The sequence below is a fragment of the Pseudomonas sp. E1MeOHC2 genome (assembly GCF_058745025.1).
Genome location: NZ_CP196675.1, coordinates 1,252,787 through 1,706,060, shown reverse-complemented (window position 1 = coordinate 1,706,060; position 453,274 = coordinate 1,252,787). Strand labels below are relative to the sequence as shown.

Annotated in this window: 404 protein-coding genes, 4 tRNA genes, 3 rRNA genes, 2 other RNA genes and 4 pseudogenes (2 of these 417 cut by a window edge); 231 read left to right on the top strand and 186 right to left on the bottom strand. The window is 62.0% G+C overall.

From position 1 onward, the window contains the following. On the bottom strand, window positions 1-544 hold the 5' end (the start) of the coding sequence (gene leuS, locus ACSSU5_RS07595; RefSeq protein WP_264311445.1) for a leucine--tRNA ligase. 2,063 nt of this gene lie to the left of the window's left edge; the window shows 544 of its 2,607 coding nt (coding positions 1-544); it begins with the start codon at window positions 542-544; its stop codon lies off the left edge, out of view. 227 nt (window positions 545-771) lie between these two features. Between leuS and ACSSU5_RS07590 the strand changes: the two genes are divergently transcribed. Then, window positions 772-1,086, top strand: coding sequence for a hypothetical protein (locus ACSSU5_RS07590; protein WP_264311446.1), 315 nt, complete (start codon window positions 772-774; stop codon window positions 1,084-1,086). Between the two features lie 132 nt (window positions 1,087-1,218). Beyond that, a complete protein-coding gene (locus ACSSU5_RS07585) occupies window positions 1,219-1,980 on the top strand; it encodes a YdcF family protein (protein WP_492560925.1) in 762 nt (253 codons plus the stop codon). 123 nt (window positions 1,981-2,103) lie between these two features. On the opposite strand, the gene lnt is transcribed toward ACSSU5_RS07585, so the two are convergent. The 4 genes from lnt to ACSSU5_RS07565 are packed head-to-tail and all read right to left on the bottom strand — an operon-like array spanning window position 2,104 to window position 5,959. Further along, entirely contained in the window at window positions 2,104-3,621 is a 1,518-nt protein-coding gene (gene lnt / locus ACSSU5_RS07580; RefSeq protein WP_492560924.1) for an apolipoprotein N-acyltransferase, read from the bottom strand. 8 nt (window positions 3,622-3,629) lie between these two features. After that, window positions 3,630-4,469, bottom strand: coding sequence for a CorC family transporter (locus ACSSU5_RS07575; protein ID WP_264311449.1), 840 nt, complete (start codon window positions 4,467-4,469; stop codon window positions 3,630-3,632). Window positions 4,470-4,494: 25 nt separating this feature from the next. Further along, on the bottom strand, window positions 4,495-4,968 hold the full coding sequence (gene ybeY, locus ACSSU5_RS07570; protein ID WP_264311450.1) for an rRNA maturation RNase YbeY: 474 nt from the start codon (window positions 4,966-4,968) through the stop codon (window positions 4,495-4,497). Then, window positions 4,961-5,959 carry a PhoH family protein gene (locus tag ACSSU5_RS07565; protein ID WP_264311451.1) on the bottom strand — a complete coding sequence of 333 codons (999 nt, stop codon included), beginning with the start codon at window positions 5,957-5,959 and terminating at the stop codon, window positions 4,961-4,963. Before ACSSU5_RS07565 ends, ybeY begins: the two co-directional genes overlap by 8 nt. A gap of 260 nt (window positions 5,960-6,219) precedes the next feature. Here ACSSU5_RS07565 and ACSSU5_RS07560 point away from each other — a divergent pair, with 260 nt between their 5' ends. Further along, a complete protein-coding gene (locus tag ACSSU5_RS07560; RefSeq protein WP_492560923.1) occupies window positions 6,220-6,546 on the top strand; it encodes a DUF1820 family protein in 327 nt (108 codons plus the stop codon). 6 nt (window positions 6,547-6,552) lie between these two features. Here ACSSU5_RS07560 and ACSSU5_RS07555 read toward each other — a convergent pair whose 3' ends face one another. The 4 genes from ACSSU5_RS07555 to ACSSU5_RS07540 form a co-directional block, all read right to left on the bottom strand. Continuing rightward, window positions 6,553-7,098, bottom strand: a complete 546-nt coding sequence (locus tag ACSSU5_RS07555) for a tetratricopeptide repeat protein (RefSeq protein ID WP_264311452.1) — start codon at window positions 7,096-7,098, stop codon at window positions 6,553-6,555. 258 nt (window positions 7,099-7,356) lie between these two features. Further along, on the bottom strand, window positions 7,357-8,640 hold the full coding sequence (hemL, locus tag ACSSU5_RS07550) for a glutamate-1-semialdehyde 2,1-aminomutase (protein WP_492560922.1): 1,284 nt from the start codon (window positions 8,638-8,640) through the stop codon (window positions 7,357-7,359). Between the two features lie 16 nt (window positions 8,641-8,656). Next, entirely contained in the window at window positions 8,657-9,280 is a 624-nt protein-coding gene (gene thiE / locus ACSSU5_RS07545) for a thiamine phosphate synthase (RefSeq protein WP_492560921.1), read from the bottom strand. A gap of 14 nt (window positions 9,281-9,294) precedes the next feature. After that, window positions 9,295-10,092, bottom strand: a complete 798-nt coding sequence (locus ACSSU5_RS07540) for a hydroxymethylpyrimidine/phosphomethylpyrimidine kinase (RefSeq protein ID WP_264311455.1) — start codon at window positions 10,090-10,092, stop codon at window positions 9,295-9,297. A gap of 265 nt (window positions 10,093-10,357) precedes the next feature. Here ACSSU5_RS07540 and ACSSU5_RS07535 point away from each other — a divergent pair, with 265 nt between their 5' ends. The 4 genes from ACSSU5_RS07535 (at window position 10,358) to ACSSU5_RS07520 (ending at window position 16,358) form a co-directional block, all read left to right on the top strand. Beyond that, on the top strand, window positions 10,358-12,346 hold the full coding sequence (locus ACSSU5_RS07535; RefSeq protein WP_492560920.1) for a sensor histidine kinase: 1,989 nt from the start codon (window positions 10,358-10,360) through the stop codon (window positions 12,344-12,346). A gap of 182 nt (window positions 12,347-12,528) precedes the next feature. Further along, window positions 12,529-14,181 carry an acyl-CoA dehydrogenase family protein gene (locus ACSSU5_RS07530; protein WP_492560919.1) on the top strand — a complete coding sequence of 551 codons (1,653 nt, stop codon included), beginning with the start codon at window positions 12,529-12,531 and terminating at the stop codon, window positions 14,179-14,181. Between the two features lie 71 nt (window positions 14,182-14,252). Further along, complete coding sequence (gene amn / locus ACSSU5_RS07525; RefSeq protein WP_264311458.1) at window positions 14,253-15,716, top strand: AMP nucleosidase; 1,464 nt, start codon at window positions 14,253-14,255, stop codon at window positions 15,714-15,716. Between the two features lie 6 nt (window positions 15,717-15,722). Next, window positions 15,723-16,358 carry a pseudouridine synthase gene (locus ACSSU5_RS07520; RefSeq protein ID WP_264311459.1) on the top strand — a complete coding sequence of 212 codons (636 nt, stop codon included), beginning with the start codon at window positions 15,723-15,725 and terminating at the stop codon, window positions 16,356-16,358. Between the two features lie 201 nt (window positions 16,359-16,559). Here ACSSU5_RS07520 and ACSSU5_RS07515 read toward each other — a convergent pair whose 3' ends face one another. Together ACSSU5_RS07515 and ACSSU5_RS07510 are read right to left on the bottom strand one after the other, a co-directional pair. Continuing rightward, window positions 16,560-16,763: a DUF2788 domain-containing protein gene (locus ACSSU5_RS07515; protein WP_033701689.1), complete on the bottom strand. Its 204-nt coding sequence runs from the start codon at window positions 16,761-16,763 to the stop codon at window positions 16,560-16,562. Window positions 16,764-16,816: 53 nt separating this feature from the next. Next, window positions 16,817-17,293, bottom strand: a complete 477-nt coding sequence (locus tag ACSSU5_RS07510; protein WP_003249795.1) for an Lrp/AsnC family transcriptional regulator — start codon at window positions 17,291-17,293, stop codon at window positions 16,817-16,819. A 398-nt stretch (window positions 17,294-17,691) separates the two neighbouring features. Between ACSSU5_RS07510 and ACSSU5_RS07505 the strand changes: the two genes are divergently transcribed. Continuing rightward, entirely contained in the window at window positions 17,692-18,495 is an 804-nt protein-coding gene (locus ACSSU5_RS07505; protein WP_492560918.1) for a DUF6515 family protein, read from the top strand. Window positions 18,496-18,508: 13 nt separating this feature from the next. On the opposite strand, the gene ACSSU5_RS07500 is transcribed toward ACSSU5_RS07505, so the two are convergent. Continuing rightward, window positions 18,509-19,378: a cation diffusion facilitator family transporter gene (locus tag ACSSU5_RS07500; protein WP_264314015.1), complete on the bottom strand. Its 870-nt coding sequence runs from the start codon at window positions 19,376-19,378 to the stop codon at window positions 18,509-18,511. Window positions 19,379-19,403: 25 nt separating this feature from the next. Next, window positions 19,404-19,823, bottom strand: coding sequence for a polyribonucleotide nucleotidyltransferase (locus tag ACSSU5_RS07495; RefSeq protein ID WP_264311461.1), 420 nt, complete (start codon window positions 19,821-19,823; stop codon window positions 19,404-19,406). Window positions 19,824-19,938: 115 nt separating this feature from the next. Here ACSSU5_RS07495 and hrpB point away from each other — a divergent pair, with 115 nt between their 5' ends. Then, window positions 19,939-22,464 (top strand): ATP-dependent helicase HrpB, encoded by a 2,526-nt coding sequence (hrpB, locus tag ACSSU5_RS07490; RefSeq protein ID WP_492560917.1) that lies wholly within the window; start codon window positions 19,939-19,941, stop codon window positions 22,462-22,464. A gap of 6 nt (window positions 22,465-22,470) precedes the next feature. Here the strand turns inward: hrpB and ACSSU5_RS07485 are convergent, their stop codons facing one another. Then, a complete protein-coding gene (locus ACSSU5_RS07485) occupies window positions 22,471-23,010 on the bottom strand; it encodes a hypothetical protein (RefSeq protein WP_492560916.1) in 540 nt (179 codons plus the stop codon). Between the two features lie 95 nt (window positions 23,011-23,105). Continuing rightward, window positions 23,106-23,762 carry a YciC family protein gene (locus ACSSU5_RS07480; protein WP_492560915.1) on the bottom strand — a complete coding sequence of 219 codons (657 nt, stop codon included), beginning with the start codon at window positions 23,760-23,762 and terminating at the stop codon, window positions 23,106-23,108. A gap of 167 nt (window positions 23,763-23,929) precedes the next feature. On the opposite strand from ACSSU5_RS07480, the gene ACSSU5_RS07475 reads away from it, so the two are divergent. After that, the gene (locus tag ACSSU5_RS07475) at window positions 23,930-24,700 is read left to right on the top strand and encodes a DUF2076 domain-containing protein (protein ID WP_492560914.1); all 771 of its coding nucleotides are present in this window, start codon (window positions 23,930-23,932) and stop codon (window positions 24,698-24,700) included. Between the two features lie 57 nt (window positions 24,701-24,757). After that, window positions 24,758-25,252, top strand: coding sequence for a LabA-like NYN domain-containing protein (locus ACSSU5_RS07470; RefSeq protein ID WP_264311465.1), 495 nt, complete (start codon window positions 24,758-24,760; stop codon window positions 25,250-25,252). Window positions 25,253-25,259: 7 nt separating this feature from the next. Here ACSSU5_RS07470 and ACSSU5_RS07465 read toward each other — a convergent pair whose 3' ends face one another. Next, on the bottom strand, window positions 25,260-25,721 hold the full coding sequence (locus ACSSU5_RS07465; protein ID WP_264311466.1) for an Lrp/AsnC family transcriptional regulator: 462 nt from the start codon (window positions 25,719-25,721) through the stop codon (window positions 25,260-25,262). A 155-nt stretch (window positions 25,722-25,876) separates the two neighbouring features. Between ACSSU5_RS07465 and yedA the strand changes: the two genes are divergently transcribed. Together yedA and rhlE1 are read left to right on the top strand one after the other, a co-directional pair. After that, entirely contained in the window at window positions 25,877-26,797 is a 921-nt protein-coding gene (yedA, locus tag ACSSU5_RS07460) for a drug/metabolite exporter YedA (RefSeq protein ID WP_186652640.1), read from the top strand. Between the two features lie 55 nt (window positions 26,798-26,852). Further along, complete coding sequence (rhlE1, locus tag ACSSU5_RS07455) at window positions 26,853-28,184, top strand: RNA helicase RhlE1 (RefSeq protein ID WP_492560913.1); 1,332 nt, start codon at window positions 26,853-26,855, stop codon at window positions 28,182-28,184. Window positions 28,185-28,355: 171 nt separating this feature from the next. On the opposite strand, the gene ACSSU5_RS07450 is transcribed toward rhlE1, so the two are convergent. From ACSSU5_RS07450 to pmrG, 3 genes are all read right to left on the bottom strand, one after another. Continuing rightward, window positions 28,356-29,603: a TIGR03862 family flavoprotein gene (locus ACSSU5_RS07450; protein ID WP_492561305.1), complete on the bottom strand. Its 1,248-nt coding sequence runs from the start codon at window positions 29,601-29,603 to the stop codon at window positions 28,356-28,358. A 149-nt stretch (window positions 29,604-29,752) separates the two neighbouring features. Next, complete coding sequence (locus ACSSU5_RS07445) at window positions 29,753-30,667, bottom strand: histone deacetylase family protein (RefSeq protein ID WP_264311468.1); 915 nt, start codon at window positions 30,665-30,667, stop codon at window positions 29,753-29,755. A 77-nt stretch (window positions 30,668-30,744) separates the two neighbouring features. Further along, on the bottom strand, window positions 30,745-31,419 hold the full coding sequence (gene pmrG / locus ACSSU5_RS07440; RefSeq protein WP_492560912.1) for a lipopolysaccharide core heptose(II)-phosphate phosphatase PmrG: 675 nt from the start codon (window positions 31,417-31,419) through the stop codon (window positions 30,745-30,747). Window positions 31,420-31,599: 180 nt separating this feature from the next. On the opposite strand from pmrG, the gene ACSSU5_RS07435 reads away from it, so the two are divergent. The 4 genes from ACSSU5_RS07435 to ACSSU5_RS07420 all read left to right on the top strand — a co-directional run bounded on the left by ACSSU5_RS07435 (window position 31,600) and on the right by ACSSU5_RS07420 (window position 34,845). After that, window positions 31,600-32,169 carry a GNAT family N-acetyltransferase gene (locus tag ACSSU5_RS07435; RefSeq protein ID WP_492560911.1) on the top strand — a complete coding sequence of 190 codons (570 nt, stop codon included), beginning with the start codon at window positions 31,600-31,602 and terminating at the stop codon, window positions 32,167-32,169. Between the two features lie 95 nt (window positions 32,170-32,264). Then, window positions 32,265-33,134, top strand: coding sequence for an acyl-CoA thioesterase II (tesB, locus tag ACSSU5_RS07430; protein WP_027595074.1), 870 nt, complete (start codon window positions 32,265-32,267; stop codon window positions 33,132-33,134). Then, the gene (locus ACSSU5_RS07425) at window positions 33,131-33,721 is read left to right on the top strand and encodes an HAD family hydrolase (protein ID WP_492560910.1); all 591 of its coding nucleotides are present in this window, start codon (window positions 33,131-33,133) and stop codon (window positions 33,719-33,721) included. The genes tesB and ACSSU5_RS07425 overlap by 4 nt, the downstream gene beginning before the upstream one ends. Before the next feature lie 113 nt (window positions 33,722-33,834). Further along, window positions 33,835-34,845, top strand: coding sequence for a zinc-dependent alcohol dehydrogenase family protein (locus tag ACSSU5_RS07420; protein WP_492560909.1), 1,011 nt, complete (start codon window positions 33,835-33,837; stop codon window positions 34,843-34,845). A gap of 14 nt (window positions 34,846-34,859) precedes the next feature. Here ACSSU5_RS07420 and ACSSU5_RS07415 read toward each other — a convergent pair whose 3' ends face one another. Beyond that, complete coding sequence (locus ACSSU5_RS07415; RefSeq protein WP_264311473.1) at window positions 34,860-35,561, bottom strand: FadR/GntR family transcriptional regulator; 702 nt, start codon at window positions 35,559-35,561, stop codon at window positions 34,860-34,862. 256 nt (window positions 35,562-35,817) lie between these two features. On the opposite strand from ACSSU5_RS07415, the gene ACSSU5_RS07410 reads away from it, so the two are divergent. The 3 genes from ACSSU5_RS07410 (at window position 35,818) to gabP (ending at window position 40,339) form a co-directional block, all read left to right on the top strand. Beyond that, entirely contained in the window at window positions 35,818-37,170 is a 1,353-nt protein-coding gene (locus tag ACSSU5_RS07410) for an MFS transporter (protein ID WP_492560908.1), read from the top strand. A gap of 18 nt (window positions 37,171-37,188) precedes the next feature. After that, on the top strand, window positions 37,189-38,544 hold the full coding sequence (gene gudD / locus ACSSU5_RS07405) for a glucarate dehydratase (protein WP_492560907.1): 1,356 nt from the start codon (window positions 37,189-37,191) through the stop codon (window positions 38,542-38,544). Between the two features lie 403 nt (window positions 38,545-38,947). Then, window positions 38,948-40,339, top strand: a complete 1,392-nt coding sequence (gene gabP, locus ACSSU5_RS07400; RefSeq protein WP_264311476.1) for a GABA permease — start codon at window positions 38,948-38,950, stop codon at window positions 40,337-40,339. Between the two features lie 57 nt (window positions 40,340-40,396). Here the strand turns inward: gabP and ACSSU5_RS07395 are convergent, their stop codons facing one another. Continuing rightward, complete coding sequence (locus ACSSU5_RS07395) at window positions 40,397-41,257, bottom strand: LysR family transcriptional regulator (RefSeq protein WP_492560906.1); 861 nt, start codon at window positions 41,255-41,257, stop codon at window positions 40,397-40,399. A gap of 328 nt (window positions 41,258-41,585) precedes the next feature. On the opposite strand from ACSSU5_RS07395, the gene ACSSU5_RS07390 reads away from it, so the two are divergent. The 4 genes from ACSSU5_RS07390 to ACSSU5_RS07375 all read left to right on the top strand — a co-directional run bounded on the left by ACSSU5_RS07390 (window position 41,586) and on the right by ACSSU5_RS07375 (window position 46,974). Next, the gene (locus ACSSU5_RS07390) at window positions 41,586-43,133 is read left to right on the top strand and encodes an MFS transporter (RefSeq protein WP_492560905.1); all 1,548 of its coding nucleotides are present in this window, start codon (window positions 41,586-41,588) and stop codon (window positions 43,131-43,133) included. Between the two features lie 101 nt (window positions 43,134-43,234). Beyond that, window positions 43,235-43,702 (top strand): hypothetical protein, encoded by a 468-nt coding sequence (locus ACSSU5_RS07385; protein ID WP_492560904.1) that lies wholly within the window; start codon window positions 43,235-43,237, stop codon window positions 43,700-43,702. A 164-nt stretch (window positions 43,703-43,866) separates the two neighbouring features. After that, complete coding sequence (locus tag ACSSU5_RS07380; protein ID WP_492560903.1) at window positions 43,867-46,254, top strand: TonB-dependent siderophore receptor; 2,388 nt, start codon at window positions 43,867-43,869, stop codon at window positions 46,252-46,254. Between the two features lie 129 nt (window positions 46,255-46,383). Next, window positions 46,384-46,974 (top strand): TetR/AcrR family transcriptional regulator, encoded by a 591-nt coding sequence (locus ACSSU5_RS07375; protein ID WP_264311481.1) that lies wholly within the window; start codon window positions 46,384-46,386, stop codon window positions 46,972-46,974. 16 nt (window positions 46,975-46,990) lie between these two features. On the opposite strand, the gene ACSSU5_RS07370 is transcribed toward ACSSU5_RS07375, so the two are convergent. Both ACSSU5_RS07370 and ACSSU5_RS07365 read right to left on the bottom strand, forming a co-directional pair. Then, entirely contained in the window at window positions 46,991-48,499 is a 1,509-nt protein-coding gene (locus tag ACSSU5_RS07370; RefSeq protein ID WP_492560902.1) for an MFS transporter, read from the bottom strand. Window positions 48,500-48,591: 92 nt separating this feature from the next. Further along, window positions 48,592-50,391, bottom strand: a complete 1,800-nt coding sequence (locus ACSSU5_RS07365; protein WP_492560901.1) for an ABC transporter ATP-binding protein — start codon at window positions 50,389-50,391, stop codon at window positions 48,592-48,594. A gap of 196 nt (window positions 50,392-50,587) precedes the next feature. Between ACSSU5_RS07365 and ACSSU5_RS07360 the strand changes: the two genes are divergently transcribed. Continuing rightward, window positions 50,588-51,622, top strand: a complete 1,035-nt coding sequence (locus tag ACSSU5_RS07360) for an alpha/beta hydrolase family protein (RefSeq protein WP_492560900.1) — start codon at window positions 50,588-50,590, stop codon at window positions 51,620-51,622. Here the strand turns inward: ACSSU5_RS07360 and ACSSU5_RS07355 are convergent. Beyond that, window positions 51,600-52,220, bottom strand: a complete 621-nt coding sequence (locus ACSSU5_RS07355; RefSeq protein WP_492560899.1) for an FMN-dependent NADH-azoreductase — start codon at window positions 52,218-52,220, stop codon at window positions 51,600-51,602. The genes ACSSU5_RS07360 and ACSSU5_RS07355 overlap by 23 nt on opposite strands. Continuing rightward, entirely contained in the window at window positions 52,217-52,666 is a 450-nt protein-coding gene (locus ACSSU5_RS07350) for a GNAT family N-acetyltransferase (protein ID WP_492560898.1), read from the bottom strand. Before ACSSU5_RS07350 ends, ACSSU5_RS07355 begins: the two co-directional genes overlap by 4 nt. Before the next feature lie 91 nt (window positions 52,667-52,757). Here ACSSU5_RS07350 and pdxR point away from each other — a divergent pair, with 91 nt between their 5' ends. Continuing rightward, a complete protein-coding gene (pdxR, locus tag ACSSU5_RS07345) occupies window positions 52,758-54,155 on the top strand; it encodes a MocR-like pyridoxine biosynthesis transcription factor PdxR (protein WP_492560897.1) in 1,398 nt (465 codons plus the stop codon). Window positions 54,156-54,201: 46 nt separating this feature from the next. Here pdxR and ACSSU5_RS07340 read toward each other — a convergent pair whose 3' ends face one another. Further along, window positions 54,202-55,089 (bottom strand): SDR family oxidoreductase, encoded by an 888-nt coding sequence (locus tag ACSSU5_RS07340; RefSeq protein ID WP_492560896.1) that lies wholly within the window; start codon window positions 55,087-55,089, stop codon window positions 54,202-54,204. 114 nt (window positions 55,090-55,203) lie between these two features. Between ACSSU5_RS07340 and ACSSU5_RS07335 the strand changes: the two genes are divergently transcribed. Beyond that, window positions 55,204-56,121, top strand: coding sequence for a LysR family transcriptional regulator (locus ACSSU5_RS07335; RefSeq protein WP_492560895.1), 918 nt, complete (start codon window positions 55,204-55,206; stop codon window positions 56,119-56,121). A gap of 48 nt (window positions 56,122-56,169) precedes the next feature. Here ACSSU5_RS07335 and ACSSU5_RS07330 read toward each other — a convergent pair whose 3' ends face one another. Further along, complete coding sequence (locus ACSSU5_RS07330; protein ID WP_492560894.1) at window positions 56,170-57,114, bottom strand: LysR family transcriptional regulator; 945 nt, start codon at window positions 57,112-57,114, stop codon at window positions 56,170-56,172. Between the two features lie 94 nt (window positions 57,115-57,208). On the opposite strand from ACSSU5_RS07330, the gene dsdA reads away from it, so the two are divergent. From dsdA to ACSSU5_RS07315, 3 genes are read left to right on the top strand one after another with little or no spacing between them, the layout of a single operon-like run. Continuing rightward, window positions 57,209-58,525 (top strand): D-serine ammonia-lyase, encoded by a 1,317-nt coding sequence (gene dsdA, locus ACSSU5_RS07325; protein WP_492560893.1) that lies wholly within the window; start codon window positions 57,209-57,211, stop codon window positions 58,523-58,525. A 57-nt stretch (window positions 58,526-58,582) separates the two neighbouring features. Further along, complete coding sequence (locus ACSSU5_RS07320) at window positions 58,583-59,890, top strand: MFS transporter (RefSeq protein ID WP_264311492.1); 1,308 nt, start codon at window positions 58,583-58,585, stop codon at window positions 59,888-59,890. Window positions 59,891-59,908: 18 nt separating this feature from the next. After that, window positions 59,909-61,417, top strand: coding sequence for a M81 family metallopeptidase (locus ACSSU5_RS07315; protein ID WP_492560892.1), 1,509 nt, complete (start codon window positions 59,909-59,911; stop codon window positions 61,415-61,417). 421 nt (window positions 61,418-61,838) lie between these two features. Here ACSSU5_RS07315 and ACSSU5_RS07310 read toward each other — a convergent pair whose 3' ends face one another. From ACSSU5_RS07310 to ACSSU5_RS07250, 13 genes are all read right to left on the bottom strand, one after another. Beyond that, on the bottom strand, window positions 61,839-62,834 hold the full coding sequence (locus ACSSU5_RS07310) for a restriction endonuclease (RefSeq protein ID WP_492560891.1): 996 nt from the start codon (window positions 62,832-62,834) through the stop codon (window positions 61,839-61,841). Between the two features lie 88 nt (window positions 62,835-62,922). Continuing rightward, on the bottom strand, window positions 62,923-63,816 hold the full coding sequence (locus ACSSU5_RS07305; RefSeq protein WP_492560890.1) for a hypothetical protein: 894 nt from the start codon (window positions 63,814-63,816) through the stop codon (window positions 62,923-62,925). Further along, on the bottom strand, window positions 63,813-65,414 hold the full coding sequence (locus tag ACSSU5_RS07300; protein WP_492560889.1) for an AAA family ATPase: 1,602 nt from the start codon (window positions 65,412-65,414) through the stop codon (window positions 63,813-63,815). The genes ACSSU5_RS07305 and ACSSU5_RS07300 overlap by 4 nt, the downstream gene beginning before the upstream one ends. A 3-nt stretch (window positions 65,415-65,417) precedes the next feature. After that, window positions 65,418-67,436 (bottom strand): restriction endonuclease subunit S, encoded by a 2,019-nt coding sequence (locus tag ACSSU5_RS07295; RefSeq protein WP_492560888.1) that lies wholly within the window; start codon window positions 67,434-67,436, stop codon window positions 65,418-65,420. Further along, on the bottom strand, window positions 67,436-68,926 hold the full coding sequence (locus ACSSU5_RS07290) for an N-6 DNA methylase (protein WP_492560887.1): 1,491 nt from the start codon (window positions 68,924-68,926) through the stop codon (window positions 67,436-67,438). The genes ACSSU5_RS07295 and ACSSU5_RS07290 overlap by 1 nt, the downstream gene beginning before the upstream one ends. An 83-nt stretch (window positions 68,927-69,009) precedes the next feature. Then, a complete protein-coding gene (hsdR, locus tag ACSSU5_RS07285) occupies window positions 69,010-71,448 on the bottom strand; it encodes an EcoAI/FtnUII family type I restriction enzme subunit R (protein ID WP_492560886.1) in 2,439 nt (812 codons plus the stop codon). A gap of 103 nt (window positions 71,449-71,551) precedes the next feature. Further along, complete coding sequence (locus tag ACSSU5_RS07280; protein WP_492560885.1) at window positions 71,552-71,845, bottom strand: hypothetical protein; 294 nt, start codon at window positions 71,843-71,845, stop codon at window positions 71,552-71,554. After that, window positions 71,842-72,816 carry an integrase domain-containing protein gene (locus ACSSU5_RS07275; protein ID WP_492560884.1) on the bottom strand — a complete coding sequence of 325 codons (975 nt, stop codon included), beginning with the start codon at window positions 72,814-72,816 and terminating at the stop codon, window positions 71,842-71,844. Before ACSSU5_RS07275 ends, ACSSU5_RS07280 begins: the two co-directional genes overlap by 4 nt. Window positions 72,817-72,854: 38 nt before the next feature. Next, complete coding sequence (locus tag ACSSU5_RS07270) at window positions 72,855-73,214, bottom strand: hypothetical protein (protein WP_492560883.1); 360 nt, start codon at window positions 73,212-73,214, stop codon at window positions 72,855-72,857. After that, the gene (locus ACSSU5_RS07265; RefSeq protein WP_492560882.1) at window positions 73,198-74,595 is read right to left on the bottom strand and encodes a YfjI family protein; all 1,398 of its coding nucleotides are present in this window, start codon (window positions 74,593-74,595) and stop codon (window positions 73,198-73,200) included. The genes ACSSU5_RS07270 and ACSSU5_RS07265 overlap by 17 nt, the downstream gene beginning before the upstream one ends. Window positions 74,596-75,549: 954 nt before the next feature. After that, window positions 75,550-76,806 carry an integrase domain-containing protein gene (locus ACSSU5_RS07260; RefSeq protein ID WP_492560881.1) on the bottom strand — a complete coding sequence of 419 codons (1,257 nt, stop codon included), beginning with the start codon at window positions 76,804-76,806 and terminating at the stop codon, window positions 75,550-75,552. Window positions 76,807-76,994: 188 nt separating this feature from the next. Then, window positions 76,995-77,386, bottom strand: a transfer-messenger RNA (tmRNA) gene (gene ssrA / locus ACSSU5_RS07255). A gap of 99 nt (window positions 77,387-77,485) precedes the next feature. Further along, window positions 77,486-77,779, bottom strand: coding sequence for a PA2433 domain-containing protein (locus ACSSU5_RS07250; protein WP_492560880.1), 294 nt, complete (start codon window positions 77,777-77,779; stop codon window positions 77,486-77,488). Window positions 77,780-78,185: 406 nt separating this feature from the next. On the opposite strand from ACSSU5_RS07250, the gene ACSSU5_RS07245 reads away from it, so the two are divergent. After that, entirely contained in the window at window positions 78,186-78,434 is a 249-nt protein-coding gene (locus tag ACSSU5_RS07245; protein WP_099455354.1) for a hypothetical protein, read from the top strand. A 131-nt stretch (window positions 78,435-78,565) separates the two neighbouring features. Here ACSSU5_RS07245 and ACSSU5_RS07240 read toward each other — a convergent pair whose 3' ends face one another. The 3 genes from ACSSU5_RS07240 to ACSSU5_RS07230 form a co-directional block, all read right to left on the bottom strand. Beyond that, entirely contained in the window at window positions 78,566-81,376 is a 2,811-nt protein-coding gene (locus ACSSU5_RS07240) for an FAD-binding and (Fe-S)-binding domain-containing protein (protein WP_492560879.1), read from the bottom strand. Window positions 81,377-81,453: 77 nt separating this feature from the next. Then, complete coding sequence (lldD, locus tag ACSSU5_RS07235; RefSeq protein ID WP_264311504.1) at window positions 81,454-82,599, bottom strand: FMN-dependent L-lactate dehydrogenase LldD; 1,146 nt, start codon at window positions 82,597-82,599, stop codon at window positions 81,454-81,456. Window positions 82,600-82,662: 63 nt separating this feature from the next. Then, window positions 82,663-84,333 carry a lactate permease LctP family transporter gene (locus ACSSU5_RS07230; protein ID WP_492560878.1) on the bottom strand — a complete coding sequence of 557 codons (1,671 nt, stop codon included), beginning with the start codon at window positions 84,331-84,333 and terminating at the stop codon, window positions 82,663-82,665. A gap of 255 nt (window positions 84,334-84,588) precedes the next feature. Here ACSSU5_RS07230 and ACSSU5_RS07225 point away from each other — a divergent pair, with 255 nt between their 5' ends. Next, window positions 84,589-85,356: an FCD domain-containing protein gene (locus ACSSU5_RS07225; RefSeq protein ID WP_264311506.1), complete on the top strand. Its 768-nt coding sequence runs from the start codon at window positions 84,589-84,591 to the stop codon at window positions 85,354-85,356. A gap of 134 nt (window positions 85,357-85,490) precedes the next feature. Here the strand turns inward: ACSSU5_RS07225 and smpB are convergent, their stop codons facing one another. Further along, complete coding sequence (gene smpB / locus ACSSU5_RS07220; RefSeq protein WP_012312633.1) at window positions 85,491-85,973, bottom strand: SsrA-binding protein SmpB; 483 nt, start codon at window positions 85,971-85,973, stop codon at window positions 85,491-85,493. Window positions 85,974-86,136: 163 nt separating this feature from the next. Here smpB and ACSSU5_RS07215 point away from each other — a divergent pair, with 163 nt between their 5' ends. Continuing rightward, the gene (locus ACSSU5_RS07215; RefSeq protein WP_264311507.1) at window positions 86,137-86,571 is read left to right on the top strand and encodes a type II toxin-antitoxin system RatA family toxin; all 435 of its coding nucleotides are present in this window, start codon (window positions 86,137-86,139) and stop codon (window positions 86,569-86,571) included. Window positions 86,572-86,631: 60 nt separating this feature from the next. Here the strand turns inward: ACSSU5_RS07215 and bamE are convergent, their stop codons facing one another. After that, the gene (gene bamE / locus ACSSU5_RS07210; protein ID WP_264311508.1) at window positions 86,632-87,165 is read right to left on the bottom strand and encodes an outer membrane protein assembly factor BamE domain-containing protein; all 534 of its coding nucleotides are present in this window, start codon (window positions 87,163-87,165) and stop codon (window positions 86,632-86,634) included. 97 nt (window positions 87,166-87,262) lie between these two features. Between bamE and fur the strand changes: the two genes are divergently transcribed. Next, window positions 87,263-87,667, top strand: coding sequence for a ferric iron uptake transcriptional regulator (gene fur, locus ACSSU5_RS07205; protein ID WP_015271870.1), 405 nt, complete (start codon window positions 87,263-87,265; stop codon window positions 87,665-87,667). A 76-nt stretch (window positions 87,668-87,743) separates the two neighbouring features. On the opposite strand, the gene recN is transcribed toward fur, so the two are convergent. Then, window positions 87,744-89,417: a DNA repair protein RecN gene (recN, locus tag ACSSU5_RS07200; protein ID WP_264311509.1), complete on the bottom strand. Its 1,674-nt coding sequence runs from the start codon at window positions 89,415-89,417 to the stop codon at window positions 87,744-87,746. Window positions 89,418-89,609: 192 nt separating this feature from the next. Here recN and grpE point away from each other — a divergent pair, with 192 nt between their 5' ends. From grpE to ACSSU5_RS07160, 8 genes are all read left to right on the top strand, one after another. Beyond that, window positions 89,610-90,164, top strand: a complete 555-nt coding sequence (gene grpE / locus ACSSU5_RS07195) for a nucleotide exchange factor GrpE (RefSeq protein ID WP_264311510.1) — start codon at window positions 89,610-89,612, stop codon at window positions 90,162-90,164. A 101-nt stretch (window positions 90,165-90,265) separates the two neighbouring features. Further along, the gene (gene dnaK / locus ACSSU5_RS07190; protein WP_264311511.1) at window positions 90,266-92,191 is read left to right on the top strand and encodes a molecular chaperone DnaK; all 1,926 of its coding nucleotides are present in this window, start codon (window positions 90,266-90,268) and stop codon (window positions 92,189-92,191) included. A gap of 197 nt (window positions 92,192-92,388) precedes the next feature. Beyond that, window positions 92,389-93,513 (top strand): molecular chaperone DnaJ, encoded by a 1,125-nt coding sequence (dnaJ, locus tag ACSSU5_RS07185; protein WP_492560877.1) that lies wholly within the window; start codon window positions 92,389-92,391, stop codon window positions 93,511-93,513. Window positions 93,514-93,526: 13 nt separating this feature from the next. Further along, window positions 93,527-94,333 (top strand): 4-hydroxy-tetrahydrodipicolinate reductase, encoded by an 807-nt coding sequence (gene dapB / locus ACSSU5_RS07180; protein WP_264311513.1) that lies wholly within the window; start codon window positions 93,527-93,529, stop codon window positions 94,331-94,333. Window positions 94,334-94,701: 368 nt separating this feature from the next. Then, window positions 94,702-95,838 carry a glutamine-hydrolyzing carbamoyl-phosphate synthase small subunit gene (gene carA, locus ACSSU5_RS07175; RefSeq protein ID WP_492560876.1) on the top strand — a complete coding sequence of 379 codons (1,137 nt, stop codon included), beginning with the start codon at window positions 94,702-94,704 and terminating at the stop codon, window positions 95,836-95,838. Window positions 95,839-95,944: 106 nt separating this feature from the next. Continuing rightward, complete coding sequence (carB, locus tag ACSSU5_RS07170; RefSeq protein WP_492560875.1) at window positions 95,945-99,166, top strand: carbamoyl-phosphate synthase large subunit; 3,222 nt, start codon at window positions 95,945-95,947, stop codon at window positions 99,164-99,166. Continuing rightward, window positions 99,163-99,645 (top strand): transcription elongation factor GreA, encoded by a 483-nt coding sequence (greA, locus tag ACSSU5_RS07165; RefSeq protein ID WP_264311516.1) that lies wholly within the window; start codon window positions 99,163-99,165, stop codon window positions 99,643-99,645. The genes carB and greA overlap by 4 nt, the downstream gene beginning before the upstream one ends. Then, complete coding sequence (locus ACSSU5_RS07160) at window positions 99,623-100,072, top strand: MFS transporter (RefSeq protein WP_264311517.1); 450 nt, start codon at window positions 99,623-99,625, stop codon at window positions 100,070-100,072. The genes greA and ACSSU5_RS07160 overlap by 23 nt, the downstream gene beginning before the upstream one ends. A 12-nt stretch (window positions 100,073-100,084) precedes the next feature. Here the strand turns inward: ACSSU5_RS07160 and ACSSU5_RS07155 are convergent, their stop codons facing one another. After that, window positions 100,085-100,393 (bottom strand): YhbY family RNA-binding protein, encoded by a 309-nt coding sequence (locus tag ACSSU5_RS07155; protein WP_027595032.1) that lies wholly within the window; start codon window positions 100,391-100,393, stop codon window positions 100,085-100,087. A gap of 102 nt (window positions 100,394-100,495) precedes the next feature. On the opposite strand from ACSSU5_RS07155, the gene rlmE reads away from it, so the two are divergent. The 16 genes from rlmE (at window position 100,496) to ACSSU5_RS07075 (ending at window position 116,465) form a co-directional block, all read left to right on the top strand. After that, window positions 100,496-101,122 carry a 23S rRNA (uridine(2552)-2'-O)-methyltransferase RlmE gene (rlmE, locus tag ACSSU5_RS07150; RefSeq protein ID WP_258703328.1) on the top strand — a complete coding sequence of 209 codons (627 nt, stop codon included), beginning with the start codon at window positions 100,496-100,498 and terminating at the stop codon, window positions 101,120-101,122. 203 nt (window positions 101,123-101,325) lie between these two features. Further along, window positions 101,326-103,230: an ATP-dependent zinc metalloprotease FtsH gene (gene ftsH, locus ACSSU5_RS07145; protein WP_264311518.1), complete on the top strand. Its 1,905-nt coding sequence runs from the start codon at window positions 101,326-101,328 to the stop codon at window positions 103,228-103,230. An 8-nt stretch (window positions 103,231-103,238) separates the two neighbouring features. Continuing rightward, window positions 103,239-104,090, top strand: a complete 852-nt coding sequence (folP, locus tag ACSSU5_RS07140; RefSeq protein WP_492560874.1) for a dihydropteroate synthase — start codon at window positions 103,239-103,241, stop codon at window positions 104,088-104,090. Window positions 104,091-104,106: 16 nt separating this feature from the next. Then, complete coding sequence (gene glmM, locus ACSSU5_RS07135) at window positions 104,107-105,447, top strand: phosphoglucosamine mutase (RefSeq protein ID WP_264311520.1); 1,341 nt, start codon at window positions 104,107-104,109, stop codon at window positions 105,445-105,447. Window positions 105,448-105,512: 65 nt separating this feature from the next. Next, complete coding sequence (gene tpiA / locus ACSSU5_RS07130; RefSeq protein WP_264311521.1) at window positions 105,513-106,268, top strand: triose-phosphate isomerase; 756 nt, start codon at window positions 105,513-105,515, stop codon at window positions 106,266-106,268. A 4-nt stretch (window positions 106,269-106,272) separates the two neighbouring features. Then, a complete protein-coding gene (gene secG, locus ACSSU5_RS07125; protein WP_264311522.1) occupies window positions 106,273-106,668 on the top strand; it encodes a preprotein translocase subunit SecG in 396 nt (131 codons plus the stop codon). A 21-nt stretch (window positions 106,669-106,689) separates the two neighbouring features. Beyond that, window positions 106,690-106,775: transfer RNA gene (locus ACSSU5_RS07120), tRNA-Leu, on the top strand. A 99-nt stretch (window positions 106,776-106,874) separates the two neighbouring features. Continuing rightward, a tRNA-Met gene (locus ACSSU5_RS07115) sits at window positions 106,875-106,951 on the top strand. Window positions 106,952-107,083: 132 nt separating this feature from the next. After that, window positions 107,084-107,542 (top strand): ribosome maturation factor RimP, encoded by a 459-nt coding sequence (rimP, locus tag ACSSU5_RS07110; RefSeq protein ID WP_264311523.1) that lies wholly within the window; start codon window positions 107,084-107,086, stop codon window positions 107,540-107,542. A gap of 59 nt (window positions 107,543-107,601) precedes the next feature. After that, window positions 107,602-109,083 (top strand): transcription termination factor NusA, encoded by a 1,482-nt coding sequence (nusA, locus tag ACSSU5_RS07105; protein WP_027595024.1) that lies wholly within the window; start codon window positions 107,602-107,604, stop codon window positions 109,081-109,083. 27 nt (window positions 109,084-109,110) lie between these two features. Continuing rightward, complete coding sequence (gene infB / locus ACSSU5_RS07100; protein ID WP_264311524.1) at window positions 109,111-111,645, top strand: translation initiation factor IF-2; 2,535 nt, start codon at window positions 109,111-109,113, stop codon at window positions 111,643-111,645. Window positions 111,646-111,761: 116 nt separating this feature from the next. Further along, a complete protein-coding gene (gene rbfA / locus ACSSU5_RS07095; protein WP_264311525.1) occupies window positions 111,762-112,160 on the top strand; it encodes a 30S ribosome-binding factor RbfA in 399 nt (132 codons plus the stop codon). 3 nt (window positions 112,161-112,163) lie between these two features. Then, complete coding sequence (gene truB / locus ACSSU5_RS07090) at window positions 112,164-113,081, top strand: tRNA pseudouridine(55) synthase TruB (RefSeq protein ID WP_264311526.1); 918 nt, start codon at window positions 112,164-112,166, stop codon at window positions 113,079-113,081. A gap of 147 nt (window positions 113,082-113,228) precedes the next feature. Continuing rightward, a complete protein-coding gene (gene rpsO, locus ACSSU5_RS07085; RefSeq protein ID WP_016489163.1) occupies window positions 113,229-113,498 on the top strand; it encodes a 30S ribosomal protein S15 in 270 nt (89 codons plus the stop codon). A 249-nt stretch (window positions 113,499-113,747) separates the two neighbouring features. Beyond that, window positions 113,748-115,853 (top strand): polyribonucleotide nucleotidyltransferase, encoded by a 2,106-nt coding sequence (gene pnp, locus ACSSU5_RS07080; protein ID WP_264311527.1) that lies wholly within the window; start codon window positions 113,748-113,750, stop codon window positions 115,851-115,853. A gap of 261 nt (window positions 115,854-116,114) precedes the next feature. Beyond that, window positions 116,115-116,465 carry a BON domain-containing protein gene (locus tag ACSSU5_RS07075; protein ID WP_264311528.1) on the top strand — a complete coding sequence of 117 codons (351 nt, stop codon included), beginning with the start codon at window positions 116,115-116,117 and terminating at the stop codon, window positions 116,463-116,465. An 80-nt stretch (window positions 116,466-116,545) separates the two neighbouring features. Here the strand turns inward: ACSSU5_RS07075 and ACSSU5_RS07070 are convergent, their stop codons facing one another. After that, complete coding sequence (locus tag ACSSU5_RS07070; protein WP_492560873.1) at window positions 116,546-116,848, bottom strand: heme-binding protein; 303 nt, start codon at window positions 116,846-116,848, stop codon at window positions 116,546-116,548. 60 nt (window positions 116,849-116,908) lie between these two features. On the opposite strand from ACSSU5_RS07070, the gene ACSSU5_RS07065 reads away from it, so the two are divergent. Next, on the top strand, window positions 116,909-117,322 hold the full coding sequence (locus tag ACSSU5_RS07065) for a VOC family protein (protein ID WP_492560872.1): 414 nt from the start codon (window positions 116,909-116,911) through the stop codon (window positions 117,320-117,322). A 93-nt stretch (window positions 117,323-117,415) separates the two neighbouring features. Here the strand turns inward: ACSSU5_RS07065 and ACSSU5_RS07060 are convergent, their stop codons facing one another. The 13 genes from ACSSU5_RS07060 to dksA all read right to left on the bottom strand — a co-directional run bounded on the left by ACSSU5_RS07060 (window position 117,416) and on the right by dksA (window position 136,060). Further along, a complete protein-coding gene (locus tag ACSSU5_RS07060) occupies window positions 117,416-120,346 on the bottom strand; it encodes a DUF748 domain-containing protein (RefSeq protein WP_492560871.1) in 2,931 nt (976 codons plus the stop codon). A 78-nt stretch (window positions 120,347-120,424) separates the two neighbouring features. Then, a complete protein-coding gene (locus ACSSU5_RS07055) occupies window positions 120,425-121,294 on the bottom strand; it encodes an oxygenase MpaB family protein (protein WP_264311532.1) in 870 nt (289 codons plus the stop codon). Between the two features lie 42 nt (window positions 121,295-121,336). Then, window positions 121,337-123,271, bottom strand: coding sequence for an acetate--CoA ligase (gene acs / locus ACSSU5_RS07050; RefSeq protein ID WP_492560870.1), 1,935 nt, complete (start codon window positions 123,269-123,271; stop codon window positions 121,337-121,339). Between the two features lie 198 nt (window positions 123,272-123,469). Beyond that, window positions 123,470-125,134, bottom strand: a complete 1,665-nt coding sequence (pgi, locus tag ACSSU5_RS07045) for a glucose-6-phosphate isomerase (protein ID WP_264311534.1) — start codon at window positions 125,132-125,134, stop codon at window positions 123,470-123,472. A gap of 148 nt (window positions 125,135-125,282) precedes the next feature. Beyond that, window positions 125,283-126,146 (bottom strand): pantoate--beta-alanine ligase, encoded by an 864-nt coding sequence (gene panC, locus ACSSU5_RS07040; RefSeq protein WP_264311535.1) that lies wholly within the window; start codon window positions 126,144-126,146, stop codon window positions 125,283-125,285. Next, complete coding sequence (panB, locus tag ACSSU5_RS07035) at window positions 126,143-126,943, bottom strand: 3-methyl-2-oxobutanoate hydroxymethyltransferase (RefSeq protein WP_264311536.1); 801 nt, start codon at window positions 126,941-126,943, stop codon at window positions 126,143-126,145. Before panB ends, panC begins: the two co-directional genes overlap by 4 nt. Window positions 126,944-127,193: 250 nt before the next feature. Next, window positions 127,194-127,673, bottom strand: coding sequence for a 2-amino-4-hydroxy-6-hydroxymethyldihydropteridine diphosphokinase (gene folK / locus ACSSU5_RS07030; RefSeq protein WP_264311537.1), 480 nt, complete (start codon window positions 127,671-127,673; stop codon window positions 127,194-127,196). Then, window positions 127,670-129,058: a polynucleotide adenylyltransferase PcnB gene (locus ACSSU5_RS07025; RefSeq protein ID WP_492560869.1), complete on the bottom strand. Its 1,389-nt coding sequence runs from the start codon at window positions 129,056-129,058 to the stop codon at window positions 127,670-127,672. Before ACSSU5_RS07025 ends, folK begins: the two co-directional genes overlap by 4 nt. A 779-nt stretch (window positions 129,059-129,837) precedes the next feature. Then, complete coding sequence (locus tag ACSSU5_RS07020) at window positions 129,838-131,277, bottom strand: sigma-54-dependent transcriptional regulator (protein ID WP_264311539.1); 1,440 nt, start codon at window positions 131,275-131,277, stop codon at window positions 129,838-129,840. A 4-nt stretch (window positions 131,278-131,281) separates the two neighbouring features. Then, window positions 131,282-134,257, bottom strand: a complete 2,976-nt coding sequence (locus tag ACSSU5_RS07015; RefSeq protein WP_264311540.1) for a sensor histidine kinase — start codon at window positions 134,255-134,257, stop codon at window positions 131,282-131,284. Further along, window positions 134,241-134,417, bottom strand: a complete 177-nt coding sequence (locus ACSSU5_RS07010; RefSeq protein ID WP_003250005.1) for a hypothetical protein — start codon at window positions 134,415-134,417, stop codon at window positions 134,241-134,243. The genes ACSSU5_RS07015 and ACSSU5_RS07010 overlap by 17 nt, the downstream gene beginning before the upstream one ends. A gap of 245 nt (window positions 134,418-134,662) precedes the next feature. Then, the gene (gene gluQRS, locus ACSSU5_RS07005; protein ID WP_264311541.1) at window positions 134,663-135,550 is read right to left on the bottom strand and encodes a tRNA glutamyl-Q(34) synthetase GluQRS; all 888 of its coding nucleotides are present in this window, start codon (window positions 135,548-135,550) and stop codon (window positions 134,663-134,665) included. A 63-nt stretch (window positions 135,551-135,613) separates the two neighbouring features. Further along, entirely contained in the window at window positions 135,614-136,060 is a 447-nt protein-coding gene (gene dksA / locus ACSSU5_RS07000; RefSeq protein WP_046854085.1) for an RNA polymerase-binding protein DksA, read from the bottom strand. A gap of 210 nt (window positions 136,061-136,270) precedes the next feature. On the opposite strand from dksA, the gene ACSSU5_RS06995 reads away from it, so the two are divergent. Continuing rightward, entirely contained in the window at window positions 136,271-137,443 is a 1,173-nt protein-coding gene (locus ACSSU5_RS06995) for a pyridoxal phosphate-dependent aminotransferase (protein ID WP_492560868.1), read from the top strand. 2 nt (window positions 137,444-137,445) lie between these two features. Beyond that, window positions 137,446-138,156 carry a DNA/RNA nuclease SfsA gene (sfsA, locus tag ACSSU5_RS06990; RefSeq protein WP_492560867.1) on the top strand — a complete coding sequence of 237 codons (711 nt, stop codon included), beginning with the start codon at window positions 137,446-137,448 and terminating at the stop codon, window positions 138,154-138,156. Here the strand turns inward: sfsA and ACSSU5_RS06985 are convergent. After that, window positions 138,146-138,463: a Rieske (2Fe-2S) protein gene (locus ACSSU5_RS06985; protein WP_264311544.1), complete on the bottom strand. Its 318-nt coding sequence runs from the start codon at window positions 138,461-138,463 to the stop codon at window positions 138,146-138,148. The genes sfsA and ACSSU5_RS06985 overlap by 11 nt on opposite strands. Before the next feature lie 149 nt (window positions 138,464-138,612). On the opposite strand from ACSSU5_RS06985, the gene ACSSU5_RS06980 reads away from it, so the two are divergent. The 4 genes from ACSSU5_RS06980 to ACSSU5_RS06965 are packed head-to-tail and all read left to right on the top strand — an operon-like array spanning window position 138,613 to window position 142,198. Then, window positions 138,613-139,497 carry a heme/hemin ABC transporter substrate-binding protein gene (locus ACSSU5_RS06980; protein ID WP_264311545.1) on the top strand — a complete coding sequence of 295 codons (885 nt, stop codon included), beginning with the start codon at window positions 138,613-138,615 and terminating at the stop codon, window positions 139,495-139,497. A gap of 50 nt (window positions 139,498-139,547) precedes the next feature. Then, a complete protein-coding gene (locus ACSSU5_RS06975; RefSeq protein WP_264314019.1) occupies window positions 139,548-140,531 on the top strand; it encodes a FecCD family ABC transporter permease in 984 nt (327 codons plus the stop codon). After that, a complete protein-coding gene (locus ACSSU5_RS06970; RefSeq protein ID WP_492560866.1) occupies window positions 140,531-141,298 on the top strand; it encodes a heme ABC transporter ATP-binding protein in 768 nt (255 codons plus the stop codon). Before ACSSU5_RS06975 ends, ACSSU5_RS06970 begins: the two co-directional genes overlap by 1 nt. Window positions 141,299-141,310: 12 nt before the next feature. Continuing rightward, window positions 141,311-142,198 carry a ChaN family lipoprotein gene (locus ACSSU5_RS06965; protein ID WP_264311547.1) on the top strand — a complete coding sequence of 296 codons (888 nt, stop codon included), beginning with the start codon at window positions 141,311-141,313 and terminating at the stop codon, window positions 142,196-142,198. Window positions 142,199-142,410: 212 nt separating this feature from the next. Here the strand turns inward: ACSSU5_RS06965 and ACSSU5_RS06960 are convergent, their stop codons facing one another. Then, entirely contained in the window at window positions 142,411-142,689 is a 279-nt protein-coding gene (locus ACSSU5_RS06960) for a TfoX/Sxy family protein (protein ID WP_264311548.1), read from the bottom strand. A 185-nt stretch (window positions 142,690-142,874) separates the two neighbouring features. Then, on the bottom strand, window positions 142,875-144,437 hold the full coding sequence (locus ACSSU5_RS06955; protein ID WP_492560865.1) for a bifunctional aminoglycoside phosphotransferase/ATP-binding protein: 1,563 nt from the start codon (window positions 144,435-144,437) through the stop codon (window positions 142,875-142,877). A gap of 116 nt (window positions 144,438-144,553) precedes the next feature. Here ACSSU5_RS06955 and mrcB point away from each other — a divergent pair, with 116 nt between their 5' ends. From mrcB to yfiB, 20 genes are all read left to right on the top strand, one after another. Beyond that, complete coding sequence (mrcB, locus tag ACSSU5_RS06950) at window positions 144,554-146,875, top strand: penicillin-binding protein 1B (protein ID WP_264311550.1); 2,322 nt, start codon at window positions 144,554-144,556, stop codon at window positions 146,873-146,875. A gap of 15 nt (window positions 146,876-146,890) precedes the next feature. Next, window positions 146,891-147,694 (top strand): tetratricopeptide repeat protein, encoded by an 804-nt coding sequence (locus tag ACSSU5_RS06945; RefSeq protein ID WP_319026026.1) that lies wholly within the window; start codon window positions 146,891-146,893, stop codon window positions 147,692-147,694. Further along, entirely contained in the window at window positions 147,694-148,026 is a 333-nt protein-coding gene (locus ACSSU5_RS06940; protein WP_264311552.1) for a YqcC family protein, read from the top strand. Before ACSSU5_RS06945 ends, ACSSU5_RS06940 begins: the two co-directional genes overlap by 1 nt. A 408-nt stretch (window positions 148,027-148,434) precedes the next feature. Further along, window positions 148,435-150,159, top strand: a complete 1,725-nt coding sequence (locus ACSSU5_RS06935; RefSeq protein ID WP_264311553.1) for an acetolactate synthase 3 large subunit — start codon at window positions 148,435-148,437, stop codon at window positions 150,157-150,159. Between the two features lies 1 nt (window position 150,160). Continuing rightward, the gene (ilvN, locus tag ACSSU5_RS06930; protein ID WP_003250040.1) at window positions 150,161-150,652 is read left to right on the top strand and encodes an acetolactate synthase small subunit; all 492 of its coding nucleotides are present in this window, start codon (window positions 150,161-150,163) and stop codon (window positions 150,650-150,652) included. Window positions 150,653-150,707: 55 nt separating this feature from the next. After that, window positions 150,708-151,724, top strand: a complete 1,017-nt coding sequence (gene ilvC / locus ACSSU5_RS06925; RefSeq protein ID WP_027594992.1) for a ketol-acid reductoisomerase — start codon at window positions 150,708-150,710, stop codon at window positions 151,722-151,724. A 149-nt stretch (window positions 151,725-151,873) separates the two neighbouring features. After that, window positions 151,874-152,725, top strand: coding sequence for a CDP-diacylglycerol--serine O-phosphatidyltransferase (gene pssA / locus ACSSU5_RS06920; protein ID WP_492560864.1), 852 nt, complete (start codon window positions 151,874-151,876; stop codon window positions 152,723-152,725). A gap of 79 nt (window positions 152,726-152,804) precedes the next feature. Next, on the top strand, window positions 152,805-153,818 hold the full coding sequence (gene msrP / locus ACSSU5_RS06915; protein ID WP_492560863.1) for a protein-methionine-sulfoxide reductase catalytic subunit MsrP: 1,014 nt from the start codon (window positions 152,805-152,807) through the stop codon (window positions 153,816-153,818). After that, window positions 153,818-154,429: a protein-methionine-sulfoxide reductase heme-binding subunit MsrQ gene (gene msrQ / locus ACSSU5_RS06910; protein ID WP_264311556.1), complete on the top strand. Its 612-nt coding sequence runs from the start codon at window positions 153,818-153,820 to the stop codon at window positions 154,427-154,429. The genes msrP and msrQ overlap by 1 nt, the downstream gene beginning before the upstream one ends. 500 nt (window positions 154,430-154,929) lie before the next feature. Then, window positions 154,930-156,466: ribosomal RNA gene (locus ACSSU5_RS06905) — 16S ribosomal RNA — on the top strand. Window positions 156,467-156,543: 77 nt separating this feature from the next. Continuing rightward, window positions 156,544-156,620, top strand: a tRNA-Ile gene (locus ACSSU5_RS06900). A 6-nt stretch (window positions 156,621-156,626) separates the two neighbouring features. Next, a tRNA-Ala gene (locus tag ACSSU5_RS06895) sits at window positions 156,627-156,702 on the top strand. Between the two features lie 229 nt (window positions 156,703-156,931). After that, window positions 156,932-159,823: ribosomal RNA gene (locus tag ACSSU5_RS06890) — 23S ribosomal RNA — on the top strand. Window positions 159,824-159,958: 135 nt separating this feature from the next. After that, window positions 159,959-160,074: ribosomal RNA gene (rrf, locus tag ACSSU5_RS06885) — 5S ribosomal RNA — on the top strand. The 16S, 23S and 5S rRNA genes sit together here with 2 tRNA genes alongside, the layout of an rRNA operon. A gap of 148 nt (window positions 160,075-160,222) precedes the next feature. Beyond that, the gene (gene recC, locus ACSSU5_RS06880; protein ID WP_492560862.1) at window positions 160,223-163,705 is read left to right on the top strand and encodes an exodeoxyribonuclease V subunit gamma; all 3,483 of its coding nucleotides are present in this window, start codon (window positions 160,223-160,225) and stop codon (window positions 163,703-163,705) included. After that, window positions 163,702-167,379: an exodeoxyribonuclease V subunit beta gene (gene recB, locus ACSSU5_RS06875; protein WP_492560861.1), complete on the top strand. Its 3,678-nt coding sequence runs from the start codon at window positions 163,702-163,704 to the stop codon at window positions 167,377-167,379. Before recC ends, recB begins: the two co-directional genes overlap by 4 nt. Then, the gene (gene recD / locus ACSSU5_RS06870; RefSeq protein WP_264311559.1) at window positions 167,376-169,451 is read left to right on the top strand and encodes an exodeoxyribonuclease V subunit alpha; all 2,076 of its coding nucleotides are present in this window, start codon (window positions 167,376-167,378) and stop codon (window positions 169,449-169,451) included. Before recB ends, recD begins: the two co-directional genes overlap by 4 nt. A 78-nt stretch (window positions 169,452-169,529) precedes the next feature. Then, window positions 169,530-170,096, top strand: a complete 567-nt coding sequence (gene yfiR / locus ACSSU5_RS06865; RefSeq protein ID WP_264311560.1) for a regulatory sequestration protein YfiR — start codon at window positions 169,530-169,532, stop codon at window positions 170,094-170,096. Continuing rightward, complete coding sequence (gene dgcN / locus ACSSU5_RS06860) at window positions 170,093-171,361, top strand: diguanylate cyclase DgcN/YfiN (protein ID WP_264311561.1); 1,269 nt, start codon at window positions 170,093-170,095, stop codon at window positions 171,359-171,361. The genes yfiR and dgcN overlap by 4 nt, the downstream gene beginning before the upstream one ends. 4 nt (window positions 171,362-171,365) lie before the next feature. Beyond that, entirely contained in the window at window positions 171,366-171,857 is a 492-nt protein-coding gene (yfiB, locus tag ACSSU5_RS06855; protein ID WP_264311562.1) for an outer membrane lipoprotein YfiB, read from the top strand. Window positions 171,858-171,990: 133 nt separating this feature from the next. Here the strand turns inward: yfiB and ACSSU5_RS06850 are convergent, their stop codons facing one another. Further along, complete coding sequence (locus ACSSU5_RS06850; protein WP_492560860.1) at window positions 171,991-172,941, bottom strand: LysR family transcriptional regulator; 951 nt, start codon at window positions 172,939-172,941, stop codon at window positions 171,991-171,993. 132 nt (window positions 172,942-173,073) lie between these two features. Here ACSSU5_RS06850 and ACSSU5_RS06845 point away from each other — a divergent pair, with 132 nt between their 5' ends. Both ACSSU5_RS06845 and mmsB read left to right on the top strand, forming a co-directional pair. Then, entirely contained in the window at window positions 173,074-174,600 is a 1,527-nt protein-coding gene (locus ACSSU5_RS06845) for a CoA-acylating methylmalonate-semialdehyde dehydrogenase (RefSeq protein ID WP_492560859.1), read from the top strand. 10 nt (window positions 174,601-174,610) lie between these two features. After that, complete coding sequence (gene mmsB / locus ACSSU5_RS06840) at window positions 174,611-175,498, top strand: 3-hydroxyisobutyrate dehydrogenase (protein WP_492560858.1); 888 nt, start codon at window positions 174,611-174,613, stop codon at window positions 175,496-175,498. 109 nt (window positions 175,499-175,607) lie between these two features. On the opposite strand, the gene ACSSU5_RS06835 is transcribed toward mmsB, so the two are convergent. Next, a complete protein-coding gene (locus ACSSU5_RS06835) occupies window positions 175,608-175,952 on the bottom strand; it encodes a cupin domain-containing protein (RefSeq protein WP_003251579.1) in 345 nt (114 codons plus the stop codon). A gap of 283 nt (window positions 175,953-176,235) precedes the next feature. Between ACSSU5_RS06835 and ACSSU5_RS06830 the strand changes: the two genes are divergently transcribed. Continuing rightward, window positions 176,236-176,460 (top strand): type II toxin-antitoxin system HicA family toxin, encoded by a 225-nt coding sequence (locus ACSSU5_RS06830; protein WP_264311566.1) that lies wholly within the window; start codon window positions 176,236-176,238, stop codon window positions 176,458-176,460. After that, window positions 176,460-176,867 (top strand): type II toxin-antitoxin system HicB family antitoxin, encoded by a 408-nt coding sequence (locus ACSSU5_RS06825; protein WP_264311567.1) that lies wholly within the window; start codon window positions 176,460-176,462, stop codon window positions 176,865-176,867. The genes ACSSU5_RS06830 and ACSSU5_RS06825 overlap by 1 nt, the downstream gene beginning before the upstream one ends. A gap of 34 nt (window positions 176,868-176,901) precedes the next feature. On the opposite strand, the gene ACSSU5_RS06820 is transcribed toward ACSSU5_RS06825, so the two are convergent. From ACSSU5_RS06820 to ACSSU5_RS06790, 7 genes are all read right to left on the bottom strand, one after another. After that, window positions 176,902-177,834, bottom strand: a complete 933-nt coding sequence (locus ACSSU5_RS06820) for a phosphatidate cytidylyltransferase (protein ID WP_027595453.1) — start codon at window positions 177,832-177,834, stop codon at window positions 176,902-176,904. Window position 177,835: 1 nt separating this feature from the next. Then, window positions 177,836-178,459: a lysophospholipid acyltransferase family protein gene (locus ACSSU5_RS06815; RefSeq protein ID WP_492560857.1), complete on the bottom strand. Its 624-nt coding sequence runs from the start codon at window positions 178,457-178,459 to the stop codon at window positions 177,836-177,838. 10 nt (window positions 178,460-178,469) lie between these two features. Continuing rightward, window positions 178,470-178,901, bottom strand: a complete 432-nt coding sequence (locus ACSSU5_RS06810) for a hypothetical protein (protein ID WP_492560856.1) — start codon at window positions 178,899-178,901, stop codon at window positions 178,470-178,472. Further along, entirely contained in the window at window positions 178,898-180,220 is a 1,323-nt protein-coding gene (locus ACSSU5_RS06805) for a phosphatase PAP2/dual specificity phosphatase family protein (RefSeq protein WP_492560855.1), read from the bottom strand. Before ACSSU5_RS06805 ends, ACSSU5_RS06810 begins: the two co-directional genes overlap by 4 nt. Continuing rightward, a complete protein-coding gene (locus ACSSU5_RS06800; RefSeq protein WP_492560854.1) occupies window positions 180,217-181,974 on the bottom strand; it encodes a bifunctional alpha/beta hydrolase/class I SAM-dependent methyltransferase in 1,758 nt (585 codons plus the stop codon). Before ACSSU5_RS06800 ends, ACSSU5_RS06805 begins: the two co-directional genes overlap by 4 nt. Window positions 181,975-182,004: 30 nt before the next feature. Continuing rightward, a complete protein-coding gene (locus ACSSU5_RS06795; RefSeq protein ID WP_492560853.1) occupies window positions 182,005-182,610 on the bottom strand; it encodes a CDP-alcohol phosphatidyltransferase family protein in 606 nt (201 codons plus the stop codon). Window positions 182,611-182,720: 110 nt separating this feature from the next. Beyond that, window positions 182,721-183,602: a LysR family transcriptional regulator gene (locus ACSSU5_RS06790; protein ID WP_492560852.1), complete on the bottom strand. Its 882-nt coding sequence runs from the start codon at window positions 183,600-183,602 to the stop codon at window positions 182,721-182,723. Between the two features lie 77 nt (window positions 183,603-183,679). Here ACSSU5_RS06790 and ACSSU5_RS06785 point away from each other — a divergent pair, with 77 nt between their 5' ends. Further along, a complete protein-coding gene (locus tag ACSSU5_RS06785) occupies window positions 183,680-184,444 on the top strand; it encodes a sulfite exporter TauE/SafE family protein (protein WP_492560851.1) in 765 nt (254 codons plus the stop codon). Here the strand turns inward: ACSSU5_RS06785 and ACSSU5_RS06780 are convergent. Beyond that, the gene (locus ACSSU5_RS06780; RefSeq protein ID WP_492560850.1) at window positions 184,434-184,748 is read right to left on the bottom strand and encodes a putative quinol monooxygenase; all 315 of its coding nucleotides are present in this window, start codon (window positions 184,746-184,748) and stop codon (window positions 184,434-184,436) included. The two genes, ACSSU5_RS06785 and ACSSU5_RS06780, sit on opposite strands and share 11 nt — an antisense overlap. 195 nt (window positions 184,749-184,943) lie before the next feature. Here ACSSU5_RS06780 and mdaB point away from each other — a divergent pair, with 195 nt between their 5' ends. From mdaB to ggt, 3 genes are all read left to right on the top strand, one after another. Further along, window positions 184,944-185,534, top strand: a complete 591-nt coding sequence (gene mdaB / locus ACSSU5_RS06775) for an NADPH:quinone oxidoreductase MdaB (RefSeq protein ID WP_492560849.1) — start codon at window positions 184,944-184,946, stop codon at window positions 185,532-185,534. A gap of 78 nt (window positions 185,535-185,612) precedes the next feature. Further along, entirely contained in the window at window positions 185,613-186,509 is an 897-nt protein-coding gene (locus ACSSU5_RS06770; protein ID WP_264311577.1) for a LysR family transcriptional regulator, read from the top strand. 117 nt (window positions 186,510-186,626) lie between these two features. Next, a complete protein-coding gene (ggt, locus tag ACSSU5_RS06765) occupies window positions 186,627-188,294 on the top strand; it encodes a gamma-glutamyltransferase (protein WP_492560848.1) in 1,668 nt (555 codons plus the stop codon). Window positions 188,295-188,412: 118 nt separating this feature from the next. On the opposite strand, the gene ACSSU5_RS06760 is transcribed toward ggt, so the two are convergent. Together ACSSU5_RS06760 and ypfJ are read right to left on the bottom strand one after the other, a co-directional pair. After that, window positions 188,413-190,332 (bottom strand): methyl-accepting chemotaxis protein, encoded by a 1,920-nt coding sequence (locus ACSSU5_RS06760; RefSeq protein ID WP_264311579.1) that lies wholly within the window; start codon window positions 190,330-190,332, stop codon window positions 188,413-188,415. 183 nt (window positions 190,333-190,515) lie between these two features. Next, the gene (gene ypfJ, locus ACSSU5_RS06755; RefSeq protein WP_264311580.1) at window positions 190,516-191,406 is read right to left on the bottom strand and encodes a KPN_02809 family neutral zinc metallopeptidase; all 891 of its coding nucleotides are present in this window, start codon (window positions 191,404-191,406) and stop codon (window positions 190,516-190,518) included. A 200-nt stretch (window positions 191,407-191,606) separates the two neighbouring features. Between ypfJ and pcaH the strand changes: the two genes are divergently transcribed. Together pcaH and pcaG are read left to right on the top strand one after the other, a co-directional pair. Then, window positions 191,607-192,326: a protocatechuate 3,4-dioxygenase subunit beta gene (gene pcaH / locus ACSSU5_RS06750; protein ID WP_033702953.1), complete on the top strand. Its 720-nt coding sequence runs from the start codon at window positions 191,607-191,609 to the stop codon at window positions 192,324-192,326. A gap of 10 nt (window positions 192,327-192,336) precedes the next feature. Further along, window positions 192,337-192,942 carry a protocatechuate 3,4-dioxygenase subunit alpha gene (gene pcaG, locus ACSSU5_RS06745; RefSeq protein ID WP_264311582.1) on the top strand — a complete coding sequence of 202 codons (606 nt, stop codon included), beginning with the start codon at window positions 192,337-192,339 and terminating at the stop codon, window positions 192,940-192,942. Window positions 192,943-193,071: 129 nt separating this feature from the next. Here pcaG and trmA read toward each other — a convergent pair whose 3' ends face one another. Continuing rightward, a complete protein-coding gene (gene trmA, locus ACSSU5_RS06740; protein WP_492560847.1) occupies window positions 193,072-194,157 on the bottom strand; it encodes a tRNA (uridine(54)-C5)-methyltransferase TrmA in 1,086 nt (361 codons plus the stop codon). Beyond that, window positions 194,154-195,449, bottom strand: a complete 1,296-nt coding sequence (locus tag ACSSU5_RS06735) for an NCS2 family permease (RefSeq protein ID WP_264311585.1) — start codon at window positions 195,447-195,449, stop codon at window positions 194,154-194,156. Before ACSSU5_RS06735 ends, trmA begins: the two co-directional genes overlap by 4 nt. 209 nt (window positions 195,450-195,658) lie before the next feature. On the opposite strand from ACSSU5_RS06735, the gene ACSSU5_RS06730 reads away from it, so the two are divergent. Then, window positions 195,659-196,129: a GNAT family N-acetyltransferase gene (locus ACSSU5_RS06730; RefSeq protein ID WP_492561304.1), complete on the top strand. Its 471-nt coding sequence runs from the start codon at window positions 195,659-195,661 to the stop codon at window positions 196,127-196,129. A gap of 25 nt (window positions 196,130-196,154) precedes the next feature. Here the strand turns inward: ACSSU5_RS06730 and ACSSU5_RS06725 are convergent, their stop codons facing one another. Further along, window positions 196,155-197,384 carry an MFS transporter gene (locus tag ACSSU5_RS06725; RefSeq protein ID WP_264311586.1) on the bottom strand — a complete coding sequence of 410 codons (1,230 nt, stop codon included), beginning with the start codon at window positions 197,382-197,384 and terminating at the stop codon, window positions 196,155-196,157. Window positions 197,385-197,738: 354 nt separating this feature from the next. Here ACSSU5_RS06725 and ACSSU5_RS06720 point away from each other — a divergent pair, with 354 nt between their 5' ends. Genes ACSSU5_RS06720 through ACSSU5_RS06710 form a run of 3 tightly spaced genes read left to right on the top strand, consistent with a single transcriptional unit; the run spans window position 197,739 to window position 200,351 of the window. After that, complete coding sequence (locus ACSSU5_RS06720) at window positions 197,739-199,175, top strand: cytochrome ubiquinol oxidase subunit I (RefSeq protein WP_492560846.1); 1,437 nt, start codon at window positions 197,739-197,741, stop codon at window positions 199,173-199,175. A gap of 3 nt (window positions 199,176-199,178) precedes the next feature. Continuing rightward, window positions 199,179-200,186 (top strand): cytochrome d ubiquinol oxidase subunit II, encoded by a 1,008-nt coding sequence (gene cydB / locus ACSSU5_RS06715; protein WP_264311588.1) that lies wholly within the window; start codon window positions 199,179-199,181, stop codon window positions 200,184-200,186. Window positions 200,187-200,195: 9 nt separating this feature from the next. Further along, window positions 200,196-200,351, top strand: coding sequence for a DUF2474 domain-containing protein (locus ACSSU5_RS06710; protein WP_081717522.1), 156 nt, complete (start codon window positions 200,196-200,198; stop codon window positions 200,349-200,351). A 32-nt stretch (window positions 200,352-200,383) separates the two neighbouring features. Here ACSSU5_RS06710 and ACSSU5_RS06705 read toward each other — a convergent pair whose 3' ends face one another. Together ACSSU5_RS06705 and ACSSU5_RS06700 are read right to left on the bottom strand one after the other, a co-directional pair. Beyond that, window positions 200,384-201,508 carry a methyltransferase gene (locus ACSSU5_RS06705; RefSeq protein ID WP_492560845.1) on the bottom strand — a complete coding sequence of 375 codons (1,125 nt, stop codon included), beginning with the start codon at window positions 201,506-201,508 and terminating at the stop codon, window positions 200,384-200,386. 96 nt (window positions 201,509-201,604) lie between these two features. Next, on the bottom strand, window positions 201,605-202,312 hold the full coding sequence (locus ACSSU5_RS06700) for an autoinducer binding domain-containing protein (protein ID WP_492560844.1): 708 nt from the start codon (window positions 202,310-202,312) through the stop codon (window positions 201,605-201,607). 214 nt (window positions 202,313-202,526) lie between these two features. Between ACSSU5_RS06700 and ACSSU5_RS06695 the strand changes: the two genes are divergently transcribed. After that, window positions 202,527-203,303: a ferredoxin--NADP reductase gene (locus ACSSU5_RS06695; protein WP_264311591.1), complete on the top strand. Its 777-nt coding sequence runs from the start codon at window positions 202,527-202,529 to the stop codon at window positions 203,301-203,303. A 31-nt stretch (window positions 203,304-203,334) separates the two neighbouring features. Here ACSSU5_RS06695 and mscL read toward each other — a convergent pair whose 3' ends face one another. Next, window positions 203,335-203,754 carry a large-conductance mechanosensitive channel protein MscL gene (gene mscL / locus ACSSU5_RS06690; protein WP_027595230.1) on the bottom strand — a complete coding sequence of 140 codons (420 nt, stop codon included), beginning with the start codon at window positions 203,752-203,754 and terminating at the stop codon, window positions 203,335-203,337. Between the two features lie 178 nt (window positions 203,755-203,932). Here mscL and radA point away from each other — a divergent pair, with 178 nt between their 5' ends. After that, on the top strand, window positions 203,933-205,303 hold the full coding sequence (radA, locus tag ACSSU5_RS06685; RefSeq protein WP_264311592.1) for a DNA repair protein RadA: 1,371 nt from the start codon (window positions 203,933-203,935) through the stop codon (window positions 205,301-205,303). Window positions 205,304-205,474: 171 nt separating this feature from the next. On the opposite strand, the gene ACSSU5_RS06680 is transcribed toward radA, so the two are convergent. Both ACSSU5_RS06680 and ACSSU5_RS06675 read right to left on the bottom strand, forming a co-directional pair. After that, window positions 205,475-206,992: a nucleobase:cation symporter-2 family protein gene (locus ACSSU5_RS06680; RefSeq protein ID WP_264311593.1), complete on the bottom strand. Its 1,518-nt coding sequence runs from the start codon at window positions 206,990-206,992 to the stop codon at window positions 205,475-205,477. A 265-nt stretch (window positions 206,993-207,257) separates the two neighbouring features. After that, window positions 207,258-207,620, bottom strand: coding sequence for a PilZ domain-containing protein (locus tag ACSSU5_RS06675; RefSeq protein WP_264311594.1), 363 nt, complete (start codon window positions 207,618-207,620; stop codon window positions 207,258-207,260). A 166-nt stretch (window positions 207,621-207,786) separates the two neighbouring features. On the opposite strand from ACSSU5_RS06675, the gene ACSSU5_RS06670 reads away from it, so the two are divergent. From ACSSU5_RS06670 to yjiA, 3 genes are all read left to right on the top strand, one after another. Continuing rightward, window positions 207,787-209,853, top strand: coding sequence for a carbon starvation CstA family protein (locus ACSSU5_RS06670; RefSeq protein WP_264311595.1), 2,067 nt, complete (start codon window positions 207,787-207,789; stop codon window positions 209,851-209,853). Between the two features lie 17 nt (window positions 209,854-209,870). Then, a complete protein-coding gene (locus ACSSU5_RS06665; protein WP_027595234.1) occupies window positions 209,871-210,068 on the top strand; it encodes a YbdD/YjiX family protein in 198 nt (65 codons plus the stop codon). 78 nt (window positions 210,069-210,146) lie between these two features. Further along, on the top strand, window positions 210,147-211,124 hold the full coding sequence (yjiA, locus tag ACSSU5_RS06660) for a GTPase (RefSeq protein ID WP_264311596.1): 978 nt from the start codon (window positions 210,147-210,149) through the stop codon (window positions 211,122-211,124). Here the strand turns inward: yjiA and ACSSU5_RS06655 are convergent. Continuing rightward, window positions 211,084-212,571 (bottom strand): methylenetetrahydrofolate reductase C-terminal domain-containing protein, encoded by a 1,488-nt coding sequence (locus ACSSU5_RS06655; RefSeq protein WP_492560843.1) that lies wholly within the window; start codon window positions 212,569-212,571, stop codon window positions 211,084-211,086. The genes yjiA and ACSSU5_RS06655 overlap by 41 nt on opposite strands. Before the next feature lie 225 nt (window positions 212,572-212,796). Here ACSSU5_RS06655 and ACSSU5_RS06650 point away from each other — a divergent pair. Next, window positions 212,797-213,936: pseudogene (locus ACSSU5_RS06650) on the top strand (5-methyltetrahydropteroyltriglutamate--homocysteine S-methyltransferase); the annotation flags it as partial. A gap of 116 nt (window positions 213,937-214,052) precedes the next feature. Continuing rightward, a complete protein-coding gene (locus tag ACSSU5_RS06645) occupies window positions 214,053-214,772 on the top strand; it encodes an SDR family NAD(P)-dependent oxidoreductase (protein WP_264311598.1) in 720 nt (239 codons plus the stop codon). A gap of 130 nt (window positions 214,773-214,902) precedes the next feature. On the opposite strand, the gene ACSSU5_RS06640 is transcribed toward ACSSU5_RS06645, so the two are convergent. Next, window positions 214,903-216,081: an acetyl-CoA C-acetyltransferase gene (locus tag ACSSU5_RS06640; RefSeq protein ID WP_492560842.1), complete on the bottom strand. Its 1,179-nt coding sequence runs from the start codon at window positions 216,079-216,081 to the stop codon at window positions 214,903-214,905. Between the two features lie 210 nt (window positions 216,082-216,291). On the opposite strand from ACSSU5_RS06640, the gene ACSSU5_RS06635 reads away from it, so the two are divergent. Beyond that, complete coding sequence (locus ACSSU5_RS06635; RefSeq protein WP_264311600.1) at window positions 216,292-216,558, top strand: PepSY domain-containing protein; 267 nt, start codon at window positions 216,292-216,294, stop codon at window positions 216,556-216,558. Continuing rightward, window positions 216,555-216,911 (top strand): annotated as a pseudogene (locus tag ACSSU5_RS06630) (cytochrome b/b6 domain-containing protein); the annotation flags it as partial. The gene ACSSU5_RS06635 and the pseudogene ACSSU5_RS06630, both read left to right, overlap by 4 nt. On the opposite strand, the gene ACSSU5_RS06625 reads toward ACSSU5_RS06630, so the two are convergent. Genes ACSSU5_RS06625 through ACSSU5_RS06610 form a run of 4 tightly spaced genes read right to left on the bottom strand, consistent with a single transcriptional unit; the run spans window position 216,818 to window position 220,895 of the window. Further along, on the bottom strand, window positions 216,818-217,855 hold the full coding sequence (locus ACSSU5_RS06625) for an agmatine deiminase family protein (RefSeq protein WP_492560841.1): 1,038 nt from the start codon (window positions 217,853-217,855) through the stop codon (window positions 216,818-216,820). The pseudogene ACSSU5_RS06630 and the gene ACSSU5_RS06625 sit on opposite strands and share 94 nt — an antisense overlap. An 18-nt stretch (window positions 217,856-217,873) precedes the next feature. Next, window positions 217,874-218,959, bottom strand: coding sequence for an extracellular solute-binding protein (locus ACSSU5_RS06620; protein WP_492560840.1), 1,086 nt, complete (start codon window positions 218,957-218,959; stop codon window positions 217,874-217,876). Window positions 218,960-218,961: 2 nt separating this feature from the next. Further along, complete coding sequence (aguB, locus tag ACSSU5_RS06615; RefSeq protein WP_264311603.1) at window positions 218,962-219,858, bottom strand: N-carbamoylputrescine amidase; 897 nt, start codon at window positions 219,856-219,858, stop codon at window positions 218,962-218,964. Then, window positions 219,855-220,895: an agmatine deiminase family protein gene (locus ACSSU5_RS06610; RefSeq protein ID WP_264311604.1), complete on the bottom strand. Its 1,041-nt coding sequence runs from the start codon at window positions 220,893-220,895 to the stop codon at window positions 219,855-219,857. The genes aguB and ACSSU5_RS06610 overlap by 4 nt, the downstream gene beginning before the upstream one ends. Window positions 220,896-221,030: 135 nt before the next feature. Between ACSSU5_RS06610 and ACSSU5_RS06605 the strand changes: the two genes are divergently transcribed. The 3 genes from ACSSU5_RS06605 to ACSSU5_RS06595 all read left to right on the top strand — a co-directional run bounded on the left by ACSSU5_RS06605 (window position 221,031) and on the right by ACSSU5_RS06595 (window position 224,312). Next, window positions 221,031-221,894 carry a LysR substrate-binding domain-containing protein gene (locus ACSSU5_RS06605; protein WP_492560839.1) on the top strand — a complete coding sequence of 288 codons (864 nt, stop codon included), beginning with the start codon at window positions 221,031-221,033 and terminating at the stop codon, window positions 221,892-221,894. 119 nt (window positions 221,895-222,013) lie between these two features. Next, window positions 222,014-223,225 carry an enoyl-ACP reductase FabV gene (gene fabV, locus ACSSU5_RS06600; RefSeq protein ID WP_264311606.1) on the top strand — a complete coding sequence of 404 codons (1,212 nt, stop codon included), beginning with the start codon at window positions 222,014-222,016 and terminating at the stop codon, window positions 223,223-223,225. Between the two features lie 178 nt (window positions 223,226-223,403). Next, window positions 223,404-224,312 carry an alpha/beta hydrolase family protein gene (locus tag ACSSU5_RS06595; RefSeq protein ID WP_264311607.1) on the top strand — a complete coding sequence of 303 codons (909 nt, stop codon included), beginning with the start codon at window positions 223,404-223,406 and terminating at the stop codon, window positions 224,310-224,312. 24 nt (window positions 224,313-224,336) lie between these two features. Here the strand turns inward: ACSSU5_RS06595 and ACSSU5_RS06590 are convergent, their stop codons facing one another. From ACSSU5_RS06590 to ACSSU5_RS06575, 4 genes are read right to left on the bottom strand one after another with little or no spacing between them, the layout of a single operon-like run. Next, window positions 224,337-224,678: a HopJ type III effector protein gene (locus tag ACSSU5_RS06590; protein WP_264311608.1), complete on the bottom strand. Its 342-nt coding sequence runs from the start codon at window positions 224,676-224,678 to the stop codon at window positions 224,337-224,339. Continuing rightward, window positions 224,671-224,967, bottom strand: coding sequence for a DUF1244 domain-containing protein (locus tag ACSSU5_RS06585; RefSeq protein ID WP_264311609.1), 297 nt, complete (start codon window positions 224,965-224,967; stop codon window positions 224,671-224,673). Before ACSSU5_RS06585 ends, ACSSU5_RS06590 begins: the two co-directional genes overlap by 8 nt. Window positions 224,968-224,976: 9 nt before the next feature. Next, window positions 224,977-225,723 carry a dihydromonapterin reductase gene (folM, locus tag ACSSU5_RS06580; RefSeq protein WP_492560838.1) on the bottom strand — a complete coding sequence of 249 codons (747 nt, stop codon included), beginning with the start codon at window positions 225,721-225,723 and terminating at the stop codon, window positions 224,977-224,979. Window positions 225,724-225,755: 32 nt separating this feature from the next. Next, entirely contained in the window at window positions 225,756-226,316 is a 561-nt protein-coding gene (locus tag ACSSU5_RS06575; protein ID WP_492560837.1) for an antibiotic biosynthesis monooxygenase, read from the bottom strand. Between the two features lie 220 nt (window positions 226,317-226,536). Here ACSSU5_RS06575 and ACSSU5_RS06570 point away from each other — a divergent pair, with 220 nt between their 5' ends. Beyond that, the gene (locus ACSSU5_RS06570; RefSeq protein ID WP_492560836.1) at window positions 226,537-227,487 is read left to right on the top strand and encodes a MerR family transcriptional regulator; all 951 of its coding nucleotides are present in this window, start codon (window positions 226,537-226,539) and stop codon (window positions 227,485-227,487) included. Here ACSSU5_RS06570 and ACSSU5_RS06565 read toward each other — a convergent pair. Together ACSSU5_RS06565 and ACSSU5_RS06560 are read right to left on the bottom strand one after the other, a co-directional pair. Continuing rightward, window positions 227,472-228,089: a hypothetical protein gene (locus ACSSU5_RS06565; protein ID WP_264311613.1), complete on the bottom strand. Its 618-nt coding sequence runs from the start codon at window positions 228,087-228,089 to the stop codon at window positions 227,472-227,474. The genes ACSSU5_RS06570 and ACSSU5_RS06565 overlap by 16 nt on opposite strands. Window positions 228,090-228,148: 59 nt before the next feature. Then, window positions 228,149-228,577, bottom strand: coding sequence for a PAS domain S-box protein (locus ACSSU5_RS06560; RefSeq protein WP_492560835.1), 429 nt, complete (start codon window positions 228,575-228,577; stop codon window positions 228,149-228,151). A 115-nt stretch (window positions 228,578-228,692) separates the two neighbouring features. Here ACSSU5_RS06560 and ACSSU5_RS06555 point away from each other — a divergent pair, with 115 nt between their 5' ends. Both ACSSU5_RS06555 and ACSSU5_RS06550 read left to right on the top strand, forming a co-directional pair. Further along, a complete protein-coding gene (locus tag ACSSU5_RS06555) occupies window positions 228,693-229,148 on the top strand; it encodes a flavodoxin (protein WP_264311615.1) in 456 nt (151 codons plus the stop codon). Between the two features lie 280 nt (window positions 229,149-229,428). Beyond that, window positions 229,429-230,325 carry an alpha/beta fold hydrolase gene (locus ACSSU5_RS06550; RefSeq protein ID WP_492560834.1) on the top strand — a complete coding sequence of 299 codons (897 nt, stop codon included), beginning with the start codon at window positions 229,429-229,431 and terminating at the stop codon, window positions 230,323-230,325. Window positions 230,326-230,650: 325 nt separating this feature from the next. On the opposite strand, the gene ACSSU5_RS06545 is transcribed toward ACSSU5_RS06550, so the two are convergent. Then, a complete protein-coding gene (locus ACSSU5_RS06545) occupies window positions 230,651-231,433 on the bottom strand; it encodes an IclR family transcriptional regulator (RefSeq protein WP_264311617.1) in 783 nt (260 codons plus the stop codon). Window positions 231,434-231,597: 164 nt separating this feature from the next. Here ACSSU5_RS06545 and hmgA point away from each other — a divergent pair, with 164 nt between their 5' ends. Genes hmgA through maiA form a run of 3 tightly spaced genes read left to right on the top strand, consistent with a single transcriptional unit; the run spans window position 231,598 to window position 234,840 of the window. Further along, window positions 231,598-232,899: a homogentisate 1,2-dioxygenase gene (hmgA, locus tag ACSSU5_RS06540; RefSeq protein ID WP_264311618.1), complete on the top strand. Its 1,302-nt coding sequence runs from the start codon at window positions 231,598-231,600 to the stop codon at window positions 232,897-232,899. Window positions 232,900-232,902: 3 nt separating this feature from the next. After that, the gene (fahA, locus tag ACSSU5_RS06535) at window positions 232,903-234,195 is read left to right on the top strand and encodes a fumarylacetoacetase (RefSeq protein WP_492560833.1); all 1,293 of its coding nucleotides are present in this window, start codon (window positions 232,903-232,905) and stop codon (window positions 234,193-234,195) included. 12 nt (window positions 234,196-234,207) lie between these two features. Next, entirely contained in the window at window positions 234,208-234,840 is a 633-nt protein-coding gene (gene maiA, locus ACSSU5_RS06530) for a maleylacetoacetate isomerase (RefSeq protein WP_264311620.1), read from the top strand. On the opposite strand, the gene ACSSU5_RS06525 is transcribed toward maiA, so the two are convergent. Then, window positions 234,834-235,640, bottom strand: a complete 807-nt coding sequence (locus tag ACSSU5_RS06525; RefSeq protein ID WP_264311621.1) for a SirB1 family protein — start codon at window positions 235,638-235,640, stop codon at window positions 234,834-234,836. The two genes, maiA and ACSSU5_RS06525, sit on opposite strands and share 7 nt — an antisense overlap. A 124-nt stretch (window positions 235,641-235,764) precedes the next feature. On the opposite strand from ACSSU5_RS06525, the gene ACSSU5_RS06520 reads away from it, so the two are divergent. Continuing rightward, window positions 235,765-236,784, top strand: a complete 1,020-nt coding sequence (locus tag ACSSU5_RS06520; protein WP_264311622.1) for a Leu/Phe/Val dehydrogenase — start codon at window positions 235,765-235,767, stop codon at window positions 236,782-236,784. Between the two features lie 223 nt (window positions 236,785-237,007). On the opposite strand, the gene ACSSU5_RS06515 is transcribed toward ACSSU5_RS06520, so the two are convergent. Further along, window positions 237,008-237,271: a YebG family protein gene (locus tag ACSSU5_RS06515; protein ID WP_264311623.1), complete on the bottom strand. Its 264-nt coding sequence runs from the start codon at window positions 237,269-237,271 to the stop codon at window positions 237,008-237,010. A 231-nt stretch (window positions 237,272-237,502) separates the two neighbouring features. Between ACSSU5_RS06515 and ACSSU5_RS06510 the strand changes: the two genes are divergently transcribed. Next, window positions 237,503-237,973, top strand: coding sequence for a phosphate-starvation-inducible protein PsiE (locus tag ACSSU5_RS06510; protein ID WP_264311624.1), 471 nt, complete (start codon window positions 237,503-237,505; stop codon window positions 237,971-237,973). 89 nt (window positions 237,974-238,062) lie between these two features. Here ACSSU5_RS06510 and ACSSU5_RS06505 read toward each other — a convergent pair whose 3' ends face one another. The 4 genes from ACSSU5_RS06505 to ACSSU5_RS06490 all read right to left on the bottom strand — a co-directional run bounded on the left by ACSSU5_RS06505 (window position 238,063) and on the right by ACSSU5_RS06490 (window position 242,582). Beyond that, complete coding sequence (locus ACSSU5_RS06505; RefSeq protein WP_264311625.1) at window positions 238,063-238,410, bottom strand: HPF/RaiA family ribosome-associated protein; 348 nt, start codon at window positions 238,408-238,410, stop codon at window positions 238,063-238,065. Window positions 238,411-238,590: 180 nt separating this feature from the next. Beyond that, a complete protein-coding gene (gene fecA / locus ACSSU5_RS06500) occupies window positions 238,591-240,915 on the bottom strand; it encodes a TonB-dependent Fe(3+) dicitrate receptor FecA (RefSeq protein ID WP_492560832.1) in 2,325 nt (774 codons plus the stop codon). A 249-nt stretch (window positions 240,916-241,164) separates the two neighbouring features. Beyond that, window positions 241,165-242,091: a FecR domain-containing protein gene (locus ACSSU5_RS06495; protein WP_264311627.1), complete on the bottom strand. Its 927-nt coding sequence runs from the start codon at window positions 242,089-242,091 to the stop codon at window positions 241,165-241,167. Beyond that, the gene (locus ACSSU5_RS06490) at window positions 242,088-242,582 is read right to left on the bottom strand and encodes a sigma-70 family RNA polymerase sigma factor (RefSeq protein ID WP_264313866.1); all 495 of its coding nucleotides are present in this window, start codon (window positions 242,580-242,582) and stop codon (window positions 242,088-242,090) included. Before ACSSU5_RS06490 ends, ACSSU5_RS06495 begins: the two co-directional genes overlap by 4 nt. 193 nt (window positions 242,583-242,775) lie before the next feature. Between ACSSU5_RS06490 and ACSSU5_RS06485 the strand changes: the two genes are divergently transcribed. The 6 genes from ACSSU5_RS06485 to ACSSU5_RS06460 all read left to right on the top strand — a co-directional run bounded on the left by ACSSU5_RS06485 (window position 242,776) and on the right by ACSSU5_RS06460 (window position 249,090). After that, window positions 242,776-243,081 carry a DUF3649 domain-containing protein gene (locus ACSSU5_RS06485; protein ID WP_264311628.1) on the top strand — a complete coding sequence of 102 codons (306 nt, stop codon included), beginning with the start codon at window positions 242,776-242,778 and terminating at the stop codon, window positions 243,079-243,081. Beyond that, window positions 243,078-244,655, top strand: coding sequence for a PepSY-associated TM helix domain-containing protein (locus tag ACSSU5_RS06480; protein WP_492560831.1), 1,578 nt, complete (start codon window positions 243,078-243,080; stop codon window positions 244,653-244,655). The genes ACSSU5_RS06485 and ACSSU5_RS06480 overlap by 4 nt, the downstream gene beginning before the upstream one ends. Continuing rightward, window positions 244,655-244,981 (top strand): DUF3325 domain-containing protein, encoded by a 327-nt coding sequence (locus tag ACSSU5_RS06475; protein ID WP_264311630.1) that lies wholly within the window; start codon window positions 244,655-244,657, stop codon window positions 244,979-244,981. The genes ACSSU5_RS06480 and ACSSU5_RS06475 overlap by 1 nt, the downstream gene beginning before the upstream one ends. Before the next feature lie 22 nt (window positions 244,982-245,003). Next, window positions 245,004-245,561 (top strand): RNA polymerase sigma factor, encoded by a 558-nt coding sequence (locus ACSSU5_RS06470; protein WP_492560830.1) that lies wholly within the window; start codon window positions 245,004-245,006, stop codon window positions 245,559-245,561. Beyond that, a complete protein-coding gene (locus ACSSU5_RS06465; RefSeq protein WP_264311632.1) occupies window positions 245,558-246,541 on the top strand; it encodes a FecR family protein in 984 nt (327 codons plus the stop codon). The genes ACSSU5_RS06470 and ACSSU5_RS06465 overlap by 4 nt, the downstream gene beginning before the upstream one ends. Before the next feature lie 158 nt (window positions 246,542-246,699). Beyond that, window positions 246,700-249,090, top strand: coding sequence for a TonB-dependent siderophore receptor (locus ACSSU5_RS06460; RefSeq protein WP_492560829.1), 2,391 nt, complete (start codon window positions 246,700-246,702; stop codon window positions 249,088-249,090). Window positions 249,091-249,216: 126 nt separating this feature from the next. Here the strand turns inward: ACSSU5_RS06460 and ACSSU5_RS06455 are convergent, their stop codons facing one another. Then, on the bottom strand, window positions 249,217-250,092 hold the full coding sequence (locus tag ACSSU5_RS06455; protein ID WP_492560828.1) for a helix-turn-helix domain-containing protein: 876 nt from the start codon (window positions 250,090-250,092) through the stop codon (window positions 249,217-249,219). A 253-nt stretch (window positions 250,093-250,345) separates the two neighbouring features. Here ACSSU5_RS06455 and ACSSU5_RS06450 point away from each other — a divergent pair, with 253 nt between their 5' ends. Then, window positions 250,346-251,242, top strand: a complete 897-nt coding sequence (locus ACSSU5_RS06450; protein ID WP_492560827.1) for a DMT family transporter — start codon at window positions 250,346-250,348, stop codon at window positions 251,240-251,242. Between the two features lie 9 nt (window positions 251,243-251,251). On the opposite strand, the gene ACSSU5_RS06445 is transcribed toward ACSSU5_RS06450, so the two are convergent. Next, window positions 251,252-252,226, bottom strand: coding sequence for a 2-hydroxyacid dehydrogenase (locus tag ACSSU5_RS06445; RefSeq protein ID WP_492560826.1), 975 nt, complete (start codon window positions 252,224-252,226; stop codon window positions 251,252-251,254). A gap of 166 nt (window positions 252,227-252,392) precedes the next feature. Next, on the bottom strand, window positions 252,393-253,340 hold the full coding sequence (locus ACSSU5_RS06440) for a LysR family transcriptional regulator (RefSeq protein ID WP_264311637.1): 948 nt from the start codon (window positions 253,338-253,340) through the stop codon (window positions 252,393-252,395). A gap of 191 nt (window positions 253,341-253,531) precedes the next feature. On the opposite strand from ACSSU5_RS06440, the gene ACSSU5_RS06435 reads away from it, so the two are divergent. The 4 genes from ACSSU5_RS06435 to ACSSU5_RS06420 are packed head-to-tail and all read left to right on the top strand — an operon-like array spanning window position 253,532 to window position 258,296. Beyond that, window positions 253,532-255,061 (top strand): efflux transporter outer membrane subunit, encoded by a 1,530-nt coding sequence (locus ACSSU5_RS06435; RefSeq protein ID WP_492560825.1) that lies wholly within the window; start codon window positions 253,532-253,534, stop codon window positions 255,059-255,061. Continuing rightward, entirely contained in the window at window positions 255,058-257,235 is a 2,178-nt protein-coding gene (locus ACSSU5_RS06430) for an FUSC family protein (RefSeq protein WP_264311639.1), read from the top strand. The genes ACSSU5_RS06435 and ACSSU5_RS06430 overlap by 4 nt, the downstream gene beginning before the upstream one ends. Next, window positions 257,225-257,425 carry a DUF1656 domain-containing protein gene (locus tag ACSSU5_RS06425; RefSeq protein WP_027595286.1) on the top strand — a complete coding sequence of 67 codons (201 nt, stop codon included), beginning with the start codon at window positions 257,225-257,227 and terminating at the stop codon, window positions 257,423-257,425. Before ACSSU5_RS06430 ends, ACSSU5_RS06425 begins: the two co-directional genes overlap by 11 nt. 10 nt (window positions 257,426-257,435) lie before the next feature. After that, window positions 257,436-258,296, top strand: coding sequence for an efflux RND transporter periplasmic adaptor subunit (locus ACSSU5_RS06420; protein WP_264311640.1), 861 nt, complete (start codon window positions 257,436-257,438; stop codon window positions 258,294-258,296). A 109-nt stretch (window positions 258,297-258,405) separates the two neighbouring features. Here ACSSU5_RS06420 and ACSSU5_RS06415 read toward each other — a convergent pair whose 3' ends face one another. Then, window positions 258,406-258,855: a universal stress protein gene (locus ACSSU5_RS06415; protein WP_492560824.1), complete on the bottom strand. Its 450-nt coding sequence runs from the start codon at window positions 258,853-258,855 to the stop codon at window positions 258,406-258,408. 271 nt (window positions 258,856-259,126) lie between these two features. Here ACSSU5_RS06415 and ACSSU5_RS06410 point away from each other — a divergent pair, with 271 nt between their 5' ends. The 4 genes from ACSSU5_RS06410 to ACSSU5_RS06395 all read left to right on the top strand — a co-directional run bounded on the left by ACSSU5_RS06410 (window position 259,127) and on the right by ACSSU5_RS06395 (window position 264,226). Then, window positions 259,127-260,032 (top strand): LysR family transcriptional regulator, encoded by a 906-nt coding sequence (locus ACSSU5_RS06410; RefSeq protein WP_264311642.1) that lies wholly within the window; start codon window positions 259,127-259,129, stop codon window positions 260,030-260,032. A 115-nt stretch (window positions 260,033-260,147) separates the two neighbouring features. Then, entirely contained in the window at window positions 260,148-261,689 is a 1,542-nt protein-coding gene (locus ACSSU5_RS06405; RefSeq protein WP_264311643.1) for an MFS transporter, read from the top strand. 27 nt (window positions 261,690-261,716) lie between these two features. Further along, complete coding sequence (locus ACSSU5_RS06400; protein ID WP_264311644.1) at window positions 261,717-262,778, top strand: HlyD family secretion protein; 1,062 nt, start codon at window positions 261,717-261,719, stop codon at window positions 262,776-262,778. Further along, complete coding sequence (locus tag ACSSU5_RS06395; protein WP_492560823.1) at window positions 262,775-264,226, top strand: efflux transporter outer membrane subunit; 1,452 nt, start codon at window positions 262,775-262,777, stop codon at window positions 264,224-264,226. The genes ACSSU5_RS06400 and ACSSU5_RS06395 overlap by 4 nt, the downstream gene beginning before the upstream one ends. A 133-nt stretch (window positions 264,227-264,359) precedes the next feature. Here ACSSU5_RS06395 and ACSSU5_RS06390 read toward each other — a convergent pair whose 3' ends face one another. The 15 genes from ACSSU5_RS06390 to yaaA all read right to left on the bottom strand — a co-directional run bounded on the left by ACSSU5_RS06390 (window position 264,360) and on the right by yaaA (window position 283,681). Then, entirely contained in the window at window positions 264,360-265,184 is an 825-nt protein-coding gene (locus tag ACSSU5_RS06390) for an SDR family oxidoreductase (RefSeq protein WP_492560822.1), read from the bottom strand. Between the two features lie 150 nt (window positions 265,185-265,334). Then, entirely contained in the window at window positions 265,335-265,799 is a 465-nt protein-coding gene (locus ACSSU5_RS06385; RefSeq protein WP_264311647.1) for a multidrug transporter, read from the bottom strand. Between the two features lie 152 nt (window positions 265,800-265,951). Continuing rightward, window positions 265,952-267,406: a mannose-1-phosphate guanylyltransferase/mannose-6-phosphate isomerase gene (locus ACSSU5_RS06380; RefSeq protein WP_492560821.1), complete on the bottom strand. Its 1,455-nt coding sequence runs from the start codon at window positions 267,404-267,406 to the stop codon at window positions 265,952-265,954. A gap of 37 nt (window positions 267,407-267,443) precedes the next feature. Then, window positions 267,444-268,091: an alginate O-acetyltransferase AlgF gene (locus ACSSU5_RS06375; RefSeq protein ID WP_264311649.1), complete on the bottom strand. Its 648-nt coding sequence runs from the start codon at window positions 268,089-268,091 to the stop codon at window positions 267,444-267,446. A 20-nt stretch (window positions 268,092-268,111) separates the two neighbouring features. Beyond that, window positions 268,112-269,269 (bottom strand): alginate O-acetyltransferase, encoded by a 1,158-nt coding sequence (locus tag ACSSU5_RS06370; protein ID WP_264311650.1) that lies wholly within the window; start codon window positions 269,267-269,269, stop codon window positions 268,112-268,114. Between the two features lie 11 nt (window positions 269,270-269,280). Beyond that, the gene (locus tag ACSSU5_RS06365) at window positions 269,281-270,738 is read right to left on the bottom strand and encodes an MBOAT family O-acyltransferase (RefSeq protein WP_492560820.1); all 1,458 of its coding nucleotides are present in this window, start codon (window positions 270,736-270,738) and stop codon (window positions 269,281-269,283) included. A 193-nt stretch (window positions 270,739-270,931) separates the two neighbouring features. Next, on the bottom strand, window positions 270,932-272,035 hold the full coding sequence (locus ACSSU5_RS06360; RefSeq protein WP_492560819.1) for a mannuronate-specific alginate lyase: 1,104 nt from the start codon (window positions 272,033-272,035) through the stop codon (window positions 270,932-270,934). Between the two features lie 7 nt (window positions 272,036-272,042). Further along, on the bottom strand, window positions 272,043-273,482 hold the full coding sequence (locus ACSSU5_RS06355) for an alginate O-acetyltransferase (protein WP_492560818.1): 1,440 nt from the start codon (window positions 273,480-273,482) through the stop codon (window positions 272,043-272,045). Between the two features lie 13 nt (window positions 273,483-273,495). After that, on the bottom strand, window positions 273,496-275,055 hold the full coding sequence (gene algG / locus ACSSU5_RS06350; RefSeq protein ID WP_492560817.1) for a mannuronan 5-epimerase AlgG: 1,560 nt from the start codon (window positions 275,053-275,055) through the stop codon (window positions 273,496-273,498). A 22-nt stretch (window positions 275,056-275,077) separates the two neighbouring features. Further along, a complete protein-coding gene (locus ACSSU5_RS06345; protein WP_492560816.1) occupies window positions 275,078-276,556 on the bottom strand; it encodes an alginate export family protein in 1,479 nt (492 codons plus the stop codon). Then, window positions 276,553-278,004 (bottom strand): alginate biosynthesis TPR repeat lipoprotein AlgK, encoded by a 1,452-nt coding sequence (gene algK, locus ACSSU5_RS06340; RefSeq protein ID WP_492560815.1) that lies wholly within the window; start codon window positions 278,002-278,004, stop codon window positions 276,553-276,555. Before algK ends, ACSSU5_RS06345 begins: the two co-directional genes overlap by 4 nt. Window positions 278,005-278,016: 12 nt before the next feature. Then, window positions 278,017-279,183 carry an alginate biosynthesis protein Alg44 gene (locus tag ACSSU5_RS06335; RefSeq protein ID WP_264311657.1) on the bottom strand — a complete coding sequence of 389 codons (1,167 nt, stop codon included), beginning with the start codon at window positions 279,181-279,183 and terminating at the stop codon, window positions 278,017-278,019. Between the two features lie 36 nt (window positions 279,184-279,219). Further along, window positions 279,220-280,701, bottom strand: coding sequence for a glycosyltransferase family 2 protein (locus tag ACSSU5_RS06330; RefSeq protein ID WP_492560814.1), 1,482 nt, complete (start codon window positions 280,699-280,701; stop codon window positions 279,220-279,222). 81 nt (window positions 280,702-280,782) lie between these two features. Further along, window positions 280,783-282,099: a nucleotide sugar dehydrogenase gene (locus ACSSU5_RS06325; protein WP_264311659.1), complete on the bottom strand. Its 1,317-nt coding sequence runs from the start codon at window positions 282,097-282,099 to the stop codon at window positions 280,783-280,785. Window positions 282,100-282,901: 802 nt separating this feature from the next. Beyond that, a complete protein-coding gene (yaaA, locus tag ACSSU5_RS06320) occupies window positions 282,902-283,681 on the bottom strand; it encodes a peroxide stress protein YaaA (protein WP_492560813.1) in 780 nt (259 codons plus the stop codon). Window positions 283,682-283,817: 136 nt separating this feature from the next. Between yaaA and ACSSU5_RS06315 the strand changes: the two genes are divergently transcribed. From ACSSU5_RS06315 to moaE, 5 genes are all read left to right on the top strand, one after another. After that, window positions 283,818-284,954, top strand: a complete 1,137-nt coding sequence (locus tag ACSSU5_RS06315; protein ID WP_492560812.1) for a polysaccharide deacetylase family protein — start codon at window positions 283,818-283,820, stop codon at window positions 284,952-284,954. A gap of 266 nt (window positions 284,955-285,220) precedes the next feature. Further along, the gene (locus ACSSU5_RS06310; protein WP_264311663.1) at window positions 285,221-286,615 is read left to right on the top strand and encodes a PhoH family protein; all 1,395 of its coding nucleotides are present in this window, start codon (window positions 285,221-285,223) and stop codon (window positions 286,613-286,615) included. Between the two features lie 115 nt (window positions 286,616-286,730). Beyond that, window positions 286,731-287,201 carry a cyclic pyranopterin monophosphate synthase MoaC gene (moaC, locus tag ACSSU5_RS06305; RefSeq protein ID WP_033702868.1) on the top strand — a complete coding sequence of 157 codons (471 nt, stop codon included), beginning with the start codon at window positions 286,731-286,733 and terminating at the stop codon, window positions 287,199-287,201. After that, on the top strand, window positions 287,201-287,446 hold the full coding sequence (moaD, locus tag ACSSU5_RS06300) for a molybdopterin converting factor subunit 1 (protein ID WP_264313867.1): 246 nt from the start codon (window positions 287,201-287,203) through the stop codon (window positions 287,444-287,446). The genes moaC and moaD overlap by 1 nt, the downstream gene beginning before the upstream one ends. 2 nt (window positions 287,447-287,448) lie before the next feature. After that, window positions 287,449-287,895 carry a molybdopterin synthase catalytic subunit MoaE gene (gene moaE, locus ACSSU5_RS06295; RefSeq protein WP_492560811.1) on the top strand — a complete coding sequence of 149 codons (447 nt, stop codon included), beginning with the start codon at window positions 287,449-287,451 and terminating at the stop codon, window positions 287,893-287,895. Window positions 287,896-288,025: 130 nt separating this feature from the next. Here the strand turns inward: moaE and rhlB are convergent, their stop codons facing one another. Both rhlB and ACSSU5_RS06285 read right to left on the bottom strand, forming a co-directional pair. Further along, window positions 288,026-289,489: an ATP-dependent RNA helicase RhlB gene (gene rhlB / locus ACSSU5_RS06290; protein WP_492560810.1), complete on the bottom strand. Its 1,464-nt coding sequence runs from the start codon at window positions 289,487-289,489 to the stop codon at window positions 288,026-288,028. A 101-nt stretch (window positions 289,490-289,590) separates the two neighbouring features. Beyond that, window positions 289,591-290,247, bottom strand: a complete 657-nt coding sequence (locus ACSSU5_RS06285; protein ID WP_264311666.1) for an alpha/beta hydrolase — start codon at window positions 290,245-290,247, stop codon at window positions 289,591-289,593. 332 nt (window positions 290,248-290,579) lie between these two features. Here ACSSU5_RS06285 and ACSSU5_RS06280 point away from each other — a divergent pair, with 332 nt between their 5' ends. The 4 genes from ACSSU5_RS06280 to ACSSU5_RS06265 all read left to right on the top strand — a co-directional run bounded on the left by ACSSU5_RS06280 (window position 290,580) and on the right by ACSSU5_RS06265 (window position 294,737). Then, a complete protein-coding gene (locus ACSSU5_RS06280) occupies window positions 290,580-291,608 on the top strand; it encodes an amino acid ABC transporter substrate-binding protein (RefSeq protein ID WP_264311667.1) in 1,029 nt (342 codons plus the stop codon). Window positions 291,609-291,675: 67 nt separating this feature from the next. After that, window positions 291,676-292,854 carry an amino acid ABC transporter permease gene (locus tag ACSSU5_RS06275; protein WP_264311668.1) on the top strand — a complete coding sequence of 393 codons (1,179 nt, stop codon included), beginning with the start codon at window positions 291,676-291,678 and terminating at the stop codon, window positions 292,852-292,854. Window positions 292,855-292,864: 10 nt separating this feature from the next. After that, window positions 292,865-293,962 carry an amino acid ABC transporter permease gene (locus tag ACSSU5_RS06270; RefSeq protein WP_492560809.1) on the top strand — a complete coding sequence of 366 codons (1,098 nt, stop codon included), beginning with the start codon at window positions 292,865-292,867 and terminating at the stop codon, window positions 293,960-293,962. A gap of 10 nt (window positions 293,963-293,972) precedes the next feature. Next, on the top strand, window positions 293,973-294,737 hold the full coding sequence (locus tag ACSSU5_RS06265) for an amino acid ABC transporter ATP-binding protein (protein WP_003251792.1): 765 nt from the start codon (window positions 293,973-293,975) through the stop codon (window positions 294,735-294,737). A gap of 38 nt (window positions 294,738-294,775) precedes the next feature. Here the strand turns inward: ACSSU5_RS06265 and algW are convergent, their stop codons facing one another. Further along, on the bottom strand, window positions 294,776-295,936 hold the full coding sequence (gene algW, locus ACSSU5_RS06260) for a Do family serine endopeptidase AlgW (RefSeq protein ID WP_264311670.1): 1,161 nt from the start codon (window positions 295,934-295,936) through the stop codon (window positions 294,776-294,778). Between the two features lie 158 nt (window positions 295,937-296,094). On the opposite strand from algW, the gene ACSSU5_RS06255 reads away from it, so the two are divergent. From ACSSU5_RS06255 to cysN, 3 genes are all read left to right on the top strand, one after another. Continuing rightward, window positions 296,095-296,853 carry a Nif3-like dinuclear metal center hexameric protein gene (locus tag ACSSU5_RS06255; RefSeq protein WP_264311671.1) on the top strand — a complete coding sequence of 253 codons (759 nt, stop codon included), beginning with the start codon at window positions 296,095-296,097 and terminating at the stop codon, window positions 296,851-296,853. Between the two features lie 234 nt (window positions 296,854-297,087). Then, window positions 297,088-298,005, top strand: a complete 918-nt coding sequence (gene cysD / locus ACSSU5_RS06250) for a sulfate adenylyltransferase subunit CysD (RefSeq protein WP_003251799.1) — start codon at window positions 297,088-297,090, stop codon at window positions 298,003-298,005. A gap of 15 nt (window positions 298,006-298,020) precedes the next feature. After that, the gene (gene cysN, locus ACSSU5_RS06245) at window positions 298,021-299,922 is read left to right on the top strand and encodes a sulfate adenylyltransferase subunit CysN (protein ID WP_264311672.1); all 1,902 of its coding nucleotides are present in this window, start codon (window positions 298,021-298,023) and stop codon (window positions 299,920-299,922) included. A gap of 90 nt (window positions 299,923-300,012) precedes the next feature. On the opposite strand, the gene ACSSU5_RS06240 is transcribed toward cysN, so the two are convergent. Then, window positions 300,013-300,492, bottom strand: coding sequence for an Lrp/AsnC family transcriptional regulator (locus tag ACSSU5_RS06240; RefSeq protein ID WP_492560808.1), 480 nt, complete (start codon window positions 300,490-300,492; stop codon window positions 300,013-300,015). A gap of 127 nt (window positions 300,493-300,619) precedes the next feature. Here ACSSU5_RS06240 and ACSSU5_RS06235 point away from each other — a divergent pair, with 127 nt between their 5' ends. Beyond that, window positions 300,620-301,816 (top strand): methionine gamma-lyase, encoded by a 1,197-nt coding sequence (locus tag ACSSU5_RS06235; RefSeq protein WP_492560807.1) that lies wholly within the window; start codon window positions 300,620-300,622, stop codon window positions 301,814-301,816. A gap of 294 nt (window positions 301,817-302,110) precedes the next feature. Here the strand turns inward: ACSSU5_RS06235 and ACSSU5_RS06230 are convergent. Together ACSSU5_RS06230 and ACSSU5_RS06225 are read right to left on the bottom strand one after the other, a co-directional pair. Further along, a protein-coding gene (locus tag ACSSU5_RS06230; protein ID WP_492559090.1) for an IS3 family transposase occupies window positions 302,111-303,330 on the bottom strand; the annotation gives its coding sequence in 2 pieces (ribosomal slippage) (window positions 302,111-302,982 and window positions 302,982-303,330; 1,221 coding nt in all). A 101-nt stretch (window positions 303,331-303,431) separates the two neighbouring features. Continuing rightward, the gene (locus ACSSU5_RS06225) at window positions 303,432-303,869 is read right to left on the bottom strand and encodes a Z-ring associated ZapG family protein (RefSeq protein ID WP_264311674.1); all 438 of its coding nucleotides are present in this window, start codon (window positions 303,867-303,869) and stop codon (window positions 303,432-303,434) included. A 135-nt stretch (window positions 303,870-304,004) separates the two neighbouring features. On the opposite strand from ACSSU5_RS06225, the gene ACSSU5_RS06220 reads away from it, so the two are divergent. The 3 genes from ACSSU5_RS06220 to zapE all read left to right on the top strand — a co-directional run bounded on the left by ACSSU5_RS06220 (window position 304,005) and on the right by zapE (window position 307,195). Continuing rightward, entirely contained in the window at window positions 304,005-304,640 is a 636-nt protein-coding gene (locus ACSSU5_RS06220) for an alpha/beta hydrolase (RefSeq protein WP_264311675.1), read from the top strand. A gap of 25 nt (window positions 304,641-304,665) precedes the next feature. Beyond that, the gene (locus ACSSU5_RS06215; protein ID WP_492560806.1) at window positions 304,666-306,015 is read left to right on the top strand and encodes a tryptophan--tRNA ligase; all 1,350 of its coding nucleotides are present in this window, start codon (window positions 304,666-304,668) and stop codon (window positions 306,013-306,015) included. Window positions 306,016-306,100: 85 nt separating this feature from the next. Continuing rightward, on the top strand, window positions 306,101-307,195 hold the full coding sequence (zapE, locus tag ACSSU5_RS06210; protein WP_264311677.1) for a cell division protein ZapE: 1,095 nt from the start codon (window positions 306,101-306,103) through the stop codon (window positions 307,193-307,195). Window positions 307,196-307,227: 32 nt separating this feature from the next. Here the strand turns inward: zapE and ACSSU5_RS06205 are convergent, their stop codons facing one another. Together ACSSU5_RS06205 and ACSSU5_RS06200 are read right to left on the bottom strand one after the other, a co-directional pair. Next, the gene (locus ACSSU5_RS06205) at window positions 307,228-308,148 is read right to left on the bottom strand and encodes a GlxA family transcriptional regulator (RefSeq protein WP_264313868.1); all 921 of its coding nucleotides are present in this window, start codon (window positions 308,146-308,148) and stop codon (window positions 307,228-307,230) included. A gap of 213 nt (window positions 308,149-308,361) precedes the next feature. Then, window positions 308,362-309,402 (bottom strand): NADP(H)-dependent aldo-keto reductase, encoded by a 1,041-nt coding sequence (locus tag ACSSU5_RS06200; protein WP_264311678.1) that lies wholly within the window; start codon window positions 309,400-309,402, stop codon window positions 308,362-308,364. Between the two features lie 257 nt (window positions 309,403-309,659). Here ACSSU5_RS06200 and rplM point away from each other — a divergent pair, with 257 nt between their 5' ends. From rplM to ACSSU5_RS06165, 7 genes are all read left to right on the top strand, one after another. Then, window positions 309,660-310,088: a 50S ribosomal protein L13 gene (rplM, locus tag ACSSU5_RS06195; protein ID WP_008097538.1), complete on the top strand. Its 429-nt coding sequence runs from the start codon at window positions 309,660-309,662 to the stop codon at window positions 310,086-310,088. Window positions 310,089-310,102: 14 nt separating this feature from the next. Beyond that, window positions 310,103-310,495, top strand: a complete 393-nt coding sequence (gene rpsI, locus ACSSU5_RS06190) for a 30S ribosomal protein S9 (protein WP_264311679.1) — start codon at window positions 310,103-310,105, stop codon at window positions 310,493-310,495. Between the two features lie 262 nt (window positions 310,496-310,757). After that, window positions 310,758-311,351: a ubiquinol-cytochrome c reductase iron-sulfur subunit gene (gene petA / locus ACSSU5_RS06185; protein WP_264311680.1), complete on the top strand. Its 594-nt coding sequence runs from the start codon at window positions 310,758-310,760 to the stop codon at window positions 311,349-311,351. Further along, on the top strand, window positions 311,351-312,562 hold the full coding sequence (locus tag ACSSU5_RS06180) for a cytochrome b (RefSeq protein WP_024717460.1): 1,212 nt from the start codon (window positions 311,351-311,353) through the stop codon (window positions 312,560-312,562). The genes petA and ACSSU5_RS06180 overlap by 1 nt, the downstream gene beginning before the upstream one ends. Further along, entirely contained in the window at window positions 312,562-313,341 is a 780-nt protein-coding gene (locus ACSSU5_RS06175) for a cytochrome c1 (RefSeq protein ID WP_264311681.1), read from the top strand. The genes ACSSU5_RS06180 and ACSSU5_RS06175 overlap by 1 nt, the downstream gene beginning before the upstream one ends. 117 nt (window positions 313,342-313,458) lie before the next feature. Then, window positions 313,459-314,082 (top strand): glutathione S-transferase N-terminal domain-containing protein, encoded by a 624-nt coding sequence (locus ACSSU5_RS06170; RefSeq protein WP_264311682.1) that lies wholly within the window; start codon window positions 313,459-313,461, stop codon window positions 314,080-314,082. Window positions 314,083-314,092: 10 nt separating this feature from the next. Continuing rightward, a complete protein-coding gene (locus tag ACSSU5_RS06165; RefSeq protein WP_264311683.1) occupies window positions 314,093-314,524 on the top strand; it encodes a ClpXP protease specificity-enhancing factor in 432 nt (143 codons plus the stop codon). 51 nt (window positions 314,525-314,575) lie between these two features. Here ACSSU5_RS06165 and ACSSU5_RS06160 read toward each other — a convergent pair whose 3' ends face one another. The 5 genes from ACSSU5_RS06160 to ACSSU5_RS06140 all read right to left on the bottom strand — a co-directional run bounded on the left by ACSSU5_RS06160 (window position 314,576) and on the right by ACSSU5_RS06140 (window position 318,340). After that, window positions 314,576-314,794, bottom strand: a complete 219-nt coding sequence (locus ACSSU5_RS06160) for a YgdI/YgdR family lipoprotein (protein WP_264311685.1) — start codon at window positions 314,792-314,794, stop codon at window positions 314,576-314,578. 102 nt (window positions 314,795-314,896) lie between these two features. Beyond that, the gene (locus ACSSU5_RS06155; protein ID WP_264311686.1) at window positions 314,897-315,475 is read right to left on the bottom strand and encodes a BON domain-containing protein; all 579 of its coding nucleotides are present in this window, start codon (window positions 315,473-315,475) and stop codon (window positions 314,897-314,899) included. Next, window positions 315,472-316,065 (bottom strand): phosphoheptose isomerase, encoded by a 594-nt coding sequence (locus ACSSU5_RS06150; RefSeq protein WP_012274070.1) that lies wholly within the window; start codon window positions 316,063-316,065, stop codon window positions 315,472-315,474. The genes ACSSU5_RS06155 and ACSSU5_RS06150 overlap by 4 nt, the downstream gene beginning before the upstream one ends. Before the next feature lie 86 nt (window positions 316,066-316,151). Beyond that, a complete protein-coding gene (locus ACSSU5_RS06145; protein WP_264311687.1) occupies window positions 316,152-316,523 on the bottom strand; it encodes a YraN family protein in 372 nt (123 codons plus the stop codon). Beyond that, window positions 316,523-318,340: a penicillin-binding protein activator gene (locus tag ACSSU5_RS06140; RefSeq protein ID WP_492560805.1), complete on the bottom strand. Its 1,818-nt coding sequence runs from the start codon at window positions 318,338-318,340 to the stop codon at window positions 316,523-316,525. The genes ACSSU5_RS06145 and ACSSU5_RS06140 overlap by 1 nt, the downstream gene beginning before the upstream one ends. A gap of 187 nt (window positions 318,341-318,527) precedes the next feature. On the opposite strand from ACSSU5_RS06140, the gene rsmI reads away from it, so the two are divergent. From rsmI to lpxC, 18 genes are all read left to right on the top strand, one after another. Further along, on the top strand, window positions 318,528-319,403 hold the full coding sequence (rsmI, locus tag ACSSU5_RS06135) for a 16S rRNA (cytidine(1402)-2'-O)-methyltransferase (RefSeq protein ID WP_492560804.1): 876 nt from the start codon (window positions 318,528-318,530) through the stop codon (window positions 319,401-319,403). A gap of 67 nt (window positions 319,404-319,470) precedes the next feature. After that, window positions 319,471-319,844, top strand: an RNA gene (rnpB, locus tag ACSSU5_RS06130) — RNase P RNA component class A. A gap of 308 nt (window positions 319,845-320,152) precedes the next feature. Next, entirely contained in the window at window positions 320,153-320,608 is a 456-nt protein-coding gene (gene mraZ / locus ACSSU5_RS06125) for a division/cell wall cluster transcriptional repressor MraZ (protein ID WP_004575120.1), read from the top strand. Beyond that, window positions 320,605-321,552 carry a 16S rRNA (cytosine(1402)-N(4))-methyltransferase RsmH gene (rsmH, locus tag ACSSU5_RS06120; RefSeq protein WP_413470108.1) on the top strand — a complete coding sequence of 316 codons (948 nt, stop codon included), beginning with the start codon at window positions 320,605-320,607 and terminating at the stop codon, window positions 321,550-321,552. Before mraZ ends, rsmH begins: the two co-directional genes overlap by 4 nt. Next, on the top strand, window positions 321,549-321,842 hold the full coding sequence (gene ftsL / locus ACSSU5_RS06115; RefSeq protein WP_264311690.1) for a cell division protein FtsL: 294 nt from the start codon (window positions 321,549-321,551) through the stop codon (window positions 321,840-321,842). The genes rsmH and ftsL overlap by 4 nt, the downstream gene beginning before the upstream one ends. Further along, window positions 321,842-323,578, top strand: coding sequence for a peptidoglycan D,D-transpeptidase FtsI family protein (locus ACSSU5_RS06110; protein WP_264313870.1), 1,737 nt, complete (start codon window positions 321,842-321,844; stop codon window positions 323,576-323,578). Before ftsL ends, ACSSU5_RS06110 begins: the two co-directional genes overlap by 1 nt. After that, window positions 323,578-325,065 (top strand): UDP-N-acetylmuramoyl-L-alanyl-D-glutamate--2,6-diaminopimelate ligase, encoded by a 1,488-nt coding sequence (locus ACSSU5_RS06105; protein ID WP_492560803.1) that lies wholly within the window; start codon window positions 323,578-323,580, stop codon window positions 325,063-325,065. Before ACSSU5_RS06110 ends, ACSSU5_RS06105 begins: the two co-directional genes overlap by 1 nt. Next, on the top strand, window positions 325,058-326,425 hold the full coding sequence (locus tag ACSSU5_RS06100; RefSeq protein WP_264311692.1) for a UDP-N-acetylmuramoyl-tripeptide--D-alanyl-D-alanine ligase: 1,368 nt from the start codon (window positions 325,058-325,060) through the stop codon (window positions 326,423-326,425). The genes ACSSU5_RS06105 and ACSSU5_RS06100 overlap by 8 nt, the downstream gene beginning before the upstream one ends. Further along, window positions 326,425-327,507 (top strand): phospho-N-acetylmuramoyl-pentapeptide-transferase, encoded by a 1,083-nt coding sequence (mraY, locus tag ACSSU5_RS06095; protein ID WP_264311693.1) that lies wholly within the window; start codon window positions 326,425-326,427, stop codon window positions 327,505-327,507. Before ACSSU5_RS06100 ends, mraY begins: the two co-directional genes overlap by 1 nt. Window positions 327,508-327,513: 6 nt before the next feature. Beyond that, window positions 327,514-328,860, top strand: coding sequence for a UDP-N-acetylmuramoyl-L-alanine--D-glutamate ligase (murD, locus tag ACSSU5_RS06090; protein ID WP_492560802.1), 1,347 nt, complete (start codon window positions 327,514-327,516; stop codon window positions 328,858-328,860). After that, entirely contained in the window at window positions 328,857-330,071 is a 1,215-nt protein-coding gene (ftsW, locus tag ACSSU5_RS06085; RefSeq protein WP_413470109.1) for a putative lipid II flippase FtsW, read from the top strand. Before murD ends, ftsW begins: the two co-directional genes overlap by 4 nt. Continuing rightward, the gene (gene murG / locus ACSSU5_RS06080) at window positions 330,061-331,140 is read left to right on the top strand and encodes an undecaprenyldiphospho-muramoylpentapeptide beta-N-acetylglucosaminyltransferase (protein WP_492560801.1); all 1,080 of its coding nucleotides are present in this window, start codon (window positions 330,061-330,063) and stop codon (window positions 331,138-331,140) included. The genes ftsW and murG overlap by 11 nt, the downstream gene beginning before the upstream one ends. After that, window positions 331,133-332,581, top strand: coding sequence for a UDP-N-acetylmuramate--L-alanine ligase (gene murC, locus ACSSU5_RS06075; protein WP_264311696.1), 1,449 nt, complete (start codon window positions 331,133-331,135; stop codon window positions 332,579-332,581). Before murG ends, murC begins: the two co-directional genes overlap by 8 nt. Further along, the gene (locus tag ACSSU5_RS06070) at window positions 332,578-333,534 is read left to right on the top strand and encodes a D-alanine--D-alanine ligase (RefSeq protein WP_264311697.1); all 957 of its coding nucleotides are present in this window, start codon (window positions 332,578-332,580) and stop codon (window positions 333,532-333,534) included. Before murC ends, ACSSU5_RS06070 begins: the two co-directional genes overlap by 4 nt. Window positions 333,535-333,539: 5 nt before the next feature. Further along, complete coding sequence (locus ACSSU5_RS06065; RefSeq protein WP_264311698.1) at window positions 333,540-334,409, top strand: cell division protein FtsQ/DivIB; 870 nt, start codon at window positions 333,540-333,542, stop codon at window positions 334,407-334,409. 14 nt (window positions 334,410-334,423) lie between these two features. After that, window positions 334,424-335,686, top strand: coding sequence for a cell division protein FtsA (gene ftsA / locus ACSSU5_RS06060; protein WP_264311699.1), 1,263 nt, complete (start codon window positions 334,424-334,426; stop codon window positions 335,684-335,686). A 55-nt stretch (window positions 335,687-335,741) separates the two neighbouring features. Then, window positions 335,742-336,938 (top strand): cell division protein FtsZ, encoded by a 1,197-nt coding sequence (ftsZ, locus tag ACSSU5_RS06055; protein ID WP_016488958.1) that lies wholly within the window; start codon window positions 335,742-335,744, stop codon window positions 336,936-336,938. A 112-nt stretch (window positions 336,939-337,050) separates the two neighbouring features. Next, window positions 337,051-337,962, top strand: coding sequence for a UDP-3-O-acyl-N-acetylglucosamine deacetylase (gene lpxC, locus ACSSU5_RS06050; RefSeq protein WP_264311700.1), 912 nt, complete (start codon window positions 337,051-337,053; stop codon window positions 337,960-337,962). Between the two features lie 52 nt (window positions 337,963-338,014). On the opposite strand, the gene ACSSU5_RS06045 is transcribed toward lpxC, so the two are convergent. Beyond that, window positions 338,015-338,470, bottom strand: coding sequence for a DUF721 domain-containing protein (locus ACSSU5_RS06045; RefSeq protein WP_264311701.1), 456 nt, complete (start codon window positions 338,468-338,470; stop codon window positions 338,015-338,017). A gap of 390 nt (window positions 338,471-338,860) precedes the next feature. Between ACSSU5_RS06045 and secA the strand changes: the two genes are divergently transcribed. The 4 genes from secA (at window position 338,861) to ACSSU5_RS06025 (ending at window position 344,720) form a co-directional block, all read left to right on the top strand. Then, entirely contained in the window at window positions 338,861-341,596 is a 2,736-nt protein-coding gene (gene secA / locus ACSSU5_RS06040) for a preprotein translocase subunit SecA (RefSeq protein WP_264311702.1), read from the top strand. A 196-nt stretch (window positions 341,597-341,792) separates the two neighbouring features. Next, the gene (gene argJ, locus ACSSU5_RS06035) at window positions 341,793-343,010 is read left to right on the top strand and encodes a bifunctional glutamate N-acetyltransferase/amino-acid acetyltransferase ArgJ (RefSeq protein ID WP_264311703.1); all 1,218 of its coding nucleotides are present in this window, start codon (window positions 341,793-341,795) and stop codon (window positions 343,008-343,010) included. Window positions 343,011-343,146: 136 nt separating this feature from the next. Next, window positions 343,147-343,779 carry a glutathione S-transferase family protein gene (locus ACSSU5_RS06030; protein WP_264311704.1) on the top strand — a complete coding sequence of 211 codons (633 nt, stop codon included), beginning with the start codon at window positions 343,147-343,149 and terminating at the stop codon, window positions 343,777-343,779. Further along, window positions 343,776-344,720: a Nudix family hydrolase gene (locus tag ACSSU5_RS06025; RefSeq protein WP_492560800.1), complete on the top strand. Its 945-nt coding sequence runs from the start codon at window positions 343,776-343,778 to the stop codon at window positions 344,718-344,720. Before ACSSU5_RS06030 ends, ACSSU5_RS06025 begins: the two co-directional genes overlap by 4 nt. A 135-nt stretch (window positions 344,721-344,855) precedes the next feature. On the opposite strand, the gene ACSSU5_RS06020 is transcribed toward ACSSU5_RS06025, so the two are convergent. The 3 genes from ACSSU5_RS06020 to ACSSU5_RS06010 are packed head-to-tail and all read right to left on the bottom strand — an operon-like array spanning window position 344,856 to window position 348,411. After that, window positions 344,856-345,422 carry a cob(I)yrinic acid a,c-diamide adenosyltransferase gene (locus ACSSU5_RS06020; protein ID WP_492560799.1) on the bottom strand — a complete coding sequence of 189 codons (567 nt, stop codon included), beginning with the start codon at window positions 345,420-345,422 and terminating at the stop codon, window positions 344,856-344,858. Window position 345,423: 1 nt separating this feature from the next. Beyond that, window positions 345,424-347,454 (bottom strand): ATP-binding protein, encoded by a 2,031-nt coding sequence (locus ACSSU5_RS06015; protein ID WP_492561303.1) that lies wholly within the window; start codon window positions 347,452-347,454, stop codon window positions 345,424-345,426. 39 nt (window positions 347,455-347,493) lie between these two features. Then, window positions 347,494-348,411, bottom strand: a complete 918-nt coding sequence (locus tag ACSSU5_RS06010; RefSeq protein WP_492560798.1) for a putative 2-dehydropantoate 2-reductase — start codon at window positions 348,409-348,411, stop codon at window positions 347,494-347,496. Between the two features lie 100 nt (window positions 348,412-348,511). Between ACSSU5_RS06010 and ACSSU5_RS06005 the strand changes: the two genes are divergently transcribed. The 3 genes from ACSSU5_RS06005 to ACSSU5_RS05995 all read left to right on the top strand — a co-directional run bounded on the left by ACSSU5_RS06005 (window position 348,512) and on the right by ACSSU5_RS05995 (window position 351,406). After that, entirely contained in the window at window positions 348,512-348,997 is a 486-nt protein-coding gene (locus tag ACSSU5_RS06005) for a YajQ family cyclic di-GMP-binding protein (RefSeq protein ID WP_264311709.1), read from the top strand. Between the two features lie 113 nt (window positions 348,998-349,110). Beyond that, window positions 349,111-349,953 carry a mechanosensitive ion channel family protein gene (locus ACSSU5_RS06000; RefSeq protein ID WP_264311710.1) on the top strand — a complete coding sequence of 281 codons (843 nt, stop codon included), beginning with the start codon at window positions 349,111-349,113 and terminating at the stop codon, window positions 349,951-349,953. A 208-nt stretch (window positions 349,954-350,161) separates the two neighbouring features. After that, complete coding sequence (locus tag ACSSU5_RS05995) at window positions 350,162-351,406, top strand: MFS transporter (protein WP_264311711.1); 1,245 nt, start codon at window positions 350,162-350,164, stop codon at window positions 351,404-351,406. Between the two features lie 61 nt (window positions 351,407-351,467). Here ACSSU5_RS05995 and ACSSU5_RS05990 read toward each other — a convergent pair whose 3' ends face one another. Both ACSSU5_RS05990 and ACSSU5_RS05985 read right to left on the bottom strand, forming a co-directional pair. Next, the gene (locus ACSSU5_RS05990; RefSeq protein ID WP_264311712.1) at window positions 351,468-353,015 is read right to left on the bottom strand and encodes an AmpG family muropeptide MFS transporter; all 1,548 of its coding nucleotides are present in this window, start codon (window positions 353,013-353,015) and stop codon (window positions 351,468-351,470) included. Between the two features lie 43 nt (window positions 353,016-353,058). Further along, complete coding sequence (locus ACSSU5_RS05985) at window positions 353,059-353,412, bottom strand: MGMT family protein (RefSeq protein ID WP_264311713.1); 354 nt, start codon at window positions 353,410-353,412, stop codon at window positions 353,059-353,061. Between the two features lie 153 nt (window positions 353,413-353,565). Between ACSSU5_RS05985 and ACSSU5_RS05980 the strand changes: the two genes are divergently transcribed. From ACSSU5_RS05980 to groL, 5 genes are all read left to right on the top strand, one after another. Continuing rightward, entirely contained in the window at window positions 353,566-354,576 is a 1,011-nt protein-coding gene (locus ACSSU5_RS05980) for a DUF481 domain-containing protein (RefSeq protein ID WP_264311714.1), read from the top strand. A 90-nt stretch (window positions 354,577-354,666) separates the two neighbouring features. Then, complete coding sequence (locus tag ACSSU5_RS05975; RefSeq protein ID WP_264311715.1) at window positions 354,667-355,398, top strand: HugZ family pyridoxamine 5'-phosphate oxidase; 732 nt, start codon at window positions 354,667-354,669, stop codon at window positions 355,396-355,398. A gap of 65 nt (window positions 355,399-355,463) precedes the next feature. Beyond that, window positions 355,464-355,928: an FxsA family protein gene (locus tag ACSSU5_RS05970; RefSeq protein WP_264311716.1), complete on the top strand. Its 465-nt coding sequence runs from the start codon at window positions 355,464-355,466 to the stop codon at window positions 355,926-355,928. Window positions 355,929-356,176: 248 nt separating this feature from the next. Continuing rightward, a complete protein-coding gene (locus ACSSU5_RS05965) occupies window positions 356,177-356,470 on the top strand; it encodes a co-chaperone GroES (RefSeq protein WP_012274036.1) in 294 nt (97 codons plus the stop codon). Between the two features lie 48 nt (window positions 356,471-356,518). Beyond that, on the top strand, window positions 356,519-358,162 hold the full coding sequence (gene groL, locus ACSSU5_RS05960) for a chaperonin GroEL (RefSeq protein ID WP_264311717.1): 1,644 nt from the start codon (window positions 356,519-356,521) through the stop codon (window positions 358,160-358,162). A 103-nt stretch (window positions 358,163-358,265) separates the two neighbouring features. On the opposite strand, the gene ACSSU5_RS05955 is transcribed toward groL, so the two are convergent. After that, entirely contained in the window at window positions 358,266-358,994 is a 729-nt protein-coding gene (locus tag ACSSU5_RS05955) for a phosphatase PAP2 family protein (RefSeq protein ID WP_492560797.1), read from the bottom strand. Between the two features lie 180 nt (window positions 358,995-359,174). On the opposite strand from ACSSU5_RS05955, the gene colR reads away from it, so the two are divergent. From colR to ACSSU5_RS05930, 5 genes are all read left to right on the top strand, one after another. After that, window positions 359,175-359,858 carry a two-component system response regulator ColR gene (gene colR, locus ACSSU5_RS05950; RefSeq protein WP_003255215.1) on the top strand — a complete coding sequence of 228 codons (684 nt, stop codon included), beginning with the start codon at window positions 359,175-359,177 and terminating at the stop codon, window positions 359,856-359,858. Beyond that, a complete protein-coding gene (locus tag ACSSU5_RS05945) occupies window positions 359,848-361,158 on the top strand; it encodes a sensor histidine kinase (RefSeq protein ID WP_264311719.1) in 1,311 nt (436 codons plus the stop codon). Before colR ends, ACSSU5_RS05945 begins: the two co-directional genes overlap by 11 nt. A gap of 107 nt (window positions 361,159-361,265) precedes the next feature. Further along, window positions 361,266-361,946 (top strand): class I SAM-dependent methyltransferase, encoded by a 681-nt coding sequence (locus ACSSU5_RS05940; protein ID WP_264311720.1) that lies wholly within the window; start codon window positions 361,266-361,268, stop codon window positions 361,944-361,946. Between the two features lie 6 nt (window positions 361,947-361,952). Then, a complete protein-coding gene (locus ACSSU5_RS05935; protein ID WP_264311721.1) occupies window positions 361,953-362,654 on the top strand; it encodes a lipopolysaccharide kinase InaA family protein in 702 nt (233 codons plus the stop codon). Continuing rightward, window positions 362,651-362,878, top strand: a complete 228-nt coding sequence (locus tag ACSSU5_RS05930; protein WP_264311722.1) for a hypothetical protein — start codon at window positions 362,651-362,653, stop codon at window positions 362,876-362,878. Before ACSSU5_RS05935 ends, ACSSU5_RS05930 begins: the two co-directional genes overlap by 4 nt. Window positions 362,879-362,945: 67 nt before the next feature. Here the strand turns inward: ACSSU5_RS05930 and ACSSU5_RS05925 are convergent, their stop codons facing one another. The 9 genes from ACSSU5_RS05925 to ACSSU5_RS05885 form a co-directional block, all read right to left on the bottom strand. After that, window positions 362,946-365,990: a multidrug efflux RND transporter permease subunit gene (locus tag ACSSU5_RS05925; protein ID WP_264311723.1), complete on the bottom strand. Its 3,045-nt coding sequence runs from the start codon at window positions 365,988-365,990 to the stop codon at window positions 362,946-362,948. Window positions 365,991-366,002: 12 nt separating this feature from the next. Continuing rightward, window positions 366,003-367,166, bottom strand: coding sequence for an efflux RND transporter periplasmic adaptor subunit (locus ACSSU5_RS05920; RefSeq protein WP_492560796.1), 1,164 nt, complete (start codon window positions 367,164-367,166; stop codon window positions 366,003-366,005). A gap of 192 nt (window positions 367,167-367,358) precedes the next feature. Beyond that, window positions 367,359-368,456 (bottom strand): DUF1513 domain-containing protein, encoded by a 1,098-nt coding sequence (locus tag ACSSU5_RS05915; protein WP_264311725.1) that lies wholly within the window; start codon window positions 368,454-368,456, stop codon window positions 367,359-367,361. Between the two features lie 2 nt (window positions 368,457-368,458). Next, window positions 368,459-369,523: an imelysin family protein gene (locus ACSSU5_RS05910; protein ID WP_264311726.1), complete on the bottom strand. Its 1,065-nt coding sequence runs from the start codon at window positions 369,521-369,523 to the stop codon at window positions 368,459-368,461. Between the two features lie 18 nt (window positions 369,524-369,541). After that, on the bottom strand, window positions 369,542-370,969 hold the full coding sequence (locus ACSSU5_RS05905) for a di-heme oxidoreductase family protein (protein ID WP_492560795.1): 1,428 nt from the start codon (window positions 370,967-370,969) through the stop codon (window positions 369,542-369,544). Window positions 370,970-371,239: 270 nt separating this feature from the next. Continuing rightward, a complete protein-coding gene (locus ACSSU5_RS05900) occupies window positions 371,240-372,574 on the bottom strand; it encodes an imelysin family protein (protein WP_264311728.1) in 1,335 nt (444 codons plus the stop codon). 147 nt (window positions 372,575-372,721) lie between these two features. Then, the gene (locus ACSSU5_RS05895; protein ID WP_264311729.1) at window positions 372,722-374,773 is read right to left on the bottom strand and encodes a putative bifunctional diguanylate cyclase/phosphodiesterase; all 2,052 of its coding nucleotides are present in this window, start codon (window positions 374,771-374,773) and stop codon (window positions 372,722-372,724) included. Window positions 374,774-375,038: 265 nt separating this feature from the next. After that, complete coding sequence (locus tag ACSSU5_RS05890) at window positions 375,039-375,635, bottom strand: superoxide dismutase (RefSeq protein ID WP_095064204.1); 597 nt, start codon at window positions 375,633-375,635, stop codon at window positions 375,039-375,041. 205 nt (window positions 375,636-375,840) lie between these two features. After that, complete coding sequence (locus ACSSU5_RS05885; RefSeq protein ID WP_264311730.1) at window positions 375,841-376,440, bottom strand: LysE/ArgO family amino acid transporter; 600 nt, start codon at window positions 376,438-376,440, stop codon at window positions 375,841-375,843. A gap of 103 nt (window positions 376,441-376,543) precedes the next feature. Here ACSSU5_RS05885 and ACSSU5_RS05880 point away from each other — a divergent pair, with 103 nt between their 5' ends. From ACSSU5_RS05880 to ACSSU5_RS05870, 3 genes are all read left to right on the top strand, one after another. Continuing rightward, complete coding sequence (locus ACSSU5_RS05880; protein ID WP_492560794.1) at window positions 376,544-377,434, top strand: LysR family transcriptional regulator ArgP; 891 nt, start codon at window positions 376,544-376,546, stop codon at window positions 377,432-377,434. A gap of 49 nt (window positions 377,435-377,483) precedes the next feature. Next, window positions 377,484-378,488 (top strand): NAD-dependent epimerase/dehydratase family protein, encoded by a 1,005-nt coding sequence (locus tag ACSSU5_RS05875; RefSeq protein ID WP_264311732.1) that lies wholly within the window; start codon window positions 377,484-377,486, stop codon window positions 378,486-378,488. 79 nt (window positions 378,489-378,567) lie between these two features. Continuing rightward, window positions 378,568-379,482 (top strand): ATPase, encoded by a 915-nt coding sequence (locus tag ACSSU5_RS05870; protein ID WP_264311733.1) that lies wholly within the window; start codon window positions 378,568-378,570, stop codon window positions 379,480-379,482. Window positions 379,483-379,529: 47 nt separating this feature from the next. Here ACSSU5_RS05870 and ACSSU5_RS05865 read toward each other — a convergent pair whose 3' ends face one another. Further along, the gene (locus tag ACSSU5_RS05865; RefSeq protein WP_492560793.1) at window positions 379,530-380,579 is read right to left on the bottom strand and encodes an alkene reductase; all 1,050 of its coding nucleotides are present in this window, start codon (window positions 380,577-380,579) and stop codon (window positions 379,530-379,532) included. Window positions 380,580-380,591: 12 nt separating this feature from the next. Beyond that, on the bottom strand, window positions 380,592-380,894 hold the full coding sequence (locus ACSSU5_RS05860) for an ArsR/SmtB family transcription factor (protein ID WP_492560792.1): 303 nt from the start codon (window positions 380,892-380,894) through the stop codon (window positions 380,592-380,594). Window positions 380,895-381,046: 152 nt separating this feature from the next. On the opposite strand from ACSSU5_RS05860, the gene ACSSU5_RS05855 reads away from it, so the two are divergent. After that, window positions 381,047-381,628 (top strand): acyl carrier protein phosphodiesterase, encoded by a 582-nt coding sequence (locus ACSSU5_RS05855; protein WP_492560791.1) that lies wholly within the window; start codon window positions 381,047-381,049, stop codon window positions 381,626-381,628. A gap of 133 nt (window positions 381,629-381,761) precedes the next feature. Here the strand turns inward: ACSSU5_RS05855 and ACSSU5_RS05850 are convergent, their stop codons facing one another. Both ACSSU5_RS05850 and olsB read right to left on the bottom strand, forming a co-directional pair. Then, the gene (locus ACSSU5_RS05850; RefSeq protein WP_492560790.1) at window positions 381,762-382,550 is read right to left on the bottom strand and encodes a lysophospholipid acyltransferase family protein; all 789 of its coding nucleotides are present in this window, start codon (window positions 382,548-382,550) and stop codon (window positions 381,762-381,764) included. Beyond that, window positions 382,550-383,305 (bottom strand): L-ornithine N(alpha)-acyltransferase, encoded by a 756-nt coding sequence (gene olsB / locus ACSSU5_RS05845; protein ID WP_492560789.1) that lies wholly within the window; start codon window positions 383,303-383,305, stop codon window positions 382,550-382,552. The genes ACSSU5_RS05850 and olsB overlap by 1 nt, the downstream gene beginning before the upstream one ends. 150 nt (window positions 383,306-383,455) lie before the next feature. Between olsB and ACSSU5_RS05840 the strand changes: the two genes are divergently transcribed. The 6 genes from ACSSU5_RS05840 (at window position 383,456) to ACSSU5_RS05815 (ending at window position 388,200) form a co-directional block, all read left to right on the top strand. Next, a complete protein-coding gene (locus ACSSU5_RS05840; protein ID WP_492560788.1) occupies window positions 383,456-384,343 on the top strand; it encodes an acyl-CoA dehydrogenase middle domain-containing protein in 888 nt (295 codons plus the stop codon). 76 nt (window positions 384,344-384,419) lie between these two features. Next, window positions 384,420-385,481: a serine hydrolase domain-containing protein gene (locus ACSSU5_RS05835; protein WP_492560787.1), complete on the top strand. Its 1,062-nt coding sequence runs from the start codon at window positions 384,420-384,422 to the stop codon at window positions 385,479-385,481. Next, complete coding sequence (locus tag ACSSU5_RS05830; protein WP_492560786.1) at window positions 385,478-385,786, top strand: amidase; 309 nt, start codon at window positions 385,478-385,480, stop codon at window positions 385,784-385,786. Before ACSSU5_RS05835 ends, ACSSU5_RS05830 begins: the two co-directional genes overlap by 4 nt. 43 nt (window positions 385,787-385,829) lie before the next feature. Next, window positions 385,830-386,411, top strand: coding sequence for a YceI family protein (locus ACSSU5_RS05825; protein ID WP_492560785.1), 582 nt, complete (start codon window positions 385,830-385,832; stop codon window positions 386,409-386,411). A gap of 1 nt (window position 386,412) precedes the next feature. Beyond that, window positions 386,413-387,570: a phospholipase D-like domain-containing protein gene (locus ACSSU5_RS05820; protein WP_264311743.1), complete on the top strand. Its 1,158-nt coding sequence runs from the start codon at window positions 386,413-386,415 to the stop codon at window positions 387,568-387,570. Window positions 387,571-387,618: 48 nt separating this feature from the next. Further along, window positions 387,619-388,200 carry a DJ-1/PfpI family protein gene (locus ACSSU5_RS05815; RefSeq protein ID WP_264311744.1) on the top strand — a complete coding sequence of 194 codons (582 nt, stop codon included), beginning with the start codon at window positions 387,619-387,621 and terminating at the stop codon, window positions 388,198-388,200. A gap of 105 nt (window positions 388,201-388,305) precedes the next feature. On the opposite strand, the gene ACSSU5_RS05810 is transcribed toward ACSSU5_RS05815, so the two are convergent. Beyond that, on the bottom strand, window positions 388,306-388,704 hold the full coding sequence (locus ACSSU5_RS05810; RefSeq protein WP_027594067.1) for a nuclear transport factor 2 family protein: 399 nt from the start codon (window positions 388,702-388,704) through the stop codon (window positions 388,306-388,308). A 115-nt stretch (window positions 388,705-388,819) separates the two neighbouring features. Here ACSSU5_RS05810 and ACSSU5_RS05805 point away from each other — a divergent pair, with 115 nt between their 5' ends. Continuing rightward, window positions 388,820-389,410, top strand: coding sequence for a GNAT family N-acetyltransferase (locus ACSSU5_RS05805; RefSeq protein ID WP_492560784.1), 591 nt, complete (start codon window positions 388,820-388,822; stop codon window positions 389,408-389,410). Beyond that, window positions 389,407-390,279, top strand: a complete 873-nt coding sequence (locus tag ACSSU5_RS05800; protein ID WP_264311746.1) for a carbon-nitrogen hydrolase family protein — start codon at window positions 389,407-389,409, stop codon at window positions 390,277-390,279. The genes ACSSU5_RS05805 and ACSSU5_RS05800 overlap by 4 nt, the downstream gene beginning before the upstream one ends. 50 nt (window positions 390,280-390,329) lie before the next feature. Here the strand turns inward: ACSSU5_RS05800 and ACSSU5_RS05795 are convergent, their stop codons facing one another. Next, the gene (locus ACSSU5_RS05795; RefSeq protein ID WP_027594070.1) at window positions 390,330-391,853 is read right to left on the bottom strand and encodes a fumarate hydratase; all 1,524 of its coding nucleotides are present in this window, start codon (window positions 391,851-391,853) and stop codon (window positions 390,330-390,332) included. 250 nt (window positions 391,854-392,103) lie between these two features. On the opposite strand from ACSSU5_RS05795, the gene ACSSU5_RS05790 reads away from it, so the two are divergent. Continuing rightward, window positions 392,104-393,024 (top strand): iron-sulfur-binding ferredoxin reductase, encoded by a 921-nt coding sequence (locus ACSSU5_RS05790; protein WP_492560783.1) that lies wholly within the window; start codon window positions 392,104-392,106, stop codon window positions 393,022-393,024. A gap of 139 nt (window positions 393,025-393,163) precedes the next feature. Here ACSSU5_RS05790 and pyk read toward each other — a convergent pair whose 3' ends face one another. Next, window positions 393,164-394,618 (bottom strand): pyruvate kinase, encoded by a 1,455-nt coding sequence (pyk, locus tag ACSSU5_RS05785; protein ID WP_264311748.1) that lies wholly within the window; start codon window positions 394,616-394,618, stop codon window positions 393,164-393,166. 206 nt (window positions 394,619-394,824) lie between these two features. Between pyk and ACSSU5_RS05780 the strand changes: the two genes are divergently transcribed. The 3 genes from ACSSU5_RS05780 (at window position 394,825) to sbcB (ending at window position 397,198) form a co-directional block, all read left to right on the top strand. Beyond that, on the top strand, window positions 394,825-395,211 hold the full coding sequence (locus ACSSU5_RS05780) for a tetratricopeptide repeat protein (RefSeq protein WP_264311749.1): 387 nt from the start codon (window positions 394,825-394,827) through the stop codon (window positions 395,209-395,211). Window positions 395,212-395,334: 123 nt separating this feature from the next. After that, complete coding sequence (locus ACSSU5_RS05775) at window positions 395,335-395,694, top strand: PilZ domain-containing protein (RefSeq protein ID WP_264313872.1); 360 nt, start codon at window positions 395,335-395,337, stop codon at window positions 395,692-395,694. A gap of 67 nt (window positions 395,695-395,761) precedes the next feature. Continuing rightward, a complete protein-coding gene (gene sbcB / locus ACSSU5_RS05770; protein WP_264311750.1) occupies window positions 395,762-397,198 on the top strand; it encodes an exodeoxyribonuclease I in 1,437 nt (478 codons plus the stop codon). Window positions 397,199-397,268: 70 nt separating this feature from the next. On the opposite strand, the gene mvaT is transcribed toward sbcB, so the two are convergent. Next, a complete protein-coding gene (mvaT, locus tag ACSSU5_RS05765) occupies window positions 397,269-397,646 on the bottom strand; it encodes a histone-like nucleoid-structuring protein MvaT (protein WP_264311751.1) in 378 nt (125 codons plus the stop codon). Between the two features lie 282 nt (window positions 397,647-397,928). Here mvaT and purU point away from each other — a divergent pair, with 282 nt between their 5' ends. Next, complete coding sequence (gene purU / locus ACSSU5_RS05760; protein ID WP_492560782.1) at window positions 397,929-398,780, top strand: formyltetrahydrofolate deformylase; 852 nt, start codon at window positions 397,929-397,931, stop codon at window positions 398,778-398,780. Between the two features lie 185 nt (window positions 398,781-398,965). On the opposite strand, the gene gpgF is transcribed toward purU, so the two are convergent. The 6 genes and pseudogenes from gpgF to ACSSU5_RS05730 form a co-directional block, all read right to left on the bottom strand. Further along, complete coding sequence (gene gpgF / locus ACSSU5_RS05755; RefSeq protein ID WP_492560781.1) at window positions 398,966-399,958, bottom strand: glucosaminyl phosphatidylglycerol flippase; 993 nt, start codon at window positions 399,956-399,958, stop codon at window positions 398,966-398,968. Continuing rightward, complete coding sequence (gene gpgD / locus ACSSU5_RS05750) at window positions 399,955-400,719, bottom strand: N-acetylglucosaminyl phosphatidylglycerol deacetylase (RefSeq protein ID WP_264311754.1); 765 nt, start codon at window positions 400,717-400,719, stop codon at window positions 399,955-399,957. Before gpgD ends, gpgF begins: the two co-directional genes overlap by 4 nt. Then, entirely contained in the window at window positions 400,712-401,833 is a 1,122-nt protein-coding gene (gpgS, locus tag ACSSU5_RS05745; RefSeq protein ID WP_264311755.1) for an N-acetylglucosaminyl phosphatidylglycerol synthase, read from the bottom strand. Before gpgS ends, gpgD begins: the two co-directional genes overlap by 8 nt. Window positions 401,834-402,091: 258 nt before the next feature. Next, the gene (locus ACSSU5_RS05740) at window positions 402,092-403,027 is read right to left on the bottom strand and encodes an IS110 family transposase (protein ID WP_492559492.1); all 936 of its coding nucleotides are present in this window, start codon (window positions 403,025-403,027) and stop codon (window positions 402,092-402,094) included. A gap of 250 nt (window positions 403,028-403,277) precedes the next feature. Continuing rightward, window positions 403,278-403,874: pseudogene (locus tag ACSSU5_RS05735) on the bottom strand (methyl-accepting chemotaxis protein); the annotation flags it as partial. Window positions 403,875-404,135: 261 nt separating this feature from the next. Next, window positions 404,136-405,008: pseudogene (locus tag ACSSU5_RS05730) on the bottom strand (cache domain-containing protein); the annotation flags it as partial. A 311-nt stretch (window positions 405,009-405,319) separates the two neighbouring features. On the opposite strand from ACSSU5_RS05730, the gene ACSSU5_RS05725 reads away from it, so the two are divergent. Beyond that, window positions 405,320-406,795, top strand: a complete 1,476-nt coding sequence (locus ACSSU5_RS05725) for a DUF853 domain-containing protein (RefSeq protein ID WP_264311757.1) — start codon at window positions 405,320-405,322, stop codon at window positions 406,793-406,795. Window positions 406,796-406,855: 60 nt separating this feature from the next. On the opposite strand, the gene ACSSU5_RS05720 is transcribed toward ACSSU5_RS05725, so the two are convergent. Both ACSSU5_RS05720 and ACSSU5_RS05715 read right to left on the bottom strand, forming a co-directional pair. Further along, a complete protein-coding gene (locus ACSSU5_RS05720) occupies window positions 406,856-408,328 on the bottom strand; it encodes an inorganic phosphate transporter (RefSeq protein ID WP_492560780.1) in 1,473 nt (490 codons plus the stop codon). Window positions 408,329-408,641: 313 nt separating this feature from the next. Next, on the bottom strand, window positions 408,642-408,842 hold the full coding sequence (locus ACSSU5_RS05715; protein ID WP_264311759.1) for a hypothetical protein: 201 nt from the start codon (window positions 408,840-408,842) through the stop codon (window positions 408,642-408,644). Between the two features lie 535 nt (window positions 408,843-409,377). Between ACSSU5_RS05715 and pcaR the strand changes: the two genes are divergently transcribed. The 9 genes from pcaR (at window position 409,378) to pcaC (ending at window position 418,956) form a co-directional block, all read left to right on the top strand. Continuing rightward, a complete protein-coding gene (pcaR, locus tag ACSSU5_RS05710; protein WP_264311760.1) occupies window positions 409,378-410,253 on the top strand; it encodes a pca regulon transcriptional regulator PcaR in 876 nt (291 codons plus the stop codon). A 328-nt stretch (window positions 410,254-410,581) separates the two neighbouring features. Beyond that, window positions 410,582-411,928 (top strand): 4-hydroxybenzoate transporter PcaK, encoded by a 1,347-nt coding sequence (pcaK, locus tag ACSSU5_RS05705; protein ID WP_492560779.1) that lies wholly within the window; start codon window positions 410,582-410,584, stop codon window positions 411,926-411,928. Between the two features lie 134 nt (window positions 411,929-412,062). Then, the gene (locus ACSSU5_RS05700) at window positions 412,063-412,923 is read left to right on the top strand and encodes a CoA transferase subunit A (protein WP_264311762.1); all 861 of its coding nucleotides are present in this window, start codon (window positions 412,063-412,065) and stop codon (window positions 412,921-412,923) included. After that, window positions 412,920-413,699, top strand: a complete 780-nt coding sequence (locus ACSSU5_RS05695) for a CoA-transferase subunit beta (protein ID WP_264311763.1) — start codon at window positions 412,920-412,922, stop codon at window positions 413,697-413,699. The genes ACSSU5_RS05700 and ACSSU5_RS05695 overlap by 4 nt, the downstream gene beginning before the upstream one ends. After that, window positions 413,696-414,901: a 3-oxoadipyl-CoA thiolase gene (pcaF, locus tag ACSSU5_RS05690; RefSeq protein WP_264313873.1), complete on the top strand. Its 1,206-nt coding sequence runs from the start codon at window positions 413,696-413,698 to the stop codon at window positions 414,899-414,901. Before ACSSU5_RS05695 ends, pcaF begins: the two co-directional genes overlap by 4 nt. A 185-nt stretch (window positions 414,902-415,086) precedes the next feature. Then, a complete protein-coding gene (locus ACSSU5_RS05685) occupies window positions 415,087-416,376 on the top strand; it encodes an MFS family transporter (protein ID WP_492560778.1) in 1,290 nt (429 codons plus the stop codon). A 9-nt stretch (window positions 416,377-416,385) separates the two neighbouring features. Then, the gene (locus tag ACSSU5_RS05680; RefSeq protein ID WP_264311765.1) at window positions 416,386-417,750 is read left to right on the top strand and encodes a 3-carboxy-cis,cis-muconate cycloisomerase; all 1,365 of its coding nucleotides are present in this window, start codon (window positions 416,386-416,388) and stop codon (window positions 417,748-417,750) included. A gap of 11 nt (window positions 417,751-417,761) precedes the next feature. Further along, a complete protein-coding gene (pcaD, locus tag ACSSU5_RS05675; protein ID WP_264311766.1) occupies window positions 417,762-418,553 on the top strand; it encodes a 3-oxoadipate enol-lactonase in 792 nt (263 codons plus the stop codon). Between the two features lie 10 nt (window positions 418,554-418,563). After that, a complete protein-coding gene (gene pcaC, locus ACSSU5_RS05670) occupies window positions 418,564-418,956 on the top strand; it encodes a 4-carboxymuconolactone decarboxylase (RefSeq protein WP_027594092.1) in 393 nt (130 codons plus the stop codon). Between the two features lie 46 nt (window positions 418,957-419,002). On the opposite strand, the gene ACSSU5_RS05665 is transcribed toward pcaC, so the two are convergent. The 6 genes from ACSSU5_RS05665 to ttgA form a co-directional block, all read right to left on the bottom strand. Next, window positions 419,003-419,515, bottom strand: a complete 513-nt coding sequence (locus tag ACSSU5_RS05665) for an Mpo1 family 2-hydroxy fatty acid dioxygenase (RefSeq protein ID WP_492560777.1) — start codon at window positions 419,513-419,515, stop codon at window positions 419,003-419,005. A 193-nt stretch (window positions 419,516-419,708) separates the two neighbouring features. Continuing rightward, window positions 419,709-420,632, bottom strand: coding sequence for a LysR family transcriptional regulator (locus ACSSU5_RS05660; RefSeq protein WP_047583969.1), 924 nt, complete (start codon window positions 420,630-420,632; stop codon window positions 419,709-419,711). Window positions 420,633-420,770: 138 nt separating this feature from the next. After that, window positions 420,771-422,024, bottom strand: a complete 1,254-nt coding sequence (locus tag ACSSU5_RS05655) for an OprD family porin (RefSeq protein WP_492560776.1) — start codon at window positions 422,022-422,024, stop codon at window positions 420,771-420,773. Window positions 422,025-422,379: 355 nt separating this feature from the next. Next, on the bottom strand, window positions 422,380-423,834 hold the full coding sequence (locus tag ACSSU5_RS05650; RefSeq protein ID WP_264311769.1) for an AdeC/AdeK/OprM family multidrug efflux complex outer membrane factor: 1,455 nt from the start codon (window positions 423,832-423,834) through the stop codon (window positions 422,380-422,382). Next, window positions 423,831-426,983 (bottom strand): multidrug efflux RND transporter permease subunit TtgB, encoded by a 3,153-nt coding sequence (gene ttgB, locus ACSSU5_RS05645; RefSeq protein WP_264311770.1) that lies wholly within the window; start codon window positions 426,981-426,983, stop codon window positions 423,831-423,833. The genes ACSSU5_RS05650 and ttgB overlap by 4 nt, the downstream gene beginning before the upstream one ends. A 3-nt stretch (window positions 426,984-426,986) precedes the next feature. Further along, window positions 426,987-428,141: a toluene efflux RND transporter periplasmic adaptor subunit TtgA gene (gene ttgA, locus ACSSU5_RS05640; protein ID WP_492560775.1), complete on the bottom strand. Its 1,155-nt coding sequence runs from the start codon at window positions 428,139-428,141 to the stop codon at window positions 426,987-426,989. Between the two features lie 255 nt (window positions 428,142-428,396). Here ttgA and ttgR point away from each other — a divergent pair, with 255 nt between their 5' ends. Next, window positions 428,397-429,029, top strand: a complete 633-nt coding sequence (gene ttgR, locus ACSSU5_RS05635) for an efflux transport transcriptional regulator TtgR (RefSeq protein WP_264311772.1) — start codon at window positions 428,397-428,399, stop codon at window positions 429,027-429,029. 70 nt (window positions 429,030-429,099) lie between these two features. Here the strand turns inward: ttgR and ACSSU5_RS05630 are convergent, their stop codons facing one another. Next, the gene (locus ACSSU5_RS05630; RefSeq protein WP_264311773.1) at window positions 429,100-430,551 is read right to left on the bottom strand and encodes an MDR family MFS transporter; all 1,452 of its coding nucleotides are present in this window, start codon (window positions 430,549-430,551) and stop codon (window positions 429,100-429,102) included. Between the two features lie 347 nt (window positions 430,552-430,898). Here ACSSU5_RS05630 and ACSSU5_RS05625 point away from each other — a divergent pair, with 347 nt between their 5' ends. Further along, window positions 430,899-431,768, top strand: coding sequence for an isocitrate lyase/PEP mutase family protein (locus ACSSU5_RS05625; RefSeq protein WP_264311774.1), 870 nt, complete (start codon window positions 430,899-430,901; stop codon window positions 431,766-431,768). A 19-nt stretch (window positions 431,769-431,787) separates the two neighbouring features. Here the strand turns inward: ACSSU5_RS05625 and ACSSU5_RS05620 are convergent, their stop codons facing one another. Beyond that, window positions 431,788-431,961, bottom strand: a complete 174-nt coding sequence (locus tag ACSSU5_RS05620) for a hypothetical protein (RefSeq protein WP_264311775.1) — start codon at window positions 431,959-431,961, stop codon at window positions 431,788-431,790. A gap of 66 nt (window positions 431,962-432,027) precedes the next feature. Then, window positions 432,028-432,936, bottom strand: coding sequence for a LysR family transcriptional regulator (locus tag ACSSU5_RS05615; protein ID WP_264311776.1), 909 nt, complete (start codon window positions 432,934-432,936; stop codon window positions 432,028-432,030). A gap of 104 nt (window positions 432,937-433,040) precedes the next feature. On the opposite strand from ACSSU5_RS05615, the gene ACSSU5_RS05610 reads away from it, so the two are divergent. After that, complete coding sequence (locus tag ACSSU5_RS05610; protein WP_264311777.1) at window positions 433,041-433,916, top strand: MBL fold metallo-hydrolase; 876 nt, start codon at window positions 433,041-433,043, stop codon at window positions 433,914-433,916. A gap of 27 nt (window positions 433,917-433,943) precedes the next feature. Beyond that, window positions 433,944-434,558: an NAD(P)-dependent oxidoreductase gene (locus ACSSU5_RS05605; RefSeq protein ID WP_492560774.1), complete on the top strand. Its 615-nt coding sequence runs from the start codon at window positions 433,944-433,946 to the stop codon at window positions 434,556-434,558. On the opposite strand, the gene ACSSU5_RS05600 is transcribed toward ACSSU5_RS05605, so the two are convergent. Beyond that, complete coding sequence (locus tag ACSSU5_RS05600) at window positions 434,552-435,424, bottom strand: LysR substrate-binding domain-containing protein (RefSeq protein ID WP_492560773.1); 873 nt, start codon at window positions 435,422-435,424, stop codon at window positions 434,552-434,554. The genes ACSSU5_RS05605 and ACSSU5_RS05600 overlap by 7 nt on opposite strands. A 114-nt stretch (window positions 435,425-435,538) precedes the next feature. Here ACSSU5_RS05600 and ACSSU5_RS05595 point away from each other — a divergent pair, with 114 nt between their 5' ends. Next, complete coding sequence (locus ACSSU5_RS05595; protein WP_492560772.1) at window positions 435,539-437,176, top strand: 5-guanidino-2-oxopentanoate decarboxylase; 1,638 nt, start codon at window positions 435,539-435,541, stop codon at window positions 437,174-437,176. Window positions 437,177-437,196: 20 nt separating this feature from the next. On the opposite strand, the gene ACSSU5_RS05590 is transcribed toward ACSSU5_RS05595, so the two are convergent. Then, entirely contained in the window at window positions 437,197-438,117 is a 921-nt protein-coding gene (locus ACSSU5_RS05590; RefSeq protein WP_492560771.1) for an AraC family transcriptional regulator, read from the bottom strand. Window positions 438,118-438,317: 200 nt separating this feature from the next. Between ACSSU5_RS05590 and ACSSU5_RS05585 the strand changes: the two genes are divergently transcribed. Together ACSSU5_RS05585 and ACSSU5_RS05580 are read left to right on the top strand one after the other, a co-directional pair. Continuing rightward, a complete protein-coding gene (locus ACSSU5_RS05585; protein ID WP_264311782.1) occupies window positions 438,318-438,611 on the top strand; it encodes a putative quinol monooxygenase in 294 nt (97 codons plus the stop codon). A 56-nt stretch (window positions 438,612-438,667) separates the two neighbouring features. After that, a complete protein-coding gene (locus ACSSU5_RS05580; protein WP_492560770.1) occupies window positions 438,668-438,901 on the top strand; it encodes a hypothetical protein in 234 nt (77 codons plus the stop codon). On the opposite strand, the gene ACSSU5_RS05575 is transcribed toward ACSSU5_RS05580, so the two are convergent. Both ACSSU5_RS05575 and ACSSU5_RS05570 read right to left on the bottom strand, forming a co-directional pair. Then, on the bottom strand, window positions 438,902-439,513 hold the full coding sequence (locus ACSSU5_RS05575) for a flavin reductase family protein (protein WP_264311784.1): 612 nt from the start codon (window positions 439,511-439,513) through the stop codon (window positions 438,902-438,904). 117 nt (window positions 439,514-439,630) lie between these two features. Continuing rightward, window positions 439,631-439,957 (bottom strand): hypothetical protein, encoded by a 327-nt coding sequence (locus tag ACSSU5_RS05570; RefSeq protein WP_264311785.1) that lies wholly within the window; start codon window positions 439,955-439,957, stop codon window positions 439,631-439,633. Between the two features lie 340 nt (window positions 439,958-440,297). On the opposite strand from ACSSU5_RS05570, the gene ACSSU5_RS05565 reads away from it, so the two are divergent. Beyond that, window positions 440,298-441,050 carry a COG4705 family protein gene (locus tag ACSSU5_RS05565; protein ID WP_264311786.1) on the top strand — a complete coding sequence of 251 codons (753 nt, stop codon included), beginning with the start codon at window positions 440,298-440,300 and terminating at the stop codon, window positions 441,048-441,050. On the opposite strand, the gene ACSSU5_RS05560 is transcribed toward ACSSU5_RS05565, so the two are convergent. The 5 genes from ACSSU5_RS05560 to bglX form a co-directional block, all read right to left on the bottom strand. Continuing rightward, window positions 441,029-442,168, bottom strand: coding sequence for a Fic family protein (locus ACSSU5_RS05560; protein WP_492560769.1), 1,140 nt, complete (start codon window positions 442,166-442,168; stop codon window positions 441,029-441,031). The two genes, ACSSU5_RS05565 and ACSSU5_RS05560, sit on opposite strands and share 22 nt — an antisense overlap. 189 nt (window positions 442,169-442,357) lie before the next feature. Further along, window positions 442,358-443,677, bottom strand: a complete 1,320-nt coding sequence (locus tag ACSSU5_RS05555) for an MFS transporter (RefSeq protein WP_264311788.1) — start codon at window positions 443,675-443,677, stop codon at window positions 442,358-442,360. 280 nt (window positions 443,678-443,957) lie between these two features. Beyond that, window positions 443,958-445,286, bottom strand: coding sequence for a sigma-54-dependent transcriptional regulator (locus tag ACSSU5_RS05550; RefSeq protein ID WP_264311789.1), 1,329 nt, complete (start codon window positions 445,284-445,286; stop codon window positions 443,958-443,960). Then, entirely contained in the window at window positions 445,280-447,037 is a 1,758-nt protein-coding gene (locus ACSSU5_RS05545; RefSeq protein WP_492560768.1) for a sensor histidine kinase, read from the bottom strand. The genes ACSSU5_RS05550 and ACSSU5_RS05545 overlap by 7 nt, the downstream gene beginning before the upstream one ends. A 63-nt stretch (window positions 447,038-447,100) precedes the next feature. Beyond that, complete coding sequence (gene bglX / locus ACSSU5_RS05540) at window positions 447,101-449,392, bottom strand: beta-glucosidase BglX (RefSeq protein ID WP_492560767.1); 2,292 nt, start codon at window positions 449,390-449,392, stop codon at window positions 447,101-447,103. Window positions 449,393-449,578: 186 nt separating this feature from the next. Between bglX and ACSSU5_RS05535 the strand changes: the two genes are divergently transcribed. The 4 genes from ACSSU5_RS05535 to ACSSU5_RS05520 all read left to right on the top strand — a co-directional run bounded on the left by ACSSU5_RS05535 (window position 449,579) and on the right by ACSSU5_RS05520 (window position 452,517). Then, entirely contained in the window at window positions 449,579-450,196 is a 618-nt protein-coding gene (locus ACSSU5_RS05535; RefSeq protein ID WP_492560766.1) for a TPM domain-containing protein, read from the top strand. Between the two features lie 95 nt (window positions 450,197-450,291). Continuing rightward, window positions 450,292-451,506 (top strand): class I SAM-dependent methyltransferase, encoded by a 1,215-nt coding sequence (locus ACSSU5_RS05530; protein WP_492560765.1) that lies wholly within the window; start codon window positions 450,292-450,294, stop codon window positions 451,504-451,506. Window positions 451,507-451,726: 220 nt separating this feature from the next. Beyond that, a complete protein-coding gene (locus tag ACSSU5_RS05525) occupies window positions 451,727-452,005 on the top strand; it encodes a hypothetical protein (RefSeq protein WP_492560764.1) in 279 nt (92 codons plus the stop codon). 2 nt (window positions 452,006-452,007) lie between these two features. Then, window positions 452,008-452,517 carry a helix-turn-helix transcriptional regulator gene (locus ACSSU5_RS05520; RefSeq protein ID WP_492560763.1) on the top strand — a complete coding sequence of 170 codons (510 nt, stop codon included), beginning with the start codon at window positions 452,008-452,010 and terminating at the stop codon, window positions 452,515-452,517. Window positions 452,518-452,536: 19 nt separating this feature from the next. Here the strand turns inward: ACSSU5_RS05520 and ACSSU5_RS05515 are convergent, their stop codons facing one another. Beyond that, a protein-coding gene (locus ACSSU5_RS05515) for a DUF4917 family protein (protein WP_492560762.1) crosses the window boundary here: on the bottom strand, window positions 452,537-453,274 show its 3' portion. Its footprint extends 273 nt past the window's final position; 738 of the gene's 1,011 nt are visible here — the last part of the coding sequence; its start codon lies beyond the right edge, outside the window; the stop codon is at window positions 452,537-452,539.

Below are 453,274 nucleotides of genomic sequence, written 5' to 3'. Positions count from 1 at the left end.
GCGCGCCCGAACGCCAGCCGCGGCCGTCGATGACCTGCTCGTTGGCGAGCACGGTCTGGTCGGCCGGGTCCCAGTTCACGGTACCGTTCTTGCGGTAGATGATGCCTTTTTCGAACAGGCGGGTGAACAGCCACTGTTCCCAGCGGTAGTAATCCGGCTTGCAGGTAGTGACTTCACGTGCCCAGTCGATGGCCAGGCCCAGGCTCTTGAGCTGGGTCTTCATGTAGTCGATGTTTTCGTAGGTCCACTTGGCCGGGGCGACGTTGTTTTTCATCGCCGCGTTTTCCGCGGGCATGCCGAAAGCGTCCCAGCCCATCGGCTGCAGGACGTTCTTGCCCAGCATGCGCTGGTAGCGGGCAATCACGTCACCGATGGTGTAGTTGCGCACGTGGCCCATGTGTAGCTTGCCGCTCGGGTACGGGAACATCGATAGGCAATAGTAAGTGTCTTTGCCTGGCTGTTCGGTAACAGCGAACGATTGTTGCTCGTCCCAGAAGTTCTGGGCGGCGGCTTCGATATCACGGGGCGTGTATTGTTCGTGCATGGCTACTTTTGGCTGAGAGAGAAGAGACCTTGTTCCAGGCAGCGGAACCTCGCTGCAACCGGTACTCCGGTGTCGTTTAGAGTGAACGCCGTAGCATACAGCAGCGCTGCGCATCGTGGGAAACCTTGATTGCGAATGCCCGCTGGTCGCGGCAAACGGCTGCTTTTAAGAGTGACGCTAAGCTCAGGTGTGGGGGGAGATATTCTTATCTTCAATGAGGTGAACGGATGGGAGAGACGCAGCTACCCGTAATCAAACCGGAGCTTTACGAACGCCTGATCGACCGCCTTGGCCTGGCATTGGAAGTTGCCAGGACGTCGGTACGATTGCGCGACGAGATGCCAGCCGAGCTGGAGTTGCGCGGCCTTAGCCACGCAGAGTTCGAAGTGATCAAGGCTTACCTGGAAACCCTTCCGGAGCGCCAAAATGCCTGTGCCGGCAGTTACCCACAAGCGGAGCCGACATCGGCCAAGATCATCTGGCTCAAGGACAAGAAACGCCCCGCCAGCACGGCGAGATCCAGGACGCTGCCACATCGTTAGCCGTTCAGGACGCCAGGCGCAGGCCATCGCGCGCCGGTTCTTCAATACACTTCTCACGATCGTCGCCGGCGGCACACTTGTTGCCCGGCGTCGATCCTCTTAGGCTGCACGCCTTCCATGGAGGTGTAGCCGATGCCAATCCGATACTTCATCAAGCAATGGCTGATGCCGCCTGGCGTCCTGTTCCTGCTGCTGTTGGCGGCGTGGTGGCTGCGCAACCGGCGCCCGCGGCTGGCTGGGCTGTGTTTTGCCGTGGGGCTTGGCGGTTTATGGCTGATGAGCCTGCCGCTGGTGGTGCAGGAAACCGCCCGTGTGCTGGAAAGCGAGCCGCCGCTGGCCGTGAGCGACTGGGCCGCCCTGGCGAGCCGGGCGGATGCGATTGTGGTGCTGGGGGCGGGGCGTGAGCGCGGCGACCCGGCCTGGGGGGGCGATGATCAGCCCACCGCAACGGCCCTTGAACGCATGCGCTTTGCCGCACGGCTGGCCAAGGCTTCGGGTTTGCCGGTGCTGACCAGCGGTGGCTTGCACTACGGTACGCCGCCCAGCGAGGCGCGGTTGATGGCTGATCGCTTGCGTGAGGACTTTGGTGTCCAGGTGAAATGGAAAGAGGAGGCCAGCCGCACTACCTGGGAGAACGCCCGGTTCACGGCGGACATTCTGCAGCCACTGGGTATTCGTCGGGTGGTTGTGGTGACTCAGGCCTGGCACATGCAACGTTCGCGCTTCAGCTTTGAACAGGCGGGGTTCGAGGTGGTGCCGGCGCCGATGGGTTTCCTGGGCCGCGATCATGCCCGGCCGTTTGCCGGTTTGCTGCCGGAGAGCCGGGCGATGTGGCAGAGCGGGCAGTTGCTGAATGAAATGGTGGGGTTGGTGGGGTATCGGGTGTTCTATTAAAGCTGGGTTGCCTGTGCCGGCCTCTTCGCGGGCAAGCCCGCTCCCACAATTACAACTCTGCCCTGAGAGCAATAGTGCCTGTGGGAGCGGGCTTGCCCCGCGAAGAGGCCAGTGCAGGCTGCATCAGACAGTCTTGGCGATGCGCCCCGCCAGCAACGCCCAGCCCAGCAGCAGCACGCAGACAATCGCCAGCGGCCAAGAGCGCCACTGAAGATAAGGCGTCAGTTGCTGCATCGGTACCACCTCGCCATACAGCACCGCCTGCTGGAACTGCGGAATTTGCGTGGTAATGCGCCCGAACGGGTCGATCAGCGCGGTCACGCCGTTGTTGGTGGCGCGGATCATCCAGCGGCCGGCTTCCAGTGCGCGCATCTGGGCCATCTGCAGGTGCTGCAGCGGGCCGATCGACCTGCCGAACCAAGTGTCGTTGCTGATGGTCAGCAGCAGGTCGCTGCGCGCCGCCAGGCTCGCCGCGAACTCCGGGTAGACCACTTCATAGCAGATGTACGGTGCGATCTGGTAACCCTTGGCCTGCAGCAACGGCTGGTCTTCGGGGCCTCGGGCGAAGTCCGACATGGGCAGGTTGAAGAACTCGATCACGCCACGCAGCATGTCCTGCAAGGGGACGTACTCGCCGAAGGGCACCAGTTTCTGCTTGAGGTAGGTGCCGTCACCTTCGCCGGTCACGGTGATGCCGTTGTAGTAGCGGCGCTGGTGATGCACCACCTCACGTACCGGCACACCGGTGATCAGCGCCGAATGGCGCTCGGCGGCAAAGCGGCCCATCACGTCGATGTAGCCCTGGGCCTGGTCCTTTAGCACCGGCACCGCGGTTTCGGGCCAGATCAGCAGGTCTACCGGCTTGGAGGTGAAGCTCATGTCACGGTACAGCGCCAGCTGTGCGTCGATGTGGGCCGGGTCCCATTTCAGGTCCTGCGCCACATTACCCTGAATGGCGGCCACCTTGAGCGGATCGCCTGCAGGCGTGGTCCAGGCGTGGTCCTTGAGTGCCATGCCCAGTACCCAGGGCGCCAGCAACAGCACGCCGGCGACGGTCAGGAACGAGGGCCGGGCACGCAGGCGGTGCAGGTTGCACAGCAAGGCGGCGCTGAGCGCCAGGGTGAAGGAGATCAACCACACGCCACCCAAGGGGGCCAAGCCGGCCAGGGGGCCGTCGAGCTGGCTGTAGCCCGCGTAGAGCCAAGGGAAGCCGGTGAGGAACCAGCCGCGGAAGGCCTCTTGCAGCAGCCACAGGGCCGCGAAGCACAAGGCATCGGCCAGCGGTGCCTCGTTGCGCCGCAGCCAGCGCGCCCAAAGCCACGCGGGCAAGGCGAAGAACCAGGCAAGGGCGGCGAAGAACGCCAAGAGCAGCAGGATCGCCAGCAGCGGCGAGGCGCCGCCGTAGGTGTTCATGCTGACGTAGATCCACCAGGTGCCGGCGCCGTACAGGCCAAAGCCGAAACACCAGCCGCGGCCCATGGCCTGGCGCGGGCTGAGCTCGCGCAGGCCAAGGTAGAGCAGGGCGATCGACAGCAGGGCCAGCGGCCAGATGTCGAACGGCGCCAGGGCCAGGAGGGTGGAAGCGCCGGCCGCCATGGCCAGCAGGTTACCGGGCCAGCCGGGGCGGGTGATCCAACGCATGATTGTCCTTAGCGGGTGATCGGTGTCAGGCGCAGCAGGTGTATCCGCCGGCTGTCGGCATTGAGAATGCGGAACTTGTAGGCCCCGATCTCGGTGGTTTCGTTGCGCTTGGGCAGGTGCCCGAACGCGCTCATCACCAGGCCGCCAACCGTGTCGAATTCGTCATCGGAGAAGGTGCTGTCGAAGAACTCGTTGAAGTTCTCGATCGGGGTCAGCGCCTTGACCAGGAAGTCGCCGCTGGGCAGCGGCTTGATGTAGCTGTCTTCCTCGACGTCATGTTCGTCCTCGATGTCGCCGACGATCTGTTCCAGCACGTCCTCGATGGTCACCAGGCCCGCCACGCCGCCGTATTCGTCGATGACGATGGCCATGTGGTTATGGTTGGCGCGGAACTCGCGCAACAGCACGTTCAGGCGCTTGGACTCCGGCACGAAGGTGGCCGGGCGCAGCAGGTCCTTGATGTTGAAGCTGTCGCCGTTTTCCTTGAGGATCAGCGGCAGCAGGTCCTTGGCGAGCAGGATGCCCAGCACATCGTCGTGGCTTTCGCCGATCACCGGATAGCGCGAGTGCGCGGCGTCGATCACCGCCGGCAGAAACTCGCGAGGCGACTGGCCTGCCTTGATGCTGTTCATCTGCGAGCGCGGCACCATGATGTCGCGCACCTGCAGGTCGGCGACCTGAATGGCGCCTTCGACAATGGTCAGCGCTTCGCTGTCGAGCAGTTTGTTCTGATGGGCTTCGCGCAGCAGCTCAAGGAGCTCCTGGCGGTTTTTCGGCTCATGGGCAAAAGCCTGGGTCAGTTTGCCCAGCCAGGACTTTTGCCCGTTGCTCGATCGATCTTCGCTCATGGCGGTTCTCGTGATCCTTGCAGTGTCAGTGTGTGATTGTTTCGTTTTCATCGTCGGCATACGGGTCAGGATGACCCAGTTCTGCCAGCAATTCCCGTTCCAGGGCTTCCATTTCCTCGGCTTCCTCATCATCGATGTGATCGTAGCCGAGCAGGTGCAGGCAGCCGTGGATGACCAGGTGCGCCCAGTGCGCCTCCAGGGTTTTGCCCTGTTCGGCAGCCTCGCGCTCGACCACCGCCACGCAGATCACCAGGTCGCCCAGTAACGGGATATCGAGCAGGTCATCAGGCACGTCGGCCGGGAACGACAGCACGTTGGTCGCGTAGTCCTTGTGCCGGTAGGTGTGGTTCAGCTCGCGGCCTTCGGCTTCATCGACCAGGCGAATGGTCATCTCCGAGTCGGCGCTGCGCTGGCGCAATGCCAGCTCGCACCAGCGGCGGAAGGCGGCATCGTCAGGGGCGGCGGCGTCCGTGGCCCGTTGCAGGTCGAGTTCAAGCATCTTTGCCGGGCGCCTCTGGCTTGGCCTGACGGCCTTCGAAGCGGTCGTAGGCCTCGACGATGCGTTGCACCAGTGGGTGACGAACCACATCTTTGGGTTGGAAATGGGTAAAACTGATACCCGGAACGTCTTTGAGCACCTCGATCACATGCGCCAAGCCCGACTTCGTACCACGCGGCAGGTCGACCTGGGTGATGTCACCGGTGATCACCGCCGTCGAGCCGAAGCCGATGCGGGTGAGGAACATCTTCATCTGTTCCAGCGTGGTGTTCTGGCTTTCGTCGAGGATGATGAAGCTGTTGTTCAGGGTGCGGCCACGCATGTAGGCCAGCGGGGCGATCTCGATCACCTGGCGCTCGATGAGCTTGGCCACGTGTTCAAAACCGAGCATTTCGTAGAGGGCGTCATACAGCGGGCGCAGGTAGGGGTCGATCTTCTGCGCCAGGTCGCCAGGCAGGAAGCCGAGCTTCTCGCCCGCTTCGACCGCCGGACGCACCAGCAGGATGCGGCGCACTTGCTCGCGTTCCAGGGCATCGACGGCGCAGGCCACAGCGAGATAGGTCTTGCCGGTACCGGCCGGGCCAACACCGAAGTTGATGTCGTTGGCCAGGATTTCCTTGACGTAACGCTGCTGGTTGACGCCGCGCGGGCGAATGTTGCCCTTGCGCGTGCGCAACGAGACGCTGACCTCGTTGACCGCCGGGTTGTCGATGTTCTCGACGGTCGACTCCTGCAGGTACAGGTGGACCGTTTCCGGCGACAGGTCAGTGGCCTTGGCCTCGCGGTAGAGGCGGCGCAGCAGTTGTTCGGCAGCGGAAGTGGTCTTGGGTTCGCCGATCAGTTCGAACTGATTGCCACGGTTGCGGATCTCGATGGCCAGGCGTTGTTCGATCAGGCGCAGGTGCTCGTCGAACTGCCCGCACAAGTTGGCGAAACGGTGGGCCTCGAAGGGTTCGAGGATGAAACGATGGGGTTCTATGGGTGCGTTCAAGGTCGTTTTTAGCCGCCCGACGGCAATGGATGTGAGCTCAAGAATAACCCTTGAATCGCAGTGGCGAAAGCACTGAAACGATCAAGGGTTGGCACAAGGTATGTAGTGCCTGTTCTGGCCCCTTCGCGGGCAAGCCCGCTCCCACAGGTACTGCACCGTTTTGCAGGTGGGTGCATACCTGTGGGAGCGGGCTTGCCCGCGAAGGGGCCGGTACGGGTATGATGCCCGCCTTTTCTTACGCATGTGTTATCCCGCCAACCATGAGCAAACACGAACCCGCCATCTATAAAGTGATCTTCCTCAATCAGGGGCAGGTCTTCGAGATGTATGCCAAGCAGATCTATCAGAGCGACCTGTGGGGCTTTCTGGAAATCGAGGAGTTCGTCTTCGGCGAGCGCACCCAGGTGGTGGTCGACCCCAGTGAAGAAAAGCTCAAGAGCCAGTTCGAGGGTGTGATCCGCAGTTTCGTGCCCATGCACTCGATCGTGCGTATCGACGAGGTCGAGCGCCTGGGTACGGCGAAGATCAGCGAGGCCAAGGGCGGCGGCAATGTGATGCCGTTCCCCATGCCGATGCCAGAGAAGTAGGGCGTTTCAGGGGAGTGGCGAGAACGGCGTACGGCCTTCGGCGTTTTGCAGTTCGAGCAGGTATTTGCGGAAGATCTGGCCAAGCACCTGGGTCGCGTGCTCCAGTTCGTCGCGGGGCATTTGCTCGGTGACTTCGTCAGCCATGTCCAGCGCATCCTCGGCGCCGTTGACTGCAGCCATTTTCAGCAGAATGTAGGCCTGCACATTGTTGGCCTTGACCCCTTCGCCGCGGAAGAACATGGCGCCAAGGCGGTATTGGGCCTCGGCATGGCCTTGCAGCGAGGCCTTCTGGAACCAGTTCAGGGCCTTGTTCAGGTCTTTCGGTGTCTGGGTGTAGTAGTACTCGCCCAGTTCGAATTGCGCCTGGGCATCCCCCGTCGTCGCCGTCTGCTCACAGGCCTTGAGGGCATTGGCGAGGTCTTCTGGCTGAACATTCAGGGTGCAGCGGCCCGTCGCTGGAATCAGCAACGAGTTACCACCCTCCGCCAGGGCCAGCAGGGGCTGAAGAAGCAACAGGCAGCCCAGGGTCAGGGCGCGGCCGGTGCGGTTCATGGGGATCGACTTACCTCTGCAAAGCTGCGGCCAATGTCTCTGGTGGCACATTATGGGATAAGCAGCGCCAACCTTACAAAGTTTTACTCGAATTTCTGTTTGGTTGGGGAAGTCAGCTGATTGTGAGGGGTTATTTATCTCCTGTAACGGCCCTTTCGCGGGGTAAACCCGCTCCCACAGGGACCGCACCATTTTCAAGGCCGGTGCGGCACCTGTGGGAGCGGGTTTACCCGCGAAGAGGCCGGTACAGACTCTGCATTACTTCAGGGCTGCAAAGGCCTTCTCAGCCGCATCCAAGGTGATCTGCAGCTCCTTGTCGCCGTGGGCAATGGAGGTGAAGCCCGCCTCGAATGCGCTTGGCGCCAGGTACACGCCGCCGTCCAGCATCAGGTGGAAGAAGCGCTTGAAGCGATCGGCATCGCTTGCCATCACGTCGTCGAAGGTGACGATGTCGTCGGCACCGCTGAAGTACAGGCCGAACATGGCACCTGCCTGCGTGGTGACGAACGGCACGCCAGCAGCATCGGCGCGTTGTTGCAGGCCGTCGAGCATGCGGCTGGTGAAGTCGGTCAGTTCGGCGTGGAACCCTGGGCGGCTGATCAGCTTCAGGGTGGTCAGGCCAGCGGCCATGGCCAGCGGGTTACCCGACAGGGTGCCGGCCTGGTAGACCGGGCCGAGCGGGGCGATGCAGCCCATGATCTCGCGCTTGCCGCCAAAACAGCCGACCGGCATGCCGCCGCCGACGATCTTGCCGAAGGTCGACAGGTCAGGGGTGATGCCGTAGTGGCCTTGGGCGCCGCCGAGCGAGACGCGGAAACCGGTCATTACTTCGTCGAAGATCAACACCACGCCATGCTTGTCGCACTGCTCGCGCAGGCCTTCGAGGAAGCCTGGCGCTGGCGGTACACAGTTCATGTTGCCGGCTACTGGCTCGACAATGATACAGGCCACGGTCTGGCCGACGTCGGCCAGGGTTTTTTCGACGGCGGCAATGTCGTTGAACGGCAGGGTCAGGGTGTGTTTGGCGAAGTCCACAGGCACGCCCGCCGAGCTTGGCACACCTTGGGTCAGCAGGCCCGAGCCGGCTTTCACCAGCAGGCTGTCGGAGTGACCGTGGTAGCAGCCTTCGAACTTGATGATGGCGTCGCGGCCGGTGTAGCCACGGGCCAGGCGGATGGCGCTCATGGTGGCTTCGGTGCCGGAGCTGACCATGCGCACCATCTCCATGGATGGCACGATCGAGCAGACCAGGTCAGCCATCTCGGTTTCCATGGCGGTCGGGGCGCCATAGGAAAGGCCGTGTTCGAGTTGCTTGCGTACCGAGTCCAGCACCTCTGGATGGCCGTGGCCGAGAATCATCGGGCCCCAGGAACCGACATAATCGACGTAACGCTTGTCGTCCTCGTCAACGACGTAGGCGCCTTCGGCATGCTTGAAGAACAGCGGCGTGCCGCCGACGCTCTTGAAAGCGCGGACCGGTGAGTTGACGCCACCCGGGATGTGCTTCTGGGCTGCGGCGAACAGGGCTTCGGAACGGGACATGGAAAGTTCTCTCGAATCAGGAAACGAACAGGGCGTTGAAGGCACGGGCGCGGCGGGTGACTTCCTGCGCGCTATCGGTACCAAACAGGCCGTGGATCACTGCCAGCAGGTCGGCGCCATGGGCAACCAACGGGGCAGCGTTGTCGAGGGTGACGCCGCCGATCACAGCGATCGGCAGTTTGACCTGGGCGCGGGCCTGCTCCAGCAGGTCGAGGCTGGCAGCCGGTGCGCCCGGTTTGGTCACGGAGTTGAAAAAGCGGCCGAAGGCCACGTAGCTGGCGCCTTCGCTGGCGGCCTGGCGGGCCAGGTCGAGCTGGGCGTGGCAGGTCGAGCCGATGATCGCGTTGCGGCCGAGCAGGGCGCGGGCCGGGGTGAGTGGGCCGTCGGTTTGGCCCAGGTGCACGCCGACGCCCAGGCGCGCGGCCAGTTCGGCGTCATCGTTGATGATCAGCTGAGTATCGTAACGCTCGCAGAGCCGCATCAGTGCCTCGGCTTCGCGCAGGCGCTGGGCCGTGTCGTCACTTTTGTCGCGGTACTGCAGCAGGCACACGCCGCCATCCAGGGCCGCCTCGACATGGGACAGGAAACGGCCGGCGAGCAGCTGGCTGTCGGTGATTGCATACAGACCGCGTAGCTTCATCTGAAGGCCTCGTATCAGGAACAGAAGTCCAGGGGCAGGCGGCGCGGGACGAACTGGCCCTTGCCCAGTTGCTCGGCGTCACGCAGGGTGCGCCAGGTGTATTCGAGCGCACTGCGCACGGCACTTTGCAGCGCTTCGCCCAAGGCCAGTCGGCCCGCCAGGGCGCTGGCCAGGGTGCAGCCCGAACCGTGATAGCTGCCTGGCAGGCGCTGGCAGGTCCAGGTATGGCGCTGGCCATCGCGGCTGTACAGGCGGTTGTGGATTTCGTCTTCGTCGCCGTGACCACCGGTAATCAACAGGTGTCTACAGAACGGCAACAGTTTCTCGGCACACTCGTCCGCCGTGCCGTCCGGCAGCTCGGCGAGAATGCGCGCTTCCGGCAGGTTCGGCGTGGCAATGGTCGCCAGCGGCAGCAGGCGTTCGCGCACGGCATAGCCGACCTCGTCCTTGCCCAGGCGGCCACCGCCACCGGCACGCAGCACCGGGTCGCAGACCAGCGGCAGGTGCGGGTGGGCGGCCAGCAGTTCGGCGACGGTGTCGACCATGTCGAGGGAGCCGAGCATGCCAAGCTTGACGGCGGCGACCGTGGAGTCGGCCAGCACGGCGTTGGCCTGGGCCAGCACCCACTCGCGGTCGAGCACGCGGAAGTCGGAAACGTTGACGGTATCCTGGACGGTCAGGGCAGTCACCGCAGGTGCGGCGTGACAGCCTTGGGCGATCAGGGCTTCGATATCTGCCTGCAAGCCGGCGCCGCCACTGGGGTCGTGGCCGGAGAGACAGAGGACAACGGGGCGGGAGCTGTAGGTATTCATGGGCGGCGAGCTTACCACCAAACCCAATTGTGGGGATCGTCCTACAAACGTGTTTTGTTGATCAACTGGTCAGATTGTTGCGTGTGAAACTTCTGAAAGTACTGATTTAGAGCCATTAGACCATGATTCAAGGTGGCCGATTGCCAGGTGGGGAAGCTATGCTAGAGTGCTCGGATAACTCGACAAACGGGTTCTGCCGGATTACGTCGTCTCAAACGGATGGGAGGCAACCGCGACGCGACCGGACAGGCCATGCTGGGGCTGTATGCGCTATTTGCTGATTGTGCTTCTGGGCTTGTTGCCCGTGCTGGCCGGAGCGGTCGATTTCGACGACGCTACCCGGCATCTTCCATTGGGCAAGGCCATGCAGGTTTACGAAGACCTCGATGGCAGTGCCAGCATCGCCCAGGTCAGTGCCCCCGGGTTCGTCAAATCCTTCCGCCCCCACCACGAAGACGTGCTGAACGCCGGTTATTCCACCTCGGTGTTCTGGCTGAAGATTGACCTGCGTTACCTGCCGTCGGCCACTGCCACCCCCCGCCAATGGCTGCTGGAACTGGCCTACCCACCCCTGGATCACCTCGAGTTGTACCTGCCCGACAGCGCCGGTACCTACCGCCTGGCCCAGCGCACGGGCGACGCCTTGCCTTACGCCACCCGGCAGATCCGGCAGAACAACTACCTGTTCGAGTTGCCGCTGCCCCCAGGCCAGGCGACCACCGTCTACCTGCGTTTCCACAGCCAGGGCTCGGTGCAGGCGCCGCTGGCGTTATGGTCGGCCGAGGCCTACATGGAGGACCAGCCCACGCGCCTGTACGTACTGGGCATGATCTACGGCGTGTTGCTGGTGATGCTGGTGTACAACCTGTTCATCTACCTCAGCGTGCGGGATGTCAGCTACCTCTACTACATCCTCTACATCGCCTCGTTCGGCCTGTATCAGGTTTCGGTGAACGGTGCGGGGGTCGCCTACTTCTGGCCGGACAGCCCCTGGTGGGCGAATGCCTCGACGCCGCTGTTCATTGGCGCTGCCGGTTTGTTCGGCTGCCAGTTTGCCCGGCATTTCCTGCAACTGGGCAAAATCAGCCGTGGCTTCGACCGGTTGTTGCAGCTGTTGATGCTGGGGGGCGGGCTGGTGATGGTACTGGCCGTGAGCATGCCTTATGGCATCGCCCTGCGCATGGCCACGGTGCTGGCGTTGCTGTTCACCGTCAGCATCTTTGCCGCTGGCGTGTATGCCTGGTCGCGCGGTTTGCGGGTGGCGCGCTGGTTCATTATCGCCTGGTCGGCGTTTTTGCTGGGCGGGTTGGTCAACACCTTGATGGTGCTGGGTTACCTGCCGAACGTGTTCATCACCATGTATGCCAGCCAGTTGGGCTCGGCGCTGGAGGTGGCGCTGCTGTCGCTGGCGCTGGCCGACCGTATCAACAGCCTGCGCGAGCAGCAGGCGCAGACCCTGCGTGAAACCGGGCGAACACTGGAGCAGTTGAACCTGCAGCTGGCCAGGAGCAACCGCTTGAAGGATGAGTTCCTGGCCACGGTCACCCATGAGCTGCGCACCCCGATGAATGGTGTGATCGGTTCGCTGGAGCTGATGCGCACGCTGCCCATGGATGCCGAAATGGCCCAGTACCATCGTACGGCGGTCGGTTCGTCCCAGGGCATGATGGACATGGTCGACGACATCCTCACCCTCTCCGAACTGCAGGGCGGTCGTCTGCGTGCGCAACCTGCGCCTTTCAGCCTGCGCAGCATGCTGCAGGGCTTGCGTGCCGCGCATGCCGGCCAGGCGCTGGGCAAAGGGTTGTACCTGAGCCTGGACATACCTGCCGATCTGCCCGACGCGCTGCTGGGTGATGCGCAAAAGCTCACCCGCTGCCTGGGGTGCCTGCTGGACAACGGCCTGAAGTTCACCGATCAAGGCGGGGTCATGCTGCAGGTGCGCGGTCGTCGTCAGGGGCCGGACAACCTGGCACTCACCTTTACGGTCAGTGACAGTGGCATCGGCTTCGATGACCTCGACCAGGCGACCCTGTATCAGCGCTTCTACCAGGTCGATGGCTCGATGACCCGGCGTTATGGTGGGCTGGGCATCGGCTTGTCGATCTGTCGGCAGATGGGGGAGTTGCTGGGGGCTCGGTTGTCGCATGAGTCGACGCGGGGGTTGGGTAGCCGGTTCGAGTTGAGTTTGAACGTGGAGATTTCGCAGGTGCAGATGAGCCCGAGTATCCTGCAGACGCGGCGTTCGCTTTGAAGGCATAGCCTTTGGTAAGGGCTGACAGGTGTTTGCCACAATACATTCAGCGCCTGTCAGCCCTGATACCCCCCTATACCATGCGCTCCCCGCCTCATATTTAGTCATTAATGTCACTTTGACTGACCCACAGGGAATGCTTCACTGGGACTTTCAGGCCTGCCCGGATCCAGGAGCTCCCAATGAACCTGCACCAGTACGCTGAAACCCACGAAGTCACCAACCAGCCTCCGTCCCTCGACGGCGCCAACCTGTACCGCCTTGATCTGCCATTGCAGGAGTGGTCGCGGCGCTTTGGCGCTGGCTGGGCCGAATCGCGGATCGATGCTTACGGTGCCTTGGCCGGCGGGCCGCTGATGGCTGCGGGCTTTCTGGCCAACGCGCACAAACCGGAATTCAGCAGCCACGACCGCTATGGCCATCGTATCGACCTGGTCGAGTTTCACCCGGCCTATCACGAACTGATGCGCACCGCAGTCGAACATGGCCTGCCCTCGTTGCCGTGGGCCGAACCCCGCCCCGGTGCGCATGTGGCGCGCGCGTCGATGACCTACCTGCACAGCCAGGCCGAAGCCGGCACGGGCTGCCCGCTGACCATGACCTTTGCGGCGGTGCCGGCGCTCAGGTTGCAGCCGGAGCTGGCTGAATACTGGCTGCCGAAGGTGCTGGCGCGTGAATACGACCCGCGCAATATCGGCGACCGGCACAAGGCTGGGGTCACCCTCGGCATGGCCATGACCGAGAAGCAGGGTGGCACCGACGTGCGTGCCAATACCACACGGGCCTACCCGGTGGGGGCGCCTGGGCCAGGCCAGGCCTATGAACTGGTCGGGCACAAGTGGTTTTGCTCGGCGCCCATGTGCGATGCCTTTCTGACACTGGCCCAGACCGAAAAAGGCCTGAGCTGCTTTCTGTTGCCCCGCCACCGCCCGGATGACAACCGCAACCAGTTCTATATCCAGCGGTTGAAGAACAAGCTTGGCAACAGCTCCAATGCGTCCAGCGAAGTGGAGTTCCGTGGCGCTCTGGCGTGGATGGTGGGCGAAGAAGGGCGTGGTGTACCGACCATTATCGAAATGGTGGCCATGACCCGTTTCGACTGCATGGTCGGCTCCAGTGCCCTGATGCGCCAGGCCCTGACCCAGGCCGCCCACCACTGCGCGTACCGCAAGGTCGGCGGCCGGGTGCTGAACGAGCAGCCGTTGATGCAGAACGTGCTCGCCGACCTGGCGCTGGAAAGCGAGGCCGCGTTGGCCCTGAGCCTGCGCATGGGGCAGGCCCTGGAGCAGCTCGATGATCCACAGCAGGCACACTTTGCCCGGCTGGTCACGGCGGTGGGCAAGTATTGGATCTGCAAACGCGCCCCGGCCATGATCAACGAGGCCGCCGAATGCCTGGGCGGGGCCGGGTATGTCGAAGACAGCATCCTGCCACGGTTGTACCGCGAGGCGCCGGTCAACTCGACCTGGGAAGGCTCAGGCAATGTGCAGTGCCTGGATGTGCTGCGGGCCTTGTCCAAGGAGCCTGGGGTGCTCGATGCCTTGTTTGCCGAACTGGGTGATGGCCATGGCGACCCTCGATTGGCCGCGCACATTGGCAACCTCAAGGGGGCGTTTGCCGATACGGCGGACATCCAGTATCGCGCCCGTCAGTTGACCGAGGATATTGCTCTGGCGCTGCAGGCCAAGCTGCTGCTGGAGGCGGGTAATACGGTAGTCAGCGATGCGTTCATCGGCAGCCGCCTGGCCGGTGGTGGTCGGGCCTATGGGGCGTTGCCGCGGGGTGTGGATGTGCAGGCACTGGTGGCAAGGGCCACGCCGGTCTGGCAACGCTGATCAATGGGGATGTAATTACCCTCGAAGGCAGGCAAGATGGTCCACATGCATGTCCAGACAGGAAGCACAGTGTGAGCCACGCTTTTGTAGTCGTTGATACCCCAGAACAGGCCGTCGACCGTCTGGCGGCCCTGCATGCTCAGGCCACCGGTGCCCTCAGCCAGGCCCTCAAGCAATACCTGAAAGACCGAACCGAACCGGACGCCGAAGCGCGGGGGCTGTTCCGTTATCCCGCGCTGCGCCTGACCTACTACAGCCAGGGTGAGGTCGCGGCCACCACGCGTGCCTACGCCAAGGTCCAGGTAGCCGGCACCTACAGCGTCACCGTCACCCAGCCCGCCGCCTTCCGTGGCTACCTGCTGGAGCAACTGCGCCCCCTGATGCACGACTACACCGTGACGGTGGAAGTGGGTGTCAGCGAGCAGAACATTCCGTACCCCTACGTGGTCGATCAGGGCGACGAACTGGCCGGCAGTGGCATCACCGCTGCGCAACTGGCGCGGGTGTTCCCCAGCACCGACCTGTCGGCAGCCACCGACAATATCGCCGATGGCCTGTACGACTGGGACAGCACCGAAACCCTGCCGCTGGCGTTGTTCGATGCGGCGCGTGTGGACTTCTCGCTGCGCCGCCTGGTGCACTACACCGGTAGCGACTGGCGGCATGTGCAGCCTTGGATCCTGCTGACCAACTACCACCGCTATGTTGACCAGTTCATCAGCCATGGCCTTGAGCAACTGCGTGACGACCCGCGCTTCGTACGCATGGTACTGCCGGGCAACGTGTTGATCGAAAAAGGCATGGACCATGGCGAAACCCAGGCCCTGGTGGCCAGTGTGGTATGGCACCGTTATCAGATGCCGGCCTACCACCTGATCGCCGCCGACGGTGACGGCGTAACCTTGGTCAACATCGGCGTCGGCCCTTCCAATGCCAAGAACATCACCGACCACCTGGCCGTGCTGCGCCCGCACTGCTGGCTGATGATCGGCCACTGTGGCGGCCTGCGTCAGTCGCAGACCATCGGTGACTACGTGCTGGCGCATGCCTACATGCGGCGTGACGGTATTCTCGATCGTGTGGTGCCGCCGAACATTCCCATCCCGGCCTTGGCCGAGGTGCAGATGGCCCTCCAGGAAGCTGCGGCACAAGTGACCGGCGAGCGTGGCGAAGAGCTGAAAAAGCGCCTGCGCACGGGCACCGTGCTGACCTACGACGACCGTAACTGGGAACTGCGCTGGGCCCAGGAGCGGCCATTGATCAACCTGTCACGTGCGGTGGCGGTGGACATGGAGAGTGGCACCATTGCCGCCCAGGGCTACCGGCTGCGGGTGCCGTATGGCACCTTGCTGTGTGTCTCCGACAAGCCGCTGCACAGCGAGATCAAGCTGCCGGGTTCGGCCAACGCGTTCTACAATCGGGCGGTCAGCCAGCACTTGAAGATCGGCATTGCCGCACTCGACCTGCTACGTACCGAGCTCAATTCGTTGCACTCGCGTAAACTGCGCAGCTTCGATGAGCCGCCGTTCCGCTGAGGATCCATGCCCCTGCCACCCCGTTCCAAGCCGCGCCGCCCCCAGGCGCGGCCTGCCGACCCGCGTCGCCAGCCCAAGGCGCCGCCGGCCGAGCCGCGCCTGATCCTGTTCAACAAGCCGTTCGACGTGCTGACCCAGTTCAGCGATGGCGAGGGGCGCGCGACCCTCAAGGACTTCATCGACATTCCGGGTGTTTATCCGGCGGGGCGGCTGGACCGTGACAGCGAAGGCCTGCTGTTGCTGACCAACGATGGCGGCCTGCAGGCGCGCATCGCCGACCCCAAGCACAAGCTGGCCAAAACTTACTGGGTACAAGTGGAAGGTGAGCCGAGCGACGAGCAGCTGCAACGCCTGCGCGAGGGCGTAGAGCTGAACGATGGGCCGACCTTGCCGGCTGAAGCTCGCCGCCTGGAAGACCCCGAGCTGTGGCCGCGCAACCCGCCGGTGCGCTTTCGCAAGAGCGTGCCGACCAGCTGGCTGGAGCTGGTGATCCGCGAAGGGCGTAACCGACAGGTGCGACGGATGACGGCGGCGGTAGGGTTGCCTACTTTGCGCCTGGTGCGGGTGCGGATTGGTGACTGGACGCTGGAGGGGCTGGAGCAGGGCTGTTGGCGCGAAGTCCCGGCCAAGCTGCGCAGATAGCTGGAAAACCTAGCAACTTGCCCAAATCCCTGCAGAGAACACTGGTCATTGTGGGAGCGGGCTTGCCCCGCGAATGAGGCCACGCGGCGCATGGCACCGGCTTCGCCGGTGGTGGCGGGCCAAGCCCGCTCCCACAGAGTCGCTGCTAAATCAATGAGTTAAGTTTTGTTCTAGGAGAGTGGGCTTGCCCGTGCCTGGCAGTTACACCCCTTCCAGAAACGCCACCACCACGCTCTTGATGATAAAGGCCAATACCCCAAGCCCCAGCACGAAGAACAGGATCATGGTGCCAAACCGCCCGGCCTTGGACTTCTTCGCCAGGTCCCAGACGATAAAGCCCATGAAACCGATCAACACGGTGACGAGGATGATCATCATCCATTCTTCGAATACGGCGGGATCCATCAGTGTTCTCCAGGCAGGCTGAGCGCTCGATCATACGCCGGGCGCCCAAGTATTCAACGCAGGTGGGTCAATGGCAGTTCAGTGCTGGCCAGTACCTGGTTCAGCACGAAGCTCGAACGCACGCTGGTGACACCTTCGATGCGGGTCAGGCTGCCGAGTAGCAGTTTCTGGTAGTGGTCCATGTCCGGCACCACTACCTTGAGCTGGTAGTCGGCGTCCATACCGGTGACCAGGCTGCATTCGAGCACCTGCGGTAGGTTGCGGATGGCGGCCTCGAAGGTCTCGAAGCGCTCCGGGGTGTGGCGGTCCATGCCGATCAGTACATAGGCGGTCAGGCTCAGCCCCAGCTTCTTGCGATCGAGCAGGGCAACCTGACGCGAGATGTAGCCGTCGTCCTCCAGTTGCTTGACCCGACGCGAGCACGGCGAAGGCGACAAGCCGATGCGTTCGGCCAGCTCCTGGTTGGAAATGCGCGCATCGCGCTGCAGTTCGGCAAGAATGCTCAGGTCGTAGCGGTCAAGTTTGCTCATGGAATATGCCTTTTCTGTTCCGATTGCGGTGAATTATCAATCCACGATGAAAAATTGCGCAAGTGCTATTTATCTCAGCAATCTTCGCAATCCTCTGTCGCCGCCGGTTCGGTATCTTTATCCACAGAATCACTGCCCGGACATCAGTCCACGGCGACGCGCCCTAGGCGGGCGGTCGCGGCCCAGCCATCCAACAGGATCCGCCAGGCCCCCGGGCTACACACCGTCCAGAAGACGGCGTGAGGTGAGCCGGCGCCACAAGTGCCGAGCACGGACGACAATTCCCAAAGGGAGGCCCAACGGCCTCCCTTTTTTCATGTCCGCGATTTTAAGTTGGGTGTGTGGCCGGCGCGGTAGACTGGCAGCGGCTGCAGTCATTTTTGATCGAGAGGGGCACCATGAAGTCGCGCATCTGGCAGTTGGCAGGTGTTGGTTTGGTTACGTTGAGCATCAGCCTGGGGGCTGTGGCTCAAGGCCCGGATGAGGGGCACGGAGGGCATGGCGGCGACCCGAATGGCGCCACCCCAGGCCGTTCCCCGCTCAACTCGCGCGATGAAGTGCGCCAGACGCAGCCGCCACGTGAAGGCTATTACCAGGATATCCCTCGGCGCAATGGCGATAACCGCCACTGGCAGGGGCGCCCGGACGGTCATGGCAATGGCTGGGGGCCGGGGCCGCAGTATCGTCCAGGGCAGACCATCGACGGCTTCCCTGATCGCTACTGGAAGGTGCCTTACCGTGGGCAGGACTACTTCTACTCGAGTGGCTACTGGTATCGACCGCATGGCGGCCGTTACATCGTCGTGGCACCACCCTATGGCGCAAGGGTGGAGTACCTGCCCTCGTATGCCCGTGAGGTGTGGTTGGGTGGGGCGTTGTTCTTCCTGGTTGCCGATACCTATTACCAGTACCTGGCGGACACCCGTGAGTACGTGGTGGTCAACCCACCGATGGCTGCACCCGTGCCTGTGCCAGTGGCACCGGCACCGGTCAGTGGCGGTTACGACGTGGTGGCCTATCCGATGTATGGCCAGGGGCAAGAACAGCAGGACCAGGACCGCTACCAGTGCCATCGCTGGGCGGTGAGCCAGTCTGGGTTCGACCCGGCGACGGCTGCCTACGCACCACCGATCAATGTTGCGGATAGCTATCGGCGGGCGCTGGCGGCCTGTTTCAGCGGGCGTGGATACAGCATCAACTGAAGCTGACGCGCACCTACACCGGGTCCGCGTGCACCATCACATCCGCCTGTGGATAACGCTGGCGGATCACCCTTGATGCCGCCTCGCACAACCCATGGGCATCATGCAGCGCCAGTTCCCCTGGCAGTTCCAGATGCAACTGCACGAACCACTGGTTGCCCGATACCCGTGTACGCAGGTCATGCACCCCCTTCACGCCGGGGATGGCCAGCACCAGGGCGGACATCGCCTCGCCAACCTCGCCGGGCAGCTCCTTGTCCATCAGGATGGCGGTACTTTCTTGCGCGATTTGGAAAGCGCTCCAGAGGATGTAGACAGCAATGCCCAGGCCGAACAAGGCATCCAGTTGCGACCAGCCAAACTGTGTCAGCAGCAGGGCGAGCAGAATGCTGCCATTGAGCAGCAGGTCTGAGCGGTAGTGCAGTGAGTCGGCCCGCACCGCCGTGGAGCCGGTCAGGCGAATGACCTTGTGTTGCAACGCCAGCAGGGCAATGGTCAGCACCAGCGAAAGCAGCATCACTGCGATGCCGACCGTGGTATCGCCCAACGGTTGTGGCGTATGCAGGCGTTCGACCGCCTGCACCCCGATCAACACCGCACTGACCCCGATGAACAGCGCCTGGGCCATGCCAGCCAGGGCCTCGGCCTTGCCGTGGCCGAAGCGGTGGTCGTCATCGGCCGGGCGCAGGGCGTAATGCACGGCGAGCAGATTGAGAAACGAGGCGACGGCGTCCAGTGCCGAATCGGTCAGCCCGGCCAGCAGGCTGACCGAGCCGCTCAGCCACCAGGCCAGCGCCTTGCTCACGACCAGGATGCTGGCCACCGCCAGTGACGCGCGGGTGGCCAGACGCAAGAGGCGCTGGTGTTCAGCCGGGGTGATCATGCTGTGGGTGATGTCCTTGTGCGGGTCAGGCAGCCGGTACCAGTTGGTAGGCCGCCAACTGCTCGACGCTGCCACGGTGCTGGATCAGGCGCGGGTCGTTCAGCGGCAGGCGCTGGCCCAGCTCGCTTTCGAGGATGGCCTGCAACTTGCGGTTGTCGATCTTGCCGTCGGGGCTTACCGCTTCGCGCAGTTTTTCTGGGGCCACCTGGGCTGTGCGGCCACCCGGGTAGTAGATGGCGCCGGTGGCGAAGTCGATGCCGAAGGCGATCAGCCCGGGGATCACGTAGAACAAGATGCCAATGGCATCCATGGCGGCGACCACGGGGTCGATCTTGCCGTCGATCTGGCCGCGGCGGTCTGGGTAGAACAGCGTGCCGCAGGCCGTCAGCTGGGTCAGCAAGGTGACGATAAGGGCGCCGCCAATGACGCGGGATGGGATACGCATGTAAATCTCCGAAAGGTATTCAGCAGGGCAAGCGAAGCGCCAGCACCTGAAGCTAAGACCATGATAGAGCAGGCTGGGTTCGCCGTTATACTCGCCCGACTGTTCGAGGACCACCATGATTTCATTACCGATCGATACCGTTCTGCCCGCTTTGCGCCAGGCCCTGGAAAACCGCGACGAAGCTGTGCTCGAAGCGCCCCCCGGCGCCGGCAAGACCACCCGCGTGCCCCTGGCGTTGCTGAACGCGCCGTGGCTGGCCGGGCAGACCATCGTGATGCTCGAACCACGGCGCCTGGCCGCCCGCGCGGCGGCCGAAAGGCTGGCCAGCGAGCTGGGTGAAAAGGTCGGCGAAACCGTGGGCTATCGTATTCGCCTGGACAGCAAGGTCGGGCCGAAGACCCGTATCGAGGTGGTCACCGAGGGTATCCTCACCCGCCGTCTGCAGGCGGACCCTGCGCTGGAGGGCGTGGGGCTGCTGATTTTCGACGAGTTCCACGAGCGCAGCCTGGATGCTGACCTCGCTTTGGCATTGAGCCTCAATGGGCGCGAGCTGCTGCGTGACGAGCCGCTGAAAATTCTGCTGATGTCCGCGACGCTGGAAGGCGAGCGCCTGTCGCGGCTGCTCGACGATGCACCGGTTGTCAGCAGCGAAGGCCGCATGTACCCGGTAGACATCCACTGGGGGCGGCCGTCCCAGCCGGGCGAGTTCATCGAGCCACGGGTCGTCGATTGCGTCCTCCAGGCGTTGGCGGAGCAGCCCGGTAGCGTGCTGGTATTCCTGCCCGGGCAGGCCGAAATCCGCCGGGTTCACCAGAGCCTTCAGGACATGCTGGGCGAGCGTTCCGACATCTTGCTATGCCCATTGCATGGCGAACTCGACCTCAATGCCCAGCGCGCGGCGATCGACCCGGCGCCAACAGGTCTGCGCAAAGTGGTGCTGGCCACCAACATCGCCGAAACCAGCCTGACCATCGACGGCGTGCGCGTGGTGGTTGACGCAGGCCTTGCGCGGGTGCCGCGTTTCGACCCCGGCAGTGGCATGACCCGGCTCGACACCCAGCGTATCTCCCGTGCCAGCGCTACCCAGCGTGCCGGCCGGGCGGGCCGCCTGGAACCAGGGGTGTGCTACCGGCTATGGTCCGAAGCACAGCATGACCAGTTGGCCGCGCACGGCAGCGCAGAAATACTCCAGGCCGACCTCGCGGGCCTGGCCTTGCAGTTGGCCCGCTGGGGCGTCACGCCCGATCAGCTGCGCTGGCTGGACCAGCCGCCAGCGGCGGCGTTCTCCCAGGCCCAGGACCTGCTGGCACGGCTCAGTGCGTTCAAGGCCGGCAGCCGCGACAACCTCAGCGAACACGGCCAGGCCATGGCCGAACTGCCGGCCCATCCGCGCATTGCCCACTTGCTGCTGCGTGGCCAGGATCTTGGGCTGGCCGCCATGGCCTGTGATGTCGCCGCCTTGCTGGGGGAGCGTGATATCCAGCGCGGGGGGGGTGCCGACCTGCACAGCCGGCTGGCGTTGATCAGCGGTGAAAGCAAGGCGTCCCGAGGCGGGCAGGGCGGCGTGCAGCGTGCGCGGCAGTTGGCCCGGCAATACCGCGGGTTGCTACGCGGCAGGGCGGGCGCAGGGGTCGCCGACCCCGAACACTCGCGCTGGTTGGGCGCATTGCTGGCGCTGGCCTACCCAGACCGGGTCGCCCAGCAGCGGCGCGAGGGCAGCGCTGAATATCGCCTGGCCAATGGCCGCGCGGCTTTGTTCGCTGAAGTTGATGCCTTGATGAAGTGCCCCTGGCTGGTGGTTGCCGACCTGGGGAGCCGCCAGGGCCAGCGGGAAGAGCGTATTTACCTGGCTGCCGAGTTCGACCCAGCGCTGCTGGACGATGTGCTGGCCGAGCAGGTCGAACGGGTCGATATCCTCGACTGGGACGACCGCGCACAGGTGTTGCGCGCCGAACGCCAGACCAAGGTCGGCGAGCTGGTGCTCAGCCGCGAGCCGTTGCCTGGCCTGGATGACGAAGCCCGCGCCAGGGCCTTGATCGGCCTGGTGCGGCGTAAAGGCCTCAATCTGCTGACCTGGACGCCGGAACTGCGTCAGTGGCAGGCGCGGGTAGCGTTGCTGCGTCAACTGGACCTGGACCAGAACGGGCACAGTGAGTGGCCCGACCTGGGCGACGAGGCCCTGCTGGCCAACCTGGAAGACTGGCTGCAGCCGTACCTGGGCAAGGTTTCGCGCTTGAGCCATTTTGCCGCCCTGGACCTGTCGTCGATCCTGCGCAACCTGCTGCCGTGGCCATTGCCGCAGCGCCTGGACGAGTGGGCGCCCGCGCATCTGGCCGTGCCGTCGGGCTCGAACATTCGCCTGGACTACAGTGAAAACCCACCCATTCTTGCGGTGCGTCTGCAGGAGCTGTTTGGCCTGGCAGACACGCCACGCATCGCCCAGGGGCGTCAGCAGGTCAAGTTGCATCTGCTATCACCCGCTCGCCGGCCCGTGCAGGTAACCCAGGACCTGGCCAACTTCTGGCGCACCACCTATGCCGAAGTGAAGAAGGACCTCAAGGGCCGCTACCCCAAGCACTACTGGCCGGATGACCCGCTGGTGGCTGAAGCCACGGCGCGGGCCAAGCCCCGTGGCACGTGAATCGGCTCAAGGGGTGGATGCGCCCACGCGGGTGATGCGGAAGATGGCCTGTTCACCTTCAAGAATCTTCAGATAAGAAAAGCTCGGTGTTGCCACTGCAGGATTGTGATGGGTCCGCACCTTGTGGCCCTGATGGTCGCGCCAGTGGCAGATCAGGGTATTTTCGGTCCACAGCAGCGGTTCGAACTTGAAGTAATCGGTCACGCTGGCATAGCGGTAGAGGCCAAGATAACCGTTGCGGCTGATCCCCAGTTTTTTCTCATGGTTTTTGCCACTGCCGGTGATCATGAAGTGCAGCCGATCCGGCGACCTCGAGTGATAGTGAAAGCGGAAAACGCTGGAAGGCTCCTGACGCCCGGCCACCAGCCAATCGCTCTGGCCGCTGATCACTTGGCGATCATTGTCTTTGAAGAGACTGAGATAGACAGACCTGGCGTCTTCACCTGCCAAGTCTGCGAGGGCAGTTGCGGGGTCGAGCACTTCGAGGGTGCCTAGGAAGACCTCGGCATCCTCTGCCCAGTTGGTATCGCTTGTGGAGGTGGTCATGGAAGCTTCCGTGTTGGCCGATGAAGTGCCAACACTTTCACTTGAGTACAGGGTTACAGGCAGGCTGCAGGTTTTCCGTTATCGGAAGCCTGGCCTCAGGCGCTGGAATCAGCCTCCAACAGCATGAACAGGCGGTACAGCACCACCGTACTGAACAGCTGCAAGAAGCCGCTCAGGCTGTCCATGGCCAGCTCCATGCCCGGAGCCGGCTGCGGGAAGGCCATCAGCAACAGCCCGTCGATCAGCCAGATCGGTGCCAGTACCCCAAGCACGCAGATCATGATGCGCATGAAATTGCCGGTGGTCATCCGCGCGCTCTCGCGCATCGACTGCACGACAGGCAGGCCGCGCAGCACCAGTAGGTATTCGGCGAACACCAGGTTGATCATGATCCACACCCCGGGGAAGACGAACAGTGCCAGGCCCGCCATGATCAGCAGCGAACTGATCAGGATCAGCAGGGCTAGCTGCGGCCATAACTGTAGGGCGCGGGCGAACAGATCACGCTTGGAAATGTCCTGGCCATTGCTGCGGGTGTCCAGGTAGAGGATCAGCGCCGCGCTGTAGAGCGGGTAGAACAGCAGGCTCACCAGCATGCCGTAGGCGGGTGAGGCCTGGTCGCCCATCTGCCGGTAGAGCAGTTGGGTCAGCAGGGCTTCGAGCACCACCAGCGGCAAGCACAGTGGGATGATGCTTGGCAGGTGGCGGCGGAAGAAGTACAGGGAGTCGCGCAGAACGCTCAGCGGATTCATCGGTCAACATCGCATGGCAGTAAAAGCAGGGGCCTAACTTTAGCCCAAAGCAGGCTCGCAGCTGTCACTTGCTGAAAAAAGTTTCACCGCCGCAGTGATTGAATCCAGCGCCTGCACCCCCCATCTTTGACGCTGTCCGTTGTCCCGCGTCCCCACGAGGTAGCTTCATGAACACTGAAGAACAAACCCTGATCGATAGCCTGTTCGGCCGCATCAAGCAAGCTGAAGACCCGAGCCAGCCCCGCGATGCCCTGGCCCAGGCGTGCATCGAAGAGCATGTGCGTCAGCAGCCGGCAGCGCCGTATTACATGGCCCAGGCGATTCTGGTTCAGGAAGCGGCTATCAAGCGCCTGGACGAGCAGAACAAGCAGCTGGAAGCGGAGCTCAAACAAGCCCGTGCGCAAGTCGAGGCCAGCCGTGCGGGTAGCAGCACCCCGAGCAACAGCGGCGGTGGTTTCCTGTCGAGCATCTTCGGTTCCGGTGGGCGTAGTGCGCCACCGGCCACGCAGCCGCAGCCGCAGCGGCCTTCGGCGCCCGCTTTTTCAGGCGGAGGCTGGCGCGAACCGTCCGCGCCGGGCTTCAACCCGCAGCAAGCGCAGCAACAACAGCAGCCCGGTTTCGGCGCAGCGCCAGCGCGCGGTGGTGCCAGCAGCTTCCTGGGTGGTGCGATGCAGACCGCAGCCGGTGTGGCAGGCGGGGTGTTGCTTGCTCAGGGTATAAGCAGCCTGTTCAACCACAACTCACAACCTGAGGAAGTGGCAGAGGTGAACAAGGACGAGCCAGCACCGGCCAGCGATACTGGCGGCTGGAACGATCAAGGCGGGCAACAGCAGGTGGCCGACAACGGCGGTTGGGGCAGCGACCAGGGCAGTTACGCCGATAACGATTATGGCAGCGATGACGGCGGGTTCTTCTCCGACGACGATTCCTACGTCTGACGGGTCTGGCATACTGCTGGCATTTTGGGGCTGCAGGGCAGCCCCGAATTCCATCAGATGAAGAGGTTCCAGGTGAAAAAGATCGCGTTGTTCGCCGACGTGCAGAACCTCTACTACACCGTGCGCCAGGCGCACGGTTGCCATTTCAACTATGCCGCGCTGTGGGCCGAGATCAGCCGCGAAGGGCAGATCGTCGAAGCCGTGGCCTATGCCATCGACCGCGGTGACAGCAAGCAACAGCAGTTTCAGCAGATTTTGCGCAACCTCGGTTTCGAGGTGCGGCTGAAACCGTACATCCAGCGCAGCGATGGCTCGGCCAAAGGTGACTGGGATGTGGGCATCACCCTTGATGTGATCGACGCGGCCAGCCGCGTGGACCAGGTGGTGCTGGCCTCCGGTGATGGCGACTTCGATCTGTTGCTCGAGCGGGTCATCCAGCGCCATGGCACCGAAGCGGTGGTGTATGGCGTGCCTGGGCTTACCGCGATGTCACTGATTCGCGCCGCCAGCCGTTATGTGCCGATCGAGGGGCGGTTGTTGTTGCGGCATTGACTGCCATTCATGGCTGTTTTTTGCCCGGGCCCTGCAAATGATCGAGCGGTACCCGTCGCTCGATTGCGCTGGAAAGAATGATCGAGGTCTTGCTGAAGCCCAGTTGTGAAACCCGGTTGATCAGCGCCTCCAGCTCCCCCATCGAGCCCACCGCCGCCTGCATGATCACGCAGGGGTCACCGGTGACGCGATGGCACTCGGTCAGTTCGGGGATGCGTGCCAGCGCATCATAGGCCTGCTGATTGCCATGGCTGGCCAGGCGCAGTTCGATTACGCACTGGATCGGCAGGCCGATCTTTTCCAGGTCTACCTTCGCCGCGTAGCCGGTGATGACGCCGCTGGCTTCGAGTTTTGCCACCCGTTCGGCCACTGCAGGCGCCGACAAATTCACCTGACGCGCCAACTGCGCAAACGTGGCCCGGCCGTTTTCGAGCAGGGCGGCGAGCAGCATGCGGTCGTACTTGTCCATGGGGTTTTCCTGTGCGGCTTCGATTCATTTGGAAAACACTACAATAACCGTTCATTGCAAAGTGTTCGGGTGATTTAAAGCTGTTTTGTAACTTAAGTTTACGCAGTGGCCTTTCTAAACTAAGTCACCCGTAAACGGATTTCGAGTACTTTCCCATGCCTGCCTCCCGTCGCTTCCCGCTCCTGCTCATTGGCGCCTTCATGGCCCTGTATCTGGTCTGGGGTTCCACTTACCTGTTTATTCGCATTGGCGTCGAATCGTGGCCACCCATGCTCATGGCAGGGGTACGCTTTCTGATCGCTGGGGGCTTGCTGTATGGCTTTCTGCGCTGGCGGGGTGTGCCGGCGCCGACCTGGCCGCAGTGGCGGGCGGCGGGGGCAATCGGTTTTTTGTTGCTCAGTTGTGGCAACGGCGGCGTGACCGTGGCTGAGCACGCCGGTGTGGCCTCAGGCGTGGCGGCACTGGCGGTGGCGACGGTGCCGCTGTTCACCCTGGTGTTCGGCCTGCTGTTTGGCCACCGTAACTCGCGGCTCGAGTGGGCAGGGATCGGGCTTGGGCTGGTCGGCATCGGGCTGCTCAACCTCGGCTCCAACTTGCAGGCAAGCCCGATTGGCGCGGCACTGATCCTGTTCGCGGCGGCTTCGTGGGCATTCGGTTCGGTATGGAGCAAGAGCTTGCCGCTGCCCCAGGGGCCGATGGCCAGTGCTGCCGAAATGCTGGTGGGCGGTGCAGTGCTACTGCTTGGCAGCGTGGTGTCGGGCGAGCGCATGACCCAGATGCCGACCGCTGCCGGTTGGGGCGCGCTGGCCTACCTGGTGTTCTTCGGCTCGATCCTGGCGTTCAGTGCCTATATGTACCTGCTCAAGCATGTGCGCCCCGCAGCCGCGACCAGCTATGCCTACGTCAACCCGGCGGTGGCGGTGCTGCTAGGTATCGTCTTCGCCGGCGAACAAATCGGTGCCGAAGAGTGCGTGGCGATGGCGGTGATCATTGGCGCAGTGGTGCTGATCGGCCTGCCTCAATGGCGCAAAGCGCCACAGCCTGCGCAACCGCTGAAGGGCGAAATCTGCAAGTAGGCCGGGGTGTTGCGGTAAACTTGCCGCCTTCGCTGAACCCCCTGACGGTATTGCCATGAATTTCGCCAAACTCGGCCTGATCGAACCTTTGCTGCGTACCTTGCAGCAGCTGGACTACACCACCCCGACCCCGGTCCAGGCCCAGGCCATCCCTGCCGTGCTGGCCGGCCGCGACCTGATGGCCGCAGCCCAGACCGGCACCGGCAAGACCGCAGGGTTTGCCCTGCCGGTGCTGCAGCGCCTGGCGCTTGAAGGTGAGAAAGCTGCCAGCAACTCGATCCGCGCGCTGATACTGGTCCCCACCCGCGAGCTGGCCGAGCAGGTGCACAACAATGTGCGCGAGTATGCCGAGAACCTGCCGCTGAGCACCTATGCGGTGTACGGCGGCGTCAGCATCAACCCGCAGATGATGCGCCTGCGCCGTGGCGTCGACCTGCTGGTGGCCACGCCGGGTCGCTTGCTCGATCTGTTCCGGCAGAACGCCGTGAAGTTCAACCAGGTCCAGACCCTGGTGCTCGACGAAGCCGACCGCATGCTCGACCTGGGTTTTGCCGAGGAGCTGCAGTCGGTGTACGCAGCGCTGCCGCGCAAGCGCCAGACGCTGCTGTTTTCCGCGACCTTCTCGGACCAGATCCGGGTCCTTGCCGGCCTGGCCCTGAACGACCCGCTGAGCATCGAAGTCAGCCCGCGCAATGCCGCCGCCACCACCGTCAAGCAGTGGCTGGTGCCTGTGGACAAGAAGCGCAAGGCCGACCTGTTCTGCCATTTGCTGCGCAAGCAGCGCTGGAGCCAGGTGCTGGTGTTTGCCAAGACCCGCAACGGTGTCGACCAGTTGGTGGAGCGTTTGCTGAGCGAAGGCATCAATGCCGATGGCATCCATGGCGACCGCCCACAGGCCACGCGCCAGCGGGCGCTGGATACCTTCAAGGCCCGTGAAATCCAGGTGTTGGTGGCGACCGATGTTGCAGCGCGCGGGCTGGATATCGACGACCTGCCGCTGGTGGTCAACCTCGACCTGCCGATTGTTGCCGAGGATTATGTGCACCGCATTGGTCGTACTGGCCGTGCCGGCAACAAAGGGGAGGCGATTTCGTTGGTGTGTGCCGATGAGGTGCAAATGTTGGCGTCGATCGAGACGCTGATCCGCCAGACCTTGCCGCGCCATGAAGAACCGGACTTTATCCCTGAGCACCGCGTGCCGATGACCGATGCCAGTGGCCAGGTGATCAAGAAGCCGAAGAAGCCCAAGAAGCCGAAAGAGAACAGCGCCAAACGTGGTTTGGGGCGCTGGATGGACAGTGCCGAAGCGGCGAGCCCGGCGCCGTCAGTGAAAGCGGTGCGTAAGGTGCCGAGTTTCAATGGTGGGCCGCGTAAGCGTAAGCCTTGATATCGCCGGGGGCGCCCCTGTAGAACCACCACGTTGGTTTGGCAGGGGGCCGTGTGGGAGCGGGCTTGCCCCGCGAACACCGGCGAAGCCGGTGCCATGCACTGGGTGGCCTCATTCGCGGGGCAAGCCCGCTCCCACAAAGTGGACTGCACCCAGAAAGTTGGGCTGCAGCTACCTGTCAGGCAGCCCCGCTACCCATTCCGCCGCCGCCCGCCCAGCGCGCAGCCCGCTGGCAAAACACGCCGTCAGCAGATACCCCCCGGTCGGCGCCTCCCAGTCCAGCATCTCGCCGGCACAGAACACCCCCGGCAATGCCTTGACCATCAACCCCTCATCCAGCCCTTCAAAGCGCACCCCGCCCGCACTGCTGATGGCTTCATCCAGCGGCCGGGTGCGCACCAAGGTGATCGGCAACCCCTTGATTGCCCGCGCCAGCGCTTGAGGGTCGGCGAACGTGGCCTGATCGGTCAGCTCCCGCAACAGCGCTGCCTTGACCCCGTCGATGCCCAGCTGGCTGTGCAGGTGCTTGGCCATCGAGCGCGAGCCACGCGACCTGGCCAACGCCTGGGCAATGTTATCCACAGCCTTGTCCGGCAGCAGGTCGAGCACAAGCACGCCACGGCCATCACGGTTGATGGCTTCGCGCACCGGCGCTGACAGGGCGTACACCAGGCTGCCCTCGACCCCTTGTGCGGTGAGGATGAACTCACCTTTACGCGGCTGGCTGCCCGGCACGCTCAGGGCAATGTTTTTCAGCGGTGCGCCGGCAAACTTGTCCTTGAGCAAGGCGCTCCAGCCTTCGACTTCAAAACCACAGTTGCTCGGCTGCAAGGGCGAGATATCCACAGCCCGCTCAGCCAGCAGCGGCTGCCACGCACCGTCGGAACCTAGGCGCGCCCAACTGCCCCCGCCCAACGCAAGCACCACAGCGGCCACATGTACCTCGCGTTCACCCTGTGGATAAGCGATCCGCAGGCTGCCATCGTCATTCCAACCCAACCAGCGATGGCGGGTGTGGATAACTACACCGCTGTCGCGCAGGCGCTTGAGCCAGGCGCGCAACAAGGGGGCGGCCTTCATGTCGCGAGGGAAGACCCGGCCCGAAGTGCCGACGAAGGTTTCGATACCCAGGCCGTGAATCCACTGGCGCAAGGCGTCGGCATCGAAGCCGCGCAGCAGGGCGCCCAATTCGCCCTGGCGTTCGGCATAGCGCGCGACGAAGGCCGGATAGGGCTCGGAATGGGTGATGTTCATGCCGCCGACACCTGCCAGCAGGAACTTGCGGCCCACCGAGGGCATGGCATCGAACACCTCGACCGCCAAGCCCGCCTGGGCCAGCGCTTCGGCAGCCATCAGGCCGGCGGGGCCGCCACCGATGACGGCGACAAGGGGAGGGGCGGAGTGGCGTAAATCGGGCATGGGCGGCGGCAGGTTGTGGAAAAGAGTGCGCATTCTAGCGCAGCCGGGCTTGCGCAAGCACTGATCAAAAAATGATCAATACCTTACAGGCAGCGTGGCTAAAGGGCTGCAGTCGCTTTCCAGCAGCTTATCCACAGGCGGTTCCACAGTCATTGTGAACAACCGATGACCTTCGCCGCGCTGTGATGCAGGATGCCATGGCGCCGCGCCAAGGCTGCGCGGTCCTTGCTGTAGCCGCCACCGATCACGCCCACCACGGGGATGTCGCGGCCCAGGCACTGGCGCATCACCCGCTCGTCGCGTGCCGCCAGGCCTTCATCGGTCAGTTGCAGGTAGCCCAGGGCGTCGTCCTTGTGCACATCCACGCCGGCGTCGTACAGCACCAGGTCTGGCTGGTAGAGCGGCAGCAGGTAGTTGAGGGCATCGTCCACGACCTTGAGGTAGGCCGCGTCGCCCATGCCGCGAGGCAGGGGGATATCCCAATCGCTTTGCGCCTTGCGGGCTGGGAAGTTCTGTTCACAGTGCAGTGACACGGTGATCGCGTCGGGTGTGTCGTGCAGTATCCGTGCGGTGCCATCGCCCTGGTGCACGTCGCAATCGAAGATCAGCACCCGGTGCACCCGCCCGGCTTCCAGCAGGTAGCGGCTGATCACGGCCAGGTCGTTGAAGATGCAGAAGCCGGCGGGGTGGTCGTAATGGGCGTGGTGCGTGCCACCGGCGAGGTGACAGGCGATGCCATGCTCCAGTGCCAGCTCGGCGCTCAGCAGCGAACCACCGACGGCACGCACGGTGCGCCGGGCCAGCGCCTCGCTCCAGGGCAGGCCGAGGCGACGCTGGTCCTCGCGGGACAGGTCGCCGCTCATGTAGCGCTCGATGTAGCTGCGGTCGTGGGCCAGCGCGAGGATGTCGTTGGGGCAGATCTGCGGGCGCAACAGGTCCTGGTCGCGGGTCAGGCCGCTGTCGACCAGGTGGTCGCGCAGCAGGCGAAACTTGTCCATCGGGAAGCGGTGTTCAGCGGGGAACGCCGGGCTGTAGTCATCGTGGTAGATCAGCGGCAACGGCATGGTGGGTTCGCAATGGGGGCCAGTGCTGATCTTGCCAGTTGTGCAGCGCCGCGCAACCGGCTTGTCACGCTAGGTTGTCACTTGCCGGTGCTGGCCAGCACCCGCTGCCAATCCGGCTCGTTCAACCGGCCCAGGATCCGTGCCTTGCCGTTGCCGTCTACCGAAACGAACAGCGCACTGGCATAGCCGCTTTCCCGCTCCCCGCCAACCACCCGCTGCTGGCGCTGGAAATGGTCGATGCAGCCGTTGTGGGTCACCAGCACCAAGTTGTGCCCAGGCCGTTTGCGCGCCAGGGCTTCATCGGCGAACTGGTTGTCGCAGCTCTCCAGCCAGGCAGCGCTGGGTACCGCTTGCCCCAGAATGAAGTGCGCGGTCTGGCGTGTACGCACTTTAGGGCTGCTCAGTACATCGGCATTGTTCAGGCCCAGCGTGTGCAAGCCCTGGCCGACCTGGGTGGCCGCGTGGGTGCCGGCCACGGTGATGCCGGTGGGGTCGTCCAGGCACGGGCCGGGTGCGCTGTCGCAGCGTTCGGCATGGCGAATCATCACGATCACGGCGCCGTCGGCCCAGTCCTGCAACAGGCCGCTGTCAGTCAATTGTTGCTCGTTGCCAAGGTCCACGATGTGCGTCCTCGTTGCCAACCAGGTGGTCAACGCCGCCACCACCATGCACAGGCCCAGGGCCTTGCGCGACAAGCGTCGCTTGCGCCGGGCGTGGATGGCAGGGTGTCCCAGGGTATTGCTCGATGGCATGCGTCGCTCCGATGGCATGGCCACGCCAGGTGTAGGCGTGGCTGGCGTCATTCTGGAAAGCGGCCTGTCGGGTGCCGGTGAAGGCGCTGTGAAAATTGCATTCAAGTGCTGCTGCTTGAGTGAAACGTTCGCCCGCGCCTACGCTGTAAACTGCAAGACAGCAAAACCGGAGCACGCCCGATGACCCCTATTCTGGAACTGGAAAGCGCACGCTTGGTGTTGCGCCAATGGCACGACGACGACCTGCGCGAGTTCGCCGCGCTGTGCGCCGATCCGCAGGTGATGCGCTACTTCCCAGCGCCCCTGACGCGCCTGGAAGCGGCTGCCCTGATCGGGCGCATCCGTGGCCATTTCAATGAGCACGGTTTCGGCCTGTGGGCCCTGGAGCGCAAGGACAGCGGCGCGTTCATTGGCATGACCGGGCTGTTGAACGTCAGTTTCGAGGCCGATTTCGCGCCCGCGGTGGAAATCGGCTGGCGCCTGGCGCGTCGGCACTGGGGCCTGGGGTTTGCCAGTGAAGCGGCCTGGACTTGCCTGCGTTGTGCCTTCGCCCAATTGCGCCTGGATGAGGTGGTGTCGTTCACTAGCCAGAGCAACTTGCCCTCGCAGAAGGTCATGCAGGCCATCGGTATGCTCCAGGACCCGAGTGGTAGTTTCGAACACCCGCGCCTGCCTGTCGGCCACCCGTTGCGCCCTCATGTGCTGTACCGCATCGACCGTGCACACTGGGAGCAGACCCTGCGCGGCTGAATGGAGGGCCATGCGCGGTGCGAATGACAAACCCTGTATCATTTGCCTTCATGAAAGTGTTGTAGAGCTGAGTTGCCTTGCTAGGAGAACCCCCGATGAGTCATGTGTTGGACGACCTGGTCGACCTGTTGAGCCTCGAGTCCATCGAGGAGAACCTGTTCCGTGGACGCAGCCAGGACCTGGGCTTCCGCCAGCTGTATGGCGGGCAGGTGCTGGGCCAGTCATTGTCGGCGGCCAGCCAGACGGTCGAGGATGCGCGCCATGTGCATTCGCTGCACGGTTACTTCCTGCGCCCTGGCGATGCCAGCTTGCCGGTGGTGTATTCGGTGGACCGTGTGCGTGACGGTGGCAGCTTCAGCACCCGCCGGGTGACGGCGATCCAGAAGGGCCACACCATCTTTACTTGCAGCGCGTCGTTCCAGTACGACGAAGAGGGCTTCGAGCACCAGGCGCAGATGCCCGATGTGGTGGGCCCGGAAAACCTGCCCAGCGAAGTCGAACTGGCCAGTGCCATGGCCGAGCACCTGCCTGAGCGGATCCGCGACAAGGTGCTGTGTGCCAAGCCGATCGAGATCCGCCCGGTGACCGAGCGTGACCCGTTCAACCCCAAGCCCGGCGACCCGGTGAAGTACGCCTGGTTCCGTGCCGACGGCAACCTGCCGGACGTGCCTGCGCTGCACAAGTACCTGCTGGCCTACGCCTCTGACTTCGGCCTGCTGACCACCGCCTTGCTGCCCCATGGCAAATCGGTGTGGCAGCGCGACATGCAGATCGCCAGCCTCGATCATTCGCTGTGGTTCCATGGCAACCTGCGCGCCGACGAGTGGTTGCTGTACGCCACCGACAGCCCTTGGGCCGGCAATGCCCGCGGCTTCTGCCGGGGCAGCATCTTCAACCAGGCCGGGCAACTGGTGGCGTCGTCGAGCCAGGAAGGCCTGATTCGCCATCGCAAGGACTGGGCATGAGCCTGGGCGAGGTACGCAACTGGGTGTTCGACATGGACGGCACCCTGACCGTGGCAGTGCACGATTTTGCGGCCATCCGCGAAGCGCTGGAGATCCCGCCCGAGCACGACATCCTGACCCACCTGGCGGCCTTGCCGGCGGCGCAAGCGGCGGCCAAGCATGCCTGGCTGCTGGAACATGAGCGCGACCTGGCGCTGGCCTCAAAGGCCGCGACGGGGGCGGTGGAGCTGGTGCGCGAGCTGGCTGGGCGGGGATGCCGGTTGGCGATCCTCACCCGCAACGCCCGGGAGCTTGCGCATGTCACCCTGGAAGCCATTGGCCTGGCTGACTGCTTCCCGGTGGAGCATGTGCTTGGCCGTGATGAGGCCGAACCCAAGCCTAGCCCGGATGGCCTGCTGAAGATCGCCGGGGCTTGGGGTGTGGCGCCCAGCGAACTGGTGATGGTCGGTGACTATCGCTTTGACCTGGATTGCGGGCGTGCGGCCGGGGCGCGGACCGTACTGGTCAACTTGCCGGACAACCCGTGGCCGCATCTGGTGGATTGGCATGCGGCGGATTGCCGGGCGTTGCGCGCGATGCTTGGCTGATTTTTTGTGTATTGGCAGTGCGGGCCTTTTCGCGGATAAACCTGCTCCCACAGGGGAGGCAGCCCGCACTGGCTATGCTGAACCGCAGTTTTTCCCTGAATGGAGACCCAGCCATGAGCAGCAAGGCCATCTACGTCCAACCTGGCGGCGGCTACGACAAAGTACAGGTCGGCACCTGCGAGGCGCCTGCGCCACAGGCCGGCGAGATCACCGTGCGTTTGCACGCCAGTTCCCTCAACTACCACGACTTCGCCGTGGTCAGCGGCATGTGGGGGCCGAGCGAGCGGCGTATCCCCATGGCCGACGGTGCCGGCGAAGTGACGGCGGTGGGCGCGGGTGTCAGCGAGTTCCAGGTCGGCGACAATGTTGTCAGCACCTTCTTCCCGGACTGGCTCGATGGCCGGGCCAATGTCGAAGGGTTCGCCAGGGTGCCTGGCGATGGCCTCGACGGCTACGCCCGTGAGCAGGTCACCGCTCGCGCCACGTCCTTCACCCTCGCGCCCAAGGGCTACAGCCACGCCGAGGCCGCCACGCTGACCACAGCAGGCCTGACCGCCTGGCGCGCCTTGATGAGCGATGACCACCTCAAGCCCGGCGATACGGTGCTGGTGCAGGGCACGGGCGGGGTGTCGATCTTCGCCTTGCAGTTCGCCAAGCTGGCGGGTGCAACCGTGATCGCGACGTCGTCCAGCGATGCCAAGCTCGAACGCCTCAAGGCGCTGGGCGCCGACCACCTGATCAACTACAAGAGCACCCCGGCCTGGGGTGAGAAGGTGCGTGAGCTCACCCACAATCGCGGTGTCGACCATGTGATCGAAGTGGGCGGCCCGGCCACCCTGGAGCAATCGATGATTGCCACGCGCATTGGTGGGCATGTGTCGTTGATTGGCATCCTCACCGGGGTGGCAGGGCAGTTGCCCCTGGTTCAGGCCCTGGTGCGGCAGATTCGCCTGCAGGGCGTGCTGGTCGGCAGCCGGGCGCAGCAGCAGGCGATGGTGCGGGCAATTGATGCCAATGGCCTGCGGCCGGTGGTGGACAAGCACTTCGAACTGGAGCAGATCGTCGATGCGTTCCGCTACCAGGAGAGCAATCGGCATTTCGGCAAGATCTGCCTGACCTGGTAATTGCCGCTACAGGCTCACTCAGGCAGCAATCTGTCGCGGCTATTGGACAGGTGCAGGCACATTGCGGCCCGCGCTGCATCCGGGTCCTGGCGGCGGATGGCATTGAGTATCGCCTCGTGCTCCAGATTGGCCAGGTACGCATGCCTGGCCAGCCTGGCCCCGGCACGTTCGGCCAGGGCCATGCGATTGCGCGGGATCAGCCCGCTGCCAAGCTGGGCCATCATCTCGCTGAAGTACAGGTTGCCGGTGGCCTCGGCGATCAGCAGATGAAAGCGCCGGTCGGCCTCGATGCAACTGTCGCCGGCGGCGGCCAGGTCCTGATAATCGTCCAATGCCTGACGCATGCGTGCCACGTGCCCGTCGTCGCGGCGCACCGCGGCGAGGGCGGCGGCCTGGCCTTCCAGGCCGATGCGCAGCTCCAGCAGGTCGCGCACGCTGGCGGCGTTTTCCGCGCCAACGCGCAGGCCTGCCTGGGGCTGGCGCTCTATCACGAAGGTACCGATACCGTGGCGGGGCTCGACCAGCCCTGAGGCCTGCAACTTCGACAAGGCTTCGCGCACCACGGTACGACTGACGCCGTGCTCGCGCACCAGGGTGTTTTCCGACGGCAGCTTGTCGCCTGGCTTGAAGGTACCCAGCAGGATCTGCTGGGTAAGGCTGGAGACCAGGTCGTGGGCGCGGCTGTGGCCGCGTAGACGCATGTTCGCTGTGCCCATGGCGAGCTCCGAGTCATCGTTTAACTTGTACGACAAGCTAATTCATAAAAATATTTTCTGCTGGTTTTTCTTATCTTGAAGGCAGCGTCGTTCGCTGTTGTTTTTGCAAGATCGCAGCATATTGTCATTCTGATAGCTTGTATTTTGCCTTTTTGGCGACTTTACCTATCTTGTCGTACAACCTTGCGGCGCATATGCTCCTCCCCACTGTCATGTCAGACAACCCGCATAAAAACAACTAGTGGGAGATCCGCAAGTGAACGACACCCTCGCTCCGTCTGCCCGGGCTGATGGCGACGTACTGGCCACTGCCGTGGCCAAGGTCAAGCGCCACGTCCTGCCGCTGTTCGTCATCATGTTCATCGTCAACTACCTCGACCGCGTCAACATCGGCTTCGTCCGCCCTCACCTGGAAAGCGACCTGGGCATCAGCGCCGCTGCCTTCGGTTTTGGCGCCGGGCTGTTCTTCATCGGCTATGCGTTGTTCGAAGTGCCCTCCAACATGCTCCTGCAGCGTGTCGGCGCACGGTTATGGCTGACCCGCATCATGTTCACCTGGGGCCTGGTGGCCACGGCAATGGCCTTTGTGCAGACCGAAACCCAGTTCTATGTGCTGCGTTTTCTGCTGGGTGTTGCCGAGGCCGGGTTTTTCCCCGGCGTGATCTACTACTTCACCCGCTGGCTACCCGCCGCCGAGCGCGGCAAGGCGATTGCCATCTTCCTCAGCGGTTCGGCGCTGGCGTCGCTGATCTCCGGCCCGCTGGCCGGGGCCTTGATGCAGATTCAGGGGCTGGGCCTGCACGGCTGGCAGTGGATGCTGTTCATCGAAGGCATGGCATCGGTGACGCTGTGTTTCTTCGTGTTCTTCTGGCTTGACTCCAAACCGCAGGATGCCAAGTGGTTGAGCCAGGCCGAGCAGGAGGCGCTGGTCCAGGCCATCGACGGCGAGCAGCGTGAGCGTGAGGCGCTGGGCGCCGTCAAGCCTTCGGCCTGGAGCCTGCTCAAGGACCGCCAGATCGTACTGTTCTGCCTGATCTACTTCTGCATTCAGCTGACCATCTATGCCGCGACCTTCTGGCTGCCGAGCATCATCAAGCGCATGGGCGACCTCAGCGACCTACAGGTTGGCTTCTTCAACTCGATCCCCTGGCGGATCTCGATTCTGGCGATGTACGCCTTCGCGTCCGGTTCCACCCGCTGGAAGTTCCAGCAGGCCTGGGTAGCTGCCGCGCTGGTGATTGCCGCAATCGGCATGTTCATGTCCACCACCGGTGGGCCGGTGTTCGCCTTTGTCGCCATCTGCTTTGCTGCCATCGGGTTCAAGTCGGCTTCGTCGCTGTTCTGGCCGATCCCCCAGGGCTATTTGGACGCCCGCATCGCGGCGGCAGTGATTGCGCTGATCAACTCGGTCGGCAACCTGGGTGGCTTCGTTGCCCCCACCACCTTCGGCCTGCTCGAACAACAAACCGGTTCGATCCAGGGCGGGTTGTATGGCCTGGCGGTGACGTCTGTGCTGGCGGCTATCGCCGTGTTCTTCGTCCGCACACGCCCCAAGGGCGCCCCTTCCGATGAGCTCAAGGCGCCTTCGGCCCTGGGCCAGACCCACTGATGACTGCGAGATAAAACCATGAACATGCAGACCACTCCCGCCGTTCACACTGCCACCCCCGTGGTCACCGACCTGCGCGTGATCCCGGTGGCTGGCCACGACAGCATGCTGCTCAACCTCAGTGGCGCCCATGGCCCGTACTTCACCCGCAACGTGGTGGTGCTGCGCGACAGCGCTGGCAACACCGGCCTGGGCGAGGTGCCAGGAGGCGAGAAGATCCGCCAGACGCTGGAGGACGCCCGCAGCCTGGTGGTCGGCCAGCCCATCGGCCATTACCAGCGTGTGCTCAACGCCATGCGCCAGGCCTTCGCCAACCGCGATGCCGGCGGCCGTGGCCTGCAAACCTTCGACCTGCGCATTACCGTGCACGCGGTTACGGCTATCGAATCCGCGATGCTCGACCTGCTCGGCCAGCACTTGAGCGTGCCCATGGCCGCACTGCTGGGCGAGGGGCAGCAGCGTGAGGCGGTGAAGATGCTGGGTTACCTGTTCTACATCGGCGACCGCCAGCAGACCGACCTGGCGTATCGCAACGAAGCGGACGCAGACGATGACTGGTTGCGCGTGCGCCACGAGAAGGCCCTGACGCCCGACGCGGTGGTGCGCCTGGCCGAAGCCGCCAGGCAGCGCTATGGCTTCAGCGATTTCAAGCTCAAGGGTGGCGTACTGCGTGGTGAGGAAGAGATGGAAGCGGTGACCGCCCTGGCCGAGCGCTTCCCCGACGCGCGCATCACCCTCGACCCGAACGGCGCCTGGTCGCTCAAGGAGGCCATCGCCCTGTGCCGTGACAAGCACGGTGTGCTGGCCTATGCCGAAGACCCCTGCGGTGCCGAGAACGGTTACTCGGGCCGTGAAGTGATGGCCGAGTTTCGCCGTGCCACCGGGCTGCCCACCGCCACCAACATGATCGCCACCGACTGGCGGCAGATGGGCCATGCGATCCAGCTGCAGTCGGTGGACATCCCCCTGGCCGACCCGCACTTCTGGACCTTGCAGGGCTCGGTGCGGGTGGCGCAGATGTGCAATGACTGGGGGCTGACCTGGGGCTCGCATTCGAACAACCACTTCGATATCTCCCTGGCCATGTTTACCCAGGTGGCGGCGGCGGCGCCGGGCGAGATCACCGCCATCGACACCCACTGGATCTGGCAGGACGGCCAGTGCCTGACGCGTGAGCCGTTGCGTATCGTCGACGGCCATGTGCGCGTGCCAGCGCGGCCGGGGCTGGGGGTGGAGCTCGATGAGGACCAGTTGGCCAAGGCGCACGAGTGCTACCGCAACATGGGGCTCGGGGCGCGGGATGACAGCGTGGCGATGCAGTTTCTGATACCGGGCTGGAGCTTCGACAACAAGCGGCCCTGCATGGTGCGTTAAGGCGTTTCTCTCGCTGTCGTCTGCTTCGCGGCGGTCCCTTGCCCCACTAAACCCGCTCCCCAAAGGTGCGGGTTTTTTTGTGCAAGGGCGATACACATCCAAATGAAAAACGATAGCTTCAGACGGCCTGATGGCGCGTTTGGACATGCCAATCGCGACATCTGGCGGGAATGGAAAAGCGTTGTCGTGATCGCACACTTGCGGGACGTTCTCGTGTAATTTCCCTACGCCTTACGGGGCTTAAATGGACCCCGAATTCTGCTGGTGCGTTGCTCTGAAAGCGTGCAAAAGGCCAACAACAGCGCGTGAGTGACGTGTCATTCCGATTGACTCTCTAGGAGATAGTGTTCGCCTACGCCTGCCCCCCGTCCTTCCTTGTGTTAGCAAAAAGAGAACAAGATCAATGAACACCGTGGGATCTGATGGCAACCTTGCACAAGGTTTCAAGCCGCGTCACGTTACGATGCTGTCCATCGCGGGCATTATCGGTGCGGGACTTTTCGTAGGCTCCGGGCACGCGATTGCCGCGGCCGGGCCAGCCACCATAATTTCTTACTTCGTGGCCGGCACCCTGGTGGTACTGGTCATGCGCATGCTCGGCGAGATGGCCGTGGCGCACCCTGACACCGGGTCCTTCTCCACCTACGCCGACCAGGCCATCGGCCGCTGGGCTGGCTACACCATTGGCTGGTTGTACTGGTGGTTCTGGGTGCTGGTAATCCCCATCGAGGCATTGGCGGCGGGGCATGTGCTCAACGCCTGGTTCCCACAGGTGGACAGCTGGATCTTCGCCCTGGCCTCGGTGCTGTTGCTGGCAGGCACCAACCTGTTCAGCGTGGCCAAGTACGGTGAGTTCGAATTCTGGTTCGCGATTCTCAAGGTCACCGCCATCCTCGGCTTCATCGGCCTGGGCTTCGCGGCCTTGATGGGCTGGCTGCCCAACCGTGAAGTCAGCGGTTTGAGCGGGTTGATCGCCGAGCACGGCGGTTTTGCACCCAAGGGCTGGTCTGCCGTCATCGGCGCGTTCATCACCGTGATGTTCAGCTTCATTGGTACCGAGGCTGTGACCATCGCCGCCTCCGAGTCCAGCGACCCTTCACGCAACATCGCCAAGGCCACGCGTTCGGTGATCTGGCGGATCAGCACCTTCTACATCCTGTCGATCTTCGTGATCATTTCGGTGGTGCCGTGGAACGATCCGCAGCTGGCGGTGGTGGGGTCCTACCAGCGTGCGCTGGAGATCATGAACATCCCCAATGCGGCCTTCATGGTCGACCTGGTGGTGCTGGTGGCGGTGACCAGTTGCATGAACTCGTCGATCTACATCGCCTCGCGGATGATGTACTCGCTGGCCAAACGCGGTGACGCACCGGCCTTCCTCAACAAGACCTCCAAGGTCGGCGTGCCGCGCTCGGCGGTATTCGGCAGCACCTTGATCGGTGCGGCCATCGCCGTCCTCAACTACTTCGCGCCCAAAGGGGTGTTCGAGTTCCTGCTGGCCAGCTCCGGCGCCATCGCCCTGCTGGTGTACATGGTCATCGCCATCTCCCAGCTGCGCATGCGCCGCCGCCTGGAGCGTGAGAACGCCGAACTGAAGTTCCGCATGTGGCTGTTCCCATGGCTGACCTGGGCTGTGATCATCTTCATCGCGGCAGCGCTGGCGGTGATGATGTATACCCCGGAGCATCGCGTGGAAGTGAGCTCGACACTGGGCCTGGCGATCGTGATTTCCTTCCTGGGGATTGTTACATCGCGGGGGCATGCGCAGGCGGTGGCGGCGCGGTCGATGGGGTGATTGGCTTGATCGTCCAAGCAAAAAGTCTCACCACTGGTGAGACTTTTACTGCGGGGATCAGCGCATCATCTCGATGTACCTGATCACCGCAGGTGCCTTTTCAAAACGCCGATGAATCAGGCTCAGCCATGAGCTGGCCTGGCAGTCGGCGATGCGCCGGTAATTCACCTGCGCCAAGCTGATGCGCTGCACAACCGACTCCGGCACCACGGCGATGCCCTGGCCCAATGAAACCAACGTGATGACCGCGACCAGGCTGCCGGGTTGCGGGCCGAGTCGTGGCACGAAACCACCTTGCGCCGACACTTCGAGCGTGCCGGAAATCTGCTCGGGGAGGATGAAGGTCTCATTGGCCAGGCGTGAGGCCGGGATCTGTTGCAACTCATTGATCCGCGAGCTGGCAGGCAGGGCGAGGACGAAGCCTTCCTGGTGCAGGGCGATGGCTTCCAGTTCTTCCGGCAGCTCCATCGGCGAGCGTACGTAGGCGAGGTCGAGCAGGCCATCGCGCACCCTGCCAGGCAACTCGGCCATGGGCAGTTCGCGAATGTTCAGGCGCACGCCGGGGTGGCTTTCGCTGAAGCCGGTCACTTGCCGCTGCAGCATGCCCGAGTAGGCGGCAGAGGCTACATAACCCAATTCGATACGCCCACTTTCGCCGCGCCCTGCACGCTGCGCGCCCAGTTGCGCGGCATCGAACTGGCGTACGGCGTGTTCGGCCTCGATCAGCAACGCCTGGCCGGCGGCGGTGAGGTTCACCTCGCGCTGGCTGCGTTCGAACAAGCGCACGCCCAGCTCGCGTTCCATGTCCTGGATCTGCCGGCTGAGGGTAGGCGGAGCGATACCCAGCTGTTCCGCGGCACGGGTGAAGTGGCCGTGCTGGGCGACGCAGAGGAAGTAGCGGAAATGGCGGATTTCCATGCGGTGTTACCTGCAAGCTAATGACGCGGGCCACGGCGGCTAACAAGCCGTGAGGCTGATGGCGTTAAGGTGAGGACAACACTACAAGGCTGGTGCCATGGCGGCAAAGGTATCGGTGCTGTCAGTGATATCGCAGGGGCCGCTGCGCGCCCCATCGCAGGCAAGCCAGCTCCCACAGATACAGTGCAGCACTCAAGGCCTGCGCTGTATCTGTAGGAGCTGGCTTGTTGGGGCGCCGAACCGCTGCGATGGGCTGCAAAGCAGCCCCAACGATCTCACAGGCCGCCCGCGATCTGCATGGCAACCAGCCCGCCTTCGGAGCCTTGCCATGCCTACTCCCGCTTCCCCGCGCTTTACCCTGCTCACCGCCTCGCTGGTCTGTGCGCTGATCATCCTCGACACCAACATCGTCGCCGTCAGCCTGCCCAGCATCGCCCGCGACCTGTCCGGCTCGTTCGCCGATATCGAATGGGTGGTTAGCGCTTACCTGCTGGCCTTCGCCGCCTGCCTGCTGCCAGCCGGCAGCCTGGCCGACCGCTTTGGCCGACGGCGGATGCTGCTGATCGGCCTGGTCGTGTTCGGCATCGCTTCGCTGGCCTGCGGTGCAGCCCCCAGCCTGGTGTTCCTCGACCTGGCCAGGGCGGCCAAGGGCATCGGTGCTGCCATGCTGCTGACCTCAGCACTCGCCGCCATTGGCCATCGCTTCCACGAACCCCAGGAGCGCTTGCGTGCCTGGGCATTCTGGGGCGCCTGCATGGGCGCCACCATCACCTTCGCGCCGCTGCTCGGCGGGGTGATCGCCAGCACGCTGGGCTGGCGCTGGATCTTCTACATCAACGTGCCGCTGGTGGCGGCGCTGGCCGTGATGGTGCTGCGCAGCGTCGAGCCATCCCGCGACAGCGCCGCAGCACGCCTTGACCCCTGGGGCAGCCTGACCTTCGCCGGCAGCCTGGGCTACTTGATCTGGGCCATGATCGACGCCAACCAGGTCGGTTGGGACAGCGCCCAGACTCTGGCGCGGTTGCTGATCAGCGCATTCCTGTTCGGGCTGTTCATCATGGTCGAGCGCAGCCAGACACGGCCGATGATCGACCTGCGACTGATGCGCAGCGGGCGCTTCGTCGGTGCCCTCTTGGGCATGTTTGGCTACGCGGCCTGTGCCCAGGTGATGATGACCTTGCTGCCGCTCTACCTGCAAAACGGCCTGCAGCTGTCGGCCCTGGCGGCAGGGGCGGGGATGCTGCCGTTCGCTGTGGCCATGCTGCTGACACCCCGTGTGGGCATGCGCCTGGCCACGCATTTGAGCCCGGCCCAGGTGTTTGCCCTCGGGCTTTTGCTGGTGGGCGTGGGTAACCTGCTGTGTGCCTGGGCCGCTGGCTACGGCGGCTATACCGCTTTTGCCCTGGCGAGCGTGGTGCTGGGCGCGGGGGCCGGGCTGCTGAATGGCGATACGCAAAAGAACATCATGGCCTGCGTGCCCCGTGAACGTACTGGCATGGCCTCGGGGCTGAGCACCACTACGCGCTTCGGCGCGATTGTGCTGGCCATCGGTGTGCTCGGCGGCGTGCTGGCTGCCCGCAGCGGCCAGCTGCTGCACGAGGCCATGGCAGCGGTGGCGCCCTCGCACCTTGGCCAGGTTGCCACGATGGCTACGCGGGTTGCCGCGGGCGACCTGCAGGCGGCGTTGGCCGTGCTGGACCCCGGCTTGCGTGAAGCGGTCGCGCCCTTGGCTCGCCAGGCGTTCATCGGTGGTTTTGAAGCCGTGTTGCAGGTCGCGGGCGTCGCGGCGCTGCTGTTCGCGGTGCTGGTCGGCGTGTTGCTGAGCAGACCACTGCCGGCCCTGCAGGATGCGCTTTTGGCCGAGGGCCAGTCATGAGGCAGCGTGCGCAATGCGATTGTTTCTTCTTGACGCGCAACTAATTCAATTGGCAAATGTCATTCACTGCGCGCCAACTCAGGCTGAAGAAGGAGCTTCACATGCACAATGACGACGTAACTGCCCCAACCATCGAACTGCCTCCCGGCGTGTTCCCTCCGATGCCCGGTTATACGAATGCAGACCTGCTGTTTGTCATGAACCAGCCCATCGAAGCGCTGCTTGAACAACACAATGTCGACCCTGGCTTGATTCGCGAAACCAGCATAGCCCTGGTCAGCCATGTGTATGCGGTGTTTGAACGAGAAGATGTCGACTACCAAATCGCCACTTGGTATCAGAAGCCATATGACGAGCCCTCCAAGCGTGCGCGCAGCGTCGAAATCATCTCGGAACAGTTCGGGGTATTTGCAATAAAGGCTGCCGCCGAATCCTTGAAAGGCTCGCCATTGCTGCATCTGGGTAAGGACTTTTATATGACGTTCGTCAGCCTGGCGGGTACTTCCATCAAAGAGCACATTCTGAAGTTGAATGACCGCGACGACGGGGCATATCCAACGCAGGAATAGGGCGCACGGTAAGCCTGGACGGCGGTGTGGGAGGCTCAATAGCGCGCGTGTGACGTGTGCTGCGCAGAAACCTGAAAATAAATGAGGTGTTTTCTCATTCTCGTTCGGCTTGTAGAGAAGGCCGGAATACAGGCCAGTCCGCCAGCACTCCACGGAGCGAGAAAATGAGTTCGACCCCACAGCGCCATCCATTGAATCGAGCCCTGCACGGCGCCTTCCTGGGGCTGGTTGTCAGCAGCTATGCATTGCCATCGCTTGCGCAACCGGTGCCCGCTGATCACAACAGCCCGCTGCAGCAGTGGAACATCCCGGGTGGCCCGCTGGCGCCGGCACTCGACCGCTTTGCGCGCCAGGCGGGCATCAGCCTGTCTTACGATGCGCAGAGCATCGGCAACCGCACCACCCAAGGCGTGCAGGGCACCCTCGAAACGCCGGCAGCACTGTCGTCATTGTTGCAGGGGACCGAGTTACAGTCGGAGCAGCATGGCCCGAATGCCTACCTGATCATTGCGCAAACCAAGCCTTCCGGCCCGCTCGAACTTGGCGCGACCGAGGACTATCGGCTGGCGCCTGTCATCATCAATGCCAAGGTCAAGGCCAATGCTGACGACGACGCCGACTCGGTGGTCGCCAAGGAGCTTTGGGTAGGTGGCAAAGTCGCGACCAGTATCCTCAACACGCCCGCGTCTGTGTCTGTCGTTACCCGCAAGGAAATGGAGCAGCGCAGCGTCAGCACCACCGAAGAAGCCCTGCTCTACACCCCAGGCGTTATCAGCGACTTCTATGGCTCGGACGATCGCAACGACTACTTCCAGATCCGCGGCTTCCAGGCCACCACCTACCGTGACGGCCTGACCCTGAGCTCGATGCGCGGTGTGCGCGAAGACCCTTACGCCTACGAGCGCATCGAAATTCTGCGCGGCGCCAACTCCACCCTGTTCGGCCCGGCCGACCCCGGTGGCTCGGTCAACTTCGTGACCAAGCAGCCGCGCTTCGAGCAGTTCGGCCAGGGCTATGTTACGTATGGCTCCTACGATCATGCCGAGACTGGCATTGATGTGGGCGATGCCCTGAACGACGAAAAAACCGTGGCCGGTCGCTTCACGGCCAAGATGCAGAACAGCGACCGCGAGTACGACCACTCGCAGGACGACAACCGCTTCGTGATGGGTGGCCTGACCTGGGCACCGACCGACTACACCTCGGCCACGGTGATTCTGGACTACCTGAAAACCGACAGTTCGCCGAACAGCGGTGGTTATCCACTGGACAAGGAATACGACCGCAGCGATTTCTACGGTGAGCCCAGCTACAACTTCCACAACGTCGAGCGCACCAGCCTCAGCGGCAACATCACCCACGATTTCGACAACGGTTTCGTGCTGCGCAGCAACCTGCGTTACAGCGAGTTGAGTGATGACTTTGGCTACGCCTACCTAAGCGATAGCCCGTCGCGTGTTGGCACCACGATTCCACGCTACGTGTTTGGTACCGACAGCGACGCCGATCAACTCAACGGCAACCTGATGCTGCAATACGATGCCCAGTTCGAGCACATCGACAGCAGCACCCTGGTGGGGGTGGAGTATCTCGACTCGACCACCACGCAAAGCTCCGTCTACGGCCTGGCGCCTTCCATCGATATCGCCAACCCGGTCTTCACCGGCGTGCCGGGCGGCATCACGCCCTATACCCGCAAGAAGAACGACGCCACGACCAAGGCTGTTTTCCTGCAACAAAACTTGTCGTTCTACGACCGCTTGATCGCGACCGCAGGTGTGCGCAATGACTCCATGGACCTGTCCAGCAAGGAGTACATCGGCGGCGCCGCGAGTGAAAACGACAGCTTCTCTGAAACCTCTTACCGCGGTGCGTTGACCTATATCGTCAACGATGAGGTGTCGACCTATGTGAGCATGGTCGAATCTGTTTCGCCGCCCCAAGTAGGCGTTACACCGCAGACGGGTCGGCAGTACGAAGTGGGCGTGAAGTATTCGCCCATGGGCATGGATGCATTGTTCTCCGCTGCCATTTATGACCTGACCCAGGAAAACGTCACCATCGCCGTGGTGCTGCCAAGCGGCATCATCGAGCAGCAGACCGTTGGCGAGTCACGCGTACGCGGCCTCGACCTGGAAGCAAAAGCGCAAGTGACGCAAGACATCAGCGTGATCGGCGCTTATTCGTATATGGAGTCCGAAGTGCTGCGCGGTGCGCTGTACGACGGCTCGTCGCTCAAGGGTAAAGAATTCACCACTGCACCGAAGCATTCTGCTTCGCTGTGGAGCTACTACAGCATCCCTGATACTGACGTGAGCGTTGGGCTGGGGGCGCGGTACGTGGGGGCTTACTACATGGATGCCGCCAACACCAAGAAAAGCGAGGGCACAACGCTGTTTGATGCGGCGTTGAATTACCAGATTGCCAAGGGGACTGACCTTGCGCTGAATGTCAGCAACCTGTTTGACGAGCAGCATGTGGTGGGGTCGGGGACGGCGAATTATTACAACCCAGGGCGGGAAGTCACTGCCAAGTTGAGTTACAGCTGGTAATACAAGGCATCCGCAGGTTACAGGTTCGCTTCGCCCACAGCCTTGTGTGTGAGGTTTTTCAAATGAGAGACTAAGTAGTCGATCTAATCCGTGCGATTGCAGGTCGGCACCTGCAACCACGGAGAAAACATGAGAAAGGTCGACCCTGAGAAACACCAGGCCAAGCTGCAGCAAATCCTCGGCGCCGCTGTGGCGTGCTTTGCCGAGAAAGGTTTTCGAGGCACTTCGACCAACGAGATCTGTGCAGCGGCGGGCATGAGCCCAGGCAACCTGTTCCACTACTTCCCCAACAAACAGGCCGTGATCGAGGCCATTGTGGAGGAAGACCGGCGTGAAATGAGCGAACGCTTCGCCCAACTTGCCGAAGAGCCCGATGCCATTCGGGCTATCGAGCAATTGGCAAAGGGCCTGCTCAAGCAGTGCGCCGACCCTGTCTACGCCAAGATAGGCGTCGAGGTCGTTGCCGAGAGCATGCGCAACCCCGAGATGGCAACCTTGGTCGCTGCCAGCGAGGCGTCGATCAAGGGCGATCTGGTCACGCTTTTGCGGCGGGGCATCGCCCAAGGTCAGATTGATGCATCCCTGGACCCGAAGATCGCTGCTACATGGCTCATCGCGCTCATTGACGGTGCAGTCTCCCGCTCCGTGCTGGACCGGGACTTCAAGCTCAAAGCCTATGCGCCAACGCTGATGCGCATGATCCGGCGCTTTCTCGAATAAGGCCTTGCACCCTGTTCTACCGCGTGCAGGCCGGTTGCTGCATGGCCCCCGATTGGGCGTGCTGGCGGACCACGCGCTGGGCCGCAAACAGGGCGAGCAGGGGCGCCAACGCGAACACGCCAAACAGCCAACCTGCAGCGCTTGCCGTGCCCACGATACCGCCTGGGTCAGTAAGCCCGGCAAGGTTTGCCACCATGCCGGCCAGCGCTGCGCCGAGCGCAGTGGCGAACAGTTGCACGGTGGTGATGGACGCCGCAGCCAAGTCCTGCTCGCCAGCCGACGCGACCTGAAACACGCGGGTCAGCAAATGCGGCCACGCCAGGCCCACTCCCAACCCGATGGCTACCAGTGCGAGGCAGATTGGCGTCATGCTTTGCCAGCCACCTGCACTTTCGGTTCGCATCAAAACGGCAAGTGTCACCATGCCGGCCAACCCAAGGATCGGGCCGGCGAGGATGGCGCGCCTGATGCCGTTGCCACTTGCCCCGGCACTGGCAAGGGACCCCAGCGTCCACCCGGCTGCCATGAGCGCGGCGAGATAGCCGGCGGCGAGGGGGGATTGATGGTGGAGCACCTGGAGGAACAGCGGCACGAAAATCTCGCCACTGGTCACGGCGACGGCCAGCAGCGACATCGTCGCATACAGTGCCCCCAGCGCAGAGGTAATGCTGAATGCACCTGCCGGCAGCAGTCGATGGCATGAGCGGCTTTCGGTCCCTATCAGCAAGGCTGTGAGGATAACGGCGGCGCCAAGGCCGGCGATGTTCCAGAGCACGCTGGGCGAGACGCTGCCGGCTGAAACGGCGAGCACTGCCGACGTCAGAAACACCAATTGGACCAGTGGCAGCGGAGCGCGGCCTGAGCGTTCAGCGCTGCGTTTGGGCAGCACGATGCCAGCCAGCAGCGCAAACAACACGGCGACCGGGATAAGCGACCAAAAAGCGGCGCGCCAGGCGCCAAGCTCAGCGAAGATACCGCCGACTGCTGGGCCCACCAACGTCGCCACCCCCCACATGCCCGAGACCAGCGCCATCGCCCGTGGCCACAGGGCTTCAGCGAAAACCAGCCGGATCATGGCGTAAGAAAGGGCGAACAGAAAACCGCCGCCGAGCCCCTGAACAAGGCGGCCGGCCAACATGATCGGCATCGATGGGGCAAACGCACACAGCAGGGCGCCGCTGGCAAACACCAGCGTGGCGACGATGTAGGCGCCACGCGGCCCCGCACCGCCCAGCAACCTCGCCGACAGTGCCGAGCCGAGGATGGAAGCGGCGACGAACAGCGTGGTATTCCATGCGTAATAGTCGATGCCGCCGATGTCCCTGACCACTGAAGGCAGAATCGTGGTCGCAATGTAGACGTTGATCGCATGGAGCACGACACCCCCGGCCAACGCCAGCGAGCGCACGCCATTGGCGCCTGACAGCAGGTCAGCCCAGCCCGCACTGGCCGGGCGATTATCCACAGGCGCTGCTGCTGACTCGGATTGCGAGCTGGTGTCAGGAGAGGCGTGATGCTTGTTCATGTCGGCTCCACTTCGTAAGTTCACCCGCCGTGGCGAGCAGGGTTTGCGAAGGCAAACCGACAACCCTTATAAAACCTCAGGTTAAGGTGAGGTCAAGCGGCATTTGCATTCATGTTCGCGATGAGCCCGGCATAAACCCCGTTGAGGTGCTCCAGCTCGGTGTGCGTGCCGCATTCAACAACGCGGCCATGCTGGAGAACGACGATCTGATCAGCATGCCGAATGGTGGAGAGGCGGTGTGCAATGGTGATGGTGGTTCGACCTTTTGACAGGGCCGCCAGGGCCACTTCCATGGCGCGTTCGGTTTTTGTGTCCAACGCACTGGTCGCTTCATCGAGCAGCAGGATCGGCGGGTTGCGCAAGATCGTGCGTGCGAGCGCAAGGCGCTGCTTTTCTCCCCCCGAGAAGCGGTATCCGCGATCGCCAACCAGCGTGTCATATCCTTGGGGCAAGGCCGACAGGCTGTCGTGGATTTGCGCGATCTTGGCCGCCGCGATCAACTCTTCATCGGTGGCGTCGGGTTTTGCGAAGCGAAGGTTTTCCGCCACGGAGGCGTAGAGCAGATAGGGTTCCTGGGTGACGACGCCCAGCATATCGGTCACTGTTTCAAAACTCAGCGTGCGCACATCCACGCCGTCATAGCGGATTTCACCGGCCGAAACGTCGTAAAGGCGCGCCAGAAGGTACCCCAGCGTGGTTTTGCCCGACCCTGTGGAGCCTACGATGGCGACGCTGGAGCCGGCTGGAATATCGATGGATACATCCGACAGCGTCGGTTGCAGGTTAGCTGGGTAAGAGAAGCTGACGTTTCTCAGTTGCACCGCGCCTTGCATGTGCTGCCGATCCAAGGTGATGGCATCGGGTTTTTCGGTGATTTCTACGGGCTGGTCGAGATACTCGAAAACGCGGGTGAACAAGGCGCGGGTGGTGCGCATTTCACGGCCGATCTCCAGTAACCCTTCCAGCGGCCAGAGCAACTGCTCCTGCAGCGCGATCATTGCCACCAGCGTGCCGATCGTCGCCGGAGCCCCCGCATTCATCAAAAAGCCACCCAGCAACAAGGTGAGTGCCGGGAACATCGACAACATCAGCAGGATCAACTGCCACTGCCACTCTCCTGCGGTGTGGGAGCGCACTTCCAGGCTTGCGACCTCTTTCGAGGTACGCGTGAAGCGTTGGGTCAAATGTGCAGCGCGCCCCAGGGTACGCGCCAGGATCACACCCGAAATCGACAGCGACTCTTGAACCGCTGCAGACATATCGCCAAGGCGCACCTGCTGTTCGTGGGTAATGGTTTCGCGCAGCTTGCCGACGCGGTCGCTGAGCAGCAGGGAGATCGGCACCGCAATCATCGAAAACAACGCAAGCCGCCAGTCGAGCAGAAACATGGCGATGGTGGTCATCACCACGATGCTGAAGTTACGCGCCAACTCGTTGGCGGTATGGGTGACGAGTGTTTGCAGGCCGCCGATATCGCTGGCGATACGTGATTGGATTTCGCCAGAGCGTGTTGCCGTGAAGAACGACAGCGAGAGCGATTGCAGGTGTGAGTAAAGCCTCACACGCAGGTCATGCATGATCGACTGGCCGATCTTCGTCGACATCACAATTTGCAGCGTGCTCAGCCCGGCAGTCAAAGCGGCAACACCAATCAGCCCGCCCGCCAGGTACACCAGCAGGCGCATGTTCGCGTCGGGTAACGCCTCGTCAATTATCGCCCGCAGCAGGAAAGGAGAAGCCATGCCGATCGCCGAGCACACCAGGATCAGGCAGATGACCCGCGCAATCTGCATTTTGTAGGGGATGAACAACGCGATGATCCGGCTTGCCGAGACATGCTTGGCTGCAAGGTCATGGTAGGTGTCGGCTTTTGCTTTGCCATGTTCAGTCATGTGTATTCCGGCCCTGTAGGCGCTGAATGGTTGCTCACCCTCGGTGAGCGTTGCTTGTATCGATTTCCCTGAGCCGAGGCCGCAACGGCGCTCTGGACGCTCCACTCGGTGCGAGTGTATTCTAGACTAAGTGCTTAGTCTATAAATCGCAAAGGGATGAGCCTAGCGGCTTGTTCCGGTGCAAGGAGAGGTTGGAGTGGCAAGAAAATTCTGGATTCTGGCTTTGGCAGGTGGCGTTTCGGTGCTGTTAGGGCTGGCTGTATTTGTGGTGCAGAACGTAGCCGACTTTGAGCTCGACGATGCGCGGGTCTCGACCTTGAGCTTTCGCTCAGGTGAAGCGGATTTGGTCGGAACCCTGCTACTGCCGACGCATGTGCAATCAGCGCCTGTGGTGCTGATCATTCACGGCGACGGCCCTATGGACCGCTTCGCCTCCCGTGGGTATTTGCCGCTTATCAATAGCCTGCTCGACGCTGGGGTAGGGGTGTTTACCTGGGACAAGCAAGGCATAGGGGAGAGCAGCGGCAATTGGCTCAACCAGTCGATGTCAGATCGCGCTACTGAAGCCCTGGCCGCACTTGCTCGCGTGCGCAAGGAACCTGGCGTTGCTGTGCATAAAGTAGGTTTTCTGGGGTTCTCTCAAGGTGGCTGGGTCATACCGCGAGCGGCCAGTGAAGGTGACCCAGACTTCTCGGTGATCATCGGCGGGGCGGTAAACTGGCGGCGCCAGGGCATCTACTACACCCGCTTGCGATTGGCAGACGAGGGGCTTACTCCAGCTGAAATTGACGTGAGGGTGCGGGCGCAATACCGACAGAACGACAAGGTGTTCGGCCATTTGAAAGCACAACACGTCCCCCATGCTTTTCCTGAGATGGACCGTGACCATTTCAACTTCGTCTTGAAAAACTACAACGAAGATGTGACGGCAGCCTTGAAAACCATGAAAGGGCCGGTGCTGGCGGTGTGGGGCGCGCAGGATGTGAATGTCAATACAGACGAAGACTCGAGCGTCTACCGGGCGCTCTTTACGGGTGTCAACGGAAGGCAAGTGGTTGTCGTCCCCAACGCCACGCATAGCCTGTTGCGAGCAGGGTTATTCAATTATCAGTTGGTCTCGCAATGGCCCCTATGGAAGGAGTATTTGTTCGTGGCGCTTGGGCGTCGCGCCTATGCGCCCGGCACTTTGGCCTTCATCAGTGACTGGATCAAGCGCCCAGCAGGTCTTTGAACAGAGGCTCCTGTGACAGCCGAGCACGGGTATCTTCAAGCGTTAATCGCACGGCCGCATCACCGAACACCAAGCCCTGAAGGTAGGTGAAATGTGGATTGAACAGGCCTAGCGTACTCAGTACCTGGCGCAGGTAAGGCGTCAGAAAGTCCGGTTGCCGCGCTGATTCGCCTTGGTGAAAGCCACCTGAGCCCACCAGCACGTACACCGGACGGTCTTTCAGGAGCCCGGTCTTGCCCTCCGGGCCTGAACGGAATGTCCGGTGAATACGCAGCACGTAATCGACCCAGAGCTTGAGTGCGGCGGGCAGCGTGAAGTTGTGCATCGGCGTGGCGATGAGCAGGATATCGCTGCGTTCCAACTCGCCGATCAGTGCTTCTGAGAGCTCGAACACCGGTGACTCGAACGGCGTGGGGGTAGCCAGGGCGTGGGCGTAGTCCCTATCGAGCGGTGGCAGCGGATACTTGCTCAGGTCGCGTTCGACCAGTTCGAGCTGCGGATACCGACGGCGCAAAGACGCCACTAACTCCAGCGCCACCTGATTGGCATGGGAGACGTGGCCATGCGGGCTGGCATTGATCAAAAGCACAGTGTTCATGATGGCTGATTCTCTGTTTGAAGGCGCTGGGTGAAGTGCATGCCGTGAGCCAGCAATCCCTGGCGAAAATAGAAACGTTGGGCCAACGGCATGTGCAGCCCGGTGTCCAACACGAAATGGGCGCAACCGCGCCGCACCGCCTCTTCGCGAACCGCATTCAGCAGCCTCGCCCCCAGGCTACAGCGCTGCACGTCGGGCCGCACCACCAAGTCGTCTACGTAAAGGAAGCGCCCGTAGAGCAGGTTTTCCAGCTCGCGGTAGCCGGCCAGGCCGACAGCCTGTTCACCGTCCAGCGCGGCCAGTAGGCGGTAGCCTTGCTGAGTTTGCCGAGCCAGTTGCTCCACATAGCTGTCGCGATCGGTGACATGCGGGCGCAGTACCTGCATGAGATCGAAGCTCGCCTGAAAGCCATCCCGGTCTTCGAGGTGTTGCAGTGTGTAAGGCATAGCCGTCGTCCACTGTAGGAGTGATGGCTGACCTTAATGCGCCAATGACTTAAGCTACAGGGCCGAAAAGTGCATAAACGACTGGGCCAAGATGCTTCCCTTCACGCTGGACCGCAGCCAGTCAGAGCCGATCTATCGTCAGCTCTATCACCGCTTCCGTGAGTCCATCGCCGACGGCCGCCTGCGCCCAGGCGACCGGGTACCTGCAGTGCGCGCGTTGGCGGCGGAGTTGAACCTGGCGCGAGGCACGGTGGAGGCGGCTTACCAGTTGCTGATAGTGGAGGGCTACTTGATCGCCCGGGGCGCCGCCGGAACGGTGGTCACACCGCACCTGCCCCCCGTATCCACCCTCACGCCCCGCGCTCCAGTGGCCTCGGCACAGTACCAGCCCACCCATTGCGGTGAGCTGCCGTTGGCCCTGCAAATGGGGTTGCCGGCGCTGGATGCCTTCCCCCGCAAGCTCTGGACAAGGTTGGCAGGCCGCCAACTGCGCCAGGCAGGCCTTGAGGGGCTTGTCTACCCCGACCCGCGAGGGCATGCCCCTTTGCGCGCGGCCATCGCGGCCTACCTGGGCATTTCACGGGGTATTACCTGCCACCCGGAGCAGGTGTTCGTGTGTGCAGGTTATCGCGCGTGCCTGGACCTGATCAGCCACACATTGATGCGCCAAGGCGACACCTGCTGGTTGGAAGAGCCCGGCTACTTCATGGCCAGGAATGCCCTGCTGGAAGCCGGTGCGCAGTTGGTGCCAGTCCCCGTGGATGAGGACGGGCTCGACGTCGCGCAAGGCATCGCCCGTGCCCCGGATGCACGCTTTGCCGTGGTTACGCCGACCCACCAGAGCCCACTTGGCGTGTCTTTGTCATTGCCGCGCCGGTTGGCGTTGCTGGACTGGGCCAACCGGCGCGGTAGCTGGGTTATCGAGGACGATTACGACAGTGAGTACCGCTATCAGGGTAAGCCCTTGCCCGCGCTCAAGAGCCTCGACCAGCAGGGGCGCGTGCTTTACACCGGGACCTTTAGCAAGGTGCTGTTTCCGGGGTTGCGTTTGGCTTATCTGGTGGTGCCGGCGGAGCAGAGCGAGGCGTTTGCTCGCCAGGCGGACCGGTTGCATAACCACTGCCCGCAGGTGCTGCAGGCGACTGTCAGTGCGTTTTTGCAGGAGGGGCACTTTGCGCGGCATCTGAAGAAAATGCGCAGCCTTTATGGGGTTCGGCGGCGGTGGTTGGTTGAGGCGCTGGGGGCGCAATTTGGGGGGCGTTTGCTGATCGACCCTCAAGCGGGGGGGATGCACCTGGTTGTAGGGCTTCGGGAAGGTGATGATGTTGAGATTGCGCAGCGTGCTCGCGCGCTGGGCATTGCTGTTGAACCGCTTTCACGGTGGTACCTGGAGGCTGAACCCAAGCAGGGGCTGGTGCTTGGGTTCACCAACATTGCCAGTGCTGAACAGGCATCGAAGGTGGCGGTTCGATTGGCGCAGATGCTCTAGGGCTGCTTAATGGCCAGGGTGAGAGTCGCTGCTACCGAGCCAGCGCTCAGTAGGCAAATGCGCTGCGATGCTTGTGTATGAACGCCCTCCAGCGAACAGGCTCGCGGCCGGTAATCTGCACAAAATTGTCAAACGTCTCTTCAACCCCTGGAATTGCCCGTGCGGCAATGCGTTTGAAGTTATCCGCCACACATTGCATGTACGCCATCTCGGCACCGGCCGCGCGCATGTTCTGCAGAAACACAGCCGGTGAAAGTGCTTCGTAGCGGAAGGGTTGCCCCAACAACTCGCTCAAGATTGCCGCGATCTCGTCGTAGGATTTTGCGTCGTAGCCCAGCCGATAGGTTTTCCCAGCGTGGGTGTCGGGGTGTAGCAACGCCTGGCCAGCAACTGCGGCGACGTCATCGCCATCGACCCAACTGAACGGTGCATGGCCGGTATATTGCTGAATGACGCCAGCGTTCACTGCTTGGGTGCCGTCGTAGCTGAGCAGGTTCTGCATGAAGGCTTCCGGGCGTAGATGGGTAAACGTGAACCCCGCCCATTCAATGTAGCGCTCCACAAACTGATGCCAGGCCCAATGCCCCACCGTGGTGTCGTCACGTCCGCACGCGCCCAGATGCACGATGTGTTTCACCCCGGCCTGTTTCGCGCTATCGAGAAACGCCTTGCTCTGGCGCAGCATGTCCACGGTATAGCCAGTGACCAGAAAGACCCGGTCGATGCCTTCCAAGGCAGGGGCCAGCGTCTCTTCTCGATCAAAATCCAGCATGACCGTGCGAATACCCCTGGCTGCAAAAGCCTCGGCTTTGGCGGCTGAACGCACGGCTGCCACCAGCGTGATGGAGTCGTCGGCCTGCAGCTCGCGCAGCGTGGCGCTGCCAATCTGGCCGCTGGCGCCAGTAATAAGGACCGTCGGTTTGTGCAAAGACATGAACATACCCTTGTGGTGATGAATTCAGTGATTGCCAGCTTACCGATGAAAACAGGTCGGATTTACGATACGTTTTACCCAATGAAATGAACCAAATTCATTAATAGGAGGTTTATGTTTTCTTCCGAGCGCTTGAAAGGCATCGATGTATTTGTCTGTGTTGCGGATGCCGGCAGCTTCAAGACTGCTGCCGAGCGCATGAATTTGACGGGGTCGGCCATCAGCAAAAGCATTGCCCGGCTGGAGAGCAGGCTTGGGGTTCGGTTGTTCAATCGCACAACCCGCAGTTTGGCACTGACCGACGCCGGCACAGCGTTCTATCGCACGTGCACGGGTGTGCTGGGCAGCCTTGAAGAAGCAGAGTTGTCGCTGCACGCCGAGCACAGCGAGCCTCGCGGCAGGCTGCGCATCGATCTACCTGCGGCCTTCGGCCGTTTGCAGGCACTGCCGGTCATTCTGCGGTTCGCCCAGGATCACGCCTTGCTGCTGCCGCACATTTCGTTTTCTGACCGCTTCATCGACCCGGTCGAAGACGGCGTCGATATCGTCGTACGCGTTGGCGGCTCTGATGTCTGGCCGCCCGCACTGGGGCATCGCTACTTAGGCTGCGAGCGGCATATCTTTTGTGCGTCGCCGGCCTATTTGAGCAAGCACGGCACGCCTTTGCATGACCGCGACCTGGAGCGTCACCACTGCATCGCCTACGGCCGAGCAGATGGAACGGTCAGCCCTTGGCGTTTTTCGGGAAGCCGGCCCGGCGAGACCGAGCGCAGGGTCATGCCCGCCCGCTATGTGTTGGGCGACGGAGAGGGCCAGGTAACGGCGGTACTGGCGGGATGTGGCATTGCACAGCTACCGACGTGGTTGATCAGCCGTCAGCTTGAGGACGGTACGTTGGTGGAGGTGCTTCCGCATTTGGCTACCGAAGGGTTGGCCATCAATCTGGTGTGGATCAAAAGCCGCCAGATGCTGCCCAAGGTCAGTGCTTTGCTCGACGCGCTCACCGCTGGCCTGGTGCTGCCGGGGCGGTGAAGGGGGCAGGTGTGGCACATTGGGGCTCGTGATCCAAGGTCCAATCGGTCAGGCGAGATTGAGAATGGCTCGCCTGTCATTCACAAACTGTTTGCAGGCGGCCTTCAACCATTCAGCAAAAATGTGTACGCGCTGGTCCTCATCGCCTCGGCGTAGCATGACATAGCGCGCAGGTGCGATGACCTGCTTTTTGAATGGGTCAATTAAACGCCCACTCATCAAATCATCATAAACCAGTGCAGCACGTCCCATGGCGATTCCCTGCCCATTCAACGCTGCGCTGATCGCCAAACTGGAAAGGTTAAACTGAGGCCCCTCTATCGAACCTTGATAGTCTGGCATATGGGCGCCCAGCCACGTTCGCCACTCGATATATTCGGGCGCATCCATCCAAGGCGAAGCATCGTGTAGTAAAACGGCGTTAGCCAGCGAGATGTGGCCATCTACTTGCAGGTGCTCCTTGACATAGTTGGGCGTCGCTACCGGGATGAGGTATTCATCCATAATGAAATCCGCGTGCAGATAACTATAACTGACCGGGTCAAACCGGATGGCGACGTCGATGTCTAACGCATCCATCATATGCTTGTCTAATGACTGAAACTCCGCTTTGAGCCTCACAGAGATATCGGGCTCCTGACGATTGAAATCCGTCAGCCGGGGCATAAGCCATTGCAACGTGAAGGAGGGAAGGCAATTTATTTGCAAGGGAGCGTTCAGCAGGCTGAGGCGGTTTATCGTTTGCTGCAACTCGTTAATGAGCCGAGAAGTCACTTCTATGAGCACAACGCCCTTCGACGTCAGCTCCAGCCCCCGGGGGTGACGCACGAATAACGGGTATCCGAGCCTGTTCTCCAGGTGTCTAATTTGTTGGCTAACTGCACTTTGCGTCAGGTTCAGCTCTGCGGCAGCGCGCGTGAAGCTCAGCAAACGCCCCGACGACTCAAAACACCTGAGACCGCCTAACAGTGAGGTGTCCAGATTCGTACCCATAAGCCCACCTAATACCACCCTTAGAAACCATCGCTACCGACAGGCTGCCGATAGCCCTAGTATCCGTTGAAAACTATCCTATCGGGAACCGACGATGCACTGTGCAAAATTGGATGAAATTCTAGTAGAAAAACTTGTGGCAAAGCAGCCCCTGCTGTGGTGCAACCCGCACCTGGCGGCGGGCGACCCCGGCTCCAATTCAATAGACCCTCGTGTTGACGAAGCGCGAGCGCGGCTTGATCGATGTGGCCCGCTGCTGGTGCAACTGTTCCCGGAGCTGGTGACCAGCAAGGGTGTCATCGAATCTGCGCTCATGCCTGCCCGCCCTTTCCAACAGGCAACGCTCCCAGGGTGCGAACAGCCCGGCCACTGGTTCATCAAGCGAGATGACCAGTTGCCAATCGCTGGGTCGATCAAAGCACGGGGCGGCTTCCATGAGGTGCTCGCTTTTGCAGAGAAGGTGGGAGCAGCGCACGGCCTTTTTGCGCAGGGAGAAGATCACACAGTTCTGGCAAGCGAGAGAGCCAAAGCCCTTTTTTCACAGTACTCAGTGACGGTAGGCAGTACTGGAAACCTAGGCCTCAGTATTGGCGTGATGGCAGCCGCACTCGGTTTTGATGCAGTGGTCCATATGTCGGCAGATGCAAAGGCGTGGAAGAAAGACCGCCTTCGTAACCGTGGGGTTCGGGTGGTTGAGCATGAGGGGGACTATGCCGAGGCCGTAGAGGCTGGACGCGCTTTAGCACTGCAATCGGATAAATGCCATTTTGTCGATGATGAACGCTCACCCCTTCTATTTTTTGGTTATGCCGCCGCCGCCGCTCGGCTTGCAGAACAACTCGCCGAGCAAGGACGTCCGGTAGATGCTGACAATCCACTGTTCGTCTATCTACCCTGTGGCGTAGGGGGCGCACCAGGCGGGATTACTTATGGATTAAAAGGCCTGTTCGGTGAGCACGTGCATTGCTTCTTCGCAGAGCCTGTTGCTTCACCTTGCGTATTAGTTCAGTTGGCGTCTGGCAGCGATGACCCCGTTTCTGTGTACGACATTGGCCTGGATAATAAAACGGAAGCCGATGGCTTGGCGGTCGGACAGGCTTCAGAATTTGTCTGCCCCTTGATGCGTAAACAGCTTTCTGGGGTATTCACCGTAGCGGATGATGATCTCTATCTCCAACTACTTGCACTGAGAGACTCAATGGGTGTCGAAGTCGAGCCGTCCGCTGCAGCAGGGTTTTCAGGGCCAGACTGGATAATTAACTCAGCAGAGGGAAAAGCTTACGTCAAACATCACGGGATTAATCTGAATAACGTGACACATGTGATGTGGGCTACCGGTGGCTCTCTCGTGCCGCCAATTGAACTTAATGGGTTTATCACTAAAGCCGAGCGCATCAAGAGCCAGATGTAAGGCGCTCGCCACACCTTTGTCAAACTGCCGATCTCAAAAACTACAAGGAGCAGTCAAGTGGGCTATTCTATAGAGGCTTCACTCAGCACCCCTGAAAAGTCCTTTGCTGATAAGACGTATCGTAAAGTTGCTCTGCGCTTCATCCCTTTTTTGATGCTTTGCTATGTGGTGGCTTATCTTGACCGGGTGAACATCGGTATTGCCAAGTTGAATATGCAGGCTGATTTGCAATTCAGCGAAGCGGCCTATGGTCTTGGGGCTGGGCTGTTCTTCATCGGCTATCTGCTTTTTGAGGTGCCCAGTAATTTGATTCTCCACCGGGTGGGGGCACGCGTCTGGATTGCGCGGATCATGATTACCTGGGGCATCCTCTCCGCGATGATGGCCTTCGTCACAGCCGACTGGCACTTTTACACGCTGCGTTTTCTGCTCGGTGTTGCAGAGGCCGGTTTTTATCCCGGTGTTATTCTTTATCTTACCTATTGGTTTCCCAATCGTCGCCGCGCAAAGATGACGGCCATTTTTCAAGCGGGCATTCCAATGGCTGGATTGATCGGAAACCCCCTGTCCGGTTGGATCATGGAGCATTTTCATATGGTCGGCGGACACCCCGGATGGCAATGGGTGTTTGTTCTAGAGGCACTGCCAACCCTGCCACTTGCGGTTGGCGTTCTGCTGATTTTGTCCAACAGGGTTCAGGATGCTCAGTGGCTGAGTACCGAACAAAGAGCCCTGATTGAGCGCGATATCGCACAAGACGACCACGCGCGGGAGCATCTGTCCTTCCTGCAAGTTTTGCGTGATCCGCGCATTGTTAAAATCATAGCCATGACGTTTGCTGCAATGATGGCGCTGTACACACTCGGCTTCTACTTGCCCACCTTGGTGAAGGATGCAGGCGCTAGTGGAGCGACTGAGATCGGCCTGCTCAGTGCTATTCCGTACCTGTTCGCCATGATCACAATGGTATTGGTGGGCCGCAGCTCCGATAAGCTGGGTGAGCGTCGTTGGCATTTGGCTGGGGTGATGGTGGCAGGCGCTGTTGGGCTTTTCGCCAGCACCTTCGCAGGGCAAAACCTGTACATGGCTATTTTCTGCCTATCGATTGCAGCGGGCGGCATTATTAGTTTTTCACCCATCATGTGGACATTACCGACGACATTCCTTGGCGGAGCCACCGCTGCGGCATGCATTGGCGTCATCAATAGCCTGGCCAACTTGGGCGGTTTTGTTTCACCTTATCTTATTGGATGGGTTCGAGACACTTACCACAGCACGACGCCCGCGATTTATTTAATAGCCAGTGCCCTTCTAGTGGGTGCAGTCATATCCCTTACGCTGGACAAGACCCAATTTAGCCGCTAACGGCATGGAGGTATTACTGTGTTCGCTAACCCGACTATCACCTTGGCCGTTGCTGGCATCATTCACGAGACCAATACCTACACGACTGAGGTTTCAGGCCCGACGCCGCTGAGTGCATTTGAACAATATTGGGGGGATGAGATCGTGCATGCCTTCCAAGGCGCCAACCATCAAGTTGGTGGTTTTATCGAGGGCGCAAGGCTTGCCGGTGTTCAACTAAAAAATACGTTTTTGGGCCAGGCAACGCCATCCGCCATCATTGAGGCGGGCGCCTATGAGGCTATGAAGCAGGAAATACTCTCTGGTATCCGTGGCGCTATGCCCGTACAGGGTGTTTTGCTAGCGTTACATGGGGCAGGGGTTGCGCAGGGCGTCGAAGATATTGAAGGTGACCTTGCTCAAGCGGTGCGCAATTTAGTGGGTCCCGAAATTCCAATAGCGGCTGTCTATGACCTGCATGGAAATGTTACTCCACAAATGCACGAAGCCTGCGATATCTCGCTTCCCTGCAGGCTATATCCCCACACAGATTTTCTGATGCGCGGGGTTGAGGCAGTAGATCTTACTATGCAGATGCTGAGAGAAGGCTTTAAACCTTTTACAGTTATCCGGCGTCTACCGATGCTGCCCTACATCGTAACGACTCAGGAAGGTTTTATACCCTTTCGGGTCAACGAAATCTGCCGAGAGCTTATGAGCCGGCCAGGTGTTATCGATTGCTCTTGGTTTCACGGGTTTCCTTACGCCGATATCGCTGCACCGTGTCCGACTGTCATCTGCACAACGGACAACGATGAAGGTCTCGCCAATAGCTGTATAGATACCGTCGCCGAGTGGATATGGGAAAATCGAGAATCCTTCAGGCCCACGCACCCTTCGCCTGACGAAGGCATTGCCCTGGCACTCAAGAGTGACAAGCGGCCTATCGTGATTAACGAGTATGCGGACAATCCCGGAGGCGGTACGCCTGGTGATGGAACCTATCTTTTACGTGCATTGTTGGAGGCCAACCTGCCTTCTGGTGAGTGCTGTTTTGCCTCAATTAATGATGCTGCGGTAGTTAAACAAGCGCAGCGTGCGGGGGTGGGGGCGACGATACAGATTTCACTGGGTGCCAAGCAGGGGCGTTTTCAGGGTACGCCGATTCAAGCGACGGCCTACGTGAAGTCCATCACGGATGGGCGATTTGTAAACCGTCCTGGGGCGATGTTCGAAGGGGTGAAATTTGATCTAGGGGCAATGTGTCGGTTAGTGATCAATGGGGTGGACGTAATTGTGGCTTCGCGTGCAGAGCAGGTTTATGACACGGAACCTTTTTTGCTGCATGGTTTGGATGTGGGTAACCATAAGATCATTGCGATTAAGGGGGCTAATCATTTTAGGGCTTTTTACAATAGGGTGGTGCAGCAAATTATTACAGTTGATAGTGTCGGGCTTAGTACAGCAGATATCACTTCGTTCCCACGTCGTAATTTAGTTGGCGAGTACTGGCCGCAGGATGATTTGAAAAAGGCCTACCGGTTTTAAGGGGGGCAATGTGTTCGGGTGGAGGATAGGTAAGGCGAAGGGGGCGAGGAAGCGGAGTGCAGGGGCGTACAGGAGCATTCCGTGAGTTGGGCGTAGGTTTGCTCAGTAGCACTAAAGCCGGCGATTTTGCGGAGTTCCAGGCACAAAAGAAGACGCCCTAGGGCCCTAGGCGTCTTCTTTTTAGGATTTGCTGGGGCCGGGGTAACTTGAATTAGATCATTAACGTACTGATTTATAGGGCTAATGGAGATTTCTAATTTTCGAAAGGAATACCAATTGGAATACCGCACCACTCCACTCGACCACCTTTTTGCACTCGATCTGACCAGCACGCTTAGTGGTGATCGGCAGAGATCTTCTGGTCAGCGGGCAGAGAAGGAGACGCTTGGCTGCGCCTACGAACTCAGGGGTGATTCACTATTTAGCTAACAGGCCAGTAGATCCGGACCAGCGGCACCAGTGCACGCCCTTCTAGATCGAAGCTCTCGTAGTGGCTCACGATTAGGTCGGCCAAATCGTCCAAGTCGACCAAGGTGAGCGGAATGCTGGATCGTTCGGCTTCATAGCGGGCCTCACGAGTGAAACCACCAGTACTAATAAACAAGCCTGAGTCACCGTCACGTAGCGCGCCGATAAAGCTACGAATCGCGGGAGCCCCCATCGAACCATCGCGGTGCTTTACCTCAGCCTTGATACGTGGCTGGGTGAGGCCTAATCCATCGGGTGAGGCGATAACGTCTACCCCTCTATCTGGCCCCTTGGGTGATACCTTGGCTTTGTAACCCATGGCGCGGAGTATACTTGCCACCAGTTCTTCCATCTCGTCAGGTAGCAGAGCGACGATTTTGTCTTTGATGAGCTCATGGCTTTGGGCTACAGTTTCGTCTTTTAGCTGCTCCACTTCGGTCTCAACTGCATCTGTGTCATTGAGTAGGGGGCTGGGGGCTTTACCCTCCAATACAGCTGTAAACACGTCGATGATTTCCTGACTTATAGAAAACAGTGTCAGGGTTGAACCTAGGGAGTTTTTCGCTTTCTGTGGAAGTTGATCACGGCTGACTTTACCCAACCACTCAACCTTGCGAAGGTTGGCATAGTCGCCAACCGTATCAGGCTGATACAGATACTCGCCTTGGTCGATACCTAGCAAGTACTCCCGCGTTTCTGGATTATAGCTAACGATGTGATCCCCAGCGGTGATTTGGTCACGAAATTTTAGGATCATAGCGACCGCATTGGCGGTGGCCGAAGGTTTATCGTTGCCGTAAATCTCTATGTACTCTTGGCGTAGGCTGTCGCTTGTAGAGTACTGGGTTAGATCTCCCAGTTGTGACCAACCAATAGCGGCGTAACCCTTCTCAAAATCCTCTATGTAAACGCCTCCGCGTCCAGCTCGAATCATCCAGTTATTCGACATATATTCACCCCCTTGATTTTAATCACTGTCTCTGACCATTGCTCACGCTGCCCTATCTAAACTCTTGGTCAACAAATCTATAATAATCTCAAGCCTTTTGCTCGTTGGACGGCCTCGGTTTTCCCGCGCTCATTGCGAACGCATCTGCAGTAGGCTCTCTTAACGTCTTAAGGGCAGCTCTAGCTGTCGATGAAAAAGCTGAGGTTTCATGTATGAGATAATGAATTTCATGAGCATATGTGTCCGCTATGCCTTGTGAGGCCGGACACCCATCATTCGCCAATTTTATATGATTAATATAATTTGCGTAGTTTTGCCTTACGGTTGACCATAGGAGGCGTCTTTCAATGACTAAAGAGTCTGTATTCAAGCCAAAGTATTTGATTGTTGTGATGGCTCTCTCTTCAGCCCTTGGCGTTAAGATGCCTTCATTAAAGATAGCCTCGCCCTTGTCGTTAAAGCTTAAACATTGGTGGTCAGATGGTGAAATTGGATCTAGGAACAAAGGTTTTTCTGCGATATGCGGTACGTGGCATCCACCGGCCCTAGTGCCTTCATCTATTAGTGGGAAAAAGTTTCCTTTAATTCTGTTAAGTTTTCCCTTTGAAATCCTATAATTTGTAAGATTAAATGCAAGCCAGTAATAGCCATCGTGTATTTTATTTTTACTAAAGTCGTGAGTGGCCTTTTTTGGTCTCCAATGCTCAAGCTCAGCAGAGTCACCGGCAAACTTAGCTTCGCTGTACCAGCACTTGTTATAGCTTATGCCGAGGAGCCATTTTGTAAGCCTTTTGCCGCGCCAAAACGCAGATTTTTCTTCGATGTACTTGTATTTGTCCGCTAATGTAATTTCGTTATCCAATAGCACTTTTTCGTGATCGCTTGCTTGGGCGATCCAGGTTTTAATGACTTGTGGTACACGGTCAATTTCACTTAATCTTTTATAGTCAGCCGTCTGGAAAGGCGCGTCGATATGAATCATTTCATGCCCTCTTCGGTCATGATCTTATTAAGATTTGAAAGGGCTAGCTCCTGAACTATCTCATATTCTTCGTGGGTGTAGTTTGGCTTTTTGAAAATCTCGGATTCGCTCATTGCTTTAGCGAACTTAGAAAAGTAAGGGTTGGGGTGCGATACCGACTGGCCCAGTTCATCTAGCTCAATATTTATCAGATGGATCTGCCATAGCAATTTTCTCTTTTTAGAATCATTTTCGACCCCATCAATAGCCTTCGAAATTTCAAATCTTCTATCGATTAATTCTTGTATGGAATTATCTAGGCTTGTTCGAATTCCATACAGATCGGATTGAATTATTGCTTCAATTCCCATATTGATTGGGTCTTGTGTAGGTATTTCAGATTGCTTTCCAGAATCATCGCTCTCAGTCAGTACACGAATCTGCTCGGCATAGAGTGACGTCAACATTATTGGATCGTGCGTAGTCAATACCACCTGGCTAGTTTGCCAAGCGTTGAGGTTGCTACCCTCGATTTTGTGATCTAGAATTTTTTCAATTTGATCAAAGTAGCTTAATTTCCATCGAGGGTTTAAGTGTGTGTCCGGCTCGTCTAGCAGAAATAAAGACTCGTCACCTCTAGTGAACTTCATTAAGCCCAATACGGTTAATAGTTGGCGCTCACCTTCAGAAAGCGCTGAGAATGTTAGTTTCTTTCCGTCGATCAGCGTAACAGTTACTTGAACATATTCAAGCAGGTCCGCGATGTAGGTGCTTTCAATGTTCTTGAATAGCGATGTAGCATCTGGGTACTCTGAGGCCAAACCTTTTAGCGCACTATCATCCGGTAAAAACAGATATAGGCGATCCTGGGTCTCTGAGCGACCTCGAAAGTCAACCGTTTTACGTTCTGTATTATCAATAGGGGCGATAGCATGGCGCCACAAATTATCAAGAAATTCTTTGACCACCCCGCGGGAATACCAGAATCGTGGATCCCCTTCTTCGCGCATAACTTCTGAAGGTTTACCTTTATACCAGTACGGTTTTTTTAGGCAGAAAAGCACCGAATCCAATGACGCTATATTAAGCTGCTCCAACAGCTCCTTGCAGGACGGGTCATCATCAACCAAAAAAGCTAAAAGAACGAAGAAGCTATGAACATCGCGACAATAAAAAAAACGTCGAATTAACTGATTGTCACCCTTGGTAAGGGCCTCATAAAAACGGGTTTGATGCTTTACGAATAGTTGCTCAACTCGTTCGTTGGTGCCGGAGTAGTAGGTGAAAATATTAAGCGGAAGATACTCGTTCGCATAACTCTTGAGGAATGCAAATGATTTTTTGCTGCCGTCAATCATAACGAGGTTGTTGAGCTTATTATCAACGTCAAATATGATTTTTATATCATGGCCTCGGCACTCATAGGCCAGGGTGTAACTAAAGTCTGTCGATTCACCCAGATCAATCGCCCTATAAATGCAGACAATTATCTCAATAAGATTTGACTTCCCAACGCCGTTCCGGCCAATCACTGTAGTGATTGGCGATTTGTTGTCGAACGTTATTGTGAAGTCAACAAATCCCTTGTGATTTGGTATAGTTAGTTCCTTTAACTTCACTTTTTATGCCTCTATGAATTCTGCGCTAGCCGGTTTTTTAATATACAGAGCGTCAATTTCTACCTTTAATTGGGCGTAAAAATCAGGAAGGCTTAGCCGTGTCTTGCCCCATACATCCTTCGCATCTGCCGATCCGCCCAACTCCAGAATAATTGGCGCTATAACCGCATCACTCTTAAAATTTTCGCAATTTAGTGAAAGCGTTGTCGTGATTTTCATATCATTCGTATTGCTCTCGGGGGCTTCTGTGCCTTTTTCAGGCTCGCCAATCACACCGTAGACTACAGCCTGTGCCAGGTGCAGCTGCGTGGTTTGAACTTCGCATAGACGATCTTTTAGTTGGTCGCATAGAGCCAGAAGTTGATTAACTTTGTGTACTATTCGGATCTGCTCTTCTAATGGAGGCAGTGCAATTGTAAGCATCTGAATTTGATGTCTTGATACGTTTTTCATTGAGCTGCTTGTTCCGCCAGCTATGCGAGCATAATACGCCCTGGAACATTTTGAGTTGTTTGCAAGGCTCAGATAACTCGGTGAGACATGTTCGCTAAAAGTGAATCTAATGATTTTGTCGCTCATCATTAGCTTTGGTTCAGTTCCGAGCGGAACAACCACAGATCTCGCTACGAGCTCAGGTGTGTTTGCGCGAGATATTAGGAAGTCATTTCCCCGGACCTCAAGCTCTGGCCTTGGTTCTAAATTATCTGGTAGTCGCTTGTTTTCTTGCGGTTTAAATTCACCCCAAGTAACTGCGCTAATTTTTAGAACGCCCCAAGCATTTTTCTCTCTGGCGAAATCATGGCACTTTGGACTCCAGCCAGCTTCAGAATATAGTGTCAACGTATCAATTCTGCACCACTCCCACCCCTTAGGAAGTGAGTACGGTTTTTCCTCAACGGTAATTTCCGGTAGGGGGGAGGTTGTTCTGATTTTCCCCTCGTTGATAAGTTTTTTCTTTTCAGCAACTATGCTCTTAATTAGTTCGCTGGCAGGCTCTTGGGCGGGATTCTGCGGGACTAGTTTTCCCATAACAGCTAGCTGCAGAATAGCCTGTTTAAGTTGTTCCACGGCAAAGTCGGTTGTGATCAGAGTGTCGAAGTGTTCACTCAGACGTCCCCAGTTTTCACTTAGCTCAATATCATCTTTGGCGTTGGTTAAGGATTCCAGCAGAGTTTCGACCAAAACCTGATGGGCTTCGATACCTGCTTCAGTGTGTTGCTCCAGCTGATCACAGAAGCCCATCAGCTCATCTACTTTGGCTACTATTCTCTCTTGTTCGAGTAAAGGAGGAAAGCCAAATACTGCATTGTTTAATGTTCCTATCGTTACATGTTTTAGCCCTACTGCGCCTTGAGCCATTTCAATGAAATGGTTCATACATCCATTTACCGCTAGTCTCATGAATTCAAGGTTGATTTCATTAGTGTGAAATACGCACTTGTTGATATGCTGGTTAAGTGCTGCTTCGCCGCGAGTCCAGATAAATGCACCAAAAGATGTGCCTGGCGTTCCTGACCAGCTAATTAGAAATGAGCCATTGTCTATTCGATTATGATCAGCTAGGTCACCATCAAAGTAGTTGAATTCAGCCTTTTCATTATTAAGGTTCTGAATTCTCACAATTGGTAGGCCGGTTGTAGCCCAGTCGGATGACTTAAAAGCCCTTCCGTTGTACATCTCTACAAGATCACCAAGCTTGACCCACTCCCATTTAGCTGGTAGGGGAAAAGTTGTATCTTTATTTTTGATTTCAGATAGCTTTTTAGGTTTTTTTATTATTTTATCTTTGATTAACTGAGTCTTGGCATCGGCGATACGTTCTAGGAATACACTTGCCGGTTCTTCATTTGAATCTTGCGGCACAAGCTTGCCGCGCACAGCCAGTTCCAGAATCAACTCTCGCAGTTTTTTGATACCAAAAAGCTCGCGTTTCTTGTTACTACCACGACCCTGAGTAGCCTTGGCTCTGATAGCTGATGTCCAAAGGTCAATATTGTCGGTTAACAGTCGTTCGGCACCCATTACTGCTGACCTTCTGTGTTGTTGGACAGCGCTTCGACAAGGATGCCTTTGAGTTGATCGCGTAGCGCTTGAATACCCGCTTGTTGTTGGTGGTAATCGGCCAGAAGTGTGTCTGGGTCGTGTCCGATCTTTTCTTCTTGATGGGGGTTTTTCATATCGAGGTTGTAGTTGCGCGCCACAATTTCCTCAATGCTCACCCGCCAAGCTCGCTCGTTGGCTTGGCGATTGTTACGGGCGAGTTTTTCTTGCTGAGTATCGCCTTCTCCCCACCAGGTAGCGCAATCATTAAAGTCTTCTAGCTTCATGGGCTTAGTTTTGTTAAAGGCTTTAATGCCTGCAGGCAATGGTACTTCGTAGTACCAAATATCTTTAGTCGGCTGACCCTTCTCAAAGAACAAGATGTTGGTCTTGATACTTGTGTAGGGTGCAAATACGGAGTTAGGCAGTCGAACGATCGTGTGCAGATTGCACTGGTCCATCAGCATTTTTTTGATTTTGGTTTTTACACCCTCACCAAATAGAGTTCCATCTGGAAGAACAACAGCAGCACGCCCTTTAACTTTTAGAACCTCGACAATCAGCTGTAGGAAAAGATCTGCAGTTTCGCGAGTTTGCATTTCAACGGGAAAATTTTTCTCAATGCCGTCTTCTTCTGTACCACCAAACGGAGGGTTGGAAACTATGACATCAATATTAGATTCCCAACTAGAGAGCGGCTTATTGAGGGTGTTGCCGTGCTTGATTTGTACCGGAACTTCAATGCCGTGCAACAGCATATTGGTGGTGCAAAGTAAGTGCGGTAGCTGCTTTTTCTCGACACCATGGATCTGCCTTTGCAGCGTTTGATGGTCTTCGGCAGTGGTGACGTAGTTTTGCTCGACGTGGTCAAACGCGCAGGCGAGGAAGCCGCCGGTGCCGCAAGCAGGATCGAAAATAGTCTCGCCTAGCATTGGATTGATCATCTGCACGATAAATCGGGTAACGGCTCGCGGTGTGTAGAACTCACCAGAGTTACCGGCGCTCTGCAGATCTTTCAGGATCTGCTCGTATATATCGCCGAACAAGTGCCGCTCTTTCGAGTCGGTAAAGTCGATTTCATTCAGCTTGTTGATCATCTGACGCAATAGTGTGCCGTTCTTCATATAGTTGAAGGCATCACTAAAGGCTTCTTTGGCGACAAAACCTCGAGGATTTTTATGGATGGATACAGTGAGGCTTTTAAGTGTTGGGAACAGATCTTCGTTTATAAAGCTCAGTAGTTCATCGCCAGTAATGCCTTGATTGTTAGAAGCCCAGTTCCGCCAAAAGTATTTCTTAGGGATAGGAGAGTAATAATTTTCCTGCTCAAACTCAAGTTGCTGCTCTTGAGCATCAAATATTTTGAGGAACAACAGCCAAGACATTTGGCCTAGGCGCTGGGCGTCGCCATCGACGCCGGCGTCTTTACGCATGATATCTTGGATGGATTTTATTACTGAGCTGACGGACATGATTTTCTCTTTAGCAATTAATGCTAGTAAATGGCGCGTGTTTGATGGCGATCGCGCTTATTACGACTGATCTAAATAGGTTTTTACGCGGTTTTATCGTTTGTATAGAGTTGTTCTTCTAACTCACTTAAAGCCTGTTTATATTCAGACTTACCGCCAAATTCATTTTGGACAATTTGCATGGGGTTCCCCAACGCTTTCAGTTTTGGCACCTTGAGTTCGGCAAGACCGGCTTGCTCTAGCTGGCTGATGCCTGCGTCGGCGTACTGTTCAACCAATACGTTTAGGACGTTTTGGGCAACCTCTGAATACTTAGTGAAGTAGTTACGCTTTTTGACATTTTCGGCACGCTCTTTGCGAGTGAGTGGCGGCTGGTCGTAAGCTATGTGGCAAATAAGGTCGAAAGGATCCATATCCTTACCCACTTCTTCCTCTAATGCCTGCCAGATCACACCCTCGGCGGCCAATTCGTCAATCACCGCCTGCTTTCGCTCACTCCCTCTCCACTTTCGAACAAACTCATCCAGTGAAGAAAATTGCCTTGTAATTGCATTGCGGGTGTAATCTCTGAACGATTCGGTCACCAGCTTGCCGTCGCTGTCGTAATACTGTACGCGCTCGGCGATTTTATTAACGGCCACGCCTTTAACGCGGTATTTGACATAGGGCTCGCCTTCACCACCACTTATATTACCAGCCGAACCGCAGTCACCTTGGTTGGTGTCGGCATCGGTACTGCCTTCGCCTGAAACACCGATGTTATCTGGGCTGTCTTCTTCGTCATCTTTGTTGAGCTCATCATCAAAGCTCGGGTCATCTTGGTCGATGATCTTGGAGGGATCAGTAACCATGACCTTCTCGGGTATGCCGTCGAAACGCTCATCGGCGAACAGCTCGGTGGCCTTCTTGAAGTCGAGGATGGTGAACCAGAGCTTATTGTACTTGTCGTTGATGCGGGTGCCGCGACCGATGATCTGCTTGAATTTGGTCATCGATTGGATGGCTTGATCCAATACTATCAGCTTGCAGGTTTGGGCGTCGACGCCGGTGGTCATCAGCTCTGAGGTGGTTGCGATAACTGGGTAGGTGCGTTTGGGGTTAATAAAGTTATCCAGCTGGGCCTTGCCGATTTCATCGTCACCGGTGATCTTAATCACATATTTGTCGTTCTTGGAAACCTGATCTTTGTTAAGGTTGACCAGAGCACGGCGCATGCGTTCCGCATGTTCAATGTCATTACAAAAGACAATGGTCTTGGCCATGGGATCGGTGCGCTTTAGGTAGGCGGTAATAGTTTCCGCTACCAATTGGGTGCGCTCGTCGATGACCATGACGCGGTCGAAGTCCTTCTGGTTGTAGATGCGATCTTTGATCTGCTCCCCATTTTGATCAAGCTGACCTTTGGTTGGCCTCCAGCCCTGCAGATCCACATCCAGATCCACCCGCACCACCTTGTAGGGGGCGAGGAAACCATCCTCAATACCTTCTTTCAGCGAATAGGTGTAAACCGGTTCGTTGAAGTAATCGATGTTGGAGACTTCATCGGTCTCTTTGGGAGTGGCAGTGAGGCCGACTTGAGTGGCCGAACTGAAGTACTCAAGGATTTCGCGCCAGGCGCTGTCATCAGCGGCGCTGCCACGGTGGCATTCGTCGATAACTATGAGGTCGAAGAAGTCGCGATCAACCTGCCTGTAAGCCTTTTGGTGTTCTTCTGGCCCGGTAAGCGCCTGATAGAGCGCCAGATGAATCTCGTAGGCTGGATCCAGCTTGCGGCCAGTGACTTTTGTCATGGCCTGGCCAAAGGGCTGAAAGTCATTGATGCGGGTTTGATCGACAAGGATGTTACGGTCAGCCAGGAAAAGAATGCGTTTTTTCCTTTTGGCTTTCCACAAACGCCAAATTATCTGGAAAGCGGTATAGGTCTTGCCGGTGCCGGTGGCCATCACCAAGAGAATGCGATCTTGCCCGGCCGATACGGCTTCAATAGTTTTGTTAATCGCCTGCAGCTGGTAGTAGCGCGGAGATTTTCCACTGCCATCGTCGTAATAGTCTTGGGTGATGAGCGACAGCTGATCTTCTGTGAAGCCTTTCCAGGCACAGTATTTTTGCCACAAAGTCTCGGGGCCAGGGAAGTCGGCGAGATTGATTTCACGCTCTAGCTCCCCGCCTTCATTGACAGCAGTTTTGTCATGGAAAGCAAAACCGTCACCGTTACTGGCAAACACAAAGGGCACGTCCAACAGGCGGGCATAATCCAGTCCCTGCTGCATGCCTTTGCCTATTTCGTGTTTATTAGCCTTAGCCTCAATCACCGCCAGCGGCATATTGGGCTTGTAATAGAGGACTATGTCGGCCGATTTAACCGTTTTACGGGCTCCCACCTGACCACGGACGATGACTTTACCGTCGCGCAGCTTCACCTCTTGACGGAGCTGAATCATTGGGTTCCATCCTGATTGCTCGACAGCAGGAAGGATGAATTTGGTGATGATGTCCGTTTCTGACAGTCGTTTCTTATCCATGGTGATTTGGTGTGCCGGCGCGGTGATTTGTGACGCAACTATACTGCAATTCGCCAAAAATCTGCGGCTAACCGGCATCGCTTTCTGAGTCTCGGGAGCCTGCCTAGCCACGAGGCGATCGTTGAATAAGCTTTGCTGGGTCACTCCCCAACCGTTTCCAGATTAATAGGGCGGTGAGGCGATAGTGATACTGGGTGGCGTCGGCATGGTCTTTCAGGTGCATTGTGAGAAACCAGCGCATATGCTTGAGCTGCCAGGTCCAGGGATTATCGCGTTGCCATCGCTGTTGAATGGCCGCTTGCATGACTCTTGCTTGGCGTAGGTGACGTTGCTGCGTGGCCTTCGAACCGGTCAGTACGCCGGTCAGGAACAGCGTCATATCGAAGGGTTTGCTCATGTTCTCCCGCCAATGTAGGCCGACACCACATCGATCCGGATATGCCCGAGCTCTAGGCTGATTTGTTGGCGCGCCTGTTGATCAAGGTCACGGTCAATGCGATAGCAGTGGCCGCCATTCACCGGTGCGGCGTGGTTCGTGAGTTGCTCGTAACGTTCGCAGGCATAGGCTGCGCGCAGTTCATGAAAACCCTTCAGCCCGTGTGCATGCAGCGTTTCGCGGGCGGGGAGCACGGTTTGGTGCAGAAATATGGCGTAGCTTTCGTCTCGGGCCAGCAAGTTGCGGCTGCCAGTCGGCGATGCCTGACGCACCAACTGCAGCGCCGCTTTCACCGCTTCATTGGCCACGACCCATCGCGGCGCTGATGAGCCTGAACGGCCGCCTTTGGTGCCGTCTTGGATGTTGATGCGGCCTAAGCGTTCGGCTTCGCGGTGTAAGCGTGGCAGGTCAGCCAGAATCGCTTCGCGCAGACGCATGCCGGTTGCTCGAGCTAAAAGGACTATGGCGGCCACCCGATCGTGTTGCTGTTCTCTAAGCACCTCAGCCAGTCCCCGCACCTGTTGGTGATCTTGGCCATCTGGCGCGCGAGTGCGTACGCTCGAGCGCTGCTGTCCCAACGCCTGACTCGGGCTGGCGATCCTCACATCCTGATCACCGCGCAGCGCGGAGAGGGTGCGGTTAACGCTGCTCAGGCGGTTTTGCGCGGTGGCGATGCACAGATCGCCTTGCTTAATCTGCTGACGCAGGTGTGCGACGTAGTCTTGGAGCGTATGTCGATCAATCTGGCGCGCATCGTTGTAACCGGGGCCTTCCTCTGATCGGCACCAGCGTACGAAGGCTTGCCAGCGATCGCCATGCGCTTTGACCGTGGCGAAGTGGCCGCCGGCAAACATGTCTTGTAGAGCCTGCCGACCGGCGTAGCTCAGTTGTCGGCCGTAGCCAAAGTTGCGACTGTCACGCCGACCGACCACCGTAGCTCAGTTGTCGGCCGTAGCCAAAGTTGCGACTGTCACGCCGACCGACCACCGCCATTGTCTTCACCTGGATCGTTGGTTTCTAGGTGCCGCAGCACGGCTTTCCAATGGGAGCTGACGCTGTCCAACTGTCCCCAATGTGCTGGGCGGATGAGAAGGGCGTTTTCCCGGTGTTGCAGCAAAGCTCCTTCTTCTTGCAACTGCTCGATGAGCCAAACGACGTCGATTGACTCAGGTGTTGGAGTGGCGACAGCGGCGACACTGGCGACAACTTCCGCCGCATCTGAATTGGCACGTGGCGACAAGGTGGTGGCGGCGGTGGCGACACATCGTAGCTCGGTTGGCGAGCGATGTTGCGCCCGATAACGGCGCACGGCGTCATTGAGGCGGAACATGGCGCACCTCAAATATGTCCCCTGCATTCTTCAACCAGTTATGGGCAACCAACTGCAGCAATAACTCGAAGGTGTGGCGCGTGCTTTTGCGGGCAAAGCGAGGGCCGTTGCGCGTGATGTCGCGGAGGCGAAACGGTGGCCAGTTCTTCTTAATTAACCAGCGCAGCAGACAATCCGCCTCTGCGCGAAGCTTATTCAGTGGTTCCTGTTCGGTCAGGCGCTGGTTCTCGGCCAGGTAGTAGTCCATCAGCGTAGAGGAGCGCTGAATGTGCATGTCTTCCAAGACAGCGCACTCCTCAACCACCGCCATCACGCCAGCCATGCGAAGAACGTTCGCGGCGGCTTTGCCCGCAGCAGCTTGCACGTTGACCAGCTCGCCGAATTCCCCGGACTCGCATTCAATTGTGTCGTGAATGGCAATCCATGCTTCACGGGCGCGGGGGCTTAACTCTAGGGTTACAGGGTCGAGGCCGCCGTCTTTATGGCGTGACCAAGGCTTCTGCATGAGCGCGGCAATGCGCTGCTGATACAGATGCACCTTAGGATCTCGGGTCAGGTCGATCGCTTTGTACAGCCGTTGGCCAACCAGACGCTCAGGCCAACTGATCAGGCAGCGTCCCAGGATGCCCTGGTCTTTGATATCAGCGTCTTGCAGTAAACGGTCTGCCAGGCGGGGTTGCAGCATCAAGTGCATGCTGAGGCGGCGGTCGTAGACACGCAGACTTTCCCCAGCCATCGCGCGCGACCGATCAATCGGGCTACCGTCCCACAGCGTCGACAGGTGAGTGATGGCCTTGATCATGTTGTCTTTGCACATGGTGCTGCCGCCCAAAAACTGCCCGCCTTCATCGCTGAACAGCCCCATGCTTGGCAAACCATGGCACAGGCTTTTCACCAGGCTTTCAATGGTTGGCTCAGCACTGAGGAGTCTCGGTTGGGCAGGTTCAGGTTGGGCGTCTAGCGCTAGCTGTACCGACTTTTTCGAGGTCGGAGATTTTGCAGTGGCGCTCATTGCGGCGCGGTGCGCCTTGAGCTGTTCGCCATAAGCGATCCACTGTTGTCTCTCCCAGTCGCGTACGGCTTGCAGTGCAACTTGGTCCACCGCGCTTTTGCGATCACCCGAGCATGCCACCGTCAGCAAGTACAGCGACAACGGATAGTTTCGGCCGTCGAGGTGAACATTGGCGTGCGCCTGGCTCGCTAGCGCTGCTGTGGCCAGAACGGATTGCGCGGCCATGGCGCAGGGAACGCCGATTACATCGGCCATGCGTTCGACGGCAGGCCCCAATAGATCGCCCAGCGCCGCGACCGGGTAGGGTAGGGGCGTAATCTGCTGTTCCAACAAGGGGCGTGGTGGCCCTTGTACTTCGCGCAGTTGCATAGCCTTCCTCCATAAATTACCGATCTCTCCCTCACGTCATCCCGCCAAGAATGCTGAGTGTTATCAGGGATCAAGGCCCCTGCGACCTGTGAGGGTGCCCACTGACGCGGGACTGGCGGCTCCTTACGACCAGGAGCAAGGGCATCTCATGATCTGTCCTCCTGAGCACCGTTACCGGTGGGCGGGTGGAGGCTGCACTGGCTGACGAGACCAGTGCCGCGAGATCCTGAGCCAGCTGCAAGCAGCACTGCGATGACCGGGGCATGCCTGACTGTCAGTCAGGTGCAGTCCATTCCCTGGTCTGCGGCACCATCATCTACAGCACTGTTGCTGGTGACATCGGCGCTTGCCACGCGGATTGTCACGAGGGGAATTGCCGCAAAGCCATGTGCGATGAGGGCTGCAGCAGTGGTAGGAGCGCCCGTCTCTTTTCTGGAAAAGAGACGGGCGAACGGTTGGCGCAAAACGTTGGCCGAGCAGGTTCGTTGCTGCAGGGCTAAAGGGTTAGCGGGCAGCCGCACTAGGCGGATTGTTTAGAGGGCGTCCATCATTCTGGCGAATGACCGTGCGAGCCTCCGGGCGCGAATCGCACTTTGGGGTGAACCACCGGGTTAGCGGCATGACCTTGAAGGCTCTGGTCATCTGGGGTGCTGCCTAAGGCAGCGCTTTGAACCTTCGTTTTATCGGTCACCGCGGCACGGGTCAATTGGTGAAGGGCACATGGAAATGCGCCAGATTCCTCCTCTGGCGTGCTTTGGAAGTCGGTAGGTGTCAATGGCAAAGTGGCCGTTTGTCGCTTTTCTAGTGTTAGCCCGTGAGCGTGGGGATGCGAAGCCTCCCCATGCTCACGGGCTTAGCCGGAGAAGCCAAAATTGAGGCGAGTTGGCGAATGTCGCCATCCGCTCAGACGGCGAGGATGTAGATGGCATGCGGTCTGTCGCCAGTGTCGCCGCCCTACCGGATGGGTACTACGTTCCGATCCCTAGCCACATTCATCGCGCTGGCCGAGAGATTGCCCGTCGACGCCTTCAGAATGTACTCGCTCCACCAAGCCATCATCGGCCGCCGTCGCTCGATGTAGTCGGCTCGGTTGTAGGCACTGCGCACCTCATCCTTGTCGACGTGCGCCAACGCCACTTCGATGAGCTCCGGGTCCCACCCATGTTCATTCAATATGGTGCTGGCCATCGAGCGCATGCCGTGGCTGACCAGGCGGTCCTGGAAGCCCATGCGTTTCAATGCCATGTTGGCGGTCTGGCTATTGGCATGAGTGCGAGGGTTTCGGTCTGCCGGGAAAACGTATTCCCGATGACCACTGTGAGACTTCAGTATCTCCAGCAATGATATGGCTTGATCGCTTAACGGGATGCTGTGCGGGCGGCGCTTCTTCATCCGCTCCGGTGGGATAGTCCAGACTCGCCTTTCAAAGTCGATGTCTACCCAGCGAGTAGTTGCCGCCTCGGCAGGGCGAGTCATCGTGTGCAACTGCCACTCGATCAGGCAGCGGGTCGTGCGCTTGATACTGGCATTCGCTATTTCCAGCATGAGCTCAGGAAGCTCCTCGGGTGGTAGCGCCGCCATATTTTCTTTCTTCGGTTTCTTGAATACCGCCCGAATCCCGCTGAGCGGGTTCGCGAAAATCATTCCCGAATTGACCCCGTAGGTCATGATCTCGTTGAGGCGCTGGCTAAGCCGCTTCACCGTTTCCAAGCTGCCTTTGGCTTCGATAGGGCGAAGGATCTTTATCACCATCGGTGCGCTGACTTCCGAGATCGGAGTCGATTTCATACTCGGAAAAACGTGCAGCGTGAGTGAGCGCCAGATGTCCTCAGCATAGGCCGGCGTGACCGAGTCCTTTTTCAGCTCGAACCAGGCGGTAGCTACTTTCTCGAACGTATGTTCCGTCTCGGCTAGTTTGGCCTGCGCGAGATCATTGCGCTGAGCTTTGGGATCGATCCCCTGCGCAAGTACTTCCCTAGCCTCAACCGCTTTCCGCCGAGCTTGCGCCAGCGAGACCTCGGGATAGGAGCCGAGCGCCATGTTGATGCGATTTTTGGTGACCGGATGCCTGTAGTTGAAATTCCACTGCATCGAGCGGTTGACCCGGACGCGAAGCTGCAGGCCGTCGCCATCCGTGAGGACGTAGTCCTTGTCTTTGGGCTTGACCGTCTTGAGCTGGCGGTCGGAGAGACGAGCTGTCTGAGCGCACATGGGAGATGCTCCATGACACCTTTTGGTATTCCCAAGATTAGCCCCAGGTAGGCTGGAATACCACGGGGAATACCGGGATGGCTGGAACTCAAAAAACCGTTGTGGCCCTCAAAAGATCAGTAAACCCTTGATTTCACTGACTTCCAGGCACAAAAAAAGACGTCCGTGGACGTCTTTGTTTGATAATTTGGTGGAGCCGGGGGGATTTGAACCCCCGTCCGCCAGTACTCCGCTGTCGGTACTACATGCTTAGCCGTGTCTACTGATTTAATCCGCAGCCGCCCGACGGGCAGGGTGCTTTGGATGAGTTGGGTAAGTTTTAGTCGCTTTGCCCCCAACGTGCTACACGACGATCCTGTTCTGTATGACAATCATTTCGGGTTTACAGGCATCCCCTGATGATTGCTGGAGCCGAAGCTACCAGGAGAGCGGGCTCAGCTGCTTACGCAGCGAGAGCGTAACCCTCGTAGTTTTCGTCATTGGCAACTATAGAAAGTTGCAACAGTGGATTTACGAGTTCTGTTACCAACTCGGCATGCACCTAGAGTTTCGCTACCGGCGTCGAATCCTAATCGGCCCCACACTCAGCTCTAGCTGACCGTACCTTTCGGCACGTGAGGCTGAGTATACGCGCTAAAGCGGGCGGCGTCGACAACAGGTTCCGCCGCCCGCCTCAGGCTCAGCTACCACTGCCACCGGCCGAGCCGCTGCCTTTCTCGGTTTTTTCCAGGCGTTCCAGCACTTTGCTGGTGATGGCGATGCATTCTTTGGTGTCGCCCGAGGCTTGGGCGGCCTTGGCTTTGTCGACGTGCTCGGTAAGGGCCTTGTCGAGGCCTTCGGAGGTGGCGCCGGCGGTGGCCATGCTGTCGTCGATCTTCTGCAGGTTGTTGGTGCAGAGGTCGTCGGCGGCAAACACCGGGGATGCCAGGAGGGTGGCGGCCGCGAAGAGGGCCGAAAGCGCGGTACCTTTCATGGGTGTCTCCTTATGAGGCCTCGGGAAGGTGGGCCTGTAAGGTGGACTGTGCGAATTTGGCGAGGGTTCAATCAGGATGCTGGCGGGGCTGTAGGTAAATTCTGAACTTGAAACTAAATGCTTCGGGTGGAATGGGTTTGGGAATTATCCTACTGGCGCCGCAGCCGTTTCTCTGTTGTCGATGATGGGCGTAGGGGCTAGTTTCCCTGGGTCGCCGTGGTTTGGCGATCGGGTGTGAGAGCCCGGCGATTACATCGTGCCTGTGTTATGGCAGCCGTTCGTGGGCAGGCTTCGGCCTGGCCGGAATCCCGATGTTCGCCGGTCTCTCACCCCGCGTACGGCTGCCGCCTTCCTTCTGTGAGAGGAAGCGGGTGACAGCTCCTTTTGTGAGCTCGGAGAATTCATCATGAAGAAACTCGTTCCTGATCCACCCAGCCAAACGTCACCACGTCCGTTCTATACCATCGACAACAAAGTCCCTTCACCGGAGGCGTTGCTGTACGCCATTCAGCTGATGCGCGGGATTGAAGACACCTTGGATGAATACATCTGCGGCAATGCCGGTGAGCCGGGTATCGGCATGCTGGTCAACTCGGTGCATAACGTGCAGATGAGCAGGGCGTTGGCCGAGCTGGTGCTGGCGCGCGAGCCCTGAAAACCTTAGGAAGTTGAGGTGGGATGGCACGGGCTTCGCCCGTGTTCGCGGGCAAGCCCGCTCCCACAGGGATCGGGCCGACTTTAGACGTTTGAGCAAGACAGTTGCTCTCACACCGCTTGCGGTAGTTGTTAGATGCTGCGGGGGCGGGTGACGCGGTCTACCAGGTAGACCAGGCCGTGGTAGTCGATGCCGCTGTGGCTCGACAACCCGATCTCACAGGTGCGGCTGGTGGAAATCCCTTCGCTGCAATACTGCACCGCATCCTTCAGGCTGCGCAGCGAGTGGGCATTGAGCTCTGGGGTGGTAAAGCCTTTATCACCGGCAAACCCGCAGCAGTGAATGCCTTCCGGGATCACCACTTGCTTGCTGCACCGCCGCGCCAGGTCGATCAGCGCCTGGCTTTCGCCCAGGTGCTGGGTGCTGCAGGTCACGTGCACGGCCACCGGCTCGTCCTGGGGGGTGAACTCCAGTTTGTCCAGCAGGTGGGTGCGGATGAAGCGCACCGGGTCGTACAGGTCCAGGCGGGTGTCGCCCAGGTCCTGCACCAGGCGCAGGGTGCAGGGGCTGGTGTCGCAGTAGATCGGGTCGAGGCCTCCGCGGCTGGCATGCAGCAGGGCGTTGATCAGTTCCTGGCGTTTGTGCTCGGCCTGCTCTGGGTAACCCTTGGAGGCGAATGGCTGGCCGCAGCAGAGGCTGTCGGCGTTGTCCGGGAACACGACTTGGTAACCGGCTTTTTCCAGCAGGGCGCGGGTCTTGTCCAGCAGCGAACTTTGTTCGCGGTCGGCATAGGCCGGGCCCATCACGCGTGAGACGCAGGCAGCCAGGTACACGACGCGGGGGCGGGCATCGTTGCTCGCGGGGCCGAAGTCGATGGCGCGCAGCGGCTGCGGCATGGCCGGCGTCCACTGCGGCAGTCGGCCGTTGCTGGCTTTGCTCAGCGATGCGGTCAGGCGGCTTAGGCGTGGGGCGCCGAGCAGCTTGCGGGCAGCATTGGCGGCGGTCAGGGTCAGGCGGGCGCCACTCAATGCCGTGTGGAAATGATCGGCCAGCCAGTCGGCGGTTTTTGCGTGCTCGGCGGCTTGGCTGCGCAGCTTCTTCACCAGCTCGCCGGTGTTGATGCCGACCGGGCAGCGCTGGGCGCACAGGCCGGTAGCGGCGCAGGTGTCGAGGCCTTGGTATTGGTAGGTCTTGAGCAGCTCCCGCGTGTCGACGCCGGCGCGTTTCTTGGCCTGGATATCACGCCACATGACGATGCGCTGGCGGGGGCTCAGGGTCAGCCCCTTGGACGGGCACACCGGTTCGCAGAAACCGCATTCGATGCACTTGTCGACGATTTCGTCGGCAGCCGGCAAGGGCTTGAGGTTTTTCAGGTGGATATCCCGGTCTTCACTCAGCACCACGTCGGGGTTGAGGATGCCGTTGGGGTCGAGCAGACGCTTGAGTGCCCACATCAACTGGTAGGCGTCATGGCCCCACTCCAGTTCCACGAACGGCGCCATGTTGCGCCCGGTGCCGTGCTCGGCCTTCAGCGAGCCACCGAACTCCACGGCCACCAGTTGTGCCACGTCGTCCATGAAGGCCTGGTAACGCGCGACTTCTTCGGCGCTGTTGAAGCCTTGGGTGAAGACGAAGTGCAGGTTGCCCTCCAGGGCATGGCCGAAAATGATCGCCTCGTCGTAATGGTGCTTGTCGAACAGCTGGATCAGGCGGTTGACGCCCTCTGCCAGTTGCTCGACGGGGAAGGTCACGTCTTCGATGATCACCGTGGTGCCGGTCTGGCGCACGGCACCAACGGCGGGGAAGGTGTCCTTGCGGATCTTCCACAGCTGGTTGTACACCGCCGGGTCTTCGCTGAACTCGACCTTCTGCTCCAGGGGGTAGTCGTCAATCGATGCCATCACCTGCTGCAGTTGCTCATGCAACAGCGTCTGGCTGGCGGCGCGGGATTCGATCAGTAGCGCGCAGGCATTGTCTGACAGGCCTTTTACCCACAGGGGCATGCCGGGCATGTTCTGCACCGAGCGCAGGCTGCGGCGGTCGAGCAGTTCGACGGCGGACACGGGCTGGCGCTTGAGCACGGTCACCGCGCGGCAGCAACTCTCGACGCTGGGGAACACCAGCAGGGCGCTGGCCTTGTGCGGGTGGTCGGGCACGGTGTCGTAGGTGACGGCGCTGATGAAGCCCAGCGTGCCTTCAGACCCGACCAGCAAGTGCTGCAGGATATCGAGCGGCTGGTCGTAGTCCACCAGGGCATTGAGTGACAGGCCGGTGGTGTTCTTCAGCCGGTACTTGTGGCGGATGCGGTCTGCCAGTTCGGTGTTGGCGCGGGTTTCGCGGCCCAGGCGGGCCAGGGCTTCCAGCAGGTCGGCATGGCTGTGCTTGAAGGCCGTGACGCTGGCCGGGTCTTCGCTGTCCAGGCGGGTGCCGTCGGCCAGTACCAGGCGCAGGCCCGCCAGGGTGTGATAGGTGTTTTGCGCAGTGCCGCAGCACATGCCGCTGGCGTTGTTGGCGACGATGCCGCCGATCTTGCAGGCGTTGATCGAGGCGGGGTCTGGGCCGATCTTGCGGCCGTAGGGGGCCAGCCAGGCGTTGGCCTGGGCGCCGATGACGCCGGGCTGCAGGCGGATCTGCTCACCCTGGCCGCGAATTTCACGGCCGTTCCAGTTGTCGCCGAGCACAATCAGCACCGAGTCGCTGATGGCCTGCCCAGACAAACTGGTGCCGGCGGCGCGGAAGGTCACCGGCACGCGCTCGCGCTGGGCCAACTGCAGCAGGCCGACCACTTCGTCCTCGGACTCGACGCGTACCACCAGCTTGGGGATCAGCCGATAGAAGCTGGCATCGGTGCCGAAGGCCAGGGTGGAGGTCGGGTCGTCGAAACGGCGTTCGGCGGGTATCAGGCGCTCGACATCACGCAGGAACGCGGCGGGCAGGCTCATGCAATCTCCTCGCGGGGCCACGGCGTCTGGTGCGCCGCATGCCCCGGTCAATCAGGCGGTGTTTCGTGGGGGCGCAATCAGGCGCCCAGTTCGCGCACCAGCGAATCGCGGGTGATCTCGCTGATCGTCTTGGCGCCGGTCAGCACCATGGCCACGCGCATTTCCTTCTCGAACAGTTCGAGCAGGTTCTTCACCCCGGCCTCGCCATGCACGGCGAGGGCCCAGAGGAAGGCGCGGCCGATCAGCACGGTGTCGGCGCCCATGGCGATCATGCGCACCACGTCGAGGCCGCTGCGGATGCCGGAGTCGGCGAGGATCTTCAGGTCGCCCTTGACCGCGTCGGCAATCGCCGGCAGGGCGCGGGCGCTGGACAGCACGCCGTCGAGCTGGCGGCCGCCGTGGTTGGACACGACGATGCCGTCGGCACCGAACTTGACCGCGTCGCGGGCATCGTCGGCATCCAGGATGCCCTTGATGATCATCGGGCCCTCCCAGTAGTCGCGGATCCACTCCAGGTCTTTCCAGGAGATCGACGGGTCGAAGTTGTTGCCCAGCCAGCCGATGTAGTCGGCAAGGCCTGTGGGGTTGCCACGGTATTTGGAGATGTTGCCGAGGTCGTGTGGGCGGCCCATCACACCGACGTCCCAGGCCCACTCAGGGTGGGTCATGGCTTGCAGCACGCGGCGCATCGGGCCGTTGCTGCCGCTCATGCCGGAGTGGGCGTCGCGGTAACGGGCACCGGGGACGGGCATGTCGACGGTGAACACCAGGGTCTTGACCCCGGCGGCCTTGGCCCGCTCCAGCGCGTTGCGCATGAAGCCGCGGTCCTTGAGCACATACAGCTGGAACCACATCGGCCGGTTGATGGCCGGTGCAACTTCTTCGATCGGGCACACCGACACGGTCGACATGGTGAACGGGATGCCATGGGCCGCAGCGGCGCGTGCCGCCTGCACTTCGCCACGGCGGGCGTACATGCCGGTCAGGCCGACCGGGGCCAGGGCCACGGGCATGCTCAGGGTTTCGTCGAACAGCTTGGTTTCCAGGCTGAGCTCGGACATGTTCTTCAACACGCGCTGGCGCAGGGCGATGCTGGCCAGGTCCGAGACGTTGTGGCGCAACGTGTGCTCGGCGTAGGCGCCGCCGTCGGCGTAGTGGAAGAGGAAGGGGGGCAGCTTGCGTTGGGCCGCGGCGCGATAGTCGGTGGAGGCGGAAATGATCATGGATTCTCGCAGCGTTGCTTGAGGGGAATGCCGGGCGCAGCGTGGCGCCCGGCCCCTTTCACTTTAGTGATGAACCAGCATGCCGGTCAGCCAGTAAGCCTGGATCAGGGTGATCAGGCCCACGATGGTGGCGAAGAACAGGCTGTGCTTGACGGTGAAGCGGAACAGGTCGGATTCCTTGCCCACCAGGCCGGTGGCAGCGCAGGCCACGGCGATGGACTGTGGCGAAATCATCTTGCCGGTCACGCCGCCGCTGGTGTTGGCGGCCACCAGCAGGGTGTCGTTGACCCCGATCTGGTGCGCGGTGGTGGCCTGCAGCGAGCTGAACAGGGCGTTGGACGAGGTGTCGGAGCCTGTCAGGAACACGCCCAGCCAGCCGAGGAACGGCGAGAAGAACGGGAACGCGGCGCCGGTGCCGGCCAGGACCAGGGCCATGGTCGAGGACATGCCCGAGTAGTTGGTGACGAAGGCGAAGGCCAGCACCATGCCGATCGAGAGGATCGGCCAGCGCAGTTCCCAGAACGTCTCTTTGAAAGTGGTCAGACCAGTTTTGAAGTTGATCTTGAGCACCGCCATGGAGATCAGCGCCGAGAGGAAGATCGCGGTGCCGGTGGCGGAGATCGGGTCGAGCTTGAACACCGCTGGCATGGCGGTTGGCGCGGCGACGATCGGGGCGGTCTTGATCACCAGTTGGTCAAGGTGCGGGATGGCGAAGTTGAACACGAAGTTGTACATCGCACCGCCCGGCGCGAACGCGGCCTTGAACGGTTTCAGGGTCCAGATGGTGACCAGCACGGTGAGGATCAGGAACGGCGACCAGGCCTTGAAGATCTCGCCGAAGCTGTAAGGGGTTGGCTGGCTGCCGCTGGATTGCACGACGGCGGCGCCGACGCTGCCCTTGGCTTCGGTGAACGAACGCTTGGGCTGCCAGACTTTCAGGAACAGGGTCAGGCAGATCAGGCTGGCCAGGGCCGAGGTGATGTCTGGCAGTTCTGGGCCGATGAAGTTCGAGGTGAAGTACTGGGTTACGGCAAAGCTCAGGCCGGCGACCAGCGCTGCAGGCCAGGTTTCTTTCACGCCGCGCAGGCCGTCCATCATGAACACCAGCCAGAACGGCACGAACAGCGACAGCAGCGGCAGTTGGCGGCCGGTCATGGCGCCAATGTGGAAGGCGTCGATGCCGGTGACCTGGCCGGCCACGATGATCGGGATGCCCAGCGCGCCGAAGGCGACCGGCGCGGTGTTGGCGATCAGGCACAGGCCGGCGGCGTACAGCGGGTTGAAGCCCAGGCCCACCAGCAGCGCGGCCGTGATGGCCACAGGTGCGCCAAAGCCGGCCGCGCCTTCCAGGAAGGCACCGAAGCAGAAGCCGATCAGCAGCACTTGCAGGCGCTGGTCGTCGGTGATCGACAGCACCGAGCTGCGGATCACTTCGAACTGGCCGCTCTTGACCGTGAGTTTGTACAGGAACACCGCGGCAACGATGATCCAGGCAATTGGCCAGAGGCCGTAGAGGAAGCCGTAACCCGCGGCGGCAAAGGCCATGTCGACAGGCATCTGGAAGGCGAAGATCGCCACCAGGATCGACAGCGCGAGGGTGATGCTGCCGGCGACGTGGCCTTTGAGGCGGAACACGGCGAGGGCGAGGAAGAAGAACACGATAGGGATGACTGCCGCCAGTGCGGACAGGCCAAGACTACCAAGCGGGCTATAGAGTTGTTGCCAGGTTTGCATATGGGGTGGCCCCTAATTGTTGTTGGTCAGCACTGGCATTGGATAATTGGTAAGACCAATTTACAATGTCTGGGCGCTAGGTTAAAAGCGCTGTTGTGGGTGTGTCAATTTGTCCGACACAAAACTTTGGTCGCGTGCCGATGAGCGGGCGTCTGATGGCCTTGGAAAAACACCCGTTGATGGGTGTGTGTACGGCGTGGATCGGCGAGAATAGGCGCCCCCTGATATCTGCCGGGGGTTTGTGGAGAGCATGTGATGGTTTTTGATCAGGTCCGCCAACGGCGCCTGTCCGACGACATCGTCGATCGGTTGGAAGGGATGATTCTCGAAGGCACGCTGACCTCGGGCCAGCGGCTGCCGGCCGAGCGCGCCCTTGCCGAACAGTTCGGTGTGTCGCGCCCGTCACTGCGTGAGGCGATTCAGAAGCTGGTGGCAAAGGGGCTGCTGATCAGTCGTCAGGGCGGTGGCAACTTTGTTGCAGAGTCGCTGGGCTCGACGTTCAGCGACCCGCTGTTGCAGTTGCTTGAGCACAGCCCCGAGGCGCAGCGCGACTTGCTTGAGTTCCGCCATACCCTGGAGGCTTCCTGCGCCTATTACGCGGCCCAGCGCGCCACCGAGCCTGACCGGGCACGGCTCAAAGCGGCCTTCGACGTGTTGCAGGACTGCTACACCCGGGTTGACGAGGTGACCCGGGCGGAGGAGGGCGCGGCCGATGCGCGCTTCCACTTGGCGATAGCTGAGGCCAGCCATAACGCGGTCTTGCTGCATACCATTCGCGGCCTGTTCGACCTGCTAAAGCGTAACGTGGTGACCAATATTGGCGGCATGTACCAGCAGCGGACCGAAACCCGGGACATGCTGATCAGTCAGCACCGGGAGCTGTACCTGGCGATTGTCGAGGGCAGGGCGGAGGATGCGCGGGAGGTTTCCAGCCGGCACATTTTGTATGTGCAGGAGGTGCTGCATGAAGCGCACGAAGAGGCGCAGCGTGTGGCGCGGGCGGAGCGGCGCAGCGGGCGCTGAGGTTTGCGTTTGCAGCGCAGGCCTCTTCGCGGGGCAAGCCCGCTCCCACAGATAACCCACTGCCTTCAAATTCGGTGGGTTACGTGTGGGAGCGGGCTTGCCCCGCGAAGAGGCCCGCACAGGCTAAAGAAGACCTAGTCTTCCTTGCCCTTGTTACGCACGGCACGCTGCAGCTCGCGGTTGGAATCGCGTTCGCGCACGGTGTCGCGCTTGTCGAATTCCTTCTTGCCCTTGCCAAGCGCGATCTCGCACTTGATCAGGTGCTTGCTCCAGTACAGCGCCAGGGCCACACAGGTGTAACCCTTTTGCGCCACGGCCGCTTCCACACGTTCGAGCTCGCGCTTGTTCAGCAGCAGCTTGCGAGAGCGGATAGGGTCGGCGATGACGTGGGTGCTGGCCGTGGTCAGCGGGGTGATGTGGCTGCCGAACAGCCAGGCTTCGCCATCCTTGAGCAGCACGTAGCTGTCGGTCAGGTGCGCCTTGCCGGCCCGCAGGCTCTTTACTTCCCAACCGGACAGGACCAGCCCGGCCTCGAACTTGTGTTCGATGAAGTAATCGTGTCGCGCTTTCTTGTTTTGCGCGATGGTCCCGGTCGGATGTTTCTTTTGTTTAGCCATAGGGGCGGCATTATAGGCAACTCGATGCGTCGTCGGCTATGGGATTTCGGTGTGCTTGAGCCACTGCAATGAATACCGGACAATACAGGCCCTGTCGTAGGTACAGAACCTGCTTTTGGCGCGCTGCGAAGCGCCGCCACCCAGCCTTGGAAGTGACGCCTGGATGACTACCCATATTCAACGCTCTGCCCTGCTGCCGTATCCCGCCCAGGCGCTTTACGATCTGGTCAATGACGTGGCCAGCTACCCGCAATTCTTGCCATGGTGCTCGGCGTCCACGGTCATCGAGGCCAGTGACACGCACATGCGCGCCAAGCTTGAGGTTGCCAAAGGTGGCATGAGCCAGCATTTCGTCACGCGCAATGTGCTGGTGCCGGGGCAGTCCATCGAAATGAATCTGGAAGAGGGGCCGTTCTCCCAGTTACATGGCGTGTGGGTGTTCAAACCACTGGGCGAGAAGGCCTGCAAGATCAGCCTGGATCTGTCCTTCGATTATGCAGGGCCCTTGGTACGGGCGACGTTGGGGCCGCTGTTCAATCAGGCGGCCAACACCCTGGTGGATGCCTTCTGCCAGCGCGCCAAGCAGCTTAATGCCTGAGTGCTTGTCGGGCACAAAAAAGCCCGGGTCTAGGCCCGGGCTTTTTATTGCCGCCCGCGTTTATTGCGGGGAGGTTTCCAGCGGTGCTGGTGTCGGGACCGGGGTGGTCTCGATGGTGTCGATCTCGCGCTGGATGGAATCTTCCACCGAACCCGGCTTGGCCGGTTTCTCTTCTGGCTGAGGTGTGGCCTGCTCTGGCTGAGTCGCCGGGCTGACAGTGGTGTCGCTGCTGCCACCCAGGATTTCCTGGTCGCGGCTCACGCCTGGCATGAAATCGCCAGACAGGTTGACCAGTTGGTCGCTTTCGTTGAAGAAAATGCTCATGCGCTCTTGCTGGCGTTTTCCGCCACCAGGCTGCAGGCTGTACAGGTAGTCCCAACGGTTGGTGTTGAACGTGTCCTGAATCAGCGGGTTGCCCATGATAAACCTTACTTGCCGTCGGGTCATTCCCGGGCGTAATTGGTCTATCATGTCCTGCGTGACGACATTGCCCTGCTGGATGTCGATTTTGTAAACCCCGGGAAACGAGCAACCGGCGAGTGCGAGCAGTCCCACTAGGGTGAGGCTGGTTAGCAAGAGCTTGGTGTTTTGCATCGGTGGGCGACTTCCACTATCTTGGCTGGACAACGTAAACCCCGATCATACCCGTATTAAGAGAAGCTGCGAAGCAGCATCGGCGAGAAAGCTGACCATGGTTGAAAATAGCGAATTACGCAAAGCCGGTCTCAAGGTTACCCTGCCTCGAGTAAAGATCCTTCAGATGCTCGATTCTACCGAGCAGCGTCACATGAGTGCCGAGGATGTCTACAAGGCCTTGATGGAGGCTGGCGAGGACGTCGGCCTGGCCACCGTCTACCGCGTGCTGACCCAGTTCGAAGCGGCGGGTCTGGTGGTTCGCCACAACTTCGACGGCGGTCACGCGGTCTTCGAACTGGCGGATGGCGGTCACCACGACCATATGGTCAACGTGGAGACCAGTGAAGTCATCGAGTTCATGGACGCTGAAATCGAGAAGCGTCAGCGCGAGATCGTGGCCGAGCATGGCTACGAGCTGGTGGACCACAATCTGGTCCTCTACGTGCGTAAGAAAAAGTAACGATTTCGATCGTTATAAACAGCAAAGGCGACCTTCGGGTCGCCTTTGTGCTTTTGGGGTGAGAGCAGATTGGCAATCAAGCCTTGCCGCTGACCACCATCTTGCGCGCATGCGCCAGGGATTCCTTGGTCAGGTCGATGCCGCCCAGCATGCGCGCCACTTCCTCGACCCGCTCGCGCTTGCCCAGGCTGGCCACAGCCGTGTGGGTGGTGTCGCTGTTGCGCACCTTGTGCACGAACAGGTGGTGATGCCCTTGCGCCGCGACCTGTGGCAGGTGGGTCACGGTCAGTACCTGGCCGCGGTCACCCAGCCGGCGCAGCAGTTGGCCGACGATCTCGGCCGTAGGGCCGCCGATGCCCACGTCGACTTCGTCGAACACCAGGGTAGGGATGCGCGAGGTCTGCGCGGTAATCACCTGGATCGCCAGGCTGATGCGTGACAGCTCGCCACCCGAAGCCACCTTGGCCAGGCCCTTGAGCGGTTGCCCAGGGTTGGCGCTTACCAGCAATTCGATCTGCTCCAGGCCGTGGGGCGACAGGTCGTTGCCTTCGTTAGGGGTGAGTTCGATACAGAAGCGCCCCCCCGGCATGCCCAGGCGTTGGACTTCTTGCTCGACGGCGACCGCCAGTTGTTGAGCGGCCTGCTGGCGCAAGGCGCTCAGCTCGCGCGCCCGTTCCTTGTAGTGCTGGGCGTAGGCGGCCAGCTCTTCGCCCAGGCGCTCGATCGACTCGTCGCTGGCATTGAGGCTTTCCAGCTCTTCCATCAGCCGCTGCTGCAGATGCGGCAGTTCGGTGGGGTGCACGCGGTGCTTGCGGGCCAGGGTATAGATGGTGTCGAGACGCTCTTCCAGGGCCTGCAGGCGCATTGGGTCGGCGTCGAAGTGGTCGAGAAAGCGATTGAGCTCGCCCACGGCTTCCTCGACCTGGATCTGTGCACTGGCGATCAGGGTGGCGGCCTCGCCCAGGGCCTTGGGCGAGTTGGTGGCGGCGCCCAACCGGTTGAGGCTGGAGGTGAGGGCGCTGAGCACATTGCCCGAGTCGCTCTCGCTGCACTGGTCGATGACCTGGCGGCAGATGCCGAACAGCGCTTCGGCATTGGTCAGGTTCTTGTGTTCCTGCTCTAGCTGCTCCAGCTCGTTTTCGCCCAGGCCCAGGTTGTCCAGCTCTTCTAGCTGATAGCTGAGCAGTTGGTGGCGGGCGCGTTGCTCGTCACCTGAATTGGACAGGCGTTCCCGCTCAAGGCGGGTCTGGTTCCAGCGTTTGGCGGCCAGTTGTACCTGGCGGGCCAGGTCGATGGCGCCGGCGTACTCGTCCAGCAGGCGCCGATGGGTATCGGTCTTGAGCAGTGACTGATGCTCATGCTGGCTGTGGATGTCGATCAGCAGTTCGCCGAGCGACTTGAGGTCGCCCAGTGGGCAGGGCGTGCCGTTGATGTAACCGCGGCTGCGACCTTCGGCGGTGATGACCCGGCGCAGGATGCACGGGCCATCGTTGTCCAGATCACGTTCGGCCAGCCAGGTGCGGGCTTCGGGGATGTCGGCCAGGTCGAAGGTGGCGAGGATGTCTGCCTTGTCTGCGCCGGGGCGCACCACGCCACTGTCTGCGCGGTCGCCGAGGGTCAGGCCGAGGGCGTCGAGCATGATCGATTTGCCTGCGCCGGTCTCGCCCGTGATGACGGACATGCCGCGGGCAAGTTCGAGGTCGAGGTGTTCGACGATGGCGTAGTTGTGAATGGACAGGTGCACCAGCATGTGGGCGGCTCCCGAAGGGTCAGGTCTGGTTATTTATACAGTACTTTTTTCTACCCTGACAATGCCCGTTCGGAGATTCTCATAGGCCCGGAAAACCATGCTGCCCCTTGAAGCTGGTTTTTCCGGCCCCATATAGCCGACAACAAAGGCGAGCCTGGCTCGTAATCCAGAAATTTGCGCAGGAGAGACCCAATGGCTGACGAACAGCTGAATGAGAAAGACCTTAACGTCGAAGAGACCGGTGCAGAGAATGTCGGCGCCCGTGTTCTGGAGCTCGAGGAACAGCTGGCCGCCGCCAAGGATCAGTCGCTGCGTGTCGCTGCAGAAGCGCAGAACAGCATTCGTCGCGCTGAGCAGGAGGTCGAGAAGGCCCGCAAGTTCGCCCTCGAGAAGTTTTCTGGCGACCTGCTGCCGGTGATCGACAGCCTGGAGATGGCCCTGGCGCATCTCAAGCCTGACGACGAACAAGTCAAGAGCACGCGTGAAGGCGTCGAGCTGACCCTGAAGATGTTCCAGGACACCCTCAAGCGCTACAACCTCGAAGCCGTCGATCCGCACGGCCAGCCGTTCAACCCTGAGCACCACCAGGCCATGGCCATGCAGGAAAACGGCGAAGTAGAGCCGAACAGCGTATTGAACGTGTTCCAGAAGGGCTACCTGCTCAACGGCCGCCTGCTGCGCCCCGCCATGGTGGTGGTCAGCAAGGCGCCGAGCGCAGCGCAACCTTCGATCAATGAAAAGGCTTGAAATCCACCGGGGCAACCCCATCTAGGTGTCAAGCCTTCAAGTATTACTGCAGTTGGCCAAAGTAGTCGCTGCTACCAAATTCAAGTTTCGGGAGAGTTAACATGGGCAAAATCATCGGTATCGACCTGGGGACCACCAACTCGTGTGTCTCCATCCTGGAAAACGGTAACGTCAAAGTCATCGAAAACGCCGAGGGTGCGCGTACTACCCCTTCGATCGTGGCTTACGCCAACGATGGCGAAATCCTGGTAGGTCAGTCGGCCAAGCGCCAGGCTGTCACCAACCCGCACAACACCCTGTTCGCAGTGAAGCGCCTGATTGGCCGCCGCTTCGATGAGCAAGTCGTGCAGAAAGACATTCAGCTGGTTCCGTACAAAATCGCCAAGGCTGACAACGGTGACGCCTGGGTCGAAGTCAACGGCCAGAAAATGGCGCCGCCACAAATCAGCGCCGAAGTGCTGAAGAAAATGAAGAAGACCGCCGAAGACTACCTCGGCGAGCCTGTTACCGAGGCGGTCATCACCGTTCCGGCCTACTTCAACGACAGCCAGCGTCAGGCCACCAAAGACGCCGGCCGCATCGCGGGTCTGGACGTAAAACGTATCATCAACGAGCCGACCGCTGCTGCACTGGCGTACGGCATGGACAAGGCCAAGGGCGACCACACTGTCATCGTTTATGACCTGGGTGGCGGTACCTTCGACGTTTCGGTCATCGAAATTGCCGAAGTTGACGGTGAGCACCAGTTCGAAGTACTGGCTACCAACGGCGACACCTTCCTGGGTGGCGAAGACTTCGACATGCTGCTGATCGACTACCTCGTCGAGGAGTTCAAGAAAGAGTCCGGCATGAACCTGAAGGGCGACCCGCTGGCCATGCAGCGCCTGAAAGAAGCTGCTGAAAAGGCCAAGATCGAGCTGTCGTCCGCTCAGTCGACCGATGTCAACCTGCCGTACATCACCGCAGACGCCACCGGTCCTAAGCACCTGAACGTGAAGATCTCCCGCGCCAAGCTGGAGTCGCTGGTAGAAGACTTGGTGCAACGCACCATCGAGCCTTGCCGCATCGCGCTGAAAGACGCCGGCATCGACGCCAGCAAGATCGACGACGTGATCCTGGTCGGCGGCCAGACCCGTATGCCGCTGGTACAGAAAACCGTTGCTGACTTCTTCGGCAAGGAAGCACGCAAGGACGTCAACCCGGACGAAGCCGTCGCCATGGGCGCCGCCATCCAGGGTGCCGTTCTGGCCGGTGACGTGAAAGACGTACTGCTGCTGGACGTCAGCCCGCTGACCCTGGGTATCGAAACCATGGGTGGCGTGATGACCGCGCTGATCGAGAAGAACACCACCATTCCGACCAAGAAGTCGCAGGTGTTCTCGACTGCCGACGACAACCAGGGCGCAGTGACCATTCACGTGCTGCAGGGTGAGCGCAAGCAAGCTTCGCAGAACAAGTCGTTGGGCAAGTTCGACCTGGCCGAGATTCCACCAGCGCCACGCGGTGTTCCGCAGATCGAAGTGACCTTCGACATCGACGCCAACGGCATTCTGCACGTCGGTGCGAAAGACAAGGCTACCGGTAAGGCTCAGTCGATCGTGATCAAGGCCAACTCCGGCCTGTCGGATGAAGAAGTCGAGCGCATGGTGCGTGATGCCGAGGCCAATGCCGAGGAAGACCGCAAGTTCGAAGAGCTGGCTGCTGCCCGTAACCAGGGTGATGCGCTGGTTCACTCGACCCGCAAGATGGTCGCTGATGCAGGTGACAAGGTCACCGCTGAAGAGAAAACCGCCATCGAAGCGGCTGTGGTTGCCCTGGAAGCCGCTGTCAAAGGCGACGACAAGGCCGCGATCGACGCCAAGGTCGAAGAGCTGTCCAAGGTCTCCGCACCGGTTGCCCAGAAGATGTACGCCGAGCAGTCGGCTGAACAACCTCAGGGTGGCGCGCAGCAGGCCGAGCCGGAAGCCAAGCACGATGACGTGGTTGACGCCGAGTTCGAAGAAGTGAAAGGCGACGACAAGAAGTAATCGTTGCATGTTGTCGGCCAGCTCACCGGCGGTTGTCGGTGAGCTGGTAGGATGTCGCCGCGCGGGGGCTTGCTCCCGCGTTGGCGTATCTGGAATTCGAGAATTTTTACAGCATTTGTCTAGGCCCTTCGTGGTATTCGGGCAGGTGCTGATGGCGCGGCGCGGATGCCGAACGCCCAACAAGGTGCAAATGACCTATGTCCAAGCGTGATTATTATGAGGTCCTGGGTGTCGAGCGCGGCGCCAGTGAAGCTGACCTGAAAAAGGCTTATCGCCGCCTGGCGATGAAGTTCCACCCAGACCGCAACCCGGGTGACAAAGAGTCGGAAGACAAGTTCAAGGAGGCCAACGAGGCCTACGAAGTACTGTCTGACGCGAGCAAGCGTGCGGCGTTCGACCAGTACGGCCATGCCGGCGTCGACCCAAGCATGGGTGGCGGCGGTGCAGGCTTTGGCGGTGCCAACTTCTCTGACATCTTTGGCGATGTGTTCAGTGACTTCTTCGGCGGTGGTCGCGGCGGTGGTCGTGGCGGCGCCCAGCGTGGCAGCGACCTGCGCTACACGCTGGAGCTGAACCTGGAAGAAGCGGTGCGTGGCACCACGGTCAATATCCGCGTGCCCACGCTGGTCAACTGCACGCCTTGCGATGGCTCCGGTGCGAAGAAGGGCTCGACCCCATCGACCTGCCCGACCTGCGGGGGTATCGGCCAGGTGCGCATGCAGCAAGGCTTCTTCTCGGTGCAGCAGACCTGCCCGCGTTGCCATGGCCAGGGCAAGATCATCACCGACCCTTGCGGCGCGTGCCACGGCGAAGGCCGTGTCGAGGAATACAAGACGCTGTCGGTCAAGGTGCCGGCGGGTGTCGATACCGGTGACCGCATTCGCCTGTCGGGCGAGGGCGAGGCCGGTACCCATGGTGGCCCGACTGGCGACCTGTACGTGGTCATCAGCGTGCGTGAGCACGAGATTTTCCAGCGCGATGGCAAGCACCTGTACTGCGAAGTGCCGATCAGCTATACCGATGCGGCCCTGGGTGGCGAGCTGGAAGTGCCGACCCTCGATGGCCGCGTGAAGCTGAAGATTCCGGAAGGTACCCAGACCGGCAAGCAGTTCCGCTTGCGGGGCAAGGGTGTTGCGCCGGTGCGTGGCGGTGGTGCGGGCGACCTGCTGTGCCGTGTGGCGGTGGAAACCCCGGTCAACCTCAGCCGTCGTCAGCGCGAGCTGCTCGAAGAGCTGCGTGACTCGCTGGAAGGCGACAGCTCCCATTCGCCCAAGGCCAGTGGCTGGTTCGATGGTGTGAAGCGCTTCTTCGGCGATCTCTGACAAGGAACAGGTTATGCGACGTATTGCGGTAATGGGCGCAGCAGGGCGGATGGGCAAGGTCCTGATCGAGGCTGTTCAGCATCAGGCCCCGAAGGCTGGCCTGACGGCTGCCATCCATCGTCCGGACAGCACCCTGGTGGGTGCCGATGCTGGCGAGCTGGCGGGGTTGGGGCGCATTGGCGTGCCAATCGTCGATGATCTGCACAAGGTCATTGACGAGTTCGACGTGCTGATCGACTTCACGCACCCTTCGGTGACCCTGAAGAACCTGGCCTTCTGCCGTAAGCACGGCAAGGCCATGATCATCGGTACCACCGGCTTCAGCGTCGAAGAGAAGCAATTGCTGGCTGACGCGGGCAAGGAAATTCCGATCGTGTTCGCCGCCAACTTCAGTGTGGGTGTCAACCTCAGCCTCAAGCTGCTGGACATGGCGGCGCGGGTGCTGGGTGATGATGTCGATATCGAGATCATCGAGGCGCACCACCGGCACAAGGTCGATGCGCCGTCGGGTACTGCGCTGCGCATGGGCGAAGTGGTTGCCAATGCGTTGGGCCGTGACCTGCAGGAGGTGGCAGTGTATGGCCGTGAAGGCCAGACCGGCGCGCGTGATCGCAAGACCATCGGCTTCGCCACTGTGCGTGCCGGTGACGTGGTGGGTGACCACACCGTGCTGTTCGCCGCCGAAGGCGAGCGCCTGGAAATCACCCACAAGGCGTCGAGCCGCATGACGTTTGCCAAGGGTGCGGTACGTGCTGCGCTGTGGCTGGACGGGCGCGAGCCGGGCCTGTACGACATGCAGGATGTGCTCGAACTGCGCTGAGCTGTTCGAGCTGCGGTGGTCTCTTCGCGGGCAAGCCCGCTCCCACAGGTACTGCGCAGGCCTTCAGGCATGCGGGGTCCCCGTTGGGGATTACACAGCCTTTGTGGCTTGTGAGGCACCTGTGGGAGCGGGCTTGCCCGCGAAGAAGCCACCGCAGTTCATCAGGTCTGTCGCAATCATGTGTTTTAGAGACACATATACGGTAGACCCAAAACGCACTTTTCTGTAAGCTACAGCTTTAGTGTGTCCACTAAAAGCGCGCAGCGAATTGAATTCAGCACATGAAAGCGGGGTGACGTGTCCATACGTCACTCCGCTTTTTTGCAACCTGCGATCGCCCTTTCATGCTTGATTTACGGGAGGTCTTCTTGACAAAGCCAGCCATACTCGCCCTTGCCGACGGCAGTATTTTTCGCGGTGAAGCCATCGGTGCCGACGGTCAGACCGTTGGTGAGGTGGTATTCAACACCGCTATGACCGGCTACCAGGAAATCCTTACAGACCCTTCCTACGCCCAGCAAATCGTTACCCTGACCTATCCGCACATTGGCAACACCGGCACCACGCCGGAAGACGCCGAGTCGAACCGCGTCTGGTCCGCCGGCCTGGTCATCCGTGACCTGCCGCTGCTGGCCAGCAACTGGCGTAACACCCAGTCGCTGCCTGACTACCTCAAGGCCAACAACGTCGTCGCCATCGCTGGCATCGACACCCGTCGCCTGACCCGTATCCTGCGTGAAAAGGGCGCTCAGAACGGCTGCATCCTCGCCGGTGACAACATCAGCGAAGAAGCCGCCATCGCCGCTGCCCGCGCCTTCCCGGGCCTCAAGGGCATGGACCTGGCCAAGGTCGTTTCCACCACGGAGCGCTACGAGTGGCGCGAAAGCGTCTGGGAACTGAAAACCGACAGCCACCCGACCCTGGAAGCCTCCGAGCTGCCCTACCACGTGGTCGCCTTCGACTACGGCGTCAAGCTGAACATCCTGCGCATGCTGGTTGCCCGTGGCTGCCGCGTGACCGTGGTGCCTGCCCAGACCCCAGCCAGCGAAGTGCTCGCCCTCAACCCCGATGGCGTGTTCCTGTCCAACGGCCCTGGCGACCCTGAGCCGTGCGACTACGCGATCCAGGCGATCAAAGAGATCCTCGAAACCGAGATCCCGGTATTCGGCATCTGCCTGGGCCACCAGCTGCTGGCGTTGGCCTCCGGCGCCAAGACCCTGAAAATGGGCCACGGCCACCATGGCGCCAACCACCCCGTCCAGGACCTGGACACCGGTGTGGTCATGATCACCAGCCAGAACCACGGTTTCGCCGTTGACGAAGCCACCCTGCCGGGCAATGTCCGCGCCATCCACAAGTCGCTGTTCGACGGCACCCTGCAGGGTATCGAGCGCACCGACAAGAGCGCGTTCAGCTTCCAGGGCCACCCTGAAGCGAGCCCAGGCCCGACTGACGTCGCGCCACTGTTCGATCGTTTCACTGATGCCATGGCCAAGCGCCGCTGAGCATCCTGCATCAAGGCCCCGGGCCGGCTCGCGCCGCGCCCGGAAGCGCCTGACCCAGATTGTTCAAGACGGCTTGCCGACTGACCCGCGGATTTGAGTGACAACCATGCCAAAACGTACAGACATTAAAAGCATCCTGATTCTCGGCGCTGGCCCGATCGTGATCGGCCAGGCCTGCGAATTCGACTACTCCGGCGCCCAGGCTTGTAAAGCCCTGCGCGAGGAAGGTTTCCGCGTCATCCTGGTGAACTCCAACCCAGCCACCATCATGACCGACCCGTCGATGGCCGACGCTACCTACATCGAGCCGATCAAGTGGCAGTCGGTAGCCAAGATCATCGAAAAAGAACGCCCAGACGCGGTCCTGCCGACCATGGGTGGCCAGACCGCACTGAACTGCGCCCTGGACCTGGAGCGCCATGGCGTTCTGGAGAAGTTCGGCGTAGAGATGATCGGTGCCAACGCTGACACCATCGACAAGGCAGAAGACCGTTCGCGCTTCGACAAGGCGATGAAGGACATCGGCCTGGAGTGCCCGCGCTCCGGTATCGCCCACAGCATGGAAGAGGCCTATGCGGTCCTCGAAAAGCTCGGCTTCCCGTGCATCATTCGCCCGTCGTTCACCATGGGCGGCACCGGTGGCGGTATTGCTTACAACCGTGAAGAGTTCGAAGAAATCTGCACCCGTGGTCTGGACCTGTCGCCGACCAAAGAGCTGCTGATCGACGAATCGCTGATCGGCTGGAAAGAGTACGAGATGGAAGTGGTCCGCGACAAAAAGGACAACTGCATCATCGTCTGCTCGATCGAAAACTTCGACCCGATGGGCGTGCACACCGGTGACTCGATCACCGTTGCCCCTGCGCAGACCCTGACCGACAAGGAATACCAGATCATGCGCAACGCCTCGCTGGCGGTGCTGCGTGAAATCGGTGTCGAAACTGGCGGTTCCAACGTGCAGTTCGGTATCTGCCCAGACACCGGCCGCATGGTCGTCATCGAGATGAACCCGCGCGTATCGCGTTCGTCCGCCCTGGCTTCGAAGGCCACCGGCTTCCCGATCGCCAAGATCGCCGCCAAGCTGGCCATTGGTTACACCCTCGACGAGTTGCAGAACGACATCACCGGCGGCCGCACCCCAGCGTCCTTCGAGCCGTCGATCGACTACGTCGTCACCAAGCTGCCACGTTTCGCCTTCGAGAAGTTCCCGAAAGCCGACGCCCGCCTGACCACCCAGATGAAGTCCGTGGGTGAAGTCATGGCCATCGGCCGTACCTTCCAGGAATCCCTGCAGAAAGCCCTGCGCGGCCTGGAAGTCGGTGCCTGCGGCCTGGACCCGAAAGTCGACCTGGCCAGCCCAGAAGCTGCCAGCATCCTCAAGCGCGAGCTGACCGTGCCGGGCGCCGAGCGCATCTGGTACGTCGCCGACGCCATGCGCTCGGGCATGACCTGCGAAGAGATCTTTGCCCTGACCGGCATCGACATGTGGTTCCTGGTTCAGATGGAAGATCTGATCAAGGAAGAAGAGAAGGTCAAGACCCTCGCCCTGTCGGCCATCGACAAGAACCTGATGCTGCGCCTCAAGCGCAAGGGCTTCTCGGACCAGCGTTTGGCTGTGCTGCTCGGCATCACTGACAAGAACCTGCGTCGCCACCGCCACAAGCTGGAAGTGTTCCCGGTCTACAAGCGCGTCGACACCTGCGCTGCCGAGTTCGCCACCGACACCGCCTACCTGTACTCGACCTACGAGGAAGAGTGCGAGGCCAACCCGTCGACCCGCGACAAAATCATGATTCTGGGTGGCGGCCCTAACCGTATCGGCCAAGGCATCGAGTTCGACTACTGCTGCGTACACGCGGCACTGGCCCTGCGTGAAGACGGTTACGAGACCATCATGGTCAACTGCAACCCAGAAACCGTCTCCACCGACTACGACACATCCGACCGTCTGTACTTCGAGCCGCTGACCTTGGAAGACGTGCTGGAAGTCTGCCGCGTCGAGAAGCCGAAGGGCGTGATCGTCCATTACGGCGGCCAGACCCCTTTGAAACTCGCGCGCGCCCTGGAAGAGGCCGGCGTACCGATCATCGGTACCAGCCCAGACGCCATCGACCGTGCCGAAGACCGTGAGCGTTTCCAGCAGATGGTTCAGCGCCTGAACCTGCTGCAGCCGCCAAACGCCACCGTGCGCAGCGAAGAAGAGGCAATCCGTGCCGCTGGCGGTATCGGTTACCCGCTGGTGGTGCGCCCGTCCTACGTGCTGGGTGGCCGCGCCATGGAGATCGTCTACGAACTGGACGAGCTCAAGCGCTACCTGCGTGAGGCGGTACAGGTTTCCAACGACAGCCCGGTACTGCTCGACCACTTCCTCAACTGCGCCATCGAGATGGACGTGGATGCGGTCTGCGACGGCACTGACGTGGTGATCGGCGCGATCATGCAGCACATCGAGCAGGCGGGTGTTCACTCCGGTGACTCGGCGTGCTCGCTGCCACCGTACTCGCTGCCGGCCCACGTGCAGGACGAAGTCCGCGAACAGGTCAAGAAAATGGCCTTGGAGCTGGGCGTAGTCGGCCTGATGAACGTTCAGCTGGCCCTGCAGGGCGACAAGATCTACGTGATCGAAGTCAACCCGCGCGCTTCGCGTACCGTACCGTTCGTCTCCAAGTGCATCGGCACCTCCCTGGCGATGATCGCGGCCCGTGTCATGGCTGGCAAAACCCTGAAAGAGATCGGTTTCACCCAGGAAATCATCCCGAACTTCTACAGCGTCAAGGAAGCCGTCTTCCCGTTCGCCAAGTTCCCAGGGGTTGACCCGATCCTCGGCCCTGAGATGAAATCGACCGGTGAAGTCATGGGCGTCGGCGATAGCTTCGGTGAAGCCTTTGCCAAGGCCCAGATGGGTGCCAGCGAAGTGCTGCCGACCGGCGGTACTGCGTTCATCAGCGTGCGTGACGACGACAAGCCACAAGTGGCTGGCGTTGCCCGCGACCTGATCGCCCTGGGCTTCGAAGTGGTTGCTACTGCCGGCACCGCCAAGGTTATCGAGGCGGCAGGCCTGAAAGTGCGCCGTGTGAACAAAGTGACCGAAGGTCGTCCGCACGTGGTAGACATGATCAAGAACGACGAAGTGTCGCTGATCATCAACACCACCGAAGGCCGTCAGTCGATCGCTGATTCCTACTCGATTCGTCGCAATGCGCTGCAGCACAAGATTTACTGCACCACCACCATTGCGGCCGGTGAAGCCATCTGCGAAGCGTTGAAGTTTGGTCCTGAGAAGACCGTTCGTCGCTTGCAGGATCTGCATGCAGGACTCAAAGCATGAGCATTACCAAATACCCGATGACCGTCCAGGGCGCTCGCGCCCTGGAAGAAGAGCACCTTTTCCTGAGCAAGACCGAGCGCCCGCGCTTGAGTCAGGCCATTGGTGAGGCGCGCGAGCTGGGCGATCTCAAGGAAAACGCCGAATACCATGCCGCCCGTGAGGAGCAGGGCATGGTCGAGGCGCGTATCCGCGATATCGAAGGCCGCCTGCAGAACTCGGTCGTGATCGACGTGACCACCATTGCCCATACCGGCAAGGTCATTTTCGGCACCACCGTTGAGCTGGCCAATACCGAGACCGACGAGCGGGTGAAGTACCAGATCGTTGGTGAGGACGAAGCCAACATCAAGCTCGGCAAGCTTTCGGCAGGTGCGCCGATTGCCCGTGCCATCATCGGCAAGGAAGAAGGCGACATCGTCGTCATCAAGACGCCAAGCGGCACGGTCGAGTACGAGATTGTCGAAGTCCAGCACATCTGACCGGCGCCTGCGGGCGCCATCCCTTGAAGGGATCCTCTGGCAGCTGGCCCAGGTTTTCTGGGTCGGCGGCTTGTGGGTGTTCCATGTGGGGCTGGTGCCCGCGCTCAAAGTCACTGGCTTGGCGCCGTTGCTGGTGCAGGACGTCGCTGGCCAGATCGATCGTTGGTTGGTCGGGGTGGCGCTGCTTGGGTTGTTGACCCAGTTGGCGGTATTGGCGAGGGTGGACGGCCTGTCAGCCTGGTGGCGGCAGTTCCGTGGGCAGATGCTGTTGCTCGGCTTTGGCGCTTGCGTCAGCTACTACACGTTGCGCTACGGGGTTTCCGTGGGCGAGCGTTGGCAGATGTTCTGTTTTCTGGTGCTGGGTTTTTCCGGCATCGTGCTGGTAGCCCAACCAGTACCGGTCAGGGCGCGCCAGGCGCGCCACTGATCGGAGCCGCTGTTACTTGAAGCGGTGGATGTTGGACAGCTGTTTGTTAGGCTGTGGGTTCTTGCGGTAGATCAGCGCTTTCTTGCCGATGGTCTGCACCAGCTCAGCGCGGCCGACCTTGCACAATTCGGCAATGGCGGCGGCACGTTCTTCACGATCTTCGGAGCGAATCTCGACCTTGATCAGTTCATGATCGGCGAGTGCGCGTTCCAGTTCGGCGGCAACGCCTTCGTTAACACCGTTGCCAGCAACGATCAGGACCGGCTTCAGGTCATGACCAATGGACTTGTATTGCTTCTTCTGCTCGTTATTGAGCGGCATAATCTGACCCTTTCCGTCTGATTCTGTAAAATTGACAGGCATTTTACCCGAGGGCCCCTGGCTCCGCCCAGTCAATCACGACGCATATCATCGAGGTGCCCCGTGGTACAACGTTCCAAAAGCAGCGCTAACTGGCTGCGAGAGCATTTTAACGACCCTTTTGTGAAGCAGGCGCAGAAGGATGGCTACCGCTCGCGTGCGAGCTACAAACTGCTGGAGATCCAGGAGAAAGACCGCCTGATCCGCCCTGGCATGAGTGTGATCGACCTGGGCGCTGCGCCTGGTGGCTGGTCGCAGGTGACCAGTCGTCTGATTGGTGGCCAAGGCCGTCTGATCGCCTCGGACATCCTGGAAATGGACTCGATCCCTGACGTTACCTTCATTCAAGGCGACTTCACTCAGGATGAAGTCCTGCAGCAGATCCTCGACGCCGTCGGTGATTCTCACGTAGACCTTGTGATTTCCGACATGGCCCCCAATATGAGTGGTACGCCTGAGGTGGATATGCCACGCGCCATGTTCCTGTGCGAATTGGCACTGGACCTGGCCACCCGCGTGCTCAAGCCTGGTGGTGACTTCCTCATCAAGATTTTCCAGGGCGAAGGCTTTGACATGTACCTGAAGGACGTGCGCACCAAGTTCGACAAGGTACAGATGCGCAAGCCATCGTCTTCGCGGGATCGCTCGCGTGAGCAGTACCTGCTGGGTAAAGGTTTCAAAGGCGTGTGAAAGGCGTGCTACGGGATGGTCGATAGTTAATTCCAATCGGCCGCCCCGTCTGTATCGTCCGAACTTCGTGTAGTCTAGGTTTCACAAAGGGTTACAGACGGTGCCTGCGGATGCGTAGGTAATGTAGTAAGTTAGGGCGATGAATATCATGCGAGGCACGGCTGCGTCGTGCGCCGGCCTCAGAGGGTAGCGAATTGAACGACATGGCAAAGAATCTGATCCTGTGGTTGATCATCGCGGCTGTCCTGGTGACAGTGATGAACAACTTCTCCAGCCCTAACGAGCCGCAGACCCTCAACTACTCCGACTTCATCCAGCAGGTTAAAGACGGGAAAGTCGAGCGTGTGACCGTCGACGGCTACATCATTACCGGCAAGCGTGCTGACGGCGACAACTTCAAGACCGTGCGCCCGGCCATTACCGACAATGGCCTGATCGGCGACCTGGTCGACAACCACGTCGTTGTCGAAGGCAAGCAGCCTGAGCAACAGAGCATCTGGACTCAGTTGCTGGTAGCCAGCTTCCCGATCCTGGTAATCATTGCGGTATTCATGTTCTTCATGCGCCAGATGCAAGGTGGCGCGGGCGGCAAAGGCGGGCCGATGAGTTTCGGCAAGAGCAAGGCGCGCCTGTTGTCCGAAGACCAGGTCAAGACCACCCTGGCTGACGTCGCAGGTTGCGACGAAGCCAAGGAAGAGGTCGGCGAACTGGTCGAGTTTCTGCGCGACCCGGGCAAGTTCCAGCGCCTCGGCGGCCGTATTCCGCGCGGTGTGCTGATGGTTGGCCCCCCGGGTACCGGTAAGACCCTGCTGGCCAAGGCCATCGCAGGTGAGGCGAAAGTGCCGTTCTTCACCATTTCCGGTTCGGACTTCGTTGAAATGTTCGTTGGTGTGGGTGCCAGCCGTGTGCGCGACATGTTCGAGCAGGCCAAGAAGCACGCGCCATGCATCATCTTCATCGACGAAATCGATGCCGTTGGTCGCCACCGTGGCGCCGGCATGGGCGGTGGTCACGACGAGCGTGAACAGACCCTCAACCAGTTGCTGGTAGAGATGGACGGCTTCGAGATGAACGATGGCATCATCGTCATCGCCGCCACCAACCGTCCAGACGTCCTCGACCCGGCGCTGCTGCGTCCTGGTCGTTTCGACCGCCAGGTGGTGGTCGGCCTGCCGGACATTCGCGGTCGTGAGCAGATTCTCAAGGTGCACATGCGCAAGGTGCCGGTTGGCGAGAACGTCAACCCGGCGGTCATTGCCCGTGGCACTCCAGGCTTCTCCGGTGCCGATCTGGCCAACCTGGTCAACGAAGCTTCGCTGTTTGCCGCCCGCTCCAACAAGCGCCTGGTCGAAATGAAAGAGTTCGAACTGGCCAAAGACAAGATCATGATGGGCGCAGAGCGCAAGTCTATGGTCATGTCCGAGAAGGAAAAACAGAACACCGCCTACCACGAAGCCGGTCACGCCATCGTGGGTCGCCTGGTGCCTGAGCATGACCCGGTCTACAAGGTCTCTATCATCCCGCGTGGTCGTGCCCTGGGTGTGACCATGTTCCTGCCTGAGGAAGACCGTTACAGCCTGTCCAAGCGTGCGCTGATCAGCCAGATCTGCTCGCTGTACGGCGGCCGTATCGCCGAAGAGATGACCTTGGGCTTCGATGGCGTCACCACCGGTGCCTCCAACGACATCATGCGTGCCAGCCAGATTGCCCGGAACATGGTCACCAAGTGGGGCCTTTCCGAGAAGCTTGGCCCGTTGATGTATGCCGAAGAAGAGGGTGAGGTGTTCCTCGGCCGTAGTGCCGGCAGCCAGCACGCCAGCGTGTCGGGCGAAACCGCCAAGCTGATCGACTCGGAAGTGCGCAGCATCATCGACCAGTGCTACGCCACTGCCAAGCAACTGCTGACTGACAACCGCGACAAGCTCGATGCCATGGCTGACGCGCTGATGAAGTACGAGACCATCGACGCCGAGCAGATCGACGATATCATGGCCGGCCGTACCCCTCGCGAACCGCGGGACTGGGATGGTGACTCGGCTTCAGGTACCCCTGCAGCCCAGGGTGATCGCCCAGAATCGCCGATTGGCGGCCCAGCGGCTCAACACTAAGGGCATCTATGAGTTCAGTGCAGTACCCAACCCGGTTGCCTTGCGGCAACCGGGTTCTTGATTTGTCGCGTACCCATGTCATGGGTATCCTCAATATCACCCCCGACTCCTTCTCCGATGGCGGGCGCTTCAGTCAGCGCGACGCAGCGCTGCGCCATGCCGAAGCGATGGTGGCCGCCGGCGCCACGCTGATCGACATCGGTGGCGAATCCACCCGCCCAGGTGCTCGTGCAGTGTCCGTGACCGAAGAAATCGAGCGCGTGGCGCCGATGGTCGAGGCGATAAGCAGCCGCCTGGATGTGGTCATTTCGGTCGATACGTCCACGCCTGCGGTGATCCGTGAGTCTGCGCGGCTGGGGGCTGGCCTGATCAACGACGTTCGCGCCCTGGAGCGCGATGGTGCCCTGGACGCCGCGGCTGATACCGGTCTGCCGGTCTGCCTGATGCACATGCGTGGCGAGCCGGGCAACATGCAGGACGACCCGCATTACGATGATGTGACGGCTGACGTAACGCGATATCTTGAGCAACGGATGGCCGCCTGCGCATCGGCGGGCATCGATGCAAGCAGAATCATTCTTGACCCAGGCTTCGGTTTTGCCAAAACGCTGGCGCACAACCTGAGCCTGTTCAAGCACATGGAAGCGCTCTATCGCCTTGGGCGCCCACTGTTGGTGGGCGTTTCACGAAAGAGCATGATCGGCCTGACGCTGGATCGTCCGGTCGGCGAGCGTTTGTACGGCAGCTTGGCGCTGGCAGCGTTGGCCATGACCAAGGGGGCGAGCATCCTTCGCGTCCATGATGTGGCCGAAACTGTCGATGTAGTACGCATGATCGCTGCGGTACAAAACGCCGAATAAGAACATTGGAGTCGCTATGAGCAGAAAATACTTTGGTACCGACGGCATTCGTGGCCGCGTCGGCGAATTCCCGATTACGCCGGACTTCATGCTGAAGCTCGGTTGGGCGGCCGGCATGGCCTTCCGCAAGCAAGGCCATTGCCGTGTGCTGGTGGGCAAGGACACGCGTATTTCCGGTTACATGTTCGAATCTGCACTCGAAGCCGGGCTTTCCGCGGCCGGTGCCGATGTGATGCTGCTCGGGCCGATGCCGACCCCGGCCATCGCCTACCTGACGCGCACGTTCCACGCCGAAGCCGGCATTGTCATCAGCGCTTCGCACAATCCGCACGATGACAACGGCATCAAGTTCTTCTCTGGCCAGGGCACCAAGCTGCCTGACGAAGTCGAGCTGATGATCGAAGAGCTGCTCGATCAGCCCATGACGGTGGTTGAGTCGGGCAAGCTGGGCAAGGTCTCGCGTATCAACGACGCGGCCGGCCGTTATATCGAGTTCTGCAAGAGCAGCGTGCCATCGAGCACACTCTTCGAAGGGCTCAAGCTGGTGGTCGATTGCGCCCACGGCGCCACGTACAAGGTCGCGCCGAGCGTGTTCCGCGAGCTGGGTGCCGACGTGACCATTCTGAATGCTCAGCCCGACGGGCTGAACATCAACGAAGGCTGCGGCTCGACCCACATCGAGTCACTGCAGGCTGCCGTCCTGGTCGGTCATGCGGACCTCGGTATTGCCTTTGATGGCGACGGTGACCGGGTGTTGATGGTCGATCACACCGGTGCCATCGTCGATGGTGACGAATTGCTGTTCATCATCGCGCGTGACCTGCATGACCGCGGCAAGCTGCAGGGCGGGGTAGTGGGTACGCTGATGAGCAACCTGGGCCTTGAGCTCGCGCTCAAGGAGCTGGACATTCCGTTCGTGCGGGCCAAGGTTGGCGACCGTTACGTCATGGCCGAGCTGCTCGAGCGCGAGTGGCTGGTCGGTGGCGAAAACTCCGGGCATGTCGTGTGCTGCAACCACACCACCACCGGTGATGCGATCATCGCCGCACTGCAGGTGCTGATGGCGCTCAAGCGTCGCGCAGAGACGCTGGCCCAGGCCCGTCAGGCCCTGCGCAAGTGCCCTCAGGTGCTGATCAACGTGCGCTATGGGGCAAGCAAGGTCGACCCTCTGGAGCACCCAGCGGTCAAGGAAGCCAGTGCCAAGGTTACCGAGGCAATGGCCGGTCGTGGTCGCGTGCTGCTGCGCAAATCCGGCACCGAGCCATTGGTGCGGGTCATGGTCGAAGGCGATGACGAAAGTCAGGTTCGCGCCCATGCCGAAGCGCTGGCGAAACTGGTCGGCGAAGTTTGTGTCTGAAGGCGCTTGCCAGCGCAGATCTGGTTGGGTAAGATCTGCGCCCACTTTGACCGACGAGGTAAAGCATGCGTCGCCCCATGGTAGCTGGTAACTGGAAGATGCACGGTACCCGCGCCAGCGTCGCTGAGCTGACCGAGGGCTTGAGCAATCTCGCCCTGCCGAGCGGAGTGGAAGTCGCGGTGTTTCCACCGGCCTTGTTCATCAATCAAGTGATTGATGGCCTGGCAGGTAAAGAAATAACTGTCGGCGCACAGAATTCTGCTGTACAACCCGAACAGGGTGCGCTGACCGGGGAAGTTTCCCCGGAGCAGCTGGCCGAAGTGGGCTGCAAGTTGGTGTTGGTCGGGCATTCGGAGCGTCGTCAGATCATTGGCGAAAGTGATGAAGTGCTTAACCGCAAGTTTGCAGCCGCACAGGCCAAAGGTTTGAAGCCAGTGCTTTGCATAGGGGAAACCCTTGAAGAGCGCGAGGCGGGCAAGACACTCGAAGTTGTCGGGCGTCAACTAAGCAGTATCATCGAAGCGTTCGGTGTTAAGGCTTTTGCCAATGCAGTAATTGCTTATGAGCCTGTATGGGCCATCGGCACTGGCCTAACGGCCACGCCACAACAGGCTCAGGATGTGCACGCAGCCATCCGCGGTCAGTTGGCGGCAGAAGATGCTGAAGTGGCTGCGAAGGTGCAGCTGCTCTACGGCGGCAGCGTGAAGGCGGCCAATGCGGCCGAACTGTTCGGCATGCCGGATATCGATGGGGGGCTCATTGGTGGAGCGTCCCTGAACGCAGACGAATTCGGTGCAATTTGTCGCGCCGCAGGAAACTGAACAAATGCTGGAAACAGTCATCGTTGTTTTTCATCTGTTGGCAGCTCTGTCGCTAGTAGTGCTGGTTCTGTTGCAACAGGGTAAGGGTGCGGAAGCAGGTGCATCTTTCGGCGCAGGTGCTTCAAATACTGTGTTCGGAAGCCAGGGTTCTGCAACCTTCCTAAGTAAATTCACTGCAATACTCGCTGCCACTTTCTTTTTGACAGCACTTGGGTTAGGATACTTCGCCAAGGAACAAGCTCACAAGCTGACCCAGGCGGGCCTTCCAGATCCAGCAGTGTTGGAAGTGAAAGAGCAGAAGCCGGCAGTAAATGATGATGTACCGGTGCTCCAACAGCAGAAGAGCGAAACCACTCCTACAACGGGTGATGTACCTCCTCCGGCTCAAGAGCAGAAGTAACGGGTTTCAAGATGTAGTATTGCCGAGGTGGTGGAATTGGTAGACACGCAACCTTGAGGTGGTTGTGCCCATAGGGTGTAGGGGTTCGAGTCCCCTTCTCGGTACCAATTGAAGCAAGAGAGCCCGCTTTGAGCGGGCTTTCTTGTAGGTGGAGGTTGGATTGACCCAGTACAGGGTTCGGTCTTATACTTTCGCCCCAGCTTTGTCGCGGGGTGGAGCAGCTTGGTAGCTCGTCGGGCTCATAACCCGAAGGTCGTTGGTTCAAATCCAGCCCCCGCAACCAGCTTCAGCGGAGCCCCTTTTCAGGGGCTTTTTGCTAGCCGAACAGTTTTTTCGGCGTCGTTGTCCAACGGCGCTTTCAGGGATGGGCGCTTCGCCCATTTTTTATTTGCACAGCATGCACGAGGGGGTTCAGGTGTCGAGCAAGCTAGAACAGTTGCAGGCCTTGTTGGCCCCGGTGGTTACGGGGCTGGGCTTTGAATGCTGGGGGATCGAGTTCGTCTCCCAGGGCAAGCATTCGGTACTACGCGTCTATATCGACAAAGAAGGCGGGATTCTGGTGGACGACTGCGCAATCGTCAGCCGCCAGATCAGCGGTGTTCTCGATGTAGAAGATCCGATCAGCTCTGAATACACCCTTGAGGTGTCCTCTCCAGGCATGGAACGCCCACTGTTCACGCTTGAACAGTTTGCCTCGCATGCCGGCGAACAAGTGAAGATCAAGCTGCGCTCACCCTTCGAGGGTCGTCGTAACTTCCAGGGCCTTCTCCGCGGTGTGGAGGAGCAGGATGTGGTGGTCCAGGTGGACGACCAGGAGTTCCTGTTGCCGATCGACTCGATCGACAAGGCCAATATTATTCCCAGTTTTGACTGAGACGTGCCGGGCCCGGCGGACTATCCGGGCCTAATGGCTTGCGCAAGGCGAGGCGTACGATGAGCAAAGAAGTACTGCTGGTTGTTGAATCGGTATCCAACGAAAAAGGTGTACCGCCCGGCGTCATTTTCGAAGCGCTGGAAGTGGCCCTGGCCACTGCAACCAAAAAACGTTTTGAGGACGAAGTCGACCTGCGTGTGGAAATCAACCGCCACACCGGTAGCTACGAGACCTTCCGTCGCTGGACCGTGGTCGATGAAGCCGATCTTGATGATCCGGCGATCGAGACCTGGTTGAGCAAGATTCACGAGACCCACCCTGAAGCCAAGGTCGGTGACGTGATCGAGGAGAAGATCGAGTCTATCGAGTTCGGTCGTATCGCCGCCCAGACCGCCAAGCAGGTCATCGTGCAGAAGGTCCGTGAGGCCGAGCGCGCCCAGGTGGTCGATGCCTACCGCGAACGCGTGGGTGAGATCATCTCCGGTACCGTCAAAAAAGTTACCCGCGACAACGTCATCGTTGACCTGGGCAACAACGCCGAGGCCTTGCTGGCTCGCGAAGACATCATTCCCCGCGAGACTTTCCGGGTTGGCGTGCGCCTGCGTGCACTGCTCAAGGAAATCCGCACTGAAAACCGTGGTCCTCAGCTGATCCTGTCGCGCACTGCGCCACAGATGCTGATCGAGCTTTTCCGCATTGAAGTGCCGGAAATTGCCGAGGGCCTCATTGAAGTCATGGCTGCCTCCCGTGATCCGGGTTCGCGAGCCAAGATCGCCGTCCGCTCCAAGGACAAGCGTATCGACCCGCAAGGTGCCTGTATCGGCATGCGCGGTTCGCGCGTCCAGGCCGTATCCGGAGAGTTGGGTGGTGAGCGTGTGGATATCGTCCTCTGGGACGATAACCCGGCGCAGTTCGTCATCAACGCCATGTCGCCGGCTGAAGTCGCGGCGATTATCGTTGACGAGGATGCCCATGCCATGGACATCGCCGTCGCCGAAGACAACCTTGCCCAGGCCATTGGCCGTGGCGGTCAGAACGTTCGTTTGGCCAGTCAGTTGACCGGCTGGACCTTGAACGTGATGACCGAAAAGGACATCCAGGCCAAGCAGCAAGCAGAAACCGGTGACATCCTGCGCAATTTCATCGATGAACTGGAAGTCGACGAGGAGCTGGCCCAAGTGCTGGTCGACGAAGGCTTTACCAGCCTCGAAGAAATTGCCTACGTACCGTTGGAAGAAATGCTCAACATCGATGGCTTTGACGAAGATATCGTCAATGAGCTCCGCGCTCGAGCCAAGGACCGTTTGTTGACCAAGGCCATCGCTACCGAAGAAAAACTGGCAGACGCCCATCCGGCCGAAGACCTGCTCTCCCTTGAGGGCATGGACAAGGACCTGGCGGCGGAACTGGCGGTGCGCGGCGTGGTTAACCGCGAAGACCTGGCCGAGCAGTCGATCGACGATCTGCTCGACATCGACGGCATCGACGAAGAGCGTGCCGGCAAGTTGATCATGGCCGCCCGAGCCCACTGGTTCGAGTAATTAGGCGCGGCCTGAGGAGAGAAGTGCATGACGCAAGTCACGGTGAAAGAACTGGCCCAAGAGGTCGAGGCACCGGTAGAGCGCCTGCTGCAGCAGATGCGTGAGGCAGGTCTGCCGCACACCGACGCCGGTCAGGTAGTGACCGACAATGAGAAGCAGACTCTGCTGACTCATTTGAAAAGCAGCCACAAGAGCAAGGCGGAAGAGCCGCGCAAGATTACCTTGCAGCGCAAAACCACCAGCACCCTGCGTGTCGCCGGTAGCAAGAGCATTAGCGTAGAAGTACGCAAGAAGAAAGTTTTCGTTCAGCGCAGCCCGGAAGAGATCCAGGCTGAGCAGAAGCGCGAGCAAGATGAGCGCCGTGCGGCGGAAAACGCTGCGCGTGACAAGGTTGACGCCGACGTTCGCCAGCGCAACGAAGAGCAGGCCCGTCGTCAGTCCGCTGATGCCGCCCCTGCAGCCCCAGCTGCCAAGCCGGCTGCCGCGCCTGCCGCTGCCGCCGCAGCTGCCCCTGCACCGGTAGTCGCTGACGCGCCGGCATCGGAAGATGCCGCTGCACGTGCCGCCGAGCGCAAGAAAGACGAGACCCGTCGCAACGAAAGCCGCACTCGCGATGACGATCGTCGTCGTGGCGAAGCGCCTCGCGTGTCGATCAAGGTCAAGGTCAAGGAGAAGGAAAAAGCGCCGACTCCACGTGCTGCTCCGCGTACTACCGAAGAAGAGAGCGATGGCGGTCGTCGCGGTGGTCGTGGCAAGGGCAAGCTGAAGAAGCGTAATGCTCATGGCTTCCAGAGCCCGACTGGCCCCGTCATCCGTGACGTGACCATCGGCGAGACGATTACCGTCTCTGAACTGGCCAACCAGATGTCCGTCAAGGGCGCTGAAGTGGTCAAGTTCATGTTCAAGATGGGTACTCCGGTCACCATCAACCAGGTGCTCGACCAGGAAACCGCTCAGCTGATCGCAGAAGAGCTGGGCCACAAGGTCAAGCTGGTCAGCGATACTGCGCTGGAAGACTCCCTGGCCGAATCGCTGAAGTTCGAAGGTGAAGCCACGTCGCGTGCCCCGGTCGTTACCGTCATGGGCCACGTTGACCACGGTAAGACCTCGCTGCTCGACTACATCCGTCGTGCCAAGGTTGCTGCTGGCGAAGCCGGCGGTATCACCCAGCACATCGGCGCCTACCACGTGGAAACCGACCGCGGCATGGTCACCTTCCTCGATACCCCGGGCCACGCTGCGTTCACTCAAATGCGCGCTCGTGGTGCCAAGGCGACCGACATCGTCATCCTGGTGGTGGCGGCGGACGACGGCGTGATGCCGCAAACCCGTGAAGCCGTTCAGCATGCCAAGGCTGCTGGCGTCCCACTGGTTGTCGCAGTGAACAAGATCGACAAGCCAGGTGCGGACCTCGATCGTATCCGCAACGAGCTGTCCGTCGAAGGCGTTACCTCCGAGGACTGGGGTGGTGACACGCCGTTCGTCAAGGTTTCGGCGAAGATGGGTACCGGTGTTGACGAACTGCTCGAAGCCGTTCTGCTGCAGGCCGAGATCCTCGAACTGACCGCTACTCCGACCGCTCCTGGTCGTGGTGTCGTCGTCGAATCGCGCCTGGACAAGGGCCGTGGCCCAGTGGCCACCATCCTGGTTCAGGACGGTACCCTGCGTCAGGGCGACATGGTGCTGTGCGGTTCCAACTATGGCCGCGTACGTGCCATGCTCGACGAGAACGGCAAGCCTGTGAAGGAAGCTGGCCCGTCGATCCCGGTCGAGATCCTCGGCCTGGACGGTACCCCGGAAGCCGGTGACGAGCTGTCCGTGGTGGCTGACGAGAAGAAAGCCCGTGAAGTTGCCCTGTTCCGTCAAGGCAAGTACCGCGAGGTCAAGCTGGCCCGTGCTCACGCCGGCAAGCTGGAAAACATCTTCGAGACCATGGGTCAGGAAGAGAAGAAGACCCTCAACATCGTCCTCAAGACCGATGTGCGTGGTTCCCTGGAAGCGTTGAACGGCTCGCTCGGCGGCCTGGGCAACGACGAAGTACAGGTTCGCGTGATCGGTGGTGGCGTTGGTGGTATCACCGAGAGCGACGCCAACCTGGCGCTGGCGTCCAACGCGGTGCTGTTCGGCTTCAACGTGCGTGCCGATGCCGGTGCGCGCAAGATCGTCGAGCAGGAAGGTCTGGATATGCGTTACTACAACGTGATCTACGACATCATCGAAGACGTCAAGAAAGCCCTGACCGGCATGCTCGGCAGCGATGTTCGCGAGAACATCCTGGGTGTCGCCGAAGTGCGTGATGTGTTCCGTTCGCCGAAGTTCGGCGCCGTCGCTGGCTGTATGGTCATCGAAGGTACCGTGTACCGCAACCGTCCGATCCGCGTACTGCGCGAGGACGTTGTGATCTTCGAAGGCGAGCTGGAATCGCTGCGTCGCTTCAAGGACGACGCTGCCGAAGTACGTTCGGGCATGGAGTGCGGTATTGGCGTCAAGAGCTACAACGACGTCAAGGTCGGCGACAAGATCGAAGTCTTCGAGAAAGTCCAGGTGGCTCGTACCCTCTAAGGGCGAGCTTGCCGCAAGCCCCCGCTACAGGGCGGTTGGCGGCGCCTTTATAGGTAGCGCCCGGTCAGGCATCAGCCTGACCGGGCGTTTGCCGCTTTAAGTTACAGGTAGCAAGAATGGCCAAAGAATATAGCCGTACCCAACGTATCGGTGATCAGATGCAGCGCGAGCTGGCCGAACTGATCCGCCGCGAAGTTAAAGATCCACGTGTCGGTCTGGTGACCATCACTGCCGTGGATGTCAGCCGTGACGTGGGCCATGCCAAGGTGTTCATCACCGTCATGGGCGAGGAAACGCCGGATGCCGTGCAGCAGTCGCTCAAGGCGCTGAACAGCGCCGCCAGCTTCCTGCGCCTGCACCTGGGCCGCTCGATGCAACTGCGCAGCGTGCCCCAGCTGCATTTCCACTTCGATGAAAGCGTCAGCCGCGGTGTACACCTGTCGGCGCTGATCGAGCGTGCAGTGGCCGAAGACCGCCTGCACAAGGATACCGACGAGCTGGACACCAAGGAGTAAGCGGTGGCCCAGGTCAAACGTATCCGCCGCAATGTCAGCGGCATCATCCTGCTCGACAAGCCGCTGGGCTTTACCTCCAACGCGGCACTGCAGAAAGTCCGCTGGTTGCTGAACGCGGAGAAGGCTGGCCACACCGGCAGCCTCGACCCGCTGGCAACCGGCGTTCTGCCGTTGTGCTTCGGTGAAGCGACCAAGTTTTCGCAGTACCTGCTCGATTCCGACAAGGGCTACGAAACCGTCATGCAGCTGGGGCAGACTACCAATACTGCCGATGCTGAAGGCGAGGTCCTGCAGACCCGTGAGGTGACCGTTGGTCGTGCCGACATCGAGGCCCTGCTGCCACGTTTTCGCGGCCCGATCAGCCAGATACCGCCGATGTACTCGGCGCTCAAGCGTGACGGCCAGCCGCTGTACAAGCTGGCACGTGCTGGAGAGGTAGTGGAGCGCGAGGCGCGTTCTGTTACTATTAACCGCTTGGAGTTGCTCGAGAGCGAAGGCACCCGTGCACGGCTGAGTGTAGGATGCAGCAAAGGCACCTATATCCGCACCCTGGTGGAGGATATCGGCGAAGCCCTTGGCTGTGGCGCCTATGTCGCCGAGCTGCGCAGGACCCAGGCCGGGCCCTTCGAGCTGGCACAGACGGTGACCCTCGAAGAACTCGAACAGGTCCATGCCGAAGGCGGCAACGAAGCACTCGATCGCTTCCTGATGCCTTCCGACAGCGGCCTGCTGGACTGGCCCCTGGTGTGCCTGTCCGAACACAGTGCGTTCTACTGGCTGCATGGGCAGGCGGTACGCGCGCCGGACGCGCCGCAGTTTGGCATGGTCCGGGTACAAGATCACAATGCTCGCTTCATCGGTATCGGTGAAGTGAGTGAAGACGGGCGCATTGCGCCACGTCGGCTGATTCGGTCGGAATGACCGAAACCGCAGGGTAAGGCTTCAGCCGAGCCCTACGGAATCAAGGGTGGCTGTCAGTAGGCACGGTCACACCTTTCTTATTAATACAGGGATTTGTCCCTGGCCTATTGGACCCCGCTCGCGGGATCCGTTATCAGGAGTTGCCACATGGCCCTCAGCGTTGAAGAAAAAGCTCAAATCGTTACCGACTACCAGCAAGCTGCTGGCGACACTGGTAGCCCGGAAGTTCAGGTTGCTCTGCTGACCGCGAACATCAACAAGCTGCAAGGCCACTTCAAGGCCAACGGTAAAGACCACCACTCGCGTCGTGGCCTGATCCGTATGGTTAACCAGCGTCGTAAGCTGCTGGACTACCTGAAGGGCAAAGACACCACGCGTTACAGCGCCCTGATCGGTCGCCTGGGCCTGCGTCGCTAATAGCGGCCTGGCCAGTGGTGTGCATGGCGTGTCTCATGCATTGGCAACGCTGCCTGGCAGCGTTGTCTTTGGGCACGCCATGCGTATCTCCGAGGTTGGCAGCCTGGTTAAGATGAGCGGTTTTCCGCGCTTCTGCCAGGCTCCCAGCCTCGTGTTGTATCTGGACGGTCAATGGGGCCGATTCCCCGTTCTGCCCAAGAATTCGCAAGAAACCAGTTCCCCCCAGAGCCACTGAAAAGGTAGGAAACCGTGAACCCGGTAATCAAGACATTCCAGTTCGGTCAATCGACCGTTACTCTCGAAACGGGCCGTATTGCCCGTCAGGCAACCGGCGCAGTGCTGGTTACCGTCGACAACGACGTCACTGTGCTGGTGACCGTTGTTGGTGCCAAACAGGCCGATCCAGGCAAGGGTTTCTTCCCACTGTCGGTCCACTACCAGGAAAAGACCTACGCCGCCGGCAAGATCCCGGGTGGCTTCTTCAAGCGTGAAGGCCGTCCTTCCGAGAAAGAGACCCTGACCTCGCGCCTGATCGACCGTCCGATCCGTCCGCTGTTCCCTGAAGGCTTCATGAACGAAGTCCAGGTCGTCTGCACCGTGGTTTCCACCAGCAAGAAGACCGATCCGGACATCGCTGCGATGATCGGTACCTCGGCTGCCCTGGCTATCTCCGGCATTCCGTTCGAAGGCCCGATTGGCGCCGCCCGCGTTGCCTTCCACGAAAGCACCGGCTACCTGCTGAACCCGACTTACGAGCAACTGGCTGCCTCCAGCCTGGACATGGTCGTTGCCGGTACCTCCGACGCCGTGCTGATGGTTGAATCGGAAGCCCAAGAGCTGACCGAAGACCAGATGCTGGGCGCCGTGCTGTTCGCCCACGACGAATTCCAGGCTGTTATCCAGGCTGTCAAAGAGCTGGCCGCCGAAGCTGCCAAGCCGACCTGGGACTGGAAACCAGCCGTTGCCAACACCGAACTGTTCAACGCCATCCGCGCCGAATTCGGCGAAGGCGTTTCGCAGGGCTACACCATCACCGTCAAGGCCGACCGCTACGCGCGCCTGGGCGAGCTGCGCGATCAGGCGATCGCCAAGTTCTCCGGTGAAGAAGGCCAGCCATCGGCCTCCGAAGTCAAAGAAATCTTCGGCGAAATCGAATACCGCACCGTTCGCGAAAACATCGTCAACGGCAAGCCGCGTATCGACGGTCGTGACACCAAGACCGTTCGCCCGCTGAACATCGAAGTCGGCGTTCTGCCGAAGACTCACGGTTCGGCGCTGTTCACCCGTGGCGAAACCCAGGCCCTGGTCGTTGCGACCCTGGGTACTGCCCGTGACGCTCAGCTGCTGGACACCCTCGAAGGCGAGAAGAAAGACCCCTTCATGCTGCACTACAACTTCCCGCCGTTCTCGGTGGGCGAGTGTGGCCGCATGGGCGGTGCTGGCCGTCGTGAAATCGGCCACGGCCGTCTGGCCCGCCGTTCGGTACAGGCCATGCTGCCTGCCGCCGACGTGTTCCCGTACACCATCCGTGTGGTATCGGAAATCACCGAGTCCAACGGTTCCAGCTCTATGGCTTCGGTCTGCGGTGCTTCCCTGGCGCTGATGGACGCTGGTGTGCCGATGAAGGCACCGGTTGCCGGTATCGCCATGGGCCTGGTCAAGGAAGGCGAGAAGTTCGCAGTCCTGACCGACATCCTGGGTGACGAAGACCACCTGGGCGACATGGACTTCAAGGTTGCCGGTACCGCCAAAGGTGTTACTGCACTGCAGATGGACATCAAGATCAACGGCATCACCGAAGAGATCATGGAGATCGCCCTGGGCCAAGCCCTGGAAGCGCGCCTGAACATCCTCGGCCAGATGAACCAGATCATCGGTCAATCGCGTACCGAGCTGTCGGCCAACGCCCCGACCATGATCGCGATGAAGATCGACACCGACAAGATCCGTGACGTCATCGGCAAAGGCGGCGCCACCATCCGCGCCATCTGCGAAGAGACCAAGGCTTCGATCGACATCGAAGACGACGGCTCGATCAAGATCTTCGGCGAAACCAAGGAAGCGGCTGAAGCAGCTCGTCAGCGCATCCTGGGCATCACCGCTGAGGCCGAGATCGGCAAGATCTATGTCGGCAAGGTCGAGCGCATCGTTGATTTCGGTGCCTTCGTCAACATCCTGCCTGGCAAGGATGGCCTGGTGCACATCTCCATGCTGAGCGATGCTCGCGTCGAGAAAGTCACCGACATCCTGAAAGAAGGCCAGGAAGTTGAAGTACTGGTACTGGACGTGGACAACCGCGGCCGTATCAAGCTGTCGATCAAAGACGTAGCTGCGGCTAAGGCCTCCGGCGTCTAAGCGACTGACACGCAAAAGAAAAAGAGCCCTTCGGGGCTCTTTTTTTTGCCTGTAAGGAACCTTTTGCACAGTTGCATCTTGCACGCAGGTTTACCCCGCAGGTTGCAAATTGCACGATCCATCTATTGATGCGTAAAGTCTAAGTGGTTGATTTATAAGAAATAAATATAATCTGAAAAGCTGGCACAGCACATGCACCTACCTTCATACCTGCAGCCAGGAATAACGGCGCAGACCTTTCGAAAAACAGGAGTGACTCACATGAAGAAGTTCGCCATTGCTGCCGCTACTGCTACCGCTCTGACCCTGACCATGGCTAACGCGGCATTCGCCCAACAGTCCACCCAGGCCCCGATGACGCTGGCGGCCGGTGAGGTGACCAAAACCAAGGAAGCGGCCTCCGATACCTGGATCACCACCAAGGTGAAGGCTGACCTGATGACCGAGAAAGGTGTGCCTGGCAGTGATATCAAGGTTGAAACCAACAAGGGTGTCGTATCGCTGTCTTCCGATGTGGCAGTGACCGATTCGCAGAAAGAGATGGCCGTGGCCATCGCCAAGAAGATCAAAGGCGTTCAGGCCGTGTCGGCCGACGGCCTGAAGTCGGAATAAGGGACGTCCCGTCGGCCAAAAGGACTTGGCCACCAACACAAAAAGTCCCGGCAACCTGCCGGGGCTTTTCGTTGGCAGCTTCAAAAGCCCGGGTTGCGGGCGACTACATCGCTCTCGAAGCAGTCCTGCTCGGCGATCAAGGGTTCAACTAGCGGGCGGCTGTCGCGAAAGTGTGCCGTCTGGGTGTGTGCTTCATAGGCGGCGTCGTCCTGGTAGATCTCGTAGAGGTAGATGACCTCGGGTTCGAGGCGGTCTTGGCAGACGTCGAACACCAGGCAACCGGGTTCGTTGGCGACTGACGCGGCGGCATTGACCTTGATGGCAGCCAGAAAAGCCTCGGCGCAGCCGGGCTTCACACGCGTCTTTATGAACAGGCTATACACATAGAGCTCCTTTTGTTTTACATTCAGGTGAGAATTGTATACAAAAAAGGAGTCGTGCCAATGTCTGAAATACCTGCCCGCCCTGGTCGCTTGAACGGCTTGCGTCACATTGCCTTGCTGGTACCCAATCTTGAGGAGTGCGAGCGTTTTTACGTCGATGTACTTGGCATGGAGGTGCTGAACCGGGCCAACGAAGACCTGGTCTACCTGACCTGCGGTAACGACAACCTGTCGCTGGGGCGCGGTGCGGGGGCGGCCAATGGCTTGCAGACGCTCGATCATTACGGCTTCATCGTCGACAGCGTGGAAGAGCTGGAAGCCTGGTACCAGTACTTCAAGGCACACGGTGTGACCTTACTGGACCGCCCGTTCAACCATGGTGACGGGGCGCGCAGCTTCCACCTGCTGGACCCGGCGGGGAATAAGGTACAGCCGCTGTATCACCCGGCGGTGTCGGGGCAGCGGTTGGTCTGAGCGTTGTGTTGGGTTATTCGCGGGCAAGCCCGCTCCCACACGGATCTGTGGGAGCGGGCTTGCCCGCGAAAAGGCCAGGCCTGCTAGCAGCGATTACTCGGCATCCAGGTGCATCGGCGTAATCACCCGGCCATCGCTTTCGGCCTTGCCCAGGGTGGTGTCGATGAAGTACACCCGGTCGTCTTCCAGCTTGCCCTTGTCTACCAAATAGTCCTTGATGCTGCTGGCCCGCTCCTGGCCGAGGGTACGCAGCAACGGTGCGCTCTCGGCCCAGGACTTGATCACCGCTTCGCGCAATTTGGTGGTGCGCTCGTCGCGCCCCAGTTGCTCCCACTCGGCCGGGGGCTGCTGCTTGAGGCGATTGCGGTAAATGCCTTCGAGCATCGCGGGCTTGTCGCTGTCATCGACCACCAGCATCGAGGCATTGGCAGGTACCTTGTCGCCGCGGCGCTGCAGGATCTTGTACCAGGTAGCCTGGTACTCGCGGTCCAGACGCTGCTGGGCGATCAAGGGGCCGTCGCTGCTCTGCGCGCTGGTACCTTCGATTTCCAGGCGCAGTTCCGGGCGCTCCTTGAGTGCCGAGGCCAGCTTGTCCAGGGACGACTGGGCGTCACCACTGAGCTCACTTGAGCCTGGGGCAAACGCCACATTGCCAAGGTCCTCGGAACCCCCGCCAGCAATCAGCCCGCCGATGAACTTGAACGGCGCCTGGGCCGCGCGCAGCACCAGGTTGCGCAGGGTTTGCCAGACGATCGGCATGACGCTGAACTGCGGGTTGTTGAGGTCGCCGGACACCGGCAACTCGATCGAAATCTTGCCCTCGGTATCCTTGAGCAGTGCGACTGCCAGGCGGATCGGCAGGTCCACTGCGTCCGGGCTGTCGACCTTCTCGCCCAACTGCAATTGCTCGACCACCACCTTGTTCTCGGCCTTGAGCTGGCCGTTGGTGATCAGGTAGTGCAGGTCGAGGTTGAGCCGGCCCTTGCGGATACGGAAGCCCGCGAACTTGCCGGAGTAGGGCGTCAGCGTGGTCAGCTCGACCCGCTTGAAGCTGGTGGCGATATCCAGGCTGGCCAGTGGGTTGAACGGGTTGAGCGCACCCTTGATGGTGACCGGCGCATAACGGTCGACCTTGCCCTTGATGTCCACCTTGGCGGGCGTTGGCTTGCGGTTGTCGAGGGTGCCGATCTGGCCGTTGAGCTGTTGCACGGCCGTGGCGAAGTTGGGGGTGAGGGAGAGGTCGGCGAAGTTGGCCGAGCCGTCGTTGATGTCGATCTGGCCAATGTGTATGGCCAACGGCTTGTCGTTGCTGGCCGGTTTCGCGGACTTCGATGCCGGTGCATCGGCCGGCTGCGGAATCAGCAGGTCGTTGACGTTGGTGGTGCGGTCTTCGTTGATGATGAAGCGGGCATAAGGCTGCAGCAGGGTCACCTTGTCGATCGACAGGGCATCACCGTGCACATAGGACAGGCCATCGACGTTCACTTGCTGCCATTTCACGAAGTCGCGGCTCTTGATCGTGTCGAGCGTATGCAGCTGGTTGACCTGGGCCTTGCCGGTTACGTTGAAGGCCAGCGGCTCGGTGCTTTTCAGGTCGACCTTGAGGTCGCTGGCGAGCATGCCGCTGCGCAGCTCCAGCAGAATGAACGGGCTGATGTAGGCCTGGGCCACACGCAGGTCGATGTCGCGCGTGCTGACATCCAGTTTGGCCCAGATTGGCGCCAGGTTGACCTGGCCTGCAGCCTGCAGCTTGCCTTGCTTGCCCACACCGGTATCGAGTTTGAGCGTGAAGGGCGACTGGTTGAGGCTGTCGAAGCCTTGCAGGTCGACATTGAGCGGGCCGACATCCAGGGCCACGGGTTCCTTCTTGCTGCGGTCTGCCAGGTGCACAGTGTAGTTGCGCAGTTGGACGTCCTTGAGCAGCACTTGCCAGGGCTTGCCTGGCGAGTTGGTGGCTTGCGTTTCAGGCTTAGGTTCGGCGGCGGCCGGTTCGGCCTTTTCTTTGGGCGTGGCCTTGGCCGGTTGGCTGGCGAACAGTTTTTGCCAGTCGAGCTGGCCGTCTTTTTCCAGCGCGGCCCAGGTTTCGAGCTTGTCGCTGCGAATCTTGCCGACGGTAACCAGTTGCTTGGCCAGGTCGATGGAGGTTTCGCTGACTTCCAGGCTAGCCAGACGCACCAGTTTCCGGCCATCCGGTGCCTTGATGGCGAACGGCGCTACCTTTACCGAGGTGTTGTCCAGCCGCAGCTCGGTCTGCTTGGACAGGTTGAAGGTGTAGCGGGTGTCGAGGCTGATGATGCCTTCTTCCAGCACCAGGGGCACGGCATCACGCACATACGGCCAGAACGCCTTCATCTTGCCGTCGGTGACCTTCAGTGTGCCTTCGGAGGCGATCGGCGACAGGCTGAGGGTACCGCTCCAGTCGATACGCCCTCCATTCGGGCCGTTGGCGACCAACGTCATGTCGGCATTGTCGTCCGGCAGGGTGCTGAGGTTTTTCAGCTCCAGGTTCATGTTGTCGTAGAGGAACTCAATCGGCTCGCTCGGGCGTTGATCCTGGAAGTGCAGGTAACCTTCCTTGAGCTTGATGCTGGCGATGCGAAGCGGGAACGGGTCGCTGGGCGGCTGGTCCGGCTTGGCTTCGCTGGGGGGCAGCTTGAACAATTGGGTCAGGTTGAGCGTACCGTCCTTGGCGAACAGCACTTCGTTACGCGGTTTGTCGAGCTCTACCGCGGTCAGGTGCAGGGCACCGCTCCACAGGCTGTCGAGCGACAGGTTGGCGTACAGCCTTTCGAAACCGACCTGTTCCTTGCCGGGGTCGCCGATCTGCAGGCCCCACAGCGTCAGTTCGAGGCTGAAGGGGTTCAGTTCGATACGCTGCAGGTGCGCAGGCACGCTGGCATATTGCGCCAACTGCTGGTTGGCAATGCGCAGTGCAACACCGGGGAGAATGAGAAAGCCAAGGAGGCTATACAGGGCTACGAGGGCCAGCATGGCGCCGAGGGCGCGAGTCAATCCTTTGTACATGTGTCGCTTCGTCTGTCTAAGCAGGAGAGCTTGGAGTATGGCACGTTAAATCAGTTCCGCTGAGGCGACCATTTAGCCTCATTCGATACCCATGCGGCGTTTTGCCCGATGCGCCGAGCCGTCGCGCATCGCCCAGCGCAGTACCGGCGCCGTGCGTTGCAGGCCGAGGCGGATCATGCGCCGCTGCAAAGGACCTTGTTGTAGGCCGAGCATGGCCTGGGCCCAATCGGGCAGCAGGTCGATGCCTGCGTTCAGCATGAGCTTGCCGACAGGTTGTGCCAGGCGGCTGGGCGCCGGGGCGGCGAGGAGGATGTCGACCACCTCATGGCTGCGGCTATCGCACTGCAGTTGCGGGCGCATGTGCCTGAGGTAGTCTTCGACCTGCTGGCAGGAGCGCGGTACATCTCGGGCGCCAAGGCGTTCGGCGATCAGGGCAATCTCGTTGTAGTAGGCATCCTGCTCGGCGCGGGGCAGGTGCGGGTTGCGGTAACGCAGGTGGGCGGCGAGAAAGCTGCTGACCTCGGCCACGTGGACCCAGGTCAACAAGCCTGGGTCACTGGCGGCATAGGGGCGGCCATCGGCAGTGGTGCCGGTGACCTGCAGGTGAATGGTACGGACCTTTTCAATCAGCCATTCGGCGTCGCGGGTCGAGCCAAAGGTGGTGCCGGAGATGAACTGGCTGGTGCGCCGCAAGCGGCCGAGCAGGTCCTGGCGAAAGTTCGAGTGGTCCCACACCCCGGCCAGGGCCAGGGGGTGCAGCAGTTGCAGCATGAGGGCACTGATGCCGCCCACCAGCATGCTCGGAAAATCGCCGTGCACCTGCCAACTGATGCTCTGCGGGCCAAACAGGCCTGGGTCGCCCTTGGGCGATTCCAGGTCGAGCTGGCCGAGGGCCAGCCCGGTGAGGCTCATGACCTGGGTTTCGATACGGCGGCGAAGGGCTTCCATGGCGACCTGTCGTTCAGGGCGGCCATGAACAGGGGCCGCCAGCTATTGGTTAAGGCGTTTGTCGATCAAACCCTGGACCACGCTCGGGTCGGCCAGGGTTGAGGTATCGCCGAGGTTTTCCAGCTCGTTGCAGGCGATTTTGCGCAGTATACGCCGCATGATCTTGCCGGAGCGGGTTTTGGGCAGTGCCGGAGCCCACTGAATCAGTTCCGGTTTGGCGAAGCTGCCGATTTCCTTACTGACCAGGGCCAGCAGTTCGGCCTTGAGCGCCTCGTTTGGCTCGACACCGTTCATGGGGGTGACAAAGGCATACACGCCCTGGCCCTTGAGGTCGTGGGGGTAGCCGACCACTGCCGCCTCGGCGACGCTGTCATGCAAGACCAGCGCGCTTTCCACCTCGGCAGTGCCGATGCGGTGGCCAGACACGTTGATCACGTCGTCGATGCGCCCGGTTATCCAGTAGTCGCCATCGGCATCACGGCGTGCGCCGTCACCGGTGAAGTAGTAGCCAGGCATGGGTTTGAAGTAGGTTTCGACCATGCGTTGATGGTCGCCATAGACGCTGCGGATCTGCCCCGGCCAACTGGCCTTGATGGCCAGCACGCCCGCGCCAGGGCCTTCGATGAGTTGGCCTTTTTCGTCCAGCAGCACCGGCTGTACACCGAACATGGGCTGGGTGGCGCAGCCTGGCTTGAGCCTCTGTGTGCTGGGCAAGGGTGTGAGCATGATGCCGCCGGTTTCGGTCTGCCACCAGGTATCGACGATCGGGCAGCGCTTCTGGCCGACTTCCTCGAAGTACCATTCCCACGCTTCCGGGTTGATCGGCTCGCCGACGCTGCCGAGCAGGCGCAGGCTCTTGCGCGTGGTGCTCTTGAGCGGCCCGGAGCCTTCACGCATCAATGCGCGCAACGCGGTGGGCGCCGTGTAGAAAATGTTCACCTGATGCTTGTCCACCACCTGCCAGAACCGCGAGGTGTCGGGGTAGTTGGGCACACCTTCGAACATCAGTGAAATGGCGCCATTGGCCAGCGGGCCATAGACGATGTAGCTGTGGCCGGTAACCCAGCCGACGTCGGCTGTGCACCAGAACACTTCGCCATCGCGGTAGTCGAAGACCACCTTGAAGGTCATCGTGGCCTGCAGCAGGTAGCCGCCAGTGGTGTGCAGCACGCCCTTGGGTTTACCGGTGCTGCCGGAGGTATAGAGGATGAACAGCGGGTCTTCGGCCTCCATCGGCTCAGGCGGGCAGTCGTCGCCTGCGTTTTGCGTGACCTCGTGATACCAGAGGTCACGGCCGTCGCTCCAGGCAACGTCACCCCCCGTACGCTGTACGACGAATACGCTGCTGACATTGGGGCAGTTGGTCAGCGCCTTGTCGACGTTCAGCTTCAGTGGGATGCGCTTGCCGCCGCGGATGCCTTCATCAGCCGTGATCACGGTGCGGCAATCGGCATCGAGGATGCGATCACGCAGGGCATCGGGCGAGAAGCCGCCGAATACCACCGAGTGCACGGCGCCCAAGCGCGTGCAGGCGAGCATGGCGAAGGCCGCTTCGGGAATCATCGGCATGTAGATGCAGACTCGGTCGCCTTTCTTCACGCCGCGGACTTTCAGGGCATTGGCCAGGCGGCAGACCTGGCGGTGCAGCTCGCGGTAGGTGACGGCTTTGGCGTCTTTGGGGTCGTCACCCTCCCAGAGCAGGGCGGTCTGTTCGCCGCGCTGGGCCAGGTGGCGGTCGATGCAGTTGTAACTGACGTTCAGCTGACCACCGTCGAACCAACGGGCTTTGCCAGTTTTCAGGTCGCACTGCTGCACGCTCGACCAGGGTTTGATCCAGTCCAGGCGTTTGGCCTGCTCGGCCCAGAAGGTGTCGGGGTCTTCCACCGATTGGCGGTAAAGACGGCGGTAATCGTCGTCAGTGAGGGTGGCGGATTGGCTGACGGCCAGGGCATGGGGGTAGTTGCGGATATCGAACATGGCGGGTGGTCCTGCTCTTGTAAGGGGCGATGGACTGCAACGGCTATTCGATAGGACAGTGTAGCTGGGAGAGCTGTTCAACCTGTGCTGGCCTCTTCGCGGGCAAGCCCACTCCCACAGGGACCGCACAGTGCTTGATGGTTGTGCAGTATCTGTGGGAGCGGGCTTGCCCGCGAAGTGGCCGGCGAAGGTTTCAGATCAGCCGCGGTGACGGCCGCGGAAGTAGTTGATCAGGCCCTGGGTCGAGCCATCTTCGGCGCTGTCTTCCTGGCTGCCGACAAGGCGCTGGTAGACACCCTTGCCCAGCTCTTTGCCCAGCTCCACGCCCCATTGGTCGAAGGCGTTGATGCCCCAGATCACGCTCTGCACGAAGACCTTGTGCTCATACATCGCCACCAGTGCGCCCAAGCGGCGCGGGCTGATGCGCTCGACCACCAGGGTGTTGCTCGGGCGGTTGCCCGGGATCACCTTGTGCGGGGCCAGCTTCTCGATGTCGGCTTCGTTCAGGCCCTTGGCGCGCAGTTCGGTCTCGGCCTCGTCACGGGTCTTGCCGAGCATCAGCGCCTGGCTCTGCGACAGGCAGTTGGCGTACAGCCACTGATGGTGGTCGGCAACCGGGTTGAAGCTCACCACCGGCACGATGAAGTCGGCCGGAATCAGCTGGGTGCCCTGGTGCAGCAACTGGTGGTAGGCATGCTGGCCGTTACAGCCCACGCCACCCCAGATTACCGGGCCGGTGTCGGTCTGCACTGGCGTGCCGTCCTGCAGCACGCTCTTGCCGTTGGACTCCATGTCCAGCTGTTGCAGGTGCTTGGTGATGTTGCGCAGGTAGTGGTCATACGGCAGGATCGCGTGGCTGCGGGCGCCCCAGAAGTTGCCATACCAGACGCCCAGCAGGGCCAGTAGCACGGGCATGTTCTTGTCGAACGGCGCGGTCTGGAAGTGCTGATCCATGGTGTAGGCGCCAGACAGCAGCTCCTTGAAGTTGGCGGTGCCGATGGCCAGGGCGATCGGCAAGCCGATGGCCGACCACAGCGAATAGCGCCCGCCCACCCAGTCCCACATCGGGAAGATGTTCTCTTCACGGATACCGAAAGCCACGGCGGCGGCCTTGTTGCTGGAGACGGCGATGAAGTGGCGATACAGCTCCGCTTCCGAACCGCCCTGGGCCAGGTACCAGGTACGCGCGGCCATGGCGTTTTTCAGCGTTTCGAGGGTGTTGAACGACTTCGATGAGACGATGAACAGGGTGGTTTCGGCGCGCAGGTTGGCCGACAGTTCGTGGAACTCGCTGCCGTCGATGTTCGCCAGGTAATGGCAGCGTACACCGCGTTGCGCGTAGGGCAGCAGTGCTTCGGAGACCAGCTCCGGGCCGAGGAACGAGCCGCCGATGCCGATGTTGACCACGTCGGTGATCGGTTTTTCGCTGTAACCGCGCCACAGGCCGTCGTGGATGCGCCCGACCAGCTCGGTGATCTGGTTGAGCACCTTGTGCACTTCGGGCATCACGTTGACGCCGTTGACGCTGAGCTTGTCACCCACCGGGCGGCGCAGGGCAGTGTGCAACACCGGGCGGCCTTCGGAGGCGTTGATGATCTCGCCGCTGAACATCGACTTGATCGCCTCTTGCAGGCCGACTTCGTTGGCCAGGTTCACCAGCAGGTCCCGGCTTTGCTCGTTGATCAGGTTCTTCGAGTAGTCGAGGAACAGGCCGCAGCTGCTCAGGGAGAACTGGTCAAAGCGATGGGCGTCGGCGGCGAAGGCGTCACGCATGCTGAAGTCTTGCATGGCGTCGCGGTGTTGCTGGAGCGCCTGCCAGGCGGGCAGGGCCGTCACATCATGAGGAGTACGGTAATACGCCATTGCGGAAGGTTCCTTGGTGCGTTGTGAGGCCTTGGACATTGGCCTTGGCTGTCAGTTGCAGGCAGTCATTATAGGCAAAGGCGGCGCGGGGGGAATGGGCAGGCGTGACAGGATATGAAGGGGCATTTGCTGCCCCTTCCGGGCTGCATCACGCGGTCTTGTCTTCCACGTGCAGGTACAGGTTGTCGATCAACCGGGTGTTACCCAGGTAAGCCGCAGCAATCACCACCAGGTCCCGATCATCGATCATGGCCGGGCGCAGGTTCACGGCGTGGCGAATTTCCAGGTAGTCCGGACGAAAACCCGCGGCGCTCAGTTGCGCCTGGCCCTCGGCTACCAGTGCCGCAAAGTCTCGCTGGCCACGGCCAAGGGCCGCCCCGATGTGCTGCAGGGTGCGGTATAGCGCAGGCGCGGTAACACGTTGCTCGGGCGTGAGGTAGCCGTTGCGTGACGACAGCGCCAGGCCATCCTCGGCGCGCACGGTCGGCTCGCCGATGATCTGGATCGGCATGTTCAGGTCGCGCACCATGGCGCGGATCACCGCCAGCTGCTGGAAGTCTTTCTCGCCGAACACGGCCAGGTCTGGCTGGACCATGTTGAACAGCTTGCTGACCACCGTCGCCACGCCCTCGAAATGCCCTGGCCGGCTGGCGCCGCACAGGCCTTCGGAGAGTTGCGGCACGCTGACCCGGGTTTGCACGCTCATGCCGTCGGGGTACATCTCGTCGACAGTCGGGGCAAACAGCAAGTTGCAGCCGGCCTGGAGCAACCGTTCCTGGTCGGCGGCCAGGGTGCGCGGGTAGGTGGCGAGGTCTTCGTTGGCGCCGAACTGCAGCGGGTTGACGAAGATGCTGGCAACGACGAAGTCGGCCCGCTGGGCGGCCTTGGTCACGAGGGCGGCATGGCCGCTGTGCAGGTTGCCCATGGTCGGCACGAACGCGATACGCTTGCCTTCGCCGCGAGCGCGGCCAACGGCGGCGCGCAGTTCGCGGACGGTCTTGACTGTGTTCATGCGCTGAACCCGTGTTCGCTGGCGGGGAAGCTTGCGTCCTTGACCGCTGTGACGTAGGCGGCGAGGGCGCTTTCGATGTCCGGCTGGCCGGCCATGAAGTTCTTCACGAACTTCGGTACCCGGCCACTCAGCGACAGGCCGAGCATGTCGTGCAGTACCAGTACCTGGCCATCGGTGGCGCTGCCGGCGCCGATGCCGATCACCGGAATGCTCACGGCCTGGGTGATTTCCGCTGCCAGTTCGCTCGGCACGCATTCGAGCAGCAACATGGCCGCGCCGGCCTGCTCCAGGGCAATGGCATCGGCACGCATCTGCCGCGCCTGGGCTTCCTGACGGCCCTGCACCTTGTAACCGCCCAGCACATTGACGGTCTGTGGCGTCAGGCCCATGTGCGCGCACACCGGCACGCCACGCTCGGCCAGCAGGCGAATGGTCTCGGCCAGCCAGGCGGCGCCTTCGAGCTTGATCATGTGGGCGCCGGCCTGCATCAGCGTGGCGCAGTTGGCGAAGGCCTGCTCGGGGGTGGCGTGCGCCATGAACGGCAGGTCGGCCAGAATCAGCGCGCCATCGTTGCCACGCTTGACGCAGGCGGTGTGGTAGGCCATTTCCGCGGTGCTGACGGGCAGTGTGCTGTCGTGGCCCTGCAGGACCATCCCCAGCGAGTCGCCCACCAGCAACACTTCGACACCGGCCTGGCTGGCGACCTTGGCGAAGGTGGCGTCGTAGCAGGTCAGCATGGTGATTTTTTCACCCTTGGCCTTGAGGCCATGCAGGGTGGTCAGGGTTACTTCAGGCATGTAGGAAAATCCTCGTTCAGGCGCTGTTAAAACGACTGCATACAACGCGTGTAGTCATCTTCCGGAGCGGCACATCATCGCGCGTGATGTTCGGGCACAGGTTCGTCCGGGCCTAAATACGGGTATGCGGCACTTGGGTGCCACACGGGACGCCTATAGTCGTGAGCGAGGTGTGGGAAGTCAATCACCCTGTTACCGCATTGTTACGAACAGGGTGTTACTGGCGTTACCCTTGCCTGGAACGCCCGTATTACAGGCGCTCGAGGCCGACGAACGGGCAGGCGCTGAGCAGTTGCCCAAGGTCGCGGCCATCGGGCAGGCAGAAGCCGTCTGGCACCAGTTCGGCCAGTGGGTACAGCACGAAGGCGCGGGCGTGCATGTGGTAGTGCGGTACCTGCAGGCGCGGCACGTCGATCAGATGATCGCCGAACAGCAGGATATCCAGGTCGAGTGTGCGCGGGCCCCAACGCTCCTTGCGCACACGGCCCTGGTCATTTTCGATCGCCTGCAGGGCGTCGAGCAGGGCCAGCGGTTCGAGCGAGGTGTCGAGCGCCGCCACCGCGTTGGTGTAACGCGGTTGGCCAGGCAGCAGCGAGTCACTGGTGAACAGGCTCGAGGTGGCCACCAGGCGGGTGCCAACGGCCTGGTCGAGCGCCTGGAAGGCGTTTTGCAGTTGTTCTGCAGGTGCGTCCAGGTTGCTGCCCAGGCCGATGTAGGCGCGCGTGGTCACTCAGATGCCTCGTCGCCACCACGTTTGCGCTTGCTGGGGCTACGTTTGCGCTTGCGCGGGCCTGCGCCGGTGCCTTCGTCGCGGCTGCCCAGCTCGCGGATCATGTCGCGGCGTTCGCTGTCATTGGCATCCTGGTAGTCAGTCCACCATTGGCCGAGGTCGTCGGTTTCCTCGCCAGCGCTTTCACGCAGCAGCAGGAAGTCGTAACCGGCACGGAAGCGCGGGTTGTCGAGCAACTGGTCGGCGCGCTTGCCGCTGCGACGGGGCAGACGCTCCTGCATGTCCCAGATCTCGCGGATCGGCAGGGTGAAGCGCTTGGGGATGGCAATGCGTGCGCACTGTTCGGCGATCAGGTCGTGAGCCGCACCGTTCATGGCCGGGATCGGCGGCACACCCTGGTTCTGCAGGTGCAGTACACGGGCCGGCAGGGCTGGCCAGAGCAGCGCAGCGAAGAGGAAGGCCGGTGTGACGGGCTTGCCCTGCTTGACGCGCAGATCGGTGTTGTTCAGTGCCTGGCTGATCAGGGTGTGCGTGTAGGTCGGGCGCTCGTCCAGGGCTTGCGCACTGGCGGGGAACAAGGGCTCGAACAACTGCAGGTCGACCAGCATTTCGAAGGCAATCGCACCCTGGCCGGAGAGGAACAGCTTGAGGCTTTCCTCGAACAGGCGCGCAGGCGGGATTTCGCGCAGCAGCGGGGCCAACTCGCGGATCGGTTGAACCGTGTGCTTTTCGATACCGAAGTCGAGCTTGGCGGCGAAACGCACGGCACGCAGCATGCGCACCGGGTCTTCCTGGTAGCGATGGGTCGGGTCGCCGATCAGGCGCAACAGGCGGTTGCGCACATCGTGCACGCCGTTGGCGTAATCGAGGATGCGCTCGCTGACCGGATCGTAGTAGAGGGCATTGATGGTGAAGTCGCGGCGTTGCGCGTCTTCTTCCAGGGTGCCGTACACGTTGTCACGCAGGATGCGACCACTGGCATTGTGCGACGAACGGTGGGTATCACCTTGGTCGTCATCGGAGTGGTGGGCGCGGAAGGTGGCGACTTCGATGATCTCACGGCCGAAATGCACGTGGACCAACTTGAAGCGGCGACCAATGATACGCGCGTTGCGAAACTCGGCACGGACCTGCTCGGGCGTGGCGCTGGTGGCGACGTCGAAATCTTTCGGCGTGATGCCCAGCATCAGGTCGCGGACACAGCCACCGACCAGGTATGCCTGGTAGCCCGCACTCTGCAGGCGCTCTACGATGTTCACCGCATGGCGGCTGAACTGGTGGCGTTGCAGCGAGTGTTGGCTCTTGTTGATCACCTCGGGCGTGGTGCGCCTGTGGTGCTGGCCCGGTACGGGTGGGCGGAACGACTGGAACAGCTTCTTCAGCATGGGATGCACTGTTTGAAGGAATGTTCGGCCAAGAATAGGAGAATGGCCGCATGATGGGCGGGGATTCTAGCATTTACTCAAGGAATGGTGTAGGCGGGTAGCAGGATGCCTGCCAGAAGGGAGAAACGACAAGGGGAGCCTAAGCTCCCCAAGAAGTCGTTGCGTGCTCTTATTATTTTTTTGCTGGGCTTCTTGTTTTTGTTGAGTGCCCTGTCCACAAATCGCAAAGCTTGTGGACGACCCCTAATCCAGGGGTAAAGAGCAAACGGATTGCTTTGGCCGCTGATGTCACGTTGATCTGTCGATCCAACCAGTTCAGGCGCTGCTTTTTAGTGCAGTTTTTGTTGTTCTCTGCCTGGTCGTGGGGCAAGCCCCAAACACGCATCCTCTCCAAAAGAATCAGTTAGCTGCGCCTCCGCCGTCTTGTTTTTATTGTGCGTGAGCCGTTTCGTCTTGTTCTTATTCTGAGTTGCAGTGCTTGTTATTGTTTTTGTACTAAGCATATAGCAGGTGCCGTGCCAACTTTTCGAAACCCAATGAAATCAAGGGTTTGAAGGTTTTTGGAGGATCTGGCCGGGCTGAAAATGGTGGGATTTCGTTACCGTACACCTCGGGAACTGTTACGCCTGAAAGCTTGGGTAACAGATTTTTGCGGGTGCTGATGTGTTACCTGGGGTGTGCGTGGTGGTTTTGCCGGCCCTTTCGCGGGCAAGCCCGCTCCCACAAGCATCTGTGGGAGCGGGCTTGCCCGCGAAAGGGCCAGTCAGGCCCGCAGAGTATTACTCGCTGGTAGCGTTGCTCTTGCGCCGCGGGATGCCCAGGCGCTGGCGGCGCTCCCACAGGCATTTGCGGCTGACGCCAAGCTTGCGTGCCAGCTCTGTCTCGGTCATGTGGTCCTGGTGCTCAAGGACGAAGTGCTGGAAGTAGTCCTCCAGCGACAAATCCTCGGTGGGCTCATGGCTGGCATTGCCGGCACCGGCCACGGACAGGGCATTGTCGAGGATATCGTCGTCGTCCAGGTCGCTCAGTTCGATGTCGATGCCCAGCAGGTCGGCAGAAATTTCCGCGCTCTCGCTGAGAATCACTGCGCGCTCCACGGCGTTTTCCAGCTCGCGCACGTTACCCGGCCAGCTGTAGTGACGAATGGCCTGCTCGGCGTCGGCGGCAAAATGCAGGTCATCACGGCCGATGCGCGCGCTCTGACGCGCCAGGAAGGCGCTGGCAATCTCGTTGACGTCGCTGCCGCGCTCACGCAGGGCGGGCAGTTTCAGGGCGATCACATGCAGGCGGTAATAAAGGTCTTCACGGAACTGGCCGGCCTTGGCCAGGTTCTTCAGGTCGCGGTGAGTTGCCGCGATGAGGCGCACGTCGACCTTTTGCGACTGCACCGAGCCCACCCGGCGAATTTCGCCTTCCTGCAGCACGCGCAGCAGGCGCGCCTGCGCTTCCAGCGGCAATTCGCCGATTTCGTCGAGGAACAAGGTGCCGCCGTCCGCCGCTTCCACCAGCCCGGCGCGCCCTGCACTGGCGCCGGTGAAGGCGCCTTTTTCGTGGCCGAACAGCTCGGACTCGATCAGGGTTTCGGGAATGGCCGCACAGTTCACCGAAATCATCGGTGCCTTGGCCCGGCGTGACAGGTTGTGCAGGGCGCGGGCGACCAGCTCCTTGCCGGTACCCGATTCGCCCTGGATCAGTACATTGGAGTCAGTCGGCGCGACCTTGCGGATCTTGCTGTACATGTCCTGCATCGGCGGGCACGAGCCGATGATGCCGATCTCGCCATTGGCAGACGCGCTGCTGCCCTTGTCGGCAGCGGCGGCCTTGCCGTTGCTGCGCGGCTCGGCGGCCGGTGCAGCAGCGGGTGCGCTTTGCCGGTCGCGCAGAATGCGTGCCACGGCCTGGAGCATCTCGTCGTGGTCGAAGGGCTTGGCGATGTAGTCCACCGCGCCCATTTTCATCGAGTCCACTGCCGAGCGCAGGCTGGCATAGCTGGTCATGATCAGCACCGGGGTGCCCTGGCCGAGCTTGATCAGCTCGGTGCCAGGTGCGCCGGGCAGGCGCAGGTCGCTGACGATCAGGTCGAAGGTGGCAATGCTGAAGCGTTCCTGGGCTTCCTGCACCGAGCCGGCTTCGCTGACTTGGTACTGGTTCCGCTCAAGCAGACGACGCAAGGCCGAGCGGATGATGGTTTCGTCTTCGACGATCAGAATGTGCGGCATTGATTCAATTCTCTCGACGGTCTCGAATTTCAGGGGACGTCGCTACGACATGCCGGGGCAGGGTCACGCGGATCCGGGTGCCACGTTGCCGTTCGATGTCGGCCGGGCTGTCGATGGTGATTTGCCCATAATGCTCTTCCACGATGGAATAGACCAGAGCGAGCCCCAGTCCGGTTCCTTCGCCCGGGTCCTTGGTGGTGAAGAAGGGTTCGAACAGGCGGTCCATGATGCTTTTCGGTATCCCGCTACCCTCGTCCTCGACGATCAGATCGACCGTGTGCTCGCTGACTTCGCTGCGCACGCGCACGGCGCTGCCGGGCGGAGACGCATCGCGGGCATTGGAGAGCAGGTTGATCAGCACCTGGGCCAGGCGCTGGGGATCCCCTTCGGCCCAATGTTCCGGGTCGCAGAGGTTGAAGAACTGTACTTCGAAATTGCGCCGGTTCAACGCCAGCAGACCGATGGCATCCTGCGCCACTTCGGCCAGGCACACGGGCTCTTCGCTGTTCTGGTGGCTGCCCCCGGCATGGGCGAAGCTCATCAACGACTGGACGATGCGCGAGACCCTTTTGGTCTGTTCGAGAATCTGGCTCGACAGCTCGGTGATCTCGCCGTCGCCCTCGCGCTCCTCGCGCAGGTTCTGCGCCAGGCAAGCGATGCCGGTGATCGGGTTGCCGATTTCGTGGGCCACGCCTGCGGCCAGGCGGCCGATGCTGGCCAGCCGCTCGGAGTGCACCAGCTTGTCTTCCAGGGCCTGGGTTTCGGTCAGGTCTTCGACCAGCAGCACCAGGCCACTGTTACCCGGTGCCAGTGGCTCGTCGATGGCGGCCTTGTGCAGGTTCAGCCAGCGGGGTTGCCCGTCGAGGGCCAGGCGTTGTTTGTGCAGGTGTTCGTCGGGCACGTCGATGAAGCCTTGCAGCAGGCCGCGCCAGGGTTCGCCGATGGTCACCAGACGCGACCCTACCACGTGCTTGGCTGCAATGCCGGTGAGCTCTTCCATGGCCTTGTTCCACATCAGGATCTCCTGGTCCTTGGCCAGGGAGCAGACGCCCATGGGCAGTTCTTGCAGGGTCTGGCGGTGGTAGCGGCGCAGGGCGTCGAGCTCGGCGGCAAGGCCGGTCAGGCGCGAGTGATAGTCTTCAAGCCGGCTCTCGATGAAGTGAATGTCTTCGGTGACATAGTTTTCGTTGCCGGACTTGTAGGGTAGGAAGGTCTCGACCATGTCCTGGGCCACGCTCGGGCCCATGAGGCCCGAGAGGTTGGCCTCGATGCGATCGCGCAGGCGGCGCAGCGCATAGGGGCGGCGCTCGTCGAACGGCAGGTAGAGGTCGCGCAGGGCCTGTTCGACTTCCTTCTGTGCGGCCTTGGCGCCCAGCGGCTTGGCCAGCTGGGTGGCGAACTCCTGGGGCGAGGCCGCATGCAGCTCGCGGCGCTGGGGCCGGCGCACGTTGTCCACTGCGCACGCTTCGGCGGCGCTGACCTCTTCGCTGCTGGCATTGGTAAACAGCGAGATCAGGGTAAACAGTAAGACGTTGGCCGCCAGCGAGGCGATGGCCGCCATGTGCCAGCTGGTGTCGTCGAGCACATAGATCATGTCCAGCAGCGGGATGTAGAAGCCCTGCAGGTTGCCCAGCAGCGGCAGCAGCATGGTCACCATCCACACCAGGGTGCCGGCCAACAGGCCGGCGATGAAACCGCGGCGATTGGCGGTCGGCCAGTACAATACCGAGAGCACACCCGGCAGGAACTGCAAGGTGGCGACAAAGGCGACGATGCCCAGGTTGGCCAGGCTTTGGTGGTTGTTCTGGGTCAGGTAGAACATGAAGCCGGCAGTGATGATGGCGACGATCAGCGCGCGACGGGTCCACTTCAGCCAGCGGTAGATGTTGCCTTCGGCTGGCGGCTGGTAGAGCGGCAGCACCAGGTGGTTGAGGGCCATGCCCGAGAGCGCCAGGGTGGTGACGATGATCAGCCCGCTAGCGGCTGACAGCCCGCCGATGTAGGCCAGCAGCGCCAGCGCCTTGTTGTTGGCCGCGATGCCGAGCCCCAGGGTGAAGTATTCCGGGTTGGTGCTGGCGCCCAGGCGCAGGCCGGCCCACAGCACCAGCGGCACGGCCAAGCTCATCAGCAGCAGGAACAGCGGCAGGCCCCAGCTGGCACTGACCAGCGAGCGCGGGTTGAGGTTTTCGGTGAAAGCCATGTGGTACATGTGCGGCATGACGATGGCCGAGGCGAAGAACACCAGCAGCAGGGTACGCCATGGCCCTTCCTGCAGCGGGGTGTGCAGTGCGGCCAGGGCGGTCTGGTTCTGCAGCAGCCAGACTTCCAGCTCGTGCGGGCCGCCGAACACGCCGTACAAGGCGTACAGCCCGATACCGCCCAGGGCGAGCAGTTTGATCACCGACTCGAAGGCAATGGCGAACACCAGCCCTTCGTGCTTCTCGCGCGTGGCGATATGCCGCGAACCGAAGAAGATGGTGAACAGGATGATCAGCGCACAGAACGCGAATGCCACCCTTGCCTTGACGGGCTCGCCGGTCAGGATGCTGATCGAATCGGCGACTGCCTGGATCTGCAGGGCCAGCAATGGCAAGACGCCGATCAGCATGATGAGGGTGGTCAGCGCGCCGGCCCAGGTGCTGCGGAAACGAAACGCCAGCAGGTCGGCCAGTGACGATAGCTGATAGGTGCGGGTGATTTTGAGGATCGGGTAGAGCAGCACCGGCGCCAGCAGGAAGGCCCCGGAGACCCCCAGGTAACAGGCCAGGAAGCCATAGCCGTACTGGTAGGCCAGGCCGACCGAGCCATAGAAGGCCCAGGCACTGGCATACACGCCCAGCGACAGGGTGTAGGTCAGCGGGTGGCGAATGATCGAACGGGGAATCAGCCCGCGCTCGCTGATCCAGGCCACGCCGAACAGCACCATCAGGTACGCGGCGCTGATCAGGATCATCTGGGTCAGGCTAAAGCTCATCGGCATCTCGTTGGCTCTGCAGGATGAAGGTGACGACGATCAGGATCAGCCAGAGCAGGTAGGGGCGGTACCAGGCTCCGGTCGGTTCGATCCACCAGTCCATGATGGCCGGGGAGAACAGGTAGATCCCCACGACCAGAAGCAGGACCAAACGATAGATGTACATGCTGGCCTCGATGGTTGGGCGCTGCGGGCTTGGACTTATTATTGGCGCAAAAGATTGGGCGGATGCTAGCGGGAATCGGTGGGGTTAGCCAAGGGTTTGAAATTATTGGGCTTTTGTTTTTGAGCGGTAGGTTGCCTGTGCGGGCCTCTTCGCGGGCAAGCCCGCTTCTACAGGTACTGCACCGCTTGGAAGTACGGTGGAAATCCTGTGGGAGCGGGCTTGCCCGCGAAGAGGCCGTGGAGGACTCAGTGCAAATCAGCCTCTGGCACGGTAGGCCGCTGCGCAATCGCCTCCGGCCGCCACTGCTTGCGGGCTACCGCCAACACTTCAGCCGGCGTTGCCAGCAGCAAGTCGGGGTCTGCTTCCTGCCCCAGCGCCCGCAATGCCCGCAACAGCAGCGGTGTAGCATGCTCTGCCTGCAAGGGCGGCGAGCGGTACGATTTGCCCAGCTTGTGCCCATCCGGCTGCACGATCAGCGGAATATGCAGGTAACGCGGCTGCGAGAACCCTAGCAGCTCTTGCAGGTACAGCTGGCGCGGTGTGTTGTCGAGCAGGTCGGCCCCGCGCACGATGTCGGTAACCCCCTGCCAGGCATCGTCCAGCACCACAGCCAACTGATACGCATACAGCCCGTCGCGGCGCTGGATGACGAAATCACCCACCTCGCGGCCCAGGTGCTGTTGGAACTCGCCCTGGACCCGGTCAGTGAAACGGTAGATCAGCTCCGGCACCCTTAGGCGAATCGCCGCGCCTTCGCGCGCATGCCCGGCGTTGCGGCACAAGCCTGGGTAAATGCCGTTGTGCCCTTCCAGCTGCTTGCGCGAGCAGGTGCAGGCATAGGCCAGGCCCATGTTGAACAGGCGATCGACCACTGCCGCATAGGCGTCATGACGCAGGCTCTGGAACACCACCTCGCCATCCCATTCCAGCCCGTAGCGTTCCAGGGTCTGCAAGATGGCATCGCGGGCGCCGGGCATTTCCCTGGGCGGGTCGGTATCTTCCATGCGCAGCAGCCAGCGGCCGTTGACGGCGCGGGCATCGAGCCAGGAGGCGAGGGCGGCGACCAGCGAGCCGAAGTGCAGAAACCCGCTGGGGGTAGGGGCGAAGCGCCCGATGTAGCTGGAGTCGTTCATGGTTGTCGTGCGTCTGAAAATGAAACGGGGCGCAAGATGCGCCCCGTTCGGATGGGAAAAGGGTCAGCCTTTGCCGACGGTTTTTTCCTTTTTCTCCGCGATTTCCTTGCAGTCGAAGCACAGGTCGGCGGTCGGACGGGCTTCGAGGCGACGCAGGCCGATCTCGATGCCACAGGAGTCGCACCAGCCGTATTCTTCGTCCTGGATCTTCTGCAGGGTCTTGTCGATCTTCTTGATCAGCTTGCGCTCGCGGTCGCGGTTGCGCAGTTCAAGGGCGAATTCCTCTTCCTGGCTGGCACGGTCGGCCGGGTCAGGGAAGTTGGCCGCTTCGTCCTTCATGTGGGTCACGGTCTGGTCCACGCTCGTCATCAACTCAAGCTTCCAGGCACCCAGAAGTTTGGTGAAATGCTTGCGCATGGGCTCCCCCATGTACTCCTCGCCCTTGGTTTCTTTATAGGGCTCTACACCGTACATGGACTGACTGGTTTTTTGCTTTTCTACGGTGGACATGAATAGACCGCCTCTTACTCATCTGATCCAATGCGCAGGATGCTCCATCTCCGGCACCCGCCGGCCCTGCGACTGCGAGCCGCCGAACTTACCAGATAGATCGGGGGTGCGCTACCCCGCCCGATCCTGCTAATTGACAGCGGCGCGAGCCACACGTTCGGTCGCATGCAGAGGTAGAATCTCCAGTTTAGACCCAATTGAGAGAAGGTCATGGCCCACCCATACAGTGCGCGCAGTCGCGCCATCGAACCCTTTCACGTTATGGCGTTGCTGGCGCGGGCCAACGAGCTGCAAGCGGCCGGCCACGACGTGATCCACCTGGAAATCGGCGAGCCGGACTTCACCACGGCGGCGCCTATCGTCGAGGCTGGCCAGGCCGCATTGGCCGCAGGCCACACCCGCTATACCGCCGCCCGTGGCCTGCCGGCGCTGCGTGAGGCCATCGCCGGCTTCTATGGGCAGCGTTACGGGCTCAGTGTCGACCCCGAGCGCATTCTGATCACTCCGGGCGGCTCGGGCGCGCTGTTGCTGGCCAGCAGCCTGTTGGTGGACCCGGGCAAGCACTGGCTGCTGGCCGACCCTGGCTACCCCTGCAACCGGCACTTCCTGCGCTTGGTAGAAGGTGGCGCGCAACTGGTGCCGGTGGGGCCGGAGGTCAATTATCAACTGACCGCCGACTTGGTCGAGCGCCACTGGGACAAGGACACGGTCGGTGCCCTGGTCGCCTCGCCGGCCAACCCCACCGGAACGGTGCTGAACCGTGACGAGCTGGCCAGCCTGTCGCGTGCCACCCGTGAACGCCACGGCCACCTGGTGGTGGACGAGATCTATCACGGGCTGACCTACGGCATGGACGCCCCGAGTGTGCTGGAAGTGGACGATGGCGCCTTTGTGCTCAATAGTTTTTCCAAGTATTTCGGCATGACCGGCTGGCGCCTGGGGTGGCTGGTGGCACCACCTGGCGCGGTGGCGGACCTGGAAAAACTCGCGCAGAACCTGTACATCAGCGCACCGAGCATGGCCCAGCATGCCGCGCTGGCGTGTTTCCAGCCGCAAACCCTGGCGATTCTGGAAGCGCGTCGTGCCGAGTTTGCCCGCCGTCGCGACTACCTGTTGCCTGCCCTGCGCGAATTGGGCTTTGGCATTGCGGTGGAGCCCCAGGGGGCTTTCTACCTGTATGCCGACATCAGCGCCTTTGGCGGTGATGCCTTCGCGTTCTGCCGGCACTTCCTCGAAACCGAGCACCTGGCATTTACCCCTGGCCTGGATTTTGGCCGCCATCTGGCCGGGCATCATGTGCGCTTTGCCTACACCCAGAGCCTGCCGCGCCTGGAACAGGCGGTGCAGCGTATCGCCCGCGGCTTGCGCAGCTGGCAGAGCTGAGGGTGTTCTTTCCGCCACTTGAGCAGGGGCGCCTGCTGCGCCGGTACAAACGGTTTCTCGCGGACATTGAACTGGCCAATGGCGAGCAGTTGACCATTCACTGCCCGAACACCGGGTCCATGCTCAACTGCATGCGCGAAGGCGGGCAGGTGTGGTTCAGCCGCTCCAACGACCCCAAGCGCAAGCTGCCGGGCACCTGGGAAATCAGCGAAACGCCCCAGGGGCGCCTGGCCTGCGTGAACACCGGGCGCGCCAATGCGCTGGTTGAGGAAGCGTTGCGTGCAGGGGTCATCAGCGAACTGGCCGGTTTCACTGCGCTCAGGCGTGAAGTGGCCTATGGCGAAGAGGGCAGCCGCATCGATTTTCGCCTGGAGTTCGACACCGGCCCGGCCTATGTCGAGGTCAAGAGCGTGACCCTGGGCTACCCGGACACTGGCGTCGCCGCCTTCCCCGACGCCGTCACCCAACGCGGCGCCAAGCACCTGCGCGAACTGGCAACGTTGGCCCGCCAGGGTATTCGAGCGGTGCAGCTGTATTGCGTGAATCTGACCGGGATCGACGCCGTGCGCCCGGCAGAGGAAATCGACGCGGCCTACGCCCAGGCATTGCGCGTTGCCGTGGCTGATGGGGTGGAGGTGTTGGCCTACGGCACTCAACTGGATGCCGAACGCATCGTCATTGACCGCCGATTGCCGGTGCTGCTCAACCCTTGAGCCAGATGCCTTGGCTGTCTTCATGGCAGCCCAGGCTCTGCAGCCCGTCGCCTTCGCAAGGCCCGGCCACGCATTCGCCACTTTCTATCAGGAACAAGGCGCCATGATGGGCACAGTGAATCAGGCTGGCGCTGTCATCGAGAAAGGCATCCGCAGCCCAATTCAAGGGGATGCCCCGATGCGGGCAGCGGTTGCGATAAAGGTACACCTGGCCCTGGCGGCGCACGCCGAGCAGGTCGACGCCGTCTACGCTGAAGGCGCGGCTGTGGCCCTCGGCCAACGCGCTGGAGGTACAAAGGAAGTGCATGGCTAGGATGGCTCATGAAACAAGTGATGGCTTGACGCTTCAATGCGAATAATTATCAAATTGCCCGCATTCGATGCGCCCAGCCGTCTATGGTGCGCAGTTACGCCGCCCGCCACAAGGCGCGCGGCCCGCCTTCAGAAGGAAATCCGATGATGCGCCGTCCCGCCGCCCTGATCGCCCTGTGCGCAGGCTTAGTGCTTTCCACCCAGGCCCTGGCTGCCGAATTGCCGCAGCGTTGGGTTAGCGCGGGTGGCGCGCTGAGCGAGTGGGTCACTGCGCTGGGCGGCGAGTCGCGTCTGGTCGGTGTCGATACCACCAGCCAGCACCCTGAATCATTGAAGGCGCTGCCGAGCGTGGGCTATCAGCGTCAGTTGTCCGCCGAAGGTATTCTCAGCCTGCGCCCTGACGTGCTGATAGGCACTGAAGAAATGGGCCCACCGCCAGTGCTGGCGCAGATCCGCAAGGCTGGCGTGCGGGTCGAACTGTTCTCGAGCAGGGCCGAGCTCGATGCGGTGGATGAAAACCTCAAGCATCTGGGGCAATTGCTTGGCGCTGAGCAACAAGCCACTGAGCTGGCAGCGGACTATCGCCAGCAGTTGGATGCCCTGCAGGCCAAGGTCAAGCAAGCCCAGGCAGGCCAGAAAGCGCCCGGGGTGTTGCTGCTGGTCGGCCATGCCGGTGCCAAGCCGTTGATCGCAGGCCAAGGCACTGCCGGCGATTGGCTGCTGCGCCAGGCCGGGGCGCGCAACCTGGCGCAGCATCAGGGCTACAAGAACTTCTCCAACGAGGCGCTGGCAGCGCTGGACCCGGATGTGGTGGTGTTTTCCGACCGTGCGTTGGCCGACGAGCAAGCCCTGCAGGCGCTGCTCAAGGAGAACCCGGCGCTGGCGGCCTCCCGCGCGGTGCATGAGCAACGCCTGGTGTCGCTCGACCCAACGCTGCTGGTGGGCGGGCTTGGGCCACGCCTGCCAGCGACCCTGCGCACGCTGGCTGGTGCTTTCTACCCGGCGGCCAAGGTCAGCTTCGCGCAATGAAGCAGCGCGTACAGCCACGCACACTGATCGTCTGCCTGAGCCTGCTGTGCCTGTTGGCGGTGTGGCTGTCCCTGGCCCTGGGCCCAGTCAGCCTGCCGCTGTTCGATACCTTGCGTGCCGGCCTGCGGTTGCTGGGCCTGCCCGTGGCTGGCGATGGCCTGCAGCAGGCCGAGATGATCCTCGGGCAGATTCGCCTGCCGCGCACGCTGCTGGGGCTAGCGGTCGGTGCGGTGCTGGCGTTGTCGGGTGTGGCCATGCAGGGCCTGTTCCGCAACCCGCTGGCTGACCCTGGGCTGGTGGGCGTCGCCGCCGGAGCCGCAATGGGCGCTGCGGTGGCCATTGTGGGCGGCAGCTGGTTTGGCGGAATGCCGGAGGTGCTCGCGCCTTATCTGCTGTCGCTGTGTGCCTTTATCGGGGGGCTTGGGGTGACCGCACTGGTCTATCGCCTGGGGCGGCGTGACGGCCAGACCAATGTCGCCACGATGTTGCTGGCCGGTGTGGCGATGACAGCACTGGGGGGCGCGGCGGTGGGCCTGTTCTCCTACCTGGCCGATGATGCCACCTTGCGCACACTGACCTTCTGGAACCTGGGCAGCCTCAATGGCGCCAGCTACGAGCGGCTGTGGCCGCTGCTGATGGTGGTTGCCGGCGTAGCGCTGTGGTTGCCGCGCCGGGCGCGAGCGCTTAACGCTTTGCTGCTAGGGGAGTCGGAGGCACGGCACCTGGGCATCGAGGTGGAGCGGCTCAAGCGCGAACTGGTGTTCTGCACCGCGTTAGGGGTGGGGGCGGCGGTGGCAGCCGCAGGGCTGATCGGTTTTATCGGCCTGGTGGTACCGCACTTGGTGCGCCTGCTGGCAGGGCCCGACCACCGCGTGGTGTTGCCCGCCTCGCTGTTGGCCGGGGGCGTTCTGATGCTGTTCGCCGACCTGGTGGCGCGGCTGGTGCTGGCGCCTGCCGAACTGCCGATCGGCATTGTCACTGCCTTCATCGGGGCGCCGTTTTTCTTGATTTTGCTGATTCGAGGGCGCAGCTGATGTTGCAAGTCGAGGGCCTGCACCTGCGGCGGGGAAGCAACGAGGTTTTGCATGATATCCACCTGCAATTGAACCCAGGGCAGGTAGTGGGCGTGCTCGGCCCCAATGGGGCGGGCAAGAGCAGCCTGCTGGGGGTGTTGTGTGGCGAATTGGCGCCGGGCCAGGGCCGGGTGACCTTGCAGGGCCGGCCCTTGGCCGATTGGGCCGGTCAGGCGCGGGCACAGCGCCTGGCGGTGCTGCCGCAGGTGTCCAGCCTGGGCTTTTCGTTCCGGGTCGAGGAAGTGGTGGGCATGGGGCGGATGCCGCATGGCAGTGGCCAGGTGCGGGACGCCGAGATCGTCGAAGCGGCCTTGCGTGCGGCGGATGCCTGGCACCTGCTGGGGCGCAGCTACCTGGCGTTGTCGGGCGGTGAGCGGCAGCGGGTGCACCTGGCCCGTGTGCTGGCGCAGCTGTGGCCAGGTGAGCTGGGTACTACGCTGCTGCTTGACGAGCCGACCTCGATGCTCGACCCGCTGCATCAGCACACGACCCTGCAAGCGGTGCGGCGCTTTGCCGACCGAGGCGCTGCGGTGCTGGTGATCCTGCATGACCTGAATCTGGCGGCACGCTACTGTGACCGTATCCTGTTGCTCGAACAGGGCCGCTGCCATGCCTTGGCATCCCCTGAAGAGGTGCTGACGCCCGGGGCATTGAAGGCCGTATTCGGCATCGATGTGCTGGTACAGGCTCATCCGGAGCGTGGCCATCCGCTGATCATCACGCGTTAGGAGGGATTACCGATGCGCCATCCATTGCTGTCCGGTCTTTCGCTGTGCCTGGTGTTGGCGCTGGGTGGGTGCCAGGCCAGCCTGCCGCCGTTGCCTGGCTGGCAGAGTACTGAAGGGCGCGAGCATGCGCAGTTGGGGCAAATCAAAGACCTGGCCAGCGGGCAGCTCATCAGCCCAGAACAACTGGTCACGCGGCTGGCCGATGCGCCGCGTGTGCTGGTAGGGGAGAAGCACGACAACCCCGACCACCACGCACTGCAGTTGTGGTTGTTGCAGGCCCTGCAGAGCCGGCGCGTTCAAGGCAGCCTGTTGATGGAGATGCTGCAGCCTGAGCAGCAGCCGCTGGTCGACAAACTTGAGGCTCAGCCACAGTTGCCCGCGGACTTGCCCAAGGCGTTGGCGTGGGAAGAGGGCTGGGACTGGCAGTTGTACGGCCCGCTGGTGACGCAGGCCTTGCAACACGGCATCCCGCTGCTGGCCGCCAACCTTTCACCTGGGCAGATGCGCCACGCCTACCGGCACCCGGTTCCGTTACCGGGCGCACAGTCCAATGCGCCTAGAGTCAAGGCCGCGTTGCTTGAGCAGGTGCGTGCCGGGCACTGCGGCTTGCTGCCACAAAGCCAGCTGCCGGCCATGCTTGCCGTTCAGCAGCAGCGCGACAGGCGAATGGCCGAACGGTTGATGAAGGCCCCGCAGCCGGCCTTGCTGCTGGCTGGTGCGTACCATGTGCGCAAGGATCTGGGGGTGCCGTTGCACCTGGCTGACCTGGGCGCGCAGGGGCGCAGCGCGGTGTTGCTGCTGGCAGAGGTGGGCGAGACGGTCGAGGCGGGCATGGCTGATTATGTGTGGTACACGGCAGCCATGCCTGAACAGGACTATTGCGCTCAACTGCGCAAGTAACGTAACGGGTATCGGCGCTGTCACCCGCGCGCGGTGCAAAACCGCCAGGCAAAAAAAGACCCGGCAAAGAGCCGGGTCAATAACCGTGATTAGCCTGATGAGGAGATAATCTGAGAGTCCGAACCAGGGGCTTTCAGTTTATCCAACCAGTCTCGCGACCAGTTGTGATAATCATAACGATTCTCATTTCGGAGTCAATCCCCCTCGCACGTTTATTTCGAATTTTTTTGCGAAGGGTTTTTTGCATCCAGTTGTTGATTGAGCGCTTCCTTTCGTTCGATCGGCAAATCATTCCAGTGCATGTCCAACAAAGCGCCTTCTATGGCATACAACAGCACTTTAGAGGCCCGGAATCCCCGCGTTTTCACGGCCTGGTAGGCACCCACCGCACCCAGGCGGCGCAAATCCGACGCACTGTGGATACCGGCCGCGTGCAACCACTGCGCAGAGGTCTTGCCAAGATTCTTCAGATGCTGCAATTCATCGTTCATCGAGCCTCCTTGCGATGGCTGAACGGGTCTTGGGGGATAAATCGCGAGCAGGTCAGAGAGGAGTGTAGCGGGGGTTGGAAAATGCGCGGCTTTTTGCCATCTGTGGCAACGAGTAGGCCGGGATACGGGGCCTTGGGGCTTGTCAGTAGCGGCCTCTTCGCGGCTAAACGAAGAGGCCGGCAGCCTTACAGGCCTGGCAAGCGCTGACGCACCTGCTCGATCACCTGATCCATGCTGGCAGCGTCTTGAGTGTCGACGCGCTTGCTGACCCGCTGTTCTTCCTCGCTCAGCGCATCACGGCTGGCCTGCTGCGCCTTGACCACCTCCAGCGTAGCGTCTGACGGGTCGGTGTTTTCGGCCTGGCGCTGCGCCAGCCAGCTGGCAATGACCGCTTCCGGTGCCTGGCAATCGAGGATCAGGAAGGGCACGCCGGTCTGGTTGGCGACATCCGCCGCAGCCTGACGATGTGCATGCTTGAGGTAGGTGGCATCCAGCACGACCGGGAAGCCGGCCCGCAAAATGGTCGCCGCCACCTCGTGCAACCGTTGGTAGGTGGCAGCACTGGCCTGCTGGTCATAGATGCCGGCAGTCAGCTGGCCAGCGTTCGCGTGTGGCTGTTCGCCGAACAGGCGCTTGCGTTCCACATCGGAGCGCACGCGAACGGCCCCCAGGGCCTCGACCAGGCGCATCGCCACGTGGCTCTTGCCCACTGCCGAGACGCCATGGGTGATAGCCAGCAGCCGCGAAGGGATGGCGCTGTAGCTTTCTGCCAGGTTGGCGTAGTTGCGGTAGGTGCGCAGGGTCGTGGCCCGCTGCACGCCATCGGCATTGGCCGGCATGCTGAACAGTGCCACCTTGGCCCGTACCAGAGCGCGATAGGCTTTATAGAAGTTGAGCACTTCCAGGCCTTCATAGTCGCCAGTCAGCTCCAGGTATTGGCTGATGAAGCGGCGCGCCAGGCACTTGAGGCCGCGATCTTCCAGGTCCATGGCGAGGAAGCCGGTGTCGGCCCAGACATCGGTCATGCGGAACGGTTCGTTGAACTCGATGCAGTCGAAGATCACCACCTTGCCGTCGATCAGGGTGGCGTTGCCCAGGTGGATGTCACCGTGGCATTCGCGGGTGAAACCGTTGGCTTTGCGCGCTTCGAACAGGCCTTTCAACCGCTCGAAGCTGCTGCGTGCCCAGGCCTGAAGGTTATCCAGTTGCAACAGGTCGGCCTTGTCGCTGAGGAACGGTCGGATCTGTTCGAAGTTCTGCTCGACCGGCGCCATCACGCTTTCAGGTGAGCCGTAAGGTTGCTCAGCCGGGACCTTGGGGGTCTGCAGGTGGAATTCGGCGATCTGCCGGGCCATCTGGTCGATGTGCTCGGCGTTGAGTTCGCCGTTGGCTTGCAGGGTGCTGAGCATTTGCCCCTGGGGGAACTGGCGCATCTTCAAGGCATACTCGATCGCCTCGCCGTCACCGCCGATTTGCGGTGCTTCGGCGCTGCCGGTGATCGGCAAGACTTCCAGGTACAGGCCTTCGGTCAGGCGCTGGTTCAGGCGCAGTTCTTCGTTACAGAAATGCTCGCGCTGAGCCAGGTTGGTGAAGTCGAGGAAGCCGAAGTTCATCGGTTTCTTGACCTTGTAGGCGTACTCGCCAGTGAGCAGGACCCAGGAGATATGCGTCTCGATGAGTTGGAACCCATCCACGGGGTGAGGGTAGAGGGCTGGGTTCTGCAACGCAGTGATAAGAGCTTGGCTCACGGGAAATCCTTCCGGGGGCAGGGAATTCGAATGCGCCATTATGGTCAATGGTGCCGTCCCTGCATACCGCCGAGGGCGCCTGCCCAGCCATTACAAAGTGCGTATAATCCGCCGCCATGACTCGAACTCGAAACGCTCGTACCCCTCAGAAACGCCCGACCGGCCGCTCTCGCGCCTGGCTAGGCTGGGCTTTGAAGCTCAGCCTGGTCGGCCTGGTGATCCTCGCCGGCTTCGCGGTTTACCTCGACGCTGTCGTCCAGGAGAAGTTCTCTGGCAAGCGCTGGACCATCCCGGCCAAGGTCTATGCTCGCCCACTGGAGCTGTTCGTCGGCCAGAAGCTGAGCAAAAACGACTTCCTCACCGAACTCGACGCCCTGGGCTATCGCCGTGAAAGCGCAGCCAACGGCCCGGGCGCGGCGGCGGTCAACGGTAATACCGTCGACCTCAATACCCGTGGCTTCCAGTTTTACGAGGGGATGGAGCCGGCGCAGTTCGTCCGCGTGCGCTTCTCTGGCGATTACGTTGCGGGGCTGTCCGGCGCCAACGGCGGCAAGCTTGATGTCGTGCGCCTTGAGCCGCTGATGATCGGCGGCATTTACCCGAAAAACCTTGAGGATCGCATCCTGATCAAGATCGATCAGGTACCGCCGTACCTGCTCGAAACCCTGGTGGCAACGGAGGACCGTGACTTCTACAGCCACTTCGGCGTGTCGCCCAAGTCCATCGCCCGGGCGGTCTGGGTCAACACCTCGGCCGGCTCCATGCGCCAGGGGGGGAGTACCCTGACCCAGCAGTTGGTGAAGAACTTCTACCTCACCAGCGAACGCAGCCTCAGCCGCAAGCTGACCGAAGCGATGATGGCCGTGCTGCTGGAGCTGCACTACGACAAGCGCGAGATCCTCGAGGCCTACCTCAACGAAGTGTTCGTCGGCCAGGACGGTCAACGTGCGGTGCATGGCTTCGGGCTGGCCAGCCAGTTCTTCTTCAGCCAGCCGCTGTCCGAGCTCAAACTGCACCAGATCGCGTTGCTGGTGGGCATGGTCAAGGGGCCGTCCTACTACAACCCGCGGCGTTACCCTGACCGCGCCCTGGCCCGCCGGAACCTGGTGCTCGACCTGCTGGCCGAGCAGGGCGTGGCGAGCAAGGACGTGATCGAGGCTGCGAAGAAAATGCCACTGGGCGTGACCAAGCGCGGGAGCCTGGCCGACAGCTCGTTCCCGGCCTTCCTCGACCTGGTCAAGCGCCAGTTGCGCCAGGACTACCGCGACGAAGACTTGACCGAAGAAGGCCTGCGCATCTTCACCAGTTTCGACCCGATCCTGCAGATGAAGGCCGAGACCTCCATGAACGAGACCTTCAAACGCCTGTCCGGGCGCAAGGGGGCGGACGAGGTCGAGTCGGCGATGGTCGTGACCAACCCGGAAACCGGGGAAGTCCAGGCGTTGATCGGCAGCCGCCAGTCGGGCTTTGCCGGCTTCAACCGGGCCATTGACGCAGTGCGGCCGATTGGCTCGCTGGTCAAACCGGCGGTGTACCTGACCGCATTGGAGCAACCGAGCAAATACACCCTGACCAGCTGGGTGCAGGATGAACCGTTCTCGGTCAAGGGTGCCAACGGCCAGGTCTGGCGCCCGCAGAACTACGACCGCCGTCCCCATGGCACCATCTACCTGTACCAGGGCCTGGCCAACTCCTACAACCTGTCGACCGCCAAGATCGGCCTGGAAGTGGGTGTGCCCAATGTGATCAAGACCATCGGTCGACTGGGTGTGAATGTCGACTGGCCGGCCTTCCCGGCGATGCTGCTGGGTGCCGGTGGCATGTCGCCGATGCAGGTCGCGACCATGTACCAGACCATCGCCAACGGCGGCTTCAATACACCGATGCGCGGTATCCGCAGCGTGCTCACGGCTGAAGGGTCGCCGCTCAAGCGTTATCCGTTCCAGATCCAGCAGACCTTCGACCCAGGCTCCATCTACTTGGTACAGAACGCCATGCAGCGGGTGATGCGCGAAGGCACCGGCCGTTCGGTGTACAACGTGTTGCCACGCTCGCTGACCTTGGCAGGCAAGACCGGTACCAGTAACGACTCGCGTGACAGTTGGTTCTCCGGCTTCAGCCAGGACCTGCTGGCGGTGGTGTGGATGGGCCGCGACGACAACGGCAAGACGCCGTTCACCGGGGCCACTGGCGCCCTGCAGGTCTGGACCAGCTTCATGAAGAAGGCCGACCCGCTGCCGCTGGACATGCCGCAGCCAGACAACGTCGTGCAAGCCTGGATTGACCCGTACAGTGGGCAAGGTTCCGATGGCAGCTGTCCGGGAGCGGTGCAGATGCCGTATATTCGCGGGAGCGAACCGCCCGCCGGGGCGACCTGTGGCGGTGAGCAGAATCCGGCAGAATCGGTCATGGACTGGGTCAAAGGCTGGATGAATTAAGCACGAGCTGCATTGATGAGGTGTGAAGTGAATAAGTGGCTGTTTCCTGCCTTGACGGCGTTGGCGGTGCTCCAGGGTTGCTCCAGCGTCCAGCGTGGCAATATCCCGGTGGTCGATTCGAGCACCCGCGTGTCCAACAGTGAACGCGTAACGGCCAACCGCTCGGCGGCTGGCATGAACAGCGGCACCTCACAAGCGCAATCGCTGCCTGAGGACTCCGGCGTCACGGTGATGATCCCGCAGGGTGCCGGTGCCTCCAGCATCCAGACGTTCCCGGCCGGCAATGGGGTGGCGCCAATCAGCACCACGCCAATTACCCCTGGCCCGATCACCCCAGGCCCGATCTCGACCGGGCCGATGACCACCAATCCCAACCCGATCGCCGACGAACCGTTCGACATCGCGTCGATGAACAGCACGGCGAAAGCGCCCAGCGCGCCGACCGGCATTCCGCGCAGTGGCGCTGCATCCGGTGGCCTGTCTGCCGACGAGCAACTCGACGGGCCCGTGCTGGCGCTGTTGACGACTGCCCAGCAACAGCAGGTCAGTGGTGATTTCAACGGTGCCTCGTCGAGCCTGGAACGCGCTCAGCGTATCGCCCCGCGTGAACCACAAGTGCTGTTCCGCCTGGCCCAGGTGCGCCTGTCCCAGGGTGACGCAGCGCAGGCCGAGCAGTTGGCACGTCGAGCCCTGACCTACGCCAATGGCCGTCCCGACCTGCAGGCCGAACTGTGGAACACCATCGCCCAGGCACGTGAGAAACAAGGCGACAGTGCCGGTGCGGCGCTGGCGCGGCAGAAGGCGCGAGTGAATTCTTGATGATCGAGCAACGCATTCTGGACATCGCCGACCACCTGCTGCTGATCGAGCGTGAGTTGATCGTGCAAGGCTGGTGGGACGATGAGCCGCCAAGCGATGAGGCACTGGAGAGCACAGTGCCGTTTGCCGTCGATACCATGAGCTTTGAGCAGTGGCTGCAATGGATCTTCCTGCCACGCATGAAGATCATCATCGAGCTCGGTCAGGCGCTGCCCAATGCCTCGGGCATTCTGGTGATGGCCGAAACGGTGTTCACCGATCGCCCCGAGCAGAGTCGCGAGCTACGGCGCCTGCTAGCAGAGTTCGATCAATTGATCGCTTCTGGAGCCTGATTTCTTCTCTTTTTCCTTCAAGGGCCGCAGATTGTGGCCCTTTTTTATGGAAATCTTCTTAATTCTGCTGCTGGTATCCTTTTTAGTGGTGGCAGGAATTCATCTTGAGGAAAAATTGGCAATAATTTTTCTTGACTTGTAGCCGCCAAATCACAAGAATCCAACTTCCGCTGTAGAGGGACTGCCAGAAGCAGACCCGCTAAGCAGATCATGAGGCGCACACCCGCGCCGACCTGTTACACCCCGCAACGCGTTACCTCGCGCTGGGTGGGAAAACCCCGCAACACTCTGGGGCTCTCCCAATACTTGCTCAGTCAGTGCTGACGTTCGCTCATGCTCTGCTTGGCAGTAAACCTATTAAGACCCGTCCACTAGGGACGGTATTCTGGCGTTTTAGAGGTGAACAACGTGGAGCTTTTATCTGGCGCTGAGATGGTCGTCCGCTTTTTGCGTGACGAAGGCGTTAAGCACATCTACGGGTACCCTGGTGGTGCTCTCCTTCATGTTTATGACGCCCTGTTCAAGGAACCGGAAGTCGAACACATCCTGGTTCGTCACGAACAGGCTGCGACCCATATGGCGGACGGCTACGCCCGTGCCACCGGCAAGGCCGGTGTAGTGCTGGTAACCTCCGGCCCGGGTGCGACCAATGCCATTACCGGCATTGCCACTGCCTATATGGATTCGATTCCGATGGTCATCCTGTCCGGCCAGGTGCCTAGCACCATGGTGGGTACCGATGCCTTCCAGGAAACCGACATGATCGGTATCTCGCGGCCGATCGTGAAGCACAGCTTCATGATCAAGAACGCCACCGAGATTCCGGAAGTACTGAAAAAAGCCTTCTACCTGGCGCAATCCGGCCGTCCTGGCCCGGTCGTGGTCGACATTCCAAAAGATATGACCAACCCGGCCGAGAAGTTCGAGTACGTCTATCCGAAGAAGGTCAAGCTGCGCTCCTACAGCCCGGCGTTACGTGGCCACTCCGGCCAGATCCGCAAGGCCGCCGAGATGCTGCTGGCTGCCAAGCGCCCGATCGTCTATGCCGGTGGTGGCGTGATCCTCGGTGGCGGCTCCGAAGCCCTGACCGAAATCGCCAAGTCGCTGAACCTGCCGGTTACCAATACCCTCATGGGTCTGGGTAGCTACCCGGGTACCGACCGTCAGTTCGTCGGCATGCTCGGCATGCACGGCAGCTTCACGGCCAACATGGCCATGCACAACGCAGACGTCATCTTTGCCGTCGGTGCGCGCTTCGATGACCGTGTGGTCAACGGCCCGGCCAAGTTCTGCCCGAATGCCAAGATCATCCACATCGACATCGACCCGGCGTCGATTTCCAAGATGATCAAGGCCGACGTGCCTATCGTGGGCCCGGTCGACAGCGTCCTGACCGAGATGCTTGGCATCCTCAAGGAAATCGGCGAGCAGCCTGACAAGGCCGCCCAAGAAGCCTGGTGGAAGCAGATCGATGAATGGCGTGGCGACGGCGACCTGTTCCCCTACAACAAGGGTGATGGCAGCGTCATCAAACCGCAGACCGTGATCGAAACCCTGTGCGAAGTGACCAAAGGCGATGCCTTTGTTACCTCCGACGTGGGCCAGCACCAGATGTTCGCGGCGCAGTACTACCGCTTCAACAAGCCGAACCGCTGGATCAACTCCGGTGGCCTGGGCACCATGGGCTTCGGTTTCCCGGCGGCCATGGGCGTCAAGCTCAACTTCCCGGATCAGGACGTGGCGTGCGTCACCGGCGAAGGCAGCATCCAGATGAACATCCAGGAACTGTCCACCTGCATGCAGTACGGTTTGCCGGTGAAAATCGTCAACCTGAACAACGGTGTGCTGGGCATGGTCCGTCAGTGGCAGGACATGGCGTACAACGGCCGTCACTCGCACTCCTATGTCGAGTCGCTGCCTGACTTCATTAAGTTGGCCGAGGCCTATGGCCATGTGGGTATCCGCATCACCAGCCTGAAGGACCTCAAGCCGAAGCTGGAAGAGGCTTTCGCGATGAAAGACCGCCTGGTGTTCATCGACATCGCGGTTGACCGTACCGAGCACGTCTATCCGATGCAGATCAAGGATGGCTCGATGCGTGACATGTGGCTGAGCAAGACGGAGCGTACCTGATATGCGGCACATTATTTCCCTGCTGCTGGAAAACGAACCCGGTGCCTTGTCTCGCGTCGTTGGCCTGTTCTCCCAGCGTAACTACAACATTGAAAGCCTGACCGTGGCGCCGACCGAAGACCCGACCCTGTCGCGTCTGACGCTGACCACCGTTGGCCATGACGAAGTGATCGAGCAGATCACCAAGAACCTGAACAAGCTTGTCGAAGTGGTAAAGCTTGTCGACCTGTCGGAAAGTGCTCACATCGAGCGCGAACTGATGCTGGTCAAGGTTAAGGCCACCGGAGCCCAGCGCGCCGAGATCAAGCGCACCACGGATATCTTCCGTGGCCAGATCGTCGATGTGACCGCCAGTGTGTACACCGTGCAACTGAGCGGCACCAGCGACAAACTGGACAGCTTCATCCAGGCCATCGGCACCGCATCGATTCTCGAAACCGTGCGCAGTGGCGTCACCGGCATTGCCCGTGGCGACAAAGTGCTCAGCATCTAAATTCAAAAATTAGCGATGGCTCCGCAGGGGCCGAGATATAACCAGGGGTATTTTCATGAAAGTTTTCTACGATAAAGACTGCGACCTTTCCATCATCCAGGGTAAGAAAGTCGCCATCATCGGTTACGGCTCCCAAGGTCACGCCCAGGCGTGCAACCTGAAAGACTCCGGTGTAGACGTTACCGTCGGTCTGCGTAAAGGCTCGGCCACCGTTGCCAAAGCTGAAGCCCACGGCCTGAAAGTTGCCGACGTGGCTACCGCTGTCGCTGCTGCCGACCTGGTCATGATCCTGACCCCGGACGAGTTCCAAGGCGCTCTGTACAAGAACGAGATCGAGCCGAACATCAAGAAAGGCGCAACCCTGGCCTTCTCCCACGGCTTCTCGATTCACTACAACCAAGTCGTGCCGCGTGCCGACCTCGACGTGATCATGATCGCGCCGAAAGCCCCGGGCCACACCGTTCGCTCCGAATTCGTCAAAGGCGGCGGCATCCCTGACCTGATCGCTATCTACCAGGACGCTTCGGGCAATGCCAAGAACGTTGCGCTGTCCTACGCCGCTGGCGTCGGTGGCGGCCGTACCGGCATCATCGAAACCACCTTCAAGGACGAGACTGAAACCGACCTGTTCGGCGAGCAGGCTGTTCTGTGTGGCGGTACCGTAGAGCTGGTCAAAGCCGGTTTCGAAACCCTGGTCGAAGCGGGCTACGCGCCAGAAATGGCCTACTTCGAGTGCTTGCACGAGCTGAAGCTGATCGTTGACCTCATGTACGAAGGCGGCATCGCCAACATGAACTACTCGATCTCCAACAACGCCGAGTACGGTGAGTACGTCACCGGCCCAGAAGTCATCAACGAAGAATCCCGTAAGGCCATGCGCAACGCTTTGAAGCGGATCCAGGACGGCGAGTACGCGAAGATGTTCATCTCCGAAGGTGCCACCAACTACCCATCGATGACCGCCAAGCGTCGTAACAACGCTGCCCACGGCATCGAAATCATCGGCGAGCAACTGCGCTCGATGATGCCTTGGATCTCGGCGAACAAGATCGTCGACAAAGCCAAGAACTAAGTTTCTTGCAACATGAAAAACGCGGCTTCGGCCGCGTTTTTTCGTTTAGGCAGCCGGCATCTGGTATAAAGCAGACCAGTGGCCTGCCGTCAGAACCTGTTTCGCAGGCCCGTGTCGAACATATTCCATCCTGTTGCAAGGTACCCTACATGAGCGAACGTCCCGAAGAGCCGAACAAGCCCTCCGACGCCGAAAGCCTGCTACCTGTCGATGAGCACGTTGAAGAAGGGCATGACGCCGAAGGGCGAAAGGTCCGGCATCGCGGTATCTATCTGCTGCCTAACCTGTTCACTACCGCCAACCTGTTCGCCGGCTTCTATTCCATCATCAACTCGATGAGCGCGCAGAGTGCCCTGAGCGCCGGTGCCCCGCGCGAGGCAAGCAAGTACTTCGCCTTTGCCGCCATCGCCATCTTCGTCGCCATGGTCCTCGATGGCCTCGACGGCCGTGTGGCACGCATGACCAACACCCAGAGCGCCTTCGGTGCCGAGTACGACTCGCTGTCGGACATGGTCGCCTTTGGTGTCGCCCCGGCATTGCTGGCCTTTGGCTGGGCATTGGGCGACATGGGCAAGGTTGGCTGGATGGTCGCCTTCATCTATGTGGCGGGCGCTGCTCTGCGGCTGGCGCGCTTCAACACCCAGGTGGGTACCGCCGACAAGCGTTACTTCATCGGCTTGGCCAGCCCGGCGGCTGCAGGCGTGGTTGCGGGTACTGTGTGGGCCTTCAGTGACTACGGCATCCAGGGCTCGAAGCTGTCGTTCCTGGTGGCGCTGCTGGTGGCAGCTGCCGGCATGCTGATGGTCAGCAACATCAAGTACAACAGCTTCAAGGAGCTCGACCTCAAAGGGCGCGTGCCGTTCGTGGCCATCCTGGCGGTAGTGCTGGTGTTCGCGGTGGTATTCAGCGACCCGCCCCGCATCCTGCTGCTGATCTTCCTTGCCTACGCAGCTTCTGGGCCGATCCAGTTCCTGCTGCGGTCTCGCCGCCGCAAGTCGTGATAATGATTTAATGCTGGAATAACCCTCCGGCTCCATAGTCTTACTGGTACATCCGTTATCCAGTGCTATGGAGCCGTCCATGCTCATCAAGCTACCTAGATCGTCCGAGTGCAAGGCGTCGGAGATCACCCCCGAAGGCATCTATCTTTCTCGTCGCAGCATGCTCGGTGGTTCGTTGGCGGGCCTTGCCCTGGGCGCGCTGCCGAGCCTTGCGCGTGCGGCCGACCCCAGCCGCTATGCCGATGTCGAAGCGGGCGCCGCACCCGCCTGGTTCAGTGACAAACTTGCGGCCACGCAATGGCAGGCGGTAACGGTCAAGGATGAGGCGATTACGCCCTTCAAGGATGCTACCCACTACAACAACTTCTATGAGTTCGGGCCTGACAAGGGCGACCCGGCTGCCAATGGCGGCAGCTTGAAGACCGAGCCGTGGTCTGTGGTGATTGATGGCGAGGTCGGCAAGCCTGGGCGCTATGCCTTGGAAGACTTCGTCAAGCCCTACCAACTCGAAGAACGCATCTACCGGTTGCGCTGTGTCGAGGCCTGGTCGATGGTCATCCCCTGGCTTGGTTTCCCGCTCGCGCAAGTATTGAAGCAGGTGGAGCCGACATCGAACGCGCGCTATGTGCGCTTCGAGACCTTGAACGACCCACAGCATATGCCGGGGCAACGTTCAGGCTTCGCCTTGATCGACTGGCCTTATAGAGAAGGGCTGCGACTGGATGAGGCGATGCACCCGTTGGCGATTCTGGCGGTGGGTATGTATGGCCGTGAGTTGGCCCACCAGAATGGTGCACCGTTGCGGTTGGTGGTGCCATGGAAGTACGGGTTCAAGAGCATCAAGTCGATCGTGCGGATCAGCCTGGTGGCCGAGCAGCCGCAAACCACCTGGGAGGGGCTGGCACCAGACGAGTATGGCTTCTATGCCAATGTTAACCCTGAGGTCGATCACCCTCGTTGGACCCAGGCGCGTGAGCGGCGTCTGCCAAGTGGTCTGTTCAGCCCCAATGTGCGGCAGACACAAATGTTCAATGGCTACGCCGATGAAGTGGCGTCGCTGTATGCCGGTCTCGACCTGCGGAAGAACTATTGATGCGTTATCCCTGGTTGCGCCTGGCCATCTTTATAGTGGGGAGCGCGTTTCCACTTTGGTGGCTGTATGAGGCAGCAATGAACCTGCTGGGGCCGGACCCTGGGAAAATTCTGATGGACCGGCTGGGCTTGGGCGCGCTGACCTTCTTGCTGGTGACATTGAGCATGACGCCGTTGCAGCGGCTGACGGGGTGGTCGGGCTGGATCGTTGTGCGTCGGCAGCTGGGGTTGTGGTGCTTTGCCTATATCGTGCTGCACATCCTCTGTTACCTGTTCTTTATTCTGGGGCTGGACTGGGGGCAGTTTGCTGTCGAGCTGCGTAAGCGGCCCTACATTATTGTGGGTGCGCTTGGTTTTCTCGGGTTGTTGGCACTGGCGGCAACCTCTAATCGGTACAGCCAGCGTCGCCTGGGTGCGCGTTGGAAGAAGCTGCATAAGCTGGTGTATGTGATTCTTGGGTTGGGGTTGCTGCACTTTCTATGGATTGTGCGTTCCGACCTGCGCGAGTGGGCTATCTATGCAGGTATTGGTGCTGTGCTGATGGCGCTGCGCATTCCCGCGGTGGCACGGCGCGTTCCTCGCGTGATGGGAGGGCGGGGCAGGGCGGTTTGAAACATTCTTGAAATAAAGGGTTGACGCGGTTTCGAATCCCCTTATAATGCGCCCCACTTCCAGCGTAGTTGGAACGAGAAACTCCTTGAGTATCAAAGAGTTAATCGATTCAGGTGATGATGGAAGTGCTTCGATCGAAAGATCGTCAGCGGTTGAAATGGTGGTTGACAGCGCTTCTAAACGCTGTAGAATTCGCCTCCCGCTACGAGAGATCGCAGCGAGTTAAGTGTTTGAAGCTAAACGAGATTCTCGCGAAAAACTTCAAAATAAACGCTTGACAGGCTCTGAGGAAAGCGTAGAATGCGCGCCTCGGTTGAGACGAAAAGCTCTTAACCAAACGCTCTTTAACAAATTGAATCAAGCAATTCGTGTGGGTGCTTGTGAGTATGGACTGATGGTCACAAAGATTATCAGCATCACAAGTGACCATGCGAGAAATCACATAGTCATTTGAGATTGCTGAGCCAAGTTTAGGGTTTCTTAAAAACCCAAGCAGTATTGAACTGAAGAGTTTGATCATGGCTCAGATTGAACGCTGGCGGCAGGCCTAACACATGCAAGTCGAGCGGATGAGAAGAGCTTGCTCTTCGATTCAGCGGCGGACGGGTGAGTAATGCCTAGGAATCTGCCTGGTAGTGGGGGACAACGTTTCGAAAGGAACGCTAATACCGCATACGTCCTACGGGAGAAAGCAGGGGACCTTCGGGCCTTGCGCTATCAGATGAGCCTAGGTCGGATTAGCTAGTTGGTGGGGTAATGGCTCACCAAGGCGACGATCCGTAACTGGTCTGAGAGGATGATCAGTCACACTGGAACTGAGACACGGTCCAGACTCCTACGGGAGGCAGCAGTGGGGAATATTGGACAATGGGCGAAAGCCTGATCCAGCCATGCCGCGTGTGTGAAGAAGGTCTTCGGATTGTAAAGCACTTTAAGTTGGGAGGAAGGGCAGTAAGCGAATACCTTGCTGTTTTGACGTTACCGACAGAATAAGCACCGGCTAACTCTGTGCCAGCAGCCGCGGTAATACAGAGGGTGCAAGCGTTAATCGGAATTACTGGGCGTAAAGCGCGCGTAGGTGGTTTGTTAAGTTGAATGTGAAAGCCCCGGGCTCAACCTGGGAACTGCATCCAAAACTGGCAAGCTAGAGTACGGTAGAGGGTGGTGGAATTTCCTGTGTAGCGGTGAAATGCGTAGATATAGGAAGGAACACCAGTGGCGAAGGCGACCACCTGGACTGATACTGACACTGAGGTGCGAAAGCGTGGGGAGCAAACAGGATTAGATACCCTGGTAGTCCACGCCGTAAACGATGTCAACTAGCCGTTGGAATCCTTGAGATTTTAGTGGCGCAGCTAACGCATTAAGTTGACCGCCTGGGGAGTACGGCCGCAAGGTTAAAACTCAAATGAATTGACGGGGGCCCGCACAAGCGGTGGAGCATGTGGTTTAATTCGAAGCAACGCGAAGAACCTTACCAGGCCTTGACATGCAGAGAACTTTCTAGAGATAGATTGGTGCCTTCGGGAACTCTGACACAGGTGCTGCATGGCTGTCGTCAGCTCGTGTCGTGAGATGTTGGGTTAAGTCCCGTAACGAGCGCAACCCTTGTCCTTAGTTACCAGCACGTTATGGTGGGCACTCTAAGGAGACTGCCGGTGACAAACCGGAGGAAGGTGGGGATGACGTCAAGTCATCATGGCCCTTACGGCCTGGGCTACACACGTGCTACAATGGTCGGTACAGAGGGTTGCCAAGCCGCGAGGTGGAGCTAATCTCACAAAACCGATCGTAGTCCGGATCGCAGTCTGCAACTCGACTGCGTGAAGTCGGAATCGCTAGTAATCGCGAATCAGAATGTCGCGGTGAATACGTTCCCGGGCCTTGTACACACCGCCCGTCACACCATGGGAGTGGGTTGCACCAGAAGTAGCTAGTCTAACCTTCGGGGGGACGGTTACCACGGTGTGATTCATGACTGGGGTGAAGTCGTAACAAGGTAGCCGTAGGGGAACCTGCGGCTGGATCACCTCCTTAATCGACGACATCAGCCTGCTGATGAGCTCCCACACGAATTGCTTGATTCATATGTGAAGACGATCAAGACCCTCTATAGGTCTGTAGCTCAGTTGGTTAGAGCGCACCCCTGATAAGGGTGAGGTCGGCAGTTCAAATCTGCCCAGACCTACCAATATACGGGGCCATAGCTCAGCTGGGAGAGCGCCTGCCTTGCACGCAGGAGGTCAGCGGTTCGATCCCGCTTGGCTCCACCACTCTTGCAGTACCTTGATCAAACTCAGAAATGAGCATTCGCTTCGAATGTTGATTTCTGACTTTTGTCAGATCGTTCTTTAAAAATTCGGATATGTGATAGAAATAGACTGAACACTACTTTCACTGGTAGTGGATCAGGCTAAGGTAAAATTTGTGGGCTCGAAAGAGCAAAACGAATTTTCGGCGAATGTCGTCTTCACAGTATAACCAGATTGCTTGGGGTTATATGGTCAAGTGAAGAAGCGCATACGGTGGATGCCTTGGCAGTCAGAGGCGATGAAAGACGTGGTAGCCTGCGATAAGCTTTGGGGAGTCGGCAAACAGACTGTGATCCAGAGATCTCTGAATGGGGGAACCCACTCAGCATAAGCTGAGTATCTTGTACTGAATACATAGGTGCAAGAGGCGAACCAGGGGAACTGAAACATCTAAGTACCCTGAGGAAAAGAAATCAACCGAGATTCCCTTAGTAGTGGCGAGCGAACGGGGACCAGCCCTTAAGTTGGTTTGAGATTAGTGGAACGCTCTGGAAAGTGCGGCCATAGTGGGTGATAGCCCCGTACACGAAAATCTCTTATCAATGAAATCGAGTAGGACGGAGCACGAGAAACTTTGTCTGAATATGGGGGGACCATCCTCCAAGGCTAAATACTACTGACTGACCGATAGTGAACTAGTACCGTGAGGGAAAGGCGAAAAGAACCCCGGAGAGGGGAGTGAAATAGATCCTGAAACCGTATGCGTACAAGCAGTGGGAGCCTACTTGTTAGGTGACTGCGTACCTTTTGTATAATGGGTCAGCGACTTATATTCAGTGGCGAGCTTAACCGAATAGGGGAGGCGTAGCGAAAGCGAGTCTTAATAGGGCGTTTAGTCGCTGGGTATAGACCCGAAACCGGGCGATCTATCCATGGGCAGGTTGAAGGTTAGGTAACACTGACTGGAGGACCGAACCGACTACCGTTGAAAAGTTAGCGGATGACCTGTGGATCGGAGTGAAAGGCTAATCAAGCTCGGAGATAGCTGGTTCTCCTCGAAAGCTATTTAGGTAGCGCCTCATGTATCACTGTAGGGGGTAGAGCACTGTTTCGGCTAGGGGGTCATCCCGACTTACCAAACCGATGCAAACTCCGAATACCTACAAGTGCCGAGCATGGGAGACACACGGCGGGTGCTAACGTCCGTCGTGAAAAGGGAAACAACCCAGACCGTCAGCTAAGGTCCCAAAGTCATGGTTAAGTGGGAAACGATGTGGGAAGGCTTAGACAGCTAGGAGGTTGGCTTAGAAGCAGCCACCCTTTAAAGAAAGCGTAATAGCTCACTAGTCGAGTCGGCCTGCGCGGAAGATGTAACGGGGCTCAAACCATGCACCGAAGCTACGGGTATCATCTTATGATGATGCGGTAGAGGAGCGTTCTGTAAGCCTGTGAAGGTGAGTTGAGAAGCTTGCTGGAGGTATCAGAAGTGCGAATGCTGACATGAGTAACGACAATGGGAGTGAAAAACTCCCACGCCGAAAGACCAAGGTTTCCTGCGCAACGTTAATCGACGCAGGGTTAGTCGGTCCCTAAGGCGAGGCTGAAAAGCGTAGTCGATGGAAAACAGGTTAATATTCCTGTACTTCCAGTTATTGCGATGGAGGGACGGAGAAGGCTAGGCCAGCTTGGCGTTGGTTGTCCAAGTTTAAGGTGGTAGGCTGAGATCTTAGGCAAATCCGGGATCTCAAGGCCGAGAGCTGATGACGAGTTGCCTTTAGGCGACGAAGTGGTTGATGCCATGCTTCCAAGAAAAGCTCCTAAGCTTCAGATAACTGGGAACCGTACCCCAAACCGACACAGGTGGTTAGGTAGAGAATACCAAGGCGCTTGAGAGAACTCGGGTGAAGGAACTAGGCAAAATGGCACCGTAACTTCGGGAGAAGGTGCGCCGGCGAGGGTTAAGGACTTGCTCCGTAAGCCCATGCCGGTCGAAGATACCAGGCCGCTGCGACTGTTTATTAAAAACACAGCACTCTGCAAACACGAAAGTGGACGTATAGGGTGTGACGCCTGCCCGGTGCCGGAAGGTTAATTGATGGGGTTAGCGCAAGCGAAGCTCTTGATCGAAGCCCCGGTAAACGGCGGCCGTAACTATAACGGTCCTAAGGTAGCGAAATTCCTTGTCGGGTAAGTTCCGACCTGCACGAATGGCGTAACGATGGCGGCGCTGTCTCCACCCGAGACTCAGTGAAATTGAAATCGCTGTGAAGATGCAGTGTATCCGCGGCTAGACGGAAAGACCCCGTGAACCTTTACTATAGCTTTGCACTGGACTTTGAATTTGCTTGTGTAGGATAGGTGGGAGGCTTTGAAGTGGGGACGCCAGTTCTCATGGAGCCATCCTTGAAATACCACCCTGGCAACTTTGAGGTTCTAACTCAGGTCCGTTATCCGGATCGAGGACAGTGTATGGTGGGTAGTTTGACTGGGGCGGTCTCCTCCCAAAGAGTAACGGAGGAGTACGAAGGTGCGCTCAGACCGGTCGGAAATCGGTCGTAGAGTATAAAGGCAAAAGCGCGCTTGACTGCGAGACAAACACGTCGAGCAGGTACGAAAGTAGGTCTTAGTGATCCGGTGGTTCTGTATGGAAGGGCCATCGCTCAACGGATAAAAGGTACTCCGGGGATAACAGGCTGATACCGCCCAAGAGTTCATATCGACGGCGGTGTTTGGCACCTCGATGTCGGCTCATCACATCCTGGGGCTGAAGCCGGTCCCAAGGGTATGGCTGTTCGCCATTTAAAGTGGTACGCGAGCTGGGTTTAGAACGTCGTGAGACAGTTCGGTCCCTATCTGCCGTGGACGTTTGAGATTTGAGAGGGGCTGCTCCTAGTACGAGAGGACCGGAGTGGACGAACCTCTGGTGTTCCGGTTGTCACGCCAGTGGCATTGCCGGGTAGCTATGTTCGGAAGAGATAACCGCTGAAAGCATCTAAGCGGGAAACTTGCCTCAAGATGAGATCTCACTGGGATCTTGAATCCCCTAAAGGGCCGTCGAAGACTACGACGTTGATAGGTTGGGTGTGTAAGCGCTGTGAGGCGTTGAGCTAACCAATACTAATTGCCCGTGAGGCTTGACCATATAACACCCAAGCAATTTGAGCGTAAGACGCCGAATTGTGGTGGTGAAGACGAAATAACCGAAAGTTCGTAACCACAAATATCGCATATCCGAATTCGCTGGGCTGTCCATCTGGGCATTCTGGCTACAGAATTTCTTGACGACCATAGAGCATTGGAACCACCTGATCCCATCCCGAACTCAGTAGTGAAACGATGCATCGCCGATGGTAGTGTGGGGTTTCCCCATGTGAGAGTAGGTCATCGTCAAGATTCATTTCGCAAAACCCCTATCTGCGCGAGCAGGTAGGGGTTTTGTCTTTTGGGCTGGAAAAGAATTGTCGCCATGCCCGCCATAACCCCGGGCATGCCCCGTGATATGGTTCCGCATCAGAATCCACCGCCTCTCAGGGAATGCACAATGGCCAACCCCACCGCCCTCCATCCCGGCTTCATGATCGTGCATGGCAACCGCCTCGACGATTTGCGCAGCTTGGTGGTGAGCTGGATGCGTCGTTACCCGTTGGCGCCATTGGAAAACGAAATTGCGCTGGTGCAAAGCAACGGCATTGCCCAGTGGCTAAAACTGGCGCTGGCCGAAGACCCTGAAGAAGGTGACCTGGGCGGCTGTGGTATCGCCGCTGCGATCGATGTGCAGTTACCCGGCAGCTTCATGTGGCAGCTTTACCGTCGAGTATTGGGCCGCGATGAGATCCCTGAGGTTTCCCTGCTCGACAAGGCGCCGCTGACCTGGCGCCTGATGCGCTTGCTCCCGGCGTTGATCGAGCGCCCGCATTTCGAGCCCCTGCGCCGCTTTCTCACCGACGATAGCGACCTGCGCAAGCGTTACCAGCTTGCCGAGCGCCTGGCCGACCTTTTCGACCAGTACCAGGTTTACCGAGCCGACTGGCTCAAGGATTGGGCTGGTGGCGAACACATCCTCAATACCGCCCGTGGCGAGCGTAAACCGTTGCCGCCCGGTAATCGCTGGCAGGCCGAGTTGTGGCGCGCGCTGCTTGACGATGTCGGCGAGCAGGGCATGGCGCAGAGCCGTGCAGGTGTGCATCAACGTTTCATCGAGCGCATCAACAGCCTGGAGCAGGCACCTGTCGGCTTGCCGTCACGGGTGATCGTGTTTGGTATCTCGTCCCTTCCGGCCCAGGCATTGGAAGCACTGGCAGGGCTTGCACGGTTCAGCCAGGTACTGCTTTGCGTGCACAACCCTTGCCGCCATCACTGGGCCGATATCGTCGCCGACAAAGACCTGCTGCGCCATCAGTACAAACGCCAACAGCGCAAGCAGGGCATGCCCCTTCAACTGGATGACCAGTCGTTGCACCAGCATGCTCATCCGCTGTTGGCCGCGTGGGGCAAGCAGGGCCGTGACTACATCAACCTGCTCGACAGTTATGACGACCCCGGCAGCTATCGCGGTGTATTCAGCGAGGGTCGCATTGACCTGTTCAGCGAAGGTTCGCCGACCACGCTGCTCAACCAGTTGCAAGATGACATTCTCGAACTGCGCCCCTTGGCCGAGACCCGTGAGCTTTGGCCGCCAGTCGACCTCACGCAGGATCGGTCGATACGCTTTCATGTCGCGCACAGCCCGCAACGCGAAGTGGAAATCCTCCACGACCAGTTACTGGCCCGCTTCAGCGCCGACCCTACCCTTCGCCCGCGCGATGTGATCGTGATGCTCCCGGCCATCGACACTTATGCGCCCCATATCCGCGCCGTGTTCGGCCAGTTGCAACGCAACGATCTGCGCTACATTCCGTTTACCCTCACCGATCAAGGCCAACGCGGTCGCGAGCCATTGCTGATTGCCCTGGAGCACCTGCTCAAGCTGCCAGACAGCCGCTTCGCGGTCAGCGAAGTGCTCGATTTGCTCGACGTGCCGGCCGTGCGTGCTCGCTTCGGTATCCGTGAAAGCGACTTGCCAACGCTTCATCGCTGGATCGAAGGCGCCGGTATCCGTTGGGGCCTGAATGCCGAGCAACGCGCCAGCCTGGGCTTGCCTGAAGGGCTAGAGCAGAACAGCTGGCGGTTCGGTCTGCGCCGGATGCTGTTGGGCTATGCCGTCGGCGTGGGTGAGGGCTGTGACGGCATTGAACCCTATGACGAAATCGGTGGCCTGGATGCCGCCCTGATCGGCCCGCTGGTGGCCCTGCTCGATGCGCTGGAAGTCGCGTGTCAGGCATTGGCCCAGCCCGCGACTGTTCCCCTGTGGGGCGAGCGCCTGCACGCCTTGTTGCAGGTTTTCTTCCTGGCTGAAGACGAGCACGACGAGTTTCTGCTGATGCAGTTGCAGGACTTGCGCGACACTTGGCTGGAAGTATGCGAAACCGTCGGCCTGCAGGACTCGCTGCCACTGACTGTGGTCCGCGAGGCGTGGTTGTCTGGCCTCGACCAGGGCAAGCTGTCCCAGCGTTTTCTGGCCGGCTCGGTAAACTTCTGCACCCTCATGCCCATGCGCGCCATCCCTTTCCGGGTAGTCTGCCTGCTGGGCATGAACGATGGTGACTACCCCCGCGCCCAGCAGCCGCTGGACTTCGACCTGATGGCCAGCGACTACCGCCCCGGTGATCGCTCGCGCCGCGAAGACGATCGTTACTTACTGCTGGAGGCGCTGCTGTCGGCACGCGATCAGCTGTATGTCAGCTGGGTCGGGCGCAGTATCCGCGACAACAGCGAGCGCCCGGCCTCGGTACTTATTGGCCAATTGCGCGATCATGTGGCTGCAGGTTGGCGCTTGGCCGGTACAGGCGAACGCTCAGGGCAAGGGCCGGACGAACAGCTGCTGCACGCATTGACGCAGGAGCACCCGTTACAGCCGTTCAGCCCGCGCTACTTCCAGAAGGGCAGCCCGTTGTTCAGTTTCGCCCATGAATGGCAGGTACTGCATCTGCCGGGGCAGGGCATCGCGAAAAACGACCCCGGCCTGCCTCCATACATCGATGATGAAGCGCTGAGCCTGACACAACTGAACGACTTTCTTCGCCACCCGGTGCGGCACTTCTTCAGTCAGCGACTCAAGGTGTTCTTCGAAGCCCTGGAGGCTCCGACCCCAGATGAAGAACCGTTCGTCCTCGATACGCTGCAACGCTACGGCGCCGCCGAGAGCCTGTTGAATGCCGCGCTGGCCGACCCGGACAATGCCGAGCCAGCCCTGCAAGCTCAGGCCCGCCGCCTGCAAGCTTGCGGCCTGTTGCCGCTTGCCGGTTTTGGCCAGCTCCTGCAGGCCGAGTTGATTCAGCCCCTGCCTGATCTGCTGCAGCGCCATCGTCAGTTGTTGCAACGCTGGCCTCTCCTGGTCGAAGGCGCATTGCCTGTTCATTTCGAACACGGCAGGCATCGTCTCGAAGGCTGGCTGGGCCGGGTTTACCAGGCCGATGATCAAAGCCTGCTCAGCATCACCACGGTACCGAACACCATCAGCGCCGGGCGCAATAACTACAAATGGCACCGGCTTATCGCGCCTTGGGTCATGCACCTGGCTGCCTGCGCCGCGGGTTATCCACTGAACAGTGCGCTGGTGGCCAGTGACCTGACCCTGCTGCTCGCGCCTTTGCCGCAGGAGCAGGCGGCGCAATTGCTCGGTGACTTGCTGGTAGCTCGGCAGGCCGCAATGAACGCGCCGCTGCCGGTGGCGGCCAAGACCGCGTTCGCCTGGCTGGCCCAGGACGATACCGACAAAGCGCTTGCCGCTGCTGCCCGCGCCTACGAGGGCGATGAACGCAACAGCTTCGGCGAGCGCAGCGAAAGCATCGCCCTGGCCCGGCAGTTCCGTGACTTCGCCGCGCTTACCGCCGACGAAACCTTTGAAGGCTGGTGCGAAACCCTGTACCGCCCATTGTTCAACGCACCCTGGCAGGCCCTGGGCAACCCGGAGAGTGGCGCATGACCCAGGACCGTCCCCTGGCATTGAGTTTCCCCCTGCATGGCAGCCAACTGATCGAAGCCAGCGCCGGGACAGGCAAGACATTCACCATCTCGGCGCTGTACCTGCGGCTGGTCCTCGGCCACGGCGGCGAGCAGGCCTTTGGCCGCGAGCTGTTGCCCCCGCAGATCCTCGTGGTGACCTTCACCGACGCCGCTACCAAAGAGCTGCGCGAACGTATTCGCGCGCGCCTGGCGGAAGCTGCGCGGTTTTTCCGTGGCGAACTGGATGCAGCCGACCCCCTGCTGCACCAGTTGCGTGACGATTACCCGGAGCAAGCCTGGCCACGATGCGCCAGCCGCTTGGAAATCGCCGTGCAATGGATGGACGAAGCGGCGGTATCGACCATTCACGGTTGGTGTCAGCGGATGCTCCGTGAGCATGCTTTCGACAGTGGCAGCCTGTTCACCCAGACGCTGGAGACCGATCACACCGACCTGCTTGGCCAGGTGATGCGCGATTACTGGCGACGGTTCTGTTATGGCATGCAGGGCGAGGCCCTGGCCTGGGTCCGCGCGCATTGGGCGAGCCCCGATGCGCTGTTACCGCGTATTCGCCCGCTGTTCGGGCGGGTACGGGCACAGCAGGACGAACAAGAGCCCGAGGCGTTGATTCAAGCCGCACTTGGGCAACGTACCGAGCAGTTAGCCCAGCTCAAGGCGCCCTGGGTACAGTGGGCCGATGAGCTGCGGCAGATCTGCCGCGACGCCGTGGCCGCCAAACAGGCCGACGGGCGCAAGATGCAGGCACGCTACTTCGAACCCTGGTTCGACAAGCTGAGCGCGTGGGCCGCCGACGAAACAATTGTCGAGCTCGATCTTGGCACCGGCTTCACCCGCCTGACCCCGGCAGGCATGGCCGAGGCCTGGAAGTCAGGCGAGCCACCCGACCACCCGGGGTTGCACGCCATGCAGACGCTGCAGCAACAACTGCAGGCCTTGGCCAGCCCGGATGCGCAACTGCTCGAACACGCTGCCAGCTGGGTATCGGCGCGTTTCGAAGTGGAGAAGCGTCGGCGCGCCGAAATGGGCTTCGACGACATGCTGCTACGGCTGCAACATGCCCTGGCTAGCGAGGCCGGCGAGCGCCTGGCCGGCCTGATTCGTGAGCAGTTCCCGGTAGCATTGATTGACGAATTCCAGGACACCGACCCGGTCCAGTACGGCATCTTCGAGCGGATCTACCAGATTACCGAGAACCGCACGGAAACCGGGCTGTTCATGATTGGCGACCCCAAGCAGGCGATCTACGCCTTCCGCGGCGCCGACATTTATACCTACCTCGCCGCCCGACGTGCTACCACCGGGCGGCTGCACAGCCTGGACACCAACTACCGTTCGAGCCAGGCCATGGTTGCGGCGGTCAACCAGGTGTTCCTCCAGGCCGAGACGCGAAGCCAGGGGCGAGGGGCGTTCCTGTTCCGTGAAGCCGAAGACAACCCGCTGCCGTTCATCGAGGTCCGGGCCAAAGGCCGTGGCGAACACTTACTGGTGGACAGCCAGGCATGCGCAGCCCTGCAGTGCTGGCAACTGCAGAGCGAAGAGCCGGTTTCGAGCACCCTTTACCGCCAGCAGCTGGCTGCCAGCTGCGCTACCCATATCGTCGCGCTGCTCAACGGCGGGCAGCAGGGCACGGCGGGCTTCCGTAACGGCGAAGGTGAATTACGCCCATGCCTGCCCTCGGACATCGCCATCCTCGTGCGCGACGGCCACGAGGCACAGATGATTCGTGCCGAACTGGCCGCCCGTGATGTGCGCAGCGTGTACCTGTCCGACAAGGACTCGGTGTTCGCGGCCCAAGAGGCGCATGACCTGCTGGCCTGGCTCAAAGCCTGCGCCGAGCCGGATTCGGAGCGCCTGCTCAAGGCCGCCCTGGCCAGCCTCACTCTCGACCTGTCGCTGGCCGCGCTGGACAAGCTGAACCAGGACGAGCGGGTCTGGGAAGACTGGGTCATGCGTTTTCGTCGTTACCGCGATACCTGGCAGCGCCAGGGCGTGCTGCCGATGCTGCGGCACCTGTTACACGACTTCCAGTTGCCGCGCACGCTCATCACCCGCAGTGATGGCGAGCGCGTGCTGACCAACCTGCTGCACCTGGCCGAACTACTGCAACAAGCGGCAGGTGAGTTGGATGGTGAACAGGCATTGATCCGCCACCTGGCCGAGCATCTGGCCAGTTCCGGCCAGGCCGGTGAAGAACAGATCCTGAGGCTGGAGAGCGATGAGCAACTGGTAAAAGTGGTCACCATCCACAAGTCCAAGGGCCTGGAATACCCCTTGGTCTACCTGCCGTTCATCTGCACCAGCAAGCCGGTGGACGGCACCCGCCTGCCTCTGGCGTGGCATGACAGCGAAGGCAACGCCCACCTGACCCTGACACCTGACCAGGAACAGATCGCCCGGGCTGACGACGAGCGCCTTGCCGAAGACCTGCGCCTGCTCTACGTCGCCCTGACCCGTGCCCAGCATGCCTGCTGGCTTGGCGTCGCGGACCTGAAGCGGGGCAACCAGAAGAGCTCGCAGTTGCACCGTTCGGCGTTCGGCTACCTGTTGGGTGGTGGCCTCGCGCTGCCTGGCTCCGGGCAACTGGCGGACTGGCTGCAGGCGTTGGCATCCGCCTGCCCGTACATTGAATGCGCGCAATTGCCACTGGCCGACGATCAGCTGTATCGCATGCCGCATGCCGAGCGTGAGCTGCTGCCCGCGCGCAAGCCCCGCCGGGCGGCCGCCGAGCATTGGTGGATTGCCTCCTATAGCGCCCTGCGCGTCGGCGATCAGACCCTCGGCGCCGACAGCTCACAGGCCCAGCAACTGCTGGATGACGAAGTGGTCGACGCCCAGGTGCTGCGCGAGGTGCCGGCTGAAGGTGGCGATATCCACCGCTTCCCACGCGGGCCAAACCCCGGCACCTTCCTCCATGGCCTGCTGGAGTGGGCCGGCCGTGAAGGCTTCGGCGAAGTCAGCGGCAACCCCGAGCTGATCGAGCGCATGGTCGGCCAGCGCTGCAATCGCCGTGACTGGACCGGCTGGATCCCGACCCTGACGCCGTGGTTGAGTCAGTTGCTGAACGAACCGCTGCCTGTTCTGGCCCACGACGTGAGTCTCACCCTTGCGCAACTGCGTCACTACCAGATCGAAATGGAGTTCTGGTTCGCCAGCCATCAGGTCGACGCCGAACAGCTCGATCTCCTGGTGGCGCGCCACACCCACCCTGGCCAGGCGCGCCCGGCAGCGCAACCGACGCTGCTCAATGGCATGTTCAAAGGCTTCATCGACCTGGCCTTCGAGCTGGACGGGCGCTACTACGTGGCCGATTACAAATCCAACTGGCTGGGCCCGGACACCCAGTCCTACGACACCTTGGCCATGGAAAAGGCCATCCTTGAGCATCGCTACGACTTGCAGTACGTGCTGTATCTGCTGGCCCTGCACCGCCAACTGCGCGCCCGGCTGCCTGATTACGATTACGACCGCCATGTCGGCGGCGCCCTGTTCATCTTCCTGCGCGGTGCCTGCAGCAGTGGCCATGGCGTGTACTTCGCCAAGCCACCGCGGGTGCTGATTGAAGCACTGGATGCGCTGTTCCGTGGTGAGCAGGCGCCCGAACCGCAAGACCTGTTTGCCGGAGCTGCGCCATGAGCCGAACCCTCACCGACCTGTTGCCTACGCCGCTGCACGCCGAACACCTGCTGGCCCTGGCGCCGCAGCGTGACAGCGCAGACCTGTTGCAACTGCTGGACCGTTGGGTCGAGCGTGGTTGGCTGCGTGCCCTCGACCGTGCGTTCGTGTCTTTTCTCGAAGAACGCGCCCCAGCGGGCGACCCCTTGCTGTTGCTGGCGGCAGCCCTGGCAAGCCATCAGCTGGGCCACGGCCATGTCTGCCTGGACCTGAGGCAGACCTTGGCCGAACCAGACTTCGCCCTGTCGCTGCCGCCGGAAGGCGATGCCTTGATCGGCCCCTTGCTGCTGCCTTCGCAACTGCTTGCGGACCTTGACCTTGACGCCTGGCGCCAGCGCATCGCTGCCAGCCCGTTGGTCGCCAGTGGTGACACACCAGGCCAGCAGGCACGGCCACTGGTGCTCAGTGGCGAGCGTCTGTACCTGCGTCGCTACTGGAGCTACGAGCGGCGTATCGACCACAACCTGCGCCAGCGCCTGAGCCAGGACGAGGCGGCGCCTGCCGATTTGCCCGCGCGCCTGGCACAGTTGTTCGACGAGGGCGCCGTTGCCGGTCAGGTCGATTGGCAAAAGCTTGCCTGTGCCCTGGCTACCCGGGCGGGCTTCAGCATCATTACCGGCGGCCCCGGCACCGGCAAGACCACCACGGTGGTGCGTCTGCTGGCCTTGCTGCAGGCACCGGCGGTGGAGCAGGGCAGGCCTTTGCGCATTCGCCTGGCCGCGCCTACCGGCAAGGCAGCTGCGCGCTTGACCGAGTCCATCGGCCAGCAGGTCGAGCGTTTGCAGGTCAGTGCTGCCGTGCGCGGGCAAATCCCCAGCGAGGTCAGCACCGTGCACCGGCTGCTGGGCAGCCGCCCTGGGTCGCGGCATTTCCGCCATCACGCGGGCAATCCGTTGCCACTGGACGTGCTGGTGGTCGACGAGGCCTCGATGATCGACCTGGAGATGATGGCCAACCTGCTCGATGCGCTGCCACCCCGTGCACGGCTGATCCTGCTCGGTGACAAAGACCAGTTGGCGTCGGTCGAAGCGGGTGCGGTACTGGGCGACTTGTGCCGGGATGCCGAAGAAGGCTGTTACTCACCTGCGACCGAGGCGTGGTTGGAGCACATCGGCGGCCAGTCGCTGCAGGGCAGTGGTCTTGTGCCCGGTGATGCACAGCGCAATCCGCTGGCTCAACAGGTGGTGATGCTGCGTTTCTCCCGGCGCTTTGGCGAAGGCAGCGGGATTGGCCAATTGGCTCGGCTGGTCAACCGCCAGGAATCGCATGCGGCACGCAACCTGCTCGCCATGCCGCCGCCTGATGTGAACGGCCTGTCGCTGAAAAACGAACAGGACCGTGCCTTCGATCGTCTGCTGCTCGACGGCCTCAACCGTGGCGCCGAGGGCCCTCAAGGTTATCGCAGTTACCTGCGGGCCCTGGGGCGCTACCGGCCGGCACCTGACACCGCTTATGACGACCCGCTCTGGGAGCAATGGGCGAGCAAGGTGCTGCACAGTTTCGAGGACTTCCAGCTGCTCTGCGCGGTACGCCGGGGCGCCTGGGGGGTCGAGGGCCTCAACGAACGCGTGGCGCGGGTGCTGCACAATGCCGGGTTGATCGACGCCCAGCAGCCCTGGTATGAGGGCCGGCCCGTGCTGGTGACCCGCAACGATTATGGCCTGGGCCTGATGAACGGTGACATCGGCATCGCCTTGCGCCTGCCGGATGAGCGGGGCGAGCCGTTGCTGCGTGTCGCCTTCCCGCGCAACGACGGCAACGGCGGGGTGCGTTTCGTCCTGCCGAGCCGGCTCAACGAAGTGGAGACCGTGTTCGCCATGACGGTGCACAAGTCCCAGGGCTCGGAGTTCAGCCATACCGCCCTGGTGCTGCCGGACGCACTCAACCCGGTGTTGACCAAGGAGCTTGTGTACACCGGCATCACCCGGGCCAAGCATTGCTTCAGCCTGGTCGAGCCACGGCAGGGCATATTCGAAGAGGCGGTGTCGCGCAAGGTGCGGCGGATCTCCGGCCTGATGCTCGAACAGGTCTGACGCTGGGCGCCAGGTACGGTAAGCGGCCATGTGCTATCGTTGCGCCAACATCTGAAAGGAATTCGAGAGATATCCCACATGACCGTGGCCGGGAGGCGATTGACGAGCTGTACGCTTTCGCTGTTGCTGGCCATCCTGTCGCTACTAGCAGGCCCTGCCTGGGCGCAAACCTCAGCAACCGGCGTGCAGGCACAACAACGTGCCAAGGCCGTCACCCAGGTGGTGCTGGGGATCTTCAGTTACGCCCGCTGGCCCGTCGAGCCTGCGCCCTTGCGCCTGTGCCTGGTCGGCCCTACCGAGTATGCCGACGACCTGATCAAGGGGCATGTGCAGGAGTCCGGGCGGCCCCTGCAGGTGCGTCGTCTGCTGGCAGAGGATGCACAGGTCGCCCAGGCCTGTGATGCCATCTACATCGGCAAGCTCGATCAGGGCCAACGCGATCAGTTGTTCCAGCGTGTCAGCGGTCACCCGGTACTGAGCATCAGTGAGGCGGACGACCCCTGTACCGTCGGCAGCCTGTTCTGCCTGCGGGTGAGCGATCAGCAGGTCGCCTTTGAAGTGAACCTCGACTCCGTGGCGCGCTCCGGCGTCCGTATTCACCCCAGTGTGCTGCAATTGTCGCGGCGCCGAGGTGCGCAGCCATGAAAACTGGCAACAAGCGCGTTCGCCCGACCCTGCGCTCGGTACTCGGTCGTGGGCACCTCAGTGTCGCCCTGCTCGCCGTGGGCCTGGTGGGTATTTCGCTAACCCTGCTGGGCGTGCTTGCCCTGCAGGTGTATGCCAACCACAACCTGCACCTGATCGCCCGCTCCATTACCTACACCGTGGAAGCTGCCGTGGTGTTCGACGACCGCGTCGCGGCCAATGAAGCGCTGGCACTGATCGCCAGTATCGAAGAAGTGGCCGACGCCAAGGTCTTCAACAACGAGGGCGAGCAACTGGCCCACTGGCAACGCAACGACAGCGGCCTGCTCGCGCACCTGGAAACCCAGGTCGCTACTGCGCTGCTGGACGAGCCGGTCAACCTGCCGATTCTTCACCACCAGCAAAAGGTCGGGCACATCGAGCTGATTGGCCAGGGCCGTAGCCTGTTGCTGTTCCTGCTCGGCGGTTTGGGCGGGATCCTGTTCTGCATGGTGCTCAGCGCCGTTGTCGCCCTGTACCTGTCACGGCGCCTGCTCGGTGACCTCGTTCGCCCACTGCGCGGGTTGGCCAGCGTGGCCCACGCCGCCCGTCGCGAACGTCGTTTCGACCGTCGCGTCCCGGAAGCGCCGATTGCCGAGCTCAACGAGCTGGGCAACGACTTCAACGCCTTGCTCGATGAGCTGGAGGTATGGCACAGCCACCTGCAGAGCGAAAACCAGACGCTGGCCCACCAGGCCAGCCACGACAGCCTGACCGGCCTGCCCAATCGCGCCTTTTTCGAAGGGCGCCTTAGCCGCTGCCTGCGCAACGCGGCGCGGCAGCAGGATCATCTGGCGGTGCTGTTCCTCGACAGTGACCACTTCAAGCAAATCAATGACAGCCTCGGCCATGCGGTGGGCGATGAAGTGTTGATCAGCGTTGCCGACCGCATCCGCGCCCAACTGCGTGAGCACGACCTGGTGGCACGCCTGGGCGGTGACGAGTTCGCGGTGTTGCTGACGCCGCTGCAGTCACGCAAAGACGCCGAACACATCGCCGAGAAGATCGTCGCCAGCATGAAACTGCCGGTGCAACTGGACAGTGGCAGCAGCATTGCCACCTCGCTGAGTGTCGGCATCGCCTATTACCCCGTGGATGGCACTGACCCTGCCAGCCTTCTCGACGCCGCCGATGCGGCAATGTACCAGGCCAAGCGTAAACGCCGTGGCCATTGGCAAGTGGCGCAGACGGAACGGTCCGCCACCGAAATCAAGAACAGGAGCTGAACCCGTGATGCATCGTTTGCGTTTTCCCCTTTGGGCTTTGTTGCTCGCCATGTTGGCGCTTACCGGTTGCCAGAGTGCCCCGCCCAAGGGGCTGACTGCCGAGCAGATCGCCGTGCTCAAGCGCGAAGGCTTCGCCCCGACCGATGAGGGCTGGGCCTTCGATCTGTCGGGCAAAGTACTGTTCGGCAGTGACCTGGACAGCCTGAACGGCCCGAGCCAGGCCATCGTCGAGCGAATCGGCAAGGCGTTGCTGGGCGTCGGTATCCAGCGCGTGCGGGTGGATGGCCACGCGGATGCGACGGGCAGGGCGGCCTATAACCAGCAATTGTCCGAGCGCCGGGCACAGAGTGTGGCCAGAACGCTGATCGGGGTCGGCATGCCAGGGCAGAACATCCAGACGCGTGGCCTGGGCAGCACCCAGCCAGTGGCGAGCAACCGCAGCAGTGCCGGGCGCACCGAAAATCGACGGGTGTCAATTGTGGTGGCGTCGTACTGAGCGACCTCTGTCTGGCCTACTCGGATCTGAGATGGCCAGAGTGCTGATTGAATGATATGGAGCGGGGGCCGCGTTGCGGCCCATCGCAGGCGAGCCAGCGCCTACCTGTACGGCGCCCTACTTGAGAGCAGCATTACTCCTGAGCAAAGCGTATTTCGCGGGTTTCCCCCATCAGTAACGGCGCATTCGCCTCCGTCACCCCACGGATGTAATCCCATAACAGGGTTATCCGCTTCAACTTGCGCAAATCCTCCCGGCAGTACATCCAGAACTGCCGCGTCACCTCGATCTCATCCGGCAACACCGTCACCAACCGCGGATCCTGCGCCGCCAGAAAACACGGCAAGATCGCCAGCCCACGCCCCTGCAACGCCGCGGTGTACTGCGCAATCACGCTGGTACTGCGCAAATGCGCGTTGGCATTGGGAATCAGGTTGGCCAGGTACAACAGCTCCGAACTGAACGCCAGGTCATCCACATAACTGATGAAGGGATGCTTTGCCAGGTCCCCCACCTGCCGGATCGGCGCGTGGCTGTCCAGGTACGTCTGGGTCGCGTACAGCCGTAGCCGGTAGTCGCACAGCTTGCAGCACACATACGGGCCGTGTTCAGGCCGCTCCAGGGCAATGACGATGTCCGCCTCGCGCTTGGACAGGCTGATGAAGTGCGGCAACGGCAGGATATCCACCGAAATGGCCGGGTACGCATCGACGAAGTGGCTCAGTTGCGGCGTGACGAAAAAGCTGCCGAAGCCTTCGGTACAGCCCATGCGCACATGCCCCGACAGCGCCACGCCCGAGCCCGACACCTGCTCGCACGCCATGTGCAAGGTGCTTTCGATGGACTCGGCATACCCCAGCAAACGCTGGCCTTCGGCGGTAAGCACGAAACCGTTGGTCCGGGACTTTTCGAACAGGAGCGTGCCCAGCGCACCCTCAAGCGAGGTGATGCGCCGTGACACGGTGGTGTAGTCGACGCTCAGGCGCTTGGCGGCGCTGCTGGCTTTGCGGGTGCGTGCCACTTCGAGGAAGAACTTGAGGTCGTCCCAGTTGAGCGCGCTCAGGGATGTGAGGTCTTTTTGCATGATGATCCGGTTTTTTTGTGCGTTCTTGTTGGATGTTTGCACATCTATACTCGAAAAAAGCCCCTGGACGCCACCTTGCGTTTGCACGGCGCTGGCGATCTCGACCCGACAATAATTCCAAGGAGAACCCAGATGAACGCACCTCAATCCCCCGACCAGACCAAGGTCGCGCAGGTCAAGCTGCTGATCGATGGCCAATGGGTCGAATCCAAGACCACAGAATGGCGCGACATCGTCAACCCGGCCACCCAAGAGGTGCTGGCGCGGGTTCCGTTCGCCACCGTCGAGGAAGTCGATGCTGCCGTGGCCGCTGCCCACCGCGCCTTCCAGACCTGGCGTAACACCCCGATCGGCGCGCGCATGCGCATCATGCTCAAGCTGCAGGCGCTGATCCGCGAACACACCAAACGCATCGCCCAGACCCTCAGCGCCGAGCAGGGCAAGACCCTTGCCGATGCCGAAGGCGATATCTTCCGCGGCCTGGAAGTGGTCGAGCACGCTGCCTCCATCGGCACCCTGCAGATGGGCGAATTCGCTGAAAACGTCGCTGGCGGCGTCGACACCTACACCCTGCGCCAACCCATCGGCGTGTGCGCGGGCATCACCCCGTTCAACTTCCCGGCCATGATCCCGCTGTGGATGTTCCCCATGGCCATCGTCTGCGGCAACACCTTCGTGCTCAAGCCTTCCGAGCAGGACCCGCTGTCGACCATGATGCTGGTCGAGCTGGCGCTGGAAGCTGGCGTGCCGGCCGGTGTGCTCAACGTGGTGCATGGCGGCAAGCAGGTGGTGGATGCGATCTGCACCCATCAAGACATCAAGGCGATCTCGTTCGTCGGCTCCACCGAAGTCGGCACCCACGTCTACAACCTGGGCAGCCAACACGGCAAGCGTGTGCAGTCGATGATGGGCGCGAAGAACCACGCGGTGGTACTGCCCGACGCCAACCGCACCCAAACCGTCAACGCCCTGGTCGGCGCGGCCTTTGGTGCTGCCGGCCAGCGCTGCATGGCAACCTCCGTGGCGGTGCTGGTGGGCAAGGCCCGCGAGTGGCTGCCGGACATCAAAGAGGCGGCGAGCAAGCTCAAGGTCAATGCCGGCTCTGAACCTGGCACCGACGTCGGCCCGGTGGTTTCCAAGCGTGCCAAGGAGCGGGTGTTGGGCCTGATCGAAAGCGGCATCAAGGAAGGCGCCAAGCTCGAACTCGATGGCCGCGACGTTACGGTGCCTGGCTATGAGCAAGGCAACTTCGTTGGCCCGACCCTGTTCTCCGGGGTGAAAACCGACATGCAGGTCTACACCCAGGAAATCTTCGGCCCGGTGCTGGTGACCCTGGAAGTCGACACCCTCGATGAAGCCATCGCCCTGGTCAACAACAACCCGTTCGGCAACGGCACCGGCCTGTTCACCCAGAGCGGCGCGGCCGCGCGCAAGTTCCAGAGCGAGATCGACATCGGCCAGGTCGGCATCAACATCCCGATCCCGGTGCCGGTGCCGTACTTCAGCTTCACCGGCTCGCGCGGCTCCAAGCTCGGCGACCTGGGCCCATACGGCAAGCAAGTGGTGCAGTTCTACACTCAGACCAAGACTGTCACCGCTCGCTGGTTCGATGACGACAGCGTCAATGACGGTGTGAACACCACCATCAGCCTGCGCTAAGGAGTTCGCCATGCGTATTGCATTCATCGGCCTGGGCAACATGGGCGCGCCCATGGCCCGCAACCTGATCAAGGCCGGGCATCAGCTGAACTTGTTTGACCTGAACCAGACCGTGCTGGCCGAACTCGCCGAACTGGGCGGGCAGATCAGCCCCTCGCCCAAGGACGCAGCCGCCAACAGCGAGCTGGTGATCACCATGCTGCCGGCTGCGGCCCATGTGCGCAGTGTGTACCTGAACGATGACGGCGTGCTGGCGGGCATACGCCCCGGCACCCCGACGTTGGACTGCAGCACCATCGACCCGCAGACCGCCCGCGAGGTGTCCAAGGCCGCTGCGGCCAAGGGCGTGGACATGGGCGATGCACCGGTATCCGGTGGTACGGGCGGCGCGGCGGCCGGCACCCTGACCTTCATGGTCGGTGCCAGCGTCGAGTTGTTCGACACGCTCAAACCGGTGCTGGAACAGATGGGCCGCAACATCGTGCATTGCGGTGAGGTCGGCACAGGGCAAATCGCCAAGATCTGCAACAACCTGCTGCTGGGCATTTCGATGATCGGCGTGTCCGAGGCCATGGCCCTGGGCAATGCACTGGGCATCGACACTAAAGTGCTGGCCGGCATCATCAACAGCTCGACCGGGCGTTGCTGGAGCTCGGACACGTACAACCCGTGGCCCGGCGTCATCGAAACTGCACCTGCTTCACGCGGTTACACCGGCGGCTTTGGCGCCGAATTGATGCTCAAGGACTTGGGGCTGGCAACCGAAGCCGCACGTCAGGCGCACCAGCCGGTAATTCTCGGGGCCGTGGCCCAGCAGCTGTATCAGGCAATGAGCCTGCGCGGAGAGGGTGGCAAGGATTTCTCGGCCATCGTCGAGGGGTACCGCAAGCAGGATTGACGAGCGAGGTGGTTTGATCGCGGGCCAGGTGGCCTTCCCTCTGTAACTGCGCACCAGAGGGAAGGGCACCTGCTCCGCGATTTTTTTTGCTCAGGTGCCCAGCTACGAATCAGGCGAACACGAAGTACTTGCGCACCGTCTCGACCACTTCCCAGGTGCCTTTCATCCCAGGTTCGATCACAAATACATCACCGGCTTTCAGGTGCTTCGGCTCTTCGCCTTCCGGGGTGATGATGCAGTAGCCATCGAGGAAGTGGCAGAACTCCCACTTGTCGTAGTTCACCTCGAACTTGCCCGGCGTGCAGATCCAGGTACCCATGATCTTGCTGCCGTCGGCCGACAGGTAGGCGTTGAGGTTGACGGTGTGCGGATCGCCGCCGATGCGCTTCCACTTGGTGGCGTCCACAACCGGCGTCGGGCAGGTCTCGCGCAGGACGGTGATGAAATCGGACATGGCACAACTCCTGGTGACTGGCTGAATGACTGGACACCATAGGGCCATTGGCCGAGCTGCAGTTGCCTGGGGTCGACGTTTAGGTGCCTGACTGCGCTATGCGCAAAAATGAGTGGATGGGAGGTGACGCGGGCGTGGCTAGATTCCTACGTGGTAATAGGCTGGCGCCTACCGACTCGACTGCCTCATCCACTGGTCGCCTTGGGTGTGCATAGTGTGTACTGCGATTCGTTTTGTTCTATTCGGTGTGTATCATCCACACTGACTGTCAAAGGAAGAACGAGTGCGCAGTCGTGAAGTAATTCAGATCATTGAGGCAGACGGGTGGTACGAGGTCGAGGTCAAGGGCAGTCATCATCAGTTCAGGCACCCGGTAAAAAGAGGGAGAGTAACGGTGCCACATCCTAAAAGTGATCTGCCTAAGGGCACTGTACATAACATCTTGAAGCAAGCTGGGCTGAAACAGCCCAGTAGTCCCAGCAGCTCAATCATCAGGGGAGACGCGTAATGAAGTTTCCGGTTGTATTGCACAAAGACGCCGATTCGGATTACGGCGTAACGGTTCCTGATGTGCCTGGCTGCTTTTCAGCAGGCGCGAGTGTTTCCCAGGCGCTAGAGAATATTCAGGAAGCACTGGCATTGCATTTTGAAGGTCTGGTCGCTGATAACGAAGCGTTACCGCAGGCGCAAGAGATTGATGTTCATGTGGCTAACCCCGATTACCACGGCGGGGTCTGGGCAGTTGTGGACTTCGATGTGACTCCGTATCTGGGCAAGGCGGTGCGGTTCAATGCAACGCTGCCGGAAAACCTGTTGCAACGGATCGATGAGAAGGTAAAGCGCGACCATCGGTATGCTTCTCGTTCCGGATTTCTGGCATCGGCAGCATTGCGAGAGTTGGCAAGCGTGCACTGATCCAATGTGAGGGAGACGGCTGAATAATCATCTCTCAAGCCCACCAATACCGCACAAAGTGGAAAAACACCGGCGCCGCAAAGCACACCGAATCCATCCGGTCGAGCATGCCGCCGTGGCCTTCGATCATGTGCCCCCAGTCCTTTACCCCACGGTCGCGCTTGATCGCCGACATCACCAGCCCGCCGAAGAAGCCCATGGCGTTCACGGTCAGGGCCATCAGTGCCGCCTGCCAGAAGTTGAACGGGGTGATCCAGCACAACAGGGCGCCGATCAGCGTGGCCAATGCCACGCCACCGACCAGGCCTTCGAGGGTTTTCGAGGGTGACAGGTTGGGCGCTACCTTGCGTTTGCCGAACAGCTTGCCGCACACGTACTGCAGCACGTCGCTGATCTGCACCACGAGGATCAGCCAGGCGATCAGCAGCAGGTTGCGGCCCTCGAAACCGGGGATGTCGAGTGTCATCAGCGCGGGCACCGAAGAAACGCAATACACCGCAATCATCAGGCCCCACTGCACCTTTGACGCGCGTTCAAGGAAACGCGTGGTGTCGCCGCCAAAACTGGCGAGGATTGGCAGCAGCAGGAACAGATAAACCGGGATGAAAATGCTGAATAAGCCATACCAGTCCATGGCGATCAGCACGTACTGCACCGGCAACGCCACATAGAACGCCGCCACCAGCGCCGGGTAGTCGCTGCGCCGGGTCGGGGTGAGGGTCATGAACTCGCGCAGCGCATAGAACGACACGCCGTAAAACAGCACGATCACGCCGTACTTGCCGAACAGGAAAGCGATGCCGATGACCAGCACCATCACCCACCAGGCGTTGATACGGGCATTGAGGTTGTCGATCACCGCATGCGGCGCGGGGCCTGCACGCCACTTGAGCAGGCGGCCGATCACGCTGGCGAGCAGCAGCAGGGCGCCGATGCCGGCGAACAGCGAAAGGGTATTGTCGTCCATGTCAGGCATCCTTGGGCGCCAGGTTCAGCAGGGCCTGGCCGGCCCGTTCGAGAAAGGCCTGCTTGCTTTCATCAGCCTGCAGGTGGAGGGGTTCGCCGAAGCTCAGCGTGCACAGCAGCGGCAATGGCAGGGCGCGGCCCTTGGGCATGACCCGGTTGAGGTTGGCGATCCACACCGGCACTAGCTCGACGTCGGGGTTGGCCGCAGCCAAATGGTACAGGCCGCTTCTGAACGGCATGAGGGGCTCGTCGCCAAGGTTGCGCGTGCCTTCCGGGAAGAATATCAACGAGTCGCCCTGGGCCACGGCTTCGAGGATCGGCTGCAGGGGGCTGCCTTGGCCTTCTGCCCGCTGTCGGTCGATCAGCACGCCGTTGAACACGTTGCGGATGAGAAAGTCGCGGATCCCGGGTTTTGCCCAGTAGTCGGCACCGGCTACCGGGCGGGTGCGTTTACGCAGGGGTTCTGGCAGCGAGGCCCAGAGCAGCACGAAGTCGCCGTGGCTGCTGTGGTTGGCGAAGTACAGGCGTTGCACGGGCAGCGGCGTGCAGCCGAGCCACAACGCACGGGCTCCGGTAATCAGCCGGGCGGCGGAGGTGATGACGAAGGCGGTCAAGGTCGCAAGCATGGGGCGGTTGTCATCCGGTGAAAGGCAGTGTCAGCAGGGTAGCCAAGGTCAGCGCCAGTTGCAGGCCCAGGCACACAGCCTGGCGGCGCAGCAGGGCCAGCGCGGCCTGGCTGCGGGCGGGCCAGTCGCGGGTATCCTTGGCGTGCGGTTTGAGGTTGAGGTCGAACAGGGCGCGGTCCAGCGCTTGTGTGTCTGCAGGCAGGTCTTGGCTGGCGCCGAGGCGGGTGAACAGTTCGGCGTCCAGGGCCACGCGGATGGCCCAATACTTGTGCAGCACACCGAGCGCTAGCAGCACCGCGCACAACAAACTGCACAATGGATGCAGCGAGGCACCCAGCAGTGGCGCCAGGCCAAAGCCCAGGGCCAGCAGCGTGATGCCGTCCGACAGGCGCTCCAACTGGCTGCCACGGGCCAGCAGGCTGGCCGTCAGGTGCAGGTTCATGGGCGTGCTCCAAGCTGTTGCAGGGCCTGTCGATGGGCGGCGTGCAAGACCACGCCAGGGCGTGCGCTGCGGATCAGCTGTTCGGCCTGGGCGGGGTCGGCGCATCGGCCCGTGAGTACCAGCCAGGCCGCCACGGCGCTGGCGCTGCGGGAATAGCCCAGGGCGCAGCAGACCAGCAGGGGGCCTTGCTGGCGCAGTTGCTCGATGGCGTTTGCCGCTTCGTGCAACAGCTTGCTGTCGGGGACAATCAGGTCCAGGGTGGGAACAGATCGATAGTACTGGCCTGTGGCAGCAGGCCCATCGCGGCACGGCAGTTCAGCGCACAGGTCGACGATGGCAGCAAACTGCGCGCCCTCGCCACGCCCTGGAATACGCCCCAGGAATACCCCGTCACACACCTCATCCGCCTGCGGGTGGTGCCGTGTCCATAACCTGGAATTGATCCACGCCCCTATCAGATAGGGCCACAGCAGCCAGGTCGCCGCATTGGACAAGCGCCCATCGGCGCCCTTCTGAAAACCACCCGCGCCGAACACGCCGTAGTTCAGTGCCACCCACAGCAGCGCCACGCCCGGCCATGACAGCCACAACCCCGCGCCACCTGATGCGAACGCCGGTAGCGCACACAGCAAGGCGCCAAGGCCATAGCACAGCGCCACCCGCCAGCGTTTGCGATCACGGGCAAGGCGGGCCTGCTGCCATGGCAGGCGACCGTGCCACGGCCATAGCCACAGGCAGACAAACCCTGCCAACGCCCCGGTGGGCACGTCGATGAAGTGATGCTGCCAGGTGGTCAGCACCGACACGCCAATCAACGCCATCCAGCCATGCATGAGCCAGCGCCAGGGCTGGCGGTGCACGTGCCGGGCGAACATCGCCCAGATGATCACCAGCAGCGCGATGTGCAGCGACGGCGCCTGGTTGTAAGGCTTGTCAAAGCCCATCAGCACCTCGAACAGCCAGCCGAACAGCCCGCTCATTTCGGGCCGCTCGAAGGTAAAGCGCAGTGGCCAGAGCAGGAAGCAGCTGACGCTGATCACCTGTGCCGTGAGCAGCGCCAAAGCATGCCGGTCCATCTCCTGGCGGGTGCGTGGCAGCAGGAAGGACAAGCCGTAAAGCAGGTCGATCGACCAGTACGGGATGATCGTCCAAGGCCACAGTGGCATGCTGTGTTCCCAGCCGAACACCAGGCTGCCGACATCACTACGGCTGGCGGTGTGGGTGTTTACCAGCCCATAGCTGAGGAAGAAGAACGGCCCCAGCAGCAGTAGCCAGAGCACGCCACGGCGAATCAACCCGGGCTCACGCGCTGGGCTCATTCACGCACCCGTTGCGCCAGGCTGACGCTGAAGATGCCCCACTCGTCGATGCGCTGGGCCAGTTTGCGAAAGCCCGCCGCCTCGACCAGTTGGTCCATTTCGGCTTGGCTGCGCCGGCGCATCACCCACGCCTCACCGCCGCGATGGCTGGTCAGGGCACGGGCGATCATTTCCAGTTGCGGGTGCCAGGGCTGGCCGGTGTAGACCAGGTAACCGCCATCTTCGACGGCATCGGCAAGGCCAGCCAAGGAGTTGCTCACCAGCGTGTTGCTGGGGAACAGTTCGTACAGGCCAGACACCACCGCCAGCGTAGGGCCTGGCTGCAGGGCCGCGAGGCTGGCGCGATCGAAGGCATCGCCCTGGACGAAACGGGCAACATCGCTCAGGCCTTTTTCGGCGATCAATGCGCTGCCTTGTTGCACGTTCAGCTCGCTGTAGTCGCGCAGCAGGATCGAGTCAGGCAGTTGTTCGAGTTCCTGCAAGGCTTCGAGGATGTAACGACCATGGCCGGCGGCGATGTCGACGATATGAACCGGCCGCTGTTGGGCGCGTAGGCGGGCGATGGCCTCGCGCAGCAACTCTTCGACGTGCAGTTTGCGCTGGCGAATGCCGCGCCAGCCAATGGCGTCGAGGTAGTTCTGGTCGATCATGCGGCCCAGCTTGCCTTTGCCTGTGGGCTGGTTGCGGTAGACGTAATCGAGGGTGCTGCCCGAGTCGAAGCCGGTGTCAAAACCCAGCTTCACGCCCTCGGCCAGCCCTTTGCCCAGGTTCAGGCCTGCACGGGTGGCGCGCCAGTAGAGGTCGCGGGGCGAGTGGCGTGGCAGGGGCGCGGCCAGGCTCTCGGCCTCGGCGCAGCTGGCACCGGCCTTGTCGGCGTCGAGCAGCGACGGTGCGGGCACAGGGCTGTCGAAACAATGCGCGACGAAGCGCTCGATACGCTTGAGCACATGGGCGCGGTCCCGTTCGCCGAGGGTGTCGTGGAAAAACCCCGGGAGCGTGTGTATTTCCTTGCGTGCACTGCCCAGGCGCTCGAAGAAACGCGCCTGCGGTTTGCGCTCGATCACAAGGTCCGCACCAGAGACCAGCAACTGGGTCGGCACCTGGATGGCCTGGGCGTCAGCCACCACGCGGTCGGCCGCTTCATACAGGCCCAGCAGCATGGTCACCGAAATCGGTCGGCTGATCAGCGGGTCGGCCACATACGACATGACCCGCTCGGGGTCATGGGTGAGCAGGCGCGGTTTGACGTAGCTGTTGACGAAGAAGTTGCCGCGCACGGCCTTGAGCAGTTTCAGGCCAGGCCGTGCGAAGGGCACATACAGCTTTACCTTGAACGCCGGTGAAGCCAGCACCAGGCAGCGCACCTTGGGCGCGTAGTCGTGGGCCCAGGTGGCGATCAGCACGGCGCCGACGCTTTGCGCCAGCACCACCATGTCCTGCTCGGCGATGCCGTGCACGGTCTGCAGATGCTCAATGAAGGTTTGTACGTCGCGCACGCTGGTGGCAAACCCCGGGCTGTCACCACGTGCCCCCGGTGACTGGCCGTGGCCGCGGGCATCCCAGGCGAAAAAGTCATAGCCCGGCATGTCCAGCTCGTCAGCCAGGTGGGCCATGCGCCCGCCATGCTCGTGGCCGCGGTGGAACATCACCACGGCGCGGCGTGGCTGGTGTTCATTGCGGGTTGCGGGCCAATGACGGTAGTGCAACTCGACACCGTCATGGGTGGAGAAATGCAGCGATTGCGCTTGGCGCATGGCGAGAATCCTTGTCCGGCGGCGATAGGCTCAGCGGGCTTCGGTCAGCCCTTGGCGAACCCGGTTGTAGAGGGTATAGAGCGAGAGCGCGAAGATGACCAGCAAGAGGCCGTTGAGCCAGGTGGCGTTGAGCAGGCCCAAGGCAACGCCGGAGCCCAAGACGCCGAAGGCAAACGCCCGGTCGCTCTTGCCCATCGGCCCGTCGTAGCGCCGCGATGCGCCCGCCAGCGGGCCCATGACGCCGGCGTATTCGCTGAAGGTCGCGCTCAGTACCACCAGCACCACCAGCGTGGGAGATACGCCGACAAGCAGCGCGAAGGGCAGGTACAACGCTGCATCGGCGATCACGTCGCACAGTTCGTTGAGGTAGGCGCCGAGCCTGGATTGCTGGCCGAATTCGCGTGCAAGCATGCCGTCGACGGCGTTGAGCGCCATGCGCAGCAGCATCCACACCGGGATCAGAATGAATAGCCAGGTGATGTGGCTGAGCCCTGCCAGCAGCACGCCTAGCAGGATCGATACGAGGGCGGCGGCGACGGTAACCTGATTGGCCGTGACGCCGCGCTCATAGAGGCGCTTGACGCCAGGCCGGAGCAGGGCCTGGAAGCGTGGCTTGAGCTGGTAGATTGAGGGCACTGGAAACTCCTTTTCGTGGTGCAGCATGATTGTGGTCAAAGCGCCCCAGTGGTCGCAAGCGCCGGTGCCAGATTTACGCTTCTACAAACCGTGTATGGCCGAATGTATCCTCAGCTTGCCAAGCGCTTGACCAAGCCCGCCGCATACCCTGGCAACGCCGCAAAGTCCCGGGCGCACACCAGCAACCGGCGATTGGCCCAGTCCTCACCAAGCGCCGCCCAGTGCAGTGGCAACAGCCCTTGCCAGCGTTGCACCGAAGCCAGCGGCACAATGCCGACCCCGGCACCCCCCGCCACCATGCGCAGCACCCCATCGAAGCCGTCGGCACGTACCCGCACCCGCATTCGCCTGCCTTCACGCAGAGCCTGTTCCTCAAGATACAAGGCCAATGCGCTGTCCGCCCCCAGCCCGACATGACCATGGGCGAGGCTGTCGATGAAGCTTGGTGCAGGGTGCTCCGCCAATGGATGCCCAAGGGGTGTCACCAACACCAGTGGGTCATCGCGAAACGGCAGGGTCTGCAAATGTTCACTGGGCGCAGCGGTCGAGATGATCCCCAGATCCGCCATGCCTTGGGTGATCGACTGCACGATCCGCAAGCTCGGCAGCTCTTGGACATCGACACTGACGCCTGGGTTCTCGGCCAGATAGCCGGCCAGCAATTCGGGCAAGTATTCAGTCAGGGCTGCCGTGTTGCACAACAGCCGCACCTGGCCTTGCTGGCCCTGCGCATACTGGGCCAGGTCGAATTGCAAGCGCTCGACCTGCTGCTCGATCAGCCGGGCATGCTGCAACAGCGCCTGGCCCGCAGGGGTCGGCTGCACGCCCCGGCGATTGCGTTCAAGCAATGGCGTACCCAGTGACGCTTCCATCGCTCGGATACGCGCACTGGCAGCAGGTAGGGATAAATGACTACGGCGAGCGCCGGCAGTAATGTTGCCGCACTCCAGGGTATGGCGAAAAAGCGTGAGGTCGATGAGGTCGAAATGCATGTGCCTCTGTCCTGGCAATAGTCAGGCTGAGTATATGGCAGATTTTCAGCCAGCCTGCCGCACGCCATCATGGCCCCATGAATACCTTGATCGCGTTCTATCAGACCATTGGCCCGGCATTGACGCTGCTGGTGGTCATTACCTTCTTTCTGGCAGGCACTGTCAAAGGTGTGATCGGCCTCGGTCTGCCGACCATCGCCATGGGCCTGCTTGGCCTGGCTATGCCGCCCGCGCAGGCTGCCGCGTTGCTGATCGTACCTTCGACCCTCACCAACCTCTGGCAACTGGCTGCCGGGGGCCATCTGCTGGCGTTGCTGCGACGCCTGGGGCCGATGCTGGCCATGATCTTCGTCGGCACACTGGTCGGCAGTGCCTGGCTGGGCATCAACAGTGGCGCGTGGGCCGCGCATGCGCTGGGCGCCGCGCTGCTGGCCTACGCGGTGTACGGGCTGCTTGGCCCGGGGTTGCGCGTGGCACAAAGGTGGGAGTGGTGGCTGGGGCCGCTCTGCGGGATGGTGACGGGTGTGGTGACGGCCGCTACCGGGGTGTTCGTGATGCCGGCGGTACCGTACCTGCAAAGCCTTGGCCTGAACCGTGACGAGATGATCCAGGCCCTGGGCCTGGCATTTACGGTCTCGACCCTGGCGTTGGCCCTGGGCCTGGCCGGGCAGGATGCCTTGGGCGGCCAGGCCCTGGGTGCTTCATTGCTGATGCTGGCGCCGGCACTGGTCGGCATGCTGGCGGGGCAGTGGTTGCGTCAGCGCATCAGTGCAACGTTGTTCAAGCGCTGCTTCTTCATCGGCCTGGCCGTACTCGGCGGCCATCTGCTGATCAACGGTTAGCAGACGAGGCGCTGAGCATGTCGATCAACTGGATATCGAACTCGCGCTCCAGGTAGTCCATGCGTTTTTCGAAGAACGCGACCATGTGCGGCAGGGCCGAGTGCTCATCCAGTGCCGCCTTGTCTGCCCACACCTCGTAGAACACGAACAGGCTAGGGTCGGCCTTGTCGCGCAGCATGTGGTACTCGATGCAGCCCGGTTCCTGGCGGCTGGGCTCGACATAGGCGCGGAACAGGGTTTCGAAAGCTTCGGCCATTTCCGGGCGGGTCTTGGCTTTGAGGATGAAAGCGTACTGCTCGCTCATGGATCGCTACTCGCTGGTGAATGATGAAACGATTCTAAGGCAATAATGGGTTGTGCATTCGTGATTTCAGGGCAATTGTATTTTGACTCATACCTGCTGTTTCCCCTGCCAGTGAGTCTCTAACCTGCCGGTCATCCCATTTGATTCGATCGAGGCAACACGGCCTCGGGTCGAAATCGCCAGATCGAGGCCAGCATGAAAAAGATCCTTTTGCTCAACGGTGGTAAACAGTTCGCCCACTCCGATGGCCGCCTCAATGCGACCCTGCACGAAGCCGCTATCGCTCACCTGGACCGTGCCGGTTTCGACGTGCGGCAGACGTTCATTGATGGTGGCTACGATGTGCAAGAGGAAGTCGAGAAGTTCCTCTGGGCCGACGTGGTGATCTATCAGATGCCAGGTTGGTGGATGGGTGCGCCATGGACGGTGAAGAAGTACATCGATGACGTCTTCACCGAAGGCCATGGCAGCCTGTACGCCAACGACGGCCGGACCCGCTCGGATGCCTCGCAGAAGTACGGCAGCGGTGGCCTGATCCAGGGCAAGCAGTACATGCTGTCGCTGACCTGGAATGCCCCACAGCAGGCGTTTGACGACCCCAGCGACTTCTTCGAGGGCAAAGGTGTGGACGCCGTGTATTTCCCGTTCCACAAGGCCAACCAGTTCCTTGGCATGACCGGTTTGCCGACCTTCCTGGCGGTGGATGTGATGAAGCGCCCGGATGTGCCGGCAGCATTGGCCGCGTATGAAGCGCACCTGGACAAGGTGTTCGGCAAGGCTGAGTAAAGAACCGGTACTGACATCGCTGGACTTGCCGTCTGCAAGCGGTTATCAATCATGGCGAGATCAGACACAGGCCCACACGTGAAAACCCGATCAGAAGAACTCCAGGTATTCGTCGCTGTGATCGACTGCGGCTCGATCTCTGCTGCAGCCGAGCAGATGGGCCAGACCCCGTCAGCCGTCAGCCGCTCCCTGTCGCGCCTGGAGGCCAAGCTCGGCACCACCCTGGTCAACCGCACCACCCGGCGCATGGACCTGACCGAAGAAGGCCGCTTTTTCCTTGAGCGCTCGCGTTTGATCCTGGAACAGATGGACGAGATGGAAGAGCGCCTGTCGATGAACCGGCAGACCGCCACCGGGCGCCTGCGCATCAACGCCGCGGCGCCGTTCATGCTGCACGCCATCCTGCCCTGGATCGGCGAGTTCCGCCGTCAGTACCCCGGCATCGAACTGGAGCTCAACACCGACGACCTGATCATCGACCTGCTGGAGCAAAGCACCGATGTGGCGATCCGTATCGGCGAGTTGGCCGACTCCAGCCTGCATGCACGCAACCTGGGGTGCAGCCCGGTGCAGGTGCTGGCCAGCCCCGCCTACCTGGAACGGCACGGCACCCCGCAGCGCGTCGAAGACCTGGCCAACCACTGCTTGCTCGGGTTCAGCCAGCCCGAGTCGCTCAACCACTGGCCCTTGCGCCATGCCCAGGGCGACCGCTGGGCGATCCGCCCCGCGCTGATCGCCTCCAGCGGCGAAACCCTGCGCCAACTGGCCCTGGCCGGGGAGGGCATCGTCAGCCTGTCGCATTTCATGACCCACGAAGACATCCGCACTGGCCGCCTGCAGGTGCTGCTGGGCGACGCCAACAACGGCTATCGCCAGCCGATCCATGCGGTGTACTACCGCAACACGCAGTTGGCGCTGCGCATCCAGTGCTTCCTCGATTTCATCCAGCGCAAGCTGGCGATGTACGCCTGCTGAGTTGCCTGAACGCGACAGATCCTGCCCAAAGGCGGCGAAACTTCCTACGTTTGATTGCACAGTCGATACGCTTCGGCCTTACTGAGTGATCAACAAAAACAACACCAAGGAAGTGTCATGCGTATTGTCCTGTTCCAGTCCATGGCCCTCGGAGCCGCTTTCCTGAGCTGTTCATCGGCCTTTGCGGCCACCCTGGAGGCGGGCGCGGTGGCCGCGCCCGATCAATATGGCGCACAGGTGGCCGCCGATATTCTGAAAAAGGGCGGCAACGCCGTGGACGCCGCTGTGGCAACGGCCTTCACCCTGGCGGTGACCTACCCTGAAGCCGGCAACATCGGCGGCGGTGGCTTCATGACCCTGTTCGTCGACGGCAAGCCCTACTTCCTTGACTACCGCGAAGTGGCGCCCAAGGCTGCCAGCCGCAACATGTACCTGGACGACAAGGGCGAAGTGATCGAGAACCTCAGCCTGGTCGGCGTTCGCGCGGCGGGTGTACCCGGCACCGTGATGGGCCTGTGGGAGGCGCACCAGAAATTTGGCAAGTTGCCCTGGAGCGAGTTGCTGACGCCGGCCATCGGCTACGCCAAAAACGGCTTCAAGATTGCCGAAAAACAGTACCAGTACCGCAACGATGCCCAGGGCCTGTTCAAGACCGCGACTAACTTCAACGACTACTTCGGCACCATGAGGGTGGGCGAGCTGTTCAAGCAGCCCGAGATGGCCCAGACCCTCGAACGCATTGCCGACAAGGGCGTGAGCGAGTTCTACCAGGGCAAGACCGCCGACCTGCTGGTGGCGCAAATGCAGGCGGACAAAGGCCTGATCACCAAGCAAGACCTTAAGGACTACAAGGCCGTCTGGCGCGAGCCGATGGCCCTGAGCTGGCGCGGCAACGTGGTCTATACCGCCCCACCGCCAAGCTCCGGCGGCGTTGCCCTGGCCCAGCTGCTGGGCATCAAGGAAGACCGCGCGGCAGACTTCAAGGGCGTGGCGCACAACTCGGCGCAGTACATTCACCTGCTCGCCGAGATCGAGAAGCGCGTATTTGCCGACCGTGCCGACTACCTGGGCGACCCGGCGTTCACCAAGGTGCCGGTCGATCAATTGATCGCCAAGGACTACCTGGCCAAGCGCGCCGCGCAGGTCAACCCCAAGGCCATTTCGGTCACTGACGACGTCAAGCCGGGCTTGGAGCCGCACCAGACCACGCACTTCTCCATCGTCGACAAACAGGGCAACGCGGTCAGCAACACCTACACCCTCAACCTCGACTACGGCAGTGGTGTGGTGGTCAAGGGCGCCGGCTTCCTGCTCAACGACGAGATGGACGACTTCAGCGCCAAGCCGGGTGCGGCCAATGCCTTTGGCGTGGTCGGTGGTGATGCCAATGCCATCGAGCCGGGCAAGCGCATGCTGTCATCCATGAGCCCGAGCCTGATGACCCGCGATGGCAAGGTCGAGCTCGTGATCGGCACGCCAGGGGGCTCGCGGATCTTCACGTCAATCTTCCAGGTGATGAACAACCTGTACGACTACGACATGCCGCTGGAGAAGGCAGTGGCCGCGCAGCGTGTGCACCATCAGTTGCTGCCTAAAGACACTATCTATTTCGACAGCTATGCACCGCTGACCGGAGCGGTGGCGGATGACTTGAAGAAAATGGGGTATGTGCTGGAGGACCAGGGCTGGGAGATGGGCGATATCCAGGCGATCCGGGTGAACGGAGACAAGCTTGAGACGGCTTCTGACCCGCGTGGGCGTGGGGTGGGGATGATCGTCAAGTAATTCTGTAGACTCAGTGCTGGCCTCTTCGCGGGACAAGCCCGCTCCCACAGGATTACCGCTGCCTTCCGAGAGCGTAAACCTGTGGGAGCGGGCTTGCCCCGCGAATGCTATCTAAAGGTCAAACGCGGAACTGGCTCACCATCATCTGCAACTGCCCGCCCAACCGCGCCAGCTCAACGCTGGACGCCGCCGTCTCGTCACTGGCCGCCGCCGTCTGCTCGGACACATCCCGCACATTCAGAATGCTCCGGCTGATTTCTTCGGCCACCGCGCTCTGCTCTTCCGCCGCCGCCGCGATCTGCTGGTTCATCGACTGGATGTTCGACACCGTGCCGGTGATGCTTCCTAGCGAGGCGCCGGCCTTGCGCGCCAGCTCGACACTGCTGTCGGTCAGGGTGCGGCTACCCTGCATGGCCGTGGCCACTTGCTGGGTGCCGTGCTGCAGGCTGGCGATCAGCTCTTCGATCTCTTCGGTGGACTTCTGCGTGCGCTGGGCCAGGCCGCGCACCTCGTCTGCTACCACGGCAAAACCACGCCCTGCCTCGCCAGCACGGGCCGCTTCGATCGCGGCGTTGAGCGCCAGCAGGTTGGTTTGTTCGGCCACCGACTTGATCACGTCCATGACGCTGCCGATCTTCTGGCTTTCCTGTTGCAGCAGGTTCATGGCTTCGGTGGAACGGTGCACTTCTTCGGCCAGGCGCTCGATCTGGCCGATGGCCTCAGCGACCACACGATCACCCGCGCGAGCTTCGTCATCGGCACCGGTGGCGGCATGCGAGGCCTGCTCGGCGTTGCGCGCGACTTCCTGAACGGTTGCCGCCATTTCGTGCATCGCGGTGGCCACCTGATCGGTCTCGACCTTCTGGCTGTTGGCCCCTGCGCTGGTCTGCTCGGTCACGGCCGACAGCTCTTCGGCGGCGCTGGCAATCTGGGTCACGCCGTCGCGGATGCCGCTGATCAGCTCACGCAGGGTGGTGCCCATGCGGGCGATGCCCTGTTGCAGCACGCCCAGTTCATCGCGGCGGGTGACGCGCAGGTCGTGCGTCAGGTCGCCGCCGGCGATGCGTTCCACGGCTTGCAGGGTTTCCTGCAGCGGGCGGGTGATCTGCCGCGTGATGAGCACCGCTGCCAGAACGCCTACCAGTAACGCCAGCAGGGTTGCGATGGCCTGCAGGCTACGGGCCTGCGCACTTTCGATGTCGCGTCGCTCCAGCTGGATCTTGTACAACGCGTCGCTGGTTTTGACGATGTCGGCGCCCTGGACGGTCATTTCGGCACGCGCGCTGGTGATATTGGCGAGCGCATCGCGGAACTGGCGCACGGCATCACGGTAGGCCTGCACCGACTGTTCGAACTGCTGCAGGCGCGCGTCTGCGGCAGGCAGCTGGCGCTTGAGGGTGTCGACCTCGGCCAGTGCCGCTTCGAGTTGGCGTAGGGCGGCCTGCTCATTGACCGCACTGTTGTCGGCAATGTAACCGCGCACGTCGATGCGCACCTGCAACAGCTGCTGGCGAGCCTTGCTGATCAGTTGGTACTGGGCCAGGCGCGCACTATCGGTTTCGGGGCGTGCCATGACTTCCTGGCTGATGGCATCCATGGCCTGGTCAGCCTTGGCGGCCGAAGCGGTCATCGCCTCGCGAGCGGTCTGGGTGGCGTTGTAGCCTGCACGCATGGTGCCCAGCGACACCTTGTATTGGCTGATGGTCTGCCCCAGTTCGTGCAGCAACTTGACGTTATCCGGGCTCTTGAACGTATCGACCAGGCGCGCCTGCTGGTTGCTGAAGGCTTCCAGCTTGGCCAGTGTGTTGGCCGCCGCCGCATCGTCGCCATTGGCAATCATGTACTGCAGGCGTGCGATGCGCAGATCGGTCAGGTCCTTGTTGAGCTGGCTGATGTCGCTCATCCAGTTACTGCGGTCGATCAGGCTGCCCAGGCTGGTCCAGCCGGTCAGGGCCAGCAGGCCGGTGAGGATCAGTACCAGGCCGAAGCCCAGGCCGAGTTTGAGGTTGACGCTGATGTTGGCAAACCAGCTGTTCATGCACGCACTCCAGAAGTTGTTTTCGCTCGCTTGATCGTCGATCGCAAGGCGTTGTTGTTCTGGATGCCCGCTGATTCGTGCAGGGGTTATCGGCAATGATGGGGGAAGCTGAAACGCTTTTTCAGCTGATTTGTAACTTGTCGTTAAGGTGGCGCGGGGGCCGCGAGGCAGCCCCAGCGTGTGTCAGAGGTTACGCGCACTGAAGGTGTCGCAGCTGTTCACCTCGCCCTCGGCAAACCCCGCCTTGAACCAGCGTACGCGCTGCGCCGAGGTGCCGTGAGTGAAGGAGTCGGGTACCACGCGGCCCTGGCCTTTCTGCTGCAGGCGGTCGTCGCCAATGGCATTGGCCGCGTTCAGCGCTTCCTCGACGTCACCCGGCTCCAGCCAGTTCAGGCGTTTTTGCGCCTGATATGCCCACACCCCAGCCAGGCAATCGGCCTGCAGTTCCTGGCGTACCAGCAAGCCGTTGTCGCCTTCCATGCGCTGCCCGTTGCGGCGGGCGGCATCGACCTTGGCCGACACGCCGAGCAGGGTCTGCACGTGGTGGCCGATCTCGTGGGCGATGACATAAGCCTGGGCAAAGTCACCCGCTGCGGCGAAGCGGGTTTCCATCTCGCGGAAGAACGACATGTCCAGGTAGACCCGCTGGTCGGCCGGGCAATAGAACGGGCCTACCGCTGCCGAAGCAAAGCCGCAGGCAGAATTGACCTGGCCGTTGAACAGCACCAGTTTGGGGTCGCGGTACTGCTTGCCGGCCTGGGAGAACAGCGCTTTCCAGGTGTCTTCAGTGTCACCCAGCACCGAGGCGACAAACTCGGCCTGCTGGTCATTGGCCGGCGGCGCCTTGCTGCCTGCGCCGCTTGGCGCTTGTTGCTGTTGCTGTTCCATTTGACCGGTGAGCTGGCCAAGAATCTGCAGTGGGTCTTGCCCGGTGAGCCAGCCAATGCCCACGATCAGCAGAATCGCCCCCAACCCGAGGCCCTTGCCGCCGCCAAAGCGCATGCCGCCACCACCGCCACCTTCGCCTCGGGCATCGACCACGTTGTCGCTGCGTCGGCCTTTTCGCCATTCCATGAATGCTCTCCGGAGCGTGAAACAAGAAGACAAAGATTAGTTCACCTAAGCGGGAGATGTCAGGCAAAGGTGCTAATCCATAACCATATGGTTATGTATGGAACGGTCGATTTCAGTATTCATCCTGCGCGGGTTATCCGAAACTGCAAGTCCGCCTGCCCCGTATAGGCGTTTTGATAATTCCAAGAGAGGAAAACGGCATGCCCGCCCAGGACACCAGCCGCTTCGTGATCCGTGATCGCAACTGGCACCCCAAAGCCCTGACGCCCGACTACAAGACTTCCATTGCCCGCTCGCCGCGCCAGGCATTGGTCAGCATCCCGCAGTCGATCAGCGAAACCACCGGCCCGGATTTCACCCACCTGGGTTTCGGCGCCCACGACCATGACCTGCTGCTGAACTTCAACAACGGCGGCCTGCCGGTCGGTGAGCGCATCATCGTTGCCGGCCGGGTGGTCGACCAGTACGGCAAACCTGTGCCCAACACCCTGGTGGAAATGTGGCAGGCCAATGCTGGCGGCCGCTACCGCCACAAGAACGACCGTTACCTGGCCCCGCTGGACCCGAACTTCGGCGGTGTGGGTCGTTGCCTGACCGACCGTGACGGCTACTACAGCTTCCGTACCATCAAGCCCGGCCCGTACCCATGGCGCAATGGCCCGAATGATTGGCGCCCGGCGCACATCCATTTCGGCATCAGCGGCCCGTCGATCGCCACCAAGCTGATTACCCAGCTGTACTTCGAGGGCGACCCACTGATCCCCAAGTGCCCGATCGTCAAGTCGATCGCCAACCCAGAAGCCGTGCAGCAGTTGATCGCCAAGCTCGACATGAGCAACGCCAACCCCATGGACTGCCTGGCGTACCGCTTTGACATCGTGCTGCGCGGCCAGCGCAAGACCCACTTCGAAAACTGCTGAGGACCCCGCCATGCCAATCGAACTGCTGCCGGAAACCCCTTCGCAGACTGCCGGCCCCTACGTCCACATCGGCCTGGCCCTGGAAGCGGCCGGCAACCCGACCCGCGACCAGGAAATCTGGAATTGCCTGGCCAAGCCAGAAGCGCCGGGCGAACACATTCTGTTGATCGGCCAGGTCTATGACGGTAACGGGCACCTGGTGCGCGATTCGTTCCTGGAGCTGTGGCAGGCCGATGCCGCCGGCCAGTACCAGGATCAATACAACCTGGAAAACGCCTTCAACAGCTTCGGCCGCACGGCCACCACCTTCGATGCCGGTGAGTGGACTGTACAAACGGTGAAGCCGGGTGTGGTGAACAATGCGGCCGGTGTGCCGATGGCGCCGCACATCAACCTCAGCTTGTTTGCCCGTGGCATCAACATCCACCTGCACACACGTCTGTACTTCGATGATGAAGCCGAGGCCAACGCCAAGTGCCCGGTGCTCAACCTGATCGAGCAGCCACAGCGCCGTGAGACCTTGATTGCCAAGCGTTGCGAGGTGGACGGGAAGACGGCGTATCGGTTCGATATCCGTATTCAGGGGGAAGGGGAGACGGTGTTCTTCGACTTCTGATACTGCTGGGGCTGCTTTGCAGCCCATTCGCGGGGCAAGCCCGCTCCCACAGTGTTCAATACTGATGCGGACCTGTGGGAGCGGGCTTGCCCCGCGAATGGGCCGCAGAGCGGCCCCAACATCTAACCGTTATCGCCGAACCAGCAACACCCCACTTTCCATGTGGTGGGTATACGGGAACTGGTCAAACAACGCACAGCGCTCGATACGGTGCGTGTCCTGCAACTGCTCGATGTTCGCCGCCAGCGTTTCCGGGTTGCACGAGATGTACAGAATCCGCTCGAAACGCCGGGTCAGCTCGCAGGTGTCCGGGTCCATCCCGGCACGCGGCGGGTCGACGAACACGGTGCCGAACGCATGGCTTTTCAGGTCGATCCCTTCCAGCCGACGGAACGGGCGCACTTCGTTCAGCGCCTGGGTCAGCTCTTCAGCCGACAGCCGTACCAGCCGCACGTTATCCACGCCGTTTTCATCGAGGTTGCTCAGCGCCGCATTGACCGAGGTCTTGCTGATTTCGGTCGCCAGCACCTGGCGCGCGCGGGTGGCCAGCGGCAGGGTGAAGTTGCCGTTGCCGCAATACAGCTCCAGCAGGTCATCTTCACGCTCGCCCATGGCGTCGAACGCCCAGCTCAGCATTTTCTGGTTCACCGCGCCATTGGGCTGGGTGAAGGCACCTTCCGGCTGGCGGTAACTGAACACGCGGCCAGCCACGTCCAGTTTTTCTACCGCGTAGTCGCGGCCGATCACCAGGCGCTTGCCCTTGGAGCGGCCAATCAGGTTTACCCCCAACTCTTCCGCCAGTTGCCGCGCGGCCACTTCCCATGCCTCGTCCAGCGGGCGGTGGTAGCACATGGTGACCATCGCATCGCCTGCCAGGGTGGTCAGAAACTCCACCTGGAACAGGCGGTTGCTCAGGTCCTCGCTGGCTTGCCAGGCAGCCTTGAGGCGCGGCATCAGATCGTTGATGCGCTCGCTGGCGATGGGGAAGTCGTCGATCAAAATCGCCTTGTGCTTCTCGCCCGGGGCGAACATCGCGTAGTGGCGCTGGCCGTCCTCGCGCCACAGGCGGAACTCGGCGCGCAGGCGATAGTGCTCGCGCGGCGAATCGAAAACAGCCGGTTCCGGCGCGCCGAACGGCGCCAGCAGCTCGCGCAGCCGGGCAACCTTGGCGTCCAGCTGGGTGGCGTAGGAGGAGGGGTCGAAAGCAGCACTCATGCGTTGAACCAGCCCAGCTTGATAACGAACAGGATGGAAAGGATCACCAAGGCCGGGTTCAGGTCGCGGTGGCGACCGGATATCAGCTTGACGGCGGTCCAGGAAATGAAGCCGAAGGCGATGCCGTTGGCGATCGAGTAGGTCAGCGGCATGGCCAGGGCCGTCACCACCACGGGCGCGGCTTCGGTGACGTCGTCCCAGTTTATTTCCGCCAGGCCCGAAGCCATCAGTACGGCGACGAACAGCAGCGCCGGCGCCGTGGCGAAGGCCGGTACGCTACCGGCCAGCGGGGCGAAGAACAGCGCGAGCAGGAACAGCACGGCCACCACGATGGCGGTCAGGCCGGTACGCCCGCCCGCACTCACGCCAGCGGCCGATTCGATGTAGCTGGTGGTGGTCGAGGTGCCCAGCAGCGAGCCGGCCATGGCGGCGGTGCTGTCGGCAATCAGGGCGCGGCCCATTTTTGGCATGTGGCCGTCCTTGCCCATCAGGCCGGCGCGTTTGGCCACGCCGATCAGGGTGCCGGAGTTGTCGAACAGGTCGACGAACAGGAAGGCGAAGATGACGCTAACCAGGCCCACATCCAGTGCGCCGGCGATGTCCAACTGCAGGAAGGTCGGTGCCAGCGATGGCGGCATGGACACGATGCCGGCGAACGGCGTCACGCCCATCGCGATAGACGCGATGGTCACGGCAAGAATGCCGATCAGTACCGCGCCACGCACCTTCAACGACTCAAGGCCGACGATCAGGAAGAAGCCCAGGGTGGCAAGGATCGGTGCTGGCTGCTTGAGGTCGCCAAGGCCTACCAGGGTGGCCGGGTTATCGACGACGATACCTGCGTTATGCAGCGCGATCAGTGCCAGGAACAAACCGATACCGGCAGCGATGGCAGAGCGCAGCGGCAGCGGGATGCTGTTCACGATCCATTCGCGGATACGGAAGATCGACAACAGGAAGAACATCACTGCCGACAGGAACACCGCGCCCAGCGCGACCTGCCAGGTATGGCCCATGTGCAGGACCACGGTGTAGGTGAAGAAGGCGTTCAGGCCCATGCCCGGCGCCAGCGCGATCGGGTAGTTGGCGATCAGGCCCATGGTCGTCGAACCGATGGCCGCAGCCAGGCAGGTGGCGACGAAGATCGCACCCTTGTCCATACCGGTCTCGCCGAGGATGCTCGGGTTGACGAACAGGATGTAGGCCATGGCCAGGAAGGTGGTGACGCCCGCAAGAATCTCGGTGCGCACGTTGGTGTTGTGTGCTCTTAGTTGAAACAGCCTTTCCAGCATGCCCGCTCCCCAAGGCGCCCCCGGCGCCGTGATTTGTATCGACCCCATCAGCAAAGCACAGACCGTACCGGTTGCCGTGGTTTTATCTGGGGCGGAAAAAAGCCGCGCATCATACCAGCATGCTCGGTGAGCGGTAATCAATGTCGCGATACACTGCAGATTCTACGCCGTGCGGTCTGCGGCTTCGTGGGAGCAGCGTTGTGCAACTGATGGACTACCGTGACCTGAACCAAACCCAGCGCGCTCAACTGCTCGATATCCAACTGCACCCCGAGCAGCTGCGCTATGCCGGTGATGTGGCCAGCGCGGTGTACCTGTTGCAAAGCTGTAAAAGCGATCACCGGCGTGCGCTGGTGCTCGTGCTCGATGGCGTGCCGCGGGCGTTGTTGCTGCTCCAGCGCGGGGTATTTCTGCCCACCTGGGCCCAGGCGGGCGCGGCGATGATCACGGCCTTGCAGGTCGACAAACGGTTCCAGGGGCGTGGCTTGGGGCGCTGGTGCATGCAAGCCTTGCCGGCTGTGGTGCGCGCGATGTGGCCTGATGTCGAATGCCTGCAATTGTCGGTCGACCGCGACAACCACCCGGCGTTGGGGTTGTACCGAGCCACGGGCTGGGTGGGCAGCGGCGATGGCTACCGCGCCCGCAGCGGCTACGAGTGTTGCATGACCTTGATGCTCTGAGCAGCCCGCATGCCGGCCTCGGCGCTCATTCAGCGGCCTTGCTGTGCAGCTGATCGCGCTTGGCCAGCGTCGGGAACAGTTTTATCCACACCCCGGTCACCACCAGCGTGCCCACGCCCCCCAACACCACGGCCGGCACTGTGCCAAACCAGTGCGCCGTGACCCCCGATTCAAACTCGCCGAGCTGGTTCGAGGCACCGATGAACAACCCGTTCACGGCACTCACCCGCCCGCGCATCTCATCCGGTGTCTCCAACTGCACGAACGAACTGCGGATGACCATGCTGATCATGTCCGCCGCCCCTAGCACTACCAGCACCGCCAGCGAAAACCAGAACGACGTCGACAGGCCAAACGCGATGGTCGCCACGCCAAACACCCCCACCGCCGTGAACATGGTGCGCCCGACCTTGCGCTCGAACGGGAAGCGCGCCAACCACAGCGACATCAGCAACGCACCCACCGCCGGCGCCGAGCGCAGCAGGCCCAGGCCCCAGGGGCCGGTGAGCAGGATGTCCTTGGCAAACACCGGCAACAGCGCGGTAGCGCCGCCCAGCAACACGGCAAACAGGTCCAGCGAGATGGCTCCGAGAATGTCGGGCCGGCTGCGGATGAAGCGCACGCCAGCCAGCAGCGACTCCAGGCTGGCCCGGCCACGCTGGGGCACTTGCTGGCGCGCATCCAGGCTCAAGGTCAGCACGCAGGCGATGGCGTACAGCGCCACGGTCGGCCCATACACCCAGATGCTGCCAAAGGCATACAGCAACCCGCCCACTGCGGGGGCGACGATGGTGGCGGCCTGGGTCGCCGAGGCCGAAGCCGCCACCGCCCGTGGGAACAACCCCGGCGGCACGACATTGGGCAGCAGGGCCTGGGTCGCCGGCATCTCGAACGAGCGCGTGGCACCCAGCAGGAAGGCCAGGGCGAAGATCAGCTCGCGGCTGACGTTGTCGGTGGCGCTGCCCACTGCCAGGGCCAGTGCGATCAGCCCCTGCAGGCTCTGGCACAAGGCGGCGACCTTGCGCCGGTCATAGCGGTCGGCGACATGCCCGGTGTGCAGCATGAACAGTACCCGCGGGGCGAATTCGACCAAGCCGACCAGGCCCAGGTCGAGCACATTGCCAGTGAGCTGGTAGAGGTGCCAGCCGATGGCCACGGTGAGCATCTGGAAACCGCTGGCGGTGAACACACGGGCCAGCCAGAACGCGAGGAAAGGACGATGATGGCGCAACAACTGCGGTGCGGAATCGGGCATCGGAAACCTGTGGCCTCGGCGCAGTAGAGGGGTCGGCAGATTATCATCTGTTTGTAACAAGCAGTTACTGTTTGCCGTGATCGGCACTTTTTCACCGTTTCTGAAAGAGGGTGGGGCAACAGGTCACGCGGCAATCAACCACACGGCCCGCCTGGCCATTCAGGACTATGCTTCCAGTCAGTCGTTGACCTGGATCAATCGTTGCAAACGCAACGATCAGCCGACGATGTGGCCTTTGGGCCGGAATCCCTGCGATTGCACAGAACAATTCCAACTCGCCGCACTCGATACCGTGGGGGCAGTAGGCGCCAGGGCCACGAGCCTGAACGCCGGATTATCTGAAGAGGAAGCACTATGTTCGGTTTAGAGGCCCTAGATCTCGCCCGAATCCAGTTTGCGTTTACCGTGTCCTTTCACATCTTGTTCCCGGCCATCACCATTGGTCTGGCGAGCTACCTGGCAGTCCTCGAAGGCCTTTGGCTGCGGAGCCACAACCAGGTCTACCGTGACCTCTACCACTTCTGGTCGAAGATCTTCGCCGTCAACTTCGGCATGGGCGTGGTCTCTGGCCTGGTCATGGCCTATCAATTCGGCACCAACTGGAGCCGCTTCTCCGATTTCGCCGGCGCCGTTACCGGCCCCTTGCTGACCTATGAGGTGCTGACGGCGTTCTTCCTCGAGGCAGGCTTTTTGGGCGTCATGCTGTTTGGCTGGAACCGTGTGGGCCGTGGCCTGCACTTCTTCGCCACGGTCATGGTGGCGCTCGGCACGCTGGTCTCGACCTTCTGGATCCTGGCCTCCAACAGTTGGATGCAGACCCCGCAAGGCCACGAAATCATCGATGGTCGCGTGGTACCGGTGGACTGGCTGGCGGTGATCTTCAACCCCTCGTTCCCCTACCGATTGATGCACATGGCCACGGCGGCGTTCGTCGCCACTGCGTTCTTCGTCGGCGCCTCGGCGGCCTGGCACCTGCTGCGTGGGCGTGACAACCCGGCCGTGCGCAAGATGCTGTCGATGGCCATGTGGATGGCGCTGATCGTCGCCCCCATCCAGGCTGTGATCGGCGACTTCCATGGCCTCAACACACTCAAGCACCAGCCGGTGAAGATCGCGGCCATCGAAGGCCACTGGGAGAACGTGCCGGGCGAGCCTACCCCGCTGATCCTGTTCGGCATCCCCGACATGCAAGCCGAGACCACCCGCTTCAAGGTCGAGATCCCGGCCCTTGGCAGCCTGATCCTGACCCACAGCCTGGACAAGCAAGTGCCAGCGATGAAGGACTTCCCGCCCGAAGACCGGCCCAATTCGGCCGTCGTGTTCTGGTCGTTCCGGATCATGGTCGGGCTTGGTTTCCTGATGATCTTCGTTGGCCTGTGGAGCCTGTGGCTGCGCAAGCGTGGCACGTTGTACAGCTCACGACCGTTCCTCTACCTGACCCTGTGGATGGGCCCTTCCGGGTTGATCGCCCTGCTCGCAGGCTGGTTCACCACCGAAGTCGGCCGCCAGCCGTGGGTGGTGTACGGCCTGATGCGTACCTCCGAAGGCGTCTCCAACCACAGTTATGCCCAGCTGGGCTTCACCCTGGTGGCGTTCGTGGTGGTGTACTTCGCCCTGTTCGGCACCGGCCTTGGCTACATGATGCGCCTGGTGCGCAAGGGCCCGCATACCGGTGAAGGCGATCATCAGCCGCCGGGTGGCCCTGGCCAGCAACGCACGCCGGCGCGGCCGCTGTCCGCCGCCGATGATGGCCATGAGGCCAACACTGTCAGCCTGAGCAAGGGGAACTGAGTCATGGGTATCGACCTTCCGCTGATCTGGGCCGTGATCATCATCTTCGGCGTCATGATGTACGTGGTGATGGATGGTTTCGACTTAGGCATCGGCATGCTCTTCCCCTTCGTCAAGGGCGAGCGTGACCGTGATGTGATGATGAACACCGTCGCCCCGGTATGGGACGGCAACGAGACCTGGCTGGTGCTGGGTGGCGCCGGGCTGTTCGGGGCCTTCCCGATGGCCTATGCGGTGGTGCTCGAAGCCTTGTACCTGCCACTGATCCTCATGCTGATCGGGCTGATCTTCCGTGGCGTGGCCTTCGAGTTCCGTTTCAAGGCCAAGGACGACAAACGCCACATCTGGGACAAGGCGTTCATCTGGGGTTCACTGATTGCGACCTTCTTCCAGGGTGTTGCACTGGGCGCGTTCATCGAGGGCTTCAAGGTCGTCGACCGCCACTATGCCGGTGGCACGCTCGACTGGCTGACCCCGTTCAGCCTGTTCAGCGGCCTGGGCCTGATCGTCGCCTACACCCTGCTGGGCTGCACCTGGCTGATCATGAAGACCGAAGGGCCGCTGCAGTTGCAGATGCATGACCTGGCCAGGCCGTTGGCGCTGGTGCTGCTGGTGGTGATCGGTATCGTCAGCTTGTGGACACCGATCGCCTACCCGCAGATCGCCGAGCGCTGGTTCAGCATGCCTAACCTGATCTGGTTCATGCCGGTGCCGATCCTGGTGCTGGTGACCTTCTACGGGTTGCTCAAGGCGGTCGCGCGCAATGCCAACTACACGCCATTCCTGCTGACCCTGGTGCTGGTCTTCCTCGGTTACAGCGGCCTGGGCATCAGCGTGTGGCCGAACATCATCCCGCCGTCGATCTCGATCTGGGACGCTGCGGCGCCGCCGCAGAGCCAAGGGTTCATGCTGGTGGGTACGTTGTTCATCCTGCCGTTCATCCTGGGGTACACCTTCTGGAGCTACTACGTGTTCCGCGGCAAGGTGACCCATGAAGACGGCTATCACTAGGAGGCGCCCATGATGACTGGCAAGCATGGTTTGGAAGAGAAGAAGCCACTGTGGCAGCGGCTGGGTTGGCTGGTGCTGATCTGGGCGATGAGCGTGGCGGCCCTGGGCGTGGCGGCCTACGTGATGCGGCTGTTCATGGGGGCGGCGGGGTTGACTACCCATTGATTGAGCGGGGGGGCGCAATGCGCCCCCAAGCCTTACTTGCGGGCCTTGAGAATCACGAACTTCGGCGTCGCCGCTACCTGCTCCACCCCGCGGAACAACCGCGCCAACTTGCTGTGGTAACCCAGGTGGCGGTTACCGACGATATACAGCGCACCGCCCACCACCAAGGCTTCGCGGGCTTGCTGGAACATCCGCCAGGCAAGGAAATCGCCAACCACCTGCTGCTGGTGAAACGGCGGGTTGCACAGCACCACGTCCAGCGACTGCTTTTCCACACCTGCCAATCCATCGGCCGCCAGCATCACTGCGGGGCGTTCGCCCAGCGCTGCCTGCCAGTTTTCGCGGGCCGATTGCACCGCCATGTACGACTCGTCGACCAGGGTGTAATGGGCCTCGGGGTTGGCCAGTGCGCTGGCGATCGCCAATACGCCGTTGCCGCAACCCAGGTCCGCGACACGGGCCTGGCCCAGGTTGCCCGGCAGGTGCGGGAGAAACGCGCGGGTGCCGATATCCAGGCCATCGCGGCAGAACACATTGGCGTGGTTGACCAGTTCCAGGGCCGGCGATTCGAGCTGATAGCGGCTAGGGTAGGGGGAGCGTGCAGCTGGGCGGTCGGCAACGGTGGCGGTCAGCAGCCGGGCCTTCTTTTGCGCCAGCGAGGCCTGAACCGGGCCGATGTACTTTTCCAGCAGGTCACCTGCGGCCCGTGGCAAGTGCTTGATCATCGCCCCGGCGATCACCTGCGCACCGGGCGCCAGGTGGCCCTGCAGGCGGATGAGTTGCTCTTCGAGCAAGGCCAGGGTCTTGGGCACGCGTACCAGCACCCGGTCGAACGGGCCCTGCCACGGCTCACTGGCCGGTACGAACGGCACGCTGTCGAACGGCATGCCGTTGCGGGCGAGGTTTTTTTCCAGGGCCATGTGCGCCAGGTGCGAATCGCCGCTGCTGACCACGTTCAGCTGCTCGGCCAGGCTGGCGGCCAGGGCACCGAAGCTGTCATTGAGCACCAACACCCGGTAGCGCGCGTCTGGCGCCTGCTCATGCAGTTGCGCGAGCAAGTACTCGTCGGCGGCATCGAAGGCCTGCAGAGGGTCGTTTGCCTGGTCCGGCTGGCGGATCAGGTCGAGTTCGGCGTAGGGGGTGGTCAACAGGGGCATGGCGTCTGGCTCGGGTACGAATCTGCCCGTTGCGGATCGCTGCGGGCTTTGCCGCGCAATTCTACAGGGCTTTGCCGAAGGTCGCAGAAATGGCTGTCAGATCCACCCACGCAGGGCGGCGATGGCGATGGCGCCTGCCTTGTTGGCGGCGTTGGTCTTGGTGATCACACTGCGGATATGGAAGTTCACCGTGCTTTGCGACAGCGACAGGATGCAGGCAACGTCGGCGGCGGTCTTGCCGGCGGCCGACCACTTCAGCACTTCCAGTTCTCGTTCGCTCATCTTTGGCTGCGGTGGGCAGAGTGCGCTCAGGTGGTGCTCGCACAGCACAGCATGCAAGGTGTGACACACCCACTGCACGCTACCGCCTTTTTCGTAGAGTTCGTTGATCATTATTTTTTTTTCGGGCCGGGCGACGCTGACTTGGCTCTCATTGTGTTGCAGGTCGTGCAGCGACTGTGTCCAGCCATGGCGCAGGCCGTGCTTGCAGGCTGCTTCACGAAAGTGCGGTACCTCACGATACAGCTCGTCGGTCCATAGCACGGGCGTGGTCTGGCTATGGCTCACGCGTGCTGCAGGGTCCAGCTTGTAGAACTCATCGTGCTGATAGCGCTCGATCCACTCGGTTGGGTAGTTGCTGTAGAGGTACAACCGGGGTGTCTGGGTAGCGATCTGGATGCGAATGTTCAGCCCGAGGTGTTCCATGCCCAAGTCCTGCACCAAGTGCACAGCGATATCGAACAGCTTCCGTGGGGATCGCTCGCTTACAAATTGATGAAGGTGCTCAGGTTTCCAGTGAAGCATCCGAAACACTCCTAAGGGGCAACAGGATCCAACCCATTTGCATACCGGGGTTATTGTAGGAAAAGACCTACCATGGTGTTGGGTTTTTTTTGTTATAGCGATCAGGTTTATCTGCGAAATAGGCAGCATCGCCCTGCTGAGGCCCTACAAACCGGTGGTTTTTATCCGGGCCACTTTGCGCGACACTGTGCGCACGTCAACCTTGGAGCCCGATATGACCGCCAGCGCCGAAAAGTTCACCCGCCAGACACTGCTCGATGTTCAGCCACTCACGCCGAACCTCTTCAGCCTGCGGGTTACGCGCGATGCGGGTTTTCGCTTCCGTGCTGGCCAGTTTGCCCGCCTGGGTGTCACCAAGGCCGATGGCAGCGTGGTCTGGCGCGCCTATTCCATGGTCAGCGCGCCGCATGACGAGCATCTCGACTTCTTCTCGATCGTGGTGCCCGGAGGGGAGTTCACCAGCGAGCTGAGCCGCTTGGGCGAGGGTGACAGCTTGCTGATCGACCGGCAGGCCTTCGGCTTCCTGACCCTCGACCGCTTCATCGGCGGCCGCGACTTGTGGTTGCTGGCCACCGGCACCGGCATTGCACCGTTCATGTCCATCCTGCAGGACTTCGAGGCCTGGGAGCGTTTTGACAGCATCAAGCTGGTGTATTCGGTACGCGAGGCGAAGGAGCTGGCCTACGTCGACGAAATCGCCGGCTTGGAACAGCGCGATTACCTGGCAGAGTTCGCCGGCAAACTGCAGTTCATTCCGGTGGTGACCCGTGAACAGCATCCGGGCGCGTTGAATGCACGCATTACCACGCTGATCGAGAATGGCGAGCTGGAGAAGGCGGCGGGGCTTGAGCTGTCGCCTGAGCATTCGCGCATCATGCTCTGCGGTAACCCGGAGATGATCGATGAAACGCGAAAGGTGCTCAAAGCGCGTGATCTGCAGTTGAGCCTGAGCAAGCGGCCGGGGCAGGTGGCGGTAGAAAACTACTGGTAAAGCAGGGGGCCGCAATGCGGCCCCAGCAACTTCAGGGCAAGCGATTCTGGTTCTGCGTCTTGAGCAGGTCACGAATCTCGGTCAGCAACGTCTCTTCGGCACTCGGTACTGGCGGCGCGCTCGGTGCCACCGCTTCCTCGCGCTTGAGGCGGTTGATCGCCTTCACGCCCATGAAGATGGCGAACGCGACGATCACGAAATCGATCACGGTCTGGATGAACTTGCCGTAGGCCAGCACTACTGCCGGAATATCGCCTTCTGCTGCCTTCAGGGTGATGGCCAGGTCGCTGAAGTCCACGCCCCCGATCAACAAGCCCAGTGGCGGCATAACCACGTCACCGACGAAGGACGAGACGATCTTGCCGAAGGCCGCGCCAATGATGATACCGACCGCCATGTCGACGACATTGCCTTTGACCGCGAAGGCCTTGAACTCACTGATCATGCCCATGTTCGATTCCTTTGTAACAAATGGTGAGGTTAACGCAGTGTAAGCCACTAAAACGGTTCATGCGTTGTGTTCAGGGGTACTGACTTCGGTTAGAACGAATAGTTTTGTCGCACGCCGAGGCGTTCGAGACACGTCTCGCTCGGCTATCATGGCGGTTTTTTTCCAGGAGAATCCGCCCATGGCCAAGGCCAAGCGCTTGTATGGCTGCACCGAGTGCGGCGCGACCTTCCCGAAATGGGCCGGCCAATGCGGTGAATGCGGGGCCTGGAACACCCTGGTCGAAACCATGATCGAGAGCGGCGGGGCAGCGGCGCCCAGCAGTGGCCGTGCCGGCTGGACCGGGCAACAGGCGCAGATCAAGACCTTGGCTGAAGTCAGTGTGGAAGAGATCCCGCGCTTCACCACCAGCAGCACCGAACTGGATCGCGTACTGGGTGGCGGGCTGGTCGATGGCTCGGTGGTGCTGATCGGGGGTGACCCTGGCATCGGCAAATCGACCATTCTTCTGCAGACCTTGTGCAATATTGCCGTGCACATGCCCGCACTGTATGTCACGGGCGAAGAGTCGCAACAGCAGGTGGCCATGCGCTCCCGCCGGTTGGGCCTGCCCCAGGACCAGCTCAAGGTGATGACCGAGACCTGTATCGAGACCATCATCGCCACGGCCCGTGTGGAAAAACCCCGGGTCATGGTGATCGACTCGATCCAGACCATTTTCACCGAACAGCTGCAATCAGCCCCCGGTGGCGTGGCCCAGGTACGTGAGAGTACGGCGCTGCTGGTGCGTTATGCCAAGCAGAGCGGCACGGCGATCTTCCTGGTCGGCCACGTCACCAAGGAGGGCTCGCTGGCTGGGCCGCGGGTGCTGGAGCACATGGTCGATACCGTGCTCTATTTCGAGGGCGAGTCCGATGGCCGCCTGCGCCTTCTGCGGGCGGTCAAGAACCGCTTTGGCGCGGTCAACGAACTGGGCGTCTTCGGCATGACCGACCGTGGCCTTAAAGAGGTCTCGAACCCTTCGGCGATCTTCCTCAACCGTACCCAGGAAGAAGTACCGGGCAGTGTGGTGATGGCCACCTGGGAGGGCACCCGGCCGATGCTGGTCGAGGTGCAGGCGCTGGTCGATGACAGCCACCTGGCCAACCCGCGCCGGGTGACCCTGGGCCTGGATCAGAACCGGCTGGCCATGTTGCTGGCGGTGCTGCACCGCCATGGCGGCATTCCTACCCACGACCAGGATGTGTTCTTGAACGTGGTGGGCGGCGTGAAGGTACTCGAAACCGCGTCGGACCTGGCTTTGTTGGCAGCGGTGATGTCCAGCTTGCGCAACCGGCCGCTGGCCCACGGCCTGCTGGTGTTCGGCGAGATTGGCCTGTCCGGTGAGGTGCGCCCGGTGCCCAGTGGCCAGGAGCGGCTGAAAGAGGCGGCCAAGCATGGCTTCAAGCGGGCCATCGTGCCCAAAGGGAATGCGCCGAAAGAGCCGCCTGCAGGGTTGCAGGTGATTGCCGTGACCCGGCTGGAGCAGGCTTTGGATGCCCTGTTCGAGTAGTCCTGCACCGGCCTCTTCGCGGGGCAAGTCGGACCGCCGCTCCCACAAGGTTCAGCAAACCTGTGATTCCGTGTGGGAGCGGGCTTGTCCCGCGAAGAGGCCGGCACAGGCAAACAAAAAGGGGAGCCGATGATGCGCATCGGCTCCCCCCGGTAACCGCTCAGTCAGCGGTTAATGCTCGGCGACTGGCGTTCGCCTGGGCGCCTCGTTGCCATGCTCGTCCAGCTCCATCATCGGCACTTCATTGCCCTCGGCATCGAACAGCTTGCCATCTTTGAAGTAGTCGCCATCGCGCAGTGCGGAGATGTCCGAATACTGGATGGTGCGCTCGTAGGCCGCCGCGAACACAGACTGCTGGTCCGAGTTGCCAGCGGTGAAGTGGTTGAAGATCAGGTTCAGCAGGATGGCCATGATCGCCGCCGAGCTGATGCCCGAGTGGAAGATGGTCTCGAACCAGTTCGGGAAGTGGTGGTAGAAGGTCGGTGCGGCAATCGGGATCATGCCAAAGCCCAGCGAGGCGGCGACGATGATCAGGTTGACGTTGTTCTTGTAGCTGACTTTGGACAGCGTACGGATACCGCTGGCTGCCACGGTGCCGAACAGCACGATGCCCGCGCCGCCCAAGACCGGGGTAGGGACCGCGGCAATCACCCGGCCCATGACGGGCAGCAAGCCGAGCACCACCAGGATCACGCCACCGGTGGCCACCACATAGCGGCTCTTGACCCCGGTCACTGCCACCAGGCCGACGTTCTGGGCGAAGGCGCTCTGGGTGAACGAGCCGAAGATCGGTGCCAGGATGCTCGACGCCATGTCGGCGCGCAGGCCATTGCCCAGGCGCTTGGAATCGACCTTGGTTTCAATGATGTCGCCCACCGCGAGGATGTCGGCCGAGGTTTCCACCAGGGTCACCATGATCACGATGCACATCGACAGGATCGCGGCGATGTGAAATTCCGGCATGCCGAAATGGAACGGCGTGGGGAAGGCGAACATCGGGCCTTGGGTGACCTTGCTGAAATCGGTCATGCCCAGCGCCCAGGCGATCAGGGTGCCAAACACCATGGCCAGGAGAATCGACAGGCGCGAGATGGTCGCGCTGCCCAGCTTGCTCAGCAGCAGGACGATGGCGAAGGTCAGTGCCGCCAGGCCGATGTTGGCCACGCTGCCGAACTCAGGTGAAGCGCTGTTGCCGCCCATCACCCAGCGTGCGGCCACGGGCATCAGGGTCAGGCCGATGGTGGTGATGACGATGCCGGTTACCAGCGGAGGGAAGAACTTGGTGATGCGCGAGAACACCGGGGTGATCAAGAAACCGATGAACGAAGCCGCCATGACCGCGCCCAGCACACCCGGCAGGCCACCGCCGCCCTCGCTGCTGAGGATTGCGCCCATGGTTGCCACACCGGCGAACGACACGCCCTGCACCAGCGGCAACTGGCAACCGAAGAACGGCAGGCCAAGTGTCTGCAGCAAGGTGGCCAAGCCACCGGCAAACAACGACGCGGCGATCAGCATGCCGATCTCTGCACCGTTCAGGCCCGCGGCCTGCCCCAAGATCAGGGGTACCGCGACAATCCCTCCATACATGGTCAACACATGCTGCAGACCATAGGCCAGGTTGGCCCCAAGGCCGAGGTTTTCATCCTCGGGGCGCTTGGCGGGAGACGTGCTAGGGGACGTAGTCATGGAGCAGGCTCTCTGCGTTTATTGTTGTGCCGCTACTGTAGACACTTCCTACAAATGATTGCCACAACAATTGTATACAATATTTTGATTGGAGCGTGAACAAGCAGGCTCGCAAGGTGTGCTAGAGCCCAATGCAGAACGCGTACCAAGTCATCAGAGGCTGTACTAGAGGGGTGTGTACAAAGCACTGCTACCCAGGCTTAAAGCTGTCTGGGTAGACAGGAAACACGAGGTGGGGAGGATGTTAGCTAGCTAAGAGATTCCATTATTCGATGAGTTCACGCAGCTCACGCATCATTTCGGTGCTGTCGGCCAGGTTCAGCTCCACAAGACGGTGCAAATGGGTCATCGAATCGAGGTCGATATGGAGGCAGATGAAGCCCAGGCGCGAGGGTTCTTCGTGGCGCAGTTCCACTTGCATCTCGACCCGGGTATCAGCGTCCAGGTGGATGATGGCTTCGAAGTCCTGGGTCAGGTCCACTTCCCAGTTCGCCGGGCGTTCGACCAGCAAGCCTTTAAGTGACAGGTCCAGCAATGTGGCGGGCCAGCTCTGCAAGCCTTGGCGCAGTTCGGTAGGCGCGTCGAAGGCGATGCGTTGAAAACGGCGGCGTTCATCGTGATCGCTCATGGGAGGACTCTCCGGGTAACAACCTGACTATAGTGAGTATGGTAGGTACATCAGGTACTGCAATCTGGCCGCAGAGGCTCTAGATCTAAGCAAGTGTGGCAATGCGCGATGACTGGCCCTAGACTCGATGGGCGGTCTTTTCCAATCCACCAGCTGGAAGCAAACCATGAACAACAATAATAGCCTGCTACGCCACATTCCGTGGCTGGCGCTGGCAGTCATCGGCGCCTGCGCGCTGGGTGTGGTTGCCCTGCGTCGCGGTGAGGCGGTCAACGCCTTGTGGATCGTGGTCGCGGCAGTGGCCCTCTACCTGGTCGCCTACCGCTACTACAGCCTGTTCATCGCCACCAAGGTGATGCAACTCGACCCTCGCCGGGCCACGCCGGCGGTGCTCAACAACGATGGCCTGGACTACGTTCCGACCAACAAACACATCCTGTTCGGCCACCACTTCGCCGCCATTGCCGGCGCCGGCCCGCTGGTCGGCCCGGTACTCGCTGCGCAGATGGGCTACCTGCCCGGCACGCTCTGGCTGATCGCCGGCGTGGTGCTGGCTGGCGCGGTGCAGGACTTCATGGTCCTGTTCATGTCCACCCGCCGCAACGGTCGCTCGCTGGGCGACATGGTGCGTGAGGAAATGGGCCGCATCCCTGGCACCATCGCCTTGTTTGGCTGCTTCCTGATCATGATCATCATCCTCGCGGTGCTGGCGCTGATCGTGGTCAAGGCCCTGGCCGAGAGCCCGTGGGGCATGTTCACGGTGATGGCGACCATCCCGATCGCGATGTTCATGGGCATCTACATGCGCTACATCCGCCCGGGCCGCATCGGCGAAATCTCGGTGGTCGGCGTGGTGCTGCTGCTGGCCTCGATCTGGCTGGGCGGCGTGATCGCAGCCGACCCGGTCTGGGGCCCTGCGTTCACCTTCACCGGCGTGCAGATCACCTGGATGCTGGTGGGTTATGGCTTCGTCGCTGCCGTACTGCCGGTATGGCTGGTACTGGCACCGCGTGACTACCTGTCGACCTTCCTCAAAATCGGCACCATCGTGGGCCTGGCCATCGGCATCCTGATCATCGCGCCTGAGCTGAAAATGCCGGCCCTGACCCAGTTCACCGACGGTACCGGCCCGGTCTGGAAGGGCACCCTGTTCCCGTTCCTGTTCATCACCATCGCGTGCGGTGCGGTATCGGGCTTCCATGCGCTGATCTCCTCGGGCACCACGCCCAAGCTGCTGGACAACGAAACCAACGCCCGTTACATCGGCTACGGCGGCATGCTGATGGAGTCGTTCGTCGCCATCATGGCCATGGTCGCTGCCTCGGTGATCGAACCGGGCGTGTACTTCGCCATGAACAGCCCGGCCGCCGTGGTCGGCGCCGACGTGGCATCGGTGGCGCAGACGGTCAGCAGCTGGGGCTTCCTGATCACGCCTGAGCAGCTCGAAGCCGTCGCCCGCGACATCGGTGAGCACACCATCCTGGCCCGCGCCGGTGGTGCGCCCACCTTGGCGGTAGGTATCGCGCAGATCCTTCACCAGGTGTTGCCGGGTGAAAACACCATGGCCTTCTGGTACCACTTCGCGATCCTGTTCGAAGCCCTGTTCATCCTGACGGCCGTGGACGCCGGTACCCGTGCCGGTCGCTTCATGCTGCAGGACCTGCTGGGCAGCTTCGTGCCAGCGCTCAAACGCACCGAATCGTGGGGCGCCAACCTGCTCGCCACCGCCGGTTGCGTGGCGCTCTGGGGCTACCTGCTGTACCAGGGCGTTATCGACCCGCTGGGTGGCATCAACACCTTGTGGCCGCTGTTCGGTATTTCCAACCAGATGCTGGCCGGTATCGCCTTGATGCTTGGCACCGTGGTCCTGATCAAGATGAAGCGTCAGCGCTACATCTGGGTGACCCTGCTGCCGGCTGTCTGGCTGCTGATCTGCACCACCGCTGCGGGCCTGATCAAGCTGTTCGACCCGAACCCGGCCGTGGGCTTCCTGGCCCTGGCCAAGAAGTACAGCACCGCCCTGGACGCCGGCCAGGTACTGGCCCCGGCCAAGGACATCGGCCAGATGCAGCACGTGATCTTCAACGCCTACACCAACGCGGGCCTGACGATTTTGTTCCTGCTGGTGGTGTTCAGCATCCTGTTCTTCGCCATCAAGGTCGGCTACGCCGCCCTCGGCCGCAAGGAGCGCACCGACAAGGAAACCCCGTTCCAGGCGCTGCCTGACGCGTAAACGAGAGGACTGCAGCTATGTTCAACGACCTGGGTCGACTGGGTAAGTACCTGGGGCAGGCAGCCCGCCTGATGGTCGGCATGCCCGACTACGACAACTATGTCGAACACATGCAGAACAAGCACCCGGACAAACCGGTGATGAGCTACGAGGCGTTCTTCCGCGAACGCCAGGAAGCGCGTTACGGTGGCAAGTCCGGGCCCAAGTGCTGTTGAGCCTGCACCACCTGTGAACCTGTGGGAGCCCGGGCAACCGGGCTCCCACATTCATTTTCAGCTTCAGGAGCTTTACGCGTGCAAACGCCTATTCCCGTTACCGTACTGACCGGCTTTCTGGGTGCCGGCAAGACCACCTTGCTCAAGCACATGCTCAAGGCCGAGCACGGCCTGAAGATCGCCGTGATCGAGAACGAGTTCAGCGAGGCCGCTATCGACAGCCAGCTGCTGGGCGACGAGCCGGTGCAGGTCATGACCCTGGCCAACGGCTGCGTGTGCTGCAGCATCCATGGCGACCTCACCCGTGCCCTGTACCTCTTGCTGGAACGCCTGGACGCTGGCGAGATCGCCTTCGACCGCCTGGTGATCGAGTGCACCGGCCTTGCCGACCCTGCGCCTGTGGCACAGACCTTCTTCATCGACGAGGACCTGCGTGATCGCTACATCCTCGACGGCATCATCACCCTGGTCGATGCGGCGCACGCCGAGCTGCACCTGACCCAGGCCATCGCCCAGGCCCAGGTTGGTTTTGCCGACCGCCTGTTGCTGAGCAAGACCGACCTGGTCGAACCTGCTGCGGTGGATGCCCTGCGAGAGCGCCTGTCGCGCATCAATGGCCGTGCCGCCGTGCGTGTGGTCGAGCATGGGCGCATCGACCTGGCCGAGCTGCTCGATGTGCGCGGTTTCAACCTCAATACCGACCTGGGCGCCAGCCTCAAGCCGGCCCTGCGCCCGGTGCTCAAACCGGCCACCCCGGACCGCATCTCCACCCTGGTGCTGCGCACCGACACCCCGCTGGACATCGACCGCCTCAGCGACTTCATGAATGAACTGCTGGAAACCCACGGCAAGCAACTGCTGCGTTACAAGGGCGTGCTGAACATCGCCGGGGAAGACCGTCGCCTGGTGTTTCAGGGCGTGCTCAAGCTCTACGGATTTGACTGGGATGCCGAGTGGGCAGAAGGCGAGGCACGCGAAAGCGTGATGGTGTTCATCGCCGATGAACTGCCCGAGGCTACGATTCGGGCTGGGTTCGAGGCTTTGAGCACGCCTTGAGCCGCTGGGGTGCCTGGGCCGCGAACCAGGCCGGCCATGAACTGCGGTGGCGGGTTTGTACTTCGATGCACGGGATCAGGCGCTCTGTCAGCACGGCAGTCTGCCGCACGGCCTTGGCGGTGCGGTATTTGACGCTGTGGATGCACTCGCGGTCGCCAAATTCGCAGCGGTTCAGCGAGGTGCCGCCGCAGGGGCCGTTGGCCAGGCCCTTGGGGCAGGTTTCTGGGCAGATGTAGAGGGTGTCTTCGAGGCGGCAGCGGCCGCAGGTGTCGCAGCCCACCAACGGGCGTTTCACCGCACGTTCCACCCTGTGCAGCACGCGCGCACCGGTGGACGTTGCCCACAGCGGTTGGCGGACGGCCCAGCCGAATGCCTTGCTCAACCCGTTGTTGCGGCTGAACAGCAGGGCATGGAAGGCGTGCAGCAGGTGGTAGCGTGCCTTCTCTTTGTGCGACGCGTTGACCTTCGACTCGCCCTGACGCCAGCTCGCAGCCGGCGGATGGAAGACCACCGCTGGCAAGCCTGGCACCTGCCAGCTGGCTGCCCAGGCCGGCGCCCACTGGTCCAGCGTGTGGATCAGCGCTTGCCAGTGTTCGATGCGTTGCTCCAGGGCAAGCAGTTGCTTGAGCTCGTGAATGCCCGACAGGTGCACCCCGGCGTAACCCATCAACTTCACACCGATCACCTGCAGGGCCAAGCGGTCGACGCTGCGCGCCTGGGCGTGAGCCTTGGACACGGCGGCCTCCGCTTCGAGCATGTCGCGCATGGACGGTGTGACGGTCACACCGGCCACATGATCGAGCATGGCGGCGCGCCCATGGGTAAGGCTCATCAGGCAGGCCAGCAAGGGTTTAGGGGTGGGCTGACGGTTCATCCACGCCTGGGCTTCCTGATGCTTGCTGGCATCGAAGCCCAGTTGCAAGGTCAGAAAATCGGCACCTGCTGCGAGTTTTTTCTCGGCCTTGAAGTACTGCGCCCCGCCTTCTTCCTCGCAGTATTTAAACGGATTGAGCGCCGCGCCCAGCAGCCAGTGCGGGCAGGCCTGGCGGGCGATCTGCAGGGCGGCCACCGACTCCAGGTAGCGCACCGGCCGCTGCCCGGGTTGGTGGCCGGGCAGGCGGTCGCCGGTGAGCAGCAGTAGTTGGTGCAACCCAGCGGCGTCCATGCGTTGCAGTTGAGCGAGCAAGTGGTGGCGTTCGCGGTCCTTGCCAGAAAAGTGCGGCAGGGCAGGCACGGGCGAGCTGAAGCTGGCGAGGGCGTCCAAGGGCGACAGGTCCAGCGGGCTGCCGACGCGATCACCGATGGCCACGGTCATCGGCCAGCCGCACAGGTGCGCGCGGGCCATGATCGCTTCCATGGCGGCGAAGCGTTGCGCCGAAGGCTTGGGGACGAACTCCATGACGCAGACGAAGGTCTTTTCGTGCAGCGCCGTTTTCAGCAGGTTCATGGATCGGGCACCGAATTGGGGCAGGGTGGCATTGTGCGGTAAAGGGGCGATAGGGTCATGTCCAGATGCGTAGGGCGCTGCTCTGAACAAGACATCCTCATGCTCCTACAAAGGGCATCTAAACATGAGTAAACTTTGATTTCATCTCAAATTAAATGAGTTTGTCTCAAGCGTGCGTTGCCCCGAAAATCCCCTCATTCACTTATGTATTCTGAGGGACAAGACATGGCGCTGGCACACAACCTGGGCTTTCCACACATTGGCCGCGATCGCGAACTGAAAAAAGCCCAGGAAGCGTTCTGCAAGGGTGAACTCGACGAAACCGGGCTGCGTGCTGTAGGCCGCCAGCTGCGCGCAACCCACTGGCAAGTGCAAAAGGACGCCGGCATCGACCTGCTCCCCGTGGGCGACTTCGCCTGGTACGACCAGGTGCTCACCCATTCGCTGACCTTCGGCGTTGTCCCCGAGCACTTTCGCAGCCACGACGGCGCCAAGCCAACCCTGCAAACCCTCTTCGCCATGGCGCGTGGCACCGTGGCGACAGGCCACAGCGACGGCGGTGCCCATGCCCAGGAAATGACCCAGTGGTTCGACACCCACCATCACTACCTGGTACCCGAATTCAGCGCCGACCAGCAGTTCGCCCTGAGCTGGGAGCAACTGTTCGAAGAGGTTGAAGAAGCCAAGGCCCTGGGCCATGCGGTCAAACCTGTGGTGATCGGCCCGCTGACCTACCTGTGGCTGGGCAAGGCCAAAGGCGCCGCCTTCGACAAGCTGGAACTGCTCGATCGGCTGCTGCCGCTGTACGACGAAATCTTCAATCGCCTGGCTGCACAAGGCGTTGAATGGGTGCAGATCGACGAGCCGATCCTGGTGCTGGACCTGCCACAGGACTGGAAAAACGCCTTTGAGCGCGTTTACAACATCCTGCAACGTGCGCCGTTGAAGAAGCTGATCGCCACCTACTTTGGTGGCCTGGATGAAAACCTGGGCCTGGCAGCAAACCTGCCGGTCGATGGTCTGCACTTCGATCTGGTGCGCGCACCAGACCAGTACCCGACCGTCCTCGACCGCTTGCCGGCCTACAAGATCGTCTCGTTGGGCCTGGTCAACGGAAGTAACGCCAAGGCCTGCGACTTGGAAAAGGCCGTTGCCGTCCTGCAGCACGCCGCCGACCGCCTGGGCGAGCGCCTGTGGGTCGCGCCGTCCTGCTCGCTGCTGCACGGCTCGGATGACCTGGCCCGTGAAGGCCAACTCGACGGCGAGCGGAACGGTGGGTTGGCCTTCGCCGTACAGACGTGCCAGCAAGTGGCCGGGCTGGCCAACGCCGTCAATGCGCCAGAGGCTGCAGACCTTGCAGCGGCCTAACGCATCCCTGCCGAGCGGCTGACCAGGGTCGCCGCTGCCCGCACATTGTGCGCCACGGTTAGACCAGGTGCTTATAATGCCGGCTCTAAACGTGATCGACAGGGAGTGATGCGATGAGAGTTTTGGTAGTCGGCGCCAGCAAGGGGCTGGGCAAGGCCTTCATGGAAGGGCTGGGCAAGCCGGGCGATACGCTGATCGGCGTATCCCGCTCGCGCCCCGAAGGGGTGTCGGTCGGCAAGGGTGTCGAGGTGCAGTGGATCGCGGCCGACCTCGGCCAACCGGCTGCCGCCGTCGAGGCCGTTGCCCAGGCGCTGGCCGGGGGTGGCGTCGATACCCTCATCTACAACCTCGGGCTGTGGGAAGCCGAGGCGTTTGCAGAGCACTACCGCTTTCTGGCCGACCACGATGCAGCGCTGCAACGCATGGTCGATTGCAACATCACGGCAACCATCCTGTTGATCAAGCGCTTGCTGCCGATGCTGCTGGAAAGCGAGAAGCCGCGGATCATTCTTACCGGTTCTACTTCAGGCTTGCCGCAGAGCGGGCGCCCTGAAGTGACCTTTGCTGCGTCCAAGTTTGCCCTGCGCGGGATTGCCGAGGCCTTGCGTGAGGGGTATCGCGAGCAGCGCCTAGGGGTGACGTGCCTTAATCTGGGCTACCTGAACACTGAGGATGGCCTGGATGTGCCGGTGGCCGAGGCTGCGGCGCGGGGTGAGGGAGGGCTGATTCCGCTGCACGATGTGGTGCTGATGGTGCGCACCATGCTGGAGCTGTCGGCGGCAAGTTATGTGCGCGAGCTGACCTTGCCGGCGATTGCTGATGAGCGGTTCTGAGTAACCAGGCCCGGCCTCTTCGCGGGGCAAGCCCGCTCCCACAGGACCTGCGCCGAAGTCGAGGCAGCGCGGATTCTGTGGGAGCGGGCTTGCCCGCGAAGAGGCCGGCCCTGCCTTCATCATTTACTGATCAACGCTCGATCGCCAACGCCACACCCTGCCCACCGCCAATGCACAACGTGGCCAGCCCTTTCTTGGCATCCCGCTTGATCATCTCGTGCAACAAGGTCACCAGCACCCGGCACCCCGATGCGCCAATCGGGTGGCCCAGGGCAATCGCCCCGCCATTCACGTTAACCCGCGCCGCATCCCATTCCAGGGCCTTGCCCACCGCCAGTGCCTGTGCGGCAAAGGCTTCGTTGGCTTCGATCAGGTCCAGGTCCGCCAGCTGCCAGCCAGCTTTGTCCAGGCAGCGCTGGGTGGCCGAAACCGGGCCGATGCCCATGATCGCCGGGTCTACGCCAGCACTGGCATAGGCCGCGATCTTCGCCAGCACCGGCAAACCCAGGGCCTTGGCCTTGGCGGCGCTCATCAGCAGCACGGCGGCGGCGCCGTCATTGAGGCTGGACGCATTGCCAGCGGTGACGCTGCCGTCCTTCTTGAACGCTGCACGCAGTTTGCCCAGGGACTCGGCAGTGGTGTCCGGGCGGGGCTGTTCGTCGCGCTCGAAAACCTTGGGCTCGCCCTTTTTCTGCGGCATCACGATCGGGGTGATCTCGTCCTTGAATCGGCCGGCCTCGATCGCGACCACGGCCTTGCGCTGGGACTCGGCGGCGAAGGCGTCCTGCTGCTCACGGCTGAGACCGTACTGCTCCACCAGGTTCTCGGCGGTAATGCCCATGTGGTAGTCGTTGAAGGCATCCCACAGGCCGTCGGTAATCATGCTGTCGATCAGTTGGCCGTGGCCCATGCGCTGGCCCGTGCGCGCCGAAGGCATGACGTAGGGGGCCAGGCTCATGTTCTCCTGGCCGCCGGCGATCACCACCTCGGCGTCGCCGCAACGGATGGCCTGGGCCGCCAGGTGCAAGGCCTTGAGGCCCGAACCGCAGACTTTGTTGAGCGTCAGCGCGGGTACGCTGTAAGGCAGGCCAGCCTTGATCGCGGCCTGGCGGGCCGGGTTCTGGCCGGCGCCGGCGGTGAGCACCTGGCCGAGGATGACCTCGTCGACCAGGGCCGGGTCCAGTTGGGTCTGTTCCAGCAGGCGCTTGATCACGGCAGCGCCGAGGTCGACGGCAGGTACTGTTGCCAGGGCGCCCTGGAAGCTGCCGATGGCGGTACGGGTTGCGGCGACGATGACCACGTCGTTCATGTTGTTGTTCTCCGTGCAAGGGTGAGCGCCGCGAGGGCAGGATGCCGTCAGCATCGGTGGGTTTGGTTCATTTGTTAAGTTTGTTTTTCTTTTGGATTGATTCGGAAAACAAATGAATGGCAATGGCGCGCCTCGCCGCAGGCAAGCTGCTGCCCTTGGGTCTAAGCTGGATGTCGTGCTGTTTCACTCAATGCAATGGAGCTCATGGCCATGCGCATCTTGATCGTGCTTACCCTTCTGATCGGCAGCAGCACAGCATTCGCCGCCACCCAATGCACCACCGCAGACAAAAGCACCTGGCAAGACCAGGACAAGTTCCAGGCCCAGCTTAAGGAACAGGGCTACAAGATCAACAAGTTCAAGGTCACCAAAGGCAACTGCTACGAAATCTATGGGTTCGACAAGGATGGCCGCAAGATCGAGATCTACCATGACCCGGTCAGCGGCAAGGCAGTCAAGACCGAGTACCACGATTGAAGGTCAATGCCACGGTGCAGCTGTGGGACCCGCTCCTGCGGCTGTGCCACTTGTCTTTGGCCACGGTGTTCTTCGCGGATTATTTTTTCAATGAAGAGGGCGACGACTGGCACCAGTGGCTGGGCTACTACGGGCTGGCGTGCGTGTTGTTGCGCCTGGTCTGGGGCTTCGTTGGGCCGCAAAGTGCGCGCTGGGCCGATTTTTGGCCCACCCCGGCACGCTTGGCCGCCCACACCCGGACGCTGTTGCGCGGCCAGCCTTACCATCGCCTGGGGCATTCGCCGATTGGCGCCCTGGTGATGCTGCTGATGCTGACCGGGATCGCTGGCCTGGGCCTGACCGGTTGGGCAGCGCCGTTGATCACGAAGTAGTTGATATAGCCTGCGGCAAAATCCGGGTTGCCCTTGCTGAACCTATTGCGCCTGCCGCGCAGGGGCGGCGACACCAGATGGATCTGCAGGCGACGGCCCTCGGCATCCGTGGCGTGCTTGAGAATCTCCAGGTGCTTGCGGGTCACGGCATGGTCGTAAGACTCAGGGTCGTTGTCCAGGTTGGCGATCACCACGCCTGGTCGCACGAAACGCGCATAAAAATCCACATGCCCATCGGTGATGTCCTCACCCGCGATGCCCGGCAACCAGATGATCTTGCTCAACCCCAGGCGCGCCTTGAGTTCGGCCTCAACCTCGGCTTTGCTCCAGCCGGGGTTGCGGTTGGCGTTTATCCAACTGCTCTCGGTCATGATGCCAGTGCCATGACCATCGACCTCGATGGCGCCACCTTCACCCACCAGTTCACTGCGCTGGTAGTGAGCGTTGGCCAGTGTGGCGACGCGTTTGGCCAAAAGGGCGTCGCTGCGGTGGCGCTGCTTGTTGCCCCAGCCATTGAAGTTGAAATCGACCGCACCCAGGGCGCCGTCATCGTCAACGACGAAGTTGGCGCCGATGTCGCGCATCCAGATGTCGTCCAGCTCGCAGGTCACGAAGTGGGTGTTGGGGCTGGCGCAGTGTTGCTTGGCCAGCGCCTGTTCACTGGCGCGGCAGAACACGGTCACCGGCTGGTAGCGCGCGATGGCCTGGGCGATGCGGCCCAAGGCGGCCTGCACATCGGCGGTGAAGTCTTCCCAGATCGCCGGCTGGGCACCGAAGGCGATGAAAGCGCGTTGTTGCGGTTCGCCTTCATCAGGCATGAACCAGCGCTCCGGGTCATCGGCGCGGGCCAGGCTCAGGGGCAGGCCGAGGCCGGCACCGAGCCCGGCGGCCAGCGACAATTGCAGAAAGGTTCTTCGGTTTGGCATGGCACCACGTGGCATGGTTCAGTCCTGTGCTGTCTTGAAGCGTGTCCACACCCGCATGCGCGCGCGCATGTCGGCCTGGGGGATGTCCCGGCCCGGGATCAGCCGGGCATAGGTGGCTTCGTCGAGGTAGATGTTTGGGTTGTCGCGCATGCGTGGATCGACTGCCTGGCGTGCCTTGGCACTGGCCGTGGGGTAGCCGGTGAAGGTGCTGATGGCGGCCATGTTCGCCGGGCGCATGACGAAGTTGATGAAACGATAGGCGTATTCGGGGTGTTTGGCGTCGGCGGGGATGGCCATGGTGTCCATCCATACCGTGGTGCCCTGACGCGGTACGCGGTATTGGAAGTCGATCGCCTTGCCTGCGGCATCGGCCGTGCGCTGCGCCTGGATCACGTCGCCGCTGTAGCCCAGTGACAGGCACAGGTTCTCGTTGACCAGTTCGGTCACCGGTTGCGACTGGAACTTGCGCACATAGGGGCGGATGGCCTTGAGCACGTCGCTGGCGGCGGCCAGGTCTTCGCGTTTGGCACTGCGAGGCTCACGGCCGAGGTAGTTGAGGACCACGGCCAGTACTTCGTCTGGCGAGTCGATGATCGAGATGCCGCAGTCGGCGAACTTGGCGGCAAGCGCGGGTTTAAGCAGCAGGTCGAGGTTGTCCAGCGGCGCGTCCGGCATGCGCTGGCGGACCTTGTCGGCATTGACCGTCAGGCCGATGGTGCCCCAGGTGTAGGGCACGGTTGCCTGGCTGGCCTTGGGGTAGCGGGCGTGCAGCTTGCGCAGGCCTGGCTCGATGTCATCCAGGGCCTCCAGGCGGCTGTGGTCCAGTGGCTGCAGGCTGCCGGCGCGCATCAGCCGCTCGGCCACGGTGTCGCCCGGGAACACCAGGTCATAGCAGCTGCGCCCGGACATGAGCTTGGCTTCGAGTACTTCGCTGCCGTCCATGACGTCGTAGATCACCTGGATGCCCGTTTCGGCAGTGAATTGCTTGAGGGTGTCCTCGGCGAAATAGTCGGCCCAGTTGTACAGGCGCAGGGTCGGTTGTTCGGCCTGGGCCTGGCTGGCGCAGAGCGCCAGGGCAAGTGCAGCCAGAGTTGGCAGCTTCATCTTCAGGCCCTCGCGGTAGTGGGGTGAGTGCCGTCCAGGGTCAGCAGCGGCGCGTACATGTCCGGGCGGCGGTCGCGGTAGATGCCCCAGGTCAGCCGGTCTTCGCGCATGCGCCCAAGGTCCAGGTCGTGCAGCCAGATGCCGCTGCTGTTGCGGTCGGCTTCGGCAAGCAATGCACCTTTGTGGTCGCAGATGAACGACGAGCCATAGAAACGCATGGCCAGGGTTTCATCGCTTTGTGCCACCTCCCGGCCCACACGGTTGGCCGCCACGACTGGCAACAGATTGGCGGCGGCATGGCCGCGCATGGCGATTTGCCAATGGTCGCGCGAATCCAGTTCGGCGGCGCCGGGCTCAGAGCCGATGGCGGTGGGGAACAGCAGCACCTCGGCGCCCATCAGTGCCAGGCAACGCGCGGTTTCGGGGAACCACTGGTCCCAGCAGATGCCGATGCCCAGGCGGCCGAACGCGGTGTCCCAGACCTTGAAGCCGGTGTCACCGGGGCTGAAGTACTCCTTCTCCTGATAGCCGATGGCGTTGGGGATATGGGTCTTGCGGTACACCCCGAGCAGGCGCCCGTCGGCGTCGGCCACGGTCAGCGAGTTGAAGAAGGCGTTGCCGGCCCGTTCGTACCAGCTCAACGGCAACACCACGCCCAGCTCACCGGCCAGCGCGGCGAAGCGCTGCAGGATCGGGCTGCTCGGGTAGGGCTCGGCCAATGGCAGATGCCGGTGGTCCTGTTCGATGCAGAAGTACGGCGTGGCGAACAGCTCCTGCAGCAGAATCACCTGGGCGCCTTGGGCGGCCGCCTGGCGCACCAGCTGTTCGGCGCGGTCTAGGTTGGCCGGCAGGTCCCAGGTGCAGGGCATCTGGGTGGTGGCGATGCGCAGCGGGCTCATGGGCGCACCTCGGGTTGCTGTTGGGTGATGCAGTGGATGCCGCCGCCGCCGTGGGCGATGTGGTCGATGCGCACCGGCACGATCTCGCGGCCGGGGAAGGCATGGGCCAGTTGTGCGGCGGCGTCCTGGTCAGCGGCGATGCCGTAGGCCGGCATGATGATCGCGCCGTTGGCGATGTAGAAGTTGGTGTAGGACGCACAGAACACCTCTGCGTCTTGATCGACCGCGGCACTGGCCTCGTAAAGATCCAGCAGTTCGAACGTGCGCCCATGCGCGTCGGTGGCGAGCGCCAGGGCGCGGCGGTTTTCCCGGGCTACTTCGGCATAGACCGAGCCTTGGTCGTGGGTGGCATCGACCAGCAGTACGCCGGGCCGAGCGAAGGCGCACACGCCGTCCACGTGGCCGTCAGTCATGTCACCGGTGACGTACTGCGGGTCGCCGGGCAGCCAGATGGTCTTGCTGATGCCCAGATAGCGGGCAAAGCAGGCTTCGAACTCGGCCTTGCTGATGCCTGGGTTGCGGTTGGGGTTGAGCAGCACCGACTCGGTAGTGATCAGGGTACCTTCGCCGTCCACGTGGATCGCGCCGCCTTCGTTGCACAGCGCGGTGCTGAAGCCATCGAGCCCCAGGTGATCGAGCACGCGTCGGCCCAGGCTGCGGTCCAGCCCGTGCTGCGACTTGTTGCCCCAGGCGTTGAAGCGCCAGCTCAGGCCGGCCAGGCCGTGCTGTGGATGGCAGATGAAGCTTGGGCCGCTGTCACGGCACCAGCTGTCGTCGACCGCCAGCTCGATCAGTTCGATGTTGGCGCCGCAAAGGGCGCGGGCGCTGTGCATGGCAGAAGGATCGACCACCATTTTCACAGGTTCGAAGCGGGCGATGGCGGCGGCCACACGGGCGTAATCTTGCTGCACATCGGCCAGGCGTACGTGCCAGCCGCTTTCCCACAGCGCTTGGTTATGCGGCCAGATCATCCAGGTGGCAGCGTGGCGGGCCCATTCGGCAGGCATGCGCCAGCCGCTGTCGAGGGACAGGTCCATAGAGAACTCCGATCTATTAAGGATTTTTATCAACGAAGCCCGCCGTCGCGGGTGTTGGTACTCATGCTATGGCTATGAACGTTCAGCGACAAACGATAGATTTAGCGCACACCTGATTAGCAAGGCTTATCGATCATGCTCAAACACTGGCCACCCCTCAATGCCCTCAGAGGCTTCGAGGCCGCTGCCCGGCTTGGCAGTTTCCACAAGGCCGCCGAGGCGCTGAACCTCACCCAGTCGGCCATCAGCCAGCAGATCCGCAGCCTGGAAACCTATCTGGAACAGCCGCTGTTCCATCGCGCGGGTCGCAGCGTGAGCCTGACCGATGCCGGGCATGATCTGCTCAGCACCACCCAGTCGTTGCTGCAGCACCTGGCGGTGGGGATTCGCCGGCTGGAGCAATACCGCAAGCCCAACCAACTGGTGGTCAACACCAGCCCGGCCTTTGCCCGGCACTGGCTATTGCCGCGCCTGGCCGACTTCCATCAGCGCTGCCCGGAAGTCGACCTGTGGCTGTTCACCAGTTTCGACGTGCCGGACATGGCCAGTGAGACGATCGACCTGGCCATCCGTGACGACCTGAGCGCCCAGGCCGAATGCAGCTTCACCGTGCTGCACCAGGACACGTTGTACCCGGCCTGCCACCCTTCATTGGCCGCGTCGGCTACACGGACCACCTTGCACGGTGAGCGGGAAATGGACTGGAGCCATTGGCAGCTCGAAGGCGGCGAGGATGTCGGGCAGCAGGGCAAGGGGCTTAATTTCTCTGACCCTGGGTTGCTGCTGGACGCAGCCAGTGAAGGGCTGGGTATCGCGCTGGTCAGCCAGTTGCTGGCCCGGCGGGCGGTGGCGCAGGGGCGCTTGCAGGCGCTTTCGCCACAACGGGTACGCGGGCCGGCGTGGGCCTGCCTGGTGCATCGCGACAGCCAGGATGATCCCTTGGCGCAGCGGTTTTTGCAGTGGCTGCAAGGCCAACTGACTGAGCAAGCGCTGTTTTGAATCCCCTCAAACACCCCGTAATATGTGTCGGATAACCTGCGGGGGTAGTCTCACCCTCTGATCAATCGGAATCGCCCTTGGCGGCGCTTCCCTGGCATAAACCTGACGAGGTACAGACATTGGCCATCATTCATCCTAAGGTCCGCGGTTTCATCTGCACCACGACCCACCCGAAGGGCTGCGAGCTCAACGTCCGTGACCAGATCGAAGCCACCCGCAAGCTGGGCGTGCGCGAGGATGGCCCGAAGAAGGTCCTGGTGATCGGTGCTTCCAGCGGCTACGGCCTGGCGGCGCGCATTACCGCAGCGTTCGGCTTCAAGGCCGACACCCTGGGCGTGTTCTTCGAAAAACCAGGTACCGAGACCAAGGCCGGTACCGCGGGCTGGTACAACTCCGCCGCCTTCGACAAGTTCGCCAAGGCCGAGGGCCTGTACAGCAAGTCGATCAACGGTGACGCCTTCTCCGACGAGGCCCGTGCCAAGGTCATCGAGCTGATCAAGAACGAAATGGGCGGCAAGGTCGATCTGGTCATCTACTCCCTGGCTTCCCCAGTGCGCAAGCTGCCGCAGACCGGTGAAGTGATCCGCTCGGCGCTCAAGCCGATCGGCCAGCCGTACAAGTCGACCGCCATCGACACCAACAAGGACACCATCATCGAGGCCAGCATCGAGCCGGCCACCGAGCAGGAAATCGCTGACACCGTCACCGTCATGGGTGGCCAGGACTGGCAGCTGTGGATCGACGCCCTGGCCGGTGCCGACGTGCTGGCCGAAGGCGCCCGCACCGTGGCCTTTAGCTACATCGGCAGCGACATCACCTGGCCGATCTACTGGCACGGTGCGCTGGGCCAGGCCAAGCAGGACCTGGACGAAACCGCACTGCGCCTGGACCAGAAACTCGCCGGTGAAGTCAAAGGCGGCGCCAACGTGGCCGTGCTCAAGTCGGTGGTCACCCAGGCCAGCTCGGCCATTCCAGTAATGCCGCTGTACCTGTCGATGGTCTTCAAGATCATGCAGGAGAAGGGCGTGCACGAAGGTACCCAGGACCAACTGGACCGCATGTACCGTGATCGCCTGTACCGCGCCGATGGCGCCGCAGCTGCGGTCGACGAGAAAGGCCGCCTGCGCCTGGACGACTGGGAGCTGCGTGACGATGTACAGGACGCCTGCAAGGCGTTGTGGCCGACAGTCACCACCGAGAACCTGTTCGAGCTGACCGACTACGCCGGTTACAAGAAGCAGTTCCTCAACCTGTTCGGGTTCGAGCGCGCTGACGTCAACTACGACGAAGACGTGGCCACCGATGTGAAGTTCGACTGCATCGAGCTGTAAGCAAGGCTGAACAATGAGGGGGCTGTACCGGCCTCTTCGCGGGCAAGCCCGCTCCCACAAGTATTTCACCGCTGTTAAAGGCAGAGGGGTACCTGTGGGAGCGGGCTTGCCCGCGAAGAGGCCGGTACAGCCCCCGATTTTTTTGCTAGCGTTGGCGCACAACAACAGGAAGCGCGCCATGAGCAGCCTCACCCAACCGGCCACGCCCTTTCGCCAGACCGCAGCCGACGGCTACAGCCTCGGTGGCTTCTGCTGGCGCCACGCCCAGGCCAACCCCCAGCGCCCGCTGGTGATCATCAACGCCGCCACTTCGGTGCGTTGCCGCTATTACGCCCGCTTTGCCGACTACCTGTTCGCCCAAGGCTGCGACGTGCTGACCTACGATTACCGAGGCATTGGCGAATCACGGCCGGCTTCATTGCGCGGTTTCCAGGCGTCCTGGAGCGACTGGGGGCGGTTGGATTTCGAAGCCATGCTGGCCCACGCCGCACAGGCGTTCCCCGGCCAGCCCATCGATGTTGTGGGGCATAGCTTCGGCGGTTGCGCGGTGGGGTTGGCGCCGTCCGCCGGGCAGGTCAGGCGGGTCGTGATGGTGGGCGCGCAGTTCGCCTACTGGCGCGATTACGCGGCCGATCAGCGCTGGCGGCTGTTCGGCAAATGGCATGTGGTGATGCCCTTGTTGACCCGCGCTTTCGGCTACTTCCCCGGCAAGCGCCTGGGCTGGATGGAAGACACCCCGGCGGGGGTGGTGCATGACTGGACCACCCGTACGCCACGCTATGAGCACCGGCCAAGTGGGCGCCTGTTGGAGAGGGTGCCGTTTGCACATGTCCAGGCCGCGACGCTGGCAATCAGCTTGACCGATGACCCGTTTGGCACCGTGGCGGCTACAGAGCGCTTGCTAGGGTATCTGCAAGGTACTGAACGTCAGCATCTGCGGATTGCACCTGTGGATATCTCGGTCGAGGAAATTGGCCATTTCGCGTTTTTCCATGACCGCTTCCGCGAGCGCTTGTGGCCGATAGCGTTGGAGTGGTTGCAGCGTGGCGGATTGTTGGCCGACAGGCCGGGGCAGATCATCAGCTGATGTTGCCTGCCCGGCCCGGCATTCTCAGGCGTTGCGCGAAAGCGGCTGGGCGGTGAATTTCACACCCGCCAGGCCATGCTTGATCAGCGCACGGATATTGCCATGGTCACTGCCCTCAGGCGTGGCCACGACATCGCGGTAATGCTCACCGAAAGCCAGCAGCGCCTCCTGGTCGCTCAGGCCTTCCAGCAAAGCCAGGCCCAGGGTCTTGCACGAGCCTTCGTTCTGCCCGGCGGCGTTTTCCACGCCGCCGTTGTTGAAGGCCTGTGGCTGATAGCTGTAGCGGGCGGCGATGAAAGCCAAGGTGTCGGCAAAGACGTGTTCGCCGCTGGCCAGGCTGGCGCGCAGGGTGTTCAGATCAGTCACGAGGTTTTCCTTTTTCGAACGCCGCTTGTTGTTCGGCGCTGGCTTCTTTCTGGTATTGGGCTTTCCACTCGGCGTAGGGCATGCCGTACACCGCTTCGCGGGCATCATCCAGGCTGACGTCGACCTGGCGCTCGTCGGCAGCGGCCTTGTACCACTTGGACAGGCAGTTGCGGCAGAAGCCGGACAGGTTCATCAGGTCGATGTTCTGCACGTCGGTGCGCTTTTGCAGGTGTTCGACCAGGCGCCGGAACGCGGCGGCTTCGAGTTCGAGCTGTTGTTGCGGGGTCATGGGCTTCTCTCAGGTCATGCGATTTTTCAGGTGGCGGCCACCGTTGATGACCACCTGGCTGCCGGTACTGTACTGGCTTTCGAGCAGGTATTTGACCGTCTCGATCAGCGGGCCGGCGCCGGGTTCGAATTCCAGCAGGGCCTTTTTCAGGGTTTGCTGGCGGTAGGCTTCGTCACCCCCTTCTTTGAGGATCAGCAGCCCAGGCAGGATACCGTTGACGTGCACCTTGGGCGCATATTTTTCGGCGAACGACAGCACCATGTTCTGCAGCGCGGCCTTGGTGGCGGCGTAGCCGATGTGGCTCTTGCTGCCCCGCGAAGAGGTTTCGTCGCAAATGTGAATGATGTCGGCCTTGCCCACGCTGCCTGCCTTGCCCAGCATCTCGCCCAGGGCCAGGTTGAGGTGATAGGGCGCTTCGACGTGCAGGCGGAACATGGTGTCCAGGTTGGCCAGGCCATCGTCCAGCCACAGGGAGGCGTTGTGGATGATCGCGCGCAAGCCGTCGTAGTTGCCTTGCAGGTAGTCGATCAGCGCCTGGCGGTCGCCGGCCTGGCAGAGGTCGGCCTGGAACTGCACGATGTTGGGGTGTGCGGACTGCGGCTGAAGGCTGCGGCTGGCACTGACCACCGTATGGCCGGCCTGTGCCAGTTCGAGGGCAAGGGCCAGCCCGACGCGCTGGCTGGCTCCGGTAACGAGAATTGGGCTGTTCATGTTCGGGGCGGTCAACTTGTCTGTCCTTTCGTTGCCGACCAGCATACCCGAACTGTTTCCCTCTTGTAGACCAGCCCTCAGCGACTGCGCAGTGCCGCAGCGCTGGGCGGGGCAGCGTGTAGCCAGCCCGCCAGCAGGCGCGTGGAGAGGGGGATGAACAGGTAGACCATCACCGGTGTCAGGGCCAGGGTACTGAGCATTACCCGTGGCACCAGGTCCATGCCTGCCAGCCAATGGCCGAACAACAAGTTGAACAGCAACGAGACGGGGAAAAAGGCCAACCAGATGGCCACTGCCTGCTTCCAGCGCGGCGGTTTTTGCACTGTATTGGTGCCAAACCAGTCATCGATGCCGTTTACACGCGCTTCTTTGGGGCGTTCGAACAGCCCGTTGCCGCGCTGCAGCCAGGCCTTGCGCGACGCGGAATGCTCCCAGGCGTGCAGGGTAGGTTCGTCGCTGAAGCGAAAGATAATCTGGAATTCATCGCTATCGCGGGGCGGTGCGAAGATGCCCGAACCGAGGTAGCCGGGGAAGTCGGTGGCCAGTTGCTCGCCTTCATGGAGCCAGGCCAGCAGGTCCTGGTAGCGGCCATGAGCGGCGCGGCGCGACACCATCAAGGTGACGGGTGGGGTAGACATCGTGTATCTCCTGGGGACGGGGCTGGCGGGTAGCCGGCCCCTTGGCTTGTGTCGCCCGGGGTGGTGGGCGACAAAAGCGTGCTTGCAAGAATCGGGCGCGAATTATCGCGATACTGCGACCTTCTGCAAGACCAAGGTGGCAAACGGTTGCTAACATGCAACCTATGCTGTTCGTAGTAACATGCGCGCTCAACTTCGGCACACAGAGTACTCAGTGCAGATGAACAAACAGGGACGTACCTCGGAAGTCGATGCGGGCCTGGAACACCAAGAACTGTTCCCGATTCGTGAAGTCTCCCGCCTTACGGGCGTGAACCCGGTAACCTTGCGCGCCTGGGAGCGCCGCTACGGCCTCATCCAGCCCACTCGCACCGACAGTGGCCATCGCCTGTACTCCCTGGCCGATATCGACGAGATCCGCAGCATCCTCGGCTGGCTGGAACGCGGTGTGGCGGTGAGTAAGGTGGCCAGCATTCTTGCCCGTTGCCAGACGCAGGCGCAGGAGAGCGGCGATGCGGTGGACACACGGCTGAGATTGCAGCAGCAGATTCTTGAGGCGGTACAACGCTTTGATGGTGCGGGGCTGAACCGTTTGTTCGACCAGGTGTTCGCGGGCCATACCCTGGATGAGGTGTTCGGGGACATCTTCATGCCGGTGTGGCACGACCTGGCAGCAGGCCAGGGGGGCTATGGCCAGAGAGCCTTCGGACAGGCCAGTGAGTGGCTGTTTTTCGATCAGTTCTTGCGCAGCCGCGTCTTCGTGCGTTTGCAGCTATCGCGCCTGCCGCGTAACCGCAATGTTGTGCTGGCGCCGTTTTCAGGCCCGTGTCACGAGTTGGAGCTGTTGGTCACAGCCTTGTTGCTGGGCAGCGACGAGGTGGGGGTGAGCCTATTGGCGCCAGGGCAGCCACTGCCAGAGCTGCCGCTGATTTGCGAGCGTCTCAGGCCCGATGCCTTGGTACTGTTCTCCAACCATGCGCCGACCGCAGAGTTGAGCAAGCGCCTGGAACGCTTGGCGGTCGGCCTGGAGTGCCCGTTGTTGCTAGCCGGAGAAGTCGCTGAGCTTGCCCAGGACAGCCTGGCAGGCAGCCCGGTGGCGTGCCTGGGTGCGCAGGGCAGCGTGATGCGCCAGCGTCTGAGGCAGTTTTTGGCCGGTCAGCTCGATACCTGACTGTGCAGCTCCGGGTGCGCCTGGCGATGGGCTTGAAGGATATAGTCGCGCAGGCGCTCGATTTCTTCGACCGGGCTGCGGCTTAAATCGTAGGCCGCCAGCTCCGGGCCAATGCGCCGACGCAGCACGCCGTGCAACTCGATAGGCGCAATGCCAGCAGGTGCGAAGCGCAATTCGAAGCGTGCAGGGGCTTGTGCCAGGTCGCGAATCTCCAGCAGTACACCCTTGAACGAAATATCGCGGACCCATAGGCCGCTGGGCTGCTCATGGGCATCGAGCAATACGCTTGGCTGGTCCATGGACAAACGCCACGGGCGCAGCATCGGGCCGTCTTCGTAGATTTCCGGTGAGCCCAGTTGCAAGTGCAGGGCATGAAACTCGTCTTCCACCAGTTGCAGCGGGAAGCTGATCTGCTGGTTGTTGAACTGTGCCTGCAAGGTCACCTGCTCGTTGGCTACCAGGCGGGTGAGCAAGGTCTGGATCCGGCGGTCGCCATTGACCAGCAGGCTGGACATTGAGTCCGCCAGGTTCAACTGTGGCGAATGCTGCATGTTCTGTATGAAATCCAGCTCGTCCTGGGTCAGGAGCGCATCTGCTTGCATGATCGAACTCGGAGGTGGCGATTTCTTCAACGGAATTGACCGTGCGTGGCGCGCTTGGTTCAGGAGCGTAGATCGGATTTCGGACGAGCGTGCATTTCAGCCAGTTCCCGTTCCAGTTCGACCTGGCGGCTGACGTCCTTCTGAATACCGATGAAGTAGGTGCGCTGCTCGGCGTCGTTCCTCACCGGCGTGATCGACAACTCGTTCCAGAAGGCGCTGCCGTCCTTGCGGTAGTTGCGCAGCACCTCTCGGCATGGCCGGCCTTCGGCCAACGCTTTGCGAATGCGCGCGCGGCCAAGCTGGTCACGGTCGGTGGCCTGCAGGAAGCGGCAATCCTGGTAGAGGATCTCGTCACGGGTGTAGCCGGTCAGGCGTTCGAAGGCGGCGTTCACGTAGATCAGGATGGTGTCCTCGCCTTCCTGTTCGGCGACCACGATCCCGTCGTTGGACGCATCGACCATCGATTGCAGCAGTTGCGCGTTGATCATGTTCGGGGCCATTGGGCGAAGAGAAGGGGGGCTGGGACTTTGGTAGAGGCGGCCTTTTGCCAGCGCTGGATGCTAGTATCCTACGTTTTCACTCAGTTTCGGAATCCTCTTCCCGATGAAAGTCGCCATTATTTCCGGGTCGGTGTATGGCACCGCCGAAGAAGTCGCCCGTCATGCCGAATCGTTGCTCAAGGCTGCGGGCTTTGAGGCCTGGCATGCTGCGCGTGCCACCCTGCAGGACTTGGAAGGTTTTGCACCGCAGGCGTTGCTGGCGGTGACGTCGACCACCGGCATGGGCGAGCTGCCCGACAACCTCATGCCGCTGTACAGCACGATCCGCGACACCTTGCCTGCCGCCTGGCGTGGCTTGCCGGGCGCGGTGATCGCGTTGGGCGACGCCAGTTATGGCGATACGTATTGCGGCGGCGGCGAGCAAATGCGCGAACTGTTCGCTGAGCTGGGGGTACGTGAAGTGCAGCCGATGTTGCGCCTGGATGCCAGCGAGACGGTGACCCCGGAGACGGATGCCGAACCGTGGTTGGCGGAATTTGCGGCGGTTCTGAAAGGCTGAATCTCAAATAACAGCCGATAACTCATGGCATTAGCAGGGTCTCATTGTGGGAGCGGGCTTGCCCGCGAAGAGGGCGACGCGGTGTATGGTACCGGCTGCTCTGACCGTTCGTGCCACTGACTCGCAAGGTCATCAAGCTGGCTGGCAACGCAAGTTCCAGCCCATGGGCTGCTGACTAGACTCAGCCTCGACATAGAGAGCACATGTAAGTGCCGAGGTGACATGCAATGACCGCAGCCTTGCCCTATTCCCTCAACACAACCTCACCGGGACCGATCTGATGCTTTTGGCCGAGATTCCATTGTGCGTCTGGCGTACCCGGGGTCAGAGTTTCACTTTCCGGGGCCAGAGCATCCGCTACTGGACCGCAGGGCAAGGAGAGCCCCTGCTTTTGTTACATGGCTTCCCCACCGCCAGTTGGGACTGGCACTACCTGTGGACGCCCCTGGCTCAGCGTTTCCGGTTGATAGCCTGCGACATGCTGGGCTTTGGCGATTCGGCCAAGCCGGTCAATCATGCCTACAGCCTGATGGAACAGGCCGACCTGCAGCAAGCCTTGCTCGCCCATCTCAAAGTCAACCAGCCGGTGCACCTGATGGCCCATGACTATGGCGGCAGTGTGGCGCAAGAGCTGTTGGCGCGGCACCACGAACAGCGCGCAACCATCGCCAGTTGCGTGTTCCTCAACAGCGGGCTGTTCCCTGAGAGCTGCCGCATGTTGCTGATCCAGAAGCTGCTGCTCAGCCGCCTGGGCTGGCTGGTGGGGCGCTCGTTCGGGCGGGACGACCTGGTGCGCAACGTGACCCAGGTGTATGGCCCCTGCACCCACCCCAGTGAAAGTGCGCTGGACGATTGCTGGAGCCTGATCGCCGCTAACCGGGGCACGCGCATATTGCACAAGCTGGCCGGCTACTGGCCGGAGCGCAATGTGCATCGCGAGCGCTGGGTAGGTGCGTTGCAACGCGAAGGGGTGCCCTTGCGCTTCATCAATGGCGTGGTCGACCCGGTTTCCGGAGCGCCCATGGTCGAGCGCTACCGGCAACTGGTGCCGGACCCTGATACTGTGCAGTTGCAGGGGATCGGCCATTACCCACACATCGAAGCGCCGGTGCAGGTGCTGCGCCATTATTTGGCCTTTCGTGAGCAACCGCTGAGTTGTTTGCAGTGCTTGGCTTGAGTTTTGTTGGGCCTTTGAGACCGAGCGCCGCCCGCGCGGCGCTCGATCTCAAGGGCGCAGAAACGCTACCGCCATACCCCTGGCGCCCTCACGCGATCCCCCGACAAGCCCCCCAAAAAAAAGGCCGCTGCAAGCGCAGCGGCCAATCGAGACGTTAGATCAAGGAGCTTCAAAATCTACGTCGGTGAACCTCGCGGGCCTGAAAGGCGGGGGGGTAGTGCCCTTCATGCCGGCCAGTGAGATAAGAATAAGCGCTTGATCCTGTAGGAAAAATAGCCGCTTCTGACATTCACCTTTACGTTTCGGGCAATAGTGCACCGGGTGCTCAACCCGCAGGTGCATACCCCATTCGCCAGCTAGTATCCCGCGTTGCCGTCAGCAATCGCTGGGCTGCTGGGCCATGTTCATCGGCATGGAAGATCGACGTCGGGCCCACCACGGTCATCACCGCAGCGACCTGGCCCAAGGCATTGAATACCGGGGCCGACAGCGCATCCACACCCGGCATCAGCAGGCCATGCACATGGTGCAGGCCACGCTTGCGGATGCCTTCCAGCAAGGCTGCGTAGTCGCAGGCATTGTGCTGCAGCGCTGCCAGCTCCCGGTCGCGCAGTTCGACGGTTTCGCGGTCTGGCAGGTAGGCGGCGAACACCAGGCCGGTGGACGAACTGAGCAGCGGCAGCACCGAACCGATCTGGGTCACCACCGTGACTGCGCGCACCGCAGGTTCAATGCTGACCACCGTCGCGCCCTGATTACCCCAGACGGCAATGAAGCAGCTTTCGTTCAGCTCATCGCGCAACTGCGACAGCGGCAGGGCCGCGATCTTCAGCACATCGATGCTGCCCAACGCCGCCAACCCCACGCGCAACGCTTCACGTCCCAGGCCATAGTGGTTGGTGGCTGCATCCTGTTCGGCAAAACCGCTGGCGATCAGTGCCTGCAGGTAGCGGTGCACCTTGCTCGCCGGCATCTGCACATGCTCTGCCAGGCGTGACAGGGACGTGGAGGGGGAGAGCTCGGCAAGTGCCTTGAGGATATCGGTGCCGACTTCCGCCGAGCGGACCTTCTGCTTGCCGTTATCGGTGGGTGAGCTGGCTTTGGCCATGGGCATGGGTATCCGGATTCGTCGAGTCGCGCCTTTATAGCTTGACGCCTTGCTCGTAGCAAATTACGTTATTCGTAATCTGATTACGATAAAAACAATGCAGACGCGCTGCCACCCCAGCAGCCAGCTGCCAGCAACGGCTCTGCGAGAGCCCGGAGGCATCGATGAACCGCGACACGTCCCCCGACCTTCACTACCTGAGCGGCTTCGGCAACGAGTTTGCCAGCGAAGCACTGCCGGGTGCCTTGCCGGTCGGGCAGAATTCGCCGCAGAAAGCCCCCTACGGGTTGTATGCCGAACTGCTTTCGGGCACGGCGTTCACCATGACCCGCAGTGAGTTGCGTCGCACCTGGCTGTACCGCATCCGCCCGTCTGCACTGCACCCGCGTTTCGAGCGCCTGGCGCGCCAGCCACTGACGGGGCCGCTGGGTGCCGTCACGCCCAACCGCCTGCGCTGGAACCCGCAACCGATCCCCACCGAGCCCACCGACTTCATCGAGGGCTGGGTGCCGATGGTGGCCAACGCGCCGGCAGAAAAACCGGCGGGCGTGAGCATCTACATCTACAGTGCCAACCGCTCCATGGAGCGGGTGTTCTTCAATGCCGACGGTGAACTGCTGCTGGTGCCGGAGCAGGGTCGCCTGCGGATCGCTACCGAGCTTGGTGTCATGGACGTCGAACCGCTGGAAATCGCGGTGATCCCAAGGGGCATGAAGTTTCGCGTCGAGCTGCTCGATGGCCAGGCCCGTGGCTACCTGGCCGAAAACCACGGTGCGCCGCTGCGCATCCCGGACCTCGGGCCGATCGGCAGCAATGGCTTGGCCAACCCGCGTGACTTCCTCACGCCGGTGGCCCACTACGAAGAGGCCGAGGGCCCGGTTCAACTGGTGCAGAAATTCCTTGGCGAACACTGGGCCTGCGAGCTGCAGCATTCGCCGCTGGACGTGGTCGCCTGGCACGGCAGCAACGTGCCCTACAAATACGACCTGCGCCGCTTCAACACCATCGGTACGGTCAGCTTCGACCACCCAGACCCGTCCATCTTCACCGTGCTGACGTCGCCAACCAGCGTGCATGGCCTGGCCAACATGGACTTCGTGATCTTCCCACCGCGCTGGATGGTGGCCGAGAACACCTTCCGTCCGCCATGGTTCCACCGCAACCTGATGAACGAGTTCATGGGCTTGATCCAGGGCGCCTACGATGCCAAGGCCGAGGGTTTCCTGCCCGGCGGCGCCTCGTTGCACGGGGTGATGAGTGCCCACGGCCCCGACGCCGAGACCTGCGACAAGGCCATCGCCGCCGACCTCGCACCGCACAAGATCGACAACACCATGGCCTTCATGTTCGAGACCAGCCAAGTGCTGCGCCCGAGCCGCCATGCACTCGAATGCCCGCAATTGCAGGCCGACTACGACAGTTGCTGGGCCACTTTGCCGAGCACCTTCACCCCGAACCGGAGATAACCCATGAACCAGACCGCCATTACCCGTAGCTGGGTCGAGCATGCCAACGGCCACAGCGATTTCCCGCTGCAGAACCTGCCATTGGGTATCTTCAGCCGGCCGGGTGAAGCGCTGCGCTGCGGCGTGGCCATCGGCGATGCCATTCTTGACCTGGAGGCGGTACTCGCTGCGGGGCTGTTCGAAGGCGAGGCCAAGGCTGCGGTGGAAGCTACCCGCGGTGGTGCCCTGAACGCCTTCTTCGCCCTTGGCCGTGGCGCCCGTGTGGCCCTGCGCGAGCGCCTGCTGGTGCTGCTCGGCGAACACAGCGAACACCAGTCGGCGCTGAACGCCGCGCTTTACCCAGCCGTGGATTGCCAACTGCATGTACCGGCCAAAATTGGCGACTACACCGATTTCTATGTCGGCATCGAACACGCCAAGAACGTCGGCAAGCTGTTCCGCCCGGACAACCCGCTGCTGCCCAACTACAAGCACGTGCCGATCGGCTATCACGGTCGCGCCTCGACCATTCGCCCGTCGGGTACCGATGTGCGCCGCCCTAAGGGCCAGACACTGCCAGCCGGGCACACCGAGCCGAGCTTCGGCCCCTGCGCACGCCTGGACTACGAGCTGGAGCTGGGCATCTGGATTGGCCAGGGCAATGACATGGGCCAGTCGATCCCGGTGGGTGATGCCGCCGAGCACGTGGCGGGTTTCTGCCTGCTCAACGATTGGTCGGCGCGTGATATCCAGGCCTGGGAATACCAGCCGCTGGGGCCGTTCCTGTCGAAGAGCTTCATCACCAGCATTTCGCCCTGGGTAGTGACGGCCGAGGCCCTGGAGCCGTTCCGCCGTGCGCAGCCGGCGCGTGTGCAGGGCGACCCGCAGCCGCTGTCTTATCTGATGGACGCACGTGACCAGGCCAATGGTGCGTTCGACATCGAGCTTGAAGTGCTGCTGCTCACCGAGCGCATGCGCGAGCAGGGCCTGGCCGCTCACCGCCTGACCCTGAGCAACACCCGCAGTATGTACTGGACCGTGGCGCAAATGGTTGCCCACCACAGCGTCAACGGTTGCCAGCTGCAACCGGGCGACCTGTTCGGTTCGGGCACGCTGTCGGGTGCAACGCCGGGCTCTTTTGGCAGCCTGTTGGAAATCACCGAGGGCGGCAAGCTGCCGGTGGAACTGGCCAGTGGCGAGGTGCGCAAGTTCCTCGAAGACGGCGACGAGATCATCCTGCGCGCCCGCTGCACGGGTGATGGCGTGGCCAGCATCGGCTTCGGCGAATGCCGCGGCAAAGTCATCGCGGCCAACTGAGGGGGCAGGGGTATGGAGCTGTACACTTACTACCGTTCCACCTCGTCCTACCGGGTGCGCATCGCGCTGGCGCTCAAGGGGCTGGATTACCAGTCGCTGCCGGTCAACCTGCTCAAGGGTGAGCAGCGCGGTGCGGACTATGTCGCCGTGAACCCGCAGGGCCGTGTGCCGGCCCTGCGCACCGACAGCGGTGAGCTGTTGGTGCAGTCACCGGCGATCATCGAATACCTGGAAGAGGTTTATCCACAGCCCGCGTTGCTGCCGGACACTGCCGAGGGGCGGGCCAAGGTGCGGGGCGTGGCGGCGATCATCGGTTGCGATGTCCATCCGCTGCACAACGTCAGTGTGCTCAACCTGCTTCGGCAGGCGGGCCAGGACGAGCCTCAGGTCAACCAGTGGATTGCTCACTGGATCGGCCAAGGGCTCTCGGCGGTGGAGCAACTGATCGGCGAGCACGGTTTCTGCTTTGGCGACGAGCCGGGGTTGGCGGATGTCTACCTGCTGCCGCAGCTGTACGCTGCCGAGCGCTTCAACATCGACCTCGGCGGTTATCCACGGATCCGTCGGGTCGCCGCACTGGCTGCCCAGCACCCGGCGTTCGCCAAGGCGCATCCCTCGCAGCAGCCGGACACACCGGCTCAGTGAATGGAATGGTGCTGCGTCGGGAGCTTGCCGATACGCTCGGTCAGCTTCAGGCGTTGCACCGGGTCTTCTGTCAGTAGCAAGGCATGCTCCAGGTCGAAACGCTCGGCCTGTGGGCAATCCAGGTACTGGTAGAGCGTAGCGCGGGTGGTGTAGTCGCTGACTTGCACCGGGCCCAGTTGCATGACCCGCTCAGCGTCGATCAGCGCGGCCAGGTGGTTGTCGTTGCTGATGTGCAATTGGCGCAGGTTGCGTGACAGGCGTTGCAGCATCTGCCGTGGGCTGGCCGTGCGCATGTGCTCTGCGTTGAGCGGCACGTGTGGGCCGAACTGGCGTGCGAGCAGGTCGCGGCAATCGCTGGGGTACAAGCGCCTGCCGCCGCAAGGGTCAAGCAGGTGGTCGGCACCGGGCACGCGCAGCAGGAAGTGGCCAGGGAAGCCCACGCCTTCCAGCGCAATGGACAGGCGCCCCGCCAGTTCCAGGGCCAGGATGGCCAGGGTCAACGGCTGGCCGCGACGGCGCTGCAGGACTTTGTCCATCATCGCCGCGTGTGGCCGCAACGGGTGATATTCGTCTTGTTGAAAGCCCAAGGCATTGAGCTGGCGCAGCAGCGGTTGGGCCAGTTCGCACAGGGGCAGCATCGGCAATTTTGCGCTGATCTCGCGCTGCAGGTCATTGAGCAAGGCGAGGCTGTTTGCGGGCTCGACAGCAGGGTCGTGCTCGGCGGCGATCCACAGTGCGGCTTCCAGCAGGGCGGCAGGCTCGCGTTCCAGGCAGGCCAGGCAGGCTTGACGTGGCTTCATGGGGCTTCTCCACATACCTTTAACTATTAGCCGTGGCCCGCTGTTTCGTCCAGTGGTCTGACCGAGGTGCTAGCAACGTGGGCCTGCCTATACTGGTAGGAGCACCTCGTTGGGGAGCCCGCCGATGTTCGCTTTGATGCAAAGTACCCGTACCCAGTCGCTGCACGTGTTCATCGACCCGCCGACGGGCCTGAAGGCCGTGGTGGTTATCCACAGCGAACAACTGGGCCCCGCCATGGGCGGTTGTCGCTACCTGCCCTACGCCGATGACGAGAGCGCCATGACCGACGCGATCCGCCTGGCCCAGGGCATGAGCTACAAGGCCGCGTTGGCCGGTTTGCCGCTGGGTGGTGGCAAGGCGGTGATCATGCGCAACCCTCATGTTGAAAACCGCGCGGCGCTGTTCGAGGCATTCGGGCGTTTCGTCGATACCTTGCACGGGCGCTTCATCACGGCCGTGGACAGCGGTACCTCCACTGTGGATATGGACTGCATCGCCCAGAGTACGCCGCATGTGACCAGTACCACGGCTTCGGGTGACCCTTCACCGCATGCTGCGATGGGGGTGTTCGCAGGTATTCGCGCCACGTCCTATGCCCGGCTGGGCAGCTACAACCTGGAAGGCTTGCGGGTCGCGGTGCAAGGGCTGGGCAACGTTGGCTATGCCTTGGCCGAGCAGCTGCACGCAGCGGGTGCGGAGCTGCTGGTGAGTGACCTGGACCCAGGGCGGGTGAGGTTGGCGGTCGAGCAGTTCAATGCACATCCGGTCACCAACGATGCGTTGATCAGCACCCCCTGCGATATTTTCGCCCCGTGTGGCGTGGGGCCTGTGCTCAACGGGCAGAGCGTGATGCAGCTGCGCTGCGCGGCGGTGGCGGGCGCGGCGAATAACCAGCTGACCACACTGCAGGTAGCCGACCAGCTGGAATCGCGCGGGATACTGTATGCGCCTGATTATGTGATCAATGCCGGTGGGTTGATCTATGTGGCGTTGACCCACCGTGGCGAGGACCTGGGGACCATCACGGCGCACCTGGCGCGTATTCCAACGCGGCTGACCGAAGTGTTTGGCCATGCCCAGGCGGAAAAGCGTTCGCCGGCGCGGGTGGCGCAGATGCTGGCGGAGCGCTTGCTCTACGGCTGAATCCGGTCTTGTTGTTGGAGTAAAGCGTCACTCATTGATTAGCGGGGCTTCATGTGGAAGCAACTGTCTTGTTCGAATCGCTAAAGACGGCACGATCCCTGTGGGAGCGGGCTTGCCCGCGAACACCGGCGAAGCCGATGCCATCTACCGCGTGGGCCCATTCGCGAGACAAGTCGGACCGCCGCATCGCCGCTCCCACACTGTTCTGAGTAAGGCAGCGCAGTTATTCGGCCGCTTGGCCTTCGAGCAACTCTGCTAACGCATCTGGCTGGCTCTTGAACGCCCGGGCGAACACGTCGCGGTTCTTGGCCATATAGATACCGGCCTCTTCGACCTGTTGCTCAGTCAGCGATGGCACCGCCTTGTGCAACACTTCGGCCAGGCGCTCGGCCAGTTCGAGCATCTTGTCGTGACGGTCTGCTTCGGCCTTATCCATGAACAAGCGCTCCGGGTCGCGGCTGCTGCGGTACACCACTTCGACGGCCATTCATCACCTCTATGCCTTTTTGCTGGTTGGGTTGCGTTTTACTGTGTTTTTATACAGTAATGGCATCGGGCATCGTGCGCAACCAGAATCTTGCGGCAAAAGCGTAGCCCACAGGTGCCTTGCGGCAATTGGTCGCCTTCCAAGGCGAGGGCCTGGCCCTTTAACTGCATGGCACAAGCGTCACACAGGTGACGCATCATCCTTCATGGCGTATCGGGGAATGGGACAATCGTGAACATCAAATGGGCTGAAAAGCTGCGCAAGGGCCTGCACGGCTCGGCCGACTCGCTGGGCAACTTGTGTGTCGAGGCATTCCATTATCTGGCGCTGTTCGGCATCGGCGCCATTACCGCCTACGCGGCGGTGGTGACGTTTCTGGACATGCTCGGCAAGGGGGGGATCAGTGTCGATGACATCCTGCTGCTGTTCATCTACCTGGAGCTGGGGGCCATGGTCGGGATCTACTTCAAGACCAACCACATGCCCATTCGCTTCCTGCTGTACGTGGCGATCACCGCGTTGACGCGCCTGCTGATCGGCGATGTTTCGCACCACAAGGCGCCGGATGAGGGGCTGTTGTACCTGTGTGGTGGCATCCTGTTGCTGGCGTTCTCGATCCTGGTGGTGCGCTACGCGTCGTACCGCTACCCCTCGACCAAGGTACTGGATGCCAACGGCAAGGAAGTGGAGGAGGGCAAGTAGCCCTCAGTTGGCCACGCGCGTTGGTTCAGCACCACTGTTTGGCAGAAACGAAAACGCCCGGCTCTAGGCCGGGCGTTTTATTGCAACCATCAGGCGTCGGGGTCACTCAGTTCCAGCACGCCGCGCTTGCTGCGCAACTTGCCGTAGAAGTGCTCAAGCGCATGGTTGAGCTTGGTGGCGGCACCATCGACCGCCTGGTCCAGCGAGGTGGCGGTGTGGGTCACGGAAATCGGTTGGTGGCCTTTGGGGCGAGCCTCCATTTGGCAACGTTTGTCATGCGGTCCGGGCTTGGTGCCGTTCTCGTCGCGCAGGTGGACCTCGATGCGGGTGAGGTCGTCCTCGTAACGTTCGAGTGAGCTTTCCAGCGTACTGCGGACCCACTCGTCGAGCCGGGCGTTACCTTCGATATGGTTGCTGCTGTTGACCTGGATTTGCATGATTCAATCCTTATTCAGCTTGCTCGCATGGAGGCGCGCCTAGGCCCTTGAGACCCTTGGAATTTCTGCGCCTCTTGACTCTAAGGTCAGGCAACGGCGAAATGATTTCAAGCCCTTTTTGAAAATAAACTTCTTGTTGCAAATGCACGGCGAGGGCCGCAAGGCGACCCTCAGGTTTGGTCAGAACGCCACAGAGGTCTGCACGTACAGGGTCCGTGGTTCACCCACGTACTTGCCCTTGTTGTTATCGTCGAACGAACGCGTGTAGTACTCGCGGTTGAACAGGTTCTTCACCCCTACCGCCACCTTCAGGTTCGACAGCTGCGGGCCAAAGTCATACCCGGCACGGGTGCTGACCAGCATGTAGCCGGGGATACGCCCGGTGCTGCCATCGGCACTTTCCTCGCCGGTGTTGGCGTTGTCGGCATATTGGCTGCTCTGGAAGCTGCCATCCAGGTCCAATTGCCATGGGCCTTCGGTGTAACCGACGCCCAGCGTGCCATTGTGCCGTGACGAGAACGGCACCTGGTTGCCCTTGTTCGGCCCGTCTTCGCGAATGGTGGCGTCGACGAACGCATAGCTGGCGTGCACATCGAAGCCGGCCAGTGCCGGGCTAAGGCCGTCGAGGGCATAGCGGATGCTGGTCTCGATGCCTTGGTGCCGGGTCTCGCCGCGTGCGATCACCGAATCGTTGGTCTGGTTGCTTTCGTACTGGTTGTCGAAGTTGATCAGAAACGCGCCGATCTCCGCCTGTAGGTCGCCATTGTCGTAGCGTGTGCCGACTTCCCAGGTACGGGCCTTCTCCGGTTTCACTTCGCCGCTGCTGACGCGGTTGGGCATCTGGCTGTACTGCACGCTGCCGAACGAACCCTCGGTGTTGGCATACAGGTTCCAGGTGTCGGTCAGGTGGTACATCACATTCAGTGCCGGCAAGGCGGTGTTGTAGCTGCCCTGGTAGCGCTGGCCGTTGAGCGTGTTGTTCTGCTCGGAGTCGATCATCTCGTAGCGCACGCCCGGGGTGATGGTCCAGCGGCCGATGTCGATGCGGTCATCCAGGTAGATGGCATGGGCTTCGGTGCTGCCGCGGGTGTCGCGGTCGTTGCGGCTGGCGGTGGTCGGCAGGTCGCCGTTGACCGGCTCTCGGAAGCGCAGTTCGTGGCCGGCTTCGTTGACATAGCGGTAGCCGATGCCCAGCTCGTGCCAGCTGTCACCCAGCGCAACGCCCTGAGAGAAGCGGGTCTCGATACCGCGCACCCAGTATTCGCGTGGCGACAGCGAAACGAAGCTGCCCTGATCGAGGTAGCCGCTGCGCAGGGTTTTGGTGAAGAAGCTGTTGACGCTGAACTGGCGGTCGTCCTGCTTGTAGTCGTAGCCGACGTTGACCAGCGTGCGACGCCCCCAGAACTTGTCCTTCAGGCGCGTTGACTGGTAGGGGTCGGCAGCGAAATCGGCGCTGCTCAGGCCACCGGGCATGTCGGCTTCGCCCTCGTAGTACTGGGCCATGGCGTGCAGGCTGTTGGCTTCGTCGAGCTGCAGCTTGCCCTTGAGGATCAGGTCGTCGATCTGCGTGTCGCTGTGCTCGCGCCAATCGCCGCCACGGGTGCCGGAGTAGAGCAGGGCGCCGCCCAAACCATTGGCATTGGTGCCACCGACCAGCAGGTTGGCGCTGTTCTTGAAACCGTCATGGCTTGAGGATGGGCTGATCTGGTTTTGCATGGCGGCCTTGAACGTCGCCTGCTCGGGGATCGCCCGGGTCACGAAGTTGACGATGCCGCCGACATTCTGCGGGCCGTAGCGCACCGCGCCGCCGCCGCGCACCACGTCCACGGCATCCATGTTGCCCATGCTGATCGGCGCCAGCGACAGCTGAGGCTGGCCATACGGCGCGAAGGGCACCGGGATGCCGTCCATGAGCACAGTGGAGCGTGACGCCAACCGTGGGTTGAGGCCACGGATGCCAAAGTTCAGTGCCAGGTCATGGCTGCCGGTGCCGTTGTTGTCCGGCGCGTTCACCCCAGGCATACGGTTGAGCACTTCACGGGCGGTGGTCGCGCCGCTGCGTTCGAATGCCTCACGGCGCACGACGTCGCGGGCGCCAGCGTGTTCGAAGACGTTGTCCTGCTGGGCTTCGGCCAACCAGTCGCCGACCACCGTCGAGGCCCCCAGCTCAACCGGGGCGCCTGCAGTGGCGGCGCCCAGCGGTTGCAGGCTGAAGGCGTTGTCGGTTTCCTGCCGGGCCTGCAGGCCGCTGCCGTGCAGCAGCGAGTCGAGGCCCTGGCGTACGTCATACTGGCCGTCCAGGCCTTGCGTGTGCATGCCTTGGGTCAGTTGCGAGCCGAACGAAATCAGTGCGCCGCTCTCGCGACCGAACTGGTTGAGGGCGTCTTCAAGGGAACCGGCGGCAATGTGGTAGCTGCGTGCTTCGGCGTGGGCCGCGGGTGTGGCAAGGCCGAGGGTGGTGGCGAGCAGTAGGGCGTGGACGAGGGGGCTGGGGCGCAACGGCATGGGTGAGGTCCTGATGAAAGGGTTCTGCCTTGTCTGTCACGCGAGGGTTGGCAAATGGCTCAGGTGAGTGCAAAAAAATGTGTGGCAGTAGTTGGGGCTGCTGTGCAGCTCATCGCAGGCAAGCCAGCTCCCACAGGGCCAGCAACCCTTTCACGGGTGGCGCTGTATCTGTGGGAGATTGCCCAGCCTACAGTGGTCATTGTGGGAGCTGGCTTGCCTGCGATGGGGCGCGCAGCGGCCCCGGCAATCTCACGTCAGGCTATCGACCGTCACCCAGTACCGGGTAAACCGCCGCACCCGCACCGGCAACGCCACCTCCAGCATCTGCAGGATCCGCTCACTGTCATCCAGCGGATAAGACCCGGAAATCCGCAGGTCGGCGACCCGGTCGCTGCACCCCAGTTGCCCCTGCCGGTAGCGACCGAGCTCGGCGAGAAAATCCCCCAGGCGCATCTGTGACGCTACCAGCATGCCGTCGACCCAGGCCCCGGCATTGCGCTCCAGCGCTGTGATCGCCCGCCAACCGTTGCCCGCCAAGCGAGCCTGTTGCCCTGCCAGCAAGGCGTGGCCAGAAACGCTGGCGGTACCACTGAACACTGATACCAAACTGAACCCGTCGTACTGGCGTACGTTGAAGCGTCCGCTGTCCATGCGCAGCGCACCTTCGCCGGTGCGCAGCAGCAACGGCCGCGCATCCTTGGCTACCTCCAGCGCCAGCTCGCCTTCGCGCAGATGCACCACACGCTGTTGCCCATCGAAGCGCACGTCGGCGGCGCTGCGGGTATTGAGTTGCAGCACGCTGCCGTCTTCCAGGTTCATCCGCCGACGCTGGCCGACCGGGCTGCGGTAATCGGCCATCAGCCCCGGCAAAGGGTTGTGCTGCTGCAGCCCCAACCCGGTGGCACTGGCCACACCCACCAGCAGCAGTACCTTCAGTGCCCGTCGCCGGGCGGCAGATTGCGGCGCCTGCAACGTCGCGTGCACGACCGGCGAGGCCACACCGCGTAGCCGTTGGTTGACCTGTTGAATATGCGCCCAGGCACGCTGGTGCTCGTGATCGGCCTGTAACCAGTGATCCAGCGCCAGCTGTTGGGCATGGTCGAAATCATCACCCTGGGACTCGATCAACCAGTGCACGGCCTGCTCGGCCACCTGCGGCGAGAATTGGGTATTCACAGGGCGAAGTAACAGCGCATGGCCGCCTTGTTCAGGTAGCGTTTGACCGTGGCCAGCGACACGTCCAGCTCACGCGCAATTTCGCCCTGGCCCAGGCCATCGACCTGGGCCAGCAGGAAGGCGCGCTTGACCAGCGCTGGCAGGCCATCAAGCAGGCGATCGAGCTCCAGCAGCGTCTCGAAGATGATCGCTTTGTGTTCCTCGCTCGGTGCCACGTCTTCCGGCACCTGGGCCAAGGCCTCAAGGTAGGCGCGCTCCAGTTCCTGGCGGCGCAAGTGGTTGCACAGTACCCGCTTGGCCACAGTGGCCAGGAACGCCCGTGGTTCGATCAATTGCGGCGTCTCGCGGGCCTGCAGCAAGCGTACGTAGGTGTCCTGCGCCAGGTCCGCGGCACTCTGCGGGCAGCCCAGGCGGCGGCGCAACCAGCCGGTCAGCCAGTTGTGATGGGCGTGAAAGAGGCCTTCGACCGTTGAAGAGAGGGCGCTGGACACCGTGTACTCCGGCGCCTGAATGCGCGACTGGAAGTAAGAATTGTTCGCATTGTAGTGATCGACCCTGCTCACGGCAATCCTCCAGGGCTTCACCGTCAGCGTGTCGGCGATGGGCGGCGCAGCAGTGCAAGGCTTTGCATATGAGAATTGAAATCATTATTATTGCAGCCCCGAAAACGCCCGGACCTCCGCCATGAAGAGCAAAGCCGCCGGTCTCCCGCTCAGCTACCGACTGGCCGTGGCCTCACGTTGCCTGGCCGCCGTGCTGGGCGGTTATCTGCTGGCATCCATGGCCAGTATCAGCATCGCTTTGCTGGCGCCTATGCCGCGTGTCGATGCGACCCTCACCGGCCTGCTGCTGTCATTCGTCTTCTACCTGCTGGCCTTCATCTGGTGCTTTGCCTGCCGCAGCGCCTGGCGTGCCTGGTTTGGCGTGCTGGGGCCGAGCCTGGTGCTGGGTGTGGTCAGCGGTTTTGCCCATTGGATGAAGAACCCATGAAAGAAGGCTTCCGCCAGGCCATGGCCTGGTTGCACACCTGGACCGGGCTGATCTTCGGCTGGCTGCTGTTCGCCATCTTCCTCACCGGCACGCTGTCGTACTTCAAGGAAGAGATCAATCACTGGACCCAACCCGAAGTGCGCAGCCATGCGCTCGACCCGGTGAACAGCCTGGGCCTGGCCCAGCGCTACCTGGAGGCCAACGCCGCGCACGCCAGCAGTTGGATGATCCGCTTGCCCAATGAGCGCGAGGCTGCGCTGAACGTAGGCTGGCGCGACCCTGAGGCCGGGCGGCGCGGTTTTGTCAGCAAGCGCCTCGACGCGCAGACCGGCCAGCCGGTCGAGGCCCGCGACAGCCGGGGTGGCGAGTTCTTCTACCGCTTCCACTTCCAACTCGAAATGCCGCACCCGTTCGGCCGCTGGCTGTCGACGTTCTGCGCCTTCATCATGCTGGTGGGCCTGGTTACCGGGATCATCACCCACAAGAAGATCTTCAAGGAGTTCTTCACCTTCCGCCCAGGCAAAGGCCAGCGCTCCTGGCTGGACGGGCACAACGCGATTGGCGTGCTGGTGCTGCCGTTCCACCTGATGATCAGCTACAGCAGCCTGGTGCTGTTCATGTACATGGTGATGCCTGCCGGCATCATGGCCAGTTATGGCGGCAACAGCGGCGAGTACTTCAATGAGCTGTTCGGCCGTGACGATGCGCCCAAGGCTGCCAACGTCGTGATGCCGCTGGTGCCCTTGCCGACGCTGTACGCCAAGGTTCAGGAACAGGTGCCGGGTGCGCGCATCGGTTACATCCAGCTGCAGAACCCCGGTGACGGCAATGCGCGGGTCACCTTCACCCAGGCCTCCGCCGACAACGTCGCCTACAGGCGCAGCGCCAACTGGACCTTCGACGGTGTCAGCGGTGCGTTGTTGAGCCAAGGTGCGCCAGAGACCGGCGCGATGATGACGGCCTTCAGCTTCGCCGGCCTGCACATGGGCAACTTCGCTGGCCCCTGGCTGCGTTGGCTGTACTTCTTCTTCGGTGTGGCCGGTACTGCAGTGATCGGCACAGGCTTGGTGATGTGGCTGGGCAAGCGTCAGCTCAAGCATGCCAAGAGTGCGCACATGCCGGGCGAATTGCGCCTGGTCGAGGTGCTCAACATTGCCAGCATGAGTGGCCTGCTGCTGGCGGTGGCGGGGTTCTTCTGGGCCAATCGGCTGGTCCCCGCAGCGCTGGAAGGCCGCGCCGACTGGGAGGTCAACACGTTCTTCCTGGTTTGGGCACTGTCGCTGGTGCATGCCGTGCTGCGATCCGGCCGCCGCGCCTGGGGCGAGCAACTGGCGCTGGGCGCGCTGGCCTTTGCCTTGCTGCCGCTGGTCAATGGCCTGACCACCGGCCAAGGCCTCGATCAGTCGTTGCAGGTTGGTGACTGGGCCATGGCGGGGTTCGACCTCACGGCGCTGGCTACCGGCCTGTTCCTGGCCTGGGCGGCCCGCAAGATGTTGCGCGCCCCTAAGCCTGTGGCCAAGCGCGCTTCGCGCGGGGCAAAAAAACCGGTTACTGACGTGGTCGAGGTGGGCTGATGCTGGGGATTGCACTGATCGGCTTCGCCGGCTTCGTGGCCCTGTGCCTGGCCATGGAAAAGCACTTCAGCGAGCTGCTGGGCCGCAAGCCGCGCCCGCAACAGGTGCGTTTGCTGCGCGTCGGTGGCTGGCTGCTGTTGCTGCTGTCGCTGGTGCTCAGCGTGCACCTGCGGGGCTGGGCCCATGGCCTGGTCGAGTGGATCGCGGTGTTGATGGCGGGGGTGACCCTCTGGGTGTTCGGCCTGCCGTACCAGCCGCGTCTGTTGCTGGGCCTGGCCGCCGCCAGCCTGGTGCTTGGCCCGCTGCTGGCCGTGCTGGCTGTGTGAGCGCTTGAGCGAGCCGGCAGACATGCTCGAACCTGACGCCGACAGCGCCAGCGGGCGCGCGCGTTTCGTCCAGGTGTTCCTGGCGCAGCGGGCGTGCATGGAGGCACTGGTGAGCCGCCGGGTCGGCTGTCGGGCGACGGCATCGGACCTGGTCCAGGAGTTGTTCCTGCGGTTCTGGCGCCGCCCCGAGGTCAAGGTCGAAGCACTGGACACCTACCTGCTGCGCTGCGCCGGCAACCTTGCCATCGACCACCTGCGCAGCGAAGGCAGCCGTGGGCGGGTGGCTGAAGCCACGCAGGCCGTGGATGAGCAGTCCAGCGTCCCGGAGCCTGATCAAGCCCTGGAAATCGATCACGACCTGCAGCGCATCGAGGCTGCATTGCGTGCCTTGCCCGAACGTACGCGGCAGATCTTTCTGCTCAACCGCATCCACGGTTGCAAGTACAGCGAGATCGCCACGGCCATGCAACTGTCCCAGAGCGCCGTTGAAAAGCATATGATGCGCGCCCTCGAAGCGTGCAAGGCGAGTATCGCCGAGCCCGCATCCACCCTGCGCAGGCCTGGGAGCGCCCGTCGATGAGCCGTCCGAATCCGATCACTGCCGCGCAGTCACAGGCGGCGCTGCAGTGGCTGAGCCGCATTAACGAGCAGCCTGAGCAAGCCCATGGCGTGGCGTTCAAGCGTTGGTTGCTGGCCGACCCGGGGCATCGTGAGGCGTACGCACAGGCTCAGGCGCTGTGGCAGATGAGCGCGGTGCCAGCGGCGCGGCTGGCCGATGAAGCGCGCGAAGGCCTGCAACCGTATCTGGATGCCATGGCCAAGGCACCTGCCCGAGGCCGCTGGCGGTACCGGGCCGTGGCCTTCGCGGCGGCAGCCTGCCTGGTGCTGGCGGTCGGCACTGCAGGCGGTTGGCACCCTGGCTTCTGGCTGCAGGACTTGCAGGCCGACTACAGCAGCACGGGGCAAGTCCGCCAGGTGACCCTGCCGGACCAATCGCAGGTGACGTTGGATGCGGGCAGTGCCATTGCAGTCGACTTTGCCCATGGCGAGCGCCGTGTGCGGCTGCTGCGCGGGGCGGCGTTCTTCCAGGTCACCCACACCGGCGAGCCGTTTCTGGTAGCCGCCGCAGGCGGTGAAGTGCGGGTGCTGGGGACCCAGTTCGAGGTGCGAGAACAGGGTGACGGCGCGCAGGTGACGGTGCGCAGTGGGCGGGTTGCGGTGCAGCCCGAGCCAGGCGAGGTTGCCCGTGAACTGACGGCCAATCAGCAGCTGGCTTACCTTGACGGCCGAGCGGGTACCCCCTTGAGCGTGGACAGCGAGAGCCGTCTGGCCTGGCGCCAGGGATGGTTGAATTACTACCAGGTGCCGTTGGCGCAGGTGGTCGAGGACCTCGGGCGCTACTATCCGGGGCGCATTGTGCTGCTCGACGGTGAGTTGGGGCAGCGTAAGGTCAGTGGCAGTTTCCCGGTGCAAGCGCCTTTGGCAGCACTCGACTCACTCGGCAACGTGATGGGCTTTTCCCGCCAGACCGTATTGGGGCGTTTGACGATTATCCGCTAGACACCTGTGCCAGAACCTGTGGGAGCGGGCTTGCCCGCGAAGAGGCCGGCCCAGGTAAAAAATTTGAAATAACGGATGAGGTAACAGGACGTGGCATCCGTGTAATGAGTGGAAGTGCGATTAATTCGCAATCGACACCCACTTACAGGTCAGCGTCCATGAAGTTCACCCCGCGTTGCGTCCACCTCTGGCTCGGTCTTTCACTGTTACCGGTCATCGCCATCGCACCGCTGGCCGTGGCCGCCGAGCATGTGCAGGCATACACCTTCGCCCAGCCGAGCCAGCCTCTGGCCCAGGCGCTCAATGCCTTCAGCCGCGCTACCGGCCAGAGCGTGGTCTACACCCTTGAGCTTCCAGGCCTGCAAGCACCCGCCCTCAACGGCACCTTCAGCGCAGAGCAGGCGCTGCAGCAATTGCTGGGCACGTCCGGCCTGACCTGGCGCCGCGTCGATGCACGCACCCTGACCCTCGAAACCATGAACAACGAAGGGGCACTGAACCTGCAGGCCACCACCGTGACCTCGCAGATGGACGTCTACAGCTACCAGCCCCCGGCCACCGCCTCGATCATGCGCGGCCAGGGCCCGAACCAGGACATCCCCCAGGCCATCAACGTGGTCCCGGCACAGGTCATTCGCGACCAGGCCCCACGCAACCTCGATGACGCCTTGACCAACGTCAGCGGCATCACCCAGGGCAACAACTTTGGCGGCACCTCCGACACCGTGATGAAGCGCGGCTTTGGTGACAACCGCGACGGCTCGATCATGCGTGATGGCATGCCCATCGTGCAGGGCCGTAGCCTGAATGCCAGCACCGAGCGCGTCGAAGTGCTCAAAGGCCCGGCCTCGTTGCTGTATGGCATCCAGGACCCAGGCGGGGTCATCAACGTGGTCAGCAAGCGCCCACAACTGCAGCAGTACAACGCACTGACGGTGCGTGGCTCGACCTACGGCAGCGGCAAGCATGGCAGCGGTGGTGGTTTCGACAGCACCGGCGCACTCGGCGACAGCAACTTCGCCTACCGCCTGATCGTCGATCACGAGGATGAGGATTACTGGCGCAACTTCGGCGTGCACCGCGAATCGCTGGTGGCGCCGTCGCTGGCCTGGCTGGGTGAGGCCACCCAGGTGGTGGTGGCGTACGAGCACCGCGAGTTTCTTTACCCGTTCGACCGTGGCACGGCATTTGGCAGCAATGGCCACCCGTTGGACATTCCGGCCACGCGTCGCCTGGACGAGCCGTTCAACGACATGCAAGGGCGCTCCGACCTGTACCGCCTGGAGGTCGATCACCAGTTGGCCGACGACTGGAAGCTGCATTTTGGTTACAGCTTCAACCGCGAGACCTACGACGCCAGCCAAGTCCGTATAACCGGCGTCAACGAAGCCAAGGGCACGCTGACGCGCAGCATCGACGGCACGCACAACGCCATGAGCCGCGACCAGTTCGCCACCCTGAGCCTGACGGGCAATGTGCAGGTGGGCGGCCTGCAGCATGACCTGTTGTTCGGCCTCGATCACGAAGACCGCAAGGTGTTTCGTGGCGACCTGATTCGCCAGACCGCGCAGTCCAGCTTCAGCTATGTGAACCCGGTCTACGGCCAGGAAGTGGAGGGCAGCAGCGTGCGCGCCAGCGACAGCGACCAGACCGACAAGCTGCGCACCGACGCGCTGTTCGTGCAGGATGCCCTGCACCTGGACGAGCACTGGATTCTGGTGGCAGGTGCGCGCTTTCAGCAGTTCGACCAGTACGCAGGCCGCGGGCGCCCGTTCAAGGCCAATACCGACACCAGCGGCCAGGCCTGGGTGCCGCATGCCGGTATTGTCTACAAAGTCGATGAGCAGCTTTCGTTCTATGGCAGCTACAGCGAGTCGTTCAAGCCCAACTCCAGCATTGCGCCGCTGACCGGTGGTGTGGTGCTGGACGCCTCGGTGGCGCCAGAGGAGGGCAAGTCGTGGGAGCTGGGCGCCAAGTTGGACATGCCGGGCAGCCTGACCGGTACCCTGGCGCTGTTCGACATCACCAAGCGCAATGTGTTGGTCGCCAATTTCGACAGTGGGACTGGCGAGACGGTGTATAGCAACGCGGGCGAGGTCAATTCACGGGGTGTGGAGCTTGACCTGACCGGGCAGCTCAGCGAGCGCTGGAGCCTGATCGGCAGCTATGCCTTTACCGATGCCAAGGTCACCAAAGACCCGGACCTTGAGGGCAACCGCCTGCAGAACGTGGCCAAGCACAGTGGCTCGCTGTCGGCGGTGTATGACTTTGGCAGTTTGTTCGGAGGCGACCGGCTGCGCTTTGGTGCTGGGGCCCGTTATGTGGGCGAGCGTTCGGGCAACTCGACCAACACTTTCGATTTGCCCAGCTATACCGTCGCCGATGCCTTTGCCACTTACGAGACCAAGCTCGACGAACACAACGTGCGCCTGCAGTTGAACGTGAAGAACCTGTTCGACAAGGTTTACTACAGCTCGGCGGTGAACCAGTACTTTGTCGCGGTTGGCGATGCGCGGCAGGTGAGCCTTTCCAGCACCTTCGAGTTCTGAGGTAGTGGGGCTGCTTTGCAGCCCTTCGCGGGCAAGCCCGCTCCCACAGGTACGGTGTCGCTCTTCAGGGCTGCACTTTTTCTGTGGGAGCGGGCTTGCCCGCGAAGGGCCGCAAAGCGGCCCCAATCAACTGTTGAAGGCTGCGCGATAGTCGCCAGGCGTCGCGCCGAGCGCCTGGCGAAACCGGTTGCTGAAATGGCTGGCACTGGCAAACCCGCACAGCAACGCAACCTCTCCCAGCGCAAGCTGACCGAGACGCAGCAGCTGGCAAGCGCGGTGCAGCCGCCGAGCCAGCAGGTATTGGTGCGGCGGCAGGCCAAAGCTTGTGCGGAACATGCGCGCGAAGTGGTACTCGGAGAGGTTGCAGCGCACGGCCAGTTCGCCGAGGGTGATGGGCTGGTCCAGGTGCGCCTCGATGTACTCCACCAACTGCCGACGCAGATTCGGCGCCAACCCGCCTTTCAAGCGCAATCCCTGACGTAGCCCAACCTGGCTGAGCACCGCGTGGTCGACGATTTCATGTGCCAGGCTGCTGGCCAACAGGCGCTCGCCGGGCTCCTCCCAGGCCAGGCTGATCAACTGGCGAAAGCGCGCCGACTGTTGTGGGTCGTCGAGAAAGGTCGCCTCCTGTAGCTGCAATTCTCGTGGTTCGCGGTCAAGCAGGCGGACGCAGCCGAGGGCGAACTGCGCCTCGCTGATGTACAGGTGCGCCAGGCGGATCGCGCCATTGACCACCCAGTTCGACTCATGGCCTGCCGGCATGATGCACAGCTTGTTCGGCGCACCCTTGTCGGCCGGGCGCTGGCGGCGAAAAGTGCCGGTGCCGTCGGCGATGTAGCACGACAGCGTGTGATGGCTTGGCGCCTGGTAGTCGCGGACATCGTCGCGGTTGTGCCACAGCGCCGCAGCCAAGCCATCGCCCAGGTGCGCGCTCAGCTCCAGACGGGCGTGGGGCGAGGCGTGCATGGCGTTGAAGACTTGCAACTGGGAGAGTGGGGTCATGGGCGATTCCTCTGGGGCCATCGTACTGCGCTTGTGCGGTGGTGACAGCTAGCGGAGATGGAAAAGCGCAAGTTTGTGCAAGCGCAGGGCAGTGGCCTGGGGGAACACTGGTGGCCCTGGCGAGGGCTGCGCCCTCGATTCGCGGGACAAGCCCGCTCCCACAGAATCCGAAGACTGCTCGGTAACTTGTGGGAGCGGGCTTGCCCCGCGAAGCGCCGGGCACCGATTTTGAAAGGCCCAAGGAATCACCGCCATGAACCTGTCCCTGTACCTGCTCACCGTCCTGATCTGGGGCACCACCTGGATCGCCCTGAAACTGCAGCTGGGCGTAGTCGCCATCCCGGTCTCGATCGTCTACCGCTTTGCCCTGGCCGGCTTGATCCTGTTCGCCATCCTGTTGCTCACCCGCCGCCTGCAACCGATGAACCGCCGCGGCCACCTGATCTGCCTGGCCCAGGGCCTATGCCTATTCTGCGTCAATTTCATGTGCTTTCTCACTGCCAGCCAGTGGATCGCCAGCGGCCTGATCGCCGTGGTGTTCTCCACCGCAACCCTGTGGAACGCACTCAACGCTCGGGTGTTCTTCGGCCAGAAGATCGCCGCCAACGTGCTGGGTGGCGGGGCATTGGGGCTGCTGGGCCTGGGCCTGCTGTTCTGGCCAGAACTCGGCCACCATGCGGCCAGCCGTGAAACACTTTACGGCCTCGGCCTGGCCCTGCTCGGCACGCTGTGCTTCTCGGCCGGCAACATGCTGTCGAGCATGCAGCAGAAAGCCGGGCTCAAACCCATGACCACCAATGCCTGGGGCATGGTCTATGGCGCGGCGATGTTGACGGTGTATTGCCTGTTCAGCGGCATTCCCTTCGCCATGGAATGGAACACCCGCTATATCGGGTCGCTGATGTACCTGGTAATCCCAGGTTCAGTGATCGGCTTCACCGCCTACCTGACGCTGGTCGGGCGTATGGGCCCGGAGCGCGCGGCCTATTGCACGGTGCTGTTCCCGTTGGTGGCGTTGAATGTGTCGGCGTTTGCCGAAGGGTACCAGTGGACGGCCCCAGCCTTACTGGGGCTCGTCGCGGTCATGGCGGGTAACGTGCTGGTGTTTCGTAAGCCTAGGGTCAAGCCGACAGTGGTGCTGGCTCGCTAGGGCGAATGATCAGCCCTTCCACACCTGCGGGTTTACCAGGTCCCGCGGACGCTCGCCCAACAGCGCCGCGCGCAGGTTGTCCATCGCCCGGTTGGCCATGGCCTCGCGGGTTTCGGCGGTGGCCGAGCCGACGTGCGGCAGGGTCAGGGCGTTGGGTAGCTTGAACAGCGGCGACGCGCTCAGCGGTTCTTTCTCGTACACATCCAGGCCGGCACCGCGAATCGTGCCGTTCTGCAGGGCTTCGATCAGCGCCGCTTCGTCGACCACCGGGCCGCGGGCGATGTTTATCAGGAAGGCGCTTGGCTTCATCAGCTTCAGCTCACGCTCACCGATCAGCTTGCGGGTGGCGTCGGACAACGGCACCACGATGCAGACGAAATCGGCTTCGGCCAGCAATTGCTCCAGGCTGCGGAACTGCGCGCCCAGCTCTTGCTCCAGCGCGGCCTTGCGGCTGTTGCCGGTATAGATGACCGGCATGTTGAAGCCGAACCGGCCGCGACGGGCAATGGCCGCGCCGATGTTACCCATGCCGACGATACCCAGGGTCTTGCCGTGCACATCGCTGCCGAAGTGCGCCGGGCCGACGGTGGCCTGCCACTGGCCGGCCTTGGTCCAGGCGTCCAGCTCGGCCGTGCGGCGAGCGCAGCCCATGATCAGCGAGAAGCCAAGGTCTGCGGTGCTTTCGGTCAGTACGTCGGGGGTGTTGGTCAGGGCGATGCCGCGCTCATTGAAGTAGTCGACGTCATAGTTGTCGTAGCCGACCGAGACGCTGGAGACCACTTCAAGCTTGGCCGCGCCTTCGAGCTGTGTACGGCCAAGCTTGCGCCCGACGCCGATCAGGCCGTGGGCTTCGGGCAGGGCTTCGTTGAACTGAGCGTTGATGTCGCCGAGCTTGGGGTTCGGCAGGATCACGTTGAAGTCTTGCTGCAGGCGCTCGGCCATGGCCGGGGTGATACGGCTGAAGGCCAGGACGGTCTTTTTCATCGGGCTACTTCTCTGCAAGGCGGTGGAGGTGGCCTGTACCGGGCTCTTCTTGGCTTAGCGCAAACCCTGTGGGAGCGGGCTTGCCCGCGAAGAGGCCGGTACAGACTGAAGTCAGATCAATGGTTAGCAACCTACCATTGCTCCTCCCCTCAATGCAGCATGTTTCTCAGTTGGCGATCTGCACCTGATGGGTTTTCAGGTCCGCCTCATGGGCCGCGAGAATTTCTGGCAGCGAGTTGCGCAGGTACTCGACCCAGGTCTTGATCTTGGCATCCAGGTACTGGCGCGACGGGTAGATGGCGTACAGGTTCAGCTCCTGCAACCGGTACTCGGGCAGCACCCGCACCAGGCTGCCGTCACGCAGGCCATCGATGGCCGAATAGATCGGCAGCACGCCCACGCCCATGCCACTGCGGATTGCGGTTTTCATGGCATCGGCGGTGTTCACCTGGAACGGTGAGCTGGTGATGTTGACCATTTCCTGGCCTTCCGGCCCATCGAACAGCCACTTCTCCAGTGGGATCACCGGGCTGACCATGCGCAGGCAGGCGTGTTTGAGCAGGTCGGCCGGCTTGTGCGCGATGCCGTTGCGCGCGATGTAGTCGGGCGAGGCGCAGACGATGCTGTAGGTGATCCCCAGGCGCTGCGACACGAAGCCCGAATCCGGCAGCTCGGTGGCCAACACGATGGACACGTCGTAGCCCTCGTCGAGCAGGTCTGGCACGCGGTTGGCCATGGTCAGGTCGAAGGTCACGTCCGGGTGCGATTCGCGGTAGCGGGCAATGGCATCGACCACGAAGTGCTGGCCAACCCCGGTCATGGAGTGAACCTTCAACTGCCCGGCCGGACGGGCATGGGCATCGCTGGCCTCGGCCTCGGCTTCTTCAACGTAGGTAAGAATCTGTTCGCAACGCATCAGGTAGCGCTTGCCGGCCTCGGTCAGCGCAATGCGGCGGGTAGTACGGTTGAGCAGCCGAGTTTGCAGATGGGCTTCCAGATTGGAGACCGCCCGCGACACGTTCGCGGTGGTCGTATCCAGTTGCGCCGCAGCAGCCGTGAAGCTTCCAAGCTGGGCTACGCAACTGAAAGCACGCATATTTTGCAGGGTGTCCATGGGTCACTCTCAAGGTAGAGGACAAAATTGTGTCACGAAGTAACGACGAAGTTATTAAAAGATGCCTTCGACCAAAGGCTGATTATCGCTCTTTTGGTAACAAAGATTCGCAGGAATATGCGCTTATCGCCAGTCCTGCCGCCCCCTAGAATTGCTCGGCCCCTCCACCTCTTCCTCGGGAAATCGCAGCTGTGCCGCGTCGCATCATCAGAACGCTTCAAGTGTTCAGTGCCTGTGCCCTAACCCTCACCTTGAGCGGCTGTATCGGAACCTGGGGTATCGCCCCGCAAAGCAAGACCTTGCAAGCCAATACCCTGACCACCGATGCGGCGATACGCGAAGCCGCCACCGACGCCCACTGGCCCGACCAGCAGTGGTGGCAGGCCTATCGCGACCCGCAGCTGAACCGCTGGATCGCGCTGGCCGTCGAGGGCAGCCCGAACCTGGCCATGGCCCTGGCGCGGGTGCGCGAGGCCAAGGCCATGGCCGGTGTGGTCGAGTCGGCGGAAAAGCTGCAGGTCAACGGCCAGGCATCACTCAAGCGCCACAATTGGCCTGAAGACCAGTTCTACGGCCCAGGCGCGCTGTCGGGCGCCAACACCTGGGACAACAACGCCGCCTTTGGCTTCAGCTATGCCCTCGACCTCTGGGGCCGCGAGCGCAATGCCAGTGAGCAGGCCGTGGACCAGGCGCACATGAGCGTGGCCGAGGCCCGCCAGGCGCAGCTTGAGCTGCAGAACAACGTGGTGCGTGCCTACATCCAGTTGAGCCTGCATTTTGCCCAACGCGATATCGTCAAGGCTGAGCTTGAGCAGCAAGAGCAGATCCTGGCACTGGCCAGGCGCCGGCTGGATGCGGGCATTGGTACCCATTTCGAAGTCAGCCAGGCCGAAGCGCCGCTGCCCGAAACCCATCGCCAGCTGGACAGCCTCAATGAAGAGATCGCCCTGACCCGCAACCAGCTTGCTGCGTTGGCCGGCAAAGGGCCGGGGGAGGGCGCGCAGATCGAGCGCCCGACCCTGACCCTCGGCGCCCCGCTGAAACTGCCCTCGGCACTGCCTGCCGAGCTGGTCGGCCAGCGCCCGGACGTGGTGGCCAGCCGTTGGCAGGTGGCCGCGCAAGCCCGCGGTATTGACGTCGCCCATGCCGGTTTCTTCCCCAATGTCGACTTGGTCGGCAGCCTCGGTTTCATGGCCACCGGCGGCGGCCCGCTGGAGTTTCTCACCGGTCGCAAGTTCAACTACAACGTCGGCCCGGCCATCAGCCTGCCGATCTTCGACGGCGGCCGCCTGCGTTCGCAGCTGGGCGTCGCGTCGGCGGGGTATGACATGGCCGTGGCGCGCTACAACCAGACCGTGGTCGGTGCGTTGAAGAACATCTCCGACCAGCTGATCCGCCGCGAGTCGATGAAAGAACAATCGCACTTCGCTGCCGAATCGGTCGCTGCCGCGCAGAAGACCTACGACATCGCCATGGTCGCCTTCCAGCGGGGCCTGACCGACTATCTCAACGTGCTCAATGCGCAGACCTTGCTGTTCCGTCAGCAGCAGGTGCAACAGCAGGTGCAGGCCGCCCGCCTGGTCGCCCATGCCGAACTGGTCACCGCCCTCGGGGGCGGCCTGCAAGCAGGCAAGGACGTGCCGCAGCAGGAGCGCCAGGTTGCACCGAAAACCCCGGCCACCCTGGCCATTTTCGACAAGAAGCCGGATAACGCCAAATGAGCACCTCTAGTCTGCCCGTGCGCTGGCTGCAGAGCCTGGAGTGGCGCCGGGGCTTCTTTGCCTGGGCGCGCACCGATGGCGTGACCTGGGTGTACATCTTCAAGGTGCTGGCCGCCGCCTTCATCACCCTGTGGCTGGCCATGCGCCTGGAGCTGCCACAGCCACGCACGGCGATGATCACTGTGTTCATCGTCATGCAGCCGCAAAGCGGGCACGTGTTCGCCAAGAGCTTCTACCGGGTCCTCGGCACCCTGGCAGGTTCGGCCATGATGGTCGCGCTGATCGCTATCTTCCCGCAGAACACCGAGCTGTTTCTGCCCAGCCTGGCCCTGTGGGTCGGCCTGTGTTCGGCGGGCGCGATGCGCTACCGCACCTTCCGTGCCTATGGCTTCGTGCTGGCCGGCTACACCGCGGCGATGATCGGCTTGCCGGTGCTGGAGCACCCCGACCAGGCCTTTATGGCTGCCGTGTGGCGGGTGCTGGAAATCGCCCTGGGGATTCTTGTCTCGACCTTCGTCAGCGCCGCGATCCTGCCGCAGTCGGCCAGCGCTGCCATGCGCAACGCCCTGTACCAGCGCTTTGGCGTGTTCGCCGGGGTGGTGGTCGAAGCCCTGCGCGGTGACAGCCAGCGCGACCGCTTCGAAACCAGCAACGTGCGCTTCATTGCCGAGGCCGTGGGCCTGGAAAGCCTGCGTAACGTCACCGCTTTCGAAGACCCGCACATGCGCCGGCGCTCTGGCCGCCTGGTGCGCATGAACAGCGAATTCATGGCCATCACCACGCGCTTCAATGCCCTGCACCGGTTGCTCGAACGCCTGCGCGCACGGGGGCCGTTGCAGATCGTCAGCGCCATTGAGCCGGGCCTGGATACCTTGGTTGAATTGCTTCAGCCCTACGTGGGGCGTGCGTTGACCGACTCTGACGCGCTGCGCCTGACGCTGGAGCTGGCCGCTTACAAAGAGGGCCTGCAAGCCCAGGTGCGTGGGCTGCGCACCGAGTACCAGGCGACCAACCCCAGTGAGTCCGACCTGCTCGACTTCCACACCGCCTTCGAGCTGCTCTACCGCTTCGTCGACGAGATGTACAGCTATGCCGAAACCCACGCCTCGCTGGCCGCGCACAAGCACGAGCGCGAGCAGTGGGACGAGCCCTATGTGGCGCAGACCAGTTGGTTGGTGTCGCTGGCTGCCGGTGTGCGCGCCTCGGCAGTGCTGTTGCTGCTGGGCAGCTACTGGTTGCTCAGCGACTGGCCCAGCGGCGGCATGATGACGCTGATCGCCACGGTCACCGTGGGGCTGTCGGCCGCGTCGCCAAACCCCAAGCGCATGTCGTTCCAGATGGCCTGCGGCACGGCGATCGGGGCCTTCGTCGGGTTCTTCGAGACCTTCTTCGTGTTCCCCTGGATCGATGGTTTCCCGCTGCTGTGCATGGTTCTGGCGCCGGTCTTCGTGCTGGGGGCATTCCTGTCATCGCGGCCAGCGTACGCCGGTTATGGCATTGGTTTGCTGGTGTTCTTCGCCATCGGTTCGGTGCCCAACAACCTGACCGTGTACGACCCCTACACCTTCATCAACGATTACATCGGCATGGTCATCGGCATGTTCGTCTGTGCGGCGGCCGGGGCGATCATTTTGCCGCCCAACAGCCGCTGGCTGTGGAGCCGGCTGGAGCAGGAACTGCGTGAGCAGGTGCTGTTCGCCATCAGCGGCCGCCTGCGCGGCCTGGGCTCGGCCTTCGAAAGCCGCACCCGCGACCTGCTGCACCAGGCCTATGGCCTGGCTGCCGGCAAGCCGCAGGTGCAGAGCGAGTTGATGGGCTGGATGTTCACGGTGCTGGAGGTCGGCCACGCCATCATCGAGCTGCGCAAGGAGCAGGCCCGCGCCCCGATCCACCCGGCGTATGCCGAGTCGCAGCCGTGGCGTCAGGCCATCCGCGTCATGGGCCGGGCGTTGGCGCGTTTGTTCCTGCAGCCCAGCGCCAGTAACCACGAGCGCGCCCTGGTGGCGGTGGACCACGCCATCAGCCGCGTGCAGGCCACCGACGAACCCTTCGCCCGGCACTTCGACACCTCGGTGCTGCGCCGGGCGCAAAGCTACCTGCACTTCATCCGTTCATCCCTGCTGGACCCACAGTCGCCGCTGGCACCGGCGAAAGGATTGCACCATGCCCCGTGAAATCGCCTTCCATGGCGTGTACATGCCCACCATGACCTTGATGTTCCTGTTCGCCCTGGGCCTGGCCTGGGGCCTGGACCGCTTCATCGCCAGCCATGACGGCTACCGCTTCTTCTGGCACCCGGCGCTGCTGCGCCTGAGCCTGTTCGTTTGCCTTTTCGGCGCCCTGGCGCTGTCTGTCTACTGGTGAGAAACCTTCGATGAAAAAGTTCTTCAGCCTGATCGCCACCCTGCTGGTGCTGGTTGCCGCCGTGGCGATCGGCCGCCAGTTGTGGCTGCACTACATGACCACGCCGTGGACCCGCGACGGTCGCGTGCGTGCCGACATCATCAACGTCGCCGCCGACGTGCCGGGCTATGTGGTAAATGTGCCGGTCAAGGACAACCAGCAGGTGAAGAAGGGTGACTTGTTGATCCAGATCGACCCTGAGCACTACCAGCTGGCCGTCGATCAGGCCAAGGCGCTGGTTGCCTCGCGCAAGGCCACCTGGGAAATGCGCAAGGTCAACGCCAAGCGCCGGGCCGACATGGACAACCTGGTGATCTCCAAGGAAAACCGCGACGACGCCAGCAACATCGCCAATTCGGCCCAGGCAGATTATCAACAGGCCCTGGCCGAGCTGGCGGCAGCCGAACTGAACCTCAAGCGCACGCATATCGTGGCCACGGTGGACGGTTACGTGACCAACCTGAACATCCACAGGGGCGACTATGCGCGCACCGGTGAGGCGGTGATGGCGGTAGTCGACGAGAACTCGTTCTGGGTGTATGGCTTCTTCGAAGAGACCAAGCTGCCGCACGTGAAGGTCGGTGATCAGGCCGAGTTGCAGATGATGAGCGGCGAGCGCATCAAAGGCCACGTGGAGAGCATCGCCCGCGGCATCTACGACCGCGACAACCCGCAAAGCCGCGAGCTGATCGCCGATGTGAACCCGACGTTCAACTGGGTGCGTCTGGCGCAGCGGGTGCCGGTGCGGATTCACATCGATGAAGTGCCGGAAGGGTTTTTGTTGGCGGCGGGGACGACGTGTACGGTGGTGGTGAAGCCTAGTGAGGGGTGAGTTCGGCACAACGTTTCCAGCGCCTATGAGATCGAGCGTCGCGCGGGCGGCGCTCGATTTGATAAGCGCTACAAATGTCATGGCGAACACCGGGTGGCCCAAACGCTCTTTAACCCGCAGCCCCCACCAACACCGGCACCGCAACCTGATCAATCACCTTCGCGCTGATCGACGGGTCCAGCAACCGCCCCAACCGTGACAGGTGACGATGGCCCATGATGATCAATTCGCAGTTCAATGCCTGCGCCTTCGCCACGATGGCCTCGACCGGCTGCCCGGCCACCATGCAGCCCTGGCTGGTGAAACCGGCCTCCTGCAACACACGCACGGCGTCCGCCACGGCGCTTTCGCCCAGGTGTTGTTCTTCGCAGGCGGCGGGGTATTCCTCCCGTTCCTCGGCGGTGTAGGGCGCGGGTTTTTCGTGCACGGTGAAGGTGCTGTCGATGGCCAGCAGCACATGCAGTTCGTGTTCATCGGGGCGACAGTAGCGGCGGGCGAGGGTGAGCAAGGCAGCGGATGCGGGAGAGGCGTCGATGGCGATGAGGACCGGGGTGGGCATGGGAATCCTTGTCGAAGCTAAATGATGTACTGGCTTTGCCGGCCTCTTCGCGGGGCAAGCCCGCTCCCACAGGTACCGCACAAACCTCGGGCATTGTGGGGTACCTGTGGGAGCGGGCTTGCCCCGCGAAGAGGCCGGTACAGTCACTGCATCACTTATGGCCCATCCCAAGCCCGGAATAAATGCCCCACCACGCACGACCTTATTGCGTCTGACGCAATCAACCAACCTGCTACCATCGCCTATCCCACAATCGCCACGGAAATCGGCCATGCAACTCCCGGACATGAACCTGCTCGTCGCCCTCGACGTCCTGCTCGATGAAGGCAGCGTAGTCGGCGCGGCACAGCGCATGAACCTGAGCCCTGCCGCCATGAGCCGGACCCTGGGGCGCATCCGCGATGCCCTGGGCGACCCGATTCTGGTGCGCGCCGGCCGTGGCCTGGTGCCGACACCCCGTGCGCTGGCCCTGCGCGAGCAGGTGCATGGGCTGGTGGAGCAAGCCGGGCAGGTATTCCGCAGCCGTGACGATGTCGACCTGGTGAACCTGGACCGTGCTTTCAATATCCGCACCAACGATCTGTTCATCGCCCTGTACGGCGCCCAGCTGCTGCGCATGATGCTGGCCCAGGCGCCGCGCACGGTGCTGCGTTTCGTGCCCGAGGGCAGTGGTGACGATGATGCGGTGCTGCGCAACGGGCAGATCGACTTGATCATCAGCTCGGCCATCGAGCTGGGCCCGGAGATGAAGGTACAGCGCCTGTTCAACACTTACTTCGTAGGCCTGGCCCGGGTAGGGCACCCGATCTTCGATGCCGAGATTACCCCTGAGCGTTTCGCCGCCTATCCGCAAATCAGCGTATCGCGCCGGGGCCGGGCCAATGGGCCGATCGATGTGGCGTTGGCCCACCACAAGGTGGAACGGCGGGTGGCGCTGATCACTACCAGCTTCCATTCGGCGATGTTCTCGTTGCCGGATTCGGACCTGATCCTGCCGATACCGGCCAACATCCTCAACAGTGTGCAGCGCTTGAAGTTGCCCTTGCGCTCGTTCGAGATCCCGGTGCCGTTGGAAAAGGTCAATGTGATGCAGGCCTGGCACCCGCGGTTTGACAACGACCCGGCGCACCGGTGGTTGCGTCAGACATTGAAGGCGTGTGGCAGGTTTGATCCGTAAAAGCGCATCGATTGCGTCTGACGCAATATAAACCTGCCAACAAGTCAGTTTTCGTCAGCATTCGACCTTCTTAGACTTGCTCCAGCCCTGAAATTGTTGCTGGAGATGTATTCCCATGAGTTCCCTGACCGCGCCTTCTGCCGCGTTGGCCGCCGCCCCAGCGCCGGCCGCCCCTGTGCAGACAGCGTTTGGCCTGCAGGTGGTGGTGGGGCTGTTCGGTGTGTTGTTGGCGGTGCTGTGCGCCGGGCTCAACGAGGCGGTTACCAAGATTTCCCTGAGCGACATTCGTGGCGCCATGGGCATCGGTGCCGACGAAGGGGCCTGGCTGCTTGCCGTGTACAGCGCGGCTTCGGTGTCGGCGATGGCCTTCGCACCCTGGCTCGCCACGACCTTCTCCCTGCGCCGCTTCACCCTGTCTGCCGTCGGCCTGTTCGCCGTGCTCGGCCTGATCCAACCCTTCGCCCCCAACCTGCACAGCCTGATGCTGCTGCGCGTGCTGCAAGGTTTCGCCTCGGGCGCCTTGCCGCCCATGCTGATGAGCGTCGCGCTGCGTTTTCTGCCACCAGGCATCAAGGTTTATGGCCTGGCCTGCTATGCCCTGACCGCCACCTTCGGGCCGAACCTCGGCACACCGCTGGCGGGCCTCTGGACCGAGTACGTCGGCTGGCAGTGGGCGTTCTGGCAGATCATTTTGCCGTCGCTGCTGGCGATGTTATGCGTCGGTTGGGGCCTGCCCCAGGACCCGCTGCGCCTCGAACGCTTCAAGCAACTCGACTGGCGTGGTGTGCTGCTTGGCCTGCCCGCCATCAGCTGCACCGTGCTGGGCCTGTCGCTGGGCGACCGCTGGGGCTGGTTTGACTCGCCGCTGATCTGCTGGTTGCTGGGCGGTGGCCTGCTGTTGCTGGTGCTGTTCCTGTACAACGAATGGTCCGAGCCGTTGCCGTTCTTCCAGCTGCGCATGCTCTCGCGGCGCAACCTGAGCTTTGCCCTGCTGACCCTGGCCGGTGTGCTGATCGTGTTGTCTGGTGTGGGCAGCATTCCGTCGGCGTACCTGGCGCAGATCCAGGGCTATCGCCCGGCGCAGACCAGCCCGCTGATGATGCTGGTGGCCATGCCGCAACTCATCGCCCTGCCGCTCACGGCGGCGCTGTGCAACATCCGTGCGGTGGACTGCCGCTGGGTGCTGGCGACGGGGCTTGGCATGCTGGCGCTGTCGTGTGTGGGCAGCAGCCTGCTGACCTCCGAGTGGATACGCGGCGACTTCTACCCCTTCTATTTGCTGCAGGTGTTCGGCCAGCCGATGGCGGTGCTGCCGCTGTTGATGCTCTCGACCAATGGCATGACCCCGCAGGAAGGCCCGTTCGCCTCGGCCTGGTTCAACACGGTCAAGGGGCTGTCGGCGGTGATTGCCGGTGGCCTGCTGGATGCCTTGGGCACTGTGCGTCGGCATTTTCATTCCAACCACCTGGTCGACAGCCTGGGCAATGCGCCGTTGATCGATGACAGCGCTGCCGGCCTTGCCAGGCGCATTCATGAACAGGCCCAGGTACTGACCTCGGCCGACCAGTACCTGGTGATGGCGTGCATCGCCGTCGCTTTGATCTGCCTGATTCCCTTCGTGCCTACCCGGATCTTCCCGCCGCGTGCGGTGGCTTGAGCCCGTGAATGAATTCGAGAACTTGAAATGACCAACAACCGCAAGACAATCATCATCGGCTCGGTGCTCGCCGTGGCCGTGCTGGCCGGTATCGTCGGCCCCTGGATGTTTGGCAGTGATCACCGCCAGAGCACCAACGACGCCTACGTGATCGCCGACTACACCGTGGTCGCGCCCAAGGTCGCGGGCTTTATCAAAGAGGTGCTGGTCGAGGACAACCAGCAGGTCACGGCCGGTCAATTGCTCGCGACCCTCGATGCCCGCGACTATCAGGCCGCGCTCGACGCTGCCCAGGCGCAATTGCTGGTGGCCAAGGCGCAGAGCGCCGATGCCCGTGCCACGCTGGAGCGCCAGGCGGCACTGATCGCCCAGGCCGAAGCCGCGGTGAAGGCAGCTCAGGCCGAAACGGCCTTCGCCGATCATGAAGTCAACCGCTACAGCCGCCTGGCCGAGCAGGGCGCCGGCACCGTGCAGAACGCCCAGCAGGCGCGCAGCGGGGTCGATCAGGCCCGTGCGCGTCTGGCCAACACCCAGGCGGCGTTGGTGGCTGCACGTAAGCAGGTGGACATTCTCAGCGCCCAGGTGGCCAGCGCCGATGGCCAGCTCAAACGTGCCGAAGCGGGGCTGGAGAAAGCCCAGCTCGACCTGTCCTACACACGCATCATTGCGCCGGTGGACGGCATGGTCGGTGAGCGTGCCTTGCGTGTAGGCGCCTATGTCAATCCGGGGGCCCGCCTGTTGTCGGTGGTGCCGTTGCAGCAGGCTTATGTGGTTGGCAACTTCCAGGAAACCCAACTGACCCACGTGCAGCCCGGCCAACCGGTGAACATCAGTGTCGATACCTTCGCGGGCGAGCAGCTGCATGGCCATGTCCAGAGCATCGCACCGGCCACCGGTGTGACCTTCGCTGCGGTCAAACCCGACAACGCCACCGGCAACTTCACCAAGGTGGTGCAGCGTATTCCGGTGAAGATCGTGTTCGATGACGGCCAGCCGCTGCTCGCACGGCTGCGTGTGGGCATGTCGGTGGAAGCCACCATCGATACCCGCGGCGACACGCTGGACGGCAAAGAGGTAAGCGCACGATGAGACCGGCATTACGTTTGAGCCCGTTGTTGCTGGCCGTGCTCATGGCAGGCTGCACCCTGGGGCCGGACTTCCAGCGCCCCGCCAGCCAGGCCCCGCAACAGTGGGCAGGCCTGCAAGGCAAGGCCGCTGCAAGCCAGCCGCAGGCCGAACCGCTGGAGCTGCGGTGGTGGGAAACCTTTCACGATGCCCGGCTCAGCGCGCTGATCCAGCAGGTCGCCGAGCGCAATCTGGATTTGCAAATGGCCACAGCGCGTCTGCTGCAAAGCCGCGCCCTGCGCAGCACGGTAGCGGCGGACGAAGCGCCCTCGGTCGATGTCAACGCGGGCTACAGCCGCGCTCGCAACAGTGCCGAGGGGCTGAGCGACCCCTCTGGCCACGCGGGTAAATCGGCCTTCAACCTGTGGCAGGGTGATTTGGTCGCGGGTTGGGAACTCGACCTGTGGGGCCGTGTGCGCCGCCAGGTCGAGGCCGCCGATGCCACTGTCGAAGTGGCTGAGAATGACCGCCGTGGCGTGCTGCTGGCGCTGTTGTCGGAAACCGCCGGCAACTACATCCAGCTGCGTGCGGTGCAACACACCCTGGACGTCACCCGTGACAACCTGAAGGTGGCGCAGCACAGCCTGAAGCTGTCCGAGAATCGCCAGGCCGAAGGGGTCGCCACCCGCCTTGACGTGGCCCAGGCCAGCGCCCAGGTCGCGTCGATCGAAGCCCGCCTGCCAAGCCTGGAAGCGAGGCGCGACGACCTGATCAACGCCCTCAGCCTGCTCGCGGCCGAGCCGCCACGCAGCCTTCAGGCACAGTTGCTCGAAGGGGGGGAACTCCCTGCGCCGCAGCAGCAGTTCGCCATCGGCCTGCCGTCCGAGCTGGCCGAGCGCCGCCCGGACATTCGCCAGGCCGAGGCGCGCTTGCACGCGGCAACTGCCAGCATCGGCGTGGCCAAGGCCGACTTCTACCCCAGCATTCGGCTGTCGGGTAGCCTGGGTTTTCAGGCCATGCAACTGTCTGACTTCGGTGGCTGGGACTCGCGACGCTTTGCCTTCGGCCCACAACTGTCGCTGCCGATCTTCGAAGGTGGGCGGCTCAAAGGCACGCTGGAACTGCGTGAGGCGCAGCAGCAGGAAGCGGCGTTGAACTACCGCAAGGTGGTGCTCGGTGCCTGGCATGAAATTGACGATGTGCTGCGCCTGTACAACGCTAGCCAACTGCGTCGTGACCATTTGGCCGAGGCGGTGCGGCAGAACCGTATCGCCCTGGAGACTGCCCAGCGCCAGTATGTGGAAGGGGCGGTGGACTTTCTCAATGTGCTGACCGTGCAAGGGGCGTTGCTGGCCAGCGAAGAGCAGTGGATCGACAGCTCGGCGGCGGTTTCCCAGGCGTTGGTGGGGTTGTACAAGGCGTTGGGTGGGGGCTGGCAGGTGTTTGATACACAGCCGTCGAAAGAGGTTTGACGGTTGCGGTGGCTGTGCGGGCCTCTTCGCGGGGCAAGCCCACTCCCACAGGTAACTCACTGAACCTGAGGGCAGTGGAGTATCTGTGGGAGTGGGCTTGCCCCGCGAAGAGGCCAGCACAGCCAGCCAAAAATCAAAGCGGCCGCAGCAACCCGAACCGCTTGCGCAACACCCAGCCCAGCAGCCGCCGCGGCAACAGCCTGGCGATCAGCGGCAACGCCGTGCTGCCATTGCCCAACCTGACCACCGCAGGCACCGCCGTTTTGCGCGTAGCCGCCAACACCCCTTGAGCAAAAACCGCCGTCGGCGTCGGCCGGTCCTGCGAGGCCCGTGCCCGTGCCTGGACGTATTCGCGCAGCGGCCACCATGGCGAATCTGCGGCCAGCACCTGATCGGCCTGGCGCTGGGCGTTGCTGGCGAATTGCGAGGCGATCGCCCCCGGCTGCACTTCCATCAGCCGAATGCCAAACGGCGCCAACTCCAGGCGCAGGGCATCGCTCAGGGCGTTGACCGCAGCCTTGGAGGCGCAGTAAGCACCGGCAAATGGTGTGACCAGCACGCCGGAAACGCTGCCGATGTTCACCACCAGCCCACGCGCGCGGCGCAGCAGCGGGAACAACGCGCGGGTCACGCCGACCACGGCGAAGACGTTGGTTTCGAATTGCTGACGCATGGCGTCTACGCCACCGTCGAGCAACGGGCCCATGGCGCCGAAGCCTGCGTTGTTGATCAGGATGTCGAGGCGGCCGTGGCTTGCTTGCAGCTCCTCGGCCAGTTGGGTCAGGGCTTGGCCATCATTGACGTCCAGTTGCCGGGCGGTGAAACCGGCGGCGGATAAATGCTCGACGTCTTCAGGTTTGCGGGCGGTGGCCCAGACTTCATGGCCGGCATCGCGGAAGGTGTCGGCCAGGGCGCGGCCGATGCCGCTGGAACAACCGGTGATCAGGACGGTGGGCATGGGGAAGGGCCTTGGGTCGGGTAAGTTTGTGTTGTCTGTACTGGCCTCTTCGCGGGCAAGCCCGCTCCTACAGGGACACCACTGCCTTGGGTCTTGTGGTGTCCCTGTGGGAGCGGGCTTGCCCGCGAAGAGGCCAGTACAGGCAATGCATCAGTTGGCAAATGTACCCTGCAGATGCTCGGCACGAAACTCCAGCGTCTGTGGCCGATAGCCAGAGCGCAGGGGCGGTACCGGCAGGCAATCCTTCCACTCGGCACCCGGCTGGAGCTCACCCGGCCCGCGATAACGCGGTGCGCTGTAGGTGTTCTCGGCAAGGTTGACGGTATCGCCCGGCGCATACGCCCCCACCCGCCAACGCAGTTCGGTCAGCGGGGCCTTGTTGCCGTTCTTCATCTGCACACGCAGCGCACGGTCGGCGGGGCACTCGTCCGGGGCGTAGTTCAGGCGCAGGTCCAGGCGTGCCAGTTGCGTGGCTTCGCGGGTGTCTTGCCAGGCTACGAACAGGGCGACCAGGCCCAGGCCGCAGACAGCGGCCAGGGATATTGGCAGGGCTTTGGCCGGGTAGCGCAGCAGCAGCACCAGCCAGGTGAGGATGAGGAAGGCACCGATGATCATGGGGCTTGCAGACCTTGGTTGCGCGGGGTCTGACCATCGTAGCGTGAAATGGGGGAGGGCTCAAAAGCGGGAGGGCTTTGCCCTCCTTTCGCGACACAAGGCCGCTCCTACAGGATCGTGTGACCTTTGAGGGAGCGGCCCTGGGGCTTCACTTACTGCGCAATGGTTTTCACCGAAATCCCACGCTCGACCGGCGTCGAGGTGCGCCCATACACGTCCTCGAAACGCTCGATATCATCCTCGCCCAGGTAGCTGCCGGACTGCACTTCGATGATCTCCAGCGGGATCTTGCCCGGGTTGCGCAGGCGGTGGACCGAGGCGATGGGGATGTAGGTGGACTGGTTCTCGGTGAGCAGGAACACGTTCTCGTCGCACGTCACCTCGGCGGTACCGGACACCACGATCCAGTGCTCGGCGCGGTGGTGGTGCATCTGCAACGACAGGCTGGCGCCAGGCTTGACGGTGATGTGCTTGACCTGGAAGCGCCCACCCATGTCCACCGAATCGTACGAGCCCCATGGGCGGTACACTTCCAGGTGGTTCTGGGTTTCGCTGCGGCCTTGCTCGTCAAGGGTCTTGACCATCTGCTTGACGCCTTGGACCTTGTCCTTGTGGGCAATCATCATGGCGTCCTTGGTCTCGACCACGACGATGTTTTCAAGGCCGATCACCGACACCAGCTTGCCGTTGCCGTGGATCATGCAGTTGCGGCTGTCCTGCACCACCACATCGCCCTTGGTAACGTTGCCGTTGTCATCCTTGTCGTGCACTTCCCACAACGACGACCAGCAGCCCACGTCGCTCCAGCCGGCCGACATCGGCACCACGCAGGCGCGTTGGGTTTTCTCCATCACCGCGTAGTCGATGGAGTTGTCCGGGCAGCAGGCGAAGGTGGCTTCATCGATGCTCAGCACATCACCGTCTTCCTGGCTGCGCTCAAGGGCCAGCACGCAGGTGTCGTAAATGTCGGCGTCGTGCTTTTTCAGCTCTTCGAGGAAGCGGCTGGCGCGGAACAGGAACATGCCGCTGTTCCAGAAGTAGCCGCCGGCCTTGACGAACTCGGCGGCGCGTTTCTCGTCGGGCTTTTCAACGAACTGCGCGACCCGCGCCACGCCTTCGGGCAGCAACGCGTCCTGGCTGGAGCGGATGTAGCCATAGCCGGTCTCGGGTTTGGTCGCCGGCACGCCGAACAGCACCATCTCGCCACGCTCGGCGGCCACGGTGGCCAGGGCCAGGGCGCGCTGCAGGGCTTTCTGATCGTCGATCACATGGTCGGCAGGCAGCACCAGCATCAGCTCGTCGCGGCCCTCGCTGATCAGCTTCATCGCGGTCATCGCCACGGCGGGGGCGGTGTTGCGCCCGAAGGGCTCCATCAGGATGGCCTGGGTTTCGAGTTTCAGCGCGCCCAGCTGTTCCTGGACGATGAACGTGTGGTCCTTGTTGCAGACCACGATTGGCGCGTCCATGCCTTCGAACACCAGGCGCTGGATGGTTTGTTGGAACAGTGTGTGTTTACCGGTCAGGGCCAGGAACTGCTTGGGGAACTGCTTGCGCGACAGAGGCCACAGACGCGAACCGCTACCACCAGAAAGAATTACCGGGATCATGATGTTTCTCCAATAAGGTCGTTAACGAGGCAGGGGATCAGTTGGTGGACACTGGGCGAGTGACCCAGACCGGCGACAGGCTGCTGCCGGAACCGGTGACGTACAGCACGGCCGCTTCGCCGCGCTCCAGGGCGACGGGTTTGACGTCGCTGACTTTCTTGTCGCCTGCATACAGGGCGAGGTTGACCTTGACCGGGTTTATCTCACGCTCGCCACGGCCTTTGGCAGCCACTGGGGTGACCACTTCGGTCTTGCCGTCGGCGGTCTTCAGGGTCAACGACTGGTCGCTGAGGTTCTGTACGCGTACCAGGGCTTTCTGCTTGTTCTTGAACGGCGGTTCTTCGATCAGCTGCGGGCTGCCGCTGCCGCTGTTGACCAGGGTGTAGTACTTGTCCGAGGCCAGCTTGACCGGCACGCTCTTGCCGCCGACTTGGGCGGTGTAGTCGCCACCGGGCAGGAAGCTGAAGTCGCTGCTGGCCTGGGCGCCAACCTGCTTGATCTGGGTGTTGCCGACCGAGGCGGCGGCAGGCGCGCTGGCCGCGTTGTACAGGCGCACGAAGGTCGAGCCTTTCGGTGCGGTCGGGCCGTACAGCGCGGCGTCGGCGCCGGCGAAGGCCTGCAGGGACGCAAGGGAAAGGCCGGCCGCGAGGGTGAGGGCTTTGGCAATGGAAGTCTTGGTAGTCATGTGCATTTCCTCTCTATCGATCAGGGGTTCGTCCGGGTGGACGACAGGGCCAGGTTTTCTTCGGATTTACGTGAGTTCTTCAACTGCGCGATCCACTGCGGATCGAAGCTGCTGAGGTCGTTTTTCATGGGCAGATAGCGTTCGGGGAATTCCCACACCACAACCTGTGGCGCGGCGTTTTTGAAAGCATCGCTTTGCAGGTACTTGAGCATCGGCAGCAGCGGGCCGTGGCCGTCTTCGGCGTAGTTGGCAACGTCGCTGCGCAAGGCCTGCTGCAGGGCACCGAGGAAGTTCCAGTGCGGGTTGGCGCTGTAGCTGGTGCCCACCAGCGCGACGGGGATCTGGTGGTCGGCGAACAGCGCGTCACCGGCATCGCCGTCGGCATCAACGGAGCGCGTCGTGCGTTGCTGCAAGGTGTCCGGGGCCGGCAGCAGGTTGCTGAACAGCGGGTCGAGCGGCAGGAAATTGGTCAGGTCGCCTTTGTAGGGGGCCGTGCTGCCGGCTTCGGTGATGAAGGTCTGTGGGTCGCCGTTGAGCAGGCTCTGACGGCTGACAGCTTCGGCCAAGGCCTGAGCGGCGACTTCGGCGCCCATCGGCGTCCAGTGGGTGTCGGTGCGCAGGAACACCTGGCCGCGGGCCTTGGCCTGTTCCATTGGCGCCATCAGGTCAGGGGCGAACACGTTGGCCTGCCGAGCCTGGGCGTGGAACTGGTTGTACAGGTCGTCATGCAGGCTGGCGGGCAGCGCCTTGCCGACATACTCCGAGTAGACCCGTGCCTTGGCCGGTACGATCGCCAGCACCAGCTGGCTGCCGTGCTGTTGCAGGGTGTCGCGCACGCCACGGATCAGCGCCAGGTTTTCCTGCATCAGTTGCTCGGCACCGGCGGTGGGTTTGAACTCTTCATCGCTGAACAGCCACTGGTCACGGCCGAGCACCACGCCTGGGCGGCCTTCGTTGAACAGCTTGAAGTCCAGCGCCGCCCAGAGGTTGGTGCCCAGGCGCTTGATCGGGAACTGCTCGTCGTAGTGGGTCTCGGCGGCCTTGGCCAGCTTGCCGTTGAGCAGGGTCATCTGCGCGGTGCGCTGGAAGCTTTCCAGGCCGCCGGTGGACCAGGCGCCCATGCCGACCAGCAGGCCGAGGAACGACAGCGAATAGGTGATGCGTAATGTCCGGGTCATGGTCATCAACCTCAGAACTGGAAGTAAAGGAACGGCGAGTAGCTCTGCGCCGAAAGCTTGAGGATCGAGGCCATGAACAGCAGCAGGATCAGGACGCGGGTCATGACCCGGGTCCAGTCCAGGCCAATCGAGCCGTCGGCATTGATTTGCACCGGGGTCGCCTTGGGGGTTGGCTTGGCATTGCGGTAGAAGTCGCGCAGGCCGAAGCACGCCAGGGTGATGTAGGCGATGACCAGGGTGGCCACCTGCAGCCCGGTGAGCTGGGCGCGGTTGAGCTCGGACAGCTGCCATTCGCCGAAGCTGAACATGGCGCCGTACATGCGTGCGGCCACGTGCAGGTTTTCGGCACGGAAGATGACCCAGCCAACCACCACCAGCAGGAAGGTGAACGCCCACTTGACCGGGTTGAAGCGTTGCGGGTTGGTGTCCAGGCCCAGCGCCCGTTCGATGGCCAGCCACATGCCGTGCCAGGCGCCCCAGAGGATGTAGGTGAAGTTGGCGCCGTGCCACAACCCGCCCAGCAGCATGGTCAGGAACAGGTTGCCGTAGGTGTTGAAGGTGCCTTTGCGGTTGCCGCCCAGGGTGATGTACAGGTAGTCGCGCAGCCAGGTCGACAGGCTGATGTGCCAGCGGCGCCAGAACTCGGTGATCGACTGGCTGATGTACGGCTGCTTGAAGTTCTCCATGAAGCGAAAGCCCATCATCAGGCCAAGGCCGATGGCCATGTCGCTGTAGCCGCTGAAGTCGAAGTACAGCTGCGCGGTATAGGCCAGGGCGCCCAGCCAGGCGTCACCGGTGGTCGGGTTCTGCAGGGCGAAGCAATGGTCGGCGACGACCGCCAGGGTGTCGGCGATGAACACCTTTTTGATGAAGCCCTGCATGAAACGGGTGCAGCCTTCGGAGAACTTGTCCAGGGTGTGGGTGCGGTTGTTGAACTGCTCGACCAGGTCCTTGAAGCGCAGCACGGGGCCGGCGATCAGGTGCGGGAAGATCGCCACGAACGCTGCGAAGTCGATCAGGTTGCGGGTGGCCGGGGTGTCGCCGCGGTACACGTCGATGATGTAGCTGATCGACTCGAAGATGTAGAACGAGATGCCGATTGGCAGCAGCACGTGGGTGAGGATGAACGGCTCCAGGCCAAACGAGCTGATGATCGCGTTGAGGCTGTCGACGCCGAAGTTGGCGTATTTGAAGTAGCCGAGGATTGCCAGGTCCACACCCACGCCGAGCAGCAACCAGCGCTGGGCCGGTTTGGTGCGCACGCCAGCCGCGCCGACTTTCAGGCCGATCCAGTAGTTCCACAGGGTCACGCCGGCGAACAGGGCGAGGAAGTCCACGCGCCACCAGGCATAGAAGATGTAGCTGGCGACCAGCAACAGCAGGTTGCGATAGCGTTGCCCGCTCAAGTAATACAGGCCGAGGAAGATCGGCAAGAACAGGAACAGGAACACGTTGGACGAGAAGACCATCCCGGTTCTCCTAAGTTGTTCACAGCATCCAGGGCAAAGCGCCCCCCAAACCCCCCAGTCCATGACTGAAGAGCAACTCATTCCCTGTGGGAGCGGGCTTGCCCGCGAACAATGGCGAAGCCATTGCCAGACACCGCGGTGTCTTCTTCGCGGGCAAGCCCGCTCCCACAGGGATTACTCCCGCATCGGGGTGTTACTTCTTGCTTTGTGCGCTCGGGTCATAGACCCGGGTCAGGTTGCCGCCCAGCCTGAAACTGTCGAACGGCTGCATGCCATGCTTGCGCTCAAGCGTGTCGCCGACACACTGGTACAGCGCGCACCAGGGTTCGAGCCAGGCGTACTTGCTGTCGACCTTGAGGTCTTTCATGTCCTGTTTTTCACCGGCGCGTTCAGCGAAGTGACGCGGGTCGCGAGCGCCGGCCAGCACGCCTTCGCCCAGGCGCTGCAGGGCGAAGTTGTTTTCGCGGCGCAAGTCCACGCCATTGGCCTTGGCAAAGCTTGCGATCATCGCCAGCGGCGGCAGGGCGTAGTTGTGGTAGGCCAGGGCGCGCTGCTTGCGCTTGACCTCGTTGGGCAAGAAGCCCTGGTCGTCGACCTGGTTGGCGCCGACCTTGTATTCCTTCACGGCCCAGTCGAACAGGTCGCGACGGTCGGTGGCCACGGCGGTAGCCATCACCGACCAGGCCGCCCAGTAGCTGTGGTTGTTGATCTTCGCCAGTGGTAGGCCGCTCCAGTCGCGCACGGTCTGTTCGGCGAGGCGGGCGAACCACTTCTCGATCAGCTCGGCCTGGGCCTGGTGCGCGGCCAGCGGTTGCGAGTTGGAGAACTTCAGGCGCAACCACGAACCGCTCATGCTGCCCAGCGCCCATTTGCGCATGGACTTGCCGGTGTGGTTGTAGTTGGTCGACATCAGCGCATCGGCCCGCGCCCAGGTCCCCAGCCAGGCCAGGGTGCAGTCGAGCTGCGCCGGGCGGCCGTCGCGCATGTACTGGTTGACCATCTTGGCGACGCCACGCTCAAGCGTGGTGATCTCTTTGGTGGAGTCGCGGAAGGCCTGTTCCGAGTCCCGGTTCAAGGTCGCCCGGGCTTTGTCAGAGCCTTCGTACTTGCTGCGAAACTGCAGCGCGCCGGTGTAGGGCTTGGGCGCCGATTCGCAGCGGAACTTGCCGTCGCGAGTCTTGATCTTTTCGATCCCCTCGTAGTAGCCCTGGGGCGGCACCAGCGCGGCATGCGCGGCACCGCCGAACAGGGCCAGGGCGAGCAGGGCGGGGCTGAAGGTTCGCGTGATAGTGGTCATGGTCGCCTCACTGGCCGGCTTGCGCGGTCTGCGCAGGCACGGCGAAGTTGTTGCGTTTGCAGAGCTTGGCCTCGACCTTCTGGGTACCGTTTTCCGGCCCCTGGACCTCGAAGGCCAGCAGGTTCTGGTTGGCCCAGTCTTCGTCCTCGCGCATCTGGAAGACGAAGCGGCCGTCGGTGTCGGAGGTTTCCGGCTTCTCGAGCTTGATGTCCTCGTGGCGGCCGTTGAGGTACCAGAGGGTGGCCTGCAGCACCTTCACTGAAGGGTCTTCGAACTTGACGTCCATCTGCAGGTTGCGGTTGATCAGGTCTTTGATCACGCCGCCCTTGCCGTTGACCATCAGCTCGTTCTTGCCGGGTTTGAGCGTGCTGCTGGCGCTCATCAGGGCCGGGCGCGCGTCACAGCCATCGTCGAGCAGGCCGAGGATCTGCCGCCAGATGGTTTCCTGGTCCAGGCGATACAACGGCGAGAACTCCCAGATGAGGATCTTCGGCGGGTTGTTCTGGAATTCTTCGCTGCCCAGGTACTGGATCATCGAACCTTCCAGGCCGCCACCGGGGAAGGCGACGTTGAGCACGTCGGCGCCGATGTACTGTTCGAGGAAACCCGAGAAGTTGTAGTTCTTGCCGCTGTGGCTGGTGCCGACCAGGGTGATCTGCGCGTTACCGCCATCGCCGAACAGGTCGTCGCCGCCGCTCGCGCCTTTTGGCTCGGTGGCGAACTGGTCCATGTACTGCACGGCGTAGCTGGTGCCGCAGAGCTGGCCGGCGACGTTGTGCAGGGTGCCCGTCTTGCCCATGCGCCCGGACTTGTGGGTTTCGAACTCCTTGCGCGGGATGCCTTCGAAGGCCGGCATATGGTGCACGGTGTCGGCCACGATTTTGGCCGCGCGCTCGGCGCCGTAGGGCGTCCAGTGCTGGTCGCCGCGGAAGTAGAAATCCTTGCCCTGGTCGGCGGCGGCCAGTTGTTCGTTGGTCAGCGGTGACAGGTCGGGGACGTTGTAGCCCATGCCGGCGAAGCGCTTGAGCATGGCCTGGTAGTTGCCCAGCGCCTTCTGGTAGTCAAAGGCGGCTTTTTCTTCGGGCTTGAGCATGTTGCGGTTCACCAGGCCACGGGTCGGCTGGTAGACCACGACCAGTTCCACGCCGCGCTTCTTGAACGCGTCATGCACCTGCAGCAGGCGTTTGTAGCCGGCCGGCGTGGTGGTGAACTCGGTGCGCAGGTCTTCGCGGGTACGGAACAGCCAGTCGCCTTGGGCCTGCACCAGCGTGGTGAAATTCTGCTGGTAGCGGGTGGTGTAGCGGCTGGCGTCGTGCGCCTCGGGGCACAGCTGGCAGCAGGGTTCGGCGCTGAACGTCGGGGCTTTCACCTCGTCGGCGCGCACGCCTTGGCTGATCGCCAGGAGGGCGGCGGACAGGCCCAGCAGTTTCATCAGGTGTGGAGTCATGGTCTGGGCTTCCTTAATCGATCATTTCGGTCTGGCGTTCGACCGGGTCGATCAGCACAGCCTTTTGCTGGCGCACCAGCAGGTCGAGGATTTCGTCCTGGCGCTCGCCGAGGATGCCGTTGAGGCTGATGCCGTTGGCCTTGCGCGGCGCGAGCATCGAAACCTTGTACAGCTCGACCGACAGCGGCGAGTCGATCGACAGCGGGCCGGAGCCGTTGGCCGCCAGCTCGCCACCCACCACGATCAGCGATACCTTGGTGTCGAAGGGGTCGAGTGCGATGTCGCGGTCGGTGTCGGACAAGTCCTTGATGTGCCCGTACACACCGACCAGGCCGTTGGCCATGGCGACGTTTTCGTACAGGCGGATGTTCACGCTGTTGCGCACGCGGATGCCGTGGCGGCGGTTGTTGATCAGCTTGTTGCCCCAGATCAGGTTGTCGCCGCTTTCGTACAAGGTGATGCCGTCGGTGTGGTTGCGGTAGATCTCGTTGTAGGCGATCAGGTTGTTGACGCTGTTGCGGTCGATCACCACGCCCGAGAGCTTGTTGTCGTAGCTCTTGTTGTTGATGATCCAGCTGTCGTTGACCTCGCGCGAGACGATGATCCCGTGCTTTTTCTTGGTGCCGTAGACCGTGTTGCCGGCGATGATCAGGCGGTGCGAACGGTCGTGCGGGTCGATGCCGTAGACGATGTTGTCGCGGTAGGTGTTGCCCTTGACCACGAAGTCCTGGGTCTCGTAGCAGTAGAAGCCGTACCACATGTCGCTGAATTCCGAGCCGATGATCCAGCCGGTAGGTTCGGCGCGGCCCATCTGCTTGGACATGTTCGGGGTGTACTGCGAGATGCTCACGCCGTAGGACTTGGACTTGGCATAGCCGAAGCTCGCCATCTTGGTATTGACGATGTAAGTCTCGGTACCGCCCCACGACAGCAGGAACGGGCGGAACTCTTTCGGCGAGCGGAAGGTGGCAGGGCCGTTGTCCTTTTCGCGCCAGCCAGTGACCTGGGTGTCGGTGACGAACAGCTTGCCGTCGTTGACCAGAAACGCGCCGCCTTCCTGGGACAGGCGCAGCTGCTTGACCTTGCCGTCGATCTCGAGGATGCCCTTGTGCCCGACCACGATCGGCAGGCGCGACAGGTACACGCCCGGCTCGACTTCGCGCAGGTACTGTTTGGGTACCTGCTTGCTCAACTCGACCAGGTCCACATGGCCGTCGTCGACGAAGATCGCCTGCGGGATGCCATGCTGACGCTGCACCCACTCGGCGGCCTTGTTGTCACCGCCGATGAATTCCTTGAGTGACACTTCCTGAAGCATGCGCCGCACGCTGACCTTGCCTGTGTGGCTGCGGTCGATCTTTTTCTGCACGGCCTCGGCCGTGAAGCCTGTGAGGTCGGGCAGCTTCGGCGGGTCCATGTGCAGCGGCTCGACCGGTGCGGCAGAGATGGTGTAGGTCTTGGCCTGCTGCAGTTCCTTGGCAATCACCGTGGGTTCGGCGGCGGCTGCCAGGCCTGAGGCCAGCAGCAAGGCGCTGGCCAGCAGGCTGTGACGTAGGTGCGGGTGAAGGTTCATGGCAACAAATCCTCTACCGGCCTCAGAAGCGCCAGATCACGTCGACGAAGGCACGGTGCATGTACGAGTCCGCTTCCTTGCCATAGGCGTCGCCTGGCTTGAACACACCGGCACGCAGACGTACCAGCGCCGACGGCTCGTCGATCGCTTGGCTCATCGAAGCCGGCAGCAGGCCTTGCTTGAAGTACTTGGTCACGACCACGTCCATTTCCTGGCCGAGGTCTTTCTCGCCATTGGCCAGCGGGCGGCTGACGCCGTTGTCGTTGACCGCAGCGTTGATGCCGCTGGAGCCAATGTTCTGCTGGCCATCGACGCGCCAGAACTTGTGGTAGATGAAGCTGGCGTCGTAGTCGTCGCGCAGTTGCCAGGAGGCAAACAAGGTGGCGGCCTGCAGGTTGCCCAGCTCGCCACGGAAGGCTTCGCCGAAGCGGTGCACACGCGAGCGGGTACCGGTGAAGTTGGAGCGGTTGCTTTCAAGGCCGGTCTGCTCGAAGTTGTTCGAACCGTCATCGCCACCGCCGCCGCTGCCACGGGCATAGGCCGCGCCGACTTGCCAGTTGGGGTCCAGGCGCAGGCGGATGCCAAGGTCGGTGGCCCAGGCGTTGACGTCGCCGCTTTGCTTGCCGTTGGCCACCTGGTCGTCGCCGACCTGCTGGCTGCTGAGTTTGTCGCGGTCACCGGTCAGCCAGGTCAGGCTGCCCCAGTAGTTGACGGTGTGGTCGTTGCGCCAGTTGTAGGCGTCGCTGTTGGCCTCAAGGCCCAGCCAGGTGAGATCGCCGGTACGGGTCTTGTCCAGCGCGTCGAGGGTCTCGCCGGGGCTTTTCAGGCTGCCGCTGTCATGGGTGTGGTGGGCGCGAACGCCGACCCAGTGGCCGGGTGTCCACTGCGTGGCGATGTTGCCGTAGACGTGGGTGCGGTCCTTGTCTTCGGGGGCCAGCTCGGTAAGGTCGGTGCGGTATTCGCTGAAGCGCTGGGCCACGCCCAGGTCGGCCTTGAGCAGGGTGGTGTCGAAGGCCCAGTTCAGCGCTTCGATGTTGGTGTCGCGCCACATGCCGTCGTCGCTGCGCAGGCGCTGGCGGCCAAAGCGCAGCTGCTCGCCCGGGTAGGCGGTGAAGCCGCTGTAGCCGACCCAGAACTCGCGCATGGCCAGGTAGCTTTTGTCTGGCTTGCGGCTGTCGTCACCGGTGTCGGTGGTGGTGCCGTCGTCGTTCTGGCGCAGGGTGTCGGTTTCGATGGTGTCGGTGGCCGCGACGGCCTGGCCCATGGCGTAGGCGCTCCAGTTGCCGCGTTCGCCGTACACCCAAGGGCGCAGGTCGAGGCCCAGGCCGTTGACGTCGCCGCCGGGGCGAGTGCCGAGGTCGCGGTCGTCTTCAGACTGGCCGGTGATTTTCACGTCCAGGCCGAAGTTTTTCTGGGCGGTCATGTCGGCCAGGGTCGGGCAGGACCACAGCAGGGCGAAGCTCAGGCCGATGCCGGCTTTCACGAAGGGATTGAGCGTCATAGCGAGTCCTCACCGTCTACTTCTTTGTCGTCGTCTTGCAAGGCTTCGATGGCCAGCGAGCTGTTGCCCACCTGGGCCATGCTGCCGCGTGCCTGCTTTTCCTGCGCCAGCAGGCGCTGTGCCTGGCCGCGCTGGTCAGGCGTGAGTTGCTGGTCGAGTTGCTGCAGCATTTCGCTCGACTGCGGCGTCGGGTTGGCCTGCGCGAGCTGGGCGAACACCCAGGCGTTGCCGGGTTGCGGGCGGATGCCATGGCCTTCGCTGAACAGCTGGGCGAGGGCGTAGTCGGCACTGTTCTGGCCACCGCGGGCGGCGCTGAGCAGATGGTCCACGGCCTTCTGCGGCTCGACCTCGCCCAGGTAGCCACGGCGGTACAGCTGGCCGAGGTAGTAGTGGGCGCTGACTTCGCCGGCGTCGGCGGCAGCCTGCAGATGCTGCTCGGCTTTTTCGGCATCAGCCGGCACGGTCTTGCCTTCGTAATACAGGCGGCCCAGTAGCAGTTCGGCACGTGGCTGCTGCGCTTCGCGGCCCTTGTCGATGTAGGCCATCAGTTGGTCGGTGTCGCCCAGTTCGGGGAAGTCGTAGACCAGTTGCGCCAGGCTGACCCAGGAGGCTGGGTTGGCCGGGGCGATGTGTTCGAGCAGGTCCTTGGCGGTTTTTTCATCGGTCTGGCCAAGGCTGCGGTCGGCCAGCACACGGGCGACGCTGTCGACTCGGGTGGCCGGTACGGTGCCCCGGGCATAGGCCGCTTTCAACTGTTGCAGCAAGGCGGCCTGCTGTTCGGCCTGGCCACGCTTTTGGTAGACGGTGGCAAGTTCCGCGTAGCACACGTCCAGAGTGTTCAGGGCTTGCTTGCAAAGCGCCTCGACGGTGTCCAGGTGCTGGTCGTACGTGCCTTGGGTGCGATAGAGCAGAATCTGCGCCAGGCCTGCTTCTGGGTAACCGGCGGCGCGCCACTGGTCGATCTGCTGCTGGGCGTTGACCTTGGGGAAACTCTGCGGGTACAGCAGGTAGAGCATGGCCAGTGGGATCAGGGTTTTTTGCTCACCCTGCTGAGCGGCCTGCTTGAGCAGGGTTTCGGCCTCTTCGCGCTCGGCCTGGGTGCTGTCGGGCTTGGCCACCAGCAGGCGGCCAAGGCGTAACTGGGCGCGGGGCGAGGTGGCAGCGGCGGCGCGGTAGGTCGCCTCGGCCTCCTTGAACTGGCTCGGGTCGCCGGTGGCGACTTTGATATCGGCCAGGCCCACTTGCGCGTCGCTGTAGCCCAGGTCGGCCAGGGCTTTGTAGTTGCGCTCGGCCAGGGCGGTGTCGCCGCGCTTGAGGGCTTCGTTGGCCAGGCGCTGGTCGGGCAGGCCGGCACAGCCGGCCAGCACCATTGCTGCGGTCAAGGCGCACAACCCAAGGTTCACACGGACCCTGTGGGAGCGGGCGGCGGTGTGCGTGTTGGAGATCATTGTTTGATCCTCTTAGAGCCCACGGGCCACGGCTTTGTCGATCAGCCAGTTGAGCGACGGGCCACGGTCGCTGCTGACCGCCGCAGGGCGCCCGGCAAGTTCTGCCGGCAGGCCGCTGTCCGGCTTGATCTGCACGCGGATGTCGGAGGCCAGGTTTTCGTTGTCGAGGCTGGCGCTGCTGACGATCTGGCCGGTGCGCACTTCGTCTTCGCCGGCCACCTGGAAGTTGACCTGGGTGCCTGGCTTGACCTCGTCGAACTGGCGGTAGCTGAAGCGTGCTTCGACCATCGGGTTGCTGGTGCGCGGGATCAACTGGAAGATCGGCTGGCCCTTGGCGGCGTACTGGCCGTCGTCCACCAGTTGCCGGGCGACCACGCAGTCGCAGGGGCTGGTGAGGGTGCCGGAGAGTTGCTTGCCGAACAGCTCTTCGACCTTGGCCGGCTCCAGCTGCGAGTCGTCCAGGTGGCCCTTGAGCATGTCCAGCATGCTGGTGCTGAAACTCGCCAGGGGCGCGCCCTTGACCACCTGACCACCGCTTTCGACCAGGCTGTTCACGGTGCCGTCGCGGGGCATGGTGACGCTGGTGGTGGGCACCGCGACCACACCGGCTTCGGCGTGGCTGACGAAGTACATGCCGTACAGCGACTTGGCGACGAAGCCGAAGGCGGCCACGCCGACCACGAACACGCCGAGGGTCAGGCTGACGGCCTTGAGGCGGCCGAAGGCGGTCAGGCCACTGCCGCCATCTTTCTGTTTGCGCGCCTTGGTGAAGTTGTCGCGCTGCAGGGTGCTGAGCACGTCGCCGATGCTGATCAGCTCACCCGACAGGTGGCTGGTGATGATGTGCCGCAGGGTGGCGATATCGCGCGGTTCGAGGTTCTGGAACTGCGCACCGGTACGGCCATTGCTCGGGTTGTAGGAGCGCACCTGGAACTCGATGTCGATCGACAGGCCCAGGTTGTCGACCACGAACTGCAGACGCCCGCGCAGCACATCGCCCATCGACAGTTGCTGCTTGGTGTGGAAGCTCAGGCCACCGGCAGACAGGTCATCGACCTTCACTTCGTGGGTTTGGCGCTGGTTATCCAGAAAGCGCAGCTTGGCTGGAATGCGCACCCGGGCGTGCTGGCGCTGGGCTTCGGACTCATGCACGACGTTGACGTTCACGGCGGTATTCATGGTGGTTTGTTCCTGTTAGATCCGATCCGGTTGGGCTCACACGACCATGAACAGCACAGCAACGAAGATGCTGGCCGCCGAGAAGGTCATGGTCCGCGAGGACCAGGTGTTGAACCATTGTTGAAAGCTGGCGAGGTCACGCTTGAGGGCAGTGGGCTGGCGGGTCCAGGACTGCTTGTCGAGGCGGAAGAACACGTAGATCTTCATCATCGCGCCGACGATCTGGTTGTAATAAAGAATCAGCGGATAGGCCGGCCCGACCTTGTGGCCCGAGCACAGCAGCATCACGGTCAGGATCAGGCGGGTGATGCCGATCCACAGCAGGTACACCAGCAAGAAACCCAGGCCGAACTTGAGGCTGGCGATCACCGCCACGGTCAGGCCCAGCAGGCTGGTCCACATCGACACACGCTGGTCGAACAGGACGATGCTGGTGAACAGCCCCAGGCGCCGCAGGCCAAGGCCCAGCGCGCGCGAGTTCTGCCGCAGGTTGTTGCCGTACCAGCGGTACATCAGCTTGCGGCTGGCCTTGAGGAAGCTTTTTTCCGGCGGGTGCTCGACCGTGTTGATGGTGGCATCTGGCACGTAGAAGGTGTCGTAGCCCAGGCGCATCAGGCTGAACCAGCTGGACTTGTCGTCACCAGTGAGGAACTTGAAACGGCCCAGGCGCCAGTGCATCAGCGAGTCGCTTTCGACGTCGGCGATGAACTCCGGGTTGGTCACCACGCTTGCGCGGAACATCGACATGCGCCCGGTCATGGTCAGCACGCGCTTGGACAGGGCCATCGAACACATGTTGATGTGACGCTGGGCGAAGCGCAGCTTGTGCCACTCGCTCATGATGTAGCCGCCGCGCACTTCGCAGAATTCGTTGGTGGTCAGGCCACCGACATTGGGGTAGAGCTTGAACCAGGGTACGGTCTTGCAGACCACGCCATCGGCCAGCACGGTGTCACCGTCGATCACGGCCACCACGGCGTTTTCGTCTGGCAGCATCCGCGAGATGGCGCGAAAGCCATAAGCCAGTCCGTCACGCTTGCCGGTGCCGGCGATGCGCACGATGTCCAGCTTGACGTGGCCGGGCGGGTTGTATTTGGCCCACAGGCTTTTCACCAGCAGTTCGTCCGACATCTCCACCAGCGAGCAGACCACGGTGGTGGGGAAACCGCAGTTGATGGCTTCTCGGATTACCGAGCTGTACACCTGTGCGGTGGTCAGCGCATCGATGCGAAAGCTGGTGACCATCAGGTACACATGGGAAGGGTCCGCGGCCTTGCCCAGCTTCTGCACCTTGCGGCGCAGGTACGGGTAGACGCCGTACAGAAAGATCATGCCGCGAATGAAATGGGTGGCGCCCATCGAGTAGCGCCAGATGCCGACTGCGCCGACCAGGAAGATGAAGTGCTTCGACTGCGAGTCGAAGATATCGGCCGGCAGGGCCAGGGCGATCAACATGAGCAGGCTCATGTAGAGCAGCCATCCGGCGCACTGCAACAGCACTGTCTGGAGCCTTTGCATGTTCAGCATCCGTCGCGAAATCAGGGAAGGAAGGGCAGGGCAAGTGCCGCAAGGAGCACCTGCGCTGCCCGGCCAAGGGTGTTACCAGCAGATGCCTTCGGTACGGCTGGTGTTGCAGGTGGCTTTGCTCATGAAACCGACCAGGTCGATCACCTGCTTGCCAGCAGGTGCCTGCTGGGCCAGGGCGCGGAACTGCTCGTCACGGTTGCCCAACACGATGATGTCGGCGTTGTCGATGACCTGCTGGAAGTCGGCGTTGAGCAGCGAGGAAACGTGCGGGATCTTCGATTCGATGTAGTCTTTGTTGGCGCCGTGAACACGGGCGTACTGGACGTTCTCGTCGTAGATGTCCAGCTGGTAGCCCTTGCCGATCAGGCGCTCGGCCAGCTCCACCAGCGGGCTTTCACGCAGGTCGTCGGTGCCGGCCTTGAAGCTCAGGCCGAGCAGGGCGACCTTGCGCTTGTCGTGGGCTTCGATCAGCTCGAAGGCGTTTTGCACTTGCGACTCGTTGCTGCGCATCAGCGAATCGAGCAGAGGCGCCCGCACATCGAGGCTGGCAGCGCGATAGGTGAGGGCGCGCACGTCCTTGGGCAGGCACGAGCCACCGAAGGCGAAGCCTGGGCGCATGTAGTACTGCGACAGGTTCAGCACTTTGTCCTGGCAGACCACGTCCATCACCTCGCGGCCATCGACACCCACGGCCTTGGCGATGTTGCCGATTTCGTTGGCGAAGGTGACCTTGGTGGCGTGCCATACGTTGCAGGTGTACTTGATCATCTCGGCCACTTCGATCGGCTTGCGGATGATCGGGGCGTCGAGCTCTTCGTACAGGCTTTGCAGCACGTCGCCGCTGGCGCTGTCCAGTTCACCGATGACGGTCATCGGTGGCTGGTCGTAGTCCTTGATCGCGGTGCTTTCACGCAGGAACTCAGGGTTGACCGCCACACCGAAGTCGACCCCGGCTTTTTTGCCCGAGCAGTCTTCGAGGATCGGGATCACCACGTTCTTGACGGTACCTGGCAGCACGGTGCTGCGGACCACGATGGTGTGGCGGCGCGTGGTGTCACGCAGCACGTAGCCGATTTCGCGGCACACCGACTCGATGTACTCAAGGCCCAGGTCGCCGTTCTTCTTGCTGGGTGTACCGACGCAGATCATCGACACATCGCTGGCGCGGATGGCCTCGGCGAAGTCGGTGGTGCCGCGCAGGCGGCCATTGGCGATGCCCTGTTGCAGCAGTGCTTCCAGGCCAGGTTCGACGATGGGCGACTTGCCCTGGTTGATCAGGTCGATCTTGGTGCTGGACACGTCCACACCAATCACTTCATGGCCTCGCGCCGTCAGGCAGCCTGCACAGACTGCACCTACATAACCCAAACCAAAGATGCTGATACGCATCGCTATCACCTCATGTGTGTTTATCACGCCAGCTCCTTCAGGAAGAGCCGGGCCAGGTTGATTAACAACAGTTTTCGGGCGCACGGGTCCATGGCGAATGCACACTTCGCCGAGCGCAGGCAAAATAAATCCGGAGCGCGAACTGTTATGCGCTCAAACTTGGCAGTAAAAAGCCATTATTAAAAAACGTGCCTTGATCTGCAGCCGTCTTTATTGCAATGCGCTACTTGGCGCGTTGCTGTGCTTGTTTTTTCAAGTGGAAAAATCCTTTGAAATCAACCACTAGGACGAATTGTAAGGGCGCGTCTCTCCTGCGGGGACAGGGTTGTTGGGGTATGCCCGTTATACCTGTCGAAGTTGTCAAAGCGGGTAGTGGATACCTGCCGTTGTCATCTGTAAGTCATCTCTCACAGCCCAGAGGCAGGAAAATCGTTACGGCACTATGAGCGATTGGGCGTAGCAGAAGTTCCTGGGTGAATTCTGCAGCGATGAAAGATTTCTAAATAATTCTTCAGTGACAAATAGTTTCAATCTGATAGCACTGGGCTGTTTCGCCCCTGTATATAAAGGGCGAGACTGAGGGAGGATGTTTTTATGCCAGTATCAGAAAATTTTTTTCAAAAAACGTCAAAAAAGGTACGAACGGTCTTATGGCGTTTGGCGATAAAGGAAGGTGTGCTGATATTTTGGCGCCATAAAAATGGCTTGATAGCGTTTTGAAGCATGCCCTGTTGCAGGGCTGATGTGTACGCATTGCAGGCGGCTTCTTCGCGGGCTTGCCCGTGAAGAAGCACTTACGAAATCACTCGCTAGGCTGATCCCGCAAAAACACCAGATGATCCGCCTTCGACTGCTCGGCACTGTAGTAGTACCCCTGCACATCGAACTGCTTCAGCTGCTCGGGATCGCTGATGCGCTGCTCGATCACAAAGCGGCTCATCATCCCGCGGGCTTTCTTCGCGTAGAAGCTGATGATGTTGTACTGGCCGTTCTTGAAGTCCTTGAAATCGACATTGATCACCCGGGCCTTCAACGCGCTGCGTTTCACTGCACTGAAGTACTCATTGCTGGCCAGGTTCAGCAGCACGTCATCCCCTTGGTCGGCCAGAGCCTGGTTCAGCCATTCGCTGATGCGTGTACCCCAGAAGGCATACAGGTCCTTGCCGCGGGCGTTGGCCAGCTTGGTGCCCATTTCCAGGCGGTAAGGCTGCATCAGGTCGAGCGGGCGCAGCAGGCCATACAGGCCAGAGAGCATGCGCAGGTGGTCCTGGGCATAGCTGAAGTCGTCTTCGCCCAGGCTCTGGGCATCGAGGCCGGTGTACACGTCGCCTTTGAACGCCAGCAGCGCCTGCTTGGCGTTGGCCGGGGTGAAGTCTGGGGTCCAGCTGCCGAAGCGGGCGGCGTTGAGGCCGGCGAGCTTGTCGGACAGGTGCATCAGTTCGCTGATCTGGGCGGGCGACAGCTCGCGCAATTGCACAATCAGTGCCTGGGAGTCGTCCAGGTACTGGGGCAGAGTGAAACGCTCGGTCACCGGCGGGGTGTCGTAGTCGAGGGTCTTGGCGGGGGAAATCACCGTCAGCATCGGGTCGGCTCCTGGAATCGTTGGCGGGGATTCTACGGGCTGGGCCTGGCAAGTCCAAACTATGCCGACGATAGTCACAGACCATCGGCATGCCAGGCGTTATAGTGCGCGTTTTGCCGTTGCGGAGCTTCCCACCGTGCGCATTGCATCGGCCTTACTGGCCGCGCTGTTGAGCCTGACCGTGCAGGCCGCCCCTTCCCCCCAGGTTAGCCTGGACCGCAGCCTGTGGCCCGAGAAACTGGACAGCCCGGCGCTGTTCGACGTTGCTTCGCGTGCCGAGATCCTCTCGTTCGCCCAGGTGCTGCACGAGAGCGAGCTGCTCGATGAGGGCGAGCTGGCGGCGCGGTTGGGCTTGCGGCAGATCAGTATGCAAAAGGTCCGCCTGGTGCGGGCGCGCATGTGGCAGCGCTTGTGGCAGGGTTATCAACAGGCCCAGCGCAGCTGCGCGCAGGATGCCTCGTTCTGTTACCCGGTTACTTCGATGGCTGAATTGCGCACGAAGGCCGCTACGTTCGCTGCAGATGTCGGCACGTTCTATACCGACTGGATCGAGCCCAGCCACCAGTTCCATACCCGTTACCTGGACGAGCAACTGCGCAAGGCAGCGCTGCTGGGGCAAACCAGCAGCGAGGTCGAGCGCCTGTCCAGCCGTGAACGCAATGGCGATGAGCTCAACGATCGCATGTTCCTGCTGACCTTCGTTGGCGGCCCAGGCCCTGCTGGGGGCAACACCGATACACTCAGTGCCTACCTGCGCAGGCAAAAGCTCGAAGGCACGTTCTTCGTGCTTGGCAATCGCCTGCAGCAACGCCGTGACAGCGCTGCGGTGAATGCGCTGCGCCAGCTCTACCGCGGGCAATGCGTGGGTATCCAGGGGTGGGAGTATCGCTCCCATGCGCAGTGGACGGATTGGCAGGACTCGTTACGGCGCAGCCTGGCGCGGGTGCAGGCTGACTTGCCGGAGCAGTACGTGCCGTTGTTCCGCCCGCCTTACGGGCAGCGCCGGGCCGATGGCGAAGCGTTCATGGCCAGCCAGCAGTTGCGGGTGTCGTTGTGGGACATCGATGCCCAGGATGATGGCGCGCTGAGCCCAGAGGCATCGGCGCAACGCGTACTGACCTTGATGCTGCTGTGGCGCAAGGGGGTGATCCAGTTCCATGACAGCTTGCCCAAGGCCCAGCCGGCGGTGCAATGGTTGCTGGGCAACACCGCGCAGAGCGGCATCGGCTGGGAGAGTTGCCAAGCCTACGGTCGTCGTGAGCAGGGGGATTAATATTTGACTGTAGACCCCCCTTGCCCCCTCGCCAACCCCTGTTCGTCAATCGGAAAAATAAACTTCACCTGCACGTAAAAATACTTTTTTTAGTCATCGTTTATGCGGTATGAAGAAACCAGACAGCCGAGCCCTGCAGCACAGGTGGCGTCATCCACCGTGTCAGGTTCGCTTCCCGCCCGTAGCAACGCGGATACGGGAAGACCGGCAGTCACTCTGCGGCGCAGCAGACCGCGCCGTGTGGCTTCGACATAAGGTGACCGAGTATGGATGACCAAGGACGCAACCCTTCCTCCAGCAAGCCAATCCTGTATGTGCTCGATACCAACGTCCTGATTCACGACCCCAACGCATTGCTCAACTTCGAGGAGCACCACGTCGCCATCCCGATGACGGTGCTGGAGGAACTCGACAAGCTCAAGACCGGCAAACAAAGCATCGCCGCCGAATGTCGCCAGGCCATTCGCCTCATCGACCAGACGTTAGGTAACGCCTCGCCCAGCGATGTCGAGCAGGGCGTACCGATCCAGCGTAACAAGAGTGGGCCCAAAGGCTTCCTGTCCATCCTGATGACCCCGCGCAACGAGCCGAACAAGCTGCTGCCGGAAAACCTCAACGACAACATCATCATCAACCAGTTGCTCGAAGTACGTGCCCGGCGCACCGACCTCGACGTGGTGCTGGTCACCAAAGACATCAACATGCGCCTGAAGGCGCGTGCCTGCGGTATCGCGGCCGAGGACTACAGCACCGACCAGTTGGTCGATGACGTGTCGCTGTTGTCCAAGGGCTACCATTCTGTCACCGGCTCGTTCTGGGACCGGGTCAGCAAGGTCGACACCCGCCAGGAACGTGGCCGCACCTGGCATCGGGTGCAAATGATCGACAACCTGCCGGCCGTGCACGTCAACGAGTTCATCATCGATGAGCAAGGCTTCGTCGGCTGGATCAAGGGCATCCGCGACGATGAACTGCTGTTGCTCGACCTGCATCAGGAACCCCTGTTGCACCAGGAGGCCTGGGGCCTGAAACCGCGAGACATCCATCAGAGCCTGGCACTGTTCGCCCTGCTCGACCCGGATATCCACCTGGTCAACCTGACCGGCGCTGCCGGCTCGGGCAAGACCATCCTAGCCCTGGCCGCAGCCATCGAGCAGACCATGGTCAGCAAGCGCTACCGGCGCATCATCGCCACCCGCAGCGTGCAGGGGCTGGACCAGGAGATCGGCTTCTTGCCGGGCACCGAAGCGGAGAAAATGGAACCCTGGCTGGGTGCCATCACCGACAACCTCGAAGCCTTGCACATGGATGACGAGAGCACCCACGGTAGTGTCGAGTACATCCTCGAGCGGGTGCCACTGCAGTTCAAGTCGCTGAACTACATTCGCGGTCGCAGCTTCCAGCAGAGCCTGATCCTGATCGACGAGTGCCAGAACCTCACGCCGCACCAGATGAAAACCATCATCACCCGTGCCGGCTCCGGTTCCAAGGTGGTCTGCCTGGGCAACCTGGCGCAGATCGACACCCCTTACCTGTCCGCGACCAGCTCGGGTCTTACGTACCTGACCGAGCGCTTCAAGGACTTCCCCCATGGCGTGCACATCACCCTGCAGGGTGTGCCACGGTCGGTGCTGGCCGAGTACGCCGAGTCGCATCTGTAACCCTTCCAGCCGGGCGGTGCGCCGCCCGGCCTCTTCGCGGGGCTGAGAGTACATTCCACTGCTCAAACCTGACCCACAGGTTTACACTCTGTGTTCCCTTCACAGGAGCAGAGCAGTGCTGACACATCTTGATTCCCAGGGGCGGGCCAACATGGTCGACGTCACTGAAAAGGCCGTGACCGAGCGCGAGGCGATTGCCGAGGCGCGGGTGCGCATGTTGCCGCAGACCTTGCAGATGATCGTCGACGGCGAGCACCCCAAGGGCGATGTGTTCGCCGTGGCGCGCATTGCCGGGATCCAGGCGGCAAAAAAAACCAGCGATCTGATCCCGCTGTGCCATCCGCTGATGCTGACCAGCGTCAAGGTCGAGCTCAGTGCCGAAGGGCAAGACGCGGTGCGTATCGTCGCGCGCTGCAAGCTGGCCGGGCAGACCGGTGTGGAAATGGAAGCACTGACCGCTGCCAGTGTTGCCGCGCTGACCATCTACGACATGTGCAAAGCCGTGGACAAGGGCATGGTGATCGAGCAAGTGCGCCTGCTAGAGAAACTCGGCGGCAAGAGCGGCCACTACAAGGTGGGCGCATGATGAAGGTCAAGGTGATGTATTTTGCCCGTTACCGGGAATTGCTCGGGGTAGATAGCGAGCGCCTGGAAGGTGACTTCACGGTGATCGACGATGTGCGCAAGGTGCTGGTGGGCAAAGGCGGACAGTATGCGTTGCTGGCGGAGCAGAACCTGATGTGCGCGCGCAACGAGGAGTTGTGCAAGCTCGACGAGCCGCTGGAGGAGGGCGATGAAGTGGCGTTCTTCCCGCCGGTGACCGGAGGCTGAACATGACGGTGCGAGTGCAACACGGGGCGTTTGACCCCGGTGTCGAAGTCAATGCCATGCATGCCGCGAATGTGGGTGTGGGCGCGGTGGTCGGGTTCGTTGGCTACGTGCGGGATTTCAATGATGGGCGGGAAGTGGCGGGGATGTTCCTTGAGCACTATCCGGGGATGACCGAGAAGGCGTTGGCCAAGATCGTGGTTGAGGCCGAACAGCGCTGGCCCTTGCTCAAAGTCGAGGTGTTGCACCGGATTGGTGCGCTGGAGCCGGGCGAGCCGATTGTTTTCGTCGGCGTGGCCAGTGCCCATCGGCAGGCGGCGTTCGATGCCTGCAACTTCATCATGGATTACCTGAAGACCCGGGCGCCGTTCTGGAAGAAGGAGAATACCCAGGAGGGGCCGCGTTGGGTGGAAGGTAAGCAGAGTGACCAGGATGCCGCTGAGCGCTGGTAGGTTTCTGTTTGATGGCCGGGGCTTTGCCCCGGTTCGCGGGGCTAGCCCGCTCCCACAGGTTCTCTGCTGAACCCAAGGGCAGCGGAAAATCTGTGGGAGCGGGCTTGCCCCGCGAAGACGTCATCACCGATCAGTGATGCTTGCGCGGCACCGGCTTGAGCAGTTCATCCGGCGGCATCTCGCACTTGATCTTGCGCCCCAGCAGCTCCTCGATCGCCGGCAGCTGATACGAGTCATCCTCCCCGGCAAAGCTGATCGACACACCGCTGGTGCCGGCACGGCCAGTACGGCCGATACGGTGCACGTAATCGTCCGGGTCTTCCGGCAAGGTGAAGTTGATCACGTGGCTGATGCCATCGATGTGAATACCACGCCCTGCCACGTCGGTGGCCACCAGCACGGTAATCCGGCCTTCGCGGAAGCTTTCCAGGGTACGAATGCGCTTGTGCTGCGGCACGTCGCCCGACAGCTGAGCGGCGTTGATGCCGTCGCGCACCAGCTTCTCTTCGATGCGTCGCACCTCGTCCTTGCGGTTGGCGAACACCATCACCCGTTCCCACTTGTGCTGGGTCACCAGGTTGTACAGCAGCTTGTACTTGTCGCTGCCGGCCACCGCATAGACGTGCTGCTCGACCGTCTCGCTGGCGACGTTTTCGGGTTCGATCTCGACGATGGCTGGGTCGGTGGTCCACTGCTTGGCCAGGTTCATCACGTCATCAGTGAAGGTGGCGGAGAACAGCAGCGTCTGGCGTTCGCTTTTCGGTGGGGTCTGGCGAATGATCTGACGTACTTGCGGGATGAAGCCCATGTCGAGCATGCGGTCGGCTTCGTCCAGCACCATCACCTCGACCATGTCCAGGTGCACTTCGCCGCGCTGGTTGAAGTCCAGCAGGCGGCCTGGGGTAGCAACCAGAATGTCGCAATGGCGTGCTTCCAGTGCCTTGAGTTGCTTGTCGAAGTCCATGCCGCCGACAAAGCTCATGACGTTCAGGCCGGTGTACTTGGTCAGGGCTTCGGCGTCCTTGGCGATCTGCACCACCAGTTCGCGGGTCGGCGCGATGATCAGCGCGCGTGGCTCACCCATGAAGCGTTCCTTGGGCGGCGGCGTCTGCTGCAGCTGGGAAATGATCGAGATGAGGAACGCGGCGGTCTTGCCGGTGCCGGTCTGGGCCCGGCCGATGGCGTCCTGGCCGCGCAGGGTGTAACCCAGTACTTGCGCCTGGATCGGCGTGCAGTAGGGGAAGCCCAGGTCGTGGATCGCGTGCATCACTTCGTTGGACAGCTTGAAGTCGTGGAAGCGGGTTTTGCCTTCCTGCGGCTCGACCACGAAATCTTCCGGCTTCCACAGGCTGGCCTGTGGTTTGGGCTTGCGCTCGCGACGCGGTTTTTCCTTGGCCGGTTTGTCGGCGACGGCAGGCGCTTGGGCCTCGGGGGTGGCGTTGGCGCGTTGTGGGGCCGGCTGAGGCGCTGGCTGAGACTCAGGTTGAGCCTCAGCCGCGGGAGCAGGCGCGGGCGTTTTCACGCTGGCAGCGGGATCGACGGCCTGAGGCGCGGCGTCTCCTTTGCCGAATATTTTTTTGAGTGCCTTGAGCACGATCGTCTCATCAACTGGTTAAGGAATGTACGCCGGGCAGTGTAAAGCAAGAACCGGACACGGCGTAGCGGAATACGCCCACAACGATGGGCGAGCCTGGCTTATTGCAATTGCTTGCTCAACCAGTCGTGGATATCGCTCAGTTCCTCGATGGCCACTTCATGCTCCATCGGGTACTCGTGCCATTGGGCGGCAACACCCCAGGTATTGAGGTATTCGAAGGCGGTGCGGCCCATGGCCGGGATCACCACCGAGTCGTGTACACCATGCAGGCACAAGGCCGGGGTGCGTTGCTGGCAGGCCTTGAGCTCGTGGTCATCGTTGAAGGTCGGGGCATAGGTGGACAGCGCGATCACACCCCCCAGGGCTTCCTGCCACTTTATATAAGCCGTGTGCAGTACCACCGCGCCCCCTTGGGAGAAACCGGCCAGGAAGATCCGCGCCAGGTTGATGCCTTTGGCCTGCTCGGCCTTGATCAGGGCAATGACCTGTTCGGCCGATTCCTCCAGCTGCGCCTCGTCGATGGCGCGCGCCGGGGTCATGGCCTTGATGTCATACCAGCTGGGCATGGCATAGCCGCCATTGATGGTGACGGGGCGGGTAGGGGCCTGGGGCATGATGAAGCGGGTGCTGAGCAGTCGTTCCTGCATGAATTCGGCAACCGGTAGGAAGTCGTAACGGTCGGCGCCCAGGCCGTGCAACCAGATCACACAGGCGTCAGCGGTTTTCTGCGGTTCGAGAATCAGCGGGTTGGTCATGACTGCTCCGAAAATGTGCGGGTCTTGTTATGGCGTGCGTAAAAAGAAGGCGCAGGGAATGATTGTCGGAAAAAGAATGTCGCAACGATACAACTTTCCCTACTTGACGAGCACTTAAACGCTTAAGCCGTCAACTGTGGTACGCCCTTTGCTATTAATCATTCGATGCAAGGGACAGGCCGTGACGGTAACACCCTTTGCAAGCGAAGGCTGTCATAGAACAGCCCATTGCGCCAATTGACCCAATAACAAGCCAACACGGGTCGGATACGCCTCAAAAGGGTGCGGTGCAATTCCGGCTCGGTACAACAAGAGCGATTTGGAGGTTGTGAATGAAGATGCTGAAAACCACCCTGGCAGTCCTGACCGCTGCCGCTGCACTGGGCGCCGTGACGACCGCCCAGGCCGGCGCCACGCTCGATGCGGTAATGAAGAAGGGCTTCGTCCAGTGTGGCGTGAGCGACGGCCTTCCAGGCTTCTCGGTACCTGATGCGCAAGGCAAGATCGTCGGTATCGACGCCGATGTCTGCCGCGCCGTCGCCGCTGCGGTATTCGGCGATGCGACCAAGGTCAAGTTCAGCCAGCTCAACGCCAAAGAACGCTTCACAGCCCTGCAGTCCGGCGAAGTCGATGTGCTCTCGCGCAACACCACCTGGACCAGCTCGCGCGACGCCGGCATGGGCCTGGTGTTCGCCGGTGTCACCTACTATGACGGCGTCGGCTTCCTGGTCAACAAGAAGCTGGGGGTTTCCAGCGCCAAGGAGCTTGATGGCGCGACCATCTGCATCCAGGCCGGTACCACCACCGAGCTCAACGTCTCCGACTACTTCCGTGCCAATAACCTCAAGTACACCCCGATCACCTTCGACACCTCCGACGAAAGCGCCAAGTCGCTGGAGTCGGGCCGTTGCGACGTGCTGACCTCGGACAAGTCGCAGCTGTTCGCCCAGCGCTCCAAGCTGGCCGCGCCAACCGACTATGTGGTGCTGCCAGAAACCATCTCCAAAGAACCGCTGGGCCCGGTGGTGCGCAAGGGCGACGAAGAATGGTTCAGCATCGTCAAGTGGACCCTGTTCGCCATGCTCAACGCCGAAGAGGCGGCAATCACTTCGAAGAACGTCGAGGCTGAAGCCAAGGCTACCAAAAACCCGGACGTCGCCCGCCTGCTCGGCGCGGATGGTGAATACGGCAAAGACCTCAAGCTGCCCAAAGACTGGGTAGTCCAGATCGTCAAGCAAGTCGGCAACTATGGCGAAGTGTTCGAGAAGAACCTGGGCCAGAGCACCGACCTGAAGATCGACCGCGGCATGAACGCCCTGTGGAACAACGGCGGCATCCAGTACGCACCTCCTGTGCGCTGATGGATGCACCCTGCGGCGGCATTCCGCCGCCGCAGGCTGTTCGAATCCCTACTTTTCGGGGCACTTCATGCAAAATCGAATCGGCGCACAAAAGGGGCTATCCCTGAACGATCCGCGTGTGCGCGCGTGGCTGTTCCAGATACTCACGATCGTTTTCGTGGTCGGTCTGGGCTGGTACCTGTTTCACAATACGCAAACCAACCTGCAGCACCGGGGTATCACCTCCGGCTTCGACTTCCTCGATCGCAGTGCCGGCTTTGGCATCGCTCAGCATCTGATCCCTTACGTTGAATCCGACAGCTATGCACGGGTGTTCGTCATTGGTCTGCTCAACACCCTGCTGGTCACGTTCATTGGCGTCATCCTGGCGACGATCCTGGGGTTCATCATCGGTGTGGCGCGCCTGTCACCGAACTGGATGATCAACAAGCTGGCAACCGTGTATGTGGAGACCTTTCGCAACATCCCACCTTTATTGCAGATCCTGTTCTGGTACTTCGCGGTGTTTCTGACCCTGCCGGGGCCGCGGGGCAGCATCAACATCGACGACACGTTCTTCATCAGCAACCGGGGCCTGAACATGCCCGGCGCCTCCATGGCAGATGGTTTCTGGCCGTATGTCATTGCCTTGGCCTTGGCGATCGCGGCCATCGTGGTGATGGTGCGGGTTGCCAACAAACGCTTCAACGAGACGGGCAAGCCGTTTCATACGTTTTGGGTGGGGCTGGCGCTGTTGTTGGTCATTCCAGGCCTCTGCGTATTGCTGTTCGGCAGCCCGGTGCACTGGGAAGTGCCGCAGTTGAAGGGCTTCAACTTCGTTGGCGGTTGGGTGCTGATTCCCGAATTGCTGGCACTGACCTTGGCGTTGACGATCTATACCGCAGCGTTCATCGCCGAAATCGTGCGCTCGGGCATTCGTTCGGTCAGCCATGGCCAGACCGAAGCTGCGCGTTCGCTCGGCCTGCGTGAGGGGCCGACCTTGCGCAAGGTGATCATCCCCCAGGCACTGCGGGTGATCATTCCGCCGCTGACCAGCCAGTACCTGAACCTTGCGAAAAACTCGTCGCTGGCAGCCGGTATCGGCTACCCGGAGATGGTGTCGCTGTTCGCCGGTACCGTGCTCAACCAGACCGGCCAGGCTATCGAGGTGATTGCCATCACCATGAGTGTCTATCTCGCCATCAGCATCAGCATTTCGCTGCTGATGAACTGGTACAACAAGCGCATTGCGCTGATCGAGCGGTGAGGATACGCCCGTGAATGCTCATGTTTTCAAGCCTGACATGCCGCCTCCGGTGAAAACCGTCGGCGCGCTCGCATGGATGCGTGCCAACCTGTTCTCCAGCTGGCTCAATACCCTGCTGACCCTGTTCGCCATTTATTTGGTATGGCTGATCGTGCCGCCCTTGCTGCAGTGGGCGCTGATCGATGCCAACTGGGTCGGCAGCACCCGCGCGGACTGCACCAAGGAGGGCGCCTGCTGGGTGTTCGTGCAGCAGCGTTTCGGCCAGTTCATGTACGGCTATTACCCGACGGAACTGCGCTGGCGCGTGGACCTGACCGTGTGGCTGGCCGTGCTTGGCGCCGCGCCGCTGTTCATCAAGCGCTTCCCGCGCAAGGCCGTTTATGGCCTGGGTTTCCTGGTGCTGTACCCGGTCCTTGCCTACACGCTGCTGCACGGCGGCTACCTGGGCCTGGAAAGCGTGCCGACCAGCCAGTGGGGCGGGCTGATGCTGACCCTGGTGATTGCCACTGTGGGTATCGTCGGCGCCTTGCCGCTGGGTGTTTTGCTGGCCCTTGGGCGCCGTTCGCGGATGCCGGCGGTGAAGGTGGTGTGCGTGACCTTCATCGAGTTCTGGCGCGGCGTGCCGCTGATCACCGTGCTGTTCATGTCGTCGGTGATGCTGCCGTTGTTCCTGCCCGAAGGCATGAGCTTCGACAAGCTGCTGCGGGCGATGATCGGCGTGATCCTGTTCCAGTCGGCGTACATCGCCGAGGTGGTGCGCGGTGGCCTGCAGGCCATCCCCAAGGGGCAATACGAAGCGGCTGCAGCGATGGGCCTGGGCTACTGGCGCGCAATGGGCCTGGTGATCCTGCCCCAGGCGCTGAAGCTGGTGATCCCCGGCATCGTCAACACCTTCATCGCCCTCTTCAAGGACACCAGCCTAGTGATCATCATCGGCCTGTTCGACCTGCTCAACAGCGTCAAGCAAGCCGCCGCCGACCCGGCCTGGCTGGGCATGGCCACCGAGGGCTACGTGTTCGCCGCCCTGGTGTTCTGGATTTTCTGTTTCGGTATGTCCCGCTACTCCATGCACTTGGAGCGCAAGCTGGACACTGGCCACAAGCGTTAGGAGTTTCGAAATGAGTGAAGCGATCAAGCAGCCTGCTGGCCCCGAAGGCATCATCCAAATGCAGGGTGTGAATAAATGGTACGGCCAGTTCCATGTGCTCAAGGACATCAACCTGAACGTGCGTCAGGGTGAGCGTATCGTCTTGTGCGGGCCGTCCGGCTCGGGCAAGTCGACGACCATCCGTTGCCTCAATCGGCTGGAGGAGCACCAGCAAGGGCGCATCGTCGTCGATGGCGTAGAGCTGACCAACGACCTCAAGCAGATCGAGGCGATTCGCCGGGAGGTGGGCATGGTGTTTCAGCACTTCAACCTGTTCCCGCACCTGAGCATTCTGGAAAACTGCACGCTGGCCCCGATGTGGGTGCGCAAAATGCCGCGGCGCAAGGCCGAGGAAATCGCCATGCATTATCTGGAGCGGGTGCGTATTCCGGAACAGGCACACAAGTACCCAGGGCAGTTGTCCGGTGGCCAGCAGCAGCGTGTGGCGATTGCCCGCGCGCTGTGCATGAAGCCGAAGATCATGCTGTTCGACGAGCCGACGTCGGCGCTCGACCCGGAGATGGTCAAGGAAGTGCTCGATACCATGGTGGGCCTGGCCGAGGATGGCATGACCATGCTCTGCGTGACCCACGAGATGGGCTTTGCCCGCACCGTGGCGAACCGGGTGATTTTCATGGACAAGGGGGAGATTGTGGAGCAGGCGGCGCCAGATGACTTCTTCGACCGGCCGCGCAGTGATCGGACCAAGTTGTTCTTGAGCCAGATTCTGCATTGATGCAACTGGGGCTGCAAAGCAGCCCCAGATTTGAAGCCTTACTTCTGTTCCTGAGCGGCGGCCGGAGCAGGCGGTGGCCGCAGCCCCACCTCGGCGACCAGCTTCAGTTGCTGCCCATTGCGCATCACCTCGATGGTGATCTTCTCGTTGGGCTTGATCCGCGCCACCTGGTTCATCGACTTACGCCCGTCGCCCGCCGGTTCGCCGTTGATGCTCATGATCACGTCTCCCAGCTGCAGCCCGGCTTTTTGCGCCGGCCCTTCGCGGAAGATCCCCGCCACGACGATGCCCGGCCGATCCTGCATCCCGAACGACTCAGCCAGCTCCTGGCTCAGCGGCTGTACTTCGATACCCAGCCAGCCACGGATCACCTGGCCGTGCTCGACGATCGACTTCATCACCTCCAGCGCCAGCTTCACCGGGATCGCGAAACCGATGCCCTGCGAGCCGCCGGACTTGGAGAAGATCGCCGTATTGATACCGATCAGGTTGCCGTTGGCATCGACCAGCGCGCCACCGGAGTTGCCAGGGTTGATTGCCGCGTCGGTCTGGATGAAGTCTTCGTAGTTGTTCAGGCCCAGCTGGTTGCGGCCAGTGGCACTGATGATGCCCATGGTCACGGTCTGGCCGACGCCGAAGGGGTTGCCGATGGCCAGCGAGACGTCGCCGATGTGAATGTTGTCGGAGCGGCCGATGGTGATCGCCGGCAGGCTCTTGAGGTCGATCTTCAGCACTGCAAGGTCGGTTTCCGGGTCGCTGCCGATTACTCGGGCCAAGGTCTCGCGGCCATCCTTGAGCGCCACCACGATCTGGTCAGCGCCACTGGTGACGTGGTTGTTGGTCAGCAGGTAGCCTTCAGGGCTCATGATCACCGCCGAGCCCAGGCTTGACTCCCAGCGCTTCTGCTTGGGCAGGTTGTCGCCGAAGAAACGGCGGAACTGCGGGTCTTCGAACAGCGGATGGGCGCTCTTGTTGACCACCTTGGTGGTGTACAGGTTGACCACCGCCGGTGCGGCCAGGGTCACGGCGTCGGCGTACGATACCGGGCCCTGCATGATCCGAGTGGTTTGCGGGGCCTGCTGCAGGTTGACGTCCTGGCTGGGCAGGCCGACCCATTGCGGGAAGCGCTGGATGATCAGCATGGCGATCAGTACGCCGGTAAGCAGGGGCCAGCCGAAATAACGCAAAGCCTTGAACATGAACGAATCCTGGGAGTGGGCGAGGGCCATGGTGGCGCAGCGGGGCGCAAACGCGCGCGATCATACACCGGTTTCCCCAACGCCGGCGACGGCCCATAATGGCGGCCATTATACGGACGTTGTTTCCGTTGAACGTGCAGATTTCGAGGAGATTTTCCATGGCCGTCGCCCTCAACACCCTGGTCGAGGAAGCCGAGCGCTACCTGGGCAGTGCGAAAATCCAGGATTACTGCCCCAATGGCTTGCAGGTCGAGGGCCGGCCGCAGGTCAGTCGCATCGTCAGCGGCGTCACCGCCAGCCAGGCGCTGCTGGATGCTGCGGTCGAGGCCGAGGCCGACCTGGTACTGGTGCATCATGGTTATTTCTGGAAGGGTGAGAACCCGTGCATTACCGGCATCAAGCAGCGTCGCTTGAAAACGCTGCTCAAGCACGACATCAGCCTGCTGGCGTTCCATTTGCCCTTGGATGTGCACCCGGAGGTGGGCAACAACGTGCAACTGGCGCGTCAGCTGGACATCACCGTCGAGGGGCCGTTGGACCCTGAAAACCCGAGAGTGGTCGGGTTGGTCGGTTCGTTGGCCGAGCCGATGACCGCGCGGGATTTTGCCCGGCGTGTGCAGGAGGTGATGGGGCGTGAGCCGCTGCTGGTCGAAGGCGACCAGATGATCCGCCGGGTTGGCTGGTGCACCGGGGGCGGGCAGGGCTATATCGACACGGCGATTGCTGCCGGGGTTGACCTGTTCATCAGTGGCGAAGCCTCGGAGCAGACCTACCACAGTGCCCGCGAGAACGGTGTCAGCTTCATTGCCGCCGGGCACCATGCCACCGAGCGTTATGGTGTGCAGGCCCTCGGCGACTACTTGGCCCGGCGGTTTGCCGTTGAGCATCTGTTCATCGATTGCCCGAACCCGATCTGAGGCCTGCATCGGCCTCTTCGCGGGCAAGCCCGCTCCCACAGATGCTGTGTCGCCCTAAATCCTGTGGGAGCGGGCTTGCCCGCGAATGGCCCGCCCTGCGGGCCAAACCCACAGTCATATCGTTAGACCTTTTCGATCTAGCCCGCCTCCTAAATAGAATCAGCCGCTGTGATAAAGTGGCTCGCTCGAACACGGCCCGCAGGCCGTCCATAAGATCGTTTTTCGTGAGTAGCCATGGTCGACAAACTGACGCACTTGAAACAGCTGGAGGCGGAGAGCATCCACATCATCCGCGAGGTGGCCGCCGAGTTCGACAACCCGGTGATGCTGTACTCGATCGGCAAGGATTCCGCCGTGATGCTGCACCTGGCGCGCAAGGCCTTCTTCCCGGGCAAGCTGCCGTTCCCGGTGATGCACGTCGACACCCAGTGGAAATTCCAGGAGATGTACAGCTTCCGCGACAAGATGGTCGAGGAAATGGGCCTGGAGCTGATCACCCACGTCAACCCCGAGGGTGTGGCGCAGGGCATCAACCCGTTCACCCATGGCAGCTCCAAGCACACCGACATCATGAAGACCCAGGGCCTCAAGCAGGCGCTGGACAAGCATGGTTTCGACGCCGCCTTCGGTGGTGCCCGCCGTGACGAAGAGAAGTCCCGGGCCAAGGAACGCGTCTATTCGTTCCGAGACAGCAAGCACCGTTGGGACCCGAAAAACCAGCGCCCCGAGCTGTGGAACGTATACAACGGCAAGGTCAACAAAGGCGAGTCGATCCGCGTCTTCCCGCTGTCGAACTGGACCGAGCTGGACATCTGGCAGTACATCTACCTCGAAGGCATCCCGATCGTGCCGCTGTACTTCGCCGCCGAGCGTGAAGTCATCGAGAAGAACGGCACCCTGATCATGATCGACGACGAGCGCATCCTTGAGCACCTCTCCGAGGAAGAAAAGGCCCGCATCGTCAAGAAGAAGGTGCGTTTCCGTACCCTCGGCTGCTACCCGCTGACGGGTGCTGTCGAGTCGGAAGCCGAGACCCTGACGGACATCATTCAGGAAATGCTCCTGACCCGTACGTCCGAACGCCAGGGCCGTGTCATCGACCACGATGGCGCCGGCTCCATGGAAGACAAGAAACGCCAAGGCTACTTCTAATTTCAGGGTTACTCCATGTCGCACCAATCTGATCTGATCAGCGAGGACATCCTCGCCTACCTGGCCCAGCACGAGCGCAAGGAACTGCTGCGTTTCCTGACCTGCGGCAACGTCGACGACGGCAAGAGCACCCTGATCGGGCGCCTGCTGCACGACTCGAAGATGATCTACGAGGACCACCTCGAAGCCATCACCCGTGATTCGAAGAAGTCCGGCACCACCGGCGAAGAAGTCGACCTGGCGCTGCTGGTCGATGGCCTGCAGGCCGAGCGCGAGCAGGGCATCACCATCGATGTTGCCTACCGCTACTTCTCCACCGCCAAGCGCAAGTTCATCATTGCCGACACCCCGGGCCACGAGCAGTACACCCGCAACATGGCCACCGGTGCGTCCACCTGTGACCTGGCGATCATCCTGGTCGATGCCCGCTATGGCGTGCAGACCCAGACCCGTCGCCACAGCTACATTGCCTCCTTGCTGGGCATCAAGCACATCGTCGTCGCGGTCAACAAGATGGACCTCAAAGGTTTCGACGAAGGCGTCTTCGAAGAAATCAAGGCCGACTACCTGAAGTTCGCCGAAGCCATCAACCTGACGCCGAGCAGCCTGCACTTCGTGCCGATGTCGGCGCTCAAGGGCGACAACGTGGTCAACCGCAGCGAGCGTTCGCCGTGGTACACCGGCCCTGCGCTGATGGAAATCCTCGAAACCGTGGAAGTGGCGGCTGACCGCAACTTCACCGACCTGCGCTTCCCCGTGCAGTACGTCAACCGTCCTAACCTGAACTTCCGCGGCTTTGCCGGCACCCTCGCCAGCGGCGTGGTGCACAAGGGTGACGAAATCGTCGTGCTGCCGTCGGGCAAGAGCAGCCGGGTCAAGTCCATCGTCACCTACGAAGGTGAACTGGAAAACGCCGGCCCAGGCCAGGCAGTGACGCTGACCATGGAAGACGAGATCGACATCTCCCGTGGCGACCTGCTGGTGCATGCCGACAACGTGCCACCGGTGACCGACCAGTTCGACGCCATGCTGGTGTGGATGGCTGAAGAGCCGATGCTCCCAGGCAAGAAATACGACATCAAGCGCGCCACCAGCTACGTGCCGGGCTCGATCGCCAGCATCACCCACAAGGTCGATGTGAACACCCTCGAAAAGGATGCTGCCAGCGCGCTGCAACTGAACGAGATCGGTCGCGTCAAGGTGTCCCTGGACAGCGCCATTGCGCTGGATGGCTATGACAGCAACCGCACCACCGGTGCGTTCATCGTCATCGACCGCCTGACCAACGGCACCGTCGGCGCCGGCATGATCATCGCACAGCCCGTACTGCCGCACGGCAGCACCGGCCAGCATGGCAAGCAGGCCCACGTGTCCACCGAAGAACGCGCCCTGCGTTTCGGCCAGGAGCCGGCTACCGTGCTGTTCAGCGGCCTGTCCGGCGCTGGCAAGAGCACCCTGGCGTATGCCGTGGAGCGCAAGCTGTTCGACATGGGCCGTGCGGTGTACGTGCTCGATGGCCAGAACCTGCGCCACGACCTGAACAAGGGCCTGCCACAGGACCGCGCCGGCCGCACCGAGAACTGGCGCCGCGCCGCCCATGTGGCGCGCCAGTTCAACGAAGCCGGCATGCTGACCCTGGCCGCCTTCGTCGCCCCGGATGCCGAAGGCCGCGAACAGGCCAAGGCGCTGATCGGCAAGGAGCGCCTGGTGACCGTTTACGTCCAGGCTTCGCCGATCGCCTGCCGCGAGCGCGACCCACAGGGCCTGTATGCTGCCGGTGGCGACAACATCCCGGGTGAAAGCTTCCCGTTCGATGTGCCGCTGGACGCTGACCTGGTGATCGATACCCAGAACACCAGTGTCGACGAAGGCGTGAAGCAGGTGCTGGACGTGCTGCGTCAGCGTGGCGCGATCTAAGCGCTGAAGCTGCATGAAAAACCCCGCTTCGGCGGGGTTTTTTGTGGCACCTATTTAAGGAAGTGCTCTTTTCCAGCGCAGAGTGCTGGCTTAGATATGCTTTTCCGACACAGGAATCACTCGTCTCTCTTTCACTGCCTTATAAGAAAAACTCGAATAAATCTCCTTAACCCCCGGCAACCGCTGCAGCACTTCCCGGGTGAATTCCCCAAACGATTCAAGGTCCCGCGCCAGTATTTCCAGCAAGAAGTCGTACCGCCCGGAAATATTATGGCAGGCAACGATTTCGGGTATTTCCATCAACCGCTTCTCAAAGGCCAAGGCCATGTCCTTGGTATGCGAGTCCATCATGATGCTGACAAAAGCGGTGACGCCAAACCCCAATGACTTGGGCGAGAGAATGGCCTGATAGCCGGTGATGAAACCGTTATCTTCCAGCAGTTTGACCCGTCGCCAGCAAGGCGAAGTGGTCAGCGCCACCTGGTCGGCAAGTTCGGAAACAGTAAGGCGGGCGTTGTCCTGCAGGGCGGCCAGCAGGGCGCGGTCGGTGCGGTCGAGGCTCGAAGGCATGTTTTGCCCTCCTGATCGAATAATTGTTGTTTTTGTTCCAAAAAGTGCTCGATTGCGTGGGCTATTTTGGAAAAATTCAGGCAGCTCGGTGGCATAAGCTTATAGCAAACCACAAGAGGCTGTTGCCATGCGCGACTCCCATAACAACACCGGTTTTTCCACACGGGCCATCCACCATGGTTATGACCCGCTGTCCCACGGCGGCGCCCTCGTGCCGCCGGTGTATCAAACCGCAACCTATGCCTTCCCCACCGTCGAGTACGGTGCTGCCTGCTTTGCTGGGGAGGCGGCGGGGTACTTCTACAGCCGCATTTCCAATCCGACGCTGGCCCTGCTCGAGCAGCGCATGGCATCGCTGGAGGGGGGCGAGGCGGGGTTGGCGTTGGCGTCGGGGATGGGGGCCATCACCTCGACGATATGGACCTTGCTACGGCCGGGCGATGAACTGATCGTCGGGCGCACGTTGTATGGCTGCACCTTCGCCTTCCTGCACCATGGCATCGGCGAATTCGGGGTGAAGATCCGGCATGTCGACCTTAATGACATTAAGGCCCTCAAGGCAGCGATCACCAGCAAAACGCGGATGATCTACTTCGAAACCCCGGCCAACCCCAACATGCACCTTGTCGATATTGCGGCGGTGGCTGACGCCGCGCGTGGGCATGATGTGCATATCGTGGTCGACAACACGTATTGCACCCCTTATTTGCAGCGGCCTCTGGAAATGGGCGCCGACCTGGTGGTGCATTCGGCGACCAAATACCTGAGTGGCCACGGTGATATCACTGCAGGGCTGGTGGTCGGGCGCAAGGCGCTGATTGATCGGATACGCCTTGAAGGGCTGAAAGACATGACCGGCGCGGTGCTGTCGCCGCACGATGCTTCGCTGTTGATGCGCGGGATCAAGACCCTGGCCCTGCGCATGGATCGCCACTGCGCCAATGCCCAGCAGGTGGCGGAGTTTCTGGCGCGCCAGCCACTGGTGGAGCTGATTCACTACCCGGGGCTGCCGTCGTTCCCCCAGTACGAACTGGCACAGCGGCAGATGCGATTGCCGGGCGGGATGATCGCGTTCGAGCTCAAGGGCGGGATCGAAGCGGGGCGGCGCTTCATGAATGCGTTGCAGTTGTTTGCGCGGGCGGTGAGCTTGGGGGATGCCGAATCACTGGCGCAGCATCCGGCGAGCATGACCCATTCCAGCTATACACCGCAGGAGCGGGCACATCACGGGATATCGGAAGGGTTGGTTCGCCTGTCGGTGGGGCTGGAGGATGTGGAGGACCTGCTGTCGGATATTGAGGTGGCGTTGAAGGCGTTTGCATGAACTTGCCCGGGCAGATCGGGAACACTTGCCCAATGCCTGATAGGGGCAGGCGATGGCACCTTGGATGAGCTGGTGAATTGGCCGGCTTATCCAAGAGGAGTTTGACCATGACCGTATTCCCGAAATGCATCGACCTGTTCATTTGCCGCAGTGGCGGTGACGATGATGAAGGTGGTCAGTCCTGGCGCAAGCCTTGAGCTGAAATGGGAACCCTGCTCTGCCGGGGTTTCCCTTGGTGATTCAACTGTCTAGTCCTGAAATAGGTTTACACCTGTTCAGGTAGGCCGACAGGCCTCAAAACGCCCGATGCACTGCATCGGGCGTTTTATTTTTCAGGGCCATATGGGGCCGTTCTGTGTTGTAGATCTGCACTGCCTCGTCAACCATCTGCCTCGCCTGCTCAAGATCTTCAGGGCTGCTCAACAGCAGCTCCATCTTGAGGATTCCGTTGATTCGCTCGGCCAGCGCGTTCTGGTAGCAGTCATACCCATCAGTCATGGAGCACTGAACATCGTGCCGTTGGTGCAGTGACTGGTACAGCGCCGAGCAATATTGGATGCCTCGATCCGAATGGTGGACTAATGGCTGGCGACGACGTCGCTTTCGTAATGCCTGCTTGAAGGCTTGCGCCACTGACTCGGCATGCAGGCTTTCATGGACGTGGTGGCCAACAATTTTCCTGGAGTACGCATCCGTTACCAGGCTCAGGTATAGCGGGCCGTTACGTGCGGGCAGGTAAGTAATATCGGCAACCCAGACGTGCTCCGGTCTTGTCGGAACGACTTGGCTTGGGCCCGGCTTGAGTAAGTTGGGATGGCGGTAGAAGCGATGAAAGCTTTGTGTTGTCTTGTGGTAAGCCCGCTTAGGCAGCACTAGCAGACGGCGCTCTCCCAAGACCTGGAACAGCCTATCTCGGCCGACTTGGAATCGTTTGTCCGGTTGGCAATGCAGCAGATAGTGCAGCTTGCGTGTACCCAGACGAGGCTGGCGCATCCGGACTTGCTGAACAAACTCAACCACCCGATCTGCCTGGCGCTCTTTGCCATCAGCAGCTCGGTTGCGCTTGTAGTAAGCCTGTCGACTGATGCCTAGAAACTGACAAGCCCTGGCAATGCTCAGTCCTGCGACTTGACCTTGCGAGAGGACTTGCCGGATCGCTTTTTTACGACCGAGACACCATAGTCATTTTTCAGAACATCAACGACCGTTTCAAAAAACTGGGCCTTCTGGCTCATCAGCTCAAGCTGTTGCTCAAGCTCCTTGATCCGCTGCTCTGGAGTAAGCGTTTTGGGGTCAGACATCGCGCAGCTCCTCTCGTCGCGGATCGAGGCCCCCTGGCTCCAATCCTGCCGACCGTGCTTACGCAACCATACCAGACCCGTCGACCGACCCTGGATGCCATACCGCGCCTGGGCCTGCTTGTAGGTCAGTTCGCCTTTTTCAATCTGATCAACCACCGCCAATTTAAAAGACAGTGAGTAATCCCGCTGTGTGCGCTTTACACCTTGCTCCATCTGACTCTCCGGAAATTCGGGATGGGAGGTGTAAACCTTATTCAGGACGGGAAAAACGCACAAAAAAGGCCTCCTGAGAGGCCTTTTTCATGTTCAGCGGATCAACGCTTGAGCCCGTAGCTCTCATCGAGCATACCCGGCGAGTTCGGCGTTTTTGGCGCGTAATCGCGTGGCACTTCGGCGGTGTCCTTCGGTGGGGTCAGGCGGTCACGTGGGCCGTGGGCCGCTTCGGAGTGCAGGGCGGCCAGCAGGCGTTGGCGGGTGACGTCGTCGAGGGCCAGGGTGTTGGCGCCATCGGCGAGGTGATCCTGAACATCCTGGTAGCTCTGGGTCAGTTTCTTGACCAGTACGGCGGTGCTGTTGAAGTGGGTGACCACTTCGTTCTGGTAGCTGTCGAAACGCTGCTGGATGTCATCCAGCTGACGTTGAGTGCTGCTCGGCGCGGCATTGGGCAGCAGGCGGGCCACGACGAAACCAACCACCACGCCGATGACCAGGGCCAGGGTCGGCAACAACCAAACAAGGAGCGAGAGTTCCACGAGTCCTTCCTCTATAAACGGCTTTGCTTTACGTTAACGGCTCAGACCTGCGCTGTATACCGCGAGCGATCGCAAATCAGAACAGAATTCCTCACCTAGACGAATCGACCCTTCCCGAGGTCACGGAGTAGTGCCTTGCTTGTCCGCGAAACCCCCTTGCTCATCGATGGCCCTTGCGGCCAGTTGGAAGCCTTGTACCTCGACGTGGCCGATGCCCGTGGCGCGGTGCTGATCTGCCACCCCAACCCGGTCCAGGGCGGCACCATGCTCAACAAGGTGGTTTCGACCCTGCAACGCACCGCGCGTGACGCCGGTTATGTAACTCTGCGTTTCAACTACCGTGGCGTCGGCCAAAGCGCTGGCAGCCATGATATGGGGGCTGGCGAGGTGGCCGATGCCGAGGCTGCGGCAGCTTGGCTGCGCGCGAAACACCCCGAACTGCCCGTGGTGCTGATGGGCTTCTCGTTTGGCGGTTTTGTCGCGACCAGCCTGGCAGGGCGCCTGGAAAGCGCAGGCGTCGAACTGCAGCAGCTGTTCATGATTGCCCCGGCGGTGATGCGCCTGACAGACGAATTCCCGCTGCCGCAGCGTTGCCCGATCACGGTGGTACAGCCGGACAGCGACGAAGTCGTCGATCCGCAACGGGTCTACGAATGGTCTGACGCCCTGTCGCGCCCCCATGAGCTGCTGAAAGTGGCAGAATGCGGACACTTCTTCCATGGCAAGCTGACCGATCTGAAGGATCTGCTGCTGCCGCGCCTTTCGAATTGAGCCAAGCCTGAATAAGCGAACACCCATGACCACGCGCATCCTTACCGGTATCACCACCACCGGCACCCCGCACCTGGGCAACTACGCCGGCGCCATCCGCCCGGCGATCCGCGCCAGCCAGCAACCCGGTGCCGATTCGTTCTACTTCCTGGCCGACTACCACGCCCTGATCAAGTGCGACGACCCGCTGCGCATCCAGCGCTCGCGCCTGGAAATCGCCGCCACCTGGTTGGCCGGTGGCCTCGAGCCGGACAAGGTGACGTTCTACCGTCAGTCCGATATCCCCGAGATCCCCGAGCTGACCTGGCTGCTGACCTGCGTCGCGGCCAAGGGCCTGCTCAACCGTGCGCATGCCTACAAGGCCTCGGTGGACAAGAACCTTGAGGGCGGCGAAGACCCGGATGCCGGCGTGACCATGGGCCTGTACAGCTACCCGGTGCTGATGGCCGCCGACATCCTGATGTTCAACGCCCACAAGGTGCCGGTTGGTCGTGACCAGATCCAGCACGTGGAAATGGCGCGTGACATCGGCCAGCGCTTCAACCACCTGTTCGGCCAGGGCAAGGACTTCTTCGCCCTGCCCGAGGCGGTGATCGAGGAAAGCGTGGCGACGCTGCCGGGCCTGGACGGTCGCAAGATGTCCAAGAGCTACGACAACACCATCCCGCTGTTCACCAGCGCCAAGGACATGAAAGACGCCATCTCGCGCATCGTGACCGACTCGCGCGCGCCGGGCGAAGCGAAGGACCCGGACAACGCGCACCTGTTCACCCTGTTCCAGGCGTTCTCGACGCCGGCGCAATGCGCCGAGTTCCGCGAAGAGCTGCTGCAGGGCCTGGGCTGGGGCGAGGCCAAACAGCGCCTGTTCCAGTTGCTGGATGGGCAGCTTGCAGAGAAGCGTGAGTACTACCACCAGCTGATCGCCCGCCCGGCGGACCTGGAAGACATCCTGTTGGCCGGCGCTGCCAAGGCCCGCAAGATCGCTACCCCCTTCCTTGAGCAACTGCGTGAGGCTGTTGGCCTGCGTTCGTTCCGCAGCAGCGTCCAGGCCACCACCGAAGTGAAGAAAAAGGCGTCCAAGAGCGCGCGCTTCGTCAGCTTCCGTGACGAAGACGGCAGCTTCCGCTTCCGCCTGCTGGCAGCCGACGGCGAGCAACTGCTGCTGTCGCGCAGCTTCGCCGATGGCAAGAGCGCCGGTGCCGTGAGCAAGCAATTGCAGCAAGGCAGCGAAGCCGATGTGCGTGTCGAAGGCCTGGGTTTCAGCCTGTGGCTGAATGGCGAACAGGTGGCCGACGGGCCGCAGTTCGACAGCGCCGAAGCCCGTGATGCGGCGGTTCAAAGCCTGCATGAGGCACTGACGCCACAGCAGGACTGAGACAGTTTGACGCAAGTCTCATTGCCATTAAGCGGGCCTGTCGCTACAGTGACGGCCCGTTTTTTGTTGCCTCGCTAACGAAATCATGACGCCCCTAGAACGATATCAAGCAGATCTGAAACGTCCCGACTTCTTCCATGATGCGGCGCAGGAGACTGCGGTGCGTCACCTGCAGCGCCTTTACGACGACCTGGTTCAGGCGCAGAACAACAAGCCGGGCATGTTCGGCAAGCTGTTCGGCAAGAAGGAACAGACGCCGGTCAAGGGCCTGTACTTCTGGGGCGGGGTGGGCCGTGGCAAGACCTACCTGGTCGACACCTTCTACGAGGCGCTGCCGTTCAAGCAGAAGATGCGTACGCACTTCCACCGCTTCATGAAGCGTGTGCACGAGGAGATGAAAACCCTCAAGGGCGAGAAGAACCCGCTGACCCTCATCGCCAAGCGCTTCAGCGACGAAGCCAGGGTGATCTGCTTCGACGAATTCTTCGTCTCCGACATCACCGATGCCATGATCCTCGGTACCTTGATGGAAGAGCTGTTCAAAAATGGCGTTTCGTTGGTGGCGACCTCCAACATCGTGCCGGACGGCCTGTACAAGGACGGCCTGCAGCGCGCGCGCTTCCTGCCGGCTATCGCCATGATCAAGCAGTACACCGACGTGGTGAACGTCGACAGTGGCGTCGACTATCGCTTGCGTCACCTGGAGCAGGCTGAACTGTTCCACTTCCCGCTCGATGACGCCGCACACCAGAGCATGCGCGCAAGCTTCAAGGCGCTGACCCCTGAATGCACCCAGGCCGTCGAGAACGACGTGCTGATGATCGAGAACCGCCCGATCAACGCCCTGCGTACCTGTGACGACGTCGCCTGGTTCGATTTCCGTGCCCTGTGTGACGGGCCGCGCAGCCAGAACGACTACATCGAGCTGGGCAAGATCTTCCATGCTGTTCTGCTGAGCAACGTCGAGCAGATGAGTGTCACCACCGACGACATCGCCCGCCGCTTCATCAACATGGTGGACGAGTTCTACGACCGCAACGTCAAGCTGATCATTTCGGCTGAGGTGGAGCTGAAAGACCTGTACACCGGCGGGCGGCTGGTGTTCGAGTTCCAGCGTACCCTGAGCCGATTGCTGGAAATGCAGTCGCACGAGTTCCTGTCCCGCGCGCACAAGCCATAAGTTCTTGGGGCTGCAAAGCAGCCCCATTGGCCTCAAGCCTCTTGCATGAACTGCTGCCGATATTGGTTCGGCGACAACTCGGTGTGCTGACGGAACAACCGGGCAAAGAAGCTGGCATCGTCGTAGCCGACCTCGTAGCTGATGGTCTTGATGCTCTTGCGCGTGCTCGACAACAAGCCCTTGGCCGTCTCGATCCGTAGCCGTTGCAGGTAATGCAGCGGCTTGTCGCCCGTCGCGCCCTGGAAGCGTCGCATGAAATTGCGAATGCTCATGCCATGGTTGCGGGCCACGTCCTCGAAGCGGAACTTGTCGGCGAAGTGCTCTTCCAGCCAATGCTGGATCTGCAGGATGATCAAATCCTGGTGCAGTTTCTGCCCACCAAAACCCATGCGCCCCGGCGTGTAGTTGCGCTGTACTTCGTAGAGGATGTCGCGGGCCACGGCGCGCGCCACGTTGGCCCCGCAGAAGCGCTCGATCAGGTAGATATACAAGTCGCAGGCCGAGGTAGCACCGCCCGCGCAATAGATATTGTCGGCATCGGTCAGGTGCTTGTCCTGGTTCAGGCGGATTTTCGGAAAGCGCTCGGCAAAATTGGCGAAGAAACGCCAGTAGGTCGTCGCCTCCTTGCCGTCGAGCAGGCCAGACTCGGCCAGCCAGAACACGCCGCTGGCTTCAGCGCACAGCACTGCACCGCGGGCATGTTGTTCGCGCAACCACGGCAAGACCTGTGGATAACGCTGCATGAGGTTGTCGAAGTCGTCCCAGAACGCAGGGAGGATGATGATATCGGCGTCGTTCAGGCCGCTGTCGACCGGCAGTTGGACATTGCTGAAGCTGTCCACGGGCTGGCCGTCCGGGCTCACCAGGCCGATTTCGAACATGGGCTGCAGGCCCAGGCCCAGTTGCTTGCTGTAACGCAGGCTGGCGAGGTGGAAAAAATCCTTGGCTTGCATCAAGGTCGAAGCGAATACCTTGTCAATGGCCAGGATGCTGACGCGCCGCAGCGACGCGGAGGGTTGGGTAAACATCATTGTCATTGTTCTTATAGGGTAGAGTGGTCAATCACCGGCTGGATCGTCTTATTTTTTGGCGATTGTGTCTACCCCGCAGAATTTCAGCGCCCTTTTCACGGGTGAACCCGCGAAAAGGGCCGCGTTGCACTCGGATCAAGGCGCCGGGTTGGGCTGATCCTGATGAATCGCCTCGATCGCCGCCAACAGCTCATCGCCCAGGTTCAGGTCCAGGCTCGCCAGGTTGCTCTGCAGCTGTTCGACGCTGGTCGCCCCAATGATGTTGCTGGTCACGAACGGCTGCCGTGTGACGAAGGCCAGGGCCATCTGCGCCGGGTCCAGCCCATGTGCCTGGGCCAGCTGCACATAGCGGCTGCAGGCGGCTACGGTCTGCGGGTTGGAGTAGCGGGCGAAGCGGCTGAACAGGGTCAGGCGGCCTTGTTCCGGTCGGGCGCCGTTCTCGTACTTGCCCGAGAGCATGCCGAAGGCCAGCGGCGAGTAGGCCAGCAGCCCGCACTGCTCCCGGATCGCGACCTCCGCCAGGCCCACCTCGAAGCTGCGGTTGAGCAGGTTGTACGGGTTCTGGATCGACACTGCGCGCGGCCAGCCACGGGCTTCTGCCAGGTGCAGGAACTTCATGGTGCCCCACGGCGTTTCGTTGGACAGGCCGATGTGGCGGATCTTGCCGGCGCGTACCTGCTCGTCGAGCACTTCGAGGGTTTCTTCCAGTGGGGTGAAGTGGTCCTGTGGCAGGTGCTGATAGCCCAGCTTGCCGAAGAAGTTGGTGCTGCGCTCCGGCCAGTGCAGCTGGTACAGGTCGATGCGGTCGGTCTGCAGGCGCTTGAGGCTCTCGTCCAGCGCCGCGACGATGTGCTGGCGGTTGTGCTTGAGCTGGCCGTCGCGGATGTGGCTGATGCCGTTGCCGGGCCCGGCGACCTTGCTGGCCAGGATCCAGTCGTCGCGATCGCCATTCTGGCGAAACCAGTTGCCGATGATGCGCTCGGTCGCGGCGTAGGTCTCGGGGCGGGGCGGCACCGGGTACATTTCGGCGGTGTCGATGAAGTTGACCCCGGCGGCCTTGGCCAGCGCAATCTGTTCGAAGGCCTCGTCCTGAACGTTCTGCTCGCCCCAGGTCATGGTGCCCAGGCACAGGGCGCTGACGTTGAGATCGGTACGGCCGAGCTGGCGGTATTCCATCGGGAAAACACTCCTTGGCAAAGAAGCCCATAAAAGCAGGTTGAAATTTTTCGCGCAATCTGGATAATTCGGCACCTCTCCGTGTGGTGGGAGTGATGCACCATCGCGCAGGAAGAACCCCGTCGAACATTGGCGTGCCCGACCCGAGCCCCCAAAAGCGTCTGTGTTCGGCTGCGCGCTTGCCCTTGGCAAGCTGTGCACTATCCAGTAAGATTCGCCGTCTATTTTTCGCTGGGCGGCCTCTGAGGCTTTAGAGAATGAAAACTTTTACTGCTAAACCGGAAACAGTAAAGCGCGAGTGGTTCGTAGTCGACGCCGCTGGCCAGACCCTGGGTCGTCTGGCTACCGAAATCGCTAGCCGTCTGCGTGGCAAACACAAACCAGAATACACCCCTCACGTTGACACCGGCGACTACATCGTCGTCATCAACGCCGAGCAAATCCGTGTAACTGGTGCCAAGTCTTCCGACAAGATGTACTACTCCCACTCCGGCTTCCCAGGCGGTATCAAGGAAATCAACTTCGAGAAGTTGATCGCCAAGGCCCCTGAGCGTGTTATCGAAACCGCGGTCAAAGGCATGCTGCCGAAGAACCCGCTGGGTCGCGACATGTACCGTAAGCTGAAAGTGTACGCGGGTGCTGCTCACCCACACACTGCTCAGCAGCCTCAAGAACTGAAGATCTAACGGGATAGTTCATTATGTCGGCGACTCAAAATTACGGCACTGGCCGTCGCAAGACCGCAACCGCTCGCGTTTTCCTGCGTCCGGGTACTGGTAACATCTCCATCAACAACCGTTCTTTGGACGTGTTCTTCGGTCGTGAAACCGCTCGCATGGTTGTTCGCCAGCCGCTTGAGCTGACCGAGACCACCGAGAAGTTCGACATCTACGTCACCGTTGCTGGTGGTGGTGTCAGCGGTCAAGCCGGTGCGATCCGTCACGGTATCACCCGCGCTCTGATGGAATACGACGAAACCCTGCGTGGCGCTCTGCGTCGTGCTGGCTACGTCACCCGCGACGCTCGTGAAGTTGAGCGTAAGAAAGTGGGTCTGCGTAAAGCGCGTAAGCGTCCTCAGTACTCCAAGCGTTAATACCGCTTCGGCAGTCGAAAAAGCCCGGTTCCTTTGGAACCGGGCTTTTTTTATGTCTTGAACTAACCTGTCAGCATGTCCGTGACGGCTTACCGCATAGACGCAGATCAAGCAAAGCGAGGGTTGTAGCCCGCAACTGGGTAATCACCTTGTCAGTGTGTGGATTTGTTTCTTACCATGGCGGCCAATTTTTAGTGCCACAGACATTACCTAAGTACAGGCCTGATCCAACAGGCCAAGCAAGCTGATGGGAGAGGACTGAATGAGCAATGACGGCGTCAACGCAGGCCGGCGCCGCTTCCTCGTAGCCGCGACCTCTGTGGTCGGGGCGGCGGGGGCAGTGGGGGCTGCGGTACCGTTCGTGGGGTCATGGTTTCCCAGTGCCAAGGCGAAAGCCGCGGGTGCACCGGTGAAGGTCAATATCGCCAAGGTGGAGGCTGGGCAACAGATGGTGGCCGAGTGGCGTGGCCAGCCGGTGTTCATCGTACGGCGAACGGAAGAAATTCTCGGGAACCTCAAGAAAATTACTGCAGACCTGTCCGACCCTGAGTCGAAGGCTTCGGTGCAGCCGACCTACGTCGACCCGCAGGTGCGCTCGATCAAGCCGGAAATACTCATTCTCGTCGGTCTGTGTACCCACTTGGGCTGCTCGCCGACGTTCCGCCCGGAGGTCGCGCCCGTCGATCTCGGTCCGAAATGGGTGGGGGGTTACTTCTGCCCTTGCCACGGCTCCCACTACGACCTGGCTGGCCGTGTCTACAAGTCGCAGCCGGCGCCTCTCAACCTGCCAGTGCCGCCGCACTCGTATGAGTCGGACGACATCATTGTCATCGGCGTCGATCAGGAGAACGCATGATGAGCAAGTTCATGGACTGGATTGATGCTCGCTTCCCCGCCACCAAGATGTGGGAAGACCACCTGAGCAAGTATTACGCGCCCAAGAACTTCAACTTCCTGTATTTCTTCGGCTCCCTGGCGTTGCTGGTGCTGGTCAACCAGATCGTCACCGGTGTCTGGCTGACCATGAGCTTCACGCCCTCGGCAGAAGAGGCCTTCGCCTCGGTCGAGTACATCATGCGTGATGTGGAATACGGCTGGATCCTGCGCTACCTGCACTCCACGGGTGCGTCGGCGTTCTTCATCGTGGTCTACCTGCACATGTTCCGCGGACTGCTCTACGGCTCCTACCAGAAGCCACGTGAGCTGGTCTGGCTGTTCGGCATGCTGATCTACCTGGCGCTGATGGCTGAGGCCTTCATGGGCTATCTGCTGCCTTGGGGGCAGATGTCGTATTGGGGTGCCCAGGTGATCATCTCGCTGTTCGGCGCCATTCCGGTGATCGGCGACGACCTCACCCAGTGGATTCGTGGTGATTACCTGATTTCCGGCATCACCCTGAACCGCTTCTTCGCCCTGCATGTGGTCGCCCTGCCAATCGTTATCCTCGGCCTGGTGGTGCTGCACATCCTGGCCTTGCACGAAGTGGGTTCGAACAACCCTGACGGCGTCGACATCAAGAAGAAAAAGGACGAAAACGGTATCCCGCTGGATGGCATCCCGTTCCACCCGTACTACACCGTCAAAGACATTGTCGGCGTGGTGGTGTTCCTCTTCGTGTTCTGTGCCGTGGTGTTCTTCTTCCCAGAAATGGGTGGTTACTTCCTGGAGAAACCGAACTTCGAGCAGGCGAACGCCTTCAAGACACCTGAGCACATTGCACCTGTGTGGTACTTCACGCCGTTCTACGCGATCTTGCGTGCGGTGCCTGACAAGCTGATGGGTGTGATCGCCATGGGCGCTGCGATCGCCGTGCTGTTCGTGCTGCCCTGGCTCGACCGCAGCCCAGTGCGCTCCATGCGCTACAAGGGCTGGATCAGCAAGCTCTTCCTGCTGGTGTTCTGCGTGGCCTTCGTCATCCTCGGCGTGCTGGGCGTGCTGGCGCCGACACCAGGGCGCACCTTGCTGTCGCAGGTGTGCACGGTGTTGTACTTCGCCTACTTCCTGCTGATGCCGTTCTACACAAGGCTTGAGAAGACCAAACCGGTTCCGGAAAGGGTGACTGGCTGATGAAAAAGTTGATTGCAGTATTTTTGCTGGCAGTGATGCCTGCCTTTTCCTTCGCCGCAGAACATGGCCTGGAGCTGGACAAGGTCGACATCGACCTGACCGACAAGGCTGCCATGCAGGATGGCGCGCGTACCTTTGCCAACTATTGCATGGGTTGCCACAGTGCCAAGTTCCAACGCTACGAGCGGGTGGCCGATGACCTGGGGATCCCTCACGAGTTGATGCTCGAGAAGCTGGTATTCACCGGTGCCAAGATTGGTGACCATATGACTATCGGCATGAAGCCAAACGATGCCAAGACTTGGTTCGGCGCTGCGCCGCCCGACCTGACCCTGGTCGCCCGGGTGCGCGGCACCGACTGGCTTTACACCTACCTGCGCAGCTTCTATGAGGACAAGTCGCGTCCTTATGGGGTGAACAACAAGGTGTTCCCCAACGTCGGCATGCCCAACGTGCTGGTCGGCCTGCAGGGCAACCAGGTGGTTGGTTGCAAGCAAGTGCAAAGCGTGGTCGATGGCAAGAAGCAGTTTGACCCGCTGACGGGCAGCCCGCTGACCCACGAAGCGTGTGACCAGCTGACCATTACGCCGAATTCCGGTACCCTGACGACCGAGCAGTTCGACGAGAAGGTCAAGAACCTGGTGACCTTCCTGGCCTATTCGGCCAACCCGGTCAAACTGGAGAGCCAGCGCATCGGTACCTATGTGTTGCTGTACCTGGCTTTCTTCTTCGTATTCGCCTATTTGCTCAAGCGTGAATACTGGAAGGACGTGCACTGATCACGCAGTAATTTCTGGTAGTTGAACGCGCCCGGGGGGCTCTGGCAGATATGCCAGGGCGCCCCGGGCGCGTTTTCATTTTGAGTGTTACGAGCATCCCGTACGAGGAGGCGCTACATGGGCGCAACCAACAGGTTAGCCTGCTATTCCGATCCCGCTGATCACTATTCTCATCGGGTACGCCTCGTTCTTGCCGAGAAGGGCATCAGCGTGCAGCTCATCGACGTTGATCCTGGTCGTCTGCCGCCCAAGCTGGTCGAGGTGAATCCCTATGGGAGCGTGCCGACCCTGGTCGACCGCGACCTGGCGTTGTATGAGTCGACCGTGGTGATGGAATACCTCGAGGAGCGTTATCCGCATCCGCCGTTGATGCCGGTGTACCCTGTGGCGCGTGGCAACAGCCGCCTGCTCATGCACCGCATCCAGCGCGACTGGTGCGCCCTGGCCGATACGGTGCTCGACGCGCGCAGCGGCGATGCTGCCCGTGCCGAGGCGCGCAAGGCGTTGCGTGAGAGCCTGACGGGCGTCTCGCCGCTGTTCGATGAGTTCGCCTGCTTCATGAGTGATGAGCAAAGCTTGGTCGATTGTTGTCTATTGCCCATACTCTGGCGTTTGCCGGTACTGGGTATCGAATTGCCGCGGCAAGCCAAGCCGCTGCTGGATTACATGGAGCGACAGTTCGCCCGCGAGCCTTTCCTGGCGAGCCTGTCCTCCGTAGAACGTGAAATGCGCAAGCTTTAAGGAGCTGTTGATGAACTCCAGTCGCCCCTATCTGGTTCGAGCACTGTATGAGTGGATCGTCGACAACGATTGCACGCCCCATATGCTGGTCAATGCCGAGTACCCGGCAGTCCAGGTGCCTCAAGGGTTTGCCAGTGATGGTCAGATTGTCCTGAATATTTCGCCAAGCGCCGTGCGCAGCCTGCACATGGATAACGAGGCGGTGAGCTTCGAGGGCCGCTTCGGCGGCGTCGCCCATACCTTGTATGTGCCGATTGGCGCGATCCTCGGTATTTACGCCCGCGAAAACGGCCAGGGCATGGTCTTCGAGCTGGAGCCGTCGCTGTTGGAAGGCGAGGACCTGGAAGACGACGATGTCGAGCCGGATGATGATGGCCCGCCAGAAGGGGGTGGCCAGCCGCCGCGTCCGACGGGTCGGCCAAGTCTCAAGGTGGTCAAGTAACAAAAAAGGCGATCCAACCGGATCGCCTTTTTATTTACCGCGCGCCTGTGATTACAGGTCGCTGATGGTGCGCACCTGGTCTTTGTTGATGCGGGTGCGTTTGCCGTCGAGCTGTTGGAACTCATAGAAACCGGAGTCCTTTTCGAACTTCGGTGCGTCGACGGCTTGGATTTCGCGGCCGTCGTTCAGGGTGATCAGGCTTGGGGTGGAGCAGCCGGCCAGGGTGGCGAAGGTACCGATCAGCAAGGCAGGCAGCAAAAGCTTTTTCATGCAGTGTTTCCTGGATATCTGGAAGGATTGGTGCATCTTGGTTGCCGGTGCGGCCCCTTCGCGGTGTTGCCCGCGAAGGGGCCGGATCAGGCAGTCAGTCAATCAGTCGATGTATTCGAACAGCTTGACGATCTTCTGCACGCCCGACACGCTCTGGACCACGCCAGTGGCCGCATTGGCCTCCTGCTGGGTCACCAGGCCGAGCAGGTAGACGATACCGTTTTCGGTAATCACCTTGATGCGCGAGCTTGGCACTGAGTTGTCGGTCAGCATCTGGGTCTTGATTTTGGTGGTCAGCCAGGCGTCGTTGTTGCGCGCGAGGATGGAAGAGGGCTGCATCACCTGCAGTTCGTTATGCACCTTCTTCACGCGTTGCACCTGGCCGGCCGTTTGCTCGGCGAGGCTCTTGAGGTCGGCGCGTGGCGTTTGGCCTGCGAGCAGGACGATACCGTTGTAGCTGCTGACAACGATGTGCGAGCCTTTGTCGAGGTCTGGGCTGGCTTTGGAAATATTCACTGCGGCCTTGGTTTCGATCAGCGAGTCATCGATCTTGCTGCCGATGGTGCGCGTGCCGCGATCATCCTCGATCGGCGAGTTGCGGGTCGAGGTCAGCACCGAGCTGCAGCCGGTGACGCTCAGGCACAGGGTCAGGGCCATCAGGCCGAGGCGCATAGGGGTCATTCTTCACTCCCGAACAGTTGGCTGTCGATCAGATCGCACAGGCAGTGGATCGCCAGCAGGTGGACTTCCTGGATACGTGCAGTGACCGTCGAGGGCACGCGGATCTCCACGTCCTCGGGCAGCAGCAGCGAAGCCATGCCGCCGCCGTCACGTCCGGTCAATGCTACGACAATCATTTCGCGATCATGTGCGGCCTGGATCGCTTGAATCACGTTGGCCGAGTTGCCGCTGGTGGAAATCGCCAGCAGTACATCGCCGGGCTGGCCCAGGGCGCGGATCTGCTTGGAAAAGACTTCGTTGTAGCTGTAGTCATTGGCGATCGAGGTCAGCGTCGAGCTGTCGGTCGTCAATGCGATGGCCGGCAGGCTCGGGCGCTCGCGCTCGAAGCGGTTGAGCAGCTCCGAGGAGAAGTGCTGGGCATCGCCGGCCGAGCCGCCATTGCCGCAAGCGAGCATCTTGCCCTCGTTGAGAAGCGCATTGACCATGACCAGGCTGGCCTGCTCGATGTGCGGTGCCAGGATGTCCATTGCCTGTTGCTTGGTATCGATGCTGGCCTGGAACAGCCGGCGAATTCGGGATTGCATGTCCATCTGGTGACCTTAAGTGGGGCGGTGGCCTTTGCTGCGCGCATCAACGACCAGCCCGCGAAACATAGAGCAAAAAATATGAAGTGGGTTCAGCATTCGAAGGCGTTTTTCAGCCATTGAAGCGGTCTTCCTGCATGGTGGCTGCCCTGCAGGGCGACAACGTCGAAGCGGCAGGGGTGTGCGGCCCAGCGCGGCTCCTTCTGCAGGAAAAGGCTGGCAGCCAGCACCAGCCGTTTCTGCTTGCGCCCGTCGATACTGCCGAGGGCGCCACCGAAGCTCGCGTGCAACCGGTAGCGGACTTCGACGAATACTACTGTATCGGCGTCGAGCATGACCAGATCAAGCTCACCGCCTTTGCATCGCCAGTTGCGCGTCAGCAGCTGCAGGCCTTGCCCTTGAAGGTACTCAAGGGCTTGGTTTTCGGCTGTCTGCCCGGCGTGGGTGGGCGATGCGTCTGGCATCAACGGGCGGTGTCTGGCAGGCGCTTGACCTGGCCGCCAGAGAACTCGGCCCAGGGCAGCTGGCGTTCGATACGCTGGTTGGCGTTCATGCTCAGGCTGCCGGAAAGGCCCAGTACGCGGTTGTCAGGCAGGGCTTTCAGCTGGCCCAGGCGCGGTGCCAGGCTGTAGGCATCGACGCCCATGGCGTACAGGCGGCCCAGGCTGCCGGCAGCTTGCGGCCATTGCTGGACCACTTGCTGGCGCAGGCTGTTGCTGGAGTCGAGCAGCCACGGCGTTTCACAGAAGCGGATGCCGTTCATGTCGTTGTACTGGTTGACGTCACCGCTGGCGCTGTACAGGTTCGAGGTGGCGTAGACCGGCACGTCGCCAGCGTACTGGAAGTTCAGGGTCGGCTTGATCTGCTGGGCCTGTTGCGGCGTCGAGGCGAGGAAGATGAAATCGATGTCCTGGCGGCGCGACGGCTGTGCGGCGATGTTGCCACCCACCGTGCTTTGCAGGCTTTTGGCGCGGCCTTCGCTCTGGCGCAGTTGGAACAGCTCGGCAATCTGCTGGGCCAGGGCGACGGGTTGAGCGATGCGCTCGGCGGCCAGCAGGGTGCCGCCGTTGCTTTCCCAGTCTTTGCGGAAGGCGGCGAGCACACGGTCACCCCATTCACCGCTCGGTACCAGTGCAACGGCGCGCACCATGCCGTCGGCGCGGGCGCGACGTGAGACTTCGCGGGCTTCGTCCTCGGCGGCGAGGCCGAACTGGAAGAGCTGCGGCGGGGCTGTCTGGCCGACGTCCGCGTAGTTCAGCGCGAGCGTGGTGATCGGCAGCTGCGCATTGGCGGCGAGCTTCTTCACGAGTGGTTTTTCCAGTGGGCCGACCACCAGTTGCACGCCAGCCGCCTGGGCTTGGCGATAGAACTCGTCAAGCGAGGTGATGCGCGAGCTGTCGAATACCTGCACGGCCGGCGCCGGCTGGCCAGACTGCTGAGCCTGGAAGTGAGCGGCCATGAAGCCATCGCGCAGCGCGCGAGCGACACCCGCCAAAGGGCCTTCTTGGGGAAGCAGCAGAGCAATCTTGGTCAATGGCTGGCTGGCCAGCTCCTTGAGCTTGACCAGCGCTACCGGCAGTTGCTGGGCGGCTGGGTGATCAGGGTGCTGTTTACGCCAGGCATCGATGGCAGCTTGCTGTTGCTCAAGGGTGCCGGCGGTTTTCACGGCCAGGGCCAGGCTGGCCCAGCCGGCCAGGACGGGGTCACTTGCCGGCTGTTGCAGTTGTTCTGCTGGCAGCGCGGCGACCAGCGCCCAGATCGAGTCGTTGTTGGCGCTTGCGGCCTGGCCGCTGAGCAGCGGGGCGAGCAGGACACGCTGCTGCGCAGCGGCCAGGGCCTGGCCGTCGGCTTCGAGGGCAACGGCGTGCACGCTATAGGTGCGCACCTGTTGTTCTGCTGGCAGCTCGGCAACGCGCTGCAGGCTGGGGTGCGACAGGGCGGTCAGGGCGGCCTTGGGCTGGTTGCGGCTCATGGCCAGCTCGGCGCCAAGGGTGCTGGCGAACACTTGCTGGGCGGGCTTGAGCGTGTCTAGAGGGACCTGCTCGAGAATGCGTGCGGCGCGCGGGTAGTCCTTCTGCTTGTACGCCAGGTCCGCGGCGCTCAGGCGCAACAGGGCGGCGTCTTCCGCGGACTTGCTGGAGGCGGCCTTTTCGAGCAGTTGCTCGATGCTGGCGTCCGGGGTGCGTGGCAGCTCGCCCAGGCTGGATGAGGGCGAGCTGGCGCAGGCTGCCAGCAGGGTAGCGAGGCAGAGGGCTGAGAGCAGCCGCAGGCAAGCGATCATGTAAAGGTCCTGTTACTCGATCAAGTTGGCCGGCAATTGTACCCAAGCACTGGCCGGGGCGCGATCTTGCTGATGCTGATCCTTCACTATAGGCGGCTGCTGGGTGAACGCTTGCGAAGTTCTTTGCGCCCTGTTGCGGGCGGTCGGGCTACAATGGCGCCTTTGATCCGAAAGACAGGTGTGCGCAGTGACTGATGTGGCAGGGGCTTCGAAATCCACCGTGGGTACGCTGTATGTGGTCGCAACGCCCATCGGCAACCTCGACGACATGAGCGCCAGGGCGCTGAAGGTGCTGGCGGATGTCGCCCTGATCGCGGCCGAGGACACGCGCCACTCGATCCGTCTGTTGCAGCATTTCGGTATCGACACGCCGCTGGCGGCCTGCCACGAGCACAATGAGCGTGACGAGGGCGGGCGCTTCCTGACCAAGTTGCTGGCCGGCGACAACGTGGCGCTGGTTTCTGACGCTGGCACACCGTTGATTTCCGACCCCGGCTACCACCTGGTGCGCCAGGCGCGTGCGGCGGGTGTGAATGTTGTGCCGGTGCCGGGTGCGTGCGCGCTGATCGCCGCGCTCTCGGCGGCGGGCCTGCCCTCCGACCGTTTCATCTTCGAAGGCTTCCTGCCAGCCAAGACGGCGGGGCGTCGGGCGCGGCTGGAGCAGGTAAAGGAAGAACCGCGGACCTTGATTTTCTATGAGGCCCCTCACCGTATCCTCGAGTGCCTGGAGGACATGGAGGCCGTGTTCGGTGCAGAGCGCCCGGCGCTGCTGGCGCGCGAGCTGACCAAGACTTTCGAGACCCTCAAGGGCTTGCCCTTGGCCGAATTGCGGGCGTTTGTCGCGGCCGACAGCAATCAGCAGCGCGGTGAATGCGTGGTACTGGTCGGTGGCTGGAGCGCGCCTGAGGGCGAGCAGGCGATCAGTGCCGAGGCACAGCGGGTACTGGACTTGCTGTTGGCCGAGTTGCCGCTCAAGCGTGCGGCGGCACTTGCGGCGGAAATTACCGGTGTACGCAAGAACCTGTTGTATCAACTTGCCCTGGAAAAACAGAAAGCAGAGTAGTGGCAAATTGATATAGTTTGCGCTATCACTTGTTCTTGAGCGCGTGTGCCGTTAATCTTGGCGGCGGAGAGTCGATCGGACAGTCGCTGCCTGTTTTTGTTCCGCAGCTTTTGTTGCGAAACAGCAGGGGGAGGAAAGTCCGGGCTCCATAGGGCAGAGTGCCAGGTAACGCCTGGGAGGCGCGAGCCTACGGAAAGTGCCACAGAAAATAACCGCCTAAGCACTTCGGTGCCGGTAAGGGTGAAAAGGTGCGGTAAGAGCGCACCGCACGACTGGCAACAGTTCGTGGCTAGGTAAACCCCACTCGGAGCAAGACCAAATAGGGTTCCATTAGGCGTGGCCCGCGTCGGAACCGGGTAGGTTGCTAGAGGCGTCCAGTGATGGCCGTCGTAGAGGAATGACTGTCCTCGACAAAACCCGGCTTACAGATCGACTCTCCACCTCTCCCTCCCTGCTTGAATCGATAGCAGGCGTACTCTGGTAATACCGAAAAAATCTTACTCTTAATAAATCACTTTAACTTCGAACTCCATTCGCTTGCGTGGGTTTGATTTTTCTCGTGTTTTTTTTCGCTCTGAAATCCTTCCGCATTCCTTTATCGCGCTAAATCTCGGTCCTGTAAGGCTTTTCCTTATGAACGTGCCTTGACGGTGCGGCGGGCGGATTCCTATAGTGTGCGCAAGTGGCAGAAAGTGGGATGAAGTGGGTTTTCTGGCACAAAAAAGCTACCATTGTGGGGAATCGCAGCCGTGTTCCGCGGAGCCAACGCCGTCAGCCTCGATGCCAAAGGCCGTCTCGCCATGCCGAGCCGGTATCGCGACGAGCTCGATTCGCGTTGCAATGGTCAGCTGATCGTGACCATTGATGCTGTAGACCCCTGCTTGTGTGTCTACCCCCTCGATGAGTGGGAACAGATAGAAGCCAAGTTGCGTGCCTTGCCGTCATTGCGTGAGGAAAACCGTCGCCTGCAGCGTTTGCTGATCGGCAATGCGGTGGACCTGGAGCTCGATGGCAGTGGGCGTTTCCTGGTTCCGCCCCGTCTGCGTGAGTACGCCAAGCTCGACAAGAAGGCGATGCTGGTGGGGCAACTGAACAAATTCCAGCTGTGGGATGAAGATGCCTGGAACGCGGTTTCGGCAGCCGACCTTGCAGCTATTCAACAACCGGGCGCCATGCCCGACGAATTGCGTGACCTGATCCTGTGACCATAGATAGCGGCTTCAACCACATTACCGTCCTGCTCGACGAAGCTGTCGAGGCATTGGCCCTGCGCCCCGACGGTTGCTATCTGGACGGCACGTTCGGCCGGGGCGGACACAGTCGGCTGATTCTCAGCAAGCTCGGGCCGCAAGGGCGGCTGCTGGGCTTCGACAAAGATCCACAGGCGATTGCCACAGGGCAAGCGCTGGCGGCCGAAGACGGCCGCTTTGTCATTGTGCAGCGCAGCTTTGCCGAGCTGGGCTCGGAAGTGGCTGAGCGCGGCATGGCCGGCAAGGTCAGCGGTGTGCTGCTCGACCTGGGCGTGTCTTCGCCGCAGCTCGATGACCCGGAGCGTGGCTTCAGCTTCCTCAATGACGGCCCGCTGGACATGCGCATGAACCCAGGCGTTGGGGTCAGTGCTGCCGAATTCATCGCCAGTGCGCCGGTCGAGGAAATCGCCCGCGTCTTCAAGGAATACGGCGAGGAGCGTTTCTCCGGGCGCATGGCGCGTGCGGTAGTGGAGCGCCGTGAAAAGCAGCCGTTCACCCGTACTGGCGACCTTGCCGAAGTGCTCAAGGTGGCCAACCCGGCGTGGGAAAAGGGCAAGAACCCAGCCACTCGTGCCTTCCAGGGCCTGCGTATCCACGTCAACAATGAGCTGGGCGACCTCGAAACCGGTCTTGAGGCGGCCCTCGATTCGCTGGAAGTAGGTGGCCGCCTGGTAGTCATCAGCTTCCACTCGCTCGAAGACCGCATCGTCAAGCTGTTCATGCGCAAGCTGGTCAAGGGCGAGGCAGACAACCTGCCGCGCAACCTGCCAGTACAGCACAAGGTCTTCGAACCCAAGATCAAACTCATCGGCAAGGCGCAGTTTGCTTCCGAAGCCGAGCTCAAAGCCAACCCGCGGTCGCGCAGCGCCGTCATGCGGGTGGCGGAGAAGCTGCGGTGAGCAGGCTGTTTGCCAAGCCATTGCCAGGCGGAAGCTTCCTGATGCTTCTGCTGTTCGTCGGCGTTCTGGTTTCGGCCATCGCCGTGTCCTACAGCGCTCACTGGAACCGTCAGTTGCTCAATACCCTGTATGGCGAGTTGAGCGAGCGCGACAAGGCTCAGGCCGAATGGGGGCGTTTGATCCTGGAACAGAGCACCTGGACTGCGCACAGCCGTATCGAGAGCCTGGCCGCCGAGCAATTGAAGATGCGCATCCCTGCGGCTGACGAAGTGCGGATGGTGGCGCCATGATGAAGCTCGAAGGCGCACTCTACCCCTGGCGCTTCCGGGTAGTCATCGGCTTGCTCGCACTGATGGTGGGTGCCATCTGCTGGCGCATCATCGACTTGCAGGTGGTCGATCGCGACTTCCTCAAAGGTCAGGGTGATGCCCGCAGCCTGCGGCATATTCCCATTCCAGCGCACCGTGGTCTGATCACCGACCGCAATGGCGAACCCCTTGCTGTCAGTACGCCGGTCACCACCCTGTGGGCCAACCCCAAGGAGATGCAGGTCGCCAAGGACCGCTGGCCGCAATTGGCCGCAGCGCTCGGGCAAAACGCCCAGCAACTGACTGAGCGCCTGACTCAGCAGGCCAACAAGGAGTTCATCTACCTGGTCCGTGGGTTGACCCCGGAGCAGGGCCAGCAGGTGCTCGACCTGAAAGTGCCGGGTGTCTATGGCCTGGAAGAGTTCCGCCGCTTCTATCCCGCCGGTGATGTTACTGCGCACATGGTCGGTTTCACCGACCTCGATGACCACGGGCGTGAAGGGGTAGAGCTTGCCTACGACGAATGGCTGGCCGGTGTGCCCGGCAAGCGACAGGTGATCAAGGACCGGCGTGGCCGGCTGATCAAGGACATTCAGGTAACCAAAAACGCCAAGGCCGGCAAGACCTTGGCGTTGTCGATAGACTTGCGCCTGCAATACCTGGCCACCCGTGAGCTGCGCAACGCCATCGCGGAACAGGAAGCCAAGGCCGGCAGCCTGGTGATCATGGACGTCAAGACCGGTGAAGTCCTGGCCATGGTCAACCAGCCGACCTACAACCCGAACAACCGCCGCAGCATGTTCCCCGCCGCGATGCGCAACCGGGCGATCATCGACGTGTTCGAGCCCGGTTCGACCGTGAAACCGATTACCATGAGTGCGGCGCTGCAGAGCGGGCGCTGGAAAATCACCGACAAGGTCGAGGTTTACCCCGGTACCCTGCAGATTGGTCGATACACCATCAGGGACGTTTCCCGCAGCGAGGGCCCGATCCTCGACCTGACCGGCATCCTGATCAACTCCTCCAACGTCGGCATGAGCAAGATCGCCTTCGACATCGGCGGCGAGGCCATCTACCGGGTCATGTCTCAGGTCGGCCTGGGGCAATACACCGGCCTGGGCTTCCCAGGCGAGCGGGTGGGCAACCTGCCTAACCACCGTGAGTGGCGCAAGGCCGAGACCGCGACCCTGTCTTACGGCTATGGCGTGTCGGTGACTGCTCTGCAGCTGGTGCATGCCTACGCGGCGTTGGCCAACGACGGCAAGATGGTGCCGCTGTCGATCCTCAAGGTGGATAAAGCACCGGAGGCCGTTCAGGCGATTCCGAAAGAAACCGCCGAAACCGTCCAGGGCATGCTGCAGCAAGTCATCGAGGCGCCGCGCGGGGTATTCCGTGCCCAGGTGCCGTTCTATCACGTGGGTGGCAAATCGGGTACGGCGCGTAAGGCGACCGTGGGTTCCAAGGGCTACACCGAGAACGCCTACCGCTCGCTGTTCGCAGGCTTCGGCCCGATGAGCGATCCGCGCTACGCCATCGTCGTGGTCATCGACGAACCGAGCAAGGGCGGCTACTTCGGCGGCCTGGTTTCGGCGCCTGTGTTCAGCAAGGTCATGTCCGGCACCCTGCGTTTGATGAACGTGCCGCCAGACAACCTGCCGCCGCCAGCCGCCGCACAACCACAAGTCACTACAGCAGCCGCCAAGGGAGGGCGTGGATAATGACAATGCCATTGAGCAAGCTTTTCGCCCAAGCCAGCCGCGATCCGCTGATCCGTGAGCTGACCCTGGACAGCCGAGCCGTGCGTCCGGGTGACCTGTTCCTGGCCGTGCCGGGTGCCAAGGTCGATGGTCGCGACCATATCGCCGATGCCCTGGCCCGTGGCGCTGCCGCGGTTGCCTACGAAGAGCAGGGCGCAACCGTACTGCCGATTACCGACATGCCGCTGATTCCGGTCAAAGGCCTGATCGCCCAGCTGTCGGATATCGCCGGTCGCTTCTATGGCGAGCCGAGCCGTCAGTTGAACCTGGTCGGGGTTACCGGCACCAACGGCAAGACCAGCGTCACTCAACTGGTGGCGCAGGCGCTTGACGTGCTTGGCCAGCGTTGCGGCCTGATCGGCACACTGGGTACCGGCTTCTACGGTGAGCTGCAGAGCGGCCGCCTGACGACGCCGGACCCGATCGCAGTGCAGTCGACACTCTACGACCTGAAAAAGGGCGGCGCCAAGGCCGTGGCGATGGAGGTTTCCTCGCATGCCCTGGAGCAGGGCCGTGTCGCTGCGCTGGAGTTCGACATCGCGGTGATGACCAACCTGTCCCGTGATCATCTGGACTACCACGGCAGCATGGAGGCCTATGAGGCCGCCAAGGCCAAGCTGTTCGCCTGGCGCAGCCTGCGTTGCCAGGTGGTCAACCTGGATGATGATTTTGGGCGCCGCCTGGCGATGGCGTATGCCCGTCGTCCGAGTGCCGATCATATCCAGACCCGGCTGCTCAGCTATAGCCTGGAAAACCCGGAGGCCTCGCTGTTTTGCCGTGAAGCCAGGTTCGATGACGATGGCGTGCGCGCCATCCTCGTCACCGCCCAAGGTGAGCGTACCTTGCGCAGCCAGCTGCTTGGCCGCTTCAACCTGAGCAACATGCTCGCGGCCGTTGCAACGCTGCTCGCCCTGGATTATTCGCTGGACGAAATCCTCAAGGTCACCCCGCAGCTGCAAGGGCCGGTTGGCCGCATGCAGCGCCTTGGCGGTGGCAGCAAGCCGCTGGTGGTGGTCGATTACGCCCACACCCCGGATGCCCTGGAAAAAGTGCTCGAGGCCCTGCGCCCGCACGCGCACGGCAAGCTGCTGTGCTTGTTCGGCTGTGGCGGCGACCGTGATCGTGGCAAGCGCCCGCTGATGGCCGAGGTCGCCGAACGCCTGGCCGACCGCGTGCTGGTCACCGATGACAACCCGCGCAGCGAAGACCCGCTGCGGATCTTCGACGATATCCGCCCGGGTTTTGCCAAGCCAGACAGCGTCGAATTCGTCGCAGGCCGCGGCGCGGCCATTGCCCACCTGATTGCCACTGCCGGCGCAGATGACGTCATCGTCCTGGCCGGCAAGGGCCACGAGGATTACCAGGAGATTCGCGGCGAGCGCCACGATTTCTCCGATCTGGTCGAAGCCGAGAAGGCACTTGCAGCCTGGGGGGCTCCACATGCTTAAGCCCATGACACTCAGCCAGCTGACCACAGCACTGAGTGCTCGCCTGGTCAGCGCCGACGCCAGCTTCAGCGGCGTCAGCATCGACAGCCGCAGCGTCGCAGCCGGGCAACTGTTCGTCGCCCTGACAGGCCCGCGTTTCGATGGTCACGATTACCTGGCTGACGTGCAGGCCAAAGGCGCTGTGGCGGCGTTGGTCGAGCGTGAAGTGGCTGATGTCGACCTGCCACAGCTGTTGGTCGAGGATTGCCGTGTCGCGCTGGGTCAGTTGGGTGCTTTGAATCGCGCCGCTTTCGACAAGCCGGTCGTGGCCATCACCGGCTCCAGCGGCAAGACCACGGTCAAGGAAATGCTGGCCAGCATCCTGCGTACCCGTGGCCTGGTGCATGCCACCCGTGGCAACCTGAACAATGACCTCGGTGCCCCGCTGACCCTGCTGGAAATTGCCCCGGAGCACAGCGCGGCGGTGATCGAGCTCGGCGCTTCGCGCCTTGGCGAAATCCGCTACACCGTCGGCCTGACCCGGCCTCAGGTGGTGATCATCAATAACGCCGGTACTGCCCATGTGGGCGAGTTTGGCGGCCCGGAAAAAATCGTCGAAGCCAAAGGCGAAATCCTTGAGGGCCTGGGCGAGGGCGGCACGGCCATCCTCAACCTGGACGACAAGGCCTTTGGCATCTGGCAGAAGCGCGCTGGCGAGCACCCTGTCATCACGTTCGCCTTAAGCAACACGCAGGCAGATTTCCACGCCAGCGAAATCGGTCGCGATGCCCGTGGTTGCCCGTCGTTCACCTTGCATGGCCCGGATGGCTCGGTCCCGGTGCAGTTGAATGTGCTGGGTACCCACAACGTCAGCAACGCGCTGGCCGCTGCCGCCGCTGCGCATGCCGTCGGTCTGAGCCTGAGTGGTATTGCCGCTGGCCTGAATGCCGTGCAACCGGTCAAGGGCCGTACCGTGGCGCAACTTGCGCCGAACGGTGTGCGGGTCATCGATGACAGTTACAACGCAAATCCCACCTCGATGTGCGCGGCCATTGATATACTCGCCGGCTTTTCCGGCCGCACCGTCCTGGTGCTCGGGGATATCGGCGAACTGGGTCAATGGGCGGAAGAAGGCCACCGTCAGGTGGGTGACTACGCGCGTGGCAAGGTCCATGCCCTGTACGCAGTGGGTACCAACATGACACACGCGGTCGCGGCGTTCGGCGCCAATGGCCGTCATTTCGCTACTCAAGCTGAGCTGATCGATGCGGTTCGCGTCGAAAATGCCAGCGACACCACTATTTTGATCAAGGGCTCGCGTAGCGCTGCGATGGAAAACGTCGTGGCGGCTTTGTGTGGTTCAAGCGGGGAGAAACATTAATGCTGCTGCTGTTGGCTGAGTATCTGCAACAGTTCCATAAAGGCTTCGCGGTCTTCCAGTACCTGTCCCTGCGCGGGATCCTCGGTGTACTGACCGCGTTGTCGCTGGCGCTGTGGCTGGGCCCGTGGATGATCCGTACCCTGCAGATCCGCCAGATCGGTCAGGCTGTCCGTAATGACGGCCCGCAATCGCACCTGTCCAAATCCGGCACCCCGACCATGGGCGGCGCGCTGATCCTGTCGGCCATTGCCGTCAGCACCTTGCTGTGGGCTGACCTGTCCAACCGCTACGTGTGGGTCGTGCTGATCGTCACCCTGGCGTTTGGCGCCATCGGCTGGGTCGACGACTACCGTAAGGTGATCGAAAAGAACTCCCGTGGCTTGCCAAGCCGCTGGAAGTACTTCTGGCAGTCGGTGTTTGGCCTGGCGGCGGCAGTCTTCCTTTACAAGACCGCCCCGACCAGCGTCGAAACCACACTGATCCTGCCGTTCATCAAGGATGTCACCATTCCGCTGGGCGTTGGCTTCGTCGTTCTGACCTACTTCGTCATCGTCGGCTCCAGTAACGCGGTCAACCTCACCGATGGCCTCGATGGCTTGGCGATCATGCCGACCGTGATGGTGGGCGGCGCTCTGGGCATCTTCTGCTACCTGTCGGGCAACGTGAAATTTGCAGAATACCTGCTGATCCCCTACGTGCCGGGCTCGGGTGAGCTCATCGTCTTCTGCGGCGCGCTGATCGGTGCCGGCCTGGGCTTCCTGTGGTTCAACACCTACCCGGCACAAGTCTTCATGGGCGACGTCGGTGCGCTGGCGCTGGGCGCCGCGCTGGGCACCATCGCGGTGATCGTCCGGCAGGAAATCGTCCTGTTCATCATGGGCGGCATCTTCGTGGTGGAAACCCTGTCGGTGGTGATCCAGGTCGCCTCCTTCAAGTTGACCGGCAAGCGCGTGTTCCGCATGGCGCCGATTCACCACCACTTTGAACTCAAGGGCTGGCCTGAGCCACGGGTGATCGTCCGTTTCTGGATCATCACCGTGATTCTGGTGCTGGTCGGCCTTGCAACCCTGAAACTGAGGTAGATGAGCGTGTCACTGATCGCTTCCGACCAATTCCGCATCGTTGTCGGCCTCGGCAAGAGCGGCATGTCCCTGGTTCGCTTCCTGGCGAGCCGGGGCATTGCCTTTGCGGTCGCCGACACCCGCGAGCAACCGCCGGAACTGGACACCCTGCGCCGTGATTACCCGCAGGTGGAAGTGCGCTGTGGCGAGCTGGACGTGGATTTCCTTTGCCGCGCCAACGAACTGTACGTAAGCCCGGGCCTGGCCTTGTCCACCCCGGCGCTGCAGCAGGCCGCAGCGCGGGGTGTGGCCCTGTCGGGCGACATTGAGCTGTTCGCCCGCCATGCCAAGGCGCCGATCATCGCCATCAGTGGCTCCAACGCCAAAAGCACGGTGACCACCCTGGTGGGTGAAATGGCCGCCAAGGCGGGCAAGCGTGTGGCCGTGGGCGGCAACCTCGGCACGCCGGCGCTGGACCTGCTCGGCGATGATGTCGAGCTGTATGTGCTGGAGCTGTCCAGCTTCCAACTGGAAACCACTGACCAGCTCAACGCCGAAGTCGCCACCGTGCTGAACATCAGCGAAGACCACATGGACCGCTACAGCGGGCTGCCGGCCTATCACTTGGCCAAGCACCGCATCTTCCGTGGCGCCCATCAGGTGGTGGTAAACCGCCAGGACGCCCTGAGCCGGCCATTGCCGGTGGAAGGCCGGCCGTGCTGGAGCTTCGGCCTGAACGCGCCTGACTTCAAGGCCTTTGGCCTGCGTGAGGTCGATGGCGAGAAGTACCTGGCCTTCGAATTCCAGAACCTGATGCCGGTTCGCGAGCTGAAGATTCGTGGCTCGCACAACCAGAGCAACGCCCTCGCAGCCCTGGCCCTCGGCCATGCCGCCGGGTTGCCGTTCGCGCCGATGCTCGACGCCCTGCGTGAGTTCGGTGGCCTGGCCCATCGTTGCCAGTGGGTTCGCGAGCGCAACGGCGTCAACTGGTACGACGATTCCAAGGCCACCAACGTGGGTGCCGCACTGGCGGCCATCGAAGGCCTGGGCGCGGATATCACCGGCAAGCTGGTACTGATAGCGGGAGGCGACGGCAAAGGTGCCGATTTCGCTGCGCTGCGTGAGCCGGTGGCGCGCTTCTGTCGTGCCGTGGTGCTGCTCGGCCGTGATGCCGAGCGCCTGGCCGAGGCGTTGGGCGACGCTGTGCCGCAGGTTCGGGTCAAGACCCTCGATGAAGCTGTCGAGCAGTGCGCCGCCCTGGCGCAGCCGGGCGATGCGGTGCTGTTGTCGCCGGCCTGCGCCAGCCTCGACATGTTCAAGAACTTCGAAGAACGCGGGCGCCTGTTCGCCCAGGCGGCGGGAGGGCTGGCATGATCTTCGGTATCTTCAAGCCATACCCGTCGCCGCTGATCAGCGGCCGTGGCATCGACCTCGACTTCGCCATGCTTGCCGGTTGTCTGGCACTGTTGGGCCTGGGCCTGGTGATGATCACCTCGGCGTCCTCGGAAGTGGCTGCGGTGCAGTCGGGCAACCCGCTTTACCACATGTTCCGCCACCTGGTGTATGTGTTCATCGGCCTGGTCGCCTGCGGTGCCACCATGCTGGTGCCGATCGCCACCTGGCAGCGCATGGGCTTCATGATGCTGCTCGGCGCCTTCGGTTTGCTGGTGCTGGTGCTGGTGCCCGGTATCGGCCGGGAAGTGAACGGTTCCATGCGTTGGATCGGCTTCAGCTTCTTCAACGTGCAGCCTTCGGAAATTGCCAAGGTCTTCGTGGTCATCTACCTGGCCGGCTATCTGGTGCGTCGGCAGACCGAGGTGCGCGAGAGCTGGATGGGCTTCTTCAAGCCGTTCATCGTGCTGCTGCCAATGGCCGGTCTGCTGCTAATGGAGCCAGACTTCGGTGCCACCGTGGTAATGATGGGCGCTGCGGCGGCCATGCTGTTCCTCGGTGGGGTGGGGTTGTTCCGCTTCAGCCTGATGGTGGTGCTGGCGGTGGTCGCGGTGTTTGTGCTGGTGCAGGCCCAGCCGTATCGGATGGCGCGATTGATCACCTTTACCGACCCGTGGTCCGACCAGTTCGGTTCGGGCTACCAGCTGACCCAGGCACTGATTGCCTTTGGCCGCGGCGAGTGGCTGGGCGTTGGCCTGGGCAACAGCGTGCAGAAGCAGTTCTACCTGCCTGAGGCGCACACCGACTTCGTGTTCTCGGTGCTGGCCGAAGAGCTCGGTGTGGTCGGCTCGCTGGTCACCATTGCCCTGTTCGTCTTCGTCACCGTGCGCGCGCTGTACATCGGCCTGTGGGCCGAGAAGGCCAAGCAGTTCTTTGCCGCCTACATGGCGTTCGGCCTGGCCTTCCTGTGGATCGGCCAGTTCCTGATCAACATCGGGGTGAACGTCGGCCTGCTGCCGACCAAGGGCCTGACCTTGCCGTTCCTCAGTTACGGGGGCAGCTCGCTGGTGATCTGCTGTGCCTGTGTGGGGTTGCTGCTGCGGATCGAGTGGGAGAGTCGCACGCACCTGGGCAGTGAGGAACACGAATTCAACGAAAGCGATTTTGCCGAGGAGACCAGTCATGGCCGCTGACGGCAAAAACGTACTGATCATGGCAGGCGGCACCGGGGGCCACGTGTTCCCGGCCCTGGCCTGCGCCCGTGAGTTCCAGGCGCGTGGTTACAGCGTGCACTGGCTGGGCACGCCGCGTGGCATCGAGAACGAATTGGTGCCACAGGCCGGCTTGCCGCTGCACCTGATCCAGGTCAGTGGCCTGCGCGGCAAGGGCAAGCTGTCGTTGCTCAAGGCGCCATTCACCCTGATCAAGGCGGTGGTGCAGGCGCGGCGCATCATTCGCCAGCTCAAGCCGGTGTGCGTGGTGGGCTTTGGTGGCTACCTCACAGGCCCAGGCGGCGTGGCCGCGCGGCTGTGTGGCGTGCCGCTGGTGATCCACGAGCAGAACGCCCGCGCCGGTACCGCCAATCGCCTGCTGGTGCCGCTGTCGGCGCGAGTCTGCGAAGCTTTCCCAGGCACGTTCGAGGCCAATGACAAGTTGCGTACCACCGGCAATCCGGTGCGCGCAGAGTTGTTCATGGATGCACAACGTGCGCCCTTGGCCGAGCGCCGTGCACGCCTGTTGGTCATGGGTGGCAGCCTCGGTGCGGAACCATTGAACAAATTGTTGCCTAAGGCCCTGTCCGAGGTGCCTGCGAACCTGCGGCCCGAGGTGTTCCACCAGGCCGGCAAGCATCATGCGCCGATCACCGCCGAGCGTTATCACGAGGCGGGTGTCGAGGCTCAGGTAGAGCCGTTCATCAAGGACATGGCCCATGCCTATGGCTGGGCCGACCTGGTGGTGTGCCGAGCCGGTGCCCTGACCGTCAGCGAACTCGCGGCGGCAGGCCTGCCTTCGATGCTGGTGCCTTTGCCCTATGCAATCGATGACCACCAGACCCACAACGCCCAATATCTGGCTCGGGAAGGCGCCGCCTTCCTCATGCCGCAAGCGACAACTGGCGCAGCGCAGCTCGCTGAACGCCTGAACGAGGTGCTGATGCAACCCGAGAAACTCAACACCATGGCTGGCACCGCACGGCGCCTGGCCAAACCTGCCGCAACCAGCACCTTGGTCGATATCTGCCTGGAGGTGGCCCATGGTTGAGAGCCAGAAAGCCATTCCCCAGCCGAAGATGGGCCGTATCCGTCGTATTCACTTCGTCGGTATCGGCGGCGTCGGTATGTGCGGCATCGCCGAAGTGCTGCTGAACCTGGGCTATGAAGTCTCCGGCTCCGACCTCAAGGCGTCGCCGGTAACCGAGCGCCTGGAGTCGTTTGGCGCCGAGATCTTCGTCGGCCACCGCGCCGAAAACGCCGCCACCGCCGATGTGCTGGTGGTGTCCAGCGCGATCAATCCGGCCAACCCGGAAGTCGCCACCGCCCTGGAGCGGCGTATTCCGGTAGTGCCGCGTGCCGAGATGCTTGCCGAGCTGATGCGCTACCGCCACGGCGTGGCGGTGGCCGGTACCCACGGCAAGACCACCACCACCAGCCTGCTGGCCTCGGTGTTCGCCGCGGGCGGTCTGGACCCGACGTTCGTCATCGGTGGCCGCCTGACCGCCGCCGGCACCAATGCCCAGCTGGGCACCAGCCGCTACCTGATCGCCGAAGCGGACGAGAGCGACGCCAGCTTCCTGCACCTGCAGCCGATGGTCGCCGTGGTCACCAACATCGACGCCGACCACATGGCGACCTACGAAGGCGACTTCAACAAGCTGAAGAAAACCTTCGTCGAGTTCCTGCACAACCTGCCGTTCTACGGCTTGGCGGTGATGTGCCTGGACGACCCGGTGGTGCGCGAGATCCTGCCGCAGGTCAAACGCCCGACGGTGACCTACGGCTTCAGCGAAGAGGCTGACATCCGCGCCATCAACGTGCGCCAGCAGGGCATGCAGACGCATTTCACCGTGTTACGCCGCGACTGCGAGCCGCTGGAGGTGTCGGTGAACATGCCCGGCAACCACAACGTGCTCAACGCCCTGGCAACCATTGCCATCGCCACTGACGAAGGTATCAGCGACGAGGCCATCGTCCAGGGGCTGTCCGGCTTCCAGGGCGTCGGCCGACGCTTCCAGGTGTACGGCGAGCTGCCGGTGGACGGCGGCAGCGTAATGCTGGTCGATGACTACGGCCACCACCCGACCGAAGTCGCTGCGGTGATCAAGGCCGTGCGTGGCGGCTGGCCAAGCCGTCGCCTGGTGATTGTCTACCAGCCGCACCGTTATAGCCGCACCCGCGACCTGTACGACGATTTCGTACAAGTGCTGGGCGACGCCAACGTGCTGCTGTTGATGGAGGTCTACCCGGCCGGCGAAGAGCCGATCCCCGGGGCGGACAGCCGCCAGCTGTGCCACAGCATTCGTCAGCGCGGCAAGCTGGACCCGATCTACATCGAGCGTGGCGCCGAGCTTGCGCCGTTGGTCCAGCCGTTGCTGCGCGCCGGCGACATCCTGCTTTGCCAGGGTGCCGGTGATGTCGGTGGCCTGGCCCCGCAATTGATGAAAAGCCCGCTGTTCGCTGGCGCCAAGCAGGAGAAGTCGAAATGACCAGCGCCTACGAAAAGCTGCACTCTACCCTGGACGTCAAGGCGTTTGGCCGCGTTGCTGTGCTGTACGGTGGCAAGAGCGCCGAGCGTGAGGTGTCGCTCAAGTCCGGCGCTGCGGTGATCGATGCGCTGACCACTGCCGGTGTCGATGTGGTCGCCATCGATGTGGGCGACGACCTGCTCGACCGCCTGCAAAGCGAGAAGATCGACCGCGCGTTCATCATCCTTCACGGCCGTGGTGGTGAAGACGGCAGCATGCAAGGCCTGCTCGAGTGCCTGGGCATCCCTTACACCGGCAGTGGCATCCTCGCTTCGGCCCTGGCCATGGACAAGTTGCGCACCAAGCAGGTGTGGCAGAGCCTGGGCATTCCGACCCCGCGTCACGCGGTTTTGGCCAGCGAAAACGATTGTGTGGTGGCCAGTACGGAACTGGGCTTCCCGCTTATCGTCAAACCTGCCCATGAAGGCTCTAGCATCGGCATGGCCAAGGTGAACAGCGAGCAGGAATTGATCGCCGCCTGGAAGGATGCCGGCCAATACGATTCCCAGGTTCTGGTCGAGCAGTGGATCCACGGCCCGGAGTTCACCATCGCGGTGCTGCGTGGCCAGGTGCTGCCGCCAATCGCCCTGGGTACGCCGCACGTGTTCTACGACTACGACGCCAAGTACATCGCCAACGACACCCAGTACCGCATTCCGTGCGGCCTGGACAGCGTCAAGGAACAGGAACTGATCGACCTGACCGCGCGCGCCTGCGATGCCATCGGCATCGAGGGCTGGGGGCGGTTGGATGTGATGCAGGACGAGCAGGGCCGGTTCTGGCTGCTCGAAGTCAACACCGCACCGGGCATGACTGATCATAGCCTGGTGCCCATGGCGGCCCGCGCGGCCGGCCTGGACTTCCAGCAACTGGTGCTGGCAATCCTGGCTGCCAGCGTTGAGACGCGAGGTTAACAGCCATGCAAGGCGCGATGTTACGTCATCAGCAACCCGCCACCGGCCGCAACAAGCCGGTGCCGCGCGGTGCCAGCCGAATGGTGGCCAAAGAGCCCATGTCGGCGCGCCTGCCCAAGGCCAACTTCAGTGGACTCAAGCGCCTGCTCTGGCCGGTGCTTCTGGTCGCGGCAGGCTTCGGTGCCTATGAAGGCGCCATTCGCCTGATGCCTTACGCTGACCGGCCAATCACCCGGATCGCCGTGCAGGGCGACCTCAGCTACATCAGCCAACAGGCGGTGCAGCAGCGAATCGCCCCGTTCATGGCGGCGAGCTTCTTCAGCGTCGACCTGCCAGCGATGCGAGCGGAGCTTGAGCAGATGCCGTGGATCGCGCATGCCGAGGTCCGCCGCGTGTGGCCGGACGAGGTGGTGATCCGCCTGGAAGAACAGCTGCCAGTGGCACGCTGGGGTGACGAAGCCTTGCTCAATAACCAGGGCCAGGCCTTTACCCCGCGCGAGCTGGCCAACTATGAGCACCTGCCGCAGCTATTCGGGCCGCAGCGTGCCCAGCAACAAGTCATGCAGCAGTATCAGGTATTGAGCCAGATGCTGCGCCCCATGGGCTTTTCCATCGCTCGCCTGGAGCTGCGCGAGCGAGGCAGTTGGTTCCTGACCACCGGTGCGGGCAGCACCGGGCCAGGCATCGAACTGCTACTGGGGCGCGACCATCTGGTGGAGAAGATGCGCCGTTTCATTGCCATTTACGACAAGACACTCAAAGACCAGATCACCACTATCGCCCGCATTGATCTGCGTTATTCCAACGGACTTGCCGTTGGTTGGCGGGAACCGATTGCACCGACGACGGCCCAACCCGCCGTTGCGAAGAATTAGAGAGAGGCAGGACCATGGCAAACGCGCATAGCGGCAAAATGATCGTCGGGCTGGACATTGGCACCTCCAAGGTGGTGGCGCTGGTGGGTGAAGTGGGCGAAGACGGCACACTGGAGATCGTCGGGATCGGTACCCATCCGTCCCGCGGCCTGAAAAAAGGCGTGGTGGTGAACATCGAATCGACCGTGCAGTCGATCCAGCGCGCGGTGGAAGAAGCGCAGCTGATGGCCGGCTGCCGTATCCACTCGGCGTTCGTCGGCGTGGCTGGCAACCACATCCGCAGCCTGAACTCCCACGGCATCGTCGCCATCCGCGACCGTGAGGTCAGCCTTGCCGACCTCGAACGCGTGCTCGACGCCGCCCAGGCCGTGGCCATTCCGGCTGACCAGCGCGTGCTGCACACCCTGCCGCAGGACTACGTGATCGACAACCAGGAAGGCGTGCGCGAGCCACTGGGCATGTCCGGTGTGCGCCTGGAAGCCAAGGTTCACGTGGTCACCTGCGCGGTCAACGCTGCGCAGAACATCGAGAAGTGCGTACGCCGCTGCGGCCTGGAAATCGACGACATCATCCTCGAGCAACTGGCTTCGGCCTACTCGGTGCTGACCGACGATGAAAAAGAGCTCGGCGTGTGCCTGGTGGACATCGGTGGCGGTACCACTGACATCGCGATCTTCACCGAAGGTGCGATTCGTCACACCGCGGTCATCCCGATTGCCGGCGACCAGGTCACCAACGACATCGCCATGGCCCTGCGTACACCGACCCAATACGCCGAAGAAATCAAGATCCGCTACGCCTGCGCCCTGGCCAAGCTGGCGGGCGCCGGCGAAACCATCAAGGTGCCAAGTGTGGGCGATCGCCCGCCGCGTGAGCTGTCGCGCCAGGCCCTGGCCGAAGTGGTGGAGCCGCGTTACGACGAGCTCTTCACCCTGATCCAGGCCGAACTGCGCCGCAGTGGTTACGAGGACCTGGTGCCGGCCGGCATCGTGCTGACCGGCGGTACCGCGAAGATGGAAGGCGCCGTAGAACTGGCCGAGGAAATCTTCCACATGCCGGTACGCCTGGGCGTACCGCACAGCGTTCGGGGGCTGAGCGACGTGGTGCGCAACCCGATCTATTCCACCGGCGTGGGCCTGCTCACCTACGGCCTGCTGAAGCAGTCCGAGGACATGGTCCTGACCGGTAACAGCAACAGCAGCAACAACAGCTATGGCGATGAACCGAAGGCCCCAGTGCTTGAGCGCTTCAAGCGGTGGGTCCAGGGCAATTTCTAAGTTTCAAAGCAGTAGTGGTAGGCGCGACAACTAGAGAACTGTAAGGAGAGGGAAAATGTTCGAGCTCGTAGACAACGTCCCGCAAAGTCCGGTCATCAAGGTGATCGGCGTTGGCGGTGGTGGCGGCAATGCCGTCAATCACATGGTCAAGAGCAGCATCGAAGGCGTGGAATTCATCTGCGCCAACACTGATGCTCAAGCGCTGAAAAGCATTGGCGCGCGCACCATCCTGCAATTGGGCACTGGCGTGACCAAAGGCCTGGGTGCAGGTGCTAATCCGGAAGTCGGCCGTCAGGCCGCGCTGGAAGACCGTGAGCGCATCGCCGAGGTGCTGCAGGGCACCAACATGGTGTTCATCACCACCGGCATGGGTGGCGGTACCGGTACTGGTGCGGCCCCGATCATCGCCGAAGTGGCGAAGGAAATGGGCATTCTCACCGTTGCCGTGGTGACCCGTCCGTTCCCGTTCGAAGGCCGCAAACGTATGCAGATCGCCGATGAAGGCATCCGCATGCTGGCCGAGAGCGTCGACTCGCTGATCACCATCCCCAACGAGAAGCTGCTGACCATCCTGGGCAAGGATGCTAGCCTACTGTCCGCCTTTGCCAAGGCTGACGACGTGCTGGCCGGTGCCGTGCGCGGTATCTCCGATATCATCAAGCGTCCTGGCATGATCAACGTCGACTTCGCCGACGTGCGCACCGTGATGGGCGAGATGGGCATGGCCATGATGGGCACTGGCTGCGCCAGCGGTCCGAACCGTGCGCGTGAAGCGACCGAGGCGGCGATCCGCAACCCGTTGCTCGAAGACGTCAACCTGCAGGGCGCCCGCGGCATCCTGGTGAACATCACCGCAGGTCCTGACCTGTCGCTGGGTGAGTACTCCGATGTGGGTAGCATCATCGAAGCCTTTGCCTCCGACCACGCGATGGTCAAGGTCGGCACCGTGATCGATCCGGACATGCGCGATGAGCTGCACGTGACCGTGGTCGCCACTGGCCTGGGCGCACGCATCGAGAAGCCGGTCAAAGTGGTGGACAACACCCTGCAGACTGCTCAGCAGGCATACGAAGCGTCCAACCCTGCGCCGGTTCGCCAAGAGCAGCCAGCGGTCAACTACCGTGACCTGGAGCGCCCGACTGTCATGCGCAACCAGGCTCATGCAGGTGCCGCAGCAGCCGCTAAACTCAACCCTCAGGACGATCTGGACTACCTCGATATCCCGGCTTTCCTGCGTCGCCAGGCTGATTAATGGAATTTATCAGGGGTATAAAGGTGATTGGTATTCAGCAAAGGTCGGGTCTGTTATCATCCCCAGCCTTTGTTGATACCTGTTCGCAATTTGCGCTGAAGCGGCCAATGCCATGATTAAACAACGCACCCTGAAGAATACCATCCGTGCCACAGGTGTCGGTCTGCACTCCGGGGAGAAGGTATACCTGACCCTCAAGCCTGCACCTGTTGACACCGGCATCGTCTTCCGCCGCGCCGATCTCGACCCTGTGGTCGAAATCGCAGCGCGTGCGGCCAACGTCGGCGAGACAACCATGTCGACGACGCTGGTCAACGGTGACGTCAAGGTCGATACGGTCGAGCACCTGCTCTCCGCTATGGCGGGCCTGGGCATCGATAACGCCTACGTCGAGCTCTCCGCCTCGGAAGTGCCGATCATGGATGGCAGCGCCGGACCCTTTGTATTCCTGATTCAGTCTGCCGGCCTGGAAGAGCAGGACGCAGCCAAGAAGTTCATCCGTATTCTGCGTGAGGTAACTGTGGAAGAGGGCGACAAGCGCGCTACCTTCCTGCCTTTCGAGGGGTTCAAGGTGAGCTTCGAGATCGACTTCGATCACCCGGTCGTCAGCGGCCGGACCCAGAGCGCCAGTGTGGATTTCTCCAGCACGTCGTTCGTGAAAGAAGTAAGCCGTGCCCGCACCTTCGGTTTCATGCGGGACATCGAGTACCTGCGCAAGCATAACCTTGCGTTGGGCGGCAGTGTAGAAAACGCCATCGTGGTGGATGAAGATAAGGTGCTGAACGAAGACGGCCTTCGCTATGAAGACGAATTCGTCAAGCACAAGATCCTCGACGCCATCGGTGACCTCTACCTGCTGGGCAACAGCCTGATCGGCGAGTTCAAGGGCTACAAGTCCGGCCATTCGCTGAACAACCAGCTGTTGCGCAAGCTCATTGCTGAAACCGATGCCTGGGAAGTGGTCACTTTCGAAGATGCCAGCACGGCACCGATCTCGTACATGCGCCCTGTTGCGGCCGTGTAAGTTCGAACACTCTCTAGTTCATTAAGGCCACCTTCGGGTGGCCTTTTTTATTTCAGCTTTTACCCCGGGCATGGCTGGCGAGCCGTTCCAGGGCAGCGCGCAATTTGGGGTCGGCAATCCCTTCGGCGGTATCGCGAAGGCTTTCGGCGGCATTGCTCGACAGCTCGGCGGCATGCCCGCCACGCTTGGCCGGCACCAGGGGTGGTTGCACCTTGTAGAGGATGCGCCGCAGGTTGCCGAATGCTTCCATGGCCTGTAACTCCCGCATCAGGCGTTTTTGCTGATAGCGCAAACGGGTGGCCCAATGACCGTCGGTAACCACCAGCAACAATATGCCATCACGCCACGATGCCACGTGGCAGTGCTCGCGGGCAGCCGGCTGCAGCTGGCTTTCCAGCAGGCGCTGCAGGTGCTCCAGGCGTTCGGCCTGGTTCAGCAGCAGGCGCAGCGGGCGCACCTGGCGCAGCAGTGCGGACGGTTGCTGAGCGGGGGAGGGTTTGTAGGCCATGGGGGTACGCAGGAGGTTACAAGAGCGGCAGTTTAACACCTCTGTTGCCTGTACCGGCCTCTTCGCGGGCAAGCCCGCTCCCACGGGGTTGCTGCTGTCTTGAGGCGAGCGTAATGCCGGTGGGAGCGGGCTTGCCCGCGAAGAGGCGGGTACAGACAACACAAGATAAGACTCATTCTCGATACGTTTCATCTTCCTGAGCCTTGAACTCAGCGAAAATGACCCTATCTAAGAAATGCCCCTGCCAAAACGCTGTATCAGCATCGTGGAAATCAGCCACTTTCCTCACCATCGTTTCCGGGTAGAATGCTCGTTCGCATGCGGCCTAAGGGCTGCACGGGCGACTCATGGGGCCGCCCTCCATCCCTACGTGTGGAAGATCCTGCCGATATGTTTGCGCCTTTGTTAAAGAAACTTTTTGGAAGCAAGAATGAGCGTGAAGTCAAACGCATGCTCAAGACGGTGACTATCGTCAATGCCTTCGAAGAGAAGATGGTGGCCCTCTCCGATGAGCAACTGCGGGGCAAGACCGCAGAGTTCAAGGAGCGCCTGGCCAAAGGCGAGACACTGGACCAACTGCTGCCTGAAGCCTTCGCCGTGGCCCGTGAGGCCGGCAAGCGCGTGATGGGTATGCGCCACTTCGACGTGCAGCTGATCGGCGGCATGACCCTGCACGAGGGCATGATCGCAGAAATGCGCACCGGTGAAGGCAAGACCTTGGTCGGTACCCTGGCCGTCTACCTCAACGCATTGTCCGGCAAAGGCGTGCACGTGGTGACCGTCAACGACTACCTGGCCCGCCGTGACGCCAACTGGATGCGCCCGTTGTACGAGTTCCTCGGTCTGTCCGTGGGCATCGTCTCGGCCTTCCAACCGCCGGAAGAAAAGCGCGCTGCCTACGCCTCCGACATCACCTACGGCACCAACAACGAATTCGGTTTCGACTACCTGCGCGACAACATGGCGTTCAGCCAGGAAGAGAAGTTCCAGCGTGAACTCAACTTCTCGGTAATCGACGAAGTCGACTCGATCCTCATCGACGAAGCCCGTACTCCGCTGATCATCTCCGGCCAGGCCGAGGACAGCTCCAAGCTGTACATCGAGATCAACCGCCTGATCCCGCGCCTGACCCAGCACATCGAAGAAGTCGAAGGCCAGGTCACCCAGGAAGGCCACTTCACCATCGACGAGAAGAGCCGCCAGGTCGAGCTCAACGAAGCCGGTCACCAATTCATCGAAGAGATGCTCACCCAGGCCGGCCTGCTGGCCGAGGGCGAGAGCCTCTACTCGGCGCATAACCTGGGCCTGCTGACCCACGTCTACGCTGGCCTGCGCGCGCACAAGCTGTTCCACCGCAACGTCGAGTACATCGTCCAGGACGGCCAGGTCCTGCTGATCGACGAGCACACCGGCCGTACCATGCCCGGTCGTCGCCTGTCCGAAGGCCTGCACCAGGCCATCGAAGCGAAAGAAAACCTGAACATTCAGGCCGAAAGCCAGACCCTGGCCTCGACCACCTTCCAGAACTACTTCCGTCTCTACACCAAGCTGTCCGGCATGACCGGTACCGCCGACACCGAAGCGTTCGAGTTCCAGTCGATCTACGGCCTCAACGTGATGGTGATTCCGCCGAACAAACCGTTGGCGCGTAAGGACTTCAACGACCTGGTGTACCTGACCGCCGACGAGAAATACGCCGCGATCATCGCCGACATCAAGGAAAGCATGACCCAAGGTCGCCCGGTGCTGGTGGGTACTGCCACCATCGAAACGTCCGAGCACATGTCGAACCTGCTGCTGAAGGAAGGCATCGAGCACAAGGTACTGAACGCCAAGTACCACGAGAAAGAAGCCGAGATCATCGCCCAGGCGGGCGCTCCGGGTGCATTGACCATTGCCACCAACATGGCTGGCCGGGGTACCGACATCCTGCTGGGTGGTAACTGGGAAGCCGAAGTGGCCGCTCTCGACAGCCCGACCGCCGAACAGATCGCCCAGATCAAGGCCGACTGGCAGAAGCGTCACCAGCAGGTAATCGAGTCGGGTGGCCTGCACGTGATTGCCTCCGAGCGTCACGAATCGCGCCGTATCGACAACCAGCTGCGCGGTCGTTCCGGCCGTCAGGGTGACCCGGGTTCCAGCCGCTTCTACCTGTCGCTCGAAGACAGCCTGATGCGCATCTTCGCCTCTGATCGGGTGAAGAACTTCATGAAGGCGCTGGGCATGCAGTCTGGCGAGGCGATCGAGCATCGCATGGTCACCAACGCCATCGAGAAAGCCCAGCGCAAGGTCGAAGGCCGCAACTTCGACATCCGCAAGCAGTTGCTCGAATACGACGACGTGGCCAACGAGCAGCGCAAGGTGATCTACCACATGCGCAACAGCCTGCTGGCGGCCGAGAACATCGGCGATACCATTGCCGAGTTCCGCCAGGAAGTGCTCGATGCCACCATCAGCCAGCACATCCCGCCGCAGTCGCTGCCCGAGCAGTGGGACGTGGCCGGCCTGGAGGCTTCGCTGTCCAGCGACTTCGCCATGAAGCTGCCGATCCAGCAGTGGCTCGACGAGGACGACCACCTCTACGAGGAAACCCTGCGCGCGAAGCTGATCAAGGAAATCACCGACGCCTACAACGAGAAGGAAGACCAGGCCGGCATCGACGCCCTGCGTACCTTCGAGAAGCAGATTCTGCTGCGAGTACTGGACGACCTGTGGAAAGACCACCTGTCGACCATGGACCACCTGCGCCACGGCATTCACCTGCGCGGCTATGCGCAGAAGAACCCGAAGCAGGAGTACAAGCGCGAGTCGTTCACGCTGTTCCAGGAACTGCTCGAATCGATCAAACGCGACACCATCCGCGTGCTGTCGCACGTCCAGGTGCGCCGCGAAGACCCGATCGAAGAGGAAGCCCGTCTGCGCCGCGAAGCCGAGGAGCTGGCCAGCCGCATGCAGTTCCAGCATGCCGCCGCTCCAGGCCTTGAAAGCGAGCAACTGAGCGAGGAGGGCGCCGACGTGGCCGTGGCCGCAGCACCGGTGCGCAACGACCAGAAGCTGGGCCGCAACGAGCCATGCCCGTGCGGTTCGGGCAAGAAGTACAAGCATTGCCACGGGCAGATCGATTGATCTGATCCACTCGCAGTAACGTGACATCACCGGGGCCGCTGTGCGGCCCATTCGCGGCACAAGGCCGCTCCCACAGGGATCGCGCCTGAATCAGAAGGTTGCGAGGCCCTTGTGGGAGCGGCCTTGTGCCGCGAATGGGGCGCGAAGCGGCCCCGCTCTTCCATCATCATTTCACCGTTTTTCTAGGAGCGCTCTAATGGCTGTTGGTCTTGGTCCTTTGCCCACCCTGCACCCGGTTCCGGGTTTTGAACTCGGTATCGCTTCTGCCGGCATCAAGCGCCCTGGGCGCAAGGATGTGGTGGTCATGCGCTGTGCCGAAGGCTCCAGCGTCGCTGGCGTATTCACCCTCAACGCCTTCTGCGCGGCCCCGGTGATCCTCTCCAAACAGCGTGTTCAGGGCACTGTGCGTTATTTGCTGACCAACACCGGCAACGCCAACGCCGGTACCGGCGCACCCGGCCTGGCCGCTGCCGAACGCACCTGCGCCAAGCTCGCCGAGCTGACCGGCGTACCGGCTGAGTCGGTGCTGCCGTTCTCCACCGGCGTGATCGGCGAGCCGCTGCCGGTCGAGAAGATCGAAGGCGCTCTGCAGGCCGCCCTGGACGACCTGTCGGAAAACAACTGGGCTGAAGCCGCCACTGGCATCATGACCACCGACACCCTGCCCAAGGGTGCCAGCCGTCAGTTCCAGCACGATGGCGTGACCGTGACCGTTACCGGCATCAGCAAAGGCGCTGGCATGATCCGCCCGAACATGGCCACCATGCTCGGTTACATTGCCACTGACGCCAAGGTTGCCCCGGCGGTGCTCAAGGACCTGATGCTCGACGGCGCCAACAAGTCGTTCAACCGCATCACCATCGACGGCGACACCTCGACCAACGATTGCTGCATGCTGATCGCTACCGGCAAGGCCAACCTGCCGGAAGTCACCGAAGCCAGCGGTGCGCTGTTCGAAGCCCTGAAAAAGGCTGTGTTCGAAGTGTGCATGGACGTGGCGCAGGCCATTGTCCGCGACGGCGAAGGTGCCACCAAGTTCGTCACGGTGCAGGTCAACGGTGGTGGTAACCACCAGGAATGCCTGGACGTCGGTTACGCCGTGGCCCACTCGCCGCTGATCAAGACTGCCCTGTTCGCTTCCGACCCTAACTGGGGCCGCATCCTGGCCGCCGTTGGCCGTGCTGGCGTGCCGGAGCTGGATGTCAGCCTGATCGACGTGTACCTGGACAGCGTCTGCATCGCCAGCCAAGGCGGCCGCAGCCCGAGCTATACCGAGGCGCAAGGCTCTGCAGTCATGGCCCAGGAAGAGATCACCATCCGCATCGAGCTGGGCCGCGGTGCATGCAGCGAAACCATCTGGACCACCGACCTGTCCCACGAATACGTGAAGATCAACGCCGAATACCGCACGTGATTCAATTGGGGCCGCTTTGCGGCCCTTCGCGACACAAGGCCGCTCCTACACCGGTCTGCACTGTACCTGTAGGAGCGGCCTTGCGTCGGGAAGGGCTGCGAAGCAGCCTCAAACCCCCGACAAATGGAGCCGAACCATGAGCTACCACCTGATCATCGGCGACAAGCTGTATTCCTCCTGGTCGCTACGCGGCGCCCTGGCCATCGAGCTGGCCGGCGTCCCCTATGAACAAACCCTGATCAAACTCAACCAGCCTGACACCCGTCAGCGTCTGCTCGCCTACTCGGCTACTGGCAAGGTGCCGCTGCTCAAGACAGAGCATGGCGTGATCGCCGACTCCCTGGCCATCGCCGAATACCTCAACGAGCGCCATCCCGAAGCCCAGTTGTGGCCTGCCGACGTGGCTGCCCGTGCCCAGGCCCGTTCGGCCTGCGCGCAGATGCACAGTGGGTTCTTCGCCTTGCGCGGGGCGATGCCGTTCGACCTGTCCCGTGACCAGGCCCTGGAGACGGTACCGCTGGACGTGCAGGTCGACATCGACCGTATCGTCGCGCTGTGGTCCGAATGCCGTCTGGTTGCCAAGGACAGTGGCCCCTTCCTGTTCGGCAAGCCGACCCTGGCCGATGCTTACTTCGCCCCAGTGGCCGTGCGCCTGCGCACCTACCGTGTGGCAGTGCCGGCAGAGGCGGCCGCGTACATCGAGACTATTTACCAGTGGCCGGCTTTCAAGGCCTGGCAGCAGGCTGGCCTGGCGGAGCGCGAAGGGTGAAACGCATTCATGTAGCGGCCGCGGTGATCCGCAGCGCCGAAGGCCGCATTCTGATTGCGCGGCGGGCAGATACCCAGCACCAGGGCGGCCTTTGGGAGTTTCCGGGGGGCAAGGTGGAAGCGGGCGAGAGCGTCGAAGCGGCGCTGGCCCGTGAGCTTCGCGAGGAACTGGGCATCGACGTGACCCGTTCACGGGCGTTGATCAAGGTCAGCCACGATTACCCCGACAAACAAGTGCTGTTGGACGTTCGCGTCGTCGAAGCGTTCACCGGCGAGCCCCATGGCGCCGAGGGCCAGCCTCTGGCCTGGGTGACACCGCGCGAGCTGACGCAGTACGACTTCCCCGAGGCCAACAAGCCAATCGTGGCCGCCGCACGCCTGCCGGACCACTACCTGATCACCCCGGACGGCCTGGAAGTGCCCCAGATGCTCAAGGGCATCCAAAAGGCAGTGGCAAACGGTACCCGTCTGATCCAGCTGCGTGCGCCGGACATGTACGACCCGAAGTACCGCGATGTGGCGGTGGATGCGGTCGGTTTGTGCGGTGGCAAGGCGCAGTTGATGCTCAAAGGGCCTCTGGAGTGGCTGGGCGATTTCCCCTCGGCAGGTTGGCACCTGACGGCCGCGCAATTGCGCAAGTATGCGGCCAAGGGGCGGCCATTCCCTGAGCACCGCTGGTTGGCGGCGTCTTGCCACAGCGCAGAAGAGCTGGCATTGGCTGAGCAGATGGGGGTCGATTTCGTCACCCTGTCGCCGGTGCAGGCGACCCAGACGCATCCTGAGGCGGTGCCTCTGGGGTGGGACGAGGCCCAGCGCTTGGTTGCGGGCTTCAGCCGGCCGGTGTTCTTGCTGGGTGGGGTAGGGCCGGATGATCGTGAGCGGGCCTGGGAAGTTGGGGCGCAGGGTGTGGCGGGGATTCGGGCGTTCTGGCCTGAGGCCTGAGCCGCTTGTGAGAGGGGCCGCTACGCAGCCCATTCGCGGGCAAGCCCGCTCCCACAGGAAGCTCACAGTATTCGAACCCTGTGGAGTACCTGTGGGAGCGGCCCGCGAATGGGCTGCGTAGCAGCCCCGGCACTCTCAGCCTTCAGGCTTCGGCGCTGGCTGCCACAACACCTCGGCAACCCCCTGCCGCCGCCCAATGATCCGTGCCGCCACGAACAGCAGGTCCGATAGCCGGTTGATATACGCCAACCCCACCCCCTCCAGCGGCTCCACTGCATTCAGCTGCTGACACCGTCGCTCCGCACTGCGCGCCAGGCAACGGCACACATGCGCCTGCGCCACCAACGCCGAACCACTGGGCAGGATGAAATTCTTCAACGGCCCCAGCTCCTCGTTCCACAGGTCGATTGCCGCTTCCAGGCGCTCCACTTCGGCCAGGTTCAATGCCTGGTAACTGGGCATTGCCAGTTCGCCGCCGAGGTCGAACAAGCGGTGCTGACAGGGGGCCAACACATCGTTTACCTCAACCAGCCCCTGTTCGGTCAGCCCCGCCAACAGCAGGCCCAGTTGACTGTTGAGGCTATCCACCTCGCCAATGGCTTCGATGCGCGGGTGGTCCTTGGGCACCCGGCGTCCGTCGCCAAGGCCGGTTTCGCCTTTGTCGCCAGTGCGGGTGTAGATCTTCGACAGGCGGTAGCCCATGTCATGCCTCCGTGGTGTTCGGTGCCGTCGCTGCCGGCTGGCCGAGGGGCAGGCGCAGGGTGAAGCAGGTGCCCTGGCCGGGCGTGGACTGCACCTCCATCTGCCCCTTGTGGTTGTTGGTGATGATGAAATACGAGACCGAAAGGCCAAGGCCGGTGCCCTGGCCAATCTCCTTGGTGGTGAAGAACGGCTCGAAGGTGCGCTTGCGCACGGCTTCGGGCATGCCCACGCCGTTGTCCTCGACCTGGATTTCGGCCCAAGGCGGGTTGAGGCGCGTGCGCAGGATAATGCGCCCAGGCTCGCTGGATTGCGGGCGCTGGTGGATCGCCTGGGCGGCATTTTTCAGCAGGTTGAGCAGCACCTGCTCCAGTTCGTTGGCGGTGCACGGCACCGGCCCGAGGTGCGGGTCGAACTGGCGCACGATCGCCTGGCCCTTGAAGTCGAAGCCGATGGCCAGGTCGAAATCGTTGCTGGCGATTTCCACGGCCTGGTCGATCAGCGCCGGCAAGTCGCAAGGTGCCAGCTGGCGATTGCTGCGGCGGCTGAAACTGAGCATGTGGGTGACGATTTTCGCAGCGCGTGCACCGGCCTGCTGAATCCCGTCGAGCAGCTGTGGCACTTCGCGGCTGGCCAGGTAACGGTTGACGGTGGGCAGGTCGATGCCAAGCTCCTCGGCCTGCTCCTGGTTGCGTGGCAACTCCGGGGACAGGCGCCGACGGATATTCTGCACATTGTGCAAAATGGCCCCCAGCGGGTTGTTGATCTCGTGGGCCATGCCCGCGGCCAGGCCACCTACCGAGAGCATCTTTTCCGATTGCACCATCATCTCTTCCAGGGACAGGCGCTGGGTGATGTCATCGATGCGGATCACCACGCCGCGACCGCCCCCGCCCATCAGTGGATAGAAGGTCAGGGCATAGTGGCGCAGGTCATCGTCCTTGGGCCAGGTGACCCGCTCGATCTTCGCCACCCGGTGTTTCTCCACGGTTTCCTTGAGCTGTGGCAAAAATGGCTTGAGCGGCTCGAAGGCGATGAAGATCGGCTGGTTCAGCGCCTCGTCCAGCGGCGTCCCGGAGAGCATGGTGGCTTCGTGGTTCCACTGGGTGACATAGAGCTGCTCGTCGAGGGCGATCAGCGCCGAGGGCATGGAGTCGATGATGCTGTTGAGGTAATTCTGGAAGCCCGTGAGTTTTTTCTCGATCTTGCTGCGCACCTGGACTTCCAGCTCCAGCTTGCGGTTGGTATGGCGGGTTTCTTCGGCCAGGCCCTGGGCCTGGTCATAGGCCGTCTGGAATTCATCGCGGGTGCGCTTGAGTTGCTGCTCGCGGGCTTCGATGCGCGAGAGCATGGTGTTGAACGCCTCGGCCAGGCTGCCGATCTCGTCGTCGTTGCCGCGCCGGGCACGCAGGGCGTAGCTCTCTTCGCGGGTGACCTGGCGGCTGAGCTCTTCGAGCTGGTTGATCGGTTGGGTGATCAAGCGCTTGATTTGCCGGGCGACGACAATCCACAGCAGGATGCTGAACACCAGAATGCCCAGGCTGGCGCTGAGCGTGCCGGTGTAGAAGGCTGTCGGCAGCTCGCTGCTGGACACCAGCAGCAGGTGCGCTGGCGGGTTGGCATCGCGCGGTATGCGTATCAGCTGCGTGCTGCGAAACTCCATCAGGCGCCAGCCGTCGATGTTGCGAAAGCGCTTGGGCAGTGCCAACGGCTCGCCGTGCTGAAGTTGTGCAAGTATGCGGCCGTCCCCACCGTAGACGGCGGCGGCGCGCAGTGGCGTGTAGCTGTCCAGTTCCTTGAGCAGGGCGTTGGCGGTTTCCGGGGTGTCGCCTGCACGGGCCGACAGCTGCGGGTTGGCTATCAGCCGGCCGATGGTCTGCAGGGCCTGGGGCGCCATGCTTTCCTGGGTGATCCAGTAGGCGGCGCTGATGAAGGTCAGGTTGGCCACCAGCAAGATGGTCACCAGCAGCACCAGCAGGGCCGCCAGCAGCTTTTGCCCGACCGGCAGGTTTTCCAGGCGTTGGCGCAGGGTCATGGGCAAGGCAATGTCCGTATCCGGTTGAAAGGGCCAGCGTCAGGCACTGGGCAAGCCACGTGCCTGCAGGTTATCGACCAGGCGCCGGTGCAGGCGTTCCAGTTCCGGCAACGGCAGGCCATGACGCTCGCCGACGCGGCACACATGGCCGAGCAGGTAATGGACCTCGGTGCGCCTGCCAGCGCGCACATCCTGGTACATGGAAGAGTAGTTGGCGGCGGTGGCGAGGATCACCCGTTGTACTTCTTCGTCCAGATCTTCGGCAGCCTGGGGTTGGCCACAGCGACGCAGCAGTTCGCCCAGTTCGTCGCACAGGGCGGTCACTTCAGCCAGGTGCTCGAGCAGGCCGCCATTGCGACAGTCGTGCAGCACGGTCAGCGGGTTGATCGCGCAATTGAGCGCCAGTTTGCGCCACAGGCGGGTGAGTATATCCACGGTCCATTCGGCCGGGATGCCGGCATCGTGCAGGTCATCGAACCACGCCGGGATCCCGGGCTTGAGTGGGTCACCCAGCCAATTGAAGCCGTGACCGGCAAAGCGCACCTGCCAGTCATCCTCGCGAAAAGCCCCTTCGGTGCTGGAGGCGAAGATGCAACGGGCATGGGGCACCTGGTCGGCGACTTCGTCCTGGCTGCCAAGTCCATTTTGCAGCAGCACCAGCTCTGCGCCCTCGGCCAACCGCGGCGCCAGGCGCTTGATGGCCGGCGCGGCGTCATAGGCCTTGCAGGCTACCAGCAGGCGGTGGATCGGGCCGTGGGCGTCGGCTGTTTCGGCAGGGATCGCGTAGTGCCTGGACGTGTCCTGTTCGACCAGCGTCAGGCCGCCCACCCGTTGATAGGCCTGCAGCCGCTGCTCGTCGCGCAGGATCAAACGTACCGCCTTGCCAGCGCGCGCCAGGCGGCAAGCCCAGAGGCTGCCCAGGCTACCCGCGCCGAGAATATGCCAGGTGCTGCTCATATGCGTTTCGCAACCCGTTATAATGAGCCCGCATTTTAACCGTCTAACTCAGCGTGCTCCATCTTCAGGCCGAGCGCGCTTTTATTTTTGGAGAATACCCATGCCTTCGTTCGACGTGGTATCGGAACTGGACAAGCACGAAGTGCAGAACGCTGTAGACAACGCCGTCAAGGAACTCGATCGCCGTTATGACCTCAAGGGCAAGGGCAGCTTCGAGTTCAAGGACAAGGATCAGACCGTGCTGCTGACCGCCGAGGCCGAGTTCCAGCTTGAAGCGATGCTCGAGATCCTGCGCGGTGCCCTGGTCAAGCGCAAGATCGACGTCAAATGCCTGGAAGCCAAGGATGCCTACGCTTCTGGCAAAGAAATGAAACAGGAAGCCAAGTTCCGCGAAGGCATCGACAAAGAGCTGGCCAAGAAGATCGTTGCTCACATCAAGGATGCCAAGCTCAAGGTTCAGGCTGCCATCCAGGGTGAACAGGTACGTGTCACCGGCAAGAAGCGCGATGACCTGCAAGAGGCGATCGCCGCCCTGCGCGCCAAGGAATTCGACATGCCGCTGCAGTTCAACAACTTCCGCGATTGATCCGGGCGTTGTCAGGAACCTCGATGGCGCAATGATGTCCATGGGGGCCATGGCCGCGCAAATGCTGCGGCCAGTTTTACCGTGTACATGCCGTTCGGCATCAGGAGATGAACATGGATTTGAACGCTGAAGTCGATCAGCTGGTCCGCCAATCGCAGACCTGGGTCCCTTTGATCATGGAATACGGCAGCCGTGTGTGCCTGGCGTTGCTGACCCTGGCCATCGGCTGGTGGATCATCAACAAGGTCAGCGCACGCCTGGGCAAGCTGGTCGGCCTGCGTAATGCCGACCTGGCGTTGCAGGGGTTCATCAGCACCCTGGCCAATATCATCCTGAAGATCCTGCTGCTCGTCAGCGTGGCGTCGATGATCGGCATCGAGACCACCTCCTTCGTTGCCGCTATCGGTGCTGCTGGCCTGGCCATTGGCCTGGCGTTGCAGGGCAGCCTGGCGAACTTCGCCGGTGGCGTGCTGATTTTGATGTTCCGCCCGTTCCGCATAGGCGACTGGATTGAAGCGCAGGGTGTCAGCGGCACCGTGGACAGCATCCAGATTTTCCATACCGTGCTGCGCACCGGTGACAACAAGACGGTGATCATGCCCAACGGCAGCCTGTCCAACGGCATCATCACCAACACCAACCGTCAGCCGACCCGTAAGGTGGTGTTCGACGTGGGTGTGGATTACGAAGCCGACCTGCAGAAGGCGCGTAATGTGCTGCTGGAGCTTGCGCAGGACCCGCGCGTGCTGGCAGACCCGGCACCGCAGGCGGTGATTTCGACGCTGGGCGACAGCTCGATTACCGTGTCGCTGCGCATCTGGACCAAGACGTCCGACTATTGGGATGTCATGTTCATGCTCAATGAGCATGCCCGTGACCGGCTCAAGGCAGAGGGCATCGATATTCCGTTCCCGCAGCGGGTGATTCGCGTGGTGCAGGAAACGGCTACCCAATAACACCGCATTGTAACTGGGGCCGCTGTGCGCCCCTTTGCGGGCAAGCCCGCTTCCACAGGGATAACACCGTACTTGTGGGGGCGGGCTTGCCCGCGAAGGGGCGCGCAGCGGCCCCAGCTTTTTCCGGCCCCATTACACTTGTTCACAGCCAAGCCCTGATATTTCTGGCATATAGCCTGACCCCACCTGCCTTTACCCGAAACCTGCCATGAAACCACTGCTGTACATCACCCCCCTTCGAGCGCTGCTGTTCGGCCTCACCCTGGCCCTGTTCGAGCTGCTCACCTACCTGGCCAGCGACGCCGTCATGCCGGCCATGCCCGTGGTAGTAGGCGACCTGAACGCCAGCCCCGAATACATCCCCCACGCCCTGAACCTGTACCTGCTCGGTGGCGTGGTCCTGCAGTGGCTGATCGGCCCACTGGCCGATCGCTATGGCCGCCGCCCCCTGCTGTTGGGCGGTTGTGTGTTCTTCGGCGTGGCGTGCCTGGCGACCTTCTGGGTCAACGACATCGGCATGTTCAACCTGCTGCGCCTGTTGCAGGGCATCGGCCTGGGCTTTGTGGTCACGGTCAGCTACCCGGCCCTGAACGAGGCCTTCAGCGAAGCCGACGCGGTGCGCATGATGGCCCTGTTGGCCAACATTGCCCTGCTGTCGCCGCTGCTTGGCCCACTGGTGGGTACCTTGCTGCTGCAATGGCTGGACTGGCGCTGGCTGTTCGTGGCGTTCGCCATCGGCGCGGTGCTGGCCTGGGTGCTGTTGTACCGGTTGATGCCAGAAACCCTGGGCGTGGAGCGGCGCGACGGTTCGAAGCTGCCGTTTACGCCGATCCACTTGCTGCCACTGTTGTCCGGCTACGGTCAATTGCTGGCCAACCGACGCTTTGTCGCCGGTAGCGCGGCCCTTGGCCTGGTCGGTCTGCCCTTGATTGGCTGGATTGGCCTGTCGCCGGTGCTGCTCATCCATGATGAAGGGCTGAGCACGATGGAATATGCGCTGTGGCAGCTGCCGGTGTTTGGTGGGCTGATCCTCGGCAATCTGATCATCAACCGCATTGCCGACCGTTACCCGCTGCCGGCGCTGGTACGTGGCGCACTCTGGCCCTACCTGGCCGGCCTGTCGCTGATGGTGCTGGCGACCTGGTTCTGGCCGAGCGTGACCAGCGTGGTTGCCGGCATGTCGCTGTATGCCTTGGGGCTGGGCGTTGCCAACGCCGTGCTGTACCGCATGACGCTGTTCTCCAGCGAGCAAAGCAAGGGGTTAGTCTCGGCCATGCTGGGGATGATCACCATTGCCTTGCTGGGCCTGGGAGGGGCGCTGCTAGCGATGATCGGGGCGGGGGCCAGTTTGTTGCACTTCGCTTTGGCAGCCAGTGTGGCGGGTGCGCTGGCGCTGTGGCCGCTGTGGTTTGTGGTAGGCGGCCGGTCTGGCGAAGGGGCTGTGGCTCAGTAGCTTTCATTGGCCCTGTCGCCGGCATGCCGGCGACAGGGCCAATACAGGCACCGTAATACCCTCAGGGCCGCTCGGCCGCTGGGTTCTCTTCGGGCACCGGCTTGCCGCGCCCGGCTTCCTGACGCCACTGCAGGGCGATCAGGATCAGCGTCGGCACACCCAGCAGGGCAGTGATCAGGAAGAAGTCGTGGTAACCGAACTTCTCCACCATGACCCCCGAGTAACCCCCGATCAGCCGTGGCAGCAGCAACATGATCGAGCTGAGCAGTGCGTACTGGGTGGCAGAGAACTTCAGGTTGGTCAGGCTCGACAGGTAGGCGACGAACGCTGAGGTGGCCATGCCGGAGCTGAAGTTGTCCAGCGAGATGGTGACCACCAGCATGTCCAGGTTCGGGCCCATGTCGGCCAGCATCAGGAACAGGATGTTGGTGGCCGCCGATGCCGCGCCGCCGATGAACAGGATCGGCATGATGCCGAAGCGCACGATCAGCAGGCCACCGGCCCCGGCGCCGACCAAGGTCATGATCAGGCCGAAGATCTTGCTGACGCTGGCGATCTGGTCCTTGGTGAAGCCCATGTCGATATAGAACACGTTGGCCATCACCCCCATGACCGTGTCCGACATACGATAGGTGGCGATCAGCCCGAGCAGCAGCAGGGCTTGCCAGCGGTAGCGGGCAATGAAGTCGTTGACCGGGGTCAGCACCGGCGCAAGGCCGCGGCGGCCCATGGTCGACAGGCAGGCCCAGGTCAGCAGCACGTACAGAATCAGGCGCAGGAAGGCGCGGTCTTCCAGCAGCAGGTCGAGTGGCGTCGCGTCGCCGAAGATCACGCTGGCCCAGTCGGTATTGAACAGCTGGGTGAAGCTGGCAGGTACCGACACCAACAGCACGATCAGCACGAACACCGACGCCAGCTGGTGCACCAGGCCATAGCGCGCCGCCGACAGCTGGGTACGCAGCGGTACCGAAGGTTCACGCATGACCAGGGTGGTGAAGAGCGCGGGCAGCATCAACAGGGCAAACATGATGTACGTGCCGGCCCAGGCCTTGTGCAGGTAGCTGAAACCGGTGGAGCCGAACCATTCGGCGAAGAACAGCGCGCCTGCAGTGGCAAGCAGCGCCGCCACCCGGTAGCCGGCCATGTAGCTGGCGGCGAGTGCGGCCTGACGCTGGTCGTCGGCAATTTCGAGGCGATAGGCATCGACGGCGATGTCCTGGGTCGCCGAGGCAAATGCCACGAGAACGGCCAAGGCAATCAGCCATGACAGGTGTTGCTGTGGGTCACACAGGCTCATGCCGACCAGGCCGATCACCACCAGCGCCTGCGACAGCAGCAGCCACGAACGGCGGCGGCCCAGGCCGCCAAGCAATGGCAGGCGCCATTGGTCGAGCAACGGCGACCAGACCCATTTGAAGGCATAGGCCAGGCCGATCAGGCTCGCGTAACCAATGGTCTCGCGGGCCACGCCTGCTTCACGCAGCCATACCGAAAGGGTCGAGAACACCAGCATGTAGGGCAGGCCGGCGGCGAAGCCGAGCAGCAGAAGTACCAGGGTTGACGGGCTGGCATAGGCAGCGAGCGCAGCGCGCCAGGTTTTACGGGGCATGGGCCAACATCTGCCTCAAGTTTTCGAAAACAAAGCGCGCACTCTAACCGCTGTGCTCCATCGGGCGCCAGCCATGGCGCGTCATATCCACACGATTATTGGTCACATTAACGCCTTCTGCGCGCAACCGCGCCCGTTGTTCGTCGCCTGACGGGGTGCCCAATGCCAGGCTCAGGCGCCCGCCAGCAGCCAGTACGCGGTGCCAGGGCAGGCGGGTGTCTGCGGGAAGCTGGCCGAGGGTGCGGCCAACCCAGCGTGCCGCGCGGCCAAGGCCGGCCAGCTCGGCGAGCTGGCCGTAGCTGACCACCTTGCCTTCGGGCACTTGCCCGAGCACCGAATACAGCGCCGTTCGTCGGGCTTCTGCGGTTTCCTGGGCGTGCTCGTATGCCTCTGACATCAGTGCCCCCGTGCCTTGTGGATGAAACCGGACCAGCGGAAGGGGTAAATGAGAGTTGAACTCAACGGCATGCGCTCGGTCTTTCCTTGCTCTGGTTGTCGGTATCTGGATAATGCCCGGCTTTTTTCGTCGAATCGAACCCATAGTCCGCTTATGTATTCTAGATCGTTGTTGTGCCTGCTAGCTGCTTCCCTGTGCGCCGCGCCCGCGTTTGCCGACACCGTGTGGATGAAAAACGGTGACCGCCTCAGTGGCAAGATCAAAGTCTTCGACGGCGGCAAACTGCTGCTGGAGACCCCTTATGGCGGGTCTATCGCGCTGGACTGGAAAGAAGTCCAAACCCTGGAAAGCGACCAGGAAATGCTGGTCAAGCAGGACGCCTACAGCGGCGAGCGGGCCAAGTCGCTGAAGGCCGCCGAAGCCGGCAAGGTCACCCTGGCCAATGGCGAGGCGCCCAAGACCGTCGACCTGGCCAGCATCGAGCAGATCATGAAGCCCAAGCCTGTGGTCGAGGACCTGGTCTGGAAAGGCAACGTCGATGTCGCCCTGGACTACAAGCGTGCCGAGAATGACACCGACGACTACGACGTCAGCTTCAAGACCACCGCCCGTCACGGCCGCTGGCGGCACAACGCCGAGGGCGAATACAACCGCGAGACCAAGGACGACGTCACCACCACCGACAACTGGAGCGCCGAGTACGCGCTGGACCGCTTCATCACCGAGAAATGGTTCTGGCAGGGGCGCATGGAGTACAAGCGCGACCGCATCGAAGACCTGGCACGCCAGCGTACTGTGGGTACCGGCCCGGGCTACCAGTTCTGGGACGACGAACTGGGCGCGTTCTCGCTGGGTTCGCTGGTCAACCGTACCGACTTCGAATACCAGGATGGCGCCAAGGACAACTTCTATTCTGCAGCGGTCAAGTGGGACTACACCCGCTACCTGATCGGCAAGAACGTGCAGTTGTTCACCAATGGCGAACTCGCCAAGCCGCTGGGCAACGTGGCCGACTACTCGCTGGATGCCGAGGTAGGCCTGCGCTACAAAGTCACTGAATGGGCCTCGCTCAACCTCAAGGCGGAGAAGGACATCATCAGCGGCACACGTGACAGTGACCTGGACAAGACCCGCTATACCGCAGGCTTTGGCGTGACCTGGTAACGTAGGCGCAAGGGTGAAGCCACCGGTGGCAGCGGCGGGTGATTATGCTTATCTTGTCACCCATTCAGTCCGCTGCCAGGAGCGCCTTTCGTGAGTACCAAAGCCATCCGCCCCGCCCGGGAACTGCTGCTCAAGGAATACCGCGGCGTGCTCTCGACCCATTCCAAGTCCATGCCCGGTTTCCCGTTTGGCTCGGTCGTGCCGTATTGCCTGGATGCGCAGGGCAACCCGCTGATCCTCATCAGCCGCATCGCCCAACACACCCACAACCTGCAAAAAGACCCCAAGTGCTCGCTGTTGGTCGGTGAACGCGAAGCAGAGGATGTGCAGGCGGTCGGCCGCCTCACGGTGATGGCCGAAGCGCACAAGGTGGTGGATGACGCCGCCATCGAAGCTGCGGCCGAGCGCTACTACCGGTACTTCCCCGACGCTGCCGACTACCACAAAGCCCACGACTTCGACTTCTGGGTGCTGCAGCCGGTGCGCCACCGCTACATCGGCGGCTTTGGCGCCATCCACTGGCTTGACCATGTGACCTTGGCCAACCCGTTCGCGGGCAAGGCCGAGGCCAGCATGATCGAGCACATGAACAGCGATCACGCCAATGCCATCGCCCACTACGTCGAACTGACCGACCTGCCAGGCACTGTGCCTGCGCAAATGGTCGGTATCGACAGCGAAGGCATGCACTTGCGCATTGGTCAGGCGGTGCATTGGCTGCCATTCCCGAGCCCGTGCAATACGCCGACACAAGTACGCGAAGCCCTGGTATTGCTGGCGCGTGCCGACCAGTGGCCGGTTGCTGCTGAAGTCGAGGGTTGAAATTGGGAGCACGCGCATCCATCTGAGGTCTTATTGGAAGGTGCTCTTCCGTCGAGGAATCTTTGATGCGTGCTTTTCTACTGTTGTTTCTGCTTTTTCCTGTGCTGGAGCTGTTTGTCTTCGTCAAGGTCAGTGCGGCCATCGGGTTTTTCCCGGCGCTGCTGCTGATCATCGCTGGCTCCGCTCTGGGTGTGCTGGTAATGCGGGTGGCCGGGCTGGCCACCGCACTGCGTGCCCGTGAAAGCCTGCAGCGCGGCGAACTGCCCGCTGAGGACATGTTCCAGGGGATGATGCTGGCGGTGGGTGGCGGCTTGCTGCTGTTGCCGGGTTTCATCAGCGATGTGCTGGGCCTGATCTGCCTGTTGCCGTTCACCCGTCACCTGGCCGCGCGCAAGATGCGCCAGCGTGCCGAGGAGCAGGCCATGCGCCAGCGGGCGTTTCAGGACGATCCGTTTCAGGCGCAGCCACCTCGTGATGCCGGCCACCGGCCAAATGTGATCGAGGGCGAGTACGAGCGTCGCGACAAGTAACAATCCGGGGCCGCTTTGCGGCCCCGGCTCTGTCTCAGGTTCATCCGCTAATGAAAAAATTTCCGTATCAAGCCTTGTAATTGCATATGGCGGCCTCATGTATGGGTCACCGCAAGGTTTCTGGTGGCGACACCAGACATAACTCAGGTGGTTCGCCCCGCGCGGGCCACCCCCGGCAACGCCGGACCGCATCAACCCGCCGGTGTCGATACCGGCCGATGAAAACCACAATTTGGGAGAGATCGACAATGAAGCTTCGTCCTCTGCATGACCGCGTAGTCATCCGTCGCAGCGAAGAAGAATCGAAAACCGCTGGCGGTATCGTCCTGCCGGGTTCGGCCGCTGAAAAACCAAACCGCGGCGAAGTTGTCGCCGTCGGCACCGGTCGCATCCTGGAAAATGGCGAAGTACGCGCGCTGGCCGTGAAAGTGGGTGACAAAGTGGTTTTCGGCCCTTACTCGGGCAGCAACACCGTGAAAGTCGACGGCGAAGACCTGCTGGTAATGGCCGAGAACGAGATTCTCGCCGTTATCGAAGGCTGATTTCCCCGATTTCCCGTTATTCCAAAGAATTTCAAGGATTAAACGATCATGGCTGCTAAAGACGTAAAATTCGGCGATTCCGCCCGTAAAAAAATGCTGGTTGGCGTCAACGTTCTGGCTGACGCGGTAAAAGCGACCCTCGGCCCGAAAGGCCGCAACGTGGTCCTGGCCAAGAGCTTCGGCGCACCGACCATCACCAAGGACGGCGTTTCCGTTGCCAAAGAAATCGAGCTGAAAGACGCCTTCGAAAACATGGGCGCCCAGCTGGTCAAGGAAGTCGCTTCCAAGGCCAACGATGCAGCCGGTGACGGCACCACCACCGCTACCGTTCTGGCTCAAGCCATCGTCAACGAAGGCCTGAAAGCCGTCGCTGCCGGCATGAACCCAATGGACCTCAAGCGCGGTATCGACAAGGCCACCGCCGCTGTCGTTGCCGAGCTGAAAAACCTGTCCAAGCCATGCTCGGACTCGAAAGCCATTGCCCAGGTTGGCACCATCTCTGCCAACTCCGACACTTCCATCGGTGAAATCATCGCCGAAGCCATGGAAAAAGTCGGTAAAGAAGGCGTGATCACCGTTGAAGAAGGCTCGGGCCTGGAAAACGAACTGTCTGTCGTTGAAGGCATGCAGTTCGACCGTGGTTACCTGTCGCCTTACTTCGTCAACAAGCCGGACACCATGGTTGCCGAGCTGGATGGCCCGCTGCTGCTGCTGGTCGACAAGAAGATCTCCAACATCCGCGAACTGCTGCCAGTACTGGAAGCTGTTGCCAAGTCCGGCCGCCCACTGCTGATCGTTGCAGAAGACGTCGAAGGCGAAGCGCTGGCTACCCTGGTAGTCAACAACATGCGCGGTATCGTCAAGGTTGCTGCGGTCAAGGCACCAGGCTTCGGCGACCGCCGCAAGGCCATGCTGCAGGACATCGCTGTCCTGACCGGCGGCCAGGTCATCTCCGAAGAAATCGGCCTGTCCCTGGAAACCGCTACCCTGGAGCACCTGGGTAACGCCAAGCGCGTCATCCTGTCCAAGGAAAACACCACCATCATCGACGGTGCTGGCGTTGAAGACGACATCCAGGCACGCGTCAAGCAGATCCGTGCCCAGATCGAAGAGACTTCCTCGGACTACGACCGTGAGAAGCTGCAAGAGCGTCTGGCCAAACTGGCTGGCGGTGTTGCCGTGATCAAGGTCGGTGCTGGCACCGAAGTCGAAATGAAAGAGAAAAAAGCCCGCGTTGAAGACGCCCTGCACGCTACCCGTGCAGCCGTTGAAGAAGGCGTGGTGCCTGGCGGTGGTGTTGCCCTGGTGCGTGCTCTGAACGCTATCGTTGACCTCAAAGGCGACAACGAAGACCAGAACGTCGGTATCGCGCTGCTGCGTCGCGCCGTTGAATCGCCGCTGCGTCAGATCACTGCCAACGCCGGCGACGAGCCAAGCGTTGTGGCCGACAAGGTCAAGCAGGGTTCGGGCAACTTCGGTTACAACGCTGCTACCGGTGAGTACGGCGACATGATCGAGATGGGCATCCTGGACCCAGCCAAGGTCACCCGTTCGGCCCTGCAAGCTGCTGCTTCGATTGGCGGTCTGATGATCACCACCGAAGCCATGATTGCTGATGCCCCGAGCGATGCTCCAGCTGGCGGCGGCATGCCAGACATGGGCGGCATGGGTGGCATGGGCGGCATGATGTAAGCCAGCCTTACCCCCTGCACCATCAAAAAGCCCCGGTTCGTGAGAACCGGGGCTTTTTTTGTGCTTCGGTGCCGATCATTGGGGCCGCAAAGCGGCCCCTCGGTCAGGCAACACTGCCCTCAACGGCCGGCGCTCCAACCCGCCCTCGCCGATACAGAACCAGATAATACGATCCCAACCCGATCAACCAGCAGAACACCGCCGTCCACACGTTGTGCGACAAGAAGTGCGCGCCCTGCATCATCCGCCCGACCGACAGCACCGAACCGGCTATCACCGCCACCACCAGCGCCACCCTGGCCAGCCGCGGGCGCCGGTCGCGCAGTGCGAAGAACAAGGCGAACAGGCAGAAACCGGTCGCGGCATGCCCCCCCGGCCAGCACAGGCCAGGCTTGTCGGTGGCAGGGCGTGCCTCCAGAAGTTTGCTGTAGGTTTCCTTGCCACCGAACTGGCTCAGGCTCCAGGGGCACTGCACCTGGGTGACCTTTTTCAGCGGTGTGACGAATGCCGTGGACACACTCAGCGCCAGCACCAGGCAGCCCAGTTCTCGGCGCCAGCCGAACAAGCGCGCCCAGAAGAAGCTCAGGGCAAATGTCAGCAGTGCCAACAGCCCCAACAGGATCACCACCTGCTTGACCCCGTCATGCAGTACGTTCTCCAGCAAGTAGCTGTGACGCCCGATGAATTGCCCGGCGGCCGGGTCGAAGAACAGGTTGGCCACGTCCATGTCGACCGATGTCAGCTCTAACAGGATCAAGGCCACTGCCGTCACCAGCGGGATGCCCAGGTACAGCCAGAGATTGATCGGCCGAGGGCGGGTACGTGCGTGCATGGCGACTCCAGGGGAAAAAAGATCGGGCATTATCGAGTGGCCGCTATCCTGTGTCCGTGAAGGATCAGTGAAAAAACTGTCAACTCCGGCGAATTTCGCCTGGGGGTGGCACAGTGCAGGCATTGGCCTTAAGCTGCGCCTGCCGCGCACCACAGCGAAGCGCCGCACAAGGAGACCCCGATGCGCATTCTATTGGTTGAAGACAACCGCGATATCCTTGCCAACCTGGCCGATTACCTGGGCATGAAAGGCTACACCGTCGATTGCGCCCAGGACGGCCTGTCGGGCTTGCACCTGGCCGCCACCGAGCATTACGACCTGATCGTGCTCGACATCATGTTGCCCGGCATCGATGGCTATACCTTGTGCAAACGCCTGCGCGAAGACGCTCGGCGTGACACTCCGGTGATCATGCTGACCGCTCGCGATCAACTGGACGACCGCCTGCAAGGCTTCCGCTCCGGGGCCGACGATTACCTGCTCAAACCTTTTGCACTGTCAGAGCTGGCCGCCCGTATCGAAGCGGTGCTGCGCCGCGCCCAGGGCGGTGGCCGTCGCACCTTGCAGGTCGCCGACCTGAGCTACGACCTCGATACCCTGGAGGTCACGCGTCAGGGGCGCCTGCTCAAGCTCAACCCGGTCGGCCTCAAGCTGCTTGCCGTGCTGATGCAGAAAAGCCCGCACGTACTGCGTCGCGAGGTACTGGAAGAGGCCCTGTGGGGCGACGACTGCCCTGACAGCGACAGCCTGCGCAGCCATGTGCACCAGCTGCGCCAGGTGATCGACAAACCGTTCGAAAAACCGCTGCTGCATACCGTCCATGGCGTCGGCTATCGCCTCGCCGAGGGCCGCGATGGAGTTTAAGCAAAGCCTTGCCCAGCGCATCATCATCGCCTTTGCGTTGATGAGCGCGCTGGTCGCCGGCGCCTTCGCCTTCGGCATTGTCGCCACCGTGCACCTGGTTGAAGAGCGGCTGATTTCCACGGTGCTGGGCGGCGATCTGCAACGCCTGCTGCGCATGGACAGCGTGAGCGACTGGAGCCATCGGCCGCGCCCTGACCAGCTGTTCTACTTCAGTGGTGGGCGTGACGATTTCGAGTTGCCCAAAGACTTGCGCCATCTCAACAGCGGTTTCCATGAAGTGTTTCGCGACCAGCTGTCGTACCACGCGATGGTCGAGATCGTTGACGGTCGCCGTTACGTGCTGCTGCAGGACCAGAGCGATTTCGAAGAGCGCGAGCGCGTGCTGTTCGCGGTTGTCGTCGTGGGCTTTGTGCTCAGCCTGGTACTGGCCGTCATCCTTGGCTGGCTGGTGGCGCGCAGGGTGATGGCACCGGTGATCCGCCTGGCGCGTCAGGTACGCCATCGCGACCAGTTGCTCGGCCTGGCACCGCCGTTGGCACCCGATTACGCGGCGGACGAAGTGGGCCAGTTGGCGGTAGCCTTCGACGATACCCTGGGCCGCCTGCGCGATGCCTTGACCCGTGAGCGGTTGTTCACCAGCGACGTCAGCCACGAACTGCGCACCCCGTTGATGGTGCTGGCCACCTCGTGCGAGCTGCTGATGGAAAACCAGACCCTGGACCCGCGTGCGCGTAGCCAGGTCGAGCGTGTTGCTCGGGCTACTGAAGAAATGCGCGAGCTGGTCAAGACCTTCCTGATGCTCGCCCGTGCCCAGCGCGACGAGGGTGCGGTGGCCTCGCAGGCGACCTTGCGCGAGGTTGCCGACGAACTCACCGGCGTCTGGCGCGATACCATCGAGCAGAAGGGGCTGACCCTTTATTTCGATGGGCGCGTCAGCGCAAGCCCGGTGCTGTACAACGCCACCTTCCTGCAATCGGTGATGGGCAACCTGCTGCGCAATGCCGCGCACTACACCGACAGCGGTTACATTCGCCTGAGCCTTGAAGCGAATGGGTTCAGTGTTGAGGACAGTGGTGTGGGCATCCCCGAGGAGCAGCGCGAGGCGATGTTCAAACCGTTCGTGCGCGGTGACGAGCGGCGCGGCGAAGGGCTGGGCCTGGGGCTGTCGCTGGTGCAGCGTATCTGTGACGATCAGGGGTGGCGTGTCACCCTGACATCGACCTTGCCGCACGGCTGCCGCTTCCAGGTGGACCTCAGCAAAAGTGTGGAGAAGGCTGACCCTTCGGCGCTTGTCGAGTAATGATTTGTAATACCTATCGAAAGAGCTAACACTTTTTTCACATTGGCATGACCTGATTCCAACGCTTGGTTACCTAAGGTGAGCGCACTGGAGTCAGGAGATGCCCAATGCGTAGCCCCATCAAGCTTGAATTTTCCGAGAAATACGACAAAGACCACGCGCGTGAGTATTTTCTCAAGCATCAGGATGGCCTGGCCCGACGCCTTTCCCATAAACGTGACGAGCAGCTGGCACGTCGCGCCCTGGCCTTGGCCGGTGAGCCCGGCCTGGTGCTGGACCTGCCTTGCGGTGCCGGTCGCTTCTGGCCGCTGCTGGCGGAAAAACCCAATCGCGTGATCATCGGTGCTGACAACTCCGAGGCGATGATCGAGACAGCCTGTGCCGCGCAACCGCCAGAGGTGGTTGCACGGGTACGTCCCTTGCAGACGTCTGCGTTCGACATCGATTTGCCGGACAATTCGGTAGACAGCATTTTCTGCATGCGATTGTTTCACCACATTGGCGAAGCCGCCCACAGAAAGACTATTCTTTCGGAATTTCAACGAGTTAGCCGTGATAGTGTGATCCTGTCGCTGTGGGTGGATGGCAACTTCAAAGCCTGGCGACGGAAAAAGCTCGAGCAGCGCCGTAGCGCCAAGTCTGAACAGGACAATTACCAGAACCGTTTCGTGTTACCAGCAGACACGGTCGAAGAAGAATTCAAGGCAGCCGGTTTCAGAATTCAGGAACGCTTGGACTTCCTGCCGTTCTATGCCATGTGGCGAGTCTATGTATTGCGCAAGGGGTAGTGTTTGATGGCTGTAGCCCAGAATGGGGAGTCGCGGTTCGATTTTTACTGGCGCCAGCAGGGTGAATGGGTTGAGGAACCCAACCAGCGGCGTGGCGGCGAGAGTGGCGTGCAGCGCCTCAATGACGCCAGCGGCAAGCTGTTGTATGCCAAGCGCCAGGTCGGGCACATCTACCGCAGCCTGCTCCACCCCTTTGGCCGGCCGACCGTATTGCGTGAACTCGATGCGCTCAACAGCTTCGAGCAATTGGGTGTGCGTGTACCGCGCATCGTCTTTTGTGGTGCCGAGCGCGATGCCGACCATCAATGGCGGGCGCTGCTGGTCAGCGAAGCGCTGGATGGCTTTGTCGAACTCGACACCTGGCATGCCGAAGGTGCCCGCGAGCGTTATCCACAGGTGGTGCATGAGCGCATGCTCAAGGACCTGGCCGATAACCTGGCGCGCATGCACTTGGGGCATTGGCAGCACGGTTGCCTGTATGGCAAGCATGTCTTCATCAAGGTCATCGGCGAGGGCGAACAGGCCCGGGTCGAAGTCGCCCTGCTGGATCTGGAGAAGTGCCGGCGGCGCATCAGCTGCCAGCGAGCGGCAGGTAACGACCTGCGTCAGTTGCGCCGCCACTCGTCGTTCAATGACGCGGAGTGGCAGACATTGCTCTACTTTTACCAGATGGCGTTTGGCAGCGTTGTCAAAGGGTTAGGGCAATGAAACTAGAAATCGCTCGAGCTTTGTTCCTGGTGGCCGGGTTGGCCGTGACCACCGTGGCGGTGGCTGCCTGGGAAGAGCCGAAGCCGATGGTGTTCAGCAAGGCTGAGTTGGCGGACCAGTGCGCATTGCCACGGGTGGCAAAGCAGCAAGAACAGGCCAAGCCGGATCAGGACCTGTTGCTGTTCCTGTTCGGCATGCGTCAGGGGTTGCGGCCGTTCGGCTGAGCCCTGATTGAGTGGAAAAGCCAGAGGCCCTGCATGGCGGGGCCTCTGGCTTTTTTGTATGGCTGGTTCAGGCAGTCGACGTTTCCCTGGCCACCGTCTTGTGCGCCAGCAAGGTGTAGATGCAAGGCAGTACGAACAAGGTAAACAGCGTCCCGATCGACATCCCGGTCGCAATCACCGTACCGATATCGAACCGGCTCACGGCGCCTGCGCCGGTCGCCAGGATCAACGGCACCATGCCAAACACCATCGCCGCCGTGGTCATCAGCACCGGCCGCAGGCGAATGGCGGCTGCTTGCTCGATCGCCTCACGCACATTCAGGCCTTTCTCTTCGCGCAACTGGTTGGCGAACTCGACGATCAGAATGCCGTGCTTGCTGATCAGCCCGATCAGTGTCACCAGCCCCACCTGGGTATAGATGTTCATGCTGGAGATACCCAGAAACAGCGGCAACAGCGCACCGCAGATCGACAGCGGCACCGTCACCAGAATCACCAGTGGGTCGCGGAAGCTCTCGAATTGCGCTGCCAGCACCAGGAAGATGATCGCCAGCGCCAGGCCGAAGGTCACCCACAGCGCGCTGCCTTCCTGGACGTACTGGCGTGCCACGCCGGCATAATCGAAGGCGAAGCCTTCCGGGGCCTCTTCACGGGCGATGTCCTGCACGGTCTGCAAGGCCTCGCCAAGGCTGACCATGGGCACGCCCTGGATGATCGCCGCGTTCAACTGCTGGAACTGGTTGAGCTGGCGCGGACGGGCGCGGTCGCTGAGGGTGATCAGGGTGGACAGCGGCAACAGTTGGCCCTGGTCGTTCTTCACGTAGTAGTTGTTGAGCCAGCCGGGGTTGTCGCGGTAAGGCCGCTCGACCTGGGCAATCACCTTGTAGCTGCGGCCCTCCAGGGTGAAACGGTTGATTTCCCCCTCGCCCAGCAAGGTCGCCAGGGTGCCGCCCAGGGCGTCCATCGAGACCCCCATCTGCGCCGCTTTGGCCCGGTCGATATCGACCACCACCTCAGGTTTGTCGAAAGCCAGGTCGATGTCGAGGAAGGCGAACTTGCCCGATTCCTGGGCGCGTGCCTTGATACGTTGGGCCACGTCCAGCAACGCCGGATAATCCCCTGCGGTATTGATCACGAACTGGAACGGCAGGCCCTCGCCGGTGCCGGGCAACGACGGCAGGTTGAAACCGAAGATCTGCAGGCCGCCGATTTCTTCGAGCTTGGCCTGCACCAGCGGGAGCAGTTCCATCTGCGTACGCTCGCGTGCGTTCCAGGGCTTGAGCAAGAAGCCGCCGATGCCGCTCTGCACACCGTTGAAACCGTTGATCTGAAACGACGAGTAGTACTCGGGGAAGGTTTTGAACAGGGGTGTGAACTGGTCGGTGTAGGCATTGAGGTAGTCGAGGTTGGCTGTTTGCGGCGAGCTGCTCATCATGAAGATCACCCCTTGGTCCTCGTTGGGCGCCAGCTCGTTCTGGGTGAACTTGAGCAGCACCGGGATCAGGCACAGGATGATCACCGCGAACACCAGCACCACTGGCCGGCTTTCCAGGGTGGCGTGTAGCAGGCGCTGGTAGCGCACCTTGAGGCCCTCGAACAGCACGTCGAGGCGATGGGCAAGGCCTGTGGGGTTCTGTTCCTGGCGCAGCAGCAGCGCGCACATCATCGGTGAAAGGGTCAGGGCGACGATGCCAGAGATGATCACCGCACCGGCCAGGGTCAGCGCGAACTCCTTGAACAGCGCACCTGTGAGCCCGGTAAGGAAGCCGATAGGGGCGTACACGGCAGCGAGGGTGATGGTCATCGACACCACCGGCATGGCGATTTCCCGGGCACCTTCCAGCGCCGCATCGAAAGGCGTCTTGCCTTCCTCCATGTGCCGGTGGATGTTCTCCACCACGACAATGGCGTCGTCCACCACCAGGCCGATGGCCAGCACCATCGCCAGCAGGGTCAGCAAGTTCAGCGAGTAGCCCATCATCTGCATGAAGAACAGCACGCCGATCATCGACAACGGGATGGTCACCACCGGAATCAGTACCGAGCGCAAGGCGCCGAGGAACAGGAACACCACCACGATGACAATCAGCACCGCTTCGCCGAGGGTCTTGATTACCTCGTCGATGGAGGCCTGGATAAACAGCGTGGCGTCGTAGGCAATCGACACCTTCAGTGCCGAGGGCAGCTGGCTCTCAAGCTCCGGCATGATGCGCCGGACTTCCTTGATCACCTCCAGCGGGTTGGCGGCCGGTGTGGCCTTGATGCCGATGTAGACGGAGGGAATGCCGTCGAACGAACTGACCGTGTCGTAGTTTTCAGCGCCCATCTCCACCCGTGCCACATCGCCCAACAGCACCCGGCTGTCGCCGCTGGTCTTGACCGGCAGGGCGGCGAACGCCTCGGCGGACTTGAGCTCGGTGCTGGCGTTGATGCTGGTGACCACGTACTCGCCCTTCACCTCACCGGCGGCAGAGAGGAAGTTGTAGCGGCGCACGGCGTTGGTCACGTCAGTTGCCGAGAGGCCGTAGCCGGCCAGTTTCACCGGGTCGATCCAGATGCGCATGGCAAACACCTGGTTGCCGAGAATCTCCGCTTCGGCCATGCCCGGCAGGGTGGCAAGCTTGGGCTGGATGACCCGTGACAGGTAGTCGGTGATTTGCGGGTTGCTCATCTCCTTGCTGTAGAAGCTGATGTACATCAGCGCCGAGGCATCGGCCGCCTCCTTGCTTAGCACCGGGTCTTCGGAATCTTGCGGCAGCTTGTTGCGCACCTCGTTGGCCTTGGCCAGCAATTCGGTGAACAAACGGTCGCTGTCGGCGCCGATGCGCGCATAGATGGAGATGATCGAGAAGTTCTGGCGGCTCACCGAGGTCATGTAGTCGATGCCTTCGGCGCTTGCCAGGCTCTGCTGCAACGGCTGGGTGATGTAACCCTGGATGGTTTCGGCGTTGGCGCCAGGGTACGCGGTGGTCACCGTGATCAGGGCGTTTTCCATCTGCGGGTACTGGCGGATCTGCAGTTTGCTCCAGGCCTGAAAGCCCAGCAGCAGAATCAGCAGGCTGACGACGGTGGCCAGGACCGGGCGACGGATGAACGGGTCGGTGAACGCCATGCCTGCCTCCTGTCAGTCGTTGTGCGGGGTGTTTTGATCAGGTGTGCCTTGATCAGGCGTGAGCGCCTTGTCCTGGCCGATGCGGATCGCCGCGCCGGGGGTGAGCTTGAGTTGGCCGGCGGTGACCACTTGCTCGCCAGCCTTCAGGCCCTTGCTGACCACCACCACGCCGTCGCGGCGCTCGCCGGTCTGCACGGTGCGCTGTTCGGCGATGAGCTGCGGTTGGCCGTCGTCGGTTTTTTCCGGGTTGCCATCCTTGTCCTTTTTGGCGGTGGCGACATACACCGAGTTGCCATAGAGGGTGTAGGTAATGGCGCTTTCCGGGACCACCACGCGCGGCTGTGGAGCGGGCAAGAGGATCAGCAGGTTGGCGAACATGCCCGGCAGCAGCTTGCCGTCAGGGTTGGCCAGGGTGGCGCGGGCCAGCAGGTTGCGGGTGCTTTCCTCGACCTTGGGGTTGATGGCGCTGAGGCTGGCGGGGAAGGTCTGGCCAGAGTAGGCGGCGACCTGGACCAGCACCTGCTGGCCCAGGCTCAGGTGGGGCAGGGCCTGTTCGGGCACATTGAAATCGACGTAGAGGCTGGACAGGTCTTGCAGGGTGGCGATCACCGTGCCGGCTGCCAGGTAATCGCCGACATCGACCTGGCGAATACCGATGGTGCCACTGAAGGGGGCACTGATGCTTTTCTTGGTCTTCGAGGCCTTGAGCTGATCGACTACTGCCTGATTGCGCCGGTATTGGGCGGTGAGGCGATCGTACTCGCCGCGGGAAATGGCCGAGTCGCCGACCAGCTGGCTGCCACGGCCGAAATCGACCTTGGCCAGGCCCAGGTCGGCCTGGGCGGTGCCGAGCAGGGCGGTTTCCTGGTCGTCGTTGAGTTGCAGCAGCAGTTGCCCGGCCTTGACCTTCTGCCCGGAGTCGAAGTGCAGACTTTTGACGATGCCTTCGACTTCAAGGCTCAGCTCGACACCTTGCAGGGCCTTGAGGCTGCCGACGGCGGGCAGGCGCGCTTGCCACTGGCGTTCTTCGGCCAGTGCCGCCGACACGGTGATGGGCGGCTTGGGGGCAGCGAACACCTGGATCTGCTGGTAGATCGAGAAGGCCTTGTAGCCTCCCAGTGCCAACACGATCAGCAGAACGACGGCCAACATGATGAGCATGCGGCGGCGCAGCATAGGTCCGGTTCCTTGGATGCGTGGTTGTTATTCGTTTTGACACGACAACGGGCGATCCTGCCCACGTGTGGATGGGGGAAGTATTGACTGTTTTTTGTAAGTGGGTGAAAGGAATTGAACCGCTAATTATACGCGGTCCCTGTAGGAGCGGCCTTTCGCGACGCAAGGCCGCTCCTACAAGGCCGGTGATAATCAGGCCAGGTGCAGGTGGTTGTCCCAGAACCCGGAGGGCAGGTCCATCGGCTGGCCGATCAGCTCGGCCTTGCGGCAGTCATAAAAGCGGCAACGCCCCTGGCCAGAAGTTACGACAAAGCCATCCTTCACCGCACCTACGCCTGCGCAGTCGGGCATCGGCGCATCCAGCTTCACCGCGCCACTGTCCAGGTCCCAGACGAACAACCGGTTGGCCCGTGGCGCGGTCAGCGCCACCAGCCGCAGGTCGCTGTGAATGGCAACGCTGGCGGTGTACTGGGCCATGGCCTGCAACTGCCGCTCTGGCACCGGGAAGGCCTTGAACGGCTCGCCTGGGCGCTTGATGGCCAGCAGCTCGGCGGTTTCGTCGGCGTCGCCCATGAACTGCTGGCAGGCGGCGATGGTGCCGTCGTCGCCGATGGCCAGGTGACGCACGCTGTTCATCTGCTGGGCGAGGGTTTCCTTGCTCAGCAAGGTGCCGTCGCGCTGCATCAGCACCAGGCTCGGTTGCATGGCGTCGAGGTTCATCTCCACGCGGCTTTCGGCCTCGGTGCGAATGCCACCGTTGGCCACCACCAGGGTTTCCCCATCCGGCAGCCAGGCCACTTCGTGCGGGCCGATACCGTGGGTCGAAAGCTCGCCGCTGTGCACCAGGCGCTCGCCTTCGAAACGGTAGACACCGAGCACGCCACGCCCAGGTTCGGTGGTGTCGTTCTCGGTGGCGTACAGCCACTCGCCGCCCTTGTGGATGACCGCATGGCCATAGAAGTGGCGGTTGGGCTGCGAGACCACGGTTTGCAGCAGCCGCCCGTCGCGCAGGTCGACCAGGTAGCTTTCGGTACCTGGGCGGCGGGCGACGAACAGGGCGATCGGCAGCTCGGGGTGGTTGATGATGGCATGGCAACGCTGGGCAACCTGGGTGCTGAACACCTGGGTGCCGTCCAGGCGGAACCCGACGGCGTAATGCTTGCCATCGCCGTCGTCACGCGCCGAGAGCAGCAGAGGTTCGCTGCCTTTGTTGCGGAACAGGCTCCAGCCGCCCAGGGTGAGGGCGCTGAGCAGTACGCTACCGAGTTTGAGGGCCTGGCGTCGCAGCATGATCAGTCACCGTCGTTGGCATTGAAGCCCAGCTGGATGTTCAACGCTTTGGCCAGCTCGCCTTCGTGCAGGCGATGGACGACGTTGAGGCTGTCGTAGATCTGGTTGAGGGTCTGCTTGCCAGCGTCGTCGGCCAGCAGTTCGCCCAGGGTCTTCTGGTTGTCGGCGAGCAGTTTGACAGCGCTGGCGTAGGCGTCGTCGATCTTGTCCGCCAAGGCCTTCTGGTCGCTGCCCAGCAGGCCACGCAGGCCCTGGTTGTCGACCCCGACCCAGACCGCTTGGGCAGCCTTGAGGCTGGCCTCCAGGCTCTTGAGCGACGAGTGGCTGCGCCAGGCTTCGGCCTGCAGCGGCTGGGCGATGCCCTTGCTCTGGCGGCCCATGGGTGCACCGAGTTTCTTCTTCAGGGTATCGAGCGCGGTGACTTGAGCGCGCAGCAGGTCGGCGATGGCCTCGTGGGAATCGGCGTAGCGCTGGTTGGGGAACTTGGTCATCTGCGAGAGCATGCCGTCGGTGCTGTTCCAGCCCTTGAGGATCTCCTCGGCCAGGGCCTTCTGGTGCTCGGCGATGGCCACCAGCAGTGGGCAGTAGCGGGCTTTCTGCTCAGCCGTGGCAACGTCCGGCTTGCTGTCGAAGAGGATGTACTCGTAAGCCGACAGGCCGCGCACCACGACGCTGGCCTTGCCCAGGGCAGCGGCGTCGACGGGCTTGTCGCCGTTGACCAGTTGCTCGACCTGGCGGCCGACCAGGTTCTTCTTGTCAGGCCAGAACTGTACCTGCCAGGCACGGTTGCCTTCGGCCAGCGGGCCGACCAGCAACGGTTGCAGCTCGGCCCAGGCTTTCTGCGCCATGAGGAAGTCGGCGCGGGCGGTGTCCAGGCTGGCCTTGCCTTCGCAATAGGCCAGGGCGCTGACGGCCAGTTGGCGGTCGGCTTCGACCCAGCGGCTGTAGGTCGGCAGGATCACCTGCTTGGCGATGGCGGCGGAGGTCACGGCTTGCGGGTCCTGCGGCGAGCAGGCGCCGAGGGCGAGTGCGGCGAGGCTGGTGAACAACAGTTTGGGTCGGAACATGCCCGGCTCCTTGCGCGTTTAAAGTGAGTTCAGGAAAGCCAGCAACGCGGCGCGCTGCTCGGCATTGAAGGTGAGCACGAAATCGCGCGCCGCTTGGGCTTCGCCACCGTGCCAGAGCACAGCTTCGAGCAGGTTGCGGGCGCGGCCGTCGTGCAGGAACTGGCTGTGGCCACTGACCGTTTCGCTCAGGCCGATACCCCACAGCGGCGGGGTGCGCCAGTCCTGGCCATTGGCCGCAAATTCGGTGCGCTCATCGGCCAGGCCCGGCCCCATGTCATGCAACAGCAGGTCGCTGTAGGGGCGGATTACCTGGCCGGCCAGCTCGGGTTCGGCCGCGGTTGTGGCGGTGGTGAACTGCGGGGTATGACAGCCCTGGCAGCCGGCCTGGAAGAACAGGTTCTTGCCTGCCAGCACCTGGGGTGAACCCACCTCGCGGCGGGCAGGCACGCCCAGGTTGCGGGTGTAGAAGGTCACCAGGCGCAGAATGTTGTCGCTGACTTCCTTTTCGCCCCCGTTGCCATCGCCATTGGGCGCGGCCAGGCAGTCGACTTGCGCTGCGGTGCAGTCATCCTTGGGTTGCAAGGTGGTGGTCAGGCCCATGTCGCCGGCAAACGCATGGACGTTCTGCTGGTTGACGTTGGGTTGCCCGGCTTTCCAGCCGAAACGGCCAACCACGGTCTTGCCCTGGGCGTCGTCCCAGACCCGGTTGGCCCGACCGCGGATGCCGTCGTGGTTGCGGTCGTCCGGGTCTTCGTTGGCCAGGAGGTCGGCTTCAGGGATGGCTTCGAGCAGGCCAAGGCCGATCATCGGCGGTGCCACACGGGCCGAGAAGCGGGTATCAGGGTGCATTGCGCCGTAGCCCAGCTGGGTGATCTGCAAGCTTGGGCGGCGCAGCTCGACCTGATGGCCGTCCTTGAAGGTGACGGCTTGGTTGGCGTAGGTCACGCGCACCTTGCCCTCCGCTGCCACACCGGGGATTGCCATGTCCTGCAACTGGGTGCCGTACACCGGCTCGGGGACCACGCCCAGGCGCTCGACCACCTTGGCCAGGTAAGGCTGGTCGGGGATCGACAGGCGTACCAGCATCGACACCGCGTTGCTGTCATCGAGCTCGGGTGGATGGCCTCGGCCATCGCGTACGTGGCAGTTCTGGCAGGCATTGGTGTTGAACAGCGGGCCGAGCCCATCACGCGCGGTGGTGGTGGACGGGGCGATCACCCACGGGTTGCGGAAGAAACTGTTGCCGACGGCGAAGTCCAGGCGCCGCTCGGGCGAGAGGTTGGCCGAGGGCAGGGAATAGGCATTGCGATCACTGCGCTGGACAGTCGCCTTGCCACCCGACAGCGCTTCGCCGGGCTCGGCCTGAGTAAAACGCGGGGCGTCGTCACAGGCGGCGAGGGCAAAGGCCAGCAGCAGGGGAGAGAGTCGGAACAGCGACGAGGACATCAAGGATCCTGGGCGTGAGCGAAAAACCGGCGTGCAAGCTTAGCAAAGTGGGGGTGTTTGAATAAGAGCAATTTGCAATTGCTGGATGAAATCCGTGTCAGCTTGCCTGTGCTGGCCTCTTCGCGGGGCAAGCCCGCCCCCACAGGTTTGCATTGCTCTCAAAACCGAGGAGGTTGTGGGAGCGGGCTTGCCCCGCGAAGAGGCCGGCACAGACAGCACAAAACAAAAAGGCGACCCGAAGGCCGCCTTTTCAGAACCGCTACAGCCGAATCAGAACTCGTGATCCGCAGTATCCGGGTTCAGGTTGGCAATGCCCAGCTTGCCTGCGGCCTGCTCGATCGCACCGGTTTGCTTGACCAGCGAGGCGATGGCATCACGCACGATCTGGTTGCCGGCAGTATTGTCGGCGGCGATCAGCTGGTCGTAGTGCTCGCCTTTCAGGGCGTGGTCGACGATCACCTGGATCTTCGCTTCGGTTGCTTCCAGGTCGGCCTTCAGGGTGGCGTCGGTGGCCGGGTCAACCTTGGCCACCAGCGACGACAGGCTCGGGCCGGTCAGCTTGGTGCCATCCGGGCGGGTGTATTCGCCCAGGTAGACGTTGCGGATGCCCTTGGCGTCGTAGAAGTGCGAGTAGTGGGTGTTGTCGCTGAAGCAGTCATGCTCGTCTTCAGGCGAGTTGGCTTCCAGCGAGACTTTCATGCGCTCGCCCGCCAGTTCGCCCAGCGACAGGCTGCCCATGCCGAACAGCATCTTGCGCAGGCCATCGTTGACCGACTCGGCTTCCAGCTTGGCGCGGTAGTTGTCGGCAACATTCGGTGCCCAGTTGCCGACCATCTCTTCGAGGTCTTTGACCAGCAGGTCGGTGACCGCTTTCAGGTAGGCGCGACGGCGGTCGTTGTGGCCGCCGGTGGCGCCGTTGCCTTCCAGGTAGTCGGAAGCAGGGCGGTTGCCAGCACCTGGGCCGGTGCCGTTCAGGTCCTGGCCCCAGAGCAGGAACTCGATGGCGTGGTAGCCGGTGGCGACGTTGGCCTCGGAACCGCCCAGCTCGTTCAGGCTGGCCAGCTTCTCAGGGGTGATGTCCTTGACGTCGACCTTCTCTTCGCCGACCTGGATCTCGGTGTTGGCGATGATGTTGGCGTTGGCGGCCGGGTTGCCCAGGGCGTGCTCGTAGCTCTTGTCGACGTAGTCGATCAGGCCTTCGTCCAGGGGCCAGGCATTCACTTGGCCTTCCCAGTCGTCGATGATGGTGTTGCCGAAGCGGAAGACTTCGCTCTGCAGGTAGGGAACGCGCGAGGCGAACCAGGCTTCCTTGGCGGCCTTCAGGGTTTCGTCGTTGGGCTGGGCGAGGAACGCGTCGACGGCAGTCTGCAGGGTCTTGGCGGTGCTCAGCGAGTCGCTGTACACGGCGTAGACCAGTTCGGCGTAATGCTTGACCACGGCTTTGCCGGCCGCTTCATCGACAGCCCCAGGCGCCGCGGCGGGGGTGGTGGCGGCAGCAGGTGCCTGAGCTTGCGGAGCAGCGGCCTTGTCATCCTTTTCGCCGCAACCGGCGAGAGCGATGGCGATGGCCAGCAGACTGGCGGAGGCCAGAGGCATTCGAATCATTGTTGGTTTCCCTGCGTCGTGTGGTTGGACCGTGCGCCGTGGCACGCGAAACCGCAACATCATGCGAAAGATTTGCATTTGCTGTAAAGGGGCGAGCGCGCAATTCATGTAAATGCCCGTCACCGCCTGTAACCAGGGCTGACAGGGTCAGAACATGGAAACCTGATTGCGCTGTGCCTGCTTGAGGAAACTGGTCAGTTCGCGTGCCGAAAGCGGCTTGCTGTAGTGGTAGCCCTGACCCTCGTGGCAACCCTGGGCGATGATGTAGGTTTCCTGCTCGGCGGTCTCCACGCCCTCGGCGATCACCTGCATGCCCAGGCTTTTACCCAGCTGGATGATGGCGCGGACGATGGTGGCGTCGTCATCGTCGTCGAGCAGGTCCTGGACGAAGCTCTTGTCGATTTTGATCTTGTCCAGCGGCAACGACTTCAGGTAACTGAGTGACGAATAGCCGGTGCCGAAGTCGTCGATGGCGATCAGCGCCCCGGAGCGGCGCAGGCTGAGCAGGTGCTGGGCAGCGGTGCTGATGTCTTCCATCAGGCCAGTCTCGGTCACCTCCAGCTCCAGGCTGCGGGGCGGCAGGCGGTAGGCCTGCAGCAGGTTGTTGACCACGCGGGGCAGTTCGCTGTGGTGCAGTTGCACGGTCGACAGGTTGACCGCCATGCGCAGGTCGCTGAAGCCCAGGTCGTGCCATTCGCGCAGTTGCCGGCAGGCCTGGTCGAGTACCCACTCGCCGATGGTGATGATGTTGCCGTTCTGCTCGGCCAGCGGGATGAACTGGTCGGGCGGGACCATGCCCAGCTCCGGGTGTTGCCAGCGCAGCAGGGCCTCGACGCCGACCACGCGGTGGTCGCGGTAGCTGATTTGCGGCTGATACACCAGGTACAGCTGATTGCGCGGCAGCGCTTCGCGCAGGTCTTTTTCCAACTCGCGGCGGCGACGCATCTCGCTGTCGACGCTGGCGATGTAGAACTGGTAGCGGTTGCGCGAGCGGGCCTTGGCCAGGGTCATGGTCTGTTCGGCTTTTTGCAGCAGCTTCTCGGTGCTGTCGCCGTCTTCGGGGAACAGGGTGATACCGATGGTGGCGCGCAGGCGGATTTGGTGGTGGTCGAGGTCGAACGGCACTTCCAGGTCGTCGAGGATGCTCTGGGCCAGTTCGGCAGCTTCGTAGGGCTGTTCGATATTGGCCTGGACCAGGGCGAACTGGTCGCCCCCCAGACGCGCCAACGCCCCCAGGCGGCCACTGTGGGCGCGCAGGCGGTCGGCCAGGGCCAGCAGCAACTGGTCACCGACCTGGTAGCTGAACTGCTCGTTGATGCCTTTGAAATCGTCCAGGCCCACGCACAGCACCGCGACGCGATGTTGCAGGCGGCCGCCATCGACGAGGATCTTATCCAGTTGCTGTTGCAGTTGCTGGCGATTCGGCAGGCCGGTGAGGAAGTCGTACTGAGCCATGCGTTGCAGGCTGTTCTCGGCTTCGTGGCGCAGGTGGGTATTGCGCTCGATGGAGGCCAGCAATTGGTTGGCGGTGTTGACCCACAGCCCCAGTTCGTTTTTCTCGTGGCCCTTGAGCAGCGGGATCTGGTGCTGGCTGGGGCGATCGGGGTTGATCTGGGTGAGATGCTCGATGATTTTCGACAGGGGCTTGGTCAACAACCAGTGGTAGACCAGGTACAGCACCAGGCCCATGGCCAGGGCACGCAGCACGCCGGAGATGAAGATGATCACGGCGTTGATCAGGAAGTCTTCGCCATACGACGAGGTGTCGAGGGTGATGCTCAGGTCGCCGTAGTATTCGCTGTAGGGGCCGCGGCCGACCAGTTGGGTGGTGTAGGTGCGTTCCTGGCCGAGGATCAGGTCGGTCAGCCAGCGCATGGACATGTCCTGCAGCGGGCGGGATTTTTCGGCCAGCATGGTTTCGTTGGGGTGACCGATGGACGCCATGCGCACCGACTCATCCTGGAACAGGCCTTCCATGACCTGCATGCCCATCTCCCGGTCAAGGCTGTACACCGCCTGGGTCGAAGGGTCGCGGAACATGTCGAGGATGCGCTGGGCATCGTTGTTGACAGCCTGGCGGGTCTTGTAGGTGTCGTAAACGATTTGCGCACAACTGAGCACGACGCCCACCGCGAGCGCCGACAGCAGCACGACCCTGAGCAACTTGACCGACAAGCTGTTCCGCAATTCCAGCTTCAATGGGGTTTCCTTAATCCATGCGCGTGGCATCATTTTGCCATCAATGAAACCAATACACTATCGGCCGGTGTGCCACGGACACAGCGCGAGAGGCGGGGTTGTCCTTGGCAGTATATCGGTCGCCAGGCCCTGCAACTTGAGTGCGCTGCATCAACTTTCCAGAGGTTTGATGTTAGCGCGCATTCTGGGCTGAGCAAGAGCCATTGAAGGGGCATAAAAAAACCCGGCACCAAGGCCGGGTTTTTCATTCAAGGCTGAATAGGCATCAGGCCTTGAACGTGTTGCCTTCGAACTGTTCGGCAACGAATGCCCAGTTGACCAGGTTCCAGAACGCCTCGACATACTTCGGACGTACGTTGCGGTAGTCGATGTAGTAGGCGTGTTCCCAGACGTCGCAGGTCAGCAGCGGGGTGTCGCCGTTGGTCAGCGGGTTGCCGGCGCCGATGGTGCTGGCCAGGGCCAGGGAACCGTCAGCTTTCTTGACCAGCCAGCCCCAGCCAGAGCCGAAGGTGCCAACCGAAGTCTTGGTGAACTCTTCCTTGAACTTGTCGAAGGAACCGAAAGCGGCGTTGATGGCTTCAGCCAAAGCACCGGTCGGTTGGCCGCCGGCGTTAGGTGCCAGGCAGTTCCAGTAGAAGGTGTGGTTCCAGACTTGAGCGGCGTTGTTGAAGATGCCACCCGAAGAGGTCTTGACGATCTCTTCCAGGGTTTTGCCTTCGAATTCGGTGCCTGGGACCAGGTTGTTCAGGTTCACGACATAGGTGTTGTGGTGCTTGTCGTGGTGATACTCCAGGGTTTCCTTGGAGATGTGCGGCTGCAGGGCATCGTGGGCGTACGGCAGCGGCGGCAATTCAAAAGCCATGGTGGATCTCCTGATTCAGGTCTATTTGCGGTTTGCGCAAGGCCGATCACGGGCGGCCCGATAAGCGTCGGCGAGTTTGTACTCTTTGCGACGCAAGGGCTGGATCATAGCACCGGGACTTGCGCATAACCACGCAACAAAGATAGGGAATAGAGGTTCCAGAGCGGTTGGCCGCTGCCGACCAATGGCCAGTTACCGCCCCTGGTCAGTTGAAGATCAGCTGCGCCGCCACCGCGAACATCATCACCGCCACCATCAGGTCGAGCATCCGCCAGGTCGCTGGCCGTGCCAGCCACGGTGCCAGCCAGGCCGCGCCGATCGCCAAGGTCGAGAACCACAGCAACGACGCACTGGCCGCCCCCGCCACGTAGGCCCCAGGCACCGTCTGCTGGGCACCGAGCGAGCCGATCAAGAGCACGGTGTCGAGGTACACATGGGGGTTGAGCAAGGTCACCGCCAGTGCACTGAGCAGCACCGCGCGGCGCGAGCGCATGCCCTGGCCTTGCTGATGTTGCAGGCTCTGTTTGGAACAGGCGCTGCGCAAGGCCTTGGCGCCGTACCAGAGCAGAAACACCGCGCCGCCCCAGCGGGCGATGGCCAGCAGGGTCGGGTTATGTGCCAACACCGTGGCCAGGCCGAACACCCCGGCAGCCACCAGCAGGGCGTCACAGACGATGCACAGTGCGGCCACTGGCAGGTGATGCTCGCGGCGCAGGCTTTGCGCGAGGACAAAGGCGTTCTGTGCGCCAATGGCCATGATCAGGCCGAAGGCCACCAGCATGCCGTTCAGATAGCTTTGCCACATGGCGGGGTACTCCAGAAAAAGGACCATAAATGATGCTGGCTATTGTGGTGACTCGCGCTGTATAAGAAAAACAAATAAAGCTGATCTGTCATTAGGAAAATCGATGTTCGACTACAAGCTGCTGGCCGCCCTCGCGGCGGTGATCGAACAAGGTGGCTTCGAGCGCGCGGCGCAGGTGCTTGGGCTGTCGCAATCTGCTATTTCCCAGCGCATCAAGTTGCTCGAAGCGCGGGTTGGCCAGCCCGTGCTGGTGCGTGCCACGCCACCGAGCCCGACTGAAGTCGGGCGCCAGCTGCTCAACCATGTGCAGCAGGTGCGTCTGCTTGAGCGCGACCTGCAACGCCAGGTGCCAGCGCTGGACGAGGAGGGCATGCCGGAGCGTTTGCGGATTGCCCTGAACGCCGACAGCCTGGCCACCTGGTGGGCAGGTGCGGTAGGGGCGTTCTGCGCCGAACAGCGGGTGTTGACCGACCTGGTGGTGGAAGACCAGGACGTGGGCCTCAAACGCATGCGTGCGGGTGAAGTGGCAGCCTGCCTGTGTGGCAGCGAACGGCCTGTGGCCGGCGCGCGCAGCCTGCCCTTGGGGGCGATGCGTTATCGGGCGCTGGCCAGCCCGTTGTTCATGGCGCGGCATTTCCCACAGGGGTTCGAGGTCAAGCGCCTGGCGCGTACGCCGGCGATCGTATACGGCCCGGACGACTTCCTGCAACACCGCTACCTGGCATCGCTGGGCATCGAGGACGGTTTCTTGCACCACCTGTGCCCGTCGTCCGAAGGTTTTCTGCGCATGACTGAAGCCGGGCTGGGCTGGGGGCTGGTGCCGGAGTTGCAGGCCCGCGAACAACTGTCCAGCGGGCAATTGGTGGAAATATGCGCCGATACTCCCATCGATGTGCCGCTGTACTGGCATCATTGGCGCAATGGCGGGCAACTGCTCGCGCAATTGACCGATCACCTGCGGCACACGGCACGGCAATGGCTGGTGCCCTTGTAGCCACGGCTGGCGTCAGTTGCATCTGAAATCTGGCAAGGCGGAGTCTTACATGCGAATTCTGGTCACCGGCGCGAGCGGCTTCATCGGCGGGCGCTTTGCGCGCTTCGCCCTGGAGCAGGGCCTTGACGTACGGGTCAGCGGCCGACGTGCCGAAGGTGTCGAGCACCTGGTCAAGCGCGGCGCGCAGTTCATCCCTGGCGACCTGGGGGATGCCGAGCTGGCCCGGCGCCTGTGCCAAGGTGTCGATGCGGTGGTCCATTGCGCGGGCGCGGTGGGCAACTGGGGGCGTTTCCAGGATTTTCACCAGGGCAATGTGGTGGTCACTGAAAACGTGGTCGAGGGTTGCCTGAAGGAGCATGTGCGGCGCCTGGTGCACTTGTCGTCGCCGTCGATCTACTTCAATGGCCGCTCGCGCCTGGACATCCGTGAAGACCAGGTGCCGCGCCGCTTCCATGATCACTATGCACTGACCAAGCACCTGGCCGAGCAGAAGGTGTTCGGTGCCCAAGAGTTCGGCCTTGAGGTGCTGGCGCTGCGCCCGCGCTTCGTCACCGGGGCCGGTGATGCCAGTATTTTTCCACGGCTGATGCAGATGCAACGCAAGGGCCGCGTGGCAATCATCGGTAACGGCCTGAACAAGGTCGATTTCACCAGCGTGCACAACCTCAACGAAGCGTTGCTCAGCGCCCTGTTCGCCGACGATCGCGCCCTTGGCCAAGCCTACAACATCAGTAATGGCCACCCGCTGCCGCTGTGGGATGTGGTCAATTACGTGATGCGCCAGATGCAACTGCCCCAGGTTACCCGCTACCGCTCCTACCGCCTTGCCTACAGCATGGCCGCGTTGAACGAGGCCGCCTGCATGCTGTGGCCGGGCCGGCCACAGCCGACCCTGTCGCGCCTGGGCATGCAGGTGATGAGCCGCGATTTCACCCTGGACATCAGCCGCGCCCGGCAATACCTGGACTATCAGCCCAAGGTGAGCTTGTGGACGGCGCTGGACGAGTTCTGCGCCTGGTGGAAGCACCAGCCCGAAGGCCTGAAGATCGGCTGAAAATGATGATGGTCATCAATGCGCCGTGCTTGCGGTTTATACTCGTGCCTCTTTGCGACTACCGCGGTTGAATGTATCCATGCGTAACCATGCTCACAATGACTACGATGACGTGCCTACCTTGCGGGCGGGCACCGTTGATGATGACGAACTGATGCCGGCGCACGTGGTGCGCAGCCGCCAGAAAGCCGCTCGCGGTACCAGCACGGCGCCGCTGTGGGCGTTGCTCGGGGCTTCGTTCATTGCATTGGCGGGGCTGGGCTGGTGGAGCTTCCAGCAGATCTCGCTGATGGAGCAGCAACTGGTCGCAACCCAGGAAAGCTTTGCCCGCATCAGCGAAGAGGCAGCCGGGCGCCTGCAGGCGATCAGCGGCAAGGTGGCGGCCAGCGAGTCCAGCGTGACCACGGGTAGCGAGGAGCTGAAATTGCAGCTACGCCAGTTGCAGAAAGGCGTGGCCGGGCAGACTGGCGACCTGGGCAAGCGCCTGGAGCAGGTGCTGGCCGATACCCGTGAACAGCAAAAGGCCGTGACCGAGCTACAGACCCAGTTGCAGGCGCAGTTGAAATTGGTGAACGGCGAACTGGCGGCGTTGAAGTCGGGCCAGGTCGATGGCGGCAAACTGGATACCCAGTTCAGCAAGCTGGATACCCAGCTCAACACGCTGGATACCCAGTTCAAGACCTTGACCACTGATGTGGCAGCCTTGAAAGCAGCGCAGGTCGATGGCGGCAAGCTCGATGGGCAACTCAAGAGCCTGGGCAGCGATATAGCGGCGCTGAAGAAACAGGGCAACCCGAGTGCGGCGATCCAGAGCCTGGAACAGGACATGCTGGTGTTGAAGAGCCAGATCGACAATCGCCCGGCGGCTGCGGCGTCGTCGAGCGGTGCTTCGGTGCAGGAGTTCGATGCGTTCCGTGGGCAGATGACCCGTAGCATCAACACGCTGCAGAGCCAGATCCAGAACCTGCAGCAGCAGATCAACGCGCGGCCTTGAATACCCCGTGTAGCGGGTAGGAGCAGCACAAGGCTGCTCCTGCACGATCACATCCGTGGGTAGTCGATATACCCCACCGGCCCCTTGCTATAGAACGTTTCCGGGTGTGCCTGGTTCAACGGCGCATCCGCCGCCAGGCGTGCCGGCAGGTCCGGGTTGGCGATGAACGGCACACCGAACGCCACGGCGTCCGCCCGGCCATTGGCCAGCGCGGCACTGGCAGTGGCCTTGGTGAAGCGCTCGTTGACAATGTAAGGGCCGCCGAACGCTTGCTTGATCAGCGGGCCGATGCTGTCGTCAGCTTCCTTTTCACGTGAGCAGATGAAGGCGATACCGCGCTTGCCCAGTTCGCCTGCCACGTAGGTGAAGGTCTCGGCCCGGTCGGCGTCGCCCATGTCGTGTGAGTCGGCGCGCGGCGCCAGGTGTACGCCCACGCGGTTTGCCCCCCACACTTCAATGGCGGCGTCGGTTACTTCCAGCAGCAAGCGTGCGCGGTTTTCCAGTGAACCACCGTAGCGGTCGGTGCGCTGGTTGGTGCTGCTCTGCAGGAACTGGTCGAGCAGGTAGCCATTGGCACCGTGGATCTCCACGCCATCGAAGCCTGCGGCCTTGGCGTTTTCGGCACCGCTGCGGTAGGCCTCGACGACATCGACGATCTCTTCGGTTTCCAGCGCACGCGGGGTCGGGTAGTCGCTGAGCGGGCGCACCAGGCTGACATGGCCTTTGGGTTGGATCGCGCTGGGTGCCACCGGCAGTTCGCCGTTCAGGTAACTGGGGTGCGAGATGCGGCCAACGTGCCACAGTTGCAGGAAGATGCGCCCGCCGGCGCCGTGCACGGCCTTGGTGACGTTGTTCCAGCCACGTACCTGTTCATCGTTCCAGATGCCAGGGGTGTCCGGGTAGCCGACCCCCATCGCCGTCACCGAAGTCGCTTCGCTGAGGATCAGCCCGGCACTGGCACGTTGCACGTAGTACTCGGCCATCAGCGCGTTGGGCACCCGGCCTTCATCGGCGCGGCAGCGGGTCAGCGGGGCCATGATGATGCGGTTGGGCAGTTGCAGGTCGCCCAGCGTGATCGGATCGAAGAGCGTAGTCATGCGGTTTCCTTTTCAGAGCGCTTGGCTCAACTGTGCGAGGAAGGCCTGAATGGTCTCCTCATTGCGTTTGAAGAAGTGCCATTGGCCGATCTTCTGGCTGCTGATCAGGCCGGCGCGCTGCAAGATGGCCAGGTGGGCGGAGACGGTCGACTGCGACAGGCCGCAGCGTTGGTCGATCTGCCCGGCACAGACACCGTGTTCGATGCTGTGGTGCTGGTCAGGAAACTGCGTAGCCGGGTCCTTCAGCCAGTCGAGGATTTCTCGCCGGACCGGGTGGGCCAGGGCTTTTATTATTTCGTCCAGATCGAGGGGCATGGGGTAGGGCTCGTGGTGAAGCGGTAGCTCGCGACAGGGCAAAATGTAAATCGGTATTTCGCGATATACAAATATGAAGAGGTGCTGAGCTGAGCACTAATCGTTATATCGTGTCATGACGATATAAAGGGCGGCAGTGCTAAACTTGCGCCATGAACTACCTCGCACACTTGCACCTGGGCGGCCCCGCGCCGCAGCAATTGCTCGGCAGCCTGTATGGCGATTTCGTCAAGGGCTCGCTGGAAGGGCGCTTTCCCCCAACGCTGGAAGCGGCGATCCGCCTGCACCGGCATATCGACAGCTATACCGACCGTCATCCCCTGGTACTGGCCGCACTGGCCCGGTTTCCCGCGCAGCGGCGGCGCTTTGCCGGCATCGTCCTCGATGTGTTTTTCGACCATTGCCTGGCCCGGCATTGGGCGGACTATGCCGAGCAGCCGTTGCTGCAGTTCACCGGCGATTTCTATCGGGTGCTGCTGGCCGAGCCTGAGTTGCCGGGGCGTCTGGCGCGCATCGCGCCGTTCATGGCGGCGGATGACTGGCTGGGGGCGTATGGCGATTTTGAGACCTTGGAGCAGGTGTTCAACGGCATCGCGCGACGGCTGTCGCGGCCGGAGGGGATGAGCGGTGTGATGGGGGAGCTGGAGCGGTTGTATGAGCCGCTGATGGCGGATTTTCGTGAGTTTTATCCCCAGTTGCAGGCGTTTGCGGCGGCGGGGCGGGTGTCTAGTTAATCTTCTGCTGACTGCTCCGGCCTCTTCGCGGGCAAGCCCGCTCCCACAGGTACACCGCCTACTTTAAGGCCTGCGGGGACACTGTGGGAGCGGGCTTGCCCGCGAAGAGGCCGACACAGGCAGTACAAGAAAATCAGGCAGCCCGCGCTTGGCGCCGCGGCACCAGCTCTGCCTCATCAACCCCAAACAACGCCACATGAATGGCCTGCTGCGCCTGCAATGCCAGCACCGCACGCTCCTTCTGCGCACTGGCTATTGGTGGCAGCAGATGAATGCACACCTCGCCACGCGGCTGGGCAAACAGGCGCATCAGGTGCGACACCAGGTCATCATCGCCAATGAACGGCGCAATCGGATCAGCTTCGCCATTACGCAAGTATTGGATAGCCACCGGCTGCACCGGCACCCCTTGATCGATGGCTCCTGCCAGCAATCGACCGTGGAAGGTACGCAACTGGCGGCCATCGGTGGTGGTGCCTTCCGGGAAGATCAACAGCGGCCGGGCGTCGCCCAGTTGCTCGCCGATCTGCTCTCGCAGACGCTGGCTGTCGCCACCGCCGCGACGGATGAACAGCGTGCCGGCTTTATCCGCCAGCCAGCCGGCTACTGGCCAGTGGCGTACTTCGGCCTTGGACAGAAACGACAGCGGAAGCAGCATGCCGAGCAGGGGTATGTCGGTCCAGGAAACATGGTTGCTGACCCACAGCATCGGCAGCTTTGGCCGCTCGCCAAGCACCCGAACCTCGAAGGGCAAGGCGGCGACCAGGCGTTTCATGAACAGGCAGGCCCAGCGTTGACGGCGCTCGGTCGAGGGCTTCAGGCCCAGGCGTTCACCCAACGCAATCACGCTGGCCATCAGCATGCCCAATAGCAGTACCAGGATCAGCCGTGCAAGGCGGGCGAGTACCCGCAACTTGGGCATCAGACTGCCGCCTTGAAGTGGCGGGCGTAGCGCGGGCAGAGGTCGTCGCGCTTGAGCAGGATGAACACATCGGCGACCTGGAAATCCTCGTCCCAGCACGGCTCGCCGCAGATCTTCGCGCCCAAGCGCATATATGCCTTGAGCAGCGGTGGCATCTGGGCGATGACGTTGTGTGGCAGGGCCAGGTTCGGCAGGGGCTTTTTCGGCTCGGCACGCAGGTGCTCGGTGCACAGGTAACGCTCGCGCAGGCGCTGCATGACCGCATGGGCCTGCACGCCACCGTCCTGCATGGGAATGCTGGCGCATCCCATCAGGTAGCTGTAACGCCCCTCGTTGAGCACTTCGGCAAGCTCGCCCCAGAGCACGGCGATGGTGCCGCCGTTGCGGTATTCGGCAGCCACGCAAGTACGGCCCAGTTCAAGGATCGGCCCTTGCAACTGCAGCAGGCCGTGCAGGCGGAACTCTTCTTCGCTGTAGAAGCGGCCCAGGCTGCTGGCCGCCTGGTGATCGAGCAGCCGCGTGGTGGCGACCAGTTCGCCGGTACTCAGGTCGCGCACGCCGATGTGGCGGCAGTGCGGGTCGTAATCGTCCATGTCCAGGCCGTGTTCGGCACCGTTGAGCTTGGCCTTGAATTCTGCGCTGAACACTTTGTAGCGCAAGGCCTGTGCTTCCTGCAGGGCCGTGGCGCCGACCAGGCGTTCGGCTTGCAGACGGCGTTCAGTGCTGTTGTCGCCAGTGTGAGCGATCCGAGTCATTACGAGTCTCCATAAGCCAGCCATGAAGGGTTGCGGCCGGTCGGCTTTGTTGTGCAAAGTCAGCCTAGGTAGACGGGGTGTCACCCCTGTGAATCTTTGGTGATGCTTGCGTGACACCCTCCGACAAACCCCAGCATGGAGCTGTGTCCGATGGCCTGGTTACAACGACTCAACGACCCGCTGCGCCAACCTGTGGCCGGCACCCTGGGCGAAACCTACGCCGCGCTGCTCGAGCGCCTTGGCCAGGTTGCCCCCTTCGAACTGGCGGTGCTCGGCGGGCGCGCCATGGCCACCCCGGGCCTGGCGTTTCTGATCGGCTACCAGGCTGCCTTGCGCGTACTCTGGCCCAGCGCACCGCCCAGCCTCGGCGCCTTGTGCGCGACCGAACGGCGTAGCGTGCGGCCGGCAGACATGCGCACCCGTGTCGACGGGTTGCGGCTGACCGGTAGCAAGGATTTCGTCACCGCCGGCCTTGAGGCGGAGTGGTTGCTGGTAGCGGCGCGCAGCGAAGCGGCAGGCGAGGCGCCACGGCTGAAGCTGGCGGTGGTGTACCCCGGTGAGCCGGGCGTGACGCTGGCGGCGCTGCCGATTTTGCCGCTGATGCCTGAAGTCGGCCATGGCCGCTTGCTGCTGGAGCAAGCGGCTTGCGAGTTGCTGGCGGGCGATGGCTGGGACGCTTACGTCAAACCGTTCCGCTCGCTCGAAGACCTGTATGTGCTTGCTGCGTTGACGGCCTGGCTGTATGGCGTGGGCCAGGAATGTGCGTGGCCACAAGCGCTGCGCCTGCGTTTGCTGAGCCTATTGGCCGGGTGTGCCGAGGGCAGCCGCCAGTGTGCGGACAGTGTGGCTTGCCATTTGTTGTTGGCAGGGTTGTTTGCGCAGTTTCAGGCGCTGCGGGGTGATATCGATGAAGCGTTGCTGGCTGGGCCAACGCACTGGGCGCAGATCTGGCAGCGTGATCAGGGGGTGATGGCGTTGGCTGCGGCGGCGCGGGAGAAGCGTCTGGCCAAGGCATGGGCGGCTGCAGGATTGTCATGAAAGGCCGGCAGACTCGGTTGAACTGTTGAAGTTTGGGGCTGCGCAGCAGCCCCAATGCCTGCAACCCGAGGCCCAAGTGCACAGCCTTCTAAGCGCCTTATTAACAACGCTCATCCTGGTAACTGCCTCGGCCTGCGCCGAAGACTGGCCAGCCCCCGACTGGCAAACCGACCCTACAGTCATCGACTGGCAAGCTGTCGATGCCTACGCCTTCCCCGCTGACGGCAGCCTTCGCACCGATGCCCTGCTGATCATCCGCGACGGCCGCATTCTCTATGAACGCTACACCAACCCCACAACGGCCCATACCGCGCACCTCACCTGGTCGGTGAGCAAGAGCGTGCTGGCCACGGTGCTGGGTATCGCCCAAGGCGAAGGGCGCTTTCGGTTGCAGGACCCGGTAGCCCGCGTCTATCCACCCATGCGGGCACACCCGGACGTGCGCCTGGCCGACCTTCTGCACTGGGCCAGCGGCCTGGACTGGCAGGAAGACTACGAATACGCACCGCTAAACTCCTCCGTGGTGGCCATGCTTTATACCCGCGGTCGCGCGGACATGGCGGCCTATACGGCGGCGCGGCCAGCGGCACGCAGACCGGGGCAGCGCTTTGTGTACTCCAGCGGCGACAGCAACCTGCTGGCTGCGGCGTTACGCGGCATGCTCGATACGGGGCAGTACGCCGACTACCCGTGGCAGGCGCTGTTCACGCCGCTGGGTATCAACAGCGCAGTGTGGGAACGCGACGCTGCGGGTACCTACGTTGGTTCTTCGTACCTGTACCTCACTGCCCGGGACTTGGCGCGCATAGGCCTGCTGATGCAGCGCGAGGGGCGCTGGGGTGATCGGCAATTGCTGCCTGCGACCTGGGTGGCTTTCAATCGCACGCCGTTTGCACAGGCCGAGCCTGTACCCGGCGAGCCCAGCCCTGGCGGCCACTGGTGGCTCAACCATGCGCAGGCGTGGCCAAATGCGCCGGCTGACACCTACGCCGCGCTTGGTCACTGGGGCCAGGCGCTGTACGTGCTGCCGACGCAGAAATTGCTGATTGTCCGCTATGCCGATGACCGCGACGGCACCTACCAGCATGACCAACTGCTCAAGCGGGTGCTGGCTGCGCTGGCCGGGGAGGGCGCATGAAACGGGCGCTGCTGATGCTTCTGGTACTGCTTGTCGGGTCGCTGGGCTGGAGCGCTTGGCAGGCGCGCCAGGCCTTGGCGGATTTCCCGGGCATCCTCTCGGCCTACTCGGCCAAGGAGTATTGCTCATGCCGCTTCGTCATGGGCTTTGACCCCACGTACTGCAAGGGCTACGTGAAACAGTGGCTGCCCCTAGGCCTGCTGGAAGAAAGCACCGCGCAGCGTTTGGTCACGGCCGAAGGCCTGGGCCGGCGCAACCAGGCCGCATGGCAGGGCCCACGCGCGGGCTGCCGCTTGCTGCCATGATGGCGGGCGGGTAAGGTTGCGGTCTTGTTTCACGAGATCTGTCATGTTCAAGTTGCCCCGTCTTTTGCCCGCATTGTTGCTGGCGCTGTGCCTTCCCGCCCATGCCAACTGGCACCTCGATGGCGAGTCGTCGCGCCTGTCGTTTATTACCGGTAAAAACGGTGATACCGCCGAAGTTCATCGCTTTCTGGTGCTGCATGGCACGGTAGACCGCAAGGGTATGGCTGGCCTGAGTATCGAAATGGACTCGGTGAGCAGCGGCATCCCCCTGCGCGATGAGCGTATGCGTGATGGCCTGTTTGAAGTCGAGCGTTTCGCCGAGGCGACCGTGAAGGCCCAACTGGACCTGCGGCCGATCAACGACCTGGCCAACGGCGCGCAAATCGAATTGCGCCTGCCGCTGACGGTGACGCTGCATGGCCAGTCCCACCGTTACAACGCCTTGCTGCTGGCCACGCGGCTGGACGAGCGGCGCTTCCAGGTGGTTACCCTGGAGCCCCTGGTGCTGCGCGCCGAGGATTTCGGCCTGGTGCCGGGGCTGGAAAGCCTGCGCAAGTTCGCCGGGCTCAAGTCCATCAACCCTTCGGTACCGGTCAATGCGGTGCTGATTTTCACCGCCCGCTGACATGCCGGGCCCGGTCTTCCCCTGGCGGGATGGCAACCAGTTCGAACTGCTGATCGACGGCCCCGAATTCTTTCCACGCATGCTTCAGGCTGTCACGGGGGCGCAGTTTCAGGTCGACCTTGAGCTGTACCTGGTCGAGGCTGGCGCCTGCGCCGAAGCGGTGGTCGAAGCGCTGGAGCAAGCCGCGCGGCGTGGTGTGCGGGTGCGTTGCCTGTTCGATGACTATGGCTCGCTGGCCTTCAACAGCGTCCTGCGCCAACGTCTGCTGGAGGCAGGCGTGTACCTGCGCTGGTACAACCGCCTGCGCTGGAAGCGTGGTTTGCGTAACCTGTACCGCGATCACCGCAAGCTGCTGCTGGTGGACGAGCGCTGGGCAGCGGTGGGAGGCACGGGCGTCACCGACGAGTTCTGGACGCCGGGCGCCGATACCAGCGAGTGGCATGAGGTGATGGTGCAGATGGAAGGGCCGGTGGTCACCGACTGGCAGTTGCTGTTCGACCGCCAATGGCACGCCAACAACCGCCGCACCGCCTGGCGGCCGGCCGAAGGCTTCGGCCTGCCACGCCTGCCCAAGGTGCCGGCCCAGGGGCAGGGCATGGGCCGGGTAGCCTATGCCGACGCCCGCCAGCATCAGGACATCCTGCATTCACTGGTGCGCGCGCTCAACAGCGGCAAGCAGCGGGTGTGGCTGGCCACGCCGTATTTTCTGCCGACCTGGAGTGTGCGTCGCTCGTTGCGCCGTGCCGCCAGCAAAGGTCTGGACGTGCGCCTGTTGCTGACCGGGCCGCGTACCGATCACCCCTCGGTGCGCTATGCCGGGCATCGCTATTACCCGCGCCTGCTGCGCGCCGGGGTGAAGATATTCGAGTACCAGCCGTGTTTCCTTCACTTGAAAATGGCCGTGGTGGACGACTGGGTCAGCGTGGGTTCGTGCAACTTTGACCACTGGAACCTGCGCTTCAACCTCGAAGCCAACATCGAGGCGCTGGACCCGCCGCTGACGGCTGCCGTGGTGGCCAGCTTCGAACGTGACTTCGCCTTGAGCGAACAAGTCGACCTCGCGCGTTGGCATGCCAGGCCGCTGTGGCGGCGGGTGAAGCAGCGGGTCTGGGGGTGGCTCGACCGGCTGGTGGTCAACCTGCTCGACCGGCGTGACTAAGAGCGACTATCGTGCAGTGACTGTTCACAGGCAATGGAAGGAGTGGATGTGATGACGGCGAAGAAAATTCTCATGCTGGTAGGCGACTACGTTGAGGATTACGAAGCGATGGTGCCGTTCCAGGCCCTGAGCATGGTTGGCCATACGGTGCATGCAGTGTGCCCCGAGAAGCTCGCGGGGCAGACCGTGCGCACCGCGATCCATGATTTCGAGGGTGAGCAGACTTACAGCGAGAAGCCAGGGCATAACTTTGCCCTGAACTATGACTTCGTGCGGGTACGCCCCGAAAGCTATGACGCCTTGTTGATCCCAGGTGGCCGTGCCCCGGAATACCTGCGTCTGGATGAAAAAGTGCTGGAGCTGGTCAGGGCGTTCGACCAGGCGGGTAAGCCGATTGCAGCCGTGTGCCATGGGGCTCAGTTGCTGGCGGCGGCTGGCGTGTTGGAAGGGCGCGAATGCAGTGCGTATCCGGCGTGTGCTCCGGAGGTGCGGTTGGCGGGCGGCACGTTCATCGACATTGCGGTGGACCAGGCGCACGTGGATGGCAACCTGGTGACCGCCCCTGCGTGGCCTGCGCACCCGGCCTGGCTGGCGGCATTTTTGAAGGTGCTGGGGACTCGCATTTCCTGAACCGGCCCTTTCGCGGGCAAGCCCGCTCCCACAGGTTACCCAACTGGGCTCAAGAACCGTGGGGTAGCCTGTGGGAGCGGGCTTGCCCGCGAAGAGGCCAGTGGCTCAGCCTACCTGCTCAACCCAATCATTGAGGTTGTAGTAGTTGGTCACCCGGGCAATCTTGCCGCAGTGAATATAAAAGAACGCCCCCGCCGACAACACATACGTCTGCCCATTGGCCGCCGGCAGCCCTTCGTCGTCGGCGAGGTATTCACCATGCACCGTGAACTCTGCCGCCGCCCGGCTGCCGTCGGCATTCTGCATCACCACGATATCGGCCAGGCGCTCGCGGTAGCAGCGGTTCATCTTGTCCATGAACGCGGCAAACCTGGCCTTGCCCATCTGCCGCTCGCCCTGGTTGATGTCGTGGATCACATCCTCGCTCAACAGCGCCAGAAAGCCCGGCATGTCACCGGCATTGAAGGCTGCGTAGTATGCATTTACCAGTTCGGTAGCGGTCATGGAACAATACCTGTCGTGTAGGGAAAAGGCGGAGCGTTGGCTTGGATGATAGGGTTTCCCCTCAAGCCCGGCTTAGCCGAGCGCGTCATCCACATCGACAAAACGACCGCCAAGCATGGAAATTCGCCTGTTGCACGGCGCCGCTATCGCGCCTTACATCGATGACCTCGCTCGCCTGCGCCTTACCGTGTTCCGCGAGTTTCCCTACCTGTACGACGGTACGCCGGAGTACGAGGCCGACTATTTATCGGCTTACGTCCAATCCGGGCGCAGCCTGGTGGTATTGGCGCTGGACGCAGGCCAGGTGGTGGGCGCCGCTACCGGCCTGCCGCTGGTGGACGTTGCCGCCGAGTTCCAGCAACCCTTCCTGGCCCAAGGGCGTGACCCTGCCAGCGTGTATTACTTCGGTGAGTCGGTGGTGTTGCCCCAGTACCGAGGCCAAGGCCTGGGGGTGCGCTTTTTCATCGAGCGCGAGTCCTATGCGCACAAGCTCGCCGAATTCGATTACTGCGCCTTTTCTGCCGTGGAACGGCCGGGCGTGCACCCGCTGCGCCCGGTGCACTACAAACCCTTGCATGGGTTCTGGCGTAATCGCGGGTTCCTGCACGACCCTTCGTTGCGCACCCACTATGCCTGGCGCGACCTGGACGAGCAGGAATCTTCTGAAAAGATCATGTCGTTCTGGCTCAAGGAACTGCCGATATGATCCGCCTGGCGGCCTGCCAGTATGCCATTGAGCTGCACAAGACCTGGGATGCTTATGTCGACCACCTGCAGCGCCTGTGCGCCGAAGCCGTGCAAGCCGGTGCCCAGCTGCTGCTGTTGCCAGAGTACGCAGGCCTGGTACTCAGCGGGTTGTTACGCGCGGAGCAGCGTGGTGACCTGAAGGGCTCCATCGCCGGTATCCAGCCCTTGATCGAGCCCTGGAAAGCGCTGTGCGAGCGCATTGCCCGGCGCTGGGGCATTTACCTTCAGCCCGGCAGCCTGCCGGTGCAGGACAGCGATGGCCGCTATCGCAACCGTGCCTGGCTATTTGGCCCCGAGGGTGTGCTGGGGCATCAGGACAAGCTGATGATGACCCGCTTCGAGCGGGAGCAGTGGGACATTGCGCCGGGTGAGGGCTTGAAGGTGTTCGACACCCAGCTGGGGCGCCTGGGCATTCTGATCTGCTACGACAACGAATTCCCGATGTTGGCACGGCGCCTGGCCGAAATGGGCGCCGACTTGATTCTGGCCCCTAGCTGCACCGATACCGAAGCCGGTTACCACCGTGTGCGCATTGGCGCCCAGGCGCGGGCGCTGGAGAACCAGATTGCGGTGCTGCAAAGCCCCACCGTGGGGCTGGCGCCGTGGTCGCCGGCACTGGATGAGAACATTGGGCGTGCCGGGTTGTTCGTGCCGCCGGATCATGGGATGCCGGGGGATGGGGTGGTGGCCCTGAGTGACGAACTCAGCCCGGTCGGCAGCCAGTGGCTGATGTGTGACGTGGACCTTGCGGCGGTGCGGCGGGTGAGGGAGGAGGGGCAGGTGTTCATCCGGCGCGATTGGCCAGAACAGTTCGAGCGGATGCTGTAAATGAAAACGCCCGGCATCTGCCGGGCGTTTTCGATCAGGCCAGAGGTGAATTACTTCACTTCAACAGCCAGGCTTTCGGCAATCTTGCTCTGCCACAGCGCGGGGCCTGTGATGTGCACCGACTCACCGTTGCTGTCCACCGCGACGGTGACCGGCATGTCTTTCACATCGAACTCGTAGATCGCTTCCATGCCCAGCTCGGCGAAGGCCAGGACCTTCGACTTGCGGATTGCCTGGGCCACCAGGTAAGCGGCGCCGCCGACGGCCATCAGGTACACGGCCTTGTTGTCCTTGATCGCTTCGATGGCGGTCGGGCCACGTTCGGACTTGCCGATCATGCCCAGCAGGCCGGTCTGTTCGAGGATCTGGCGGGTGAACTTGTCCATGCGGGTGGCGGTGGTCGGGCCGGCTGGGCCAACCACTTCGTCACCGACCGGGTCAACCGGGCCGACGTAGTAGATGAAGCGGCCCTTCAGATCGACCGGCAGCTCTTCACCACGGTTGAGCATCTCGACCATGCGCTTGTGCGCGGCGTCGCGGCCGGTGAGCATCTTGCCGTTGAGCAGGATGGTCTCGCCCGGCTTCCAGCTGGCGACTTCTTCCGGAGTGATGTCGTCAAGGTTGACGCGGCGGGCGCTTGGGCCAGCTTCCCAGACGATTTCCGGGTAGGCGTCCAGCGACGGCGCTTCCAGCTCGGCCGGGCCGGAGCCGTCGAGCACGAAGTGCGCGTGACGGGTGGCGGCGCAGTTCGGGATCATGCACACCGGCAGCGAGGCGGCGTGGGTCGGGTAGTCCATGATCTTGACGTCGAGCACGGTGGTCAGGCCGCCCAGGCCCTGGGCACCGATGCCCAGCTGGTTGACCTTCTCGAACAGCTCCAGGCGGATCTCTTCGATACGGTTTTGCGGGCCACGGGCTTTCAGCTCATGGATGTCGATGGACTCCATCAACACTTCCTTGGCCATGACCGCGGCTTTTTCGGCGGTACCGCCGATGCCGATGCCGAGCATGCCAGGTGGGCACCAGCCAGCACCCATGGTCGGAACGGTCTTCAGTACCCAGTCGACGATCGAGTCGGACGGGTTGAGCATGGCCATCTTCGACTTGTTTTCCGAACCGCCGCCTTTGGCTGCGACATCGACTTCGACCTTGTCGCCAGGGACGATCGAGTAGTGGATGACGGCCGGGGTGTTGTCTTTGGTGTTCTTGCGAGCACCGGCCGGGTCGGCCAGGATCGAGGCGCGCAGGACGTTCTCAGGCAGGTTGTAGGCGCGACGCACACCTTCGTTGATCATGTCGTCGACGCTCAGGGTGGCGCCGTCCCAGCGCACGTCCATGCCGACGCGCACGAACACGGTGACGATACCGGTGTCCTGGCAGATCGGGCGGTGGCCGGTGGCGCACATGCGCGAGTTGATCAGGATCTGGGCGATGGAGTCGCGCGCGGCAGGCGACTCTTCACGCAGGTAGGCCTCGTGCATCGCCTGGATGAAATCGACGGGGTGGTAGTACGAAATGAATTGCAGGGCGTCGGCGACGCTCTGAATCAGGTCGTCTTGCTTGATCACGGTCATGCAGCGCGCTCCTCTTAAAGACGGGAACATTCGTAAAGGCCCTTCGACACTGCACACCGGTGTGTCGAAACGCCTGGCAAGGCGTCGGCAGGTCAGGCCGACGTAAAAAGGCGCGGCAGTATAGCGCGCCTCACCGTGCGAAACACCTGCGTGTGGTCTGGACCATGGTCGGCTGGGTGGTGGGCATCCTTTTTGCTGCCAATGGCGGCTTGCCTTAGAGTGGCGATGTGTACCCGGAGAAATGATGACCATGCCTGAACTCTGTGTGGGCGAGCGCCGCTGGACGGTGCCCACCGGCAGTAACCTGCTCGATGCCTTGAACGAGGCGGGCTTGAATGTGCCCTACAGCTGCCGTGCAGGCAGTTGCCATGCCTGCCTGGTGCATTGCCTGGACGGGCAGCCGGCGGATGCCTTGCCCGAGGCATTGGCGCTGGAGAAACACGCACAGGGATGGCGCCTGGCCTGCCAGTGTCGGGTGGTGGATGACCTGCGCGTGGCGCTGTTCGACCCCCTGCAGGAAGGTATCCCCGCGAAGGCGTGTGAACTGGACTGGTTTGGCGATGTGTTGCGCTTGCGCCTGCGGCCTGAGCGCGCGTTGCGTTACCAGGCCGGTCAGCATGTGGTGCTGTGGAGTGGCTCGATAGCGCGGCCTTACTCCTTGGCGAGCCTGCCGGGTGAGGATGACTGCCTGGAGTTTCATATCGATTGCCAGCGGCCAGGGGCCTTTTGTGACAAGGCGCGGGCGTTGCAGGTTGGCGATGAACTGCGCCTGGGCGAGCTCAGGGGTGGGGCGTTGCATTATGACCCGGACTGGCAGGAGCGTCCGCTCTGGCTGTTGGCGGCGGGGACGGGGCTGGCACCGCTGTGGGGGCTTATGCGGGAGGCTTTGCGGCAGGGGCATCGAGGTGAGATCCGGGTGATGCATGTGGCGCATGACCACGCCGGGCATTACCTGGCCGAGCCGTTGCTGCAAATCGAAGGGGTGAACGTCGAGCTGGTGCTGACGGATCAGCTGGATGAAGCGCTGGCGGGGTTGCGGCCGTCATCGCGGCAGACCCTCGCGCTGGTGTGTGGCTCGCCGGGGAGTGTGGAGCGCTTTGCACGGCGGCTGTTCATAGCAGGGGTGCCGAGGAATCAGGTGTTTGCCGATGTGTTTGTCGAGCATGCCTGAGGAATTTTGGGCGCCTATGCTGGCCCTTTCGCGGGGCAAGCCCGCTCCCACAGAGACCTTACTGCCTTGAGTTCAGCGGGGTACTGTGGGAGCGGGCTTGCCCCGCGAACGGGCCGCAGAGCGGCCCTTTTGCAGGCTATCAGCCGACCAGCGGATCACCGACATGCAGGATCTTCATGCCGTTGGTGCCACCGATGGTGTGGTAGCTGTCGCCTTTGGTCAGGATCACCCAGTCACCCTGTTGCACCAGACCACGCTTGAGCAGCTCGTCGACCGCCGCCTGGCTCACCTTGTCGGCCGGCAGCGAAGCTGGGTCGAAGGCGATCGGGTAGACACCGCGGAACATCGAGGCGCGAGCCTGGGTAGCGCGGTGCGGCGACAGGGCGAAGATCGGCACGTGCGAACGCAGGCGCGACATGATCAGCGGGGTGTAGCCACTCTCGGTGAGGGCGATGATCGCCTTGACGCCGGGGAAGTGGTTGGCGGTGTACATGGCCGCCAGGGCGATGCTTTCGTCGCAACGCTCGAAGGTGGTGTGCAGGCGGTGGCTGGACTTCTGGTTGGTCGGGTGCTTTTCGGCACCCTGGCAGATCCGCGCCATGGCCTGGACGGCTTCGATCGGGTAGGAACCGGCGGCACTTTCGGCCGAGAGCATTACCGCGTCGGTGTTGTCCAGCACGGCGTTGGCCACGTCGGACACTTCGGCGCGGGTTGGCATCGGGTTCTGGATCATCGACTCCATCATCTGGGTCGCCACGATCACCGCTTTGTTGTTGCGGCGGGCGTGCTGGATGATCTTCTTCTGAATGCCGATCAGCTCGGCGTCGCCGATTTCCACGCCCAGGTCACCACGGGCAACCATGACGGCGTCGGAGGCGGCGATCAGCTTGTCGAGGGTTTCGTCGTCGGCAACGGCTTCGGCGCGCTCGATCTTGGCCACCAGCCAGGCGCTGCCGCCGGCCTCGTCACGCAGCTTGCGGGCATACTCCATGTCGCTGGCGTCACGCGGGAAGGACACGGCCAGGTAGTCCAGGTCCATTTCCGCAGCCAGCTTGATGTCGGCCTTGTCTTTTTCGGTCAGGGCCGGCGCGGTCAGGCCGCCACCTTTGCGGTTGATGCCTTTGTGGTCCGACAGCGGGCCACCGATGATCACCACGCAGTGCAGTGCATCAGCGGTGGCGGTCTCGACGCGCATGACCACACGGCCGTCGTCGAGCAGCAGTTCGTCACCGACGCCGCAGTCCTTGACCAGGTCGGGATAGTCGATACCGACGATGTCCTGGTTGCCTTCGGTCAGCGGGTGGGCGGTGGAGAAGGTGAACTTGTCACCGATCTTCAGTTCGATGCGCTTGTTGCTGAACTTGGCGATGCGGATCTTCGGACCTTGCAGGTCGCCCAGCAGTGCGACATGGCGGCCGTTTTTGGCGGCGATGTCACGGATCAGGCGAGCGCGCGCCTTGTGCTCGTCCGGCGTGCCGTGGGAGAAGTTCAGACGTGCCACGTCCAGGCCGGCAAGGATCAGTTGTTCGATCACTTCCGGCGAGTTGCTGGCGGGGCCAAGGGTGGCGACGATTTTGGTACGGCGGATGGTCATGCACAGACTCCTATAGTGAAGCGCAGCGAAAGGCTACTCCTGAATCTCGCTGTAGTCATTGTTCCGTTGCACTACCTGCGACCAAGGCAGATAGGGCAGCTGCAAGTTACAAGCGGCAAGCTACAAGCGCATGTCTGTCGCTTGCCGCTTGAGGCTGAAGAAATATCCCGGCAGGCCGATACACTGCCTATTAAAGGAGACCCCTCATGCGAGCCCTGATCGTTTTAGCCTTGGCGGCCAGCGCCGTCGGCTGCACCCGCTGGTCCATGGACCACCACTTGAACAATGCCTACCGTGCCTACGACCGCGGCGACTGCCAGCGGGTGATGCTGGAATTGTCGCAGGTCGACCGCACCAGCCGCACGCGACCGTTCGTCCACCCTGAGGTGTCGCTGTTGCGTGGCCAGTGCCTGGAGCGGCAGAAGCTTTTCGTGGATGCCGCGCAGACCTACGAGTACATGATTCAGGCGTACCCGGGTAACGAATATGCCTACCGCGCCCAGGCCCGCCTGCAGACGCTCGAGAAGCTCGGCCATTACCGTGGGGCCGAGGCCGCCGTGGCCAACCCGGTACAGGCTACACCTTGGCGTTAACACCAAGGTGTGATTTATTTTTCGGGATTTACCGTGCGCGCTGCGCTAATCTGTAACTCAGCTGTTACAACAACCGCCAGTACCTCGTATTCCTGGCATCGGGTACGGACTGCACTTGTGATCATGTTCAACAAGCGGCATATCGAACGCCATCAGTTGCCTTGCGTTCTCAAGGTCTTCAACCGTTTTACCGATCAGGCGATCGGCCAGCTGGGTAATGCCTCCGAAGACGGACTGATGCTGATCAGCCAGCTGCCGGTGCTGGTCGGGCCCGATTACGAGCTGCAGTTGCGCTTGCCGCTGGCCGGTGGTGGGCATCAGTTCATCAACCTCACCGCCAGTTGTCTGTGGTGCCGCGAAGACCAAACGCCCGGCCACTACGATTCGGGCTTCATGTTGCTGCAGGTGCCTCGCGAGTACGACGAATTCGTTCGCTCGTTGCGCGACTATTTCAGTTTCCGCCCCGCCAACGCTTCTGCCTGAGCCCCTGTGAGCCTTGGCTCGCCAGAATCGCGCTAGAATCGGGTCGACCTCGATACAGGACGACCCCGTGAGCTCCAGCATTTTCTGGCACGACTACGAAACCACCGGCATCAACCCGCGCTGCGACCGGCCGCTGCAGGTGGCCGGTGTGCGCACCGACTTCGACCTCAACGAGATCGAAGAACCGATCAGCCTCTACTGCCGCCCTTCCGACGACATTCTGCCGCATCCGGCCGCCTGCCTGGTCACCGGTATCACCCCGCAACAACTGGCAACCCAAGGCCTGTGCGAAGCCGAGTTCATGACCCGAGTGCACGAGCAACTGGCGCGCCCTGGCACCTGTGGTGCCGGCTACAACACCCTGCGCTTCGACGACGAAGTGACGCGTTACAGCCTTTATCGCAACTTCTTCGACCCCTACGCCCGTGAGTGGCAGGGTGGCAACAGCCGCTGGGATTTGATCGACATCGTGCGCACCGCTTATGCCCTGCGTCCTGAAGGCATCGAATGGCCGCAGCAGGATGGACGCACCAGCCTGCGCCTGGAACTGCTCAGTCAAGCCAATGGCATCGACCATGGCCATGCCCACGAAGCACTTTCCGACGTGCGGGCCACGATTGCCCTGGCGCGCTTGATTCGGCAGAAACAGCCAAAGTTGTATGAGTGGCTGTTCCAGCTGCGCAGCAAACATAAAGTGATGGAGCAGATCCGTTTGTTGCAGCCGCTGGTACATATTTCAGGGCGTTTTTCGGCGGCACGTAATTACCTGGGGGTGGTCCTGCCGTTGGCGTGGCACCCGCGCAATCGCAATGCCCTGATTGTCTGCGACCTGCATCAGGAAACCCTACCGTTATTGCGGGAAAGTGCCGAAGTACTTCGCCAGCGTTTGTATACCCGCCATGAAGACCTGGCCGAAGGTGATTTACCCGTTCCGCTTAAATTGGTGCAGATCAATCGTTGCCCGGTGCTGGCGCCCCTCTCGGTATTGCGCCCGGCCGACCAACAACGCCTGGGCGTGGACTTGACGTTGTTACAATTGCGCGGTGAACAGCTGGCCAATCAACAGGCGCAATGGCAAGACAAGCTGGAACACATCTACGGCAAGGATGACTTCACGCCGAGTGAAGATCCTGAACAACAGTTGTATGACGGTTTTCTGGGGGATCGTGATCGCCGATTGTGCGAGCAAGTTCGTACGCTGGAACCCGCGCAGTTGGGCCATGGGCACTGGATGTTCGATGACCCGCGGATGCCTGAACTATTGTTCCGTTATCGGGCACGTAACTTCCCTGAAACCTTGAACAGTGAAGAGCGTCAGCGCTGGTATGGCTTCTGCCAGCAACGCCTGAGTGACCCGCAATGGGGCGCGCCGAATACCCTGGGTGATTTCGAGCAGGCGCGGCAACGTGCGTGGGAGAGCGCTGACGAAGCGGGGCGTCGGGTACTGGACGCCTGGCAGGAACACGCCCGTAAACTGCAGACACAATTTGCAATTGTGCCGTGAGCGGGAAAACAAAAACGCCGGCATTGAGCCGGCGTTTTTGTTGCGTTAAGCAAAGTGAGCGTGCGGACAATCAGTCCAGCAGGGTCGCCCAGCTTTCAACCACGTCACCACCCCACTTGGCTTTCCATTCTTTCAGGGTCTTGTGGTTGCCGCCTTTGGTTTCGATCACTTCACCATTGTGCGGGTTCTTGTATTGCTTGACCTTGCGCGCACGTTTAGTGGCGGTGGCCTTGACCGCGCCACGTGGCGCTTTGCTCAGTTTAGACTCTGGGTCGAGCAGGGCAATGACATCACGCAGCGACTTGGAGTACTCGCCCATCAGCGTGCGCAGTTTGCCTTCGAACTCCAGCTCTTGCTTCAGCTTGTCATCCTGGGACAGGTTGGCCAGGCGGGCCTGAAGTTCTTTGATGGCTTCTTCGGTGGCGCGGTACTCGTTAATCAGGGACATGGAGTGTTCCTTAAATACGTGTTCAGAAATGTGTGGGCCAATAATAGACAGGCGATACTCGCAAGTAAACATACAAATCGGCAATTAACTGTTAATTAAGCTGTGACAACATTTCTCCGCGTGAACAAAAATTTACATAAGCCCTGCATTTTGTCATGGCTATGCACGGTGCTCGCGTTGTGTGCCGACAGGTGCACACAGCGCGCGTGGTGCAATCCATACTGCGTTTTTTCTGGCGGGCCGCTAGAATGAGCGCCTTTGCGAAGTTCTGGAGTCTCATTCATGCGCACCTATCGTCTGGTGATCGCCTGCCCCGACCGTGTTGGCATCGTGGCGAAAGTCAGTAATTTCCTGGCCTTGTACAATGGCTGGATCAACGAAGCCAGCCACCACTCCGATGAACAGAGTGGTTGGTTCTTCATGCGTCATGAAATCCGTGCCGAATCCTTGCCATTCGGTATCGAGGCATTCCGCGAGGCGTTCGCGCCGATCGCTGAAGAGTTCTCCATGACCTGGCGTGTGACCGACTCGGCGCAGAAGAAGCGCGTGGTGTTGATGGCCAGTCGCGAATCCCACTGCCTGGCCGACCTGCTGCACCGCTGGCACACCGACGAGCTGGAGTGCGACATCCCGTGCGTCGTTTCCAACCACAACGACCTGCGCAGCATGGTCGAGTGGCACGGCATTCCGTTCTTCCATGTGCCGGTCGACCCCAAGGACAAGGCGCCAGCCTTCGCCGAAGTGTCGCGCCTGGTCCAGGAGCACGCCGCCGATGTGGTGGTACTGGCCCGCTACATGCAAATCCTGCCGCCGCAGCTGTGCCAGGACTACGCTGAAAAAGTGATCAACATCCACCACAGCTTCCTGCCCTCGTTCGTCGGTGCCAAGCCCTACCATCAAGCGGCCCTGCGTGGCGTGAAGCTGATCGGTGCAACGTGCCACTACGTGACCGAAGAGCTGGACGCCGGCCCGATCATCGAGCAGGACGTGGTGCGTGTCAGCCATGCCGACAGCATCGAAGACATGGTGCGCTTCGGCCGTGATGTCGAGAAGATGGTGCTGGCCCGCGGCCTGCGTTATCACCTCGAAGACCGCGTGCTGGTGCATGGCAACAAGACTGTGGTGTTCGACTGATAGGGACCCGGGGCTGCGCCGCAGCCCCAAGCCTTGGGAGTGTTGGATGGCAAACTCGCGCAACAAGCCCACCGCCTCAGCACCGCCAACCCTCGGCGAAGGCTGCCTGGCCCGCTATGACCCAGAGGCCCTGAGCGACGCCGACGGCACCGACTTCCCCGGCGCTGCCGACCTCTGGCAACAGCTCAACCCGCCTGACGCCGCCAGCGCTCCAGCAGCGGGCGCGCCAGCAGGCAAACGAACACCGGCCCACCTGCCAGCAGATAAAAGTAGTAAGTGACCGCGCGCCAGATCACGATCGCTGCGGCCGCTGTCGAACTGCCCACCATGGGCGTCAGCAGGCTTGCCGATGTCAGCTCGGCAGCGCCCGCGCCACCTGGCAGCAGGCTGAACTGCCCGGCGCTGAGCGAGAGCATCTGCACCAGAAAGCTGGGGATCCACGACAGCTCCACGCCCAAACCCTTCAGCACCAGGTACAGCACGCTGTAGCGCAGGCCCCAATGCAGGCAGGTCAGGGTGAACACCAGTGCCAACGTGCGTTTGGGCAGGCGCCAGGTCTGCGCCAGGGCATCGATGAAGTGCAGTACCTTGCGCGCCCAGCGGCGTTTACGGCATTCAGGCATGCCCAGGCGCTGTAACAGACGGCCATTGAAACGCATCATCCCGCGCCGGTAGCGCAGCAACCCCAGTACCGCGATCAATGCCGAACACAGCAGCAGTGAGCTGCCCAGCAGCATGCTTTGCTGGCTGTGCCCCAGGCTGTGGAACAACGCATAGCCGGCAATCGCCAGCATCGCGCAGAAGAAAAAAACCAGGTCGTTCAGTTGGTCCATGGCAAATACTGCGCCACTGCGCGCTGGGCCAATGCGGTCGCGCGCCAGCAGGGCCATGAGGGTCAGCGGGCCGCCGCTGCCGCCTGGGGTGGTGCAGATGGCGAACTCAGTGGCCATGACCACGCTGAGGCTGCGCAAGTACCGAAGCTGCGCGCCCTGCTGGCCGAGCAGCAGGCGCAGGCGAATGGCATTTATCACCCAGCACAGCAGGATCATGCCCAGCAGCGTCAGCAGCAAGCCTGGGTCGAAGCGCTGAAGCCTTGGCAGCAGGTCACTACCGCCCAGCACGATTGGCACCAGCACGGCGCCCAGCAAAGCCAGTGCCAGCCAGCCCAGGCGGTTCATGCGCTGGCCTGGCGGTCCAGCCAGGCGGACTTGGTCAACGGCACGCGGCCCTGTGCCAGCAGCGTGCGCAAGGTCTGTAGCCAGTACTCGCGGGAGGTGCGGTGGCGCATGTCCACCGGGTGCAGGCCCAGGCGCACGGTGCCCGCTTCACGCCAGCGCCGGCATTGCCAGTCGCACAGCAACCGCGATAAGCCTCGGCGCCAGGCGCTGCGTGCGCTCCACACCAGGCCAGGCGCTTCGATGGCGGTAAAGTCCGGCAGGCGATACAGGTGCTGCGGGGTGCTGGTGTAGCGCAGCGGAAGCTGGCGCAGTGCCTGGCGGGTGCCTTGGCTCATCAGCCAGGCTGGGGCGACGAAGCCCGCGACCGGCCAACCTTGTCGGTCAAACACTGCCAGGCCTTGCTCCAGGCGTTGCAGCGCCTGCTGCTTATCAAGCCCGTAGAATTCGCCTTCGTGGGTATAGATGCGGCGCATGAAAAACGCCCCGGGGCTGCGCGGTGGCGAGCCGTCGTCGGCATGGTAGAAACCATGCAGCGCCAGCTCATCGCCCAGCGCCAGGCGCCGTTCGAGCAGGCGGCAGAAGGTAGGCGAGCGCTGCAGGGGGTTGCGGTGGTGAAAGTCTGGCACCACCAGCCAGGTCATGGGCACGCCGCCGATTTCATCGATGGCCTGGACGAAGGGTTGGTAGTCGGGCCAGGTTTCGGGCGCGACATCGTGCAGCACCAGCATCAGGCTGCGGGGTGCGCTGGTGCTTTCAGCCATGGGCGCGCACCCGCGGTTGGTGGCCGAGTACGGCCTGGTAATGCTGAAGCAAGCCGGCGACCACGTTGTCCCATGAGTAGTGTTGCTCGACATGGCGGCGGGCTTGGGTGCCGAGCGCGCGCACGCCCTCTTCGAACACCTGGCGCACGGCCTGCGCCATGGCCGGCCCGTCATTGGCCTGGCACAGGCGCCCGCACTGTTCGTTGACGATCTCGCCAAAGGCGCCGGCGCGCACAGCCACTACCGGCGTGGCGCTGGCCATCGCTTCGAGGATGACCAGGCCAAAGGTTTCCTGGTCGCCGGCGTGCACCAGCAGGTCGGCACTGGCCATCAGCCTGGCGACTTCCTGCGGCGGGCAGAAATGGTCGATCACGCTGACGTTCTGTGGCACGTTCACCGGCATGTTGGAGCCGACCAGCAGCAGGTGGTAGGGGCGGCCCAGGTGCTGCATGCAGTCGAGCAGCACCGGCAGGTTCTTCTCCCGCGAGCCCCGGCCGGCGTAGATCAGCAGGCGGCTGGTGTCGGCAATCCCGAGTTCGGCACGCAGGTGCGGGTCGCGGTGGTCGGGGTTGAAGGTGGCCAGGTCCACCCCCAGGCGCTGCACATGCACATCGCGCACGCCCAGGCGGCGCAGTTTGTCGGCCATTACCTGGCTGGGCGCCAGGACCCGGTCGAAGTTGCCGTACAGCTTGCTGACATAGGCCTCGACATTGGGCGTGAACCAGTTGCCCATGCGGTTGCTGACCAATAGCGGCAGGTCGGAGTGGTAGAAGCCGATGACCGGTACGTCGAGCTGGCGGCGTGCCTCCAGGGCAGCCCAGGCGGTCAGATAGGGGTCGCCGACTTCGATCAGGTCGGGTTTGAGGCTGCGCAGCACATTGCACCAGGGCGCCAGGCGTACCGGGAAGCGGTAGCCGTTGCCGAAGGGCAGGGGAGGCGCGGGCACCTGGTAGATGCCATCGGTGTGTTGCGCGCTGGCGCCGGGGATCAGCAGGCTGTGGCGCACGCCGTGGATGGCATCGAGGCGGCGGTGTTTGGCATCAAGATAGGTACGTACGCCACCGCTTGCCGGGGCGTAGAACATGGTGATGTCGGCGATGTGCACGATCAGCATCCCTCCGGGATCGTCTTCGGGTCTGTCAGCCGGCTGTAAGGGGCCGGCGATGACGCGCCTAAAGGTTGACCTACCAGAAGGATAGTTTGTTCGATCGGGTTGGGTGGGGGGCGGAGCTGTGTTGGTTGCTTCGCAGGTACAGCTCCCACAACGTTCGTGTGGGAGCAACTGTCTTCTTGTGGAAGCTGGCCTTGCCGGCGATGGGGCGCGTAGCGCCCCAGGCCCGGCTGTGCCGGGCATCGCCAGCAAGGCTTGCTCCTACGAATGAGCTATTTGCTCCTTCCAGGGCGTTCCGGTCTTGAGCATCGCATTTAGCCTCACTATCAATACTCGCATACACGCCACCACCGATACTTTCGCGCACTTCCCTTGGGCTCGCAGTGCTTTGTAGCGCTCGCAGAAGTCCTTGTTGTGCCGTATCACCACCCAGCAGGCCATATAGAGCGCCCGCCTGACTTGTGAGCGCCCCCCCCAGATTGAACGCTTGCCCGACTGCTTGCCGCTGTCCTGGTTGAACGGCGCAACACCGACCAAGGCGGCAATTTCCTTCTTATCCACCTGGCCCAGCTCTGGCAGCAAGGCCATCAGCTTTCCGGCAGTAATCAGACCAATTCCTTTGACTTGAGTGAGCTGTTTAACCCGGTCATCAGGCAAAGCTGCTGCCTGCTGTGCGATCTCTTGTTCCAGCGCTCGAATTTCACCCTTCAGATAGGCGATGTGTTGTTCCAACCGCAAACAAACACTGGGAGCCCGCGCCTGCTTCAGGCACCGCTTGTCATCGTCGCGCTGTTGGACGAAGCGATCCCGCTGCATAAGCAGTTCGCGCAGCAAGGCCCGCTCGGGTGTCATCACCTGGCAAGGCCGTGGGGGCATAACTTCAGCCAGGTGAGCCAAAACCGCTGCGTCAATGGGATCGGTCTTGGCGCGTTTACCCATCGACTTGGCAAAGTCCCGGGCACGACTGGGATTGATCCGGCAAACCGGAAAATCGGCATCCTGCAGCGCTTTGAGGACATTGCACTCGTAGCCACCGGTAGCTTCGAGCAAGACCATTGAAACTGCATACCCGCCAAGCTTTTCGACGAGCAGTTGGAATCCCTTCAAGTCATTGGAAACACTGAAGTTCACCCCCTCAGGGCGGATGTGAACAGCAAGTGTGGCACTGGAAACATCGATGCCGACAGAGGAAGACATGGCCAAACCCTCTTAAACTCAAGGAGTGAGAGCGCTTTGGCTTGGCCCACGCTTGTGATTCGAGATTACGCCCCTCATCCAACTGTTCGGGCTCTCGCCAAAGTGGAACGGTGAATGGCAGCTTTTGCTCCCACACGTGCTCTGGGCACCTCGGGCTATCAGCTTGCCATTCACCGCTCTCACTTCAGATTCTATTCCCTCTCCAAGACACAAGCGGGTTCACCCGCGAAGCAGGCGGTGCGGTCTGGGGTCAGATACGGAAGCTGCCCACCAGGTGTTTCAGGCGCGAAGCCTGTTGCTCCAGGTCCGAACAGGCGCGCAGGGTGGCTTGCAGGTTTTCAACGCCTTCCTGGTTGAGCATGTTGATCTCATTGATATCCATGTTGATCGCTTCGACCACGGCGGTCTGTTCTTCGGTGGCCGTGGCCACCGACTGGTTCATGCCGTCGATTTCGCCGATACGCACGGTCACGCTGTCCAGGCGCTCGCCGGCCTGGTTGGCGATCTGCACGCTGTCCTGGCTGTGGCGCTGGCTCTGGCCCATGGTGTCGACCGACTCGCGGGCACCGACCTGCAGCTCTTCGATCATGGTTTGCACCTGTTGTGCCGACTCCTGGGTGCGGTGCGCCAGGTTGCGCACTTCGTCGGCAACCACCGCAAAGCCGCGCCCGGCTTCACCGGCACGGGCGGCTTCGATCGCCGCGTTCAAGGCCAGCAGGTTGGTCTGCTGGGAGATGCTGGTGATAACTTCGAGAATCTGGCCGATGTTGACGGTCTTGCTGTTGAGCGTCTCGATGTGCGCGCTGGAGGTGACGATCAGGTCGGACAGGCGATTCATCGCCGCAATATTGCGTTCCACCACCTGCTGGCCTTCTTCAGCCAGCAAGCGTGCGGAGCTTGCATGTTGCGAGGCTTGGGCGGCGTTGCCGGCGATTTCCTGAGCAGCGGCGCCCAACTCGTTGATGGCGGCGGCGACGCTGTTGGTGCGGTTGGATTGCTCGTCGGAGTTGGTCATCGACGAGTTCGAGGCGCTGATCACACGCAGGGCCACTTCGTTGACCTGCTCGGTGGCCGAGGACACTTCGCGGATCGAGCCGTGGATGCGCTCGACGAAGCGGTTGAAGGCAGTGCCGAGAATGCCGAATTCGTCCTGGTTTTGGATGCGCAAGCGTTTGGTCAGGTCGCCTTCACCTTCGGCGATGTCTTCCATGGCGCGGGTCATGGTCAGCAACGGTTGCATCAGCACACGAATCAGCAGGCCGAGCAGGCCGATGATGATAACCACCGCAACCAGCGTGGCGATCACCGCCGAGGTGCGGAAGGTGCTGAGCATGGAGAAGGCTTTGTCCTTGTCCACCGACAGGCCGATGTACCAGTTGGCCGACGGCAGGCCTTTGATCGGGGTGAAGGTCAGCAGGCGGGTCTGGCCCTGAGCCTGGACTTCAGTCAGCTCACCGGAAAGTGTCGGCGTGTGCTGCGGGAACAAGTCCGACAGCGATTTCATCACCAGATCCTTGTCCGGGTGGACCAGGATCTTGCCTTGGTCGTTGACCAGGAACGCGTAGCCCATGCCACCGAAGTTCAGCGAGTTGATGATCTCAACCAGGCCGTCGAGGGCCAGGTCGCCACCGACCACGCCCACACTGTTGGACACTTTGCTGAGGATGCCGATGACCATCTTGTTGGTGGTCATGTCGATGTACGGTTCGGTCAGCGTCGCGCCGGAGGCGTTCATGCCGTCCTTGTACCAGGGGCGGGTGCGTGGGTCGTAGCCGTCGGGCATCGCGGCGTCCGGGCGCACGCTGAAGCCACCGTCGACCTTGCCCAGGTACACCGTGAGGAAGCTTGTGAGCAGCGCATTTTGCCCCATCAGGGTTTCGGCGTCGCTGGGTGACTGGGCAATGTTCTGCGCCAGGTTCTGCACCAGCTTGATACGCCCTTCGAACAGGTTGCGAATATTGGTCGAAGTGGATTCGCCCATTTCAGCCAGATAATTCTCCAGATCCTCTCTGATCGCATTACGCTGGAGATAATCGTTATAGAGGGTGAACAGGCTGAAGGCGAGTATCACGATCAGTGATGCCGCCAAGAGAATCTTGTGGCTGAAACGAAGGCTTTTGCTCATGGTGTAATCGGTTCCGCTAAGGTTTTATCGGGCGTTCGCACGAATACATCTGCAAGACAGTGCAACATCCCGGGAAGTCCTAGTTGGGTTGTTACTGTGTTCTAGGCGAATATCACCCCGAGGTATCGGCCGATACGCGGCAAAGCTTGAGAAGAGGATGAAAGAAGATGTCGGATCCTTCGCAAATTGTTGTAGGGGCGGGCCTTGATGGCTTGCCTGTGAATCAAGCCATGCGCCTCGCCAACCGCCACGGGCTGGTAGCTGGCGCCACGGGCACTGGCAAAACCGTCACCTTGCAGCACCTTGCCGAAGTATTCAGTGATGCCGGCGTGGCGGTATTCGCGGCCGACGTCAAAGGCGACCTGTGCGGCCTGGGGGCGGCAGGCGCGCCGCAGGGCAAGGTGGCCGAGCGCATTGCCGGCATGCCCTGGTTGGGGCATACGCCCCAGGCTTACCCGGTGAGCCTGTGGGACATCGCCGGGCAGTCCGGCCACCCCTTGCGCACGACCCTCAGCGAAATGGGGCCGCTGCTGCTGGGTAACCTGTTGGAGCTGACCGACAGCCAGCAGGCGGCCTTGTATGCAGCGTTCAAGGTGGCCGACCGTGAAGGCCTGCTGCTGCTTGACCTCAAAGACCTCAAGGCGCTGCTGGCGCACCTGAAGGACAACCCGCAAATGCTGGGTGAAGACAGCGCGCTGATGACCAGCGCCTCCACCCAGGCCTTGCTGCGTCGCCTGGCGACCCTTGAGCAGCAAGGCGCCGAAGCGCTGTTCGGTGAGCCGGCGTTGCAGTTAGAAGACTTGCTGCGCCCCGGCAGTGACGGCCGTGGGCGTATCCATTTGCTCGATGCCAGCCGGCTGGTGCACGAGGCGCCGAAGGTGTATGCGACCTTCCTGCTGTGGCTGTTGGCCGAATTGTTCGAACAGTTGCCGGAACGTGGCGATGCCGACAAGCCGGTATTGGCGCTGTTCTTCGATGAAGCGCATTTGCTGTTCAACGGCACGCCCAAGGCATTGCAGGACCGCCTGGAGCAGGTGGTAAGGCTGATTCGCTCCAAGGGCGTGGGGGTCTACTTCGTCACGCAGTCGCCAGGTGACCTGCCAGATGCCGTGCTGGCCCAGTTGGGCCTGCGCATCCAGCATGGGTTGCGTGCGTTCACCGCAAAAGAGCAAAAGTCGCTCAGGGCCGTGGCCGATGGCTTTCGCCCCAACCCCGCGTTCGACAGCCTGGCGGTGCTGACCGAGCTGGGTATCGGTGAAGCCTTGGTCGGCACGCTGGAGGAAAAGGGCACGCCCGCCATGGTGCAGCGGGTGCTGATCGCCCCACCGCAATCGCGCATCGGCCCCTTGAGCGTGGCTGAACGTAGCGCGTTGATAGCCTTGTCGCCGCTGGCCGGGCGCTATGACAAACCGGTGGACCGTGAGTCGGCCTATGAAATGCTCACCCAGCGCAAGGGTGAGCCTGTCGAGCCGACGCCGGTGCCAAAGGCCGGTGAAGAGAGTTTTGCCGACAAGGCCGGAGATTTTTTGCAGAGTGCGGCGGGGCAGGCGATCAAGTCTGCGGTGCGCCAGGCTGCCAATCAGTTGGGGCGGCAGTTGGTGCGGGGGTTGATGGGGTCGTTGTTGGGCGGCAAGAAGCGCTAGCAGTATCGAGGCCTATGAAAAAGGCGCCTGCAAAGGCGCCTTTTTCTACAGCGGTATCGCTCAGCCAATCGCCTTGGACGCCAGCCAGAACAGGCCAGCTGCCAAGCCCATCGAGGCGGGCAGGGTCAGTATCCAGGCCAGCAGGATGGTCTTCACGGTGCCGCCTTGCAGGCCGCTCTTGTTGGCGACCATGGTACCGGCAACACCGGATGACAACACATGGGTGGTCGATACCGGCAGGCTGAACACGTTGGCCATGCCGATGGCGCAGGCTGCGGTGATCTGCGCCGACATGCCTTGGGCATACGTCATGCCCTGCTTGCCGATCTTCTCGCCAACCGTCAGTACCACGCGCTTCCAGCCAACCATGGTACCCAGGCCCAGGGCCAGGGCAACGGCCACGATCACCCAAAACGGTGCATATTCGGTGGTGGCGGTGAGGTCTTTGCGCAGCTTCTCAAGGTCCGCCTTTTCACGGGCGTCCAGGCCTGGCAGCTTGCCGACCTTTTTCGCCGTGTCATCCAGGCAGAGCAGGTAGCGGCGTACTTCCACGCGCTTGTCGGCATCCAGGGTGTGGTAGTCGGTCACGCCCTTGAGCGAGGCCTGCAGTGCGGCGATGGTCGGCTCGGTCTGCTGCGGGTTGCAACTGAACTGCTCTGGCAGGTCGCTCGACTTGGCCTTGCCCAGCGCCAGGAACTCACCCAGGGTGGCTTCGTTGCGCTGGTAGAACTGGCTCATGTGCAGGGTGGCGTCGCGGGTACGCTCGATCTGATAGGTGGTGCTGTTCAGGTCGAGAACGAACTTGGCTGGCACGATACCGATCAGCACCAGCATGATCAGGCCGATGCCTTTTTGACCATCGTTGGAGCCGTGAACGAAGCTCACGCCCATGGCCGAAATCACCAGTACCAGGCGGTTCCAGAAGGGTGGGTGCTTCTTGTCGTCGAGCTTGCGGCGCTGTTCGGGCGTCTTGTGCATCTTCGACAGAGGCCGCCACCATTTAAGGCCGATCAGCACCAGGGCCGCGACGGCGAAGCCTGCCATTGGCGAGACCACCAGCGACATGGCGATGTCGATCGCCTTCTGCCAGTTGACGCCATCGCCCAGCGGGATGTCGTTGATCAGGGCATTGGCCAGGCCAACACCGAGGATCGAGCCGATCAGCGTGTGCGAGCTGGAGGCCGGGATACCGAAGTACCAGGTGCCCAGGTTCCAGGTGATGGCTGCAGCCAGCAGCGAGAAGACCATGGCCAGGCCGTGCCCGGTGTTCACATTGATCAGCAACTCTACCGGCAGCAGGTGAACGATGGCATAGGCCACCCCGACACCACCGAGCAGAACGCCGAGGAAGTTGAACACGCCGGAGAAAAACACGGCGAGGTGCGGCGGCATGGCTTTGGTATAGATGACGGTAGCTACCGCGTTAGCGGTGTCATGAAAGCCATTGATGAACTCGAAGGCGAGTACGAAGGTCAAGGCGAGCAGCAGGCTCACCAACACCCAGGCATCCAGTCCGCTGAATAAATCGATCATGAAGGTTGTCTGGCGGTCTTAGGGGGGCGGGATTATGCCAGAAAATATTGGCAATCGATGCACCCGCGACAGACCGGTGGCATGCCTGACGCTGCGACCTTCAAGCGCATGCTTACGCGTTTGGGTGAATAAATGTCGGCTAAAAAGCGAAAAATATGCGGAAAATCGTCAAATTTCTGCAAAGTATGAGGGGATGTATCAATTCAAACGGCCGTATGAAATTTGTGTAATTCCATTTCATCTTCGACCGATGGGTAAAGATCGACCGCGCCCGGGCGTGCCGGGCGACGACGCGGAAGGCGGAACCTGGCGCTCAGGGTTTGTCGCTGCGCAGTTCCTTTTCCATTTTTTCCAGCTCCTCGTTGAACGCCTGGTCACGCACGCTGGCGCGCTTGCGCCAAGGTTTGCGTTCCGGGTCCGGTTGAGCTGCGTAAGTGGTGACTTCACCACCGTAAACATCCTTGTAACGTTCAGCCTGGCGCTCGAGTTCTACGCGCAGTTCATCTTTCGTCACAGTAGTACCTGAGTAAGTTGAATTAAGGACTGTTGTTGTTTGCTGTACAGCGTGCCCCAGCGCGCACAGCGATGCCACCTGGAAAGCAGTGGGGATGCCATACAGCGCCTGTACAGACGTGGGTTGAGCGTAAGTGCTGGATACAGCGGTGTATTCCATTACCCCAGCATCGGGGCGTTCAACCCAATCGATTATAGCAACCGACAATTGTTCGAACAGGGTTATTTACCCCAGCCTGACAGCGCCAGTAGAAGTTGTCGGTTTCATTCGGCAACGCGTCACGTCGTGCGTATAACTTTGAAAGGCGTGACCGGCAAAAGTTCGTCGCGACACAGTAGCGAGGAGGGGATGTAAAAACGGCCTCGCACAAGGCGAGGCCGTTGCCTGGGACTTCTACGGTGGGTACCTGACCAGTCTCTCCAAAGAAGCCACAAGTGGCAGGAGAAAGGTATAAGCAAAAGTGTCAGCGGTCAATTGCGATTATCGGCCGTTCGTTCGATAATCGCACGAACCAGCGATTTTTTTGAGGTGAGCGATGAGCGACGAAACACCGGCCAACGAATCTGCCAACCCAGAGGCGGTACGCCCTGCCGCACCGGCACTGGCGCCGCCGATCGTGGCATCGCCGGCCAAGCGTATTCAGGCGTTTACCGGCGACCCGGATTTCATGACCTCGCTCGCGCGGGGGCTGGCGGTGATCCAGGCGTTTCAGGAGCGCAAGCGCCACCTGACCATCGCCCAGATCAGCCACCGCACCGAGATCCCGCGCGCGGCGGTGCGCCGCTGCCTGCACACGTTGATCAAGCTGGGCTATGCGACAACTGACGGGCGCACGTATTCGCTGTTGCCCAAGGTGCTCACCCTGGGGCATGCCTACCTTTCGTCGACGCCTTTGGCGATTTCCGCACAGCCGTACCTGGACCGCATCAGTGACCAGTTGCACGAGGCGGCCAACATGGCCACCCTCGAAGGCGACGACATCCTTTATATAGCCCGATCGGCGACAGTGGAGCGGCTGATCTCGGTGGACCTGTCGGTTGGCGGGCGTTTGCCGGCGTATTGCACGTCCATGGGGCGAATCCTGCTGGCGGCGATGGATGACACCAGCCTGCGCGAGTACCTGGACCGGGCAGACCTGAAGGCGCGCACCAGCCGGACCTTGCATGATGCCGAATCGTTGTTTGCCTGCATCCAGCAAGTGCGTGCCCAGGGCTGGTGCGTGGTGGACCAGGAGCTGGAGCAAGGGCTGCGTTCTATTGCCGTGCCTATTTATGACGCGTCGGGGCAGGTGCTTGCCGCGTTGAATGTCAGCACTCATGTTGGGCGTGTGACACGTAGCGAACTTGAGCAGCGGTTCTTGCCGATCCTGTTGGCGGCCAGTCGGGATCTTTGCCATCAGTTGTTTGGTTGAACTGTGCAGGGGGTCTATCGCCCCCTCCATGCCCCACAATCGAACACTTCAGCTGTTTCCTGTTCGATAAACGCACAATGTCGCTCCCGGCGAATTGCGTCCCCCCCGTCTGCTGATTAATGTCTCTCGCAACGGTCGGCTTGCCGACCGAACAAGAAAAACATAAGAGGCACATACCATGACTACTGTCCCATCGCTGCCGCGGCCGCACCCGCACGCAGTAGTGTTGTATCCAGGCTGACGCAGGCCGCCATCACCCCATTATCGAACCCTGTACTCGCGCCCTGAGTGCGGTGGCATGGCTGTGCTCTAATTCTGGATAACAACAATGAACCAACCACAATCCAACGTCGGCAATTGCCTCGACGTTCAGTCGTTCATCAATGACCAGCCGCTGTCCCGCTATCAATGGCGGGTCGTGTTGCTGTGTTTTCTGATTGTCTTCCTCGATGGCCTGGACACCGCTGCCATGGGCTTCATCGCCCCGGCCCTGTCCCAGGAGTGGGGCATCGACCGCGCCAGCCTCGGCCCGGTCATGAGTGCCGCGTTGATCGGCATGGTGTTTGGCGCGTTGGGCTCCGGGCCGCTGGCCGACCGTTTCGGGCGCAAGGGCGTGCTGGTGGGCGCGGTGCTGGTATTCGGCGGCTTCAGCCTGGCCTCGGCCTACGCGACCAATGTCGACCAACTGCTGATCCTGCGTTTTCTGACCGGGCTTGGGCTGGGTGCGGGTATGCCCAATGCGACCACGCTGCTGTCCGAATACACCCCCGAGCGCCTCAAGTCGCTGCTGGTAACCAGCATGTTCTGTGGTTTCAACCTGGGCATGGCGGGGGGTGGCTTCATCTCCGCGAAGATGATCCCGGCCTACGGCTGGCATAGCCTGCTGGTGATCGGTGGCGTGCTGCCGCTGCTGCTGGTGGTAGTGCTGATGGTCTGGCTGCCGGAGTCGGCGCGGTTCCTGGTGGTGCGTAATCGCGGCACCGACAAGGTGCGCAAGGCCTTGGCGCCGATTGCGCCGCAGGTGGTGGCCCAGGCGGCCAGTTTCAGCGTGCCCGAGCAGAAGGCGGTGGCTGCGCGCAACGTGTTTGCGGTGATCTTCTCCGGCACCTACGGCCTGGGCACGATGCTGCTGTGGCTGACCTACTTCATGGGCTTGGTGATTGTCTATCTGCTGACCAGCTGGCTGCCGACCCTGATGCGTGACAGTGGTGCCAGCATGGAAGAGGCAGCCTTCATTGGCGCGCTGTTCCAGTTCGGTGGCGTGCTGAGTGCAGTGGGAGTGGGGTGGGCCATGGACCGCTTCAACCCGCACAAGGTCATCGGCATTTTCTATCTGTTGGCCGGGGTGTTTGCCTACGCCGTCGGGCAGAGCCTGGGCAACATCACCGTGCTTGCGACCCTGGTGCTGGTTGCGGGTATGTGTGTCAACGGTGCGCAGTCGGCCATGCCGTCGCTGGCAGCACGCTTCTACCCGACCCTGGGCCGTGCCACAGGCGTTTCGTGGATGCTGGGCATCGGTCGCTTTGGCGCGATTCTGGGCGCCTGGAGCGGTGCGACGCTGTTGGGCCTGGGCTGGAATTTCGAACAGGTGCTGACGGCATTGCTGGTACCGGCTGCATTGGCGACGGTGGGTGTGATCGTGAAGGGGTTGGTCAGCCACGCGGACGCGACCTGAAACGCTGGACTTGGATGGTTAGCAGGACAACAAGTTGTTCGATAATCGCACAAAAGTTCGATTATCGGATTGTAAGCTACCTGCCAGTCTCCTTAATCTGAACTCACCGATGCACCCTGACCAGGAGTCTCCAAATGGCTGCAATTCTCTCGCTTCACGAAGCCGTGAAGCAGTTCGTACAGGACGGCGATACCGTCGCCCTCGAAGGTTTCACTCACCTGATCCCGACCGCTGCCGGCCACGAGATCATCCGTCAGGGCAAGCGCGACCTGACCCTGGTGCGCATGACGCCAGACCTGATCTACGACCAGCTGATCGGCGCCGGCTGCGCCAGCAAGCTGATCTTCTCCTGGGGCGGCAACCCAGGTGTTGGCTCGCTGCACCGCCTGCGTGACGCGGTCGAGAAGCAGTGGCCGCATGCGATCGAAATCGAAGAACACAGCCATGCCGACCTGGCCAACGCCTACGTCGCCGGTGCCTCCGGCCTGCCTTTCGCGGTACTGCGTGCCTACGCAGGCTCCGACCTGCCGAAGGTCAACCCGCTGATCAAGAGCGTGGCCTGCCCGTTCACCGGCGAAGTGCTGGCCGCCGTACCGTCGGTACGCCCGGATGTAACCGTGATCCACGCACAGAAGGCCGACCGCAAGGGCAACGTGCTGCTGTGGGGCATTCTGGGCGTGCAGAAGGAAGCAGCCCTGGCGGCCAAGCGCTGCATCGTCACGGTCGAGGAGATCGTCGACGACCTGCAGGCGCCGATGAACGCGTGCGTCCTGCCGACCTGGGCGCTGAGCGCCGTTTGCCTGGTACCCGGTGGCGCACACCCGTCCTACGCCCATGGCTACTACGAGCGTGACAACCGCTTCTACCAGGCCTGGGACCCGATCGCGCGCAACCGCGAGACGTTCAGTGCCTGGATCGATACCTACATCCGTGGTACCGCCGATTTCAACGAATTCAAGGCCAAGCTGGCCAGCGCTGCGGAGGCTGCACAATGAGCTACTCCACCTCTGAAATGATGACCGTGGCCGCCGCCCGCCGCCTGCGCAACGGTGCTGTGTGCTTCGTCGGTATCGGCCTGCCGTCCAAGGCCGCCAACCTGGCGCGCCTGACCTCGTCGCCAGACGTGGTACTGATCTACGAATCTGGCCCGATCGGCGCCAAGCCAAGCGTGCTGCCACTGTCGATCGGCGATGGCGAACTGGCCGAAACCGCAGACACCGTGGTCCCGACCGGCGAGATCTTCCGCTACTGGCTGCAGGGTGGCCGCATCGACGTGGGCTTCCTCGGCGCTGCGCAGGTTGACCGCTTCGGCAACATCAACACCACAGTGGTCGGTGACTACCACGCGCCGAAGACCCGCCTGCCGGGTGCCGGTGGCGCGCCAGAGATCGCCGGCTCCGCCAAGCAGGTGCTGATCATCCTCAAGCAGTCTCCGCGTGCCTTCGTCGACAAGCTGGACTTCATCACCTCGGTCGGTCACGGCGAGGGTGGCGATTCGCGCAAACGCCTTGGCCTGCCAGGTGAAGGCCCGGTCGGCATCATCACCGACCTGTGCATCATGGAGCCAGAAGCCGGCACCCATGAATTCGTGGTCACCGCGATTCACCCGGGTGTGACCCGCGAGCAGATCGTGGCTGCCACCGGCTGGGCGATTCGCTTTGCCGATGACGTGCAGACCAGCGCCGCACCCACCGAAGTCGAACTGACCGCCCTGCGTGACCTCGAAGCCCGTACCGCCGCGGCCCATGGCCAGGTGGCAGGAGAAGCCTGATGCGCGACGTATTCATCTGTGACGCCATCCGCACCCCAATCGGCCGCTTCGGCGGCGCCCTGGCCGGCGTGCGCGCCGATGACCTCGCGGCAGTGCCGCTGAAGGCGCTGATCGAGCGCAACCCGTCGGTGCAGTGGGATCAGGTTGACGAAGTGTTCTTCGGTTGTGCCAACCAGGCCGGTGAAGACAACCGCAACGTGGCCCGCATGGCGCTGCTGCTGGCGGGCCTGCCCGAGACCATTCCAGGCGTAACCCTAAACCGCCTGTGCGCATCGGGCATGGATGCCATCGGCACGGCGTTCCGCGCGATCGCCAGTGGCGAAATGGAACTGGCCATCGCCGGTGGCGTCGAGTCGATGTCGCGTGCACCCTTTGTGATGGGCAAGGCCGAGAGCGGCTACTCGCGCAACATGAAGCTTGAAGACACCACCATTGGTTGGCGCTTCATCAACCCGTTGATGAAAAGCCAGTACGGCGTCGATTCGATGCCGGAAACCGCCGATAACGTGGCTGACGATTACCAAGTGTCCCGCGCCGACCAGGACGCTTTCGCCCTGCGCAGCCAGCAAAAAGCCGCTGCGGCCCAGGCTGCTGGCTTCTTCGCCGAAGAGATCGTGCCGGTGCGCATTGCCCACAAAAAGGGCGAGACCGTCGTCGAGCGCGATGAGCACCTGCGCCCGGAAACCACCCTTGAAGCCTTGACCAAGCTCAAGCCGGTCAATGGCCCGGACAAGACCGTCACCGCTGGCAACGCTTCGGGTGTCAACGACGGTGCTGCGGCACTGATCCTGGCGTCGGCCGAAGCGGTGAAGAAACACGGCCTGACCCCACGGGCCCGAGTGCTGGGCATGGCCAGTGGCGGCGTTGCACCTCGGGTAATGGGCATTGGCCCGGTGCCGGCGGTGCGCAAGCTGACCGAGCGCCTGGGCGTGGCGATGAGCGACTTCGACGTGATCGAGCTGAACGAAGCGTTCGCCAGCCAAGGCCTGGCCGTGCTGCGTGAACTGGGTGTGGCCGATGATGCCCCGCACGTGAACCCCAATGGCGGCGCGATTGCCCTGGGCCACCCGCTGGGCATGAGCGGTGCGCGCCTGGTGCTGACGGCGCTGCATCAGTTGGAGAAGAGCGGCGGGCGTAAAGGCCTGGCGACCATGTGCGTGGGTGTCGGCCAAGGGTTGGCGTTGGCCATCGAGCGGGTTTGACCTGTACCGGCCTCTTCGCGGGCAAGCCCGCTCCCACAGGGGACCACGCCTCTTCTGTGGGCGCGGGCTTGCCCGCGAAGAGGCCGGCCCTGTAAGACTCAAGGCCAATTGCCAGCCTGTGAGCGGAACGAGTGTGTTACTAGGTATGTCTAGAATTACCTAGGACCCTCCAGGAGTAAAACCTCATGACCTCAACCTATTACACCGGCGAAGAACGCAGCAAGCGTATCTTCGCAATCGTGGGTGCCTCTTCAGGCAACCTGGTGGAATGGTTCGACTTCTACGTCTATGCCTTCTGCGCGATCTACTTCGCCCCGGCCTTCTTCCCCTCCGACGACCCCACCGTGCAGTTGCTCAACACCGCAGGTGTATTCGCTGCGGGCTTCCTGATGCGCCCCATTGGTGGCTGGATCTTTGGCCGCCTGGCCGATCGCCATGGCCGCAAGAATTCCCTGATGATTTCGGTGCTAATGATGTGCGCCGGGTCCTTGATGATCGCCTGCCTGCCAACATACGACAGCATTGGTACCTGGGCGCCGGCGCTGCTGTTGCTCGCCCGCTTGATCCAGGGGTTGTCGGTGGGCGGCGAGTACGGCACCACCGCCACCTACATGAGTGAAGTGGCACTGCGTGGCCAGCGCGGCTTCTTCGCCTCATTCCAGTACGTAACCCTGATCGGCGGCCAGCTGTTGGCGGTGCTGGTGGTGGTGATCCTGCAGCAGTTGCTGACCGAGGATGAGCTACGCGCCTGGGGCTGGCGCATTCCGTTCGTGGTCGGCGCGGTGGCCGCACTGATCTCGCTGATGCTGCGTCGCTCGCTGCACGAAACCAGCAACGCCGAGACCCGCAATGACAAGGACGCCGGCTCGATCAGCGGGCTGTTCCGCAACCATGCTGCAGCGTTTATCACTGTGCTGGGTTACACCGCCGGCGGTTCGCTGATTTTCTACACCTTCACCACCTACATGCAGAAGTACCTGGTCAACACGGCCGGGATGAACGCCAAGAGCGCCAGCTATGTGATGACGGGCGCGCTGTTCCTGTTCATGATCCTGCAGCCGTTCTTCGGCATGCTCTCCGACCGTATCGGCCGACGTAACTCCATGCTGCTGTTCGGCGCCCTGGGTACGCTGTTCACTGTGCCCCTGTTGATGGCACTGAAGACCGTGACCAGCCCGTTCCTGGCCTTCGTGCTGATCAGCCTGGCCTTGTGTATCGTCAGTTTCTACACCTCGATCAGCGGCCTGGTAAAAGCGGAGATGTTCCCGCCGCAGGTGCGCGCACTGGGGGTGGGCCTTGCGTATGCGGTGGCCAACGCCATGTTCGGCGGGTCTGCCGAATATGTGGCCTTGGGCCTGAAGACGCTGGGCATGGAAAACACCTTTTACTGGTACGTGACGGCCATGATGGCGGTGGCTTTCTTGTTCAGCCTGCGCCTGCCCAAGCAGGCGGCGTACCTGCACCATGACGATTAAGGACCTGCAATGACGTACCGTGCGGACAACCAGCTGTTCGATGCCTACTTCACCGCGCCGGCCATGCGCGAGATTTTCTCTGACCGTGGCCGCCTGCAGGGCATGCTCGATTTCGAAGCCGCCCTGGCCCGCGCCGAAGCGGCCGCCGGGCTGGTGCCGCACAGCGCGGTGGCGGCCATCGAAGCGGCCTGCAAGGCCGAGCGCTACGACGCCCACGCCCTGGCCGATGCCATCGCCAGTGCCGGCAACTCGGCGATTCCGCTGGTCAAAGCACTGGGCAAGGTGATCGCCAGCGGCGTCCCTGAGGCCGAGCGCTACGTGCACCTGGGCGCCACCAGCCAGGACGCCATGGATACCGGGTTGGTCCTGCAGTTGCGCGATGCCCTCGACCTGATCGAGGCGGACCTTGGCCAACTGGCCGAGACGCTGTCGCGCCAGGCCTTGCAGCATGCCGATACACCGCTGGTAGGGCGCACCTGGCTACAACATGCCACGCCGGTCACCCTGGGCATGAAACTGGCCGGTGTGCTGGGCGCGTTGACCCGCCATCGCCAGCGGCTCCAGGAACTGCGCCCGCGTCTGTTGTGCCTGCAGTTTGGCGGTGCTTCCGGCAGCCTGGCGGCGTTGGGCAGCAAAGCCATGCCGGTGGCCGAGGGGTTGGCCGAGCAGCTCAACCTGCACTTGCCCGAGCAACCGTGGCACACCCAGCGCGATCGTTTGGTGGAGTTTGCCTCGGTGCTGGGCCTGATCGCCGGCAGCCTGGGCAAGTTCGGTCGCGACATCAGCCTGCTGATGCAGACCGAAGCGGGGGAGGTGTTCGAACCGTCCGCGCCGGGCAAGGGTGGCTCCTCGACCATGCCGCACAAGCGCAACCCGGTGGGCGCCGCCGTGCTGATCGGCGCTGCGACGCGGGTGCCTGGCCTGTTGTCGACGCTGTTTGCCGCCATGCCTCAAGAGCATGAGCGCAGCCTGGGTTTGTGGCATGCCGAATGGGAAACCCTGCCGGATATCTGCTGCCTGGTCTCTGGCGCCCTGCGCCAGGCCCAGGTGATCGCCGAAGGCATGCAGGTCGATGCCGAGCGCATGCGCCGCAACCTCGACCTGACCCAGGGCCTGGTGCTGGCCGAGGCGGTCAGCATCGTCCTGGCCCAGCGCCTGGGCCGTGACCGCGCCCACCACTTGCTTGAGCAGTGCTGCCAGCGCGCCGTTGCCGAGCAGCGCCACCTGCGCGCGGTCCTCGGCGACGAGCCGCAGGTCAGTGCCGAACTGTCGGCGGAAGAACTCGATCGCCTGCTCGACCCTGCCCATTACCTCGGCCAGGCCCGCGTCTGGGTGGCGCGCGCCGTGGCTGAACATCAACGTTTCACTGCCTGAAGGAGACTGCTGTGGCACATTTGCAACTGGCCGATGGCGTACTGAACTATCAAATCGATGGCCCGGCGGATGCTCCGGTGCTGGTCCTGTCCAACTCGCTCGGCACCGACCTGGGCATGTGGGACACGCAGATCCCGTTGTGGAGCGAGCATTTCCGGGTGCTGCGCTACGACACCCGTGGCCACGGCGCTTCGCTGGTGACCGAGGGGCCGTACAATGTCGAGCAGCTTGGCCGCGATGTGCTGGCCTTGCTCGACGCCCTGGACATCCAAAAGGCGCATTTTGTTGGCCTGTCGATGGGCGGCCTGATCGGCCAGTGGCTGGGCATCAACGCGGGCGAGCGCCTGTCGAGCCTGACCCTGTGCAACACCGCCGCCAAGATCGGTAACGACGAGGTCTGGAACCCGCGCATCGACACCGTGCTCAAGGATGGCCAGCAGGCCATGGTCAACCTGCGCGATGCTTCTATCGCTCGCTGGTTCACCCCGGCCTTCGCCGAAACCCAGCCTGAGCAAGCCCAGCGGATCTGCCAGATGCTGGCGCAGACCAGCCCTGAGGGGTATGCCGCCAACTGTGCGGCGGTGCGCGATGCCGATTACCGCGAACAATTGAGCCGCATCCAGGTGCCGACACTGATCGTGGCGGGTACCGCAGACGTGGTGACCACGCCGGAACATGGCCGCTTCATGCAGGCCGGTATTGTCGGCGCAGAGTATGTCGACTTCCCGGCTGCTCACCTGTCCAACGTTGAGATTGGCGAGCGCTTCAGCCGCCGTGTGCTCGACTTCCTGCTGGCCCACTGAGGACAACGCCATGGACGAGAAACAACGCTACGACGCCGGTATGCAGGTGCGCCGCGCGGTGCTGGGCGATGCCCACGTGGACCGCAGCCTGGAGAAGCTCAACGACTTCAATGGCGAGTTCCAGGAAATGATCACCCGCCATGCCTGGGGTGATATCTGGACCCGCCCCGGCCTGCCGCGCCACACCCGCAGCCTGATCACCATCGCCATGCTGATCGGCATGAACCGTAACGACGAGCTCAAGCTGCACCTGCGGGCCGCTGCCAACAATGGCGTGACCCGCGACGAGATCAAGGAAGTGTTGATGCAGAGCGCGATCTACTGCGGTATTCCGGCGGCCAATGCCACCTTCCACCTGGCGGAGTCAGTGTGGGATGAGCTGGGGGTCGAGTCGCGCGCTTGATCCTTGCGGTTTTGTAGGAGCGCCCTTTCGCGACGCAAGGCCGCTCCTACACCGACCTCAGTGCTACCGGCCCGGCGTTGGCCTCTACGGCCTGTTTCAGCGCTGGGCACAACCCCAGCATGAATGCCGCTTCCGCCACCACGAACAACGGCCCGATGATCAGCCCGCTGATATCGTCGACGAACGCCGGCTTGCGGCCCTCGTAATAGTGGCCGACGAACTGGATGATCCAGCCCACCACGAATGCCCCCAGCCCGGCACCCAGCCACAGCCCGGTGCTTTGCACCGCCAGTACCTGGCCAGCCCACAGGCATAACCCCAGCAGTAGGCCCATGACCAGCCCGAAGCGCAGGTCCAGGCGCAAGTAGAACCACACCGAAGCCGCTGCGGCCAGCAGGGCGGGTGACAGCCACATGCCTGCAATGTCCCAGCCTGGGCGCGACAGCAGGATGGTCACCGCCAGCACGATCAGTGGAATACCGACGAAATGGGTGGCGATATTGCGGGGGTCGCGGTGGTAGTTGGCGTATTGGCTCAGGTGCTCGACGAGGTTTTTCATTGTTGTGCCTCCCTGGTTTGCCTGATCGGATTTTGCTGCCTGTGCCGGCCTCTTCGCGGGCAAGCCCGCTCCCACAGAACCTCGCTGCCCTCAGGTTGGGCCCCCTCCGGTGGGAGCGGGCTTGCCCGCGAAAAGGCCGGCACAGGCAACCTATAGTGCTCAGGATAGCCTGCTGCCCACCATCATCATCCGTTCAGCGAATAGCGGCACTGCGCAGGGGCGCATCCAGCCCTACCAGGGTCTCGATCATTGCCCGCGCCGCCGGTGACAACCGATAGCCGCTGCGGCTGACCACACCACAACGCACGCTGAGCACCTCCAGCGCTGGCGGCAGGTTGCGCCAGTGCAGGCGCACCAGGCGGCCGGCAGCCAGGTCTTCGGCAACGGCTTCTTCGCTGGCGGTGCCGATCGCATCGCTGGCCTGCACCACGCTGCGCAGCACCGCCAGGTGCTCGGTCTGCAGGTGCGGGGTAAAGTCGCTGCGCCCGCTCAGGTTGGCCAGGCGCTTGCGTACACCAGGCGCGAGCAGGGCGCTGGCCAGCGGGTAGGTGAACAGGTCGTTGGTCGACAAGCTGTCCTTGGCCAGCAGTGGGTGGCCGGGGCGGCAGAAGAACAGGCCGGGCCGTGGCGAAAGGGGCTCGGTATGGAAGTTGGGGTCGGCCTCGAAGGGGCGGATGTCGTCGACGAAAAACTCGATCTGCTCACGGCGCAATGCCTGGCCGAGGCGCTCGGCATTGTCCACCAGCAGCGCGGTGCGGATACCCGGGTGGCTGTCGATGAAGTGGCGCAAGGCTTCGGGGACCAGGCGGACGGCCAGGGCCGGGCCGCTGCCGAAGTGCAGCTCGCCCGCGTCGAGTTTGGTCATCTGCAGCACTTCGTTGCTCAGTTGCGCGGCGCCTTGCACCAGGCGGCGTGCGTGCTGCAGCACCACCAGGCCTTCGGGGGTGGGCGGTAATGCTTTGCTGGCGCGGTCTACCAAAGGGCAACCGAAAGTCTGCTCCAGGCCCTGTATGGCGCGGCTGAAGGCAGGTTGGGTGATGCCCATGGCTTCGGCGGCGCGGACAAAACTGCGGTATTCGTTGAGGGCGATGAAGTAGCGCAGTTGACGGAGGTCCATGTCGCGGCTCTGGGGCGGGGATCAGGGCTCGATTTAAGCTGTTACAGCATATGTCGTCAACGAAGGTTTGTTTAGGTTGTTATTCGATTTGATTATTTAAGGTGTCTTCGCGGGTTGCCCGCGAAGACACCGGTGAAATTACAGCAGATTCAACGGGTAGCTCACGATCAAGCGGTTCTCATCGAATGCGTTGGTGCTGAAGTCCCGGCGCATGGTCGAGTTGCGCCATTTCAGCGAAAGGTCCTTGAAGCTGCCTGACTGCACCACGTAGGCCAGCTCTGTTTCCCGTGCCCACTCCTTGCCGTCGTCAACGCCACCTGCAGTCACGTTGTCACCCTTGATGTAGCGGTTCATCAGGGTCAGCCCCGGTACCCCGACGGTGGCGAAGTTGAAGTCATGCCGGACCTGCCAGGAGCGCTCCTTGGCGTTGTCGAAGCTTGAGTTGTAGCTGTCGTTGGCCAAAGTGCCGCCACTGGTGCCGTTGACGCGCATCCAGGCATCATCGCCACTGACCTTTTGCAGGCCGACGTAGAAGGTATGGCCCTGGTAGCGTGCCGAAAGCAGCGCCGAGGCGGTGCGGTTGTCCAGTTCGCCGGCGCGCTCGGCACCGTCTTCCTTGCCGATGAAGTAACCGAGGTTGGCGCCCAGGGTCCAGTCGCCCAGAGGCTGGCTATGGACCACGTTCAGGTACTGCTGACGGTAGATGTCCTTGAGCTGGGCATTCCACAGGCCAATCATCGTGCGTTTGTCGTTGAAGGTGTATTCACCGCCGCCGAAATTGAAGCGGTCGGAGGTGAATGCACCGCGGCCATTGAGCGACATGTCTTCCATGCTGGCATCGTTGCGCGGGCTGTTGGCGCGGAACTGGCCAGCGTACAGGGTCAGGCCGTCGATCTCCTTGGACGTGAGCTGGCCACCGCGGAAGGTCTGTGGAAGCGAGCGGCCATCATCCGAGCGCAGGATCGGCAGCACCGGCATCCATTCCCCGACTTTGAGCTCAGTCTGCGAGACCTTGGCTTTCAGGGCCACGCCCAGGCGGCCGAAATCATCTGCAGGGCGGCCGTCGTCGTGCACCGGCAGCAGGTGGGTGTTGGTGGTGCCTTTACCGCCATCGAGTTTGACCGAGTACATGCCCAGTACATCCACGCCGAAACCGACGGTGCCTTGGGTGAAGCCCGAACGGGCATCGAGGATGAAGCTCTGGGTCCATTCCTCGGCCTTGGCCTGCGGGTGCGCCGGGTCGACGAAGTTGCGGTTGATGTAGAAGTTGCGCAGGTTGAGGGTGGCCTTGGCGTCCTCCATGAAACCACCGTCGGCGGCGATAACGGGGAGGGTGCAGGACATGGCCAACAGGCCTGGCAGCAGCTGGCGTGCGGGGTACGAAATGCTCATCTGTCGTGGATCTCTTGTTTTTATGGGCGAGCCGTCGTGCTGCAGGATGCGGCCTGCAGGTGCGGGTCTTTTGATGAACGTGGGCAACGTTGCGTGAGCGGATGGTGCGGGGTTGGGAAGGGGCGAGGCAATTCGTCGCGGACGGTATGGGGCGATAATCGAACGGAATGTTCCAGTTGGTTAACTATTGTCAGTGCCGGCCTCTTCGCGGGGCAAGCCCGCTCCCACAGATGCCGCACAATTCCCAATTGCATGGAGCCTGTGGGAGCGGGCTTGCCCCGCGAAGAGGCCGGCACTGGCAACCGAAAACAAAAAGCCCACCGCGAAGGTGGGCTTGATGCTGCTACCAGATCATTCAGCCTTTCGGTGTCTGCACCGAAGCCTGCTGATTGGCCTGCCCGGTCTGCTCGTACCAGCCACCGCCGAGCGCCTTGTACAGGTTGACCTCGCTGGTCAGCTGCGACAGGCGATCACCGATCAGTGCCTGTTGGGCGCTGAACAGGTTACGTTGGGCGTCGAGGAAGGTCAGGTTGCTGTCGATACCAATCCGGTAGCGACGCTCTGCCAGGCGGTAGTAATCCTGGTTGGCTTGCACCAGGTCACGTTGCGCCTGCAGCTGCTCTTCGAAGGTCTTGCGCGCAGCCAGGCCATCGGAGACTTCCTGGAAGGCAGTCTGGATGGTCTTTTCGTACTGGGCGACGTTGATGTCCTTCTGGATCTTCGAGTAGTCCAGGCTGGCCTTCAGGCTGCCGGCGTTGAAAATCGGCAGGTTGATCTGTGGCTGGAACAGCCAGGTACCCGACCCTCCCTTGAACAGGCCGCCCATGTCCGGGCTCAAGGTCCCGGCGTTGGCGGTCAGGCTGATGCTCGGGAAGAACGCTGCACGGGCTGCGCCGATGTTGGCGTTGGCGGCCTTGAGCAGGTGCTCGGCTTCCTGGATGTCCGGGCGGCGCTGGAGGATGTCCGACGGCAGGCCGGCCGGTACTTCGGCAAGCTGGTCGGCATTGAGCTCCAGCGGCTTGGGCAGGTCGGCCGGTACGCCGGTGCCCAGCAGCACGGTCAGGCTGTTGAGGTCCTGAGCCACCAGGCGCTGGTACTGCGAGTACTTGACCCGCGCGCCTTCGACGGCAGTACGTGCCTGGCTGAGGTCGAGGGCCGAGGCTACCCCAACTTCGTTGCTGCGGCGGGTCAGGTTGTAGCTTTCCTGGTAGGTCTTCAGGGTCTCTTCGGTCAGCTTGAACAGCGCCTGGTCCGCCTGCCAGGTGTAGTAGGCGTTGGCCACGCTGGCCACCAGGGCGATCTGCGTGGAGCGTCGCGCCTGCTCGCTGGACAAGTAGGTTTCGAGGGCTTGCTCGCTCAGGCTGCGCACACGGCCGAACAGGTCCAGCTCATAGGCACTGACGCCGAGGGTGGCCGAGTACTGGCTGGTGATTTCGGCTTGGCCGGTCTGCGACGTGTTCGCCGGTACGCGCTGGCGGCTGCCGCTGCCCGTGGCCGAAACCGCCGGGAACAGGTCGGCCCGCTGGATGCGGTACTGCGCGCGGTAGGCGTCGATGTTCAGCGCCGCGACACGCAGGTCGCGGTTGTTGACCAGCGAGGTCTGGATCAGTTGCTGCAGCGCCGGGTCGTGGAAGAACTGGCGCCAGCCCTGTTCGGCGGCGGCAACGTCTGCCGACTCGGTCGGCGAGTACGCAGGGCCTTGCGGCCACTGCGCAGCCACCGGCGCATCCGGGGTCTGGTAGTCAGGAATAAGCGAGCAGCCGCCAAGAATCAAAGCAGATACCGCCAGGGACAACAAAGACTTGGTCATTGCCCAGCCTCATAACGTGGAGTTTCAGGGGTGGCGTCTGTTTCCGGCTTTTTGCTGCCGAACACCGACGACACAGCGACGAAGAATAGCGGTACCCAGAAGATTGCCAACACGGTCGCACTGATCATGCCGCCGATCACACCGGTGCCGATGGCATGCTGGCTGCCGGCGCCCGCGCCGCTGGCGATGGTCAACGGTACCACGCCGAGGATGAACGCCAGCGAGGTCATGATGATCGGGCGCAGACGCATGCGGCATGCTTCGATGGTGGCGTCATACAGGCTACGGCCCTGCTCGTGCAGTTCCTTGGCGAATTCGACGATCAGAATCGCGTTCTTCGCCGCCAGGCCAATGGTGGTCAACAGGCCGACCAGGAAGTACACGTCGTTGGACAACCCGCGCAGGCTGGTGGCGATCAGCGCACCGATGATACCCAGCGGTACTACCAGTACGACTGCGATCGGGATCGACCAGCTTTCGTACAGGGCTGCCAGGCACAGGAACACGAACAGGATCGAGAGGGCGAACAGCGCTGGCATCTGCGAGCCAGACAGTTTTTCCTCGTAGGACATACCCGTCCAGGAGAAACCGATGCCGCTAGGCAACTCGCCGACGATTCGCTCGACTTCAGCCATGGCCTCACCGGTACTGTAGCCCGGAGCCGGAGCGCCCAGCACCTCGACCGCTTCCACGCCGTTGTAACGCGACAGTTTCGGCGAACCGTAGGTCCATTCGCCCTTGGCGAAGGAGGAGAACGGCACCATCTCGCCCTTACCGTTGCGCACGTACCACTTCTGCAGGTCTTCCGGGCTCATCCGGGCGTTCGGTTCACCCTGGATGTAGACCTTCTTGACCCGACCACGGTCGATGAAGTCGTTGACGTAGCTGGCACCCAGGGCAATCGACAGGGTGTTGTTGATGTCGGCGATGGTCACGCCCAGGGCACTGGCACGTTCGTCGTCGATGGTCAGTTGGTACTGCGGCTCATCGTTCAGGCCGTTCGGGCGCACTGCCATGAGGATCTTGCTTTGTGCGGCCTTGGCCAGGAACTGGTTGCGCGCTTCCATCAGCTTGGCATGGCCAACCCCGGCGCGGTCCTGAAGGAACACGTCGAAGCCGGTGGCGTTACCCAGTTCGAGTACAGCCGGCGGGGCGAAGGCGAACACCATCGCATCGCGGAAGCTGAAGAAATGCTGCTGGGCGCGCGTAGACAGGTTGAACACGCTGTTCTCTGCCGAACGCTCCCCCCATGGCTTGAGCATGATGAACGCCATGCCCGAGCTCTGGCCGCGGCCCGCGAAGTTGAAGCCGTTCACGGTAAATACCGAAGCCACGGTGTCGGCTTCTTCCTTGAGCAGGTACTCACGCATCTGGTCGACCACCACCTGGGTGCGCTCGGCACTGGAGCCAGCCGGGGTCTGCACCTGGGCGAACAGTACGCCCTGGTCTTCTTCAGGCAAGAACGCAGTCGGGATGCGGGCGAACAGCCAGATCATGCCCACCACGATCAGGGCGTAGGCCAGCAGGAACGGCACCTTGTTGCGCAGGATGGTACCCACGCTGCGCTCGTAGCCGTTCACGCTGCGGTCGAAGTTGCGGTTGAACCAGCCGAAGAAACCGCCTTTGGCCGTGTGGTGCTCGCCCTTCTTCAGCGGCTTGAGCATGGTTGCGCACAATGCCGGGGTGAAGATCAGCGCCACCAGCACCGACAGGCCCATGGCCGAGACGATGGTGATGGAGAACTGCCGGTAGATCACACCCGTGGAGCCGCCGAAGAAGGCCATTGGCAGCAGTACCGCCGACAGCACCAGGGCAATACCCACCAGAGCACCCTGGATCTGCTCCATGGAGCGCTTGGTGGCTTCCTTGGGCGGCAAGCCTTCCTCGGACATCACCCGTTCGACGTTCTCCACCACGACGATGGCATCGTCCACCAGCAAGCCGATGGCCAGGACCATGGCGAACATGGTCAGGGTGTTGATACTGAAGCCCGCAGCGGCAAGGATGCCGAAGGTACCCAGCAACACCACCGGCACGGTCATGGTGGTGATGATGGTGGCACGGAAGTTCTGCAGGAACAGGTACATCACCAGGAACACCAGGACCACGGCTTCGATCAGGGTGTGGATTACCCCGCTGATCGATTCGGTGACCACGGGTGTGGTGTCATACGGGAACACGGCCTTCACGCCCGGCGGGAAGAACGGTTCGAGGTCGCTGATGGTCTGGCGCAGTGCCTTGGCGGTGTCCAGGGCGTTGGCGCCGGTCGCCAGCTTGACCGCCAGGCCCGAAGCAGGCTTGCCGTTGAACTGGGCGCTGACGGCGTAGTTCTCGCCGCCCAGGCCAACCTCGGCGACATCGCCCAGGCGAACCTGCGAGCCGTCGTTGTTGACCTTGAGCAGGATCTTCTCGAACTGCTCGGCGGTCTGCAGGCGGGTCTTGCCGATGATGGTGGCGTTGAGCTGGGTACCCGGCATAGCCGGCAGGCCGCCGAGCTGGCCGGACGACACCTGCACGTTCTGCGCAGCGACTGCGGTCTTGACGTCGACGGGCGTCAGCTGGAACTTGTTCAGCTTGGCCGGATCGAGCCAGATACGCATGGCGTACTGGGCACCGAACACCTGGAAGTCACCCACGCCGGCAGTCCGCGAAATCGGGTCCTGCATGTTCGAGACGATGTAGTTGGCCAAGTCGTCCTTGGTCATGCTGCCATCTTCGGACACCAGGCCGATCACCAGCAGGAAGTTTTTCACCGCCTTGGTAACGCGAATACCTTGTTGCTGGACTTCTTGCGGCAACAGCGGGGTGGCCAGGTTCAGCTTGTTCTGAACCTGAACCTGCGCGGTGTCGGCGTTGGTGCCTTGCTCGAAGGTGGCGGTGATGGTCATGCTGCCGTCGGAGTTACTCTCCGAAGACACATAACGCAGGTTGTCGATACCGTTGAGCTGCTGCTCGATGACCTGCACCACGGTGTCCTGCACCGTCTGCGCCGAGGCGCCCGGGTAGGACACGGCGATGGCGATGGCCGGTGGCGCGATGCTCGGGTACTGGTTGATCGGCAACTTCAGGATCGACAGTGCCCCGACCAGCATGATCACCAAGGCGATCACCCAGGCGAAGATCGGGCGATCGATAAAGAACTTCGACATGGTTTACTCCGCTTTGGCGTCTACTTTCGCCGCGTTGGCCTGATCAGGGCTGGCCGGCTTATTGACGTTGGTGGCTTCGCTGACCTTGACCTCGACACCTGGGCGTACGTACTGCAGGCCTTCGGTGATCAGGCGGTCGCCTGCGTTCAGGCCTTCCTCGATCAGCCAGTCACTGCCCAGGGTACGGCTGGCCTTGAGCTGGCGCAGTTCGACCTTGTTTTCCTGGTTGACCACCAGTGCGGTCGGTGCGCCCTTGAGGTCGCGGGTCACGCCCTGCTGTGGGGCCAGGATGGCGTTGGCGTTGACCCCGGCGCGCAGGCGGGCATGCACGAACATGCCTGGCAGCAGGGTGTGGTCGGGGTTCGGGAAGATCGCGCGCAAGGTCACCGAACCGGTGGTCTCGTCGACCGCGACTTCGGAGAACTCCAGGCGACCTTGCTGTTTGAACAGGCTGCCGTCTTCGAGGACCAGTTGCACCGAGGCGGCGTTATCGCCGGCCTTCTGCAACTGACCGCTTTCCAGGTCACGGCGCAGCTTGAGCAGCTCGGCGGTGGACTGGGTGACGTCGACGTAGACCGGGTCGAGTTGCTGGATGGTGGCCATGGCGTTGGTCTGGCCATTGCTCACCAGCGCGCCCTCGGTGAACGTGGAACGGCCGATGCGGCCGCTGATCGGTGCCAGAACCTTGGTGTAGCGCAGGTCGATCTGGGCACTTTTCAGTGCAGCTTCTGCCTGCAATCGTTTGGCATTGGCGTCGTCGTATTCCTGCTTGGAGACAGCCTGTTCATCGATCAGCTGCTTGTAGCGCTCGGCGAGCGAGCGGGTCGCCTGCAGGTTGGCCTGGGCATTGGCCAGGTTGGCCTCGTAGACGGCAGGGTCGATCTGGTACAGCTGCTGGCCTTCCTTGACGTCGCTGCCTTCCTTGAACAGGCGCTTGAGAATGATGCCATTGACCTGCGGGCGCACTTCGGCGACGCGATAGGACGTGGTACGCCCCGGCAATTCCGAGGTCAGGGTGAAGGTTTGTGGCTGGAGGGTCACGACGCCGACCTGAGGAGCCTGCGCCGCGGGCGCTGCTTCTTCTTTCTTGCAGCCACTGAGCAGAGTTGCCAGGGCGACGGCGGAAACCAGAGCGGTAACGGCTGGCTTGAATTGCATGAGGATCCTCGGGTCGCTGGAGCAGGAGACGCTCAAGAGTAATGGAAGAGTCTGATCAGAAAAATGCTATCCGGTGGATAAATAGCTTGCTAAGGAATATACTTACATTCATGGTTGTTTGTAAATACCGCTGGGGGAGTAGTTGATTACTCCCCCAGCCCTTGATTAGCCCATCCGGGAGACGCCCTGCAGAGGCGACCCCGGCGGTTTCCCCGAGCGCGCCGCGCGCCCGGGCCCAGATGAGGTTGTACTGCCATGGTCCGTAGAACCAAAGAAGAAGCCCAGGAAACCCGCGCCCAGATCATCGAGGCGGCGGAAAAGGCCTTCTACAAGCGCGGGGTTGCGCGAACCACCTTGGCTGACATTGCCGAACTGGCGGGTGTGACCCGAGGTGCGATCTACTGGCACTTCAATAACAAGGCGGAACTGGTGCAGGCGCTGCTCGACAGCCTGCACGAAGCGCATGACCACCTGGCCCGCGCCAGCGAAAGCGAGGACGAACTCGACCCGTTGGGTTGCATGCGCAAGCTGCTGCTGCAAGTGTTCAACGAGCTGGTGCTCGATGCCCGAACCCGGCGTATCAACGAAATCCTGCATCACAAGTGCGAGTTCACCGATGACATGTGTGAAATTCGCCAGCAGCGCCAGAGCACGGTGCTGGATTGCCACAAGGGCATTACCCTGGCGCTTGCCAATGCAGTGCGCCGGGGCCAGTTGCCTGCCGAGCTGGATGCCGAGCGCGCGGCGGTGGCCATGTTTGCCTATGTCGATGGCCTGATCGGGCGCTGGTTGCTGCTGCCGGACAGTTTCGATCTGCTGCGTGATGTCGAAAAATGGGTCGACACCGGGCTGGATATGCTGCGCTTGAGCCCGGCTCTGCGCAAATGACTCTTTGTTAAGGATTGTGAGGGAGTGTTTCCTCATTGTATTAACGGGGCATTAAAAGCGGCCTGTGCTTTTAATGCCCGCGAAGTTGCCGGTCCGGCAACGCCAGCGCCACCACCAGCCCCAGCAGTGCGACCCCGCCACTGCCCATCAGCAGATGCCTGAAGGTCTCCAGCAACCTTGCCTGTGTCACGGGGTCTGCCTCGCCAGCTTTCAGGCTCCCCAGCAATGGATTGCCCAGCAGCTCGAACCCACCCTGGTGCAGCAGCGCTAGCAGCAAGCTGGACATGCACGCCACCCCCATGGCACCCCCGAGCGAGCGGAACAGGTTGGTGGTACTGGTGGCCACGCCGATGTCCTTGCTGTCCACCGCACTCTGCGTGCCCACCAGCGAAGTCGGAAACTGCAGCCCGCAGGCAATGCCGGCCAGCAGCATGAACACAGCGCTGAGCAGGGCCGACTGCGGCGGTGTCATCGCCATGGCGAAGATGGCCACGGGCATCAATAGCGCACCGGCCAGAATCTGCGGTTTGTAGCGCCCGGTGCGGCTGGTCATGCGACCACCGGTATAGGCCCCCATGGGCAGGCCCATGACCAGTGGCAGCAAGTGCAGCGCAGCGCTGTCGGCACCGGCACCGGTGATGCCCTGATAGCGCAAGGGCATGAGCATGGTCAGGGAAATCGACTGGAAGCTTGCGAAAAAGATCACACCCCAACACAGCACCGCCACGCGGTTGCCGAACAGGCCGAGGGGCAGCAGTGGCTCCTGGCAGCGCCGCTCATGGCCGATGAACAGCACCAGGCCGAGCACGGCGCAGGCAAACAGCGCCAGCACCGGCGGCGCGGTCCAGGCTTGGCCCTGGCCGACCAGGGTAATGCCCAGCAGCAGGCTGCCTAGGCCAACCGTCAGCAACACGGCGCCGAGGTAATCCACCTGGGCGTTGCGCCGCTTGACCGGCATGTCGCCGAGCGCGCGCTGAATCGCCCACAACGCCACCACACCCAACGGCAGGTTGATCCAGAACACCCAGCGCCAGGACAGGTACTCGGTCAGCCAGCCGCCAAGCACCGGCCCGGCAACGCTGGCCACGGCGTACATACTGCTGAAATAGCCCTGGTAACGGCCACGCTCCCGCGGTGGCACGAAGTCGCCAATGATCGCCTGACTTACCGACACCATGCCACCCGCGCCAACCCCTTGCAGCACGCGCGCCAGCACCAACTGCTGCATGTCCTGAGCGAGGGCGCAGGCAATCGACGCCAAGGTAAACAGCGAGATACCGGTCAGGATCATCCGCCGCCGACCATACAGGTCGCCCAGTTTGCCGTAGATCGGCACCGCCACCGTCATCGCCACCATGTAGCCGGAGATTACCCAGGCGAGCAGGCCGACATCGTTGAACTGTGCGGAAATGGCCGGTAGCGAGACGGCGACGATGGTTTGGTCCAGCGCGCCGAGGAAGATGGCCAGCATCAGGGCTGTCAGCACGTTGCGCAGGACGGTCGGGGGCAGGGCGGCGGTCACGGAATTACCTTGGCAATGGTGATGAGGCCGATGAATTGTAACCTGACTTAGGTAGCTTCCTATGTACTATCTGCATCCCCTATGCAAGATCGGCATTGGCGCATTCATCCAGTGAGGCATAGCTGCGTGATATCGTGGCTTTACCGCAGGGGCTGTAATCCGTGGCCTGCACCAGCTTGGTGCAGCGATTTGCCGCAGGGTTTTCGTGCCGCTGTATCCCACACCTTTTATTCCTCTGCCTGCATGTCGAGCATGACCGCCCAGATGGCGACGGTTGGAACAGGTCAGGTAGACCCGATTCAGGGGTCGGTAGCAACCGTTCAATTTCACGTTATTGCGGAGTGATCATGCCCAGGGCTTCCCACCAAGATTTGCGTTTTGCCTTCCGCGAGCTGCTCGCTTCAGGTTCCTGCTACCACACAGCGTCGGTGTTCGACCCGATGTCGGCACGCATCGCCGCTGACCTGGGCTTCGAGGTCGGCATTCTTGGCGGTTCGGTGGCTTCGCTGCAGGTACTGGCCGCACCGGATTTTGCCTTGATCACCTTGAGCGAGTTCGTCGAGCAGGCCACGCGCATTGGCCGTGTGGCGCAGTTGCCGGTGCTCGCCGATGCCGACCACGGCTATGGCAACGCGCTGAATGTCATGCGTACGGTCATCGAGTTGGAGCGTGCCGGCGTGGCGGCGCTGACCCTCGAAGATACGCTGCTGCCGGCCCAGTTCGGGCGCAAGTCCACCGATCTGATTCCGGTCGATGAAGGGGTCGGCAAGATTCGCGCAGCGCTTGAAGCGCGGGTCGATTCGTCGCTGTCGATCATTGCTCGCACCAACGCCGGTGTGCTCACCACCGAAGAAATCATCGTACGCACCCAGAGCTACCAGAAGGCCGGGGCTGACGGTATCTGCATGGTTGGGGTGAAGGACTTCGAGCAGCTTGAACAGATCGCCGAGCACCTGACCGTGCCGTTGATGCTGGTGACCTACGCCAACCCCAACCTGCGCGATGACGAGCGTCTGGCGCGCCTGGGCGTACGCATCGTGGTCGATGGCCATGCGGCATACTTTGCCGCCATCAAGGCTACCTACGACTGCCTGCGCCTGCAGCGCGGCCAGCAGAACAAGTCCGAGAACCTCAGCGCCACCGAACTCTCGCACACCTACACCCAACCCGAGGATTACATCCGCTGGGCCAAGGAGTACATGAGCGTCGAGGAGTGACCGGCAGGGCGCCGTCAGCTCAACGGACGGCGCTCAAGGTTGCGCTTTGTGGCACGCAGTGCGCGTGCTGACAGTTGGCTGCCGAGCTGGGTTGGTTGCGCAGCAACTCGACCCGCCAGCAGGCCGAGCCGTATAGCCCGGCGACGGCAAACAGCGCCATCACCAGCGCAAACCTTCTTGTTTTGATGCCCATGGTGCTCACCTCCTGTTACAACGCCAGGTGATACCTCTAAGCGTAGGCCAATCCCCCGGCGCTGGGTTACACCAGGTCCTGATCCCATTCCGGTTCGTCCCTGAACCGCTGCGCAAGAAAGTCCAGCATGCTGCGCAAGGTCGCCGGCATGTGCTTGCGTGAGGTGTACACCGCATTCAAATTGAGCTCCCGTGGCCGTGCTTCGGGCAACAGGCGCACCAGCTCGCCCGTGCGCAGGGCGGCGGCGGCTTGGTAGGTCGGCAACATGGCAATGCCCGCGCCAGCCAGCGCCGCCTTTTGCAGCGTCATGGCTTCATTGGCACTGATGTTGCCCTCGACCGGAACGGCAATCGCCTGGCCTTCCACCTCGAAGTGCCAGAGGTGGTGGCCGAAGTAGGCATGGGTCAGGCAGTTGTGCCCGCTCAGCTCCTCGACCCGCTGCGGCGTGCCATGCTCACGCAGGTAGCCTGGGGCCGCGCACACCACTGAGCGGCACACGGTCAGGCGCCGGGCGATCAGGTTCGGGTCCAGGTCGTTGCTGGTGCGGATGGCCAGGTCGATGCGCTCGTCCACCAGGTTGACCGTGCGATCGAGCATCTGCAGCTCGACCTTCACCCCGGGATAGCGCCGTACATACGCGGCCACTGCGTCCACCAGTTGAGCCTGGCCGAATGAGGTACTGACGCTGATGCGCAGCGCGCCACGGGGGGCGTCGTCCGGTTGGCGCACGGCAACCTGCAGGTCGCCGGCAAGTTCCAGCAATTGGCGGCAGCGGGGCAGTGTTTCCTGGCCGGCGGCGGTCAGGCTCAACTTGCGCGTGGTGCGCTGCATCAGCCGTGCGCCGACCCAATCCTCAAGCTCCGCCAGGTAGCGTGAAACCACTGGCCGGGACAGCTGCAGGTGATCGGCTGCCGCAGACTGGCTGCCCAGGTCGACGACAGTGACAAAAACGCGCATCGCGTTGAGACGGTCCATGATTTGCTCGATTTTAGAAACAAACTATGTTCGAGCATCGCATTTTTTGTCATGGATCGGGCAACTAAGCTGTTGAGCATTCTTCTAAAGGACGGATCGTTGCGATGTCGCTATTCACTCCCTTGCGTGGCCTGCTGCTGGCCTGTGTTGCACTGACCGGCCAGGCGCTGGCGGCCGAACCGTTGCAGTTGGACGTCTACAACCCTGGGCACGAGGCAATTTTCCCGGTCAGTTCGGTGATTGTCAGTGGCGCGAAGGATGCCATCCTGGTCGATGCCCAGTTCGGCAAGGCCCAGGCCGAACAGGTGGTCGAGCGCTTGCGCGCCGGTGGCAAGCGGCTGACAACCATCTACATCAGCCATGGCGACCCGGATTATTACTTCGGTCTCGACACGCTGACCCAGGCCTTCCCCGCTGCCAAGGTGGTCGCCTCGGCCGCCACCGTCGCCCATATCCGCCAGACCATGGACGCCAAGTTGGCCTACTGGGGCCCGCAGATGGGCGCGGACAAGCCGGCTCGGCTGGTCGTGCCGCAGGTGCTTGAAGGCCATCGCCTGACCCTGGAAGGCCAAGCGCTCGATGTGGTTGGCCTGGACGGCCCGCAGCCCGATCGCAGCTTTGTCTGGATTCCGTCGATCAAGGCGGTCGTCGGCGGGGTGGTGGTCGCAGAACATATCCATGTGTGGATGGCCGATACCCAGTCCGCCAAGTCGCATGCCGACTGGCTAGGCACGCTCGCGCGGATCGAGCAGTTGGCCCCGCGCACCGTGGTGCCTGGGCATTACCTGGGCCAGAGCAGCCGTTCGCTCACAGCCGTGCGCTTCACCGCCGACTATATACAGGCGTTCGATGCCGAAGCCGCCAAGGCGAACGATGCTGCTGCATTGGTCGTCGCGATGAAAAAACGCTACCCCGACTTGGCCGATGAGAGCTCGCTGGAGCTCGGCGCCAAGGTCGCCAAGGGCGAGATGAAGTGGTAATTCCGTTCAATTGATGGAGTATTTCCCATGAGCAAGATCGCAATCATTGGTGCCACCGGCCGCGCCGGCAGCCAGTTGCTGGAAGAGGCCCTGCGTCGCGGCCACAGTGTCGTGGCCATTGCCCGTGACCCGTCGCGGCTGCAGGGGCGTGAGGGGGTAACGGTCAAGGCACTGGACGCCAAGGACAGGGCGGCGCTGCAAGCGGCTGTCGCCGGTGTGGACGCGGTGTTGAGCGCTGCGCATTTTTCGACCCTCGAAGCGCACGCGATCATCGAGCCGGTCAAGCGTGCCGGGGTCAAGCGCCTGTTAGTGGTGGGCGGGGCCGGTAGCCTGCTGCTGCCATCGGGGCATCGGGTGATCGACAGCCCGGACTTCCCCGAGGCCTACAAGGCCGAGGCGAGTGCCGGGGTGCGCTTTCTTGAGGTATTGCGCCAGGAGCCGAACCTGGACTGGACCTTCCTGTCGCCGTCGGCGGAGTTTGTCGAAGGTGAACGCAGCGGGCATTACACGCTGGGCAAGGATCATCTGCTGATCGGTGCCGAGGGCAAGAGCTGGATCACCTTTGCCGACTATGCGATTGCCATGCTCGATGAGCTGGAGAAACCGGCACATTCGCGGGCGCGGTTTACAGTCGGTTATTGAGCCACGGCCTGCAGCCAGTCCAGCAACTCGACCAGCCCGGCTGGCAGGTGCTTGGCCTGGCTGACCAGGTAGTACCCTTTACCGGTGGTCACCTTCAGGCCAAACGGCGTGCACAGCCGATGGCTGCGCAGGTCATCGCCGATCAGCGACCAATCGCCGATGGCCACGCCAGTCCCTTGCGATGCCATGGCCATCGCCATGTCCAGTGTCTCGAAATGCTGTTTTGGCCCCTGTGCATCGAATGTTGCGCCGGCCGCCTGCAGCCATAACCGCCAGTCATGCTCGTCACGCGAGGGGTGCAGGAGCATGTGGCGCATCAGGTCGTCGATCTTCACCAGCGGCAAGGGGCCTTGCAGCAGCGAAGGTGCACACACGGGGGTCAGTTGTTCGTCGAACAGTTTGCGCACCTGCAGCCCATGGTTCGGCAGGCTGCCGTACACCACCGCTGCGTCGAAGCCTTCGCGGCGAAAATCCACGCCATGCTGCACCGTGGTGGTCAGCTCTACCGGTACATCGGGGCGCAGCGCCTGCCATTCCATCAAACGCGGCAGCAGCCAGCGCATCACGCAGGTCGGGGCCTTGAGCTGCAAGGTGGCGTGATGCCCGCCGACTTCCCGTACCCCTTGTTCGATCAGCGCAAACACCTGCTGCACCCGCGGCAGCCAGTCCTGGCCTTCACGCGTCAGGCTCAGGCCGCGCGCCTGGCGCTGGAACAGGGCGTAACCGAGGTGCTCCTCCAGTGCGGCGATCTGCCGGCTGACGGCGCCTTGGGTGATGTGCAACTCCTGCCCGGCACGGGTGAAATTACAGTGCTGTGCAGTGATCAGGAAGGTGTGCAGGGCGGGCAGGGGCGGGAGCCGTTTCATTGCGCTGAGCCATGATTTGAAGACATGGCTAGTATGTGTTTTTTTGCATTGTGGCGATAGCGCTGCCTTGGGTCCAATACGCGTAGATTCCAACAAGACTCAAGGTAAATACACATGGCAACCTGCGGCGAAGTACTGGTCAAACTCCTTGAAGGCTATGGTGTGGACCATGTCTTCGGCATTCCAGGCGTGCATACCGTTGAGCTCTATCGCGGCCTGGCAACGTCCTCCATTCGTCATATCACCCCGCGCCATGAGCAAGGTGCCGGTTTCATGGCTGATGGCTATGCACGGACACGTGGCAAACCGGGCGTGTGCTTCATCATCACCGGCCCGGGGATGACCAACATCACCACCGCCATGGGCCAGGCCTATGCCGATTCGATCCCGATGCTGGTGATCTCCAGCGTGCAATCGCGCGATCAGCTGGGCGGAGGCCGTGGCAAGTTGCACGAGTTGCCCAACCAGTCTGCACTGGTGTCGGGTGTGGCCGCCTTCTCCCAGACCCTGATGAGCGCCGACGACCTGCCCCAGGTACTGGCCCGGGCCTTTGCCGTGTTCGATGGCGCCCGACCGCGCCCGGTGCATATCGAGATTCCTCTGGACGTACTGGTCGAACCGGCCGATCACCTGTTGCCGGCCCGCCCGGTCCGTAGCAGCCGTGCCGGTGCCGCACCGCAGGCCGTGGCGCTGATGGCCGAGCGCCTGGCGCAGGCGAAGCGCCCGTTGATCCTGGCCGGTGGTGGTGCGTTGAACGCTGGCGCTTCGCTGGCACGTTTGGCAGAGCAGCTTCAGGCACCGGTGGCATTGACCATCAATGCCAAAGGGTTGCTGGCCTCTGACCATCCGTTGCAAATCGGCTCTACCCAGTCGCTGCCGGCTACCCGTGCACTGGTGGCGGAGGCGGATGTGGTGTTGGCCATCGGCACCGAGCTGGCCGAGACCGACTATGACGTGACCTTCAAGGGCGGCTTCGAGATCCCCGGCAGCCTGCTGCGGATCGACATCGACCCGGACCAGACCGTGCGCAACTATCTGCCGGAGCTGGCGCTGGTTGCAGACGCAGACCTGGCCGCCGAGGCGCTGGTCGCCGCCTTGCAGCATCAGCCGCTGCCAGCGCGTGAAAGTGCTTGGGGGCAAGCGCGCGTCGCGCGTCTGCGCCAGTCGCTGGCGGGCAGCTGGGATCAGCCGACCCTGAGCCAGACTCGCCTGCTGACCAGTATCCTCGAGACGCTGCCCAATGCCATCCTGGTCGGGGATTCGACCCAGCCGGTGTACTCCGGCAACCTCACGCTGGACATGGATCAGCCACGCCGCTGGTTCAATGCCTCGACCGGCTACGGCACCCTGGGCTATGCATTGCCGGCGGCGATGGGCGCCTGGCTGGGCAGCGCCGCGCAGATCGCCGAGCGTGCGCCGTCGGTTTGCCTGATTGGCGATGGTGGCATGCAGTTCACCTTGCCGGAGCTGGCCAGTGCGGTAGAGGCGCAGGTACCGCTGATCGTGCTGCTGTGGAACAACCAAGGCTACGAGGAAATCAAGAAGTACATGGTCAACCGCGCCATCGAGCCGGTCGGGGTGGATATCCATACCCCGGACTTCATCGGCGTGGCCCGTGCGTTGGGCGCTGACGCGGAGCATGTGGCGGATGTCGCGCAGTTGCAGGCGGCGCTGGGGCGTGCGGTGGAGCGCAAGGGGCCGACGTTGATTCAGGTTGATCAGAATCAGTGGCAGGCGGCAGTTGCAGGTTAACTGAAGCTGCCGGCAACACATTACTCCGCTGTGGCGCGCAACCGCGCCACATCGCGTATCGGCGGCGCGCCATACAGCCGGCTGTACTCGCGGCTGAACTGCGAAGGGCTTTCATACCCCACCCGATACCCCGCCACCGCCGCCTCAAGCCCGTCGTTGAGCATCAGCCGTCGGGCTTCCTGCAGGCGCAATTGCTTCTGGTACTGCAACGGGCTCATGGACGTCACGGCCTTGAACCGATGGTGCAAGGTCGAGGTGCTGAGGTTGACCTCACGGGCCAGGTCCTCGATGCGCAACGGTTGCTGGAAGTTCTGGTTGAGCCAGGTAATGGCCTGGCAGACCCGATGAGTCTGGCTGTTGGCCAAGGCGATTTCGTACAGCCGATAACCCTGCGGCCCACGCAGCAGGCGGTAGAGAATCTCGCGGCGGATTAGCGGCGCCAGCATGGCAATGTCCCGTGGCGAATCCAGCAGGCGGATCAGCCGCAGCAGGGCATCGAGCAACTGCGCATCGGTCCTTTCCACGTACAAGCCACGCCCGGAAGGCAGGCTGGGCACCAGCATCGGACCGCTTTCGGCGATCAGCTGGCTGATCTCGGCCGGGTCCAGGTCCAGCCGCAGGCCCAGGCTTGGGTTTTCGGGGCTGGCATCGAGCTTCACGCCACTGAGCGGCAAGGTCACCGACACCACCATGTAATGCAGCGGGTCGTAGACATACTGCTCGTCGCCCAGAAACAGGCTCTTGCTACCGTGGGCCAGTACGCACAAAGCCGGCTGGGCCAGGGTGGGCACCGAGCGGACGCTTTCCCGATAGCTGACCAGGTACAGGTCGTCGATGGCCGACATCGTGCCGTGGGGTTCGGCGGCATGGCGGCGGATCAGTTCGGCCAGCTCCTGGCGTTGCACTTCCAGGGTTGGGTCGATGGACGTGGCGGTGGTCATGATGGCTTTCCTCTACTGACTGACGCAGCATAGGTTTGGGCAATGGCGGGCGCTAGTCGAAAGCTGCACGCCGATTGCCTGATCCTGCCACGCTGCAGGATCAGGCAATCGACCAGCAGTAATGGCCTAACGCGGCGCGCGGGCCAGCCCTTAACCTTGGCAGCCTGGTTTTTCGTCCGCCTGTTCAAGGAGATCGTGCAATGACCCAACGACAACCGGTCACTCACTTGGCTTTCATTCGTGCCAGCAACGGACGTTCGGCGGAGCTCGGCGCGCGCCTGCGCGACCTGCTCGAACCCTCGTTGCGCACGCCGGGTTGCCTGAGCTTCACGGTCCAGCGCTCGCAGGCCGACGCTGACCTCTGGCTGCTCAGCGGCAGCTGGCGCGATCAGCAAGCGATGAGCGGCTACTTTGCATCGCCGACCCTGGAACTGTTCGGTGAGCTGGTGCAGGCCCAGGTGGTCAGCAGCCTGGACCTGCATACCTTCGATTGATTGCGCAGGGGCACGGGTTAGAATGCTGCCCCTTTATCAATTACCCAGAGCGCAGCATGGCACGTAGAGAATTCCCGCAGTTCGAAGCGGTTTCGGCGATGGTCCCGGTGGAAGGTGGTGGCTACAACGCAGCCATCGCGGTGAAAGCGCTGGGCATGGGCGGGGCGCCGCGCTTTCACAAGGTACTGGATGGCCAGGTGTTCAAGGGCGCCATGGCGGCCGATGAGGCCGCCTGCACCGAGCTGGCACGCCTGCAGGGCGTTAGTGAAGAGGGTGAGCTGATCTGGTGATCAGTTGCCCACCTGGGGCCTGGCCATCTTGAACAGGTTGCCCAGTTCGAAATAGTCCGCCGGGCCGCCGCCACGCAGGATAGGTTCGGCGGCTGCGGTGTCGTAGATGCCGTTGTTCAGCAGGTGCTCGGCAATGTGCACCGCCACCACTTCGCCGAGGATCAGCCAGCTGGGCACCAGCTCTTGGTCTGCCCGCTTCAGCTGGACGATCTGGCTGACCTTGCACTCGAACGCCACCGGGGCTTCGCCCACGCGTGGCACCTCGACGATCCGCGACGGCGTTGCCGTCAGGCCGCTCAATTCGAACTCATCGATGTCTGCCGCTACCGCCGCACAGCTCTGGTTCATCGCCTCGGCCAAAGGCCGGGTCGCCAGGTTCCAGACAAACTCGCCGGTCTGCTCAATGTTGTTCAGGCTGTCTTTGCGCCCGACGCTGCAGAAGCCGATGATTGGTGGGATGTAGTTGAAGGCGTTGAAGAAACTGTAGGGCGCCAGGTTCAGGCGGCCTTCGCGGTCGTGGGAGGAAATCCAGCCGATAGGGCGGGGGCCGACGATGGCGTTGAAGGGGTCGTGGGGCAGGCCATGGCCTTTGGCGGGTTCGTAGTAGTACATCGGTGCTGGGCTTGCTGGCCCTACCTCTTGGGGAACGAGGCGCTAGTGTGCCAAGCCTGTGCCCGTCTGGAAATGATCAAGCCCGGCCGAAGCCGGGCTGGGTGCGCGCATCAGGGGTTAGCTGATGCGGTGAGCATTGGTGCGGTCGAAGCCGTCTTCGGCGAAGCGCTGGCCGCCGGTACGGTCGAAGCCATCTTCAGCGAAGCGTTGCGCGCCGGTGCGGTCGTAGCCATCTTCGGCAAAGCGCTGGGCGCCAGTGCGGTCGTAGCCGTCTTCAGCGAAGCGCTGGCCGCCTGTGCGGTCAAAACCATCTTCAGCGTACGCGGCCGATTGGCTCTGCACGGCTGCGAAGGTGTGGGCGTTGGTACGGTCGAAGCCGTCTTCGGCGAAGGCGCCAGTCGCGATAACCGAGAGGGCCAGGGTGAGGATCAGTTTGTTTTTCATGGTCGTTGCTCCAGGGGTTGCGAGAGGTTGTTTGCTTCTATGGGTTTAATCCTACGCCGATAAAATTGATAAAAAAGCGCAAAAAATAGCGTCTAAATATCTATTTGATCGATGTATTTGCCCGCGAGAACGGTGAATCAGCCAATGGACTGACGGGCATCTAGCAGGGTAAGGATCAGCGTTTCGCCAGCCATTGCAGGATGACGACGTCGAATTAATGGGGCGTTAAGAACGAAAATCAGTCTGTAGGCAGTAATGAACGCTTTTTTCATACGCCATAAACCGATTTTTCAGGCTTTGCTCAGCACCATCGCCGCACTCAAAACCGGAGCGGCAAACAATGAATAAACTTCCGCAAATCACCCTGGCCTTCTGGGTCATGAAGATCTGCGCAACCACGTTAGGTGAGACGGCGGGCGACTTGCTGTCGATGACCCTGAATATTGGCTACGCGTTGAGCTCGCTGATGTTGATCAGCGTGTTTCTGCTGACCTTGCTTGGCCAGCTCTACTCACGGCGCTACCACCCGATGCTCTACTGGCTGGTGATCCTCTCCACCAGCACGGCGGGCACCACCATGTCCGACTTCATGGACCGCACGCTTGGCTTGGGCTACGCCGCGGGTTCGTCGATTTTGATCGGCATCTTGCTGCTGACCTTCCTGGTGTGGCGCCTGAGTGGAAACCCATTGGACGTCACCCGCATCAAGAACCGCGCGGGTGAGTTGTTCTACTGGGTGGCGATTCTGTTCTCCAACACCCTGGGGACCGCCCTGGGCGATTACCTGGCGGATGATTCGGGGCTCGGCTTCGCCGGTGGTGCACTGCTGGTCGGCAGTGCCATCGCGCTGGTGGTCGTGGCCCGTTACTGGACACGCATCCCAGGCGTGGTGCTGTTCTGGGTCGCGTTCGTCTTGACCCGCCCGTTCGGCGCCACCCTGGGCGACTTCCTGACCAAGCCCCACGAGAAGGGCGGGCTGGATTTCGGCACGGTCGGTTCATCGGCAGTGCTGGCAGGGGTGTTGCTGGTACTGGTGCTGATGGCGACCTATTACCAGCGGCGTGAGCCGCGTCAGGTGCTGGAGATGTCCTGAGTATTGAGTCGATAACGTGTACTGCGGCCTCCACCTGGCAGGCGGGCCAGGCACGCCTTGTCGAGCAGGTCGGTGAGGTGGCGGGTTGCAGTGGCCTTGGAGACTTTCGCAACGGCCTGGTACTGCGCGGCACTGATGCCTTCTTCGAATCCGCGTGGGCCCCCGTCGAGCAGTCGGTTGAGCACCTTGACCTGCTCGGGTAACAGGCCGTCTGCCCGATGCACATGCCAGAACCTGGCTTTGGTGAGTATGCGGTCGATATTCACCAACGCCTGTTCGAGGCTGCGTAGCAGGGTTTCGAGGAACCACATCAGCCACCGGGTGATATCAAGGCCGTCTTTCTGGCTGCTCTCCAGTATCTGGTAATAGCCTGCCCGGTCGTCGAGGATGCTGGCAGACATGGCATAGAAACGGATTGCCTGCTGTTCGGCCTGGGCCAACGCCAAGTCGGTAATGGCACGGGTCAGGCGGCCATTGCCGTCGTCGAAAGGGTGCAGCGTGACGAACCAGAAGTGCGCGATACCTGCACGCAATAGCGGGTCCAGATGGGGTGCGTGACGGCTACTGGCAAACCAGTCGAGAAAAACGCTGACCTGGTCTTTCAGGCCGTCACGGGGCGGTGCCTGGAAATGCACCGTTGGCTTGTCGAGGCGACCGGAGATCACCTGCATGGTTGTCTCGTCACGCAGCTGGCCCACTAGTACCGCTTTGCTAAGGCCTTCCTCCGCCGTAGGAAACAACCAGTGATGCCAGGTAAACAGGCGCTGCAAGGTCAGTGGTTGGTCGTACTTCTGTGTCGCATCCAGCATCAGCTCCGCGAGCCCTTCGCTACGGGCGTTGGTCGGGCCTTGTTCCTGGACGCCCAGCCGCCGTGCGAGGGAGGAGCGCACCGAACCCACGTTCAACTGTTCACCCTCGATCGCCGATGAGGTGACTATGTTCTGCAGCAGCGTATCGAGGATATTCTGGCATTCGCTGAGCTCATCGACGCCCCCGATCTTGCCCAGCAAGCGTCCTTGGGTTTCGACACAACTGCGGAGCAAGGGTGCGAGAGCGTCGCTTTGCCATTGAAAATGGGGCCAGTCGGATTGCTGCCAGATCCACAACGTGCTGTTCATGATGGTTTCACCCTGCCCGTGAGCCGAATGAGCAGCTTATTCGGCTCACTGGATGAGCCGAATAATACTGCTATTCGGCTCATTATGTGAGCCGAATAACGCAGCTAATCGGCTCATTCACCGTGAACGCGACAAAAAAGGGGCGCCCGTACAACGGAGCGCCCCTTTTTAATAACCACCGAATCCGTATCAGTCAGTGGTGATCCGCGAATGCTGCTTGGTGTCTTTCATGGTCGCATACACCAGCAGCGAGCAGGCGATGCAGCCGGTGACGTACCAGTAGAAGCCGGTTTCCATGCCGTTGCTCTTGAACCACAGGGCCACGTATTCGGCGGTGCCGCCGAAGATCGACACGGTCAGGGCGTACGGCAGGCCAACACCCAGGGCGCGGATCTCGGTCGGGAACAGCTCGGCTTTGACCACTGCGTTGATCGAGGTGTAGCCGCTGACGATGATCAGCGCCGCCATGATCAGGAAGAACGCGCCCCACCAGGTTTGCACAGTGTGCAGGGTGCTGAGGATCGGCACGGTGAACAGCGTGCCCAGCACGCCGAAGGCGATCAGGATCGGGCGCCGGCCGATCTTGTCGGACAGGCCGCCGATCACCGGTTGCAGGCACATGAACAGGAACAGCGTGGCGGCCGAGATGGTGGTCGAGTCGCTGATGCTCATGCCCACGGTGTTGACCAGGTACTTCTGCATGTAGGTGGTGTAGGTATAGAAGGCCAGGGTGCCGCCCATGGTCAGGCCGACCACGGTCATCAGCTCCTTGGGATGACGCATCAGGGTGCGCATCAGGCTTTCCTTGGACTTCTCTTTCTTGGTGAAGGAGGCGGTCTCTTCCATGCCGCGACGCAGGTACAGCGCCACCACCGCGCACAGCGCGCCGATCACGAAGGGAACACGCCAGCCCCAGGCATACAGCTGCTCGGTGGTGAGCGTCTGTTGCAGGATGATCAGTACCGCCAGGGCGATGAGCTGGCCAGAGATCAGCGTCACGTACTGGAAACTGGAGAAGAAACCACGGCGCTCCTTGCTGGCCATCTCACTGAGGTAGGTGGCCGAGGTGCCGTACTCACCGCCCACCGACAGGCCCTGCAGCAGGCGTGCGAAGACCAGCAGGATCGGGGCGGCGACGCCGATGGTTTCGTAGCCGGGCGTCAGGGCGATGAGCAGCGAGCCCCCGCACATCAGCAGAACCGAGGCCATCAGCGCGGCTTTGCGGCCTTTGCGGTCGGCATACAGGCCCATCAGCCAGCCACCGATCGGGCGCATGAGGAAGCCCACGGCAAAGATCGCAGCGGTATTGAGTAGTTGTGCGGTGGTGTCGCCAGCGGGGAAGAAGGCTTTGGCGAAGTACAGCGAGAATGCGGCGTAGACGTACCAGTCGTACCATTCGACCATGTTGCCGATGGACCCGCTGAAGATCGACTTCAGGCGGCTGGCGGTGGTTTTTTCGGCGGCCGGCGCGATGGCCGCCCCGGTTGGCAGGGAGGTGGCGTTATCCATCAGGGATACCTTCTCGTTGTTTTTGTGGAGCGCGCCTGAGCGCTGCTTGCCACAGTGATTGCAGAAGGTGTGCCAAATGGGTGCGGGGTGATTCATTTGGGGGCGCGGCGCCCCCCTTCGCGGGCAAGCCCGCTCCCACCGAGCCCTCATGTTCAATGGGTTTGGTGGGAGCGGGCTTGCCCCGCGAAGGGCTGCAAGGCAGCCCATTGCAGGTACAGCCGAGGCATCAGTGATCAGCGGATTTCCGCTTATCACGCTCTGGTAGTAAGCAGAAATTCGCCTATTGCAGGTAGTCCTCCCGCACCAACCCATGCCGCTGCATCTTTTCGTTCAGCGTACGCCGCGGCAGCTGCAATGCTTCCATCACTCCCTTGATCTCCCCTTTGCACTGACGCAACGCCACCCGCAAACACTGCGCTTCAAACGCCTCCATCTGCTCGCCCAGCGACTGGCCGGCCGGCGCTGCTTCAATGTTCGGCGAGCCCAGCCCCAGGGCGTGCCGCTCGGCCGCGTTGGCCAACTCGCGCACGTTGCCCGGCCAGTCGTGGGAAAGCAGCTGCGCCAACTGGCTGCCACTGAGCGCCGGCGCTGTCCTGCCCAGTTTTTCAGCTGCAGCACGGGCAAAGTGCTCGAACAGCAAGGGAATATCCTCACGTCGCTCACGCAAGGGTGCCAGCCGCAGCTCGGCTACGTTCAAGCGATAGGCCAGGTCTTCCCGAAAGCGCCCGGCCCGGGCTTCTTCCAGCAGGTCCGGTTTGGTCGCGGCGATGATGCGCAAATCGACGCTGATGCTCTGGTTGGCCCCCAACCGTTCGAGCTTCTGCTCCTGGATCACCCGCAGCAGTTTTGCCTGCTGGGCCAGCGGCATGCTCTCGATCTCGTCGAGAAACACCGTGCCACCGTTGGCATACTCAAGCTTGCCGATCCGCTTGCCTTGGGCGCCGGTAAAGGCACCGCTCTCATGGCCGAACAGCTCGGCCTCGAACAGTGACTCGGGGATCGCCGCGCAGTTGAGGGCCACGAAGGGTTTGCCCGCACGCGGGCCGAAGTCGTGCAGGCAGCGGGCCACGCGCTCCTTGCCACTGCCGGTTTCACCACGAATCAGCACATTGACCGGCAGCCCGGCCAGGTCCAGCACCTGCCGGCGCAGCTGCTGCAAGCCTTGGGACATGCCTAGCAGCATGTCTTCGAGGCGCGACTTGAGGTCGGCCTGTTCGTGCAGCCGGCGGTTCTCCAGCACCAGTTGACGCTTTTCCAGGGCGCGGCGCAGGCTGCCCAGCAGATGCTGCGGGGTGAAGGGTTTTTCGAGGAAGTCGTAGGCGCCGTTGCGCATGGCATCCACCGCCATCGGTACGTCGCCGTGGCCGGTCAGCAGAATCACCGGCAGGTCGGGGTCGTCCTTTTGCAGGCGTTCGAGCAGTTGCAGGCCATCCATGCCCGGCATGCGCACATCGCTGATGATCACGCCCGCAAAGTGCTCTGGCAGCTGCGCCAGGCAATCCTCGGCGCGGGCGAACAGTTGCACGCTGAAGCCAGACAGGCTCAGCCATTGCTCGACCGCGCTACGGATACTGGCTTCATCATCGACGACGATCACTGAATTCAACATACAGGCTCCAGGTCGCGGGGCAGGGTAAGGCTCAGGCGTGCGCCGCCGGCCAGGTTCTCGGCCTGCAGTTGGCCACCGGCCTCATGGACGATGCCATAGGAGATGGCCAGGCCCAGGCCTAGCCCTTCACCCACGGGTTTGGTGGTGAAGAACGGGTCGAAGACCTTGGCCAGGTGTTCCTCGCAAATACCGCCCCCCGAATCGAGCACGCTCAGGCGCCACTGTTCGTTATCCCGCTCGATGCGGATTTCCAGGCGCTTGTAGCGCTTGTCGGCCATGGCGTCGAGGGCATTGCGCAGCAGGTTGATCAGCACTTGCTCCAGGCGGATCGCATCACCGCGTACCCAGGCCGGGCGCGCCAGGTACAACGCCACCTCGACACCTTCGCTGCGGATGCGCGTATCGAGCAGGTGCAGGGCCTGGTCGACCACGCCGGCCAAGTCCAGGCGCTCGCGCAGCCCGACCGGGCTGTTACGGGCGAAGGTCTTGAGGTGGCTGGTGAGCGCGGCCATGCGCGTGAGCATCTGCTCCAGTGGCTCCAGGGCCTTGCGGGCTTCGTCGTAGCGGCCATGGTCGAGCAGCAGGCGCAGGGTTTCCAGCTGCATGCGCTGAGTGGTCAGCGGCTGGTTGATCTCGTGGGCCATGGCCGCGGACATTTGCCCGAGGGCGGCCAGCTTGGCCGATTGCACCAGGCCTTCCTGTGCGGTGCGCAGCTCACGGGTGCGTTCCTCGACCTGGCGCTTGAGCGCTTCGCGGCTGCGCTGGCGCAAGCGCGCCAGGCGCAGCCGCTGGCTGACGAACAGCGCCGCGAAGACCAGGCTCAGCCACACGGCGGCAGCGCCGAGGGCTGCGGCGCGGCTGTCGGCGGCGACCTGGGGTTTGCGCAGCAGGTGCAAGGTCCAGTCCTCACCTTGCAGTGGCAGGCTTTCCCACAGGTATTCGGCGACGCCCTCCGGGCCTTGCACGCGGGTCAGGTGGCTGTTGTCGGCAAAGCGGGTCAGTACCTGATGCTGCAGGGGCACCAGGGGTTGTTTGTCGTATTGGCGGGTTTCGGCCAGTTCTGCACGGTCAGGGCCGCTGAGCGGTTTTAGCTCGCGGTAGCGCCAACCGTCCTGGTTGGCGATGAAGGTGATGCCACGGGCATCGCTGACCAGCAAGATATCGCTGCCCTGGCGCCATTCACGTTCCAGCTCCGGAAACTCAAGCTTGACCACCATGGCGCCGAGGAAGCGGCCATGCTCATCACTCACTGCGCTGGCCAGGAAGTAGCCCGGCACGCCACTGGTCACACCCACCGCGTAGAAGCGGCCACTGCCCTGGCTGCGGGTCTGCTTGAAATAGGGGCGAAAACCATAGTTGGAGCCCACGTAGCTGCTCGGCAGCCGCCAGTTGCTGGCCGCGATGGCCAGCCCGGTGCGGTCGAGCAGTTCGAGGGTGGACGAATTGGCGGCACCGTTGATGCGTTCGAGCTTGCGGTTCAAAGCGTCCTGTACCGGCTCGCTGACCGGGCCGCGCAAGGCTTCGATCAGTTCAGGGTCGAGCGCCAGCACCGCAGGCAGCGCGCGGTAGCGTTCGATCAGGGTGTGCAATGCGTTGGCATACAAGCCCAGCTGCTGGCTGGCACGCTGGGCGTCGTCTTCCATGGCCTGGCGCTTGGCCTGGTGCATGGCCCAGCCCGCGCTGAGGGCGGTGCCAAGCAAGATGAACAAGATCATCAGCCCCAGACGCAGGGCGCGAAAGGAAAACGGCATGGGGCGGATCCGAAAGAGGGAGAATCAGTACCGGCGATAAGGCCGGTACTGGCGTTCAACTGCTTACAGCAATTCGAAACTCTTCTGCTGCACCGCCTCGGAATCCAGCCCTACCTGGACATTGAATTCCCCAGGCTCGGCAACCCGCTGCAGTTGGCCATTGTAGAACTTCAGGTCTTCCTCGCTGATGCGGAAGGTCAATGTCTGCGATTCGCCGGCCTTGAGCATCAGCTTCTGGAAGTTCTTCAACTCCTTGACCGGGCGGCTCATGGACGCCGTAACATCCTGCAGATACAACTGCACCACGGTCTCGCCGTCTCGCTTGCCGGTGTTCTTCACCGTGACCTTGGCCTCAAGCGTAGCGCCACGCTTGAGGTCCTTGCTCGACAGGGCCAGGCCCGACAACTCGAAGCTGCTGTAGCTCAAGCCATAACCAAACGGATACAGCGGCCCGTTGGGCTCCTCGAAGTACTGGGAGGTGTAGTTGCCTGGCTTGCCGGGTGTGAACGGCCGGCCAATGCGCGTGTGGTTGTAGTGCATTGGAATTTGCCCGACCGAACGCGGGAAGGTGATGGCCAGCTTGCCGGACGGGTTGTAGTCGCCGAACAGCACGTCGGCGATGGCATTGCCGCCCTCGGTGCCGCTGAACCAGGTTTCGAGCAGGGCGTCGGCCTGCTCACGCTCCCAGGCGATCGACAGCGGGCGGCCATTCATCAGTACCAGGACCAGCGGCTTGCCAGTGGTTTTCAGGGCCTTGATCAGTTCGCGCTGGCTGGCCGGGATTTCCAGGGTGGTGCGGCTCGACGACTCGTGGGACATGCCACGCGACTCGCCGACCACCGCAATGACCACGTCGGACTGCTGGGCGGCCTTGACCGCTTCATCGATCAGCACTGCGGCGGGGCGCAGGTCATTGACGATTTCCGGGGCATCGAAGTTGAGGAAGTTCAGGTAGTCGAAGATCGCCTTGTCGCCGGTGATGTTGGAACCCTTGGCGTAGACCAGCTTGGCCTTGCCTTCCACGGCGCGGCGCAGGCCTTCGCGTACCGTCACCGAATGCACCGGTTTGCCGTCGGCTGCCCAGCTGCCCATCATGTCGATCGGCGCGTCGGCCAACGGGCCGACCAGGGCGATGGTGCCGGCCTTCTTCAGTGGCAGGGTCTGGTTGCGGTTTTCCAGCAGGACCAGGCTGCGGCGGGCCACGTCACGCGCGGCTTCTCGGTGCAGGCGGTCGTTGCCGTAGTAGTCCTTGAGGTCGGTTTCGGCTTTGCCGATACGCACGTACGGGTCCTTGAACAGGCCCATGTCGTACTTGGCGCCAAGCACTTCGCGCACTGCCTGGTCCAGTTCGCCCTGGGTCACTTCGCCGGACTTCAGCAGCCCGGGCAGTTCTTCGCCGTACAGGGTGTCGTTCATGCTCATGTCGATGCCGGCCTTGATCGCCAGCTTGGCGGCCTCTCGGCCGTCGCGGGCGACGCCGTGGCGAATCAGTTCCTGGATGGCGCCGTGGTCGCTGATGGTGACACCTTTGAAGCCCCACTCCTTGCGTAGCAGGTCGTTCATCAGCCAGGTGTTGGAGGTGGCCGGCACGCCATTGATCGAGTTGAGCGCCACCATGACCCCGCCAGCACCGGCATCGAGCGCGGCGCGGTAGGGCGGCAGGTAGTCGTTGTACATCTTCGGCAGGCTCATATCGACCGTGTTGTAGTCGCGGCCGCCTTCCACTGCACCGTACAGGGCAAAGTGCTTGACGATGGCCATGATGCTGTCGGGGTTGGCCGGGCTGCTGCCCTGGAACGAGCGCACCATCACCTGGCCGATTCTCGACGTCAGGTAGGTATCTTCGCCGAAGCCTTCACTGGTACGGCCCCAGCGCGGGTCGCGCGCGATATCGACCATCGGTGCGAAGGTCATGTCCAGGGCGTCGGCAGCGGCTTCGATGGCCGCGGTGCGGCCGACCTTGGCGACGGCGTCCATGTCCCAGGTCGCGGCCATGCCCAGGCCGATCGGGAAAATGGTGCGCTCGCCATGAACGGTGTCGTAGGCGAAGAACATCGGAATCTTCAGGCGGCTGCGCATGGCCGCGTCCTGCATCGGCCGGTTCTCGGGCGCGGTGCGCGAGTTGAAAGTGCCGCCGATGCGGCCAGCGGCGATTTCTTCGCGGATCTTGTCGTGCGGCATCTCCGGGCCGATGCTGATCAGGCGCAGTTGGCCGATTTTTTCGGCTTCGGTCATCTGGCTGATCAGGTGATCGATGAACGCCTGCTTGTCCTGCAGAGGCGGGGCGGTGGGGGCGGCGAGGGCCACCTGACTGACAAGGCCCATGGCCAGGCCCAGCAAAGACAGTTTCATCATGGATTCCGTTGTGGGGCCTGTGCCGTATCCACAGTGATACGCGCGCGGCCGAAGTTTTCAGGCGGCTATTGTTGTACAGTTCGGGGGCGATTCTTCCAGCGGCGGATTATGCCTGAATATGTCGGCTGCCGATGGCACCCTGAATGCCCGTATTACAACAATAAGAACGATCGAGAGACCGCTGGCATGACCCCCCTCAATGAATACGATCAACGCCAGATCGCCGAAGCCATTGCCCGTGCCGAACGGCGCACCGATGCCGAACTGGTGACGGTGTTGGCCCGCCGTGCCGACGATTACGCCTACCTGCCACTGTTCTGGGCTGCTGTGCTGGCGCTGGCCGTGCCTGGCCTGCTGCAGATGCTGCTGGGCTGGCCCGGTGTGCGTGGTTTGCTGGTGGCTAACGTCGTGCTGTTCATCGGTTTGTGCCTGCTGTTGCGCAACCCGCGCCTGGCCGGCTGGCTGATCCCCCGTGCCTGGCGCCGCCGGCGTGCGTCGAGCCTGGCCCGTCAGCAGTTTCGCGAGCAGAACCTGCAGCGCACCACAGGTGCCACGGGGGTGCTGATTTTCGTCAGTGAGGCGGAGCGGCATGTGGAAATCCTGGTCGATCAGGGGGTCGAGCAGTGCCTCGATGCCACCGCCCGTGCAGCCATCGTCGGCCGTTTTGCCGAACAGGTCCGCCAGGGCCGGACCTTGCAGGGCTTTGTCGATTGCATCGAGGCCTGCGGCGAGTTGCTCAGCGAACATGTGCCGCCCACCCATAGCCGCAACGAACTGCCCAACCGTTTGGTGATTCTGGACTGACAAAAGCGGGCATACGGATTGGGGGGCCAGCTCCACACCTGTAGAATGCGTGGCATTGCGCAACGCGCTCCCCGCAACTCGAGGCACCGTTTTTCATGTCCGCCAGTCCTTCCGCTTCCACTGCGCCAGATGCGCGCGCCCAGTTCCTTGAGCTGCTGAGCGCTGCCCTGCACGGTAATACCTTGGTCAAACTGGTGCTGGCGCGCCATGTCGGTGCCGATCAGACCCTGCAGCGGATCATCGCCAAGCTGTTGCAGGTCAAGGGCCAGCCCTGCCTGTCGCTGGTGTATCGCCACCAGACCCGTGACATCACCCGTAACCTGCCGCTGGAGCAGGCCGAGGCACTGGTTGCCGAACTGCTGCCTGAAAGCTTTCGCAATGCCCACCTGTTCGATGCCGACGGCGAAGTGCAGCTGACCTTCAGCAAGAAGGGCAAGCCCATGCTCCAGCGCCACGGCGCCCAGGCGCCGCGTGAAGCGGCGGCAAGCAGCGGCCATGATCGGGAGAAAAAGCGTTACCTGGAGTTGTCGCGGCCTTTTCTGCGTGACCTGGGCGTGACCGATGCACAAGGCGCGTTGATTCCGTCGATGTCGCGCAAGTGGAAGCAGATCAACAAGTTCATCGAGGTGTTCGAGCACGCCCTGGCCAGCGCGCCGGTGCCTGCCGAGCAGGCTCTGCGCGTGGCCGATTTTGGCTCGGGCAAGGGTTACCTGACCTTTGCCATGCACGACTACTTGCGCAATACCCTGGGCCGCGAAGCCCAGGTGACTGGCGTGGAGCTTCGCCAGGAGATGGTCGACCTGTGCAACGCCGCGGCCTCGCGCCTGGAGCACCCAGGCCTTGAGTTTCAGTGCGGTGATGTGCGCAGCGTGGTGCCCGAAGCCATCGAGGTGATGATCGCCCTGCACGCCTGCGACATCGCCACCGACTACGCCATCCACACCGGCATCCGCTGCAACGCCGCAATCATCATGTGCTCGCCGTGCTGCCACAAACAGATCCGCCCGCAACTGCACAGCCCAGGGTTGCTGCAGCCGATGCTGCAGTATGGGTTGCACTTGGGGCAGCAGGCCGAAATGCTCACCGACAGCCTGCGCGCGCTGTACCTGGAAGCCTGTGGTTATGAAACCAAGGTGTTCGAGTTCATTTCGTTGGAGCACACCAACAAGAACAAGATGATTCTGGCAGTGAAGCGCAAACAGCCGGTGGATAACGGGGCGCTGCTGGAGAAGATTGCGCAGCTCAAGGGGTTTTATGGGGTGCAGGAGCATTGCCTGGAGACGTTGTTGCGAGGGGATGGGTTGATCTGAATGCGGCAAACTGGATGAAGCGCCGATAAGTCCCATCCTCCCCGCTGGCGCTCCCAACGCTCGCTGAGCGCTGATCCTGAATGTAAGTAGGAAATTTCTCCCGAGCATCTCTCGACGGTGTTTGGCGTGAAGAAATCTGTAGTGTGGCCTGCACGTGCAAGCCATTCATGGTTGTCTTTTGACAACCTGATGGGTGTGAGTCCACACTGGAGAAAAGCTGATGTCACGCCCCAGTCATGCCAAGAAGGAGGTCGAGCAGGCCTTGAGGCACGCGGAGTTGCAAGGATGGAGAATCGTGGTGGGTGGCGGGCATTGCTGGGGGAAGCTGTATTGCCCCCTCAACGACACAGATTGCCGTTGCGGGGAATTTTGCATTACCAGCGTCTGGAGCACCCCAAAGAATCCGAGCAATTTTGCACGCCAGCTACGGCGTGTGGTGGATAACTGCTCTGGCAGCAGGATTACGAAAGGCGCAGCAAATGCTGCTGAGGAACAGTAGCGATGGAATACGAGTTCACCCTCAAGTATCAACTGAACGAAAACGAAGATCCCGATGCGCTTTTGGAGCGTCTGGCCAAGGCAGGTTGTGAGGACGCTTTGGTTGGCGTAGGGCAGCCCGGTCGCTTGGCACTGGCTTTTATCCGCGAGTCTTCAACGGCCAGAGAAGCCATAGAGAGCGCCCTCAATGATGTTCGTGAGGCGGTGCCGGGCGCGCGTCTGATCGAGGCGACGCCAGACCTCGTCGGGCTTACCGATGTAGCCGAAATTGTGGGCGTATCGCGCCAGAACATGCGTAAGTTGATGCTCGCACACAGCCATAGTTTTCCTGCACCTATTCACGAGGGCAGTACGTCGCTTTGGCACCTGGCCGAGGTTCTGATCTGGTTACAGGCACGCGGAAGCTACGCTATCGGCCCGGAAACCCTTGACCTGGCTCGCGTAGCGATGACGGTCAATGTTTCGAGTGCCTATGAGCGGGTCTTCGGTCATTCACCGAAACAGGCCTATTGAACCTAAGCCAGGGCGCGCCTCAACGTCGAGCAACCGGTACCTCGATCGCCAGTTCGGCCAACCCCAACGGGTGCGTGCTCGCGTCGAAAAAGTGCAGCCCAGTCGCCGGCAAATCCCCGAACCGATCAATGAAGTGCTGCTTCTGATTGATCACCGAAGCATCCCCCAAAGGCCGAATGGCAATCGACAAGTGACGGGGTTGTGCCTGGCGCACAGCCTCGACCAGGTGCTGGTCACTGCTGTCCAGATGCTGCCCGAATAGACACAGGCCCTGGCTTTCCTGCGCCAGTTGGCCCAGGCACCAGCTCAGGTAGTCCGAGTGACGGATGGCGCGCAGCTTTTCGTCACTACGGTCTTCGTTGATGAACAGCGGCACTTCACCCGGAATGTTCACGGCAAAGCCATCAAGCAATTCGGCGCTTTCGGCGCTGCGTTGGCGGGTGGTGCCATCAGGCAGTTTCAGCAGGTGCAAGCCGCCATGCAGGTGCAGCAGCCGGGTGCCTTCGGTGCGGGTGCGGCGTACGTCGAAGAAGCCTTGCTCATCGAACAGTTCAGCAAAGCCTTGTGGGGCGTGCTGCACGGCCCACGGCAGGATCAGGTCGTAGTTGCTGGTGTAGATGCTGCGATAGCCACGCAGCGCCTGGTTGAGCTTGGCAAGCGCGGCTGCCGGCATCAGCGGCCATGGCAGATGCACCGTGCGCACGGCATGAATCAACGCTTCTTTGATCGAGTAGTAGCGGTTCAGCGGTGCGGTGGA

Bases quoted from the DNA above. Each gene is read 5' to 3' on its own strand.
- ACSSU5_RS07590 (WP_264311446.1), top strand. From the start codon at position 772: ATGGGAGAGACGCAGCTACCCGTAATCAAACCGGAGCTTTACGAACGC.
- ACSSU5_RS07585 (WP_492560925.1), top strand. From the start codon at position 1,219: ATGCCAATCCGATACTTCATCAAGCAATGGCTGATGCCGCCTGGCGTC.
- lnt (WP_492560924.1), bottom strand. From the start codon at position 3,621: ATGCGTTGGATCACCCGCCCCGGCTGGCCCGGTAACCTGCTGGCCATG.
- ACSSU5_RS07575 (WP_264311449.1), bottom strand. From the start codon at position 4,469: ATGAGCGAAGATCGATCGAGCAACGGGCAAAAGTCCTGGCTGGGCAAA.
- ybeY (WP_264311450.1), bottom strand. From the start codon at position 4,968: ATGCTTGAACTCGACCTGCAACGGGCCACGGACGCCGCCGCCCCTGAC.
- ACSSU5_RS07560 (WP_492560923.1), top strand. From the start codon at position 6,220: ATGAGCAAACACGAACCCGCCATCTATAAAGTGATCTTCCTCAATCAG.
- ACSSU5_RS07555 (WP_264311452.1), bottom strand. From the start codon at position 7,098: ATGAACCGCACCGGCCGCGCCCTGACCCTGGGCTGCCTGTTGCTTCTT.
- hemL (WP_492560922.1), bottom strand. From the start codon at position 8,640: ATGTCCCGTTCCGAAGCCCTGTTCGCCGCAGCCCAGAAGCACATCCCG.
- thiE (WP_492560921.1), bottom strand. From the start codon at position 9,280: ATGAAGCTACGCGGTCTGTATGCAATCACCGACAGCCAGCTGCTCGCC.
- ACSSU5_RS07540 (WP_264311455.1), bottom strand. From the start codon at position 10,092: ATGAATACCTACAGCTCCCGCCCCGTTGTCCTCTGTCTCTCCGGCCAC.
- ACSSU5_RS07535 (WP_492560920.1), top strand. From the start codon at position 10,358: ATGCGCTATTTGCTGATTGTGCTTCTGGGCTTGTTGCCCGTGCTGGCC.
- ACSSU5_RS07530 (WP_492560919.1), top strand. From the start codon at position 12,529: ATGAACCTGCACCAGTACGCTGAAACCCACGAAGTCACCAACCAGCCT.
- ACSSU5_RS07520 (WP_264311459.1), top strand. From the start codon at position 15,723: ATGCCCCTGCCACCCCGTTCCAAGCCGCGCCGCCCCCAGGCGCGGCCT.
- ACSSU5_RS07515 (WP_033701689.1), bottom strand. From the start codon at position 16,763: ATGGATCCCGCCGTATTCGAAGAATGGATGATGATCATCCTCGTCACC.
- ACSSU5_RS07510 (WP_003249795.1), bottom strand. From the start codon at position 17,293: ATGAGCAAACTTGACCGCTACGACCTGAGCATTCTTGCCGAACTGCAG.
- ACSSU5_RS07505 (WP_492560918.1), top strand. From the start codon at position 17,692: ATGAAGTCGCGCATCTGGCAGTTGGCAGGTGTTGGTTTGGTTACGTTG.
- ACSSU5_RS07500 (WP_264314015.1), bottom strand. From the start codon at position 19,378: ATGATCACCCCGGCTGAACACCAGCGCCTCTTGCGTCTGGCCACCCGC.
- ACSSU5_RS07495 (WP_264311461.1), bottom strand. From the start codon at position 19,823: ATGCGTATCCCATCCCGCGTCATTGGCGGCGCCCTTATCGTCACCTTG.
- hrpB (WP_492560917.1), top strand. From the start codon at position 19,939: ATGATTTCATTACCGATCGATACCGTTCTGCCCGCTTTGCGCCAGGCC.
- ACSSU5_RS07485 (WP_492560916.1), bottom strand. From the start codon at position 23,010: ATGACCACCTCCACAAGCGATACCAACTGGGCAGAGGATGCCGAGGTC.
- ACSSU5_RS07480 (WP_492560915.1), bottom strand. From the start codon at position 23,762: ATGAATCCGCTGAGCGTTCTGCGCGACTCCCTGTACTTCTTCCGCCGC.
- ACSSU5_RS07475 (WP_492560914.1), top strand. From the start codon at position 23,930: ATGAACACTGAAGAACAAACCCTGATCGATAGCCTGTTCGGCCGCATC.
- ACSSU5_RS07470 (WP_264311465.1), top strand. From the start codon at position 24,758: ATGAAGAGGTTCCAGGTGAAAAAGATCGCGTTGTTCGCCGACGTGCAG.
- ACSSU5_RS07465 (WP_264311466.1), bottom strand. From the start codon at position 25,721: ATGGACAAGTACGACCGCATGCTGCTCGCCGCCCTGCTCGAAAACGGC.
- yedA (WP_186652640.1), top strand. From the start codon at position 25,877: ATGCCTGCCTCCCGTCGCTTCCCGCTCCTGCTCATTGGCGCCTTCATG.
- rhlE1 (WP_492560913.1), top strand. From the start codon at position 26,853: ATGAATTTCGCCAAACTCGGCCTGATCGAACCTTTGCTGCGTACCTTG.
- ACSSU5_RS07450 (WP_492561305.1), bottom strand. From the start codon at position 29,603: ATGCCCGATTTACGCCACTCCGCCCCTCCCCTTGTCGCCGTCATCGGT.
- ACSSU5_RS07445 (WP_264311468.1), bottom strand. From the start codon at position 30,667: ATGCCGTTGCCGCTGATCTACCACGATGACTACAGCCCGGCGTTCCCC.
- pmrG (WP_492560912.1), bottom strand. From the start codon at position 31,419: ATGCCATCGAGCAATACCCTGGGACACCCTGCCATCCACGCCCGGCGC.
- ACSSU5_RS07435 (WP_492560911.1), top strand. From the start codon at position 31,600: ATGACCCCTATTCTGGAACTGGAAAGCGCACGCTTGGTGTTGCGCCAA.
- tesB (WP_027595074.1), top strand. From the start codon at position 32,265: ATGAGTCATGTGTTGGACGACCTGGTCGACCTGTTGAGCCTCGAGTCC.
- ACSSU5_RS07425 (WP_492560910.1), top strand. From the start codon at position 33,131: ATGAGCCTGGGCGAGGTACGCAACTGGGTGTTCGACATGGACGGCACC.
- ACSSU5_RS07420 (WP_492560909.1), top strand. From the start codon at position 33,835: ATGAGCAGCAAGGCCATCTACGTCCAACCTGGCGGCGGCTACGACAAA.
- ACSSU5_RS07415 (WP_264311473.1), bottom strand. From the start codon at position 35,561: ATGGGCACAGCGAACATGCGTCTACGCGGCCACAGCCGCGCCCACGAC.
- gudD (WP_492560907.1), top strand. From the start codon at position 37,189: ATGAACATGCAGACCACTCCCGCCGTTCACACTGCCACCCCCGTGGTC.
- gabP (WP_264311476.1), top strand. From the start codon at position 38,948: ATGAACACCGTGGGATCTGATGGCAACCTTGCACAAGGTTTCAAGCCG.
- ACSSU5_RS07395 (WP_492560906.1), bottom strand. From the start codon at position 41,257: ATGGAAATCCGCCATTTCCGCTACTTCCTCTGCGTCGCCCAGCACGGC.
- ACSSU5_RS07390 (WP_492560905.1), top strand. From the start codon at position 41,586: ATGCCTACTCCCGCTTCCCCGCGCTTTACCCTGCTCACCGCCTCGCTG.
- ACSSU5_RS07385 (WP_492560904.1), top strand. From the start codon at position 43,235: ATGCACAATGACGACGTAACTGCCCCAACCATCGAACTGCCTCCCGGC.
- ACSSU5_RS07380 (WP_492560903.1), top strand. From the start codon at position 43,867: ATGAGTTCGACCCCACAGCGCCATCCATTGAATCGAGCCCTGCACGGC.
- ACSSU5_RS07375 (WP_264311481.1), top strand. From the start codon at position 46,384: ATGAGAAAGGTCGACCCTGAGAAACACCAGGCCAAGCTGCAGCAAATC.
- ACSSU5_RS07370 (WP_492560902.1), bottom strand. From the start codon at position 48,499: ATGAACAAGCATCACGCCTCTCCTGACACCAGCTCGCAATCCGAGTCA.
- ACSSU5_RS07365 (WP_492560901.1), bottom strand. From the start codon at position 50,391: ATGACTGAACATGGCAAAGCAAAAGCCGACACCTACCATGACCTTGCA.
- ACSSU5_RS07355 (WP_492560899.1), bottom strand. From the start codon at position 52,220: ATGAACACTGTGCTTTTGATCAATGCCAGCCCGCATGGCCACGTCTCC.
- ACSSU5_RS07350 (WP_492560898.1), bottom strand. From the start codon at position 52,666: ATGCCTTACACACTGCAACACCTCGAAGACCGGGATGGCTTTCAGGCG.
- pdxR (WP_492560897.1), top strand. From the start codon at position 52,758: ATGCTTCCCTTCACGCTGGACCGCAGCCAGTCAGAGCCGATCTATCGT.
- ACSSU5_RS07340 (WP_492560896.1), bottom strand. From the start codon at position 55,089: ATGTCTTTGCACAAACCGACGGTCCTTATTACTGGCGCCAGCGGCCAG.
- ACSSU5_RS07335 (WP_492560895.1), top strand. From the start codon at position 55,204: ATGTTTTCTTCCGAGCGCTTGAAAGGCATCGATGTATTTGTCTGTGTT.
- ACSSU5_RS07330 (WP_492560894.1), bottom strand. From the start codon at position 57,114: ATGGGTACGAATCTGGACACCTCACTGTTAGGCGGTCTCAGGTGTTTT.
- dsdA (WP_492560893.1), top strand. From the start codon at position 57,209: ATGCACTGTGCAAAATTGGATGAAATTCTAGTAGAAAAACTTGTGGCA.
- ACSSU5_RS07310 (WP_492560891.1), bottom strand. From the start codon at position 62,834: ATGTCGAATAACTGGATGATTCGAGCTGGACGCGGAGGCGTTTACATA.
- ACSSU5_RS07305 (WP_492560890.1), bottom strand. From the start codon at position 63,816: ATGATTCATATCGACGCGCCTTTCCAGACGGCTGACTATAAAAGATTA.
- ACSSU5_RS07295 (WP_492560888.1), bottom strand. From the start codon at position 67,436: ATGGGTGCCGAACGACTGTTAACCGACAATATTGACCTTTGGACATCA.
- ACSSU5_RS07290 (WP_492560887.1), bottom strand. From the start codon at position 68,926: ATGTCCGTCAGCTCAGTAATAAAATCCATCCAAGATATCATGCGTAAA.
- hsdR (WP_492560886.1), bottom strand. From the start codon at position 71,448: ATGGATAAGAAACGACTGTCAGAAACGGACATCATCACCAAATTCATC.
- ACSSU5_RS07280 (WP_492560885.1), bottom strand. From the start codon at position 71,845: ATGAGCAAACCCTTCGATATGACGCTGTTCCTGACCGGCGTACTGACC.
- ACSSU5_RS07270 (WP_492560883.1), bottom strand. From the start codon at position 73,214: ATGTTCCGCCTCAATGACGCCGTGCGCCGTTATCGGGCGCAACATCGC.
- ACSSU5_RS07265 (WP_492560882.1), bottom strand. From the start codon at position 74,595: ATGCAACTGCGCGAAGTACAAGGGCCACCACGCCCCTTGTTGGAACAG.
- ACSSU5_RS07260 (WP_492560881.1), bottom strand. From the start codon at position 76,806: ATGTGCGCTCAGACAGCTCGTCTCTCCGACCGCCAGCTCAAGACGGTC.
- ACSSU5_RS07250 (WP_492560880.1), bottom strand. From the start codon at position 77,779: ATGAAAGGTACCGCGCTTTCGGCCCTCTTCGCGGCCGCCACCCTCCTG.
- ACSSU5_RS07245 (WP_099455354.1), top strand. From the start codon at position 78,186: ATGAAGAAACTCGTTCCTGATCCACCCAGCCAAACGTCACCACGTCCG.
- ACSSU5_RS07240 (WP_492560879.1), bottom strand. From the start codon at position 81,376: ATGAGCCTGCCCGCCGCGTTCCTGCGTGATGTCGAGCGCCTGATACCC.
- lldD (WP_264311504.1), bottom strand. From the start codon at position 82,599: ATGATCATTTCCGCCTCCACCGACTATCGCGCCGCGGCCCAACGCAAG.
- ACSSU5_RS07230 (WP_492560878.1), bottom strand. From the start codon at position 84,333: ATGCAAACCTGGCAACAACTCTATAGCCCGCTTGGTAGTCTTGGCCTG.
- ACSSU5_RS07225 (WP_264311506.1), top strand. From the start codon at position 84,589: ATGGTTTTTGATCAGGTCCGCCAACGGCGCCTGTCCGACGACATCGTC.
- smpB (WP_012312633.1), bottom strand. From the start codon at position 85,973: ATGGCTAAACAAAAGAAACATCCGACCGGGACCATCGCGCAAAACAAG.
- ACSSU5_RS07215 (WP_264311507.1), top strand. From the start codon at position 86,137: ATGACTACCCATATTCAACGCTCTGCCCTGCTGCCGTATCCCGCCCAG.
- bamE (WP_264311508.1), bottom strand. From the start codon at position 87,165: ATGCAAAACACCAAGCTCTTGCTAACCAGCCTCACCCTAGTGGGACTG.
- fur (WP_015271870.1), top strand. From the start codon at position 87,263: ATGGTTGAAAATAGCGAATTACGCAAAGCCGGTCTCAAGGTTACCCTG.
- recN (WP_264311509.1), bottom strand. From the start codon at position 89,417: ATGCTGGTGCACCTGTCCATTCACAACTACGCCATCGTCGAACACCTC.
- grpE (WP_264311510.1), top strand. From the start codon at position 89,610: ATGGCTGACGAACAGCTGAATGAGAAAGACCTTAACGTCGAAGAGACC.
- dnaK (WP_264311511.1), top strand. From the start codon at position 90,266: ATGGGCAAAATCATCGGTATCGACCTGGGGACCACCAACTCGTGTGTC.
- dnaJ (WP_492560877.1), top strand. From the start codon at position 92,389: ATGTCCAAGCGTGATTATTATGAGGTCCTGGGTGTCGAGCGCGGCGCC.
- dapB (WP_264311513.1), top strand. From the start codon at position 93,527: ATGCGACGTATTGCGGTAATGGGCGCAGCAGGGCGGATGGGCAAGGTC.
- carB (WP_492560875.1), top strand. From the start codon at position 95,945: ATGCCAAAACGTACAGACATTAAAAGCATCCTGATTCTCGGCGCTGGC.
- greA (WP_264311516.1), top strand. From the start codon at position 99,163: ATGAGCATTACCAAATACCCGATGACCGTCCAGGGCGCTCGCGCCCTG.
- ACSSU5_RS07155 (WP_027595032.1), bottom strand. From the start codon at position 100,393: ATGCCGCTCAATAACGAGCAGAAGAAGCAATACAAGTCCATTGGTCAT.
- ftsH (WP_264311518.1), top strand. From the start codon at position 101,326: ATGGCAAAGAATCTGATCCTGTGGTTGATCATCGCGGCTGTCCTGGTG.
- folP (WP_492560874.1), top strand. From the start codon at position 103,239: ATGAGTTCAGTGCAGTACCCAACCCGGTTGCCTTGCGGCAACCGGGTT.
- glmM (WP_264311520.1), top strand. From the start codon at position 104,107: ATGAGCAGAAAATACTTTGGTACCGACGGCATTCGTGGCCGCGTCGGC.
- tpiA (WP_264311521.1), top strand. From the start codon at position 105,513: ATGCGTCGCCCCATGGTAGCTGGTAACTGGAAGATGCACGGTACCCGC.
- secG (WP_264311522.1), top strand. From the start codon at position 106,273: ATGCTGGAAACAGTCATCGTTGTTTTTCATCTGTTGGCAGCTCTGTCG.
- nusA (WP_027595024.1), top strand. From the start codon at position 107,602: ATGAGCAAAGAAGTACTGCTGGTTGTTGAATCGGTATCCAACGAAAAA.
- infB (WP_264311524.1), top strand. From the start codon at position 109,111: ATGACGCAAGTCACGGTGAAAGAACTGGCCCAAGAGGTCGAGGCACCG.
- rbfA (WP_264311525.1), top strand. From the start codon at position 111,762: ATGGCCAAAGAATATAGCCGTACCCAACGTATCGGTGATCAGATGCAG.
- rpsO (WP_016489163.1), top strand. From the start codon at position 113,229: ATGGCCCTCAGCGTTGAAGAAAAAGCTCAAATCGTTACCGACTACCAG.
- ACSSU5_RS07075 (WP_264311528.1), top strand. From the start codon at position 116,115: ATGAAGAAGTTCGCCATTGCTGCCGCTACTGCTACCGCTCTGACCCTG.
- ACSSU5_RS07065 (WP_492560872.1), top strand. From the start codon at position 116,909: ATGTCTGAAATACCTGCCCGCCCTGGTCGCTTGAACGGCTTGCGTCAC.
- ACSSU5_RS07060 (WP_492560871.1), bottom strand. From the start codon at position 120,346: ATGTACAAAGGATTGACTCGCGCCCTCGGCGCCATGCTGGCCCTCGTA.
- ACSSU5_RS07055 (WP_264311532.1), bottom strand. From the start codon at position 121,294: ATGGAAGCCCTTCGCCGCCGTATCGAAACCCAGGTCATGAGCCTCACC.
- acs (WP_492560870.1), bottom strand. From the start codon at position 123,271: ATGTTCGATATCCGCAACTACCCCCATGCCCTGGCCGTCAGCCAATCC.
- pgi (WP_264311534.1), bottom strand. From the start codon at position 125,134: ATGGCGTATTACCGTACTCCTCATGATGTGACGGCCCTGCCCGCCTGG.
- panC (WP_264311535.1), bottom strand. From the start codon at position 126,146: ATGAACACAGTCAAGACCGTCCGCGAACTGCGCGCCGCCGTTGGCCGC.
- panB (WP_264311536.1), bottom strand. From the start codon at position 126,943: ATGCCTGAAGTAACCCTGACCACCCTGCATGGCCTCAAGGCCAAGGGT.
- ACSSU5_RS07025 (WP_492560869.1), bottom strand. From the start codon at position 129,058: ATGCTGAAGAAGCTGTTCCAGTCGTTCCGCCCACCCGTACCGGGCCAG.
- ACSSU5_RS07020 (WP_264311539.1), bottom strand. From the start codon at position 131,277: ATGCCGCACATTCTGATCGTCGAAGACGAAACCATCATCCGCTCGGCC.
- ACSSU5_RS07015 (WP_264311540.1), bottom strand. From the start codon at position 134,257: ATGCCGATGAGCTTTAGCCTGACCCAGATGATCCTGATCAGCGCCGCG.
- ACSSU5_RS07010 (WP_003250005.1), bottom strand. From the start codon at position 134,417: ATGTACATCTATCGTTTGGTCCTGCTTCTGGTCGTGGGGATCTACCTG.
- gluQRS (WP_264311541.1), bottom strand. From the start codon at position 135,550: ATGAACGACTCCAGCTACATCGGGCGCTTCGCCCCTACCCCCAGCGGG.
- dksA (WP_046854085.1), bottom strand. From the start codon at position 136,060: ATGTCCACCGTAGAAAAGCAAAAAACCAGTCAGTCCATGTACGGTGTA.
- ACSSU5_RS06995 (WP_492560868.1), top strand. From the start codon at position 136,271: ATGGCCCACCCATACAGTGCGCGCAGTCGCGCCATCGAACCCTTTCAC.
- ACSSU5_RS06985 (WP_264311544.1), bottom strand. From the start codon at position 138,463: ATGCACTTCCTTTGTACCTCCAGCGCGTTGGCCGAGGGCCACAGCCGC.
- ACSSU5_RS06980 (WP_264311545.1), top strand. From the start codon at position 138,613: ATGATGCGCCGTCCCGCCGCCCTGATCGCCCTGTGCGCAGGCTTAGTG.
- ACSSU5_RS06970 (WP_492560866.1), top strand. From the start codon at position 140,531: ATGTTGCAAGTCGAGGGCCTGCACCTGCGGCGGGGAAGCAACGAGGTT.
- ACSSU5_RS06965 (WP_264311547.1), top strand. From the start codon at position 141,311: ATGCGCCATCCATTGCTGTCCGGTCTTTCGCTGTGCCTGGTGTTGGCG.
- ACSSU5_RS06960 (WP_264311548.1), bottom strand. From the start codon at position 142,689: ATGAACGATGAATTGCAGCATCTGAAGAATCTTGGCAAGACCTCTGCG.
- mrcB (WP_264311550.1), top strand. From the start codon at position 144,554: ATGACTCGAACTCGAAACGCTCGTACCCCTCAGAAACGCCCGACCGGC.
- ACSSU5_RS06945 (WP_319026026.1), top strand. From the start codon at position 146,891: ATGAGGTGTGAAGTGAATAAGTGGCTGTTTCCTGCCTTGACGGCGTTG.
- ACSSU5_RS06940 (WP_264311552.1), top strand. From the start codon at position 147,694: ATGATCGAGCAACGCATTCTGGACATCGCCGACCACCTGCTGCTGATC.
- ilvN (WP_003250040.1), top strand. From the start codon at position 150,161: ATGCGGCACATTATTTCCCTGCTGCTGGAAAACGAACCCGGTGCCTTG.
- ilvC (WP_027594992.1), top strand. From the start codon at position 150,708: ATGAAAGTTTTCTACGATAAAGACTGCGACCTTTCCATCATCCAGGGT.
- pssA (WP_492560864.1), top strand. From the start codon at position 151,874: ATGAGCGAACGTCCCGAAGAGCCGAACAAGCCCTCCGACGCCGAAAGC.
- msrP (WP_492560863.1), top strand. From the start codon at position 152,805: ATGCTCATCAAGCTACCTAGATCGTCCGAGTGCAAGGCGTCGGAGATC.
- msrQ (WP_264311556.1), top strand. From the start codon at position 153,818: ATGCGTTATCCCTGGTTGCGCCTGGCCATCTTTATAGTGGGGAGCGCG.
- recC (WP_492560862.1), top strand. From the start codon at position 160,223: ATGGCCAACCCCACCGCCCTCCATCCCGGCTTCATGATCGTGCATGGC.
- recB (WP_492560861.1), top strand. From the start codon at position 163,702: ATGACCCAGGACCGTCCCCTGGCATTGAGTTTCCCCCTGCATGGCAGC.
- recD (WP_264311559.1), top strand. From the start codon at position 167,376: ATGAGCCGAACCCTCACCGACCTGTTGCCTACGCCGCTGCACGCCGAA.
- yfiR (WP_264311560.1), top strand. From the start codon at position 169,530: ATGACCGTGGCCGGGAGGCGATTGACGAGCTGTACGCTTTCGCTGTTG.
- dgcN (WP_264311561.1), top strand. From the start codon at position 170,093: ATGAAAACTGGCAACAAGCGCGTTCGCCCGACCCTGCGCTCGGTACTC.
- ACSSU5_RS06850 (WP_492560860.1), bottom strand. From the start codon at position 172,941: ATGCAAAAAGACCTCACATCCCTGAGCGCGCTCAACTGGGACGACCTC.
- ACSSU5_RS06845 (WP_492560859.1), top strand. From the start codon at position 173,074: ATGAACGCACCTCAATCCCCCGACCAGACCAAGGTCGCGCAGGTCAAG.
- mmsB (WP_492560858.1), top strand. From the start codon at position 174,611: ATGCGTATTGCATTCATCGGCCTGGGCAACATGGGCGCGCCCATGGCC.
- ACSSU5_RS06835 (WP_003251579.1), bottom strand. From the start codon at position 175,952: ATGTCCGATTTCATCACCGTCCTGCGCGAGACCTGCCCGACGCCGGTT.
- ACSSU5_RS06825 (WP_264311567.1), top strand. From the start codon at position 176,460: ATGAAGTTTCCGGTTGTATTGCACAAAGACGCCGATTCGGATTACGGC.
- ACSSU5_RS06820 (WP_027595453.1), bottom strand. From the start codon at position 177,834: ATGGACGACAATACCCTTTCGCTGTTCGCCGGCATCGGCGCCCTGCTG.
- ACSSU5_RS06815 (WP_492560857.1), bottom strand. From the start codon at position 178,459: ATGCTTGCGACCTTGACCGCCTTCGTCATCACCTCCGCCGCCCGGCTG.
- ACSSU5_RS06810 (WP_492560856.1), bottom strand. From the start codon at position 178,901: ATGAACCTGCACCTGACGGCCAGCCTGCTGGCCCGTGGCAGCCAGTTG.
- ACSSU5_RS06805 (WP_492560855.1), bottom strand. From the start codon at position 180,220: ATGAGCCCAGCGCGTGAGCCCGGGTTGATTCGCCGTGGCGTGCTCTGG.
- ACSSU5_RS06800 (WP_492560854.1), bottom strand. From the start codon at position 181,974: ATGCGCCAAGCGCAATCGCTGCATTTCTCCACCCATGACGGTGTCGAG.
- ACSSU5_RS06790 (WP_492560852.1), bottom strand. From the start codon at position 183,602: ATGCATTTCGACCTCATCGACCTCACGCTTTTTCGCCATACCCTGGAG.
- ACSSU5_RS06785 (WP_492560851.1), top strand. From the start codon at position 183,680: ATGAATACCTTGATCGCGTTCTATCAGACCATTGGCCCGGCATTGACG.
- ACSSU5_RS06780 (WP_492560850.1), bottom strand. From the start codon at position 184,748: ATGAGCGAGCAGTACGCTTTCATCCTCAAAGCCAAGACCCGCCCGGAA.
- mdaB (WP_492560849.1), top strand. From the start codon at position 184,944: ATGAAAAAGATCCTTTTGCTCAACGGTGGTAAACAGTTCGCCCACTCC.
- ggt (WP_492560848.1), top strand. From the start codon at position 186,627: ATGCGTATTGTCCTGTTCCAGTCCATGGCCCTCGGAGCCGCTTTCCTG.
- ACSSU5_RS06760 (WP_264311579.1), bottom strand. From the start codon at position 190,332: ATGAACAGCTGGTTTGCCAACATCAGCGTCAACCTCAAACTCGGCCTG.
- ypfJ (WP_264311580.1), bottom strand. From the start codon at position 191,406: ATGGAATGGCGAAAAGGCCGACGCAGCGACAACGTGGTCGATGCCCGA.
- pcaH (WP_033702953.1), top strand. From the start codon at position 191,607: ATGCCCGCCCAGGACACCAGCCGCTTCGTGATCCGTGATCGCAACTGG.
- pcaG (WP_264311582.1), top strand. From the start codon at position 192,337: ATGCCAATCGAACTGCTGCCGGAAACCCCTTCGCAGACTGCCGGCCCC.
- trmA (WP_492560847.1), bottom strand. From the start codon at position 194,157: ATGAGTGCTGCTTTCGACCCCTCCTCCTACGCCACCCAGCTGGACGCC.
- ACSSU5_RS06735 (WP_264311585.1), bottom strand. From the start codon at position 195,449: ATGCTGGAAAGGCTGTTTCAACTAAGAGCACACAACACCAACGTGCGC.
- ACSSU5_RS06730 (WP_492561304.1), top strand. From the start codon at position 195,659: ATGGACTACCGTGACCTGAACCAAACCCAGCGCGCTCAACTGCTCGAT.
- ACSSU5_RS06725 (WP_264311586.1), bottom strand. From the start codon at position 197,384: ATGCCCGATTCCGCACCGCAGTTGTTGCGCCATCATCGTCCTTTCCTC.
- ACSSU5_RS06720 (WP_492560846.1), top strand. From the start codon at position 197,739: ATGTTCGGTTTAGAGGCCCTAGATCTCGCCCGAATCCAGTTTGCGTTT.
- cydB (WP_264311588.1), top strand. From the start codon at position 199,179: ATGGGTATCGACCTTCCGCTGATCTGGGCCGTGATCATCATCTTCGGC.
- ACSSU5_RS06710 (WP_081717522.1), top strand. From the start codon at position 200,196: ATGATGACTGGCAAGCATGGTTTGGAAGAGAAGAAGCCACTGTGGCAG.
- ACSSU5_RS06705 (WP_492560845.1), bottom strand. From the start codon at position 201,508: ATGCCCCTGTTGACCACCCCCTACGCCGAACTCGACCTGATCCGCCAG.
- ACSSU5_RS06700 (WP_492560844.1), bottom strand. From the start codon at position 202,312: ATGCTTCACTGGAAACCTGAGCACCTTCATCAATTTGTAAGCGAGCGA.
- ACSSU5_RS06695 (WP_264311591.1), top strand. From the start codon at position 202,527: ATGACCGCCAGCGCCGAAAAGTTCACCCGCCAGACACTGCTCGATGTT.
- mscL (WP_027595230.1), bottom strand. From the start codon at position 203,754: ATGGGCATGATCAGTGAGTTCAAGGCCTTCGCGGTCAAAGGCAATGTC.
- radA (WP_264311592.1), top strand. From the start codon at position 203,933: ATGGCCAAGGCCAAGCGCTTGTATGGCTGCACCGAGTGCGGCGCGACC.
- ACSSU5_RS06680 (WP_264311593.1), bottom strand. From the start codon at position 206,992: ATGACTACGTCCCCTAGCACGTCTCCCGCCAAGCGCCCCGAGGATGAA.
- ACSSU5_RS06675 (WP_264311594.1), bottom strand. From the start codon at position 207,620: ATGAGCGATCACGATGAACGCCGCCGTTTTCAACGCATCGCCTTCGAC.
- ACSSU5_RS06670 (WP_264311595.1), top strand. From the start codon at position 207,787: ATGAACAACAATAATAGCCTGCTACGCCACATTCCGTGGCTGGCGCTG.
- ACSSU5_RS06665 (WP_027595234.1), top strand. From the start codon at position 209,871: ATGTTCAACGACCTGGGTCGACTGGGTAAGTACCTGGGGCAGGCAGCC.
- ACSSU5_RS06655 (WP_492560843.1), bottom strand. From the start codon at position 212,571: ATGAACCTGCTGAAAACGGCGCTGCACGAAAAGACCTTCGTCTGCGTC.
- ACSSU5_RS06645 (WP_264311598.1), top strand. From the start codon at position 214,053: ATGAGAGTTTTGGTAGTCGGCGCCAGCAAGGGGCTGGGCAAGGCCTTC.
- ACSSU5_RS06640 (WP_492560842.1), bottom strand. From the start codon at position 216,081: ATGAACGACGTGGTCATCGTCGCCGCAACCCGTACCGCCATCGGCAGC.
- ACSSU5_RS06635 (WP_264311600.1), top strand. From the start codon at position 216,292: ATGCGCATCTTGATCGTGCTTACCCTTCTGATCGGCAGCAGCACAGCA.
- ACSSU5_RS06625 (WP_492560841.1), bottom strand. From the start codon at position 217,855: ATGCCAAACCGAAGAACCTTTCTGCAATTGTCGCTGGCCGCCGGGCTC.
- ACSSU5_RS06620 (WP_492560840.1), bottom strand. From the start codon at position 218,959: ATGAAGCTGCCAACTCTGGCTGCACTTGCCCTGGCGCTCTGCGCCAGC.
- aguB (WP_264311603.1), bottom strand. From the start codon at position 219,858: ATGAGCCCGCTGCGCATCGCCACCACCCAGATGCCCTGCACCTGGGAC.
- ACSSU5_RS06610 (WP_264311604.1), bottom strand. From the start codon at position 220,895: ATGGACCTGTCCCTCGACAGCGGCTGGCGCATGCCTGCCGAATGGGCC.
- ACSSU5_RS06605 (WP_492560839.1), top strand. From the start codon at position 221,031: ATGCTCAAACACTGGCCACCCCTCAATGCCCTCAGAGGCTTCGAGGCC.
- ACSSU5_RS06595 (WP_264311607.1), top strand. From the start codon at position 223,404: ATGAGCAGCCTCACCCAACCGGCCACGCCCTTTCGCCAGACCGCAGCC.
- ACSSU5_RS06585 (WP_264311609.1), bottom strand. From the start codon at position 224,967: ATGACCCCGCAACAACAGCTCGAACTCGAAGCCGCCGCGTTCCGGCGC.
- folM (WP_492560838.1), bottom strand. From the start codon at position 225,723: ATGCTGGTCGGCAACGAAAGGACAGACAAGTTGACCGCCCCGAACATG.
- ACSSU5_RS06575 (WP_492560837.1), bottom strand. From the start codon at position 226,316: ATGTCTACCCCACCCGTCACCTTGATGGTGTCGCGCCGCGCCGCTCAT.
- ACSSU5_RS06570 (WP_492560836.1), top strand. From the start codon at position 226,537: ATGAACAAACAGGGACGTACCTCGGAAGTCGATGCGGGCCTGGAACAC.
- ACSSU5_RS06565 (WP_264311613.1), bottom strand. From the start codon at position 228,089: ATGCAAGCAGATGCGCTCCTGACCCAGGACGAGCTGGATTTCATACAG.
- ACSSU5_RS06560 (WP_492560835.1), bottom strand. From the start codon at position 228,577: ATGATCAACGCGCAACTGCTGCAATCGATGGTCGATGCGTCCAACGAC.
- ACSSU5_RS06555 (WP_264311615.1), top strand. From the start codon at position 228,693: ATGAAAGTCGCCATTATTTCCGGGTCGGTGTATGGCACCGCCGAAGAA.
- ACSSU5_RS06550 (WP_492560834.1), top strand. From the start codon at position 229,429: ATGCTTTTGGCCGAGATTCCATTGTGCGTCTGGCGTACCCGGGGTCAG.
- ACSSU5_RS06545 (WP_264311617.1), bottom strand. From the start codon at position 231,433: ATGGCCAAAGCCAGCTCACCCACCGATAACGGCAAGCAGAAGGTCCGC.
- hmgA (WP_264311618.1), top strand. From the start codon at position 231,598: ATGAACCGCGACACGTCCCCCGACCTTCACTACCTGAGCGGCTTCGGC.
- fahA (WP_492560833.1), top strand. From the start codon at position 232,903: ATGAACCAGACCGCCATTACCCGTAGCTGGGTCGAGCATGCCAACGGC.
- maiA (WP_264311620.1), top strand. From the start codon at position 234,208: ATGGAGCTGTACACTTACTACCGTTCCACCTCGTCCTACCGGGTGCGC.
- ACSSU5_RS06525 (WP_264311621.1), bottom strand. From the start codon at position 235,640: ATGAAGCCACGTCAAGCCTGCCTGGCCTGCCTGGAACGCGAGCCTGCC.
- ACSSU5_RS06520 (WP_264311622.1), top strand. From the start codon at position 235,765: ATGTTCGCTTTGATGCAAAGTACCCGTACCCAGTCGCTGCACGTGTTC.
- ACSSU5_RS06515 (WP_264311623.1), bottom strand. From the start codon at position 237,271: ATGGCCGTCGAAGTGGTGTACCGCAGCAGCCGCGACCCGGAGCGCTTG.
- ACSSU5_RS06505 (WP_264311625.1), bottom strand. From the start codon at position 238,410: ATGCAAATCCAGGTCAACAGCAGCAACCATATCGAAGGTAACGCCCGG.
- fecA (WP_492560832.1), bottom strand. From the start codon at position 240,915: ATGCCGTTGCGCCCCAGCCCCCTCGTCCACGCCCTACTGCTCGCCACC.
- ACSSU5_RS06485 (WP_264311628.1), top strand. From the start codon at position 242,776: ATGAAGAGCAAAGCCGCCGGTCTCCCGCTCAGCTACCGACTGGCCGTG.
- ACSSU5_RS06480 (WP_492560831.1), top strand. From the start codon at position 243,078: ATGAAAGAAGGCTTCCGCCAGGCCATGGCCTGGTTGCACACCTGGACC.
- ACSSU5_RS06475 (WP_264311630.1), top strand. From the start codon at position 244,655: ATGCTGGGGATTGCACTGATCGGCTTCGCCGGCTTCGTGGCCCTGTGC.
- ACSSU5_RS06470 (WP_492560830.1), top strand. From the start codon at position 245,004: ATGCTCGAACCTGACGCCGACAGCGCCAGCGGGCGCGCGCGTTTCGTC.
- ACSSU5_RS06465 (WP_264311632.1), top strand. From the start codon at position 245,558: ATGAGCCGTCCGAATCCGATCACTGCCGCGCAGTCACAGGCGGCGCTG.
- ACSSU5_RS06460 (WP_492560829.1), top strand. From the start codon at position 246,700: ATGAAGTTCACCCCGCGTTGCGTCCACCTCTGGCTCGGTCTTTCACTG.
- ACSSU5_RS06455 (WP_492560828.1), bottom strand. From the start codon at position 250,092: ATGACCCCACTCTCCCAGTTGCAAGTCTTCAACGCCATGCACGCCTCG.
- ACSSU5_RS06450 (WP_492560827.1), top strand. From the start codon at position 250,346: ATGAACCTGTCCCTGTACCTGCTCACCGTCCTGATCTGGGGCACCACC.
- ACSSU5_RS06445 (WP_492560826.1), bottom strand. From the start codon at position 252,226: ATGAAAAAGACCGTCCTGGCCTTCAGCCGTATCACCCCGGCCATGGCC.
- ACSSU5_RS06440 (WP_264311637.1), bottom strand. From the start codon at position 253,340: ATGGACACCCTGCAAAATATGCGTGCTTTCAGTTGCGTAGCCCAGCTT.
- ACSSU5_RS06430 (WP_264311639.1), top strand. From the start codon at position 255,058: ATGAGCACCTCTAGTCTGCCCGTGCGCTGGCTGCAGAGCCTGGAGTGG.
- ACSSU5_RS06425 (WP_027595286.1), top strand. From the start codon at position 257,225: ATGCCCCGTGAAATCGCCTTCCATGGCGTGTACATGCCCACCATGACC.
- ACSSU5_RS06420 (WP_264311640.1), top strand. From the start codon at position 257,436: ATGAAAAAGTTCTTCAGCCTGATCGCCACCCTGCTGGTGCTGGTTGCC.
- ACSSU5_RS06415 (WP_492560824.1), bottom strand. From the start codon at position 258,855: ATGCCCACCCCGGTCCTCATCGCCATCGACGCCTCTCCCGCATCCGCT.
- ACSSU5_RS06410 (WP_264311642.1), top strand. From the start codon at position 259,127: ATGCAACTCCCGGACATGAACCTGCTCGTCGCCCTCGACGTCCTGCTC.
- ACSSU5_RS06405 (WP_264311643.1), top strand. From the start codon at position 260,148: ATGAGTTCCCTGACCGCGCCTTCTGCCGCGTTGGCCGCCGCCCCAGCG.
- ACSSU5_RS06400 (WP_264311644.1), top strand. From the start codon at position 261,717: ATGACCAACAACCGCAAGACAATCATCATCGGCTCGGTGCTCGCCGTG.
- ACSSU5_RS06395 (WP_492560823.1), top strand. From the start codon at position 262,775: ATGAGACCGGCATTACGTTTGAGCCCGTTGTTGCTGGCCGTGCTCATG.
- ACSSU5_RS06390 (WP_492560822.1), bottom strand. From the start codon at position 265,184: ATGCCCACCGTCCTGATCACCGGTTGTTCCAGCGGCATCGGCCGCGCC.
- ACSSU5_RS06385 (WP_264311647.1), bottom strand. From the start codon at position 265,799: ATGATCATCGGTGCCTTCCTCATCCTCACCTGGCTGGTGCTGCTGCTG.
- ACSSU5_RS06380 (WP_492560821.1), bottom strand. From the start codon at position 267,406: ATGATCCCGGTAATTCTTTCTGGTGGTAGCGGTTCGCGTCTGTGGCCT.
- ACSSU5_RS06375 (WP_264311649.1), bottom strand. From the start codon at position 268,091: ATGACTACCAAGACTTCCATTGCCAAAGCCCTCACCCTCGCGGCCGGC.
- ACSSU5_RS06370 (WP_264311650.1), bottom strand. From the start codon at position 269,269: ATGACCCGGACATTACGCATCACCTATTCGCTGTCGTTCCTCGGCCTG.
- ACSSU5_RS06365 (WP_492560820.1), bottom strand. From the start codon at position 270,738: ATGGTCTTCTCGTCCAACGTGTTCCTGTTCCTGTTCTTGCCGATCTTC.
- ACSSU5_RS06360 (WP_492560819.1), bottom strand. From the start codon at position 272,035: ATGACCACTATCACGCGAACCTTCAGCCCCGCCCTGCTCGCCCTGGCC.
- ACSSU5_RS06355 (WP_492560818.1), bottom strand. From the start codon at position 273,482: ATGACTCCACACCTGATGAAACTGCTGGGCCTGTCCGCCGCCCTCCTG.
- algG (WP_492560817.1), bottom strand. From the start codon at position 275,055: ATGAACCTTCACCCGCACCTACGTCACAGCCTGCTGGCCAGCGCCTTG.
- ACSSU5_RS06345 (WP_492560816.1), bottom strand. From the start codon at position 276,556: ATGACGCTCAATCCCTTCGTGAAAGCCGGCATCGGCCTGAGCTTCGCC.
- algK (WP_492560815.1), bottom strand. From the start codon at position 278,004: ATGATCTCCAACACGCACACCGCCGCCCGCTCCCACAGGGTCCGTGTG.
- ACSSU5_RS06335 (WP_264311657.1), bottom strand. From the start codon at position 279,183: ATGAATACCGCCGTGAACGTCAACGTCGTGCATGAGTCCGAAGCCCAG.
- ACSSU5_RS06330 (WP_492560814.1), bottom strand. From the start codon at position 280,701: ATGCAAAGGCTCCAGACAGTGCTGTTGCAGTGCGCCGGATGGCTGCTC.
- ACSSU5_RS06325 (WP_264311659.1), bottom strand. From the start codon at position 282,099: ATGCGTATCAGCATCTTTGGTTTGGGTTATGTAGGTGCAGTCTGTGCA.
- yaaA (WP_492560813.1), bottom strand. From the start codon at position 283,681: ATGCTGACGGTGATTTCCCCCGCCAAGACCCTCGACTACGACACCCCG.
- ACSSU5_RS06310 (WP_264311663.1), top strand. From the start codon at position 285,221: ATGGATGACCAAGGACGCAACCCTTCCTCCAGCAAGCCAATCCTGTAT.
- moaD (WP_264313867.1), top strand. From the start codon at position 287,201: ATGAAGGTCAAGGTGATGTATTTTGCCCGTTACCGGGAATTGCTCGGG.
- moaE (WP_492560811.1), top strand. From the start codon at position 287,449: ATGACGGTGCGAGTGCAACACGGGGCGTTTGACCCCGGTGTCGAAGTC.
- ACSSU5_RS06285 (WP_264311666.1), bottom strand. From the start codon at position 290,247: ATGACCAACCCGCTGATTCTCGAACCGCAGAAAACCGCTGACGCCTGT.
- ACSSU5_RS06280 (WP_264311667.1), top strand. From the start codon at position 290,580: ATGAAGATGCTGAAAACCACCCTGGCAGTCCTGACCGCTGCCGCTGCA.
- ACSSU5_RS06275 (WP_264311668.1), top strand. From the start codon at position 291,676: ATGCAAAATCGAATCGGCGCACAAAAGGGGCTATCCCTGAACGATCCG.
- ACSSU5_RS06265 (WP_003251792.1), top strand. From the start codon at position 293,973: ATGAGTGAAGCGATCAAGCAGCCTGCTGGCCCCGAAGGCATCATCCAA.
- algW (WP_264311670.1), bottom strand. From the start codon at position 295,936: ATGTTCAAGGCTTTGCGTTATTTCGGCTGGCCCCTGCTTACCGGCGTA.
- ACSSU5_RS06255 (WP_264311671.1), top strand. From the start codon at position 296,095: ATGGCCGTCGCCCTCAACACCCTGGTCGAGGAAGCCGAGCGCTACCTG.
- cysD (WP_003251799.1), top strand. From the start codon at position 297,088: ATGGTCGACAAACTGACGCACTTGAAACAGCTGGAGGCGGAGAGCATC.
- cysN (WP_264311672.1), top strand. From the start codon at position 298,021: ATGTCGCACCAATCTGATCTGATCAGCGAGGACATCCTCGCCTACCTG.
- ACSSU5_RS06240 (WP_492560808.1), bottom strand. From the start codon at position 300,492: ATGCCTTCGAGCCTCGACCGCACCGACCGCGCCCTGCTGGCCGCCCTG.
- ACSSU5_RS06235 (WP_492560807.1), top strand. From the start codon at position 300,620: ATGCGCGACTCCCATAACAACACCGGTTTTTCCACACGGGCCATCCAC.
- ACSSU5_RS06215 (WP_492560806.1), top strand. From the start codon at position 304,666: ATGACCACGCGCATCCTTACCGGTATCACCACCACCGGCACCCCGCAC.
- zapE (WP_264311677.1), top strand. From the start codon at position 306,101: ATGACGCCCCTAGAACGATATCAAGCAGATCTGAAACGTCCCGACTTC.
- ACSSU5_RS06205 (WP_264313868.1), bottom strand. From the start codon at position 308,148: ATGCAAGCCAAGGATTTTTTCCACCTCGCCAGCCTGCGTTACAGCAAG.
- ACSSU5_RS06200 (WP_264311678.1), bottom strand. From the start codon at position 309,402: ATGGAATACCGCCAGCTCGGCCGTACCGATCTCAACGTCAGCGCCCTG.
- rplM (WP_008097538.1), top strand. From the start codon at position 309,660: ATGAAAACTTTTACTGCTAAACCGGAAACAGTAAAGCGCGAGTGGTTC.
- rpsI (WP_264311679.1), top strand. From the start codon at position 310,103: ATGTCGGCGACTCAAAATTACGGCACTGGCCGTCGCAAGACCGCAACC.
- petA (WP_264311680.1), top strand. From the start codon at position 310,758: ATGAGCAATGACGGCGTCAACGCAGGCCGGCGCCGCTTCCTCGTAGCC.
- ACSSU5_RS06180 (WP_024717460.1), top strand. From the start codon at position 311,351: ATGAGCAAGTTCATGGACTGGATTGATGCTCGCTTCCCCGCCACCAAG.
- ACSSU5_RS06175 (WP_264311681.1), top strand. From the start codon at position 312,562: ATGAAAAAGTTGATTGCAGTATTTTTGCTGGCAGTGATGCCTGCCTTT.
- ACSSU5_RS06170 (WP_264311682.1), top strand. From the start codon at position 313,459: ATGGGCGCAACCAACAGGTTAGCCTGCTATTCCGATCCCGCTGATCAC.
- ACSSU5_RS06165 (WP_264311683.1), top strand. From the start codon at position 314,093: ATGAACTCCAGTCGCCCCTATCTGGTTCGAGCACTGTATGAGTGGATC.
- ACSSU5_RS06160 (WP_264311685.1), bottom strand. From the start codon at position 314,794: ATGAAAAAGCTTTTGCTGCCTGCCTTGCTGATCGGTACCTTCGCCACC.
- ACSSU5_RS06155 (WP_264311686.1), bottom strand. From the start codon at position 315,475: ATGACCCCTATGCGCCTCGGCCTGATGGCCCTGACCCTGTGCCTGAGC.
- ACSSU5_RS06150 (WP_012274070.1), bottom strand. From the start codon at position 316,065: ATGGACATGCAATCCCGAATTCGCCGGCTGTTCCAGGCCAGCATCGAT.
- ACSSU5_RS06145 (WP_264311687.1), bottom strand. From the start codon at position 316,523: ATGCCAGACGCATCGCCCACCCACGCCGGGCAGACAGCCGAAAACCAA.
- ACSSU5_RS06140 (WP_492560805.1), bottom strand. From the start codon at position 318,340: ATGATCGCTTGCCTGCGGCTGCTCTCAGCCCTCTGCCTCGCTACCCTG.
- ACSSU5_RS06110 (WP_264313870.1), top strand. From the start codon at position 321,842: ATGAAGCTCGAAGGCGCACTCTACCCCTGGCGCTTCCGGGTAGTCATC.
- ACSSU5_RS06105 (WP_492560803.1), top strand. From the start codon at position 323,578: ATGACAATGCCATTGAGCAAGCTTTTCGCCCAAGCCAGCCGCGATCCG.
- ACSSU5_RS06100 (WP_264311692.1), top strand. From the start codon at position 325,058: ATGCTTAAGCCCATGACACTCAGCCAGCTGACCACAGCACTGAGTGCT.
- mraY (WP_264311693.1), top strand. From the start codon at position 326,425: ATGCTGCTGCTGTTGGCTGAGTATCTGCAACAGTTCCATAAAGGCTTC.
- ftsW (WP_413470109.1), top strand. From the start codon at position 328,857: ATGATCTTCGGTATCTTCAAGCCATACCCGTCGCCGCTGATCAGCGGC.
- murG (WP_492560801.1), top strand. From the start codon at position 330,061: ATGGCCGCTGACGGCAAAAACGTACTGATCATGGCAGGCGGCACCGGG.
- murC (WP_264311696.1), top strand. From the start codon at position 331,133: ATGGTTGAGAGCCAGAAAGCCATTCCCCAGCCGAAGATGGGCCGTATC.
- ACSSU5_RS06070 (WP_264311697.1), top strand. From the start codon at position 332,578: ATGACCAGCGCCTACGAAAAGCTGCACTCTACCCTGGACGTCAAGGCG.
- ACSSU5_RS06065 (WP_264311698.1), top strand. From the start codon at position 333,540: ATGCAAGGCGCGATGTTACGTCATCAGCAACCCGCCACCGGCCGCAAC.
- ftsA (WP_264311699.1), top strand. From the start codon at position 334,424: ATGGCAAACGCGCATAGCGGCAAAATGATCGTCGGGCTGGACATTGGC.
- ftsZ (WP_016488958.1), top strand. From the start codon at position 335,742: ATGTTCGAGCTCGTAGACAACGTCCCGCAAAGTCCGGTCATCAAGGTG.
- lpxC (WP_264311700.1), top strand. From the start codon at position 337,051: ATGATTAAACAACGCACCCTGAAGAATACCATCCGTGCCACAGGTGTC.
- ACSSU5_RS06045 (WP_264311701.1), bottom strand. From the start codon at position 338,470: ATGGCCTACAAACCCTCCCCCGCTCAGCAACCGTCCGCACTGCTGCGC.
- secA (WP_264311702.1), top strand. From the start codon at position 338,861: ATGTTTGCGCCTTTGTTAAAGAAACTTTTTGGAAGCAAGAATGAGCGT.
- argJ (WP_264311703.1), top strand. From the start codon at position 341,793: ATGGCTGTTGGTCTTGGTCCTTTGCCCACCCTGCACCCGGTTCCGGGT.
- ACSSU5_RS06030 (WP_264311704.1), top strand. From the start codon at position 343,147: ATGAGCTACCACCTGATCATCGGCGACAAGCTGTATTCCTCCTGGTCG.
- ACSSU5_RS06020 (WP_492560799.1), bottom strand. From the start codon at position 345,422: ATGGGCTACCGCCTGTCGAAGATCTACACCCGCACTGGCGACAAAGGC.
- ACSSU5_RS06015 (WP_492561303.1), bottom strand. From the start codon at position 347,454: ATGACCCTGCGCCAACGCCTGGAAAACCTGCCGGTCGGGCAAAAGCTG.
- ACSSU5_RS06010 (WP_492560798.1), bottom strand. From the start codon at position 348,411: ATGAGCAGCACCTGGCATATTCTCGGCGCGGGTAGCCTGGGCAGCCTC.
- ACSSU5_RS06005 (WP_264311709.1), top strand. From the start codon at position 348,512: ATGCCTTCGTTCGACGTGGTATCGGAACTGGACAAGCACGAAGTGCAG.
- ACSSU5_RS06000 (WP_264311710.1), top strand. From the start codon at position 349,111: ATGGATTTGAACGCTGAAGTCGATCAGCTGGTCCGCCAATCGCAGACC.
- ACSSU5_RS05995 (WP_264311711.1), top strand. From the start codon at position 350,162: ATGAAACCACTGCTGTACATCACCCCCCTTCGAGCGCTGCTGTTCGGC.
- ACSSU5_RS05990 (WP_264311712.1), bottom strand. From the start codon at position 353,015: ATGCCCCGTAAAACCTGGCGCGCTGCGCTCGCTGCCTATGCCAGCCCG.
- ACSSU5_RS05985 (WP_264311713.1), bottom strand. From the start codon at position 353,412: ATGTCAGAGGCATACGAGCACGCCCAGGAAACCGCAGAAGCCCGACGA.
- ACSSU5_RS05980 (WP_264311714.1), top strand. From the start codon at position 353,566: ATGTATTCTAGATCGTTGTTGTGCCTGCTAGCTGCTTCCCTGTGCGCC.
- ACSSU5_RS05970 (WP_264311716.1), top strand. From the start codon at position 355,464: ATGCGTGCTTTTCTACTGTTGTTTCTGCTTTTTCCTGTGCTGGAGCTG.
- ACSSU5_RS05965 (WP_012274036.1), top strand. From the start codon at position 356,177: ATGAAGCTTCGTCCTCTGCATGACCGCGTAGTCATCCGTCGCAGCGAA.
- groL (WP_264311717.1), top strand. From the start codon at position 356,519: ATGGCTGCTAAAGACGTAAAATTCGGCGATTCCGCCCGTAAAAAAATG.
- ACSSU5_RS05955 (WP_492560797.1), bottom strand. From the start codon at position 358,994: ATGCACGCACGTACCCGCCCTCGGCCGATCAATCTCTGGCTGTACCTG.
- colR (WP_003255215.1), top strand. From the start codon at position 359,175: ATGCGCATTCTATTGGTTGAAGACAACCGCGATATCCTTGCCAACCTG.
- ACSSU5_RS05945 (WP_264311719.1), top strand. From the start codon at position 359,848: ATGGAGTTTAAGCAAAGCCTTGCCCAGCGCATCATCATCGCCTTTGCG.
- ACSSU5_RS05940 (WP_264311720.1), top strand. From the start codon at position 361,266: ATGCGTAGCCCCATCAAGCTTGAATTTTCCGAGAAATACGACAAAGAC.
- ACSSU5_RS05935 (WP_264311721.1), top strand. From the start codon at position 361,953: ATGGCTGTAGCCCAGAATGGGGAGTCGCGGTTCGATTTTTACTGGCGC.
- ACSSU5_RS05930 (WP_264311722.1), top strand. From the start codon at position 362,651: ATGAAACTAGAAATCGCTCGAGCTTTGTTCCTGGTGGCCGGGTTGGCC.
- ACSSU5_RS05925 (WP_264311723.1), bottom strand. From the start codon at position 365,990: ATGGCGTTCACCGACCCGTTCATCCGTCGCCCGGTCCTGGCCACCGTC.
- ACSSU5_RS05920 (WP_492560796.1), bottom strand. From the start codon at position 367,166: ATGCTGCGCCGCCGCATGCTCATCATGTTGGCCGTCGTTCTGCTGATC.
- ACSSU5_RS05915 (WP_264311725.1), bottom strand. From the start codon at position 368,456: ATGCTGCGACGCCAGGCCCTCAAACTCGGTAGCGTACTGCTCAGCGCC.
- ACSSU5_RS05910 (WP_264311726.1), bottom strand. From the start codon at position 369,523: ATGTTCCGACCCAAACTGTTGTTCACCAGCCTCGCCGCACTCGCCCTC.
- ACSSU5_RS05905 (WP_492560795.1), bottom strand. From the start codon at position 370,969: ATGTCCTCGTCGCTGTTCCGACTCTCTCCCCTGCTGCTGGCCTTTGCC.
- ACSSU5_RS05900 (WP_264311728.1), bottom strand. From the start codon at position 372,574: ATGATTCGAATGCCTCTGGCCTCCGCCAGTCTGCTGGCCATCGCCATC.
- ACSSU5_RS05890 (WP_095064204.1), bottom strand. From the start codon at position 375,635: ATGGCTTTTGAATTGCCGCCGCTGCCGTACGCCCACGATGCCCTGCAG.
- ACSSU5_RS05885 (WP_264311730.1), bottom strand. From the start codon at position 376,440: ATGTGGCAAAGCTATCTGAACGGCATGCTGGTGGCCTTCGGCCTGATC.
- ACSSU5_RS05880 (WP_492560794.1), top strand. From the start codon at position 376,544: ATGTTCGACTACAAGCTGCTGGCCGCCCTCGCGGCGGTGATCGAACAA.
- ACSSU5_RS05875 (WP_264311732.1), top strand. From the start codon at position 377,484: ATGCGAATTCTGGTCACCGGCGCGAGCGGCTTCATCGGCGGGCGCTTT.
- ACSSU5_RS05870 (WP_264311733.1), top strand. From the start codon at position 378,568: ATGCGTAACCATGCTCACAATGACTACGATGACGTGCCTACCTTGCGG.
- ACSSU5_RS05865 (WP_492560793.1), bottom strand. From the start codon at position 380,579: ATGACTACGCTCTTCGATCCGATCACGCTGGGCGACCTGCAACTGCCC.
- ACSSU5_RS05860 (WP_492560792.1), bottom strand. From the start codon at position 380,894: ATGCCCCTCGATCTGGACGAAATAATAAAAGCCCTGGCCCACCCGGTC.
- ACSSU5_RS05855 (WP_492560791.1), top strand. From the start codon at position 381,047: ATGAACTACCTCGCACACTTGCACCTGGGCGGCCCCGCGCCGCAGCAA.
- ACSSU5_RS05850 (WP_492560790.1), bottom strand. From the start codon at position 382,550: ATGCCCAAGTTGCGGGTACTCGCCCGCCTTGCACGGCTGATCCTGGTA.
- olsB (WP_492560789.1), bottom strand. From the start codon at position 383,305: ATGACTCGGATCGCTCACACTGGCGACAACAGCACTGAACGCCGTCTG.
- ACSSU5_RS05840 (WP_492560788.1), top strand. From the start codon at position 383,456: ATGGCCTGGTTACAACGACTCAACGACCCGCTGCGCCAACCTGTGGCC.
- ACSSU5_RS05830 (WP_492560786.1), top strand. From the start codon at position 385,478: ATGAAACGGGCGCTGCTGATGCTTCTGGTACTGCTTGTCGGGTCGCTG.
- ACSSU5_RS05825 (WP_492560785.1), top strand. From the start codon at position 385,830: ATGTTCAAGTTGCCCCGTCTTTTGCCCGCATTGTTGCTGGCGCTGTGC.
- ACSSU5_RS05820 (WP_264311743.1), top strand. From the start codon at position 386,413: ATGCCGGGCCCGGTCTTCCCCTGGCGGGATGGCAACCAGTTCGAACTG.
- ACSSU5_RS05810 (WP_027594067.1), bottom strand. From the start codon at position 388,704: ATGACCGCTACCGAACTGGTAAATGCATACTACGCAGCCTTCAATGCC.
- ACSSU5_RS05805 (WP_492560784.1), top strand. From the start codon at position 388,820: ATGGAAATTCGCCTGTTGCACGGCGCCGCTATCGCGCCTTACATCGAT.
- ACSSU5_RS05800 (WP_264311746.1), top strand. From the start codon at position 389,407: ATGATCCGCCTGGCGGCCTGCCAGTATGCCATTGAGCTGCACAAGACC.
- ACSSU5_RS05795 (WP_027594070.1), bottom strand. From the start codon at position 391,853: ATGACCGTGATCAAGCAAGACGACCTGATTCAGAGCGTCGCCGACGCC.
- ACSSU5_RS05790 (WP_492560783.1), top strand. From the start codon at position 392,104: ATGCCTGAACTCTGTGTGGGCGAGCGCCGCTGGACGGTGCCCACCGGC.
- pyk (WP_264311748.1), bottom strand. From the start codon at position 394,618: ATGACCATCCGCCGTACCAAAATCGTCGCCACCCTTGGCCCCGCCAGC.
- ACSSU5_RS05780 (WP_264311749.1), top strand. From the start codon at position 394,825: ATGCGAGCCCTGATCGTTTTAGCCTTGGCGGCCAGCGCCGTCGGCTGC.
- ACSSU5_RS05775 (WP_264313872.1), top strand. From the start codon at position 395,335: ATGTTCAACAAGCGGCATATCGAACGCCATCAGTTGCCTTGCGTTCTC.
- mvaT (WP_264311751.1), bottom strand. From the start codon at position 397,646: ATGTCCCTGATTAACGAGTACCGCGCCACCGAAGAAGCCATCAAAGAA.
- purU (WP_492560782.1), top strand. From the start codon at position 397,929: ATGCGCACCTATCGTCTGGTGATCGCCTGCCCCGACCGTGTTGGCATC.
- gpgF (WP_492560781.1), bottom strand. From the start codon at position 399,958: ATGAACCGCCTGGGCTGGCTGGCACTGGCTTTGCTGGGCGCCGTGCTG.
- gpgD (WP_264311754.1), bottom strand. From the start codon at position 400,719: ATGGCTGAAAGCACCAGCGCACCCCGCAGCCTGATGCTGGTGCTGCAC.
- gpgS (WP_264311755.1), bottom strand. From the start codon at position 401,833: ATGCTGATCGTGCACATCGCCGACATCACCATGTTCTACGCCCCGGCA.
- ACSSU5_RS05740 (WP_492559492.1), bottom strand. From the start codon at position 403,027: ATGTCTTCCTCTGTCGGCATCGATGTTTCCAGTGCCACACTTGCTGTT.
- ACSSU5_RS05725 (WP_264311757.1), top strand. From the start codon at position 405,320: ATGTCGGATCCTTCGCAAATTGTTGTAGGGGCGGGCCTTGATGGCTTG.
- ACSSU5_RS05720 (WP_492560780.1), bottom strand. From the start codon at position 408,328: ATGATCGATTTATTCAGCGGACTGGATGCCTGGGTGTTGGTGAGCCTG.
- pcaR (WP_264311760.1), top strand. From the start codon at position 409,378: ATGAGCGACGAAACACCGGCCAACGAATCTGCCAACCCAGAGGCGGTA.
- pcaK (WP_492560779.1), top strand. From the start codon at position 410,582: ATGAACCAACCACAATCCAACGTCGGCAATTGCCTCGACGTTCAGTCG.
- ACSSU5_RS05700 (WP_264311762.1), top strand. From the start codon at position 412,063: ATGGCTGCAATTCTCTCGCTTCACGAAGCCGTGAAGCAGTTCGTACAG.
- ACSSU5_RS05695 (WP_264311763.1), top strand. From the start codon at position 412,920: ATGAGCTACTCCACCTCTGAAATGATGACCGTGGCCGCCGCCCGCCGC.
- ACSSU5_RS05685 (WP_492560778.1), top strand. From the start codon at position 415,087: ATGACCTCAACCTATTACACCGGCGAAGAACGCAGCAAGCGTATCTTC.
- ACSSU5_RS05680 (WP_264311765.1), top strand. From the start codon at position 416,386: ATGACGTACCGTGCGGACAACCAGCTGTTCGATGCCTACTTCACCGCG.
- pcaC (WP_027594092.1), top strand. From the start codon at position 418,564: ATGGACGAGAAACAACGCTACGACGCCGGTATGCAGGTGCGCCGCGCG.
- ACSSU5_RS05665 (WP_492560777.1), bottom strand. From the start codon at position 419,515: ATGAAAAACCTCGTCGAGCACCTGAGCCAATACGCCAACTACCACCGC.
- ACSSU5_RS05660 (WP_047583969.1), bottom strand. From the start codon at position 420,632: ATGGACCTCCGTCAACTGCGCTACTTCATCGCCCTCAACGAATACCGC.
- ACSSU5_RS05655 (WP_492560776.1), bottom strand. From the start codon at position 422,024: ATGAGCATTTCGTACCCCGCACGCCAGCTGCTGCCAGGCCTGTTGGCC.
- ACSSU5_RS05650 (WP_264311769.1), bottom strand. From the start codon at position 423,834: ATGACCAAGTCTTTGTTGTCCCTGGCGGTATCTGCTTTGATTCTTGGC.
- ttgB (WP_264311770.1), bottom strand. From the start codon at position 426,983: ATGTCGAAGTTCTTTATCGATCGCCCGATCTTCGCCTGGGTGATCGCC.
- ttgA (WP_492560775.1), bottom strand. From the start codon at position 428,141: ATGCAATTCAAGCCAGCCGTTACCGCTCTGGTTTCCGCCGTCGCCCTG.
- ttgR (WP_264311772.1), top strand. From the start codon at position 428,397: ATGGTCCGTAGAACCAAAGAAGAAGCCCAGGAAACCCGCGCCCAGATC.
- ACSSU5_RS05625 (WP_264311774.1), top strand. From the start codon at position 430,899: ATGCCCAGGGCTTCCCACCAAGATTTGCGTTTTGCCTTCCGCGAGCTG.
- ACSSU5_RS05620 (WP_264311775.1), bottom strand. From the start codon at position 431,961: ATGGGCATCAAAACAAGAAGGTTTGCGCTGGTGATGGCGCTGTTTGCC.
- ACSSU5_RS05615 (WP_264311776.1), bottom strand. From the start codon at position 432,936: ATGGACCGTCTCAACGCGATGCGCGTTTTTGTCACTGTCGTCGACCTG.
- ACSSU5_RS05610 (WP_264311777.1), top strand. From the start codon at position 433,041: ATGTCGCTATTCACTCCCTTGCGTGGCCTGCTGCTGGCCTGTGTTGCA.
- ACSSU5_RS05605 (WP_492560774.1), top strand. From the start codon at position 433,944: ATGAGCAAGATCGCAATCATTGGTGCCACCGGCCGCGCCGGCAGCCAG.
- ACSSU5_RS05600 (WP_492560773.1), bottom strand. From the start codon at position 435,424: ATGAAACGGCTCCCGCCCCTGCCCGCCCTGCACACCTTCCTGATCACT.
- ACSSU5_RS05595 (WP_492560772.1), top strand. From the start codon at position 435,539: ATGGCAACCTGCGGCGAAGTACTGGTCAAACTCCTTGAAGGCTATGGT.
- ACSSU5_RS05590 (WP_492560771.1), bottom strand. From the start codon at position 438,117: ATGACCACCGCCACGTCCATCGACCCAACCCTGGAAGTGCAACGCCAG.
- ACSSU5_RS05585 (WP_264311782.1), top strand. From the start codon at position 438,318: ATGACCCAACGACAACCGGTCACTCACTTGGCTTTCATTCGTGCCAGC.
- ACSSU5_RS05580 (WP_492560770.1), top strand. From the start codon at position 438,668: ATGGCACGTAGAGAATTCCCGCAGTTCGAAGCGGTTTCGGCGATGGTC.
- ACSSU5_RS05575 (WP_264311784.1), bottom strand. From the start codon at position 439,513: ATGTACTACTACGAACCCGCCAAAGGCCATGGCCTGCCCCACGACCCC.
- ACSSU5_RS05570 (WP_264311785.1), bottom strand. From the start codon at position 439,957: ATGAAAAACAAACTGATCCTCACCCTGGCCCTCTCGGTTATCGCGACT.
- ACSSU5_RS05565 (WP_264311786.1), top strand. From the start codon at position 440,298: ATGAATAAACTTCCGCAAATCACCCTGGCCTTCTGGGTCATGAAGATC.
- ACSSU5_RS05560 (WP_492560769.1), bottom strand. From the start codon at position 442,168: ATGAACAGCACGTTGTGGATCTGGCAGCAATCCGACTGGCCCCATTTT.
- ACSSU5_RS05555 (WP_264311788.1), bottom strand. From the start codon at position 443,677: ATGGATAACGCCACCTCCCTGCCAACCGGGGCGGCCATCGCGCCGGCC.
- ACSSU5_RS05550 (WP_264311789.1), bottom strand. From the start codon at position 445,286: ATGTTGAATTCAGTGATCGTCGTCGATGATGAAGCCAGTATCCGTAGC.
- ACSSU5_RS05545 (WP_492560768.1), bottom strand. From the start codon at position 447,037: ATGCCGTTTTCCTTTCGCGCCCTGCGTCTGGGGCTGATGATCTTGTTC.
- bglX (WP_492560767.1), bottom strand. From the start codon at position 449,392: ATGATGAAACTGTCTTTGCTGGGCCTGGCCATGGGCCTTGTCAGTCAG.
- ACSSU5_RS05535 (WP_492560766.1), top strand. From the start codon at position 449,579: ATGACCCCCCTCAATGAATACGATCAACGCCAGATCGCCGAAGCCATT.
- ACSSU5_RS05530 (WP_492560765.1), top strand. From the start codon at position 450,292: ATGTCCGCCAGTCCTTCCGCTTCCACTGCGCCAGATGCGCGCGCCCAG.
- ACSSU5_RS05525 (WP_492560764.1), top strand. From the start codon at position 451,727: ATGTCACGCCCCAGTCATGCCAAGAAGGAGGTCGAGCAGGCCTTGAGG.
- ACSSU5_RS05520 (WP_492560763.1), top strand. From the start codon at position 452,008: ATGGAATACGAGTTCACCCTCAAGTATCAACTGAACGAAAACGAAGAT.